Source organism: Streptomyces sp. R33 (assembly GCF_041200175.1).
Classification (GTDB): domain Bacteria; phylum Actinomycetota; class Actinomycetes; order Streptomycetales; family Streptomycetaceae; genus Streptomyces; species Streptomyces katrae_B.
This window is the reverse complement of the sequence record NZ_CP165727.1, coordinates 2263141-2724513: the sequence shown is the minus strand read 5'-3', so window position 1 is coordinate 2724513 and position 461373 is coordinate 2263141. Positions and strand designations below refer to the sequence as shown.

At 72.7% G+C, this 461373-nt stretch carries 315 protein-coding genes, 1 tRNA gene, 5 pseudogenes and 2 riboswitches (2 of these 323 cut by a window edge); of the genes and pseudogenes, 177 read left to right on the top strand and 144 right to left on the bottom strand.

Annotated elements, in window-relative coordinates:
• From AB5J51_RS12280 to AB5J51_RS12255, 6 genes are all read left to right on the top strand, one after another.
• Nucleotides 1-1946, top strand: the 3' portion of a protein-coding gene (locus tag AB5J51_RS12280) for a glycogen debranching N-terminal domain-containing protein (protein WP_369777719.1). The gene continues 58 nt to the left of window position 1, outside the view; the window shows 1946 of its 2004 coding nt (coding positions 59-2004); its start codon lies off the left edge, out of view; it ends in the stop codon at nt 1944-1946.
• An 87-nt stretch (nt 1947-2033) separates the two neighbouring features.
• Nucleotides 2034-2780 (top strand): NUDIX domain-containing protein, encoded by a 747-nt coding sequence (locus AB5J51_RS12275; RefSeq protein ID WP_053787759.1) that lies wholly within the window; start codon nt 2034-2036, stop codon nt 2778-2780.
• 167 nt (nt 2781-2947) lie between these two features.
• Nucleotides 2948-4753, top strand: coding sequence for an ATP-binding cassette domain-containing protein (locus tag AB5J51_RS12270; protein ID WP_369777718.1), 1806 nt, complete (start codon nt 2948-2950; stop codon nt 4751-4753).
• Nucleotides 4754-4904: 151 nt separating this feature from the next.
• Nucleotides 4905-5846: a FadR/GntR family transcriptional regulator gene (locus AB5J51_RS12265; protein ID WP_276611372.1), complete on the top strand. Its 942-nt coding sequence runs from the start codon at nt 4905-4907 to the stop codon at nt 5844-5846.
• Nucleotides 5847-6365: 519 nt separating this feature from the next.
• A complete protein-coding gene (locus AB5J51_RS12260) occupies nt 6366-7940 on the top strand; it encodes an RNA polymerase sigma factor (protein ID WP_053787777.1) in 1575 nt (524 codons plus the stop codon).
• A gap of 101 nt (nt 7941-8041) precedes the next feature.
• A complete protein-coding gene (locus AB5J51_RS12255; RefSeq protein WP_369777717.1) occupies nt 8042-9022 on the top strand; it encodes a serine protease in 981 nt (326 codons plus the stop codon).
• A gap of 144 nt (nt 9023-9166) precedes the next feature.
• On the opposite strand, the gene AB5J51_RS12250 is transcribed toward AB5J51_RS12255, so the two are convergent.
• Nucleotides 9167-9400, bottom strand: a complete 234-nt coding sequence (locus tag AB5J51_RS12250; protein ID WP_030154305.1) for a hypothetical protein — start codon at nt 9398-9400, stop codon at nt 9167-9169.
• Nucleotides 9401-9844: 444 nt separating this feature from the next.
• Between AB5J51_RS12250 and AB5J51_RS12245 the strand changes: the two genes are divergently transcribed.
• The 3 genes from AB5J51_RS12245 (at nt 9845) to AB5J51_RS12235 (ending at nt 14184) form a co-directional block, all read left to right on the top strand.
• Nucleotides 9845-11965, top strand: coding sequence for a type IIA DNA topoisomerase subunit B (locus tag AB5J51_RS12245; protein WP_053787756.1), 2121 nt, complete (start codon nt 9845-9847; stop codon nt 11963-11965).
• Between the two features lie 138 nt (nt 11966-12103).
• Nucleotides 12104-12595 (top strand): DUF485 domain-containing protein, encoded by a 492-nt coding sequence (locus AB5J51_RS12240; RefSeq protein ID WP_136222725.1) that lies wholly within the window; start codon nt 12104-12106, stop codon nt 12593-12595.
• A complete protein-coding gene (locus tag AB5J51_RS12235; RefSeq protein ID WP_053787754.1) occupies nt 12592-14184 on the top strand; it encodes a cation acetate symporter in 1593 nt (530 codons plus the stop codon). The genes AB5J51_RS12240 and AB5J51_RS12235 overlap by 4 nt, the downstream gene beginning before the upstream one ends.
• Before the next feature lie 19 nt (nt 14185-14203).
• Here AB5J51_RS12235 and AB5J51_RS12230 read toward each other — a convergent pair whose 3' ends face one another.
• From AB5J51_RS12230 to AB5J51_RS12220, 3 genes are all read right to left on the bottom strand, one after another.
• The gene (locus AB5J51_RS12230; protein WP_053787753.1) at nt 14204-14911 is read right to left on the bottom strand and encodes a response regulator; all 708 of its coding nucleotides are present in this window, start codon (nt 14909-14911) and stop codon (nt 14204-14206) included.
• Complete coding sequence (locus tag AB5J51_RS12225) at nt 14908-16524, bottom strand: ATP-binding protein (protein ID WP_369777716.1); 1617 nt, start codon at nt 16522-16524, stop codon at nt 14908-14910. The genes AB5J51_RS12230 and AB5J51_RS12225 overlap by 4 nt, the downstream gene beginning before the upstream one ends.
• A gap of 135 nt (nt 16525-16659) precedes the next feature.
• Nucleotides 16660-17901, bottom strand: a complete 1242-nt coding sequence (locus tag AB5J51_RS12220; protein ID WP_053787751.1) for a citrate synthase — start codon at nt 17899-17901, stop codon at nt 16660-16662.
• Nucleotides 17902-17956: 55 nt separating this feature from the next.
• Between AB5J51_RS12220 and AB5J51_RS12215 the strand changes: the two genes are divergently transcribed.
• A complete protein-coding gene (locus AB5J51_RS12215; protein WP_369777715.1) occupies nt 17957-19123 on the top strand; it encodes a citrate synthase/methylcitrate synthase in 1167 nt (388 codons plus the stop codon).
• A 14-nt stretch (nt 19124-19137) separates the two neighbouring features.
• Complete coding sequence (locus AB5J51_RS12210) at nt 19138-20316, top strand: GTP-binding protein (protein ID WP_369777714.1); 1179 nt, start codon at nt 19138-19140, stop codon at nt 20314-20316.
• On the opposite strand, the gene AB5J51_RS12205 is transcribed toward AB5J51_RS12210, so the two are convergent.
• Both AB5J51_RS12205 and AB5J51_RS12200 read right to left on the bottom strand, forming a co-directional pair.
• Nucleotides 20317-22404 (bottom strand): restriction endonuclease, encoded by a 2088-nt coding sequence (locus AB5J51_RS12205; protein WP_369777713.1) that lies wholly within the window; start codon nt 22402-22404, stop codon nt 20317-20319.
• Between the two features lie 100 nt (nt 22405-22504).
• The gene (locus AB5J51_RS12200; RefSeq protein ID WP_053787747.1) at nt 22505-24961 is read right to left on the bottom strand and encodes a DNA topoisomerase (ATP-hydrolyzing) subunit A; all 2457 of its coding nucleotides are present in this window, start codon (nt 24959-24961) and stop codon (nt 22505-22507) included.
• A gap of 235 nt (nt 24962-25196) precedes the next feature.
• Here AB5J51_RS12200 and AB5J51_RS12195 point away from each other — a divergent pair, with 235 nt between their 5' ends.
• From AB5J51_RS12195 to AB5J51_RS12180, 4 genes are all read left to right on the top strand, one after another.
• Nucleotides 25197-26546, top strand: a complete 1350-nt coding sequence (locus AB5J51_RS12195) for a M16 family metallopeptidase (protein ID WP_369777712.1) — start codon at nt 25197-25199, stop codon at nt 26544-26546.
• Between the two features lie 20 nt (nt 26547-26566).
• A complete protein-coding gene (locus tag AB5J51_RS12190; protein ID WP_053787776.1) occupies nt 26567-27934 on the top strand; it encodes a pitrilysin family protein in 1368 nt (455 codons plus the stop codon).
• A gap of 184 nt (nt 27935-28118) precedes the next feature.
• Nucleotides 28119-28277: riboswitch (cyclic di-AMP (ydaO/yuaA leader) on the top strand.
• A gap of 13 nt (nt 28278-28290) precedes the next feature.
• Nucleotides 28291-29085, top strand: a complete 795-nt coding sequence (locus tag AB5J51_RS12185; protein WP_053787745.1) for a M23 family metallopeptidase — start codon at nt 28291-28293, stop codon at nt 29083-29085.
• A 201-nt stretch (nt 29086-29286) separates the two neighbouring features.
• The gene (locus AB5J51_RS12180; protein ID WP_053787744.1) at nt 29287-29952 is read left to right on the top strand and encodes a GntR family transcriptional regulator; all 666 of its coding nucleotides are present in this window, start codon (nt 29287-29289) and stop codon (nt 29950-29952) included.
• Nucleotides 29953-30162: 210 nt separating this feature from the next.
• Here the strand turns inward: AB5J51_RS12180 and AB5J51_RS12175 are convergent, their stop codons facing one another.
• Nucleotides 30163-30444: an HPr family phosphocarrier protein gene (locus AB5J51_RS12175; protein ID WP_030301460.1), complete on the bottom strand. Its 282-nt coding sequence runs from the start codon at nt 30442-30444 to the stop codon at nt 30163-30165.
• A gap of 184 nt (nt 30445-30628) precedes the next feature.
• Between AB5J51_RS12175 and AB5J51_RS12170 the strand changes: the two genes are divergently transcribed.
• From AB5J51_RS12170 to AB5J51_RS12155, 4 genes are all read left to right on the top strand, one after another.
• Nucleotides 30629-33460 (top strand): GNAT family N-acetyltransferase, encoded by a 2832-nt coding sequence (locus tag AB5J51_RS12170; protein WP_369777711.1) that lies wholly within the window; start codon nt 30629-30631, stop codon nt 33458-33460.
• 71 nt (nt 33461-33531) lie between these two features.
• Entirely contained in the window at nt 33532-34128 is a 597-nt protein-coding gene (locus AB5J51_RS12165; RefSeq protein WP_030301465.1) for a DUF5998 family protein, read from the top strand.
• Complete coding sequence (locus AB5J51_RS12160) at nt 34128-35330, top strand: alkaline phosphatase family protein (RefSeq protein ID WP_369777710.1); 1203 nt, start codon at nt 34128-34130, stop codon at nt 35328-35330. The genes AB5J51_RS12165 and AB5J51_RS12160 overlap by 1 nt, the downstream gene beginning before the upstream one ends.
• A 62-nt stretch (nt 35331-35392) precedes the next feature.
• A complete protein-coding gene (locus AB5J51_RS12155; protein ID WP_053787741.1) occupies nt 35393-36043 on the top strand; it encodes a thymidine kinase in 651 nt (216 codons plus the stop codon).
• Nucleotides 36044-36071: 28 nt separating this feature from the next.
• Here AB5J51_RS12155 and AB5J51_RS12150 read toward each other — a convergent pair whose 3' ends face one another.
• Nucleotides 36072-36701, bottom strand: a complete 630-nt coding sequence (locus tag AB5J51_RS12150) for a hypothetical protein (protein ID WP_369777709.1) — start codon at nt 36699-36701, stop codon at nt 36072-36074.
• A 215-nt stretch (nt 36702-36916) separates the two neighbouring features.
• On the opposite strand from AB5J51_RS12150, the gene AB5J51_RS12145 reads away from it, so the two are divergent.
• The 4 genes from AB5J51_RS12145 (at nt 36917) to AB5J51_RS12130 (ending at nt 40693) form a co-directional block, all read left to right on the top strand.
• The gene (locus tag AB5J51_RS12145; protein ID WP_369777708.1) at nt 36917-38113 is read left to right on the top strand and encodes a cytochrome P450; all 1197 of its coding nucleotides are present in this window, start codon (nt 36917-36919) and stop codon (nt 38111-38113) included.
• A gap of 14 nt (nt 38114-38127) precedes the next feature.
• Nucleotides 38128-38325 (top strand): ferredoxin, encoded by a 198-nt coding sequence (locus tag AB5J51_RS12140; protein ID WP_369777707.1) that lies wholly within the window; start codon nt 38128-38130, stop codon nt 38323-38325.
• A gap of 371 nt (nt 38326-38696) precedes the next feature.
• The gene (locus tag AB5J51_RS12135) at nt 38697-39680 is read left to right on the top strand and encodes a Gfo/Idh/MocA family protein (RefSeq protein ID WP_369777706.1); all 984 of its coding nucleotides are present in this window, start codon (nt 38697-38699) and stop codon (nt 39678-39680) included.
• On the top strand, nt 39677-40693 hold the full coding sequence (locus AB5J51_RS12130; protein WP_369777705.1) for a Gfo/Idh/MocA family protein: 1017 nt from the start codon (nt 39677-39679) through the stop codon (nt 40691-40693). The genes AB5J51_RS12135 and AB5J51_RS12130 overlap by 4 nt, the downstream gene beginning before the upstream one ends.
• 92 nt (nt 40694-40785) lie before the next feature.
• Here the strand turns inward: AB5J51_RS12130 and AB5J51_RS12125 are convergent, their stop codons facing one another.
• Complete coding sequence (locus tag AB5J51_RS12125) at nt 40786-42036, bottom strand: acyltransferase family protein (protein ID WP_369777704.1); 1251 nt, start codon at nt 42034-42036, stop codon at nt 40786-40788.
• Nucleotides 42037-42448: 412 nt separating this feature from the next.
• Between AB5J51_RS12125 and AB5J51_RS12120 the strand changes: the two genes are divergently transcribed.
• The 14 genes and pseudogenes from AB5J51_RS12120 to AB5J51_RS12055 all read left to right on the top strand — a co-directional run bounded on the left by AB5J51_RS12120 (nt 42449) and on the right by AB5J51_RS12055 (nt 105678).
• Entirely contained in the window at nt 42449-43642 is a 1194-nt protein-coding gene (locus AB5J51_RS12120; protein WP_369777703.1) for a cytochrome P450, read from the top strand.
• A 29-nt stretch (nt 43643-43671) separates the two neighbouring features.
• Nucleotides 43672-59403, top strand: a complete 15732-nt coding sequence (locus AB5J51_RS12115) for a type I polyketide synthase (protein WP_369777702.1) — start codon at nt 43672-43674, stop codon at nt 59401-59403.
• Nucleotides 59404-59409: 6 nt separating this feature from the next.
• The gene (locus AB5J51_RS12110) at nt 59410-70185 is read left to right on the top strand and encodes a type I polyketide synthase (RefSeq protein ID WP_369777701.1); all 10776 of its coding nucleotides are present in this window, start codon (nt 59410-59412) and stop codon (nt 70183-70185) included.
• 37 nt (nt 70186-70222) lie between these two features.
• On the top strand, nt 70223-81091 hold the full coding sequence (locus AB5J51_RS12105) for a type I polyketide synthase (RefSeq protein WP_369777700.1): 10869 nt from the start codon (nt 70223-70225) through the stop codon (nt 81089-81091).
• A 151-nt stretch (nt 81092-81242) separates the two neighbouring features.
• Nucleotides 81243-86732: pseudogene (locus AB5J51_RS12100) on the top strand (type I polyketide synthase); the annotation flags it as partial.
• A gap of 50 nt (nt 86733-86782) precedes the next feature.
• Nucleotides 86783-97444 carry a type I polyketide synthase gene (locus tag AB5J51_RS12095; RefSeq protein WP_369777698.1) on the top strand — a complete coding sequence of 3554 codons (10662 nt, stop codon included), beginning with the start codon at nt 86783-86785 and terminating at the stop codon, nt 97442-97444.
• A gap of 68 nt (nt 97445-97512) precedes the next feature.
• Nucleotides 97513-98235 carry an arylamine N-acetyltransferase gene (locus AB5J51_RS12090; RefSeq protein WP_199828101.1) on the top strand — a complete coding sequence of 241 codons (723 nt, stop codon included), beginning with the start codon at nt 97513-97515 and terminating at the stop codon, nt 98233-98235.
• Nucleotides 98236-98329: 94 nt separating this feature from the next.
• The gene (locus tag AB5J51_RS12085) at nt 98330-99424 is read left to right on the top strand and encodes a 3-dehydroquinate synthase family protein (protein ID WP_369780248.1); all 1095 of its coding nucleotides are present in this window, start codon (nt 98330-98332) and stop codon (nt 99422-99424) included.
• Nucleotides 99421-100713, top strand: a complete 1293-nt coding sequence (locus AB5J51_RS12080; RefSeq protein ID WP_369777697.1) for a 3-deoxy-7-phosphoheptulonate synthase — start codon at nt 99421-99423, stop codon at nt 100711-100713. The genes AB5J51_RS12085 and AB5J51_RS12080 overlap by 4 nt, the downstream gene beginning before the upstream one ends.
• Nucleotides 100710-101531, top strand: coding sequence for a shikimate dehydrogenase (locus AB5J51_RS12075; protein WP_369777696.1), 822 nt, complete (start codon nt 100710-100712; stop codon nt 101529-101531). Before AB5J51_RS12080 ends, AB5J51_RS12075 begins: the two co-directional genes overlap by 4 nt.
• Before the next feature lie 228 nt (nt 101532-101759).
• Nucleotides 101760-102920: a 3-amino-5-hydroxybenzoate synthase gene (rifK, locus tag AB5J51_RS12070; RefSeq protein ID WP_369777695.1), complete on the top strand. Its 1161-nt coding sequence runs from the start codon at nt 101760-101762 to the stop codon at nt 102918-102920.
• Complete coding sequence (locus AB5J51_RS12065; RefSeq protein ID WP_369777694.1) at nt 102917-103999, top strand: Gfo/Idh/MocA family protein; 1083 nt, start codon at nt 102917-102919, stop codon at nt 103997-103999. The genes rifK and AB5J51_RS12065 overlap by 4 nt, the downstream gene beginning before the upstream one ends.
• A gap of 77 nt (nt 104000-104076) precedes the next feature.
• Complete coding sequence (locus AB5J51_RS12060; RefSeq protein WP_369777693.1) at nt 104077-104763, top strand: HAD-IA family hydrolase; 687 nt, start codon at nt 104077-104079, stop codon at nt 104761-104763.
• A 15-nt stretch (nt 104764-104778) separates the two neighbouring features.
• Nucleotides 104779-105678 carry an ROK family protein gene (locus AB5J51_RS12055; RefSeq protein WP_369777692.1) on the top strand — a complete coding sequence of 300 codons (900 nt, stop codon included), beginning with the start codon at nt 104779-104781 and terminating at the stop codon, nt 105676-105678.
• A 13-nt stretch (nt 105679-105691) separates the two neighbouring features.
• On the opposite strand, the gene AB5J51_RS12050 is transcribed toward AB5J51_RS12055, so the two are convergent.
• Nucleotides 105692-107332: a bifunctional 3-(3-hydroxy-phenyl)propionate/3-hydroxycinnamic acid hydroxylase gene (locus AB5J51_RS12050; protein WP_369777690.1), complete on the bottom strand. Its 1641-nt coding sequence runs from the start codon at nt 107330-107332 to the stop codon at nt 105692-105694.
• 360 nt (nt 107333-107692) lie between these two features.
• On the opposite strand from AB5J51_RS12050, the gene AB5J51_RS12045 reads away from it, so the two are divergent.
• Complete coding sequence (locus AB5J51_RS12045) at nt 107693-108964, top strand: cytochrome P450 (protein ID WP_369777689.1); 1272 nt, start codon at nt 107693-107695, stop codon at nt 108962-108964.
• Nucleotides 108965-109067: 103 nt separating this feature from the next.
• Here AB5J51_RS12045 and AB5J51_RS12040 read toward each other — a convergent pair whose 3' ends face one another.
• Nucleotides 109068-110135 carry an acetylserotonin O-methyltransferase gene (locus tag AB5J51_RS12040; protein WP_234382462.1) on the bottom strand — a complete coding sequence of 356 codons (1068 nt, stop codon included), beginning with the start codon at nt 110133-110135 and terminating at the stop codon, nt 109068-109070.
• 335 nt (nt 110136-110470) lie between these two features.
• Here AB5J51_RS12040 and AB5J51_RS12035 point away from each other — a divergent pair, with 335 nt between their 5' ends.
• The 3 genes from AB5J51_RS12035 to AB5J51_RS12025 all read left to right on the top strand — a co-directional run bounded on the left by AB5J51_RS12035 (nt 110471) and on the right by AB5J51_RS12025 (nt 113275).
• Entirely contained in the window at nt 110471-111247 is a 777-nt protein-coding gene (locus AB5J51_RS12035; protein WP_369777687.1) for a class I SAM-dependent methyltransferase, read from the top strand.
• A gap of 205 nt (nt 111248-111452) precedes the next feature.
• Nucleotides 111453-112265, top strand: a complete 813-nt coding sequence (locus tag AB5J51_RS12030; RefSeq protein WP_053788499.1) for a thioesterase II family protein — start codon at nt 111453-111455, stop codon at nt 112263-112265.
• Between the two features lie 149 nt (nt 112266-112414).
• A complete protein-coding gene (locus tag AB5J51_RS12025) occupies nt 112415-113275 on the top strand; it encodes a metallophosphoesterase (protein ID WP_136222762.1) in 861 nt (286 codons plus the stop codon).
• Between the two features lie 36 nt (nt 113276-113311).
• On the opposite strand, the gene AB5J51_RS12020 is transcribed toward AB5J51_RS12025, so the two are convergent.
• On the bottom strand, nt 113312-114628 hold the full coding sequence (locus AB5J51_RS12020; protein ID WP_369777686.1) for a LuxR C-terminal-related transcriptional regulator: 1317 nt from the start codon (nt 114626-114628) through the stop codon (nt 113312-113314).
• Between the two features lie 411 nt (nt 114629-115039).
• Between AB5J51_RS12020 and AB5J51_RS12015 the strand changes: the two genes are divergently transcribed.
• On the top strand, nt 115040-115486 hold the full coding sequence (locus AB5J51_RS12015) for a type II 3-dehydroquinate dehydratase (RefSeq protein ID WP_053788496.1): 447 nt from the start codon (nt 115040-115042) through the stop codon (nt 115484-115486).
• 22 nt (nt 115487-115508) lie between these two features.
• Here AB5J51_RS12015 and AB5J51_RS12010 read toward each other — a convergent pair whose 3' ends face one another.
• Complete coding sequence (locus AB5J51_RS12010) at nt 115509-116306, bottom strand: VOC family protein (RefSeq protein WP_136222764.1); 798 nt, start codon at nt 116304-116306, stop codon at nt 115509-115511.
• Between the two features lie 175 nt (nt 116307-116481).
• Here AB5J51_RS12010 and AB5J51_RS12005 point away from each other — a divergent pair, with 175 nt between their 5' ends.
• Nucleotides 116482-117336 (top strand): sulfurtransferase, encoded by an 855-nt coding sequence (locus AB5J51_RS12005; RefSeq protein ID WP_053788494.1) that lies wholly within the window; start codon nt 116482-116484, stop codon nt 117334-117336.
• 97 nt (nt 117337-117433) lie between these two features.
• Here the strand turns inward: AB5J51_RS12005 and sepH are convergent, their stop codons facing one another.
• Nucleotides 117434-118450 carry a septation protein SepH gene (gene sepH, locus AB5J51_RS12000; RefSeq protein WP_053788528.1) on the bottom strand — a complete coding sequence of 339 codons (1017 nt, stop codon included), beginning with the start codon at nt 118448-118450 and terminating at the stop codon, nt 117434-117436.
• 642 nt (nt 118451-119092) lie between these two features.
• Here sepH and AB5J51_RS11995 point away from each other — a divergent pair.
• Nucleotides 119093-119815 (top strand): hypothetical protein, encoded by a 723-nt coding sequence (locus AB5J51_RS11995; RefSeq protein WP_369777685.1) that lies wholly within the window; start codon nt 119093-119095, stop codon nt 119813-119815.
• A gap of 24 nt (nt 119816-119839) precedes the next feature.
• Here the strand turns inward: AB5J51_RS11995 and AB5J51_RS11990 are convergent, their stop codons facing one another.
• Nucleotides 119840-121177 carry a D-arabinono-1,4-lactone oxidase gene (locus AB5J51_RS11990; RefSeq protein WP_369777684.1) on the bottom strand — a complete coding sequence of 446 codons (1338 nt, stop codon included), beginning with the start codon at nt 121175-121177 and terminating at the stop codon, nt 119840-119842.
• Entirely contained in the window at nt 121119-122384 is a 1266-nt protein-coding gene (locus AB5J51_RS11985) for an MFS transporter (protein ID WP_053788491.1), read from the bottom strand. Before AB5J51_RS11985 ends, AB5J51_RS11990 begins: the two co-directional genes overlap by 59 nt.
• 172 nt (nt 122385-122556) lie before the next feature.
• Here AB5J51_RS11985 and AB5J51_RS11980 point away from each other — a divergent pair, with 172 nt between their 5' ends.
• Nucleotides 122557-123741, top strand: a complete 1185-nt coding sequence (locus AB5J51_RS11980) for a ferrochelatase (RefSeq protein ID WP_053788490.1) — start codon at nt 122557-122559, stop codon at nt 123739-123741.
• Nucleotides 123738-124541, top strand: a complete 804-nt coding sequence (locus AB5J51_RS11975; RefSeq protein ID WP_369777683.1) for an inositol monophosphatase family protein — start codon at nt 123738-123740, stop codon at nt 124539-124541. Before AB5J51_RS11980 ends, AB5J51_RS11975 begins: the two co-directional genes overlap by 4 nt.
• Before the next feature lie 99 nt (nt 124542-124640).
• Here AB5J51_RS11975 and AB5J51_RS11970 read toward each other — a convergent pair whose 3' ends face one another.
• Nucleotides 124641-124808, bottom strand: coding sequence for a hypothetical protein (locus tag AB5J51_RS11970; protein ID WP_166663107.1), 168 nt, complete (start codon nt 124806-124808; stop codon nt 124641-124643).
• 244 nt (nt 124809-125052) lie between these two features.
• Between AB5J51_RS11970 and AB5J51_RS11965 the strand changes: the two genes are divergently transcribed.
• The 4 genes from AB5J51_RS11965 to AB5J51_RS11950 all read left to right on the top strand — a co-directional run bounded on the left by AB5J51_RS11965 (nt 125053) and on the right by AB5J51_RS11950 (nt 128578).
• Nucleotides 125053-125706, top strand: coding sequence for a response regulator transcription factor (locus AB5J51_RS11965; protein ID WP_030154340.1), 654 nt, complete (start codon nt 125053-125055; stop codon nt 125704-125706).
• 5 nt (nt 125707-125711) lie between these two features.
• Nucleotides 125712-126956: a HAMP domain-containing sensor histidine kinase gene (locus tag AB5J51_RS11960; RefSeq protein ID WP_136222772.1), complete on the top strand. Its 1245-nt coding sequence runs from the start codon at nt 125712-125714 to the stop codon at nt 126954-126956.
• 383 nt (nt 126957-127339) lie between these two features.
• Nucleotides 127340-127636, top strand: coding sequence for a DUF4193 domain-containing protein (locus AB5J51_RS11955; RefSeq protein WP_030154344.1), 297 nt, complete (start codon nt 127340-127342; stop codon nt 127634-127636).
• Nucleotides 127637-127648: 12 nt separating this feature from the next.
• Nucleotides 127649-128578 carry a hypothetical protein gene (locus tag AB5J51_RS11950; RefSeq protein WP_136222774.1) on the top strand — a complete coding sequence of 310 codons (930 nt, stop codon included), beginning with the start codon at nt 127649-127651 and terminating at the stop codon, nt 128576-128578.
• A gap of 43 nt (nt 128579-128621) precedes the next feature.
• On the opposite strand, the gene AB5J51_RS11945 is transcribed toward AB5J51_RS11950, so the two are convergent.
• Nucleotides 128622-129077, bottom strand: coding sequence for a DUF3093 domain-containing protein (locus AB5J51_RS11945; RefSeq protein ID WP_053788487.1), 456 nt, complete (start codon nt 129075-129077; stop codon nt 128622-128624).
• A 58-nt stretch (nt 129078-129135) separates the two neighbouring features.
• On the opposite strand from AB5J51_RS11945, the gene AB5J51_RS11940 reads away from it, so the two are divergent.
• The 7 genes from AB5J51_RS11940 to AB5J51_RS11910 all read left to right on the top strand — a co-directional run bounded on the left by AB5J51_RS11940 (nt 129136) and on the right by AB5J51_RS11910 (nt 135760).
• Entirely contained in the window at nt 129136-129720 is a 585-nt protein-coding gene (locus AB5J51_RS11940) for a PaaI family thioesterase (RefSeq protein ID WP_030293857.1), read from the top strand.
• Nucleotides 129720-130256, top strand: coding sequence for a dUTP diphosphatase (gene dut, locus AB5J51_RS11935; RefSeq protein ID WP_053788486.1), 537 nt, complete (start codon nt 129720-129722; stop codon nt 130254-130256). Before AB5J51_RS11940 ends, dut begins: the two co-directional genes overlap by 1 nt.
• 1 nt (nt 130257) lies before the next feature.
• Nucleotides 130258-131037, top strand: coding sequence for a DUF3710 domain-containing protein (locus AB5J51_RS11930; RefSeq protein WP_053788485.1), 780 nt, complete (start codon nt 130258-130260; stop codon nt 131035-131037).
• Between the two features lie 179 nt (nt 131038-131216).
• Nucleotides 131217-133877 (top strand): ATP-binding protein, encoded by a 2661-nt coding sequence (locus AB5J51_RS11925; protein WP_369777680.1) that lies wholly within the window; start codon nt 131217-131219, stop codon nt 133875-133877.
• Nucleotides 133874-134560, top strand: coding sequence for a response regulator (locus tag AB5J51_RS11920; RefSeq protein ID WP_053788484.1), 687 nt, complete (start codon nt 133874-133876; stop codon nt 134558-134560). The genes AB5J51_RS11925 and AB5J51_RS11920 overlap by 4 nt, the downstream gene beginning before the upstream one ends.
• A 24-nt stretch (nt 134561-134584) precedes the next feature.
• Nucleotides 134585-135004, top strand: coding sequence for an OB-fold nucleic acid binding domain-containing protein (locus tag AB5J51_RS11915; RefSeq protein ID WP_078987586.1), 420 nt, complete (start codon nt 134585-134587; stop codon nt 135002-135004).
• Between the two features lie 3 nt (nt 135005-135007).
• On the top strand, nt 135008-135760 hold the full coding sequence (locus tag AB5J51_RS11910; RefSeq protein WP_053788483.1) for a DUF3159 domain-containing protein: 753 nt from the start codon (nt 135008-135010) through the stop codon (nt 135758-135760).
• Nucleotides 135761-135860: 100 nt separating this feature from the next.
• On the opposite strand, the gene AB5J51_RS11905 is transcribed toward AB5J51_RS11910, so the two are convergent.
• Nucleotides 135861-136523: a TrkA family potassium uptake protein gene (locus AB5J51_RS11905; protein WP_053691455.1), complete on the bottom strand. Its 663-nt coding sequence runs from the start codon at nt 136521-136523 to the stop codon at nt 135861-135863.
• Nucleotides 136520-137188 (bottom strand): TrkA family potassium uptake protein, encoded by a 669-nt coding sequence (locus tag AB5J51_RS11900; RefSeq protein ID WP_136222780.1) that lies wholly within the window; start codon nt 137186-137188, stop codon nt 136520-136522. Before AB5J51_RS11900 ends, AB5J51_RS11905 begins: the two co-directional genes overlap by 4 nt.
• Nucleotides 137189-137385: 197 nt before the next feature.
• Between AB5J51_RS11900 and AB5J51_RS11895 the strand changes: the two genes are divergently transcribed.
• A complete protein-coding gene (locus tag AB5J51_RS11895; protein WP_369777679.1) occupies nt 137386-139434 on the top strand; it encodes an APC family permease in 2049 nt (682 codons plus the stop codon).
• A gap of 97 nt (nt 139435-139531) precedes the next feature.
• Nucleotides 139532-140863, top strand: coding sequence for a class I SAM-dependent RNA methyltransferase (locus tag AB5J51_RS11890; protein WP_369777678.1), 1332 nt, complete (start codon nt 139532-139534; stop codon nt 140861-140863).
• 100 nt (nt 140864-140963) lie between these two features.
• Here the strand turns inward: AB5J51_RS11890 and AB5J51_RS11885 are convergent, their stop codons facing one another.
• From AB5J51_RS11885 to AB5J51_RS11870, 4 genes are all read right to left on the bottom strand, one after another.
• Entirely contained in the window at nt 140964-143180 is a 2217-nt protein-coding gene (locus AB5J51_RS11885; protein WP_369777677.1) for a PQQ-binding-like beta-propeller repeat protein, read from the bottom strand.
• 5 nt (nt 143181-143185) lie between these two features.
• On the bottom strand, nt 143186-144136 hold the full coding sequence (locus AB5J51_RS11880) for a serine/threonine protein kinase (RefSeq protein WP_369777676.1): 951 nt from the start codon (nt 144134-144136) through the stop codon (nt 143186-143188).
• Between the two features lie 110 nt (nt 144137-144246).
• Entirely contained in the window at nt 144247-146352 is a 2106-nt protein-coding gene (locus AB5J51_RS11875) for a serine/threonine-protein kinase (RefSeq protein WP_369777675.1), read from the bottom strand.
• Between the two features lie 72 nt (nt 146353-146424).
• Nucleotides 146425-146880, bottom strand: a complete 456-nt coding sequence (locus tag AB5J51_RS11870; RefSeq protein WP_133896637.1) for an Lrp/AsnC family transcriptional regulator — start codon at nt 146878-146880, stop codon at nt 146425-146427.
• A 132-nt stretch (nt 146881-147012) separates the two neighbouring features.
• Between AB5J51_RS11870 and AB5J51_RS11865 the strand changes: the two genes are divergently transcribed.
• Nucleotides 147013-148017 (top strand): asparaginase, encoded by a 1005-nt coding sequence (locus tag AB5J51_RS11865; protein WP_369777673.1) that lies wholly within the window; start codon nt 147013-147015, stop codon nt 148015-148017.
• 72 nt (nt 148018-148089) lie between these two features.
• On the opposite strand, the gene meaB is transcribed toward AB5J51_RS11865, so the two are convergent.
• From meaB to AB5J51_RS11850, 3 genes are read right to left on the bottom strand one after another with little or no spacing between them, the layout of a single operon-like run.
• The gene (gene meaB / locus AB5J51_RS11860) at nt 148090-149076 is read right to left on the bottom strand and encodes a methylmalonyl Co-A mutase-associated GTPase MeaB (RefSeq protein ID WP_133896636.1); all 987 of its coding nucleotides are present in this window, start codon (nt 149074-149076) and stop codon (nt 148090-148092) included.
• Between the two features lie 9 nt (nt 149077-149085).
• Nucleotides 149086-151290 (bottom strand): methylmalonyl-CoA mutase, encoded by a 2205-nt coding sequence (gene scpA, locus AB5J51_RS11855; RefSeq protein ID WP_136222968.1) that lies wholly within the window; start codon nt 151288-151290, stop codon nt 149086-149088.
• Entirely contained in the window at nt 151287-153173 is a 1887-nt protein-coding gene (locus AB5J51_RS11850; protein ID WP_369777671.1) for a methylmalonyl-CoA mutase family protein, read from the bottom strand. Before AB5J51_RS11850 ends, scpA begins: the two co-directional genes overlap by 4 nt.
• Before the next feature lie 866 nt (nt 153174-154039).
• Here AB5J51_RS11850 and AB5J51_RS11845 point away from each other — a divergent pair.
• From AB5J51_RS11845 to AB5J51_RS11810, 8 genes are read left to right on the top strand one after another with little or no spacing between them, the layout of a single operon-like run.
• Entirely contained in the window at nt 154040-154975 is a 936-nt protein-coding gene (locus AB5J51_RS11845) for a TauD/TfdA dioxygenase family protein (protein ID WP_369777669.1), read from the top strand.
• Between the two features lie 35 nt (nt 154976-155010).
• Nucleotides 155011-155574, top strand: a complete 564-nt coding sequence (gene ssuE, locus AB5J51_RS11840) for an NADPH-dependent FMN reductase (RefSeq protein ID WP_369777668.1) — start codon at nt 155011-155013, stop codon at nt 155572-155574.
• Between the two features lie 39 nt (nt 155575-155613).
• Complete coding sequence (locus AB5J51_RS11835; RefSeq protein WP_369777666.1) at nt 155614-156645, top strand: ABC transporter substrate-binding protein; 1032 nt, start codon at nt 155614-155616, stop codon at nt 156643-156645.
• 5 nt (nt 156646-156650) lie between these two features.
• Nucleotides 156651-157493 carry an ABC transporter ATP-binding protein gene (locus AB5J51_RS11830; RefSeq protein ID WP_053788454.1) on the top strand — a complete coding sequence of 281 codons (843 nt, stop codon included), beginning with the start codon at nt 156651-156653 and terminating at the stop codon, nt 157491-157493.
• A complete protein-coding gene (locus tag AB5J51_RS11825) occupies nt 157490-158419 on the top strand; it encodes an ABC transporter permease (protein WP_369777665.1) in 930 nt (309 codons plus the stop codon). Before AB5J51_RS11830 ends, AB5J51_RS11825 begins: the two co-directional genes overlap by 4 nt.
• 31 nt (nt 158420-158450) lie before the next feature.
• Nucleotides 158451-159782 carry an LLM class flavin-dependent oxidoreductase gene (locus AB5J51_RS11820; RefSeq protein ID WP_369777664.1) on the top strand — a complete coding sequence of 444 codons (1332 nt, stop codon included), beginning with the start codon at nt 158451-158453 and terminating at the stop codon, nt 159780-159782.
• Nucleotides 159779-161368, top strand: coding sequence for an FAD-binding protein (locus tag AB5J51_RS11815; protein WP_369777662.1), 1590 nt, complete (start codon nt 159779-159781; stop codon nt 161366-161368). Before AB5J51_RS11820 ends, AB5J51_RS11815 begins: the two co-directional genes overlap by 4 nt.
• On the top strand, nt 161365-161718 hold the full coding sequence (locus tag AB5J51_RS11810) for a ferredoxin family protein (protein WP_053788525.1): 354 nt from the start codon (nt 161365-161367) through the stop codon (nt 161716-161718). Before AB5J51_RS11815 ends, AB5J51_RS11810 begins: the two co-directional genes overlap by 4 nt.
• A gap of 94 nt (nt 161719-161812) precedes the next feature.
• On the opposite strand, the gene AB5J51_RS11805 is transcribed toward AB5J51_RS11810, so the two are convergent.
• On the bottom strand, nt 161813-162733 hold the full coding sequence (locus AB5J51_RS11805) for an NADP-dependent oxidoreductase (RefSeq protein WP_369777661.1): 921 nt from the start codon (nt 162731-162733) through the stop codon (nt 161813-161815).
• Nucleotides 162734-162769: 36 nt separating this feature from the next.
• On the bottom strand, nt 162770-163483 hold the full coding sequence (locus AB5J51_RS11800) for a DUF2470 domain-containing protein (RefSeq protein ID WP_369777660.1): 714 nt from the start codon (nt 163481-163483) through the stop codon (nt 162770-162772).
• A gap of 162 nt (nt 163484-163645) precedes the next feature.
• On the opposite strand from AB5J51_RS11800, the gene AB5J51_RS11795 reads away from it, so the two are divergent.
• The 4 genes from AB5J51_RS11795 to AB5J51_RS11780 all read left to right on the top strand — a co-directional run bounded on the left by AB5J51_RS11795 (nt 163646) and on the right by AB5J51_RS11780 (nt 166411).
• A complete protein-coding gene (locus AB5J51_RS11795) occupies nt 163646-164041 on the top strand; it encodes a cell division protein SepF (protein ID WP_030293940.1) in 396 nt (131 codons plus the stop codon).
• Nucleotides 164042-164108: 67 nt separating this feature from the next.
• Entirely contained in the window at nt 164109-165425 is a 1317-nt protein-coding gene (locus tag AB5J51_RS11790) for an ATP-binding protein (protein ID WP_369777658.1), read from the top strand.
• Nucleotides 165422-165802, top strand: a complete 381-nt coding sequence (locus tag AB5J51_RS11785) for a nucleotide pyrophosphohydrolase (protein WP_053788448.1) — start codon at nt 165422-165424, stop codon at nt 165800-165802. Before AB5J51_RS11790 ends, AB5J51_RS11785 begins: the two co-directional genes overlap by 4 nt.
• Nucleotides 165803-165925: 123 nt before the next feature.
• On the top strand, nt 165926-166411 hold the full coding sequence (locus AB5J51_RS11780) for a DUF6099 family protein (RefSeq protein ID WP_053788447.1): 486 nt from the start codon (nt 165926-165928) through the stop codon (nt 166409-166411).
• An 89-nt stretch (nt 166412-166500) separates the two neighbouring features.
• On the opposite strand, the gene AB5J51_RS11775 is transcribed toward AB5J51_RS11780, so the two are convergent.
• Entirely contained in the window at nt 166501-166776 is a 276-nt protein-coding gene (locus tag AB5J51_RS11775; RefSeq protein WP_136222987.1) for a hypothetical protein, read from the bottom strand.
• A 231-nt stretch (nt 166777-167007) separates the two neighbouring features.
• On the opposite strand from AB5J51_RS11775, the gene AB5J51_RS11770 reads away from it, so the two are divergent.
• Together AB5J51_RS11770 and mmuM are read left to right on the top strand one after the other, a co-directional pair.
• Entirely contained in the window at nt 167008-167931 is a 924-nt protein-coding gene (locus tag AB5J51_RS11770) for an LLM class F420-dependent oxidoreductase (RefSeq protein ID WP_133896626.1), read from the top strand.
• Nucleotides 167932-167946: 15 nt separating this feature from the next.
• The gene (gene mmuM, locus AB5J51_RS11765; protein ID WP_369777657.1) at nt 167947-168882 is read left to right on the top strand and encodes a homocysteine S-methyltransferase; all 936 of its coding nucleotides are present in this window, start codon (nt 167947-167949) and stop codon (nt 168880-168882) included.
• On the opposite strand, the gene AB5J51_RS11760 is transcribed toward mmuM, so the two are convergent.
• Complete coding sequence (locus AB5J51_RS11760) at nt 168861-169079, bottom strand: hypothetical protein (RefSeq protein WP_369777655.1); 219 nt, start codon at nt 169077-169079, stop codon at nt 168861-168863. The genes mmuM and AB5J51_RS11760 overlap by 22 nt on opposite strands.
• On the opposite strand from AB5J51_RS11760, the gene AB5J51_RS11755 reads away from it, so the two are divergent.
• From AB5J51_RS11755 to AB5J51_RS11725, 7 genes are all read left to right on the top strand, one after another.
• Nucleotides 169060-170523 carry a 3' terminal RNA ribose 2'-O-methyltransferase Hen1 gene (locus AB5J51_RS11755; RefSeq protein WP_369777654.1) on the top strand — a complete coding sequence of 488 codons (1464 nt, stop codon included), beginning with the start codon at nt 169060-169062 and terminating at the stop codon, nt 170521-170523. The genes AB5J51_RS11760 and AB5J51_RS11755 overlap by 20 nt on opposite strands.
• Nucleotides 170520-173084, top strand: coding sequence for a polynucleotide kinase-phosphatase (locus AB5J51_RS11750; RefSeq protein ID WP_053788443.1), 2565 nt, complete (start codon nt 170520-170522; stop codon nt 173082-173084). Before AB5J51_RS11755 ends, AB5J51_RS11750 begins: the two co-directional genes overlap by 4 nt.
• Before the next feature lie 168 nt (nt 173085-173252).
• Complete coding sequence (locus tag AB5J51_RS11745; protein ID WP_369777653.1) at nt 173253-173750, top strand: hypothetical protein; 498 nt, start codon at nt 173253-173255, stop codon at nt 173748-173750.
• Nucleotides 173751-173851: 101 nt separating this feature from the next.
• Nucleotides 173852-175078, top strand: coding sequence for an arginine deiminase (locus AB5J51_RS11740; RefSeq protein WP_053788441.1), 1227 nt, complete (start codon nt 173852-173854; stop codon nt 175076-175078).
• Between the two features lie 184 nt (nt 175079-175262).
• On the top strand, nt 175263-176288 hold the full coding sequence (gene argF, locus AB5J51_RS11735; protein ID WP_136222993.1) for an ornithine carbamoyltransferase: 1026 nt from the start codon (nt 175263-175265) through the stop codon (nt 176286-176288).
• A gap of 184 nt (nt 176289-176472) precedes the next feature.
• A complete protein-coding gene (locus AB5J51_RS11730; RefSeq protein WP_030293961.1) occupies nt 176473-177300 on the top strand; it encodes an enoyl-CoA hydratase family protein in 828 nt (275 codons plus the stop codon).
• A 4-nt stretch (nt 177301-177304) separates the two neighbouring features.
• Complete coding sequence (locus tag AB5J51_RS11725) at nt 177305-179596, top strand: bifunctional salicylyl-CoA 5-hydroxylase/oxidoreductase (protein ID WP_369777652.1); 2292 nt, start codon at nt 177305-177307, stop codon at nt 179594-179596.
• Nucleotides 179597-179617: 21 nt separating this feature from the next.
• On the opposite strand, the gene AB5J51_RS11720 is transcribed toward AB5J51_RS11725, so the two are convergent.
• The 3 genes from AB5J51_RS11720 to AB5J51_RS11710 form a co-directional block, all read right to left on the bottom strand.
• Entirely contained in the window at nt 179618-180457 is an 840-nt protein-coding gene (locus AB5J51_RS11720; RefSeq protein ID WP_369777651.1) for a GNAT family N-acetyltransferase, read from the bottom strand.
• Between the two features lie 71 nt (nt 180458-180528).
• Nucleotides 180529-181335 (bottom strand): PaaX family transcriptional regulator C-terminal domain-containing protein, encoded by an 807-nt coding sequence (locus AB5J51_RS11715; RefSeq protein ID WP_053788438.1) that lies wholly within the window; start codon nt 181333-181335, stop codon nt 180529-180531.
• Nucleotides 181336-181362: 27 nt separating this feature from the next.
• On the bottom strand, nt 181363-182991 hold the full coding sequence (locus tag AB5J51_RS11710; protein ID WP_133896620.1) for an AMP-binding protein: 1629 nt from the start codon (nt 182989-182991) through the stop codon (nt 181363-181365).
• A 138-nt stretch (nt 182992-183129) separates the two neighbouring features.
• Between AB5J51_RS11710 and AB5J51_RS11705 the strand changes: the two genes are divergently transcribed.
• From AB5J51_RS11705 to AB5J51_RS11695, 3 genes are all read left to right on the top strand, one after another.
• A complete protein-coding gene (locus AB5J51_RS11705) occupies nt 183130-184272 on the top strand; it encodes an acyl-CoA dehydrogenase family protein (protein WP_369777650.1) in 1143 nt (380 codons plus the stop codon).
• Nucleotides 184269-184694 carry a RidA family protein gene (locus AB5J51_RS11700; RefSeq protein WP_053788435.1) on the top strand — a complete coding sequence of 142 codons (426 nt, stop codon included), beginning with the start codon at nt 184269-184271 and terminating at the stop codon, nt 184692-184694. Before AB5J51_RS11705 ends, AB5J51_RS11700 begins: the two co-directional genes overlap by 4 nt.
• 89 nt (nt 184695-184783) lie before the next feature.
• Complete coding sequence (locus AB5J51_RS11695) at nt 184784-185344, top strand: hypothetical protein (protein ID WP_369777649.1); 561 nt, start codon at nt 184784-184786, stop codon at nt 185342-185344.
• Between the two features lie 34 nt (nt 185345-185378).
• Here AB5J51_RS11695 and AB5J51_RS11690 read toward each other — a convergent pair whose 3' ends face one another.
• The gene (locus AB5J51_RS11690) at nt 185379-186752 is read right to left on the bottom strand and encodes an aminopeptidase P family protein (RefSeq protein WP_369777648.1); all 1374 of its coding nucleotides are present in this window, start codon (nt 186750-186752) and stop codon (nt 185379-185381) included.
• A gap of 210 nt (nt 186753-186962) precedes the next feature.
• On the opposite strand from AB5J51_RS11690, the gene AB5J51_RS11685 reads away from it, so the two are divergent.
• The 9 genes from AB5J51_RS11685 to AB5J51_RS11645 all read left to right on the top strand — a co-directional run bounded on the left by AB5J51_RS11685 (nt 186963) and on the right by AB5J51_RS11645 (nt 197249).
• Nucleotides 186963-189356 (top strand): collagenase, encoded by a 2394-nt coding sequence (locus tag AB5J51_RS11685; protein WP_136223003.1) that lies wholly within the window; start codon nt 186963-186965, stop codon nt 189354-189356.
• Nucleotides 189357-189458: 102 nt separating this feature from the next.
• Nucleotides 189459-190610 (top strand): FAD-binding oxidoreductase, encoded by a 1152-nt coding sequence (locus AB5J51_RS11680; RefSeq protein ID WP_136223005.1) that lies wholly within the window; start codon nt 189459-189461, stop codon nt 190608-190610.
• Between the two features lie 148 nt (nt 190611-190758).
• A complete protein-coding gene (locus AB5J51_RS11675) occupies nt 190759-191073 on the top strand; it encodes a (2Fe-2S)-binding protein (RefSeq protein ID WP_053788431.1) in 315 nt (104 codons plus the stop codon).
• Nucleotides 191054-192466 (top strand): NAD(P)/FAD-dependent oxidoreductase, encoded by a 1413-nt coding sequence (locus AB5J51_RS11670; protein WP_369777647.1) that lies wholly within the window; start codon nt 191054-191056, stop codon nt 192464-192466. The genes AB5J51_RS11675 and AB5J51_RS11670 overlap by 20 nt, the downstream gene beginning before the upstream one ends.
• Nucleotides 192467-192541: 75 nt before the next feature.
• Complete coding sequence (locus tag AB5J51_RS11665; protein ID WP_369777645.1) at nt 192542-193474, top strand: dihydrodipicolinate synthase family protein; 933 nt, start codon at nt 192542-192544, stop codon at nt 193472-193474.
• A gap of 16 nt (nt 193475-193490) precedes the next feature.
• Nucleotides 193491-194495 carry a proline racemase family protein gene (locus tag AB5J51_RS11660; RefSeq protein ID WP_369777644.1) on the top strand — a complete coding sequence of 335 codons (1005 nt, stop codon included), beginning with the start codon at nt 193491-193493 and terminating at the stop codon, nt 194493-194495.
• On the top strand, nt 194492-195538 hold the full coding sequence (locus tag AB5J51_RS11655) for a proline racemase family protein (protein ID WP_240805169.1): 1047 nt from the start codon (nt 194492-194494) through the stop codon (nt 195536-195538). Before AB5J51_RS11660 ends, AB5J51_RS11655 begins: the two co-directional genes overlap by 4 nt.
• Nucleotides 195535-196482, top strand: coding sequence for an ornithine cyclodeaminase family protein (locus tag AB5J51_RS11650; protein ID WP_166663104.1), 948 nt, complete (start codon nt 195535-195537; stop codon nt 196480-196482). Before AB5J51_RS11655 ends, AB5J51_RS11650 begins: the two co-directional genes overlap by 4 nt.
• Nucleotides 196483-196538: 56 nt before the next feature.
• Nucleotides 196539-197249, top strand: a complete 711-nt coding sequence (locus tag AB5J51_RS11645; RefSeq protein ID WP_053788425.1) for a GntR family transcriptional regulator — start codon at nt 196539-196541, stop codon at nt 197247-197249.
• A 66-nt stretch (nt 197250-197315) separates the two neighbouring features.
• Here AB5J51_RS11645 and AB5J51_RS11640 read toward each other — a convergent pair whose 3' ends face one another.
• Nucleotides 197316-198263: an SMP-30/gluconolactonase/LRE family protein gene (locus AB5J51_RS11640; protein ID WP_133896611.1), complete on the bottom strand. Its 948-nt coding sequence runs from the start codon at nt 198261-198263 to the stop codon at nt 197316-197318.
• 274 nt (nt 198264-198537) lie between these two features.
• On the opposite strand from AB5J51_RS11640, the gene AB5J51_RS11635 reads away from it, so the two are divergent.
• The 5 genes from AB5J51_RS11635 (at nt 198538) to AB5J51_RS11615 (ending at nt 204388) form a co-directional block, all read left to right on the top strand.
• Complete coding sequence (locus AB5J51_RS11635; RefSeq protein WP_136223014.1) at nt 198538-200280, top strand: ABC transporter substrate-binding protein; 1743 nt, start codon at nt 198538-198540, stop codon at nt 200278-200280.
• A gap of 22 nt (nt 200281-200302) precedes the next feature.
• Nucleotides 200303-201307: an ABC transporter permease gene (locus tag AB5J51_RS11630; protein ID WP_053788422.1), complete on the top strand. Its 1005-nt coding sequence runs from the start codon at nt 200303-200305 to the stop codon at nt 201305-201307.
• Nucleotides 201304-202290, top strand: a complete 987-nt coding sequence (locus AB5J51_RS11625; protein ID WP_030293993.1) for an ABC transporter permease — start codon at nt 201304-201306, stop codon at nt 202288-202290. Before AB5J51_RS11630 ends, AB5J51_RS11625 begins: the two co-directional genes overlap by 4 nt.
• The gene (locus tag AB5J51_RS11620) at nt 202290-203351 is read left to right on the top strand and encodes an ABC transporter ATP-binding protein (RefSeq protein ID WP_053788421.1); all 1062 of its coding nucleotides are present in this window, start codon (nt 202290-202292) and stop codon (nt 203349-203351) included. Before AB5J51_RS11625 ends, AB5J51_RS11620 begins: the two co-directional genes overlap by 1 nt.
• Before the next feature lie 101 nt (nt 203352-203452).
• Entirely contained in the window at nt 203453-204388 is a 936-nt protein-coding gene (locus AB5J51_RS11615; protein WP_369780247.1) for an ABC transporter ATP-binding protein, read from the top strand.
• A gap of 85 nt (nt 204389-204473) precedes the next feature.
• Here the strand turns inward: AB5J51_RS11615 and AB5J51_RS11610 are convergent, their stop codons facing one another.
• Both AB5J51_RS11610 and AB5J51_RS11605 read right to left on the bottom strand, forming a co-directional pair.
• Nucleotides 204474-204797: a hypothetical protein gene (locus AB5J51_RS11610; protein WP_136223022.1), complete on the bottom strand. Its 324-nt coding sequence runs from the start codon at nt 204795-204797 to the stop codon at nt 204474-204476.
• 95 nt (nt 204798-204892) lie between these two features.
• Nucleotides 204893-206956, bottom strand: a complete 2064-nt coding sequence (locus tag AB5J51_RS11605; RefSeq protein ID WP_369777643.1) for a prolyl oligopeptidase family serine peptidase — start codon at nt 206954-206956, stop codon at nt 204893-204895.
• Nucleotides 206957-207055: 99 nt separating this feature from the next.
• On the opposite strand from AB5J51_RS11605, the gene AB5J51_RS11600 reads away from it, so the two are divergent.
• Nucleotides 207056-208603, top strand: coding sequence for an MFS transporter (locus AB5J51_RS11600; protein ID WP_369777642.1), 1548 nt, complete (start codon nt 207056-207058; stop codon nt 208601-208603).
• 24 nt (nt 208604-208627) lie between these two features.
• Here AB5J51_RS11600 and AB5J51_RS11595 read toward each other — a convergent pair whose 3' ends face one another.
• The 4 genes from AB5J51_RS11595 to AB5J51_RS11580 form a co-directional block, all read right to left on the bottom strand.
• The gene (locus AB5J51_RS11595; RefSeq protein ID WP_369777641.1) at nt 208628-210010 is read right to left on the bottom strand and encodes a cytochrome P450; all 1383 of its coding nucleotides are present in this window, start codon (nt 210008-210010) and stop codon (nt 208628-208630) included.
• 115 nt (nt 210011-210125) lie between these two features.
• Complete coding sequence (locus AB5J51_RS11590; protein WP_369777640.1) at nt 210126-210746, bottom strand: excalibur calcium-binding domain-containing protein; 621 nt, start codon at nt 210744-210746, stop codon at nt 210126-210128.
• Nucleotides 210747-211010: 264 nt separating this feature from the next.
• A complete protein-coding gene (locus AB5J51_RS11585) occupies nt 211011-212540 on the bottom strand; it encodes a UDP-N-acetylglucosamine 1-carboxyvinyltransferase (protein WP_030294036.1) in 1530 nt (509 codons plus the stop codon).
• A 158-nt stretch (nt 212541-212698) separates the two neighbouring features.
• Entirely contained in the window at nt 212699-214609 is a 1911-nt protein-coding gene (locus AB5J51_RS11580; RefSeq protein ID WP_369777639.1) for an amidohydrolase, read from the bottom strand.
• A 104-nt stretch (nt 214610-214713) separates the two neighbouring features.
• Between AB5J51_RS11580 and AB5J51_RS11575 the strand changes: the two genes are divergently transcribed.
• The 5 genes from AB5J51_RS11575 to AB5J51_RS11555 all read left to right on the top strand — a co-directional run bounded on the left by AB5J51_RS11575 (nt 214714) and on the right by AB5J51_RS11555 (nt 222292).
• Nucleotides 214714-215730, top strand: coding sequence for a LacI family DNA-binding transcriptional regulator (locus AB5J51_RS11575; protein ID WP_369777638.1), 1017 nt, complete (start codon nt 214714-214716; stop codon nt 215728-215730).
• A 199-nt stretch (nt 215731-215929) separates the two neighbouring features.
• A complete protein-coding gene (acnA, locus tag AB5J51_RS11570) occupies nt 215930-218644 on the top strand; it encodes an aconitate hydratase AcnA (protein WP_053788520.1) in 2715 nt (904 codons plus the stop codon).
• A gap of 313 nt (nt 218645-218957) precedes the next feature.
• A complete protein-coding gene (gene ngcE, locus AB5J51_RS11565; RefSeq protein WP_053788414.1) occupies nt 218958-220385 on the top strand; it encodes an N-acetylglucosamine/diacetylchitobiose ABC transporter substrate-binding protein in 1428 nt (475 codons plus the stop codon).
• A gap of 22 nt (nt 220386-220407) precedes the next feature.
• Nucleotides 220408-221352 (top strand): carbohydrate ABC transporter permease, encoded by a 945-nt coding sequence (locus AB5J51_RS11560; protein ID WP_053788413.1) that lies wholly within the window; start codon nt 220408-220410, stop codon nt 221350-221352.
• 13 nt (nt 221353-221365) lie between these two features.
• Entirely contained in the window at nt 221366-222292 is a 927-nt protein-coding gene (locus AB5J51_RS11555) for a carbohydrate ABC transporter permease (protein WP_053788412.1), read from the top strand.
• 89 nt (nt 222293-222381) lie between these two features.
• On the opposite strand, the gene mgtA is transcribed toward AB5J51_RS11555, so the two are convergent.
• Nucleotides 222382-225126, bottom strand: coding sequence for a magnesium-translocating P-type ATPase (gene mgtA, locus AB5J51_RS11550; RefSeq protein WP_369777637.1), 2745 nt, complete (start codon nt 225124-225126; stop codon nt 222382-222384).
• Nucleotides 225127-225730: 604 nt separating this feature from the next.
• On the opposite strand from mgtA, the gene AB5J51_RS11545 reads away from it, so the two are divergent.
• The 6 genes from AB5J51_RS11545 (at nt 225731) to AB5J51_RS11520 (ending at nt 234321) form a co-directional block, all read left to right on the top strand.
• Nucleotides 225731-226933, top strand: a complete 1203-nt coding sequence (locus AB5J51_RS11545) for an ROK family transcriptional regulator (protein ID WP_030294052.1) — start codon at nt 225731-225733, stop codon at nt 226931-226933.
• Nucleotides 226934-227050: 117 nt separating this feature from the next.
• Nucleotides 227051-228166, top strand: coding sequence for a substrate-binding domain-containing protein (locus tag AB5J51_RS11540; RefSeq protein ID WP_053788411.1), 1116 nt, complete (start codon nt 227051-227053; stop codon nt 228164-228166).
• Nucleotides 228167-228445: 279 nt separating this feature from the next.
• Nucleotides 228446-229234, top strand: coding sequence for an ATP-binding cassette domain-containing protein (locus AB5J51_RS11535; RefSeq protein ID WP_053788410.1), 789 nt, complete (start codon nt 228446-228448; stop codon nt 229232-229234).
• A 29-nt stretch (nt 229235-229263) separates the two neighbouring features.
• Nucleotides 229264-230523 carry a sugar ABC transporter permease gene (locus AB5J51_RS11530; protein WP_107093586.1) on the top strand — a complete coding sequence of 420 codons (1260 nt, stop codon included), beginning with the start codon at nt 229264-229266 and terminating at the stop codon, nt 230521-230523.
• 265 nt (nt 230524-230788) lie between these two features.
• A complete protein-coding gene (gene dxs, locus AB5J51_RS11525) occupies nt 230789-232705 on the top strand; it encodes a 1-deoxy-D-xylulose-5-phosphate synthase (RefSeq protein ID WP_053788408.1) in 1917 nt (638 codons plus the stop codon).
• 131 nt (nt 232706-232836) lie between these two features.
• Nucleotides 232837-234321 (top strand): amino acid permease, encoded by a 1485-nt coding sequence (locus AB5J51_RS11520; RefSeq protein WP_369777636.1) that lies wholly within the window; start codon nt 232837-232839, stop codon nt 234319-234321.
• A 63-nt stretch (nt 234322-234384) separates the two neighbouring features.
• Here AB5J51_RS11520 and AB5J51_RS11515 read toward each other — a convergent pair whose 3' ends face one another.
• Entirely contained in the window at nt 234385-235452 is a 1068-nt protein-coding gene (locus AB5J51_RS11515; protein ID WP_136223036.1) for an LCP family protein, read from the bottom strand.
• 221 nt (nt 235453-235673) lie between these two features.
• Here AB5J51_RS11515 and AB5J51_RS11510 point away from each other — a divergent pair, with 221 nt between their 5' ends.
• Nucleotides 235674-236726, top strand: coding sequence for a hypothetical protein (locus AB5J51_RS11510; protein ID WP_369777635.1), 1053 nt, complete (start codon nt 235674-235676; stop codon nt 236724-236726).
• Between the two features lie 46 nt (nt 236727-236772).
• On the opposite strand, the gene AB5J51_RS11505 is transcribed toward AB5J51_RS11510, so the two are convergent.
• The 12 genes from AB5J51_RS11505 to AB5J51_RS11450 form a co-directional block, all read right to left on the bottom strand.
• Nucleotides 236773-238374, bottom strand: a complete 1602-nt coding sequence (locus AB5J51_RS11505; RefSeq protein WP_053788404.1) for a glycosyltransferase family 2 protein — start codon at nt 238372-238374, stop codon at nt 236773-236775.
• A 16-nt stretch (nt 238375-238390) separates the two neighbouring features.
• Nucleotides 238391-239191 (bottom strand): Ig-like domain-containing protein, encoded by an 801-nt coding sequence (locus AB5J51_RS11500; RefSeq protein WP_053788403.1) that lies wholly within the window; start codon nt 239189-239191, stop codon nt 238391-238393.
• Nucleotides 239188-240006, bottom strand: a complete 819-nt coding sequence (locus AB5J51_RS11495) for a rhamnogalacturonan acetylesterase (RefSeq protein ID WP_030294071.1) — start codon at nt 240004-240006, stop codon at nt 239188-239190. The genes AB5J51_RS11500 and AB5J51_RS11495 overlap by 4 nt, the downstream gene beginning before the upstream one ends.
• Nucleotides 240007-240008: 2 nt before the next feature.
• Nucleotides 240009-241514 carry a bifunctional cytidylyltransferase/SDR family oxidoreductase gene (locus AB5J51_RS11490; RefSeq protein ID WP_053788402.1) on the bottom strand — a complete coding sequence of 502 codons (1506 nt, stop codon included), beginning with the start codon at nt 241512-241514 and terminating at the stop codon, nt 240009-240011.
• Between the two features lie 92 nt (nt 241515-241606).
• Complete coding sequence (locus AB5J51_RS11485) at nt 241607-243601, bottom strand: integral membrane protein (RefSeq protein ID WP_030294075.1); 1995 nt, start codon at nt 243599-243601, stop codon at nt 241607-241609.
• A gap of 171 nt (nt 243602-243772) precedes the next feature.
• Nucleotides 243773-244813: a signaling protein gene (locus tag AB5J51_RS11480; protein WP_369777634.1), complete on the bottom strand. Its 1041-nt coding sequence runs from the start codon at nt 244811-244813 to the stop codon at nt 243773-243775.
• 170 nt (nt 244814-244983) lie between these two features.
• Nucleotides 244984-247113 (bottom strand): 3-hydroxyacyl-CoA dehydrogenase NAD-binding domain-containing protein, encoded by a 2130-nt coding sequence (locus AB5J51_RS11475; RefSeq protein ID WP_053788400.1) that lies wholly within the window; start codon nt 247111-247113, stop codon nt 244984-244986.
• Complete coding sequence (locus AB5J51_RS11470; RefSeq protein WP_030234769.1) at nt 247110-248336, bottom strand: acetyl-CoA C-acyltransferase; 1227 nt, start codon at nt 248334-248336, stop codon at nt 247110-247112. The genes AB5J51_RS11475 and AB5J51_RS11470 overlap by 4 nt, the downstream gene beginning before the upstream one ends.
• Nucleotides 248337-248549: 213 nt before the next feature.
• Nucleotides 248550-249287 (bottom strand): ferritin-like domain-containing protein, encoded by a 738-nt coding sequence (locus AB5J51_RS11465; RefSeq protein ID WP_369777633.1) that lies wholly within the window; start codon nt 249285-249287, stop codon nt 248550-248552.
• A gap of 120 nt (nt 249288-249407) precedes the next feature.
• Nucleotides 249408-250679, bottom strand: a complete 1272-nt coding sequence (locus AB5J51_RS11460; protein WP_053788399.1) for a ribonuclease D — start codon at nt 250677-250679, stop codon at nt 249408-249410.
• Nucleotides 250680-250804: 125 nt separating this feature from the next.
• Nucleotides 250805-251467 carry a response regulator transcription factor gene (locus AB5J51_RS11455; protein WP_007267191.1) on the bottom strand — a complete coding sequence of 221 codons (663 nt, stop codon included), beginning with the start codon at nt 251465-251467 and terminating at the stop codon, nt 250805-250807.
• Between the two features lie 306 nt (nt 251468-251773).
• Nucleotides 251774-252430 carry a DUF3000 domain-containing protein gene (locus AB5J51_RS11450; RefSeq protein WP_053788398.1) on the bottom strand — a complete coding sequence of 219 codons (657 nt, stop codon included), beginning with the start codon at nt 252428-252430 and terminating at the stop codon, nt 251774-251776.
• Nucleotides 252431-252521: 91 nt separating this feature from the next.
• On the opposite strand from AB5J51_RS11450, the gene hemE reads away from it, so the two are divergent.
• The gene (gene hemE, locus AB5J51_RS11445) at nt 252522-253586 is read left to right on the top strand and encodes a uroporphyrinogen decarboxylase (protein WP_053788397.1); all 1065 of its coding nucleotides are present in this window, start codon (nt 252522-252524) and stop codon (nt 253584-253586) included.
• Between the two features lie 222 nt (nt 253587-253808).
• Here the strand turns inward: hemE and AB5J51_RS11440 are convergent, their stop codons facing one another.
• From AB5J51_RS11440 to AB5J51_RS11430, 3 genes are all read right to left on the bottom strand, one after another.
• The gene (locus AB5J51_RS11440) at nt 253809-254372 is read right to left on the bottom strand and encodes a dihydrofolate reductase family protein (RefSeq protein ID WP_053788396.1); all 564 of its coding nucleotides are present in this window, start codon (nt 254370-254372) and stop codon (nt 253809-253811) included.
• A gap of 108 nt (nt 254373-254480) precedes the next feature.
• Nucleotides 254481-255863, bottom strand: coding sequence for an FAD-dependent oxidoreductase (locus tag AB5J51_RS11435; RefSeq protein ID WP_369777630.1), 1383 nt, complete (start codon nt 255861-255863; stop codon nt 254481-254483).
• Between the two features lie 60 nt (nt 255864-255923).
• Nucleotides 255924-256943: a DUF4349 domain-containing protein gene (locus AB5J51_RS11430; RefSeq protein ID WP_369777629.1), complete on the bottom strand. Its 1020-nt coding sequence runs from the start codon at nt 256941-256943 to the stop codon at nt 255924-255926.
• A 165-nt stretch (nt 256944-257108) separates the two neighbouring features.
• Here AB5J51_RS11430 and hemG point away from each other — a divergent pair, with 165 nt between their 5' ends.
• Together hemG and hemQ are read left to right on the top strand one after the other, a co-directional pair.
• Nucleotides 257109-258578, top strand: a complete 1470-nt coding sequence (hemG, locus tag AB5J51_RS11425) for a protoporphyrinogen oxidase (protein WP_133899676.1) — start codon at nt 257109-257111, stop codon at nt 258576-258578.
• A gap of 23 nt (nt 258579-258601) precedes the next feature.
• The gene (gene hemQ / locus AB5J51_RS11420; protein WP_053788392.1) at nt 258602-259315 is read left to right on the top strand and encodes a hydrogen peroxide-dependent heme synthase; all 714 of its coding nucleotides are present in this window, start codon (nt 258602-258604) and stop codon (nt 259313-259315) included.
• Between the two features lie 131 nt (nt 259316-259446).
• Here the strand turns inward: hemQ and AB5J51_RS11415 are convergent, their stop codons facing one another.
• The 4 genes from AB5J51_RS11415 to AB5J51_RS11400 form a co-directional block, all read right to left on the bottom strand.
• Nucleotides 259447-261234: an alpha/beta fold hydrolase gene (locus tag AB5J51_RS11415; RefSeq protein WP_369777627.1), complete on the bottom strand. Its 1788-nt coding sequence runs from the start codon at nt 261232-261234 to the stop codon at nt 259447-259449.
• Nucleotides 261235-261426: 192 nt separating this feature from the next.
• Nucleotides 261427-262503: a TIGR04222 domain-containing membrane protein gene (locus AB5J51_RS11410; RefSeq protein ID WP_053788391.1), complete on the bottom strand. Its 1077-nt coding sequence runs from the start codon at nt 262501-262503 to the stop codon at nt 261427-261429.
• Nucleotides 262500-263858, bottom strand: a complete 1359-nt coding sequence (locus tag AB5J51_RS11405) for a DUF692 family multinuclear iron-containing protein (RefSeq protein ID WP_369777626.1) — start codon at nt 263856-263858, stop codon at nt 262500-262502. Before AB5J51_RS11405 ends, AB5J51_RS11410 begins: the two co-directional genes overlap by 4 nt.
• Nucleotides 263859-263985: 127 nt before the next feature.
• Entirely contained in the window at nt 263986-264753 is a 768-nt protein-coding gene (locus AB5J51_RS11400; protein ID WP_369777625.1) for an aminoacyl-tRNA hydrolase, read from the bottom strand.
• Between the two features lie 71 nt (nt 264754-264824).
• Between AB5J51_RS11400 and AB5J51_RS11395 the strand changes: the two genes are divergently transcribed.
• The 4 genes from AB5J51_RS11395 to AB5J51_RS11380 are packed head-to-tail and all read left to right on the top strand — an operon-like array spanning nt 264825 to nt 267176.
• Entirely contained in the window at nt 264825-265499 is a 675-nt protein-coding gene (locus AB5J51_RS11395) for an AIM24 family protein (protein ID WP_030294108.1), read from the top strand.
• Entirely contained in the window at nt 265496-266311 is an 816-nt protein-coding gene (locus tag AB5J51_RS11390) for an ATP-binding cassette domain-containing protein (RefSeq protein ID WP_136223057.1), read from the top strand. Before AB5J51_RS11395 ends, AB5J51_RS11390 begins: the two co-directional genes overlap by 4 nt.
• The gene (locus AB5J51_RS11385) at nt 266308-266961 is read left to right on the top strand and encodes a hypothetical protein (protein WP_053788388.1); all 654 of its coding nucleotides are present in this window, start codon (nt 266308-266310) and stop codon (nt 266959-266961) included. The genes AB5J51_RS11390 and AB5J51_RS11385 overlap by 4 nt, the downstream gene beginning before the upstream one ends.
• Nucleotides 266962-266975: 14 nt before the next feature.
• Nucleotides 266976-267176 (top strand): hypothetical protein, encoded by a 201-nt coding sequence (locus AB5J51_RS11380; RefSeq protein ID WP_159047257.1) that lies wholly within the window; start codon nt 266976-266978, stop codon nt 267174-267176.
• A gap of 16 nt (nt 267177-267192) precedes the next feature.
• Here the strand turns inward: AB5J51_RS11380 and AB5J51_RS11375 are convergent, their stop codons facing one another.
• From AB5J51_RS11375 to zapE, 5 genes are all read right to left on the bottom strand, one after another.
• Nucleotides 267193-268119 (bottom strand): polysaccharide deacetylase family protein, encoded by a 927-nt coding sequence (locus AB5J51_RS11375; protein ID WP_369777623.1) that lies wholly within the window; start codon nt 268117-268119, stop codon nt 267193-267195.
• Between the two features lie 83 nt (nt 268120-268202).
• Nucleotides 268203-269165: a PPK2 family polyphosphate kinase gene (locus AB5J51_RS11370; RefSeq protein ID WP_369777621.1), complete on the bottom strand. Its 963-nt coding sequence runs from the start codon at nt 269163-269165 to the stop codon at nt 268203-268205.
• A gap of 80 nt (nt 269166-269245) precedes the next feature.
• Complete coding sequence (locus AB5J51_RS11365; protein ID WP_136223065.1) at nt 269246-270598, bottom strand: alkaline phosphatase PhoX; 1353 nt, start codon at nt 270596-270598, stop codon at nt 269246-269248.
• Nucleotides 270599-270763: 165 nt separating this feature from the next.
• Entirely contained in the window at nt 270764-271189 is a 426-nt protein-coding gene (locus AB5J51_RS11360) for an OsmC family protein (RefSeq protein WP_030863232.1), read from the bottom strand.
• Between the two features lie 70 nt (nt 271190-271259).
• Nucleotides 271260-272324: a cell division protein ZapE gene (zapE, locus tag AB5J51_RS11355; RefSeq protein ID WP_369780246.1), complete on the bottom strand. Its 1065-nt coding sequence runs from the start codon at nt 272322-272324 to the stop codon at nt 271260-271262.
• 84 nt (nt 272325-272408) lie between these two features.
• On the opposite strand from zapE, the gene AB5J51_RS11350 reads away from it, so the two are divergent.
• From AB5J51_RS11350 to AB5J51_RS11330, 5 genes are all read left to right on the top strand, one after another.
• Nucleotides 272409-273182, top strand: coding sequence for a pyrimidine reductase family protein (locus AB5J51_RS11350; RefSeq protein ID WP_133896583.1), 774 nt, complete (start codon nt 272409-272411; stop codon nt 273180-273182).
• Between the two features lie 148 nt (nt 273183-273330).
• Nucleotides 273331-273798: an indole-3-glycerol phosphate synthase gene (locus AB5J51_RS11345; RefSeq protein WP_078987572.1), complete on the top strand. Its 468-nt coding sequence runs from the start codon at nt 273331-273333 to the stop codon at nt 273796-273798.
• Between the two features lie 81 nt (nt 273799-273879).
• On the top strand, nt 273880-275277 hold the full coding sequence (gene murC, locus AB5J51_RS11340; RefSeq protein ID WP_133896582.1) for a UDP-N-acetylmuramate--L-alanine ligase: 1398 nt from the start codon (nt 273880-273882) through the stop codon (nt 275275-275277).
• Between the two features lie 24 nt (nt 275278-275301).
• Nucleotides 275302-275709, top strand: coding sequence for a peptide-methionine (R)-S-oxide reductase MsrB (gene msrB, locus AB5J51_RS11335; protein ID WP_053788380.1), 408 nt, complete (start codon nt 275302-275304; stop codon nt 275707-275709).
• A 288-nt stretch (nt 275710-275997) separates the two neighbouring features.
• The gene (locus AB5J51_RS11330; RefSeq protein WP_369777619.1) at nt 275998-280230 is read left to right on the top strand and encodes a trypsin-like peptidase domain-containing protein; all 4233 of its coding nucleotides are present in this window, start codon (nt 275998-276000) and stop codon (nt 280228-280230) included.
• Between the two features lie 27 nt (nt 280231-280257).
• Here AB5J51_RS11330 and AB5J51_RS11325 read toward each other — a convergent pair whose 3' ends face one another.
• The 4 genes from AB5J51_RS11325 to AB5J51_RS11310 form a co-directional block, all read right to left on the bottom strand.
• Nucleotides 280258-281001, bottom strand: coding sequence for a hypothetical protein (locus tag AB5J51_RS11325; RefSeq protein WP_369777617.1), 744 nt, complete (start codon nt 280999-281001; stop codon nt 280258-280260).
• Between the two features lie 19 nt (nt 281002-281020).
• Nucleotides 281021-281950: a hypothetical protein gene (locus tag AB5J51_RS11320; protein ID WP_133896580.1), complete on the bottom strand. Its 930-nt coding sequence runs from the start codon at nt 281948-281950 to the stop codon at nt 281021-281023.
• Between the two features lie 90 nt (nt 281951-282040).
• Nucleotides 282041-282463 carry a helix-turn-helix transcriptional regulator gene (locus AB5J51_RS11315; RefSeq protein WP_063785212.1) on the bottom strand — a complete coding sequence of 141 codons (423 nt, stop codon included), beginning with the start codon at nt 282461-282463 and terminating at the stop codon, nt 282041-282043.
• Nucleotides 282460-283083 (bottom strand): LuxR C-terminal-related transcriptional regulator, encoded by a 624-nt coding sequence (locus AB5J51_RS11310; protein WP_324616747.1) that lies wholly within the window; start codon nt 283081-283083, stop codon nt 282460-282462. Before AB5J51_RS11310 ends, AB5J51_RS11315 begins: the two co-directional genes overlap by 4 nt.
• Before the next feature lie 344 nt (nt 283084-283427).
• Here AB5J51_RS11310 and AB5J51_RS11305 point away from each other — a divergent pair, with 344 nt between their 5' ends.
• The 3 genes from AB5J51_RS11305 (at nt 283428) to AB5J51_RS11295 (ending at nt 289997) form a co-directional block, all read left to right on the top strand.
• A complete protein-coding gene (locus AB5J51_RS11305; RefSeq protein ID WP_369777616.1) occupies nt 283428-286667 on the top strand; it encodes a type 2 lanthipeptide synthetase LanM family protein in 3240 nt (1079 codons plus the stop codon).
• 41 nt (nt 286668-286708) lie between these two features.
• Nucleotides 286709-286936, top strand: a complete 228-nt coding sequence (locus AB5J51_RS11300; RefSeq protein ID WP_053788374.1) for a hypothetical protein — start codon at nt 286709-286711, stop codon at nt 286934-286936.
• 130 nt (nt 286937-287066) lie between these two features.
• Nucleotides 287067-289997, top strand: a complete 2931-nt coding sequence (locus AB5J51_RS11295) for a helix-turn-helix transcriptional regulator (protein WP_133896578.1) — start codon at nt 287067-287069, stop codon at nt 289995-289997.
• Between the two features lie 64 nt (nt 289998-290061).
• Here AB5J51_RS11295 and AB5J51_RS11290 read toward each other — a convergent pair whose 3' ends face one another.
• From AB5J51_RS11290 to AB5J51_RS11250, 9 genes are all read right to left on the bottom strand, one after another.
• The gene (locus tag AB5J51_RS11290; RefSeq protein ID WP_136223071.1) at nt 290062-291360 is read right to left on the bottom strand and encodes an MFS transporter; all 1299 of its coding nucleotides are present in this window, start codon (nt 291358-291360) and stop codon (nt 290062-290064) included.
• Between the two features lie 97 nt (nt 291361-291457).
• Nucleotides 291458-292636 (bottom strand): cytochrome P450, encoded by a 1179-nt coding sequence (locus AB5J51_RS11285; RefSeq protein ID WP_369777615.1) that lies wholly within the window; start codon nt 292634-292636, stop codon nt 291458-291460.
• A 128-nt stretch (nt 292637-292764) separates the two neighbouring features.
• A complete protein-coding gene (locus tag AB5J51_RS11280; RefSeq protein ID WP_369777614.1) occupies nt 292765-300114 on the bottom strand; it encodes an amino acid adenylation domain-containing protein in 7350 nt (2449 codons plus the stop codon).
• Between the two features lie 52 nt (nt 300115-300166).
• Nucleotides 300167-306538, bottom strand: a complete 6372-nt coding sequence (locus tag AB5J51_RS11275) for an amino acid adenylation domain-containing protein (protein ID WP_369777613.1) — start codon at nt 306536-306538, stop codon at nt 300167-300169.
• Between the two features lie 176 nt (nt 306539-306714).
• Nucleotides 306715-309015, bottom strand: coding sequence for a lantibiotic dehydratase (locus tag AB5J51_RS11270; RefSeq protein WP_136223079.1), 2301 nt, complete (start codon nt 309013-309015; stop codon nt 306715-306717).
• A 10-nt stretch (nt 309016-309025) separates the two neighbouring features.
• On the bottom strand, nt 309026-309307 hold the full coding sequence (locus AB5J51_RS11265) for an acyl carrier protein (RefSeq protein ID WP_053788370.1): 282 nt from the start codon (nt 309305-309307) through the stop codon (nt 309026-309028).
• Nucleotides 309304-310464: a threonine/serine dehydratase gene (locus AB5J51_RS11260; RefSeq protein WP_240805174.1), complete on the bottom strand. Its 1161-nt coding sequence runs from the start codon at nt 310462-310464 to the stop codon at nt 309304-309306. Before AB5J51_RS11260 ends, AB5J51_RS11265 begins: the two co-directional genes overlap by 4 nt.
• Nucleotides 310461-311966, bottom strand: coding sequence for an amino acid adenylation domain-containing protein (locus AB5J51_RS11255; RefSeq protein WP_369777611.1), 1506 nt, complete (start codon nt 311964-311966; stop codon nt 310461-310463). The genes AB5J51_RS11260 and AB5J51_RS11255 overlap by 4 nt, the downstream gene beginning before the upstream one ends.
• The gene (locus tag AB5J51_RS11250; RefSeq protein WP_369777610.1) at nt 311966-314317 is read right to left on the bottom strand and encodes a lantibiotic dehydratase; all 2352 of its coding nucleotides are present in this window, start codon (nt 314315-314317) and stop codon (nt 311966-311968) included. The genes AB5J51_RS11255 and AB5J51_RS11250 overlap by 1 nt, the downstream gene beginning before the upstream one ends.
• Nucleotides 314318-314541: 224 nt before the next feature.
• Here AB5J51_RS11250 and AB5J51_RS11245 point away from each other — a divergent pair, with 224 nt between their 5' ends.
• On the top strand, nt 314542-314745 hold the full coding sequence (locus AB5J51_RS11245; protein WP_030294153.1) for an MbtH family NRPS accessory protein: 204 nt from the start codon (nt 314542-314544) through the stop codon (nt 314743-314745).
• Between the two features lie 181 nt (nt 314746-314926).
• Here AB5J51_RS11245 and AB5J51_RS11240 read toward each other — a convergent pair whose 3' ends face one another.
• The 5 genes from AB5J51_RS11240 to AB5J51_RS11220 all read right to left on the bottom strand — a co-directional run bounded on the left by AB5J51_RS11240 (nt 314927) and on the right by AB5J51_RS11220 (nt 320395).
• Nucleotides 314927-315817 (bottom strand): NAD-dependent epimerase/dehydratase family protein, encoded by an 891-nt coding sequence (locus tag AB5J51_RS11240; protein ID WP_369777609.1) that lies wholly within the window; start codon nt 315815-315817, stop codon nt 314927-314929.
• Between the two features lie 105 nt (nt 315818-315922).
• A complete protein-coding gene (locus AB5J51_RS11235) occupies nt 315923-317110 on the bottom strand; it encodes a cytochrome P450 (RefSeq protein WP_369777608.1) in 1188 nt (395 codons plus the stop codon).
• Complete coding sequence (locus AB5J51_RS11230) at nt 317107-318630, bottom strand: class I adenylate-forming enzyme family protein (protein WP_369777606.1); 1524 nt, start codon at nt 318628-318630, stop codon at nt 317107-317109. The genes AB5J51_RS11235 and AB5J51_RS11230 overlap by 4 nt, the downstream gene beginning before the upstream one ends.
• Nucleotides 318630-319376, bottom strand: a complete 747-nt coding sequence (locus tag AB5J51_RS11225) for a glycosyltransferase family 2 protein (RefSeq protein WP_234382438.1) — start codon at nt 319374-319376, stop codon at nt 318630-318632. The genes AB5J51_RS11230 and AB5J51_RS11225 overlap by 1 nt, the downstream gene beginning before the upstream one ends.
• Nucleotides 319373-320395 (bottom strand): 3-oxoacyl-ACP synthase III family protein, encoded by a 1023-nt coding sequence (locus tag AB5J51_RS11220; RefSeq protein ID WP_369777605.1) that lies wholly within the window; start codon nt 320393-320395, stop codon nt 319373-319375. Before AB5J51_RS11220 ends, AB5J51_RS11225 begins: the two co-directional genes overlap by 4 nt.
• Nucleotides 320396-320602: 207 nt before the next feature.
• Here AB5J51_RS11220 and AB5J51_RS11215 point away from each other — a divergent pair, with 207 nt between their 5' ends.
• Entirely contained in the window at nt 320603-322099 is a 1497-nt protein-coding gene (locus AB5J51_RS11215; protein ID WP_369777604.1) for a hypothetical protein, read from the top strand.
• A gap of 25 nt (nt 322100-322124) precedes the next feature.
• Nucleotides 322125-322451: a hypothetical protein gene (locus AB5J51_RS11210; protein WP_133896562.1), complete on the top strand. Its 327-nt coding sequence runs from the start codon at nt 322125-322127 to the stop codon at nt 322449-322451.
• 55 nt (nt 322452-322506) lie between these two features.
• Here the strand turns inward: AB5J51_RS11210 and AB5J51_RS11205 are convergent, their stop codons facing one another.
• From AB5J51_RS11205 to AB5J51_RS11170, 8 genes are all read right to left on the bottom strand, one after another.
• Nucleotides 322507-323838, bottom strand: a complete 1332-nt coding sequence (locus AB5J51_RS11205; protein WP_369777603.1) for a protein kinase — start codon at nt 323836-323838, stop codon at nt 322507-322509.
• Nucleotides 323835-324683 (bottom strand): PP2C family serine/threonine-protein phosphatase, encoded by an 849-nt coding sequence (locus AB5J51_RS11200; protein WP_234382437.1) that lies wholly within the window; start codon nt 324681-324683, stop codon nt 323835-323837. The genes AB5J51_RS11205 and AB5J51_RS11200 overlap by 4 nt, the downstream gene beginning before the upstream one ends.
• Before the next feature lie 92 nt (nt 324684-324775).
• Nucleotides 324776-325435, bottom strand: a complete 660-nt coding sequence (locus AB5J51_RS11195) for a tellurium resistance protein (RefSeq protein ID WP_136223216.1) — start codon at nt 325433-325435, stop codon at nt 324776-324778.
• A 36-nt stretch (nt 325436-325471) separates the two neighbouring features.
• Nucleotides 325472-325600, bottom strand: coding sequence for a hypothetical protein (locus AB5J51_RS11190; protein WP_267887504.1), 129 nt, complete (start codon nt 325598-325600; stop codon nt 325472-325474).
• A 57-nt stretch (nt 325601-325657) separates the two neighbouring features.
• Nucleotides 325658-327328 carry a hypothetical protein gene (locus AB5J51_RS11185; RefSeq protein ID WP_369777602.1) on the bottom strand — a complete coding sequence of 557 codons (1671 nt, stop codon included), beginning with the start codon at nt 327326-327328 and terminating at the stop codon, nt 325658-325660.
• Nucleotides 327319-329823 (bottom strand): GTPase-associated protein 1-related protein, encoded by a 2505-nt coding sequence (locus AB5J51_RS11180; protein ID WP_369777601.1) that lies wholly within the window; start codon nt 329821-329823, stop codon nt 327319-327321. Before AB5J51_RS11180 ends, AB5J51_RS11185 begins: the two co-directional genes overlap by 10 nt.
• Nucleotides 329820-331163, bottom strand: a complete 1344-nt coding sequence (locus AB5J51_RS11175; protein ID WP_234382436.1) for a hypothetical protein — start codon at nt 331161-331163, stop codon at nt 329820-329822. Before AB5J51_RS11175 ends, AB5J51_RS11180 begins: the two co-directional genes overlap by 4 nt.
• Before the next feature lies 1 nt (nt 331164).
• Nucleotides 331165-333300: a hypothetical protein gene (locus AB5J51_RS11170; protein ID WP_369777600.1), complete on the bottom strand. Its 2136-nt coding sequence runs from the start codon at nt 333298-333300 to the stop codon at nt 331165-331167.
• Nucleotides 333301-333613: 313 nt separating this feature from the next.
• On the opposite strand from AB5J51_RS11170, the gene AB5J51_RS11165 reads away from it, so the two are divergent.
• A complete protein-coding gene (locus AB5J51_RS11165; RefSeq protein ID WP_369777599.1) occupies nt 333614-335674 on the top strand; it encodes a phosphocholine-specific phospholipase C in 2061 nt (686 codons plus the stop codon).
• On the opposite strand, the gene AB5J51_RS11160 is transcribed toward AB5J51_RS11165, so the two are convergent.
• On the bottom strand, nt 335661-336425 hold the full coding sequence (locus tag AB5J51_RS11160; protein ID WP_159047255.1) for a hypothetical protein: 765 nt from the start codon (nt 336423-336425) through the stop codon (nt 335661-335663). The two genes, AB5J51_RS11165 and AB5J51_RS11160, sit on opposite strands and share 14 nt — an antisense overlap.
• Nucleotides 336426-336498: 73 nt before the next feature.
• Here AB5J51_RS11160 and AB5J51_RS11155 point away from each other — a divergent pair, with 73 nt between their 5' ends.
• Nucleotides 336499-337254 (top strand): alpha/beta fold hydrolase, encoded by a 756-nt coding sequence (locus AB5J51_RS11155; protein ID WP_133896557.1) that lies wholly within the window; start codon nt 336499-336501, stop codon nt 337252-337254.
• A gap of 59 nt (nt 337255-337313) precedes the next feature.
• Here AB5J51_RS11155 and AB5J51_RS11150 read toward each other — a convergent pair.
• From AB5J51_RS11150 to AB5J51_RS11140, 3 genes are all read right to left on the bottom strand, one after another.
• Nucleotides 337314-337386: transfer RNA gene (locus tag AB5J51_RS11150), tRNA-His, on the bottom strand.
• 74 nt (nt 337387-337460) lie between these two features.
• Nucleotides 337461-338189, bottom strand: a complete 729-nt coding sequence (locus AB5J51_RS11145; protein ID WP_369777597.1) for a hypothetical protein — start codon at nt 338187-338189, stop codon at nt 337461-337463.
• Nucleotides 338190-338287: 98 nt separating this feature from the next.
• The gene (locus tag AB5J51_RS11140) at nt 338288-338803 is read right to left on the bottom strand and encodes a hypothetical protein (RefSeq protein ID WP_053788354.1); all 516 of its coding nucleotides are present in this window, start codon (nt 338801-338803) and stop codon (nt 338288-338290) included.
• Nucleotides 338804-339024: 221 nt separating this feature from the next.
• Here AB5J51_RS11140 and AB5J51_RS11135 point away from each other — a divergent pair, with 221 nt between their 5' ends.
• The gene (locus AB5J51_RS11135) at nt 339025-339870 is read left to right on the top strand and encodes a LysR family transcriptional regulator (RefSeq protein WP_053788353.1); all 846 of its coding nucleotides are present in this window, start codon (nt 339025-339027) and stop codon (nt 339868-339870) included.
• A gap of 72 nt (nt 339871-339942) precedes the next feature.
• Nucleotides 339943-341064, top strand: a complete 1122-nt coding sequence (locus tag AB5J51_RS11130) for an aminopeptidase P family protein (protein WP_053788352.1) — start codon at nt 339943-339945, stop codon at nt 341062-341064.
• 171 nt (nt 341065-341235) lie between these two features.
• On the opposite strand, the gene treZ is transcribed toward AB5J51_RS11130, so the two are convergent.
• Nucleotides 341236-342990, bottom strand: a complete 1755-nt coding sequence (gene treZ / locus AB5J51_RS11125; protein WP_053788350.1) for a malto-oligosyltrehalose trehalohydrolase — start codon at nt 342988-342990, stop codon at nt 341236-341238.
• Nucleotides 342991-343102: 112 nt separating this feature from the next.
• On the opposite strand from treZ, the gene AB5J51_RS11120 reads away from it, so the two are divergent.
• Both AB5J51_RS11120 and AB5J51_RS11115 read left to right on the top strand, forming a co-directional pair.
• Entirely contained in the window at nt 343103-343666 is a 564-nt protein-coding gene (locus AB5J51_RS11120; protein ID WP_053788349.1) for a DUF1707 and FHA domain-containing protein, read from the top strand.
• A gap of 45 nt (nt 343667-343711) precedes the next feature.
• Nucleotides 343712-344227 (top strand): GNAT family N-acetyltransferase, encoded by a 516-nt coding sequence (locus AB5J51_RS11115; protein WP_053788348.1) that lies wholly within the window; start codon nt 343712-343714, stop codon nt 344225-344227.
• Here the strand turns inward: AB5J51_RS11115 and AB5J51_RS11110 are convergent.
• Together AB5J51_RS11110 and lpdA are read right to left on the bottom strand one after the other, a co-directional pair.
• Nucleotides 344217-345569, bottom strand: coding sequence for a M14 family zinc carboxypeptidase (locus AB5J51_RS11110; RefSeq protein WP_369777595.1), 1353 nt, complete (start codon nt 345567-345569; stop codon nt 344217-344219). The two genes, AB5J51_RS11115 and AB5J51_RS11110, sit on opposite strands and share 11 nt — an antisense overlap.
• A gap of 97 nt (nt 345570-345666) precedes the next feature.
• The gene (lpdA, locus tag AB5J51_RS11105; protein WP_369777594.1) at nt 345667-347115 is read right to left on the bottom strand and encodes a dihydrolipoyl dehydrogenase; all 1449 of its coding nucleotides are present in this window, start codon (nt 347113-347115) and stop codon (nt 345667-345669) included.
• Between the two features lie 84 nt (nt 347116-347199).
• Between lpdA and AB5J51_RS11100 the strand changes: the two genes are divergently transcribed.
• The gene (locus AB5J51_RS11100) at nt 347200-348087 is read left to right on the top strand and encodes a LysR family transcriptional regulator (RefSeq protein ID WP_053788345.1); all 888 of its coding nucleotides are present in this window, start codon (nt 347200-347202) and stop codon (nt 348085-348087) included.
• On the opposite strand, the gene treY is transcribed toward AB5J51_RS11100, so the two are convergent.
• Nucleotides 348055-350316 (bottom strand): malto-oligosyltrehalose synthase, encoded by a 2262-nt coding sequence (gene treY, locus AB5J51_RS11095; protein WP_369777592.1) that lies wholly within the window; start codon nt 350314-350316, stop codon nt 348055-348057. The genes AB5J51_RS11100 and treY overlap by 33 nt on opposite strands.
• Before the next feature lie 132 nt (nt 350317-350448).
• Here treY and AB5J51_RS11090 point away from each other — a divergent pair.
• Both AB5J51_RS11090 and AB5J51_RS11085 read left to right on the top strand, forming a co-directional pair.
• Nucleotides 350449-350721, top strand: a pseudogene (locus AB5J51_RS11090) (hypothetical protein); the annotation flags it as partial.
• 10 nt (nt 350722-350731) lie between these two features.
• Entirely contained in the window at nt 350732-352078 is a 1347-nt protein-coding gene (locus AB5J51_RS11085) for an MFS transporter (RefSeq protein WP_369777591.1), read from the top strand.
• Here AB5J51_RS11085 and glgX read toward each other — a convergent pair.
• Nucleotides 352063-354177 (bottom strand): glycogen debranching protein GlgX, encoded by a 2115-nt coding sequence (gene glgX / locus AB5J51_RS11080; RefSeq protein ID WP_053788342.1) that lies wholly within the window; start codon nt 354175-354177, stop codon nt 352063-352065. The genes AB5J51_RS11085 and glgX overlap by 16 nt on opposite strands.
• Nucleotides 354178-354471: 294 nt before the next feature.
• On the opposite strand from glgX, the gene AB5J51_RS11075 reads away from it, so the two are divergent.
• Nucleotides 354472-355782: an SAV2148 family HEPN domain-containing protein gene (locus tag AB5J51_RS11075; RefSeq protein ID WP_369777590.1), complete on the top strand. Its 1311-nt coding sequence runs from the start codon at nt 354472-354474 to the stop codon at nt 355780-355782.
• Between the two features lie 81 nt (nt 355783-355863).
• Complete coding sequence (locus AB5J51_RS11070) at nt 355864-356610, top strand: 3'-5' exonuclease (protein WP_136223121.1); 747 nt, start codon at nt 355864-355866, stop codon at nt 356608-356610.
• Between the two features lie 58 nt (nt 356611-356668).
• Here the strand turns inward: AB5J51_RS11070 and AB5J51_RS11065 are convergent, their stop codons facing one another.
• The 3 genes from AB5J51_RS11065 to AB5J51_RS11055 form a co-directional block, all read right to left on the bottom strand.
• The gene (locus tag AB5J51_RS11065; protein ID WP_053788339.1) at nt 356669-358201 is read right to left on the bottom strand and encodes a hypothetical protein; all 1533 of its coding nucleotides are present in this window, start codon (nt 358199-358201) and stop codon (nt 356669-356671) included.
• Entirely contained in the window at nt 358198-360285 is a 2088-nt protein-coding gene (locus AB5J51_RS11060; protein ID WP_369777589.1) for a hypothetical protein, read from the bottom strand. Before AB5J51_RS11060 ends, AB5J51_RS11065 begins: the two co-directional genes overlap by 4 nt.
• 352 nt (nt 360286-360637) lie before the next feature.
• Nucleotides 360638-361498: a phosphotransferase enzyme family protein gene (locus tag AB5J51_RS11055; RefSeq protein WP_133896544.1), complete on the bottom strand. Its 861-nt coding sequence runs from the start codon at nt 361496-361498 to the stop codon at nt 360638-360640.
• 27 nt (nt 361499-361525) lie between these two features.
• Between AB5J51_RS11055 and mgt the strand changes: the two are divergent.
• Both mgt and AB5J51_RS11045 read left to right on the top strand, forming a co-directional pair.
• A pseudogene (gene mgt, locus AB5J51_RS11050) lies at nt 361526-362862 on the top strand (macrolide-inactivating glycosyltransferase).
• A complete protein-coding gene (locus AB5J51_RS11045) occupies nt 362859-363416 on the top strand; it encodes a DUF1697 domain-containing protein (RefSeq protein WP_053788335.1) in 558 nt (185 codons plus the stop codon). The pseudogene mgt and the gene AB5J51_RS11045 overlap by 4 nt, the downstream one beginning before the upstream one ends.
• A 10-nt stretch (nt 363417-363426) precedes the next feature.
• Here AB5J51_RS11045 and AB5J51_RS11040 read toward each other — a convergent pair whose 3' ends face one another.
• Nucleotides 363427-365289, bottom strand: a complete 1863-nt coding sequence (locus tag AB5J51_RS11040; RefSeq protein WP_053788334.1) for a DNA/RNA non-specific endonuclease — start codon at nt 365287-365289, stop codon at nt 363427-363429.
• Between the two features lie 136 nt (nt 365290-365425).
• Nucleotides 365426-366274 (bottom strand): aldo/keto reductase, encoded by an 849-nt coding sequence (locus AB5J51_RS11035; RefSeq protein WP_136223127.1) that lies wholly within the window; start codon nt 366272-366274, stop codon nt 365426-365428.
• 46 nt (nt 366275-366320) lie between these two features.
• On the opposite strand from AB5J51_RS11035, the gene AB5J51_RS11030 reads away from it, so the two are divergent.
• On the top strand, nt 366321-367322 hold the full coding sequence (locus AB5J51_RS11030; protein WP_133896540.1) for a ketopantoate reductase family protein: 1002 nt from the start codon (nt 366321-366323) through the stop codon (nt 367320-367322).
• 65 nt (nt 367323-367387) lie between these two features.
• Nucleotides 367388-368653 carry an IS701 family transposase gene (locus AB5J51_RS11025; protein WP_369776581.1) on the top strand — a complete coding sequence of 422 codons (1266 nt, stop codon included), beginning with the start codon at nt 367388-367390 and terminating at the stop codon, nt 368651-368653.
• A gap of 122 nt (nt 368654-368775) precedes the next feature.
• Here the strand turns inward: AB5J51_RS11025 and AB5J51_RS11020 are convergent, their stop codons facing one another.
• The 15 genes from AB5J51_RS11020 to AB5J51_RS10950 all read right to left on the bottom strand — a co-directional run bounded on the left by AB5J51_RS11020 (nt 368776) and on the right by AB5J51_RS10950 (nt 382907).
• Nucleotides 368776-369213, bottom strand: coding sequence for a hypothetical protein (locus AB5J51_RS11020; protein WP_063785219.1), 438 nt, complete (start codon nt 369211-369213; stop codon nt 368776-368778).
• A gap of 118 nt (nt 369214-369331) precedes the next feature.
• Entirely contained in the window at nt 369332-370081 is a 750-nt protein-coding gene (locus tag AB5J51_RS11015; protein ID WP_053788330.1) for a sirohydrochlorin chelatase, read from the bottom strand.
• Nucleotides 370082-370086: 5 nt separating this feature from the next.
• The gene (locus AB5J51_RS11010; RefSeq protein ID WP_369776725.1) at nt 370087-370983 is read right to left on the bottom strand and encodes an ABC transporter permease; all 897 of its coding nucleotides are present in this window, start codon (nt 370981-370983) and stop codon (nt 370087-370089) included.
• On the bottom strand, nt 370970-371761 hold the full coding sequence (locus AB5J51_RS11005) for an ABC transporter ATP-binding protein (protein ID WP_369777588.1): 792 nt from the start codon (nt 371759-371761) through the stop codon (nt 370970-370972). Before AB5J51_RS11005 ends, AB5J51_RS11010 begins: the two co-directional genes overlap by 14 nt.
• Before the next feature lie 44 nt (nt 371762-371805).
• Nucleotides 371806-372933, bottom strand: coding sequence for an aliphatic sulfonate ABC transporter substrate-binding protein (locus tag AB5J51_RS11000; RefSeq protein WP_369777587.1), 1128 nt, complete (start codon nt 372931-372933; stop codon nt 371806-371808).
• Nucleotides 372934-373157: 224 nt separating this feature from the next.
• On the bottom strand, nt 373158-374498 hold the full coding sequence (locus AB5J51_RS10995; protein WP_053785632.1) for a sulfate adenylyltransferase subunit 1: 1341 nt from the start codon (nt 374496-374498) through the stop codon (nt 373158-373160).
• Nucleotides 374499-374500: 2 nt separating this feature from the next.
• On the bottom strand, nt 374501-375439 hold the full coding sequence (gene cysD / locus AB5J51_RS10990) for a sulfate adenylyltransferase subunit CysD (RefSeq protein ID WP_369777586.1): 939 nt from the start codon (nt 375437-375439) through the stop codon (nt 374501-374503).
• Nucleotides 375436-375981: an adenylyl-sulfate kinase gene (gene cysC / locus AB5J51_RS10985; RefSeq protein ID WP_053785634.1), complete on the bottom strand. Its 546-nt coding sequence runs from the start codon at nt 375979-375981 to the stop codon at nt 375436-375438. Before cysC ends, cysD begins: the two co-directional genes overlap by 4 nt.
• A gap of 35 nt (nt 375982-376016) precedes the next feature.
• On the bottom strand, nt 376017-376715 hold the full coding sequence (locus AB5J51_RS10980; protein WP_053785635.1) for a phosphoadenylyl-sulfate reductase: 699 nt from the start codon (nt 376713-376715) through the stop codon (nt 376017-376019).
• Nucleotides 376712-376891, bottom strand: coding sequence for a hypothetical protein (locus AB5J51_RS10975; RefSeq protein WP_369777585.1), 180 nt, complete (start codon nt 376889-376891; stop codon nt 376712-376714). Before AB5J51_RS10975 ends, AB5J51_RS10980 begins: the two co-directional genes overlap by 4 nt.
• The gene (locus AB5J51_RS10970; protein WP_053785637.1) at nt 376888-378579 is read right to left on the bottom strand and encodes a nitrite/sulfite reductase; all 1692 of its coding nucleotides are present in this window, start codon (nt 378577-378579) and stop codon (nt 376888-376890) included. Before AB5J51_RS10970 ends, AB5J51_RS10975 begins: the two co-directional genes overlap by 4 nt.
• A gap of 224 nt (nt 378580-378803) precedes the next feature.
• Complete coding sequence (locus AB5J51_RS10965) at nt 378804-378887, bottom strand: putative leader peptide (protein WP_309550570.1); 84 nt, start codon at nt 378885-378887, stop codon at nt 378804-378806.
• A gap of 171 nt (nt 378888-379058) precedes the next feature.
• A complete protein-coding gene (locus AB5J51_RS10960; protein ID WP_133896534.1) occupies nt 379059-379622 on the bottom strand; it encodes a GNAT family N-acetyltransferase in 564 nt (187 codons plus the stop codon).
• Between the two features lie 5 nt (nt 379623-379627).
• Nucleotides 379628-380893 carry a GAF domain-containing protein gene (locus tag AB5J51_RS10955; protein ID WP_136224520.1) on the bottom strand — a complete coding sequence of 422 codons (1266 nt, stop codon included), beginning with the start codon at nt 380891-380893 and terminating at the stop codon, nt 379628-379630.
• Between the two features lie 370 nt (nt 380894-381263).
• Complete coding sequence (locus tag AB5J51_RS10950; protein WP_369777584.1) at nt 381264-382907, bottom strand: acyl-CoA dehydrogenase family protein; 1644 nt, start codon at nt 382905-382907, stop codon at nt 381264-381266.
• A 17-nt stretch (nt 382908-382924) separates the two neighbouring features.
• Between AB5J51_RS10950 and AB5J51_RS10945 the strand changes: the two genes are divergently transcribed.
• Both AB5J51_RS10945 and AB5J51_RS10940 read left to right on the top strand, forming a co-directional pair.
• Nucleotides 382925-384046, top strand: a complete 1122-nt coding sequence (locus AB5J51_RS10945; protein WP_053785640.1) for a YihY/virulence factor BrkB family protein — start codon at nt 382925-382927, stop codon at nt 384044-384046.
• Between the two features lie 28 nt (nt 384047-384074).
• Nucleotides 384075-384866, top strand: a complete 792-nt coding sequence (locus tag AB5J51_RS10940) for a helix-turn-helix domain-containing protein (protein WP_369777582.1) — start codon at nt 384075-384077, stop codon at nt 384864-384866.
• Here AB5J51_RS10940 and AB5J51_RS10935 read toward each other — a convergent pair.
• A complete protein-coding gene (locus AB5J51_RS10935) occupies nt 384863-385282 on the bottom strand; it encodes a VOC family protein (RefSeq protein WP_053785641.1) in 420 nt (139 codons plus the stop codon). The genes AB5J51_RS10940 and AB5J51_RS10935 overlap by 4 nt on opposite strands.
• A 311-nt stretch (nt 385283-385593) precedes the next feature.
• Here AB5J51_RS10935 and rsgA point away from each other — a divergent pair, with 311 nt between their 5' ends.
• Complete coding sequence (gene rsgA, locus AB5J51_RS10930; protein WP_369777581.1) at nt 385594-386709, top strand: ribosome small subunit-dependent GTPase A; 1116 nt, start codon at nt 385594-385596, stop codon at nt 386707-386709.
• A 113-nt stretch (nt 386710-386822) separates the two neighbouring features.
• Here rsgA and AB5J51_RS10925 read toward each other — a convergent pair whose 3' ends face one another.
• The 5 genes from AB5J51_RS10925 to AB5J51_RS10905 form a co-directional block, all read right to left on the bottom strand.
• Nucleotides 386823-387200 carry a PPOX class F420-dependent oxidoreductase gene (locus AB5J51_RS10925; protein ID WP_053785717.1) on the bottom strand — a complete coding sequence of 126 codons (378 nt, stop codon included), beginning with the start codon at nt 387198-387200 and terminating at the stop codon, nt 386823-386825.
• A 186-nt stretch (nt 387201-387386) separates the two neighbouring features.
• Entirely contained in the window at nt 387387-388652 is a 1266-nt protein-coding gene (locus AB5J51_RS10920) for an IS701 family transposase (protein WP_369776581.1), read from the bottom strand.
• A gap of 111 nt (nt 388653-388763) precedes the next feature.
• A complete protein-coding gene (locus tag AB5J51_RS10915; protein WP_053785643.1) occupies nt 388764-389981 on the bottom strand; it encodes a beta-ketoacyl synthase in 1218 nt (405 codons plus the stop codon).
• A 138-nt stretch (nt 389982-390119) separates the two neighbouring features.
• The gene (locus AB5J51_RS10910) at nt 390120-390602 is read right to left on the bottom strand and encodes a DUF456 domain-containing protein (protein WP_369777580.1); all 483 of its coding nucleotides are present in this window, start codon (nt 390600-390602) and stop codon (nt 390120-390122) included.
• A 24-nt stretch (nt 390603-390626) separates the two neighbouring features.
• A complete protein-coding gene (locus tag AB5J51_RS10905; protein ID WP_053785718.1) occupies nt 390627-391601 on the bottom strand; it encodes a helix-turn-helix domain-containing protein in 975 nt (324 codons plus the stop codon).
• A gap of 199 nt (nt 391602-391800) precedes the next feature.
• Here AB5J51_RS10905 and AB5J51_RS10900 point away from each other — a divergent pair, with 199 nt between their 5' ends.
• Together AB5J51_RS10900 and AB5J51_RS10895 are read left to right on the top strand one after the other, a co-directional pair.
• Nucleotides 391801-395571: a S8 family serine peptidase gene (locus tag AB5J51_RS10900; protein ID WP_369777579.1), complete on the top strand. Its 3771-nt coding sequence runs from the start codon at nt 391801-391803 to the stop codon at nt 395569-395571.
• A 1528-nt stretch (nt 395572-397099) separates the two neighbouring features.
• Nucleotides 397100-397960: a protein phosphatase 2C domain-containing protein gene (locus AB5J51_RS10895; RefSeq protein WP_369777578.1), complete on the top strand. Its 861-nt coding sequence runs from the start codon at nt 397100-397102 to the stop codon at nt 397958-397960.
• 142 nt (nt 397961-398102) lie between these two features.
• Here the strand turns inward: AB5J51_RS10895 and AB5J51_RS10890 are convergent, their stop codons facing one another.
• The gene (locus AB5J51_RS10890) at nt 398103-398312 is read right to left on the bottom strand and encodes a hypothetical protein (RefSeq protein ID WP_053785645.1); all 210 of its coding nucleotides are present in this window, start codon (nt 398310-398312) and stop codon (nt 398103-398105) included.
• 242 nt (nt 398313-398554) lie between these two features.
• On the opposite strand from AB5J51_RS10890, the pseudogene AB5J51_RS10885 reads away from it, so the two are divergent.
• A pseudogene (locus AB5J51_RS10885) lies at nt 398555-399043 on the top strand (thiamine pyrophosphate-dependent enzyme); the annotation flags it as partial.
• 252 nt (nt 399044-399295) lie between these two features.
• Nucleotides 399296-399622, top strand: a complete 327-nt coding sequence (locus AB5J51_RS10880; RefSeq protein WP_240805328.1) for an ATP-binding protein — start codon at nt 399296-399298, stop codon at nt 399620-399622.
• Nucleotides 399623-399699: 77 nt separating this feature from the next.
• Here the strand turns inward: AB5J51_RS10880 and AB5J51_RS10875 are convergent, their stop codons facing one another.
• Both AB5J51_RS10875 and AB5J51_RS10870 read right to left on the bottom strand, forming a co-directional pair.
• Complete coding sequence (locus AB5J51_RS10875; protein WP_053785648.1) at nt 399700-400761, bottom strand: DUF2637 domain-containing protein; 1062 nt, start codon at nt 400759-400761, stop codon at nt 399700-399702.
• A gap of 204 nt (nt 400762-400965) precedes the next feature.
• On the bottom strand, nt 400966-401817 hold the full coding sequence (locus AB5J51_RS10870) for a (2Fe-2S)-binding protein (protein ID WP_369777577.1): 852 nt from the start codon (nt 401815-401817) through the stop codon (nt 400966-400968).
• 163 nt (nt 401818-401980) lie between these two features.
• Between AB5J51_RS10870 and AB5J51_RS10865 the strand changes: the two genes are divergently transcribed.
• Nucleotides 401981-402622: a GntR family transcriptional regulator gene (locus tag AB5J51_RS10865; RefSeq protein WP_136224516.1), complete on the top strand. Its 642-nt coding sequence runs from the start codon at nt 401981-401983 to the stop codon at nt 402620-402622.
• A 37-nt stretch (nt 402623-402659) separates the two neighbouring features.
• Here the strand turns inward: AB5J51_RS10865 and AB5J51_RS10860 are convergent, their stop codons facing one another.
• Both AB5J51_RS10860 and AB5J51_RS10855 read right to left on the bottom strand, forming a co-directional pair.
• Entirely contained in the window at nt 402660-403421 is a 762-nt protein-coding gene (locus AB5J51_RS10860) for a hypothetical protein (protein ID WP_199827997.1), read from the bottom strand.
• 169 nt (nt 403422-403590) lie between these two features.
• A complete protein-coding gene (locus AB5J51_RS10855) occupies nt 403591-405273 on the bottom strand; it encodes a PucR family transcriptional regulator ligand-binding domain-containing protein (protein WP_053785650.1) in 1683 nt (560 codons plus the stop codon).
• A gap of 255 nt (nt 405274-405528) precedes the next feature.
• Here AB5J51_RS10855 and AB5J51_RS10850 point away from each other — a divergent pair, with 255 nt between their 5' ends.
• From AB5J51_RS10850 to AB5J51_RS10825, 6 genes are all read left to right on the top strand, one after another.
• Nucleotides 405529-406422: a xanthine dehydrogenase family protein subunit M gene (locus AB5J51_RS10850; RefSeq protein ID WP_053785651.1), complete on the top strand. Its 894-nt coding sequence runs from the start codon at nt 405529-405531 to the stop codon at nt 406420-406422.
• Between the two features lie 2 nt (nt 406423-406424).
• The gene (locus AB5J51_RS10845) at nt 406425-407030 is read left to right on the top strand and encodes a (2Fe-2S)-binding protein (RefSeq protein WP_030293177.1); all 606 of its coding nucleotides are present in this window, start codon (nt 406425-406427) and stop codon (nt 407028-407030) included.
• Nucleotides 407031-407032: 2 nt separating this feature from the next.
• Complete coding sequence (gene pucD, locus AB5J51_RS10840) at nt 407033-409435, top strand: xanthine dehydrogenase subunit D (RefSeq protein ID WP_053785652.1); 2403 nt, start codon at nt 407033-407035, stop codon at nt 409433-409435.
• 355 nt (nt 409436-409790) lie between these two features.
• Nucleotides 409791-411254 carry an NCS2 family permease gene (locus tag AB5J51_RS10835; RefSeq protein ID WP_053785653.1) on the top strand — a complete coding sequence of 488 codons (1464 nt, stop codon included), beginning with the start codon at nt 409791-409793 and terminating at the stop codon, nt 411252-411254.
• Nucleotides 411255-411329: 75 nt separating this feature from the next.
• The gene (locus tag AB5J51_RS10830; RefSeq protein ID WP_133896522.1) at nt 411330-412493 is read left to right on the top strand and encodes an XdhC family protein; all 1164 of its coding nucleotides are present in this window, start codon (nt 411330-411332) and stop codon (nt 412491-412493) included.
• A 127-nt stretch (nt 412494-412620) separates the two neighbouring features.
• Nucleotides 412621-413949 carry a YncE family protein gene (locus AB5J51_RS10825; protein WP_369777576.1) on the top strand — a complete coding sequence of 443 codons (1329 nt, stop codon included), beginning with the start codon at nt 412621-412623 and terminating at the stop codon, nt 413947-413949.
• A 68-nt stretch (nt 413950-414017) separates the two neighbouring features.
• Here AB5J51_RS10825 and AB5J51_RS10820 read toward each other — a convergent pair whose 3' ends face one another.
• Both AB5J51_RS10820 and AB5J51_RS10815 read right to left on the bottom strand, forming a co-directional pair.
• Nucleotides 414018-416240, bottom strand: a complete 2223-nt coding sequence (locus tag AB5J51_RS10820) for a germacradienol/geosmin synthase (protein WP_369777575.1) — start codon at nt 416238-416240, stop codon at nt 414018-414020.
• 200 nt (nt 416241-416440) lie between these two features.
• Entirely contained in the window at nt 416441-420385 is a 3945-nt protein-coding gene (locus tag AB5J51_RS10815; protein ID WP_369777574.1) for an FG-GAP-like repeat-containing protein, read from the bottom strand.
• Nucleotides 420386-420891: 506 nt separating this feature from the next.
• On the opposite strand from AB5J51_RS10815, the gene AB5J51_RS10810 reads away from it, so the two are divergent.
• A complete protein-coding gene (locus AB5J51_RS10810; RefSeq protein ID WP_369777573.1) occupies nt 420892-427086 on the top strand; it encodes an RHS repeat domain-containing protein in 6195 nt (2064 codons plus the stop codon).
• 65 nt (nt 427087-427151) lie between these two features.
• The gene (locus AB5J51_RS10805) at nt 427152-427622 is read left to right on the top strand and encodes a hypothetical protein (RefSeq protein WP_369777572.1); all 471 of its coding nucleotides are present in this window, start codon (nt 427152-427154) and stop codon (nt 427620-427622) included.
• Nucleotides 427623-427731: 109 nt separating this feature from the next.
• Here AB5J51_RS10805 and cobN read toward each other — a convergent pair whose 3' ends face one another.
• Nucleotides 427732-431349 (bottom strand): cobaltochelatase subunit CobN, encoded by a 3618-nt coding sequence (gene cobN, locus AB5J51_RS10800; protein ID WP_369777571.1) that lies wholly within the window; start codon nt 431347-431349, stop codon nt 427732-427734.
• Between the two features lie 32 nt (nt 431350-431381).
• Nucleotides 431382-431523, bottom strand: a riboswitch (cobalamin riboswitch).
• 111 nt (nt 431524-431634) lie between these two features.
• On the opposite strand from cobN, the gene cobG reads away from it, so the two are divergent.
• Genes cobG through AB5J51_RS10785 form a run of 3 tightly spaced genes read left to right on the top strand, consistent with a single transcriptional unit; the run spans nt 431635 to nt 435094 of the window.
• Nucleotides 431635-432948: a precorrin-3B synthase gene (cobG, locus tag AB5J51_RS10795; RefSeq protein WP_369780245.1), complete on the top strand. Its 1314-nt coding sequence runs from the start codon at nt 431635-431637 to the stop codon at nt 432946-432948.
• On the top strand, nt 432945-433592 hold the full coding sequence (locus AB5J51_RS10790; protein ID WP_199827993.1) for a precorrin-8X methylmutase: 648 nt from the start codon (nt 432945-432947) through the stop codon (nt 433590-433592). The genes cobG and AB5J51_RS10790 overlap by 4 nt, the downstream gene beginning before the upstream one ends.
• A complete protein-coding gene (locus tag AB5J51_RS10785) occupies nt 433589-435094 on the top strand; it encodes a precorrin-2 C(20)-methyltransferase (RefSeq protein WP_369777570.1) in 1506 nt (501 codons plus the stop codon). The genes AB5J51_RS10790 and AB5J51_RS10785 overlap by 4 nt, the downstream gene beginning before the upstream one ends.
• Nucleotides 435095-435115: 21 nt before the next feature.
• Here AB5J51_RS10785 and AB5J51_RS10780 read toward each other — a convergent pair whose 3' ends face one another.
• From AB5J51_RS10780 to cbiE, 4 genes are read right to left on the bottom strand one after another with little or no spacing between them, the layout of a single operon-like run.
• Nucleotides 435116-435787, bottom strand: a complete 672-nt coding sequence (locus AB5J51_RS10780; RefSeq protein ID WP_369777569.1) for a hypothetical protein — start codon at nt 435785-435787, stop codon at nt 435116-435118.
• A 42-nt stretch (nt 435788-435829) separates the two neighbouring features.
• Nucleotides 435830-436591 carry a cobalt-precorrin-6A reductase gene (locus AB5J51_RS10775; RefSeq protein ID WP_369777568.1) on the bottom strand — a complete coding sequence of 254 codons (762 nt, stop codon included), beginning with the start codon at nt 436589-436591 and terminating at the stop codon, nt 435830-435832.
• Nucleotides 436581-437330: a precorrin-4 C(11)-methyltransferase gene (gene cobM / locus AB5J51_RS10770; protein WP_369777567.1), complete on the bottom strand. Its 750-nt coding sequence runs from the start codon at nt 437328-437330 to the stop codon at nt 436581-436583. The genes AB5J51_RS10775 and cobM overlap by 11 nt, the downstream gene beginning before the upstream one ends.
• Nucleotides 437327-438625: a precorrin-6y C5,15-methyltransferase (decarboxylating) subunit CbiE gene (gene cbiE, locus AB5J51_RS10765; protein WP_369780244.1), complete on the bottom strand. Its 1299-nt coding sequence runs from the start codon at nt 438623-438625 to the stop codon at nt 437327-437329. The genes cobM and cbiE overlap by 4 nt, the downstream gene beginning before the upstream one ends.
• 174 nt (nt 438626-438799) lie before the next feature.
• On the opposite strand from cbiE, the gene AB5J51_RS10760 reads away from it, so the two are divergent.
• Together AB5J51_RS10760 and AB5J51_RS10755 are read left to right on the top strand one after the other, a co-directional pair.
• The gene (locus AB5J51_RS10760) at nt 438800-439732 is read left to right on the top strand and encodes an oxidoreductase (RefSeq protein ID WP_053785666.1); all 933 of its coding nucleotides are present in this window, start codon (nt 438800-438802) and stop codon (nt 439730-439732) included.
• A 110-nt stretch (nt 439733-439842) separates the two neighbouring features.
• Nucleotides 439843-441249 carry an FAD-dependent oxidoreductase gene (locus AB5J51_RS10755; RefSeq protein WP_369777566.1) on the top strand — a complete coding sequence of 469 codons (1407 nt, stop codon included), beginning with the start codon at nt 439843-439845 and terminating at the stop codon, nt 441247-441249.
• 28 nt (nt 441250-441277) lie between these two features.
• Here AB5J51_RS10755 and AB5J51_RS10750 read toward each other — a convergent pair whose 3' ends face one another.
• Nucleotides 441278-442276, bottom strand: coding sequence for a trypsin-like peptidase domain-containing protein (locus tag AB5J51_RS10750; protein WP_369777565.1), 999 nt, complete (start codon nt 442274-442276; stop codon nt 441278-441280).
• Between the two features lie 209 nt (nt 442277-442485).
• Here AB5J51_RS10750 and AB5J51_RS10745 point away from each other — a divergent pair, with 209 nt between their 5' ends.
• From AB5J51_RS10745 to AB5J51_RS10710, 8 genes are all read left to right on the top strand, one after another.
• On the top strand, nt 442486-443544 hold the full coding sequence (locus AB5J51_RS10745) for a phosphatidylinositol-specific phospholipase C domain-containing protein (protein ID WP_053785668.1): 1059 nt from the start codon (nt 442486-442488) through the stop codon (nt 443542-443544).
• Nucleotides 443545-443612: 68 nt separating this feature from the next.
• Nucleotides 443613-444662: a tRNA (adenosine(37)-N6)-threonylcarbamoyltransferase complex transferase subunit TsaD gene (tsaD, locus tag AB5J51_RS10740; protein WP_369780243.1), complete on the top strand. Its 1050-nt coding sequence runs from the start codon at nt 443613-443615 to the stop codon at nt 444660-444662.
• A gap of 94 nt (nt 444663-444756) precedes the next feature.
• A complete protein-coding gene (locus tag AB5J51_RS10735; protein ID WP_369777564.1) occupies nt 444757-445425 on the top strand; it encodes an O-methyltransferase in 669 nt (222 codons plus the stop codon).
• 64 nt (nt 445426-445489) lie between these two features.
• Complete coding sequence (locus AB5J51_RS10730) at nt 445490-446251, top strand: tyrosine-protein phosphatase (protein ID WP_369777563.1); 762 nt, start codon at nt 445490-445492, stop codon at nt 446249-446251.
• Nucleotides 446252-446389: 138 nt separating this feature from the next.
• Entirely contained in the window at nt 446390-447226 is an 837-nt protein-coding gene (locus AB5J51_RS10725) for a serine protease (protein ID WP_053785670.1), read from the top strand.
• Between the two features lie 106 nt (nt 447227-447332).
• Nucleotides 447333-447923, top strand: a complete 591-nt coding sequence (locus tag AB5J51_RS10720; RefSeq protein WP_369777562.1) for a DUF421 domain-containing protein — start codon at nt 447333-447335, stop codon at nt 447921-447923.
• A gap of 331 nt (nt 447924-448254) precedes the next feature.
• A complete protein-coding gene (locus AB5J51_RS10715; protein ID WP_369777561.1) occupies nt 448255-450609 on the top strand; it encodes a hypothetical protein in 2355 nt (784 codons plus the stop codon).
• Nucleotides 450606-452495 (top strand): SNF2-related protein, encoded by a 1890-nt coding sequence (locus AB5J51_RS10710; RefSeq protein ID WP_369777560.1) that lies wholly within the window; start codon nt 450606-450608, stop codon nt 452493-452495. Before AB5J51_RS10715 ends, AB5J51_RS10710 begins: the two co-directional genes overlap by 4 nt.
• A 6-nt stretch (nt 452496-452501) precedes the next feature.
• On the opposite strand, the gene AB5J51_RS10705 is transcribed toward AB5J51_RS10710, so the two are convergent.
• Entirely contained in the window at nt 452502-453785 is a 1284-nt protein-coding gene (locus AB5J51_RS10705; RefSeq protein WP_369777559.1) for a family 16 glycosylhydrolase, read from the bottom strand.
• A gap of 154 nt (nt 453786-453939) precedes the next feature.
• On the opposite strand from AB5J51_RS10705, the gene AB5J51_RS10700 reads away from it, so the two are divergent.
• The 3 genes from AB5J51_RS10700 (at nt 453940) to AB5J51_RS10690 (ending at nt 459973) form a co-directional block, all read left to right on the top strand.
• Nucleotides 453940-458553, top strand: coding sequence for a HEAT repeat domain-containing protein (locus tag AB5J51_RS10700; protein WP_369777558.1), 4614 nt, complete (start codon nt 453940-453942; stop codon nt 458551-458553).
• A 282-nt stretch (nt 458554-458835) separates the two neighbouring features.
• A complete protein-coding gene (locus AB5J51_RS10695) occupies nt 458836-459333 on the top strand; it encodes a hypothetical protein (protein WP_369777557.1) in 498 nt (165 codons plus the stop codon).
• A 256-nt stretch (nt 459334-459589) separates the two neighbouring features.
• Nucleotides 459590-459973: a contact-dependent growth inhibition system immunity protein gene (locus AB5J51_RS10690; RefSeq protein WP_369777556.1), complete on the top strand. Its 384-nt coding sequence runs from the start codon at nt 459590-459592 to the stop codon at nt 459971-459973.
• A gap of 525 nt (nt 459974-460498) precedes the next feature.
• Here the strand turns inward: AB5J51_RS10690 and AB5J51_RS10685 are convergent.
• Nucleotides 460499-460681, bottom strand: a pseudogene (locus AB5J51_RS10685) (CorA family divalent cation transporter); the annotation flags it as partial.
• Nucleotides 460682-461128: 447 nt separating this feature from the next.
• On the opposite strand from AB5J51_RS10685, the gene AB5J51_RS10680 reads away from it, so the two are divergent.
• On the top strand, nt 461129-461373 hold the start of the coding sequence (locus tag AB5J51_RS10680) for a hydrolase (RefSeq protein WP_229335867.1). Its footprint extends 418 nt past the window's final position; 245 of the gene's 663 nt are visible here — the first part of the coding sequence; the start codon lies at nt 461129-461131; its stop codon lies beyond the right edge, outside the window.

The window sequence follows — 461373 nt, the reverse complement described above, 5'->3', positions numbered from 1 at the left end:
TCATCTGCGTCGCCGCGCCCTGCCTGGTCATCTCGCCGGAACACGGCCAGCTGACCGGGCGGGGGATCGACGGGATCTACCGCTCCGGGCGGCGGCTGCTGTCCCGCTGCGTGCTCCGGGTCGGCGGCCGGGACCCGGTCGCCGTCCAGGGGCGCAGCCTCGGATCCGACCGGGCCGCCTTCACCGCGACCGTCCGTACCGGGGCCGAAGCGGGCCCCGACCCCGACATCGGCGTGGAACGGGTCCGGCACGCGGACGGCACCGAGCGGATCACCCTGCGCAGTTTCACGGCACGGCCGATGCGCCTCCCGGTGGAGGTGGCACTCGGCACCGACCTGGCGGAGCTGGCCGAAGTGGCCGCCGGCCGGACCGGGCCCGAACTGCCGGCCGGCGTGCATGCCGCCGGCCTGCGCTGGAGCACCGGGGAGGCGCAGGCCGTCACCGCGGCCGAGCCGGCCCCGGACGACGCCCTCGCCTCGGCGGGACTGCTGCGCTGGCAGCTCGAGCTGGGGCCGGGGGAGTCCCGCACCATCGAGCTGCGGACCACGCAGGACCGCACGACGCGGGCCCCGGCCGGGCAGGTGGCCAATCCGCTGGCCGACGCCCGGGCCGAGGGCGACGACCCGCGGGTCGAGGCATGGTTCCGCACCAGCGTCGAGGACCTCGGCGCGCTGCTGATGCGGGACCGTGAGGAGCCGGCCGACGCGTTCGCCGCGGCCGGGGTTCCGTGGCGGCTCGGACTGGCCCCTGCGGAGTCGCTCTGGGCCGCCCGGATGGCGCTGCCGCTCGGGACCGGGCTCGCCGCGGCCACCCTGCGCACCCTCGCCCGGACCCAGACCGGCGGCCGCGGCCCCGACACCGGCAAGATCCCGGGACCGCTGCGCGGGGCGGGTCCGCAGCTGCCGCCGGGGTGCACCGGCACCGAGGCGACCCTCGCCTTCCCGGCGGTGCTGGCCGAGGCCCGGCGCTGGGGGTTGCCCGAGGAGGTGGTGGCCCGGCTCCTCCCGGCGGCCGAGCGGTGCCTGGACTGGCTGCGCGGCGCCCTGGGCCAGGACGGGTTCCTGGCCGATCCCGACCCCGGTCCGCGCCGCTGCGAGACCCAGGCGCACGCCCACCGGGCCGCGCTGCTCGGGGCCGATCTGCTCGCCGGATGCGGGCGGCCCGGCGCCGAGGAGTGGCGGGAACGGGCGGCCGCGCTACGGGAGCGGTTCCGGGAGGCGTTCTGGATCGACGGCCCGGACGGCGGCCGGCCCGCGGCGGCCCTGCACCCCGACGGGCGGCCGCTGCCCCGGCTGACGGGGGCCGCCGCCCACCTCCTGGACACCGGCCTGCTGGGCGGCGGCCGGCTCGCCCCGGGGCTGCTGGACCGGGTCCGCACCGAACAGCTCGCCCGCCTCCTCGGGGCCCCCGCCATGGATTCCGGATGGGGACTGCGCAGCATGGCGTTCCGGGAGCCGGGCCACAACCCCTTCGGCCACCGCTCGGGCGCGGTGCGGGCGTACGAGAGTGCCGTGGCGCTCGCCGGGCTGGCCCAGGCCGGCTTCGAGAAGGAGGCCGCCGGACTGCTGCGGGGCCTGCTGGACGCGGCGGAGAGCTTCGGGTACCGGCTGCCGGAGATGTACGCCGCCGAGCAGCGCACGATGGGCAGCGCACCGCTGCCGCACCCGGCGGCCTGCCGCCCCGCGGCGGTGGCCGCTGCCGCCGGGGTCCATGCCCTGACCGCCCTCGCCGGGATCCGTCCCGACGCCCCCGCGGGCACGGTCGCCCTCGTCCCGCTGCCCGGGGCTCCCCTCGGCGCCCTCCGGTTCTCCAACCTGCAGATCTCGGGGGAACCGTTCGCCGTCCGGATCAGCCGGCTGGGCCTTGCCATGGTGGAGGAGGCAGCCGATGCGCTCCAACTGGGCGGTCAGGGGTGTCCGGCGGATCATGGCCGGGCCCGGGTCTGATCCGCCGGACGTCCCCTGCTTGGGGGCGGCCGCCTTCGGGATCACGAAAGCGCTGTTTATCGTCAGGCAGACGACTATGATCGCGGCATGTCGCCCTACGACCCGTCGGCCTATCCGCCCTTCGCTGTCACCGTCGACCTGGTCGTGCTCACCGTGCGGCGTCACGCGCTCTGTGCGCTGGTCGTCCGGCGGGGTGAGCAGCCGTTCCAGGGACGCTGGGCCCTGCCCGGCGGTTTCGTGCGCGGAGACGAGGACCTGGCCGCGGCCGCGGCCAGGGAGCTCTCCGAGGAAACCGGCCTGTGCGCCCACGATCCGGCCGAGCCGGGCGCGGGCAACGGGGCGCACCTCGAACAGCTGGCCACGTACGGGGATCCGAAGCGGGATCCGCGCATGCGTGTCGTCAGCGTGGCGCATCTGGTCCTGGCTCCGGACCTGCCCGCGCCCCGGGCCGGCGGCGACGCCAACAGCGCGCGCTGGGCCCCCGTCGACGAGCTCCTGGCCGTCGAGGACGAGGCGGTCTCGGGGCTGGCCTTCGATCACGCCCGGATCCTCGCCGACGGCGTGGAGCGGGCTCGCTCCAAGATCGAGTACTCCTCACTGGCCACGGCGTTCTGCCCGCCCGCGTTCACCGTCGGCGAGCTGCGCCGGGTCTACGAGGCCGTGTGGGGCGTCGCCCTCGACCCCCGCAACTTCCACCGCAAGGTCACCGGGACCCCCGGGTTCCTGGTGCCGGGCGGGGGGACGACGACCCGTCAGGGCGGTCGGCCCGCCCAGCTGTTCCGGGCCGGCGGGGCGACCCTGCTCAACCCGCCCATGCTGCGCCCGGAAGTCTGAGGCCCCGCCACCCGCGACCTCGCCGCCACCGGCATCATCGCGATCCGCGCCGCCGTCGACACGGCCGCGAACACGCCCCGGTTGCGCCGAAAATCGGACATATCGCGTTATCTTGTTTGCGGTACTCACGCTGCCGCAGAGCGGTCTCACCCCCCGCGAGAGAAGCGATGCTCCAGGCCATCGGACTCACCAGCACACCCCGTCGAGACCTTCCGCCCCTCGTGGACGACCTCACCTTCGAGGCCCGCCCGGGGACCGTGACCGCCCTCCTCGGCGAACCGGGATCGGGCAAGACCACCGCACTGCGGCTCATGCTCGAACTCGAACCGGGCCGCGGCGTCACCTACTTCCGCGGGCGCCCGCTGCACCGGATTCCGCATCCCGGCCGTGAAGTCGGCGTGATGCTCGGCGACGTCCCCGGCAACCCGGCGCGCACCGTCCGGGGGCAGTTGCGGATGCTGTGCGCCGCCGCCGGGGTGCCGGCCTCCCGGGCCGACACCATGCTGGAGGTCGTCGGCATCGCGGGCCTGCGGGACCAGCGGCTCGGCTCGCTCTCGCTCGGCATGGACCGCCGGGTGGCGCTGGCCGCGGCGCTGCTCGCCGATCCGTGCACGCTGCTGCTCGACGAGCCCGCCGCCGGACTCTCGCCCCGCGAACGCGGCTGGCTGCACGGGCTGCTGCGCGGTCACGCCTCCCTCGGCGGCGTGGTGCTCTTCACCACCGACGACGCGAAGGAGGCCGCCCGCAGCGCGGACCGGGTCGTGAGCATCGAGGCGGGCCGGCTCGTCGCCGACCAGGACGCGTCCGAGTTCGCCCGTACCCGGCTGCGGCCGCGGGTCGCCGTGCGCAGCCCGCACGCCGCCCGGCTGGCCGACGTACTCGGTCGGGAGGCCCGGGACGCCCAGCGTGCGGTGGAGATCGTCGAGGAGTCCGGCAGTCGCCTGTCGGTGTACGGCAGCAGCTGCGCGGAGGTCGGCGAAGCGGCGTTCCGGCACGGCGTGCTGGTCCACCAGCTCGCCGACGAGACCGGGGACACCGGCGCACCCTGCCCGCCCGTACCGCCGGTGCCCCAGGCGCGCACCGAGCCCGGCACGGACCCTGCGAGCGACGCCGCTCCGGCCGAAGCCGGGTCCCTGCCCTCCCGAAGCGGCAGCCGGTCGGCTGCCCGCAGCGGGATCCCGGCCTCGGCGGTACGCCGGGTCGGCGGGCCGCTGCGGCCGCTGCGCTACGAGCTGCGCCGGGTCTTCGGTACCGCCATGCCCGTCCTCACCGCGGCCGTCGTCGTCGCCGTCTCCGCCGTCACCGCCCTGGTGCTGGCGCGGGCCGGCGGCACCCCGCAGAACCGGCTGCTCGCCGCCTGGCCGGAGCTGTTGCCCCTGCCCCCCGCCGCCCTCGGCGCGGGACTGCTCGGCGCCCTGGCCTTCGGCGAGGAGTACCGCTACCCCGTGCTCGCCGCCGACCGCGGCACCGTGCCGCGCCGGATGGGCCTGCTCGCCGCCAAACTGACCGTCTGTGCGGGCCTCGCCCTGGTGTTCGGGGCGCTCGCGGTCACCGCCGACGCCGCCGCCCTGAAGCTCGTCTTCGACCGCGGCCCGCTGCGCACCCCCACCGAATGGGTCTCCCCGGCGGCGAGTTGGGCCGGACTGCTCATCGGCTGCGCCTGGTCCGGCGTGCTGGCCTCCGGCGTCTTCCGGTCGGCCACCGCGGGCCTTGCGGCCGTGCTCGCCGTACCGGTCATGGTCGTTCCGCTCGTCCGCAAGGCGCTGGACGGCCCCTCCGCGCACCAGGCGAGCGGACTCGCGGCCCGGCTGCGCGGGCTGACCTGGGCGCAGTGGCCCCCGGAGGCGGACCGCCTGGTCCTGGGGGCCCTGCGGGTGATGGCCCAACCCGTCGGCACCGCGCTGGTGTTGTCGCTGATGGTCCTGTTGTGCGCCTATGGGTTCACAGGACTGCGTAGCCGCGTCCGTTGGTAAGGGACCGTTCGTGATCGTTCCGGTACCGGAGAAAGTCCCAACGGGACCGATCCGGTCCGCAACACGTGAACCGGACCACAACTCCCCGCAAAGAGCCCGGTTCTTTACGATAAGTCGTCAATTGCGTAGGTGGCACCGATCACCCTTTCGTGTGCTTTTCACCAAAGACCTCAAGGGTCGTCGAGGCAAGGCCGACAAAGGATTCGTGAGTACCCTTGCGCACACCATGATGACCGCCGCCCGCCATGCCGACTCCGGCCTCGCCGGCCCGGGCGAACTCGACCGCTACCCCTACGCGGAAGCCTCCGGGGCCGACCGCGTCGGAGCGCCCCACTGGGACGGCGCCGACGTCGAGTTGAGCCGGGTCGGCCGCCGCGCGGCAGGCAGCCGCGGCCGCGGACTGCACGGCCAACTCGTCCAGCAGCTCGGCCAGATGATCGTCTCCGGCGACCTCGGCGCAGACCGCCCGCTGGTTCCCGAGGAGATCGGCCAGCGCTTCGAGGTCTCCCGCACCGTCGTCCGCGAATCGCTGCGCGTGCTGGAGGCCAAGGGCCTCGTCAGCGCCCGCCCCAACGTCGGCACCCGCGTCCGCCCCGTCGCCGACTGGAACCTGCTCGACCCCGACATCATCGAATGGCGCGCGTTCGGCCCCCAGCGCGACGACCAGCGCCGCGAGCTCAACGAGCTCCGCTGGACCATCGAACCGCTCGCCGCCCGCCTCGCCGCCGGCCACGGCCGCCCGGACATCCAGCAGCGCCTCGCCGACATGGTCGAGATCATGGGCCACGCCCTCGGCCAGGGCGACGCGATCACCTTCGCGCGCGCCGACAACGAGTTCCACGCGCTCCTGATCCAGGTAGCGGGCAACCGCATGCTGGAGCACCTGTCCGGCATCGTCTCCGCCGCGCTCCAGGTCTCGGGAAGCCCCGTCACGGCCTGCGACCGGCCCGGCGAGGCCTGCGTCGCGCACCACGCGCGGATCGTCGAGGCCCTCGCCGCCGGGGACGCGACGGGTGCCGAGAACGCCATGCGCCAGCTCCTGATGGTGCACCCGGAGGTCGAGCGCGTGGTCCCCGCCCCGCGCGAGCACTGACGGGCGTACGGACGGCGGCGCGGGAGTACTCGCACGTGCCGCCGGAGGGCGTTGGCGGTGGCGCCGACGCCCTGGAGGCACCCGGGACGCAGTCCGGTGGGGGTACCTCCCGGCGGAGGCCGGGGAGACGCCCCGGCGACACCGGGCGTACGCAGGCCCTCGACCGCAGGTCAGCGGACACGGGCCCCCGGCGGGGGCCGGCCCCGCACCACCGTCGGCGACCTCGTACGGCGGCATCCGGCCGCGTCCGGGCCGCGTGTACGACCGTATGACCGGCATCGGGGCAATCGGGGTGTGACTTGGGCCACGAAGAATTCGGCGTAACACTCCGCGAGGTCAAGCGATGACCTAGAGAGGTGATGGCCGACGGAGGGAAGACAGCAGCCCTTGCGGGTGCTGTGCAGCTCCCCGGCCCCTGCCCGCGCCCCCGGCCCATCCCCAGTCGGTGGTCGTCGGCTCCGGTCCAGCACCACCCCGGCCGGGGTCGGAAGCCGTTTCCATCGTTCCGAGAGGTTGTTCGTGTCGGCCAGCACATCCCGTACGCTCCCGCCGGAGATCGCCGATTCCGAGTCTGTGATGGCGCTCATCGAGCGGGGCAAGGCCGAGGGGCAGATCGCCGGCGATGACGTGCGTCGGGCCTTCGAGGCTGACCAGATTCCTGCGACCCAGTGGAAGAATGTTCTGCGCAGCCTCAACCAGATCCTCGAGGAAGAGGGTGTGACGCTGATGGTCAGTGCCGCGGAGTCGCCCAAGCGCACCACCCGCAAGAGCGTCGCAGCGAAGACCCCGGCCAAGCGGACGGCCACCAAGACCGTCGCGGCGAAGACGACGGCTGCGCGGACCGTCGCCGCCGAGGCACCGGCGGCCGAGACGGTGGACCCGGAGCCCGTGGACGCTCTCGCGGAGGAGCCCGGAACCGAGCCCGCCGCGAAGAAGACGACGGCGAAGAAGACCGCTGCCAAGAAGGCCGCGCCCGCCAAGAAGACCGCTGCCAAGAAGACGGCGGCGAAGAAGACCGCCGCCAAGAAGGACGCCGACGAGGCCGGCGAGGAGGAGCCCGTCGAGGAGGGCCCCGGCGCGGTCAAGGCGGAGGCCGAGGAGGAAGAGGACGGCGGCGAGAGCAAGGGCTTCGTCATCTCCGACGACGAGGACGACGCCCCGGCCCAGCAGGTCGCCGTGGCCGGCGCCACCGCCGACCCGGTCAAGGACTACCTCAAGCAGATCGGCAAGGTCCCCCTGCTCAACGCCGAGCAGGAGGTCGAGCTCGCCAAGCGGATCGAGGCGGGCCTGTTCGCCGAGGACAAGCTGGCCAACTCCGACAAGCTGGCGCCCAAGCTCAAGCGCGAGCTGGAGATCATCGCCGAGGACGGCCGCCGCGCCAAGAACCACCTGCTGGAGGCCAACCTCCGCCTCGTGGTTTCGCTGGCCAAGCGCTACACCGGCCGCGGCATGCTCTTCCTGGACCTGATCCAGGAGGGCAACCTGGGTCTGATCCGTGCGGTCGAGAAGTTCGACTACACCAAGGGCTACAAGTTCTCCACGTACGCGACCTGGTGGATCCGCCAGGCGATCACGCGCGCCATGGCCGACCAGGCCCGCACCATCCGCATCCCGGTGCACATGGTCGAGGTCATCAACAAGCTCGCCCGCGTGCAGCGCCAGATGCTCCAGGACCTGGGCCGCGAGCCCACCCCGGAGGAGCTGGCCAAGGAACTCGACATGACCCCCGAGAAGGTCATCGAGGTCCAGAAGTACGGCCGCGAGCCGATCTCCCTGCACACGCCGCTCGGCGAGGACGGCGACAGCGAGTTCGGCGACCTCATCGAGGACTCCGAGGCGGTCGTCCCCGCGGACGCCGTGAGCTTCACGCTCCTGCAGGAGCAGCTGCACTCGGTGCTCGACACGCTGAGCGAGCGCGAGGCCGGCGTGGTCTCGATGCGCTTCGGCCTCACCGACGGACAGCCGAAGACCCTCGACGAGATCGGCAAGGTCTACGGCGTCACGCGCGAGCGGATCCGTCAGATCGAGTCCAAGACGATGTCGAAGCTGCGCCACCCGTCCCGCTCCCAGGTGCTGCGCGACTACCTGGACTGACCGGGCCGGGGGCCGTACGGAGGCGGCCGCGCGCGGGTGCGCTCGGCCACGGGGCGTCCCACTCTGGGTGGAGTCATGCACACTCAGAGTCAGGAGGCCTCATGCGTCGTCCCTTTTCCCGTGCTCTGGCGGGCGCGCTGGCCCTGGTGGCGGGAGCGGCCGCCGCGCCGCTGGCCCAGGCACCGCACGCGGCTGCGGACAGTGTGGTGATCGGCGGGAAGCCGGTGAAGGCGGCCGACAGCCCGTGGGTGGTGGCCCTCGCCAGCCGTGACCGGTTCGGGGGTACGCGGGGCGGCCAGTTCTGCGGGGGCGTCATCGTGGGCCCGACGAAGGTGCTGACGGCGGCCCATTGCCTGGGCCGTCAGGTGCTGGGCGGCCCGATCGAGTCCGTCCCCGACTTCCGGGTGATCACCGGGCGTACGCAGCTGCGGGCTGCCGAGGGCCGGGAGATCGCGGTCCGCTCCGCCCGGGTGAACCCGGGCTACGACACGCGGAGCAACGCCGGCGACCTGGCCGTGCTGGAGCTCGAGGAGGCCGTACCCGCGCACTACGTGCTCCCCATGGCCGGGGACGGCCACCCCGGATACGAAGCGGGCGGCGAGGCGGCCGTCTACGGCTGGGGCGACACGAGCGGATTCGGTGACTATGCGTACGCACTGCGTGCCGCGCGGGTGACGGTCCTGGCGGACGAGGTCTGCCGGCGCGCCTACCCGGGGGACGCGGACGGGCAGTACCGGCCGGAATCCATGGTGTGCGCGGGGCACCGCGACGGCGGCAGGGACGCTTGCCAGGGGGACAGCGGCGGGCCGCTGGTGGCCCAGGGCCGGCTCATCGGGCTGGTGTCCTGGGGGCGGGGCTGCGGGCGCCCCGACAGTCCGGGGGTGTACACGAAGATCGCGCCGCTCACCGGCTTCGTGACGACCTCTGAGACGGCCGAGCGGCAAAGCACCGGCCAGGACGTCGCATGGGGTGGCCAAAGGCGCTCCGGACACGCTGCACGGCCTGTACGGGGGCCTGTGACGGGGGAGCCGCAGGGGGCACCGGGAACGCCTGGGGGACGGCACCGGCGCGCGAGGCGCTAGGCGGGGCCGCGAACCGCCGGGGCCCGCCGGGCACCGGCGGGGCTCCGGACGTGAGGACGGGCGGTACCCCTGGGTCTCAGGGGACACCGCCCGTCGACCGGCCTGGCCGGTCCTGGCTCGTCGGATGCGAGGTATAGGCCTGTGTCAGCGGTCCTCGGTGTCGGCATTGGCCGTCGGAGCGGACGTGAGCCGCTCGGTCTCATCCTGTATATCCGCGGCGATCTTCTTGAGTTCCGGCTCGAACTTACGCCCGTGGTGGGCGCAGAACAGCAGTTCACCGCCGCTCAGCAGGACGACGCGCAGATATGCCTGGGCGCCGCAACGGTCGCATCGGTCAGCGGCCGTCAGCGGGGTCGCGGGTGTCAGAACAGTAGTCACGTCGCCTCTTCTCTAGCTCGACGAGCTGTCGTACCAGGGTCAACATCCAACCAGGCCGAAAACGTTCCCGCTCGCGGCTTTTCCTCGAAACTTCCTTCCGAAGCTGGCCGGCTGTTGCCGGTTGGCGGCGAAGGAGCCGTATTGCGTTGCTTTACGGTTTCGCGTTGTCAGTCGTTCGCTTGTAGCAGTTCCGTCCTCCCCGGCGTGAGTGCCGGTTGTGCATGAGGACGTGCCCGAACCCTAAATGGTTCATGCCTGGAAGGGAACGTGATGTTTGCTTCACTCCCCCGGGGGATCGAACACCCGTGCGGCCCTGCACTAGGCTGATGAAGCGCGAGGGTGGCGTTGCATCGGCTCTACCAGGCCTCGGTACCCTTCGACCGGCAACCGAGCCACCCTGCGCCCGACGGGCCAGAAAAAGAAATTCAGCGAGGAGCGAACTGCGTGACCGCCGACACGTCCGTGCCTTCCAGCGCGCTGCTGTCCGGAGCAGACCGGGACGGCTCCAACTACACCGCGCGGCACCTGCTCGTCCTCGAAGGCCTCGAGGCCGTCCGCAAGCGCCCCGGCATGTATATCGGTTCCACCGACTCCCGGGGCCTCATGCACTGCCTCTGGGAGATCATCGACAACGCAGTCGACGAGGCCCTGGGCGGCTACTGCGACCACATCGAGGTGATCCTCCACGAGGACGCCTCGGTCGAGGTCCGCGACAACGGCCGCGGCATCCCCGTCGACGTCGAGCCCAAGACCGGACTGTCCGGCGTCGAGGTCGTCATGACCAAGCTGCACGCCGGCGGCAAGTTCGGCGGCGGCTCGTACGCGGCCTCCGGCGGCCTGCACGGCGTCGGCGCCTCCGTGGTCAACGCCCTCTCCGCCCGGCTGGACGTCGAGGTCGACCGCAACAGCTCCACCCACGCGATCAGCTTCCGCCGCGGCGTCCCGGGGATGTTCACCGAGCAGGGCCCCGACAGCCCGTTCGACCCGGCCAACGGCCTGCGCAAGGTCAAGCGGGTCGCCAAGGGCAAGACCGGAACCCGGGTCCGCTACTGGGCCGACCGGCAGATCTTCCTCAAGGACGCCCGGCTCTCGCTGGAGACGCTGTACCAGCGCGCCCGGCAGACGGCCTTCCTCGTCCCCGGCCTGACCATCGTCGTCCGCGACGAGCGCGCCATCGACGGGGCCGGCAAGACCGAGGAGACCTTCCGCTTCGACGGGGGCATCAGCGAATTCTGCGACTACCTCGCGCAGGACAAGGCCGTCTGCGACGTGCTGCGCCTGACCGGCCAGGGCACCTTCAAGGAGACCGTCCCCGTCCTCGACGAGCGCGGCCACATGACCCCCACCGAGGTCACCCGCGAGCTCGGCGTGGACATCGCCCTGCGCTGGGGCACCGGGTACGAGACGCAGGTCAAGTCCTTCGTCAACATCATCGCCACGCCCAAGGGCGGCACCCACATCACCGGCTTCGAGCGCTCGGTCGCCAAGACCGTGAACGAGGTGCTGCGCTCGGCGAAGCTGCTGCGCGTCGCCGAGGACGACGTGGTCAAGGACGACGCGATGGAGGGCATGACGGCGGTCGTCACCGTCCGGCTGGCCGAGCCGCAGTTCGAGGGCCAGACCAAGGAGGTGCTCGGCACCTCGGCGGCCGCCCGGATCGTCGCGGCCGTGGTCGCCAAGGAACTCAAGGCCTTCCTGACCAGCACGAAGCGTGACGACAAGCAGCAGGCCCGCGCCGTGATGGAGAAGATCGTCGCGGCCGCCCGGACCCGGATCGCCGCCCGCCAGCACAAGGAGGCGCAGCGCCGCAAGACGGCACTGGAGACCTCCTCGCTGCCCGCGAAGCTGGCCGACTGCCGCAGCGACGACGTGGAGCGCAGCGAGCTCTTCATCGTCGAGGGCGACTCCGCCCTCGGTACTGCCAAGCTCGCGCGGAACTCGGAGTTCCAGGCACTGCTGCCGATCCGCGGCAAGATCCTGAACGTCCAGAAGTCGTCGGTCTCGGACATGCTCAAGAACGCCGAGTGCGGAGCGATCATCCAGGTCATAGGAGCCGGCTCGGGCCGTACCTTCGACATCGACGCCGCGCGCTACGGGAAGATCGTCCTGCTCGTCGACGCCGACGTGGACGGCGCGCACATCCGCTGCCTGCTGCTGACGCTCTTCCAGCGGTACATGCGGCCGATGGTCGAGGCGGGCCGGGTGTTCGCCGCGGTGCCACCGCTGCACCGGATCGAACTCGTCCAGCCCAAGAAGGGCCAGGACAAGTACGTCTACACGTATTCGGACAACGAGCTGCGCCAGACGCTGCTCGAATTCCAGCGCAAGAACGTCCGGTACAAGGATTCGATCCAGCGCTACAAGGGTCTCGGCGAGATGGACGCGGACCAGCTGGCGGAGACCACCATGGACCCCCGCCACCGCACGCTGCGCCGGATCAACATCGGCGACCTGGACTCGGCCGAGCAGGTCTTCGACCTGCTGATGGGCAACGAGGTCGCGCCGCGCAAGGAGTTCATCACGAGCTCCGCGGCGACCCTGGACCGCTCGCGCATCGACGCCTGACGGGCGCACCGGCACCCCGGTGCTCTTCGCTCCCTCACCTGTTGGAGTGAAGAGCACCGGGACACCAGTCCGGAAACCGTCCATACCGCACATCCTTGTGGGCACGCGGCCAATGCGGCAGCGGACAAGGAGAGTTCGGTGGACAAGCACGAAGGTCCCGAAGCCGGAACGATCCGGCTCGACGACCCCTGGTACGACGCGCTCGCCGTCGGCTGGGGGGAGGGCGAGGGCGAGGACCCGGCGCCCCCGCGTCCCGCCGCCGGCGGCCGGGCCGCGCCCGGGGCATCCGACATCTACCTCGAAGTGCAGCGCAGCGCCGCCTTCCAGGAGGTCCGCAGCCGCTACCGGGGGTTCGTCGTCCCCGCGACCGCCGGATTCTTCCTCTGGTACGTCGCCTACGTGGTCGCGGCCACCATGGCACCGGGGATCATGGCCCGGCCCGTCGTCGGGGCGGTCAACGTCGCCCTGCTGGCCGGACTCGGCCAGTTCCTCAGCACCTTCCTGCTGACCTGGGCGTACGCCCGCCACGCGCGGCTGCGCCGCGACCGGGCCGCGCTGGACCTGCGCTGGACGGTCTTCGAGCAGGAGCGCGGCCAGGAGCGGACCCGGGCCCGGGAGGGCGGCCGGTGACCACCGAGCACCAGACCCTCGCGCTGATCCTGTTCAGCCTCTTCATCGCGGTCACCCTGGGCATCACCACCTGGGTCAGCCGCAACCGGCACGGCTCGGCCGAGGAGTTCTACGCCGGCGGGCGGTTGTTCTCCCCCTTGGAGAACGGATTCGCCATCGCCGGCGACTACATGTCCGCCGCCTCCTTCCTCGGCATCTCGGGCCTGATCTCCCTCTTCGGCTACGACGGCCTGCTGTACTCGGTGGGCTTCCTCGTCGCCTGGCTCGTCGTGCTGTTCCTCGTCGCCGAACTCGTCCGCAACTGCGGGCGCTTCACCCTCGCGGACGTGGTCGCGGCCCGGATGAGCGAGCGGCCCGTCCGGATCGCCGCCGGCACCTCTTCCGTCACCGTCTCGGTGCTGTATCTGGTCGCACAGATGGTCGGCGCGGGCAGCCTCGTGGGCCTGCTGCTCGGGGATTCGGGCACCGCGGCCCGGACGCTGACCGTGATCGGGGTCGGTGCGCTGATGGTGGTCTACGTGTCCTTCGGCGGCATGCGGGCCACCACCTGGATCCAGATCGTGAAGGCCGTGCTGCTCATGGGCGGGGCCGTCACCCTCACCGTGCTCGTACTCCTGCGCTTCCACGGGAACTTCGACCAGCTGCTCACCAGCGCAGCCGAGCGCAGCGGGCACGGGCAGCGGTTCCTGAGCCCGGGGCTCAAGTACGGCGGCGACTGGACCGCCCGCTTCGACTTCATGAGCCTCGGCCTCGCGCTAGTCCTCGGGACGGCCGGGCTGCCGCACATCCTGTCGCGCTTCTACACGGTGCCGACCGCGCGGGCGGCCCGCCGGTCGGTGGTGTGGGCGATCGCGCTGATCGGCGGGTTCTACCTGATGACCATCGTGCTCGGGTTCGGGGCGGCCGCGCTGGTGGGTCCGGACGCGGTGCGGGCCTCCAACGCCTCGGGGAACACGGCGGTTCCGCTGCTCGCGGCGTTCCTGGGCGGCGGGGCCGGCTCGACCGGGGGCGCGGTGCTGTTCGCCTTCGTGGCCGCGATCGCGTTCGCCACGATCCTGGCCGTGGTCGCCGGGATCACCCTGGCCTCCTCGGCCTCGGTGGCGCACGACCTGTACGCGTCGCTCAAGCGCCGCCATGCGCGCCAGCGCAGCGAGGTCGCGGTGGCCAGGGTCGCGGCCGTCGGGATCGGGGCGGTGGCGATCGCCCTGGGCCTTCTCGCGCAGGACCTGAACGTGGCGTTCCTGGTGGGGCTGGCCTTCGCGGTCTCGGCTTCGGCCAATCTGCCGGTGCTGCTGTACTCGCTGTTCTGGCGCTCCTTCACCACGCGGGGTGCCGTCTGGTCGGTGTACGGGGGCCTGATCCCGGCGGTGGTGCTGGTCGTCCTGTCGCCGGTGGTCTCGGGCAGTGCGGACTCCCTCTTCCCGGGGGTGAGCTTCCAGTTCTTTCCGCTGCAGAACCCGGGCGTGGTCTCGATCCCGCTGGGCTTCCTGGCGGGCTGGCTGGGCACGGTCACCTCGGCGGAGGAGCCTGACGGGGCGAAGCACGCGGAGACGGAGGTCCGCTCGCTGACCGGCGCCGGGGCCGTCTGAGCGCGTTCCCGTCCGGCGGTCACGCGCCCTCGGACGGGAGCCAGGAGTAGCGGTGTTCGGGGCGGCCCGTCTCGCCGTAGCGCAGGGCCAGGGTGACCCGGGCGGTGCGCTCCAGGAGCTTCAGGTAGCGCTGGGCGGTCTGGCGGCTGATGCCGGCGCGGTCGGCGACCTGCTGGGTGGAGAGCGGGCCCTCGGCGGAGCGCAGGACCTGGCGGACGAGTTCGGCGGTCGTGGCGGAGTGGCCCTTGGGCATTTCGTTCGGGGACCCGGCCGCGGCGAGGGCGCCGAAGATCCTGTCCACCTCGGCCTGTTCGGCCTCGCCGCCGGTCTCCAGGGTGCGGCGCAGGGAGCCGTACGCCTCCAGCCGGGTGCGCAGGCCGGCGAAGGTGAAGGGCTTGACGAGGTACTGGAGGGCGCCGAGGCGCATGGCGGACTGGACGGTGGCCAGGTCGCGGGCGGCCGTGACCATGATCACGTCGGTGCGGTGGCCGAGCTGGCGCAGCCGGCGGACCAGGTCCAGGCCGTTCTCGTCCGGGAGGTAGTGGTCGAGGAGGATCAGGTCGACGGGGTGGGTGTCGAGGTACGAGAGGGCCTCGGCCGCCGAATGGGCCTGGGCGCAGACACGGAAGCCGGGAACCTTCGCCACGTACGCCGCGTTGATCCGGGCAACACGCATGTCGTCGTCAACGACCAATACGTGGATGTCGTGGATCGGGGTCTCGTTCATCGCAGGGCCTCCGGGAGTACGACGGAGAACTCCGCCCCTCCGTCCGCTGCCTCGCCGGCCCGGGCCGTGCCGCCCTGCCGCTCCGCGAGGCGGCGTACGAGTGCGAGACCCAGCCCGCGCTCGCGGTGGGCCTTGGGCTGCTTGGTCGACCAGCCCTCGGTGAAGATCTCCTCGCGGCGGGCTGCCGGGACGCCGGGCCCGCTGTCCCGCACGCGGAGGATCGCCGTACGGCCTTCGGCACGCAGCTCGACCTCGACCAGGGGTGTGGCGGAGCCCGCCGCCGCGTCCAGGGCGTTGTCCACCAGATTGCCCGTGATGGTGACGAGGCCGCCGGGGTCCACGAGGCAGTCGGGCAGGAAGGTGGTGTCGGCGAGGCGCAGCGGGACGCCGCGCTCGGCCGCGACGGTCGCCTTGCCCACCAGAAGGGCGGCCAGCAGGGGGTCGTGGACCTTCTCGGTGACCTGTTCGGCGGTGCTGCGGTGCACTCCCACGACCTCGGTGACGAACTCCACCGCCTCCTCGTGGAGACCCAGTTCCAGCAGGCCGAGGAGGGTGTGGAGGCGGTTGGCGTGCTCGTGGTCCTGTGCGCGCAGGGCGTCGATCAGGCCCTTGGTGGAGTCGAGCTCGCGGCCGAGGTGTTCCAGCTCGGTGCGGTCGCGCAGGGTGGCGACGGCACCACCGTCCTCGGTGGGCATCCGGTTGGCGACCAGCACCCGCGGCCCCTGAACGGTGAGCAGGTCACGGCCGGTGACGCGGCCGGCGAGGACGTCGGTGGTGCGCCCGGCGCCCAGGACGTCGTCCAGCGGACGCCCGGCGACGGTGGCGGCGGAGTCCGGCGCGAGGCCCAGGAGCCGGGCCGCCTCGTCGTTGACGAGCCGGACCCGGCCGTCGCGGTCGAGGGCGATCACGCCCTCGCGGATGGAGTGCAGCATCGCCTCGCGCTCGGCGAGGAGGCCGGCGATGTCGGAGAAGGCCAGATCGCGGGTCTGCCGCTGGATCCGGCGGGACAGCAGGTAGGCGGCGAGCGCGCCTGCCGCGAGGGCGCCGCCCGCGTAGGCGAGCAGGCCCGGGATGGCGCCGAGCAGCCGGTCGTGGACGCTGTCGTAGGCGATGCCGACGGAGACGGCGCCGACGATCTCCCCGTCGGCCGCGAGGAGCGGGACCTTTCCGCGGGCGGAGCGGCCGAGCGTGCCCTCGTCGATCTCCATGACCTCGCGGCCCGCGAGGGCGTCGCTCGGGTCGGTGGAGACGGGCAGGCCGATCCGGTCGGTGCCGGGGTGCGAGCGGCGGATCCCGTCCAGGTCCATGACGACGACGTACTCAGCGCCTGTCGCGCGGCGGATCCGCTCGGCCGAGGCCTGCACCGGGCTGTCGGCCGTCGGCCCGGAGTCGAGGAGGTCGGCGGCCAGTGAGGGGTCGGCCGCCGCGCTCTGGGCGATGGCCAGGGCGCGCCGCATGGCCTGGTCGTCGAGCTGCGCGCCGAGCGGGGCCAGGAAGAGCCCGGTGGCCAGCACGGCGACCCCGGCGGCGATGGCCAGCTGGGTCAGCAGGATCTGCGAGACGGCCCGTCTGGGCAGCCCGAGGCGCCGAGCGCTCATGTGGAGGAACCGCATGACCAGCACCGTAGGTCGCCTTCGGCCCGAGCGGAACATCCCATGTGCACGCAACCGCGGCGGATCTCCCGCCGGCCGCGGGCAGCGCCGGCCGAGCGGGCGCCCGGCAGCCGGCGGGCGCGGGCCGCGGGTCCGTCACGGCATCGGCTGTGGCGGGCGGGGCCCCTGGTACTGGCCGCTCGGGCGCATCCTGAGCGGCCGCTCCTGGTACTCCTCCAGCGCGTGCGCGATCCAGCCCGCCGTCCGGGACACCGCGAACACCGTCTCCCCGGCCTCCGCGGGCATCCCGCACGACACCGTCAGCACGGCCAGCGCCAGGTCGACATTGGCGTGCAGGCCGCCCCGCCGGGCCGCCGCCGTGGCGACGACCTCCCGGGCGGCCGCCAGCGCGGGCGCGGCCCGGGGCACGTTCTCGAGCCGCGCGAACAGGGCCGTCGCCCGCGGGTCCTCGCCCTCGTACAGCCGGTGCCCGAGGCCGGGGACCCGCCGTCCCGCCCGCAGATGGTCCGCGACCACCGGCGCGGCCCCGCCCCGCTCCAGGGCCTCCACCAGCATCCGGTGCGCGAGCCGTCCGGCCGCGCCGTGCAGCGGGCCCTCGAGCGCGCCGAGCCCGGCCGAGACCGCCGCGTACGGATGGGCCCGCGCCGACGCGGCCACCCGTACGGCCAGGGTGGAGGCGGCCAGATCGTGGTCGATGAGCAGCGCCAGGGCCAGATCCAGCGTGGCCAGCGCGTCCGGGTCGGGCTCGCGCTCCGTCAGCCGGGTCCACAGCTGCCGGGCCAGTCGCCCGTCCCCGCGCCAGCCGGGCGCGCCCACCTCGGGCAGCGCGCCGACCAGCGTCGGGATCAGGCAGCGTGCCGACCCCAGTACGGCCTCCGCGGACAGGTCGAAGCGCAGCGGATCCGTCACGGCGGCGGCCGCGGTGGCCACCCGCAGCCGGTCGATCGGGCCGCTGTGCTCGGGCAGCGCGGCCACCGCGCGCCGGGCGGCGGCCAGCGCCTGCGGGGGAGCGGTGAACCGCACGCCGCGCGGCAGCGTCCCGGTCCAGAGCCACTCGGCGACCTCCTCGTAGCGGTGCCGCGAGGCCAGCTCGACGGCGTCCACGCCCCGGAAGTAGTACCGGTCGGGCTCGATGAGCGTGAGCGAGGTGCGGACGGAGAGCTCCGCCCCGGGGGGCGCAGCCGCCTCGCGCCGGCTGCGCCGGGCCAGGTCCTCCACCTCGCGCGCGTCGAAGCTGCTGCCGCGGCCGACGGGGTCGCGGCGGCTCGTCAGCTGGCCGCGACTGACGTACGCGTACACGGTCGCGGGCTTCACCCCGAGCAGTTCCGCCGCCTGCCGGGTGCTGATCCGGCGCTCGCCCTCCGCCTGGTCGTTCATGACGCCAACCCTACATATATTGATTCAATCAACATTGACAAGGATTCAATCCATCATGGATGGTCGATGCATGAACACCACCGTCGATGTGCCCCGCGGTCTCGCGGGAGTCGTGGTCACCGAGACCGAACTCGGTGACGTCCGAGGCCGCGAGGGCTTCTACCACTACCGCCAGTACTCGGCCGTCGAGCTCGCAGCGAGCCGCAGCTTCGAGGACGTGTGGCACCTGATGTTCCGCGGCGCCCTGCTGGCCGACGCCGCCGAGCGGGCCGCGTTCGCCGCCGAGATCGCCCCGCTGCGCCGGCTGCCCGACGCGGTGCAGGGCGCGCTGCCCGCCCTCGCCCGGGCCACCGCGCTCTCCGGACCGCTCGCCGGACTGCGGACCGCGCTCTCGCTGCTCGGCGCCTCCGCCGGGTTCCGCCCGGTTTACGACCTCGACCCCGGGCGGCGGGCCGCCGACGCACTGGCCGCCTGCGCCGCCGTACCGACCCTGCTCACCGCGCTGCACCGGCTGGGGCAGGGCCTGGAGCCGGTCGAGCCGCGCGCGGATCTCCCGTACGCCGCCAACTACCTGTACATGCTCACCGGGCAGGAGCCCGACCCGGTCAAGGCGCGGGCGGTCGAGCAGTACCTGATCTCCACCGTCGACCACGGTTTCAACGCCTCGACCTTCACCGCCCGCGTGATCGCCTCCACCGGCGCGGACGTCGCGGCCTGCCTCACCGGCGCGATCGGCGCGCTCTCCGGGCCGCTGCACGGGGGCGCACCCAGCCGGGCCCTGGACACCCTGGACGCCATCGGCACGGCCGACCGCATCGACCCGTGGATCCGCGAGCGGGTGCTCGCCGGGGACCGGATCATGGGCTTCGGGCACCCCGTGTACCGGACCGAGGACCCGCGCTCGCGGATGCTGCGGGAGATCGCGCTGCAGTTCGGCGGCCCGCTCGTGGACTTCGCCGTCGAGGTCGAGCGGCACGTCGAGGAGATCCTGGCCGAGCTCAAGCCGGGGCGCGAGCTGCACACCAACGTGGAGTTCTACGCGGGCGTGGTCATGGAGCTGTGCGGGCTGCCGCGCGAGATGTTCACCCCGACGTTCTGTGCGGCCCGTGTGGTCGGCTGGAGCGCGAACGTCCTGGAGCAGGCCGCCGATTCGAAGATCATCCGTCCGGCGGCGCGGTACGTCGGCCCGAACCCGCCGGAGCCGGTTCCGGTGCTCGGCTGACTACGATCGGCGGGGTGAACAGCAGTCAGCCCGCCCAGCAGTCCGCTCAGCCGCCCGTACAGCAGCCCCCTCAGCCGATTCCCGTCGTCGTGCTGTCCGGATTCCTCGGATCCGGCAAGACGACGCTGCTCAACCACCTGCTCGGCAACCGGGGAGGCACCCGGATCGGGGTCGTCGTCAACGACTTCGGCTCGATCGAGATCGACGCGATGGCCGTGGCGGGCCAGGTCGGCGACTCGATGGTCTCGCTCGGCGGCGGCTGCCTGTGCTGCGCGGTCGACGGCAGCGAGCTGGACGCGTACCTGGAGAAGCTCTCCGAGCCGGTCCACCGGATCGACGTGATCGTCATCGAGGCGAGCGGGCTGGCCGAGCCCCAGGAGATGATCCGGATGCTGGTGGCGAGCGAGAATCCGGCGATCCGGTACGGCGGGCTGGTCCAGGTCGTGGACGCGGCGGAGTTCGACACGACCCGGGACCGGCACCCGGAGACCGACCGCCACCTCGCCGTCGCGGACCTGGTGGTCCTCAACAAGACGGACCGGGTCGACGCCGCCGAGCGGGCCCGGATCGAGGGCGAGCTGGGCGCGCTCTGTCCCGGGACGCCGGTGGTGGCCGCCGACCACGGGCGCATCGACCCGGAGCTGCTCTTCGACCGCCGCCCGTGGACCGAGACCCAGGGCCAGCTGTCGTTCGAGGACCTGATCGCGCAGGCCAGGGACGCGGACGCCGCGGAGCACGAGGACCACACCGGGCACGCCCACACGGTGTACGAGAGCACGGAGTTCGTGTCCGAGCAGGCCATGAACCCGCGCCGGTTCATCGACTTCCTCGACCGGCGGCCGGCCGGGCTGTACCGGATCAAGGGCTATGCGTACTTCGGCGTCCCCGGCCACGAGGAGCGCTACGAGGTCCACGCGGTCGGCCGTTTCCTCCGGTTCGCACCGCAGCCCTGGGGCCGGGGCGAGGCCCGGCTGACGCAGCTGGTCCTGATCGGCGCCGGTACGGACGGCCCCGCCCTGCTCCACGAGCTGGAGGCCTGCCGTGAACCGGCCCCGCAGCACGCACCCCCCGAGAGCATGTGGGGCGTGCTCCGCTACGTCGACCGCCCCGCGCAGGCGGACGCCGAACCGGAGCCGGAGCCGTACGAACCCGATCCGTACGGCGATCCAGACTCCGATCTCGACTCCGATTGATCAGGCGACCTCGACGCCGTATTCGCGCAGGAGGTCCTCGAGGCCGCCGCGGTAGCCCTTGCCGCCGATGACGAAGTCCCAGTCGCCGTTGGAGCGGCGCCGGAACGAGCCGAGGACCAGAGCGGTTTCGCCGGCGCGCCCGTCGGAGACGTCCAGCCGGCCGAGTTCCTCGCCGCCGGCGGACAGCAGGCGGATGTGGGCGTCGGTGAACCCGGCGAGGTCGGCACGCGGATCGACCTCCGGGTCGATCGCGGCCACGAGGACCAGGCGGTCGGCGGGCTCGGGCAGGGCGTCGAAGGAGACCTCCAGCGCGGCCTTGTCGGGAGCCGAGTGGGCGCGGGCCCGTACCGAACCGTCCGGAGTCCGCGGGTTGTTGAAGAACACGAAGTGGTCTTCGCTCAGCACCCGGTTGCCCGCGCAGACGAGGGCGCACACGTCCAGGGCGACCGCGCCCGACCAGGACATGCCGAGCACGTTGTGGTCCGCCGAAGGGGCCGCGGGCTCCGGCTCGGGCGCGCGCTGCGCCGGACCGCCGCCCAGCCGCCCGCGCAGGCCGTACTGGTGGAGCAGCTCGACCAGGTCCGGCCCGGGAACCAACTCCAGCGGCTTGCCGTTGGCAAAGGTGTACGACCCGGGCCCGAAGGACGCGGTGGTGACGAGCACCCCCTTGTTCGCCCCCTTGTCCTGGACCGTGCCGTACAGATCACGCACGGCCGTCGGCGGCACCGTGTTCCGGTAGCGCTTGACCTGGACCACGATCCGCCCGCCCCGGATCGGCGCCGGGTCCAGCGCCTCCACGTCCACCCCGCCGTCGCCCGACCGCTGCGTGGTCACCGCCTCCATGCCCATCGCCCGGAAGAGCTCCGCCACCAGGTTCTCGAAGGCGATCGGGTCCATCGCGAACAGGTCCGGCTCGTCATCCCCATGGCCGGATTGGCCGCCGTGGCTGACGACACCCCCGCCGACCTCGTCGGGCCGGCGCCCCGGGCGGACCGCCGTCAGCTGGTCGGGGCGCGTCGACAGCAGCCCGCCCAACCCCGACACCAGACAGTCCACCGCGCTGACCTGCTCCAGCCGCAGCCCCGCAAAAGCGCTGCGTGCCGCCGGCACGGTGGAGAGCACGAACCGTGCCTCCTGCCCCGTCGCCGGATCGTGGCAGTCGACGAAGCCGTTGACCACGACCGAGTCCAGTACGCCGAACTCGTCCGCTGCGTACAGCTCGCGCACCACCAGCAACATGCACTGCGCCAGCAGGTCCCGGTACAGCGCCCGTCGTTCCGTGACCGGGCGGGGCTTCACCCTGTCCTGGTCCGTGCTCGGCAGGTACTGGACCGACCTGGCCTCCGGTACCACCTCGTACCCGGGAAGCTCCCAGTCCAGTACCAACTGGCGCGCGGCAGGGTCGTACGCGGCCGCCACCTGCCGCGGCAGCGCCTCGGGCCAGGCAGTCGAGGCGTACAGGGCCGCGGAGAAGTACTCCACCGCCGCCTCCGCGTCGCCCGCGCGCAAGGCGGCGGCCAGCTCGATGAGCCCGCTGTTGTGCGCCCGTACCCCGGCGAGCTGATCCGCCGCCCACCGGTCGTACTGCTGCCGGTACGCCGCCAGTTGCTGCTGCCGCTGCGCCTCCGCGGCGTTCGCGGCCTGCCAGGCCTGGGTGTACCGGGCGTGAGCCTCCCGCTCCGCCTGGGCCCGGTGGCTCGAGCCGAGCGTCCAGCCGCTGCTCTGCTGCTGGAACTGGTCGATGCGGGGCATCGGTACCGGCTGCGCCAGCGCCCCGGGGTTGAAGGGTTCCAGCTGCTCGGACCGGGCCAGGTCGGAGATCCGGAACGCCGGTGCGCGGCAGCCTGCGACCAACAGGCCCTTGAGGGCGTCGACCTCGGATTCCAGCTGCGCGGTGCGTCGCAGGGCCTCGGCCTCGCGGTACTGCCGGTGGCTCCGGTTCGCGTCGCGTTCACGGACCCGCTGCCGGTCCCGTTCGTAGGACTGCTGCCGGCGTTCGGCCTCCCGCTGCTGGATCAGCTGTGTCTGCTGCTGCCGGCGCTGGGCCTCGGCCCAGTCCCCGATCAATCCGCCCGCCCGACGACTCATCAGCTGCGTACTCCCCCCACCAACACCCGGAGGGAAAACACTAGTCGGCATTCGGGTGGTACGTCCCCCCGGTCGCACCACCCGAATGCCGCCGTACGTCCTACAGCGCGCCCCCCGCCAGAGCGGCGACGGCCGCGGGCAGTGCGGCCCCCGAGCCGTCGCGGCGCGGGTCCACGGGCGGCAGTTCCGCCGGGGTGCCGTTCGCCGCGGCCGCGCGGACCGGGGCGTTGCCGGCCCAGGCCAGGACCAGCAGGTCCTCGCCCTTCAAGAACCGCTGGCAGCGCACGCCGCCGGTGGCCCGGCCCTTGCGCGGGTACTGGTCGAAGGGGGTCAGCTTCCCGGACAGCATCGAGTCGTCCAGCGTCCCGTGCGAGCCCGCCACGGTGAACACCAAGGCGTCCCGCGCGGGGTCCACCGCCGAGAAGTGGATCACCTTGGCGTTCTCGGCGAGCTTGATGCCCGCCATACCGCCCGCCGGGCGGCCCTGCGGGCGCACCTGGCCCGCCGGGTAGCGCAGCAGCTGGGCGTCGTCGGTGAGGAAGACCAGGTCCTCCTCGCCCGTACGCAGTTCGACCGCGCCGACGATCCGGTCGCCCTCCTTGAGGGTGATGACCTCCAGCTCGTCCTTGTTCGCCGGGTAGTCCGGCACGACCCGCTTGACCACGCCCTGCTCGGTGCCCAGGGCCAGGCCCTGCGAGGACTCGTCCAGCGAGGTCAGGCAGATCACCTTCTCGTCGGCCTCCAGCCCGGAGAGGAACTCCGTGACCGGGGCGCCGCCCGCCAGGTTGGGCGCGGTGTGGGTGTCCGGCAGCTGGGGCAGGTCGATCACCGACAGCCGCAGCAGCCGCCCGTACGAGGTGACCACGCCGACGTCGGCCCGGGCCGTGGCGGCGACCTGCGAGACGATCAGGTCGTGCTTGGTGCGGGCGCCGCCCTCCTCCTCCGGCAGCGCTTCGCCGGTCACGGTGCGCGCCAGCAGGCCCGTCGAGGACAGCAGCACCCGGCACGGGTCGTCCGCGACCTCCAGCGGAACCGCCCCGACCTGCGTACCCGCCGACTCCAGCAGGACCGTACGCCGCTCGGTGCCGAACTTCTTCGCGACCGCCGCCAGTTCGGTGGAGACCAGCTTGCGCAGCTCCGTGTCGGACTCGAGGATCCCGGTCAGCTCGTCGATCTCGCCGGTGAGGCGGTCGCGCTCGGACTCCAGCTCGATCCGGTCGAAGCGGGTGAGCCGGCGCAGCGGGGTGTCCAGGATGTACTGGGTCTGGATCTCGCTGAGCGAGAAGCGCTCGATGAGCCGCTCCTTGGCCTGCGCCGAGTTGTCGCTGTCCCGGATGATCCGGATGACCTCGTCGATGTCGATCAGGGCCACCAGCAGGCCCTCGACCAGGTGCAGCCGGTCGCGCCGCTTGCCGCGGCGGAACTCGCTGCGCCGCCGCACGACCTCGAAGCGGTGGTCGAGGTAGACCTCGAGGAGCTCCTTGAGTCCGAGCGTCAGCGGCTGGCCGTCGACGAGTGCGACGTTGTTGATGCCGAAGGACTCCTCCATCGGCGTCAGCTTGTACAGCTGCTCGAGCACGGCCTCCGGGTGGAAGCCGTTCTTGATCTCGATGACCAGGCGCAGGCCGTGCGAGCGGTCCGTGAGGTCCTTGACGTCCGCGATGCCCTGGAGCTTCTTGGAGCCGACCAGGTCCTTGATCTTCGCGATGACCTTCTCGGGGCCGACCGTGAAGGGCAGTTCGGTGACGACCAGGCCCTTGCGGCGGGCGGTCACGTTCTCCACGGCCACCGTCGCGCGGATCTTGAACGTGCCGCGACCGTTCTCGTAGGCGTCCTTGATCCCGGAGAGGCCCACGATCCGGCCGCCCGTGGGCAGGTCCGGACCCGGCACGAAGCGCATCAGCGCCTCCAGGTCCGCCTGCGGGTAGCGGATCAGGTGACGGGCGGCCGCGATGACCTCGCCCAGGTTGTGCGGGGGCATGTTGGTGGCCATGCCGACCGCGATCCCGGAGGCGCCGTTCACCAGCAGGTTCGGGTACGCCGCGGGCAGCGCGACGGGTTCCTTCTCCTGGCCGTCGTAGTTGGCGGTGAAGTCGACGGTGTCCTCGTCGATCGACTCCGTCATCAGTGACGTGGCGTCCGCCATCTTGCACTCGGTGTAACGCATCGCGGCCGGCGGGTCGTCGTTGCCGAGCGAGCCGAAGTTGCCGTGGCCGTCGACCAGCGGCAGCCGCATGGAGAAGGGCTGGGCCATGCGCACGAGCGCGTCGTAGATGGAGGCGTCACCGTGCGGGTGCAGCTTGCCCATCACCTCGCCGACGACGCGGGCGCACTTCACGTACCCGCGGTCGGGGCGCAGGCCCATCTCGTTCATCTGGTAGACGATGCGCCGGTGCACCGGCTTCATGCCGTCGCGGGCGTCGGGCAGGGCGCGGGAGTAGATCACCGAGTACGCGTACTCGAGGAAGGAGCCCTGCATTTCGTCGACGACGTCGATGTCGAGGATCTTCTCCTCGAAATCCTCCGGCGGCGGGGTCTTCGTGCTGCGGCGGGCCATCGCTGCGCGGCTCCTTAACCAAGAAAGAAGGTGTGCTGGGGGTCTTGCGGGTGGTCTGGCGGGTGGTGTGACAGGGGCTGACAGGGGTCGTCGCGGACCATTGTGGCCCGAGGCACCGACAACGCCGACTCCGACCCAGGTCTGAGCCGGGAACTTCTCCGGTCCCCGACGCGCTTGCATACAGTGGCAGGTCTGACGGAAATCTCTGCATCGCGATCGAAGGGACCACATGCCCATGGGTCACACGGCCACAGCCCAGGCCGGCTCCGGCGGCCTGACAGCGACCGAGCACCGGCTGGCCAACGGCCTGCGCGTGGTGCTCTCCGAGGATCACCTGACCCCGGTCGCCGCGGTCTGCCTCTGGTACGACGTCGGCTCGCGCCATGAAGTCAAGGGGCGAACCGGTCTGGCTCACCTCTTCGAGCACCTGATGTTCCAGGGCTCGGCGAGCGTACCCGGCAACGGCCACTTCGAGCTCGTCCAGGGCGCAGGCGGTTCGCTCAACGGCACGACCAGCTTCGAGCGCACCAACTACTTCGAGACCATGCCGGCCCACCAGCTGGAGCTCGCGCTCTGGCTCGAGGCGGACCGGATGGGCTCGCTGCTGGCCGCCCTGGACGACGAGTCCATGGAGAACCAGCGCGACGTCGTCAAGAACGAGCGCCGCCAGCGGTACGACAACGTCCCGTACGGCACGGCCTTCGAGAAGCTGACCGCCCTGGCGTACCCCGAGGGCCACCCGTACCACCACACCCCGATCGGCTCCATGGCCGACCTGGACGCGGCCTCCCTGGAGGACGCGCGCGCCTTCTTCAGCACGTACTACGCGCCCAACAACGCGGTGCTGTCGGTCGTGGGCGACATCGACCCCGTGCAGACGCTCGCCTGGATCGAGAAGTACTTCGGGACCATCCCCGGGCACGACGGCAAGCAGCCGCCGCGCGACGGCACGCTGCCCGAGGTCATGGGCCGGCAGCTGCGCGAGGAGATCGTCGAGGAGGTCCCGGCCCGCGCGCTGATGGCCGCCTACCGGCTCCCGCACGACGGCACCCGCGAGTGCGACGCCGCCGACGTGGCGCTGACCGTCCTGGGCGGCGGTGAGTCCTCCCGGCTGCACAACCGCCTCGTACGCCGCGACCAGACGGCCGTCGCGGCCGGCTTCGGCATGCTGCGGCTCGCCGGTGCGCCTTCGCTGGGCTGGCTGGACGTGAAGACCTCCAGCGGGGTCGAGGTGCCCGACATCGAGGCGGCCGTCGACGAGGAGCTCGCGCGGTTCGCCGCCGAGGGCCCGACGGCCGAGGAGATGGAGCGCGCCCAGGCGCAGCTGGAGCGCGAGTGGCTGGACCGGCTGAGCACGGTGGCCGGCCGCGCCGACGAACTCTGCCGCTTCGCCGTGCTGTTCGGCGACCCGCAGCTGGCGCTCAGCGCCGTCCAGCGGGTCCTCGACATCACCGCCGAGGAGGTGCAGGCCGTGGCCGCTGCCCGACTGCGCCCCGACAACCGCGCGGTGCTGGTGTACGAGCCGCTCCCGGCAGAGGCCGACGGGGCCGACGAGAACGACGAGAACGAGGGGGCGGAGCAGTGAGCGACACCGCAGCCGTCACGATGACCTTCCACCCGCAGCCGCAGGCCGGCCAGGCCCGGCCGTGGGCCTTCCCGGCTCCCGAGCGGGGCGCGCTGCCCAACGGGCTGACCGTGCTGCGCTGCCACCGGCCGGGCCAGCAGGTCGTCGCCGTCGAGGTCAACCTCGCCGCCCCGCTGGACGCCGAGCCCCAGGGCCTGGACGGCGTGGCGACGATCATGGCCCGCGCGCTGTCCGAGGGCACCGACAAGCACTCCGCCGAGGAGTTCGCGGCCGAGCTGGAGCGCTGCGGCGCCACGCTCGACGCGCACGCCGACCACCCGGGCGTGCGGGTCTCCCTGGAGGTTCCGGCCTCCCGGCTGGCCAAGGCGATGGGCCTTCTCGCCGAGGCGCTGCGCGCGCCCGCCTTCGCCGACGGCGAGGTCGACCGCCTGGTGCGCAACCGGCTCGACGAGATCCCGCACGAGCTGGCCAACCCGCAGCGCCGCGCCGCCAAGGAGCTCTCCAAGCAGCTCTTCCCGGCCACCCTGCGGATGTCCCGCCCGCGCCAGGGCACCGAGGAGACGGTCGCCCGGATCGACTCCGCGGCCGTACGCGCCTTCTTCGAGGCCCACGTACGCCCCGCCACCGCCACCGCGGTGGTCGTCGGCGACCTGACCGGCATCGACCTGGACGCCGTACTGGCGGACACCCTGGGCAGCTGGACCGGCAACTCCGCCGAGGCGCTCCCGGTGCCGCCGGTGACCGCCGACGACACCGGCCGTGTGGTCATCGTGGACCGGCCCGGCGCGGTCCAGACGCAGCTGCTCATCGGCCGGATCGGGCCGGACCGGCACGACCGGGTCTGGGCGGCGCAGGTGCTCGGCACGTACTGCCTGGGCGGCACCCTCACCTCGCGCCTGGACAAGGTGCTGCGCGAGGAGAAGGGCTACACGTACGGCGTGCGCGCCTTCGGCCAGGTGCTGCGCTCCACCGCGGACGGCAAGGGCGCCTCGATGCTCGCCATCAGCGGCTCCGTGGACACCCCCAATACGGGCCCGGCGCTCGACGACCTCTGGAAGGTGCTCCGCACCCTCGCGGAGGGGGGTCTGACCGACGCCGAACGGGACGTGGCGGTACAGAACTTGGTGGGTGTGGCCCCGCTGAAGTTCGAGACGGCCGCGGCCGTCGCCGGCACGCTCGCCGACCAGGTCGAGCAGGAGCTCCCGGACGACTACCAGGCCCGGTTGTACGCACAGCTGGCCCAAACGGGCACGGTGGAGGCGACTTCGGCCGTTCTGGCCGCCTTCCCGCTGGACCGCCTGGTCACGGTCCTGGTAGGCGATGCCTCGCAGATCGAGGCGCCGGTGCGGGCGCTCGGGATCGGTGAGGTCACCGTCGTCGGCAACTGACGGACATCCCAAGGGGCTCCGGTGGCTTGTCCACCGGGGCCCCTTATGTCTGTTTAGTGGAGAGGTTGCTTGTATGCGGTGTGGCGTACGCAACAAAAAGGCGTGTCTGTTTGGCGATTGACTGATGATCCGCCTAGCGTCGGCCGTGCTGTCCGTCAGTTGTACGCGCCGCACCCGCGGCACCGGGCAGCGATCGCCGAGTCCCCGTCAGGCGCGAGCCTGGGGAGCCGGGGACCCACATGCGTCCCTGGGGTGAATCGGACCGCCTCGCCAGAGGGGGCCCGTAGGAGACCTTCCTGCTCCGAACCCGTCAGCTAACCCGGTAGGCGAGAAGGAAGGAAAGGATCAGCCCCTTCATGGCGTTTGGCAGTCGTGCCGCCGGTAAGCACCGTGGTTCCAGTCGTCTGAGCCGCAAGACCGCCGGTTACGCCGGCATAGCCGCCCTCGCCACCACCGGTGTCGTCGGCTCCCTCGCAGGCCCGGCGTTCGCCGCGTCGGACAAGGCCCCCTCCATGGAGGACACCGGCCTGAACGCCGTCGTGACGGCCGAGGACCTCCCGGTCCAGATCGAGGCCCAGGCCGAGGCCCAGGAGCACGCGGCCGAGGCCGCTGCCGCCAAGGCGAAGGCGGAGGCCGACGCGAAGGCGCGCGCCGCCGAGGCCAAGCAGAAGGCCGAGGAGAAGGCGAAGGCCGAGCGCGAGGCCGCCGAGCGCGCCGCCCGCGAGGAGGAGCGCAAGCGCCTCAACACCTTCGTCGCCCCCGTCGACGGCTCCTACATCAGCACCCAGTGGCACGCGGGCGGCGGCATGTGGTCCTCCGGCAGCCACACCGGCATCGACTTCCACGCGGCCTCCGGCACCTCGGTGCACGCGGTCGGCGTCGGCACCGTGGTCGAGGCAGGCTGGGGCGGCGCGTACGGCAACAACGTCGTGATCAAGCACGCCGACGGCACCTACACCCAGTACGGCCACATGTCCTCGCTGAGCGTCTCCGTCGGCGAGCAGGTCACCCCGGGCCAGCAGATCGGCCTGTCGGGCTCCACCGGCAACTCCAGCGGCCCGCACCTGCACTTCGAGGCCCGTACCGGCTCCCAGTACGGCTCGGACATCGACCCGGTCGCGTACCTGCGCAACCACGGCGTCGACGTCTGACCCGCAGCACTTCACCGAAGGCCCCGGCTCCCCGAGCCGGGGCCTTCGCGTTGTGGCCGCAAGTGGCCGCATCGTGGCTGTAAATATTCGCGATTTCGGTCCGCGCTCGGAAAACATCGCGTGTTGCAATAGAGTCCCAGTACGATCCCAGCACGGTCGCGGCAATGGCGTCGGCAGTCGGAATTAAGCGGAGGTCCGGACTTGCGTATTCCTGCGCACGCGGTATGCACGGCAATCCGCGACGACATCGTCTCCGGAGTCTTCGAGCCGGGCGGCAGGCTGACCGAGGAGCTTCTGGCCCGCCGGTACGGGGTCTCGCGCGTCCCGGTCCGCGAGGCGCTGCGGACCCTGGAGTCCGAGGGTTTCGTCACCACCCGGCGCCATGCGGGCGCCTGCGTGGCCGAGCCCACCGAGCAGGAGGCGGCCGACCTCCTGGAACTGCGGATGCTGCTCGAGCCGGTGGCCGCGGCCCGAGCCGCCCGCCGGCGCACCGAGGCCCACCTCAAGGTACTGCGCGGGCTGGTCAGGCTGGGCCAGGAGCGGGCCAGGCGGGGCCAGGGGGAGGACCTGCGGTCCCTGGGGGGCTGGTTCCACGAGACCCTCGCCCAGGCCTCCGGCAGCCCCGGGCTGATCGCGCTGCTCACGCAGATGCGGCACAAGGTCGCGTGGATGTACGCCGTGGAGGCGCCGGCCCGGCCCGTGGAGTCGTGGGCGGAGCACGGGGCGATCGTGGACGCGGTGGCGCGCGGGGACGCCGAGCGGGCGCGGGCGCTGACGGCGGCCCACGCGGACCGGGCGGCCGGAGCGCACCGGCTGCGCGTGAGGACTTCGCAACATGCCGTAAACATGGCGGGCGGTCCGCATTAACAAATAGCGCGTATTAATAAGCTGGCGGTGTCTGAATTTACGGCGCATCGACGGCGCATTGGTGCGGTATCGGCGCGATATTGGCGCGGTATTGGCGCGCAGTCGTGGTCGCCCGGCGCGGACGGCGGAATTGCCGAAACGACGAAGCCGCGGCCTCCGGAATTCCGGTGACCGCGGCTTCGCCGCATGTCCGGGCGTGAACCCGAAGGGTCAGACGGTCTCGGGGAGCTCCTCGAGGCCCTCGGCGACCAGCTTCGCGAGGCGGTCCAGCGCCGCCTCGGCGCCCTCGGCCTCGGACGCGAGGATGATCTCCTCGCCGCCCTGGGCGCCCAGGCCCAGCACCGCGAGCATGGACGCGGCGTTGACGGGGTTCCCGTCGGCCTTCGAGATGGTCACCGGGACGCCGGAAGCGGTCGTCGCGCGGACGAAGATCGAGGCGGGACGAGCGTGCAGGCCCTCGGCCCAGCCGACGTTGACGCGGCGCTCTGCCATGGTGATGCCCTTCAGGTTCTTACGGTTGTCTAGACCAGTCTCTCACGACGCCTCGAATGCTCCGACCGACCACCGGCCCGACTCCTCCGCCGTTCGACCTAACCCAGCTTGCACTCATTTGCCCCTGCTTGCCGTACGCGCCGCGCAGGAGCTGTCCGGCCGGTCCTGGCCTTAAGATCGCCGCATGACCACCGCGTCGGACCCCTCGTACCCGGCCCACTGGGAAGCGGACGTCGTCCTGCGCGACGGCGGCACCGCCCGGATCAGGCCCATCACCACGGAGGACGCGGGCCGACTGGTCAGCTTCTACGAGCAGGTCTCCGACGAGTCGAAGTACTACCGCTTCTTCGCGCCCTACCCCCGGCTGTCCGACCGCGACGTGCACCGCTTCACGCACCACGACTACGTGGACCGGGTCGGCCTCGCGGCGACCATCGGCGAGGAGTTCATCGGCACCGTCCGCTACGACCGGATCGGCCCCGACGGCCGGCCCGCCTCCGCGCCCGCCGACGAGGCCGAGGTCGCCTTCCTCGTCCAGGACGCCCACCAGGGCCGCGGGGTCGCCTCCGCGCTCCTCGAACACATCGGCGCGGTCGCCCGCGAGCGGGGCATCCGCCGGTTCGCGGCCGAGGTGCTGCCCGCCAACAGCAAGATGATCAAGGTCTTCACCGACGTCGGCTACCAGCAGAAGCGCAGCTTCGAGGACGGCTCCGTCCACCTCACCCTCGACCTCGAACCCACCGCCGAGTCCCTGGCCGTGCAGCGCGCCCGCGAGCAGCGCGCCGAGGCCCGCTCCGTGCAGCGGCTGCTGGCTCCCGGCTCGGTGGCGGTGATCGGAGTCAGCCGCTCCGGCGGGGGCGTCGGCGCGGCGGCCCTGCGGAACCTGCGTGACTGCGGCTTCCAGGGCCACCTCTACGCCGTGAACGAGGCCGTCACCACCGACCTGCTGGACGGCGTACGGGCCTACCGCGCCCTCGGCGACATCGGCACCCCGGTCGACCTCGCGGTGATCGCGGTCCCCGCCGAGCGCGTCCCCGAGGCCGTGGCCGCCTGCGGCGAGCACGGGGTGCAGGGGCTGGTGGTGCTGTCCGCCGGCTACGGGGAGAGCGGCGCGGCCGGGCTCGACCGGCAGCGCGAACTGGTGCGCCAGGTGCGCTCGTACGGGATGCGGCTGATCGGGCCGAACGCGTACGGCGTGATCAACACCGCGCCGGAGGTCCGGCTCAATGCCTCCCTGACGCCGGCGCCCGCGCCGATCCGGGGCCGCATCGGGCTGTTCACCCAGTCCGGGGCGATCGGCATCTCGCTGCTCTCCGCCCTGCTGCGGCGCGGCGAGGGGCTGTCGTCCTTCGTCTCGGCGGGCAACCGGGCGGACGTCTCGGGCAACGACATCCTGCAGTACTGGTACGAGGACGAGGCCACCGACGTCGCGCTGATGTACCTCGAAACCCTGGGCAATCCGCGGAAGTTCACCCGCCTCGCGCGGCGGACGGCAGCCGTGAAGCCGGTCGTCGTCGCGAAGGGCGGCCGCCACACCCCGGCGGGGCACGTGGTCCCCGGGACCAGGCTCCCGGACACCACGGTCTCGGCGCTGCTGCGGCAGGCCGGGGTGATCCGCGTCGACACCGTGACGGAGCTGGTGGACGTCGGGCTGTTGCTGGCCTCGCAGCCGCTGCCGGCCGGGCCGCGCGTGGCGATCCTCGGGAACTCGGAGTCGCTGGGCGTCCTCACGTACGACGCCTGCCTCACGCAGGGGCTGCGGCCGGCGGCCCCGCTGGACCTGACCACGGCGGCGAGGCCGGAGGACTTCCGGGAGGCGCTCGACGCGGCGCTGGGCTCCGCCGAGAACGATGCGGTGATCGTCACGGTGATCCCGTGGGTGAACGAGCAGGAGCCGCAGGACGACCTGGCCGAGGCGCTGCGGGATGCGGTGGCCGGGCATCCCGGCAAGCCCGTGGCGGTGGTGCACGTGGAACTGGAGGAGCTGGTCGACGCCCTGTCCACGGCGGGGGGCCCGCTGCCCGGCTCCGATCCCGTGCGGCCCGGCTCGTCGGGTGCGGCGCCGCTTCCGGGGGCTCTGCCCCCGCACCCCCGCGGCTCGGACGCCGGCGGGGCCGGGGGCGGGGATGCCGGCGGGGTCGGCGTCGACGTGCGGATTCCGGCGTATCCGGCCGCCGAGCGGGCCGTACGGGCCGTCGCCGAGGCCGTCCGGTACGGGCAGTGGCGGCGGGCCAACGCCGAGGCCGGGCAGGTGCCCGAGTACGAGGACATCGACGAGGCCGGAGCCGCCGCCCAGCTCGCCGCCATCCTGGACGGCGTCGGCGACGCCGTCCTCACCCTCACCGAGGCCGACGCCGCCGCACTGCTCGCCCGGTACGGGATCCGGGTGCTGCCCACCCTGCCCGCGCCCACCGCGGACGACGCGGTCCGGGCCGCCCGGGCCCTGGGCTACCCCGTCGCCCTCAAGACCACCGCCCCGCACCTGCGCCACCGCGCGGACCTCGGCGGCGTACGCCTCGACCTCGCGACCGAGGCGGACCTGCGCCGCTCGTACGAGGAGCTCACCGATCTCCTCGGGACGCCCGGCGAGCTGCTCCCCGTCGTCCAGGCCATGGTGCCCCGCGGGGTCGACACCGTCGTGCGGTCCGTCATCGACCCGGCGGCCGGCGCCGTCCTCTCCTTCGGGCTCGCCGGTGTCGCCTCCGAGCTGCTCGGCGACACCGCCCACCGGCTCGTCCCGGCCACCGAGCGGGACGCCGCCGGGCTGATCCGGTCCATCCGGACCGCTCCCCTCCTCTTCGGCTGGCGCGGGAGCGACCCCGTCGACACCCCCGCCCTCGAGGAGCTCCTGCTGCGGCTGTCCCGGCTCGTGGACGACCACCCCGAAGTGGTGGGAGTCACGCTCGAGCCCGTCGTGGTCGCCACGGAGGGGCTCTCCGTCCTCAGCGCCACGGTCCGGGTGGCCCACCCGCCCGCCCGCACCGATCTCGGCCCGCGGACACTGCCCAGCTATTGACCGGGTGCGCGGGCCCGTCGTCCGGACCTCAGGCGCCCGGGGTGCCCCGTTCGGGCCTTAGGATGGACCCCATGGCGAAATCCGGTACGACGACCCAGGGGCTGCGCACGGCGATCGAGCGCAGCGGCTACTACCCGGCCCTCGTGGCCGAGGCCGTGGAGGCCGCGGTGGGCGGCGAGCCGATCTCGTCGTACCTGGTCCACCAGGAGACGACCTTCGACTCCAACGAGGTGCGCCGGCACGTCACCGTCCTGGTCCTGACCGGCAACCGCTTCATCGTGAGCCACACCGACGAGCAGGCCGCCGACGCCGGGTCCCCGTCGCCGTACGCGACCACGTCCACCGAGTCGGTCAAGATCGGCGCGATCTCCTCCGTGGTGCTCAGCCGCGTCGTCGCCAACCCCGAGTCGTACACCCCCGGCACCCTGCCCCGCGAGGTCGTCCTGACCATCGGCTGGGGCGCGGTCTCGCGGATCGACCTGGAGCCCGCCGCATGCGGCGACCCGAACTGCGACTCCGACCACGGCTACACCGGCAACTCCACCGCCGACGACCTCAGCCTGCGCGTCAGCGAGGCCGGCGACGGCCCGGAGGCGGTCCGCCAGACGCTCGTCTTCGCGCAGGCGCTCAGCGAAGCCACCGCGGCCACCTCCGCCTCCGCCCGCTGATGGCCTACTCCGCACCGTCGAACTGGGACGAGCCGGAGCTGCTGGACCTCGCCGGCGCCCCCGTCCCGGAGTACGGCACCGGCTCGCTCGCCGACCTGCTGCCGACCCTCGTGGCCGGCCAGGGCGTTCCCGGGTACACCGCCGCCATCGCCGAGCTGACGCCGGCCGACCGCAACTGCGTGTTCCTGGTCGACGGCATGGGCTGGGAGCAGATCAAGGCCCACCCGGACGAGGCCCCGTACCTGACCTCCCTCCTCGGCAGCTCGCGCGGCGGCACCGGCCGCCCGATAACGGCGGGCTTCCCGGCGACCACCGCCACCTCGCTGGCCTCCGTCGGCACCGGCCTGCCGCCCGCGCGGCACGGCCTGCCCGGCTACGCCGTGCGCAACCCGGCCAGCGGCGAGCTGATGAACCAGCTCCGCTGGCACCCGTGGACCCCGCCGAAGCCCTGGCAGCCGTACCCGACGGTCTTCCAGCAGGCGGACAAGGCCGGGGTGGCCACGGCGCAGGTGTCCTCGCCCGCGTTCCAGACCACCCCGCTCACCAAGATCGCGCTCAGCGGCGGCACCTTCCTCGGCCGGATGACCGGCGAGGAGCGGATGGACCTCGCGGCCGAGCGCCTCGCGGCCGGCGACCGCTCGCTGGTGTACACGTACTTCAGCGAGCTCGACGGGGCCGGACACCGGCACGGCGTGAACTCCGACGCATGGCGCGGCCAGCTGATGTACGTCGACCGGCTGGTGCAGCGGCTCGCCGAGCAACTCCCGCCGCGTACCGCGCTGTACGTGACCGCCGATCACGGCATGGTGGACGTCCCCTTCGACGAGGACTCCCGGATCGACTTCGACGAGGACTGGGAGCTCGGCGCGGGCGTCGCCCTGCTCGGCGGCGAGGGCCGAGCCCGGCACGTGTACGCCGTACCGGGCGCCGAGGCCGACGTCCTGACGGTGTGGCGCGAGGTGCTGGGCGACCGGTTCTGGGTCGCGAGCCGAGAAGAGGCCCTGGAAATGGGCTGGTTCGGCGCGCCGGGGGAGTGCGACGAGCGCGTGCTCGGCCGCATCGGCGACGTGGTCGCGGCCGCCCAGGCCGATGTGGCCATCACCGCCTCGCGCAAGGAGCCCAACGAGTCCGCCCTCGTCGGCATGCACGGCTCCATGACCGCCGCCGAGCAGCTCGTCCCGCTGCTCGAGATCCGCACCTGACCGACCGCCCCTTCCTCCGCCCTCCGGCTGCCGCCCACGACCCGAAAGGTCCCGTACTTCCCATGCCCGAGCTGGTGTTCTTCTCCGGAACGATGGACTGCGGAAAGAGCACTCTGGCTCTCCAGATCGCCCACAACCGCGACGCGCGGGGTCTGCAGGGCGTCATCTTCACCCGGGACGACCGGGCGGGCGAGGGCAAGCTGTCCTCGCGCCTGGGTCTGGTGACCGAGGCGGTCGAGGCGCCGGAGGGCATGGACCTGTACGCGTACCTGGTCGCGCAGCTCTCCCAGGGCGGCAAGGCCGACTACGTGATCGTGGACGAGGCCCAGTTCCTGGCCCCCGAGCAGATCGACCAGCTCGCCCGCATCGTCGACGACCTCGGCCTGGACGTCTTCGCCTTCGGTATCACCACCGACTTCCGGACGAAGCTGTTCCCGGGCTCGCAGCGGCTGATCGAGCTCGCGGACCGCCTCGAACAGCTCCAGGTGGAGGCCCTGTGCTGGTGCGGCGCCCGCGCCACGCACAACGCCCGTACGGTGGGCGGGCAGATGGTGGTCGAGGGCGCCCAGGTCGTGGTCGGCGACGTCAACCGCCCGGCGGAGGAGATCGGGTACGAGGTCCTCTGCCGCCGCCACCACCGCCGCCGCATGACCTCGGCGGCAGCCCACGCGGGCGCCCTCTCCCCGGACGTCCTCCCCGTCAACCACGCCTGACGGCCCGCCCTGATCCGAAGGACACGGCCTAGGGGCAGGACTCTTCGGTCTTGGCGACGGTGAAGGTCAAGGGCCGGCCGGCGAGCGCGGCGCCGGCCTTCGGGTCCTGCGTGCAGACCTTCCAGTTCGATTCCTGGAGGACCATGCGGCTCTGCACCGCGTCCTTCACGGTGATGCTCGCATTGCCCGGGAGCGCGGAACGGACGGCCTTCATCCCCTGGCCGACGAAGTTCGGCATGACGTCGCCCGCGGGCTTCGGGGCGGGCGCGTCCGTGGCGGGGCAGGCCTCTTCGAGCTTGACCGCGCCGAAGTCCACAGTGGTCTTGGTGTCGAGGCCCGCGCCCGGCCTCGGGGTCTGGCTGCACACCTTCCAGTGCCGGTCGAGAGCTTGGAGCCGCTCGCGGCCGAGGGCGTCGTGCGACGTGAGGACGAAGAAGCCGGCCCGCTGCGCTTCGTCCTGGGCCGTCTGGAGGCCTTTGCCGACGAGGTCGGGCAGGGTGGCCGTCTTGGCGGAGGGGGCGGGGCCGGACGCCGCCGGGGTGGTGGCCGGGGTGCCGGTCGTCGCGGGCTTCCCGCTGTCGGCGGCCTGCGGGTCGCACGCGGTGAGGGCGAGGACGCTCGCGGCAGCGAGCAGGGTGATGGTGCGGTCTGTGCGCATCGCGCCATGTTGGCGGGGTTCGGGCGGCCGTGTGGGCGCTGTGACCGGTCCGTGACGCAGTCAAGGCCCGCGCTGTGCTCGCCGAGGGGACGGGCTCCGCCGCGGCAGGGAGGCTTCAGGCGAGCTCCAACCTCACTCGAACTTCATGCCGTTCCGCAGACCCCTGTCATCTAATGAATATCTGCAAGATGCACCCTTCATTTACGAGGTCTTCGATGACGGACACGAACGCACCCCTCGCCTTCCCCCAGGACCGGACCTGCCCCTACCGGCCCCCTGCCGCCTACGACCAGCTGCGTGCGACCCGCCCCCTGTCGCGGATCACCCTCTTCGACGGCCGTGAGGTCTGGGCGGTCACCGGGCACTCCGTCGCCCGCGAACTGCTGGCCGACCAGCGCCTGTCGTCCGACCCCAGCCGCCCCGGCTTCCCCTTCCTCACGCCGTACTTCGTCGACATGGGCGACCGAAAGTTCCCGCTGTTCGGCGTCGACGACCCCGAGCACCGGACCCAACGACGGGCCATCATCGGTGAGTTCACGCTCCCGCGCGCCGTCGCCCTGCGCCCGCGGATCCAGGAGATCGTGGACGAGCGGATCGAAGCGATGATCGCGCAGGGGCCGACCGCGGAACTGGTGAGCGCCTTCGCGCTGCCCGTGCCCTCCATGGTGATGTGCGCCGTGCTCGGAGTGCCCTACGCCGACCACGACTTCTTCGAGACGCAGTCGCTGCGGCTGGTGCGCGGTCCTGAGGCGGCCGACGTGATGGACGCCCTCAACCAGCTCGAGGCGTACTTCGGCGAGCTGATCGACCGCAAGCGCAAGGAACCCGGCACCGGCCTGCTCGACGACCTCGTGCAGCGCCAGGAGGCGGAGGGCTCCTTCGACCGCGAGGGCCTGATCGCCCTGGCGCACGTCCTGCTGGGCGCCGGCCACGACACGGTCGCCAACATGATCTCGCTCGGTGTCTTCACCCTGCTCCAACACCCGGAGCAGCTGGCCGAGTTGCGCGGGGACTCCACGCTGCTGCCCGCCGCGGTGGAGGAGCTGATGCGCGTGCTGTCGATCGCGGACACGGTGCTGCGCGTGGCGGTCGAGGACATCGAGGTGGCCGGGACCACGATCCGGGCGGGCGACGGCGTGGTCTTCGCGGCCTCCGTGGTCAACCGCGACGAGAGCGTCTACCCCGAGCCGGACACCCTCGACTGGCACCGTCCGTCCCGCCACCACATCGGCTTCGGCTTCGGCATCCACCAGTGCCTCGGCCAGAACCTTGCCCGCGCCCAGCTGGAGATCGCTCTGGGCACCCTCTTCGACCGTCTGCCCACGCTGCGCCTGGCCGCTCCGGCCGAGGAGATCCCCTTCAAGCTGGGTCACACCGTCCAGGGGATGGTCGAACTCCCCGTGACCTGGTGAGAGGGGCGACGGACGTGCACATCGACATCGAGAAGGACGTCTGCATCGGCGCGGGCCAGTGCGCCCTGCTCGCTCCGGACGTGTTCACCCAGGACGACGACGGGTTCAGCACCCTCCTGACGGGCGGCGACGGCGCTCACGGCCCACTGGTGCGGGAGGCGGCCCAGGCCTGCCCCGTGCGCGCCATCACCGTGTCGGAGACGGTGAGCTGACCCGGCGGGCCGGCGGGGACGACGCCGAGCCGGAGCCGCTGCGCCGGCTCGGCGATGCCTCGTGCGCGGGGACGGCAGCGGCCGAGACTACCCACGCTGGTGATGCCCCCGCCGATCGGTTCGGGCGAGACTGGTCAGACCTCGGACGCGCAGGGCGGCGGCAGCCGGGCCGGGAGTGACTCTCCCGTGGGCCGTCCGCATCGGCACTCCATCCGAAGGACCGCGCTTCGCGGTCGGAAGCCCGTCTTCGAGGAGACGTGCCAGGAGGCGTGCCAGGAGGCGTACGAGCCGGCCGGAGCCCGGCCGCAGAGCACCGCTCCCCTGGTCGCGCCCGCCTGTGAGGACAACACGGAAGAAGGGCTGGGGATGCCGTGCAACAGCTGGACGTAGCGCTGATCGGCGCAGGACTGATAGCGCGTATACATCTGGAAGCGTGGGTCGATGCCGGAGCGTCCGTTCGCATCTACTCCACGGACGACCGGGCCGCGGACTTGGCACGTGAATTCGGCGTCAAGGCCGTCGGATCCCTGGAAGCGGCGCTGGACGGCGCGGATGCCGTGGACATCTGCGCCCCGACGGGCAGTCACCACGCCATAGCCATGGCCGCCATCGCCGCAGGGGTGGACGTGGTGTGCGAGAAGCCGCTGGCGGCCAGCACGGCAGAGGCCGAGGAGATCGTCGACGCGGCGGAGCAGGCCGGCGTGCGGCTCTACCCTGCCCACGACATACGTTTCGTTTCGGCGTACGCCCGGCTGCACGACCTGGTGGCGGCAGGCCGCCTGGGCGCCGGCGCGGTCGCCCGGTTCACCGTGGCCGCCTACCACCCGCGGCCCTGGACCGGCCACGCGTCCGCGCAGTCGGGCGGGATTCTGACCGACCAGATGATGCACGGCGTCGACATCGCCTATTGGATCTTCGGGGACGTCGTGCGGGTGTACGCCCAGTACCAGGGGGAGATCGCCGCACCGGCACCTCAGGGGGCCGTCGCGGTCGGAACCGTCGTCCTCACCCACGCCAGTGGCGCGCTCAGCCAGATCGTGAGCCGGTGGACGGCGGCGCCGCAGCCGCCCGTTCGGGTCACGTACCACGTCTCGGGTACGGGCGGGACGGTGCAGTACGACTCCGAGTGGCCCCAGGAGATCCAGGGATACGGCCCCAAGGCCGGGAACTTCGCGCACTTCGGCGAGACGCCGTTCTCCTCCGAGATCCGCGAGTTCGCCCAGGCGCTCAGGGGCGGCCCCGAGCCGCGCCTGGGGCCTCGCGACGCGCTGGCCGCCGTCCGCATCACCCAGGCGGCGGCCGAGTCCGCGTGGACGGGACGTGCCGTGGAACTGCCCGTGAAGGGGGCCGCATGAAGGTCGCAGTGTTGTCGTTCGCCCACGAGCGCGCCGCCACGTACGCCCGGCTGCTGCACGCCATGCCCGGTGTCGACCTGATCATCGCGGACCCTGACGGTCCGCCCGACGACCCGGCGCGCGGCGAGGCCGTGGCCCGGCAGCTCGGCGCGTCGTACGCGGGCGGCTGGGACGAGGTCTTCGCGCTGCGCCCCGAGGCCGTGGTGGTCACGAGCGGGACCGCCCGCCGTCGGGAACTGGTCGAGCGGGCGGCCGGGATCGGGGCTCACGTGCTGTGCGCCCAGCCGATGGCGACCGACGAAGCGGATGCCCTGGCCATGGTGCGGGCCTGTGAGGACGCGGGTGTACGGCTGACTCTCGACTCCCCTGCGTGCTTCAGTCCGGCGTTCGACGCCGTACGCAAGGAGATCGCCGCCGGTGACGCCATCGGCCGGCTGACGACCCTTCACGGTGTGTACAACGGCCCGGCGCCGACCCCGTCGCACCCCGGGCGGGCGGATCGGGAACCGGCCGGGGGCGGGGCACTGGCCGCCAACGCGGCGGACCTGCTCGACATGGTGGACGCGGTGCTCGGCGGAGAGCCGGCGGAGCAGGTGTACGCGCAGACGAACAGCGTCCTCGGCGCAGAGCCGGGCGCAGAGAGCGCGGCGCTCGTCACCGTTCGCTATCCGAGCGGGACGGTCGCGGCCATCGACTGCAGTCGGAGCGTGTCGGCGGACCGGGCGGCAGCGGACGGACCCAGGATGACCTTCATCGGCGACCAGGGGAGCCTGGAGTTCAATTCCCGCCCGCGGCTGCTCGGCGGATTCGACTCCGCCGCCGGCGGTGAACGGTGGGAACCCGGCGGGTCCGACGCGTACGCGGCCATGCTCGACGCGTTCGTCGCCGCCGTCGGCACGGGACGGGGAGCCGGGCCGGACGGCGCAGCAGGGGTGCGTACGCTGCGGATCGTCCAAGCCGCCTACGCATCGGCGCACAGCGGCCGGCCCGTCGATCCGGCCGTACGGCCCTGACGGAAACCCGCCGCCGCCCCGGGAAGCGAACCAGCCAGGGGCTGGCGCCTTCCCGAGGCGGCGGTCTGTGTGTCCGGGGTCTTTCAGGGTCTTCAGCCGGCTTCGCGGACCAGCACGGAATCCGAGACCAGGGGCCTGCTCTGCGTCGTCTTCTCGCGCGCGTCCTGCGAGACCCGCTGCTCGCCGGCCTGCTTCTCCTTCTTGCTGCGGCTCCAGCGGCGCATGACCGGCTGCTCGACCAGGCTGTACAGCAGCCAGGCGGCCAGCAGGTTCGCCAGGAGCAGGGCGATCTGAAGTCCGACAGCCGGGACGAAGTCGAAGGTACGGCCTCCCAGCAGCTCGGAGCGGCCCCAGAAGATCACCACGCCCTGAAGGATGTAGAAGGCGAAGGAGATCTCGCCCAGCCGCACCATGGTCGGGCTGGTGAGCCAGCCTCCGGCGCCCCGGAGATCCCTCGAGGCCCCGGCGCAGATGATCATGGCCACCGGAACGATCGTGCAGGCGCTGAAGAAGTACGGGGCCGGAACGTTGTTGGCGAGCCAGTACCCGCCGGCGAAGAGGGTCGCCGAAGTCAGCAGGCCGATGCGCGGCCACAGGTTCGCGGCGACGATCCGGGCCAGGATCATGCCCAGCACGAACTCGAACAGGCGCGGCGGCGGGAACGAGTAGGAGAACCAGAACTGGTTGAGCGTCAGTTCGTACCCGAGGTCGAGGCCGCCCCGGACGTACTTCGTCACTGCAGCCACGCCGATCACGCCGGCGACCATGCCGCCCGCCCACAGCCACAGCCTCCGCTCCGCGATCCGGCGCACGGGGATGATGAGCAGCGGGAACAGCGCGTAGAAGAGCAGCTCCGCACAGAGCGACCAGGCCACGGGGTTGAGGCTCCCGAAGACCTCCGGCTGCGGTGTGAACGTGTGCACCATGAAGAGGTTCGGCAGCCAGGCGTGCATCGGGGTGGCCGCGGTGAACAGCACCATCGCCAGCACCCAGGTCACGATGTGGTTCGGGTAGATCTTCAGCGCGCGACGCCGCCAGAAGCTCGTGACCCGGTCTCCCGGCGTGGCCGACCACGTCAGGACGAAGCCGCTGAGCACGAAGAAGAACGACACCCCGATGGCGCCGGCCTTCTCGCAGAAGTCGGCCAGGGACTTCGCGATGTCGGGATCGCCGAAGAAGTTGATTGGCTGCATCGGGCTCAGGACGTTGTGGAGCATCGTGCTGTGGGTGAGGAACACGAGCATGGCGGCCACGAATCTGAGGCCGGTGAGCGAGGGCAGCGGGGCCCGGCGTTGCGGTGAACTGCTGGTGGCCGATGCGGCGTCTGGGTCTGCCGTGAGCATGGCTGTCCTTTCGGTCGGAGATGCGGCCTGCTGGGCGGCCGACCCGCGGTGAACTGGGGAAGGGAGCACCCGACGGCCGAAGGCGTGTCGGCTGCGTACTCCAGCTCTCGGAGCGGAAGTTAGTCAGCCGCGCCTGGGCCCTGGTAGCACGGCGCTCGAGGCCGGGTCGGCATGCGCTGCATTTCCGGGGTCGCTGCTCGCTTTCGGGAGGCCTTTCGGAGGAGTATTCCAAGCAGCAGGTGAAGAGCCGCCGAGTTGCCGTCCGGGCCCTACCAGGCTGAGGGATGTCGGCCCGTCAGGGCTCGTCTACTGTGATGTGGGAGATCATAAGAATGCTTTCCTGCGACGATTCGCGGACCGCCTTGGGGCACGATTTCCCGAATTGGACACCATCTCGAGTGAGAAGGATTTCATGAGCGACGCAATTTCCTTCGAGGAGCATTGGGCGCGGACCCACCAGTTCGATCCTCCTGCGATATTTGATTCGCTGCGTGAAGAGCGCCCCCTCGCGAGAATGGTCTACCCCGACGGCCACGTCGGCTGGATCGCCACCAGCCACGAGTTGGCGCGCAAGGTCCTCAGCGACCCGCGGTTCAGCCACAGCATGGAGTTCTGTCACTTCCCGACGACGCACTGGGGAGAGCTGACGCCGAACTCTCCCGAGATCCCCGGGATGTTCATCTACATGGACCCGCCCGACCACACCCGGTACCGGCGGCTGCTGACGGGTGAGTTCACCGGCCGCCGGGCGAGCCAGATGACGTCGCGCGTCGAGGAAATGGTCGCCGGGCAGATCGCCGCGATGCGCGAGCGCGGGTCGGCTGCGGACGTGGTGGAGGACTTCGCCGACCCGCTGGCCCTGAGGGTGTTGTCCGAGGTGATCGGCCTGCCCTACGACGAACGTGACCGCTACGCGAACGCGCCGACCGTCATGCACGACCCGGACTCCAAGATGGAGGACGTCGGGCCCGTCTACGAGCAGGCGCTCACCTTCTTCGCCGAGCTCATCGAGCGGAAGCGGAAGCAGCCGGAGGACGACATCCTCAGCCGGCTCGTCGCCGAGGGCGGACTGACCGACGAAGAACTGTGCAACATGGTCGCCCTGCTGCTGTTCGCGGGCTTCGGGACCACGGCGCCCGCGCTGGCCGTCAGCGTCTTCGCGCTGCTGCACCACGAGGACCAGCTGGCGGCGCTCCGCGCGGACCCGGCGAAACTCGACGGCGCGGTGGAGGAGCTCCTGCGCTACCTCACCATCAACCAGTACGAGATCTTCCGCACGGCGCTGGAGGATGTCGAACTGAGCGGTGAAGTGGTCAAGAAGGGCGACACCGTGACGGTGTCCCTGCCCGCCGCCAACCGTGACCCGGCCAAATTCGGATGCCCCGCGCAGCTCGACATCGAGCGCGACACCGCAGGCCACATGTCGTTCGGATACGGCGTCCACCAGTGCCTCGGGCAAAACCTCGCACGCGTCGTCCTGCGAGCCGGCCTGTCCGCTCTCCTCCGGGAATTCCCGGACCTCCGGCTGGCCGTCGGTTTTGACGAGGTGCCGCTTCGACCCAAGGGTTCCGTCTTCGCGTTGAAGAGCCTGCCTGTCTCCTGGTAGCTCTTTTCTCTGAAAGGAATTGCGGCGCAGTGCGCACCGAACTCATCAAGCCACTTCCCGTCGCACTCCTTGAGAACGCGACCCGTTTCCCCCGCAAGGTGGCCTTCGCGGACGACCGCCGAGCGGTCACCTACGCCGATCTGGAGGCGCGGACGCGCCGGCTCGCCGGACACCTGGCGGGCCTGGGCGTCCGGCGCGGGGACCGGGTGGCCATCTGCCTCGGCAACTCGGTGGCCACCGTGGAGAGTTACCTCGCCGTCGTCCGGGTCGCCGGCGTCGGGGTGCCGCTCAACCCGGCCTCGGCCCTGGCCGAGCTGGAGTACCTGCTGGCCGACAGCGGGGCCACGGTGGTCATCACCGATTCCGTGCAGGCGCAGAGGCTGCGGCGCTCGTCGGCCGTGGCGCCCGGGATCACGCTGCTGGTGACCGGCGACGTCCCGGCGGGGGCCGGAGCCCACTCGTACGACGCACTCGCCGTCCGCGAGCCGGCCGTGCCCGCCCGGGACGACCTCGGCCTCGACGAAGTGGCCTGGATGTTCTACACCTCCGGGACGACCGGCCGGCCCAAGGGCGTCCTGTCGACGCAGCGCAACTGCCTGTGGTCCGTGGCCTCTTGCTACGTGCCGATTCCGGGACTGACGGACCAGGACCGGGTGCTCTGGCCGCTCCCGCTGTTCCACAGCCTCTCGCACATCGCGTGCGTCCTGTCCGTCACCGTGGTCGGCGCCACGGCCCGGATCATGGACGGCAGTTCCGCGGAGGACGTGATCGGGGCCCTGCACGAGGACGACTCGACGTTCCTGGCCGGGGTTCCCACCACGTACCACCACCTGGTGAGGGCCGCCCAGGAGAATGGTTTCTCCGCACCCGGCCTGCGGATCGGGCTCGTCGGCGGAGCGGTCACCGGATCCCGGCTGCGCCGCGACTTCGAGGAGATCTTCGGGGTCCCGCTGGTCGACGCCTACGGCAGCACCGAGACGTGCGGGGCCATCACCATCAACCCGCCGGACGGCGCCCGGGTCGACGGCTCCTGCGGCCTGCCCGTGCCGGGCGTCGGCGTCCGCATCGTCAACCCAGACACCGGGCTCGACGTCCCCGTCGGGCAGGAGGGGGAGGTGTGGGTCAGCGGACCGAACGTCATGGTCGGCTACCACAACAGCCCTGAGGCGACCGCCGCGGCGATGCAGGACGGCTGGTACCGGACCGGAGACCTGGCCCGGCGGGACGAGGCCGGCTACTTCAGCATCTGCGGCCGGATCAAGGAACTCGTCATCCGCGGCGGGGAGAACATCCACCCCGAGGAGATCGAGGCGGTCCTGCGCACCGTCGAGGGTGTCGCCGACGCGGCGGTGGCCGGCGTACCGCACGAGACGCTCGGGGAGGTCCCGGTCGCGTACGTGGTCCCCGGCCCCGCCGGCTTCGACGCCGCGACGCTGATCGACCGGTGCCGCGAGCAGCTCTCCGCCTACAAGGTGCCGGAGCAGGTCCACGAGGTCGACGCCATCCCCCGGACCGCATCGGGCAAGATCAAGCGCCGCATGCTGGCCGATCAGCCGAGCCGGCTGCGGTACGAGGCGATCGGACACCACGACGCGCCGGTGGGCAGCCGGCCCGACGCGACCGTCGTGGCAGCCCTGCGGGACCGGCTGTCCGGTCTGGAGGAACGCGCGCAGCTGGCGCTGCTCGAAGACCTGGTCCGTACGCAGGCCGCCGTCGTGCTGCAGCAGCCGGGTCCGGATTCCATCCCGTCCGACCGGGCTTTCCGCGACCTGGGCTTCACCTCGATGGCCATCGTCGCCCTGCGCAACCGGCTGGTGGAGAGCACCGGGCTGGCGCTGCCCACCACCGTCGTCTTCGACCACCCCACTCCGGTCGCGCTGGCGGGCTGCATACGGGCCGAGGTCCTCGGGATCACCGGGCCGGTGAGCGAGGCGGTCATGGCGGCCGACCCCGATCAACCGCTCGCGATCGTGGGGATGGCGTGCCGTCTGCCGGGTGGCGTGGCGGGGCCGGAGGACCTGTGGCGCCTGGTGTCCGAAGGCCGGGACGCCCTGTCCGCCTTCCCCGAGGACCGGGGCTGGGACCTGGACGGCCTCTTCGACCCGGACCCCGGCCGCACGGGTACCTCGTACACGGACCAGGGCGGGTTCCTGCACGAGGCGGGGCTCTTCGACGCGGGGTTCTTCGGGATCTCGCCGCGTGAGGCGCTGGCGATGGACCCGCAGCAGCGGCTGCTGCTGGAGACCTCGTGGGAGGCGCTGGAGCGGGCGGGCATCGACCCCGTCGCGCTGAAGGGCAGCGACGTCGGGGTGTTCTCCGGGCTGTTCGGCCAGGGGTACGGGACCGGCGCCGCCGCGGTGGCACCGGAGATGGAAGGCTTCGCGACCACGGGTTCGGCGACGAGCGTGGCCTCGGGCCGCGTGTCGTACGTGCTCGGCCTCGAGGGTCCTGCGGTCACGGTGGACACGGCCTGTTCCTCGTCCCTGGTGGCGATGCACCTGGCGGCGCAGGCGCTGCGGCAGGGCGAGTGCTCGATGGCGCTCGCCGGCGGTGTGTCGGTCATGGCGACGCCCGACCACTTCGTGGAGTTCTCCCGGCAGCGGGCCCTGGCCGCCGACGGCCGGTGCAAGGCGTTCGCCTCGGCGGCCGACGGCACGGGCTGGGCCGAGGGCGTCGGTGTGGTGGTGCTGGAGCGGCTGTCGGTGGCGCGTGAGCGCGGCCACCGGGTGCTGGCGGTACTGCGCGGCAGCGCGGTCAACCAGGACGGCGCGTCGAACGGTCTGACCGCGCCGAACGGGCTCTCGCAGCAGCGGGTGATCCGCAAGGCCCTGGCCGGCGCCGGGCTGGTCTCGGCGGACGTGGACGTGGTGGAGGCCCACGGGACCGGTACGGCCCTGGGCGACCCGATCGAGGCGCAGGCCCTGCTGGCCACGTACGGCCAGGGCCGTGACGCGGAACAGCCGCTGTGGCTGGGCTCGCTGAAGTCGAACATCGGTCACACGCAGGCGGCTGCCGGTGTGGCCGGTGTGATCAAGATGGTGCAGGCGCTGCGCCACGGGGTCATGCCGGCCACCCTGCACGTGGACGCACCCACCCCCCAGGTGGACTGGTCCTCGGGTGCGGTGGAGCTGCTGACCGAGGCCCGGGAGTGGCCGCGCAGCGGCCGGCCGCGCCGGGCCGGTGTGTCCTCGTTCGGCGTCAGCGGGACGAATGCGCACCTGATCCTGGAAGAGGCGCCCGCGGACGAGGCGCAGGAGGAGCCGCTGCCGGCTGCGGCTGCGGGTGTGGTGCCGTTGGTGGTGTCGGCGCGGAGCGCCGCCTCGCTCGCGGGCCAGGCCGGGCGGCTGGCGTCGTTCGTCGAGGGCGCCGGTGAGGTGTCGCTGGCGGAGGTGGCCGGGGCGCTGGCCTCGGGTCGTGCGGTGCACGGCGACCGCGCGGTGGTGGTCGCGGGTTCGCACGATGAGGCGCTGGCCGGTCTGCAGGCGCTGGCGCGCGGTGAGAGCGCGCCCGGTGTGGTGGCCGGTTCGGGTACGCCGGGCAAGGTCGTGTGGGTGTTCCCGGGCCAGGGCGCGCAGTGGGTGGGCATGGGCCGTGAACTCCTCGACTCCTCGCCGGTGTTCGCCGAGCGGATCGCCGAGTGCACTGCCGCACTCGAGCCGTGGGTGGACTGGTCGCTGACCGAGGTGCTGCGCGGCGAGACCGAGCCCGAGTTCCTGGACCGGGTCGACGTACTGCAGCCGGCGAGCTTCGCGGTGATGGTCGCTCTGGCCGCCGTGTGGTCGTCGGTGGGCCTGGAGCCGGACGTCGTGCTCGGCCACTCGCAGGGCGAGATCGCCGCCGCGTGCGTGGCAGGCGCGCTGTCGCTGGAGGACGCGGCGCGCGTGGTGGCGCTCCGCAGCCAGGCGATTGCCGAGGAGCTGGCCGGGCTGGGCGGTATGGCCTCGGTCGCGCTGAGCGCGGACGAGGCGCTCGTACGGCTTGAGCCGTGGGCGGACCGTGTCGAGGTCGCCGCGGTCAACGGGCCGACCTCCGTGGTCATTGCCGGTGATGCCGAGGCGCTGGACGAGGCCCTCGAAGCGCTGTCCGACGCGGGCATCCGGGTGCGCCGGGTCGCGGTGGACTACGCCTCGCACACCCGGCACGTGGAGGCCATCCGCGACACGCTGGCCGAAACGCTGGCCGGGATCGACGCGCAGGCGCCGAAGGTGCCCTTCTATTCCACGGTGACCGGCACGTGGGTGGAGGACGCCGACGTCCTGGACGGTGCGTACTGGTACCGCAACCTTCGGGGTCAGGTGGGCTTCGGTCCGGCCGTGGCCGATCTGCTCACCCAGGGCCACGGGGTGTTCGTCGAGGTCAGTGCCCACCCGGTGCTGGTCCAGCCGATCACCGAGGCCATCGATACGGCCGACATCGGCACCGACGTGGTGGTGACCGGCTCGCTGCGCCGCGAAGACGGCGGTCTGCGACGGCTGTTCGCCTCGATGGCCGAGCTGTTCGTCCGCGGCGTCGCGCTGGACTGGGCCGCGGTTCTTCCCGCCCGGGCGGCGTCCGCCCGCATCGACCTGCCGACGTACGCCTTCGACCACCAGCACTACTGGCTCCGGACGGCCGCTTCGGCGACCGACGCCGCCTCGCTGGGACTCGCCGGGGGCGGTCACCCGCTGCTCGGCGCGGTCGTGGGCATGCCGAACTCGGCCGGCCTCATGGCCACGTCGAGCTGGTCGCTCCGGTCGCAGCCCTGGCTCGTGGACCACCAGGTGTCCGATGCCGTCGTGGTACCGAACGCCGCCCTGGTCGAGCTGTCCATCCGGCTCGGCGACCTGGCCGGCACCCCCGTACTGGACGTACTGACCGTCGATGCGCCGGTCGTGCTGCCGCACCGGGGCAGCCGCAGCATCCAGGTGATCGTCGGCGAGCCCGACGAGGCGGGACGGCGGCCGGTGGAGATCTTCTCCCGCGCCGCGGACGCCCCGCTGGACGCGCAGTGGACGCGGCACGCGCACGGCGCGCTGGCCCCCGCCGGCGCCACCGCGACCCCCGCGAGCGACGGACCCGTCACCGAAGTCGCCCTGGACGGCGCCGCTCTCCGCGACGCGGGCCGGTACGGGGTGCACCCCGCGCTGCTGGACGCCGCCGTCCGTACGGTCGTCCCCGAAGGCATGCTCCCGTCCGTGTGGACCGGGGTGTCCCTGCTGGCTTCCGGCGCCGCCGAACTGCAGGTGCGTCCGGGCGGGACGTCGGCGGAGGGGACCGGTCTGCAGCTGACCGACCCCACGGGGCAGCCCGTCATGACCGTCGGGGCGGTGCGCGGGACTCCGTTCCCCCCCGAACAGGCGGGGATCGCCGGCGCGTTGCCGCACGACGCCCTGTTCCGCGTCGAGTGGACGGAATGTGCGCTTCCCGCCCAGGACCGCGCCCTCGGCATCCTGACCGTCGCGACCGGCGAGGACGTCGCCGCCTCGGCCCGGTCGGCCGCGTCGGTCCCCGACGTCCTGCTGTACGAGGCCAAGGCCGTGAGCGCGGCGGCCGACCCCCGCGCCTCGGTCAACGCGGCGCTGGCCGTACTCCAGGCCTGGCTCGCGGAACCCGCCCTGGCGGAAACCCGGCTGGCCGTGGTCACCGGGGACTGCGCCGAACCGGCCGCGGCCGCGGTGTGGGGTCTGGTCCGCTCGGCGCAGTCGGAGCATCCGGACCGGATCGTCCTCGCGGACCTCGACGACGCCTCCCGGTCCGCTCTGGCGGCCGTCGTACTGAGCGGCGAACCGCAGCTGAGGCTGCGGGAGGGCGTGGCGCAGGTGCCCCGGCTGGTCCGCGTGCCCCTCTCGCAGGACGGGTCGCCGGCCGGAGCCGGACGGCACCCGCGGCCGCTCGACACCGAGGGCACCGTACTGATCACCGGCGGCACCGGGACGCTGGGTGCGATGACCGCACGGCACCTGGTCACCGCGTACGGCATCCGTCATCTGGTCCTGGCCGGCCGCCGGGGCCATGCCCCGGAGCTCCACGACGAGCTGACCGCGCTGGGCGCGTCCGTCACCATCGCCGCCTGCGACACGGCGGACCGGGCCCAGCTCGAGGCCCTCCTGCGGGCGATACCGGCCGAGCACCCGCTCACCGCCGTCGTGCACTCGGCCGGCGTCCTGGACGACGGGGTGCTCACCGAGCTGACCCCGGACCGCGTCGACACCGTGCTGCGGCCCAAGGCGGACGCGGCGCTCCACCTGCACGAGCTCACCCGGGACCTGGACCTCGCCGCGTTCGTGCTGTTCTCCTCGGCGGCGGGCGTGCTGGGCAACCCCGGGCAGGCCAACTACGCCGCGGCCAACGCCTACCTGGACGCACTGGCGCACCGGCGCCGCGGCCTCGGTCTGCCGGCCGTCTCCCTTGCCTGGGGCTACTGGGCGACGGTCAGCGGCATGACCGAGCACCTGGGCGCCGCAGACCTGCGCCGCAACCGGCGCATCGGCATGAGCGGGCTCTCCGCGAGCGAGGGAATGGCCCTGCTCGACGCCGCCCTGGGCGCCGGCGCGGGCACCGCCGACACGCTGGTGGCGGCGAAGTTCGACGTGTCCGCCCTGCGGGCGGCCGCGGCCGAGGCTCCGGTCCCGCCGCTGCTGCGGGGGCTGGCCCCGTCGCCGCGACCGGCGGCCCGGGCCGCCGCTCCGTCGGGGCCCGAGTCGCTGAGGGAGCGCCTCGCGGGTCTGGGCGATGCCGAGCAGACCGAGGCCCTGCTCGAACTGGTCCGGCGGCATGCCGCCGAGGTGCTCGGGCACACCACTGCCGATGCCGTCCACGCGACCCGGACCTTCAAGGAGGCCGGATTCGACTCGCTGACCGCGGTGGAGCTGCGCAACCGGCTCGCGATGGCGACCGGGCTGACCCTCTCCCCGGCGATGATCTTCGACTATCCGAAGCCGACGGCGCTCGCCGAGCGCCTGCGCGCCAAGCTCTTCGGCGGTGCGCCGCACCGTCCGGCCGAGCCCGGGGCGCCCGCCGGGACCACCGACGAACCGATCGCGATCGTGGCGATGGCCTGCCGCTTCCCGGCCGGCGTGCACAGTCCGGAGGACCTCTGGCGGGTCGTGGCCGACGGCGTCGACGTCGTCAGCGAGTTCCCCGGGGACCGCGGCTGGGACACCGAGCGGGTCTTCAACGCCGATCCCGACCACGCCGGCACCACGTACGTACGCCACGGCGCGTTCCTCGACGACGCCGCAGGCTTCGACGCCGCGTTCTTCGGCATCTCGCCGAACGAGGCGCTGGCGATGGACCCGCAGCAGCGCCTGCTGCTCGAAACGTCATGGGAGGCCTTCGAGCGGGCCGCGATCGACCCGACCACGCTGGCCGGGGAGGACGTCGGCGTCTTCGTCGGGGTCAACAGCCACGACTACAGCGTGCGGATGCACCAGGCGTCCGGTGTCGAGGGATTCCGCCTCACCGGCGGTTCGGGCAGCGTCACCTCCGGCCGCATCGCCTACCACTTCGGCTTCGAGGGCCCCGCCCTCACGGTCGACACGGCGTGCTCCTCCTCCCTCGTGGCGCTGCACCTGGCGGCGCAGGCGCTGAACCGGGGCGAGTGCTCCATGGCGCTGGCCGGCGGTGTGATGGTGATGGGCACCGTGGAGACCTTCGTCGAGTTCTCCCGGCAGCGCGGACTGGCTCCCGACGGCCGCTGCAAGGCTTTCGCCGACGGTGCGGACGGCACCGGCTGGTCCGAGGGCGCGGGGCTGCTGCTCGTGGAGCGGCTGTCGGACGCCCGTCGCCGGGGCCACCAGGTGCTGGCCGTGGTCCGCGGGTCCGCGGTGAACCAGGACGGCGCCTCGAACGGTCTGACGGCCCCGAACGGCCCGGCGCAGCAGCGGGTGATCCGCAAGGCGCTCGCCCATGCCGGTCTCGGCACCTCGGACGTGGACGCCGTGGAGGCGCACGGCACGGGCACGACGCTCGGCGACCCGATCGAGGCGGACGCGCTCCTGGCGACCTACGGCCAGGACCGGCAGGCCGACCGGCCGCTGTGGCTCGGGTCCGTGAAGTCGAACATCGGGCACACCCAGGGGGCGGCAGGCGTCGCAGGCGTGATCAAGATGGTCATGGCCATGCGGCACGGCGTCCTCCCGAAGACGCTGCACGTGGACCGTCCGTCGTCCCACGTCGACTGGTCCGCGGGCGCCGTGGAACTGCTGACCGAGGCCCGCGACTGGCCGCGCAGCGGCCGGCCCCGCCGAGCCGGCGTGTCCTCCTTCGGCATCGGCGGCACCAACGCGCACGTCGTCATCGAGGAGGCGCCCGACCAGCCGCCGGCTCCCGCGCCGGAGCCCGGACCGGAGCCGACCGGCGTCCTGGTACCGGTGCCCGTCTCGGCGCGGACGCCGGCCGGACTGCGCGGCCAGGCCGACCGGCTCGCCCGGTTCTTCGACGCGCGGCCCGACGTACGCCTGACCGATGCCGCCCACGCGCTCGCCACCACGCGTGCCCAGCTCGACCACCGGGCCGTCGTCCTGGCGTCCGACAGGGAACGGCTCGCCGCCGACCTGAGCGCCTTCGGGCGGGGCGAAGTGAGCCACGCCGTCGTCTCCGGCACTCCGGCCACGGGCAAACTGGCCGTCCTCTTCACGGGGCAGGGCAGCCAGTGGGCCGGCATGGGCCGCGAACTCGCGCAGACCTACCCGGTCTTCCGCGAGGCCTTCGCCGCCGCCTGCGCCGCCGTGGAAGAGCACCTGCACGAGCACGCGGCGCGCCCGCTGCGCGACGTGGTGTTCGCCGCGCCGGGTTCGCCCGACAGCGAACTGCTCGACCAGACCATGTACACACAGGGCGCCCTGTTCGCCCTGGAGACCGCGCTGTTCCGGCTCTTCGAGTCCTGGGGGGTGCGACCGGACCTCGTCGCGGGCCACTCGATCGGAGAGATCACCGCCGCGCACGTCTCCGGAGTCCTCGGGCTCGCCGAAGCGGGCCGGCTGATCGCCGCCCGCGGCCGGTTGATGCAGTCCCTGCCCGAGGGCGGCGCGATGGTCGCCGTCCAGGCGACCGAGGCCGACGTCGCCCCCGTGCTGGCCCGGGCCCGCGGTGTGGTCTGCGTCGCGGCGGTGAACAGCCCCGACTCGCTGGTGCTCTCCGGCGCCGAGGACGCCGTGCTCGCCGCCGCCGACGAACTGGCCGGCCGCGGCCACAAGACGCGCAGGCTGCCGGTCAGCCACGCCTTCCACTCTCCGCTCATGGAGCCCGTGCTCGACGAGTTCCGCACGGTCCTGGAGAGCCTGTCGTTCCGGCCGGGCACGCTTCCCGTCGTCTCCACACTGACCGGCGAACCCGTCCGGGAGGGGCAGCTCTGCACCCCCGGGTACTGGGTCGACGAGGCGCGGAACGCGGTGCGGTTCAGCGACGCCGTCATCGCGCTGAGCGACCTCGGAGCGACGACGTTCCTCGAACTGGGCCCCGGAGGGATCCTCGCCGCGATGGCGCTCGGCTCGCTCGGCGACCGGGAGCAGAGCTGCATCGCCACCCTGCGCAAGGACGGGGCGGAGCCCGCCGGCGTCCTGACGGCCCTCGCGGAACTGCACGTACGCGGTGTGGCCGTGGACTGGGAGGCCGTTCTGGGCCGGCCCGCCACGCAGGCCGGGGCCGACCTGCCCACGTACGCCTTCCAGCACCAGCGGTACTGGGTCGAAGCCGACGAGACCGCCAAGGGCGGCGCGGAAGCCCTCGGCACCGCCGGCGCCGGGCACCCGCTGCTCGGCACCGTCATCGAGATGCCGGGCGACGACGGCGGGAGCGGGGTCGTCCTGACCGGGCGGCTGTCGCCGCGCAGCCGCGGCCGGCTCCCCGGCGCGGCGGCGACGGACGGCGCCCTCAAGGTTCCGGCCGCCGCGCTCCTGGAGATGATCCTCAGGGCCGGCAACGAGGTGGACTGCGGAAGCCTCGAAGAGGTCGTCGTCGAGGCGCCGTTGACGGTGCCGGAGCACGGTCACACCCAGGTGCGGGTGTCGGTCGCCGGCCCGGGCCCCGACGGGCGCCGCCGCGTCGCCGTCCACGGCCGGCCCCTCGACCCCGAGCAAGGTCCCTGGACGTGCCATGCACGCGCCGTACTGGTCCCGGGAATGCCGCAGCCGACGTTCGACCTGCGGGGCTGGCCGCTGCCGGCAGACGGCGACGCGCTCCTCCCGGGGGCGCACCGCGTGTGGCAGCAGGACGGGCAGACCCTCGCCGAGATCGCCCTTCCGGCCGAACTGGCCGACGAGGCCGCCGAGTTCACTCTGCACCCGGTGCTCCTCGACACCGCACTGAGCGTCCTGGACCCCCGTGGCACCGCGGACCTGTCCGTCTGCGCCGGCCTGGCCGTGTACGCGGAAGGCGCCGCCTCGCTGCGGCTGCGGATCACACCTGCACCGGACGGCCGCCCTCTGCTGGAGCTCGCGGACCCGGCCGGTGAACCGGTGGCGGTCCTCGGCCCGCTGACCCTGACCGCCCCGCCCGCAGAGGGCGCCGGCGTACCGGTCACGACGGAGGCACCGGGCGCCGGCGCTGCCGAGGCACAGACGCCTTCCGTCGCCCTCACCCGGCGCGTGGTGTCGCGCAGCGAAGGCGCCGGCGATGCGATCGCCGGCCGACTGGCCGGACTGCCGGCCGCGGAGCAGCAGCGCGTGGTGATGGACCTGGTCCGGCAGAGCACCGCGTTCGTCCTCGGCCACCGCACGTCGGAGGGGCTCGATGAGGAGCAGTCCTTCAAGAGCCTCGGATTCGACTCCCTCAGCGCGGTCAAGCTCTGCAACCGCCTGCGCGACCTCACCGGGGTGGACCTGCCCAGCACGCTGGTCTTCGACTACCCGACGCTCACCCTCCTCGCCGCCCACCTGCGCGGCGAACTGCTCGGCGAGCAGGCGGCGGTGCCCGCCCCGGCCACGGCGGCGCCCTCCGCCTCCGACGAGCCGATCGCGATCGTCGCCATGAGCACCCGGCTGCCGGGCGGGGCGGACAGTCCCGAGGAGCTGTGGAAGCTCGTGATGGAGCAGCGGGACGCGGTGTCCGGCTTCCCGCTCGACCGCGGCTGGGACCTCGAGGGGCTGTACCACCCGGACCCGGCCCACCCGGGGACGAGCTACACCCGCTCGGGCGGATTCCTCCACGAGGCCGCGCAGTTCGACGCCGGGCTCTTCGGGATCTCCCCGCGTGAGGCGCTGGCGATGGACCCGCAGCAGCGGCTGCTGCTGGAGACCTCCTGGGAGGCGCTGGAGCGGGCGGGCATCGACCCGCACTCCGCCAAGGGCAGTGACATCGGCGTCTTCACCGGAATCGTCCACCACGACTACGTGACCCGGCTCCGCCAGGTGCCCGAGGACGTCCAGGGCTACCTCATGACCGGCACGGCGGCGAGCGTGGCCTCGGGCCGCGTGTCGTACGTGTTCGGCTTCGAGGGTCCTGCGGTCACGGTGGACACGGCGTGCTCGTCCTCGCTGGTGGCCATCCACCTGGCGGCGCAGTCGCTGCGGCAGGGCGAGTGCTCGATGGCGCTCGCCGGCGGCGCGACGGTCATGGCCAGTCCGGACGCCTTCATGGAGTTCTCGCGCCAGCGCGGCCTGTCCGCCGACGGGCGGTGCAAGGCGTTCTCTTCGGCGGCCGACGGCACCGGCTGGGCCGAGGGCGTCGGTGTGGTCGTACTGGAACGGCTGTCGGTGGCGCAGGAGCGCGGCCACCGGGTGCTGGCGGTACTGCGCGGCAGCGCGGTCAACCAGGACGGCGCGTCCAACGGCCTGACCGCGCCGAACGGTCCCTCGCAGCAGCGGGTGATCCGCAGGGCGCTGGACACGGCGGGACTGACTCCGGCGGACGTCGACATCGTCGAGGCCCACGGGACCGGTACGGCCCTGGGCGACCCGATCGAGGCCCAGGCCCTGCTGGCGACGTACGGGCGGGACCGGGATCCGCAGCAGCCGCTGTGGCTGGGTTCGCTGAAGTCGAACATCGGCCATGCGCAGGCCGCCGCGGGCGTGGCCGGTGTGATCAAGATGGTCATGGCCATGCAGCACGGCGTCATGCCCGCCACGCTCCATGTGGACGAACCCACCCCGCAGGTGGACTGGTCCGCGGGTGCGGTGGAGCTGCTGACCGACGCCCGGGAGTGGACCCGTAACGGCCGTCCGCGCCGGGCCGCGGTCTCCTCGTTCGGGGCCAGCGGGACGAATGCGCACCTGATCCTGGAGGAGGCGCCCGCGCAGGAGCCGCAGGAGCCGCAGGAGCCGCCGGCCTCCGCAGGTGTGGTGCCGTTGGTGGTGTCCGCGCGCAGTGCCGGTTCGCTCGCCGGCCAGGCAGGGCGGCTGGCGGCGTTCGTCGAGGGCGCCGACGGTGTGCCGCTGCCGGAAGTGGCCGGGGCGCTGCTGTCCGGCCGCGCGGTGCTGGGCGAGCGTGCGGTCGTGGTGGCCGGCTCGGACGAGGAGGCGCTCGCTGGACTGCAGGCGCTGGCTCGGGGCGAGAGCGCCCCCGGTCTGGTATGCGGCAGTGCCGGTTCGGGCAAGCCGGGCAAGGTCGTGTGGGTGTTCCCGGGCCAGGGCTCGCAGTGGGTGGGCATGGGCCGGGAGTTGCTCGACTCCTCGCCGGTCTTCGCCGAGCGGATCGCGGAATGTGCTGCCGCTCTGGAGCCGTGGATCGACTGGTCGCTCATCGAGGTGCTGCGGGGCGAGACCGAGCCCGGGCTCATGGAGCGGGTCGACGTGTTGCAGCCGGCCAGCTTCGCCGTGATGGTGGGCCTGGCGGCCGTGTGGAGCTCCGCAGGAGTGGAGCCGGGCGCCGTGCTCGGTCACTCCCAGGGCGAGATCGCCGCAGCCTGTGTCGCGGGGGCCCTGTCGCTGGACGACGCGGCCCGCGTGGTGGCGTTGCGCAGCCAGGTCATCGCGAAGGAGCTGGCCGGACGCGGCGGTATGGCCTCGGTCGCGCTGAGCGCCGACGACGCCGTGGCGCGGCTGGAGCCGTGGGCGGACCGGGTCGAGGTCGCGGCGGTCAACGGGCCGACCTCCGTGGTCATCGCCGGTGACGCCGAGGCGCTGGACGAGGTGCTGGAGACGCTGTCGGGCCAGGGCGTCCGGGTGCGCCGGGTCGCGGTGGACTACGCCTCGCACACCCGGCACGTGGAGGACGTTCGCGACACGCTCGCCGAGGCCCTGGCCGGGATCGACGCGCAGGCCCCGAAGGTGCCGTTCTACTCCACCGCGACCGGCGGCTGGGTGGCGGACGCCGGCGTCCTGGACGGCGGGTACTGGTACCGCAACCTGCGCGGCCAGGTGGGCTTCGGCCCGGCCGTGGCCGAGCTGATGGGTCAGGGCCACGGGGTGTTCGTGGAGGTCAGCGCCCACCCGGTGCTGGTCCAGCCGATCACCGAGACCGCTGACGACACCGGGACCGATGCGCTGGTGACGGGTTCGCTGCGCCGCGAGGACGGGGGCCCGCGACGGCTGCTGGCCTCGATGGCCGAACTGTTCGTCCGCGGCGTGGCCGTGGACTGGACCGGTGTCCTGCCTGCCGGGTCCGGGTCCGTACGCGTGGACCTGCCGACGTACGCCTTCGAGCACCAGCACTACTGGCTCCACGAGGCGGAGGCGGCCGCCGACGCCGCCGAGACGGCCGAAGGCGCCGACTCCGACTTCTGGGCCGCGGTCGAACGAGCCGATCTGGACTCCCTCGGCGAGCTGCTGGAGATGGCGTCGACCGACCAGCGCAGCGCCCTGGACACCGTCGTCCCCGTACTGGCGGAATGGCGGGGGAAGCGCCGCGAGAGGTCGACGGCCGAGAAGCTGCGCTACCACGTCACCTGGCAGCCGCTCGAACGCGAAGCGGCCGGCGTACCCGGGGGCCGCTGGCTGGTCGTCGTACCGGCCGCACGTCCCGACGGCAGTGCGACCGACGCCCTCCTGGACGAGCTGACGGGTCTCGGACTCGGCACCGTCCTGCTGGAGATCGGGGAGCCCGACCGTACGCGGGAACGGCTCGCCGAGCTGCTGACCGGCGTCCTGGCCGCACACGACCTGACCGGCGTGCTGTCCCTGCTGGCCCTGGACGAGCGGACGGGCAGCGGCCTGCAGGACCCGACCGCGGTCACGGCGTCCACGCTCGCGCTGATCCAGGCCCTGGGGGACAACAACGCCACCCAGCCGCTGTGGTGCCTGACCCGGGGCGCGGTGAACATCGGCATCCACGACACGCTCACCTCGCCGGTGCAGGCGTCGCTGTGGGGCCTCGGCCGCGCCGCTGGGCTGGAACGGCTCGACCGGTGGGGCGGTCTGGTCGACCTGCCCGCCGTGAGCGACCCGCGTACGGCCCGGCATCTGCTCGGAGTGCTGAACTCGGCCGCCGACGAGGACCAGCTCGCGGTCCGGCGGTCGGGCGTGTACACCCGGCGCCTGGTGCGAAAGCCCGTCCCGGAGTCCACCGGCGACGCCGGCTGGCAGCCCCGGGGCACAGCCTTGGTGACCGGCGGCGCCGAGGGGCTGGGCAAGCACGTCGCGGTCTGGCTCGCGCAGGCCGGCGTCGACCGGCTCATCGTCACCACGACCGCGCAGGCACCCGACGGGAGCGTGTCGGACCTGCGGGCCGAACTGGCCGGGCTGGGCGTCACCACCACGGTGGAGTCGTGCGAGGACTCCGACCGGGACGCGATGGCGCAGCTGGTCTCCGAGGCGGCCGCGGAGCAGCCGGTCACGGCCGTGGTGCACGCCGCCGACGTCACGCAGACCAGTTCGGTCGACGACACCGACCTCGCCGACCTCGCCGGGGTGTTCGCGGCCAAGGTGGACACCGCCCTCTGGCTGGACGGGCTGTTCGAGGACACCCCGCTCGACGCGTTCGTCGTCTTCTCCTCGATCGCGGGCGTGTGGGGCGGCGGCGGCCAGGGTCCGTCCGGAGCGGCCAACGCCGTCCTCGACGCCCTGATCGAGTGGCGCCGCGCCCGTGGACTGAGGGCGACGTCGATCGCCTGGGGAGCCCTCGACCAGATCGGCGTGGGCATGGACGAGGCAGCCCTCGCCCAGCTCCGGCGCCGTGGCGTCCTTCCCGTGGCCCCTCAGCTGGCGGTCACCGCGATGGTGCAGGCGGTCCAGGGCAACGAGAAGTTCGTGGCGGTGGCCGACATGGACTGGGGGGCGTTCATCCCCGCGTTCACCTCGGTCCGCACCAGCCCCCTGTTCGCCGACCTGCCCGAGGCGAAGAAGGCCCTCCAGGCCCTGCAGGGCGACGGCGAGAACAGCGACGCCGCCACGTCCCTCGCGGACTCCCTGCGGGCGGTCTCGGACACCGAGCAGGACCGCATCCTGCTCCGGCTGGTCCGCGGCCACGCCTCGACGGTCCTCGGCCACAGCGGCGCGGAGGGCATCGGCCCGCGGCAGGCGTTCCAGGAGGTCGGCTTCGACTCGCTGGCCGCCGTCAACCTCCGCAACAGCCTGAACGCGGCCACCGGACTGCGCCTGCCCGCAACGCTGATCTTCGACTACCCCACCCCGGAAGCGCTGGTCGGATACCTGCGCTCCGAACTCCTCCGGGAGACCGACGACGGCCTGGACGAGCGGGAGGACGAGCTCAGGCAGGTCCTGGCGTCCGTGCCGTTCGCCCGGTTCAAGGAAGCCGGGGTGCTGGACACCCTCCTCGGCCTCGCCGAGGCCGACACGGACGCGGACGCGCCGGAAGTGGAGCCGTCGGCGGCCGCCGCCGACGTGGAACTGATCGACGCCATGGACGTTGCCGATCTGGTGCAGCGGGCCCTGGGCAAGACGAGCTGATCGCCTGTGAACGAATCGTGGAGGATGGATATGTCGGCGCCCGACCAGCAGGTCGTTGAGGCACTGCGTGCCTCGCTGAAGGAGAACGCCCGGCTTCAGCAGGAGAACAGCACACTCGTCGCGGCAGCCTCGGAGCCCATCGCGATCGTGTCCATGGCCTGCCGGTACGCCGGCGGGATCCGCGGACCGGAGGACTTCTGGCGGGTGGTGTCCGAGGGCGCCGACGTGTACAGCACGTTCCCCGAGGACCGCGGCTGGGACGTCGAGGGCCTCTACCACCCGGACCCCGACAACCCCGGTACGACGTACGTGCGCGAAGGCGCCTTCCTGCACGACGCCGCGCAGTTCGACGCCGGGTTCTTCGGCATCTCGCCGCGCGAGGCCCTGGCGATGGACCCCCAGCAGCGACAGCTGCTCGAGGTGTCCTGGGAGACCTTCGAGCGGGCCGGAATCGACCCGCACTCGGTACGCGGCAGCGACATCGGCGTGTTCGCCGGAATCGTGCACCAGGACTACGCGCCGGACCTCAGCGGCTTCGAGGGGTACCTCAGCCTGGAGCGCGCCCTGGGCACGGCGGGCGGTGTCGCCTCCGGGCGGGTCGCCTACACCCTGGGGCTCGAGGGTCCCGCGGTGACGGTCGACACCATGTGCTCCTCCTCCTTGGTCGCGATCCACCTCGCCGCCCAGGCGCTGCGCCGGGGCGAGTGCTCCATGGCGCTCGCGGGCGGCTCGACGGTCATGGCGACGCCGGGCGGGTTCGTCGGCTTCGCGCGTCAGCGCGCACTCGCCTTCGACGGGCGCTGCAAGTCCTACGCCGCCGGCGCCGACGGCTCCGGCTGGGCCGAGGGCGTGGGCGTGGTGCTGCTGGAGCGGCTGTCGGTGGCGCAGGAGCGCGGGCACCGGGTACTGGCCGTGATCCGCGGCAGCGCGGTCAACCAGGACGGGGCCTCCAACGGTCTGACGGCGCCGAACGGTCCGTCGCAGCAGCGGGTGATCCGCAAGGCGCTCGACAGCGCGGGGCTCACCCCGGCCGACGTGGACGCGGTGGAGGGCCACGGCACGGGCACGGTGCTGGGCGACCCGATCGAGGCGCAGGCGCTGCTGGCGACCTACGGGCAGGGCCGCGACCCGGAACAGCCGCTGTGGCTCGGCTCGGTCAAGTCCGTCATCGGGCACACGCAGGCGGCGTCCGGTGTCGCCGCCGTCATCAACATGGTCCAGGCGCTGCGGCACCGTACGCTCCCGGCCACCCTGCACCTGGACGCGCCCACCCCCCAGGTGGACTGGTCCTCGGGTGCGGTGGAGCTGCTGACCGAGGCCCGCGAGTGGCCGCAGAACGGTCACCCGCGCCGCGCCGGTGTCTCCGCCTTCGGTGCCAGTGGCACGAACGCGCACATGATCCTGGAGGAGGCTCCGCAGGAGGCTGCGGAGCCCGTCACCGAGCAGGACCGGCCTGCCGGTGCGGTGCCGCTGGTGGTGTCGGCGGGGACCGCCGGCTCGCTGGCGACCCAGGCCGGGCGGCTCGCGGAATTCCTCGACGGCACCGACGAGGTGCCGCTGGCGGACGTGGCCCGAGCGCTGGTGTCGGGCCGTGCGGTGCTGGGCGAGCGCGCTGTCGTCGTCGCGGATTCCGACGACGAGGCAATGGCTGCTCTGCAGGCGCTGGCGCGCGGTGAGAGCGCGCCCGGTGTGGTGGCCGGTTCGGGTACGCCGGGCAAGGTCGTGTGGGTGTTCCCGGGCCAGGGCTCGCAGTGGGCGGGCATGGGCCGTGAACTCCTCGACTCCTCGCCGGTGTTCGCCGAACGGATGGCCGAGTGCGCAGCCGCGCTGGAGCGGTGGGTCGACTGGTCGCTGCTGGACGTGCTGCGCGGCGAGACCGAGCCCGAGCTCCTGCAGCGGGTCGACGTGGTGCAGCCGGCCAGCTTCGCAGTGATGGTGGGCCTGGCAGCCGTATGGGCGTCCGTGGGCGTGGAGCCCGACGCGGTGCTCGGCCACTCGCAGGGTGAGATCGCCGCCGCGTGCGTGGCGGGTGCGCTGTCGCTGGAAGATGCGGCGCGTGTGGTGGCGCTGCGCAGCCAGGCCATCGCCAAGGACCTGGCCGGGCGCGGCGGCATGGCCTCGGTCGCGCTGAGCGTGGACGAGGCCGCCGCGCGGCTTGAGCCGTGGGCGGACCGGGTCGAGGTCGCCGCGGTCAACGGGCCGACCTCCGTGGTGATCGCCGGTGATGCCGAGGCGCTGGACGAGGCGCTGGACGCGCTGGACGACCAGGGCGTGCGGATACGTCGGGTGGCCGTGGACTACGCGTCCCACACCCGGCAGGTGGAGGCCATCCGCGACACGCTGGCCGAAGCGCTGGCCGGCGTCACCGCCAAGGCGCCGACGGTGCCGTTCTACTCGACCGTCACCGGCAGCTGGGTGGAGGACGCCGACGTCCTGGACGGTGCGTACTGGTACCGCAATCTGCGCGGCCAGGTGGGCTTCGGTCCGGCCGTGGCCGAGCTGCTCACCCAGGGCCACGGGGTGTTCGTCGAGGTCAGTGCCCACCCGGTGCTGGTCCAGCCGATCACCGAGACCGTCGACAAGACCGACACTGACACCGATGTGGTGGTGACCGGCTCGCTGCGGCGCGAGGACGGCGGCCTGCGACGGCTGTTCGCCTCGATGGCCGAGCTGTTCGTCCGCGGCGTGGCGCTGGACTGGGCCGCGGTTCTTCCCGCCGGGACGGCGTCCGCCCGCATCGACCTGCCGACGTACGCCTTCGACCACCAGCACTACTGGATCCAGATGGCCGGATCGGCCACCGACGCGGCCTCGCTGGGGCTGACCGGGGCCGATCACCCGCTGCTCGGCGCGGTGGTGCAACTGCCGCAGTCCGACGGGCTGGTCTTCACCTCGAGGCTCTCGCTGCGGACCCACCCCTGGCTGGCCGGTCACGCGATCGGCGGCGTGGTCATCATCCCCGGCACGATGTACGTCGACCTCGCGGTGCGGGCCGGCGACGAGTTCGGCTACGGCGTCCTGGAAGAGCTCGTGATCGAGTCGCCGCTGGTGCTGCCCGAGCAGGGCGGCGTGCGGCTGCAGGTCGCGGTCGGCGGACCGGGCGAGACCGGCTCGCGCACGGTGGACGTGTACTCCCAGCGCGAGGACGCCGTCGGCGAGGGCGGCGCGAACGAATGGACGCGGCACGCCACCGGACTCCTGGCGGCCTCGTCGGCGACACGGAAGACCGCCCAGGCGTACGACTTCGCCGCGTGGCCGCCGCCGGGTGCCGAGCCGGTCGAGGTCGGGACCTTCTACACCGACCTGCTCGAGCGCGGCTACGCGTACGGCCCGGCGTTCCAGGGCCTGCGGGCGGTGTGGCGGCGCGGTGACGAGGTCTTCGCCGAGGCCGTCCTGCCCGAGGAGCAGCGGGAGGAGGCCGGCAAGTTCGGCATGCACCCGGCGCTGCTCGACGCCGCCCTCCACACGAACGCCTTCGCCAATCCGGACGACGACCGCCAGGTGCTGCCCTTCGCGTGGAACGGGCTGGTGCTGCACGCCGTGGGTGCCTCGGCACTGCGGGTGCGGGTCGCCCCGTGCGGGCCGGACGCACTGTCGTTCCAGGCCGCCGACGAGACCGGCGGCATGGTCCTGACGATGGACTCGCTGGTGTCCCTGCCCGTGTCCACCGACCAGCTGGGAGCCGCGGCAGGCGATGAGAGCCGCGACTCGCTGTTCGGGGTGGAGTGGACCGAGCTGCCCCCGGCCGAAGGGGCGGAGCCCGCTCCGTCGTGGGCGGCCGTTTCCGGCGCCGACGACGTGCTGGCTCTGGCAGGGAGCGCCGCCGTCCCGGCGGTGGCGGTCCTCCAGGCCGTGACCGGCGCCGACGGCGAGGACGCGGTACTGGAGTCGACATCCCGGGTGCTGGAGGTCGTCCAGGCCTGGCTGGCCGGGACCGGGCTGGAGGAGTCGCGCCTGGTCGTGGTGACCCGGGGCGCGGTCCCCGCCGGCGACGGCAAGGTCACCGACCCGGCCGGATCGGCCGTCTGGGGTCTGGTGCGTGCCGCGCAGGCCGAGAACCCCGACCGGATCATTCTGATCGACACCGACCCGGCCTCCGGTGACGGAGCGGTTCCCGTCCTGGGCGCGGTGCTGGCCGGCGGCGAGCCGCAGGTCGCGGTGCGCGGAGCGGCCCTCTCCGTCCCCCGGCTCGTCCGGGCCGGCGGAGAGGTCCCGGAGGAGCCCGCGGTGTTCCGCGCCGGGGGGACCGTCCTGGTCACGGGCGGTACCGGCGCCCTGGGCGGTCTGGTGGCCCGTCACCTGGTCACCCGGCACGGGGTGCGGCACCTGCTGCTGGCCGGCCGTCGTGGTCCGGCCGCCGAGGGGGTGCAGGAGCTGGTCGCCGAGCTCGGCGAGCTGGGTGCTGCCGTGTCCGTGGCGGCCTGTGACGTGTCCGACCGCGGCCAGGTCGAGGCCCTGCTGGCGTCGGTGCCGGCCGAGCACCCGCTGACCGGCGTCGTACACCTCGCCGGTGTGCTGGACGACGGTGTGATCGCGACGCTGACCCCGGAGCGGCTCGCGAAGGTGTTCGCGCCGAAGGTGGATGCGGTACGGCACCTGGACGAGCTGACCCGCGGCCTCGACCTCGACGCGTTCATCGTGTTCTCGTCCGCGGCCTCGCTCATGGGGTCGGCCGGCCAGGGCAACTACGCGGCGGCGAACGCCTTCCTCGACGGTCTGGTGGCCGGCCGCCGGGCGGCGGGCCTGCCCGCGCTGTCTCTGGCCTGGGGCCTGTGGGAGCAGAGCAACGGCCTGACCGCGCACCTCAGCGCGGTCGACCAGGCCCGCATGAGCCGCGGTGGCGTGCTGGCGATGACGCCGTCCGAGGGCCTGCACATCTTCGACGTCGGCCTGCACGCGGACCAGGCGCTGCTGGTGCCGATCAAGCTGGACCTGAAGACCATGCGGAGCCAGGCGGCAGCCGGCGGGGGAGTTCCGCACCTGCTGCGCGGCCTGGTCCGCGCGAGTCGGCGCGTGGCGCGTGCGGCTGCCGGGGACAGCAGCGGACTGGTCCGCCGGCTCGCGGGGCTGTCGGCGGCCGAGCAGGAGAGCATCCTGCTGACCGTCGTCCAGGCCGAGTCGGGCAACGTGCTCGGCTTCAGCGGCCCCGAACTGGCCCAGGGCACCCGTGGGTTCAGCGACATCGGGTTCGACTCGCTGACCGCGGTCGAGCTGCGGAACCGGCTGAGCGCGGCGACCGGCGTGAAGCTGCCGGCCACGCTGATCTTCGACTACCCCACCCCGGTCGCCCTCGCCCGCCACCTGCGCGAGGAGCTCGGTGACGCGGCGGCGGCCGGCACCCCTGCCGCGGCTGCGGCCGCCGTCGCGGATCCGGACGAGCCCATCGCGATCGTCGGCATGGCATGCCGGCTGCCGGGCGGGGTCTCGGACCCCGACGGCCTGTGGCAGCTGGTGTCCGAAGGCCGTGAGGGCATGTCCCCCTTCCCCGACGACCGCGGCTGGGACCTGGACGGCCTGTACGGCCCGGACCCCGACCGTACGGGCACCTCGGCCACCGACCAGGGCGGATTCCTCCGCGAGGCCGCCCAGTTCGACGCCGCGTTCTTCGGCATCTCGCCGAACGAGGCGCTGGCGATGGACCCGCAGCAGCGGCTGCTGCTAGAGACCTCCTGGGAGGCGCTGGAGCGGGCGGGCATCGACCCGAGCACGGCACAGGGGAGCGACATCGGCGTCTTCTCCGGTGTCTCCATCCACGACTACGTCGAGTCCCTGACGCACATGCCCGCGGAACTCGAAGGCTTCGTCACGACCGCCACGGCGGGCAGCGTGGCCTCGGGCCGCGTGTCGTACGCCTTCGGCTTCGAGGGCCCCGCGGTCACCGTGGACACGGCGTGCTCCTCGTCCCTGGTGGCGATGCACCTCGCCGCGCAGGCCCTGCGCCAGGGCGAGTGCTCGATGGCGCTCGCCGGCGGTGTCGCCGTCATGGGATCGCCGATCGGAATCCTCGGCATGTCGCGCCAGCGCGGCATGGCCGCCGACGGCCGGTGCAAGGCGTACGCGGACGGCGCGGACGGCACGGTGCTGTCCGAGGGCGTCGGTCTGGTGGTACTGGAGCGGCTGTCGGTGGCGCGCGAGCGCGGCCACCGGGTGCTCGCCGTACTGCGGGGCAGCGCGGTCAACCAGGACGGCGCGTCGAACGGCCTCACGGCACCGAACGGTCCCTCGCAGCAGCGGGTGATCCGCAAGGCCCTGGCCAGCGCCGGACTCTCCCCGTCCGACGTGGACGTGGTGGAGGGTCACGGCACGGGCACCGCCCTGGGCGACCCGATCGAGGCGCAGGCGCTGCTCGCCACCTACGGCAAGGGCCGCGACCCCGAGCAGCCGCTGTGGCTGGGCTCGTTGAAGTCGAACATCGGTCACACGCAGGCGGCTGCCGGCGTGGCCGGCGTGATCAAGATGGTGCAGGCGCTGCGCCACGGGGTCATGCCGCGCACGCTGCACGTACACGAGCCTTCGAGCCAGGTGGACTGGTCCGCGGGTGCCATCGAGCTGCTGACGCAGACGCGGGAGTGGTCGCGCAACGGCCATCCGCGCCGGGTCGGTGTGTCCTCGTTCGGTATCAGCGGGACGAACGCGCACCTGATCCTGGAGGAGGCGCCGCCGGAGACGGCCGAGACCGTCGCTCAGGCGTCCGCTCCGGCCGGTGTGGTGCCGTTGGTGGTGTCGGCGCGGAGCGCCGCCTCGCTCGCGGGCCAGGCCGAGCGGCTTGCGTCGTTCGTCGAGGGCACCGGCGGGGTGTCGCCGGCGGACGTGGCCGGGGCGCTGGTGTCGGGCCGTACGCTCTTCGGCGAGCGGGCGGTCGTGGTCGCCGGCTCGGGCGAGGAGGCGCTGGCCGGTCTGCAGGCGCTGGCGCGGGGTGAGGGCGCGCCCGGTGTGGTCTCCGGTAGCGCGACCGCTTCGGGCAGGGTCGTGTGGGTGTTCCCGGGTCAGGGCTCGCAGTGGGCGGGTATGGGCCGTGAACTCCTGGACTCTTCTGCGGTGTTCGCGGAGCGGATCGCGGAGTGCGCTGCCGCTCTCGAGCCGTGGATCGACTGGTCGCTGGTCGAGGTGCTGCGCGGCGAGGCCGAGCCCGAGCTGTTGGAGCGGGTCGATGTCCTTCAGCCGGCGAGCTTCGCGGTGATGGTGGGTCTGGCGGCGGTCTGGGAGTCGGTCGGGGTCAAGCCCGATGCGGTGCTCGGTCACTCGCAGGGTGAGATCGCCGCCGCGTGTGTGGCGGGTGCGCTGTCCCTGGAGGATGCGGCCCGCGTGGTGGCGCTGCGCAGCCAGGCGATCGCCAAGGAGCTGGCCGGCCGTGGCGGTATGGCTTCGGTCGCGCTGAGCGCGGATGCGGCGGTCGAGTGGCTGGAGCCGTGGGCGGACCGGGTCGAGGTCGCGGCGGTCAACGGCCCGTCGTCCGTGGTGATCGCCGGTGACGCCGAGGCGCTGGACGAGGTCCTGGAAGCGCTGTCGGGCCAGGGCGTGCGCACCCGGCGGGTCGCGGTGGACTACGCCTCGCACACCCGGCACGTGGAGGCCATCCGCGACACCCTCGCCGAAACCCTGGCCGGGATCGACGCCCAGGCCCCGACGGTGCCGTTCTACTCCACCGTCGCCGGCGGCTGGGTGGCGGACGCCGGCGTCCTGGACGGTGACTACTGGTACCGGAACCTGCGCGGCCAGGTGGGCTTCGGTCCCGCCGTGGCCGACCTGCTCGACCAGGGTCACGGCGTGTTCGTGGAGGTCAGCGCCCACCCGGTACTGGTCCAGCCGATCACGGAGACCGTGGACACCACCGGCACCGATGTGGTGGTGACCGGCTCGCTGCGCCGCGAGGACGGCGGGCTGCGACGGCTGATGACCTCGATGGCCGAACTGTTCGTGCGGGGCGTGGCCGTGGACTGGAGCGGCGTGCTCCCGCAGACGGCGCCGTCGCGGCGCGTGGAGCTGCCGACGTACGCCTTCGACCACCGGCACTACTGGCTCCAGACGGCCGCGACGGCCTCGGATGCGGCGTCGCTGGGCCAGACGACGGCCGATCACCCGCTGCTCGGCGCGGTGGTGCAGTTGCCGCAGTCCGACGGGTTGGTCTTCACCTCGCGGCTGTCGCTGAAGTCGCACCCGTGGCTGGCCGATCACACGCTCGGCGGTGTGGTGCTCGTGCCGGGTACCGGGCTGGTGGAGCTCGCGGTGCGGGCCGGTGACGAGGCCGGCTGCGGCGTGCTCGAAGAGCTCGTGATCCAGGCGCCGTTGGCGGTGCCCGAGCACGGCGGTGTACGGGTCCAGGTCGCCGTCGGCGGACCGGACCAGAACGGCTCGCGGACCGTGGAGATCTACTCCCAGCGCGAGGACGCCGCCGGTGAGGGGGTGTGGACGCGGCACGCCACCGGCGTGCTCTCGGCCAGGGCCCAGCCGGGCGCCGTGGGCAGCGGCTTCGACTTCGCGGCCTGGCCGCCGGCCGGGGCGCAGCCGGTCGAGGTCGGGGAGTTCTACTCCGGCCTGGTCGAGCGCGGTTACGGCTATGGCCCGTCCTTCCAGGGTCTGCGGGCGCTGTGGCGGCGCGGCGAGGAGCTCTTCGCCGAGGTGGCCCTGCCCGAGGAGCAGCGCAAGGAAGCCGCCAGGTTCGGCATCCACCCGGCGCTGCTGGACGCAGCCCTGCAGGCCGGGATCTCCGACGGTGGAGCGGACGGCCAGGCCGTACCGCAGCCGCTGGACTGGAACGGGCTGGTCCTGCATGCCGCAGGTGCTTCGGCACTGCGCGTACGGCTGGCCCCGCTCGGTCCGGACGTGCGGTCGCTGGAGGCCGCGGACGAGACCGGCGGCCTGGTGGTGACGCTGGAGTCGGTGGTGTCCCGGGCGGTGTCCGCCGAGCAGTTGGGCGCCGCGGCGGGCTCGACGGTCGCCGACTCGCTGTTCCGGGTGGAGTGGACCGAGCTGTCCTCGGACCACGGTGCCGAGGTCTCGCCCTCGTGGGTGCCGGTGGCCACGGCCGACGAGGTCGCGGCACTGGCCGGGAGCGCACAGATCCCGGCGGCGGCGGTCCTGGACGCGGTCGGGGGTGACGGCCCGGACGCGGTCCTGGCGCTGACCTCCCGGGTGCTCGGGATCGTGCAGGCGTGGCTGGCCGCTGCCGGGCCGGAGGATTCGCGGCTCGTCGTCGTGACGCGTGGCGCGGTGCCCGCCGGAGACGGCGTGGTGACCGACCCGGCCGGAGCTGCGGTCTGGGGTCTGGTCCGTGCCGCGCAGATCGAGAACCCCGACCGGATCATCCTGCTGGACACCGACCCCGGTGCCGAAAGCGCGGTGGAGCTGGTGCTGGCAGCGGTGCTGGCCGGTGGTGAGCCGCAGGTCGCGGTACGCGGAACGACCCTTTCCGCACCCCGGCTCGTCCGGGCCGCCGATGACGTCCCGGACGTCCCGCAGGTGTTCGGGCCGGAGGGCACCGTCCTCGTCACGGGCGCCGGCTCGTTGGGCGCCGTCGTCGCCCGGCACCTGGTCACCCGGCACGGGGTGCGGAGTCTGGTGCTGGCCAGCCGTCGGGGCCCGGAGGCCGAGGGCGTAGAGGACCTGGTCGCCGAGCTCGCCGAGCAGGGTGCCACGGTCTCGGTGGCGGCCTGTGACGTGTCCGACCGCGGCCAGGTGCAGGCCCTGCTGGCCTCGGTACCGGCCGAGCACCCCCTGACCGGTGTCGTGCACACGGCGGGTGTGTCGGATGACGGCGTGATCGGGGCGCTGACCCCGGAGCGCCTGGCCGGCGTGTTCGCGCCGAAGGTGGACGCGGTGCGGCACCTGGACGAGCTGACCCGCGGCCTCGACCTCGACGCGTTCATCGTGTTCTCGTCCGCGGCCTCGCTCATGGGCGCGGCCGGACAGGGCAACCACGCGGCGGCCAACGCCTTCCTGGACGGGCTGATGTCGAGCCGTCGGGCGGCGGGCCTGCCGGGTGTGTCCGTGGCCTGGGGCCGGTGGGAGCAGGCCGCCGGCGCGGCAGGAAGCACCGACGAGCTCACCAGGACCCGGGCGAACCGTCCCGGGGGATCCCTGCGGCTGACCGCGGCGGAGGGCATGGAACTGCTCGATGCCGCTGTGGGATCCGGGCAGGCGCTGTTGGTGCCGGTCAAGCTGGACCTGAGGAAGCTGCGCACCCAGGCGGCAGCCGGCGGGGAAGTCCCGCACCTGCTGCGGATCCTGGTACGGGCGGGCCGTCAGCAGGCGCGGGCGGCAGCCGCCGGGGAAAGCGGGCTGGTCCGCCGCCTGGCTGGGCTCACCGCGGCAGACCAGGAGGCCCTGCTCCTCGATCTGGTGCGTACTCAGGCCGCGGTCGTGCTCGGGCACACCGGACCGGGGGGCGTCCAGCCGGATACGGCATTCAAGGAAGCCGGATTCGACTCGCTCACCTCGGTGGCATTGCGCAACGGGCTGTGCGAGGCGACCGGTCTGAAACTGCCCGCCACGCTGATCTTCGACTACCCGAACCCGGAGACCCTCGCACGGCACCTTTACCGCGAATTGCTCCCGGAGAGCAGCGCAATTGATTTTGAAGTGGACGAGGAACGGCTGCGGCATGCACTCGCATCTCTCCCGCTGGCCCGATTCCGGGCAGCTGGACTGATGGATGCCCTGGTCAAGCTGGTCGCCCTCGGCGACGGCGAATCGGAAATCGGCTCGATCGAAGAGGCCGATGAAGAGATGGCGATTGCCGAGATGGACGTCGACGATCTCGTGCAAATGGCGCTCGGCGACTAAGAAGCCTTCGAAACTACTAAATGATTGGGGCAGTTAAGTGAGTGCATCCTACGAGAAGGTCGTCGACGCGCTACGGAAGTCGCTGGAAGAGGTCGGCTCGCTGAAGAAGCAGAACCGCCAGCTCCTCGGCGCTTCCCGCGAGCCGATAGCGATCGTGGGTATGGCGTGCCGTCTGCCGGGTGGCGTGGCGGGTCCGGAGGACCTGTGGCGGCTCGTGTCGGAGGGCCGGGACGCGGTCTCGTCCTTCCCCGAGGACCGCGGCTGGGACCTGGAGGGCCTGTTCGACCCGGACCCCGACCATGCGGGTACCTCCTCCACCGACCAGGGCGGATTCCTCCACGAGGCCACCCAGTTCGATGCGGGCTTCTTCGGTATCTCGCCGCGTGAGGCGCTGGCGATGGACCCGCAGCAGCGGCTGCTGCTGGAGACCTCGTGGGAGGCACTGGAGGGCGCGGGCATCGACCCGGTCTCGCTGAAGGGCGCCGACGTCGGCGTGTTCTCGGGCGTGGCCGGCCAGGGCTACGGCGGCGGTACGGGCGCACCGGAGACCGAGGGCTTCGCGGTCACGGGCACGCTGTCGAGCGTGGCGTCGGGCCGTGTGTCGTACGTGCTCGGCCTGGAGGGTCCTGCGGTGACGGTGGACACGGCGTGCTCTTCGTCGCTCGTGGCGATGCACCTGGCGGCGCAGTCGCTGCGGCAGGGCGAGTGCTCGATGGCGCTCGCCGGCGGCGCGACGGTCATGGCCACGCCCGGCGCCTTCGTGGAGTTCTCCCGGCAGCGCGGCCTGGCCGGGGACGGCCGGTGCAAGGCGTTCGCCTCGGCGGCCGACGGCACGGGCTGGGCCGAGGGTGTCGGCGTCGTCGTACTGGAGCGGCTGTCGGTGGCGCGCGAGCGCGGGCACCGGGTGCTGGCGGTGCTGCGCGGCAGTGCGGTGAACCAGGACGGTGCGTCGAACGGTCTGACGGCGCCGAACGGTCCTGCGCAGCAGCGGGTGATCCGCAAGGCCCTGGCCGGCGCCGGGCTTTCCGGATCCGATGTGGATGTGGTGGAGGGCCACGGCACGGGTACCGTGCTGGGTGACCCGATCGAGGCGCAGGCGCTCCTGGCGACGTACGGGCGGGACCGGGATCCGCAGCAGCCGCTGTGGCTGGGTTCGCTGAAGTCGAACATCGGCCATGCGCAGGCTGCCGCGGGTGTCGCGGGTGTCATCAAGATGGTGCAGGCGATGCGCCACGGCATCATGCCCCCCACGCTCCACGTGGACGAGCCCACGAGCCAGGTGGACTGGTCCGCGGGTGCGGTGGAACTGCTGACCGAAGGCCGCGAGTGGCCGCAGAACGGTCGGCCGCGCCGGGCCGGCGTGTCGTCCTTCGGCGTCAGCGGAACGAACGCGCACGTGATCCTGGAGGAGGCGCCCGCGGAGGCCGCGGAGGCCACGGAGCCCGCCTCCGAGAAGGCGGCGCCCGTGGGTGTGGTGCCGTTGGTGGTGTCGGCGCGGAGCGCCGCCTCGCTCGCGGGTCAGGCTGAGCGGCTGGCTGCGTTCGTCGAGCGCGCCGACGGGGTCTCGCCGGCGGACGTGGCGGGAGCGCTGGTGTCGGGCCGTGCGGTGCTGGGCGAGCGCGCCGTGGTCATCGCGGGTTCGGACGAGGAGGCGCTGGCCGGTCTGCAGGCGCTGGCGCGGGGTGAAGGCGCGCCCGGTGTGGTGTCCGGGCGTGCGACTCCTCCGGGCAAGGTCGTGTGGGTGTTCCCGGGTCAGGGCTCGCAGTGGGCGGGTATGGGCCGTGAACTCCTGGACTCCTCGCCGGTGTTCGCGGAGCGGATCGCGGAGTGCGCTGCCGCGCTGGAGCCGTGGATCGACTGGTCGCTGATCGAGGTGCTGCGCGGGGAGGCCGAGCCCGAGCTCCTGGAGCGGGTGGACGTCCTCCAGCCGGCGAGCTTCGCGGTCATGGTGGGTCTGGCGGCCGTATGGGCGTCCGTGGGCGTGGAGCCCGATGCGGTGCTCGGGCATTCGCAGGGTGAGATCGCCGCCGCGTGTGTGGCGGGTGCGCTGTCCCTGGAGGATGCGGCGCGTGTGGTGGCGCTGCGCAGCCAGGCGATTGCCGAGGAGCTGGCCGGCCGGGGCGGTATGGCTTCGGTCGCGCTGAGCGCGGACGAGGCGGTCGCGCGGATCGAGCGTTGGGCGGACCGGGTCGAGGTGGCCGCGGTCAACGGGCCGACCTCCGTGGTCATCGCCGGTGACGCCGAGGCGCTGGACGAAGCCCTGGAGGCTCTCTCCGCGGACGGCGTGCGCGTGCGTCGGGTTGCCGTGGACTACGCGTCGCACACGCGGCACGTGGAGGCGATCCGCGAGGCGCTCGGTGAGGCGTTGGCCGAGGTGACCGCTCTGGCGCCGAAGGTGCCGTTCTACTCCACCGTGACCGGCGGCTGGGTGGCCGACGCCGACGTCCTCGACGGCGGGTACTGGTACCGGAACCTGCGCGGCCAGGTGGGCTTCGGCCCTGCCGTCGCGGACCTCCTCACCCAGGGCCACGGCGTGTTCGTCGAGGTCAGCGCCCACCCGGTGCTGGTCCAGCCGATCACCGAGACCATCGACCACATCGACACCGACCCTGACGCCGACATCGTCGTGGCCGGCACGCTGCGCCGCGAGGACGGCGGCCTGCGACGGCTCCTCGCCTCGATGGCCGAGCTGTTCGTCCGCGGCGTGGCCGTGGACTGGACCGGTGTCCTGCCTGCCGGGTCCGGATCCGTACGCGTGGACCTGCCGACGTACGCCTTCGACCACCGGCACTACTGGCTCCAGCCGGGCGAGTCGGCCACCGACGCGGCAGCGCTCGGACAGGTGACGGCTGATCACCCGCTGCTGGGCGCCGTGGTGCGGCTGCCGCAGTCCGACGGGCTGGTGTTCACCTCGCGACTGTCTTTGAAGTCGCACCCGTGGCTGGCCGATCACGCGATCGGCGGTGTGGTGCTCGTGCCGGGTACCGGGCTGGTGGAGCTCGCGGTGCGGGCCGGTGACGAGGCCGGCTGCGGCGTGCTCGAAGAGCTCGTGATCCAGGCGCCGTTGACGGTGCCCGAGCACGGCGGTGTACGGGTTCAGGTCGCCGTCGGCGGACCGGACCAGAACGGCTCGCGAACCGTGGAGGTCTACTCCCAGCGCGAAGACGCCATCGGCATGTGGACGCGACACGCCACCGGACTGCTGTCCGCCTCGACGGCGGACGCGATGGCGCCGGGATTCGACTTCGCGGTCTGGCCGCCGGCCGGCGCGCAGCCGGTCGAGGTCGGGGACTTCTACTCCGGCCTGGTCGAGCGCGGCTTCGGTTACGGGCCGGCCTTCCAGGGCCTGCAGGCGGTGTGGCGGCGCGGCGAGGAGCTCTTCGCCGAGGTGGCCCTGCCCGAGGAGCAGCGCAAGGAGGCCGGCCGGTTCGGCATCCACCCGGCGCTGCTGGACGCGGCCCTGCAGGCCGGGACCTTCGCCGCCGGGACGGGTACGGAGGGAGAGGAACCCCGGGAGGTGGTCCTGGCCTTCGCGTGGAACGGGCTGGTGCTGCACGCCGCGGGTGCCTCCGCACTGCGCGTACGGCTGGCGCCGTCCGGCTCGGACGCGCTGTCGGTCGAGGCGGCCGACGAGACCGGTGGCCTCGTGGTGACGCTGGATTCGCTGGTCTCCCGGCCGGTGTCCGCCGACCAGCTGGAGGCTGCGCCGGACACGGCGGTCGCCGACTCCCTGTTCGGCGTGGAGTGGACCGAGCTGCCCCCGGCCGATGGGGCGCAGCCCTCTCCGTCGTGGGCGCCGGTGGCCAATGCCGACGATGTGGCGGCCCTGTCCGAGGACGCGATGACGGGTGCCGACGTGCCGGACGCGGCGGTCCTGGAAGCCTTCGGTGGTACCGGCGAGGACGCGGTCCTGGACCTGTCCTCCTGGGTGCTCGGCATCGTGCAGGCCTGGCTGACCGGCACAGGCCTGGAGGATGCGCGGCTCGTCGTCGTGACGCGTGGCGCGGTCCCCGCCGGTGAGGGCGCGGTGTCCGACCCGGCCGGAGCGGCGGTGTGGGGTCTGGTGCGTGCCGCTCAGGCGGAGAACCCCGACCGGATCGTCCTGGTCGATGCCGACCCGGCCTTCGGCGAGGGAGTGGAATCCGTACTCGGTGCGGTCCTGGCCGGTGGTGAGCCGCAGGTCGCGGTCCGCGGAGCGGCCCTCTCCGCACCCCGGCTCGTCCGGGTCACCGGTGAGGTCCCGGACGTCCCGGCGGTGTTCGGGCCGGAGAACACCGTCCTGGTCTCGGGCGCCGGGGCGTTGGGCGCTGTGGTGGCCCGCCACCTGGTGACCCGGCACGGCGTGCGGCACCTGGTGCTGGCCAGCCGTCGGGGCCCCGATGCCGAAGGTGTGGAAGAGCTGGTCGCCGAGCTCGCGGAGCAGGGTGCCACGGTCTCGGTGGCGGCCTGTGACGTGTCCGACCGTGACCAGGTGCAGGCCCTGCTGGCCTCGGTGCCGGCCGAGCACCCCCTGACCGGTGTCGTGCACACCGCGGGTGTGTTCGACGACGGTGTGATCGGGGCGCTGACCCCGGACCGGCTGGCGAGGGTGTTCGCACCGAAGGTCGACGCGGTCCGGCACCTCGATGAGCTGACCCGCGGTCTGGACCTCGATGCGTTCGTCGTGTTCTCGTCCGTCGCGGGTGTGTTCGGTGGCGGTGGCCAGGGCAACTACGCGGCGGCCAACGCCTTCCTGGACGGGCTGATGGCCGGTCGCCGGGCGGCGGGTCTGCCCGGGCTGTCGCTGGCGTGGGGCCTGTGGGAGCGGTCCCTCGGCATGGCAGCCCATCTCAGCAACGTCGACCAGGCGCGTGCGAGCCGTGGTGGTGTGCTGGAGATCACGGCCGCCGAGGGCATGGGCCTGTTCGACGCCGGCCTGCACACGGGTCACGCGCTGCTGGTGCCGATCAAGCTGGACCTGCAGACGCTGCGCACCCAGGCCGCAGCCGACGGAACCGTCCCGCACCTGCTGCGCGGCCTGGTACGGGTGGGCCGTCAGCAGGCGCGGGCGGCAGCCGCCGGGGAAGGCGGGCTGGTCCGCCGGCTGGCCGGGCTCGGTGCGGCAGAGCAGGAGGCACTGCTCCTTGACCTGGTGCGTACTCAGGTCGCGGTCGTGCTCGGGCACGCCGGACCGGAGGGCGTCCGCGCGGAGGCGGCGTTCAAGGACGCCGGGTTCGACTCGCTCACCTCGGTAGAGCTGCGCAACCGGCTGCGTGAGGCGACCGGTCTGAAACTTCCGGCCACGCTGGTCTTCGACTACCCCACCCCGATGTCCCTGGCCCGCCACCTGCAGGACGAGTTCGGCGACGTGGCGCCCTTGGCGGCGCCGTCGGCAGCACCGACAGCACCGGCAGCACCGGCGGCCCTGGTGGCCGATGCGGATGAGCCGATGGCGATCGTGGGTATGGCGTGCCGTCTGCCGGGTGGCGTGGTGGGTCCGGAGGACCTGTGGCGGCTCGTGTCGGAGGGCCGGGACGCGGTGTCGTCCTTCCCCGAGGACCGTGGCTGGGACCTGGAGGGCCTGTTCGATCCGGATCCCGACAACGCGGGTACCTCGTACACCAGCAAGGGCGGATTCCTCGAGCGCGCGGGCCTTTTCGACGCGGGGTTCTTCGGTATCTCGCCGCGTGAGGCGCTGGCGATGGACCCGCAGCAGCGGCTGCTGCTGGAGACCTCGTGGGAGGCACTGGAGGGCGCGGGCATCGACCCGGTCTCGCTGAAGGGCGCCGACGTCGGCGTGTTCTCCGGGGTGTCCGGGCAGGGCTACGGAGTCGGCGCCGTCGCACCGGAGCTGGAGGGCTTCGCCGTCACGGGGTCCGTGTCGAGCGTGGCGTCGGGCCGTGTGTCGTACGTGCTCGGGCTCGAGGGTCCGGCGGTGACGGTGGACACGGCGTGCTCGTCGTCGCTGGTGGCGATGCACCTGGCGGCGCAGTCGCTGCGGCAGGGCGAGTGCTCGATGGCGCTCGCCGGCGGTGCCATGGTGATGGCGTCGCCCGCAGGCTTCACGGCGTTCTCCCGGCAGCGCGGCCTGGCCGGGGACGGCCGGTGCAAGGCGTACGCGGACGGCGCGGACGGCACGGTGCTGTCCGAGGGCGTCGGTGTGGTGGTGCTGGAGCGGCTGTCGGTCGCGCGTGAGCGCGGCCACCGGGTGCTGGCCGTACTGCGCGGCAGCGCCGTCAACCAGGACGGTGCGTCGAACGGTCTGACGGCGCCGAACGGTCCCTCGCAGCAGCGGGTGATCCGCAAGGCCCTGGCCGGCGCCGGGCTCTCCCCGTCCGACGTGGACGTGGTCGAGGGACACGGCACGGGCACGGCCCTGGGCGACCCGATCGAGGCGCAGGCGCTGCTCGCCACGTACGGGCGGGACCGGGATCCGCAGCAGCCGCTGTGGCTGGGTTCACTGAAGTCGAACATCGGCCACGCGCAGGCTGCCGCGGGTGTCGCGGGCGTGATCAAGATGGTGCAGGCGCTGCGGCACGAGGTCATGCCTCCGACGCTGTATGCGCAGGAGCCCTCGACCCAGGTGGACTGGTCCGCGGGTGCGGTGGAGCTGCTGACGGAGGCGCGGGAGTGGCCGCGCAGCGGCCGGCCGCGCCGGGCGGGTGTGTCCTCGTTCGGCATCAGCGGAACGAACGCGCACCTGATCCTGGAAGAAGCGCCCGAGGCACCCGTGCCGGCTGCCGAAGGGACTCGGCAGACCCCGGCGCCCACCGGGGCGATGCCGCTGGTGGTGTCGGCCCGGAGCACCGGTTCCCTCGCGGGTCAGGCCGGCCGGCTGGCGTCGTACCTGGAGTCTGCCGACGGGGTGTCGCTGGCGGACGTGGCCGGGGCGCTGGTGTCGGGCCGTACGGTCTTCGGCGAGCGTGCGGTCGTGGTGGCCGACTCCGCCGACAAGGCGCTGGCCGGAATCCAGGCGCTGGCGCGCGGCACGAGTGCTGCCGGTGTCGTGGTCGGCAGTGCCGGTTCGGGCATGCCGGGCAGGGTCGTGTGGGTGTTCCCGGGTCAGGGCTCGCAGTGGGCGGGTATGGGCCGTGAACTCCTGGACTCTTCTGCGGTGTTCGCGGAGCGGATCGCGGAGTGCGCTGCCGCTCTCGAGCCGTGGATCGACTGGTCGCTGGTCGAGGTGCTGCGCGGCGAGGCCGAGCCCGAGCTGTTGGAGCGGGTCGATGTCCTTCAGCCGGCGAGCTTCGCGGTGATGGTGGGTCTGGCGGCGGTCTGGGAGTCGGTCGGGGTCAAGCCCGATGCGGTGCTCGGGCATTCGCAGGGTGAGATCGCCGCCGCGTGTGTGGCGGGTGCGCTTTCGCTGGAGGACGCGGCGCGTGTGGTGGCGCTGCGCAGCCAGGCCATCGCCAAGGAGCTGGCCGGCCGGGGCGGTATGGCGTCGGTCGCGCTCAGCGCGGACGAGGCACTCGTACGGCTGGCTCCGTGGGCGGACCGGGTCGAGGTGGCCGCGGTCAACGGGCCGACCTCCGTGGTGATCGCCGGTGACGCCGAGGCACTGGACGAAGCCCTGGAAGCGCTGGCGGGTGAAGGCGTCCGGCTGCGCCGGGTCGCGGTGGACTACGCGTCGCACACGCGGCACGTGGAGGCGATCCGCGAGGCGCTCGGTGAGGCGTTGGCCGAGGTGACCGCTCTGGCGCCGAAGGTGCCGTTCTACTCCACCGTCACCGGCGGCTGGGTGGCCGACGCCGATGTCCTGGACGGCGGGTACTGGTACCGGAACCTGCGCGGGCAGGTGGGCTTCGGCCCGGCCGTGGCCGATCTGCTCGAGCAGGGCCACGGCGTGTTCGTGGAGGTCAGTGCCCACCCGGTGCTCGTCCAGCCCGTCACCGAGACCGTCGACGACACCGACAGCGACGCCGGTGTGATCGTGATCGGTTCGCTGCGCCGCGAGGAGGGCGGCCTGCGGCGGCTGCTGGCCTCGATGGCCGAACTGTTCGTCCGCGGGGTGGACGTGGACTGGGCCCGGATTCTGCCCGCCGGGGCGACGCCCGGACGCGTGGACCTCCCGACCTACGCCTTCGACCAGCAGCACTACTGGCTCCAGGCGGCCGAGTCGGCCACCGACGCGGCGTCGCTGGGCCTCGCCGGGTCCGATCACCCGCTGCTGGGCGCCGTGGTGCGGCTGCCGCAGTCCGACGGGTTGGTGTTCACCTCGCGGCTGTCGCTGAAGTCGCACCCGTGGCTGGCCGATCACGCGATCGGCGGTGTGGTGCTCCTTCCGGGTACCGGGTTGGTGGAGCTCGCGGTGCGGGCCGGTGACGAGGCCGGCTGCGGCGTGCTCGAAGAGCTCGTGATCCAGGCGCCGTTGGCGGTGCCCGAGCACGGCGGTGTACGGGTCCAGGTCGCCGTCGGCGGACCGGACGAGAACGGCTCGCGGACCGTGGAGGTCTACTCCCAGCGCGAAGACGCTGCGGGTCAGGGCGGCGACGACGTGTGGACGCGGCACGCCACCGGCGTGCTCTCGGCCACGGCCCAGCCGGGCGGCAACGGGTTCGACTTCGCGGCCTGGCCGCCGGCCGGCGCGCAGCCGGTCGAGGTCGGAAACCTCTACGGCGACCTGATCGAGCGCGGCTTCGGTTACGGGCCGGCGTTCCAGGGCGTCCGGGCGGTGTGGCGGCGCGGCGAGGAGGTCTTCGCCGAGGTGGCCCTGCCCGAGGAGCAGCGCAAGGAGGCCGGCAGGTTCGGCATCCACCCGGCGCTGCTGGACGCGGCCCTGCAGGCCGGGACCGCCGGTGCTGCGGCGGGCACCGCAGCGGAGGAACCCCGCGAGGCCGTGCTGGCGTTCGCGTGGAACGGGCTGGTGCTGCACGCCGCGGGTGCCTCCGCACTGCGGGTGCGGGTCGCGCCGTCCGGCCCGGACGCGATGTCGGTCGAGGCGGCCGACGAGACCGGTCGCCTGGTGGTGACGATGGGCTCGCTGGTCTCGCGGCCGGTCTCCGCCGACCAGCTGGAGGCTGCGGCAGGGGACGAGAGCCGCGACTCGCTGTTCCGCGTGGAGTGGACGGAGCTGCCCCCGGTCGAGGGAGCGGAGCCCTCGCCGTCGTGGGCGCCGGTGGCCAATGCCGACGATGTGGCAGCGCTGTCCGAGGACGCGATATCGGGTGCCGAGGTGCCGGCGGCTGCGGTCCTGGAAGCCGTCGGTATCGACGGCGAGGACGCGGTCCTGGACCTGTCCTCCTGGGTGCTCGGCATCGTGCAGGCGTGGCTGACCGGGACCGGGCTCGAGGACTCGCGCCTGGTGGTCGTGACCCGCGGCGCGGTCCCCGCCGGAGACGGCGCGGTCACCGACCCGGCCGGATCGGCCGTGTGGGGTCTGGTGCGCGCCGCCCAGGCGGAGCACCCCGACCGGATCGTCCTGGTCGACACCGACCCGGCCTCCGGCGACGGAGTGGAATCCGTACTCGGTGCGGTGCTGGCCGGCGGCGAGCCGCAGGTCGCCGTGCGCGGAGCGGCCCTCTCCGTACCGCGGCTCGTCCGGGTCACCGAGCAGGCTCCGGATGGTCCGGCAGTGTTCGGACCGGAAGGCACGGTCCTGGTCACGGGCGCCGGTGCGTTGGGTGCGCTGCTGGCCCGGCACGTGGTCACCCGGCAGGGAGTGCGGCACCTCGTGCTGGCCAGCCGGCGCGGTCCGCAGGCCGAGGGGACGGAAGAGCTCGTCGCCGAACTCGCGGAGCAGGGCGCGGCGGTCACGGTGGTGGCCTGTGACGTGTCCGACCGCGGCCAGGTGCAGGCCCTGCTGGCCTCGGTACCGGCCGAGCACCCCCTGACCGGAGTGGTGCACACGGCCGGTGTGTTCGACGCCGGAGTGATCGGGGCGCTGACCCCGGACCGGCTGGCGACGGTGTTCGCACCGAAGGTCGACGCGGTGCGCCACCTGGACGAACTGACCCGCGGCCTGGACCTCGACGCCTTCATCGTCTACTCCTCCGCAGCGTCAGTCTTTATGGGAGCTGGTAGTGGCGGCTACGCCGCGGCCAATGCTTTCCTGGACGGGTTGATGGCCCGTCGTCGGGCGGCCGGCCTGCCGGGTCTGTCACTGGCCTGGGGCCCGTGGGATCAGGCCACCGGACTGGCGGAAACCATGGACGACCTGACCCTGACTCAGATGAGTCGGCGTGAAGGACGTGGGGGAGTCATGGCGCTCAAGCCCGTGGAGGGGATGGAGCTGTTCGGTGCGGCCGTGGGGTCCGGGCAGGCGCTGCTGGTGCCGGTCAAGCTGGACCTGCGGGGCGTGCGAGCAGACGCGGTGGCCGGTGGCGGCGTCCCGCATCTGCTGCGCGGCCTGGTACGGCTGGGCCGCCAGCAGGCGCAGGCGGCGGGTGTCGGCGGCGACGAGCGCCGGCAGCTGTCCGACCGGCTTGCCGGGCTCGGTGCGGCAGAGCAGGAGGCACTGCTTCTTGACCTGGTGCGTACTCAGGTCGCGGTCGTGCTCGGGCACGCCGGACCGGAGAGCGTCCGGGCGGAGACGGCGTTCAAGGACGCCGGATTCGATTCGCTCACCTCGGTGGAGCTGCGCAACCGGATGCGTGAGGCCACCGGCCTGAAGCTTCCGGCCACGCTGGTCTTCGACTACCCCACCCCGATGGAGCTCGCCCGCCACCTGGGTGACGAGCTCGCGGTCGACAAGGCGTCCCCCGCCGATCCGGTGCTGGCCGGTCTCGCCGGCCTGGACGCGGCGATCGAGTCCGCGGCATCCGATGAGGAGGCCCGCGACCGGATCACCGTCCGCCTGCGGGAACTGCTGAAGGCCGCAGAGGCGGCGGGAGGCTCCGACGGGACCGCGGGGACGGCGGACGCATCCGACGAGGATCTCGAAACGGCCAGTGACGAGGACCTGTTCGCGATCTTCGACGGGCTCAACTGATCCGGACCGTACGGCCGGGCCCGAGTGGGCCCGGCCGTACGGCCCGCGCAGAAGGAGCGGGCCCCACCACCCACAGCAATCGCACACATCACTTTCCTGGGAGCTGAATTCAGTGGCTGACGAGGTACAACTCCGCGACTACCTCAAGCGGGCCATCGCCGACGCCCGCGATGCCCGCAAGCGGCTGCGCGAGGTCGAGGAGCAGGCGCGGGAGCCGATCGCCATCGTCTCCATGGCGTGCCGGTACCCAGGTGGTGTGTCCTCGCCCGAGGACCTGTGGAAGCTGGTGGCCGACGGGGTCGACACCGTCTCCGATTTCCCCGACGACCGTCACTGGGACGTCGAGGCCTTGATCGACCCGGACCCTGACAGCGCGGGCACCTCGTACACCAGCCAGGGCGGCTTCGTGCAGGGCGCGGGGCTCTTCGACGCGGGGTTCTTCGGTATCTCGCCGCGTGAGGCGCTGGCGATGGACCCGCAGCAGCGGCTGCTGCTGGAGACCTCGTGGGAGGCACTCGAAGGCGCGGGCATCGACCCGGTCTCGCTGAAGGGCGCCGACGTCGGCGTGTTCTCGGGCGTGTCCAATCAGGGCTACGGGACCGGTGGCGGCGGGGTCGCGCCGGAGCTGGAGGCTTTCGCGGGCGCGGCGACGGCGTCGAGCGTGGCCTCGGGCCGTGTGTCGTACGTGTTCGGTTTCGAGGGTCCGGCGGTGTCCGTGGACACCGGGTGTTCGTCATCGCTGGTCGCCATGCATCTGGCCGCGCAGGCGCTGCGGCAGGGCGATTGCTCGATGGCGCTGGCCGGCGGTGTGATGGTCATGGCGACCCCCGGCACCTTCATGGCGTTCTCCCGGCAGCGCGGCCTGGCCGGGGACGGCCGGTGCAAGGCGTACGCGGACGGCGCGGACGGCATGGGGCTGTCCGAGGGCGTGGGCGTGGTGCTGCTGGAGCGGCTCTCGGTGGCGCGGGAACGCGGGCACCGGGTGCTGGCGGTGATGCGCGGCAGTGCGCTGAACCAGGACGGTGCGTCCAACGGTCTGACCGCGCCGAACGGTCCTGCGCAGCAGCGGGTGATCCGCAAGGCCCTCGCCAATGCCGGGCTCTCGCCGTCCGATGTGGACGCGGTGGAGGGCCACGGCACCGGGACGACCCTGGGCGACCCGATCGAGGCCCAGGCCCTGCTGGCCACGTACGGGCGGGGCCGCGACCCCGAACAGCCGCTGTGGCTGGGTTCCCTGAAGTCGAACATCGGTCACACGCAGGCGGCTGCCGGTGTGGCCGGTGTGATCAAGATGGTGCAGGCGCTGCGCCACGGAGTACTCCCCGCGACCCTGCACGTGGACGCGCCCACGCGTCAGGTGGACTGGACTGCGGGTGCGATCGAGCTGCTGACCGAGGCGCGGGAGTGGCCGCAGAACGGCCGGCCGCGCCGGGCCGGTGTGTCCTCGTTCGGTATCAGCGGAACGAACGCGCACCTGATCCTCGAGGAGGCACCCGCCGAGGAGGCGGAGCCCGCCTCTGAGGAGGCGGCACCTGCCGGTGCGCTGCCGTTGGTGGTGTCGGCCCGGAGCGCCGGTTCGCTGGCCGGTCAGGCCGGGCGGCTGGCGTCCTATCTGGAGTCTGCTCCCGGCGGCGTGCGGCTGGCGTCGGTGGCCGGGGCGCTGGTGTCGGAACGTGCGGTCTTCGGTGACCGTGCGGTGGTCGTGGCTGCCTCGGGCGAGGAGGCGTCGGCCGGGCTGGAGGCGCTGGCCCGGGGCGAGAACGCGGCCGGTGTCGTGGTCGGCAGTGTCGGAGCGACCGCTCCGGGCAGGGTCGTGTGGGTGTTCCCGGGTCAGGGCTCGCAGTGGGCGGGTATGGGCCGTGAACTCCTCGACTCCTCGCCGGTGTTCGCGGAGCGGATCGCGGAGTGTGCGGCTGCGCTGGAGCCGTGGGTGGACTGGTCGCTGGTCGAGGTGCTGCGCGGGGAGGCCGAGCCCGAGCTGTTGGAGCGGGTGGATGTCCTTCAGCCGGCGAGTTTCGCGGTGATGGTGGGTCTGGCGGCGGTGTGGGAGTCGGTCGGGGTCAAGCCCGATGCGGTGCTCGGGCATTCGCAGGGTGAGATCGCCGCCGCGTGTGTGGCGGGTGCGCTGTCGTTGGAGGACGCGGCGCGTGTGGTGGCGCTGCGCAGCCAGGCGATTGCCAAGGAGCTGGCCGGCCGGGGCGGTATGGCCTCGGTCGCGCTGAGCGCGGATGCGGCGGTCGAGTGGCTGGAGCCGTGGGCGGACCGGGTCGAGGTCGCGGCGGTCAACGGCCCGTCGTCCGTGGTGATCGCCGGTGACGCCGAGGCGCTGGACGAGGTCCTGGAAGCGCTGTCGGGCCAGGGCGTGCGCACCCGGCGGGTCGCGGTGGACTACGCCTCGCACACCCGGCACGTGGAGGCCATCCGCGACACCCTCGCCGAAACCCTGGCCGGGATCGACGCCCAGGCCCCGAAGGTGCCCTTCTACTCCACGGTGACCGGTACGTGGGTGGCGGACACCGACGTCCTCGACGGCGCGTACTGGTACCGGAACCTGCGGGGCCAGGTGGGCTTCGGCCCGGCCGTCGCGGACCTGCTCACGCAGGGCCACGGGGTGTTCGTGGAGGTCAGCGCCCACCCGGTGCTGGTCCAGCCGATCACGGAGACCGTGGACACCACCGGCACCGATGTGGTGGTGACCGGCTCGCTGCGCCGCGAGGACGGCGGGCTGCGACGGCTGCTGACCTCGATGGCCGAGCTGTTCGTCCGCGGCGTGCCCGTCGATTGGAGCCGTGTCCTGCCTGCCGGGTCCGGGTCCGTACGCGTGGACCTGCCGACGTACGCCTTCGACCACCGGCACTACTGGCTCCAGCCGGGCGAGTCGGCCACCGACGCGGCGTCGCTCGGACTGGGCACGTCCGATCACCCGCTGCTGGGCGCGGCCGTGCAGTTGCCGCAGTCCGACGGGTTGGTCTTCACCTCGCGCCTGTCGCTGAAGTCGCACCCGTGGCTGGCCGATCACGCGATCGGTGGTGCGGTGCTCGTCCCCGGCACGGTGTACGTCGATTTCGCGGTGCGGGCCGGCGACGAGTTCGGGTGCGGTGTCCTGGACGAACTCGTCATCGAGGCGCCGCTGGTCGTGCCCGAGCACGGCGGGGTGCGCATACAGGTCGCCGTCGACGGTCCCCACGAGAACGGCTCGCGGCCCGTGGCGGTCTACGCGCTGCGCGAGGACGCCGCCGCTGAGGGGGTGTGGACCCGGCACGCCACCGGTGTGCTGTCGGCACCGGTTCAGCCGGGCGCCGTGGGCAGCGGCTTCGACTTCGCCGCCTGGCCGCCGGCCGGGGCGCAGCCGGTCGAGGTCGGGGACTTCTACTCCGGCCTGGTCGAGCGCGGTTACGGCTATGGTCCGTCCTTCCAGGGTCTGCGGGCCGTGTGGCGGCGCGGCGAGGAGCTGTTCGCCGAGGTCGCCCTGCCCGAGGGGCCGCGGGAACAGGCCGCCAGGTTCGGCATCCACCCGGCGCTGCTGGACGCGGCCCTGCACACCGGCCTGGTCGACGCCGCGGCGGGCCCGGAGACGGACGGGCAGGCCGTGCCGCAGCCGCTGGACTGGAACGGGCTGGTGCTGCACGCCGCCGGTGCCTCGGCACTGCGCGTACGGGTGGCGCCGATCGGCCCGGATGCACTGTCGCTGGAGGCGGCGGACGAGACCGGTGGCCTGGTGGTGACGCTGGACCGGGTGGTGTCCCGGGCCGTGTCCACCGACCGGTTGGGGGCGGCTGCGGACGAGATCCGCGACTCCCTGTTCGGCGTGGAGTGGACCGAGCTGCCCCCGGCCGAGGGAGCAGCAGCCCCCTCGCCGTGGTGGGTGCCGGTGGCCACGGCGGACGATGTGGCGGCCCTGGCCGAGAGCGGAGTGGTCCCGGCGGCGGCAGTCCTGGAGGCGGTCGGCAGCGCCGACGAGGACGCGGTACTGGCCCTGACCTCCCACGCGCTGGAGGTCGTGCAGGCGTGGCTGGCCGGTGCCGGGCTGGAGGAGTCGCGGCTGGTCGTGGTGACGCGTGGCGCGGTGCCCGCCGGAGAGGGCGCGGTGTCCGACCCGGCCGGAGCGGCGGTGTGGGGTCTGGTGCGTGCCGCCCAGGTGGAGAACCCCGACCGCTTCGTCCTGGTCGACACCGACCCCGCCGCGGAAAGCGGCGTGGAGTCGGTGCTGGGTACGGTGCTGGCCGGTGGTGAGCCGCAGGTCGCGGTCCGCGGAGCGGCCCTCTCCGCACCCCGGCTCGTCCGGGCCGGCGCCGAGGTCGCGGACGACGCTCCGGCGGTGTTCCGGCCGGAAGGCACGGTCCTGGTCACGGGTGCGGGGGCGTTGGGTGAGCTGCTGGCCCGGCACCTGGTCACCCGGCACGGTGTGCAGCACCTGGTGCTGGCCAGTCGGCGCGGCTTGCAGGCCGAGGGCATGAAGGAGCTGGTAGCCGAGCTCGCGGAGCAGGGGGCCACCGTCTCGGTGGCGGCTTGTGACGTGTCCGACCGTGACGAGGTGCGGGCCTTGCTGGCGTCGGTGCCTGCTGAGCACCGGCTGACCGGTGTGGTCCACACCGCGGGTGTGCTGGACGACGGTGTGATCGGGGCTCAGACCCCGGAGCGGCTCGCGAGGGTGTTCGCGCCGAAGGTGGACGCGGTGCGGCACCTGGACGAGCTGACCCGCGGCCTGGACCTTGACGCGTTCGTCGTGTTCTCGTCCGCCTCGGGTGTCTTCGGATCCGCCGGACAGGGCAACTACGGGGCGGCGAACGCCTTCCTCGACGGGCTGATGGCCCGCCGTCGGGCGGCCGGCCTGCCCGGGCAGTCGCTGGCGTGGGGCCTGTGGGAGCAGGCCACCGGTATGACCGCCCACCTGAACGGCGCTGACCAGGCGCGCGCGAGCCGCGGTGGTGTGCTGGCGATGACGGCGGAGGAGGGCATGGCCCTGTTCGACTCCTCGCTGCACGTGGGCCGGGCGCTGCTGGTGCCGGTCCACCTGGACCTGCGGACGCTGCGCGGCCAGGCCGCAGCCGGCGGCGGGGTTCCGCATCTGCTGCGCGGCCTGGTACGCGCGGGCCGGCAGCAGGCGCGGGCGGCAGCCGCCACGGACGGCGGGCTGGTCCGCCGCCTGGCCGGCCTCACCGGGGCCGAGCAGGAGGCCCTGCTGCTCGATCTGGTGCGTGCCCAGGTCGCGGTCGTACTCGGACATTCCGGGCCGGAGGGCGTTCGTGCGGAGATGGCGTTCAAGGACGCCGGTTTCGACTCGCTCACCTCGGTGGAACTGCGCAACCGGCTGCGTGAGGCGACCGGTCTGAAGCTGCCCGCCTCGCTGGTCTTCGACTACCCGACCCCGCTGGCCATCGCCCGCTACCTGCGCGACGAACTCGGAACCAGCGACGATGCACTTTCTCTGGTGAACGCGAAGATCGAAGACGTCGAGTCGCTGCTCAACGAGCTGCGCCTCGACCAGAAATCCAGTATCGCGCTTCGCCTTCAAGGTTTGGTGGCCATGTGCAACGGGGTGCTGGAGCAGACGGACACGTCTGCGGTGGCGGAGCAACTGGAATCCGCATCAGCCGATGAAATCTTCGACTTCATCGATGGTGAATTCGGGCTCATCTGAAACCAGTTCGGCTTTTGCGGTTCCATCAAATCTTCGTAAGGACTTAAAGAATGGCCACGGACGAAAAGCTCCTCAAGTACCTCAAGCGCGTGACCACCGAGTTGCACACCTTGAAGCAGCAGGGCTCGCGCCATGCCGACGAGCCGATCGCGATCGTCGGGATGGCGTGCCGCTTCCCGGGGGGTGTGGCGGGTCCCGAGGACTTGTGGCAGTTGGTGTCGGAGGGCCGGGACGCGGTGTCGTCCTTCCCCGAGGACCGTGGCTGGGACCTGGAGGGCCTGTTCGACCCGGACCCCGACAACGCGGGTACCTCGTACACCGATCAGGGCGGATTCCTTCAGGGCGCGGGCCTTTTCGACGCGGGGTTCTTCGGGATCTCGCCGCGTGAGGCGCTCGTGATGGACCCGCAGCAGCGGGTGCTGCTGGAGACCTCGTGGGAGGCGCTGGAGCGGGCGGGCATCGACCCGGTCTCCCTGAAGGGCACCGATGTCGGAGTGTTCACCGGGGTGTTCACCCAGGGTTACGGGGCCGGCGCCGGCGCCATTCCGCCGGAGCTGGAGGGGTACGCGGGCACCGGAGGGGCGTCGAGCGTGGCGTCGGGCCGTGTGTCGTACGTGCTCGGCCTCGAGGGTCCGGCGGTGACGGTGGACACGGCGTGCTCGTCGTCGCTGGTGACGATGCACCTGGCGGCGCAGGCGCTGCGGCAGGGCGAGTGCTCGATGGCGCTCGCCGGCGGCGCGACGGTCATGGCGACCCCCGGCACCTTCGTGGCGTTCTCCCGGCAGCGGGTTCTCGCCGGCGACGGGCGCTGCCGGGCGTTCGCGGACGGCGCCGATGGCACCGGCTGGGCCGAGGGTGTCGGCGTCGTCGTACTGGAGCGGCTGTCGGTGGCGCGCGAGCGCGGGCACCGGGTGCTGGCGGTGCTGCGCGGCAGTGCGGTGAACCAGGACGGTGCGTCGAACGGTCTGACGGCGCCGAACGGTCCCTCGCAGCAGCGGGTGATCCGCAAGGCCCTGGCCGGCGCCGGGCTGGCGACGGCGGACGTGGACGTCGTGGAGGCCCACGGGACCGGTACGGCCCTGGGCGACCCGATCGAGGCCCAGGCGCTGCTCGCCACGTACGGGCAGGGCCGTGATGCCGACCAGCCGCTGTGGCTGGGCTCGCTGAAGTCGAACATCGGACACACGCAGGCGGCTGCGGGCGTGGCCGGCGTGATCAAGATGGTGCAGGCGCTCCGGCACGGGGTCCTGCCCCCCACCCTGCACGTGGAGAAGCCCACGACCGAGGTGGACTGGTCCGCGGGTGCGGTGGAGCTGCTGACGGAGGCCCGCCCGTGGCCGCGCAACGGCCGGCCGCGCCGGGCCGGTGTGTCCTCCTTCGGTGTCAGCGGCACGAACGCACACGTGATCCTGGAAGAGGCTCCGGCCGACGAGGCGGAGCCCGCCTCGGAGGAGGCGGCGCCCGCCGGTGTGGTGCCGCTGGTGGTGTCGGCGCGGAGCGCCGGTTCCCTGGAAGGCCAGGCCGGACGCCTGGCGTCGTACCTGGAGTCTGCTGCCGGAGGTGTGTCGCTGGCGGATGTGGCCGGGTCGTTGTTGTCGGAGCGTGCGCTGCTGGGTGAGCGTGCGGTGGTCGTGGCCGGCTCGGATCAGGAGGCGCTGGCGGGTCTGCAGGCGCTGGCGCGCGGTGAGAGTGCGCCCGGTGTGGCCCGCGGTAGCGCGGGTGGCTCGGGAGAGCCGGGCAAGGTCGTGTGGGTGTTCCCGGGTCAGGGTTCGCAGCGGGTGGGCATGGGCCGGGATCTGTATGACCGGTATCCGGTGTTCGCGCAGGCGCTGGACGAGGCCTGTGAGCAGTTGGATGCGCGTCTGGCCGGGTGGGTCGATCATCCGGTGAAGGACGTCGTGTTGGGTCGGGTGCCCGGCAGTGCGGAGTTGCTGAACCGGACGGTGTTCACGCAGGCGGGGTTGTTCGCGGTCGAGAGTGCTCTGTTCCGGCTGGTGGAGTCCTGGGGTGTGCGGCCGGATGCGGTGATCGGTCATTCGGTGGGTGAGATCACGGCGGCCTATGCGGCGGGCGTGTTGTCCCTGCAGGATGCGGCGCGGGTGGTTGCGGCGCGGGGCCGGCTGATGCAGGCGCTGCCTGCGGGCGGGGCGATGGTTGCGGTGGCGGCCGGCGAGGAGGAGGTTGCCGGGCTGCTGGGTGTGGGCGTGGAGGTCGCGGCGGTCAACGGCCCGTCCTCGGTCGTGCTCTCCGGCGAGGAAGACGCGGTCCTCGCAGCAGCCGACCGGTTGCGGGCGCAGGGACGCAAGACGAAGCGGCTGGCGGTCTCCCACGCGTTCCACTCCTTGCGGATGGAGCCGATGCTGGACGAGTTCGCCGCCGAACTGACCGAGGTCGTGTGGCAGCCGCCGGTGATCCCGGTGGTGTCGAACGTGACGGGGCGGCTGGCCGGGCCCGGTGAGCTCGCCGACCCGCAGTACTGGGCCGGACACGTGCGCCGGCCGGTGCGGTTCGCCGAGGGCATTGCGGCTGCGGTGGAGTTCGGCGGCACGCTGTTCGTGGAGCTCGGTCCGGGTGCGGCCCTGGCCGGTCTGGTGGCGGAGACGGCCTCCGCCGCGGACGCCGAGGTGGCCTGCGTCGCCGCGCTGCGCGACGGGCGTCCGGAGGAGCAGACCCTGCTGACGTCGGTGGCGGAACTGTTCGTCCGCGGAATCCCCGTCGACTGGGCGGGCATGGTGCCCGCCGGGTCCGTACGCGTGGACCTGCCGACGTACGCGTTCGACCACCGGCACTACTGGCTCAAGCCCGCGGCGACGGCCACCGACGCGGCGTCGCTCGGACTGGGTGGGTCCGATCACCCGCTGCTGGGCGCGGTGGTGCGGCTGCCGCAGTCCGACGGGTTGGTGTTCACCTCGCGCCTGTCGCTGAAGTCGCACCCGTGGCTGGCCGATCACGTGATCGGCGGTGTGGTGCTGCTCGCCGGTACCGGGTTGGTGGAGCTCGCGGTGCGGGCCGGTGACGAGGCCGGCTGCGGCGTCCTGGAGGAACTCGTCATCGAGGCACCGCTGGTGGTGCCCGAGCACGGCGGAGTACGGGTCCAGGTCGCCGTCGGCGGACCGGACCAGAACGGCTCGCGGACCGTGGAGATCTACTCCCAGCGCGAGGACGCCGCCGGTGAGGGGGTGTGGACGCGGCACGCCACCGGCGTGCTCTCGGCCACGGCCCAGCCGGGCGCCGTGGGCAGCGGCTTCGACTTCGCGGCCTGGCCGCCGGCCGGAGCGCAGCCGGTCGAGGTCGGGGACTTCTACTCCGGCCTGGTCGAGCGCGGTTACGGCTACGGGCCGTCCTTCCAGGGTCTGCGGGCCGTGTGGCGGCGTGGCGAGGAGCTCTTCGCCGAGGTGGCCCTGCCCGAGGAGCACCACAAGGAAGCCGACAGGTTCGGCATCCACCCCGGGCTGCTGGACGCGGCCCTGCACACCGGGATGTTCGGTGCCTCGGAGGGCACGACGGCGGAGGAATCCGGGAAGCCGGTACTGCCGTTCGCGTGGAACGGGCTGGTACTGCATGCCGCGGGCGCCTCTGCGCTGCGGGTGCGCATGGCTCCCGGCGGTCCCGGTGCCGTGTCGCTGACGGCGGCCGACGAGACCGGCGGCCTGGTGGTGACGCTGGATTCGCTGGTCTCCCGGCCGGTGTCCGCCGAACAGCTGGAGGCGGCGGCGGACACCGTGGCCGCCGACGCGCTGTTCCGCGTGGAGTGGACCGGGCTGTCCCCGCACCAGGGTGCGGAGGCTTCGCCGTCATGGGTGCCCGTGACCACCGCTGACGAGGTGACGGCCCTGGCCGGGAGCGCAGGAGTCCCGGCGGCGGTGGTCCTGGAAGCGTTCGGCGGCGACGGCGCGGACGTGCCGCTGGCGTTGACCTCCCGGGTGCTGGGGGTCGTACAGGCGTGGCTGGCCGGTACCGGGCTGGAGGAGTCGCGGCTGGTCGTCGTGACGCGTGGCGCGGTGCCCGCCGGAGACGGCGCAGTGTCCGACCCGGCCGGAGCGGCCGTGTGGGGTCTGGTGCGCGCCGCTCAGGCGGAGAACCCCGACCGGATCGTCCTGGTCGATACCGACCCGGCCTCCGGGCAGGGAGTGGAATCCGTACTCGGTGCGGTCCTGGCCGGCGGCGAGCCGCAGGTCGCGGTCCGCGGAGCGGCCCTCTCCGCACCCCGGCTCGTCCGGGCCGGCGCCGAGGCCGCGCAGGACGCACCGGCGGTGTTCGGGCCGGTAGGCACGGTCCTGGTCACGGGCGCCGGATCGCTCGGTGCCCTCGTGGCCCGGCACCTCGTGTCGCGGCACGGAGTACGCAATCTGGTCCTGGCCAGCCGGCGCGGTCTGCAGGCCGAGGGCATGGAGGAGCTGGTCGCCGAGCTCGCCGAGCAGGGCGCTGCGGTGTCCGTGGCGGCTTGTGACGTGTCCGACCGTGACGAGGTGCGGGCCTTGCTGGCGTCGGTGCCTGCTGAGCACCGGCTGACCGGTGTGGTCCACACCGCGGGTGTGCTGGACGACGGTGTGATCGGGGCGCAGACCCCGGAGCGGCTCGCGAGGGTGTTCGCGCCGAAGGTGGATGCAGTGCGGCACCTGGACGAGCTGACCCGCGGCCTGGACCTTGACGCGTTCGTCGTGTTCTCGTCCGCCTCGGGTGTCTTCGGATCCGCCGGACAGGGCAACTACGCTGCGGCGAACGCCTTCTTGGACGGATTGACGGCCGGCCGCCGCGCTGCGGGCCTGCCGGGCGTGTCGCTGGCCTGGGGCCTGTGGGCGCAGACCGACGGCATGACCGCCCATCTCAGCAACGTCGACCAGGCGCGTGCGAGCCGCGGTGGGGTGCTGGCGATCACCCCGACCGAGGGTATGGAATTGTTCGACGCCGCGGTGGAGTCAGGGCAGGCACTGCTCGTGCCGGTCAAGCTGGACCTGCGGAGCGCGCGAGCCGACGCGGCGGCCGGCGGCGGGGTTCCGCATCTGCTGCGCGGCCTGGTACGCGCGGGCCGGCAGCAGGCGCGGGCGGCAGCCGCCACGGACGGCGGGCTGGTCCGCCGCCTGGCCGGCCTCACCGGGGCCGAGCAGGAGGCCCTGCTGCTCGATCTGGTGCGTGCCCAGGTCGCGGTCGTGCTCGGGCACGCCGGACCGGAAGGCGTCCGCGCGGAGACGGCGTTCAAGGACGCCGGGTTCGATTCGCTCACCTCGGTGGAACTGCGCAACCGGCTGCGTGAGGCGACCGGTCTGAAGCTGCCCGCCACGCTGGTCTTCGACTACCCCACCCCGCTGGCCATCGCCCGCTACCTGCGCGACGAACTCGGTGACACGGTGGCCGGGACCCCTGCCACGACGGTGGCCGTCGTCGCCGATCCCGACGAACCGATCGCGATCGTCGGCATGGCGTGCCGGCTTCCGGGCGGTGTGGCGGACCCCGAGGGCCTTTGGCGGCTGGTGTCAGAAGGCCGCGAGGGCCTCTCGTCCTTCCCCGAGGACCGTGGCTGGGACCTGGAGGACCTGTTCGACCCGGATCCCGACAACGCGGGTACCTCGTACACCAGCAAGGGCGGATTCCTCGAGGGCGCGGGCCTTTTCGACGCGGGGTTCTTCGGGATCTCGCCGCGTGAGGCGCTGGCGATGGACCCGCAGCAGCGGGTGCTGCTGGAAGCCTCGTGGGAGGCACTGGAGGGCGCCGGTATCGACCCGGTCTCCCTGAAGGGCACCGACGTCGGGGTGTTCTCCGGCGTCTCCAACCAGGGCTACGGAGCGGGCGCGGCCGCGCCGGAGCTGGAAGGCTTCGCGAGCACGGGGTCGGCGGCCAGCGTGGCGTCGGGCCGTGTGTCGTACGTGCTCGGCCTCGAGGGTCCGGCGGTGACGGTGGACACGGCCTGTTCGTCGTCGCTGGTGACGATGCACCTGGCGGCGCAGGCGCTGCGGCAGGGCGAGTGCTCGATGGCGCTCGCCGGCGGTGCGACGGTCATGGCGTCGCCCGGCACCTTCGTCGAGTTCTCCCGACAGCGGGGTCTGGCCGGCGACGGCCGGTGCAAGGCGTACGCGGACGGCGCGGACGGCACGAGTTGGGCCGAGGGTGTCGGCATCGTCGTACTGGAGCGGCTGTCGGTGGCGCGCGAGCGCGGCCACCGGGTGCTCGCCGTACTGCGCGGCAGCGCCGTCAACCAGGACGGTGCGTCCAACGGCCTGACCGCGCCGAACGGTCCCTCGCAGCAGCGGGTGATCCGCAAGGCCCTGGCCAGCGCCGGGCTCACCCCGTCCGACGTGGACATCGTCGAGGGGCACGGCACGGGCACGGCCCTGGGCGACCCGATCGAGGCCCAGGCCCTGCTCGCCACGTACGGCAAGGGCCGCGACCCCGAGCAGCCGCTGTGGCTGGGCTCGGTGAAGTCGAACGTCGGCCATGCGCAGGCTGCCGCGGGTGTCGCGGGTGTCATCAAGATGGTGCAGGCGATGCGCCACGGCATCATGCCCCCCACGCTGCACGTGGACGAGCCCACGAGCCAGGTGGACTGGTCCGCGGGTGCGGTGGAGCTGCTGACGGAGGCGCGGGAGTGGCCGCGCAGCGGCCGGCCGCGCCGGGCGGGTGTGTCCTCGTTCGGCATCAGCGGAACGAACGCGCACCTGATCCTGGAAGAAGCGCCCGAGGCACCGGTGCCGGCTGCCGAAGGGACTCGGCAGGCCCCGGCGCCCACCGGGGCGGTGCCGCTGGTGGTGTCGGCGCGGAGCGCCGGTTCGCTCGCGGGTCAGGCTGAGCGTCTTGCGTCGTTCGTCGAGGGCGCCGGCGGTGTGTCGCTGGCGGATGTGGCCGGGTCGTTGTTGTCGGAGCGTGCGCTGCTGGGTGAGCGTGCGGTGGTCGTGGCCGGCTCGGATCAGGAGGCGCTGGCGGGTCTGCAGGCGCTGGCGCGCGGTGAGAGTGCGCCCGGTGTGGCCCGCGGTAGCGCGGGTGGCTCGGGAGAGCCGGGCAAGGTCGTGTGGGTGTTCCCGGGTCAGGGTTCGCAGCGGGTGGGCATGGGCCGGGATCTGTATGACCGGTATCCGGTGTTCGCGCAGGCGCTGGACGAGGCCTGTGAGCAGTTGGATGCGCGTCTGGCCGGGTGGGTCGATCATCCGGTGAAGGACGTCGTGTTGGGTCGGGTGCCCGGCAGTGCGGAGTTGCTGAACCGGACGGTGTTCACGCAGGCGGGGTTGTTCGCGGTCGAGAGTGCTCTGTTCCGGCTGGTGGAGTCCTGGGGTGTGCGGCCGGATGCGGTGATCGGTCATTCGGTGGGTGAGATCACGGCGGCCTATGCGGCGGGCGTGTTGTCCCTGCAGGATGCGGCGCGGGTGGTTGCGGCGCGGGGCCGGCTGATGCAGGCGCTGCCTGCGGGCGGGGCGATGGTTGCGGTGGCGGCCGGCGAGGAGGAGGTTGCCGGGCTGCTGGGTGTGGGCGTGGAGGTCGCGGCGGTCAACGGCCCGTCCTCGGTGGTGCTCTCCGGCGAGGAGGAAGCGGTCCTCGCGGCGGCTGCTCGGTTGTGGGAGGAGGGGCGCAAGACGAAGCGGCTGGCGGTTTCGCACGCGTTCCATTCCCTGCGGATGGAGCCGATGCTGGACGAGTTCGCCGCTGAACTTGCAGGTGTGGAGTGGCGGGAGCCGGTCATTCCGGTGGTGTCGAACGTGACGGGGCGGCTGGCCGGGCCCGGTGAGCTCGCCGACCCGCAGTACTGGGCCGGACACGTGCGCCGGCCGGTGCGGTTCGCCGAGGGCATTGCGGCTGCGGTGGAGTTCGGCGGCACGCTGTTCGTGGAGCTCGGTCCGGGTGCGGCCCTGGCCGGTCTGGTGGCGGAGACGGCCTCCGCCGCGGACGCCGAGGTGGCCTGCGTCGCCGCGCTGCGTGACGGGCGTCCGGAGGAGCAGACCCTGCTGACGTCGGTGGCGGAGCTGTTCGTCCGCGGAATCCCCGTCGACTGGGCGGGCATGGTGCCCGCCGGGTCCGTACGCGTGGACCTGCCGACGTACGCGTTCGACCACCGGCACTACTGGCTCAAGCCCGCGGCGACGGCCACCGACGCGGCATCGCTGGGCCAGGCGGCGGCCGATCACCCGCTGCTCGGTGCAGTGGTGCAGGTGCCGCAGTCCGACGGGCTCATCTTCACCTCGCGGCTGTCCCTGCGGTCTCATGCCTGGCTGGCCGACCACAGGGTCGGTGGTGTGGTGCTCGTCCCGGGTACCGGGCTGGTGGAGCTCGCGGTGCGGGCCGGCGACGAGGCAGGCTGCGGCGTCCTGGAGGAACTCGTCATCGAGGCACCGCTGGTGGTGCCCGAGCACGGCGGAGTACGGGTCCAGGTCGCGGTCGGCGGACCGAGTGCGAACGGCTCGCGCACGGTGGAGATCTACTCCCAGCGTGAGGACGCCGCCGCTGAGGGGGTGTGGACGCGGCACGCCACCGGCGTGCTCTCGGCCACGGCACAGCCGGGCGGCAGCGGCACCGGGTTCGACTTCGCGGTCTGGCCTCCGGCCGGCGCGCAGCCGGTGGACATAAGCGGCAGCTACGGTCTGCTGGCGCAGGGGGGCTACGGGTACGGCCCTGCGTTCCAGAGCGTGCGGGCGGTGTGGCAGCGTGACGGGGAGGTCTTCGCCGAGGTGGCCCTGCCCGAGGAGCACCGCAAGGAAGCCGGCCGGTTCGGCATCCACCCCGCGTTGCTGGACGCGGCCCTGCACTCGACCATGCTGAACACCGTGGCGGCGGTCACGGCGACCGGTGGCTTCGAAGGTGAGCGGGACGGGCAGGGAATACGGCTGCCGTTCGCATGGAACGGGTTGGAACTGCACGCGGCCGGCGCCTCGGTGCTGCGCGTGCGCGTCGCACATACCGAACGCGACGCGCTGTCGCTGCAGGCCGTGGACGAGGCCGGCGGCCTGGTCGTGACGCTCGACTCGCTGGTGTCCCGGCCGGTGTCCGCCCAGCAGTTGGAGACGGCGGCGGACACCGCAGTCGCCGACTCGCTGTTCCAGGTGGACTGGACCGAGCTGTCATCGGCTCAGGGGGCGGGGCCTTCCCCGTCGTGGGTCGAGGTGACCACCGCGGGCGACGTGGCGACTCTGGCCGACGACGTGCTGTCCGGTGCGGACGCCCCGGCGGTGGCCGTCATGCAGGCCTTCGGCGGCACCACCGAGGGTGTCGCGAGCGAGGACGTGGTGCTGGAGCTGGCCGTCCGGGTGCTGGACGTGTTGCAGTGCTGGCTGGCCGGGGCCGGGCTGGAGGAGTCGCGGCTGGTCGTGGTGACCCGGGGCGCGGTGCCCGCGGGAGAGGGCGTGGTGAGTGACCCGGCCGGATCGGCGGTGTGGGGTCTGGTGCGTGCCGCCCAGGCGGAGAACCCCGACCGGTTCATCCTGATCGACACCGACCCCGACGTCGACCCCGCAGCCCAAGGTGCTGTCGAGCCGGTGCCGGGTGCGGTGCTGGGGGCGGTGCTGGCCTGCGGGGAACCGCAGGTCGCCCGCCGCGGCGGCTCGCTGTCGGTTCCCCGGCTCGTCCGGGCCCGCAGTGAGGTACCCGACGTCCCGGCGGTGTTCCGGCCGCAGGGCACCGTGCTGGTCTCGGGCGCCGGTTCGCTGGGCGCTCTCGTGGCCCGGCATCTGGTCTCGCGGCACGGGGTGCGGAGTCTGGTGCTGGCCAGCCGTCGGGGCCCCGATGCCGAGGGCGTGCAGGAACTGGTCGCCGAGCTCGCCGAGCAGGGTGCCGCGGTGTCGGTGGTGGCCTGTGACGTGTCCGACCGCGGCCAGGTGCAGGCCCTGCTGGCGTCGGTGCCCGCCGAGCACCCCCTGACCGGTGTCGTGCACACGGCGGGCGTGTCGGACGCCGGCGTGATCGGGCTGCTGACCCCGGAGCGGCTGGCAGCGGTGTTCGCGCCGAAGGTCGATGCGGTGCGGCATCTGGATGAGCTGACCCGCGGCCTGGACCTCGACGCGTTCATCGTCTACTCCTCCGTCTCGTCCCTCTTCATGGGCGCCGGCAGCGGCGGCTACGCGGCGGCGAACGCCTTCCTGGACGGACTGATGGCCGACCGCCGGGCGGCGGGCCTGCCCGGACTGTCGCTGGCCTGGGGCGTGTGGGAGCAGGCCACCGGCATGGCGGAACACATCGACGACCTCACCAGGAACCGGATGAACCGGCGCGGGGGAGTCCTGCCGATGACGGCCGCGGAGGGCATGGAGCTGTTCGATGCCGCTCTGGAGTCCGGGCAGGCGATGCTCGTGCCGGTCAGGCTGGACCTGCGGGGGCTGCGTTCCGGCGCGGCGGGCGACGGGGTGCCGCACCTGCTGCGCGGCCTGGTACGGGCACGTCGGCAACTGGCGCATGTGGTGGGCACCGGCGACGATCACCGTCAGCTGACCGCCCGGCTGGCCGGACTGCCCGCTGCCGAGCAGACGAAGGTGCTGCTCGACCTGGTGCGGGCTCAGGTGGGTGCTGTCCTGGGCTTCAGCGGGACGTACCAGATCGACGCGGACCAGGGGCTCTTCGAGATCGGCTTCGACTCGCTCACGGCGATCGAGCTCCGCAACCGGCTCCGCAACATCACCGAAGTGAAAATCTCTCCCGACATCGTCTTCGACCACCCGACGCCCGGAATGCTTTCCGCTCATCTGCACGAGCTGATATGCGGCGAACAGGGCGCGGCCCAGGTGGCGATCTCCGTATGAAAGAGTGTGATGGCGTGTTCGACGTGAGTGGTTATCTCGAGCGGATCGGCTGCGGCGGAGAAACCGCCGTGGACATCGAGACTCTGCGAAAGCTGCACAAGAGCCACCTGATGGCGATTCCGTACAACGGCACCGCCTACGACGTCAATGACGGAGTGCACCTCGTCGACCTCGACGAGGACGCCATGTTCGAGACGAGCATTCTCCAGGGGCGGGGCGGTACCTGTTACCACCTGAACCGGCTGTTCTTCCGGCTTCTGCGCGAGCTGGGCTACGAGGTGACGCTGCTGGCGGCCAGCACCGGCGAGGGCTGGGACAACTTCGCCGTCAAGGTCGAGCACATGTTCATCCGTGTCGCCCTGGACGGTGACGAATGGCTCGTGGACGTCGGCTATCCGGGCCCCTCCTACATCGAGCCGTTGCTGGTCTCCGACGCGGTGCAGTCCCAGTACGGGTCCCAGTACCGGCTGGTCGAGCGCGAGTCCGAGATCGCCCTCCAACGCCGGGGGGCGGTCACCCGGTGGGGCGTCGTCTACACGTTCACGATGCAGTCCCGGCAGTGGAGCGACTGGAAGGAACTGGAGGACCGCCTCCGGGAGATCCTGTCGGATGAGAACCGGCCAGACAGCCGGGAAATCCTGTGCGGCCGGACCTTCGAGAACGGTCAGGTCGTCATGAAGAAGCGACGTCATCTGACGGTCCGCGACGGTCGTGAGCAGGTGCGCACGATCACCGACGACGCCGAGCTCCGGACACTGGTCTCCGGAATCCTCTCCGGCGCACTGGACTGAGCCTGCACTCCGCCGCCGGGCCCGTACCGCAATTCCTCCCGGGTGACACAAGAACGAGTGGGAATCAGAAGTGGGAATCAGAAGTGGGAAAATGATGGATGAAAACACGGCTGATGCGGCTTCCGTTCCTCTGCGCCTCAGAGATCATGCGTACGACGTGGTCATCGGCCCGGGAGTGCGTACGTCGCTCGCCGACGTGATCCGACGGCTGGGCGCCGGGCGGGCCGTCGTCGTGTCGGCCCGCCCGGCGGAATGGGTGCCGGACACCGGTGTCGAGACCCTGCTGCTGCCGGCCCGGGACGGCGAGCAGGACAAGACCCTCGCCACGGTGGAGGCGCTGTGCGGTGAGTTCGTGCGGTTCGGGCTCACCCGGTCCGACGTCGTCGTCTCGTGCGGCGGCGGTACGACCACCGACGTGGTCGGGCTGGCGGCCGCGCTCTACCACCGGGGCGTGCCCGTGGTCCACCTGCCCACCACGCTGCTCGCCCAGGTGGACGCCAGCGTCGGCGGGAAGACGGCGGTGAACCTGCCGGCCGGCAAGAACCTGGTCGGCGCGTACTGGCAGCCCAGTGCGGTGCTCTGCGACACGGAGTACCTGTCGACCCTGCCGCGGCGCGAGCTGCTCAACGGTCTCGGCGAGATCGCCCGCTGCCACTTCATCGGCGCGGCCGACCTGCGCGGGCTGTCGCTGGAGGAGCAGATCACCGCCAGCGTCAGCCTCAAGGCCCGCATCGTGGAGACCGACGAGCGGGACACCGGACCACGACACACGCTCAACTACGGCCACACGCTGGGCCATGCGCTGGAGAAGGCGACCGACTTCGCGCTGCGGCACGGCGAGGGGGTGGCTATCGGAACGGTCTTCGCGGGGCGGCTCGCCGGCGCCCTGGGCCGTATCGACCAGGCGCGGGTGGAGGAGCACCAGGACGTCGTCCGGTACTACGGTCTCCCCACCGCCCTGCCCGTCGAGGCCGAACCCGCGGCCCTCATCGATCTGATGCGACACGACAAGAAGGCGATGAACGGACTCTCGTTCGTCCTCGACGGCCCGAACGGCGCGGAACTGGTAAGCGACGTACCGCACGAGGTGGTCGCGCGCGTCCTGGACCGGATGCCCCGAGCACGCCTGGCCGATCTGGTCGGCGGCGCCGCGCTCGAAGCCTCCACGACCGATGCGGCTCAGAAATGACACGTGCAACTCAGTGGCCGGCCGATCTCGACGGATCGGCCGGCACCGCCCGGCCGGCGGACCGCCGGCTGTTCGACGAGCTGGACGCGGCGCTCGCCAGGCCGGCCGCGCAGCAGCCGGTCTGGGGAGACCCGGAGCAGGCGAGGGACGCGGTGGCACTGCTGAGCCGCGCCGAGCCGATCGTGACGCCGGCCGAGACGGCACGGCTGCGCAGCCGGCTCGCCGCGGTCGCGCGCGGCGAGGCGTTCCTGCTCCAGGGCGGTGACTGCGCCGAAACGTTCGCGGCGAACACCGAAGCCCATGTGCGCGCCAATCTGTGGACGCTCGTGGACATGGCCTCCGTGCTCGCCCGCCGCACCGGACTGCCCGTCGTCAAGGTCGCCCGTATGGCCGGCCAGTACGCCAAGCCCCGATCCCAGGCCGTCGACGCACTGGGGCTGCCCGTCTACCGCGGCGACATGGTCAACTCGGTCGAGCCCACGCTCGCGGCCCGGACACCCGATCCCCACCGGATGCTGCGGGCCCACGCCGAGGCCGCGCGCACCATGGCCCTGGTCCGCACCTTCGGCGACAACGGCGACGGGAACGGCGACAGCGACATCTACGTCAGTCACGAGGCACTCCTGCTCGACTACGAGCGGTCCTTGCTCCGCGTGGACACCAGCGGGCCCGAGCCCCGGCTGGCCAGTGGGCTGGGGCACTTCCTGTGGATCGGCGAGCGCACCCGCCGGCTCGACGGCGCGCACATCGCGTTCGCGGAACTGCTGTCCAACCCCATCGGACTCAAGATCGGTCCGGGCACGAGCCCGGAGACGGCCGCCGCGTACGTGCGGCGACTCGACCCGCACCGTGAACCCGGACGGCTGACGCTGGTCAGCCGCATGGGACACCGGCAGGTCCGGGACGTCCTGCCGCCGATCGTCGCGGAGGTCGCCGCCTCCGGCCACCAGGTGATCTGGCAGTGCGATCCGATGCACGGCAATACGTACACGTCGGCGAACGGATACAAGACGCGCAATCTCCGGCACATAGCCGACGAGATGGCCGGCTTCTTCGAAGTCCACCGGCGGCTGGGCACCCACCCCGGCGGAATTCACATCGAAGCGACGGGCGACGACGTCACGGAATGCATCGGCGGTGCCTCCGGAACGACCGAAGCCGACCTGCCCGCCCGCTACCACACGGCCTGTGATCCCCGCCTCAACGCGGAGCAGTCGATGGAACTCGCATTCTCCGTCCCGGAGATGACGGCGGCCGGTGTCACCGACTTCGAGGCGGTGCTGCGATGACCGCCCGAACTCCCGCTACGCCGACGATCAAAGGCACCACCCGGCTGTACGCCGTGCTGGGGGATCCCATCGCCCAGGTCCAGGCGCCCGGGTTGATGAATCCGCTCTTCGCGCGCCTGCGGAGGGACGCGGTGCTCGTTCCGGTGCACGCCCGGCCGGAGCACCTCGAGCAGATCGTGCGCGGGCTGCAGCGCGTGGAGAACCTCGACGGCATGTTCGTCACGGTGCCCCACAAGGTCGCCGTCCGCCGGCTGGCCGACCGCTGTGGCCCGACCGTGGACATCGTCGGCAGCGCGAACGTGCTGCGGCGGGAGGCCGACGGCAGCTGGCTCGCGGAGAACTTCGACGGATCGGGCTTCGTGGCCGGTCTCGTCGGGGCCGGGCACGATCCCCACGGCAGACGGGTCGCGCTCGTCGGGGCGGGCGGTGCCGGCAGCGCCGTCGCCGCGGCGCTGCTGACGGCCGGTGTCGACCGGCTGTCCGTGTACGACACGGACACCGCGAAGCTCGGCGCGCTCGTCACCCGCCTCGGCGCGCACTGGCCGGGCCGGGTCCGCGCCTTGACCGGACCGCAGCTGGGCGACATCGGCATCGGCATCGCAGTGAACGCCACGCCGCTCGGCATGCGTGCGGACGATCCCCTTCCGTTCCCCCTGGACTCCCTGCCGCCCGGCTGCGTGGTGGCCGACATCGTCATGAAACCCCGTGAGACGCGGCTCCTGCGTGAAGCAGCCGCACTGGGCCACCCCATTCACCACGGTATTCACATGCTCGAGGGGCAACTGAATTCCTATCGAGTTTTCTTCGATTTGCGCTGAGGCCCCGGTAAAACCACCGAATCTGGGGGTGCATGATGACAGGCATTCCTCTACGTTGGACCTGTAATTCCGCTTTTTCTTACCGCACATGACGCTGCACGGGGCGGAGTGTGCGCCTCTTCCGCGATCTCGACGGCGAGTGCTCGTGTGCGCGCGTCCTCTTCTCGTAGCATGCTGCTCCGCCCGCTTCGCACCTCGCGTCGAGTCAGATCCATTCCTTGGAGAAACATGAACGTGCGACAGGCGCCGGAATTCCCCCAGTGGCCCCAGTATGACGAGAGTGAGCGGGAAGGGCTCATCCGGGCACTCGAGCAGGGCCAGTGGTGGCGGATGGGCGGAAGCGAAGTCGATTCCTTCGAGCAGGAGTTCGCCGAGCACCACGGCGCCGCCCACGCCCTCGCGGTCACGAACGGAACCCACGCACTCGAACTCGCCCTCCAGGTCATGGGCGTCGGCCCGGGCTCCGAAGTCATCGTCCCGGCCTTCACCTTCATCTCGTCCTCCCAGGCGGCGCAGCGCCTCGGCGCGGTCGCCGTCCCGGTGGACGTCGACGAGCACACGTACAACATCGACGTGGATGCGGCCGCCGCCGCCGTGACCCCGCGGACCCGGGCGATCATGCCGGTGCACATGGCCGGCTTCCTCGCGGACATGGACGCACTCGCCAAGCTCTCCGCCAACACGGGCGTCCCGCTGCTCCAGGACGCCGCGCACGCGCACGGCGCCCGGTGGCAGGGCAAGCGCGTCGGCGAGCTCGGCTCGGTCGCCGCGTTCAGCTTCCAGAACGGCAAGCTGATGACCGCCGGTGAGGGCGGCGCCGTGCTGTTCCCGGACACGGAGATGTACGAGACCGCCTTCCTGCGGCACAGCTGCGGGCGGCCCCGGACCGACCGCCGGTACATGCACGCGATCGCCGGCTCCAACCTGCGGCTCAACGAGTTCTCCGCGTCGGTGCTCCGGGCCCAGCTGCGCCGCCTGGACGGCCAGATCGCCACGCGTCATGAGCGCTGGGCCCTGCTGTCCCGCCTGCTCGAGTCGATCGACGGGGTGGTCCCGCAGCGCGCCGACGAGCGCACCGACGTCCCCTCGCACTACATGGCGATGTTCCGGGTGCCCGGCATCGGCGAGGACGACCGCAACGCCCTGGTCGACAGGCTCGTGGAGGCCGGCCTGCCGGCGTTCGCCGGGTTCCGCGCGATCTACCGCACCGACGCCTTCTGGGAGCTCGGCGCACCGGACACGACCCCGGAGGAGCTCGCCGAGCGCTGCCCCAACTCCGAGGCCATCAGCCAGGACTGCATCTGGCTGCACCACCGCACGCTGCTCGCCTCCGAGGAAGACATGCACCTCACGGCCGCGATCATCGCCGACGCTGTGAGCACGGTATGAGCGTCCGGGTCGCCATCGTCGGGCTCGGCTGGGCGGGCCGGGAGCTGTGGCTCCCCCTGCTGAGCGAGCACGCCGACTTCGAAGTGGTGGCCGTCACCGACACCGAACCGGCGGCGCGCGAGGCGTTCGGCGTGGTGCCGGGCATTCCCGTGTACGCGACGCTGGACGCGCTCACCCCCCGGTCGATCGACCTCGCCGTCGTCGCGGTGCCCAACTACCTGCACGCCGAAGTGGCCGCGACCCTGCTCGGCAAGGGCATCTCCGTCTTCCTGGAGAAGCCGGTGTGCCTGACCTCCGACGAGGCCGACACCCTGGCGGCCGCCGAACGCAACGGCGGCGCCATGCTGCTGGCGGGCAGCGCCGCGCCCTACCGCAGCGACGTGGGAGCCCTGGCGCGCCTGGTGCCGGACCTCGGCCACATCCGGCACGTCGACCTGTCGTGGGTCCGCGCGCGCGGCATCCCCAAGGCCGGCGGTTGGTTCACCCAGCGCAGCAAGGCCGGCGGCGGTGTGCTGTTCGACCTCGGCTGGCACCTGCTCGACACGCTCGCCTCCCTGCTCGGTCCGGCCCGCTTCGCCGAGGTCGTCGGCGTGACGGCGAACGACTTCGTCAACGTCGGTTCCTGGAGCGCGGCATGGCGCCACGACCAGCCCGTCACCGACGCCGACGGCGACGTCGAGGACACCGCCCGCGGCTTCCTCGTCCGCGAGGACGGAGTGTCCGTCGCCCTGCACGCCAGCTGGGCGTCGCACGAGGCGCGGGACGTGTCCCGGATCCAGGTGGTGGGCAGCGAGGGGACCGCCGACCTGCGGTGCACCTTCGGCTTCAGCCCCAACCGCAACCCCCAGTCGGTGCTGACGCTGACCCGTGAAGGCGTCACCATGCCGGTCCCGGTGCCGGACGAGCCCATCGGCAACGAGTACCGGCGACAGCTGGACGGCCTCGCCGCGGTACTGGGGGACCCGGGCAACCGGGGCAGGGCCATCGGTGAGGCCCGTACGACGGTCGGAGTCATCGAGGACTTCTACGCGTCGGCCCGCTCCGCCCGCGCCCGCACCACCGTGCCCGCCTACCGGTAGAAGGCGCGGATTCCAGTGGAACCACGAGTTCCAAGTGAACGACCAGACGTACGGGATGGCATCACGTGACAATTTCAATGACAGGGATACCGGCAACGGTGGCGGAGGCGCCCCGGTCGGCCAGGCGCGCCGTGATCTTCGATCTGGACGGCGTCATCGTCGACAGCTTCGCGGTGATGGAAGAGGCCTTCGCCATCGCGTACAAGGAGGTCGTCGGAGAGGGCCGGGCTCCGTTCGAGGAGTACCGGCGCCACCAGGGACGCTACTTCCCCGACATCATGCGGATCATGGGCCTCCCGCTGGAGATGGAGGAGCCCTTCGTCCGCGAGAGCTACCGGCTCGCCCACCAGGTGCCGGTCTTCGAGGGCATGGCGGAGCTGCTGCTGACCCTGCGGACGCGCGGGTACAAGCTCGCGGTGGCCACCGGCAAGAGCGGGCCGCGGGCGCGGTCCCTGCTCGAACAGCTGGGCCTGCTCGCCTTCTTCGACCACGTGATCGGCTCGGACGAGGTCGCCCACCCGAAGCCCGCCCCGGACATCGTCTTGCGCGCTCTCGAGCTGCTGGGACTGCCGGCCGAGACGGCGATCATGATCGGCGACGCACCGACCGACATCGTCAGCGCCCACGGCGCCGGTGTGGCCTCGGCGGCCGCACTGTGGGCCGAGGTGGACGACGAGGACGCACTGCTGGGCGCTCAGCCGGGCGCCGTCCTGCACTGCCCGGCCGAACTGCTCGCGCTGTGCCCGTCCGTGCCCCGGGCCTGAGGGTCGTCGAAGGGCATGGAGAAGGCACATCACCTCGGTGTCGACATCGGGGGCACCAAGGTCGCCTTCCGGGTGGAGGCCGGCGCGGAGTGCGTGGACGAATCCGCCTTCCGGTGGGGCCCGCGGCACAGCGCTGACCGGGACCTCGCCCTGCTCGCCCACCACGTGGAGCAACTGCGGGCGCGGCTCCCGGTACCGCTGCGCGCGGTGGGCGTCGCGATGCCCGGCACCGTCGACCCGGCCGGGCGGGTCACCGCCTGGCCCAGCCGGCCGGAGTGGAACGGGCTCCACCTGGACGCGTCGCTGCGCGCGCTGTTCCCCGGAGCCGCCGTCGCCCGGGCGGACGACGGCGACCTCGGTGCGCTCGCGGAGGCCCGGGAATCGGGCTGCGACGACCTGCTCTACGTCGGGGTGGGCACCGGCATCGGCGGCGGTCTCGTCCTGCAGGGGGCGCCGTGCCCCGGGCTCGGCCGCGGCTCCTTCGAGCTCGGACACGTGATCGTCGCGATGGGCGGTGCGCAGTGCGTCTGCGGCCGCCGGGGATGCCTCCAGGCGATCGCCTCCGGACCGGCCACCCTGGCCCGCGCGGCCGTTCTGCGGGGCGAGCCCGTCCCCTTCGGGGAACTGCGGCGGGCGCTGCGCGAAGGGGCGCCGTGGGCGGTGACCGCGGTCGAGGAGACCTCCCGGGCCCTGGCCGCCGCGGTGTCCGGCGTCCAGGAACTGGTCCATCCCCGACTCGCCCTGATCGGCGGCGGCTTCGCGGCCGGCCTCCCCGAGCTCGTCGGGCTGGTCTCCGGTCACCTCGCCGAGCTGGCCCGCCCCGGCCAACCCCCGCTGCCGGTGGAGCCGGCAGCGCTGGGGGGCCTCTCCTCGTTGCGCGGCGCGGTGGCGCTCGCCCGCCTGGCCGTGCCCTGACCGCGTACGACCGTCAGCCGGCCCGGTGCCCCGCACCGGCCGGCACCGCGGCGCACAACCGGCCCCGCAGGTCGTCGACCAGTGCTGCGGTGCCGTCCGGGCCGCTCGCGGCACCGAAGACGTGGTAGTCCGGACGGACGAGCAGCGAAGTCGCCCCGAACCGGGCCAGATACGGCCCGTAGACCCCGTCCGCATCCACCACACCAATCACATCGGCCGGGCCGTGCTCCTCGGATGCCTGTCCGGGCGGCAGCAGCCGCACCACGTGGGCCCCCAGACCGGCGAGGAAGGAAAGCCGCTCCTCGTCGAGCAGGGCGTGCGGATCGCCGGTGGTCAGCAGGACGAAACCACGGCCGACCACCTCGTCGAACAGCCCGGTGGAGCCCCGGCGCGCCACGCGGCCCTGCGGTACGACGGCACCCGCGGGCGCCTCGGCCGCCCCGGCCCCCGGCCGCCGGTGCAGCAGCCCGCCCGAGAGCGCCTTCGCCGGCTCCGGCCGGCCCGCCGGCTTGCCGCGCCGGTTGGCGAGCACCGTGGCATCCCGCTCGGCGGCGGCCGCCGGGTCCGTCACACAGATCACCCGGCCCAGCTGGACCGATGCCAAGATCGCCTCCTTGGCCTGTGCGCGGCGCTCCTGCGTGTAGCTGTCCAGTACGGACTCGTCCGCGACGCCGCGGAGCGTCAGGTCCAGCTTCCACGCCAGGTTGACGACGTCCCGGATGCCGGAGCACATGCCCTGCCCGGCGAAGGGCGGCATGAGATGGGCCGCGTCGCCGGCCAGCAGGACACGGCCCACGCGCCACTGGTCGGCCCAACGGGCCTGGAAGATGTACGTGGTGCTGCGCAGCAGGGTGGCCGTGTCGGGGGTGACGCCGAACGGCGCCAGCAGCCGCCAGGCCGTCTCGTCCCGGTTGAGCTCGGCGGTGCTCTCGCCCGGCAGGCGCATGAACTCCCAGCGCCGGCGCCCGGGGCCGCTGGCCACCACGGTCGTGGGCCTGGCCGGATCACAGATCTGCACGTTGGTGGGGGTGAACTCGCGCGGCTGGCGCAGTTCGACGTCGCACAGCAGCCACTCGTAGGAGAACCCGAGGTCCGTCACGGAGACGTCGAGGTGGTCGCGCACGAAGCTGTTGGCTCCGTCGCACCCCACGACCCACCGCGCGGAGAGGACGCGGGTCGCGTCGTCGTCGGTGGTCGCCGTCACCTCCACGTGTTCCCCGCCGTCGTTGATCTTCACGACCTCGTGCCCGCGCAGCACCGTGATGCCGGGAAGTGCCGCCGCCCTGGCGGCGATCAGCTCCTCCAGGGCCGGCTGGTGCATCGTGTTGGCGTCCGGCCAGCCGTACGGTCCGGCCGTCGTGAACTCGATGTCCAGCAGCGCCGCGCCGGAGGGGGTCTGCCACTGGTAGCCGTTGGCCGGCTCCGTGACCCGGCCCAGGTCCAGGCCGATCCCGGTGGCCGCCAGGAGCCGCGCGGTCTCCCCGTCGAAGCTGGTCGCCCGGGGAAGCCGGTACGGCCGGGCGCGGCGCTCGAGCACGGTCACCCGCCAGCCGCGCTGGGCGAGCAGCACCGAGAGCGTGGCACCGATCGGCCCGTTGCCCACGATGACGACGTCCGTGTCCGTCGGATTCGAGTACGTATCGTGCGTTCGCATGGTTGGCATCGTGCCCCTACTCGCATGCTGTGGGCAGATCAGCGCGCGCTTCGAAAAACGGCGTCAAGGAGGACTTCACAGGTCCGCGCTGTTTGAAGGGCTGAATTCCGCCACGCCGGAAAATTGCCAGAATAGTATTCCGGTGTTCGAGGTGTGTCAAGGATCGGAAAACCCTATCAGGTTGAGGGATGTGTTGTCGGTCATTACTGCCGTAACGTGCCGAAGAAGCGGGCCGGTTGAAGCGGACGGCGCAGTTCGAAATCCGGTCGTGCCGGTTCCGTTCAACCCCGAACGACAAATGCCCGTCGCGCGTGCCCACCTGATATCGGTGGGTCGGCACACCATTTCTCCGATACGGAAGTGAGCGACTTTATGACCGCCACCGCCGAGACCCAGGCCGACCCGGTCGAGCTCCTCTCGCCGGAACTGACAGCCGATCCGTTCGCCGGGTACGCGCGGCTGCGCGAGCAGGCTCCGATCCTGACCGGCACGATGATGGGCGGGCCGCCGATGTGGCTGGTCACCCGCTACGCCGACGTCCGCCGGGTGCTGTCCGATCCGCTGTTCCTCAACAACCCGGCCTCGGTGCCGGGAGGCCCGGACGTCCGGACCACGATCATGAAGCGGCTCAACATCCCGTCCGACCTGGTCGACTACCTCGCCGACAAGATCGTCGAAGTCGACGGCGCCGACCACCGCCGGTTGCGCAAGCTGGTCTCCCGGGCGTTCACCGCGCGGCGCGTGTCCGCGCTGCGCCCGCGGGTCGAGGAGATCACCGAGGCGCTCCTCGACCGGTTGGCCGAGGCCGCACGCGACGGTGCGCCGGTCGAACTCATGGAGTCCTTCTGCTACCCGCTGCCGATCACGGTGATCTGCGAGCTGGTCGGCATCGACGAGGCCGATCGTCCCCAGTGGCACGAGTGGGCGGGCATGCTCTCCGCGCCCATGGCGCACGTCGAGAGCCTCCCGACCGTCTTCCGCGAGTGCGTCGACCACGTGCTGGACCTGATCGCACGCCGGCGTGCCGAGCCGCGCGACGACCTGATCACCGCACTCGTACAGGCCCAGGAGGACGACGGCGACCGCCTCTCCGACCGGGAGATGGTCACGCTGGTCTTCACCCTGGTGATCTCCGGCCACGAGACGACGACCTCCTTGCTCGGCAATGCGGTGCTCGCCCTGCTCGGACACCCGGACCAGCTCGCCCTGCTGCGCGCCGACCCGTCCCTGTGGCCGCAGGCGGTACACGAGCTGATGCGACTGGGGCCCGTCCAGTTCGGGCAGCCCCGCTACCCGTCGCAGGGGGTCGAGCTGGGCGGCGTCACGATCCCCGCGGGGGCGCCGGTCATCCCGCTGCTCCTCGCCGCGAACACCGACCCGCGCCAATTCGACGACCCCCAGCGGCTGGACGTGAGCCGGGAGACCGAACGCACCGAGAGCCACCTCGGTTTCGGGCAGGGGCTGCACTACTGCCTCGGTGCCGTACTGGCCCGCCAGGAGGCCGAGGTGGCGCTGCACGCGCTGTTCACCCGGTTCCCCGACCTGGCCCTGGCGGTCGGGCGGGAGCAGATCCCGTGGGCGCTGCGACCCGGGTTCACCCGGGTCGACCGGCTTCCGCTGCAGCTGGCCTGAGCCCCGCCCGCGCCGGGTCGACCCGGCGCGGGCGGGATCCGCGCCGGGTCCGGCCGGCCGCGGCCGCAGACCCCGACGCGCAGGCCCGCCCGCGTTCACCGGCTCATGCGACCTTCGTCGCGCACAGGATGCCGTGCGCGATCAGGGCTCCGGGTGTCTTGGTGAGGTCCTGGGCCACCGTCTTCGTGACCTCGAACCCGCACTCCTCCACCCAGCTCCGGTAGGTCGACAGCTTCTGCGGCCCTCCCTTGCCCATGGCGCCGGAGAGGAAGTAGGCGGGGAAGAGGTCGACGCCGGCGCTGCTGGTGTCCTTGACGTCGTCGGGGTACACCGGCACCAGGATGTTGACCTGTCCGCCGACTTCCAGCGCCTCGCTGACGCTGGTGAGGATCCTGACCACGTCCTCCTTGTCGAACATGTCCAGGAAGTGCTTGATCAGGACGACGTCGAAGCCCTTGGGAACGCTTGCGAAGACGTCACCGCCGATGAACGAGCAGTGCTTCTCGACGCCGTGGGCGCGGAAGGTCTCGAGGCATTCCTCTTCCTTCTCGGGCAGGTCGAACGTCGTCACGCGAAGCCCGGGCGAAGCCTTCAGCCGATAGGTCATGATCGCTCCGAGACCGGTGTTCCCGGCGAGATCGAGCACCTTCGAGCCGGCCGGTATGCGGAGGTTGCGGAAGAACCAGGGATCCACGTGGGCGGTGACATCGTCCATCATGGTGGCCCAGGATTCGCGCAGGTCCTTGTGCTCGCCCACGGCCTCGTACAGATTTCCCTTGAACCCGTAGAACTTGTCCAGGCCGACGACCGTGCCGGTCTGAACGCTCTCGGTCAGGTAGAACATCTGCCTGAGCATGACGACCTTGATCATGTCCATCACGGTGAGCAGTCGCCCGAGGTCGGCCTCTGCGATGTCCGCGAGAGCGTCGAGGGAGTAGCCGCCGGAAGCCTCGTCGTACGAGAGGAAACCCTCCTTGACCGGCAGGTGGAGGAGCTGTTCCACGGCCCCCGCCGTGGCGCCGACGGCCTCGCCGATCCGGTCCGTGGTCATGCCGGGCTCTTTCCGGAGCGCATCGATGATGCCGAGCTCGAAACAGGACAGCAGGGTCATGAACCGTGCCGGTCCCAGCATGTATTCGCGGAACCGCATGAACGTGTCTTCTGGAGTCATTGCACTCATTCCTTCGGGCCGGGCGAGCGCTCCACGATTCAGGACGGCACCGGCCGCGCTCCCGCTCGCGGGCGAAGCTCCGGAACCGGGCGGTGCGTTCGCCGAGAATTTCCTTTCAGGGTAGGTAATGCACCCCTGGCCGGACATCCCTTGACCTGGTAGCCCGCCATGCAACCCGAGGCGTTGCGCATTGCCCTATCAGATCGAGGGATGCCCGGCCCGTCATGTCTGCCCTAGGGTCTGGAAGGATCATGCAAGTCGCGGGATCGGCACCGGTCCCGACCAATTCAAAATGGGTCCGCCGATTTCACTCGGGGCGCTCGCTGGAGGATCACGTGACCGAACAGAACCTTGAGAACTTCTCGCTGGAACACCTCAACCTGGAAGCCGTTTACCAGGGATACAAGGGAGACGCTCCGGTCGGAATCCTCGCGCCGTGGGACATCGCCGATGCCCAGCCGGCCGTGATCGCGGCCGAGGACGCGGGCCAGGTCAGCGGCGACGTGATCGACGTCGGCTGCGGGCTCGGCGACAACGCCATCTTCCTCGCCTCGCGCGGCTACCGGGTCACCGGCATCGACGGGGCGCCGACCGCCATCCAGGAGGCGAAGAAGCGCGCCCGCGCCAAGGGACTCGACGTCGATTTCGCCGTTGCCGACGCGACCAGCCTGGACGGTTACGAGAACCGTTTCGACACGGTCATCGACAGCGGGCTCTACCACTGCCTGACCGAGGACAACCAGCGCCGCTACATGGACGCGCTGTACCGCGCCACCAAGCCCGGCGCGCGGCTGCACCTGCTCTGCTTCGCCGAGGAACTGCCCGCGGTCTTCCCTGTCGCGCAGCGCGTCAGCGAGAAGAACCTCCGTGAGATCGTCGGCAAGCAGTGGAACATCACCGTGCTGCGCCCGGTCCTGTACCAGACCTCGCTCACCCCCGAGAGCATTCGGCAGCTGATCAGCCTGGCGGCCTCCGAGACGGAGGACGTCAGCGAATCGCTGGCCCGCTTCGACCCGGCGCTCGCCTCGAATCCCATCGATTCGGTCGAACTCGACGATCAGGGACGGATCAAGGCTCCCGTCTGGCAGCTCGCCGCGGAACGCATCGGTTAGCGGTAACCGGCCGCCGACGCTGCCGATTTCGTACAGCAGGCGAAGTGTTTCGCCATCCGGCAGAGTGGGCCAGGTTTCACCTGGTCCACTCATCGGCGTTATCAGATATTCCACGCGGGCCTCAGTGCGGACGTCCGGCCGGATTCGGGGCGGCTATCAGGTCGAGGGATGCCCAGCCCGCCAAGCCCACCCTAGGATCTGGAAGATGTCGAAAACAGTGGAGCAATTCGAGAAATGGGTCCGGCGGCGCCCCCCGGCGCCGGACAGTAAAGTCCGCCTCATATGCCTGCCGCACGCAGGCGGATCGGCGAGCTTCTACTTTCCCGTGTCCAAGGCGCTCGCGCCCGCGGTGGACGTGCTGGCCATCCAGTACCCGGGGCGGCAGGACCGACGCCACGAGCCGAACATCCCCAGCATCCCCGACCTGGCGGACCAGATCTTCGCGGCCGTGCGCCATCTCGACGATCTGCCCCTGGCGTTGTTCGGGCACAGCATGGGCGCCGTTCTCGCCTACGAGCTCGCGCTGCGCATGCAGGACGCCGGCCTCCCCTCGCCCGTGCGCTTCTTCGCGTCCGGCCGGCGGGCACCCTCCCGCCACCGCGACGACATGGTCCACCTGGGGTCGGACGCACAGATGGTGGCCGAACTCCGCAAGTTGAGCGGAACCGACTCGGCCATGCTGACCGACCCGGAACTGCTGGAAATGATCATGCCGGCCATCCGCAGCGACTACCGTGCCGTCGAGACGTACCAGTACGAGCCGGGACGCAAGCTGGACTGCCCGGTGACGGTGCTCACCGGAGACAACGACCCCCGGGTCTCGATCGACGAAGCGGCGTCCTGGGAAGCGCACACCACCGGGCCGATGGAGCTCCGGGTGTTCCCTGGAGGCCACTTCTTCCTCACCGGCCAGAGCGCAGACGTGATCGCACTGCTGACGGAGAGGCTGCTCCGCCAGAGCGTCCTGCCGGCATCCTCGGGCGTCCGAGGGGCCGTCGCCCTCGATCGCAGGGCTTGACCGGCACTCGACGAGTGCCAGGAGGAGAGAAGCATGACTTCCAGTTCGCCGCAGCACGCGGCCGCCGCCCCCGCGCGGACGGCTGCGTGCGCGAAGCAGGCGGATGGGTCCCTCCCGGCACCCGTCGTGTGCACCGAACGGGACGCGGGATGACCGGGAAAGCCGCCGGTACGGGCGGGGGACGGTTGCTGGCCATCAGCGACCTCCACCTCAACCACGCCGAGAACCGCGCCCTGGTCGAGCGGATGACACCGGACTCGGAGGACGACTGGCTGCTGGTCGCCGGGGACGTGGGCGAGAACGTGGCCGACATCCGCTGGTGCCTGGAAACCCTCGCGAGCCGCTTCCGCAAGGTCGTCTGGGTCCCCGGCAACCACGAACTGTGGACCCACCCGAGCGACTCCCTCACCCTGCGCGGTGTCGCCCGCTACGAGCACCTGGTCGAGCTGTGCCGCGAACTGGGCGTCACGACGCCCGAGGACCCCTACCCGATCTGGGAGGGGCCCGACGGCCCCGTGGCCGTGGCACCGCTTTTCCTGCTGTACGACTACTCCTTCCTGCCGGCCGGCTGCACCACCAAGGAGGAGGGACTGGCCTACGCGCACAGCACCGGCGTCATCTGCAACGACGAGTACGTCCTGCACCCCGACCCCTACCCGAGCCGCGAGGCCTGGTGCCGGGCCCGGGTCGCCGAGACCGAGCGCAGGCTCGCCGAACTCCCCGACGGCCTGCCCACCGTCCTCGTCAACCACTACCCGCTCGACCGGCACCCGACGGACGTCCTCTGGTACCCGGAGTTCGCCATGTGGTGCGGGACCGGACTGACGGCCGACTGGCACCGCAGGTTCAACGTGGCCGCCATGGTCTACGGCCATCTCCACATCCCGCGGACCACGTACCACGAGGGCGTCCGCTTCGAAGAGGTGTCCGTGGGATATCCCCGCGAGTGGCGCAAGCGCCCGGGCGCGCCGGGGAGGCTGCGCCGGATACTGCCCGTGGAGGCCGGGTGACCGGGTGACCGCGTGACCTGGTGACCGCGCCGGACGTCAGCCGACCTGTGCGAGCTCGGGAGCCGCACTGGAGATACGGCTCCACGTCCGCGTCAGTTCCACCCGGGAGGCCACGTTCATCTTGCGGAAGATCTTCTTCAGGTGGAACGCCACGGTATGACCCGAGATGAACAGGTGCTCGCCGACCTGGGAGTTGGTGAATCCCTGGCTCACCAGCTCGGCCACCGCGGCCTCGGTGACGGTGAGGGAGCCGGCGCTCACACCGTCCTGGCCGGCGTACTGCGGATAGCGGCCGCGTCGCACACCGAGCGAGCGGAGCTTGCTCACGACCCTGCGGGCATCCCGCGGGGCCGCGGAACGCGCATACCCGTCCACCGCCCGTTCGAGGATCTCGACGGCCCTGTCCCGCTCCTGGTCCAGCTCGGAGAGGAGGGTCCCGGCATCCTCGTAGGCGGACGCGCCGGCCCACAGGTCCAGATGTGCTTCGGCCGCAGCGATGACCCGTTCGGGGTCCTCCTCCAGCAGCCCGTCGGCGTGCACCGCCGCCGCCTCTATCGATCGGAGCCCGCGGTTGCGCGCGGCGAGCCCGGCAGCCTCGGAGGCCACCCGCTCGGCGAGGGATTCGTCGCCCAGCTTCCGCGCGGTCCGGACGAGCCAGGCGGCAGCGGCCGGCTGGGAGGCCAGGAGCTCCAGGATGAGCTGGTCGTCCGTGATGATGCCCGCGATGAGATGAGCGGCACTCTTCGCGCCACCCTGTACCTCCAGGAACTGGGCCGCGGCCCAGGCGCACTGACTGGGCCTGTCGACCGTCCGGCCGAGAAGGGCGTCCTGCCGCAGCTGATCGACGAAGTCCAGGCTGACGCTCATGTTGCCCTGGCGCAGAGCGCTCAGTGCCAGCATGGTGTGCGCATCGGGGAGCAGGGAGTTGAGGTCGGCCTGCTGCGCCCTGTGCACACCCCTGCCCGCCAGATCGGCAGCGGAGTCGACATCCCCCCGGGTGAACGCGAGTTCCGCCGCACAGATCAGCGAAGCCGCCACCAGTCCGCCGGTTTCCTCGGCGCGGGCCGTCAGTTCCTCCACGCCGGCGAGCACACGTGCCCCGGAGGCGAGTTCACGGACCCGGACGAGCAGAACGGAATACCAGACCATGGCCGGCCCCACGCAATTGTCCGCGCATGCGGGGTTGGTGCGGGCGGCCACGGCCGCCAGGCGAATCGCCTCGACGAGTTCGCCGCGCGACCAGGCGGAAAACGAGAGCTCGGACAATCTGACCGTCTCGCAGGAGTCGCTCTCGCAGGTGCGCATGACGGAAAAAACCGGGGGCGTCTGCAGGCGAATCAGAGAGTCGAGCATCACATCTCCTGTCATCGGATCATCAGTCGCGCCGCTTCGTCCGAGTGGTGGCGGTGGACGTGCCAGTCATGATTCAGCACCGGGCTACGGGGGGCCGGAGTGCTCCAGCCGGGCTCAAGTGCAGATCAAGACAGCTGCCGGAAGGGAGAAGTTCGGTTCACGGGGCGCGCGCAGCCCCGGTGAACGGAGGCTGCCGCCCACCACGGGCTCTCGCGTCCTGCGCGGCCCGGAGCGTCCTCGGACCGGGCGCGCCCGGCATCGAGCCGGTCCCCAGCGGTCCTCGTGCCGCGGCCCCCGCCGGGACTATCAATTCTGATGATGGCGGCCCGCGAAGGGCGCCGACAGTATGGGAGTCGTTCCGGAGCCCTCCGGTGCAGTGAACGGCGTGGAAATGAATGGCGAGGTGTCCCCTTGAGTGTCGTTCTTCTCTTGAACGGTCCCAACCTGGGCATCCTGGGGCGGCGCGAGCCGGAGATATACGGCACGGACACGCTCGCCGACATCGAAGCGGCGGTCGCCCGGGAAGTGAGCGTCAAGGGGTGGGAGGTCCGCTCCGTCCAGCACGACTCGGAGGGCGACCTCGTCAGCGCCCTTCACCGGCATTCCGGCAGCACGGTCGGAGCGATCGTCAATCCCGGTGCCCTGATGATCGCCGGATGGAGTCTGCGTGACGCGCTGGCGAGCTATTCACCCCCGTGGATCGAGGTGCACCTCAGCAACGTGTGGGCCCGCGAACAGTTCCGGCACGAGTCGGTGATCGCCCCTCTGGCGAGCGGTGTCGTGGTCGGCCTGGGCGCTTACGGCTATCGCCTCGCCGCCCAGGCGCTGATGCACCTGTCCGAGGCGAAGCCCTCGTAGCCCGTACGACGAGGGCCGCCGGTCAGTGGCCGTTGCCGGGACGCGACTCCAGGAGGGTGAACACCGCGCCCTCCGGATCGGTGACCGTGGCCACCCTGCCGGCCAGCCCCTCGCGGGGCGGCTGGACGACGCGCCCGCCGAGCCGGTGGACCCGGGCCGCGGCCGTGTCGGTGTCCTCGACCTCGAAGTACGTCATCCAGTGCGGGCCCCGGTCGTGCGGGAGCGAGCGCCCGACCCCGTGCACGGCGGCGACCGGACGCCCGTCCAGCAGCAGCGTCACGTAGTCGAAGTCCGCGGAGGCCGTGCCGTGCGTCTCGGCCTCGTGGCCGAAGACGTGCTCGTAGAACTTGCCGACGGTCGACGTGTCCTGCGTGACCAGTTCGTTCCAGACCGGCGTGCCGGGGACCCCGGGCTGCCGGGTCCCGATCTGCTCCTCGGCCTGCCAGAGGCCGAAGATCGCCCCCAGCGGGTCGGAGCAGATCGCCAGGCGCCCCGCGGCGCCCGCGTCCAGCGGGCCCACCGCCACCGTGCCGCCGCAGGAGCGGATCGTCTCGGCCGTGGAGTCCGCGTCGTCGGTGGCGAAGTACGTCGTCCAGGCCACCGGAAGATGCCGGTCCGGCGGCATCTCCCCGATGCCGGCCACCTCCTGGCCGTCGAGCAGCGCGCGGACGTACGGGCCGAACGGCTGGGGGCCGGGCTCGTACTCCCAGCCGAACAGGTCGGTGTAGAAGGCCTCGGTGGTCCCGAGGCCGTGCACCATCAGACTCGACCAGCACGGTGTGCCGGGCGGGCGCCGCGTTGCTTCCGGTGCCTCGGTCATGTCAGCCGTCTCCTCCGTCGTCGCTCATCCCGGACCAGATGCTTCCACTCCGGCGGGTCCGGCGCGCCCCGACCGGCCGGGTTTCGCCGGAGCGGGGAGAGATGACCGGATCAGTGCGGCCTGTCGATGTCGGGCTTGTTACACGGGCTGCGGAGCGGGGAGGAAGATGGGCCGTATGACTGCGAACTCCGCGACTTCCGCGATCCTCTCCGCGTCCGAACTGAGGGACGAGCTGGCCGGTTCCCGGCCCCCGGTGCTGCTGGACATCCGCTGGCAGCTGGGCGGCCCGAACCTGCGGTCCGAGTACGAGGCCGGACACCTGCCGGGTGCGGTGTACGTGGACCTCGACCGCGAACTGGCAGGTCCGCCGGGGGCGGGCGGCCGGCACCCGCTGCCGCAGCCGGAGGAGTTCGCGGCGGTGATGCGCAGGGCCGGGGTCTCGGCGGACGTGCCGGTGGTCGTGTACGACGGGGGCCAGGGGTGGGCCGCCGCCCGGGCCTGGTGGCTGCTGCGCTGGACGGGTCACACGGACGTGCGGGTACTGGACGGGGGACTGGCCGCATGGACGGCGGCGGGCGGGCCCGTGACGGCTGACGCGGTGACCGTCGAGGAGGGCGATTTCAAGCCAAACCCGGGGGCGGTGGGGCTGCTGGACGCGGACGCCGCGGCGGCGCTCGCGCGGAGCGGGATCCTGCTGGACGCGCGGGCGGGGGAGCGGTACCGGGGCGAGGTCGAGCCGATCGACCGGGTCGGCGGGCATATTCCGGGAGCGGTGTCGGCGCCGACGACGGAGAACGTGGGCGCGGACGGGCGGTTCCTGGCGGCGGATGCGCTGCGCGCCAGGTTCGCCGGGCTGGGTGTCTCCGGCGAGGCGCCGGTCGGGGTGTACTGCGGTTCGGGGGTCTCGGGGGCGCACGAGGTACTGGCGCTCGAGGTGGCGGGCGTGCCGGCCGCCCTGTACGCAGGCAGCTGGTCGGAATGGTCCACGGACCCGACCCGCCCGGTGGCCACGGGCCCGGCCCCGCAGTAGCCTCCGGCCCCGCCGGCGTTTGAGCCGCGGGGTCCGGGGCGGAGCGGTGCCCCGGGAGGCCGGGCGCAGCCCCGGGCCGCTCGCGCGGCCGGGGCGGCTACTCCTGTTTCTTGCGGCGCGTGCCGAAGACGATCTCGTCCCAGCTCGGGACCGCCGCTCGGCGGCCCGGGCGGACGCCGTCGGCCTCCGCCTGGCGGTCCGTGGTGCCCGTCAGGCGGTCCCGGTGGCCCGCCACGGTCCGCGGCATCAGGACGTCCGCGTACGCGGCGCCGGCACCGGCACTCGCCGAAGCCGCCGGGGGCTCCTCCGCCTCCGGTTCCTCCGACGGCGGCTCGGTGCGTTCCGGGACCACCAGGTCGCCGCGGAAGCTCGGCACCGCCTCCAGCAGGCTCGTCAGCGTGTCCCGCTCCTCCTCCGGCTCCGGGGCCGGGGTGACGGGTCGTTCCAGCTGGCGGTCGAGCGCGCGGTCCAGCGGCCGGTCGCGCGGCAGCCGCGCGATCCTCGGCACGAACGGAAAGCTCGGCTCCGGCGTCGCCGGAAGGTCGTCCGCCTCGCCGATCAGGGAGCGGGCCTCGTCGTCCACGGCCACCACCAGCCGGCGCGGCGGGTCGTACGTCCAGCTGGCCGAATGCGGTTCGCCCGCGACCCGGTAGACCAGCAGGACCTCCCAGGTGCCGTCGTCACGGCGCCAGGAGTCCCACTGCACGGACTCCTTCTCGGCGCCGCGCAGCGTGAGCCGCTCCTGCACGGCCTCGCCGAGCTGGGGTCCGGTGTTCTCGCCGGGGCGGCGTACGGGGGTCTTGCGGGCCCGCTCCGCCATGAACGCGCGCTCGGCCAGCACCGGGCCCTCGAAGCGGCGTACGCGGTCGACGGGGATGCCGGCGAGTTGAGCGACCTCCTCAGCGGAGGCACCGGCCCGTATGCGGGCCTGGATGTCACGGGGGCGGAGGTGGCTCTCCACCTCGATCTCGATCTGGTTCAGGCGTGCGCGGTCGTTGCGCACGGCAGCGCGCAGCCGCTCGTCGATCGGAAGCGTGTACTCCGTGCTGTCCGCAGCCTTGAGCACCAGTCGTGTGCCGTCATTTGAGACGGCCACGACACGCAGTTCGGGCATGGGGACCTCCCGGGTGGTGCCTGCCGACGTCACGTGCGTCGCTGCTTCCGCTAGTCGAGTGTGGCCTGCCCGGGTGCAGCCTGCCACAACCTTGCCGAGTTCAACCGGCGTGTCGGGCATGCGCCCTTGATCGCCGTTATGGCACGGTTACCTGTTGGGCACACACAGTGACCGAACGGTTACTGTGCGCAGCAGGAACCCGTGCAATGCCGCGGGATCACCGGTCTCGAGTGCCGTTTCTCCATCAGTCGGCCCCCTCTCCCGAGTCCGGACATCCGTAAGGAAGGACGGCCCCAGGGCTCGCCACAGTACTCCATTCGGGCCACCTGGGTGGACCGCCGCGCCGCCGAACTTGTCGTGGGCGGTGGGAGTTGGGCTGCCCTGAATCGGGCCGGACCTGCGGCCGCGCCCGTTTTCGGGTGTCTTGCTTCACAGAATCCCCAGAAACGGAACTATCCCTTTCGCCCGGCGGTCAGTAACTGCTGAGAGCGGTGAAGCGCGAGAGGTCGCGAGAGGCAGCACACGCAGGGGATGAGGATGGGTCGGAAGGCCGCGCCGGCAGCCGGACCGGGGTCCGGGACGCAGGGGACGCAGGGGACGGAGGGGACGGACGGGACGGAAAAGAAGAGGCTCGATCTGAGCGTGGCCCAGATCGCGGGTTCCTCCCTCGCCACCGTCGCGGCGGCCCTGCTCGCCTCGCAGCTCGGCGTCTACGGGACCATCCTCGGCGCCGGCGTGGTGAGCGTGGTCGCCACCGCCGGCGGCCCCGTCATCCAGCACCTCTTCAAGCGCACCGGCGACCAGCTGCGCGAGAGCGCCCGTCCCAGGGCCCGTCAGGTCCCGCTGCCCCATGGGGAGGAGGCGGCCGGCGGCACCCTGCTGCTCCGTGCGGTCCCTCCCTCCGAGGAGTTCGGCGAGGCCACCGTGCACGGCACCCGCGTACGGGGCTGGAAGCGCACGGCGGTGGCCTCGGGCGCGGCCTTCGCCCTCGCGCTCGGCGGCCTCGGCGCGTACGAGGCCTTCTCCGGTACGGCGATCAGCCAGGGCGGCGGAACCATCTGGTCCGGCGGCACGCACAAGGTGAACGACGGCGGGCCCGCCGGCCCCGGGAAGGAACCCGGCACCGGCGGGAAGGGCGGCGGATCCTCCGGGTCCGGGACCTCCCCGAGCCCTTCGGCTCCGCACGGCGGCCGCGGCCCGGGCGAGAGCCCCGGCCCCGGGCCGTCGGCCCCGGACCCCTCGGGCTCCCCGGGCCCGGACTCCGGGCGCCCGACGCCGAGTCCGAGCCCGCCGATGCCGAGCCCGAAGCCCACCCCGACCCCGACGCCCACACCCACGGAAAGCCCCACACCCCATGAGCGCTGAGCGTGGGCAGGGGCCCGGCCGGGGCTACTCGCCCAGCACCCGCCGCAGGTAGTCGTTGCCGAACAGCCGCTCCGGGTCCAGCCGGTCCCGCAGCGCGGTGAACTCGCCGAAGCGCGGGTAGACGCGGGCGAAGTACTCCGCGTCCCGCGTGTGCACCTTGCCCCAGTGCGGCCGTCCGCCGTGCGCCGTGAAGATCCGCTCGGCGGCCGTGAAGTAGGCCTGGTACGGGGTGCCCTTGTACATGTGCACCGCGATGTACGCGGTCTCCCGCCCCGAGGCCGTCGACAGCGCGATGTCGTCCGCCGGGGCCGTGCGCACCTCCACCGGGAAGCTGATCCGCAGCCCGGAGCGGTCGACCGTCGCCTTGAGCTCCCGCAGCGCCTCGACGACCTGCTCGCGCGGAAGGGCGTACTCCATCTCCACGAAGCGCACCCGGCGCGGGCTGGTGAACACCTTGTACGGGATGTCCGTGTAGGTGCGCGCGGACAGGGCGCGGCTCGCGATCCGGGCGATGGAGGGGATGGTCGCCGGGACCGCGCGGCCCAGCGAGTTGACGGCCTGGAAGAGGCCGTTGGACAGCAGTTCGTCCTCGACCCAGGCGCTCACCGCTCCGGGCGGGGCGGCGGGGCCCTGGCTGCGGTTGTTGCGCTTGGTGTTGCAGTTGCCGGTGTGCGGGAACCAGTAGAACTCGAAGTGTTCGTTCTCCGCGAAGTGCTGCTCGAACTCTGCGGTCACCCGGTCGAAGCCCATGGGCTCCTCACGGGCAGTCAGGAAGAAGATCGGCTCCACGGCGAACGTGATCGCCGTGACGACGCCGAGGGCTCCGATGCCGATCCGGGCGGCCGCGAAGACCTCCGGATTCTCCTTCTCGGAGCAGGTGAGCAGGCGGCCGTCCGCCGTGACCAGCTCCAGACCGCGGATCTGGGCGGCGATGGAGGCGGAGTCCCGGCCGGTGCCGTGGGTGCCGGTGCTGGTGGCGCCGGAGACCGTCTGCTCCATGATGTCGCCCATGTTCGTGAGCGACAGGCCCTCCCGGGCCAGGGCCTGGTTGAGGTCCTTGAGCACCGTGCCCGCGGCCACCGTCACGGTGCCGGCGGTCCGGTCGATCTCCCGGATCCCGGCCAGCGCCTGCGGGCGTACGAGCAACCCGTCGGTGGCGGCGGCCGCGGTGAAGGAGTGGCCGGTGCCGACCGCCTTCACCTTCATCCCGTCCTCGGCGGCCCGGCGGACCGCCTCCTGAAGCTCCCCGACCGAGGCCGGGGTCACCACCCGGGCGGGTGCGGCCGTGACGTTGCCCGCCCAGTTACGCCACGCGCCCGCTGTCGCCGGCCCGTTCTTCCCTGCTGCTGTCGCCGTCCCCATCGCTAGAGGGCTCCTCCCCTTGCGCCGGCCTCGTCAGCCGGCGGTAACCCGCGAACGCCACCGCCGCCGCGGCGGTCCCCGCCGAGACCGAGACGACGAACCCGCGCTGAGCCCCGGCCGCGTCGATGACCAGACCGGTCACGGAGGAGCCGACCGCGATACCGACGGCGAGGCCGGTGGTGATCCACGTCATGCCCTCGGTGAGCTTCGCGCGTGGTACGTGCGCCTCGATCAGGGCCATCGTGGTGATCATCGTGGGAGCGATGGCGAGGCCCGAGACGAAGAGCGCCACGGCCAGAAACGGAAGGTTCCCGGCCAGTAGGAGGGGGATCATACTCACGGCCATCGCACAGATGCCCAGTACCCACCGGCGTTCGGTCCGGCCCTTGAGATGGAGCAGGCCGAAGACGATGCCGGCCAGACAGGATCCGGCCGCCCAGATGGCCAGGATGAAACTGGCGGCGGACTTGTGGCCCTGCTCCTCGGCGAAGGCCAGGGTGGACACGTCGATGGACCCGAAGATCGCACCCGTCGCCACGAACGTGGCCGTCAGCACCTGCAGGCCGGGGGAGCGCAGTGCGGAGGTCCGGTCGCCGTCCTGGCTGCGGGGGTGCGGCGGCGGCTCCGTGGAGCGCTGCGCCGTGAGCAGCCAGACGCCGACGAGCAGGCAGCCTGCCGCGATCACCGGCCCGGCCTCCGGGAACCAGGTCGTGGACAGCCCGATCGCCAGGATCGGTCCGAAGATGAAGCAGACCTCGTCCACCACGGACTCGAAGGAGTACGCGGTGTGCAGCTCGCGCGGGGCGTCGTGGTAGAGCACCGTCCAGCGGGCGCGGATCATCGAGCCGACGCTCGGCACGCAGCCCGCGACGGCCGCGAAGACGAAGAGGGTCCAGTCGGGGAGGCCGTTCGCCGCGGCCAGCACCAGGGCGATGACGGAGGCGACGGAGATCAGGGTCGCGGGGCGCAGCACCCGCCGCTGCCCGTACTGGTCCACCAGCCGGGACACCTGCGGGCCGATGAACGCCGCGGCCAGGGCCAGGGTGCCGGTGAGGGCACTGGCCATCGCATACCGCCCCGTGATCTCGGAGATCATCGTGAGGATGCCGACGCCCACCATGGAGATCGGCAGCCGGCCTATGAGGCCGGCGGCGCTGAAGGCCTTGGTGCCGGGCGCTGCGAAGATCGCGCGGTAGGGACTGGGCAAGGTCTCTCCGTAAGGGACGTCATTGGCCCATACAGGTTACGACCGCCGACAGGGCACCCGCACGGGGAAGAATCGAACATTGGAACTTAGGGTTACCTTACCTATGTCGAGGTGTGGGACGCGTGGCCGGGCCGGTTCCCCGGCGCGGACGCCGGGTGGCAGGATTCGAACCATGTCAGACCAGCTCCGCGCCGCCGCCCCGCCATCGGCCGAAGGCCCCGCCGGCCCCTACGACGCCCTCCTGCTGCTCTCCTTCGGCGGCCCCGAGGGGCCCGACGACGTCGTGCCGTTCCTGGAGAACGTCACGCGCGGGCGCGGCATCCCGCGCGAGCGGCTCAAGGAGGTCGGGCAGCACTACTTCGGCTTCGGCGGGGTCAGCCCGATCAACGCGCAGAACCGCGAGCTGCTGGACGCGCTGCGCAAGGACTTCGCCGAGCACGGACTGGACCTGCCCGTGTACTGGGGCAACCGGAACTGGGCCCCGTACCTCACCGACGTGATGCGGGAGATGGCCGCCGACGGGCGCCGCCGGATCGCGGTGCTCGCGACCAGCGCGTACGCCTCGTACTCGGGCTGCCGCCAGTACCGCGAGAACCTCGCGGACGCGCTGGCGGCACTGGCCGGGGAGGGCGTCGCCGAGCTGCCGAAGGTCGACAAGCTGCGGCACTACTTCAACCACCCCGGCTTCGTGCAGCCGATGATCGACGGGGTGCTCGCCGCGCTGGAGTCGCTGCCGCAGGAGGTGCGCGCCGGCGCGCACCTGGCCTTCACCACGCACTCGATCCCCACCGCGGCCGCGGACACCTCCGGCCCCGTCGAGGAGCACACCGCCGACGGCGAGGGCGGGGCCTACGTCAGGCAGCACCTGGACGTGGCGCAGGTGATCGCGGCCGCGGTGCGGGCCGAGACGGGCACGGAGCTGCCCTGGGAGCTCGTCTACCAGTCGCGCAGCGGCGCCCCGCACGTCCCGTGGCTGGAGCCGGACATCTGCGACCACCTGGAGGCCCTGCACGGCGCCGGGGCGCCCGCGGTGGTGATGGTGCCGATCGGGTTCGTCTCGGACCACATGGAGGTCCTGTACGACCTCGACACGGAGGCCACGGCGAAGGCGGCGGAGCTCGGGCTCCCGGTCGCCCGGTCGGCCACGGTCGGAGCCGACCCGCGGTTCGCGGCGGCGGTACGGGAACTGGTGCTGGAGCGCGCCGCGGCGGAGCGGGGCGAGCCGGTGGAGCGGTGCGCGCTCGGGCTGCTCGGGCCCAGCCACGATCTGTGCGCGGTGGGCTGCTGCCCGGCGCGCGGCCCCCGGCCGGCGGCCGCGGGCGTCGACAGCCCGTACGCCTGGGAAGGGCGAGCGTGATCTCCGAACAGCTGAAGGCCGAACTGCTGGACGTGGGCCTGGACGCCGCCCGGCAGGCCGGGGAGCTGCTGCGCGACGGCCGGCCGGCCGATCTCGCGGTGGCGGCGACGAAGAGCAGCCCGATCGACGTGGTGACCGAGATGGACATCGCGGCGGAGAAGCTGATCACCGGCATCCTCGCGCGGCGCCGGCCCGAGGACGGGCTGCTGGGCGAGGAGGGCGCGGACAGCCCCGGGACGAGCGGGGTGCGGTGGGTCGTGGACCCGCTGGACGGCACCGTCAACTACCTGTACGGGCTGCCGAGCTGGAGCGTGTCGATCGCCGCCGAGTACGAGGGCAGGACCGTCGTCGGGGTCGTGGCGGCCCCGATGCGGGGCGAGACGTACCACGCGGTGCTCGGCGGCGGGGCCTGGCTGGGGAAGGTCCGGCTGGCCTGCCGGGCGGCCGCTCCGCTGGACCAGGCGCTGGTCGCGACCGGGTTCGCGTACCTCCAGGCGCGCAAGGAGCAGCAGGCGGACGTCGCGCAGCGGGTGATCCCGAGGGTGCGGGACATCCGGCGGGGCGGATCGGCGGCGCTGGACCTCAGCGACGTGGCCGCAGGGCGGCTGGACGCCTACTACGAGCGGGGGCTCAACCCCTGGGACCTGGCCGCGGGCGAGCTGATCGCCCGGGAGGCCGGGGCGCTCACGGGCGGGCGGCCCGGCCGGCCGGCCTCGGGGGAGCTGGCGCTCGCCGCCACCCCGGCGGTCTTCGCCTCGCTGCAGCCGCTGCTGGAAGAGGCCGGGGCCTGGCACGACTGAAGGGCCGCGTCACGACTCGAGGGCCGGGCATGAGGGAACCCCGGCTGCCGCGTGCGGTCGCCGGGGTTCGGGTCGGACTGGTGGGGTCAGGGAGGTACGTCAGCAGACGGAGACGGGGACCCCGTGCTCCGCGGCGAGGCGCTGGAGATCTTCCAGTTCCGCCTGCTCCACTTCCACGAGGAAGTCGTCGCCCGTCTCACGGGCCTGCTTGAGGTCCGACTGCGTGGCCCGGATGCGCTGCAGGAGACCCGCGGTGAATGCGTCCATGGTGGGTTCGCCCCCTCTTCGTGGGTCGGCGGCGGCACGTGGCAGTCCGCCGTCAGGGAGTGGTTGGGGTGTGCTGACGTCCTCCCCGGCACCCTGGGCCCAGAAACCTCGAGAGACGAGGGAATCCACACTTCCGGCCCGCGCAGGCCCCCGAGCGACGCCTTACAGCCGGTTTACGGCCGAAACGTGCAGGATGGACGACGCAATACACGTGTGCCCTCAGGGCTCGATGGAAGGAAACGACGTGCGCGTACTCGTCGTCGAGGACGAGCAGCTGCTCGCCGATGCGGTGGCCACCGGGCTGCGCCGGGAGGCCATGGCCGTGGACGTCGTGTACGACGGCGCCGCGGCCCTGGAGCGCGTCGGGGTGAACGACTACGACGTGGTCGTGCTCGACCGGGACCTTCCGCTCGTGCACGGTGACGACGTCTGCCGGAAGATCGTCGAGCTCGGCATGCCCACCCGCGTGCTGATGCTGACGGCGTCCGGAGACGTGAGCGACCGGGTGGAGGGCCTGGAGCTGGGCGCGGACGACTACCTGCCCAAGCCCTTCGCGTTCAGCGAGCTGACCGCCCGCGTGCGCGCCCTGGGGCGGCGCACCACCGTGGCCCTGCCCCCCGTACTGGAGCGGGCCGGCATCAAGCTGGACCCGAACCGGCGGGAGGTGTTCCGTGAGGGCAGGGAGGTACAGCTGGCGCCCAAGGAGTTCGCGGTGCTGGAGGTCCTCATGCGGAGCGAGGGGACCGTCGTCTCCGCCGAGCAGCTGCTGGAGAAGGCATGGGACGAGAACACCGACCCCTTCACGAACGTGGTGCGGGTGACGGTCATGACCCTGCGGCGCAAGCTCGGGGAGCCGCCGGTCATCGTGACCGTGCCTGGCTCCGGATACCGGATCTGACGCGGGTGGCGGCGACCCCGGCACCACCGACGGTGCCGCCGAGACCGACCTGGGACCCCGGCCAGCCCGAGGGTCCCTTCCCTTGGCTGCGACCGACCATCCGCATACGCCTCACGCTGCTGTACGGCGGGATGTTCCTGATCGCGGGCATCCTGCTGCTGTCGATCATCTACCTGCTGGCGGCGCAGGCGCTGCGCGAGGGCAACGGACTGCCGTTCAAGATCGTGGGCGGTACGGACATCCAGGTCACCAGCACCTGCCCCGGCGTGGTCGGCAAGGGCCAGATGTACGACCAGTTCAACGCCGCGATCAACACCTGCATCCTGGAGCAGCGCAGGCACGCCCTGGACGACCTGCTCAGCCGGTCGCTGATGGCCCTGCTCGGCCTCAGCATCATCGCGTTCGCCTTCGGCTACGCCATGGCCGGCCGGGTGCTCCAGCCGCTCGGCAAGATCACCCGGACCGCCCGCCGGGTGGTCGGCTCCGACCTGACCCGGCGGATCGAGCTGGACGGGCCGGACGACGAGCTCAAGGAGCTCGCCGACACCTTCGACGAGATGCTCGACCGGCTGGAGCGGGCCTTCACTGCCCAGCAGCGGTTCGTCGCGAACGCCTCGCACGAGCTGCGCACCCCGCTGGCGATCAACCGGACGCTGCTGGAGGTGCACCTGTCGGATCCGGGTGCGCCGGTGGAGCTCCAGCAGCTGGGCAAGACGCTGCTGGCCACCAACGAGCGCAGCGAGCAGCTCGTCGAGGGCCTCTTGCTGCTCGCGCGCAGCGACAACCAGATAGTCGAGCGCAAGCCCGTGGACATGGCCGAGGTCGCCTCGCGCGCCATCGACCAGGCGCGCGGGGAGGCGGCGGCGAAGGGCGTGGAGATCCGCGGCGAGCGGGCGCTCGCGGTGGTCCAGGGCAACGGCGTCCTGCTGGAGCGGATCGCGCTCAACCTGGTGCAGAACGCCGTCCGGTACAACGTGCCGGAGGACGGCTGGGTCGAGGTCACCACGGAGTGCCAGCACGGTCAGGCGGTCCTCCTCGTGTCGAACACGGGTCCCGTCGTTCCCGCGTACGAGGTGGACAACCTCTTCGAGCCCTTCAGACGGCTGCGTACGGAGCGCACGGGCAGTGACAAGGGTGTGGGGCTCGGTCTGTCGATCGCGCGCTCTGTGGCGCGCGCACACGGCGGGCGGATCTCGGCGACGCCCCGCGAGGGCGGTGGCCTCGTGATGCGTGTCACTTTGCCCCTCTGAGCTCCTCGCCGCTTGTTCGCTGTTGGCTGAATGACCGGAGGGTGGGGAGGGTGGCGGCTGTGTGATCGATCACATTGTCGAGTGTTGGGTCATGTGCGTTCAGTGACCCGGGAAGAGGCCGGAAAGCCCGGGAAGTCCGGGTTTCCCGCCCCTCGAACGGCGGGAAATACACGGGGTGGCGTTTGTGCAAGACGGCCCCCGGACCGTGTACGGTCCCGGTCGTCATCCCAGCCAATCGCTCCTTCAGGTGTGCGGCTGGGTGTCGATTGAGTAACAGACCTTGATGTGAGGCAAAATCTCCGCCTCAGGTCGGGCACAAGTCCGGCCTCTCGCGCGTTACGTGCGCTGAGACACCGCTAAATCCCAGAGGGGGAGAGCGAAAAATGGCAACGGACTACGACACCCCACGCAAGACCGACGACGACGTCGACAACGACAGCATTGAAGAGCTGAAGGCCCGGCGCAACGAGAAGTCGTCCTCGAGCGTCGACGTCGACGACTTCGACGCGGCGGAGGGCATGGAGCTCCCCGGCGCGGACCTCTCCAACGAGGAACTGGCCGTCCGTGTTCTGCCCAAGCAGGCCGATGAGTTCACCTGCATGAGCTGCTTCCTGGTGCACCACCGCAGCCAGCTGGCACGAGAGAAGAACGGTCAGCCGATCTGCCGCGACTGCGACTGAGAGGCGTCGGCCGTGACCGGCTCGACACCGTTCCGGAAGCGGCGCTTCCGGAAAGCTGGTGATCCGGCGGAGACGCAGGCGGGAGCCACGGGCCCGGAAACGGGCCCAGGAGCCCCCGGCGTAGCCGACGTGTCCTCCGGCACCGCCGCGGCGGTGCCGTCGGCCACAGAGTCCGACGAGGCGGCCCGGCGCAGGTCCGGGGCTCGTCGGCTGCAAGCGGTCAAGAGCGTCAAGAGTGGTGTGCGCAAGGGCGGCGAACATGCCAGGGCCGCCGTCCTGCACATCGCGGACCGCATCATCGAGAACGCACCGCGCGTTCCGGTTCGGGACCTCGCGACCCTGCGCGCGCAGTTCCCGGGCCTCGGTCCCGATCAGCTTGCCGACAAGCTGATCGCGGGCGCCTCGTACGGCACCTCCACCGTGGGCGCGGGCATCGGAGCCGCGGCCATGCTGCCGGTTCCGCCCGCGATGCCGGCCGAACTGGCCGCCGAGGTCACCGGCGTCGCGATGATCGAGCTGAAGCTCATCGCGGAGCTACACGAGGTGTACGGCCTGCGGGCCCCCGGCAACCTCAAGGACCGCAGCCTCGCCTACCTGACCTCGTGGACGGAGGAGCGCGGGGTGGACCTGACGAAGCCGACGACGCTGAACATCGCGCTCGGCGGTCAGATGAAGCGCGAACTGCGCCAACAGATCCTGAAGCGGACGTTCCGCAACCTGCCGAATCTGATGCCGTTCATGGTGGGCGCCGCCGTCGGGGCGGTCATGAACCGCCGGGACACCCGCAAACTCGCCGAGAAGGTCCGTGCCGACCTGCGGAGCCGAGCCGTGGCGTGGGACTCGCTGCCGCAGCTCCCGCCCCTTGAGCAGCCCTCCGAGCCCCTTCCCGAGGTCGCCAGGGCCGTGCTCGAAGGGCCTGCCGGCGACCCGCCCCCGATCTGACCCGCGGCCCGGCCGCGGGTCCGGCGCCCGGCCCCCCGTCCGGTCAGCCCTTGGCCGACCGGATCGCCGAGGCCAGGGCCTGCGGCTCCCGGGTGGAGACGTACGCGTACGGGGTCGGGTCCTCGGGATCGGTGATCGGGATGCGCACCGCCGTCGGGACGTAGCTGCGCAGCAGCATGAAGGCGCGCGTGTCCGCCTTGTACGTGCGCCAGGCGCGCGCCTCCTCCGGCTCCAGCACCTCGGGCTCGCCCAGGGCCGCCACCGGGATCCGGGCCTCGCCGGCCGCCAGCGCACCGTTCACCACGCGCACGCGCGCGGAGCCGTACGAACTCACCACCATCCCGGCCAGCGCCGTGCCCCCGACCAGCCCGGCCAGCAGCGGCAGCGTGCCAAGCGGCAGCAGCATCAACGCGCACGCGAGACCGATGAGTACGGCGATGGCCCACCACGAGCGGGGGGCGGTCAGACGTTCGTCGTGGTGCGCGGGGGAGAGCTGCATGGCACCAAGCCTGCCACGAGGCGACCCACGGGTAGCGGCGCGGGTAAGGTCAGCGGCTGTGAGTGGACGAAACACAACGCTGACGCCCCCGGCCGATGCCGCCGCGCCGGTCCGGCACCCCGACGCCCCGGCACCCGGCGAGCTGCTCGGTGCGCACTACGAGCACTGCTTCGGCTGTGGCGAGGGCCAGCCCCACGGACTCCACCTGGAGGCCCGAGCGGGTGAGGGCGTGCGCGTCACCGCCGAGTTCACCGTCAAGCCCGCCCATCAGGGCGCACCCGGCCTCGCCCACGGCGGCGTCCTCGCCACCGCGCTCGACGAGACGCTGGGCTCCCTGAACTGGCTGCTGCGCGTCATCGCGGTGACGGGACGGCTGGAGACGGACTTCGTACGGCCGGTGCCCGTGGACACCGTGCTGTACCTGGAGGCCGAGGTGACCGCCGTCGCCGGGCGCAAGATCTACTCCACCGCGGTCGGCCGGATAGGCGGGCCCGAGGGCCCGGTCGCCGTGCGCGCAGAAGCGCTCTTCATCGAGGTGAAGGTCGACCACTTCATCGACAACGGTCGGCCCGAGGAGATCCGGGCGGCGATGTCCGACCCGGACCAGGTCAGGCGCGCACGCGCCTTCGAGGTGAACCCCTGATGTCTGACAACAACCGCGCCCCCGTCGACGTGCTGATCCGCCGCGTCGACCCCGAGGTGCCCCTGCCCGCCTACGGCCACCCCGGCGACGCCGGCTGCGACCTGGTGACCACAGAGGCGGCCGTGCTGGAGCCCGGCGAGCGCACCGTACTGCCCACGGGCGTGTCCATCGCCCTGCCCGACGGGTACGCGGCGTTCGTGCACCCGCGCTCGGGCCTGGCCGCCCGCTGCGGGCTCGCGCTCGTGAATGCCCCGGGGACGGTGGATGCCGGGTACCGTGGGGAGATCAAGGTGATCGTGGTCAATCTCGACCCGCGCGAGAGCGTCCGGTTCGAGCGCTTCGACCGCATTGCCCAGCTGGTTGTCCAGAGGGTCGAGAAGGTGCGCTTCCACGAGGTGGCGGAACTTCCCGGCTCGGCCCGGGCCGAGGGGGGTTTCGGCTCCACCGGCGGTCATGCGGCCGTGGCCGGATCCGGCGCTGGTCAGCAGGGTGGGAATGGCTACGCTTCGGTCGTATCCGACCGGGAAGGACAGTGACGTGTTCGGACGTCGCAAGAAGAACGACTCCGCCAGGGACGGCGGCGCGACCGAGCAGGTCGTGGACGGCGTGGCTGCCGATGAACAGGACGGCGGCGAGGAGCAGGACTCCGCGCCCCGCAGGGTGAATCTGCCGCCCGCCCCGCGGCCCGACGGCCCCTGGGACGTCTCCGAGGTGCCCGGTGCGCCGGAGGAGGGTCGCGTCGACCTGGGCGGCATTCTCGTACCGGGTGTCGAGGGCATGGAGCTGCGCGTCGAGGTCGCCGGTGACGCGATCGTCGCCGCGACGGTCGTCCTCGGCGACAGCGCCGTACAGCTGCAGGCCTTCGCGGCGCCCAAGAAGGAAGGCATCTGGGGCGAGGTCCGCGAGGAGATCGCCACGGGCATCACCCAGCAGGGCGGCATCATCGACGAGGTCGAGGGTCCGCTGGGCTGGGAGCTGCGCGCCCAGGTGCCCGTACCCATGCCCGACGGCCAGACCGGCGCCCAGCTGGTCCGCTTCGTCGGCGTCGACGGCCCGCGCTGGTTCCTGCGGGGCGTCATCTCCGGCCAGGGCGCGGTGCGCCCCGAGTCGGCGGGCCTGCTCGAGCAGATCTTCCGGGAGACCGTCATCGTGCGCGGCGACGGCCCGATGGCTCCGCGCGACCCGATCGTGCTGAAGCTGCCGAACGACGCCCAGATGGTGCCGGACGGCGTGCAGACCGAGGACCAGGAGGGCTCCCGCTTCTCCGGCGGCATGGGCCAGCTGGAGCAGGGTCCGACGATCACCGAGGTCCGCTGACCCGGCGGATCCCCGGCTGACTCCCGGGCGCGCCTCTCGGCGACTGTTTCAGGCCGCGGGCCGTACTCCTTCGGGGGTACGGCCCGCTGTCGTACCCGCGGGTGTCAGGGGTCCGTCAAGGATGGGCGGACGGCCGGGAAAAGTGCGTGATCGGCGGAAACGTCCCGGAGAATGGGCGCATGGGACGCGGCAAGCTACGGATCTACCTCGGCGCGGCACCCGGTGTGGGCAAGACGTACGCGATGCTCTCCGAGGGCCACCGCCGGGTGGAGCGGGGCGGCGACTGCGTCGTCGGCTTCGTCGAGCACCACGGGCGGCCGCGCACCGAGGTGATGCTGCACGGGCTGGAACAGGTGCCGCGCCGGGAGCTCACGTACCGGGGCGCCGCCTTCACCGAGATGGACGTGGACGCCGTACTGGCGCGCCGGCCCGCCGTCGCGCTCGTGGACGAGCTCGCGCACACCAACGTGCCCGGCTCGCGCAACGCCAAGCGCTGGCAGGACGTCGAGGAGCTGCTGCAGGCGGGCATCGACGTCGTGTCCACCGTGAACATCCAGCACCTGGAGTCGCTCGGCGACGTGGTGGAGTCCATCACCGGCGTGCGGCAGCGGGAGACCGTGCCCGACGAGGTGGTGCGGCGGGCCGACCAGATCGAGCTCGTCGACATGTCCCCGCAGGCGCTGCGCCGGCGGATGGCGCACGGGAACGTCTACCGGTCCGACAAGGTCGACGCGGCCCTGTCGAACTACTTCCGGCCCGGCAACCTCACCGCCCTGCGCGAGCTGGCGCTGCTGTGGGTGGCCGACCGGGCCGACGAGTACCTCCAGCAGTACCGGGGCGAGCACGACATCCGCTCCACCTGGCAGGCCCGCGAGCGGATCGTCGTCGGGCTCACGGGCGGGCCCGAGGGCCGTACGCTCATCCGCCGCGCCTCCCGGATGGCCGCCAAGGGCTCCGGCAGCGAGATCCTGGCCGTCTACGTCGCCCGCAGCGACGGGCTGACCGCGGCCTCGCCGAAGGAGCTCGCGGTCCAGCGGACGCTGGTCGAGGATCTTGGCGGAACGTTTCACCATGTGATCGGCGACGACATCCCCGACGCGCTGCTCGAATTCGCCCGCGGGGTCAACGCCACCCAGATCGTGCTCGGCTCCAGCCGCCGCAAGGCCTGGCAGTACGTCTTCGGGCCGGGCGTCGGCGCCACCGTGGCCCGCGACTCGGGGCCCGACCTCGACGTGCACATCGTCACGCACGAGGAGGTCGCCCGGGGCCGCGGCCTGCCCGTGGTCCGCTCGGCGGCCCGGCTCGGACGGCCCCGGATCATCGCCGGCTGGGTCGTCGGGATGTTCTTCCCCGCCCTGCTGGCCGTGCTGCTCACGCACGTGAACGCCGACCCGGGCCTGGCCAACGAGATGCTGCTGTTCCTCTCGCTGACCGTGGCCGCCGCGCTGCTGGGCGGGCTCTGGCCGGCGCTGGCCTCGGCGGCCTTCGGCTCGCTGCTGCTGAACTACTTCTTCGCCCCGCCCGTGCACCGGTTCACCATCTCCGACCCGAAGAACATCGTGGGCATCGCCGTCTTCTTCGGGGTGGCCGTCTCCGTGGCCTCGGTGGTGGACCTGGCCGCCCGGCGCACCCACCAGGCCGCCCGGCTGCGCGCCGAGTCCGAGATCCTCTCCTTCCTGGCCGGCAGCGTCCTGCGCGGTGAGACCACGCTGGACGCGCTGCTGGAGCGGGTGCGCGAGACCTTCGCCATGGAGTCCGTGGCCCTGCTGGAGCGCGCGAGCGACGTCGATCCCTGGCAGCCGGCCGGCAGCGTCGGCCCGAGCCCGGTCGGCCGCCCCGAGGACGCCGATGTCGACATGCCCATCGGGGACCACATGGCGCTGGCCCTGTCCGGCCGGGTGCTGCCCGCCGAGGACCGCCGCGTGCTCGGTGCGTTCGCCGCGCAGGCCGCCGTGGTCCTGGACCGGCAGCGGCTGGTCGGGGAGGCCGAGGAGGCCCGCCGGCTGGCGGAGGGCAACCGGATCCGGACCGCGCTGCTGGCCGCCGTCAGCCATGACCTCCGTACGCCGCTGGCCTCCATCAAGGCCTCGGTGTCGTCCCTGCGCTCCGACGACGTGGACTGGTCCGAGGAGGACCGGGCCGAGCTCCTCGAAGGCATCGAGGACGGCGCCGACCGGCTCGACCACCTGGTGGGCAATCTGCTCGACATGTCCCGGCTCCAGACCGGCACCGTGACCCCGCTGATCCGGGAGATCGACCTCGACGAGGTGGTCCCGATGGCACTGGGCGGCGTACCGGAGGACAGCGTGCTGCTGGACGTCCCGGAGACGCTGCCGATGGTGGCGGTGGACCCGGGGCTGCTGGAGCGCACCGTGGCCAACGTGGTGGAGAACGCCGTCAAGTACAGCCCGGCCGGGGAGCCCGTGGTGGTCGCCGCCAGCTTCCTCGGCGACCGGGTCGAGGTGCGCGTCGTGGACCGCGGGCCCGGCGTGCCCGACGAGGCCAAGGACCGGATCTTCGCCCCCTTCCAGCGGCACGGGGACGCCCCGCGGGGCGCCGGGGTGGGCCTCGGCCTCGCGGTGGCCCGGGGCTTCGCCGAGGCCATGGACGGCACCCTGGCGGCCGAGGACACCCCCGGCGGCGGACTCACGATGGTGCTCACGCTGCGGGCCGTGACGCGCGACAGTGGGCAGGCGGACGGCGCGGCGGACGGCGAACGACGCGCCACCGTGCCGGAGACGGCCGGCCACCTGCCCGACGACCCCGACACCCCCGGCGCCGCCGACGGCACCGACCTCATGGATCTCGACCCGATACGACAGAAAGCAGGACCTCGATGACCCGGGTGCTCGTGGTGGACGACGAGCCGCAGATCGTCCGAGCCCTCGTGATCAATCTGAAGGCACGCAAGTACGAGGTCGACGCCGCCGCGGACGGGGCCGGAGCCCTGGAGCTCGCGGCCGCCCGCCACCCCGACGTGGTCGTCCTCGACCTGGGCCTGCCCGACATGGACGGCGTCGAGGTGATCAAGGGCCTGCGCGGCTGGACCAGGGTGCCGATCCTGGTCCTCTCCGCCCGGCACAGCTCCGACGAGAAGGTCGAGGCCCTCGACGCCGGGGCCGACGACTACGTCACCAAGCCCTTCGGCATGGACGAGCTGCTCGCACGGCTGCGCGCCGCCGTCCGCCGGGCCGAGCCGTCCGCGGGCGCCGGCGAGGAGGAGGTGATCGTGGAGACCGACGGATTCACGGTGGACCTGGCCGCGAAGAAGGCCGTGCGCGCGGGGCGCGACGTACGGCTCACGCCCACCGAATGGCACCTGCTGGAGGTGCTCGTCCGCAACGGCGGCAAGCTCGTCAGCCAGAAGCAGCTCCTCCAGGAGGTCTGGGGGCCCTCGTACGGCACGGAGACGAACTACCTGCGCGTCTACATGGCGCAGCTGCGGCGCAAACTCGAGGCGGACCCCTCGCACCCGCGGCACTTCATCACGGAGCCGGGCATGGGATACCGCTTCGAGAGGTAGCGGGGGCGCCGGTACGCTTCCTGTATGAGTGCTGAACCGCGTCCCGATAAGTCCGCCAAGCCGGTCAGGCCGGCGGGCCGGTTCCGGCGGATGATAGAGCGGCTGTCCACCTCGCAGGAGGAGCTGCATTCGGCGGAGCTGCAAGAGGACGCAGAAGCCGCGGGGTGCACGCGGATCTGCGACTCCCACGACCGCCAGATAGTCAAGGTGACGGGAACCCTGCGTACCGTCACCCTTCGGCCGCGCGCGGGGGTGCCCGCGCTGGAGGCGGAGCTCTTCGACGGCTCGGCCGGGCTGGACGTGGTCTGGCTCGGGCGTCGCTCGATCGTGGGAATCGAACCCGGCCGGCGCATGATCGCCTCCGGGCGGATCTCGATGAGCCACGGCCGCCGGGTCCTCTTCAACCCGAAGTACGAACTCCGACCGCTCGGACAGGAGCACTGACCGGTGACGTCATTCGACAAACCGACCACCCCGGACCCCGAGGGCGGGCCGTCCCCCGATCCGGCCCCCGACCAGGCGGCCGTGACCCAGGCGGCGCTCTTCGACGCCTTCGGCGGAGTCCGGGGCACCGTGGAGACGATGCTCCCCGGGCTGCTCTTCGTGATGATCTACACGGTCAACAAGGACGTGAAGATGTCCGCGATCGCGGCGGGCGCGGTCGCGGTCCTGCTCGTGATCGTGCGGCTGCTGCGCAAGGACACCGTGAAGCACGCCTTCAGCGGGGTCTTCGGCGTGGGGGTCGGCGTGGCCTTCGCCCTGTTCACCGGTACCGCCAAGGGCTTCTACCTGCCCGGCATGATCTACGGCGCCGGGCTGGGCGTGGCCTTCACGGTGTCCGCGCTCGTGGGGTTCCCGCTGCTGGGCGTGATCCTGGGCCCGGTGTTCAAGGAGAACCTGTCCTGGCGCACCCGCAACCCCGGGCGCAAGAAGGCGTACACGAAGGCCAGTCTGGCCTGGGGCATCATCTTCCTCGCCAAGTACGCGATCCTCTTCCCGCTGTACTGGTGGGGCGACGCGACGCAGCTGGGCTGGGTGCTCATCGCGCTGAAGCTGCCCCCGATGGTGCTCGCGGTGTACTTCACGTGGGTGTTCCTGGCGAAGGCACCGCCGCCGATCGACGTGATCGCGGAGTGGGAGGCCAAGGACGCTGCCGCAGAGGCCGCCAAGGCCGCTGCCGCCCGGGAACACGGGGCCTGACCGCGCGCCCCGTCCGCTGACGGGTTCCTCCCACCGTGACGTGAAAGGGGCGGGCCGGCCATCCGATGGCCGGCCCGCCCCTTCGTCGTGTCGGGTGCCGTCAGTGACGGGCCTGGAGGAGGTCCTCCAGCTGTTCCTCGCGGGCCTGGGCGGCCACGAAGAGCAGCTCGTCGCCCGGCTCGAGCGTCTCCTCCGCGTGCGGGGTCAGGACCCGGTTGCCGCGGATGATCGTGACCAGCGAGGTGTCCTCGGGCCAGGTGATCTCGCTGATCTGGGTCCCGGCGACCGAGGAGTCGGCGGGCAGGGTCAGCTCGACGAGGTTGGCGTCGCCGTGGCTGAAGCGGAGCAGCCGCACCAGGTCGCCGACGCTGACGGCCTCCTCCACCAGGGCCGACATCAGACGCGGCGTGGAGACCGCGACGTCGACGCCCCAGGACTCGTTGAAGAGCCACTCGTTCTTCGGGTTGTTCACGCGCGCCACGACCCGGGGGACCCCGTACTCGGTCTTGGCCAGGAGGGAGACGACCAGGTTGACCTTGTCGTCGCCCGTGGCGGCGATGACCACGTTGCAGCGCTGCAGCGCGGCCTCGTCGAGCGAGGTGATCTCGCAGGCGTCGGCCAGCAGCCACTCGGCCTGCGGCACCCGCTCCACGGAGATGGCGGTCGGCGCCTTGTCGACGAGCAGCACCTCGTGCCCGTTCTCCAGCAGCTCGCCCGCGATGGAACGGCCCACCGCGCCGGCTCCGGCGATCGCGACCCTCATGCGTGTGCCTCCTCGGGGCCTTCTGCGAAGGCCGCCTCGACCTTGTCGATCTCGTCCGTACGCATCATCACGTGGACGAGGTCGCCCTCCTGCAGCACCGTCTGGGACGTCGGCAGCATGGCCTCGCCCAGTCGGGTGAGGAAGGCCACGCGGACACCGGTCTCGTCCTGCAGCTTGCTGACCTTGTGCCCGATCCAGGCGGCGGAGGTGTGCACCTCGGCGAGCTGGACCCCGCCGCTCGGGTCGCGCCACAACGGCTCGGCCCCGGACGGCAGCAGCCGGCGCAGCATCTGGTCGGCGGTCCACCGCACGGTGGCCACGGTCGGGATGCCCAGGCGCTGGTAGACCTCGGCGCGCTTCGGGTCGTAGATGCGGGCGGCGACGTTCTCGACACCGAACATCTCGCGCGCCACGCGGGCGGCGATGATGTTGGAATTGTCACCACTGCTGACGGCTGCGAAAGCGCCCGCCTCCTCGATCCCGGCCTCGCGGAGCGTGTCCTGGTCGAAGCCGACCCCGGTGACGCGGCGGCCGCCGAATCCGGCTCCCAGCCGGCGGAATGCGGTGGGGTCCTGGTCGACGACCGCGACCGTATGCCCCTGCTGTTCCAAGGTCTGCGCGAGGGCGGAGCCCACCCGTCCGCAGCCCATAATGACGATGTGCACGGCCGTCCTTCCGGCTGTCAGCGCTCGCTGGTTTCCAGCCTCATTGCATGCTCTGGCTTAACAGGGTCTCAGACCATGGCCCAAGCTACACACGGGCGGTCCCCGTTGTGACCTTTGCGGTCCAGACGGCGACTCATTGCCCTGGAATACCGGCGGGGGGTTCGTCAGCCGGATTTCGAACGCATACGATCCTCTGCGTGTCCAAACTGACCGACGTGCCCAAACGGATCCTGATCGGCCGGGCGCTACGCAGCGACCGCCTCGGGGAAACGCTCCTCCCCAAGAGGATCGCCCTCCCTGTCTTCGCTTCCGACCCGCTCTCCTCAGTGGCATATGCCCCCGGAGAGGTCCTGCTGGTCCTGTCGATCGCGGGTGTGTCGGCGTACCACTTCAGCCCCTGGATCGCCGCCGCGGTCGTCGTGCTGATGTTCACCGTGGTCGCCTCGTACCGCCAGAACGTCCACGCGTACCCGAGCGGCGGCGGCGACTACGAGGTCGCCAACACCAACCTCGGGCCCAAGGCCGGACTCACGGTGGCGAGCGCCCTGCTCGTCGACTACGTCCTGACCGTCGCCGTGTCGATCTCCTCCGGAGTCGAGAACCTCGGCTCCGCCGTGGATTTCGTCATCGAGCACAAGGTGCTCTCCGCGGTGATCATGATTCTTCTGCTCACGCTGATGAATCTGCGCGGCGTGAAGGAATCCGGAAAACTCTTCGCGATCCCGACGTACGTGTTCGTCGGCGCCGTCTTCGTGATGATCGCCTGGGGCGCCTGGCGCGGCCTCGTCACCGGCGACACCATGCAGGCCCCGACGGCCCACCTGGAGATCAAGGCCGAGCACCAGGGGCTGGCCGGCTTCGCGCTGGTCTTCCTGCTGCTGCGGGCCTTCTCCTCCGGATGTGCCGCCCTGACCGGCGTCGAGGCGATCAGCAACGGCGTCCCCGCCTTCCGCAAGCCCAAGAGCAAGAACGCCGCCTCCACCCTCGCCCTGATGGGCGCCCTGGCGGTCACCATGTTCTGCGGGATCATCGGCCTGGCCATGGCCACCGACGTGAAGATGGCCGAGTCGCCCGCGACCAACCTGCTGGACAACGGCGTCCCCGTCGGCCCCGAGTTCGTCCAGCACCCGGTGATCTCCCAGGTGGCCGAGGCCGTCTTCGGCAACGGCAGCTTCCTGTTCGTCGTGCTGGCGACCGCCACCGCGCTCGTCCTGTTCCTGGCCGCCAACACCGCGTACAACGGCTTCCCGCTGCTCGGCTCGATCCTCGCGCAGGACCGCTACCTGCCGCGCCAGCTGCACACCCGCGGCGACCGGCTCGCGTTCTCCAACGGCATCGTGCTGCTCGCGGGCGCGGCCATCCTGCTCGTGTGGATCTACGACGCCGACTCCACCAAGCTGATCCAGCTCTACATCGTCGGCGTGTTCGTCTCCTTCACGCTGAGCCAGATCGGCATGGTCCGGCACTGGAACCGCCACCTGCGCACCGAGAAGGACCAGGCCTCGCGGCGCCGGATGCACCGCTCCCGGGCGATCAACACCTTCGGCGCGATCTTCACGGGCCTGGTGCTGGTCGTGGTCCTGGCCACCAAGTTCACGCACGGCGCCTGGGTCGCCCTGCTGGGCATGGTGATCTTCTACGGCACGATGACCGCGATCCGGAAGCACTACGACCGGGTCGCCGCCGAGATCGCCGCCGCCGAGGGCCCCAGCGACGACAGCGTGCGGCCCTCGCGGGTCCACTCGATCGTGCTGGTCTCCAAGGTGCACAAGCCCACGCTGCGCGCCCTGGCCTTCGCCAAGCTGACCCGCTCGGACACCCTGGAAGCGCTCAGCATCAGCGTGGACGCGGCCGAGACGAAGGCGCTGAAGGAGGAGTGGGAGCGGCGCGGGATCAACGTACCGCTGAAGATCCTCGACTCCCCGTACCGCGAGATCACCCGCCCGGTGATCGAGTACGTCAAGGGCCTGCGCAGCGAGAACCCGCGCGACGCCGTCAGCGTCTACATCCCGGAGTACGTCGTCGGCCGCTGGTACGAGCACCTGCTGCACAACCAGAGCGCGCTGCGGCTCAAGGGCCGCCTGCTGTTCACCCCCGGCGTGATGGTCACCTCGGTGCCGTACCAGCTGGAGTCCTCGGAGCTGGCGAAGAAGCGGGCGAAGAAGCGGCAGGAGTGGAACGCCCCGGGCGCGGTGCGCCGCGGACCGGTGGACACCCCGCGCCCGAAGGACCGCGCGGGCAAGTAGCGCCGTTGTCGGTGTGGCGAACGGCCGGACGAGATCCACGTAAACTGGTGGGTCGGTCGTCCGGCCGTTCCCATTTATGTTTTGGAGTCTCCCCACCATGACCGAGCAGAACGAGAAGCAGTCCTTGGTCGGGGAGGAGTACGAGGTCGAGGTCGGCCCCGTCGCGCACGGCGGCATCTGCATCGCCCGGACCTCCGACGGACGGGTCCTGTTCGTCCGGCACACCCTCCCGGGAGAGAAGGTGATCGCCAAGGTCACCGAGGGCGAGACGGACTCCCGCTTCCTGCGCGCCGACGCGATCACCGTCCTCGAGGCCTCCAAGGACCGCGTCGAGGCCCCGTGCCCGTACGCCGGCCCCGGCAAGTGCGGCGGCTGCGACTGGCAGCACGCCAAGCCGGGCGCCCAGCGCCGGCTCAAGGGCGAGGTCGTCGCCGAGCAGCTGCAGCGGCTCGCCGGCCTGACCCCGGAGGAGGCCGGCTGGGACGGCACGGTCATGCCGGCCGAGGGCGACAAGCTCCCGGCGGGCCAGGTCCCGCAGTGGCGCACCCGCGTCCAGTACGCCATCGACGAGACCGGCCGCGCGGGCCTGCGCAAGCACCGCTCGCACGACATCGAGCCGGTCGACCACTGCATGATCGCGGCGCCGGGCGTCAGCGAACTCGGCATCGAGAAGCAGGACTGGCCCCAGATGGCCACCGTCGAGGCGATCGCCGCGACCGGCTCCCAGGACCGCCAGGTCGTCCTCACCCCGCGCCCGGGCGGCCGCCTCCCGCTGGTCGAGCTGGACAAGCCGGTGTCGGTCCTCCGGGTCGAGGAGAAGGACGGCGGGGTCCACCGCGTCCACGGCCGCCCCTTCGTCCGCGAGCGCGCGGACGGCCGTACGTACCGCGTCGGCATGGGCGGCTTCTGGCAGGTCCACCCGCAGGCCGCGGACACCCTGATCAAGGCCGTCATGCAGGGCCTGATGCCGCGCAAGGGCGAGATGGCCCTCGACCTCTACTGCGGCGTCGGCATCTTCGCGGGCGCCCTCGCCGAACGCCTGGGCGAGACGGGCGCGGTGCTCGGCATCGAGTCCACGAAGCGCGCGGTCGAGGACGCCCGGCACAACCTGGCGGACTTCCCCCGCGTCCGCATCGAGCAGGGCAAGGTCGAGACGGTCCTCCCGAAGACCGGCATCACGGAGTGCGACCTGGTCGTCCTGGACCCGCCCCGCGCGGGCGCGGGCAAGCAGACGGTCCGCCACATCGCCGGCCTCTCGCCCCGCCGCATCGCGTACGTGGCCTGCGACCCGGCGGCCCTGGCCCGAGACCTGGCGTACTTCAAGGAGGCCGGCTACAAGCCCCGCACCCTCCGCGTCTTCGACCTCTTCCCGATGACCCACCACATGGAGTGCGTGGCCATCCTGGAGCCCATCCGCGACGACGTCTGAGGGCCTGAAGCCCCGTCACGCCGGCCCGGGCGCGTTCACGGACGCTGCCGGGCCGGTGGTCTGTTCGCGGGGCTTGGGCCGAGGGTTGCGGTACGTGGCTTCAGTCGGTCGGGAGGGACGTCATTCTGCTCTTCTCGCGGACGTGCAGGCGGGTGCCCGACGGGTCCGGTGTGAGGGTGGTCGCCTTGGTCTCGTAGCGCCAGACCGGGAGGTGCGTGCGGAGGTCCACGGCTCGGACGCCCAGGGTGTCCAAGAGGTAGACGTGGTTCGGCGTGGCCACCGGGGCCACGTCGCGGTTGGGGGTGGACTCCCCTGCGGCGGACTTCTTCGGGGTGGGTTCGCGCCAGCGTTCCGCTCCGGTGCGGGCGTCCAGGGCGACGAGGCCGTGGGTGCCCTCGACGGCGTAGACCACGCCGTCCCGGACCGTCGGGATGCCGTAGCGGCGTTTGCCCGCGACCGGTCCCACGTCGCGGCCCTCGCCGAAGGACCAGGCGGGTTTGCCGTCCGAGAGGCGGAGGGCCTGGACCGTGGCCGCGCCGAGGTAGACGTGGTCGTCGTCCGTGGCCGGCTGGTCGGGGGTCGCGCCCGGCGCCGCCAGGGTCGCGGACCAGCGTTCGGTGCCGTTCGCCGCGTCGTGGAGGGAGACCCGCAGGTCGTCGCCGAGTTCGGCCCGCTGCCACAGCAGTACCCCGCCGCGTACTGCCTTGAGCCGCAGGACAGCCGGGTACTCGAGCTTGATCTGGTGCGGGGTGGGGCCCGCCGCCGGCCGGCGCCACAGCTCCTTGCCGGAGGTCAGGCTCGCGGCCACCACCCACCACTCCTCGCCCCCCGCGGCCTTCGCGTGCAGGAAGACCGTGTCCCCGCTCGCGCCCAGGATCTGGGTCAAGCGGTGGGCGCCGTCGAACGCGGGCAGGCGAACGCGGGGCGGCGCCTCCTTGCCGCGTTCCACGTACTCCATGGGCAGGACGGAGACCGCGACCGCCTTGTCGGGTGCGGTGTCCGGGTCCCGCCTCCCGAGCCCGTACAGGACCTTGCCGTCGGTGCCGACCCGCCAGCGGTCCGCGTAGCCGAGGAACTCCGTCTTGTCGCTGCCGGTCCGCGCGTCGAAGGCCCCGACCGTGGTGCCCGCGACCGCGACCAGGGCGTCGCCCACGCACAGGGGCTCGGGGAGGACCGGGGGGATCACCGCGTCGACCCACCACAGAGGGTCGGGCGGCGGCTGCAGGGCGGGCTTTTTTTTCGCCGCGGTGTCCGGGCGGCTGCTGCGCCAGGCCCACCAGCCGCCGCCCGCAGCAAGTACGGTCCCGGCGACCGCCGCGCCGCCGCCCAGCGTCAGGAGCCGGCGCCGCGACAAGCCGGTCCGGGCCGCAGCGGCGGTCTCCGGCTCCTCGGCGGGCGCCGCGAGCCGGGCCGGCGGCGGCTGCCACACCGCCGCGGCCCGCCGGGCGATGTCCGCGAGGACCGGCTGCGGCAGCCCGTCGGCGAAGACGGCCGGCTCGCCGGGGGAGAGGAGCTCCGCCAGCTCGCCGGTGCCCGGCCGCAGTGCCGGGTCCTTGCTCAGGCAGCGGGCCAGCAGCGGGGCCAGTACGGCCGGTACGCCGCCGAGGTCGGCCTCCGCGTACCGCACCCGGTAGAGGAGGTCCGCGGCCTGGCCGCCGCCGAACGGGCCGTGCCCCGTGGCCGCGAAGACCAGGACGCCCGCCAGCGCGAACACATCGCCGGCCGGGGTGTGTTCGAGGCCTCCGGCCTGCTCCGGCGACATGAAGGCGGGGGTGCCGGCCGCGGCCCCGGTACTGGTCAGCCGTTCGTCGCCGAGGGCGCGCGCGATGCCGAAGTCGATGACCTTGGGCCCGGCGGCGGTGACCATGATGTTGGAGGGCTTGAGGTCGCGGTGCACGACGTCCGAGCGGTGCAACTGGCCCAGGGCCCGGGCGAGATCGGCGCCCAGCGACCGGACCGACGCCTCGGGCAGCGGACCGCCGAGGCGCACCGCCTCGTCGAGCTGCGGGCCGATCACGTACTCGGTCGCCAGCCACGGCGTCGGCGCCAGCGGGTCGGCGCCGAACACGCGCGCCCCGTACCGGTCGCCGATGACCCGCGCCGCGTCCGACTCCAGCCGGAACCGGGTGCGGAAGGAGGTGTCGGCGGCGATCCGGGTGTGCACGGTCTTGAGCGCGACCGTACGCCCGCCCGCCGACCGGGCCAGGTAGACCGTGCCCATGCCGCCGCTGCCGAGCCGGGCCAGCAGCCGGTGGCCACCGAGGTGCACCGGGTCGTCGTGCGTGAGCGGTGCGAGCGGGGACGGGAGGGGAGGCATCGGGGTCAGTGCACTTTCTGCGGTGATGCGGACGAGATGAACTGCTCGTGTGCCGTGGGGAGTTCGGCGGCCAGCAGCCACGCGGACTGGGCGGCGAGGGCGGCGACGACGCGGCCCGGCAGTACGACTGGCGGAGCGGCGCCGTCGAGGGCCGTGGCGGGCCCGGCGGAGGGCGGCAGCCGCGGGTCCGGGACCCTCGAGGGGGCGGCCAGGCCGCGCAGCAGCTCCCCGGCCGACCCGGGCCGGTCCGCGGGGTCACGCGCCAGGCACGCCCCCACCACCCCGCGCAGCCCGGGCGGCAGTTCACCCTGCTCGGGCACCGTGTGGCCGGTCGACGCATAGGCCAGTACGGACCCCAGGGCGAAGAGGTCCCCGAGCGGCCCGGGCGCTGCGCCCGAGGCCTCTTCCGGAGCCAGACAGCCCGGGTCGATTCCCGGCAGCCCCGCCCGGTGCACGCCGTCGGGAGCGGCGGCCCGCACGGCGCCGAAACACGACAGCACCGGCCCGCCGGCGGTGACCAGCACGGCGGCCGGCGACAGCCCCGCGTGCGCCGCCCCGCGGGCGTGCGCGGCGGCGAGCCCTTCCGCGAGGGCGGCACCGAGCCCGCGCACGACCTCCTCGGGCAGCGGACCGCCGTAGGCGGCGAGCACCGCCGGCAGCGGCAGCATCGGCTCGTACGGGGTCGCGTACCAAGGGAAGCCGGCCGTGCCGCCCACCTCGGCGACGTCGAGGAACCGCGGCAGCCGCAGCCGCCGGGCGCCCTCGGCCTCGACCGCCCACCGGGAGGGATCGGCCCCGGCCCGCGGTACGCCGACGAGGACGGTGCGCTCCCCGTCGGCGCTGCGCGCGAGGTACCGGCGTTCGGGGACGGAGCGCTCGGCGGATTCCGGATCGAGCCGCGCCAGGGTCGTGAACGGCCCGATCTGCGCGGGGTCGTCCTGCCGTAGGCGTTCCATGTGCGCGGTCTCCCGGTTCGGTTGCTCGGCCCATGCCCGTGGCCCGTGGCCCGAGGCCAGTGGCCCGTGGCTCGAGCCCGCGGCCCGAGCCCCCCGAGCCTAGGCGATCGTCAGTCCACGACCGGCAGGGCGGTCAGCTTCCAGCTGTTGACGGTGAACAGGCGGTTCCCGGCTCCGGCCATCGCCCAGACCCCGCGCGACTCGGGCGACCAGGTCCAGAACCGCTTGCCGTTGAAGGCGGAGTACGCCGAGACGCCCTGCCCCTCGCCCTCCACGGCGAAGACCGTACGAGCCTGCACCACGAGGGGGATGTGCGGCAGGGGGCCGTGGACGGCGCTGCCGTTCGGGGTGGGCACCCCGGTCGCGAGCCGCGCCTGGGTCATCGCCGTACCGTCCATGGCCCACAGGGACTCGCCGTACCGGACCGGCGGCCCCCAGCCGCCGCTGTCCTCCTTCGGGGGCTCCTTCGCGTCGGTCGGGTCCCACAGCTCGGTGCCCGTCCGGATGTTCAGCCCCTTCAGGGTCCGGCCGCCGAGGTACACCGCATCCCCCACGACGAGCGGCTGAACGGCGGACCGCGCCTGACTGACGACCTCCCAGACGGTGGCGCCCGTCGCGGTGTCGACGGCGAAGACGGTGCCGTACGCGCCGCAGACCACGAGCCGGTCCGGGCCGGCCGCGGCCCGTGCGCCGGGTGCGGCCTTCGAGCCGGGCGACCGCAGGGCGGTCTGCTCCAGCGCCACGGTCCAGCGGACCTTGCGGGTGCTGGTGTCCACGGCGCGCAGCCGCCCGTCCCGGGTCACCAGGTACACGGCCGACGCGTCCGCGGCCAGGATGCGGTGGGTGTCGGCGGCCACCGTCCACAGCCGCTTGCTGGTGGAGGCTTCGAAGCAGAGCAGCCCCCCGCCGGGACCGCCGGTGACGAACCGGTTGCCGGGCAGGGCGACCAGGCCGGCCGCGGGGACGGTGCCGGGCAGCCGCCACTTCTCCTTGCCGTCGGCCGTCAGCCGGGCCGCCAGCCCGCCCTCCTTCGCGGCGAAGACGACCACGTCGAGCAGCGGGAGCGGGGTGGTGACCACACCGTCCACCGCCTGCGCCGCCACCGGCAGCGGCCCCCACAGCGGGTCCGGAGGCGTGCCGGACTGCGTGGAGAGCGGGGAAAGGGGCTGCGCGTTGCGGGCCGTGCCGGGCGGGGGGAGGGACTCGCCGCGCATCAGCCACCAGGCGCCCGTCGCACCGCCGGTGGCGGCCAGGGCCCCGCCGGCCGCGAGGGAGGCGCGAAGGACCCGTCTGCGGGAGGGGCCGGTTCCGGGCTCCTGGCCGATCACCGTGGCGGCCTGCCGCTCGGCCTCGTTCCCGCGGCGCGCGATGTCCTGGGCGAGCGGCCCCTTGCGCCAGACGCGGTCCGCTCCGCGCGGCGGTGCGAAGGCGCCCGCGATCTGCTCGGGGGTCGGGCGCAGCGCGGGGTCCTTGGCGAGGCAGGGTGCTATGAGCCGGCGCAACTCATCCGGCACACCGTCGAGTCGAGCCTCGCCGTGAACCACCTCGTACTGCACGGCGGCCACGTGCGTCCCGTCGAAGGCGCGCTGCCCGGTCGCCGCGTACGCGAGCACCGCGCCCAGCGAGAAGACGTCCGCGGCGGGGCCCACGCGCCGGCCGAGCACCTGCTCGGGGGCGCCGTAGCCGGGGGTGGCCGGGACCTGGCCGGTGGTGGTGAGCGTCAGCCCGTGCTCGGGTCGGGCGATGCCGAAGTCGATGACGCGCGGCCCGTCCGACGTGAGCACGATGTTGGCCGGCTTCAGGTCGCGGTGGACCAGTCCCGCGGCGTGGATCTCGCCCAGGGTGGCGGCGAGCGAGGCGGCGAGCGCGCGGACCCCGTCGGCGCCGAACGGCCCGTGCCGGCGGACGGCGTCGTCGAGGGTGGGCCCGGTCAGGAACTCGGTGGCGATCCAGGGCCGGTTGCCGTCCTCGCTCATCGCGTTCAGGACGCGGGCCACGCCGGAGCTGGTGACGGCCTGCGCGGTGTGCGCCTCGCGGACGAACCGCTGGGCGAGGTTGGGGTCGTGCGCGAGCTCCGGCAGCAGCACCTTGACCGCCGCGGTCCGGCCGCCGTCGTCCCGCCCGAAGTAGACCTTGCCCATGCCGCCGGCGCCGAGGACGCCGAGGAGTCGGTACGGGCCCAGCCGGACCGGGTCGCCTGCGCCGAGAGGTTCCATGGGGTGCTGCTTCCTTCGCTCGGTCCGGTAGGTCTGGGGGTCGACGTCAGCGCTCGACGTCAGCGCTCGACGTCAGCGCTCGACGGGCAGGCCCATCGGTTCCTTGATGCGTTTCATGATGATCTGCGAGTTGACCTCGGTGATGCCGGAGAGGGCCGTCAGTTTTTCGATCCAGAGGCGTTCGTACGCGCGCAGGTCCGCGACCGCGATGCGCAGGAGGCAGCCGGGGCTGCCGAAGAGGCGGTACGCCTCGATGACGTCGGGGATGTCCTGGAGGGCCGCCTCGAAGGCCTCGACGGCGGCGCGGTCGCGGCGTACCTCGACCGAGACGAGCACCTCGAAGCCGCGGTCGACCGCCTCGGGGGAGATCACGGCACGGTAGCCCTGGATCACCCCGTCCTGCTCGAGCTGGCGTACCCGGCGCATACAGGGGGAAGGGGTCAGGCCGACGCGCGCGGCGAGCTCCTGGTTGCTGAGGCGGCCGTCAGCCTGGAGCTCGCGCAAGATATCCCGGTCAATCGAGTCCATTGCGCAATTATCACCTACTCCCTCAGCCGGGGTCGGCCTGAAGAGGCAATCGCATTGCGCGTAGATGTCCGTATCATTGCTGCTTTCAGCACATGTGTACGAGAGACACGCGAGAGAAGGGCGGCCGCGGCCATGGGACGGATCGTCGTCATCAGCACCGGCGGGACCATAGCCAGCCGCTGGCAGGGCTCAGGCTTCGCGGCCGATGCCGACGGCAGCGAGGTCATGGCCACCGCTCCGCTGCCCGAGGACATCACCGTCGAGGTGGTGGACCTGTTCAGCGTGAACAGCCCCCGGCTCACCACCGCCCACCAGCTCACCCTGCTGCGCACCGTGCACGAGGTGCTCGCCGACCCGGGCGTGGACGGCATCGTCGTCACGCACGGCACCGACACCCTCGAGGAGTCGGCCTTCCTCGTCGACCTGCACCACCACGACCCGCGCACCGTGGTGTTCACCGGCGCGCAGCGCCCCATGGGCACCGCGGACGGGGACGGCCCGGGCAACCTGTACGACGCGCTGCTCACCGCGGCGAGCACGCGGGGGCTCGGCGTGCTGATCGCCTTCGGGGGCCGGGTCCACGCGGCCCGCGGCACGGTGAAGACCCAGGCGGTGGCGCTGGACGCGTTCGCCGACCCCTCGAAGGAACTGCTCGGGAAGATCGGCTTCGGGAAGGTCACCATGCTGCGCGCCCCGCAGCGCCCGGAGCCGCTGCCGCTGCCCGCGATGCCGGAGCTGCCGCCGCGGGTGGACATGGTGATGCACCACGCCGACGGCGACCCGGTGCTCCTGAACGCGGCGGTCGCGGCGGGAGCGCGGGGCATCGTCCTCGTCGGCACGGGCGCGGGCAACGCCACGCCGGAGATCGTGGCCGCGGTGAAGGACGCCGTGGCGCGGGGCGTGCTGGTGGCGCTGACCACGCGGGTGGCCGCCGGGCCGGTCACGGAGATCTACACGCACGGCGGTGCGGTGGACCTGGTGGCGGCGGGGGCCGTTGCGACGGGGACCTTGCGGGCGCCGCAGGCGCGGATCGCGGTGCTTTCGGCGCTGCTGGCCGCCACGGATCCGGCGGAGCAGGGGCGCATCCTGCAGCGCTGCCTGGCCTCCACGGACCCGGCCACCCTGGTCACCGTCTGACCCTGACGCCGACCGGGTGCCGCTGCGCGGTGTCGTCTCCCCGCGCGGCGGCCGACCGGTCTCGGGGACCGCTCACCCCCGGCCGAACGCCGAGAGGATGCGGTCCGCCGCCGAGGTGGGGGTGACCGTGCCCGCGCGCACCGCAGCCTCCAGGGCCGGGGCCAGGTCGCGGACCGACGGGTCGGCGCGCAGCCGCTCCAGGAGCTCGTCCCGGACCATCGACCAGGTCCACTCCACCTGCTGCGCCGCCCGCTTGGCCGCCAGCCGGCCCCCCGCGTCCAGCAGTCGCCGGTGCTGCTCCAGGCGGTTCCACACCTCGTCCAGACCCGCCGACTCCCGCGCGCTGCACGTCAGCACCGGCGGGGTCCAGGCCGCGTCCGCGGGGTGCATGAGGCGCAGCGCGCCCGACAACTCCCGTGCCGCCGCCTTCGCGTCGCGCTCGTGCGGGCCGTCCGCCTTGTTCACCGCGAGGACGTCCGCCAGCTCCAGGACGCCCTTCTTGATGCCCTGGAGCTGATCCCCCGTACGGGCCAGGGAGAGCAGGAGGAAGGAGTCGACCATGCCGGCGACCGTCGTCTCCGACTGGCCCACGCCGACCGTCTCGACGAGGACCACGTCGTAGCCCGCCGCCTCCATCACGATCATCGACTCGCGGGTGGCCTTCGCCACCCCGCCCAGCGTCCCCGCCGAAGGCGACGGGCGCACGAACGCCGCCGGGTCCACCGACAGGCGCTCCATCCGCGTCTTGTCACCCAGGATCGAGCCGCCCGTGCGGGTCGAGGACGGATCCACGGCCAGGACCGCGACCCGGTGGCCCAGCCCCGTCAGCATCGTGCCGAACGCATCGATGAACGTGGACTTGCCGACGCCCGGCACCCCGCTGATACCGATCCGCCGGGCCCGCCCCGCATGCGGCAGCAGCTCCGTCAACAGCCCCTGCGCGAGGGCCCGGTGAGCGGGCAGGGTGGACTCGACGAGCGTGATCGCGCGCGCGATGAACGCACGCTTCCCGTCGAGCACCCCCTTCGCGTAGGCCTCGATGTCGATCTTCGGAGGCATCGGCCGCGCCTACAGCTCGTGGCCCAGATCCGCGGCCAGCCGCGTCACCAGGTCGTGGGCCGCGTCCGGGATCACGGTGCCGGGCGGGAACACCGCCGCAGCGCCCATCTCGAGCAGGGTCGGCACGTCGGCCGGCGGGATCACCCCGCCCACCACGATCATGATGTCCTCGCGCCCCTCCTCCGCCAACTGCTCGCGCAGCGCCGGTACGAGGGTCAGGTGGCCGGCCGCCAGCGACGACACGCCCACCACGTGGACGTCCGCCTCGACGGCCTGGCGGGCCACCTCCGCCGGGGTCTGGAACAGCGGGCCGACGTCCACGTCGAAGCCCAGGTCGGCGAAGGCGGTCGCGATGACCTTCTGGCCGCGGTCGTGCCCGTCCTGGCCCATCTTGGCGACCAGCACGCGCGGACGGCGGCCCTCCGCCTCCTCGAACCGGTCGACCAGCGCACGCGTGCGCTCCACGTTCGGGGACTCGCCTGCCTCGGTGCGGTACACACCCGAGATCGTACGGATCTGGCTCGCGTGCCGCCCGTACACCTTCTCGAGTGCGTCCGAGATCTCACCCACGGTCGCCTTGGCCCGCGCCGCGTCCACCGCCAGCGCGAGGAGGTTGCCCTCCATGCCCTGCCCGGCGCCCCGCTCGGCCGCGTTCGTCAGCGCCCGCAGTGCGTCCTGCGTGACCGCCTCGTCGCGCTCCTCGCGCAGCCGCCGCAGCTTCTCGATCTGCTGCGTGCGCACCGAGGAGTTGTCGACCTTGAGGACGTCGATCTGCTCGTCGTTCTCCACCCGGTACTTGTTCACGCCGATCACCGGCTGGCGCCCCGAGTCGATCCGCGCCTGCGTACGGGCGGCGGCCTCCTCCACGCGCAGCTTCGGGATGCCCGCGTCGATGGCCTGCGCCATGCCGCCGGCCGCCTCGACCTCCTGGATGTGCTGCCAGGCCCGGCGCGCCAGGTCGTACGTCAGCTTCTCGACGTACGCGCTGCCGCCCCACGGGTCGATCGACCGGCAGGTCCCCGACTCCTGCTGGAGCAGCAGCTGGGTGTTGCGGGCGATGCGCGCCGAGAAGTCCGTCGGCAGCGCGAGCGCCTCGTCGAGGGCGTTGGTGTGCAGCGACTGGGTGTGCCCCTGGGTCGCCGCCATCGCCTCGACGCAGGTACGCGTCACGTTGTTGAAGACGTCCTGCGCGGTCAGGGACCAGCCGGAGGTCTGCGAATGCGTGCGCAGGGAGAGGGACTTCGCGTTCTGCGGGTCGAACTGCTTGACCAGGCGCGCCCACAGCAGGCGTGCGGCGCGCAGCTTCGCGACCTCCATGAAGAAGTTCATGCCGATCGCCCAGAAGAACGACAGGCGCGGCGCGAAGGCGTCCACGTTCAGCCCGACGGCCTGCCCGGCGCGCAGGTACTCCACACCGTCCGCGAGGGTGTACGCGAGCTCCAGGTCGGCCGTGGCCCCGGCCTCCTGGATGTGGTACCCGGAGATCGAGATGGAGTTGTACCGGGGCATCTTCTGCGAGGTGAACGAGAAGATGTCGGAGATGATCCGCATCGAGGGCTTGGGCGGGTAGATGTAGGTGTTGCGGACCATGAACTCTTTGAGGATGTCGTTCTGGATGGTCCCGGCGAGCTTCTCGGGGGAGACGCCCTGCTCCTCCGCCGCCACGATGTAGAGGGCGAGGACCGGCAGCACCGCGCCGTTCATCGTCATCGACACCGTCATCTTGTCCAGCGGGATGCCGTCGAAGAGCTGGCGCATGTCGTAGATCGAGTCGATCGCCACGCCCGCCATGCCGACGTCGCCCGTGACGCGCGGGTGGTCGCTGTCGTAGCCGCGGTGCGTGGGCAGGTCGAAGGCGATCGACAGGCCCTTCTGGCCGGCCGCGAGGTTGCGCCGGTAGAAGGCGTTCGACTCCTCGGCCGTGGAGAAGCCCGCGTACTGGCGGATCGTCCAGGGCTGGTTGACGTACATGGTCGGGTACGGGCCGCGCAGGTACGGGGCCACGCCCGGGTAGGTCCGCAGGAAGTCCAGGCCCTCCAGGTCGCGCCCGGTGTACAGCGGCTTCACGCCGATGCCCTCGGGGGTCTCCCACAGCAGGTCGCCGGCGGCGGACCCGGTGGACTCCTTCACCGCCGCACGCCACTGCTCCTCGGAGCCGGCAGCGGAGGCGCCGCCGCCCAGCGCGAGCGAGGAGAAATCGGGGATGCTGCTCACAGAGCGACTCCCATCCGGTCGAGTACGGAGGACAGCACGGCGACCGCATCGCAGCCGGCGAAGACGTACTCGTCCACGGCGCCGGCCGAGGTGCCGGGCTTGCCCGCGAGGAACACGGTCGTCGCACCGGCCGCGCGCAGGGCCTCGGCCACCGCCTCGGCCTGCTCCTCGTACAGCGCGTCGCTGGAGCACAGCACGGCCATGCCGTCCGCGCCGCTCGCGGCGTAGGCCTCGGCAGCCGTCGCCGCGTCCACCGACACCGGGTCGTGGACCGCCTCGACGCCGCCCGCCTGGAACAGGTTCGCGGCGAAGGTGGCGCGCGCGGTGTGCGCGGCCGCCGGGCCCAGCGCGGCGAGGAAGATCCGCGGACGGTTCCCGGTCGCGGCCAGGTGTGCGTCGCTGCGGGCGCGCAGCGCCTCGTACGCCTCGTCGCGCCGTACGCGGGGCAGCCCGCCGGTGGGACCCGCCGGGGCGGGCTCGCGGTCGAGGGGCTTCTCCGAGAGCAGCGGGAACTCGCTGACTCCCGTGATGGGTTCGCGGCGCTTGGCGAGCTTCTTGGAGCGCTCGGCCCAGGTCGCGGCGAGCCGCTCGGCGACGAGGCCGGAGCGCAGGGCGGCGGCCAGACCGCCGGCCTTCTCGATCGTCTGGAAGAACTCCCAGGCGGCGTGGGCCAGTTCGTCGGTGAGCTGCTCGACGTAGTACGAGCCGCCGGCCGGGTCGATGACGCGGGCCAGGTGCGACTCCTCCAGCAGGATGGTGGAGGTGTTGCGGGCGATGCGGCGCGCGAAGGCGTCCGGCAGGCCCAGCTCGTGGTCGAAGGGGAGCACGGTGACCGAGTCGGCCCCGCCCACGCCCGCCGCCATGCAGGCGACGGTGGTGCGCAGCATGTTCACCCAGGGGTCGCGGCGGGTCATCATGACCGGCGAGGTGACGGCGTGCTGGCGCTGGGCGCCGGCCTCAGGGGCCCCGCAGGCCTCGGCGATCCGGGCCCACAGACGGCGGGCGGCGCGGAACTTCGCGATGGTGAGGAACTGGTCGGCGGTCGCGGCGTAGCGGAACTCGAGCTGGCCGAGGGCGGCTTGGACATCGAGGGCGCCGGCGGCTCCGGTCTCGCCGTCGGCTTCGGTGAGGGCGCGGAGGTAGGCGACGCCGGTGGCCAGGGACAGCCCCAGCTCCTCGGCCGCGCTGCCGCCGGCCTCGTGGTACGGCAGGGCGTCGACGGCGAGGGCGCGGACGCCGGGCCAGTGTGCGGCCGCCTCACGGGCGAGCCCGACGGCGCCGGCCGGGTCCAGGACCTCACCCGTACGGGCCTCGTGGCCCAGCGGGTCGGCGCCGAGGCTCGCGCGGGCGGCCTCGGGGGTCACACCGCGCTCGGCGTACAGGCGGAGCAAGGCGCGGGCGGCCTCGGCGTATTCGGCTCCGGCGTCCAGGGAGACGGGCGCCAGGTCGAGGTAGACGCCGTCGAGGACGCGGGGGAGCGCGTCGACGGGGAGTCCGCCGGGTCCGCCCAGGGACAGCCAGAGGGAGGTGACCCCGTTCTCGAGGTCGGTGAGAACGGCCTCGTTCACCCGTGCGGCATCGCTGCCGAGGTACCGCTGCCGCACGTCCCAGCCACCGGCGGCACCGCCGGCGGGGCTGCCGCCCCGGACGAACGGTGCGAACCCGGGGAAACCGGTTTCGTCGGCCGTTTCGGGCGCGGTGTACAGCGGGCGGGTGGTGAGCCCGTCCTCGAGCTTTGTGGACAACGCGTCTTCTGCAGCATCGCCGGATACGTCCTTGCCGGACTTGCGTAGAACGCCCTCTACCAGGCGCTGCCACTGCTCATGCGTCGCGTCAGGGAACTCGGCGGCCAAGGAGAGCCCGTCATCAGGCAGGACCGTCATGGCTCGAATGCTAGGGGGGTCACCTTGGGAACCACTATAACGACAGGGTGTGATCTCGCCCTCTCATGTGAGACGGGTCGGGTCACGAAAGAGCGCCCCGAGCGGGCGGGCACCTGCGGGGGCGGGTTCGACCCCGAGGGCGTCCGAACAGGCGGCAAAGGGCGGCGGTGTCGGCGAACGCGTGGCGGTCGCGTTGCGGGGGCATGAAATCCGGCCACGGTTTTCGGCCGTCGCGGGGGGTTCTGCGGCGCGTTTCCGGGACGCCATAGGGCCAGGTCAGGGCCGGTGTGCCGCGGTGGGTGGGAGCTTCTGGCGGGGGCCGTTACGGCGTGCCGGGCGGGGCTTGACCCGTACTCGGGCCGCTGACAGTCTCCGAGCCATGTCCGCGTTCGAGCTTCCCGCCCCGCGGCTCCACACCCCCGGCTCCTGTACCGCGCCGGGTTCGTGTCCGGGCCGCTGTCCGGCCCCGCGCCGCGCTTAAGCGCCGCCCCGGGCCCCGACCGGTGACCGTTCGGCCTTCCGCCGAACCGGCCGTCGGCCACCCGGCCCGGAACCGCCCGGCTCCGCTCCGGCCCCTCCGCCCTCGCGCCGGTGGGCTTCGGCCCTGATCCACGTACGTCCGGTCCGGCCGGCCGCGGCCCACCGGCCTCCGGTCCGTCGGCCCCGGCGACCAGCCTCCCGTCCGCAAGGCCCCGGCCCACCGGCCGGCGGCCCGGTCCGGCCCCCCAGCCCACAGCTGATCCGGCCTCCCGCTCACCGGCTTCAGGTGCCGACCCGGCCCCTGCCTCCGGTCAAGCGGCCCCGGTCAACAGGTTCGTCCGTGCGCCCCGTTCCTCCACTGCGGAAACCAACCCAAGGGAGTTCCCATGAGCACTGCCACCCGTACCCAGCTCACCGTCACCCGGATCGGCGGGCGGATCGGTGCCGAGATCGGGGGTGTGCAGCTCGGCGGGGAGCTCGGTGACGATGTCGTCGCCGAGATCCGTGCCGCGCTCCTCGCCCACAAGGTCGTCTTCTTCCGCGACCAGCACCACCTCGACGAGGCCGGCCACGAAGCCTTCGCCCGGCTCCTCGGCACGCCCGTCGCCCACCCCACCGTGCCCTCCGCCGACGGCCGTTACGCCCTCGGCATCGACTCCCACCACGGCGCCCGCGCCAACCAGTGGCACACCGACGTCACCTTCGTCCCCGCCTACCCCGCCTTCTCCATCCTCCGTGCCGTCACGGTCCCCCCGTACGGCGGCGACACCCTCTGGGCCAACACCGCCACCGCCTACGCGAACCTCCCCGAGCCACTGCGCAGCCTCGCCGACGGCCTGCGCGCCGTGCACACCAACGAGTACGACTACGCAGCCCTCAAGCCCGACGCGCTCCCCGAGGCCCTCGTCCAGTACCGCGAGGTGTTCACGTCCACGAAGTTCCGCACCGAGCACCCCGTCGTCCGCGTCCACCCCGAGACGGGCGAACGCACCCTGCTCCTCGGCAACTTCGTCCAGCGGATCGAGGGTCTGACCGGTCAGGACTCCCGTGCGCTGGTCGACCTCTTCCAGTCGCACATCGAGCGCCCGGAGAACACCGTCCGCCGGCAGTGGCGGGCCGGCGACGTCGCGATCTGGGACAACCGGGCCACCCAGCACTACGGCGTCGACGACTCCGACGACCACGAGCGCACCCTGCGCCGCGTGACGGTCGACGGCGACGTCCCGGTCGGCCCGGACGGGGTCCCGTCCCGCCTGATCAGCCCGGAGACCGTCCCCGACCCGTCCTTCGGCATCCCGTCGGGCGCCTCCGCCACCGCCTGACCCGCCCCGCCCGTACGACACCCCAAGGAGGCCCCGTGCCCACCCTGCTCGCCCTCTCCGGCAGCCCCTCCCCGCACTCCCGTACCGCCGTCGTCGCCGACCACGTGCTGCGCCGGCTGGCCCACGCCGGGTACGACACCGCCCACCTCGCCGTACGGGAGCTCCCCGCCGCCGACCTCCTCTCCGCCCGCCGCGGCGAGCCGGAGATCCGCCGGGCCCTCGAAGCGGTCGCCGCGGCCGACGGGATCATCGTCGCGACCCCGGTCTACAAGGCCTCCTACACCGGCCTGCTCAAGGCCTTCCTCGACCTGCTCCCGCAGGACGGGCTGGCCGGAAAAACGGTTCTGCCGATCGCCACCGGCGGCAGCCTCGCCCATGTCCTGACCCTCGACTACGCCCTGCGCCCGGTACTCGCCGCCCTCGGCGCCCGGCACGTCACCGCCGGCCGGTTCGTCCTGGACTCGTCCGTGGAGCGCGGTACCGGCCCCGACCGGCTGCGGCCCGAGGCCGAGCTGGACCTCTTCCAGGCCGTCGACGAGTTCGCCGGGGCGCTGGACGCCCGGGCCTCCGCAGCCCCCCTCGCCACCACCGCCCCGTAGCGGCCCCGAAACCACCGAATCCCGACAAGGACCCCCTCCATGCCCGCAGCCCTCGCCTCCACCTCCACCTCCCGACGCCAGTTCCTCACCCTGCTCGGCATCTCGGCGGCCGCGGTGAGCTGCGGCACGGCCACCGCCACCGGCGGATCCGCCAAGCAGGTCACGACCCTCAAGTACCAGGGGTCCGTCGGCGCGGTCCTGCTCCCCGAGCTGGCCGCGGACCTCGGCTACCTGGGCGGCCTGACCCTGGACTGGGTCGGCAACACCATCAGCGGCCCCCAGGACATCCAGTCCGCCGCCACCGGCCAGACCCACTTCGGCGGGGCCTTCAACGGCGCGATCGTCAAACTCGCCGCGAGCAAGGCCCAGATCCAGTCCGTCATCTCCTACTACGGCTCCGACAAGGACACCTACCTCGGCTACTACGTCCTGGAGGACAGCCCGATCCGCTCGCCCCGCGACCTGATCGGCAAGAAGGTCGGCATGAACACGCTGGGCGCCCACGCCCAGGCGCTGCTGGAGATCTACCTGGAGCGCAACGGCCTCTCCAAGGCCGAGGCGGCCAAGGTCGAGTCCCTCGTGGTCCCGCCCGTCAACACCGAACAGGCGCTGCGCCAGAAGCAGATCGAGGTCGGCGTGCTCAGCGGAGTCCTGCGCGACAAGGCCCTCGCCTCCGGGGGCATACGCCCGCTGTTCAAGGACTTCGAGCTGCTGGGCGCCTTCAGCGCCGGGTCGTACGTGATGACCCGGCGGTTCATCAAGGAGAACCCCGACACCGTACGGACCTTCACGACCGGTGTCGCCAAGGCCATCGAGTGGTCCCGGAACACCCCGCGCGAGGAGGTCATCGCCCGGATGACCGAGATCGTCAAGAAGCGCGGCCGCAACGAGGACACCTCCACCCTCCAGTACTGGCGCTCGTACGGGGTGGCGGAGACCGGCGGCCGGATCGCCGACAAGGAGTTCCAGCTGTGGATCGACTGGCTCGGTGAGCGCGGCGAGGTCAAGAAGGGCCTGCTGAAGCCCGCCGACCTGTACACGAACGAGTTCAACGACCAGGGGAAGGGCTGAGCACCATGGCGAAGATCGTGTTCGAGTCCGTGACGAAGACCTTCCCGAGGAAGCAGGCCAAGGGCAGGAAGGCCGGGGCCCCCGGGGAGGGGAGTTTCACCGCCCTCGACGGCGTGGACCTGGAGATCGGGGCCGGGGAGTTCGTGGTGGTCGTCGGCCCCAGCGGCTGCGGCAAGTCCACCCTCCTCGACCTGCTGGGGGGCCTGACCCGGCCCACCTCCGGCCGGATCCTCCTCGACGGGGAGCCGGTCACCGGACCCGGCCTGGACCGGGGCATCGTCTTCCAGCAGTACGCGCTGCTGCCCTGGCGCACCGCGCTCGGCAACATCGAGTTCGGGCTGGAGGCGACGGGCGTTCCCCGGCGTGAACGCACGGAGCGGGCCCGGGAGTTCCTGGACCTCGTCGGCCTCACCGGCTTCGAGGACCGCCACCCGCACGAACTGTCCGGCGGCATGCGCCAGCGGGTCGCGATCGCCCGCTCGCTCGCGTACGACCCGGACGTACTGCTCATGGACGAGCCGTTCGCGGCGCTCGACGCGCAGACCCGCGAATCCCTCCAGGACGAGCTGCGCCGCATCTGGCAGCGCACCGGCAAGACCGTCGTGTTCATCACGCACGGCATCGAGGAGGCCGTGTACCTCGGGCAGCGGGTGGCCGTGATGACCTCCCGCCCCGGCCGGATCAAGGAGGCCGTCCCCGTCTCCTTCGGCGACCGGGCCACCGGCGCCGGCGGGGAGGAGCTGCGCTCCAGCCCGGAATTCGCCCGCTACCGCCACGAGATCTGGACCCTGCTCCACGACGAGGTGGCCCGCGCCCAGCAACTGGAGAAGGAGGAGGCCACCGTATGAGCACCGCAGCCGATACGAAGACCACCGCGGCCGAGGCGGAAGCCGTCCGAGCGGGCGGGGTGCCCACCCCGGCGCCTGCGCCCGTACGGGAAGCCGCACCGGTGCGGGAACCCGCCCCCGCGGCCCCCGCCCCGGCTCCGGCCGGCCCGCCCGCCCTGCGCGCCCTCGCCCGGTGGCTGCGCGCGGCGGCACTGCGTTCGGCGGCGATCCTCGCCCTGCTCGCGGTCTGGGAGGCGGCGCCCCGGCTCGGACTGGTGGACTCCACCTTCCTCCCGCCGGTCAGCGAGGTCGCGGTGGCGTGGTGGGAACTGGCGGGCAACGGACAGCTCGCCGAGCACACCCAGGCCAGCCTGGTCCGCTCCTTCGGCGGCTTCGGCATCGCCGTCGTCGTCGCGGTCCCGCTCGGTCTGCTGATCGGCTGGTACCGCCCCGTCGCGGTGCTGCTCGGCCCGCTGCTGGAGGTGTTCCGCAACACAGCGGCCCTCGCGCTGCTGCCCGTGTTCGTCCTGCTGCTCGGCATCGGCGAGACCTCGAAGGTCTCCATCGTCGTCTACGCCTGCGTCTGGCCGATCCTGCTGAACACCATCAGTGCCGTCGGCAACGCCGACCCGACGCTGGTGCGACTGGCCCGGTCCATGGACCTGTCCACGCCGAGGCTGTTCCAGAAGGTGATCCTCCCGGCCTCCGTACCGGCGATCTTCACCGGTATCCGGCTGGCCGGCGCCGTCTCGATCCTGGTCCTCGTGGCCGCCGAGATGATCGGGGCCAAGGCGGGTCTCGGCTATCTGATCAACGCCTCGCAGTTCAACTTCGCGATCCCGCAGATGTACGCGGGCATCGTCACCATCTCCGCCATCGGCGTGGCCTTCAACCAGCTCCTCGTCAGCGTCGAACGCCGCCTCAGCCTCTGGCGCGTCCCCGCCTGACACCCGTCTCTCCCACCCGAGGAACACCATCATGACCGCACCCCGGACCCTCCACCTCAACGCCTTCCTCATGAACGCCGGGCACCACGACGCCGCCTGGCGGCACCCCGGCAGCAGCCCCGAACGGGTCACCGACCTGCGGTACTTCCAGGAGCTGGCGCGGACCGCCGAGCGCGGGCGGCTCGACTCGATCTTCTTCGCCGACGGGCTCGCCCTCTGGGGCAAGGCCCGCTACAACGCCCTCGGCGGGTTCGAGCCGCTCACCCTGCTCTCCGCCATCGCCGCCGTCACCGAGCACATCGGGCTCATCGCCACCGTCTCCACCACCTTCAACGAGCCGTTCCACCTCGCCCGCAAGTTCGCCTCCCTCGACCACATCAGCAACGGCCGTGCCGGCTGGAACATCGTCACCTCCGGCACCGTCGACGAGGCCCGCAACTTCGGCCAGGACGAGCACCTCGAGCACAGCCTCCGCTACGACCGCGCCCGCGAGTTCCTCGAGGTCGCCACCAAGCTCTGGGACAGCTGGGAGGACGACGCGATCGTCCTCGACAAGGAACACGGCATCTACGCCGACACCGACAAGCTCCACCCCGCCGCCCACCGCGGCACGTACTTCGGCGTGGCCGGCCCGCTCAACGTGCCCCGCTCCCCGCAGGGCCACCCGCTCCTCGTGCAGGCCGGGTCCTCCGAGGACGGCAAGGAGTTCGCCGCCCAGTACGCCGAGGCCGTCTTCACCGCCCAGCAGACCCTCGCCGACGGGCAGACCTTCTACAAGGACCTCAAGTCACGCCTCGCCAAGTACGGCCGCACCGGATCCGACCTGCTCGTCCTCCCCGGCATCGCGCCCGTCATCGGCTCCACCGAGGCCGAGGCGAAGGCCCTGGAACAGGAGCTCACCGACCTCCAGGTGCCGGAGTACGGGCTCGCCCAGCTCTCCGGCATGCTCGGTACCGACCTCACCGGCCATCCCCTCGACGGCCCGCTGCCCGAGCTCCCCGAGGAGCGGGACATCAACGGCAACAAGAGCCGCTTCACCCTCGTCGCCGAACTGGCCCGCCGCGACGGCCTCACCCTGCGCGAGCTGATCGCCCGCCTCGGCGCCGGCCGCGGCCACCGCGTCTTCGCCGGCACGCCCGAGCAGATCGCCGACCAGCTGGAGGAGTGGTTCACCCAGGGCGCCGCCGACGGCTTCAACATCATGGCGCCCGTCCTTCCGACCGGGCTGACCGCGTTCGTCGACCACGTCGTGCCGATCCTCCAGGAGCGCGGCCTGTTCCGTACGGAGTACACCGGCACGACCCTGCGCGAGAACTACGGCCTCCCGCGCCCGGCGAACCGGTATGCGGCGGCCGTCTCGTGACCGTGACGGACCTCGCCACCGACGTCCTCGTCGTCGGCGGCGGACCGGCCGCCGCCTGGGCCGCCCTCGGGGCGGCCCGGGCCGGGGTCCGTGTCGTCCTCGCCGACAAGGGCTACTGCGGTACGAGCGGTGCGACGGCCGCCGGCGGCACCGGTGTCTGGTACGTACCCCCCGAACCCGCCGCCCGCGAGGCCGCCATGGCGAGCCGCGAAGGCCTCGGCGGGTACCTCGCCGACCGGCGCTGGATGGCCCGGGTCCTCGACGAGACGTACGCGCGGATGAACGAGCTGGCCACCGACGGCCGGTACCCGTTCCCCACCGGCCCCGACGGGCGGCCGCTCCGGGGCGGCCTCCAGGGCCCCGAGTACATGCGGCGGATGCGCATCCGGATCCGCCGCGCCGGAGTCCGCATCCTCGACCACAGCCCGGTCACCGAGCTCCTCACCGACGCGGACGGCGCGGTCGCGGGGGCCGCCGGCTACCGCCGCCAGGCCCGCGAGCACTACCGCGTCCGGGCCGGGGCGGTCGTGCTCGCCACCGGCGGCTGCGCCTTCCTCAGCGGGGCGCTCGGCACCAACACCAACACCGGCGACGGCACCCTCTTCGCCGCCGAGGCGGGCGCGGAGCTCTCCGGCATGGAGTTCTCCAACGCCTACGGCATCGCCCCCGAGGGCACCTCGGTCACGAAGACCGCGTTCTACTCCTTCGCCACCTTCTACCAGGAGGACGGCAGTGTGCTGGAGGGCGCAGCCAGCCAGGGCGGCCGCTCGGTCATCGCCCGCACGCTCCTCGACGGCGCCAAGGTGTACGCGCGCCTCGACCGCGCCGACGACGCGGCGCGGACCGCGATGCGCCGCGCGCAGCCCAACTTCTTCCTCACCTTCGACCGGCTCGGCATCGACCCGTTCACCGACCGCTTCGCGGTGACGCTGCTGGCCGAGGGCACCGTGCGCGGCACCGGCGGCATCCGGATCACCGGCGACGACTGCGCCACCGGCGTGCCCGGCCTGTACGCCGCAGGGGACGCCGCCACCCGCGAGGAGATCTGCGGGGGTTTCACCGGAGGCGGCAGCCACAACGCGGCCTGGGCGATCTCCTCGGGCAGCTGGGCGGGAGCCGGCGCCGCCGCCCACGCCCGCTCCCTCGGCTCGGGCCGAGCGGCCTGTCGGCCCGTCACCGGAGCGGGCGGAGCGGGGCTGCGCCCGACGGGACGTCCGGCCGCGGCCGCCGGCCACCGGGCGGCCGTGGAACTCGTACAGCAGGAGGTCCTCCCGTACGACAAGAACTACCTGCGCCGCGGTGACCGGCTGGCCGCGTCGCTGCGGGCGCTCGACGCGGGCTGGGCCGAGCTGCGGGCGGGGCTGCACGGAGAGGGCGCGGACCTGGTCAAGGCCCGGCAGGCGGCGGCGATGACGGCGCACGCGCGATGGATGTACGCGGCCGCGCTGGCCCGCCCGGAGACCCGCGGGATGGCCAGGCGCCTCGACCATCCGGACCAGGACCCCCGGCTGCACCACCGGATCCTGGTGGGCGGCCTGGACCGGGTGTGGACCAGGCCGGCCCCGAAGGCCGGGGTGAGGGCGTGATCGAACTGGTCTCGGCGCAGCGCTGCATCGCCTGCGACAAGTGCGTGGAGGTCTGTCCCACCGATGTGTTCGAACGGGGCCCCGAGGGGATTCCGCTGCTCGCGCGCCAGGAGGACTGCCAGACCTGCTTCCTGTGCGAAGCCAACTGCCCGGTGGACGCGCTGTTCGTGGCGCCGCTGACCCGGCCCATGCCGGAGGAGACGGCCGTACGGGACGAGGCGGGGCTGGTGCGCAGGGGGCTGCTCGGCAGCTACCGGCGCGAGATCGGCTGGGGGGAGGGGCGCACGCCCGGGGCGCTGCGGGCGATCGGCCCGCCGCTGGGCCCGACGGCGCCGCCGATCACCTCCTGAACGCGGGTGTGCCCCCGGAGCCCGGTGTTCCGGGGGGCACACCCACGCGTTCCGCCGGGTGCCGGTGCCGGTGCCGGTGCTGGGTGCCGGGGCGTCAGACCGTCAGGACGATCTTGCCGCGCGTGCGGCCCGCCGCGCTGAGTTCCCAGGCCTTCGCCGCCTCGGCGAGCGGCAGCGCGTGCTCCACGTTGACCGTGAGCTTCCCCGCATCGGCCAGTTCCCCGAGGAACGTCAGGTCGGCGGTGTCCGGGCGCACCCACAGCTGGTGCGCACCCTTGGCCGCGGCCTCGTAGTCGGCGATGGAGACCACCCGGCTGCGCTCCTTGACGAGCGACTGGAGGATCTCGACGGCGCCGTCCCCGAAGAAGTCCAGCCCCGCATCGATGCCTTCGGGGGCCAGCGCACGGATCCGGTCCGCCATGCCCTCCCCGTAGAGGACGGGCTCGGCGCCGAGTGAGCGCAGGTAGTCGTGGTTGTGCGCGCCGGCCGTGCCGATGACGCGCAGGCCGAGCGCGACGGCGATCTGCACGCCGAGCGAGCCGGTGCCGCCGGCCGCGGAGTGGACGACGACGGTCTCGCCGGCCTCCAGGCCCACGCGGACGAGGGACTGGTACGCGGTGAGGCCGGCCAGCGGGATGCCCGCGGCCTGCTCGAAGGTCAGCCCGCGCGGCTTGCGGGCCAGCGTCCGGACAGGGGCCGAGACCAGTTCGGCGTAGGTGCCGAGCTCGACCCACTCCTTGCGGACGTACCCGTAGACCTCGTCGCCGACGGCGTGGTCGAAGGTGTCGGGGCCGACCGCCTCGACGACTCCGGCCACGTCCCAGCCGGGTATGACCGGGTGGCGGACCTCGAGGATCGGGTCGAGATATCCGGCGGCGAGCTTCCAGTCCACCGGGTTTACGCCGGCGGCCTTGACCCGGACCAGCACCTCGCCCGGGCCGACCTTGGGCTGCGGTACGTCAACGAGCGTGAGGTTCTCGGAAGTTCCGTATGCGCTGTACGTGATTGCCTTCATGATCGTCCCCAACGGAGGCCCGCAGGGGCGTATTCCTCACGCGGGCAGGATGTTGCGGTGCGAGCTGCGCCGGGCCGCGCTGAACAGGGCCTGGATCTGCACCCCTGACTGCTCGACGTCGTCGAGCGGCGAGGGGAACGGCAGCCGCACGTCGTGGTGTCCGCGCCGCTGCTCCAGGCGCAGGGTGATCCCGTACCGGTCCATGGCGAGCGGCAGTACGCGCGAGACCGCGCCGGCGGGCAGCGGCCGGACCAGTCGCAGCAGGAGGGTGACGAGTTCGGCGTGGTCGTCGAGGAGGTGCGTGAGCATCCCGCCCTCGAACGGCGCGAGGGGGTCGGGGCGGGCCGCGTCGAGCTCTTCGAGGCCGACGTACGCATGGCCCTCCGCGGTCTCGAGGACGGCGCGGCCGAATTCCATGCAGGTGGAGCCGGCGCCTGCGTCCGTGTAGGGCGAGAGCAGCCGGCCGAGGACCGTGACGCGGGCGCGCACCCGGTCCCGTACGGGGGTGGGGGCGATGTCGGTGAACTCCAGCCGGATCGACGGCCGGTGCTCGCCGTCGCCGCCGGGCTCGGCGGGGTGCAGGTGCAGCCGGCCCATCGGGTCGGACCCGTCGAGGTGGCGGACCTCGCTGCGCAGCCCGTCGATGACGACGGTCATGGAGTGGGCGGCGACCAGGATCGAGCGGACCCGCTCGGCGTCGGTGGGCCGGCCGGCGGCCGGGGTGGCGGGGGCAGCACCGGACATGCGCATGCGGAACTCTCCATCGTCCTGGGCGAGTGACTTAGGTTTGCCTAACCTAACCTATTCGCTTTTGTGGGAGTACCCCGCGTCGCTCGTGTCGTTGTTGGGCTGAACGGGTGAAACGCGAGAGGATGGCGGGATGCACATGAAGCGCACGGCCGAGGCGGCCCGGTGAGCAGGTACGACGTCACGGACGAACAGTGGGAGGGGCTCGCGCAGGTGGTCCCCCTGCGCAGTCGCAACGAGTGGCCCTCCCGGGTGGACCACCGCACGATCCCCACGGCGCCGGGAGCTGCCGCGGCGGAGCAGCGGCGCTTCGTCGTGATCCGGGTCCAGATCTTCGCCGACGCCCGGGAGGTGGCCGAGTACCTGATCGCGCAGATCCCGGTGCTGCTCGACCTCACCGGCGCGGACAGCGAAGTGGCCAAGCGGATCCTCGACTTCAGCAGCGGCGTGGTCTTCGGACTGGGCAGCGGGATGCACCGGGTCGACCGGAACGTCTTCCTGCTGGCGCCCGTCGGGACCGAGGTCGAGGGGATCGCGGCCGCCGCCGTCCCCCGATCGTAGGAAGGTCGCCGGGGCGGAACGGTTCGCCGAGCCCACCGGGGGTCCGGCGGGCCGTACCGTCCGGCGCATGGACGCCACCTTGGACGCGGCGGAGGCCTCTGCGCCCGCCGCGTTATCCGACACCCCTGCCGGCCCGCCGGTTCACGATGCTCCACCGGTCGAGGACCCCGTGCCGCCCGGCACCTCGCTGCCCGACGCCGTCTCGCCGTCCGGTCGTGACCTGCCGCCCCGCCCCGCCGAGGTGGCCGCGCGGCCCGTCGTGCACCACCGGCCCGCCGTCACCGAGTTGCGGCTCTCCGCCTTCGGGGCGCACCGCGGGGCCGTCTTCCCGCTCGGGCCCGTGACCTTCCTGACCGGGCCCAGCGGCAGCGGCAAGTCCCAGGTCCTGGCCGCCTACGAGGCCCTGGCCGGGCTCGGAGCCGGCGCCACCCTCGAGGAGGCCTTTCCCGACCCGCGGGCCCGGATCCCCGACCGGGCCCTGCCCGACGGCGAGGGGCGGCGCGGCTTCCGCATCGGCTGCACCGTCGACGGCCCGGCCGGGCCCGTCCGCCTCGACCTCGCCGTCCAGGCCGAGCCCGTACTGCGGATCGTCGGCGAACGGCTCTCGGTGGACGGGCAGATCCTGCTCAGCACCGCCCTGCGCGACCCCGGCCGGCGCTCCGTACAGGCCTCCTGGCTGACGGGCGGGGCCGTCGGCGTCACCCGGGCCCCGCTGCCCGACGACCGGCTCGGCACCGCCCTGCTCCCGCTGCGCGTGGCCGGCGCCACGGCCGGCCAGCGGCAGGTCCTCGCCGCCGCCGAGCAGGTGGTGGTGGCCCTGCGCTCGGTGTTCCCCTGCGACCCGCGGCCCGAGCGGATGCGGGCCCCCGTCCCGCCGGGTGCGGGCAGGCTGCTCGGCGACTGCGCCAACCTGGCCGACGTCCTGCGCCGGACCCGCCACGAGTGCGGCACCCGCCATGCACTGCTGGCCGCGGCGGCGCGGACCGGCTGTTCGGGCCCGGTGGAGGGCCTGGACGTACGGGCTCCCGCGCACGGCCCGGTCACGGCGCTGCTGGACCGCGGCTCCGCCGGGCCCGCCACCGAACTGGGCCGGCTCGGCGCGGGCGAGCTCCGCTTCCTCGCGCTGGCGCTGGTCCTGCTGACCGGCCCGGGAGTGCTGGCCATGGACCCGGCCGCCGAACTGCTCTCCGCCCGGCAGGCCCTGACCGTCCTCGCCGACGGCTTCGACCGCGGCCTGGACCGGCGGCAGAGCGCCGAGCTGCTGCGGCTGGCCCTGCTGTGCTGCGGCCGCGGTCATGTCCGCCTGCTCGCCGCCGTGGGGGAGGAGGCGGCCGCGGCGGCCCGTGTGACCCCGGGGGTCACGGTGGTAGACCTGGGGCCATGAGCGATACCCACGACACAGAGCACTCCGAAGAGCGGCTGCACCAACTGCAGCGGCGGCTGGCCGAGTTCGCCGCGGCGCGCGGCTGGGAGCCGTACCACACGCCCAAGAACCTGGCCGTGGCGCTGAGCGTGGAGGCTTCCGAACTGGTCGAAATCTTCCAGTGGCTGACCCCGGAACAGTCGGCGGAGGTCATGGAGAAGCCGGAAACCGCGCACCGCGTGGCCGATGAGGTGGCCGACGTGCTGGCGTATCTGCTGCAATTCTGTGAGGTTCTCGGGGTGGATGTGCTGGATGCGCTCGCCGCGAAGATCGAGAGGAACGAGCTCCGCTTCCCGGTGACGGGGCCTCCGACATCGAATTGTCACTCTTCGGAGTGATGGCGTCGTCCACAACCATGTTTGTGTCCATAGATTTCCGAATACCCCTGGCTTTACTGGCGCATTGCCCTCACTCTGGGTAGTGGTGAGAACGGTGGATGTCGTGCGGACGGGGGACGGCATATGGATGCGGTACGGCTCATCGCGGCCGGCCGGCACGCGCTGGCACAGAGCGGGGCGGCGATGGACATCGTGGGCGAGGCCTGGCAGGCCCAGGCGCTCGCGCAGGGGATAGGGAGCTGGCTGGCGGTCACCGGGCCGCCGGAGCTGAGATCGGAGGCACGGGGACTGGGTGAAGCAGGGGGCAGAGGCTGCGGGGTGCTCGACAGAGCCGCCCTGCGCGGCGAGGGCAGCGCGCCCGACTATCCGCCGAGAGCGGCGCAGCTGACGGAGGTGGCGGATGTCCGCCAGGCTCTGCTCGGACTGCAGGCGTTGCTCGGCGAAGTGGGGATAGCCCTGGTCGGGGTGGCCTGCGCGACGGACGACGAAGGCCTGTACTGGCAGTGCATAGAGTCCATCGACGCGGCCGACGAATCGAGCGACCGGGTCCGGGCCGTCCTGCGGCGCCTGGCGGTGCGCGAACGGGGATCCGCCTCGGGCGTGGCCTGAGGGGAGCGGGAGAACGGCGGGGCGGCGGAGCGGCGGCGGATCGGGGTCTTGGGCCTCGGGTCCCGCCGCGCGCGACGGGACCCGCACGGTCAGTAAGACCGGTGGGACGGGCGCTCGCTCTCGGGGGCACGGCCGCCCGGGGCCGGAGGCGTGCCGGGGGCGCGGTCCGTGGAGGACTGGAGGTCGGCGTCGAGCTGCGACAGGTCGGCGTTCAGCGCAGCCATCAGCTCTTCCATCTGCTGCAGCAGGCCCTTCGGTGCGCCGCCCTGGGCGGCCGTCGCGGGCTCCTGACGTGCGTGGTCGTGTGCTGCCTGTCCGGTCTGTCCGTTCTGTTGGCGGGTCTCCGGCACGGCCTCGTGGGACATGGCGGCCTCCTCGGCCCTGGCCCTTCCACGACGGAAGGGGGCGGTGGGCGCACCGGCGATGGGCCGCCGGCGCGCGGGCCGGGCGGTCCGGCTCCGTCCGAGCCAACGATCCCCGTCCGGGCTGGTCACTGGCCGGACGCGGGGCGGACCACCGGGTTGACGCAGATTCACCCTGCCGGGGTGGGACGGGGCCGCCTGCCGGAGATGGCCCGGGGAGGCAGGATGGGAGGTATGGATCTCCGTATTTTCACCGAACCCCAGCAGGGCGCCAGCTACGACACCCTCCTGACCGTCGCCAAGGCCACCGAGGACCTGGGCTTCGACGCGTTCTTCCGGTCCGACCACTATCTGCGGATGGGCTCGGCGGACGGCCTGCCCGGGCCCACCGATGCCTGGATCACCCTCGCGGGCCTGGCCCGGGAGACGCGGCGGATCCGGCTGGGCACGCTGATGACGGCCGGCACCTTCCGGCTGCCCGGTGTGCTCGCCATCCAGGTGGCCCAGGTCGACCAGATGTCCGGAGGCCGGATCGAACTGGGCCTGGGCGCGGGCTGGTTCGAGGAGGAGCACAAGGCGTACGGCATCCCCTTCCCGGCGGAGCGGATGGCCCGGCTGGAGGAGCAGCTGGCCATCGTCACCGGCCTGTGGGCCACCGAGCCCGGAGCCACGTTCGACTACGCCGGCACCCACTACCGGGTGGAGAAGTCCCCCGCGCTGCCCAAGCCGGCCCAGGCGAAGGTGCCGGTGCTCATCGGCGGCCACGGCGCGAAGCGCACCCCGCGCCTCGCCGCCCGGTACGCGGACGAGTTCAACATGCCGTTCGCGTCGATCGCGGACAGCGAGCGGCAGTTCGGCCGGGTGCGCCGGGCCGCCGAGGAGGCCGGGCGGGGCGCCGACGACCTCGTCTACTCCAATGCCCTCGTGGTGTGCGTCGGCAAGGACGACGCCGAGGTCGCCCGCCGGGCCGCCGCCATCGGCCGGGACGTGGACGAGCTCAAGGCCAACGGCCTGGCCGGCTCCCCGGCCGAGGTCGTGGAGAAGATCGGCGCCTACGCGGCCGTCGGCAGCTCCCGCGTCTACCTCCAACTGCTCGACCTCGACGACCTGGACCACCTGGAGCTGATCTCGGCCCAGGTGCTGTCCCAGCTCGGCTGAGGAGGCGTACGTCCGATGCCCCGCGCGTCCGGCCCGCTCGCCGAAGCCCTGGCCCACAGGGTCGTGCTCCTGGACGGCGGGCTGAGCAACCAGCTCACCGACCAGGGCTGCGACCTGTCCGGTGGCCTCTGGTCGGGCCGGGTGCTCGCCGAGCGGCCGGACCAGGTGCAGACCGCCCACACGGCGTACGCGCGGGCCGGCGCCGAGGTGCTGATCACCGCCAGCTACCAGGTGGGGTACGAGGCCTTCGCCGCCCACGGCCACGACCGGGCCGCGACCACCGCCCTGCTCCACCGCAGCGTCGCACTCGCCGCGCGGGCGGCCGAAGCCGCGGACCACGAGGTCTGGGTCGCCGCCTCGGTCGGCCCGTACGGGGCGGTGCTCGCGGACGGCTCCGAGTACCGCGGGCGGTACGGGCTGAGCGTGCGCGAGCTCGCCGCCTTCCACCGCCCGCGCATCGAGGCGCTGCTCGAGGCGGGCCCCGACGTCCTGGCCCTGGAGACCGTCCCGGACGCCGCCGAGGCCGAAGCCCTCCTCACCGTCCTCGCCGGGACCGGCGCGCCCGCCTGGCTGAGCTACACCGTCGCCGGCGCCCGCACCCGCGCCGGCCAGCCCCTCCCCGAGGCCTTCGCCCTCGCGGCCGGGACCCCGGAGATCATCGCCCTCGGCGTCAACTGCTGCGACCCGGCGGACGTGCTGCCCGCCCTCGAGGCGGCTGCCACCGTCACCGCCACACCGCTCCTGGCCTACCCCAACGACGGCTCCGTCTGGGACGCGCCCACCGCCACCTGGCAAGCCCCCGCCCACCCCACCCCCTGGCCCGTCGAGGCCTGGCGCACGACGGGCGCCCGCCTGATCGGCGGCTGCTGCCGCATCGGCCCGCCCCGCATCGAGGAACTGGCCGCCGAAATCCAGCGGGGCGGGCGCAGTCAGCGGCGCCAGCGATCCTGACCGGGACCCTTGCAGGTATAGACGCTGCCGTTCTTGCCGATGCCGGTCGCCCCGGACGGGGAGCAGAACGCTCCCGGTGTGACGGTGGCCGGATCGGGATCGGCCGGGCGGGGCGGCAGGCGGCGGAGGGGGAAATCCAGTGGCCCCCGCCGTCGGGCGGCAGGCATGCTGAGCTGCATGTTCTTGACGATCTCCACCACTGGCAGTGCTGAGCACCCGGCTACCGATCTGGGCTTTTTGCTGCACAAGCACCCCGGGAAGGTGCAGGCGTTCTCCACCTCCCACGGCACCGCCCACGTCTTCTACCCCGAGGCCACGGATGCGCGGTGCACGGCGGCTCTGCTGCTCGAGGTGGATCCCGTCGCGCTCGTGCGGCGCGGGCAGGGCAAGGGGCGGGGCGGGGCGCCCGACGCCGCGCTCGCGCAGTACGTCAACGACCGGCCGTACGCAGCCTCCTCGCTGCTCGCCGTCGCGCTCAGTTCCGTCTTCCGCAGCGCGCTCAAGGGCCGGTGCACCGCCCGGCCCGAGCTGCCGGATCAGGCCCGTCCACTGCGGATCGAGATCCCGGCACTGCCCGCCCGGGGCGGGGCGGACCTCGTGCACCGGCTGTTCGACCCGCTCGGCTGGGACCTCGTACAGGCCGAACCCGTGCCGCTCGACGAGCAGTTCCCGCAGTGGGGGGACTCCCGGTACGTGCGGCTCGTTCTGGAGGGCGGGCTGCGGCTCGCCGACGCGCTGCGGCAGCTCTACGTCCTGCTGCCCGTGCTCGACGACGCCAAGCACTACTGGGTCGCCCCCGACGAGGTGGACAAGCTGCTGCGCGCCGGAGACGGCTGGCTGGCCGCGCACCCCGAGAACGGGCTCATCATTGCTCGTTACCTCGCCCGGCACAAACGGCTGACCCGCGACGCCCTGGAGCGGCTGGAGCTGCTTCGGCTGGCCGAGGCCGACGGCAGCGAGGTCGAGGAGCTCGACAACGCCGTGGGTGAGATCGAGGAGAAGCCCGTGCCGCTTGCCGTGCAGCGCCGCGAGGCGATCCTCGCCGCGCTGCGCGCCGCCGGCGCGGCCCGGGTCCTCGACCTCGGCTGCGGACAGGGCCAGCTGGTGCAGGCCCTCCTCAAGGACGTGGCCTTCACCGAGATCGTCGGTGTCGACGTGTCCATGCGTGCCCTCGGCATGGCCGCGAAGCGGCTGCGCCTCGAGCAGATGGGGGAGCGCCAGAGCAGCCGTGTGCAGCTGCTGCAGGGCTCGCTCGCCTACACCGACAAGCGGCTGGCCGGGTACGACGCGGCGGTGCTCAGCGAGGTCATCGAGCACCTGGACCTGCCGCGGCTGCCCGCCCTGGAGTACGCGGTGTTCGGCTCGGCCCGCCCCCGCACCGTCCTCGTCACCACCCCGAACGTCGAGTACAACGTCCGCTGGGAGACCCTGCCCGCCGGGCACGTCCGGCACGGCGACCACCGCTTCGAGTGGACCCGCACGGAGTTCCGTACCTGGGCCGGCGAAGTCGCCGAACGGTACGGGTACGCCGCCGAGTTCGTTCCCGTCGGGGACGACGACCCCGAGGTGGGGCCGCCGACCCAGATGGCCGTCTTCACCCAGATCAGCACCGACACCAAGAAGGAGGGTGAGGTCGCATGACCACGACCGGCACGCGCGCACTTCCCGTCACCGACCTGTCCCTCGTCGTCCTGATCGGGGCCACCGGATCCGGCAAGTCCACCTTTGCCCGCAAGCACTTCAAGCCCACGGAGGTCATCTCCTCCGACTACTGCCGGGGACTGGTCTGCGACGACGAGAACGACCAGAGCGCCAGCAAGGACGCCTTCGAGGTCCTGCACTACATCGTCGGCAAGCGGCTCGCCGCGGGCCGCCTCACCGTCGTCGACGCGACCAGTGTGCAGTCCGAGGCCCGCCGCCAGCTCGTCCAGCTCGCCCGCGCGCACGACGTGCTGCCCCTCGCCATCGTCCTCGACATGCCCGAGGAGGTCTGCGCCGAACGCAACGCCGGCCGCCCCGACCGGGCCGGGCTGCCCCGCGCGGTCATCCAGCGGCACCGCCGCGACCTGCGCCGCTCGCTGCGCGGACTGGAGCGCGAGGGCTTCCGCAAGGTGCACGTGCTGCGCACGCCCGAGGAGGCCGACAGCGCGGAAGTGGTGCTGGAGAAGCGGTTCAACGACCTCACCCACCTCACCGGCCCCTTCGACATCATCGGCGACATCCACGGCTGTTCCTCCGAACTGGAGACCCTGCTCGGCAAGCTCGGGTACGAGGACGGCGTCCACCCGGAGGGCCGCACGGCGGTCTTCGTCGGCGACCTCGTCGACCGCGGCCCGGACAGCCCCGGCGTCCTGCGCCGCGTGATGGGCATGGTCGGGTCCGGCAACGCCCTGTGCGTGCCCGGGAACCACGAGAACAAGCTCGGCCGTTACCTCAAGGGCTCCAAGGTCCAGCAGACCCACGGGCTCGCCGAGACGATCGAGCAGCTCAGCCACGAGCCGGAGGAGTTCGTCGCGGAGGTGCGGGAGTTCATCCGCGGCCTCGTCAGCCACTACGTGCTCGACGGCGGCAAGCTGGTGGTCTGCCACGCCGGCCTGCCCGAGAAGTACCACGGCCGCACGTCCGGCCGGGTCCGCTCGCACGCCCTGTACGGGGAGACCACCGGCGAGACCGACGAGTTCGGCCTGCCCGTGCGCTACCCGTGGGCCGAGGACTACCGCGGCAAGGCGGTCGTGGTCTACGGCCACACCCCGGTCCCCAACACCGCCTGGATCAACAACACGATCTGTCTGGACACCGGCGCCGTCTTCGGCGGGAAGATGACCGCCCTGCGCTGGCCCGAGCGCGAACTGGTCGACGTGCCGGCCGAGAAGGTCTGGTACGAGCCGGTCAGGCCGCTCGCCGGCGAGGCGCCCGGCGGTGCCGCGTCCGACGGGTCGCAGGCCGTCCGCCCGCTCGACCTGGGTGACGTCCACGGGCGCCGGATCGTCGAGACCCGGCACCTGGGCAACGTCACCGTGCGCGAGGAGAACGCGGCGGCGGCGCTGGAGGTCATGAGCCGCTTCGCGGTGGACCCGCGGCTGGTCCCGTACCTGCCGCCGACCATGGCGCCCACCGCCACCTCGCAGGAGGACGGCTACCTGGAGCACCCGGCCGAGGCCTTCGCCCAGTACCGCAAGGACGGCATCGCCCAGGTCGTGTGCGAGGAGAAGCACATGGGCTCCCGCGCCACCGTCCTCCTCTGCAAGGACGCCGAGGCGGCACGCGAGCGCTTCGGCGTCGTGGGCCCCACGGGGTCCGTCTACACCCGCACCGGACGGCCCTTCTTCCAGGACCCCGAGGTCACCGAGGAGGTCCTCGCCCGGCTCCGCGGCGCCGTCACCGACGCCGGCCTGTGGGAGGAACTGGCCACCGACTGGCTGCTGCTGGACGGGGAGCTGCTGCCCTGGTCGCTGAAGTCCACCGGCCTGCTGCGCAACCAGTACGCCGCCGTCGGCGCGGCCTCCCGCGCCGTCTTCCCGGACGCCCTCGCCGCCCTGGCCGCGGCCGCCGACCGGGGCGTCGACACCGGCGACCTGCTCGCCCGCCAGCGGGACCGGGCCGCCGACGCCGGGCGGTTCACCGACGCCTACCGGCGCTACTGCTGGACCACCGACGGGCTGGACGGCGTACGGTTCGCGCCCTTCCAGCTGCTGGCGGCGGCCGGGCGCTCGCTGGCCGACGTACCGCACGACGAGCAGCTGTTCTGGCTGGACCGGCTCGTCGCCGCCGACGAGGCGGCCGGTACCGGGCTGTTGCGCCGCACCGGCCGGATCCTGGTCGACACCGCCGACGAGGACTCGGTACGGGCGGGCACCGACTGGTGGCTGGAGCTGACGGCCGCGGGCGGCGAGGGCATGGTCGTCAAGCCGCTCCAGGCGTACGCCCGGGACGGCAAGGGCCGCCTGGTCCAGCCCGGCGTCAAGGTCCGCGGCCGCGAGTACCTGCGGATCATCTACGGGCCGGAGTACACGCGTCCGGAGCAGCTGGAGAAGCTGCGCCAGAGGTTCCTGGGGCACAAGCGCTCGCTGGCCCTGCGCGAGTACGCGCTCGGGCTGGAGGCCCTGGACCGGCTGGCGGGCGGGGAGCCGCTGTGGCGGGTGCACGAGGCGGTCTTCGGGGTGCTCGCCCTCGAATCGGAGCCGGTCGACCCCCGGTTGTGACGCAGAGGCCGTGACACGGAGGCGTAAAGGCGAGGCCCCCGTACGGCCGCGAATTAGGTCGTATGGGGGAACTTTCCCGAAGAACGCCGGGAAAACCACCGGCGGGATCGTTCATCCAGGGCAGCGGAATGTCCGCGACCCTGGAAGGACGGAACGTCACTTATGAAGATGACCGCGCGCGGAAGCATTGCGGCACTCATGACCTGTATGGCCGCGGCAGGCACAGCCAGCCCGGCCGTGGCCGACTCGGTGCCGGTGGCCGTGCCCCTGGACGCCGTGAAGACCACGCTGGGCGTGGACACCCCGCGCGTGGCCACCGCGGTGCCGGTGCCGGTCGTCGGCGCCCCGGAGGCTCCGCGGTACCACAGGGGGGACCTGCTGCCCAGCCCGATCCTCCCGGTGCTGCCGGTCGGCACCGAGCTCGGCAGCACCCTGGTCGGCGCGCCGGTGCCGAACCTCCTCGGCGACCCGAAGACGGACGGCGAGGGCACCCTGGAGTCCCCGGCCACCGACCTGCTCGCCCGCACCCCGGGTGCGGTCGTCGGCGCCCCGCTGACGATGCCGAACGGCGACAACTTCGGGATCCCGGACCTGACCACTCCCAAGCTGGGCCTGACCACCCCGGAGCTGATCGGGACCCCGGCGGCACTCCTCGGTCTGCGCTGATCCCGCGGGGGCTGCCGGGCCCCGCGGGGGCTGCCGGTTCGGCCCGGTCTCCTGAGCGAACGCCCCATCAAAAAGCCGTCCGGTCTGCGAACGTGTACGCCATGGGATTCCATGTCGACTCCGAGACCGGGCGGCTTCGCCGCGTCATCCTCCACCGGCCCGACCTGGAGCTGAAGCGGCTCACACCGACCAACAAGGACGCGCTGCTCTTCGACGACGTGCTGTGGGTGCGCCGGGCCCGCCAGGAGCACGACGGCTTCGCGGACGTACTGCGCGACCGCGGCGTGGAGGTGCACCTCTTCGGCGACCTGCTGTGCGAGGCCCTGGAGATCCCGGAGGCCAGACACCTCGTACTGGACCGGGTGTTCGACGAGAAGGAGTACGGGCCGCTCGCCACCGACCACCTGCGCGCGGTCTTCGACGGGCTGCCGGCGGCCGGGCTGGCCGAGGCGCTGGTCGGCGGGATGACCAAGCGGGAGTACCTGGAGCGGCACGCCGAGCCGGTGTCGGTGCGCTTCCACGCCATGGAACTGGACGACTTCCTGCTGGGGCCGCTGCCCAACCACCTGTTCACCCGGGACACCTCCGCCTGGATCTACGACGGGGTGTCCATCAACGCCATGCGCTGGCCCGCCCGGCAGCGCGAGACGGTGCACTTCGAGGCGATCTACAAGCACCACCCGCTCTTCACCGCCTCGGGGGCCTTCCACTACTGGTCGCAGGGCCAGGCGGACTACCCGTCGACCATCGAGGGCGGGGACGTGCTCGTCATCGGCAACGGCGCGGTCCTGATCGGGATGAGCGAGCGGACGACGCCGCAGGCGGTGGAGATGCTCGCGCGCGGGCTCTTCGCGGCCGGGTCCGCGACCACCATCGTGGCGCTGGACATGCCGAAGCGGCGGGCCTTCATGCACCTGGACACCGTCATGACGATGGTGGACGGAGATACGTTCACCCAGTACGCGGGCCTCGGCATGCTGCGCTCGTACACGATCGAGCCGGGCGCCGGCCTGCAGGAGCTGAAGGTGACCGACCATCCGCCGGAGCACATGCACCGGGCGATCGCGGCTGCGCTCGGGCTGGACTCGATCCGGGTGCTGACCGCGACGCAGGACGTGCACGCGGCGGAGCGCGAGCAGTGGGACGACGGCTGCAACGTGCTGGCCGTCGAGCCGGGGGTGGTGGTGGCGTACGAGCGGAACGTGACGACCAACACGCACCTGCGCAAGGAGGGCATCGAGGTCATCGAGATCCCGGGCAGCGAGCTGGGCCGGGGCCGGGGCGGACCGCGGTGCATGAGCTGCCCGGTGGAGCGGGACCCGGTCTGACCGGGGGAAACGGGAGGGGAACCGGAGGGAGGGGCAACAGGGGAGACGACCCCGGGCGAGCCCGCGGCCTCGCGGACCGGCGCAACCGGAGGCCGGCGGACCGGTGGATGGGGGGCTGTATATCAATGCAGGAGAGCGTATACACTTCCAGCATCCCCTGTCAGCGCGACCCTGGAGTGCCCCGATGGCCACCGACCTCGTCGGCCGCAGTTTCCTCAAGGAGCTCGACTTTTCCGCCGCCGAGTTCCGCGGCCTGATCGAGCTCGCCGCCGACCTCAAGGCGGCCAAGAAGGCCGGGACCGAGCAGCGCCGCCTCCAGGGCAGGAGCATCGCGCTGATCTTCGAGAAGACCTCGACGCGCACCCGCTGCGCGTTCGAGGTCGCCGCCGCCGACCAGGGCGCCCACACCACCTACCTCGACCCCGCCAGCTCCCAGATCGGCCACAAGGAGTCGGTCAAGGACACGGCGCGGGTGCTCGGCCGGATGTTCGACGGCATCGAGTACCGGGGTGACAGCCAGGCGGCCGTCGAGGCGCTCGCCGCGCATTCCGGCGTGCCGGTGTTCAACGGTCTCACCGACGACTGGCACCCCACCCAGATGCTGGCCGACGTGCTCACCATGACCGAGCACTGCGCCAAGCCGCTGGACCGGATCACCTTCGCCTACCTCGGCGACGCCCGCTTCAACATGGGCAACTCGTACCTGGTGACCGGCGCGCTGCTCGGCATGGACGTACGGATCGTCGCGCCGAAGGCCTACTGGCCGGCCGAGTCCGTGGTGTCGGAGGCGCGCCGGCTCGCGGCCGCCAGCGGGGCCCGGATCACCCTGACGGAGAACGTCGCCGAGGGTGTGGCCCAGGCGGACTTCGTCGCCACCGACGTGTGGGTCTCCATGGGCGAGCCCAAGGAGGTCTGGGACGAGCGGATCGGAGCCCTGGCCCCGTACGCCGTCACGATGGACGTGCTGCGCGCGACCGGGAACCCGGACGTGAAGTTCCTGCACTGCCTGCCCGCCTTCCACGACCTGGGCACCAAGGTCGGCCGGGAGATCCACGAGCGGCACGGGCTGGAGTCGCTGGAGGTGACGGACGAGGTGTTCGAATCCGCGCACTCGCTCGTCTTCGACGAGGCCGAGAACCGGCTGCACACCATCAAAGCCGTGCTCGTCGCCACCCTCGCCCGGCCGGTCGGGACGTCGACGACACCCTAGGGGGCTCTTGTCCGCGTGGCACCGCATAGTCATGCGGGCCGGGCCGGCAGGGTGAACCAGACGGCCTTCCGCTCCGCGGCCGGCCGGGACCTTCGGCACGTGTGGGGCGTGCGGGGCGCGGCGCCTTCACTCATGTGTCGCGTTTCTGTGACGGCAGTCACGATGCAGTGATACCGTCGATCGTGTGAGCCCCTTCATCGGTTCCACAGCAGCGACCGAACGGTGGCGCCACCTGCGGGTGACCCGGCAGGACGGCGTGGCCACCGTCACCCTCGACCGCCCCGAGAAGCTCAACGCCCTCACCTTCGGCGCCTACGCCGACCTGCGCGATCTGCTCGCCGAACTCTCCCGCGAGCGGTCCGTGCGCGCCCTCGTGCTCGGCGGCGAGGGCCGCGGGTTCTGCTCCGGCGGGGACGTCGACGAGATCATCGGCGCCACCCTCGCCATGGACACCGCCCAGCTCCTCGACTTCAACCGGATGACCGGCCAGGTGGTGCGGGCCGTCCGCGAATGCCCCTTCCCGGTGATCGCCGCCGTGCACGGGGTCGCCGCCGGCGCCGGAGCCGTCCTCGCCCTGGCCGCCGACTTCCGGATCGCCGACCCGACCGCCCGCTTCGCGTTCCTCTTCACCCGCGTCGGCCTCTCCGGCGGGGACATGGGCGCCGCGTACCTGCTGCCCCGCGTCGTCGGCCTCGGCCACGCCACCCGGCTGCTGATGCTCGGAGAGCCGGTACGCGCGCCGGAGGCCGAGCGCATCGGCCTGCTCAGCGAGGTCACCGAGGAGGGCAAGGCCGGCGTACGGGCCGCCGAACTCGCCGCGCACCTCGCGGCGGGCCCGGCCCTCGCGTACGCACAGACCAAGGCGCTGCTGACCGCCGAGCTCGACATGCCGCTCGCCGCGTCGGTCGAGCTCGACGCCAACACCCAGGCCCTCCTGATGAACGGCCGGGACTACGCCGAGTTCCACGCCGCCTTCACCACGAAGCGGCCCCCGGAGTGGAAGGGCAGGTAGCGCCATGGCTGCGGGCACCATGCGGGTCGGCAGCACCATGCGGGCCGGCGGCCCGCTGCGGGTCGCCGTCGTCGGCGGCGGGCCCGGGGGCCTGTACGCCGCCGCACTGCTGGCCCGCCAGGGCCACACCGTCGAGCTCTGGGAACGCAGTGCCCCCGAGGACACCTTCGGCTTCGGCGTGGTGCTCTCCGACGAGACCCTCGGAGGCATCGAAGCGGCCGACACCGTGGTCTACGCCGCCCTCGGCGCGGAGTTCGTGCGCTGGGACGACATCGACATCGTCCACCGCGGGCGGCTGCTCACCTCCGGCGGCCACGGCTTCGCCGCCATCGGGCGGCGCAGGCTGCTCGAGATCCTGCACGAGCGCTGCGCCGGGCTCGGGGTGAAGCTCCGCTTCCGCACCGGGGCGCCGGCCGCCGCACTGCTGGCGGCCTCGTACGACCTGGTGGTCGCGGCCGACGGGGTGCACAGTGCGACCCGGCAGAGCGGCGCCGCCCACTTCCGGCCGACGCTGACGAGCGGGAGGTGCCGCTACATCTGGCTCGCCGCCGACTTCGCCTTCGACGCGTTCCGCTTCGAGATCGCCGAGACCGAGCACGGCGTCATGCAGCTGCACGCCTACCCGTACTCGGCGGACGCCTCCACCGTGATCGTGGAGATGCACGAGAAGGTGTGGCGGGCCGCCGGCCTCGACCTGTGCGACGAGGACGAATCGGCCGCCCGCTGCGCCAAGATCTTCGGCGAGGCCCTGCGCGGCCGGCCGCTGCACGGAAACCGCTCGGCGTGGACGGAGTTCCGTACGGTCGTCAACGAGCGGTGGTCCCACGGCAACGTGGTCCTGCTCGGCGACGCGGCGCACACCGCGCACTTCTCCATCGGCTCCGGCACCAAGCTGGCGGTGGAGGACGCGCTCGCGCTCGCCGAAGCCGTGGCCGCACAACCGGACGTGCCCGCCGCCCTGGCCGCGTACGAGGCCGCACGGCGCCCCGCGGTGGCCTCGACCCAGCGGGCCGCCGCCGCCAGCATGCGGTGGTTCGAGGAACTCGCCGGGTACGTGGACCAGCCCGCCCGGCAGTTCGCCTTCAACCTGCTCACCCGCAGCCGCCGGGTGACGCACGACAACCTGCGGCTGCGCGACGAGCGGTTCACCCGGGCCGTGGAACGGGACTTCGGCTGCCCGGACGAGGACACCCCTCCGATGTTCACGCCGCTGAAGCTGCGCGGGCTGACCCTGCGCAACCGGGTCGTGGTCTCCCCGATGGACATGTACTCCGCACGGCACGGCGACGGGATCCCCGGGGACTTCCACCTGGTGCACCTGGGCGCGCGGGCCCTCGGCGGAGCCGCGCTGGTGATGACCGAGATGGTCTGCGTGTCCGCCGAGGGCCGGATCACCCCCGGCTGCACCGGCCTGTACACGGCGGAGCAGGCGGCGGCCTGGACCCGGATCGCCGACTTCGTGCACACCTCGGCGCCCGGCACCGCGCTCGGCGTCCAGCTCGGCCATTCGGGCCGCAAGGGCTCGACACGGCTGATGTGGGAGGGCATGGACGACCCCCTCCCGGAGGGCAACTGGCCCGTGGTGGCGGCTTCGGCCCTGCCGTACCGGCCGGGCGTCTCGGCCGTCCCGCGCGAGCTGACGGCGGCGGACCTCGCCTCGATCCGCTCCGATTTCGCGGCCGCCGCGGTACGGGCCGCCGACTGCGGCTTCGACCTGCTGGAACTGCACTGCGCCCACGGCTATCTGCTGTCCGGCTTCCTGTCCCCGCTCACCAACCACCGTACGGACGCCTACGGAGGCCCGCTGGAGAACCGGCTCCGGTTCCCGCTGGAGGTCTTCGACGCGGTCCGCGCGGTGTGGCCCGACGACCGCCCGATGACCGTCCGCATCTCCGCCACCGACTGGGCCCCGGGCGGCACCTCCGCCCAGGACGCGGTGGACATCGCGGCCGCCTTCGCCGCCCACGGCGCCGACGCCATCGACGTGTCGACCGGCCAGGTGGTGGCGGACGAGGCCCCCGAGTTCGGGCGCTCGTACCAGACCCCGTACGCGGACCGGATCCGGGGCGCGGTGGGCGTCCCGGTCATCGCCGTCGGCGCCATCTCCTCCTGGGACGACGTGAACTCCCTGCTGCTGGCGGGCCGCGCCGACCTCTGCGCCGTCGGCCGCCCCCACCTCTACGACCCGCACTGGACCCTGCACGCGGCCGCCGACCAGTCCTACGCCGGCCCGGCGGCCCCCTGGCCCGCCCCCTACCGGGCCGGCAGCCGCAAACCGCCGTCCGGCCGCGGTTGAGGGCGGCTCACGCAGCCGCCCTCAGAGGGCGGCCACCTCGATGCGGTCCTCGACCGGGGTGTACCCCAGGCGCTGGTACACGCCGTTGCTGGTCGGGTTGGCGAGGTCCGTGAAGAGAAGCACCTCCGAGGCGCCGGCCGCGTACGCCGCTTCGCTCACCGCGTACGTGACCCCGGCGGCGTAGCCGCGGCCGCGGAGCTCCGGCGGGGTGTACACGGGGCCGACGCGGGCGGCCCGGCCGATCGGTCGGAAGAACCCGGCCATCGACACCGGCCTCCCGGCGTCCTCCCAGAGCAGCACGCCCCCGTACGAGAGCCGGTCGCGCAGGGAGGCCTCGGAGGGGCCGCCCGGCTCCCCGGTCTCCCGCTTGAAGGCGCCGGCCCAGTCCATCAGCAGCGGCAGATCGGCCTCGGTGGCGGCCCGGGCCCGCCCGGCCGGGGCGGGATCCGGGGCGACGAGTCCGGCGAGCCGGTACAGACGGTGCTCCTCGGTGACCTCGCTCGGCCTCCCCCAGGCCGCGGCCAGCGCCTCCGCGTCGCGGCGGCGGGCGTTCAGCGCCTCGACCCCGGCGAGGAGCGGCTCGGCGGCGAGCGCGGCCCCCAGGCCGCGGACGGCCTCGTCCGGCAGCGCCCCGATCAGCAGCGGGAACGGCGGGGTGCACAGCAGGGCGCCGTCGACGCCCCCGTCGGCGCCGGTCCACCAGCCGAAGAAGGGCTTCGCGGACCCGTAGGCGTCCGGGCCGCGCCGCTCCAGCGCGTCGGTCACGGTCAGCAGCTTGGTGTTGGCGACGGGCTCGCCGGCCACCGCCGGGCCCGCCGCGGCCAGATAGGCCGCCAGGTCATGGGTGAAGGTCCACGTCATGGCCCATGATGGCGCCGGACCGTTTCCCCGCGCACATCAGTTTCTCCCCGGCCTGATCGGCGACGCGCCGCCTAGGGCTCCAGGAACCCCGCCCCGATGTCCCGCAGCCGCGCGTGCAGTTCGGCGAAGACCGCCGCCGCCCGGTCGCCCGGCCAGTCCGCCGGCAGCAGCTCGCGCGGCAGGCCCGGATCTGCGTACGGGAGGCGGCGCCAGGTGTCCAGGGCCAGGAGGTAGCCGCGGTAGGCCTCCTCCGGGGTGGGCGCCGGGCCCGACTGGAGGGCGCGCAGCACCGGCTCGTGCAGGTCGAGGAACTCCTCGTGCTGCTTGGCCAGCGAGGTCAGGTCCCACCACCGGGCCACCGCCTCGGCGGTCGGGGCGAAGCCGAGGTGACCGCCGCGGAACAGCTCCACGTACGCCGTCAGGTGCAGCCGGTCCAGGGTGTGCCCGGTCTCCTCGTACAGGTGGGCCGGCGCGATCCACACCCCCGGCGCCACCGCGCCGAAGCCGAGCCGGGCCAGCCGCGAGCGCAGCAGGTGCCGCTTGTGCCGCTCCTGCTCCGGTACGGAGAACACCGCCAGCAGCCATTCCCCCGGCGGGTGGGCGTCGCGGTCGCCGTAGATCCGCCGGTCGCCGTCGTCCAGCAGCTGCCGCGCCTCCGCGGAGAGCCCGTACCCCGCCGAGCCGTCCGCGGCGCGCGCGGGCAGCAGGAAGCCGCGCCGCTTCAGCCGGGACACCGACGAGCGGACCGACGGGGCGTCCACGCCGGCCGCGCCCAGCAGGCGGACCAGCGCGGACACCGGGACCGGGCCCTCGAAGGCCCGCCCGTAGGCTCCGTAGAACGTGACGATCAGGGATCGCGGGGTGTGCTGCTCGACCACGGGTTCACTCTAGGGGTGTCTTGTGGATCAGGCCGGGTCAGCTCCGTCGCGCAGCAGGAACCGCTGCAGTTTCCCGGTCGCCGTCCGGGGGAGGGCGGGGAGGAAGACGAAGGAGCGGGGACACTTGTGCGGGGCCAGTTCCGCCCGCATGAACGTGCGCAGGGCCTCCTCCGTCACTGCCGCGCCCGACCGCAGGACGGTGTACGCCACCACGATCTGCCCGCGTCGCTCGTCCGGGCGTCCCACCACCGCGGCCTCCACCACGTCCGGGTGGCGCATCAGGGCTTCCTCCACCTCCGGGCCGGCGATGTTGTAGCCCGCCGAGACGATCATGTCGTCGGCGCGGGCGACGTACCGGAAATAACCTTCCGGATCGCGGACGTAGGTGTCCCCGGTCAGGTTCCAGCCGTCCCGGACGTACTCCTCCTGCCGCGGATCCGCCAGGTAGCGGCAGCCCACCGGGCCGCGGACGGCCAGCAGCCCCGGCTCGTTGTCCGCGACCGGGCGGCCGGCGGAGTCCACCACCCGCGCCTGCCAGCCCGGCACCACGCGGCCGGTCGTGCCCGGGCGGATGTCCTCGTCGGCCGCGGAGATGAAGATGTGCAGCAGCTCGGTGGCTCCGATGCCGTTGATGATCCGCAGTCCGGTGCGTTCGTACCAGGCCTGCCAGGTGGCCGCCGGGAGGTTCTCGCCCGCCGAGACGCAGCGGCGCAGCGCGGACAGGTCGTACGCGCCCACGTCGTAGGGGCCCAGGGCGTCCAGCATCGCCCGGTACGCGGTGGGTGCGGTGAACAGCACCGTGACCCGGTGTGCGGCGAGGGCGGGCAGCAGCCGGCGCGGGACGGCCTGGTCGAGCAGCAGCGCGGAGGCGCCGGCGCGCAGCGGGAAGACGACCAGACCGCCGAGGCCGAAGGTGAAGCCGAGCGGCGGGCTCCCCGCGAAGACGTCGTCGGGGCGGGGGCGCAGGACGCCCCGGGAGAAGGTGTCGGCGACGGAGAGCAGATCGCGGTGGAAGTGCATGCAGCCCTTGGGGCGGCCGGTGGTCCCCGAGGTGAAAGCGATCAGGGCCACGTCGTCGGCCGAGGTCTCGACGGCGTGGAACGGCCCCTCGTGGCGGTCGGCCAGGTGCAGCAGGTCGTCCGGGGCCTCGCCGCCGTACGGGGTGATCCGCAGGCCGGGCACCTCCGCCTTGGCCAGGTCGTCCAGGACGCCCACGTGGCACAGCGCGTGCTGCACCCGGGCCATCGCGCAGACCGTGGCAAGCTCCTGCGCCCGCTGCTGGGCCAGGACCGTCACCGCCACCGCGCCCGCCTTCATCACCGCCAGCCAGCAGGCGGCGAGCCACGGACCGGTGGGGCCGCGCAGCAGCACCCGGTTGCCGGGGACCACGCCGAGGTCCGCCGTGAGCACGTGCGCGAGGCGGTCCACGCGCTCGCGCAGTTCCCCGTACGACCACACCTCGCCCGTGCCGCTGCGGAAGGCCGGGCGGTCGGGTCCGAACCGGGCGACGGTGACGTCGAGGAGTTCGGCGCCGCAGTTGAGCCGGTCCGGGTAGGCCAGTTCGGGGAGCTCGAACAGCAGCCGCGGCCAGGCGTGCGGCGGCGGAAGGTGGTCGCGCGCGAAGGTGTCGGCGTGGGCGGAAGGCTTGAGCTCCAAGGCGGGTTCGCCCCCTTGCAACGGCAGCGGGCCCCGGGTGGGGGACCGAAGTGGCGGAGCAGGCCGTGCACGTGCGCTACGAGCGTATCGTGATGGTGACGGCAGTCAACAGGACGCGATAGAAGCGGGGATATTCGGATGACCGGATTCGCGCTCGGGGCGGAACAAGAGGAGTGGTGCGGGCACTTGCGCGCGCTCGCGGCGGACCGGCTGCGGCCGCTCGCCGACAAGGGGGAGCCGGGACGGGTCAACCGCCCGCTGCTCGCGACACTCGGTGAGCTGGGCCTGCTGGAGCGGGTCTTCACCTCGGGGGCGCTGGAGCTGTGCCTGCTCCGCGAATCCCTCGCGTACGGGTGCACGGAGGCGGAGACGGCCCTTGCCCTCCAGGGCCTGGGGGCGCATCCGGTGCTCAGCTCGGGGACACCGGAGCAGCGGGCGCGCTGGCTGCCGCAGGTGCGGGCCGGGCGCGCGGTGGCGGCCTTCGCGCTGAGCGAGCCGGGGGCCGGCTCGGACGCGGCGGCGCTGGCGTTGCAGGCCGTACGGGACGGGGGCGCCGGGAGCGGGCACGGCGGCGACGGCGCGGGCGGCTGGCGGCTCAGCGGCGAGAAGTGCTGGATCTCCAACGCCCCCGAGGCGGACTTCTACACGGTGTTCGCCCGGACCGGCGAGGGACCGGCCGCCAAGGGAGTGACCGCCTTCCTGGTTCCGGCCGACCGCCCCGGCCTGTCGGGAGAGCCCCTGGACATGCTGTCGCCGCATCCGATCGGACGGCTGTCGTTCGACGGCGTCCCGGTCGGCCCGCAGGACCTGCTGGGCGAGCCCGGCCGGGGATTCCGGGTGGCGATGGACACGCTGAACCTGTTCCGGCCGAGCGTGGGCGCCTTCGCCGTCGGCATGGCCCGGGCCGCGCTGGACGCGACCCTGGCCCACACGGCGGTGCGGCCCGCGTTCGGCGGGGTGCTGGGCGACCTCCAGGCGGTGGGCCACCGGGTGGCCGAGATGGCCACCCGCACCGAGGCCGCCCGGCTGCTGGTCTACGCGGCGGCGGGCGCGTACGACGCCGGCTCGCCGGACGTCCCGCGCCGGTCGGCGATGGCGAAACTGCTGGCGACGGAGACGGCCCAGTACGTGGTGGACCACGCGGTCCAGCTGCACGGGGCCGTCGCCCTCCAGCGCGGCCACCTGCTGGAGCACCTGTACCGGGAGGTCCGGGCCCCGCGCATCTACGAGGGCGCGAGCGAGGTCCAGCGCACGATCATCGCGAAGGAGCTCTACCGGTGAGTCTCGAGCGGATCAACCCGGCGGAGCTCTCCCCGCCGACGGGCTTCTCCCACGCCGTGGCGGCGACCGGCTCCCGGCTCGTCTTCCTGGCGGGCCAGACCGCGCTCGACGCCTCGGGCAAGGTGGTCGGGGACACCCTGCCCGAGCAGTTCGAACGCGCTCTGGCCAACCTCCTGGCGGCCCTGGCCGCATCCGGCGGCACTCCGGCCGACCTGGCCCGGGTGACCGTGTACACGGTCGACGTGGACGCGTACCGCACCCATGCGCCCGAACTCGGCGGTGTCTGGCGCCGGCTGGCCGGCCGCGACTACCCGGCCATGGCGGTCATCGGCGTCGTCCGCCTCTGGGACGAGCCCGCCCTGGTCGAACTGGACGGTATTGCCGTACTCGGTACCGCCCCCATCGGGTCGCCGGATCGCTGACCAGGTGCTTTTGACAGCGAGCCAGGGAGGGGTGAGGGTGGAAATGACCTTTTTGTAAGGAAAGTCTCAATCCTCGGAGGTGCATGGTCATGCGCCGTGTCATCACCGCGACGGTCGTGGCAGGGGCCGCGGGCGTCGCGCTCGGCCTGATGCCTGTCGGCGGGGCGTTCGCCGCAGGTCTCCCTCAGACCCAGCAGAACAACACGGGATGGTGCTCCGACGACTGGCGCGGGGACAACTGGCGTGACTGCTGCGACTCCTCCCGCTGGCACCACTGGAACGAGCGGCCCAGCTGGTGCTGGGACAACGACTCCTGGAACGACGGCCGGCACCACAACGCGAACTGGAACTGGAACGACAACTGGAACAACGACCGCTGGAACGACGGCCGCTCCAACCATGACAACCGCAACGACAACGACTGGCGCGGCGGTCACGACAGCGGCTGGAACGACAACGGCTCCGGCCGTGGCGGCGACGGTGGTGGCGGCTACGGCGGTGGCGGCGGAGGCGACGGCGGCGGTGGCGGCGGCCACGACAGCGGTGGTGGGGGCGGCGGCAACGGCGGCGGAGGCGACGGCGGCGGAGGCGGCGGCCACGGTGGTGGCGGCGGTGGGGGCGGCGGAGGCGGTGGTGGTGGCGGCCACTGACCGGACCGCCTGCCACCCCGGCCACTGACACGGCTCACCGGCTCTCCAGCAGAGCCCCCATCCACTCCTCGATCCCCGCGACCGTGCGGGGCAGGGCGCCTGACATCAGTCGGGCGCCCTTCGCCGTGATGACCAGGTCGTCCTCGATGCGCACCCCGATGCCGCGCAGCTCCGGGGGCAGCGTCTCGTCGTCCGGCTGCAGGTACAGGCCCGGCTCGACCGTCAGGACCTGGCCCTCCTCCAGGACCCCGTCCAGGTAGGTCTCCGCGCGCGCCTTCGCGCAGTCGTGCACGTCCAGCCCCAGCATGTGACCGCTGCTGCACAGCGTGTACCGCCGGTGCAGATCGCCCCGCGCGTCCTTCAGGACGCCCCACTCCGCCAGGCCCTCCGCGATCACCTGCATCCCGGCCCGGTGGAAGTCCCGGAAGCTCGCGCCCGGGCGCAGCGCCGCCATGCCCGCGTCCTGCGCCGCCAGCACCAGTTCGTACACCTGACGCTGCACGGGGGAGAAGCGACCCGACAGCGGGAGGGTGCGCGTGATGTCCGCGGTGTAGAGGCTGTCGGTCTCCACGCCCGCGTCCAGGAGCAGCAGTTCGTCCCGGTCGAGCCGGCCGTCGTTGCGGATCCAGTGCAGGACGCACGCGTGCGCGCCCGACGCCGCGATCGTGTCGTACCCGGTGCCGTTCCCCTCCGCCCGGGCGCGCAGACCGAAGACCCCCTCGATCCACCGCTCGCCGCGCGGGTGCGCCAGGGCGCGCGGTAGCGCCCGTACGACGTCCTCGAACCCGGCCGCCGTGTGGTCGACGGCGAGCTGGAGCTGCCCGATCTCCCAGGCGTCCTTGACCAGGCGCAACTCGGAGAGCGCCGCGGCCAGTTCGGTGTCGGTCGCGGCGTTGCGGCCCGCCGGGGAGCCGAGGTCGTCCAGGTGGGCGCAGCGCAGGCCGGTCAGTCGCTCCGCCTCCGCCAGGTCGGGGCGGCGGCCGACCCAGAACTCCCCGTACCGGCGGTCCCGGTAGAACTCCTCGTTGCCGTCCGCGCGCGGGGAGCGGGGGCGCAGGTACAGCACCGGCTCGTGGCCGTGCGGGCCCGAGGGTTCCAGCACCAGGACGTGGCCCACCTGGTCCTCGCCCGTCAGCCCGGTCAGCCAGGCGTACGCGCTGTGCGGGCGGAAGCGGTGGTCGCAGTCGTTGGAGCGGACCTTGAGCTCGCCGGCCGGGACGATCAGCCGCTCGCCCGGGAAGCGCGCCGAGAGCCGGGCGCGCCGGGCCGGGGTGACCTCGTACGCGGAGACCCGCGCGGCATCGGTGAGGGGGGACGCCGCCCAGTCGGCGGCCATGAAACGGGACAACTCCGGTGACACCGGCAGGTCGTGGCTGCCGATGTTGAGGCGGGAGGGGGTGTCGGTCACGGGGGGCTCCCTCAAGAAGATGCGAACTGGTGGGCGCACAGGTCTTGTCAGTGCAATTTCACATTACTATGTTACAGCTCACACCGCGGCACGTTAATCCCCGTCAAACGCCGCGTGACGCAGGGCAGTTCACGCATCTCACGCACCTCATGCACCTCACGCATGTCACGCACCACTTCCCCCACCTCCCCTTCCCAGCAGGAGTCTTTGGTGTCTCAGCACAGAGCTGTGCGTACGTCTCTCCTCTCCGCCGCCGTCGCGGTGACGCTGCTCGCCTCCGCGGGCCAGGCCGTGTCCCAGACCACCGAGCGTCCCGCGCCCGCCGCCCCCGTCGCCGTGCCCGGCACCTTCACCTCCGGCGCGCCCGCCCCGAACCCGTTCGACGAGGTGGACCACCTCGCCTCGCCCAAGGAAGCCGCGCCCGCGACGGCCCAGGCCCCCGGCGGTCTGGCCGCCAACGGCCGCGTTCCCGGGGCCGCCCCGGCCGCCGCCGCTCCGGCGGAGCGCACCGAGCGCACCGAGAAGAGCCGCAAGCTCGCCGCCGCCCAGGCCGCGCCCATCGCGCGGAGCGTCGCCGCGGGCGTCCCCTGCACCCTCGACGGGATCAAGGGCCTGAGCCCCGAGCAGTTCGCCGACTTCCTGGCCGACCCGGCCGTCACCGCCGACGGCTGTCTGCGCGGGCTGATCTGGACCTGGGACGCCCGCCTGGTGCCGGTCATGTCCGACGCGCACGTCCAGGCCGTCTCCCGCCGGATATCCGGCCTGGCCGCCGCTCACGACGGCCGGGGCTCCTCGCACCTGGAGGAGATGTTCACGTACCTGCACGCGGCCGTGTACCACGACTTCTCGCGCGACGAGATCGACCTCACCGACGCCGCGACCGCTGCCGCCATGAGCCGGGCCGTCACCGACTTCGGCAACGCGGCCCGCACCTTCGACGCCACCGCCTCCAACGCCCGGACCCTGCGCGAGGCCCTCTACGCCACCGGCCCCGGCATGCGCCAGACCCAGCTCGGCCTGATCAAGAAGGTCCTGGCCACCATGGACGCCTCGCACCCGGCGACCAGCGGGGACGCGAACTGGGGCGGCGCGGCCCTCGCGGCCCTCACCGTCAACTACCTCGGCGTGTACCCGGGCAACCAGGACGCCGCCTTCCACGCCGCGGCCAAGGCCGACTCCGCCTACCGGGCCGCCTTCAAGGCCTTCGCCGGGTACACCCACCTCAAGGGCACCGCCAACGAGTGGGTGGCCCGCGACGCGCTCGGCGAGTACGGCCGCTTCGGCCAGATCGAGGGCCTCCAGGACCAGATCTCCGCCGACCTCGGCGCCCTCCTGGAGCCGGTCAAGGCCGGGTGGGGCAACGGCAGCGAGCCCTGGGCCAAGCTCGTCTCCTGGCTGAACACGTACAACGCGTGCAAGCAGTACGGGGTGTGCAAGGAGGACATCGAGAGGATGCTCTTCCCGAACACGTACACCTACGACAACGGCGCCATCAAGGTCCGCACGGCCCTCGACCGGGCCACCGTCGACCAGCTCTACTACGCGAGCAAGCAGGTCAAGACGCAGTTCCACCGGGTCATCGGGACCGACCAGCCGCTGGCCGGCGACCCCAACACCACGCTGAACATCGTGCTGTACGCCTCCCGCGCCGACTACGTGACGTACCAGACGATGCTGAACGGCTACGGCACCAACAACGGCGGCATGTACATCGAGAACGGCGCCACCTTCTACACGTACCAGCGCCGCGTCCCGCAGGACTCCTCCCTCACCCTCGAGGAGCTCTTCCGCCACGAGTACACGCACTACCTCAACGGCCGGTTCGCCGTCCCCGGCTTCTTCGGTGAGGGCCCCTGGTACGAGGGCGACCGCACCACCGCCATGGACGAGGGCACCGCCGAGTTCTTCGACGGCGCCACCCGCGACAACGGCATCGCCGTCCGCAAGTCCCTGGTCAAGGGCATCATCAACGACACCGCCGGCGGCGGCCCGCGGATGTCGGTCGAGCAGCTGCTCAACGCCACGTACGACGGCGACGGCTTCCGCTTCTACAACTACGCGGGCACCTTCTTCGAGTTCCTGTGGACGGAGAAGCCCTCGCTGCTGCGCGAGATGTACACCCACCTGCGGGCCAACGACGTCGCCGGGTACGACGCGTGGCGCCACCGCATGGGAGCGGACTCCTACCTCCAGCGCGACTACGACCGCTTCCTGAACGCGCAGATCGCCAAGGTCGACGAGCTCTACGTGCCGAACACGGTCTACACGCCCAACGACAAGCTGCGGGACTCCGCGCTGGCGAACGTGAAGTCGGCCTTCGCGACCGCCACCTACAACACCCCGGACTGCGTGGAGAACGGGGACCCGGGCAAGCGGCGGTTCACCTGTACCGGCCGGATCTCCGCGAACCTGAAGAACTGGCGCAGCGACGACCAGAACTTCAAGGACATGTCGGAGACGGTGGACTACTTCATCCTCGACCGGGCGGGCGCGGCCTCCAACAACCTGGCCGACATGAACTGCTCCTTCAGCCCCGTGGAGGTCTGGACCGACCACAGGGCGGGGACGTCGAGTTACAGCTGCGAGGGCCCGCTGCGCAGCTGATCGGGTGACGGGCCGGTCCCTTCCGCAACGGGGGGGAGGGACCGGCCCGGGGACCCCCGAGCCGCCCTAGGCACCGACTAAAGAATGTGACATATTACTGCCGTGCCCAAGAGACATCCCCTGGACGTCGTGATCATCGGCGCCGGCGTCGTCGGAGCTGCGATCGCGTACTACGCGGCCCGCTCCGGACTTTCCGTGGCCGTCGTCGACCGCGGCCCCGTCGCCGGCGGCACGACCGGAGCCGGGGAAGGCAACCTGCTCGTCTCCGACAAAGGAGCGGGCCCGGAGCTCGACCTGGCCCTGCTGTCGGCCGGCCTGTGGCGCGAACTCGCCGCGGTCCTCCCGCAGGCGATCGAGTACGAGGCCAAGGGCGGGCTCGTCGTCGCCCCGGACGAGGCTTCGCTCGAGGCGCTGCGAGATTTCGCCGAAGGCCAGCGCGCCGCCGGGGTCGAAGCCGTCGAGGTGGGAGCCCACGACCTCCGCGAGCTGGAGCCCCATCTGGCCCCCGGGCCGGCCGGCGGGTTCCTGTACCCGCAGGACGCCCAGGTCCAGCCGGCCCAGGCGGCGGCCAGACTGCTGGCCGCGTCGGGGGCTTCGGTGCACCTCGGCGAGGAGGTGACCGGGATCCTCACGGGGCCCGGCGGAGTCCGCGGGGTCCGCACGCGCGGCGGTGAACTCCTCGCCCCCGCGGTGGTGAACGCGGCCGGGACCTGGGGCGGCCGCATCGCGGAACTGGCCGGGGCGTCCCTCCCGGTGCTTCCGCGCCGCGGGTTCGTCCTGGTGACGGAGCCGCTGCCGAGGGTGGTCCGGCACAAGGTCTACGCCGCGGACTACATCGCCGATGTGGCGAGCGGCTCGGCGGCCCTCCAGTCCTCGGCGGTGGTGGAGGGCACGCCCTCGGGCCCGGTGCTGATCGGGGCGACCCGGGAGCGGGTGGGCTTCGACCGCTCGCTCTCGGTGGAGGCCCTTCGCCTCCTGGCCGCCCAGGCGGCGGCACTGTTCCCCGTCCTGGCGGACGCCCGGGTGCTCCGCACCTACCACGGCTTCCGCCCGTACCTCCCGGACCACCTCCCGGCGATCGGCCCGGACCCCCGGGTCCCGGGACTGTTGCACGCGTGCGGCCACGAGGGCGCGGGCATCGGCCTCGCCCCGGCGACGGGCGTCCTGATCGCCGCGGCCCTGACGGGGGCCGAGCCCCCGCTGCCCCTGGCGCCGTTCCACCCCGCCCGCTTCGACCGGGACCCGGCCCGATGACCGGCCGATCTAGGCCTCGCCGGCGTTCGAGGCGCGGGGTCCTGGGCGGAGCCCCGGGAACCGGGCAGGGGCGGGGCGGGGAGAACGCCCGCGCAGCGGACACCGGCAGCGCCCCCACCACCTGCACCACGCCCAAGGAGAGCCGCCGATGAGCCAGACCCCGCGCACCCTCGTCGGCGGAGCCCCCTCCGCCACCTACGTCCTGCGCTTCGACGGCCGCGAGCTCACCGCCCAGGCGGGCCAGAGCATCGCCGCCGTGCTGTGGGGCGCCGGGATCCTCGCGTGGCGGACCACCCGCGAACGCGGCGCCCCCCGCGGGGCGTTCTGCGGGATCGGCAGCTGCTACGACTGCCTCGTCACCGTCAACGGCCGCCCGAACCAGCGCGCCTGCCTCGTCCCCGCCCGCCCCGGGGACACCGTCACCACCCAGGAGGGAACCGGCCATGCCGAGCTCGGCGTCTGACCCCGCAACGCCGGGCCCCGCGCCCGACCTCGCCGTCGTCGGCGCCGGCCCCGCCGGGCTCGCCGCCGCCGTCAACGCCGCCGGGCTCGGGCTGCGGGTCGTCCTTCTCGACGCGGGGGAGCGGCCCGGCGGGCAGTACTACCGCCACCCCGCGCCGGGGCTCGGGGCGGACCGTCCCGAAGCCCTGCACCACGGATGGTCCGCCTTCGCCGAGCGCGAAGCCGCCCTCCGGGCCCACCGGGCGGCCGGGCGGATCACGTACCTCCCGGCCCACCACGTCTGGACCGTCGTACCGGACGGCCCCGCCTGGACACTGCACGCCGTCGCCGGTCCCGACGAGGCGGCAGCCACCCTGCACGCCCGGGCCGTACTCCTCGCCACCGGGTCATACGAGCGGCAACTCCCCTTCCCCGGCTGGACCCTGCCCGGAGTGGTCGGGGCCGGCGGGGCGCAGGCCATGCTCAAGAGCGGGCTCGTACTGCCGGGCCGGCGCGTCGTCGTCGCCGGGAGCGGGCCGCTGCTGCTCGCCGTCGCCGGATCGCTCGCCGCCGCCGGGGCCCGGGTGCCGGCCGTCGTCGAAGCCGCCGCGTACGGCGGGTACGCCGGCCACGTCCCCGCCCTGCTGCGCAACCCCGGCAAACTCGCCGAGGCCGCCACGTACGGCAGCGCCCTGCTCCACCGCCACATCCGCCTCCTCACCCGGCACGCCGTGACCGAGGCCCACGGCGCAGACCGCGTCGAGGCCGTCACCGTGGCCCGCCTGGACCGGGACTGGCGGCCCGTGCCCGGCACCGCCCGCCGGATCCCCTGCGACGCCCTCGCCGTCGGCCACGGGCTCGTCCCCCAGCTGGAGCTGGCGACCGGCCTCGGCTGCGCCACCCGCCGCAGCGCCGACGGCACCGCCGCGCTGGCGCTGGACGCCGGGCAGCGGACCTCCGTCCCCGGCATCTGGTCCGCCGGCGAGACCGGCGGCATCGGCGGCGCCCAACTGGCCCTGCTCGAAGGGGAGATCGCCGCCCATGCCATCGCCGGACGGCCCGTCCCCGCCGCCCTGGCCCGCCGCCGGGCCCGCCTGCGCGCCTTCGCCGACGCGATGGGCGCCGCCCACCGCCCGGGCACCGGCTGGACCGAGTGGCTGCGCGACGACACCGACGCGTGCCGCTGCGAGGAGGTCCCGGCCGGCCGGATCCGCGAGGCAGTGGCCGACCTCGGCGCACGGGACGCCCGGACGGTCAAGCTCCTCACCCGGGCCGGAATGGGCTGGTGCCAGGGCCGGATGTGCGGGCCGGCCGTCGCCGCCCTGGCGGGGGAGGACCCCGCCCCCGACCGGCGGCCGCTGTCCTGCCCGGTCCCGCTGCGCCACCTCGCCGAACTGCCTCCGGCGGACGGCTGATCGGGCGGCCCGGGCCCTTGTGGCCGCCTCACACCCACTAGTAAAATGTCACACACCACTCTAGGGAGCTCTCACATGACCGACGCGCACACCACCGCGCCCACCACCGGGACGGACACCCGCACCCGCCCCTGGCACGGCATCATGGTCGCCACCGCGCTGCCCCTGCGCGAGGACCTCACCGTCGACTACGACGCCTACGCCGAGCACGTCGCCTGGCTCATCGCCAACGGCTGCGACGGCGTGGTCCCCAACGGCTCCCTCGGGGAGTACCAGACCCTCACCGACGACGAGCGGGCGCGCGTCGTCCGTACGGCCGTCGAGGCGGCCGGCGACGGCGCCCGCGTCATGCCCGGCGTCGCCGCGTACGGCAGCGCCGAGGCCCGCCGCTGGGCCGACCAGGCCGCCGAGGCCGGGGCGGGCTCCGTACTCCTGCTGCCCCCCAACGCCTTCCGGGCCGACGAGGCGACCGTACGCGCCCACTACGCCGACGTCGCCCGCTCAGGGCTGCCCGTCGTCGCGTACAACAACCCCATCGACACCAAGGTGGACCTGACCCCCGCCCTGCTCGCCCGCCTGCACGGCGACGGCAGCATCGTCGCGGTCAAGGAGTTCAGCGGGGACGTCCGCCGTGCCTACGAGATCGCCGAACTCGCCCCCGGCCTCGACCTGCTCATCGGCGCCGACGACGTCCTCCTCGAACTCGCCCTCGCCGGCGCGGTCGGCTGGATCGCCGGCTACCCCAACGCCCTGCCGCGCTCCTGCGCCGAGCTCTACCGGGCCGCCGTCGCCGGAGACGTCGCCACCGCCCTGCCCCTGTACAAGTCCCTGCACTCCCTGCTGCGCTGGGACTCCAAGACCGAGTTCGTCCAGGCCATCAAGCTCTCCATGGACCTGGCCGGACGCCCCGGCGGCGCCACCCGCCCGCCGCGCTTCCCCCTCACCGGGGAGACCGAGGCCGCCGTCCGCGCCGCCACCGAGAAGGCCCTCGCCGAGGGTCTCAACTAGTCACAAGGGGAGCGGAATGCGTACGCGCCACATCTACCACGCGGTGGACTCGCACACCGAGGGCATGCCGACCCGGGTGATCACCGGCGGTGTCGGGGTGATCCCCGGCGCCACCATGGCCGAGAAGCGGCTCCACTTCATCGAGCACACGGACCACGTCCGGACACTGCTCATGTACGAGCCGCGCGGGCACTCCGCGATGAGCGGCGCCATCCTCCAGCCCCCCACCCGGCCCGACGCCGACTTCGGCGTGCTCTACATCGAGGTGTCGGGCCTGCTCCCCATGTGCGGGCACGGGACCATCGGGGTCGCCACCGTCCTGGTCGAGACGGGCATGGTGGAGGTCGTCGAGCCGGTCACCACCGTCCGGCTCGACACCCCGGCCGGGCTGGTCAGTGTGGACGTCCGCGTCGAGGACGGGGCGGCCACCGCCGTCACCCTCACCAACGTCCCGTCCTTCTGCGTCGGGCTCGACCTGAAGGCCGAGGTCCCCGGCTTCGGCACCGTCACCTACGACCTCGCCTACGGCGGGAACTTCTACGCCTTCGTCGAGCTCGACTCCCTCGGGCTCCCCTTCGACCGGGACCACAAGGACGAGCTGCTCGCCGCCGGCCTCGCGGTCATGGACGCCGTCAACGCCTCCGGCGACCGGCCCGTCCACCCCGAGAACCCCTCCATCACCGGGGTCAAGCACGTCTACCTCACCGCCCCCGGCTCCGACGCCCGCCGCTCCCGGCACGCCATGGCCATCCACCCGGGCTGGTTCGACCGCTCGCCCTGCGGTACGGGGACCAGCGCGCGCATGGCCCAGCTGCACGCCCGAGGCCTCCTCGAGCTCGGCGCGGACTTCGTCAACGAGTCGTTCATCGGGACGGAGTTCACCGGCCGGCTGATCGCGGAGACCACGGTCGGCGGGCTCCCGGCCGTCGTCCCCACCGTCACCGGGCGGGCCTGGATCACCGGCACCGCGCAGTACTTCCTCGACCCGTCCGACCCGTTCCCCGCGGGGTTCCTGCTGTGAGCGCCGGGACCGCCACCGTCCGGACCGTGGACTACCACACGGCCGGGGAGCCCTTCCGGATCGTCGACGTCGCCGCCGCCGGCCTGCCGCCCGTACCCGGCGACACCGTCGCCGAGCGCTGCGCCACCGCCATCGGAGCCGGTGGCTCCGGGACGGCCCCGCGCCGCGGCCCGCTGGACGACGTACGGCGGCTCCTCGTGCAGGAGCCGCGCGGGCACGCCGGGATGTACGGCGGGTTCGTCGTGCCCCCGGACGACGACGGGGCCCACTTCGGCGTGCTGTTCTGGCACAAGGACGGCTACTCCACCGCCTGCGGCCACGGCACGATGGCCCTCGGCGCCTGGGCCGTCGACACCGGCCGGGTCGCCGCCCCGGACGACGGCGACGTACTGGTGCGGATCGACGTGCCCTCGGGCCGGGTCGCCGCGACCGTGCACCGCAGCGGCGGACGCACCACCGGGGTCACCTTCCGCAACGTCCCGGCGCGGGTCAGCGCCCGCAAGGTGCCGGTGGCCACCACCCTCGGCATGGCGGAGGTGGACCTCGCGCACGCCGGCGCCTGCTACGCGTCCGCAGCCGCCCGTGACCTCGGCCTGGAGGTCTCCCGGGCCGCACTGCCCGAACTCGTCCGGGCCGGACAGGAGATCCGGGCCGCGCTGGCCGGCCACCCGGGGAGCTGGCACCCCGGCGGGCCGCTGCTCTCCGGGGTGTACGGGGTGATCCTCCACGAGGAGCTGCCCGACACGCCCTTCGGGCCGCACCAGCGCAATGTCACCGTGTTCGCCGACGGGCAGATCGACCGTTCGCCCTGCGGCTCGGGAACCTCGGCGCGCCTCGCACTGCTCGCCGAGGACGGGCGGCTCGGTGCGGGCGAGGACCTGCTCCACGAGTCGGTGGTGGGCACGGTGTTCACGGGCCGGGTGGTGCCGGTGGGCTCCCGCGACGGCCTGGTCACGGAGGTCACCGGCACGGCGTACCGCACGGGCGAGCACACCTTCGTCCGGGATCCGCAGGACGCCCTCGGCCCCGGATTCCTGCTGTGATCCCGCAGTTCGAAGCCGAGGAGACGGCGGCGCTGCTCACCCCGGCCGCGGCCGCCGATGCGCTGGCCGACGTACTGCGGGCCGGGCTGGACCCGGAGGCCTGCCCGCAGCGCTCGGCCATGCCCGTGCCGGGCGGCGGCGAGCTGCTGCTGATGCCGGCCGCGGCGGGCGCGTACGCCGGGGTGAAGATCGCCGGGGTGGCGCCCGGCAATCCGGCCCGCGGCCTGCCCCGCATCACCGGCTCGTACCTGCTGCTGGACGGGCCGACCCTGCGCCCGCTGGCCCTGTTCGACGGCGCGGCGCTGACCGCCCTGCGCACCCCGGCGGTCTCGGCGCTCGCCCTGCGCCATCTCGCGCCGGCCGGGCGGCCCCTGCGGCTGGTGCTCTTCGGCGCCGGCCCGCAGGCGTACGGGCATCTCGAAGCGGTGCGGGGCGTACGGGAGCTGGCGCAGACCGTGGTCGTCGGCCGCGACCCCGTGGCCGCGCAGAAGCTGGCGGAGCACGCCGGCGCCCTGGGCGTGCCGGCCCGTACGGGCACCCCGCAGGACGTGGCCGACGCGGACCTGGTGCTGTGCTGCACCACGGCCCGCGAACCCCTCTTCGACGGGCGGCTGGTGGCCCCGGGCGCGACGGTCGTGGCCGTCGGCTCGCACGAGCCGGACGCCCGCGAGACCGACACCGCCCTGGTGCGGCGGGCGGCGGTGTACGTGGAATCGCGGGCGGCAGCGCTGCGCGAGGCGGGGGACCTGCTGGTGCCGGAGGCGGAGGGGGCCATCGGACCCGGTCATATCAGCGGCACCCTGGCCGACCTGGTGACGGGCCGGATGCCGGTGGCCGGACCCCCGGGTTGTCCACAGCTCTTCAAGAGCGTGGGCATGGCCTGGGAAGATCTCGCTGTGGCGGTGGCGATGTACCGCGCTGCCGGAGAGAACAGCGAAACGTGACATTGTACGCTGTTCCTCCGCACGTCGGTGGCGTGAAGGGTTTCGGAGGAACAGCAATGGGTGACCTGAAGCAGCACAGTCTCATCAAGGCCCAGGAACGGCTTCGCGACCAGGTCGGCCACGCCCTCCGAGCAGCCCTGATAGCGGGTGAACTGCGCCCCGGCAGCGTCTACTCGGCGCCCGGCCTGGCCGCAGAACTCGGGGTCTCCGCCACGCCCGTCCGCGAGGCGATGCTCGACCTGGCCCGCGAGGGCCTGGTGGAACCCGTCCGCAACAAGGGTTTCCGGATCACCGAGGTCAGCGAGCGCGACCTGGACCAGTACACCGAGCTGCGCACGATGATCGAGGTCCCGACCATCGGCCGGATCACGAAGATCGCCACGGCGGAGCAGCTCGAGGCGCTGCGGCCCATCGCCGAGGAGATCGTCACCAGCGCCCGCGAGCACAACCTCATCGGCTACCTGGAGGCGGACCGCCGCTTCCACCTCTCGCTGCTCGCCCTGGCCGGCAACGACCGCCTGGTGGAGACGGTCGGCGACCTGCGCAAGCGTTCGCGGCTGTACGGGCTGACGGGCCTGGACGAGGCCGGAAAGCTGGTCTCCTCCGCCCAGGAGCACATCGAGCTGCTGGACCTGATGATCAGCGGGGACGCGGAGGCGGCGGAGGCCTGCATGGTCCGCCACCTCGGCCACGTCCGCTCCCTCTGGGCCCAGGGCCGCGACGAGCCGGTCGGCCGTACGCCCGGGGGCCTGGGGTCGGGCGTCTGAGGCCGGCCGGCCGCGGGGCTTGCGCGGGGGCGCGGCTGGGCGGGGGCGCGGGGGCGCGGGGCGCCCTCAGCCGTCGAGCCAGCGCCGGCGCCCCGGGCCGGTCGGGTGCGTGCCGGTGACGCCCATGACCATCGAGTAGAGGCTGGTCTCGGCGGTGACGAAGAGGCGGTTGCGCTTGGCGCCGCCGAAGGCGATGTTGGAGACCGTCTCGGGGACGTTGAGCCGCCCGATCAGGGTGCCGTCGGGGTCGTAGCAGTGCACCCCGTCGTCCATCGCGGCGGCCCAGAGCCGGCCGCCGTCGTCGAAGCGGAGGTTGTCGAAGCGGGCCTTCCCGGGCGCCGCTTCGGCGAAGACCTCGCCCTCGGACAGCGTGCCGTCGTCGCGTACGTCGAAGACCCGGATGAAGCCGGCCCGGGTGTCGGAGACGAACAGCTGCCGCTCGTCGAGGGAGAAGACCAGACCGTTGGGTGCGCCGAAGCCGTCGGCGACCAGCTGCACCGCCCCGGTGGCCGGATCGACGCGGTAGACGTTGTTGGCGCCGATCTCGCTCTGTGCGCGGTGGCCCTCGTAGTCGCTGGTGATGCCGAAGTCCGGGTCGGAGAACCAGACCGAACCGTCGGACTTCACCGCCGCGTCGTTCGGGCTGTTCAGGCGCTTGCCGTTCCAGCGGTCCGCCAACACGGTGATGGTGCCGTCGTGTTCGGTGCGCGTGACGCGGCGGTTGCCCTGCTCGCAGGTGATCAGCCGGCCCTGGCGGTCGAGGGTGTTGCCGTTGGTGTGCCCGGCGGAGCGGCGGAAGATTCCGACGGCGCCCGTCTCCTCGTCCCAGCGCAGCATCCGGTCGTTGGGGATGTCGCTCCAGACCACCTGCCGCCAGGCGGGCAGGTAGATCGGCCCCTCGGCCCAGCGGCAGCCGGTGTGGAGGACCTCCAGTGCGTCATCACCGTTCATGCACCGCCCGGTTCGGAACCGGTCGTCGAGCATCTCGTACAGCCCGGGGCGCTGGCTGGTCATGGGGCCCTTCCCTCCTGGCGGTCGTAGGCCGAATCTCATCTGGCCTATGACCCAGACTGCGAGATGATCTATGGCTCGCGCCAGCGGAATCCGAATGAAGAGGCGTGGATCACATCGATCGCCGCTGACCGCGGACGCTGCCCCCAACACGCCCCCGGGCGGCGGGATTCGGGCAACGGCTGGATAACGGCAGCGCCAACCTCTTGTCAGTGCAATTTCACATTACTATGTTACCGGTCACATCATAGAGCGTGGCCCTTCACTGGAGTGACCCATGACCAAGCGCACCCAACTCGCCCTCGCCACCGCCCTGGTGGCCGCACTCGCACTCGGTGCCTCGGGCTGCTCCGACCCCAAGAAGGGCTCCACCGGCGCCGGCGCGAGCAACCCCGCCGCCGCCAACGACGGCAAGGTCCTCGGCGGCACCCCGGTCAAGGGCGGGACCCTGACCGTCCTGTCCAACCAGGACTTCGCCCACCTCGACCCCGCCCGCAACTGGGTCATGCCGGCCATGGACTTCGGGACCCGGCTCCTCTACCGCACGCTCGTCACCTTCAAGGCCGAGCCCGGCAAGGCCGGCAGCGAGCTCGTCCCCGACCTCGCCACCGACCTCGGTACGCCCTCCAACGGAGGCAAGACCTGGACCTTCACCCTCAAGGAGGGCGTGAAGTACGAGGACGGAACGCCGATCAAGGCTCAGGACGTCAAGTACAACGTCGAGCGCTCCTTCGCCCCCGACCTCACCGGCGGCCCCGACTACGCCGCCCAGTACCTGGCCGGCACGGAGGGCTACAAGGGACCGCTCCAGGGGCAGCACCTCGACTCCGTCAAGACCCCCGACGACCGCACCATCGTCTTCGAACTCAAGCGTCCCGTCGCCGAGTTCTCGGCCACCGCCACCCTCCCCACCTTCGCCCCGGTCCCGCAGTCCCAGGAGAAGGGCACCCAGTACGACGCCCGCCCGTTCTCCTCCGGCCCGTACAAGATCGAGTCGTACGACCGCGACAAGAAGCTCGTCCTCGTCCGCAACGAGCACTGGGACCCGAAGACCGACACGGTCAGAAAGGCCTACCCCGACAAGTTCGTCGTGGTCATGGGCCTCAAGGGCGGCCAGATCGACGACCGCATCATCGCCGGTGAGGGCGCCGACGCCTCCACCGTCCAGTACATGGACATGCGCCCCGAGAGCGCCCCCAAGGTGCTGCCGAAGCAGGACGTCAAGGCGCGTCTGCTCGCCGAGTCCCAGGGCTGCACCGAGATGCTCTCCCTGAACAACTCCCGGGCGCCCTTCAACGATCCCAAGGTCCGCGAGGCCATGCAGTACGCCGTCGACAAGGAGGCGGTGGTCACCGCGGGCGGCGGCCCGGCCCTCAACGAGGTCGCCACCGCCTACCTGCCCCCGGCCCTCTCCGGCGGCAAGCAGGCCGACACCCTCAAGATCGCCCCGGCGGGCGACCCCGCCAAGGCAAAGGAGCTCCTCAAGGCCGCCGGCAAGGAGACCCTGAAGGTCTCCCTCGCCGTCTCCACCGGCGACAAGGGCAAGGCCGAGGCCATCCAGCAGGGCCTGTCCCGCGTCGGCATCGAGGTCGTCATCGACACCATCGACCCCGGCGCGTACTACGACGTCATCGGCGACCTCTCCACCACCCCCGACATGACGCTCTCCGGCTGGTGCCCCGACTACCCCTCCGGCTCCACCTGGATCCCCTTCGTCTTCGACGGACGCACCATCAAGGAGAAGGGCAACCAGGGCAACAACAGCCAGTTCCGCGACGAGGCCACCATCAAGCGGATCGACGAGATCAACGCCATGGCCGACGCCAAGCAGGCCAACCAGGCCTGGATCGACCTCGACGCCGAGATCATGAAGAAGTCCCCGGCCGTCCCGGTCCTGCTCGAGCGCAAGCCGCTGCTCGTCGGCCCCAACGTCGCGGGCGCCTACGGCCACCCCGTGTGGACCGGCACCATCGACTACGGCACGGTCGGCCTCAAGGACCCCGCGAAGAGCCAGGGCTGAGGGATACGGAGCCCCTGACACCATGACCACCACCGCACCCGGTGCCGGCGGCCGGACGGCCCCGGTCCCGGCTCCGGGCGGCGCACCGGCCCCCGGCGCCGCCAAGGACGGTCCCGCGGCGGCAGCCACCGGCAGCAGCCCCTGGCAGCTCGCGCGGCGGGAGCTCCGCCGCCGCCCCGCCGTCCGCGTCAGCCTCTGCGTCGTCCTCCTCTTCGTCCTGATGGCCGTCACCGCCCCCTGGCTGGGCGCGCTCGGCGGCTGGTCCCCCGAGGAGTTCGACAAGTCCGCCATCGACCCCTACCTCGGCGGCCAGCCACTCGGCTCCCTCGGCGGGATCAGCCCCGAGCACTGGCTCGGCGTCGAACCCGTCACCGGCCGCGACCTGTTCGCCCGCGTCGTCCACGGCGCCCAGGTCTCCCTCCTCATCGCCTTCGCCGCCACCGCCATCGTCGTGGTCACCGGCACCGCCGCCGGGATCGCCGCCGGCTACTTCGGCGGCCGCACCGACATGGTCCTGTCCCGGCTGATGGACCTGACCATGTCCTTCCCGTCCCTCATCTTCATGATCGCGATGCTGTCCGTGGCCAAGGACGTCAACCGGATCGTGCTCATGACCGCCGTCATCGGCGTCTTCGGCTGGCCCGGCGTCGCCCGCGTCGTGCGCGGCCAGACCCTCTCCCTCAAACACCGCGAGTACGTCGACGCCGCCCGCGTCGGCGGCTCGAGCTCCTGGCGGATCCTGACCCGCGACATCCTCCCGGGCGTCTCCGGCCCGGTCATCGCGTACACCACCCTGCTCATCCCCGGCATGATCAGCACCGAGGCCGCGCTCAGCTACCTCGGCGTGGGCGTACGCCCGCCCACCCCGTCCTGGGGCCAGATGATCGCCGAGTCCGTCGCCTTCTACGAGACCGACCCCATGTACTTCGTCATCCCGAGCACCTTCCTCTTCCTCGCGGTACTCGCCTTCACCCTGCTCGGCGACGCCCTGCGCGACATCCTCGACCCGAGGGGCGGCCGCAGTTGATCCTCTACCTCGCGCGCCGGCTGCTCGCCCTCGCGGGCGTCCTGCTCGCCATCGCCGCCGTCACCTTCCTCATCTTCTACGTCCTGCCCTCCGACCCGGCCGCGGCCGCCTGCGGCAAGACCTGCAGCGCCGAACGGCTGGCCGACGTACGGGCGTACCTCGGCCTGGACCAGCCGGTATGGCGGCAGTTCGCCGACTTCCTCACGGGGATCTTCACCGGCCGCACCCTCGGCACCGGCCAGTACGCCGTCCAGTGCGACTTCCCGTGCCTGGGCTACTCGTACGAGAACTCCCTGCCCGTGTGGGACCTGCTGATGGACCGCCTCCCGGTCTCCGCCTCCCTCGCCGTCGGCGCCGCCGTGCTGTGGCTCGTCCTCGGCCTCGGCGCCGGGGTCACCGCGGCCCTGCGCAAGGACACCGCCACCGACAAGGCCCTGATGGTCGGCGCGGTCGCCGCGGCCTCGCTGCCGGTCTACTTCACCTCCGTGATGCTCATCTACGGGGTCATCCGCGTCGCCGGGCTCCTGCCCTACCCCACCTACCAGGCCTTCAGCGAGAACCCGGCCGCCTGGGCCACCAACCTGCTGCTGCCCTGGACCGCGCTCGCCCTGCTCTACGCCGCCATGTACGCCCGCCAGAGCCGGGGTTCGATGATCGAGGCCATGGCCGAGCCGTACATCCGTACCGCCCGTGCCAAGGGCATGCCCGAGCGCACCGTCGTCGTCAAGCACGGGCTGCGCTCCGGGATGACCCCGATCCTCACCATCTTCGGCATGGACCTCGGCGGGCTGCTCGCCGGAGCCGTCATCACCGAGTCCATCTTCGGACTCCCGGGCATCGGGCGGCTGTTCTACGGGGCCCTGGTCAGCTCGGACCAGCCGGTGGTCCTCGGGGTCACGCTGCTCGCCGCCTTCTTCATCGTGGTCGCCAACCTCGTCGTCGACCTCCTGTACGCCGTCATCGACCCGAGGGTGAGGTACTGATGGGCGCCCCAGCCGCCGCCCCCCTGCTGGAGGTGCGCGACCTGCGCGTCACCTTCACCACTCCGCGCGGCTCCGTACGGGCCGTCGACGCGCTCGGCTTCACCGTGGAGGCCGGCCGGACCCTCGGCATCGTCGGCGAGTCCGGCTCCGGCAAGTCGGTCACCTCGCTCGCCGTCATGGGCCTGCACCGGGGCGCCGAGGTCGGCGGCTCCATCGCACTGGCCGGGCAGGAGCTCACCGGGATGTCCGAGAAGGAGCTGTCCCGGCTGCGCGGCCGGAAGATGGCCATGATCTTCCAGGACCCGCTGTCCAGCCTGCACCCCTACTACACCGTCGGCGAGCAGATCGCCGAGCACTTCCGGGTGCACTTCAAGGCCGGCCGGGCCGCCGCGCGCCGGCGCGCCGTCGACATGCTCGGCGAGGTCGGCATCCCGGAACCGGCCCGCCGGGCCGGGGAGTACCCGCACCAGTTCTCCGGCGGCATGCGCCAGCGCGCGATGATCGCCATGGCGCTGGCCTGCGAACCCGATCTGCTGATCGCCGACGAACCCACCACCGCCCTCGACGTGACCGTGCAGGCGCAGATCCTCGAGCTCATCGCCCGGCTCCAGCAGGAGCGCGGCCTCGGAGTCGTGATGATCACCCACGACCTGGGGGTGGTCGCCCGCGTCGCGCACGAGGTGCTGGTCATGTACGGCGGCCGGGCCGCCGAACAGGCCGGCGTCGACGAACTGTTCGCCGACCCGGCGCACCCGTACACCCGGGGCCTGCTCGACTCCCTGCCCCGGCTGGACGACGCCGACGACGAACCCCTGCGCGCCATCCCCGGTTCGCCGCCCTCCCTGCTCGGGCCCGCCCCGGGCTGTGCGTTCGCCCCGCGCTGCCCCCTGGCCGCCGCGGGCACCGCGGAGCAGCAGCGCCGCTGCGCCACCGAGCGGCCCGAGCCACGGCCCTACGGGGCCGCCGGCCGCACGGCCGCATGCCACTTCACGGGGGCCGGGGCCGTGCCCGTTGCCGCATCCGCCCCGACCGCCCCGACCGCCCCGGAGGCGTCCCGATGACCGTAGAGGCCCGCTCCCCGGACACCACCGCACGGCCGGACCGGGCCGCCGGGACGGACCAGGCGCCGCCCGAGCCGCTGCTGTCCGTACGCGATCTCACCATGGCCTTCCCCGGCAGACGCACCACGTCCGGGCGCCGCGGGGCGCCCGTCCGCGCCGTCGACGGGATCTCCTTCGATCTCGCGGCGGGCGAAACCCTCGGCCTGGTGGGCGAGTCGGGCTGCGGGAAGTCCACCACCGGCCGGATGCTGGTGCGGCTGCTGGAGCCCACCTCGGGCAGCATCGCCTTCGACGGACGGGACATCACCCGGCTCACGCAAGGAAGGCTGCGCCCGCTGCGCCGCCACCTCCAGATGGTCTTCCAGGACCCGCACTCCTCCCTCAACCCCCGCCAGACGGTGGCCCGGATCATCTCCGACCCGCTGCTCGTGCAGGGCTGGTCGACCTCGGACGCCCGCCGCCGGGCGGCCGAACTGATGGACCTGGTCGGGCTGATCCCGGAGCACATCGACCGCTACCCGCACGAGTTCTCCGGCGGCCAGGCCCAGCGCATCGGGATCGCCCGCTCGCTGGCCACCAGCCCCCGGCTGATCGTCGCCGACGAGCCCGTCTCCGCGCTCGACGTCTCCGTCCAGGCGCAGATCGTCAACCTGATGGAGCGCCTGCGCCGCGAACTCGGCCTGGCCTACGTGTTCATCGCGCACGACCTGTCCGTGGTGAAACGGGTCAGCGACCGGGTCGCCGTCATGTACCTCGGCCGGATCGTCGAGATCGGCGAAAAGCGCACCCTGTACGAGAACCCCCAGCACCCGTACACCCGGGCCCTGCTGTCCGCCGTTCCGCTGCCGGATCCGGCGGCCGAGCGGCGGCGGGAGCGGATCGTCCTGCTCGGCGACCCGCCGAGCCCGGCGGCACCGCCCCCGGGCTGCACGTTCCACCCGCGCTGCCCGAAGGCGCAGGAGATCTGCCGGACGGAGCGCCCGCTGCTGCGGATCGCCGCCTCGCGCGAGGTGGCCTGCCACTTCCCCGGTGACTGACGGGGATCCCGGGGAAGAAGGAAGAGGCCCCCGGAGCCGGCACGATCGGCTCCGGGGGCCTCGGCCGTGCGGGCCGGCCGGCAGGTCACGGCTGCGGGGCGAAGGCCGCCCGGACGAGGGCGGTGAGGACCAGGGCTGCCGCAGGTGCGTACCACCAGCGCCGCAGACGGCCGCTCGTCACGCCGGCCCAGGTCCCCGCGAGGACCGGGAGCTCCACCACGAGGCCGAGCCCCGCCGTCACGCGCACCGTGTCCGTCACCGTGCTGTCCCAGGGCCCTTCGGACTCGGTGAGCAGTGCGACCAGGACGAAGTAGCCCGCCACGGTGTGCAGGACGAGCAGGACGGCCGCCCACGCGGCCGTCGCCGCCCGATCGCGCCAGGTGCGGTCCGGTATCTGCTGCTCGGTCATGTGCTGAGTGCCTCGTGTCCTCGATGTCGTGGCCGGAGCCACGACCGTAGACCGGGACGGTGTCCGCGCAGCAGCCGGGTCCGCCGCGTACCCGGCTACGCGAGTTCGCGGCGGAAGAACTCCAGTTCCAGGGCCATGAGCTTCTCCTTCGTGCCGTTCGGGGTCATGTGGGTGACGCCGGGCAGGGCCAGGAGCTGGTGCGGGCGGCCTGCGTCCGTCAGGGCCTGGGAGAGGCGCAGGGTGTGCGAGGGGTGGACGTTGTCGTCGGCCAGGCCCGTGATGAGCAGCAACGGCCGGCTCAGGTTCGGGGCGTCCGGGATCAGCGAGTCCCGCTCGTACACCTCGGGGTTGTCCTGCGGCAGTCCGAGGTAGCGCTCGGTGTACGCGGTGTCGTAGTGCCGGAAGTCGGTCGGCGCGGCCCCGGCGGCCGCCGCGTGGAAGACGTCCGGGCGGCGCAGCACCGCCATCGCGGAGAGGTAGCCGCCGTACGACCAGCCGCGCACCCCGACCCGGCCGAGGTCCAGGTCCGGGTGGCGTTCGCCGAGCGCGTGCAGGGCCGCGACCTGGTCGTCCAGGGTGACCTCGGAGAACCCGCGGTACACGGCGTGGGTGAAGGCGGGGGAGACGTACGGGGTTCCGCGGTTGTCGACGGTCACCACCGCGAAGCCGCGGTCGGCCCACCACTGGCGGTGCTGCCAGCGGCGCGGCTCGGCGGACACGTCCTGGAAGCCGGGGCCGCCGTAGCTGTCCATGAGGACGGGCAGCCGCCGGCCGGGGACGTGGCCGCGGGGGAACACCACCGAGGTGGGGACGGCGTGCTCGGTAACCCGTTCCAGCAGCGGGACCACCCGGTACGGCAGCCGCGCGGCCAGGTCGGCGGGCACGAACTCGCGCCCGTCGGCGGTGCGTACGGTCCGCCGGATCCCGTCGGCGTCGGCGGAGGTCAGCAGCAGCGTTCCGGCGGAGGCCTGGACGCTGTGCACCCCCGGTCCGTCGGCCAGCGGGGCCGCTTCCCCCGTGGCGGGGTCGAGGAGCAGGACCTGCTGTTCGGCGGGGTCGCGCTGCCCGGCCTCGATCAGGAGGCGGTCGCGGTGGGTGCCGGCCACGCGGCGGACCTGGATCCCGTCCCCGGTGAGCGGTTTCCCGTCGACGGCGAGGCCGCGGGCGCAGCCGTCCGGAGTGTCGGCGGCGGTGAGCAGCCGGCCGTCGGCGAGCCGGGCCGGGGTGCCGGGCAGCATCGGGTCGACCCAGTGGGGGTGGGTGGTGCGGGACAGCTCCCGGGTACGGCCGGTGGCCGGATCGGCGGAGAGCAGCAGGACGCATTGCTGGAGCCGGTCCTGGACCGTCAGCAGGATCTCCGTCTCCGACTCCCAGCCGGCATCGGAGACGTACGGGTACGTCACCGCGTCCCAGTCGAGCCGTACGCGGCCGCCGCCCGGGCCGAGCACCCACAGCTGGATCTCGGCGTTGGGCCCGCCCGCCTCGGGATACGCGAAGTCCTCGGCCGGGAGCTCGGGGTGCGCGGGGTCGGCGAAGTGGCGCCGCTGGAGGGCGGATTCGTCGACGCGGGCGGCCAGCAGGGTCTCCCCGTCGGGGGACCACCAGTGGCCCCGGCTCCGGTCCAGTTCCTCGGCGGCGGCGAACTCGGCGATGCCCCAGCGGGCCCCGTCGGCCGGGCTGACCCGGCCGCCCGGGTGGGTGTACAGGGCGTCGTCGGTGACGTACGCGGTGCGGGAGCCGTCGGCGTTGAGCCGCGGGTCGAGGGCGGGCCCGGCGGCCGGGAGCTCCTCGGGCGCGACCGTGGGGGTGCCCTCGTACCCGACCCGGTACAGCCGCCCGTACAGCGGGAACACGGCGCTGCGGCCGTCGCCGGAGAGCGCGTACGAACCGATCCCGGCAGCGACCAGCCGGATCCGCTCCCGCAGCCGGCGCTCGGCGGCCGGCAGGGTGCCCGGCTCGGGGGACAGCTCGCGGGGGTCGGCGAGGCGGGTCTCGGCGCCGGTGGCGGTGTCCAGGACCCAGAGGCTGTCGAAGGCGTCGGTGGGGCCGGTGGAGCGGAGGAACCAGAGCAGCCGGCCGTCGTCCCCGAAGGAGAACGCGCGCGGGGCGCCGTACGTGAAGCGGCCGGTGCTCGCGGAGAGCCTGAGGAAGTCATCCATGATCGGTAGTGTGTCATGTGAAATGGCACACTGTACATGTCGTTCGGGGCTAGGCCATTCGAGTGGTGTACCCCCGGTAGCAGGTTTAGCGTCGAAAAGGTGGACCGGAACGCAACGCCGACCAGCAAGGGGACCGACGGCAAGGTCCGGGGCAGCGGCAACGGGCTGGCGCTGGTCGTCATCGCCTCCTGTCAGCTCATGGTCGTTCTCGACATCACCATCGTGAACATCGCGCTGCCGCACATCCAGACCGCCCTCGGCTTCTCCACCGAAAGCCTGTCCTGGGTCGTCAACGCCTACACCCTCACCTTCGGCGGACTGCTCCTCCTCGGCGGGCGCACCGGCGACATCCTCGGCCGCAAACGCGTGTTCATCTTCGGCGTGCTCCTCTTCGGCCTGGCCTCACTGCTCGGCGGGCTCGCCCAGAACGAGGGCCAGCTGATGGCCGCCCGGGCCCTGCAGGGCGTCGGCGGCGCCATCGCCTCCCCGACCGCCCTGGCGCTGATCACCACCACGTTCCGCGAAGGCCCGCCGCGCAACCGGGCGTTCGCCGTGTTCGCCGCCGTCTCGGCGGGCGGCGGCGCGATCGGACTGCTGGCCGGCGGCGTCCTCGTCGAGTGGCTCAACTGGCGCTGGGTGCTCTTCGTCAACGTCCCGATCGCCCTGGCCATCGCCCTGATGGCCCGGCGCGTCATCCGCGAGTCCGCACGCCACCCCGGACACTTCGACGTCGCCGGCGCGCTGCTGTCCACGCTCGGCATGGTCGCGCTCGTCTACGGCTTCATCCGCGCCTCCCAGGAGGGCTGGACCGACCCGATCACGCTCGGCTCCTTCGGGGCGGCCGTGGTCCTGCTCCTGCTGTTCTTCCTCAACGAACGGCGCTCGCCGCAGCCGATCACCCCTCTGCACATGTTCGCCGACCGCAACCGGGCCGGGTCCTACGGCATCATGCTCTTCCTGGCCTGCGCCATGTTCGGCATGTTCTTCTTCCTGACCCTGTTCGTGCAGAACGTACTGGGCTTCAGCCCGCTGCAGGCCGGCCTCGCCTTCCTGCCGGTGAGCGCCGTCATCGCCGTCGGCGCGGGCGTCACCTCCCAGCTCCTGCCGAAGTACGGGCCGAAACCCTTCATGGTGGCGGGAGCGCTGTGCGCGTCGGCCGGCCTGGCCTGGCTGACGCGGACCGACGTCGACTCGACGTACCTGGGCAGCATCCTGGGCCCGATACTCGTCTTCAGCCTCGGCATGGGCATGAACTTCGTCTCGCTGACCCTGATGGCCCTGTCCAACGTCCCCGACCGGGAGTCGGGCGCTGCCTCCGGACTGCTCAACACGACGCAGCAGGTGGGCGGATCGCTGGGCCTGTCCATCCTGGTCACGGTGTTCGGCACGGCCAGCCGCAACGAGGCCCACGACCAGGTCCCGGCCTTCCTGAGCCAGGCCGACCCCGCCCAGAAGGCCCTCTTCCTGCGGACCGGGCAGCTGCCGGACCCGTGGGGCGACCAGGTGCTCACCTCGGGCGTGAGCTCCGCGTTCATCGTCGCGGCCTGCTTCGCCCTGGTCTCCGCGGCCATTGCGCTGCTCGTGATCCAGGTCCGCCCGTCGGACCTGGAACGCCTCAAGGGCAACCACGCCCCGGCGGCCGTCTGAGGGGCCGTCCGAGCCGTCCGGTCGCTATCCGGCCGTGCTCCGGATCCGGCAGCGGATCGGGCCGTCCGCCCGCAGGGTGATCCCGGCGCTGACCGGGACGTCGGTGTCCACGGCCTCGAACTCGTGCGCCCGCAGGATCATCGCCAGCGCGATCACCGACTCCAGCATCGAGAAGTGCTGCCCGATGCAGGCACGCGGGCCGCCACCGAACGGGAACCAGGCGTAGCGGGGACGCCCGGCTTCCGCCTCCGGGGTGAAGCGGTCCGGGTCGAAGCGGTCCGGATCCGGCCAGTACCCAGGGTGCCGGTGCGTCACCCACGGGGCCAGGATCACGTCCGAGCCCGCCGGAATGGTCCGTCCCCCGACCTCGGTGGCCGCGACCGAACTGCGGCCGATGACCGGGGCGGCGGGATAGAGCCGCATCGCCTCCTTGAGGACCTGCGTGAGGTACGGGAGCCGGTCCAGGTCGGCGGCCTCCGGCGTACGGTCGCCCAGGACGCGGGAGATCTCCTCCCGGGCCCGCGCCTGCTGCTCGGGGTGGCGGGCCAGCAGGTGCAGCGAGAAGGCGAGCGAGGTGGCCGTCGTCTCGTGGCCGGCGAGCAGGAAGATCAGGACCTGGTCGCGCAGCTCGGCGGCGTCGAACTCCCCGTCGTCGGTGCTCGTTGCGGCGGCGAGCAGGCTCAGCAGGTCCTCGCCCCCGGCCGGGGCACCACTGCGCCGCTCGGCGATGATCCTGTCGCACACCGCGTAGAGCTCGTCCATCGCGGCGGCCGCCCGCTTGTTGCCCGGAGTGGGCCAGGTACGCGGGAAGTTGGCGGGGGAGTAACCGCGGCGCAGCACGTACTCCGTGATGACCGGAAAACACCGGTCGACGACGTCGACGGTGGCCTCCACGTCCGTGCCGAACAGGATCCGGGCGACCGCGCGCAGGGCGAGCTGCATCATCTCCTCGCCGACGTCGACGACTTCGCCGGGAGCCTGCGCCCAGCCCGCGACCACCGCCTGGGTCTCGGCCGCGACGGCGCCGGCGTAGCCGTCCACCCGGCGCTTGGTGAACAGCGGCTGGACCAGCCGGCGCTGGCGCAGGTAGTCCTCGTCCTGGCTGGTCAGCAGACCGTTGCCGAAGGAGTCCCGGAGCTCCTGGTAGAAGGCGTTGTCCTTGCGGAAGTTGGCCGACTCCGAGGCCAGGACCTGCTGCGCACCCTCCGCGGAGAAGACGCAGTACAGCTCGGCGCGCAGCCCCGGCGGGCCGGCGGTGATCCGTACGACGTCGCCGCGCTGCTGCTGGGCGCGCAGATAGGTTCCGAGCGAGTCCGATTTCAGGTCGAAGAGGGAACCGAGCAGGGGCATTCCCCCGAGCGCGGGTACCTCCGTACCGGTTTCCGTCCGTGTATCCGCTGCTGCCATGGCCGCCCCCTCGACACCGTACCGACGGGGCCGATTCTGCCCGGCCCGCGCCGCAGGCGCCGAGGATCGCTCCGCCACGCGGCTGAAACACATCGGTCGGTTTGCCTCTTTGTCACTACTTGTCGCAGGCGATGCCGTCCTTGTCCCGGTCGAGGGCGTCGCGGTAACCGGGCTGGCCGCGCCGCATGGGCGCCGCCCCGGCGGCCTTGGCTTCGGCGCAGCTCTTGAAATAGACGCTGCTCCCGCCGCTGCCGCCCCCGCTGCCGCCGCCGTCACCGCCGGTGGAGCCGCCGTCGGTCGGGGGCGAGGTCTTCGGCTTCGGCGGGGCGGGAGTCCGGCTCGCCGCCGGGGCCTTCGAGGGGGCGAGGGCGGCGCCGGCCTTGTCCGGGCACGGCTTGCCGGGCGCGACGAGCGAGAGCTCGACGGCGGACGACGGCTCGAGGGGGCTCCCGGCCGCCGGGGTCTGGAAGCACACCGCCCACGCGGCGTGGTCCGCGGCCAACGGGACGTCGCTGTAGGCGCTGCGCGCCTCGACGGCTCTGCTGACCAGCTTCTTGACGGCGGCCTCGGCGTCGGTGAACTTCTGCCCGACGAGCGTGGGCATCGCGGCCGTACTGGGCGAGGCCGCAGGCGCGGCAGGGGTCGTGGCGCCGGCTGGCTTGTCCGCCCCCTTCTTCGGCGCGGCATCCTCGCATCCGCTGCCGAGCAGGACCACTGCCCCCACGAGCGCTGCCACGGCGAATCCCCGACGGTGGAACATGAATGGCCCCCCAAGATCAACACTCTGCAGAACCGCCGCAGCGTACGCGTGTCACTCCACCACACGCGAAGCGGTTTCACGCCGCTTTCCCCGGCATGCGCATGCCCATGAACGTGCGGGCCCGCCGCTCAGGCAGAGCGGCGGGCCCGCAGGTGGGGTCACGGCCAGAGCGCGGTCGCCCGGGAGTGGTGCACGGGGGGCCCGCCTGCACCATCCGGGGCGCCCGGACCCGTCACCGCATCAGATGTCGCGGAAGATTTCGATCTGGGCGCCCACCGAGTTGAGGCGTTCCGCCAGTTCCTCGTAGCCGCGGTTGATCACGTAGACATTGCGCAGGACCGAGGTGCCCTCCGCCGCCATCATGGCCAGGAGGACGACCACCGCCGGGCGCAGGGCCGGCGGGCACATCATCTCCGCCGCGCGCCAGCGCGTCGGGCCCTCGACCAGAACGCGGTGGGGGTCCAGGAGTTGGAGGCGGCCGCCGAGGCGGTTCAGGTCCGTCAGGTAGATGGCCCGGTTGTCGTACACCCAGTCGTGGATCAGGGTCTGGCCCTGGGCGGCGGCCGCGATGGCCGCGAAGAACGGGACGTTGTCGATGTTCAGCCCGGGGAACGGCATCGGGTGGATCTTGTCGATCGGCGCCTCGAGCTTCGAGGGGCGGACCGTCAGGTCGACCAGGCGGGTGCGGTTGTTGTCCGCCGTGTACTCCGCCGAGCGGTCGTGGTCGAGGCCCATCTCCTCCAGCACCGCGAGCTCGATCTCCATGAACTCGATCGGGACCCGGCGGATCGTCAGCTCCGACTCCGTGACCACCGCGGCCGCGACCAGGCTCATCGCCTCGACCGGGTCCTCGGAAGGGGAGTAGTCCACGTCCACGTCGATGTTCGGGATGCCGTGGACGGTCAGGGTCGTCGTGCCGATGCCCTCCACGCGCACGCCCAGCGCTTCCAGGAAGAAGCACAGGTCCTGGACCATGTAGTTGGACGAGGCGTTGCGGATGACCGTGACGCCTTCGTGCCGGGCGGCGGCCAGCAGCGCGTTCTCGGTGACCGTGTCCCCGCGCTCGGTCAGCACGATCGGGCGGCCCGGGGAGACCCCGGCCTCGACCTTCGCGTGGTAGATGCCCTCGGTCGCGGTGATGTCCAGGCCGAAGCGGCGCAGGGCGATCATGTGCGGCTCGATGGTGCGGGTGCCGAGGTCGCAGCCGCCGGCGTACGGCAGGCGGAACTGGTCCATCCGGTGCAGCAGCGGGCCCAGGAACATGATGATGCTCCGGGTGCGGCGGGCCGCGTCCGCGTCCATGGCGTCCATGTCGAGGCGGGCCGGCGGGACGATCTCGAGGTCCACGCCCTCGTTGATCCAGCGCGTGCGGACACCGATGGAGTTCAGGACCTCGAGGAGCCGGTAGACCTCCTCGATGCGGGCGACCCGCCGCAGGACCGTACGGCCCTTGTTGAGCAGCGAGGCGCACAGCAGCGCCACGCACGCGTTCTTGCTCGTCTTGACGTCGATGGCGCCGGACAGCCGGCGGCCGCCGACGACCCGCAGATGCATCGGGCCGGCGTAGCCCAGGGAGACGATCTCGCTGTCGAGAGCTTCACCGATTCGGGCGATCATCTCAAGGCTGATGTTCTGGTTGCCGCGCTCGATCCGGTTCACGGCGCTCTGGCTGGTGCCGAGCGCGTCCGCGAGCTGACTCTGCGTCCAGCCCCGGTGCTGCCGGGCGTCACGGATGAGCTTGCCGATGCGTACGAGGTAGTCGTCTGCCATGGATGCACCGTATCTCAGATATGAGATGCCTCCTGCTTCGGGTGTGGCAGACGGGTGTTACCGACCGTCAGATGCCCTGAGCGTCGCCTTCACCCGCCTCCTCACCCGCCTCTCTCGTCGCATCATTCCCATTACGGACATTCGGCTCATTGTGTGTATCAGTGCCCGCAGGCGTGGTGTCGGCCGCCGTGCACCGCCGCGTACGAGGCCGGACGCGGACCGGATCCCGCCCGGGCTGCCCGGGCCGCCGCGGCGCGGCCCGTCGCCGAGTCCGCGTCGTGCACCACCCGGCCGCCGACCAGGGTCATCCGTACGCCCGTCCCGCTGATGTCGGCCACCGGACAGCGGGTCACATCCCGGTCCAGCACCACCAGGTCCGCCGCCTTGCCCGGCTCCACCGTCCCCGTCAGCCCCTCCTGCCTCAGCTGCCACGCCGTCCCCGACGTGTGCATCCGCAGCACCGAGCTCCGGCTCAGCCCCTCCAACTCCCGGTGCAGCTCGCCCGTGCCGTACGCCCCCTGCCGGTCGATCGCGGTCCGCAGCTGGTTCCACACCTGGAGCGCGTCCACCGGCCAGTCCGAGCCGCCGGTCAGCCGGGCCCCCGCCCGCTCCAGGCTGCGTGCCGGGTACATCCACCGGTGGCGCTCCGGCCCGATGTACGGGAGCAGCGCCTCCATCGTCCAGGTGTCCTCGGCGGCCCACTGGAGCTGCATGCAGGCCGCGACGCCCAGCTGCGCGAAGCGCCGCAGGTCCGCCGGGTCCACGATCTGCAGATGCGCCACGGCATTGCGCGCATCCCGCTGACCGGTCACCCGGCGGGCGTACGCGTATCCGTCCAAAGCCGTCCGTACCGCCCGGTCTCCGAGCCCATGGGCGTGCAGCTGCCAGCCGGCCTTGTTGAACGCGGCCGTGAGCCGGCCGTAGTCCGCCGCCGAGGTGTACAGCTCGCCCCGGTTGCCGGTCGGCCTCCCGTTCCCGTCCAGGTACGGCTCCAGCAGCGCCGCGGTCTGCGCCGGGTACTCGATGACCCCGTCCAGGAACACCTTGACCATCCCGAACCGCAGGCCCCGTACCCCCTCGAACTCCTTTCGCAGCCCGCGCGCGTACGCCAGCGAGGCCGCGGGGTCCTTGGTCTGCTCCGCCTCCAGCCGGATCGCCGGCACGATCCGCTGCGGCAGCTTCCCCGCAGCCGACAGGGCCTGGTAGAGCTCCAGCTCGTGCCGCCCCACCAGGGCGTCCATCATCGTGGTGACCCCGGACGCGGCCGCCAGCTCCAGCACCTTCGCGCAGGCGGCCACCAGTTCGGCCCGCGAGGGCTCCGGGATGTGCCGCTTCACCAGCTCCTGGGCGTCGTCCTTCAGGACGCCCGTGGGCTGCCCGTCCGGGCCCTTCACGATCCGGCCGCCGACCGGGTCCGGGGTGGCGGCCGTGATCCCGGCGATCTCCAGGGCCCGCCGGTTCACCCAGAGGTTGTGCCCGTCGCCGCCGACCAGCGCGACGGGTCTGCGGGTCGCCAGCGCGTCCAGCATCGAGTGGTGCGGCACGCTCCCGGTCGGCAGCAGCCCGACCGGGTTCCAGTCCTCCACCACCAGCCAGGCGTCGGGCTCCGCACCCGCGCCCCCCGTGTCGGCGAGGAAGCCGGCCAGCAGCTCCCGGAGCTCGGGCAGGGTGGTCTCCGCCCCTTCCAGCGAGGGCCGCAGGGAGCGGTCGCCGGCGCCCAGCGGGTGCACGTGCCCGTCGTGGACGCCGCTCATCACGGTGTTCCCGTGCGCATCGACGACCTCGGTGTCCCGCCCGATGTGCCGGCGCACCGCCGAACCGCTCCCGGTGGCCAGGATCTTCCCGTCCCGGCCGACCGCGACGGCCTCCACCGGCGCACCGCCGCCGGCGGTACCGGTGAACACCCGGGCGTTGTGGATCACCAGGGCGGCCGAACCGCGCGACCCGGAGCCGGAGGAAGAGGCCGCTGCCGGCCCCGCGCCCAGCAGACCGGCCGCGCCCGCCGCGCCGACGGCCCCGAGAAGGCCCCGCCGCGAGAGGGGAGAAGGCGAAGCAGAAGCAGAGGTCATGGCCACTCCAAACGTTGGTGTGGCCAGGACACTGTTTGATTAACCCCTTAACCAGAACCCACCGCCACCGACGAAATCCGCACCTCCGTCCGTACGATGACCCCGTGCCCGGGCCCGGACCGACCATCGCCGACATCGCGCGCGCCGCGGAGGTCTCCACCGCGACCGTCTCGCACGCGCTGGGCGGCACCGGCCGCGTCGGCGAGTCCACCCGCCGCCGGGTCCGCGAGGTGGCGGCCGCCCTCGGCTACAGCGCCGGCCGCGGCCCCCGCACCCGTACGCTCGGCCTCGCCGTCACCACGTACGCGGGCTCCGCCTGGAACTTCGTCGAGATCGCCTACTTCTCGCGGCTGCTGACCGCCGCCACCGCGGCCGCCCACGCCCGCGGCTACGCCCTCACCGTGCTGCCCGCCGACCGGGGCGCCGAGCCGCTCTGGCACACCCTCGCCGTCGACGGGATGCTCCTGCTCGACAGCCCGGCCGGCGACCCGGTGCTCCGCGCGCTGCGCGCCCGGGGCCTGCCGGTGGTCTTCGACGGCCGTCCCCCGGACCCGCGGCCCGCGGACGTGTGGGTGGACAACGACCACGAGGCCACCACCCGAGAGGTCCTCGACCACCTCGCCGCGTCCGGGGCCCGGCGGATAGCGCTGCACTCCGCGTACGGCCGGGAGTACTACACCGAGGCCGTCACCTCCGCCTACACCCGCTGGTGCGCCGAGCGCGGGGCGCCCGCACTGGTGGTCCCCTTCGACCCCGAGGACGCCCCGGGGCACGCCTTCGACGCCGCGTTCGCCGCGCCCGGCCGCCTCCGCCCCGACGCCGTGTACTGCGTGTACGACCCCGGCGGCCGCCAGGTGCTGGCCGCCGCCGCCCGGCACGGGCTGCGGATACCGGACGAGCTGCGTCTGGTCTGCGCGAGCGAGGATCCCTCGTACGCGGCCGGAGATCCGGCAGTGAGCACGGTGACGCTGCGGCCGGAGGTGATCGGCGAGAGGGCCGTCGCCGCGCTGGTCGCGCTGCTGGAGTCCCCGGACGGCGTACCGCCCGGCCAGCTGACCGTCCCGGCCGCGCTGACCGCACGCATGTCCTCCCGTACGGCTCCGGGCGGGCCGTCGCTGTGATCTGGCCCATGCCGTGCATGACCAGGGCGCGGCAATGCACTAGAGTTATCTCGACATCGAGATATCTGCCGAAGGCGTACCGCAGCCGCCCCTGCTGGTAAGGATTGCCTAAGTTAGCCTTACCTTAGCGGATTGGCCACAGGGCGTGGCGGCAGGATTGCGGTAAAACGCGCGAATTTCATGCATGAAGGAGACTGTCGTGTCGGCGAACAGCTTCGACGCCCGCAGCACGCTGCAGGTGGGCGACGAGTCGTACGAGATCTTCCGGCTGGACAAGGTTGAGGGCTCTGCCCGCCTTCCCTACAGCCTGAAGGTGCTGCTGGAGAACCTGCTCCGCACCGAGGACGGCGCGAACATCACCGCCGACCACATCCGGTCGCTCGGCAACTGGGACTCGCAGGCCCAGCCCAGCGAGGAGATCCAGTTCACGCCGGCCCGCGTGATCATGCAGGACTTCACCGGCGTCCCCTGCGTCGTCGACCTCGCCACCATGCGCGAGGCCGTGAAGGCCCTCGGCGGCGACCCGGCGAAGATCAACCCGCTCTCGCCCGCCGAGATGGTCATCGACCACTCGGTCATCGCCGACAAGTTCGGCACGAAGGACGCCTTCGCGCAGAACGTCGAGCTCGAGTACGGCCGCAACAAGGAGCGCTACCAGTTCCTGCGCTGGGGCCAGACCGCCTTCGACGACTTCAAGGTCGTCCCCCCGGGCACCGGCATCGTCCACCAGGTCAACATCGAGCACCTGGCCCGTACCGTCATGGTCCGTAACGGTCAGGCCTACCCCGACACCCTCGTCGGCACCGACTCGCACACCACCATGGTCAACGGCCTGGGCGTGCTGGGCTGGGGCGTCGGCGGCATCGAGGCCGAGGCCGCGATGCTCGGCCAGCCGGTCTCCATGCTGATCCCGCGCGTCGTGGGCTTCAAGCTGACCGGCGAGCTGCCGACCGGCACCACCGCCACCGACCTCGTGCTGACCATCACCGAGATGCTGCGCAAGCACGGTGTCGTCGGCAAGTTCGTCGAGTTCTACGGTGAGGGCGTCGCCGCCACCTCCCTCGCGAACCGCGCCACCATCGGCAACATGTCGCCGGAGTTCGGCTCCACCGCCGCGATCTTCCCGATCGACGACGAGACCCTGAAGTACCTGCGCCTGACCGGCCGCGACGCCCAGCAGGTCGCGCTCGTCGAGGCGTACGCCAAGGAGCAGGGCCTGTGGCTGGACCCGGCCGCCGAGCCTGACTTCTCCGAGAAGCTCGAGCTCGACCTCTCCACGGTCGTCCCCTCCATCGCCGGCCCGAAGCGTCCGCAGGACCGCATCGTCCTGGCCAACGCCGCCGAGCAGTTCGCCGTGGACGTGCGCAACTACGTCAGCGACGACGAGGAGGCCGGCAAGGAGTCCTTCCCGGCGTCCGACGCCCCGGCCTCCGCCAACGGCGTGCCGACCCGCCCGACCCAGGTCACCCTGGCCGACGGCACCTCCTTCGAGATCGACCACGGCGCCGTCACCGTCGCCGCGATCACCTCCTGCACCAACACCTCGAACCCCTACGTCATGGTCGCCGCGGCGCTCGTGGCGAAGAAGGCGGTCGAGAAGGGCCTGTCCCGCAAGCCGTGGGTCAAGACCACCCTGGCCCCGGGCTCGAAGGTCGTCACCGACTACTTCGACAAGGCCGGCCTGACCCCGTACCTGGACAAGATGGGCTTCAACCTCGTCGGGTACGGCTGCACCACCTGCATCGGCAACTCCGGTCCGCTGGACGAGGAGATCTCGAAGGCGATCAACGAGCACGACCTCGCGGTCACCTCGGTGCTCTCCGGCAACCGCAACTTCGAGGGCCGGATCAACCCGGACGTCAAGATGAACTACCTGGCCTCCCCGCCGCTGGTCGTCGCGTACGCCATCGCGGGTTCCATGAAGGTGGACATCACCAAGGACGCCATCGGCATCGACACCGAGGGCAAGCCGGTCTTCCTGCAGGACATCTGGCCGTCCGAGGCCGAGGTCAACGACGTCGTGGCGAACGCCATCGGCGAGGACATGTTCAGCAAGTCCTACCAGGACGTCTTCGCGGGCGACGCCCAGTGGCAGGCGCTGTCGATCCCGACCGGCAACACGTTCGAGTGGGACCCGCAGTCCACCTACGTGCGCAAGCCCCCTTACTTCGAGGGCATGACGATGGAGACCACCCCGGTCTCTGACATCGCCGGCGCGCGCGTGCTGGCGAAGCTGGGCGACTCGGTCACCACCGACCACATCTCCCCGGCCGGTGCGATCAAGGCCGACACCCCGGCCGGCAAGTACCTCACCGAGCACGGCGTCGAGCGCCGCGACTTCAACTCGTACGGTTCCCGCCGCGGCAACCACGAGGTCATGATCCGCGGTACGTTCGCCAACATCCGCCTGCGCAACCAGATCGCGCCGGGCACCGAGGGCGGCTTCACCCGCGACTTCACGGTCGAGGGCGCGCCGGTCGCGTTCATCTACGACGCCTCGCAGAACTACCAGGCCGCCGGCATCCCGCTGGTCATCCTGGCGGGCAAGGAGTACGGCTCGGGCTCGTCCCGTGACTGGGCGGCCAAGGGCACCGCGCTGCTCGGCGTCAAGGCCGTCATCGCCGAGTCCTACGAGCGCATCCACCGCTCGAACCTGATCGGCATGGGCGTGCTGCCCCTGCAGTTCCCGGAGGGCGCCTCGGCGGCCGCGCTGGGCCTCACCGGCGAGGAGACCTTCTCCTTCACCGGTGTGGAGGAGCTGAACAACGGCACCACCCCGCGCACGGTCAAGGTCACCACCGACACCGGTGTGGAGTTCGACGCGGTCGTCCGCATCGACACCCCGGGTGAGGCGGACTACTACCGCAACGGCGGCATCATGCAGTACGTGCTCCGCAACCTCATCCGCGGCTGAGCACCTTAGCCGCACCAGCGGCACCAGCGGCACCAAAGGGCCGTATCCCCGTTAAGGGGGTACGGCCCTTCCGCTTTTCCCGGCCCGGGCCAGGTTTCGGGGAGGTCTCAACTCGGAAAAGCTGACAGTCAACCGTGTGCATGATCTTGCTCACACGAGCGGAAGTGGACTATACCTGTGCCCGTCCGGATCACCGCGTTACGAGCGGTACCGGACCGGGGGATGGCGGGGACCTGCGGTGATGTCCGTATGCGCGGTGACCGTCGCGATTTCCGGCCTCCTTCACACTTCTGACGAAGGCGAGGACATGAGCATGGGATCCACTGGTGAGGGCATCGGCCGCCGTGACCTGATCAAGCGCTCCGTGGCACTGGGACTGATCTCGGTCCCCACGATGAGCTTCCTGTCCGCCTGCGCCTCCGGCGGCGAGGACACCTCCACGAAGGGGCCGGACAAGGGTGCGGTGACCAAGGAGAACCCGTTCGGCGTGGCCAAGGGCGGCAAGCTCGACGTCGTCGTCTTCAAGGGCGGGTTCGGCGACGACTACGCGAAGGCCTGGGAGGCCGCCTTCGACAAGAAGTGGGGCACCACCAGCTCCCACCTGGGCACCCAGGAGATCGCCGCCAAGCTCCAGCCCCGCTTCAACGGCGGCAACCCGCCGGACGTCATCGACGACTCCGGCGCCCAGCAGATCAAGATCGACGTCCTCGCCAAGGGCGGCCAGCTGGCCGAGCTCACCCAGGTGCTCGACGCGCCCTCGCTCGACGACCCGAGCAAGAAGGTCCGGGACATGCTCATCCCCGGCACCGTGGAACAGGGCACCCAGGGCGGCAAGTTCGTCGCGCTCTACTACGTCTACACGGTGTTCGGCTTCTGGTACTCGGGCAAGCTCTTCAAGGAGAAGGGCTGGGCCGAGCCGAAGACCTGGGACGCGTTCCTCGACATCTGCACCAAGGCCAAGGCCGCGGGCATCGGCGGACTCGCCCACCAGGGCAAGTACCCGTACTACATCAACGTCGTCATCATGGACCTGATCGCCAAGAAGGGCGGTCTGGAGGCCATGAAGGCGATCGACAACCTCGAGCCGAACGCCTTCGAGGGCAACCCCGCCGCCCTCGCGGCCGTCGAGGCGGTCTACGAGATCGTCGAGAAGGACCTGCTGATGGCCGGCACCAACGGCCTCACCCACACGGAGTCCCAGACCGCCTGGAACCAGTACAAGGCCGCCTTCATCCCCTCCGGCTCCTGGCTGGAGAACGAGCAGCTCAAGCAGACCCCGGACGACTTCGACATGAAGTTCCTGCCGGTGCCGACGCTCGCCGACAGCAAGCTGCCCTTCGAGGCCATCCGGGCCGGCGCCGGCGAGCCCTTCATCGTCCCGGAGAAGGCCGCCAACAAGCCCGGCGGCCTGGAGTTCCTCCGCTCGATGCTGTCCCGCGAATGGTCGACCCTCTTCGCCCAGCAGGCCAACTCCCTCACCGTCGTCAAGGACGGCGTCGACCCGAACGTCAAGCTGCGCCCCGGCACGGCGTCGGCGGTCGCGGCCGTCAAGACGGCCGGCACGAACACCTTCAACTACCTGTACCCCGACTGGTACAGCGAGATGGACACGGAGATCCAGAACGCGTCCAATGAGCTGATGGCCAAGCGGATCCAGCCAAAGGAATGGATCAAGCGGGCCCAGGCTGCGGTAGACAAGGCTGCCAAGGACCCGAACGCCAAGAACAACCACCGCAGCTGACATCGTCCAAGGGGCGGACACCATGAGCCAAGTAGCCCAGGGCAAGGGAAGGACCGGCTTCATCGCCGGCTTCCTGATCCTGCCGCTCGCGCTGTACCTGACTTTCGTCATCTGGCCGTACATCCAGACGTTCGGCTACTCCTTCACCAACTGGTCCGGACAGTCGCCCACGTTCGACTTCGTCGGCCTGGACAACTACGCCGCGCTGATGAAGGACGAGGTCTTCCGCGGCGCCCTGTGGCACAACCTGCTGCTCCTGGTGTTCGTCCCGACCGTCACCATCCTGCTGGCCCTCTTCTTCGCCTTCATGGTGAACGCCGGAGGGCGCAGCGGGGCGGGCGGGGTGCGCGGCGTCCGCGGCTCCTCCGTCTACAAGATCGTCTACTTCTTCCCGCAGGTCCTGTCGCTGGCCATCCTCGCCGTGCTCTTCGGCGCCGTGTACCGCAGCGACGAGGGCGGCCTGCTCAACGGATTCCTCACCAAGCTGGGCCTTGTCGACCCGGCCCACCCCGTCGAATGGCTCAACCAGCCGAACCTCGTCCTGTGGTGCCTGCTCCTGGTGGTGGTCTGGCACGGGGTCGGCTTCTACCTCGTCCTCTTCTCGGCCGCCATGCAGTCCGTACCCAAGGACATCTACGAGGCCGCCCTGCTCGACGGCGCCGGGCGCGCCCAGACCTTCCTCAAGGTCACGCTGCCCCTGCTGTGGGACTCCGTGCAGACCTCGGCGGTGTACCTGGGCATCGCCGCGATGGACATGTTCGTCCTGGTGTCGACCATGACTTCCGGCCAGTTCGGCGGCGGACCCGACCACCACAGCGAGGTCATGGCCACGGTGCTGATGCGCAACTTCCTGTACTTCGGCAAGAGCGGCTACGCCTGCGCCATGGGCGTGGTCATGCTCGTCCTGACCATGATCCTCTCCGTCGTCACGCTGCGCGCCACCCGCCGCGAGCGCATCGAGTTCTGAGAGGAGATCCCCGATGACCACAGTGATCAAGGCACCGGGCGAGGCCTCGGCCGAGCGGTCCGGCGGCAGCGGCCGCTCCAAGGAGGGCGGGAGCACCGGCTCCGACGGCATGGTGCTGAACGTCTTCTCGCACGGGTTCCTCGCCGTCTGGGCGATACTGATCGTCCTGCCCCTGATCTGGCTGGCGCTCGGCTCGTTCAAGACCGACTCCCAGATCGGCGGATCGGCCCTCAGCTGGCCCTCCAACTGGCACTTCGACGCCTTCTCCCGGGCCTGGGACAAGGGCATCGGCGACTACTTCGCCCACACGCTGATCGTGATGGCGTTCTCGGTGCCGCTGACCATGCTGCTCGGCTCGATGGCGGCGTACGTGCTGGCCCGCTACCCGTTCCCGGGGAACCGGCTCTTCTACTACTTCTTCGTCAGCGGGGCGATGTTCCCCGTCTTCCTGGCGCTCGTCCCGCTGTTCTTCATGGTCAAGCGCCTGGACATGCTCAACACGTACCAGGGTCTGATCCTGGTGTACGTGGCCTACTCGATGCCGTTCACCGTCTTCTTCATGCACTCGTTCTTCCGCACGCTGCCGACGGCCGTGCACGAGGCCGCGGTGATCGACGGGGCCTCCGACACCCGGATCTTCTTCCAGGTGATGCTGCCCATGGCCAAGCCCGGCCTGATCAGCGTCGGGATATTCAATGTCCTGGGCCAGTGGAACCAGTACATCCTGCCCTCCGTGCTGATGCAGCCGCAGACCGGATCGGACCCCGAGCGCTACATGCTCACCCAGGGCCTGATCCAGCTGCAGTACCAGATGGGGTACGAGACGGACCTGCCGGTGCTGTTCGCCGGCGTGACCATCGCGATGATCCCGATGCTGGTGGTCTACCTGTCCTTCCAGCGCCAGATCCAGGCAGGCCTGACCTCCGCCACCCTCAAGTAGCGGGGGCGGCGGCGGCCGGGGGCGACGCCGATCGCCCCCGGCCGTCCGCCGGGGCTCGCGGTCCACCCGCGGCCGCCCGTTGCCGGGCCTTACAGCCAGGTGCCGAACCTGCGGATGTACAGGGTCTTCAGGAGCTGCGTGAGCGCGCAGTACGCCAGCAGTACGCCGATCAGCCACGGGAAGTAGCCCGTCGGCAGGGGTACGAAGCCCAGCGATGCGGCCAGCGGCGAGAAGGGCAGGTACAGCCCGGTCAGCACCGCGAGGACGGTCATCACCATCACCGGCCAGGATGCCCGGGACTGGATGAAGGGGATCTTCCGGGTACGGATCATGTGGACGATCAGGGTCTGCGAGAGCAGCCCCTCGATGAACCAGCCGGACTGGAACAGCGCCTGGTCGGCCTCGCTGTCGGCGCCGAACACGTTCCACATGATCACGAACATCGCGATGTCGAAGACCGAGCTGATCGGGCCGATGCAGACCATGAACCGGCCGATGCCCTTGGCGTCCCAGTTGCGGGGCTTCCTCAGGTACTCCTCGTCCATCCGGTCCCACGGGGTCGCCAGCTGGGCGATGTCGTAGACCAGGTTCTGCACGAGCAGCATGATCGCGAGCATCGGCTGGAACGGGATGAACGCGCTCGCCACCAGGACCGAGAAGACGTTGCCGAAGTTCGACGACGCCGTCATCTTGATGTACTTGATCGTGTTGCCGAAGGTGGTCCGGCCCTGGATCACGCCCTGCTCCAGGACGGTCAGGTCCTTCTCGAGCAGGATGATGTCCGCCGACTCCTTCGCGATGTCGACCGCGGTGTCGACGGAGATGCCGACATCGGCGTCACGCAGCGCGGCGGCGTCGTTGATGCCGTCCCCGAGGAAGCCGACGGTGTGGCCGCCGGCCTGCAGGGCCCGTACGATCCGGGCCTTCTGCACCGGGTTGACCTTGGCGAAGACCGTCGTACGGGCGGCCAGCGCGCGCAGTGCCGCGTCGTCGAGGGCGTCGATCTCGGCGCCGAGCACCACGTGCCCGACGTCGATGCCGACGTCCGCGCAGACCCGGGCGGCGACGAGGTCGTTGTCGCCGGTGACGACCTTGACCGCGATGCCCTTGTCGGCCAGGCCCTGGAGGGCCCGGGCCGCGTCGGCCTTCGGCGGGTCGAGGAAGGCGAGGAAGCCGACCAGGGTCAGCTGCTCCTCGTCCGCGACGGAATAGGTGTCGCGCGGGCTGCTCATCGTGCAGGTGGCGACGGCGAGGACGCGCAGGCCCCGGCGGTTGTTGTCCTCGGCGATGCGGGTGACGTGGCTGCGCAGCTGCCCGGTGAGTTCGACCCTCCGGCCGCGGTCGCGCACGTGGGTGCACAGGTCCAGGACCTCCTCCACCGCGCCTTTGGTGATCAGGACGTGCTCGGGGCGGCCGGGGGCGCCGACGATGCGGTTGCGGTCCAGGACCACGGACATCCGCCGGCGGGCGAAGTCGAAGGGGATCTCGTCGACCATCGAGAACCGTGCGTCGACGACAACCTCCTCGGCCTCGTCGACCCGGTTGATGACCGCCTGGTCCATCAGGTTCCTCAGTCCGGTCTGGAAGTGCGAGTTGAGGTAGCCGTACTCCAGGACCTCGTCGTCCTCGTTGCCGTGCACGTCCAGGTAGCGGTCCAGGACGATCCGGTCCTCGGTGAGGGTGCCGGTCTTGTCCGTGCAGAGCACGTCCATCGCGCCGAGGTTCTGGATCGCGTTGAGGCGCTTGACGACGACCTTGCGCTGGGACATGGCGACCGCGCCGCGCGCCAGGTTCGCGGAGACGACCATGGGCAGCATCTCGGGGGTCAGGCCGACCGCGACGGCGATGCCGAAGAGGAACGCCTCGTCCCAGTCGCCTTTGGTGAGGCCGTTGATCGCGAACACGACCGGGACCATGACCAGCATGAAGCGGATCAGCAGGAAGCTGACCTTGCGCACGCCGTTGTCGAAGTTGGTCTGCGGGCGCTCGCCGACCAGCGAGCCGGCCATCGAGCCGAAGTAGGTGTCGGCGCCGGTGGCGACGACCACGCCGGTGGCGGTGCCGGAGGTGACCGAAGTCCCCATGAGGACCAGGTTGTCGGCCTCGACCGGGTCGGTGGTCTCGAACTGGCCGAGGTCCTCCGTGGGGGTCCCCCCGGCGGAGCGAGGGGGAGCGTCGGCCTTGGCCACCGGCAGGGACTCGCCGGAGAGCGCGGCCTGGCCGACCATCAGGTCCTTGGCGGTGATCAGCCGCAGGTCGGCCGGGATCAGGTCACCGGCGGCCAGCTTCACCACATCGCCCGGGACCACCTGGTCCATGGGCACCTCGACGGTGGCCGCCCCCGCGCCGCTGCCGGCCCGGCGCTGCACCGCGCAGGTGGTGGTGACGAGCTCCTTCAGTGCTTCGGCGGCGCGGCCGGAGCGGAACTCCTGCCAGAAGCGCAGCAGTCCGCTGACCCCCACCATCACGGAGAGGATGACGACGCCCGGATCGGCCGGGTCCTGCCACCACATGACGGCGGCCAGGAAGACCAGGACGGCGATGAAGGGGTTCCGGAACGCCTTCGCGAGCCGGACCCACCAGCGCGGGGCGCGCTCGTGGGCGACGACGTTGGCGCCGTGCCGCTCCAGGCGCAGCGCCGCCTCGGCGTGCGTGAGGCCGCCCGGGGTGGCGGAGAGGTCCTGCAGGACCTGGGCGCCGGGGCGGGCGCTGAATCCGGCGAGCTGCTCGCCGGCGCGCCGGGTACGGGACTCCAGCTCGGCGGCCTTGCGCTCGCGGCGGCCCCTGCCCGGCGGTGCGAGCCTGGCCGGGGTACGGGGGGTGAGCATGGTCATGACGAATACCTCCCTCCACTGCGTCCGGGCAGCACGGAGCCGCGCGGTCACGTGGAGTGATCACAGGTCGGCGCAGGGCGGCGCGAAGCGCCGGCGGGCACGCCGATGGGCATGGATGACGCACGCCCGGCGAAAGGGCCGGGGCATGCGGAAGGAATTGGGAGGGGAGAAGGAAAAGGAATGCAGACCGCACGGAGGCGGCGGTGTGTGCCGCAGCCGCACCGCGGTGTACCGCGGCCGTGCGCACTCAGGGAAGGATCAGCTGATCGAGGTCAGCCGACGAGAGCGCTGCAAAGACTTCGATCGGGACTCATCCCGAACACCTCCTTGCGTAGCGCCGTCATGACAGGGCGCCCGATCCGGCCGGAAAGGCCGCAGAGGACCGGCGCCTCAGCGACCGTAGCACGATCTAGAGGGATGTCTTTCATACTTATGACCGGTAGTGGCCGATTCGTTCCGCGTCAGCCTCTTGACGTCTGGAGGGCCAAAGGCTCGACTTAAGGTTCACAAGTTGGAGAGACGCCGGGGTCTCGGAGCACCAAGCCGCGATGCCGGCTCGGGGGGCGACGGTCGGCCGTCGCTTATGGGCAGGAGTGGATGAGTCGTGCAGACTCCCGGATCGCAGTCTTCACTGCACCGCGCGAATCTCGAACGGGTCGTGCGGGCGGTGCGGCTCGCGGGTTCGCTGACCCAGGCGGAGATCGCCCGGTCCACCGGACTGTCGGCGGCCACGGTCTCCAACATCGTCCGCGAGCTCAAGGACGGTGGGACCGTCGAGGTCACGGACACCTCGGCCGGCGGCCGGCGGGCGCGCAGCGTCTCGCTCAGCGGCGACGCCGGCATCGTGATCGGCGTGGACTTCGGCCACACCCACCTGCGGGTGGCGGTCGGCAACCTCGCTCACCAGGTGCTGGCCGAGGAGTCCGCCCCGCTGGACGTGGACGCCTCCTGGGCGGACGGCTTCGACCGGGCGGAAGCCCTGGTCGGGGAGCTGATCGCGGGCATCGGGGTGGGCCTGGACAAGGTCATCGGTGTGGGGCTCGGCGTCCCCGGCCCGATCGACGTGGAGTCCGGGACCCTCGGCTCCACCGCGATCCTGCCGGGCTGGGCCGGGATCAACCCGCGCCAGGAGCTCTCGCAGCGCCTCGGCGTGCCCGTGTACGTGGACAACGACGCCAACCTCGGAGCGCTCGGGGAGCTGGTGTGGGGGAGCGGCCGCGGGGTCAAGGACCTCGCGTACATCAAGGTCGCCAGCGGCGTCGGCGCCGGCCTGGTGATCAACGGGCAGATCTACCGGGGGCCCGGCGGCACCGCCGGCGAGATCGGGCACATCACCCTCGACGAGTCCGGCCCGGTCTGCCGCTGCGGCAACCGCGGCTGCCTGGAGACCTTCGCCGCGGCCCGGTACGTGCTGCCGCTGCTGCAGAGCACGCACGGGCCCGAGCTCACCATGGAGCGGGTGGTCGAACTGGCCCGGGAGGGCGACCCGGGCTGCCGCCGGGTCATCGCGGACGTAGGCCGCCATGTGGGTAGTGGTGTCGCGAACCTGTGCAACGTTCTGAATCCGAGCCGCGTCGTGCTCGGCGGTTCGCTGGCGGAGGCCGGTGAACTGATCCTGGCCCCCATACGCGAGTCCGTGGGGCGGTACGCGATCCCCAGCGCGGCACGGCAACTGTCCGTACTCACAGGGTCGTTGGGCAGCAGGGCCGAGGTGCTGGGCGCGCTGGCCCTGGTGCTGAGCGAGATGGGCGATTCGACCCTTCTGGCCGGTTCGCCGAGCCTCAGGCTCTTGCCTTCAGTTAGATAACGGATGGCACCGTTGTCATCTCGTTAAGGATTCACTCCTTGACGGCAAACAGCGGCCGAGGTTGACTCACGTCCACCTCGGCCGCAATGTTGCGGCCTCGTCAGGGAGGTTCAAGAAATGAACACGCGCATGCGTAGAGCCGCCGTAGCCGTCGCCGCCACCGCGATGGCCGCTTCCCTTGCCGCCTGTGGCAGCGCCAAGGAGGCCGGTGAGAAGCCGAAGGAGTCCGGCTCCGCCGCCGCGGGTGGTGCGATCAAGATCGGTCTGCTCCTGCCGGAGAACCAGACCGCGCGCTACGAGAAGTTCGACAAGCCGCTCTTCGAGAAGAAGGTCGCCGAACTCACCGGCGGCAAGGCCGAGGTGGTCTACGCCAACGCCAAGCAGGACGCGACCACGCAGAACTCGCAGGTCGACACGATGATCACCAACAAGGTGAACGTCCTGGTCATCGACGCCGTGGACTCCAAGGCCATCGCCGGCTCGGTGAAGAAGGCCAAGGAGAAGGGCATCCCGGTCGTGGCGTACGACCGCCTCGCCGAGGGCCCGATCGACGCCTACACCTCCTTCGACAACGAAGAGGTCGGCAAGGTCCAGGGCAAGGCCCTGCTCGAGGCCCTGGGCGACAAGGCCAAGGCCGGCGAGATCGTCATGATGAACGGGTCGGTCACCGACCCGAACGCCGCCCTCTTCAAGAAGGGTGCGCACTCCGTCCTCGATGGCAAGGTGACCATCGGCAAGGAGTACGACACCAAGGAGTGGAAGCCGGAGAACGCCAACACCAACATGGCGGGTGCGATCTCCGCGATCGGCAAGGACAAGATCGTCGGCGTCTACTCCGCCAACGACGGCATGGCCGGCGGCATCATCACCGCCCTCAAGGCGGCCGGCATGGACCCGCTGCCCCCGGTCACCGGCCAGGACGCGGAACTCGCCGGTGTGCAGCGCATCGTCGCGGGCGAGCAGTTCATGAGCGTCTACAAGCCGTACGCCCCCGAGGCCGAGGCCGCCGCGAAGATGGCCGTCGCGCTCGCCAAGGGCGAGAAGCTCGAAGGCGTCACCACCTCCAAGGTCGACAGCCCGACCGACAAGGGCGTCCCCTCGGTCCTGGTCCCCGTCGTCTCGCTGACCAAGAACAACATCAAGGACACTGTCATCAAGGACGGTGTCTACACGGCCGACGAGATCTGCACCGACAAGTACGCGGCCGCCTGCACCACCCTCGGCCTGAAGTAGGCCGGACGGGCCTCCCGCAGGCCCTCTGCAGGCCATCCCGGCCCCGAAACGGGCCGGTCCCGGCCGCAGGCAGGCTCCCCCCGGGCCTGCCGAGGCCCCAGCGTCCTGCCGACCGGAGGCCCGCCCCCGCGGCCTCCGGTCCACCAGGACCCCCGCGCCTGCCCGGCGCCCCGCCCTCTTCCCCCGCCACCCGCGGGGCGCCGGGCAGAAACGATTCCCCAGTCCACCCCGCTCCTGCACTTACTGCACGACATCCCCGCCGGTCAGGCGGCGAAGGAGATGGTTCATGTGTCCGCTGCGCCCGTGCTGGCGTTGCGAGGGGTCTCGAAGCGATTCGGTGCCGTCCAGGCGCTCACCGACGTAGAACTCGAGATCCATTCCGGCGAGGTGGTCGCCCTGGTCGGCGACAACGGCGCCGGCAAGTCCACGCTCGTCAAGACGATCGCCGGCGTCCACCCCATCGATGACGGAGTCATCGAGTGGCAAGGCAAGCCGGTCTCGATCAGCAAGCCCCACGACGCCCAGAACCTGGGCATCGCGACGGTCTACCAGGACCTCGCGCTGTGCGACAACATCGACGTCGTCGGCAACCTCTTCCTGGGCCGCGAGCTCAAGCGCCGCGGAGTCCTGGACGAGGTGGAGATGGAGCGCCGCGCCCGCGAGCTCCTGACCACCCTGTCCATCCGGATCCCCAGCGTCCGCATCCCGATCGCCTCGCTCTCCGGCGGCCAGCGCCAGACCGTGGCGATCGCCCGTTCGATGCTCGGCGAGCCCCAGCTCGTCATCCTCGACGAGCCCACGGCCGCCCTCGGCGTCGAGCAGACCGCACAGGTCCTCGACCTGGTGGAACGCCTGCGCGAGCGCGGCCACGCCGTCATCCTCATCAGCCACAACATGGCCGATGTGAAGGCCGTCGCCGACAAGGTGGCGGTCCTGCGGCTGGGCCGCAACAACGGCGTCTTCACCGTCAAGGACACGTCGCAGGAAGAGATCATCTCCGCCATCACCGGAGCCACGGACAACGCCGTGACCCGCCGGGCGGCCCGTACCGGGGAGGCTCGCAAGTGAGCACCGAACACCACACCCACGCGGAAGAGGTGGCCCAGCTCGCCAACCCCGCCGCCCCGGCCGACTCCATTCCCGTGGTGGACCCCCGTCTGCTCGTCCGCGAGCAGGGTCTGGCCGGCTACCTGAGCGAGTTCGGCCGCAAGATGAAGGCCGGTGACCTGGGCTCCCTCCCGGTCGTTGTCGGCCTGATCATCATCTGCGGCATCTTCCAGGGGCTGAACGCGAACTTCCTGTCCCCGGAGAACCTCACCAACATCGCGATCACCATGGTCGCCACCGGCATGATGGCCGTGGGCATCATCTTCGTGCTGCTGCTCGGCGAGATCGACCTCTCGGTCGGCTCGGTCAGCGGTGTCGCGGGCGCCCTCTTCGCCGTCCTGGCCGTCACCCACGGGGTCAACGAGTGGGTGGCGATCCTGGCCGCCGTCGCAGGCGGTGCCCTGATCGGCGCAATCCACGGCTTCTTCTTCGCCAAGATCGGCGCGCCGGCCTTCGCGGTCACCCTGTCGGGCCTGCTGTTCTGGTCCGGCGCCATGCTGCAGATCCTCGGCAGCAACGGCACGATCAACATCGACTCCGACGGTGTGGTGGGCCAGCTCACCACGTACTTCTTCACGGACGTGGCGGCCGGCTACGGCCTCGCCGCGATCGCGGTGATCGGGTACTTCCTGGCGAGCTTCTTCGACAACCGCCGCCGCGAGGCCGCGGGCGTCCCGTCCCGTCCGATGAGCGAGATCGCGCTGCGCACGGGCCTGCTGGCGCTGTTCACCTTCGGCCCCGCCGCGGTGTTCAACCAGTACAAGGGCCTGCCGCTGGCGGTCGTGCTCTTCGTGGTGGTGCTGGTCGGCACGGACTTCCTGCTGCGCCGCACCACGTTCGGCCGGAACGTCTTCGCCCTCGGCGGCAGCGTCGAGGCCTCCCGCCGCGCCGGCATCAGCGTCGTCGGGATCCGTATCGCGGTGTTCACGATCTCGGGCACCTTCGCCGCCATCGGCGGGCTCTTCTGGGCCTCCAAGATCGCGGCGGCCAACCAGAGCGCCGGCGGCGGCGACCTGCTCATGAACGTGATCGCGGCGGCCGTGATCGGCGGCACCAGCCTCTTCGGCGGCCGGGGCCGGACCTGGAACGCCCTCCTCGGTGTCATGGTCATCACCTCGATCCAGTACGGTCTGGCTCTCCAGGGCATCGCCACGCCGATCCAGTACATGATCACCGGCGCGGTGCTGCTGGCCACCGTGGTGATCGACTCGGTCACCCGCAAGACCCAGAAGACGGCCGGACGCGCCTGACGCCGCGCCCGTCGCGGTAAGACCGGTCACAGTGCCCGGTGCCACCCCGTGTGGCACCGGGCATCCGTGCGTACGTCTGCACGTACATCTGTGCGTACGCCTGTGTGGGTATACGCCCGAATGTGATGTGTGACTTCGGGGTGATCTGCACAGGGATGTGTACAGCCATGACGAAGCTGTGACCCGTGTGCGGCAGCCCGATGACCGCGGTCGCCGACGGAACATTAGACTCGACAGACCAGCAAGCAACTGCAAGGAGGCACGGGTGCTGCTGACCCGCATCAAGGGACCGCGCGATCTGGACCGGCTCAGCCAGGAGGAGCTCGACCAGCTCGCCGCCGAGATCAGGTCCTTCCTCGTCGACGCCGTCTCCAAGACCGGCGGGCACCTCGGCCCCAACCTCGGGGTGGTCGAACTGACGATCGCTCTGCACCGGGTCTTCGACTCGCCCAAGGACAAGGTCCTCTTCGACACCGGCCACCAGGCCTACGTCCACAAGCTGCTCACGGGCCGCCAGGACTTCGCCGGCCTGCGCACCAAGGGCGGCCTGTCCGGCTACCCCTCGCGCGCCGAGTCCGACCACGACGTGATCGAGAACTCCCACGCCTCCACCGTGCTGGGCTGGGCCGACGGCCTCGCCAAGGCCAACGAGGTGCTCGGCCGGGAGGACCACCACGTCGCCGCCGTCATCGGCGACGGCGCGCTGACCGGTGGCATGGCCTGGGAGGCGCTGAACAACATCGCCGCCGCCAAGGACCGTCCGCTGGTCATCGTCGTCAACGACAACGAGCGCTCGTACGGCCCCACCATCGGCGGCCTCGCCAACCACCTGGCCACCCTGCGCACCACGGACGGCTACGAGCGCTTCCTGGCCCGCGGCAAGGAGCTCCTCGAGCGCACCCCGGTCGTCGGGAAGCCGCTCTTCGAGACCCTGCACGGCGCCAAGAAGGGCCTGAAGGACTTCATCGCCCCGCAGGGCATGTTCGAGGACCTCGGCCTGAAGTACATCGGGCCCATCGACGGCCACGACATCGAGGCCCTGGAGTCCGCCCTGCAGCGCGCCAAGCGCTTCAGCGGCCCGGTCATCGTGCACTGCCTCACCCAGAAGGGCCGCGGCTACACCCCGGCCCTGGAGCACGAGGCGGACCGCTTCCACGCGGTCGGCGTGATCCACCCGGACACCGGACTGCCGGTCAAGACCGCGGCCGCCAGCTGGACCTCCGTCTTCGCCGACGAGATGGTCAAGCTCGGCCACGAGCGCGCGGACATCGTCGGCATCACCGCCGCCATGCTCCACCCGGTCGGCCTCAACAAGTTCGCCGAGGCCTTCCCGGACCGCATCTACGACGTGGGCATCGCCGAGCAGCACGGCGCCACTTCGGCGGCGGGCCTGGCCACCGGCGGGGTGCACCCGGTCTTCGCGGTGTACGCGACGTTCCTCAACCGCGCCTTCGACCAGGTCCTGATGGACGTGGCCCTGCACAAGTGCGGGGTCACCTTCGTCCTGGACCGGGCCGGCGTGACCGGCGACGACGGCGCCTCCCACAACGGCATGTGGGACATGTCGATCCTCCAGGTCGTGCCCGGCCTGCGGCTCGCCGCCCCGCGCGACGCCGAGCAGCTGCGCGCCCAGCTCCGCGAGGCCGTCGAGGTCAAGGACGCCCCGACCGTCGTGCGCTACTCCAAGGGCGTCGTCGGCCCGGCCGTCCCGGCCGTCGGCCGCATCGGCGCCATGGACGTCCTGCGCGCCCCGGCCCCCGAGGTCACCCGTCCGGACGTACTGCTCGTCTCGGTCGGCGCACTCGCCCCGATGTGCCTGGAAATCGCCGACCTGCTCGACAAGCAGGGGATCTCCACGACCGTCGTCGACCCCCGCTGGGTCAAGCCCGTGGACGAGGCCCTGGCCCCGCTCGCGGACCGGCACCGCGTGGTCGTCACCGTCGAGGACAACGGCCGCACCGGCGGCGTGGGCTCCGCCGTCGCGCAGGCGCTGCGCGACGCGGGCGTCGACGTACCGCTGCGCGACTTCGGCATCCCGCAGCGCTTCCTCGACCACGCCCTCCGCAAGGAGATCATGGCCGAAATCGGCCTGACCGCGCCGGACATCGCCCGGCAGGTCACCGGCCTGGTCGCCAAGCTGGACGGGCGGTTCGACAGCGAGCCGGCCGCCGCCGTCGACTAGGACGGGTACCAGCCGCTGGATCGCCGCGCGGTTGCACGTCACGGGCCGGGAGATCACCCTTGAAGGGTGGGCCTCCCGGCCCGTTCGCGTGCGTCGACACCTGTTTCGGAGGTGCGTCGGTGAGTAGGGATATGAACAGCCCCTTCCGCACCAAGACGGTGGAGCAGTCCATCCGTGATACGGAGGAGCCGGAGCACGCGCTCCGGAAATCACTCTCGGCCTGGGACCTGACCGTCTTCGGTGTGGGCGTCATCATCGGCACCGGCATCTTCGTCCTCACGGGCATCGCCGCCCGGAACAACGCCGGTCCCGCCACCTCCCTGGCCTTCGTGGCGGCGGGCATCGTCTGCGCTCTCGCGGCGCTCTGCTACGCCGAGTTCGCGTCCACCGTGCCGGTGGCAGGATCCGCGTACACCTTCTCGTACGCCTCGATCGGTGAGCTGCCGGCCTGGATCATCGGCTGGGACCTGGTGCTGGAGTTCGCGCTCGGCACCGCCGTCGTGGCGGTCGGCTGGTCCGGCTACGTGCGTCACCTGATGCACACCAACCTGGGCTGGGACCTGCCCACCGCGCTGTCCGGACCGGACGCGGGAGGGACCTTCGACCTGCTGGCCTTCCTGCTGATCCTGGCGCTGACCGCGATCCTGGTCGTCGGGACGAAGCTCTCGGCGCGGATCACCGCGATCGTGGTCGCCATCAAGGTCACCGTGGTCCTGCTGGTCATCGTCGCGGGCCTGTTCTTCATCAAGGCCGACAACTACTCGCCGTTCATCCCTCCGGCCCAGCCGCAGGAAGCGGGCGGCGACCTGCACGCGCCACTGGTCCAGCTTCTCTTCGGCTACGCGCCCACCAACTTCGGTGTCATGGGCATCTTCACCGCGGCCTCGCTCATCTTCTTCGCCTTCATCGGCTTCGACGTCGTGGCGACGGCGGCCGAGGAGACCAAGAACCCCCAGCGGGACATGCCGCGCGGCATCCTCGGCTCGCTCCTCATCTGCACCGTGCTCTACGTCGCCGTGACGCTCGTGGTCACCGGCATGCAGAAGTACTCGGAGATGTCGCCGACCGCGCCACTGGCCGAAGCCTTCAAGTCGGTGAACCAGCCGTTCTTCTCGGGCGCCATCAGTCTCGGGGCGGCCGTCGGCCTGATCACCGTGAGCATGATCCTGCTGCTCGGCCAGACCCGCGTGTTCTTCGCGATGAGCCGTGACGGACTGCTGCCGCGCGTCTTCTCCGTCACCCACCCCAAGTACCGGACCCCCTACCGGGCGACCCTCCTCCTCGGCGTGATCATCGCCGTCGTGGCGGGCTTCACCAGCCTGGAGAAGCTCGCGGAACTGGTGAACATCGGCACGCTGTTCGCCTTCGTGCTCGTTGCCCTCGGCGTGATCATCCTGCGCAAGACCCGTCCCGACCTGCACCGGGCCTTCCGTACCCCGTGGGTGCCGCTGATCCCGATCCTGTCGATCGCGGCCTCGCTCTGGCTGATGCTCAACCTGCCGGCCGAGACCTGGATCCGCTTCGGGGTCTGGATGGCGATCGGCATCGTCGTCTACTTCGCCTACGGACGCTCGCACAGCCGCCTCGGCAAGACCGGCCCCGAAGCGAAGTTCTAGCGGAGGAAGGCCGGAAGCCGGCCGTACGGGTCATCCGTACGGCCGGCTTCCGTGTCCGGCCGGTCAGCCCTTGGCGGGGGACTTCTTCGCCTCCGCCGGGATCTTCTGGTCGGTGCGCAGGGCCTCCCACAGCTGGCCCGCCTGCGGCTCCGCGACGACCACGCGGTTCGGGTCCACCTTGTCGTAGGCGACCGGAAGCATGATCGTCTCCATGGTGTCGGGGTCCACGCCCTTCATGCTCTGGGCGAAGTCGGCCAGGGAGGTGAGGGAGGCGAGGTCGGAGTCGGTGGTCAGCGACTTCGTCCCGGCGTCGGCGAGCTTGTAGAGCCGGGCCGGGTTGCCGAGCGCGTCCTGCTTCTTGATCTCCGACAGCATCGCCATCATGAACTGCTGCTGGAGGCCTATGCGCCCGAGGTCGCTGCCGTCGCCGTAGCCGTAGCGGGTACGGACGAACTTCAGCGAGTCGGCGCCGTTCAGCCGGTGCGTGCCGGCGTCGAGCTTGAGCCCGCCCTTGGCCCCGCTCATCGGCTTGTCGAGGGTGACGGTGACCCCGCCGAGCGCGTCGACCAGGCCCTTGAAGCCGGCGAAGTCGACCTCGACGAAGTGGTCCACGCGGATCCCGGACATCTGCTCCACGGTCTTGACCACGCAGGCCGGTCCGGCCAGAGAGTAGACCGAGTTGAACATGACCCGGTTCGCGGCCTTGACGGTCTTGCCGTCGGCGTCCTTGCATTCGGGCCGGCTGATCAGGGTGTCGCGCGGGATGCTCACCGCGGTGGCCTTGGACCGGCCCTCGGGTATGTGCACCAGCATGGCGGTGTCCGAGCGGGCGCCGCTCACATCGCCGTGGTCGAGGTCCGCATTGGCCCCGGCACGCGAGTCGGAGCCGAGTACGAGGACGTTCTGCGCGCCCGCGACGACCTTCTTCGGGCGGTTGTCGCCGATCGCCTGGTCCAGGTCGACGCTGTCGATGTTGCCGTTGAGATGGCTGTAGGCCCACCAGCCCGCGCCACCGGCCGCGAGGATGAGCACGGCCACCGTCATCAGCACGATTCGCAGGGCACGTCGCCTGCCGCCGCGCCGCGGCTTGCGCCGGGACGGGGGAGTGGTGGCCGAGGGCCGGTCGGTCATGGAGGCAGAGCCCTTCTATTATCGATGGGGTGCATCATAAGACACACTTTCGAGTGGCTGGTTCTTTCCGGTGAAGAGCCCTGCCGCTTGAGCAGGACATACTCGGCAGAAGGGTGGACAGTGGCGTGATCCGAGGCAAAAGCGGGAGCCGGGGCGCCACTTCCGACCACACCGTGCAGGATGCGGCCCCGGGCGGACCGGGTTCTCGCCGGTCGCCGTCGGTGGCCGGAAACTGGCTGTTCAAGGGCGGCGACGGCCGTCTGACGGCCTACGCGTGCACCCCGCGCGGCCTGCTGCGCTGGACCGAGGCGGCGGCCCCCCACGCCGGCTGGACCGGCCCCGACGTGTTCGAAATCCCCGGCTGGCTGGGCACCGTCGCGATGGCGCAGAGCCGCGAGGGGTACGTGCACTTCGTCGCCCTGCGGGCCGGCCAGGACGGCGCGCAGGGCCCCGAAGTCATCGTCTCCACCCAGTTCCAGCCGGGCCGCGGCATGATCGACTGGCACAGCCTCGGCACCCCCGGCCTGCGCGGCGGCCCCGCCGACGACCGGCTGGCCGGGCCGCCCCGCATCGCCGTCAACCAGCGCTCGGGCTCCACGCACGTCCTCGTCTCCCTGCGCCACGGCGGCGTCCTGCGGCGCAGCCGCAACGCCGAGGGCGCGTGGGGCGGCTGGAAGCAGGTGGCGCCGGAGCCGTACGGGGGCGACGTGGCGCCGCTCATGTCGGCGGGCGGCCCGCTGGAGCTGCTCGCCCTCGGGCGGGCCGGAGCCGACCGCTGGGTGGGTGTCGGCCAGGGCCGCTTCCAGCTCGCCGACCGCATCCCCACGCCGGTCGTTCCCGGCACCCCGGTCCTGTGCGAGACGGGCCCGCGCAGGGTGACGTACTTCTGGCGCTACCCGGGCGACGGATCGCTGGTCGCCTGGCGGGCCGGGCAGCAGGGCGCCCAGGGAGGCGGCCTGATGGCCCTCGGCGGCGCCGGCGGTACGGGCGCGCCCGGCGTGGTCCGGGCCGTCATCGGCGGCTACGACTGCACGGTGCTCGCACAGACCGGCGCCGAGGGCGACGTAGAACTCACCGCCTACGTGACCGAGAACGAGGGTTACGGCACCTGGTGGGCCTCCCTCGGCGGCCACGGCGCGCACGCGCCCCAGGTGGCCGTCGACGGGGCAGGCCGCATCGTGGTGGCCGCCTTCGACGCGGACGGCGCACTGACCTGCACCCGCCAGGACACCACCCAGCAGGGGCTGGTCTTCGGCCCCTGGGACGCCGCCTGAGCCGGACGGCGGCGCGGGGCGGCAAGGCGGCCGCCCCGCGACCCCGTCAGGCGTGCCGCGGCAGCGGCGTCCGCTGCGACACCTCGATGCTGAGACCGCCGGACTCCGTGTAGTACGGGGTGGCCGCCAGCTCCATGCCCTGGGTACCCGGCGCGGCCGCGATCCGCACCGGCATCCGGGCGGTCGTGTCGAGCTCCCCGGCGCGCCGCGGGCCGAGCCGCACCTCCCGGGTCACGCCCTCGAAGCCGACCGCGAGGTGCAGGTCCCAGGTGCCCGGCGGGAGCGGCCAGCCGCTCGAGGTCTGCGCCAGGTTGACCCGGCAGGAGAAGCGGCCCATCGCCCGCGGCCTGCCCTTGGCGTTGGTCAGCGCGTCGTCCCGGCGGGCCGTGACCTGACAGCTCTCCACCGCACCGCTCGTCCGCTCGCGCAGCACCACCCGGGTGGCACGGTCCTTCGTCGACAGCTGCTCGAAGAACGCGAAGCCCTCCAGCAGCAGCATCGGCCCGTCCCATCGGGCCTTCTCCAGCTGGTGGGTGACCGTCATGTCACCGGTGATGTCGAACAGCTCGTCCGGCAGGGGGACCTGCGGGTCGCGGAAGAACGGCAGCGTCGTGTACACCCGGCCGTTCTCCACCGTCTTGCGGACGGCCGGACGCTCCTTGTCCGCCTCGAACGCGGCCATCCGCTGCGCCTCGGCGAAGCGGCCCTGCGCCAGCAGGGCGAACCGTACGGCCACCATGCGCGGCAGCAGCGCCAGCGCCCCCGGGGACGCCTGGGTGCGCAGCACCTCGGCGGCGGCCCACAGGGTCTGGTCCCGCTCCGCCGCATCGGTGGCGGACAGCAGCGCGGCCGCGGTCGCCTTGCCGAGCTCCACCTCCAGGTGCCGGGACTGGAGCTTGTCCCGGCGCGGCCCCTCCGGCAGCTGCGAGGCGACCAGGGCCAGCATCCGCGAGACCAGGGCGACCCGGTCCGGCAGCGTCGCCCGCTCCGCCGGCGAGGGGCCCTTGACCACGCAGGTCGCGTCGCCGACGACCGAGACGTTGTCCGCCCCGATGAAGGCGCCGGCCGTGAAGGCCTGGTCGTCGCCGATCACCATGTCGGTGGGGAAGGCGAGCCCGCGGCGCTGCAGCAGGCTGGTGCGGAACAGCTTGTCCGGCGTCAGCGACCAGTAGACGCGCGAGGCGTAGACGTCGGTGTAGGCCTGGTTCTTGCGGAACATCGACGTCGCGACCGCATGCCGGCCCGAGCTCTCCAGCTTGCCGAGCACGACGTCGGCCTCGTTCGCGTCGGCCGCCGCGACCATCCGCTCCAGCGCATCGGGCGCCAGCCGGTCGGTGGCCTCCAGGAAGATGACGTACCGTCCGCGCACCTGGCTCAGCGCCCAGTTGCGGGCGGCCGCCGGACTCAGCCCGTGCGACACCTGCCCCACGCGGACGAAGGCGGGGTACTGGTGCGCCGCGCGTGCGAGCACGGACCCGCTCTCGTCGGTCGAGCCGTCGTCGACGCCGATGATCTCCAGTCGCTCCGTGCCGATGGACTGCACGAAGACGGAGGCCAGGCAGGCGTCGAGCGCGGCGGCCTGGTTGCAGACCCGGACGGCGACCGTCACGTCCTTGACGTCGGTGGGGCCGACGGCGGCGGTGTTCATGGTGTCGGGATCCTCGTCAGTTCTGCGGAGCGGCGGGGCGGGGCCACGGCATCTCCCCGGTGAGTTCGGGCCATTGCCAAGGTCGCGGGGCACTGTCCGACGGATGCTGCGGGAAGGCGCCCGGGATGTGCTCCAGGGAGCCCACGAAGACGTTCACGTGCGAGGTCAGCTTGGCGGCCGCGGCCGTGCCCACCGTGTACTCGAACCGGTCGTAGCCGGTGAAACCCGGGGCGGGCGCGTAGGTGACCCAGCCGTCCTGCGACAGCTGCGCCCGGCCGCCCCGCGGCTGCGTCACGGAGATCGCGGTGCTGCCCGCCGGGGCAGCCGAGAGCACGTTGACGGTGCCCGGCCGGTCCGGCCCGGTCGCGATCCGCAGGCCGCGGGCGGTGGCCGGCCGCAGCGGCAGGGGCTCGGCGGCGAGCTTCCCCGTCCGTACGAGCCTGCGGCCCGAGGCGTCCGGGATGCCCACGAGGATCCGGGGCCGGATGCTGCGTGCCGTGGCCGAGTCGCCGACGCGCAGGTGCAGGACCCCCGTCGTCTGCTCCCCGGCGTCGGCGCGGACCCGGAACCAGCGCTGGCGGGGGAAGTACTCCAGCCCCTGCACGCCGACGATCTCGCCGACGGCGGTCAGCGGTTCCTCCGCCAGGTACGCGCAGCCCCGCGGGGCGCCCTGATCGGGTGCCACGGACAGGCCGAACTGGACGGTCTCGCCCGGGGAGAGACCGCGGCGCGGGTCGGCCGAGCTGTACAGGGCCGCGTACACGGCGCCCAGTGACGGGGTGTCGCCGACGGCCTGCCCGCGGCGGAGGAGGTTCACGCGCTGGACTCCTTGCGTGCCGCGGGCGCGGACACCCGGGACTTCGTACGGTGCGAGAACGTCTCCTCGTCCAGCCAGCCCATCTCCTCGTAGGAGAACCGGCGGCGGTCGAGGTCGCGGACCCACGGGGAGGGGATGACGCCCTGCTCGGCGAGGCTGCGGGCGACGAACCGGGCGCACTCGATCGCGCCCTCCGCACGCAGGTGCACGTTGTCCCCGTCCTGGACGTTCTCCAGGAGCGGTTCGCCCGGCCGCAGATAGGTGAAGACGAGCTTGGACTGCTCGGGCCCGAGCTCCTCCCACCACTGCACGCTCTGGCCGTACAGGTCGACGACCGGAACGTGCTCGTCCTCGGCCAGCTGCCGGGCGGCGAGCGGGTAGTCGCCCAGGAAGCGGGCGACGTTGCCGTGAGCGTCCATGCGGCGCCGTTCGTACGGCAGCAGGATCACCGGGTGGGCCTGGCGCTCGCGCGCGCCGTGCACGAAGGCGGCCATGTTCTCCTGGAAGGTGGAGAACGGCTTGGTGTGCAGGCCGGGGTCCGTCTTCCAGTCGATCTGGCCGAAGCCGAACAGCAGGTAGTCGCCGGGCTCGAGGTTGTCGAGGATCCACTGGAGCCGGCCGCGCTCGCGGAAGCTCTTCGAGCTCGCGCGGGCGCGGGCGCAGTTGACGACCTCGACCGCATCGGTGAGGAAGAGGGGCAGGGCCTGGGCCCAGCCCACCATCGGCAGATAGCTGTACGGCCGGGCGACCGCCTCGGAGTCGCCGGCCACGAAGATCCTCCGCGGCGGCTGCTGCTGTCCGGGTGTGTACGTCACGCCTAGACCCCCTGGTCCTCCGTGGTCTGGATCAGTACGGACGCCAGCGCCGCCTCGAAGCCGGAGCGCTGCGCCGGCGTCGTGGTCGGGTCCTGCTTGCGTACGTCGATCACGTGACCGGTCATCTCGGACAGCAGGACGTCCAGGGAGGTCAGGGCGACCGACTCGGACGTGAGCAGCGAGGCCGGGGGCTCCTGGCCGAACGCCTTGGTGCGCATCGGGGTGGCGGTGCGCTCCGGGTTCACGCAGTTGACGCGGATGCCGTCCTCGGCCCACTCGTCGGCCAGCGCCTGGGTCAGGTTGACCATGGCGGCCTTGGTCGAGGAGTACAGGCTGTACTCGGCGCGGCCGCGGGTGTAGCTGCTGGAGGTGAACAGCAGCAGCTGGCCCTGGGTCTCGCTCAGGTACTTGTACGAGGTCCGGGCGATGTTGACGGGCGCGAGGTAGTTGACCTCGAGCGCTTCGCGGATCGTGTCGTTGTCGGTCGCGTCGAGGCGGCCGACGCGCAGCACGCCCGCGGTGTTGACGACGTAGTCGATGCGGCCGGTCTCGGCGTAGGCCTTGGCCAGGGCCTCCTCGACGTGGTCGGGGTTCTCGACGTGCGTGCCGGTGGTGGAGCGGCCCAGGGCGAAGACGCGGGCGCCGAAGCCCTCCGCGATGCGGGAGATGTCGGCGCCGATGCCGTACGAGCCACCGAAGACCACCATCGTCTTGCCTGCCAGCTGCTCGCGGTACGCGGCCTCGCCGGCCTGGGCGGGCGCGGCGTGGGAGGCGAGCTGGAACAGCTTGTCGGCGATGAAGACGTCGACGGGCTGGGTGACCTTCATGTTGTAGTCATCGCCGGTGACCACGTGGACCGGGACGTCGGGCAGGTACTTCACGACGACGGAGCAGTCGTCGGTGGCCTGGAAGAAGGGGTCCGCGGCGGCCCGCTCGTACGCGGCGCGGATCGTGGAGAGCCGGAAGCCCTGCGGGGTCTGGCCGCGGCGCAGCCGGGAGCGGTCGGGGACCTCGGTGATGAACTCGCCGTCGTCGCCGTGGGTGCGGGTCACGATGACGGTGTCGGAGGACGGGATGGCGACGTCGACGGCCTGGTAGCGCTCGAGGGACTCGACGCATTCGCGCACCACGCGCTGCGACAGCAGCGGGCGCACCGCGTCGTGGAAGAGGAGGTTGCAGTCCTCGCCCTCGGCCAGCCCGGCGGCCGCGGCGTCGATGGCGATCCGGGTGGTCTCGCTGCGGGTCGAGCCGCCGGCCAGGACCCGGGTGACCTTGCCGAGCCGGGCCCGCTCCACGATGCGGCGGGCGTCCTCCACGAACGCGGGCGTCATGAGGAGGATCACCTCGTCGACGTCCGGCGCGTTCTCGAAGACGTGGAGCGTGTGCTCCAGGATCGACTTGCCGGCGATCTTGAGCAGCTGCTTCGGTATCTCGAGACCGATGCGCTGGCCTGTGCCCCCAGCGAGAACGACGGCGACGGTGCGGTGGGGGACGGGCCTGGAGGTCAAGGCTCCTTCTTCCTGAGCTGAGGGTGCGGCACGGCGGTCGGGCAGGCGGTGGGTGGACGGGCGGCGCGACTCGAGCACCGGGGCGGGCACGCCTACACGGGGTAGGCGGCCTGCTCCGGGTATTCGATGGGGAAGTCGCGCAGCCCCCGCCGGTAGAGGTTGTTGGCGGCCGCGTTGAAGCGGACGATCGACGGCGGGTACTCCTCGCCGAGGAGGTACTCCTTGAGCTGCTCGCGGTACGGGGCCATGAGGTCCTCGCGCGGGTTCAGCGTGGCCTCGATGGCCTCGGCGAGACCGTTGCAGTCCCCGTCCAGCAGGTAGGAGGCGTACGCCGTCCGCTGCTCGTTGCGGAACTGGTCGTCCGGCAGGCCGTCGAGGTTGAAGATCGCGTACGGCTTGAGGGTCGCGACGAAGTCGGAGACGACGCTGGACATGTCGCCGATGAGCAGGTCGGACTGGTTGAAGCAGTCGTACAGGGCCGGGATCCGCTCGGTCACCACGTGGTGCGCGGCGTCGGGGACGGCGCTCCAGTACAGGGCGCCGGCCTGGTTGCGGCTGCGCCGGATGCGGGCGGTCCGCTCCTCCTCGGTGAGGTCCGGGTACTTGGAGCGGACGCCGCGCTCGGAGAGGTCGGCGATGCGCTGGTCGATCCGGGCGAGCTTCTTGGCGGCGGCCTTGGAGTCGGTGAGGTTGCGGCCGAAGCGCCGGGCGTTGTCCTCCTCGAGGAGGGCGATGACGCGGCGGTGGGCGGCGGCCGCCTCGGCGGAGCGCGAGCCGGTGAGGGGGTGCGGCTTGTAGATGATGCGGATGTCGCGGTCGTAGTCGAGCAGCGCCTTGATCAGCTTCTCGCCGGCCGGGATGACGGAGGTGTAGCAGGCGTCGTCGGTCCAGCCCTCCCAGGTGGGGGCGTAGATGACGGTGGGCACGGGCCCCGCGACCCGGCCGGTCCAGCGGTGCAGGGGCATCAGCTGGGGGCGGCCGACCTCGACGATCTGGTGGTGCGACACGGCGTGCTTGATGCGCTCGTAGCGGTCGCGGCCTGCCCGGCCGGCCACCCAGATCTCGTCGAAGACCTTGCTGACCCGGTTGCTGCTCGCGAGCTTGTCGCTGTCGCCGTGGCCGATGAAGACGTGCTTGACCTCGGCGCGCTGGAGCATGTGCACGTTCTTGCCCGCGTTGCCGGGGTAGAGGGCGACACGGAGTTCGTTCATCTCGATACGGGCGAGGTTGTCCGCCTTCGGAATGCAGATGACGGGAACCGAGGTGGCGTCCAGGTAGCGCAGGGTGGCCCGCTCGCGCAGCACGATGATGGGCCGCAGCTCCAGTGCCTCCAGCGACTCCAGCCACATGTTCACCTGGTACATGAAGTCTTTGGAGACGGCGGCGAAGGTGAAGTACAGCGCGACCTGGGGGCGGTATTCGGCCAGCTGGTGGTTGAGCTCCTCGATGGCCTCGTCGGTGGTGGGCAGTTTGAGCGCGTTGCGCGCGTCGGGCACCAGCACCAGCAGCGAGAAGTAGGCGAGGAAGACGGTGGTGATCATGCCGTACGTGACGAAGCGCCAGTCGTCCGTCGCGATGGTGGTGAGCGAGCCGGCCACCAGCGGGATGTCCAGGTGCAGCGTCTTGCGGACGTGCTTGTTCATCAGGAACGGGTGCGGCATGCGGCGGATGCCGAGGGCCTCCAGGTCCAGCCCGCGCGTGGTGAACGGCAGTTCGTTGCGCATCTTGCGGACGTGCTTGAGGAGCGCGCCGTACGCGAGCTGCAGGATGAACAGGAGGAGCAGGCCGATGGTCGTCATCTGCGCCACGAACGACTCGATGTCGGCGATGGCCCCGCACAGGCCCAGCAGCAGGAACTGCCGGATCAGGAAGCGCATGGTGAGGCCGAAACGCGAGTCGCGCAGCTTCTCCAGCGTCGGCGACTCGGTGTTGTGGAGCATCAGGTCGGCGACGTAGCTGAGCGCGGCGCAGCCCGCGAACAGGGGGAGTGAGACGAAAGCGACGGCGACCAGCATCCCGACGAAGCTGAGGATGAGCCCAGCCGTGATCAGAACGCCGAACACGGCTCGCAGCCGCTTGGAGCCCATGGTGCGGTGCCTCCCCCTGTGGAGGTATAAGGATCCTGTGAAGTGTCGCAGTAGTATAAGCAGCCTCATGGACGGCTCTAGAACGCCTGGTGAACCACAGCCCAATGATTCAGGGCTTCTTCACAAAGGCGTGTGACATCAGTCCCTCTTGAGTTCCTGTTGCGCGGGTCCTCAAGGGGTGTAGCGATACAGCGCCAGCTCGCGCCGGTCCTTCGCCTTCACGGAAAATCCGACGCACAAAGCCGGCCGTCCGCCGGCCAGACTGACCGCGATTCCCTCGGGTTCCCGGTAGACCAGATCCGGTGCCACGGTCACGCGGTGACGCCCTTGCGCTTTGCCGGTGCGGACGTCAATTGCGGAGACAAATGTATTTCCCCCGGACTTCCGGGGATTGTCCCCGTTCTGTCCGGTATACGGGTTGCCGGTCAGCACGTAGATGAAGTCCCCGTACAGCGCGCAGCCCTGGAACCACTCCTCTTCCTTGACCTGCACCCCGGCCTTGATGACCTGCGAGGGGCTGAAGCGCCCGGCCAGGAAGTCCGCCATCCCGTACACCGAGAACCGGTGCACGCCCTCCTCCTCGTGGCTCACCAGGACCCGCTCACCGGGCAGGTCGAGCGCGGGGGAGACGTCGGTGGATCCGGGAACCGGATCGAAATGGTGGACGGACTCGTCGGAACTGTCGAGGACCGAACCGTCCTTGAACGGCACCCGGACCACCGTGCGGCCGTAACCGCTTTCGGCGTCGGCCCTGCCCTCCACCCATATGTACGTGCGCTGGCCCGTCGGCTCGACGCCGCAGGAAATTCCGTGACCGAAGCCGCGCAGATACATGTGCCCGAGCGTCTGCCCGGAACTGCTCAGCCGGGTCAGGCACAAGTCGCCGGAGGTCTTCCGGTCGCCCGCGTCGACCGCGTCCTCCTCGTCGTCGAGCCGGATACCGGCCTGGACGGTCTGCAGGGTGTAGACCTGACCGTTCGTGTCGTCGAAGGCGAACGACTGCGGACCCGTCGTATTGAACAGCGGAGTCGAAGCGAGCAGCTGCCCACCGGTCCGCATGTCGAACTCGCCGGCCACCGGCCGGGCATCGGCCTGCTCACCGGGCTCGGCGCGCAGCGCCCAGGTCAGCCCGCTCGTGGTGAGGCCGGCGGCCACCGCGCCGCCCGCGAACAGCAGGGTCCGGCGGCTGAAAGGTGTCTTGCCATCCGCCATGGACCGTATTCTGCCAGCTCGGGCGGGCAGGTTCCGCGCCGGGCCCGGTGCCTGGCGCCGCCCCCGCCCTGCCCCGTGGAACGGCGGACGCCCGCCCCCACGAGGGGGACGGGCGTCCGCGATGCTCACGCACCGCCCGGCGTACGGGCGTACCCACGGGCGTACGGTCCTCAGACCGGGACGCTCGCCAGGCCCGGGGCGAGGAACTTCTTGCCGTTCACGCGCTCCGAGACACCCTCGCGGTCCAGGTACGGCGTGATGCCGCCCAGGTGGAAGGGCCAGCCGGCGCCCGTGATGAGGCAGAGGTCGATGTCCTGGGCCTCGGCCACGACACCCTCCTCCAGCATCAGGCCGATCTCCTGCGCCACCGCGTCCAGGACGCGGTCGCGGACCTGCTCCTCCGTCAGGACGGAGTCGCCCTGGACGAGGAGGGCGGCGACCTCGGGGTCCAGCTCCGGCTTGCCGGAGTCGTAGACGTAGAAGCCGCGCTTGCCGGCCTTGACGACGGCAGCCAGGTTCGGGGAGACGGTGAAGCGCTCCGGGAAGGCGCGGTTGAGGGTCTCGGAGACGTGCAGACCGATCGCCGGGCCGACGAGCTCCAGCAGCACCAGCGGGGACATCGGCAGGCCGAGCGGCTCGATGGCCTTCTCCGCCGTGACGACCGGGGTGCCCTCGTCGATGACGTTCTGGATCTCGCCCATGAAGCGGGTCAGGATGCGGTTCACGACGAACGCCGGGGCGTCCTTGGTGAGGACCGCGGTCTTCTTCAGCTTCTTGGCGACACCGAAGGCCGTGGCCAGCGAGGCGTCGTCGGTCTGCTCACCGCGGACGATCTCCAGCAGCGGGAGGATCGCGACCGGGTTGAAGAAGTGGAAGCCGACCACGCGCTCCGGGTGCTGGAGCTTCGAGGCCATCTCCGACACCGACAGCGAGGAGGTGTTGGTGGCGAGGATCGCGTGCGCCGGGGCGACCGCCTCGACCTCCGCGAACACCTTCTGCTTGACGGACATCTCCTCGAACACGGCCTCGATGATGAAGTCCGCGTCCGCGAAGCCCTCGGCCTTGTCCAGGACACCGGTCACCAGGGCGGTCAGGCGGTTGGCCTTGTCCTGGTTGATGCGGCCCTTGCCGAGCAGCTTCTGGATCTCGGCGTGGACGTAGCCCACACCCTTGTCCACGCGCTCCTGGTCGATGTCGGTGAGGACCACCGGCACCTCCAGGCGGCGCAGGAAGAGCAGCGCCAGCTGCGAGGCCATCAGGCCCGCGCCGACGACGCCGACCTTGGTGACCGGACGGGCCAGCGACTTGTCCGGGGCACCGGCCGGGCGCTTGGCGCGCTTCTGGACCAGGTTGAAGGCGTAGATGCCCGAGCGCAGTTCGCCGCCCATGATGAGGTCGGCCAGGGCCGTGTCCTCGGCGTCGAAGCCGGCCTGCAGGTCGCCCGACTTGGCCGCGGCGATGATGTCCAGCGCGCGGTAGGCGGCCGGAGCGGCGCCGTGCACCTTGGAGTCCGCGATGAAACGGCCCTTGGCGACGGCCGCGTCCCAGGCCTCGCCGCGGTCGATCTCGGCGCGGACGACCTCGGTCGTGCCGTTCAGGACGTTCGCGGTCCACAGGAGCGACTGCTCCAGGAAGTCCGCGCCCTCGAACAGCGCGTCGGCGATGCCCAGGTCGAAGACCTGCTTGCCGCGCAGCTGCTTGTTCTGGTTGAGCGAGTTCTCGATGATCACCGAGACCGCGCGCTCGGCGCCGATCAGGTTCGGCAGGATGGCGCAGCCGCCCCAGCCGGGGACCAGGCCGAGGAAGACCTCGGGGAGGGAGAAGGCCGGGATGGCCTTCGAGACGGTGCGGTAGGTGCAGTGCAGGCCGACCTCGACACCGCCGCCCATCGCCGCGCCGTTGTAGTACGCGAAGGTCGGGACCGCCAGCGCCGAGAGGCGCTTGAAGACGTCGTGGCCGCCCTTGCCGATGGCGAGCGCCTCGTCGTGCTGCTTCAGCAGCTCGACACCCTTGAGGTCGGCGCCGACCGCGAAGATGAACGGCTTGCCGGTGATGCCCGCGCCGACGATGGAGCCCGCGAGGGCCTCCTGCTCGACCTGGTCGATCGCCGCGTTCAGGTTGGCGAGGGACTGCGGGCCGAACGTGGTCGGCTTGGTGTGGTCGAAGCCGTTGTCCAGCGTGATGAGCGCGAAGCGCCCGGCGCCGAACGGCAGGTCCAGGTGGCGGACGTGCGCGGACGTGACGACCTCGTCCGGGAACAGCTCGGCCGCGCCCTTCAGGAGCTCAGCGGTGGTGCTCACTTGGAGTCTCCCTCGGCGTTGAAGTTCGGGTTCTCCCAGATGACCGTGGCGCCCATGCCGAAGCCGACGCACATGGTGGTCAGGCCGTAGCGGACGTGCGGCTGCTCCTCGAACTGGCGGGCCAGCTGCGTCATCAGGCGGACGCCGGAGGAGGCCAGCGGGTGGCCGAACGCGATGGCGCCGCCGTACTGGTTCACGCGGGCGTCGTCGTCGGCGATGCCGTAGTGCTCCAGGAACGCGAGGACCTGGACCGCGAACGCCTCGTTGATCTCGAACAGGCCTATGTCCTCGATGGACAGGCCGGCCTGGGCGAGGGCCTTCTCCGTGGCCGGGATCGGGCCGTAGCCCATGACCTCCGGCTCGACACCCGCGAAGGAGTACGAGACCAGGCGCATCTTGACCGGGAGGTTGTTCTCGCGGGCGAAGTCCTCGGACGCGATGATCGCGGCGGTGGCACCGTCGTTGAGACCGGCGGCGTTGCCCGCGGTGACCCGGCCGTGCGTACGGAACGGGGTCTTCAGGCCGGCCAGGTTCTCCAGCGTGGTGCCCGGGCGCATCGGCTCGTCGGTGGTGACCAGGCCCCAGCCCGTCTCACCGGCCGCCTCGTTGGTGTTGCGCACCGAGATCGGGACCAGGTCCTGCTGGATCTTGCCGTCGGCGTACGCCTTGGCGGCCTTCTCCTGCGAGCGCACGGCGTACTCGTCGGCGCGGAGCTTGGTGATCGTCGGGTACCGGTCGTGCAGGTTCTCGGCGGTCATGCCCATGAAGAGGGCGGACTCGTCGACCAGCTTCTCGGAGACGAAGCGCGGGTTCGGGTCGACGCCCTCGCCCATGGGGTGGCGGCCCATGTGCTCGACACCGCCGGCGAGGGCGACGTCGTACGCACCGAAGGCCACGCCGCCCGCGACGGCGGTCACGGCGGTCAGCGCGCCGGCGCACATGCGGTCGATGGAGTAGCCCGGGACGGACTGCGGGAGGCCCGCGAGGATGCCGGCGGTACGGCCCAGCGTCAGGCCCTGGTCACCGATCTGCGTGGTCGCGGCGATGGCGACCTCGTCGATCTTCTTGGGGTCCAGGTCCGGGTTGCGGCGCAGCAGCTCCCGGATCGCCTTCACGACGAGGTCGTCGGCGCGGGTCTCGTGGTAGATGCCCTTCGGGCCCGCCTTGCCGAACGGGGTGCGGACGCCGTCGACGAAGACGACGTCCCTGACGGTACGAGGCACGTTGGCTCTCCTCCAGGTGCGGGTGTGCACTGCTGCGCGGGGGCGCGGTCGGCCGGTGGCTGAGCGCCCGCTCACCCGGTCATGCTACTTGCCGGTAACCGGCGTGCACACCCCCTCCGGGAGGAGCGGCGAAGGTCACACTCCGGGGGCGTCGCCGCGGGGGCGCCCCGGGCTGCGCCCGGCCTCCCGGGGCCCCGCCCCGGACCCCGCGCCTCACATGCGGGCGAGGGTGGATTCGGCAGGGGTGGGAAGGGCGGACATCGCCCTGACCAGGGGGGCGGAGGAGCGGATCACGTCCGCGGTGAACCGGCGGCGCCGGATGCCGAGGTGGCGTAGCGCCGGGCCGTGGTCCACGGCGACGACCACGGCCGCCCCCGCGAGCATGGCCTGCCAGGCCAGGGTGGCGGCCCGGCGGGCGGGGGCCGGGAGGGGTGTCAGCGCCTCGTGCAGCCGCCGGCAGTGGAAGGGGACGTGACGCTCCTCGTCCGCGAGGATCCGCCCCGCCACCTCCGCCGCCAGCGGATCGGGGGCCCCGTCCCGCACCGCCCGGTAGTACCCCAGGGCCACCGCCTCCGCCACCATCAGCACCAGCAGTTCCACCCGCAGCCCCAGCAGCCTGCGCAGCCGTACGAACACCGCGTCGCTCCAGTGCCCGTCCAGGGTTCCGGCCCCGCCCGCCGCCAGCAGCAGCGCCAGCATCCGCGCGTGGTTCTGCTCCTCGGCCACGAAGAGCCGTACCGCCTGCGCGTACACCGGGTCCCCGGCCCGGTCCGCCTTGCCGATCAGAGCCGAGCCATCCCCGTCCTCGCCGACCTGGAACCGCTGCAGGCTCCGTACGAGCGCCGGATCGAGTACGGCCCCCCGGCCCCACTCCGGATCCCCGACCGCCGCGCGGCGCTCCCGCTCGGCCTCGAAGTCGCGTACCCATGCCTCGTACCCGTGATTGATCATGTTCAAAAAGCTAGCCAGGTTTGAGCATGTTCAAAAGTGCTTCCGCGCCCCTGTTGCGGAACCGGGACAGGAAGAACCCCCGGCCGGTGGGGCCGGGGGCTCTTTCGGGAAACCGGGGCGTCAGGCGGTCGCGGCCAGGGCCGTGACCAGCGCCGGCGTCACCTGTTCGATCTGCCACGGACGGGCGCCGTAGCCCGCCAGGGCCTGCGCCACCGCGTCCGCCTCGAGCCGCTGCGGCGGCTCCCAGCACAGCCGGCGGACCGTGTCCGGGGTGATCAGGTTCTCCTGCGGCAGGTTCAGGCCCTCCGCGATCGCCGAGACGGCGGTCCGCGCCGCCGCCAGCCGCGCCGCGGCGACCGGGTCCTTGTCCGCCCACGAACGCGGCGGCGGCGGACCCGCCGGGGTCGCACCCGGCTGCGGCAGTGCGTTCTCGGGCAGGGCCTTCGCCCGGTCCACGGCCGCCATCCACTGCTCCAGCTGGCGCCGGCCCATCCGCTGCCCGTACCCGGGCAGGGCCGACAGCGCCTGCACGTTGGCCGGCAGCGCGAGCGCGGCCTCGACGATCGCCGCGTCCCCCAGCACCTTGCCGGGCGACACGTCACGCCGCTGCGCGATCCGGTCCCGGGACTCCCACAGCTCCCGTACGACGGCCATCTGCCGGCGGCGGCGCACCTTGTGCATGCCGGACGTACGGCGCCACGGATCCTTGCGCGGCGGCGCGGGCGGGGCGGCGGCGATGGCGTCGAACTCCTGCCGGGCCCATTCCAGCTTGCCCTGCCGGTCCAGTTCCTTCTCCAGCGCGTCCCGCAGGTCCACCAGCAGCTCCACGTCGAGCGCGGCGTAGCGCAGCCACGGCTCCGGGAGCGGGCGGGTGGACCAGTCGACGGCGGAGTGGCCCTTCTCCAGCGCGTAGCCGAGCACGCTCTCGACCATCGCGCCCAGTCCGACCCGCGGGAAGCCGGCGAGGCGGCCGGCCAGCTCGGTGTCGAACAAGGAGGTGGGAACCATGCCTATTTCGCGCAGGCACGGCAGGTCCTGGGTGGCGGCGTGCAGGATCCACTCGGCGCCGGACAGGGCCTCGCCCAGTGCGGACAGGTCGGGGCAGCCGACCGGGTCGATCAGCGCGGATCCTGCGCCCTCGCGGCGCAGCTGCACCAGATAGGCGCGCTGGCCGTAGCGGTATCCGGAGGCGCGCTCGGCATCGACGGCCACGGGCCCGGTGCCCGCGGCGAAGGCCGCGACCACCCGGGCGAGTGCGTCCTCGTCGGCGACCACCGGAGGGATCCCCTCACGGGGCTCGAGCAACGGAATCGGCGCCTTTTCGACGTCGTCCGGGGGGCCGCCCCCGGTGGTGGTGCGCAGGTCTGCTGCGGTCTCTTGGGCGTCGGTCACCGCTCAAGGGTATCCGCGGATACGGCGCGCCCGTCGCCGGAACGTTCCGTCGACGGGCGCGGGGTGGAGGCTCGGGTGTTTCCCCGGCTTCCCCCGGAGTTTCCCCGGGAGCCGCCGGGCGGGTGTCAGTGGATGATCCCGGTCCGCAGGGCGACGGCGACCATCCCGGCCCGGTCGCCGGTGCCGAGCTTGCGGGCGATCCGGGCGAGGTGGGACTTGACGGTCAGGGCGGACAGGCCCATCGAGACGCCGATGGCCTTGTTGGACTGGCCCTCCGCGACGAGGCGCAGGACCTCGACCTCGCGGCCGGAGAGCTCGCGGTAGCCGCCCGGGTGGCTCGGGGCACCCGGGGGGCGGCGGTGCATACGGGCGGCTGCGGCACCGATGGGGGCGGCGCCGGGCCGGGTGGGGAGCCCGATGTTGGTCCGCGTGCCGGTGACGACGTAGCCCTTCACTCCGCCCGCGAGGGCGTTGCGCACGGCGCCGATGTCGTCGGCGGCGGACAGGGCCAGGCCGTTCGGCCAGCCGGCGGCCCGCGTCTCGGAGAGCAGGGTGAGACCGGAACCGTCGGGCAGGTGTACGTCGGCCACGCAGATGTCGCGCGGGCTGCCGACGCGGGGGCGGGCCTCCGCGATGGACGACGCCTCGATCACGTCACGGACTCCGAGGGCCCACAGATGGCGGGTCACGGTGGAACGCACGCGCGGGTCGGCCACGACGACCATGGCCGTCGGCTTGTTCGGGCGGTAGGCGACCAGGCTTGCGGGCTGCTCGAGAAGAACGGACACCTAGGCCTCCTGGGGGAGTGGCGGGACGGCCGGCTCGGGGAAGGAAGCCGGTGCGAACCGTGCGGATGGTCACTGACTCCTTCGGCACGTCACCCGCCCGGCTTTAGGGAATGATCACGATTTGGTGAGTAACAATTCGGGCAATTCGGACGCACGATCGATCATCGGGTGATCAGAAGCCCACAACGGGCGCCCGGTTCCGACACCCCGCCGCCGACGCTCGATCGGCCGTTCTACGGGGCCCGGTGCATTCGGACGGTGCGCGGAGCCTTTGGGCCGGCCGGGTGCAGCCGTACGGCCCTGCGGCTACGGGTGGTGCGGACCGCGCCGCTGTGGCAGGGAGACCACACCGGTCCCCGAGTCCGTCGGCCCGACCGGCGGCAGCCCCGCGATCTGGCAGAGCAGCTCGCACCACGCCGCCAGGTGCGCCGAGGTGTCCGGCACCCCGCCCACGCCCTCGCGCGGCGTCCACGAGGCTCTGATCTCGATCTGCGTCGCCGGCCGCCGCTCCGCGAGCCCGCCGAAGTAGTGCGAGCTCGCCATGGTCACGGTCCCGCTCGCCTCCCCGTACGCCAGGCCGCGCGCCTCCAGAGCCCCCGTCAGCCAGGACCAGCACACCTCGGGGAGGAGGGGGTCGGCGGCCATCTCGGGCTCGAGCTCGGCGCGAACGAGCGTCACCAGCCGGAAGGTCCCGTGCCAGGCGTCGTGCCCGGACGGATCGTGGAGCAGGATGAGCCGGCCGTCGGCCAGGTCGTCCTCGCCGTCCACGACCGCGGCCTCGAGTGCATAGGCGTGCGGGGCCAGGCGCTGGGGCGGTCTGGTGGGGTCGATCTCGATCCCCGGACGCAGGCGCGCCTTCTTCAAGCCGTCGACCGCGCGTCGGAACGGGAGCGGGACGGAGCTCTCCTTCGCGCTGTCCACACCGTCAGCGCCATCTGAAAATCGTCCCTGAGCCGCAGCCATGCGGGGAAGACTAGGCGGAACGAGCGTCCGTGCGGCGCAGGGACACCCGCGCCGGGCCGGGCACTTCTTCATACGTGCGAAGATTTGGCGCGTGAGCGCCAACGACCGCCCCAAGGGCCAGCCGACTCAGACGTACGATTCCGCCTTCCTGAAGGCGTGCCGGCGGGAGCCGGTGCCGCACACCCCGGTGTGGTTCATGCGGCAGGCCGGGCGCTCGCTCCCCGAGTACCGCAAGGTACGCGAGGGGACCCAGATGCTGGAGTCGTGCATGCGGCCCGACCTGGTCACGGAGATCACGCTCCAGCCGGTCCGCCGCCACAACGTGGACGCGGCGATCTTCTTCTCCGACATCGTCGTCCCGCTGAAGGCCATCGGCGTCGACCTGGACATCAAGCCGGGCATCGGCCCGGTCGTCGCCCAGCCGATCCGCCGCCGCGAGGACCTCGCACAGCTGCGCGACCTCACCCCGGAGGACGTCTCGTACGTCACCGAGGCGATCGGCATGCTCACGGGTGAACTGGGCGCCACGCCGTTGATCGGTTTCGCCGGTGCGCCTTTCACCCTCGCGAGCTACCTGGTCGAGGGCGGCCCGTCGAAGAACCACGAGCACACCAAGGCCCTGATGTACGGCGACCCGGAGCTCTGGGCCGACCTGCTGGACCGCCTCGCGGACATCACCTCGGCCTTCCTCAAGGTCCAGATCGAGGCCGGCGCCTCCGCGATCCAGCTCTTCGACTCCTGGGTCGGCGCGCTCGCCCCGGCGGACTACCGCCGCTCGGTGATGCCGGCGTCGGCCAAGGTCTTGGAGTCCGTCGCCTCGTACGGAGTCCCGCGCATCCACTTCGGCGTGGGTACGGGCGAGCTGCTCGGCCTGATGGGCGAGGCCGGAGCGGACGTCGTGGGCGTCGACTACCGGGTCGCGCTCGACGAGGCGGCCCGCCGGGTCGGCCCCGGCAAGGCGCTCCAGGGCAACCTGGACCCGGCGGTGCTCTTCTCCACCGAGGAGGCCGTGCGGGCGAAGACGGACGAGGTCCTCGCGGCGGCGTCGGGCCTGGAGGGCCACGTCTTCAACCTGGGCCACGGAGTCCTCCCCACCACGCCCCCCGACGCCCTGACCCGCCTGGTCGACTACGTCCACACCCGGACGGCCCGCTGAGCGAAGCCTCCGCCCCGTCACCGGGTGCGCAGCCGCCACAGCAGAGCGGGGGCGACCGCGCTGCCCAGCGCGGTCGAGGCGCCTCCGGGCGACTCCGAGGTCACGGGGGACGACCGCCTGCCCAGCACCTTCACGCACCATGTCGTGGGCTGAGACTTGCCGGTCAGGGGCTTCACTCGTTCGGGTGGTCCGGGCGGTGGTCCGGTCACCCAGGACGGGCGTTCAGCGCCTCGTCTCGTACCTGGTCAGGATCACGCCGCAGGGAAGCGTCCGCGTCTCCACGAGGTTGAGGTTCACCCAGTTGTCCAGTGCGGTGAAGAACGGCGTGCCGCCGCCCACCAGGACCGGCGCGGTGGCCAGCACGTACTCGTCGATCAGCCCGGCCCGCATGGCCGCCCCGGCGAGCGTCGCGCCGCCGATGTCCATCGGGCCGCCGTCCTCGGCCTTGAGCCGGGTGATCTCGGCGACCGCGTCGCCGGTGACCAGGCGGGTGTTCCAGTCGACCTCGTCGATCGTCGAGGAGAACACCACCTTCGACATGTCCCGCCAGCGGCGCGCGAACTCGATCTCCGCCGGGGTGGCGCCCGGCTGCTGGTCGCCGGTCGGCCAGTAGGAGCTCATCGTCTGCCACAGCTTGCGCCCGTACAGCGACAGGTCGGTCGCCGGCAACTGGTCGGACCAGAACTGGAAAAGCTCGTCGCTCGGCACGCTCCAGCCGATGTCGTCGCCGGGCGCGGCGATGTAGCCGTCCAGGCTCAGGTTCATGCCGTAGATCAGTTTCCGCATGGCGCCAGCCTTCCGTGAGTCGGTCCCACGCGTACGGACCGGCGCGCCGCGGGAAACCCATCGGCGCGCGATCTGAGCTCACACGGAGTCCTCGTGTTCGGCGGCGGGTCAGACGTCCGCCGAGCGGACGGCGCTCACCGCCTTGCGGGCCGCGACCAGGACCGGGTCCCAGACCGGGGAGAACGGTGGGGCGTAGCCCAGGTCCAGGCTGACCACCTGGTCCACCGTCATGCCGGCCGTCAAGGCCACCGCCGCGATGTCCACCCGCTTCGCGGAGCCCGCGCCGCCGACGATCTGTACGCCGAGCAGGCGGCCCGTGCGGCGTTCCGCCAGCATCTTGACCGTCATGTCCGCCGCCGTCGGGTAGTAGCCCGCCGTCGTCGTCGAGCTGATCGTCGCCGTGACGAAGCGCAGGCCCGCCGCCAGCGCGTCCTTCTCGCGCAGGCCCGTACGGGCGATCTCCAGGTCGCAGACCTTGCTCACCGCCGTGCCCACCACTCCCGGGAAGGTGGCGTAGCCGCCGCCCACGCCCGAACCGATCACCTGGCCGTGCTTGTTGGCGTGCGTGCCCAGCGGGATGTGCCGCATCCGGCCGGCCACCAGGTCCAGGACCTCCACGCAGTCGCCGCCCGACCAGATGTTCTCGTGGCCCCGGACCCGCATCGAGAGGTCCGTGAGGACGCCGCCGGACTCGCCCAGCGGCAGCCCCGCCGCGCGGGCCAGCGACGTACGGGGCTCCACGCCGATGCCGAGGACCACCACGTCCGCCGGGTACTCGTCCCCCGCCGCCGTGGCCACCGCGCGGACGGCGCCCTGATCGTCCGCGAGGATCTTCGTGACCTCGGCCCCGGACACCGTACGGATCCCCATCCGGTTCATCGCGGCGTGCACCAGAGCGCCCATGTCCGGGTCCAGGGTCGCCATCGGCTGCTGCCCGCGGTGCAGGACCGTGACCTCGTACCCCCGGGCGACCAGCGCCTCCGCCATCTCCACGCCGATGTAGCCCGCGCCGACGACGACCGCCCTGCGGCCCTGCGTCCGCTCCAGCGTGTCTGCCAGCCGCTGGCCGTCGTCCAGGGTCTGCACGCCGTGCACCCCGTGCGCGCCGATCCCGGGCAGCCGGGGGCGGATCGGCCGGGCCCCCGTGGCCAGGACGAGCTTGTCGTAGCCCGTCCAGGATTCGGATCCGGATTCCAGGTCCCGGGCACGGACCCGGCCCCCGGCCAGGTCGAGCTCCACCACCTCAGTGCGCATGCGCAGGTCGATGTCCCGGGCCCGGTGCTCCTCGGGCGTACGGGCGATCAGCTCGTCCCGCCCGGCGACCTGGCCGCCGATCCAGTACGGGATCCCGCACGCCGAGTACGACGTGAAGTGCCCGCGCTCGAAGGCGACGATCTCCAGCTCCGCCGGGCCCTTGAGCCGCCGGGCCTGTGACGCGGCGGACATTCCCGCCGCGTCACCGCCGACCACCACCAGTCGTTCCGTCGCCATCGTCCGCCCCGTCCTCCGCACCGCCATCTCGTACCGAACACGCTACGGCCGAATGCCTGTTCAGTCCCGGACGTCGGTCTTTTCCGTCGGGTCCGCGGACCGCGCCCCCGGTACGGCCGGGACCTTCTCCGGCGTCGGCCCCGCCTTCGGCTTCGCCGGGCGCAGCCGCCGGTACACGCGGAAGCACAGCAGCACGACCGCGGCCGTCACCGCGAACGGCAGCAGGACGGCGACCACCAGGGTCAGGTACCGCACGATCGCCGTGAAGACGTTCCAGCCGCCGCTCAGGGCGCCCAGGAAGCTCGGCTCCTCGTCCTTCGGCTTCTGAGCCGCCTTGGGCGCCGGCTCCGAGACCTCCATCGTGATCGTGCCCATCGAGGTCTGGTCCTTCAGCGCCGTCTGCTGCGCGAGCAGCGACTCCAGGTCCGACTGCCGCTTGCTCAGCTCGCTCTCCAGCATCACCACGTCGCTGAGCGCCGAGGCCTTGTCCATCATGTCCCGCACCCGGGCGACACTGGCCTGCTGCGACTTGACCCGGCTGTCGACGTCCGCGACCTTCTCGGTCACGTCCTGCGCCTCGACCTTGCGGCTGCGCAGCTTCCCGCTGCCCTCCATCGCGCCGAGCACCGCGTCGAAGCGGTCGCCCGGCACGCGCAGCGTCAGCGTGGACGTCATCCGGCCGTCCTCGCCGCGCCTGGTGGACTCGTTGCCCACGTACCCGCCCGCGCCCTCCGCCGCCGTGCGGGCCGCGGCCAGGGCCTTCTGCGCGTCCGCCGTCTCCAGGGCGATCGTCGCCGTACGGATGACGTGCGGACGTACGGCGGCCGGCTGCTGACCGTTCTTGGCCGCGTCGGAGCCCGCGGCCCCCGCGGCCGCCGGGGGAGCCGCCGCTGCCGCCCCCGGCTTGCCCTGGGCCGCGCCCTCCCGGGCGCCGGCCGCGGCCTTGTCGGCCGAGGCCGGGCCGGCGGTGTCCCGGTCGGCGCCGCAGCCCGTGAGCGCGAGGACTCCGGCCAGGGACAGGGCGGCCAGGGCGGCCGCGCCGCGGTGTCTCACGACGGTGCCTCTGGTGATGGTGCGCATCGGTGGTACCCCCCGGGGATCGGCTGATGTCGCCGTTGTGACGTACAGGGTCCCGTCGCGGGTTTCGCTCCGGCGGTCCCGACCCGGTCCCGATGCGGTCACGGTCCGGCCTCGGTGATCGGTACGGGAACGGTCTGAGACGATGTGTCCATGCACGAAGCGGACATGCGTACGGACGACGCGGCAGGCCCGGCGGGCCCGGCGGGCGCGTCGGCCCCGGCCCGGCACGCCGTCGTCATCGGCGGCGGCATCGCCGGCCTCGCCGCGGCCCACCGGCTGCTCGCCGACGGCCTGCGCGTCACGCTCCTCGAGGCGGGGCCGCGCCTCGGCGGCAAGCTGCTCGCCGGCGAGCTCGCCGGCGCCCCCGTCGACCTCGGCGCCGAGTCCGTGCTCGCCCGCCGCCCCGAAGCCCTCGAACTGGCCCGGGCCGTGGGCCTCGGCGAGGCCCTCCAGCCCCCCGCCACCGCCACCGCCCACCTGTGGACCCGCGGCGCGCTGCGGCCCATGCCCCGCGGCCATGTCATGGGCGTCCCCGGCGACCTGGCCCCGCTCGCCGCCTCCGGGGTGCTCTCCGCCGAGGGCCTGGCCCGGATCGAGGCCGAACGCGAGCTGCCGCCCGCCGAGATCGGCGAGGACGTCGCCGTCGGCGAGTACGTCGCCGCCCGCCTGGGCCACGAGGTGGTCGACCGCCTGGTGGAGCCGCTCCTCGGCGGGGTCTACGCCGGCAACGCCTACCGCATCTCCATGCGCGCCGCCGTTCCGCAGCTCTTCGAGGCCGCCCGTACGCACGCCTCGCTGGGCGACGGCGTACGCGCACTCCAGCACCGGGCCGCCGCGCAGCAGCCCGAGCAGGCCGGCCGTCCCGTCTTCTCCGGCATCGACGGCGGCATCGGACGGCTCCCGCAGGCCGTGGCCGAGGCGTGCCGGGCGGCCGGAGCGCGGATCAGCACCGGTACCGCCGTGCGCGAGCTCCTCCGTACGGCCGGGGGCTGGAGGGTCGTCACCGGCGCGGAGGTCATCGACGCCGATGCCGTGGTGCTGGCCGTCCCGGCCGGGCCCGCCGCCCGGCTGCTGGACGGGCACGCGCCGGCCGCGGCCGCCGAGCTGCGGACCGTCGAGTACGCCTCGATGGCCCTGGTGACGATGGCGTTCCGGCGCTCCGAGCTGCCCGCGGTGATCACCGGGGGCGGCGCCAGCGGGTTCCTCGTACCGCCCGTCGACGGCCGGACGATCAAGGCCTCCACGTTCTCCAGCAACAAGTGGGCCTGGGCCGGCGCCGACCCCGGGCTCTTCCTGCTGCGCACCTCGGTCGGCCGGTACGGCGACGAGGGCGACCTGGGGCGGGAGGACTCCGAGCTGGTCGAGGTCTCGCTGCGCGACCTCGGGGAGGCCGTGGGCCTCGCGGCCCGGCCGGTCGCCTCCACCGTCACCCGCTGGGACGGCGGCCTGCCCCAGTACCCGGTCGGCCACCTCGCCCGCGTGGCCCGGATCCGCGGCGCCGTCGCGGCCCTGCCGGGCCTCGCGGTGTGCGGCGCGCTGTACGACGGGGTGGGCATCCCGGCGTGCATCGCGAGCGCCGGCAAGGCCGCCGACGTGGTGAAGGCCACGTTGGGCACCCCTGGCACGGACCACTGATCAGCACACGGGACAATGGACACATGACTGCACCAGAGAAGATTCCCAACGCGGGGAAGAAGGCGAAGGACCTCAACGAGGTCATCCGCTACACCCTGTGGTCCGTCTTCAAGCTGAAGGACGTCCTGCCCGAGGACCGCACCGGCTACGCCGACGAGGTCCAGGAGCTGTTCGACCAGCTGGCCGCCAAGGACATCACCGTCCGCGGCACCTATGACGTCTCCGGCCTGCGCGCCGATGCGGACATCATGATCTGGTGGCACGCCGAGACCTCGGACGAGCTGCAGACCGCGTACAACCTGTTCCGCCGCACCAAGCTCGGCCGCGCGCTGGAGCCGGTGTGGTCGAACATGGCCCTGCACCGCCCGGCCGAGTTCAACAAGTCGCACATCCCGGCCTTCCTGGCCGACGAGGTCGCGCGCGACTACGTCAGCGTCTACCCGTTCGTGCGGTCGTACGACTGGTACCTGCTGCCCGACGAGGACCGCCGCCGCATGCTCGCGGACCACGGCAAGATGGCCCGCGGCTACCCCGACGTCCGCGCCAACACCGTCGCGTCCTTCTCGCTGGGCGACTACGAGTGGATGCTGGCCTTCGAGGCCGACGAGCTGTACCGCATCGTCGACCTCATGCGTCACCTGCGTGCCTCCGAGGCCCGTATGCACGTCCGTGAAGAAGTGCCCTTCTACACCGGACGCCGCAAGTCCGTCGCCGATCTGGTGGCCGGACTCGCCTGATACCTCCCCTGGGGGGAAGGAACCGGAAGACCGCTCTCTTGACTGGGGAGCGGCCTCCGGTGGATCGGGAGGCTGGTCCGGATGACGGCCTGACCCCCGAAACGACGCAGCCGGAGATCCCGCCCGGAAGTTCAGACGACTGGCGGCAGCACGGCCCTGGGTACCTTCCCGGGGGTTCGTGCTGCCCGGTCGTCCAACGACACCGGTGCGGGCTCCGGATGCGGCGCACACGTGACACGCCACCCCGAGGTGTCACCCGTCAGCAAGTACCGCTCCACGTGACGGTCCACGCAGTCATTGCGTCCGCCGACCACTCCGTGGGCCCCGGCCCCCTCCTCCGTGACCAGCGCGGCCCCGTCGCCGAGCCGCCGTTGCAGCTCCAGCGCGCCCGGGTACGGGGTCGCCCCGTCCCGCTCCGCCGCGACGACCAGCGTGCGGGGGATCGCCGCCGGCTGCGCGCCCACCGCCACCGGCTGCTGCCGCTCGGCGACCGGCCAGTACGCGCACGGCAGGTTGAGGAAGGCGTTGGCCCAGGTCTCGAAGGGCGCCCGGCGCGCCAGTTCGGTGTTGTCGCGGTCCCAGGTCTCCCAGTCCGCGGGCCAGGCCGCGTCGTTGCACAGCACCGCCGTGTACACCGCCCGCGCGTTCTCGCGCGCGGCCGCCGACTCCGGGTCCGGGCGGGCTTGTTCGGCCAGCGGGCCCGGATCGCCGGCCAAGAAGGCGCTGAGGGCGGCCGCCCGCTCCGGCCAGACGTCGTCGTAGTACGCGGCCTGCAGGAAGGCGGCCTGGAGCTCGCCGGTGCCGACGGTCCCGTCGGCCGGGGTGCGCGCCACCGCGTCCCGCACGCGCTCGTAGCTCGCCTGCACGGCAGCAGGGGTGGCGCCCAGCCGGTACGCGGCGTGGTGCCGGGCTGCCCAGGCGCGGAAGTCGTACCAGCGGCGCTCGAACCCCGGTGCCTGGTCGAGGTTGTTGAGGTACCAGATGCGGCGCGGGTCGGGGTCGACCGCGGAGTCGAGGACCATCCGGCGGACGTGGCCGGGGTGGAGCGTGGCGTAGACGGCGCCCAGGTAGGTGCCGTACGAGGCGCCCATGAAGGTCAGCTTCTCCTCGCCGAGCGCGGCACGGAGCACGTGCAGGTCGCGGACGTTGTCGAGGGTCGAGTAGTACCGCAGGGCCGCGCCGGCCCGCTGCGCACAGCCGCGGGCGTAGGCCCGGGCGGCGGCGATGCGCTGCTGCTTGTACGCGGCCGAGGGCTCCGCCGGGACCTGGGTGGGGCCCTTCGCCCGGACGGCGGGGTCCTCGCAGGACAGCGGGGCGGAACGGCCGACTCCGCGCGGGGCGTAGCCGACGAGGTCGTAGGCGGCGCCGATGCGCTCCCACTCGGGGAGGTCGCCGACCAGCGGGAAGAACATCCCGGAGGCGCCGGGGCCGCCGGGGTTGTAGACGAGCGCCCCCTGACGCGCGGCGCCACCGCTGCCGGTGGCGGCGACCCGGCTGACGGTGAGGGAGATCTGCGGCCCGTCGGGCCGGGCGTAGTCGAGCGGAACCCGCAGGCTCGCGCACTGCACGCTGGAGGGCAACTCCTCGACGGCGGGGCACGCCCGGAAGTCCAGTCCGCCGGAGCCTCCGGCGGTGGACGGACGGACGGATGCTTCGGTGGGACCGCTGCCTTCGGGCGCCCTGGCTGCGCTCGCGGCGGTCTTGGCCGCCTTCGCAGCACGGCTCGCGACGAGTTCGGCGCCCGCGTTCGCGGCGGCCGTCCGCGCCGCGGAGCCTGCGCGTGAGGCGGCCGCCCCCGCGGCGTGGCCGACGCCGTCCGGGCCGGGGGCGGCCGCATGGGCGTGCGGGGTCGGGATGCACAGGGTGAGGGAGAGGACCGCCGCGGCGACTCCGCAGCGGGCGAGCGGAGTCCGCATCATGGGCCACCTTCATCTCTTCGGATGAGCTGATGAGATGCGCTGGGCGGGGCCCTGTACAGGATCACCGCCGGGTGTCGGCCGCAATCCCCCCGTTGCCCGGGCCGATGCCGCCCGTAGGGCGGGACCCGCGAGCACCCGGACCCCGCCCGGCCCCACCGCCGTGGGGGACTCCGCGTCACCCGGGAATGCCGGTCAGGAGCTGCTGCTGCCGCAGCTCGAACCGGACGAACTGCTGCAACTCGAACTGCTGGAACAGCTGGAGCTGCTGCTCGCGCAGCTGCTGCCGCCGGAAGAGGACCCGCAGCCCGAGCCCGAGGAGGAACAGCTCGACCCAGAGGATCCGCAGCCGGATCCGGTGGATCCGCAGCCGGACCCAGAGCCTCCGCCGCCGTCGCTGCTGCCCGCGCACCACACGACGGGCAGGACCGCGGCGGAAGTCCCGCAGTAGTCCGACGAGGACGAGGACGAGTGCGACGAGGACGAGCCCCGGGGCGCGGAGCGCGACTGCGCGGCCGCCAGCCGGGTGCTGCGCGCGGCCGGCACCAGCTGCTCCCGCAGGTACGGGTCCCGCAGGCCGCGCAGCCCGTACAGGGCGGTCTGCACGTGCGGGGTCTGGTCGTTCAGGTACTGCGTGCGGATCTCGCGCAGCGCCGCCTGCCCCGCCGGGGTGAGCCGCTGCCTGGCCCGGGCGGCGAGGGCGCATCCCATGACGATCCCGCCCATCAGCGCGGGGAACACCTTGATGGCGAACGGCACCTGCGGGCCGGAATCGAGCGCCAGCGCCACGAATGTGAGGGGCAGCGAGAACACCACCCACACCGCGCACACCACGACCTGGGCGAGCGCCCAGCGCCGCCATTTCCGCCCGGAGCCGGGCGCGGCGAGCAGCCCGCGCGCGGCCAGCGCGTCCCCGGTCTCCTGGACGGCGGGGTCGATCATGGCGGCGTACCGCACCTGGTAGAGCCAGCCGGACGGAGCCTGCCGCAGGGCCTCGAGCACGGCCCGCTCGGCGGTGTCGCCGGCCCGCGCGCCGGGGCGGACCTGGACGATCCCGGGACCGCCGACCACCAGCCGGCCGTCCCCGAGCATCGAGACGAGCGCGCAGTCCACGACCGCGCCGGGGCCGCCGGCCATGAACGCGGCCTCGGACAGATCGTGCAGGCGCGGGGCCGGACCGGCCGACGGCGGGCGGGAGCGCCGGATTCCGCGGAGCAGCAGGACGGTGGAGACGACGACGGCGATCCAGATCGCGACGGCGAGTACGTTCATGCCGCACGCCCCACGAGGGTCCGGGCCCAGCGCACGATCCGGCGCGGCGGCCGCGCCCCGACCCGGTCCCGCCACCAGGAGGTGAGCCGGCGGCGGGCCGCGGGGTCGGCGGGCAGGTCCTGGATCAGCAGGTGCTCGGCGAAGTCGAGGGCGTCGCGCCGGTATCCGGCGGTCATGGGCCGGTTGCGGGCGTACGCGAGGAAGGCCTCGCGGTACGGGTCCTCACCCCCCAGGACCCCGGGCAGCTCGGGCGCGAGCTTCGCGACGACCCCGGCCCGCTTCGCGGCCAGAGCCCGCGCCTGCACCCGTACGCGCTGCCGGTCGAACCCCTCGGGCACGGGCGTCCCGGCCACGAGCGCCGACAACAGCGCCCCCTGCTCCAGCCCGACCCGGATCCGAGCCCGCTGATCCGGCCCGGCCGGCTCTTCACCCTCCAGCGTCGCCGGCGTTCGAGGCGCGGGGTCCGGGGCGGAGCCCCGGGTGGAGGTCCCTCCCGGACGGAGTCCGGGGGAGGCGGAAGGGCGGGCAGGGGACGGCCCCGCAGGGCCCACCACCCCCCGAATGGCGGCCAGTTCCCCGGCCAGCTCCGCCTCCGCCGGAAAATCGTCGTCCCGCTCCAGCAGCACGCCCGCCGGCTCCACCCGGTTCCGCAGCTCCGCCAGGATGTCCAGCACCACCGCCGGCACCGGATGGGCATGCGTGTCGTGCCACACCCCGCCCCGCTCCACGCCCCCGGCGACGTGCACGTACGCCAGCGCCTCCAGCGGGATCGCGTCCAGCACGGCGAACGGGTCCTCCCCCCGGTTCACCCGGTTCGTGTGCAGGTTGGCGACGTCGATCAGCAGCCGGACCCCCGTCCGCTCCACCAGCTCCGTCAGGAACCGGGCCTCCGTCAGCTCCTCCCCGGGCCACGGGATCAGCGCGGCGATGTTCTCCAGCGCCAGCGGCACCGGCAGCGCGTCCTGCGCGATCCGGACGTTCTCGCACAGCACGTCCAGCGCGTCCCGCGTCCGCTGCACGGGCAGCAGATGACCCGCCTCCAGCGCCGGCGATGCCGTCCGGACGAACGCGATGTGCTCGGTGACGAGCGGCGCCCCCAGCGCCACCGCCCGCTCCCCGAGTGCGGCCAGCTTCTGCGCGTCGGGCCGATCAGCGCCGCCGAGTCCCAGCGAGACCCCGTGCGGTACGACACGCACCCCGCGCTCGCGCAGCCGCAGCAGTGATGCGGGCAGGTGGCCGGGGCAGATGTTCTCGGCCACCACCTCGACCCAGTCCAGGCCCGGCAGCCGCTCCACCGCGTCAGCGATCTCCGGCCGCCAGCCGATGCCCACCCCCAGGTGCGCCATGGTCTCCATGTCCCCTCGCCCCCTCTCGTCGGTCGTGTGCCGATGTGATGGCCCCGACGGAGTCAGGCCAACCGCGGAGAGGGACGTTCAGAGCAACATTTGAGGTTCCGGGTCCGTGCTGTCGGGGCCGGCCGGGTCAGCGCGACACGCCGCCCGAGAGCCGCGCCCGCAGGGCCGGATGGTCTGCGACCACCGTCGCCGAACCGGGGGCGATCTCCGTGAAACCGGCATCCCGGACCACCGGCAGCCCGCTCCCGTTCAGCTCCGCCCACCGCTCGCGCGCCGCCGTCCGTACGGCCAGCCGGAAACCGGAGTCCTGCCAGGCGGTGCGCTCCGCACCGGTCAGCTCCCACCACGCCAGCTGCGCCGCGTGCCCGGCCTGGGCCATCGCCTTGCCGGCGGACATCTCCAGGTCCGGGTTGAGCCACAGCACCGCAGTCCCCGCGGCGGCCGGGGCGACCGGCTCGGGGTCGTCCAGGTCGGTCCCCGAGACCTGGAGCTTCGCGAGCTCCTTGGGCCAGCCGTCCAACGGCACCGGCGGGAAGACCCGTACCTCCACCGCGTCACCGTGCACCGTGACGCCGGGCAGGGTGCCGGCCTTGCGCCACTCCGCCCCGCGCGCCCGCCGCACCACCTTCCGGATCCGTGCGTCCTGCCAGTCCCGGACCGCCTCGGCCCACTCGCCCTCGCCGTGCGCCCGCTCGTCCGTCAGCAGGACCAGTACCGCCCGGGCCGCCGTCTCCAGCGCGTCCGTCCGGGCGGGCGGCTCGGCCTTCTCGATCCGCACCACCAGGGGCAGTACGAACTGCGGTGCCTCGTCGCGGGCGACGTGCTCCTGCCGGAACGGGCTGTCCGCCCCGACCGCAGGTACGTCTGAAGTGTGGTTCCGGTGCTGGCTGCTCATCCCGCCAAGGATGCCAGCCTCCGACTTGAGGATGATGCCGCGGGGTCCCGGGCCGGGTGAGGATCGGGGTCATGAAGAGCGATCTTTTTGCGTCCGAGAACCTGGCCCAGCCGTCGGCAGCTCCGGGCATGACCCTGCAGAACGCCAAGTCCGTGAAGTACACCGTCAACGGTGAAATGCTGGCCCGTCAGGGCTCGATGGTCGCCTTCCGGGGGAACCTCCAGTTCGAGCGCAAGGGCCAGGGCATAGGCGGCATGCTCAAGCGCGCCGTCACCGGCGAGGGCCTCGCGCTGATGTCCGTCCGCGGACAGGGCGAGGCCTGGTTCGCGCACCAGGCCGGCAACTGCTTCATCATCGACTTCGAACCCGGCGACGCGCTGACCATCAACGGCCGCAACGTGCTCTGCTTCGACCCCACGCTCTCGTACGAGATAAAGATGGTGAAGGGCGCCGGCATGACCGGCGGCGGCCTCTTCAACAGCCTCTTCACCGGCACCGGCAAGCTCGCCGTGGTCTGCGACGGCCACCCGATCATCATCCCGGTGACCGCGCAGAGCCCCGTGTACGTGGACACCGACGCGGTGGTCGGCTGGAGCGCCCAGCTGGAGACGGGCCTGCACCGCTCCCAGTCGGTCGGCTCGATGATCCGCGGCGGCTCCGGCGAGGCCGTCCAGCTGATGCTGCGCGGCGAGGGCTTCGTCATCGTCCGCCCCAGCGAGGTGACCGAGACGGCGGCGGCGCACTGAAGCTGACCGGTGTGGGCCGCCGCTACGGACTGCGGCGGCCCTGGGTGCTGCGCGGGGTCGCACTCGACCTGCCGCCCGGCGCCCTCGTCCGCATCGAAGGCCCCAACGGCGGCGGCAAGTCCACCCTGCTGCGGATCGTCGCCGGGATCGACACCCCGTCCGAGGGGCGGATCACCGGGCGGCCGCGGCGCACGGCCTACGTGCCCGAGCGCTTCCCGGCGGCGCTGCCGCTCACCGCGACGGCCTACCTGACCCACATGGGACGGGTGCACGGGCTGGCACGCGCCGAGGCGGCGGCCCGGGCGGCCGACTGGCTCGAGCGGTTCGGGGCGGCCGGGTACGCGCACACCCCGCTGGCCGAACTCTCCAAGGGCAGCAGCCAGAAGGTGGCCGTCGCGCAGGCGCTGCTCGCCGAGCCCGGGCTGCTCGTCCTCGACGAGGCCTGGACGGGGCTGGACGTGCCCGCCCGCACCGAGCTGGACCGTGCCGTCGCCGAGCGGACCGCAGCCGGTGGCACGGTGGTCTTCGTCGACCACGACCCGGCGCGGCTCGCCGGCTCGGCCGATGCGCACCACCGGGTCGAGGGGGCCGGGCTGGTTCCGGTACGGGAGGCTGCCGGCGCGGGGCCGTACGTACGGATCGAGGCCGCCGGACCGCCCGGCGCCGAGCCGCCCGCGGGCCTGGCCGCCGCGCCCGCGCCCGGCGGGGGCCTGCTGCTGACGGTGCCCGCCGCCCGGTCCGACGCCGTGCTGCGCGAGCTGCTCACCGCGCCCGCGCCCTGGCACATCAGAGCCGTGGAGGAACTGCCGTGACCGGCCTGCTGCGTTATCAGAGCGTGCTGCTGCTGCGCTCCCAGCGCTGGATCGCACCGCTGCTCGTGTACGCGGCGTTCCTGGCCGCAGGGGTCCGACCGGGCGATCCCCTGCTGGACTCGCTGGGCTTCGCGGCCGCCGGACTGGTGCCGGTGACGGCCTGGCTGGTCCGGGTCTGCGTGACCAACGAGCCCGACGCCGCCCGCGACTGTGCGGCCGCCGCGGCCGGTCCCGTACGGGTGCACGCGGCGGCCCTGCTCGTCGCGCTGGGCGGGGCGCTGCTGGCCGGGGCCGTGGGCACGGTGGTGGTGCTGCTGATCGGCAGCCCCGGGCGCACGGTGGAGCCGCAGGACGCCGCCCTGGCCGGGGTACTGGCCGCCCTCGCGTGCGCGCTGACCGGGGCGGCCGTGGGGGCGCTGTGCAGCCGGCCGCTGCTGCGTTCGACGGGCCTCGCGGTCCTGGCGGGCGGCCTGGGCTCCCTGCTGGCCTGGGGCATCGCCGGCTCCCCGGCGCGCAGCGCGGTGACCGCGCTGGTGGAGGGTTCCCGGGTGGAGGCCGTGACGCTGCCGCTGGCGGCTTTCGCGGGGGCGGTGGTGCTGGCCTGCGGGGCGGGCGCGGTGGCCTGCTTCGTCAGCGCGCGCCGGGGCTGAGTACGCTCGGAGGCATGGACGAAGTGGACGCGCCGACCGGAACCGAGTCGTACTGCCCCGCCCCGGCGGCGCCGGCCGGGCGGGTGGCCGGGCCGCCGTACGCGGACTGCGTGGAGTGCGGCAGGCCCACCGAGTACGGGGTCGCGACCCCGGGCCGGGTGCTGTGCCCGGTGTGCGAGTGGCAGGACGCGCAGCGCTCGGCCTGCTCCGGCTGAGGCCGCGCCACCCCGCCTACTTCCCGATGAGTTCGGACACCTTCACGAAGCGGTAGCCGCGCTTGCGCAGCTCCGGGACGATCTTCCGGATGGCCTCCTCGGTGACCGGGGCGGCGCTGCGCGTGCAGTGCATCACCACCACCGAGCCGGGCTTCACCCCGGTGAGGACCTGCTCGGCCACCGCGTCCGGGTCCTTGGCGAAGGCGTCCCCGCTGACCACGTCCCACTGGACGGCCGTGACCTTGGCCGTGGACACGGCGCGCAGCGCCTGGTCGTCGTAGCAGCCGCCGGGGAAGCGGAAGTACGGGACCGTGTTGACCGCGCCGGCCGTGCGGAAGGCGGCGAAGGCCCGGTCCACGTCGGCCCGCGCGGCGGCGGCGTCGAGCGCGGGGAGCCCGTAGCAGGGCGAGGTGAAGGCGTGGTGGCTGTACGAGTGGTTCGCGATCTCGAAGTTCGGGTCGGTGCCGATCGACTTGGCCTGGTCCGGGTACTCCTCGGCCCAGCGGCCCGTCATGAAGATCGTCGAGGGCACCTTCAGCCCCCGCAGGGTCGCGATCAGCTGGGGGTTGTCGAAGTGCTCCCCGTCCGCGGCGCGCTGCCCCTGGTCGGAGGTCATGTCGGCGTCGAAGGTCAGTGCGACGGTCTTGTCGGTCTGCTGCTTCGCCCGCTCGAAGACCGGGGTCAGGCCGTTCGGGCCGGGCGCCAGGGTCGGGGCCTTGGCGGGCGGCGGGGAGGCGGCCGGGGAGGAGCCGGCCGTGTGCGGCGAGGCGGGGGAGACCGGCGGCGCGGAGGCCCCGGGGGTTCCCATACGGGCCTGGCCGCCGGCACCGGAACCGGCACCGGAGCCGGAGGTGCCGCTGCCGCCTCCGCAGCCGGCGAGGGCGGCGCAGAGAGCGGCACTGAGGGCGGCCGCGACCGCCACATTGCGCACAGAAAGGGTCACGCAGGCAAAATATATGACCATCTGCCAAGCAGATCGCAGCGGCGCGGGGGCGGGCCCGCGAATCGCCCGCCCGCCACGTCCCCTCAGGTTTCGAGCAGCCGGGCGCGGCACGCCTCGACGTCGAAGTCGGCCGCGGGATAGCGCGGACCGATCTCCTCCAGATGCTCCAGCAGCAGCTTGCTGACCGCCCAGTTGCGGTACCACTTGCGGTCCGCGGGGACGACGTACCAGGGTGCGGTGTCTGCGGAGCAGCGCTCCAGGGCCAGCTCGTACGCGTGCCGGTACTCGGACCACAGGCCGCGCTCGTCGATGTCGGCCCGGCTGAACTTCCAGTGCTTGTCGGGGTTGTCGAGCCGCTCCAGGAGCCGCTTGCGCTGCTCCTCGTAGCCGATGTGGAGGAGCACCTTCACCACGGTCACGCCGTCCTGTGCGAGGGACTCCTCGAACCGGTTGATCTGGGCGTAGCGGCGGTTCAGCTCGCTGCGCGAGACCAGCTCGCGGACGCGGGCGACGAGGACGTCCTCGTAGTGCGAGCGGTCGAAGATGCCGATCTCGCCCGGCAGGGGGAGGGCCTGCTTGATGCGCCACAGGAAGGGGTGGCTGTGCTCCTCGGGGGTGGGCGCCTTGAAGGCCCGGATACGGCAGCCCGCGGGGTTGAAGAAGCCGATCACGTGTTTGACGGTGCCGCCCTTGCCGCTGGTGTCCGTGCCCTGGAGTACGAGCAGGACGCGGCGGCGGTCGCCGGCGGTGCTGGCCGCGTACAGCCGTTCCTGGAGGGAAGCGAGCGGCCCGGCCAGCTGCGCGGTGGCGGCCAGGCCGGCGGCCTTGCCGGCGGGGCCGCCGGGGGTCGCGGCGGGATCGAAGGCGCCGAGGTCGATGCGTTCGCCGGCGGGGACGCGGAGCAGCGGCCGCAGCGGGGCGTCGGGGGCGGGCGGCTCGGCCCGCCCGGCCTTCTCGGCCCGCTTCGGGGCCTTGCCGGCCTTTGCGCCCTTGGCGTCCTTGCCCTTCTCGTCCCTCTCGTCCTTCTTCTTGGTCTTCTTGGCCACCGCCACCTACCCCGATCCGGTCGATTCCCTCCGATCCTCCACCAGATCGGACGGGGTCGCGAGGACACGGCGGCCGGTCCTCAGCGCCAGGGACCCGTCACGGCGAAAGTGGTTCCCGGCGTGTAGGCGTTGACGTACATCGTCCGCCCGTCCGGGGAGAAGGTGACCCCGGCGAACTCCCCCCACTCGGGGGCGCCGGGGCGGCCGATGTCGTCGGCGTTGCGGGCCATCGGGTAGACCTCGCCGGCCGGGGTGACGCCGAAGACGTACTGCGCCCCGCCGCCGTCCTCGCACACCATCAGGCCGCCGTCCGGGGCCAGGCAGATGTTGTCGGGGGAGTCCCCGGGCAGCCGGATGTCGGCGGCCGGGCCGAAGAGCACGTCCAGGCGGATCGTGGCGCGCCGCGGGTCGTGGAACCACACCTGTCCGTGGTGGTCGGCGGCCGCGCCCTCGAGCGTGCGGGCGTAACTGGAGACGAAGTGGACGCCGCCGTCGCCCCAGTAGCAGCCCTCCAGCTTCTGCGCGTGGGTGATCCCGCCCGGCCCGAAGTCCTGGAACCGGATCGGGGTGCCGGCCGCGGAGGGATCCGGTACGGGGACCCACTCGACCGGGAACTCGGCGCCGGGCTCGTCCACGACGCAGAGGTCGGCCAGTCCCGGGACGCGCATGGCCTGGAGGGTGCCGCCGGCGCGGAGGGAGCCGGGGCCGCGGAGGGGCTGCGCGGGCAGGAACCGGTAGAAGAGCCCGAAGGGCTCGATGAAGGCGTCCTCGGTCTCGTAGACGGTCCCGCGGTACGGGTCCACGGCGACGGCCTCGTGCGCGAAGCGGCCCATCGCGGTGAGCGGGACGGCGCCGGAGCGGTGCGGGTCGGCGGGGTCGACCTCGAAGACGTAGCCGTGGTCCTTGGTGTACCCGGAGGTCCCGGCCCGGTCCTCGGTCTCCTCGCAGCTGAGCCAGGTGTTCCAGGGGGTGCGGCCGCCCGCGCAGTTGACGGCGGTGCCGGCGAGGGCGACGCGCTCGGCGGTGACGCTGCCGCCGGCGTCGAGATCGAGGAGGGTGCAGCCGCCGAGCGCGTGGGGGTCGTAGGTGAGGCCGTCGACGGCGGGGACGCGGAGGGCGGCGGTGGTCCGGTTCTCGTGGTTGCGGACGAGGCGGACGCGGCCGGAGCCCGCGTCGAAGGCGGCCATGCCGTCGCAGTTGGCCGGTACGGTGCCCTCGCCGGAGCGGAGGGGGCCGCCGGCGCGGGAGAGCACCCGGTAGCGGAAGCCGGCGGGGAGGTCGAGCAGCTGCCCGGGGTCGGGGAGCAGCGGCCCGTACCCCTGCAGGGGCGGGGTGGCCCGGGAGCTCCCGGCGAAGAGGGCGCCGAGGGCTCCGGTGAAGGCGATGCCGGTGCCGGCTCCGGCGGCGAGCAGGGTACGGCGGCTGACGGACATCGGCGGCTCCCGGGGCGAGGGGGTGACGGGGCCGTGTTACCACGCGGCCCCGCCCCCCGCGCCAGGACGCGCCGAGCCACGCCCCCGCTCCCGGCGGCCCGGCCCCGCGCCTCGAACGCCGGCGAGGCGGGATGCGGCCGGCCGGCGGCGCTGCCGGCCGGACCGTCAGATCAGCTCTGCGCTCAGGGTGATCGTCGTGCCCGTCAGGGCCTGGCTGACCGGGCAGTTCTTCTTCGCGTCCTCCGCGGCCGCGGCGAAGCCCTCGGCGTCCAGGCCGGGGACCTCGGCGCGTACCGTCAGGTGGATGCCCGTGATGCCCTCACCCGGCTGGAACGTCACATCGGCCTTGGTCTCCACCCGGGTGGGCGGGGTGCCGGCACCGTCCAGGCCGTGCGAGAGGGCCATCGAGTAGCAGCTGGAGTGCGCGGCGGCGATCAGCTCTTCCGGGCTGGTCTTGCCGTTCGCGGCCTCGGCGCGCGAGGGCCAGGAGACGTCGAACGAGCCCTGACCCGAGGAGTCGAGGGTGACGACACCGGCGCCCTTGAGCAGGTTGCCTTCCCAGTTGGTGTGCGCGGTACGCGTGGTGGCCATGGTGGATCCCTTCGGAGGATGGGGGTACGGCCGGACCGTCGTCCGTACGGAACGGCCGGCGCCTCCAAACCTACTGGGACACCAGGGGTTTCGCGTCGCGCGCCAGGGCAGTGAGCCTCGAGATGGCCCGGAAGTACTTCTTGCGGTAGCCGCCGTTCAGCATTTCTTCGCTGAAGAGCCTGTCGAAGGGGACGCCCGATGCCAGCACCGGTATCTCGCGGTCGTAGAGGCGGTCGGCGAGGACCACCAGCCGCAGCGCCGTCGACTGGTCCGGGACCGGGCCGACGTCGGTCAGGCAGACCGCCGTTATGCCGTCCGTGAGGGCGCCGTACCGGCTGGGGTGGACCCGGGCCAGGTGTTCGAGGAGGCCCGGGAAGTCGTCCAGGCTCGCGCCCTCGGTGGCGTACGCGGCCTTGGTGACCTGCTCGTCCGAGAGCGGCGCCGGCGCCTCCGGAAGGCCGCGGTGGCGGTAGTCCTGGCCGTCGATGCGCAGGGGGCGGAAGTGCGCGGAGAGCCCCTGGATCTCCCGCAGGAAGTCCGCGGCGGCGAACCGGCCCTCGCCGAGCTTGCCGGGCAGGGTGTTGGAGGTGGCGGCCAGCGCCACGCCCTGCTCGACGAGGCGGCTGAGCAGTGAGGAGACGAGGACGGTGTCGCCCGGGTCGTCCAGTTCGAACTCGTCGATGCACAGGAGGCGGTGGCCGCCCAGGGTCTGGACCGTCTGCTGGAAGCCGAGCGCGCCGACCAGGTTGGTCAGCTCCACGAACGTGCCGAAGGCCTTCAGTGCGGGCTCGGCCGGGGTGGCGTGCCACAGGGAGGCCAGCAGGTGGGTCTTGCCGACGCCGTAGCCGCCGTCGAGGTAGACCCCGCGCGGGCCGGTGGCGGCAGGGGCCTTCTTCGCGAACCAGCGGCGCTTGCCGCCGCCGCTCGCGTGGGCTCCGCCCAGCCCGGCGGCGAAGCCGCTGAGCACGGTGACGGCCTCGGACTGGCTCGGCTGACCGGGGTCCGGGTTGTACGTGTCGAAGCGCACCGAGTCGAAGCGGGGCGGCGGCACCATCTCGGCCACCAGCCGTTCGGCGGGCACCCGCGGCTCGCGGGCGCACAGGGCCTGCGGGCCGACGTCGGCCGGGCCGGCTATCGGGGGTCGCCCGTAGGTGGATCCGGAGGTGGAGAGTGATGTTGACACAGCTCTTAACTCTACGGGGCGTGGCACACTGCACCGATGCGACGCCTGTTCCCTGTGACCGATCAGACACCAGCCGACCACGGTGACCGCGAGTGGTCGCTGGACGAGCTGGCGGATGCGTACGCGTACCCCGAGCCCGGCCCGGAGGGCCACTGGCTGCGGGCCAACATGGTCTCCACCCTGGACGGCGCGGCCCAGCACGACGGGCGCTCGCAGCCGATCTCCGGCGAGACCGACATGCGGATCTTCGGCACCCTGCGGGCCCTGGCCGATGTGGTGGTCGTCGGCGCCGAAACGGTTCGCCAGGAGGGCTACCGCCCGGCCCGGGCCCGGGAGGCCTTCGCGGCCCGGCGCGAGGCCGCCGGGCAGGGTCCCGCGCCCGCCATCGCGGTGGTCACGGCCAGCCTCGACCTGGACTTCTCGCTCCCGCTCTTCACCTCCCCCCTGGTGCCCACCCTCGTGGTGACCGGGGCGACCGCGCCCGCCGACCGGGTGGCCGCCGCCGTCAAGGCCGGGGCCGAGGTCGTGGTGGCCGGCAGCGGGGCCGGCGCGGATCCGGCCCGGGTGGTGCGGGAGCTCGCGGACCGGGGGCTGCGCCGCCAGCTCACCGAGGGCGGGCCCCGGCTGCTGGGGCAGTTCGTGGCCGCGGACGCGCTGGACGAGCTGTGCCTGACGATCTCGCCGATGCTGGCGGCGGGCGGCGCCCAGCGCATCTCCGGAGGGCCCTCCGTCGCCGTGCCGCACCGGCTGGCGCCCGCCTCCGTACTGGAGGAGGCCGGGTTCCTCTTCACGAGCTACCGTCGGATCTGAGAAGGGGCGGAATTTCTTGTTCCGCTTAGCTTCCGGTGGGCACATACCTGGGCAGACATACCCCCGCAAGGCCCCGTGCGAGAGCGGGGCAGGATGGTTTCCGCAGGGGCCGGCCGACCGGCCCTGGCCCATGAAGGAGAGGGCGTCCGTGTTCACGAGCGTATTGATGATCGAGCAGCCGCTGACCAGCGTCGACGTGGACTTCGTCACCAGCCTGCACGGGGACGACCCGGTCTCCTTCCTCGTCCTCATGCAGCCCCGGGGCGACCAGGACCGGCTGCTGCGGGCCATCGACGACGTGGCGCTCGGCGAGCTCCCCGAGGCGCTCCGCGAGGCCGACGTACCCGAGGGCCACGCCGCACGCGGCCCGGCCGAGCAGGCGCTCGTCCACTCCCTGGAGGCCCTGCGCAGGAAGGGCGCCAAGGCCAGCGGACAGATCATCGAGGACCACCCGCTCGACAAGCTGAAGAGCGTCGTGGAGGAATCGAACGCCGACGAGGTGATCGTCCTGACCGCCCCGCACTTCGTCGAGGAGTTCTTCCACCGGGACTGGGCCTCCCGCGCGCGCCACAAGGTCGGGGTTCCGGTGCTCAAGCTCTTCGCCCACAACGAATAGGCTGGCGTCCGACACACGCGCCGGGACGGTCCGCACGCCGAGACCCCCGACGTACCGACCCGCACTCTGGGGAGATCCCGTATGACGCCGCCCGGCCTGCCGAACGCCATGGAACGCCCGCACTTCATCGGCATCGGCGGCGCCGGGATGTCCGGCATCGCGAAGATCCTCGCCCAGCGCGGCGCGCAGGTCGCCGGCAGTGACGCCAAGGACTCCGAGACGGCCGGGGCGCTGCGCGCCCACGGCGCCACGGTCCACATCGGGCACGCGGCCGGACACCTGGCCGATGACGCCACCTGCGTCGTCGTCTCCAGCGCCATCCGCGCCGACAACCCGGAGCTGGCCCGCGCCGCCGAGCTCGGCATCCCCGTCGTGCACCGCTCGGACGCCCTGGCGGGCCTGATGGACGGCCTGCGGCCCATCGCGGTCGCCGGTACGCACGGCAAGACCACCACCACCTCGATGCTGGCGGTGTCCCTGTCGGCCCTGGGCCTGGACCCCTCGTACGCCATCGGCGGGGACCTGGACGCCCCCGGCTCCAACGCCCACCACGGCGAGGGCGACATCTTCGTGGCCGAGGCGGACGAAAGCGACCGCAGCTTCCACAAGTACACCCCGCAGGTCGCGATCATCCTCAACGCGGAGCTCGACCACCACGCGAACTACGCGTCGATGGAGGAGATCTACGAGTCCTTCGAGACCTTCGTCGGCAAGATCGTGCCCGGCGGCACCCTGGTCGTCGCCCACGGCCAGGCGGGCGCCGCCGAGATCGCCGGCCGGGTCCGCGGCGCCGAGGGCCTGAACGTCGTCACGTACGGCGAGGAGGAGGGCGCCGACGTCCGGATCACGAAGATCACGCCGCGTGGTCTGACCAGCGAGGTCACCGTGGTCATCGGCGGCCGGATGCTCACCTTCACCGTCTCCGTGCCCGGCCGCCACTACGCGCACAACGCCGTCGCGGCCCTGGCCGCCGGTGTCGCCCTCGGCATCCCGGCGCACAACCTGGCCTCCGCCCTCGGCAAGTACACCGGCGTCAAGCGCCGGCTCCAGCTCAAGGGCGAGGCCGCCGGCGTCCAGGTCATCGACTCCTACGCGCACCACCCGACGGAGATGACCGCCGACCTGGAGGCCATCCGGGGCGCCGCCGGGGACTCCAGGATCCTGGTCGTCTTCCAGCCGCACCTCTTCTCCCGCACCCAGGAGCTGGGCAAGGAGATGGGCCAGGCCCTCTCCCTCGCCGACTCCGCGGTGGTCCTGGACATCTACCCGGCCCGAGAGGACCCGATCCCCGGCATCACCAGCGAGATCATCATCGCGGCGGCCCGGACCGCGGGCGCCGACGTCACCGCCGAGCACGACAAGGCGGCCGTCGCCGACGTCATCGCGGGAATGGCCAAGCCCGGTGATCTCGTTCTCACCATGGGCGCGGGCGACGTCACGGACCTCGGTCCGGCGATCCTCGCCCGGCTGACGGACTGAGTGAGACGAGGGAGCGGGAGAGTCATGTCGTACGAGGTCGAGAAGACGGACGAGCAGTGGCAGGCGGAGCTGACGCCGTCCGAGTACCAGGTGCTGCGCCTGGCCGGCACCGAGCCTGCCTTCCGCGGTGAGTACACCGACACGAAGACGGCCGGCGTCTACTCCTGTCGCGGCTGCGGTTCCGAGCTCTTCCGCTCCACGGAGAAGTTCGAGTCGCACTGCGGCTGGCCGTCCTTCTTCGACCCGAAGGACTCCGACGCCGTCGAGCTGAAGGCGGACGTCTCGCACGGGATGGTCCGTACCGAGGTGCTGTGCGCGAAGTGCGGCTCCCACCTGGGCCACGTCTTCGAGGGCGAGGGCTACCCCACGCCCACCGACCAGCGCTACTGCATCAACTCCATCTCGCTGCGGCTGACGCCCGACGAGAGCTGAGGTACCAGCGGGTCTGCGCCTGCGCCTGCGCCCCCGCTCTGCGCACGATGTCGCCCCGCCGGGCTGTTGCCCGGCGGGGCGACGGCTTCCGATCGGGTTGATCCGGTGGAAACCCTGCGCGGAACCGGGGGCCGGAGGTACTTTCCGACCACCTGTCAGACGGGCACCTGCCAGATCCGGCCGGTGGGCGAAAGCACGTGGAGGCGGGGCCGGGTGCCCCGGAGGGGGAAGTATGGCGTACCTCGTTGCGGATGCAGTGGAGCCCGGGGTGTCCGGGGAGTCCGCGCCGTGAGCGACGCAGCTCCGTTAGCAGGGGAGAGGCCCGGGCCCAAGGCCCTCGATGCGGCCCTGCTGCGGATCCGCGACGCCCGGGGCGAGCCCGTCGGCCTGGGCTTCCTGGTCTCTCCCGGACTCGCCCTCACCTGCGCTCATGTGGTCTCGGCCGCGCTCGGCACACCGCTCGGCGCCGAGCCGCCCGCCTCGGCCCGCCTCCACGTCGACCTGCCGCTGCTCCCCGGCGGGCAGCGCGGCGTGACGGCGAGCGTCGCGAACTGGGTGCCTCCGCAGCAGTCCGGCGCCGGCGACATGGCAGTGCTGCGGCTGAGCGCGCCGCTGCCCGGGGGCCGGCCGGTCAGGCTGGTCGAGACGCAGCACGAGGACCTGTGGGACGACCCGGTGCGGGCCTTCGGCTTCCCGGCGGGCCGCCCGGGCGGGGTGTGGCATTCAGCCGTCCTGCGGGAAGGACAGGCCACCGGATGGATCCAGGCCGATCCCGCGTCCAGGGAGGGCTATCGGGTCACCCGGGGATTCAGCGGCAGCCCGGTGTGGGACGACCGGCTCGGGGGCGTGATCGGCATGATGGTGCAGGCCGAGGCCGGAGAGCCCCAGGTGAGCTATCTGATCCCCACGACCGGTCTGCTGGCCGCCTGGCCCGGACTGAGCGAGCTGGCCCTGCCGCCCTCACCGTTCCGTAGCCTCGCCGCGTTCCAGGAGTCCGACGCCGCCGTCTTCCACGGCAGGGGGCCCGAGAGCCGGGACCTGGCCGCGGAACTCACCGTCCGGCGGTGGGTCACCGTCGTGGGGCCCTCCGGCTCGGGCAAGTCCTCACTGGCCCTGGCCGGGATCGTGCCGCGCCGACGGGCGGCGGGCGACGCGGTGGTCGTCCTGCGCCCCGGGTCCGGCAGCACCCCGCTGACGGCCTTCGCCGCCGTGCTGCTGCCCCTGCTGGAGCCCGGTCTGTCCGAGACCGAGCGCCTCACCCGGCTGCCGGCCGTGGCCGGGATGCTGGCCGGGGGCGGCCTGGCCGACATCGCGGCCGGGCTGACGGCCGGGCGGCCCGGCCGGCGGCTGCTCGTCGTGGTCGACCAGTTCGAGGAACTGCTCGCACGCGGCGCGGCGGCCGTGGACCAGCTGGCCGCCGTGCTCTACCACGAGGCGCTGCCGTCGGACGTCCGCGTGCTGACCACGCTGCGCGCGGACTTCCTGGAGGCCGCACTCGACCACGCGAGCCTGGGGGAGGTGCTCCGGAACGGCATACGCTACCTGGGCCCGCTCGGACCCCGGCAGCTCCGCGAGGCCGTGACCGCTCCCGTCGCCGCCGTCCCCGGCGTGCGGTACGAGGCGGACCTCGCCGACCGCATCCTGGCCGACACCGGCACCGGGCACGGGGCTCTGCCCCTGCTCGGGTTCACCCTCGACCAGCTGTGGCAGCGCCAGAGCGGCGGACTGCTGACCCACGGGGCGTACGGGGCCCTCGGCGGTGTCACCGGCGCCCTGTCCGCCTACGCCGAGGAGATGTGGGCCGAGTACGTACCGGATGCGGACGCCGTGGCGGCCCGGACGCTGTTCACCCGGCTGATCCGGGTACCGATCGGCTCGGCGGCCGCGACCCGCCGCACCGCGGCGCGCCGCGAGCTGGGCGACGACGAAGCGCGCATCGCCCAGGCCCTCGCCGCCACCCGGCTGCTGGTCGCCGGCACCGATGCCGAGGGCACCGAGACCGTCGAACTCGCCCACGAGGCACTGATCACCGGCTGGACGAGGCTGGCGGGTTGGGCGGCGGCGGACCGGTCCTTCCTCGACTGGCGGGAGTCCCTGCGGCACGACATGGACCGCTGGGAGTCCGGCGGCCGTGCCCCCGAGCTCCTGCCGTCCGCCTCCGCGCTGGCCGGAGCCCGGCAATGGCTCGACGCGCGCGGCGCCGAACTGACCGATGCGGAGCGCGACTACCTGGAGCGGGGCCGCACCCACCACCGCTCCCGCACCCGCATCCGCCGGACCCTCTTCTCCGGCGGCGCGATCGTCCTGGTCCTGGCCCTGCTCTTCGGTGGGATGTTCGCGTACGCCAGCGGCCAGAGCCGCGACCGCCAGGCGCTGGCCGGTTCCCGCGCCCTGGCACAGGTCGCGCAGGACGAGGCGGTCAACGACCCGGTCCGGGGCGTCATGCTGGCGATCGCGGCGTACGACACCGCGCCGACGGAGGAGGCGCGCAACCAGCTGCTGCGCCAGTACCTGACGTACGCGGACGCGGACCGGGTGCTGTCCGGACCGTCGGGACCGATCGCGCAGTTCGACACCAGCCGGGACGGCGAGGTGGTGTTCGCGCGGTCGACCGTGGGCCGCGCCGTGGTCATCGTGCACGCCGTCTCGGGCACGGTGCGCAGCGAAATGCTCGACGCGAAGCAGGTGGTCACCGCGGTGGTCTCGCCGGACGGCAGCCGGGCCGCGTTCGTTGCCGACGACGGAAGCGGCGGCTGGTTCGAGGTGCACGCCGACGGGGACCGGGTCATCGGCCAGGTGCACCGGCTGCCCAAGGTGGCGGGGGCGCAGCAATTCGGAGACCCGGCACGGGGGGTGGCGATGTCGGCCGACGGCCGCCGGGTCGCCGTGACGACGGAAAACAGCCTGGTCTGGTGGGACCTGGACACGGGTGCGCAGGGCGGATCGGTGGCGCTGCCCGGCCGTCCGAACGGCAGCCTGTGGTTCGCGCCGGACAACCGGACCCTGCTGGCGGGGCTCTGGCGTGGCGAGGACCTGGACCAGGGGCATCGCCTCGTCGCCCTCGACCCGGCCGGCGGCCCGGCCCGTGAGGTGGTGGGCGAGGCGTACGCGTTCGTGCCTTCCGGCGACCGGACCAGGGTCATCGTCTGCCGGAAGCAGGGTGACGGTTCCGTCTTCAGCCGGCTCCGGCTCTCCGACGGCGTCCAGGAGGGCGGCCAGTACCTCTCGGAGAGCTTGTGCCCCGACGGGGTCGCCGACGGGACCGGGCGCAGGGTCGCCCTCAAGAACAGCGACGGCCTGGCCCTGGTCGACCTGGACGAGCAGAAGGAGATCGCCCGCGCGACGGCCCGCGACGGGACCAGTTCCAACTCCCTGCACCTGGTGTCCCGGGAGGGGAAGCTGTCCGTCGCGACGATGAGCAACAGCACCCCGTGGATCGCCCACACCCGGATCTGGCCCGCGCCGCAAAGGCTCGAGGTGAGCGAGCAGCGGCTGACCCCCGACGGCAGCAGGACGATCACCATGCTCAAGGGCGGCGCGTCCCTGCAGCTGAGGCCCGCGGCGGTGGACGACGACCGGCTGCTCGCCGAGGCGCCGCGGCCGCAGCCGTACTTCGCACCCAAGGTCCCCAGAATCCCGCTGCGCCGGGACGGCAGGCTCCTCGCCGACCGGGACGGGAAGAACACGGTCTCCGTCCGCGAGGTGTCCACCCTGCGGCAGACGGTCCGGATATCCACCGCGATGCCACCGTCCGACGACGCGTTCGGCTACTACTTCCACCGGGACGGGAAGCTGGTGACCTACGCGGGTACGAAGGTGCAGCAGTGGGACCCGGAGACCGGGAAGGAGCTTGCGCACTTCGATGCCAAGGACCTGCTCCCCGGGAGCGGCGCTGCGGACAGGGCGCCTGCCCTGAGCGTCGTCCCCTACCCGGTCGCGAACCAGGTGTTCGTGCTCGTCCCCGGCGATCCGATCGTGCGCATCGCCGACGTCACCACGGGCCGCACGGTCGCTACGGTTCAGGTCGCCGAGGACGCGATCGGTGTCCAGTTCGAGCCCAGCGGCCGCTACTTCGCGCTGATGAGGAGCGGCGGGATCATCGAGCTGTGGCGAAGGGACCCGCTGCGCAGGGAGCTGGGACCGCTGCCCAGCGTCGGGGACTCCGCCGGCACGCAGTACGTCGCATGGTTCGTCGACAGTGACGGCCGCTACGTGGTGGCCGCCAACAGCACCATCCGCACCTTCCGGATCGGGGCCCAGGCCTCTCTGGACTCCTACGATTTCGGCCAGACCAAAGACCGCTTCGGCGGCCGGGGCGGGTACGAGTTCATGGATCTCTCGAACGACGGCAAAACGGTGATCTACCTCGACCCGAAGGGCAACGGCGGCCCGCTGCGCCTCGACCCCGGCCTCTGGCAGCGCGAACTGTGCAAGGTCACGGGCGGCCGGGAGTTCACCGCCGAGGAGCGACGGACCCTGCCCGTCCACGTGCCGACCCGGCCCGTCTGCGCAGGGCGGTAGCCGGGGCGGCCGCGCGGGGGTCCCCGGTCAGACCGCGACGCGGTCCACGGCGGGGAGGAACTGGTCGTAGAAACGGGTCTTGAGGTGGAGGGCGCGCTCCTCCAGTTCGCGGAAGCAGTCGGTCGACTCCTCCTGGGCGAGGAGTTCGGTCACCCGCGTGGCCAGGCGGTCGGAGTGGGAGCCGGACAGCAGGGAGAGCGTCGCCAGGGAGTGCGTCTTCGCGTCGTGGAGGTGGTGCGGGTAGTAGAAGCGGGAGCGGTTCCTGCCGTCCTCGGTCAGCAGGGGCGCCATCCGCTCCCACAGCTGCCCGTACTCGACGGAGACCAGCACCTCGCCCCAGAACCGCAGGATCGTCAGCAGCCGCAGGTCGGCATTCGCGTGGCCGCCCGCGTCGGCGATCAGCTCCAGGGTGTCCCGGATGGCCTGCTGCGTCTCGGCCGTGGGCCGCGAGGCCGCGAGGGCCGGGCGGGAAACCCCCAGCCGGCGCATGTCCTGCGTCATGTCCTCGCGGTGCGAGGGCGTGAGGCCGTGGCCGTCCGGATACTCCTCGCGCAGGATGACCCGGGCGATCCGCAGCCCCTCCTCGTCCCGTAGCAGGTCGATCGCGAGGTCGTAGGAGGGCGTGAAGGCGAGGGAGACGAAGCGCCGCTGGAGCAGGAGCGCGGCGAAGTCCTCGTCCTGGAGCCCGGCGGCGTTCGCCAGGACCGGATGAGCCCTGAACTCCTCGATCAGTGAGTCCTCGAACGCGTCCAGAGCGTGCAGATCGTGCATGGCCGTACCTTTCCGTGGATCACAGGCTGATGCTTGCCACCGACGTGCGCCAGTCGAGGAGGTCCACGTCCTTGCCGATGCTCCACAGCGTGCGCAGCTCCTGCTGGACCTCCTCGCCCATGACGGTGTCGCCGCCGTCGATCTCGATCTGGGTGGAGTCGATGGCGAGTTGGCCGTGCAGGAAGGAGCTGACCAGAAAATGCTGGTCGACTTTGAACACGGCGAGGGAGGGCAGGGAGTTGTAGAGCCGCACCTGCAGGCGCGCCCGGCTCCCGGCGGGAAGGTCCCCGTTCAGCTGGGCGAGTCCCGCGAGGCAGGATTCGACGCCGGCCCTCACGTTGACCGCCAGCGCGGGGTCCCGCACGGCTCGCAGCGCCTCGTCGCGCAGCCCCGCCACCGGCGAGGAGGGGTGCAGCAGCAGGATGCGTACGTGGATCTGCTGATCGACGAGCGCCTTGCGCAGGGCGGCCCTGAGATGGTGCAGGTTGGGGATCCAGGTCTGCAGGATCACCAGCTCCTCCCCCGCCCGCTCGAGCAACCCCGTGAACTCTTCTTCGGGGAAGCGGCTGTGCACCCCGACCACGCCGCCGTAGTGCTGCCGCTTGAGGCGCTGGGCGATGGCGTCGATGTCCAGTTTGGACAGGTGTGCCTCGACGTTGTCGTTCAGGGCGTCGATCTTCGTCCGGACGCTGGTGTCCAGGGCCTTGACGTCGTCCTGCACCTCGTCGAGCCGTTTCAGGCGGTCGAGTTCCAGCAACAGGAACACCGTGACCGTGCTCAGGATGAGCAGCGTGACTTTGGGGAGCGCGCCTCCGGGGGCGAGTGCGTCGAGCCAGCCGAAGAGGTCCGCCAGCAGGACCACCACGCCCGACGTGGCCAGCAGGCCGAGTGCGATCTGCTCCACCCTCCGGCGCACGTCCGCGCTCCGACGGCGAATTCCGTTGCTCATGTCACCCCAACCCCCGCCCTGATCAGCCTACTTGAGCGCCGACGGTACACCCGCGGCGCGATCGGCAAGTGCGCCTTTCCGGCCAACACCTCAGATGAGGCTGTGCCGTACCGCACAGGCCACCGCGTGGGCGCGGTTGCGGGCCTGGAGGCGGGACATCAGCTCGTAGATCACGTTCTTGATCGTGTGCTCGGAGCAGGACAGGGTGCGGGCGATCACCGCATTGCCGTGGCCCTCCGCCATCAGCGTGAGCACCGCGGTCTGGCGGACCGTGAGCCGGGGGGCGTCCGGCGGGGCCGCGGACCGGAGCCCCGGCGCGGTCGCGGCGGAGGTGCCGGCGACGGCGGCCGGGCCAGCGGTCGTGCCGGCGGTCGTGGCCGCGCCGAGCAGGCGGACCAGGGCCGGGTACGGCATCAGGCCGTCCCCCGCCTGGCGCAGCAGGCTCAGCCGGTCCGGCGCCGCCGGGACCCGTACGGGCGCGCTCTCGCGCGTGAGTTCGGCGACGGCGCTCACAGCAGGCCCACCCGGAGGGCGTAGGCGACCGCGTGCGCACGGTTGCGCAGCCGGAACCGCTGGGTGATGTCGTGGACGACGCTCGTCACGGTGCGCGGCGAGTAGCACAGCTGCTTCGCTATCTCGTTCGTCTCGTGGCCGTCCGCGACCAGGCGCAGCACGCTGCGCTCACGGTCGCTCAGGCCGGCCGCCGCCCACGGGTCCGTACCCCCGTCGGACCCGCTGCCCGTCCTGCCTCCGGCGCCGGAGCGCTCCAGCAGCCGGTCCAGCAGGTCCGGCGGCAGCGTGCAGTCGCCGCGGGAGGCGGCCAGTACGGCGCGCGAGAGTCCCGCGACGTCCGCCTCGCGCCGCCGCAGCAGACCGCGGGCGCCGGCCGCTATGGCGTGCAGGGCGCCGTCGGGCGCCAACTCGCCCGCCACCAGCACCACATCGGGGCGGGCCGGGGCCTCGCGGACGGTGCGCAGGACGTCGAGCTCGGGCCGGCCGACCTGGTCCACGGTCATGACCACGACCCGCGGCGCGCCGCCCGGCGCCGTCAGGCACACCTCCGGGCAGGCGAACAGGGTGCTCTTGGTTCCGGCTTCCAGCACGGGGTCGAACGCGACGACGTCGACAGGCACGGGTACTCCCACCAGGTCCTCCGATGATCATCCGCCGGCCGGGGTAGCCGGACGGGCGGAAGGGGCACTGGACCCAGGCTGCGGGGCACCGGCCGGGTGGGGCATCGGGCTCCGGCCCCCACATTTCCTGAACGGGCCCCTCCGCAGGCACGGGCCCCGCGCAGCCAGCCCTCGAGCGGCCCGCGACCTGCCGGAACCCGTGCGGAACCGGTGCGCCGCCGGCCTGCCCGACGGCCTCCGCACCACCCCGTACGGCGGGCCCCCGGGGTCCATGGGGGCGGGTCCGCGGAATATGGGGGATCGGCCCCCATGTGCGCGGCGCCGCGCTCTGCGAGGTTTCTCCTGTGACTGACACCGCCACCACCGCCGAAGAAACCCAGGTCGGCGGCCTGGCCCCCTCCTGGTGGGCCCGGGCCCTGAACCTGCGGGAGCGGCTCGCCGCCCCGGGTACCCCGGTACCCGCACCGGCCGACGCCCCCCACGGCCGGCCGGCTTCGTGGTCCCTGGGGGACACGGAGGGCTTCGCGGCCCGGCTGGCGGGCCTGGGAGCCGGCGAGGACGTGGCGTACGCCCTCGCGGCGGAGGCCCCCGGCCGGCTGGCCGCCCGTACGGCCAAGCCGCAGTGGGCCCGGTACATCGAGCAGATGGTGGCCGCGGCCCCCGCAGAGGCAGGCAGGCCGGTCCCCGCGGCGGCGGACGCGGACGGCGCCGCGGTGTTCCTGCCCGCGCTGCGCCCCCTGATCGCGGCCGCCTGGGCGGAGGCGGCCGGACGCATCGACCTCGCCGAGGGCGAACTCGGCGCCGTGCGCGCCGCGTTCGAGGAGAGGCTCGGTGACCGGCTGATCCGGCAGTCGGCCCGCACCCTGGTCCGGGAACTCCACCGGGCCCGTACGGAGGGCCTGCTGGCGGGGGAGACCCCGCGGGAGCGGTTCGCGGCCTTCCTGGCGCGGCTCGGCACCCGGCAGGGCCTCGCCGAACTCTTCACACGCTACCCGGTGCTGGCGCGGATGCTGGGCCAGGCCTGCGGCCTCGCCGCCTCGGCCACGGTGGAGCTGCTGGACCGTTTCACCGCCGACCGGGCGGCGATCGTCGAGGGGCTGCTGCACGGCTGCGACCCGGGCGCCCTCGTACGGGTGGACCTCGGCCGGGGTGACGTCCACCAGGGCAACCGGTCCGTGGCCCTGCTGGGCTTCGCCGACGGGGCGACCGTCGTCTACAAGCCCCGGCCGCTGGACCAGCACGTCCTGCTGGACCAGGCGGTGGGCTGGGCCAACGGCAAGGTGCCGGGCCTGGGCCTCAGGACCCCGCGCTCGGTGCGCGGCGACGGGTACGGCTGGCTGGAGTTCATCGAGCACGGCTGGTGCGCCACGCCCACCGAACTGGACCGGTTCTACCGGCGCCAGGGCGCGCTCCTCGCCCTCCTCTACGCGGTCGACGGCGTGGACATGCACTACGAGAACGTCATCGCCTGCGGTGACCAGCCGGTGCTGGTGGACGCCGAGACCCTGCTGCACGCCGGTCTGCCGGCCGCGGTGACCTGCGGGTCGGACCCGGCTGCGGAGGCCCTGGCCTCCTCGGTGTACCGCACCTGCCTGCTGCCGAGCCTGCTGATCGGCGAGAACGGCGCCATGGACATCTCGGCGCTGGGCGGCGGGGACGGCGGCTCGTACCCCAGCGACGGGCTGCGCTGGGAGGCCGCCGGGACGGACGGGATGCGGCTGCTGCGCGGCCCGGTGGCCAGCGCTGCCGGGCAGAACCGGCCGGCGCCGCAGGGCCGGGCGGCCGGCCACGCCGACCACCGGGCCGCGCTGCTGGAGGGGTTCCGCGCCGGGTACGACGCGATCGCCGAGCACCGGGCCGAACTCCTGGGCAGTGACGCCCAGGGTGAGGAAGGCGGCGCCGACGGCGGTCTGCTGGCCCGCTGGGCCACCAGCCCCGGGCGCCTGATCGCCCGCTCGACCCGCCTCTACACGACCCTGCTGGACGAGTCCACGCACCCCGACGTGCTGCGCGACGCCCTGACGCGTGACGCGGTGCTCGCCGTGCTCTGGGCGGAGTCCGAGCACGACCCGGCCCGCCAGCGGCTGATCGAGGACGAGATCGCCGACCTGTGGTCCGGGGACGTGCCGCTCTTCTTCCACCACCCCGCCGACACCGCGCTGCGCACCTCCCGGGGCACCCGCCTCGACGGTGTGCTGCCGGCCCCGAGCCTGCGCTCCGCCCGCGACAAGATCGCCGCCATGGGGGAGGTGGACCGCCACGACCAGGAGTGGATCATCTCGGCGACGCTGGCCGTCACCGGGGCCAACCTCAGCGTCGGCGGCCCCCGTTCGACCCTCGCCGGACCCGCCGCGCCGGCCGTGGTACCCGAGCCGTCCCGGCTGCTGGCCGCGGCCTGCGGGATCGCGGACGAGATCGCGGCCCGGGCGGTGCACGGCGGCGGGCGGGTCAACTGGCTCGGCCTGGAGCAGGTGGCCGGCGAGCACTGGGCCGTCCTGCCGATGGGCGGCGGGCTCGCCCAGGGCTACTGCGGGGTGGCGCTGTTCCTGGCCCAGCTCGGCGCCCTGACCGGCGCGGAGCGGTACACCGCGCTGGCCCGGCAGGCCGTACGGCCGCTGCCCGCGCTGCTGGCGACGCTGGCCGGGGACCCCGGGCTGGGCGCCGCGGTGGGACCCGGCGCGCTGCACGGACTCGGCGGCATCGTCTACACCGTGGCCCGGCTGGCCCCGCTGCTCGGCGAGGGCCTGGGCGACTGCCTGCCCGACGCCCTCGCCGCCCTGGAACGCGTGGCCGAGGCCGATGCCGAGGAAGGCGCTGAAGGGCCGGCCGATCTGGCCGACGGCCTCGCCGGAGCCCTGGCCGCCGCGGTCGCCGCGCAGCGCACGTACGGGGCCGGCGCGGAGGCGGTGACCCGGCGGCTCGCCGCCCGGCTGCTGGGACGGGCCGAGAAGCGGCTCGCCGAACAGCGCCCGGCGGCCCCCGGCTTCGCCCACGGCGACGCCGGAATCGGCTGGGCCCTGCTGCGCCACGCCGCCGCCTCGCAGGAGGCGGGGCAGCCGGACGCCGCGTACGCCCGCACCGGTGCCGCGCTGCTGCGCCCGGCGCTGGACGAGGCCCTGCGCCGTCCCGCGGACCTCGGCTGGCACACGGGCCTCGCGGGCACCGCGCTGGCCGCCGCCGACGTACTCGGCCCCGACGCACTCGGCGCCGAAGCACTCGGCTCCGGCGTGCCCGTGGCAGAACTCGACCGGTGCGCCGCCCTGCTGGGCGCGCCCTTCGAATCCTGCGACCTCAGCCTGCACCACGGCGCCCTCGGCTCCCTGGAGCTGCTCGGCGTCCTCGCCGGTCAGGGCCACGAGGGGGCCCGGGCCGCACTCGGCCACCGCGCCGGGGAGGTCCTCGGCCGGCTGGAGGACCACGGCCACCGCTGCGGCACCCCCGACCACGTACCGTCCCCCGGTTTCCTCACCGGGCTCTCCGGGATCGGATACGCCCTGCTCAGGCTGGGCTTCCCGGAGGCCGTCCCGTCCGTCCTGCTCCTCGAACCCGATCGGCACCTCGGCACCGCAGCACGTCAGCACTGAGCACCACTCCCCGTCAGGCAACGAGAAAGGTACTCACCACCATGCAGAAGCCCCAGGTCAACGCCCAGTCCGTCACCGCCGCCGACGAGGCCGCCGCCACCGCGGCCGAGGCGCGGATCGAGGACCCGGCCGGCGGGATCACCCTGTCGGGTCGGAACAAGGCGTGCGCCCGGGCCCGTGCTCTGGCCGGTGTGGTGCTCACCAGCGGCATCGTGATCACCCTGAGCTCGATCGACACCAGCGTCTCGGCCCCGAACGTCACCTGGTAGCCCGTCTCCCGTCGCCTGGTGGTCCGTGTCCGATCTTCTCCGGATCTTTCCCGGATCTCCACGCCGCCTCTGTTCGGAACGGCCAACTTTCGTCGCACAATGAGCCGTTCACATGAACTAGATTGCGGACATGCGTTCCCGTTCGCGGTACATCGTCGGTCGTGACTCGCAACTGCGCGAGATCAAGCAGGCACTGACCGACGCGGGCGAAGGGCGCGGCGGGGTCGTCTTCCTGGTCGGCGAAGCCGGAATCGGAAAGTCCCGGCTCGCCGCCGAAGCCGTGGGCATGGCCTTCGGCGCGGGCATGCGGGCCTTACGGGGCCGGAGCAGCACCACCGGCCCCACCGTCCCTTTCCGGCCACTCACCGAAGCGCTGATGTCGCTCTTCCGCAGCGGCCCGCTCGACGGCACCTCCCTGGACGACCTGCCGCTGGGCCCCTACCGGCCCGCGCTCGGCAGGATCATCCCGGACTGGAGCAGCGACGCCCAGAACAACAGCTCCATGGTCGTCCTCGGTGAGGCCGTGCTGCGGCTGCTCATCGCCACCGGCAAGGAGCACGGCCAGCTCCTGTTGCTGGAGGACCTGCACGACGCCGACCCCGAGACGCTCGCGGTCGTCGAATACCTGGTGGACAACCTGGAGTACACGAACGTGGTGCTCCTGGCCACGATCCGTACGGAGCCCTGCGACGCGCTCGACATGGCCGACTCGGCCCGTCGGCGCGGCGTGGGGACCGTACTGGAACTCGCCCCGCTCACCCGCCCCGAGGTCCGGGCGGTCATCGCCGCCCAGCTGGACACCGAACCCGAACGGGTGCCGCAGGCGGCCCTGGACCGGCTCTGGGACGACAGCGCCGGCAGCCCCTTCCTCGTCGAGGAACTCCTCCAGGGCATGATCGGCAGCGGCGCCCTCGTCCGCTTCGAAGACGGCTGGCGCGTGGTCGGCGACCTGCGCAGCGATGTGTCCACCGCCCTCGCGCGCGGGATCCTGCGCCGCATCGACCGGCTCGGCCCGCAGGGGCTGACCCTGCTGTCCGCGGCCGCCGTGATCGGCCGCCGCTTCCCGCTGACCGTGCTCCAGCGGATGACCGGCATCGACGACCGCGGACTGCTCAGCCACCTGCACGCCGGCGTCGCGGCGCAGCTCGTCGTCCCCGACGAACCCGCCCCCGACTGGTACGCGTTCCGCCACTCGCTGACCGCCGAGGCCCTGCTCACCCAGCTCACACCGGGCAACCGGGCCACGATGTCCGGTCGTGCCGCGGACGCGGTGCAGGCGCTCTACCCGGACCTCGAGGGCGACTGGTGCCCCCTCGTCGCCGAGCTGCGCTCCCAGGCGGGCGACGAGGCCGAGGCCGGCCGCCTGTTCACCGACGCAGGCCTGCGCGCCCTCGCGGCCGGCGCGATCGGCTCCGCGATCACCCTGCTCAGCCGCGCCGAACGGCTGCTCGCCGCCAGCCAGGACCCCGCAGGGCGCACCGACGCCCTGGAGGCCCTGCTCCCCGCGCTCGCCGAAGCCGGTGACTTCGCCCGGGCCTTCGGTTTCGCGGAGAACCTGCACACCCTCGGCGGCAGCGGCCTGAGCGCCTCCCGGCTCGCCGCGCTGCACACCCGGCTCGCCAAGGTGGCCCACACCGCGGGCCGCTGGGAGGACGGCAACAGACAGATATCCCAGGCCAGAGCCCTCCTGGGTCCCCGGCCCGACGAAAGCTGCACCGCCTCGATCGACGTCACCGCCGCGTACCTCGCACTCGACACCCCCGGCCCGGACCGCACCCAACTGGCCGAGAAACTCGCCCACTCCGCGCTCCAGGCGGCGCAGCGCCACGGCCTGGCGACCGTCGCCTGCCAGTCCCTGGAACTCCTCGCCACCCTCGCCCGCGAACGGGACTTCGACGAGGCCACCGCCCTGCTGGAATCCGCCCTGCAGACCGCCGAACAGCACCAGCTCCCGCTCCAGCGCATGTACGCGCTCACCCGGATCGGCGGGAACTACTGGCTCACCGAGGGCGCCACCGCCCCGCTGCTGGCGGCCCGCAGCGAAGCCCAGCGGCTCGGCTCGGCCACCATCGTCTACACCATCGACGGCATCATGATCCTCGACGCCGTCCTGCGCGCCGAGTTCACCGCCGCGCAGCAGTCCGCCGAGGAGTGCCTGGCCGTCGTACAGCGCCTGCGGCTGGCTCCCGCCACCCGCTACGTCCTGATGGCCCGGGCGGCGATGGCGGCCCACCGGGGCGACCGCCCCGCGATGGAGAGCGCCCTCGCCGCGTTCGCCGACTGCGACGGGGCCGGCTCCCAGGAGGAACCGCTGACCCGGGGCCTCGCCCGGGCCTTCTGCGCACTGACGGAGGAGGACCGGCCCGGCGCCGTCCGCGAACTGCGCGCCGTCGCCGACCTCGAGGACACCAACCCCACCACGTACTACCTCAGCGGGCGGTACGGCATCGGCCTGCTCCTGGACGTGCTGTCCGGGGAGGCCGACCGCGCCGCGTACGAGGAGATCGCCGCCACCGCACCCGGGCGGATGCGCTGGAACCGGCAGTTCGTCCTCTTCGCCGGCGCCGTCCTGCTGGGCCGCGAACGCCGCCCCGAGGAGGCTGCGGCCGCCGCGGCCGAGGCCCTGCGCGCCGCAGCCCCGTACGCCACCGCACTCCACCTGGGCCTGCGGCTGATCGCCGAAGCGGCGTACGAGGACGGCTGGGGCGAGCCGGTAGCCTGGCTGCGCCGCGTCGAGGAGCACTTCCACCAGGGCGGCGTGGCCGCGGTCGCGGGCGCCTGCCGCGCGGCCCTGCGCCGGATGGGCGCCCCGGTCCAGCAGCGCCGCACGGGATCGAGCACGATCCCGGACGTCCTGCGCTCCCAGGGCGTCACGGTCCGCGAGTACGAGGTCTTCCGGCTGCTCGCGGAGCGCCTGGGCAACAAGGACATCGCCGACCGCCTCTACATCTCCCCGCGCACGGTCGAGAAGCACATCGCCGCCCTGGGCACCAAGACGGGCCGCACCAACCGGGCCGCCCTCTGCGAACTCTCCGCGTCCCTGGCCCCGTCGGCGCCGTGACGCGCCGGCCCCGCGCCCCGGCCCCGCGCCGGGACGACGCCGGGCCGGCCGGTGCAGGGGCCGGTCAGCGCATCTCGCGGACCGTCCGCGAGCCGAGGATCCCGAGGGCGGTCACCGCGAGGATCACCGCGGAGAGGGCGAACATCGGGCCGGTGCCCGAGCCGGCCAGGGCTCCGCAGGCGATCAGGGAGAGCGGGGCGACGGCGTAGCCGATGACCATGTCCACCGCGATGACGCGGCTCAGTACGGAGCCGGGGATGTTGCGCTGGATCCAGCTGAGGCCGAACACCCCCTGGAAGCCCATGCCGAAGCCCATCGCCAGGACCGTGGCGAGGGCCGCCCCGGTGTTGCCGACCAGGGCGAGCGCCGCGGTGCCGACGGCGAGCCAGCCGGCCAGCGCGGCGATCAGCAGACCCACCCGGGGGCGGCTGCTCAGGGAGCCTCCGACGAGCGTGCCCAGCATCGCCCCGCCGGCCAGCGCGCCGTTGAGCAGGCCGAGGGTGGTCGAGCCGCCGTGCAGGTCGACCTTGGCCAGGGTGGCGAAGCCGACGGTGAACGGGCCCGACTGGCAGAACGTGACCGCCGCGTCGACGACCAGGATCGTCCGGATGCGGGGGTCCTCCAAGGCGTACCGCAGCCCCGCGCGCATCCGGGCGGCCAGCGAGTCCCCGGCCGCAGGCGCCGGCGCGGGCCGCTCACCGTCCGCCTGCGGCGCACCCGGCTCCTGCTCCTGCTCCTGCTCCGGCGCCGCGGGCCGGGCCAGGGGCCGTATTCCGGCGACGCACAGCCCGCACAGCGCGAAGCACACCGCGTCGACGAGGAAGGCGATGGAGGCGTCGCTGAACGCCACCACCATGCCGCCGACGGCCGGGCCGAGCACCGCCGCGACCTTGGCGGCCACCGTGAGCAGGGCGTTGGCCGGTGCCAGCAGCTCCTTGTCCACCACCGACGGCAGGATCGACGCCCTGGCGGGCTGGAAGAACGCGTCGACGGCGCCGAAGGCCGCGGCGGCGCAGCACAGCATCCAGAGCGTCAGGGCGCCGCCCGTCCCGGCCAGTCCCACGGCCGCCATCAGGGCGGCCCGGGCCCAGCTGGAGAACTTCATCAGCGTCCGGGAGGACCACTTGTCGCTGAGCGAGCCGCCCACCAGGGTGAGCAGGGCCCGCGGCACCGCCTGGAAGGCGAGTACGTAGCCCAGGGCCAGGGTGGACCCGGTCAGGCCGAGCGTGATCCAGGCGAAGGCGATGTAGCTGAACCCGTCACCGAGGAGCGACAGGGACTGCCCGAGCCACAGCAGGCGGAACGACGGCAGCCGGGCGGGGGCGCGCAGCCGTGATCCCGCGTCCGCCAGAGTGGTAGCCATGAGGGAAAACCCTTCGAGGAGCCGGAAGAGGAGCAGGAAGAGAAGCCGGAGGGGGAGCAGGAGGGCGGAGCCGCCGGGCGGCGGCTCCGCCGGTCGGTCAGTAGCGGACGGGCAGGGCGGTCAGAGCGCGGTTGAGCAGCGAGAGCTGCCAGGTGTGCTGCTGCCGGTCGAGCAGCTCCAGGCCCGGGTACTCGCGTACGAGTACGTCGACCACCGCCCCGGCCACCAGCCGTGCCAGCGCCGCCCCGATGCAGAAGTGCGCGCCGAAGCCGAAGCCGAGGTGCGAGGCGCTGCCGCGCCGGACGCTGAACAGGTCAGGGTCCGCGAAGCGCGCCGGGTCCCGGTTGGCCGCCGCCGTGACCAGGAACAGCCGGTCCTCCGCGCGGACGGACCGCCCGTCGAGGTCGAAGTCCCGGGCGGCGGTGCGGATCGACATCTTCGACGGGCCGTCGAAGCGCATGGCCTCCTCCACCGCCATCGGCACCAGCTGCGGGTCCTCCCGTACGGCCGCCAGCTGCTCGGGGTGTTCCAGCAGGGCCAGCACGGCGTTGACGATGAGGTTGCTGGTGGTCTCGCCGCCGGCGAACGCCATCTGCGTCAGCATCCCGACGAACTCCTCCTCGCTGACCGACTTCCCGATCTGGCCGCCCGCCAGCACGGCGCTGATCAGGTCGTCCTTGGGGTCGGCGCGGCGCTGCTGCACCAGGTCGGCGAGGTAGTCGTCCAGGTTGACCAGGGACTGGAGCGAGGTGCGGTACTCGCGCTCCTCCTGGGCCGCACCCAGGACGAGGTCGCCGACCCGGGCGTTCCAGTACCAGAAGGACGGGCCGTGCGCCTGGGGGACGCCCAGCCAGCGGGCGAAGACGAGGGCGGGCAGCGGCCGGGCGATGTCGGCCACCAGGTCCCCGATCCGGCCGGGGACGGCGCGGCGGGCGAGCATGGCGCGGGTGGCGCGCTCGACGAAGGCCCGGTAGCGGCCGATCGAGCGGGCCGCGAACTGCTCCTGGAACACCTGGCGCAGCCGCCGGTGCTGGGGCGGGTCGTTGAACACCATCCAGCGGGACAGGATCGCGAAGGCCCGCTCGGCGTCCTCGCGGGCGCCCTCCGGCACGGCGTCCATCAGCGGGCGCACCCGCTCGGCGGAGACCGCCGGTTCGCGCAGGCAGTGCATCAGCTGGGCGTGGCCGGTGACGAGCCAGGCCCGGTGCATGGCGGACCAGTACACGGGGTCGTGGTCGCGCAGGGAGCCCAGGTACCCGTACGGGTCGGCGTTCACGGCGGGGTCGAGCAGGTACCGCTCGGTGAATCCGGCCGGTGCGCAGACAGGTGCCGGCGCCGGGCCGGTCGCAGTGGCAGTGGCAGTCGTAGTCGTAGTCGTAGTCGTAGTCTCAGTCGCGGTCGCAGTCATCGCCGGGCCTCCGTCCGGATGGAGTGCAGAAGGGCCGCGGTCGTGCCGATCAGGGGCTCGGACATCAGCGACATGTGGTCTCCCTCGGTCACATGGACGGTCAGCCCGCCCAGGGCCAGCCCGCGCCAGCGTTCGACGTACTCCCGGAAGCCCACGTCCAGACCGGGCATCGGCTCGCCGTCGGGCAGCCCGGCGGCCTGCGAGCCCACCACGAGGTGGATGTGGCCGGGGTAGGGCCGGAGCTCGTAGCCGGCCAGGGCGGTGAGCAGCGAGTGCCACACCTCGATCGGGGCGTTCTCCACCAGGGCCGCCTCGCCGGGGCTCATGCCCGCATCCAGCAGCAGCGCGGTGAGCTCGGCGGTCGTCGCCTCCCTTTCGGCCGACGGCGGCAGGGCGCGCACCCGGTCGCGCAGCCGCAGCCCCTCCTCCATGTGCCGGCCGACGGTGGCGAGCTGCTCCCGGGAGGCGGGGCAGGGCAGGTACGGCTCGATCAGCGTCAGGGGCGCCACGGTGTGGCCGGCCCCGTGCAGCTGTGTCGCCATCTCCAGGGCCAGATTGGCGCCCATGGACCAGCCGAACAGGTCGTGCGGGCCGGTCCCCCCATGGGCGGCGATCTCGGCTGCGTAGTTCGCCGCGATGCCGGCCACCGTGGTCGGATCGACCCCGCCGAGCAGCCCGCGGGCCTGGAAGGCCCGGACCGGCACTCCGGCGGGCAGGGCCCGGGCGAGCCCGACGTACCAGGCAGCGCTGCCGCCCGTGGGGTGGACGCACCACATCGGATCGCCCGCGCCCTCGCGGAGCCGGACCTCGGACCTGACGTCCTGCGCGTCGTCCTGCGCCGTGTCCGCCGACCGCCCGGCACGGGCGGCGAGCTGGGCGATCGTGGGTGCCTCGATCAGGTCGCGGACCGAGACCGCCAGCCCCCGGGCCGCGGCCCGCGCGGCCACCCGGACCGTCGACAGGGAGCTGCCGCCGATGCGGAAGAAGTCGTCGTGGACGCCGACCCGCGGCAGGCCGAGCACCGTACGCCACACCTCCGCCAGCGCCTTCTCGGCCGGCGTGCGCGGTGCGACGTAGGCGGTGTCGAGGTCGGAGCGCTCCTGCGGCAGCGGCAGCGCGCCCCGGTCCACTTTCCGGCTGGTGTTCAGCGGCAGCTCGTCCAGGAACACGAACCGCGCGGGCACCATGTACTGGGGCAGCCGGGAGCGCAGCTCCAGTCGCAGGGCCTCCGCGTCCGGGGCGCAGTCCGGCGCGGGGACCACGTACGCGACCAGAGCCGGGTCGCCCGGCAGGTCGCGGCGGAGCAGGACCACCGCCTTGTGCACCGCGGGCAGCTCCCGCAGCGTGTGTTCGAGCTCGCCCAGTTCGATGCGGAAGCCGCGCAGTTTGACCTGGGTGTCGCGGCGCCCGAGGCATTCGATGCTGCCGTCGGCGTGGTAGCGGCCGAGGTCGCCGGTGCGGAACAGCCGCCCGCCGGGGGTCGTTCCGTACGGGTCGGGCACGAAGGTGGCGGCGGTGAGCTCGGGCCGGTTCAGGTAGTACAGGCCGACGGCGTCGCCGCCGAGGCAGATCTCGCCGGGTACCCCGACCGGCAACGGCTGGAGCGCGTCGTCGAGCACGTACACCTGCGTATTGCGGATCGGCGGGCCGATCGGCGGCAGGCCGCCGCCCACCCGGCAGATCTCACCGCAGGACCACACCGAGGTCTCCGTCAGACCGTAGGAGTTGACGAAGCGCCGACCGCGGGACCACACATCGGCCATCTCCGCCGTGGGCGCCTCGCCGCCGGTCACGATGGTGCGCAGCGTGGGCAGCTCGTCCCGTTCCTCCGCCAGAACCGCGAGCGAGCTCGGCGGCAGTGCGGCGGCGGTGATCCCCTGGGCGTTGATCGTGGCCGCCAGGTCGGGGCCGGGCAAGAGCGCCTCCTTCGGCGCCGTGCACAGCCGCGCCCCGTTCGCGAGGGCCCAGGTCAGTTCGCTGACGAACACGTCGAAGCTGAACGAGGCGAACTGCAGCACCCGGTCGGTCCCGGTGGGCCGGCACACGTCCCGCTGGCCGTGGATCAGGTTCGTCAGCCCGCGGTGGGGCACCGCGGCACCCTTGGGCCGGCCGGTCGAACCGGAGGTGTACAGCACGTACGCGGTGTTGTCGGCGCCGGTCCCGGCCGCGGGCGGGGGCCCTGCGGAGTCCGGAAGGGGCGCATCCAGCAGCACCGTCTCCCCTTCGAACGGTACGGTCCCCGCCAGCGCGGACTGGGTGAGCAGCACCCGCATCCCGCTGTCACCGGCCACGAACGCGAGGCGCTCGGCGGGGTGCTGGGGATCGAGCGGCAGGAACGCGCCGCCCGCCTTGAGCACGGCGACCACCGCCCGCACCATGTCCGGGCCCCGGTCGGCGCAGATCCCGACGATCACCTCGGGTCCCACGCCGAGTTCCCGCAGCCGGACGGCCAGTGCCTGTGCCGACGTGTCGAGTTCGGCGTACGTCACCTCGCGGGTGCCGTGGGCGACGGCCACCGATTGCGGGCTGCGCCGGGCGTGCTCGCCGATCCACTCGTGGAACAGCTGCGGCGGGTTCGCCACCACCGGGCCCCGCGCCCAGTCCACCAGGGCGCGCCGGCGCGCGTCCGCCGCCAGCAGCGGCGCCGTGACCGGCCCCTCGGGGTCGGCGACCATCGTCTCCAGCAGCTTGCACACCACGTCGGAGAGCTGTTCGGCGGCGGCCGGATCCACCCGCGTCGTGTCGACGTCGACGCTGAACCCCTCCACGCTCACATTGATGTTGAGGGGGAACATGGTCTGCGCGATTTCCTCGGACTCGTCCCAGCTGTCCCCGGCGAGCCGGTGGAAGTTGACGTAGTTGAAGAGGACGTCGACCAGGCCCGGCTCGTTCGGCCGCAGCCGGCCGATCCGCGCCAGCGGCACCCTGCGGTGCGGCATCAGATCCTGCTCGGCCGCGAAGACGGTGCGCAGCAGATCCAGCCAGCTCTGCCCCGGGCCGGGCCTTCTGATACCGAACGGGACGCTGTTGAGGAACAGCCCGCGCATCCGGTCGGCGCCCGGCAGCTCCGGACGGCCGTTGGTGACGAGGCCGATCGAGTGGCCTGCGGCCGGATGGCCGGTGTCCGGCTCGGCGAACAGGCCCATCGTGTGGTGGAAGGCGGCGAGCAGGACGGTCCGCCGCGGTACCCCGGCGAGCCGGGCGAGGCGGCCGATCGGCCCGGCCAGCGCCGCGTACGAGCGCCGGATCTCCACGATGTCCGAACTCCCCGCGCAGGGGGACCCGCTGCCGCGCCGCGGGAACCGTACGGGCCGCAGCTCGGCCAGCCGGCCGCTCCAAAAGGCGAGCCCCTCCTCGGACTCGGCCGCCGACCGCTCCAGCGCCACGTACTCGGCGAACCGGGGGGACGGGGGCAGGCTCGGCTCCCGCCCGAGGGCCACGGCCCGGCGGTGCAGGTCGAGCAGGTCCGCGATGAGCGAGGTCAGGCTCCAGCCGTCCAGGACCACATGGCAGTCCGTGATCGTGAACCGCAGCTCGTGGTCGGTGAGCTGGTGCAGGTGGAGGCGCACCAGCGGCGCGGCGGCCAGGTCGAACCGGCGGGAGAACTCCTCCTTGACGTAGGCCTTCACGGCCGCGCGCTGCTCCTCACGGCTCAGAGCGCGCAGATCGCTGTAGCCGACGGGGAGTTCGGCGGTCCGGTGCACCAGCTGCAGCGGCTCGCCGTACGAGACGAGGTCGATGGAGGAGCGCAGGATGTCCTGGCTGCGCACGGCGGTGTCCACCGCCGCCTGGAAGGCGGACAGGTCGAAGCCCTCCGGCACGGTGATCTTGAGGTCGGTGACGTTGTGGTAGGCGCCGCGCCGCTCGTCGGCCAGCATCTCGTGCAGCATGCCGGTCTGCAGGAGGGTGAGGGGGTAGGCGTCCTCGAGCCCCTCCGGCAGCCGGGCCGCGTCGGCCGGGTCGAGCTGGGAGAACGGCTCCACGGGCGCGGGGCCGGTGTCGTCGGCGGCCTGTGTCGCCAGCGCCGCGAGGTCGCCCAGGGTGCGGGCGCGGAACAGGTCCGGGACGCTCAGGCCCAGCCCGGCGGAGCGGGCCTGGCCGATCACCCGCAGGGCCAGCATCGAGTCGCCGCCCAGGTCGAAGAAGTTCGCCGTACGGCTGATCCGCTCGGCGCCCAGCACGTCCGACCAGATGCGGGCCAGTGCCTCCTCCGTCGCGCCGGCCGGCGGGACGTGCCCGGAGGGAGCGGCGGCCCCTTCGGCGGCCACCGCCACCAGGGACGTGCGGTCCACCTTGCCGTTGGCGGTGATCGGCAGCTTCGGGTGCCGGACGAACAGCGCGGGCACCATGTAGTCGGGCAGCGTGAGCCGCAGCCGGTCGCGCAGGTCCGGCGCGTCCAGCGGCCGGCCCTCGGTCAGCACCACGTGGGCGACCAGGCGGGCGCCGCCGTGCGCATCGGGCCGGGCCACCACCGCGGCGTCCCGTACGCCGGGCAGGGCGCGCAGCGCGGTCTCGATCTCGCCGGGCTCGATGCGGAACCCGCGGATCTTCACCTGGTGGTCGGCCCGGCCGGCGTACGCCAACTGCCCGTCGGGCAGCACCCGTACCAGGTCGCCGGTGCGGTACATGCGGGTCCCGGCCGGACCGAACGGGTCGAGGGGGAAGCGCTCGGCGGACAGCTCCGGCCGGTTGCGGTAGCCGCGGGCGACGCCGCCGCCGGCCACGTACAGCTCTCCGACCGTGCCGTGCGGCACCAGCCGGCCCGCCCGGTCCAGGACGTAGCCGTGCTGGCCGGCCAGGGGACGGCCGATCGGCGAGTACACGGGGGAGACCGTGTCCTCCTCGGTGATCAGCCGGTAGGTGACGTGCACGGTGGTCTCGGTGATCCCGTACATGTTCACCAGAGCGGGCCGCTCACCCTCGGGTACGGCGAACCAGTCGCGGTAGTCGCGGGCGTCGAAGGCGTCCCCGCCGAAGACCACGGTGCGCAGCGCGAGCGCACCGAACTCCTCGCCCTGCTGGGCCAGATGGGCCCGCAGCCCCTTGAAGGCGGCCGGGGTCTGGTTGAGCACGGTGACGCGCTCGTCGCGCAGGACGGCGTGCACCGCGGCGGGGTCGCGGACCTCGTCCTCGGTCAGCACCACGACGCGGCCGCCGGAGGTCAGCGGCCCCCACAGCTCCCAGACGGAGAAGTCGAACGCGGGGGAGTGCAGGAGCGTCCACACGTCGTCGGTGCCGAAGTCGAAGTGGCGGTCGGCGGCGCCGAGCAGCCAGGCCAGGTTGCCGTGGGTGATCTCGACGCCCTTGGGCTGCCCTGTCGATCCCGAGGTGTAGATGACGTACGCGAGCGTCTGCGGCCCGCAGGACACGGCGGAGAGCGGCTCCCCGGTGTCGTCGGCCGAGCCGCCGGCCGTGTCGGCGCCCGTGCCCTCTGCGGGGTCCTCGAGCGGGATCACGCCCACCGGCAGCCCCTCCACCGCGGCGCGGCCGACGGCGTCCGCGACCACCCACTCCACCCCGGCGTCACCGACCGTGAACTCCCGCCGGGCCCGCGGATGGGCGGGGTCCAGCGGCAGGTACGCCGCACCCGCCCGCCATACGCCGAGCAGGGCCACGGCCAGGTCGACCGAACGGCCCAGGCAGACCCCGACCAGGGATTCCGGGCCGATGCCCGCGGCCCGCAGCCGCCGGGCCAGGGCCAGGGAGGCCGCGTCGAGTTCGGCGTACGTCAGGCTGCGGCCGCCGCCGGAGACGGCCACGGCGGTGGGGGCCAGCCGGATCCGCTCGGCCAGGCGCTCCGGCGCGAGCCGGGGTGCCGGCTCGGGTACGGCGGCCGCCGACGGGCGGTTCGCCGGGCCGTCGGGGCCGAGCAGTGCGGCCCGCTCGTCGGCGCTGAGCAGGTCGGCCATCCCGAGCGGGACGTCCGGGGCCTCGGCGAACGCCTGCAGCACCGCGAGGGTGTGCTCGGCCAGCCGCGCCACCGAAGCCGCGTCGAACAGGTCGGGGCGGTAGACGAACCGGAGCCGGATGCGGTCCGCGTCCTCGCCGACGTCCAGCGTCAGGTCGAACTTCGCGGTGGTCAGGTCGATGGGGAAGGCCGTTCCCGTTGCGTCGCCGAGGGCGTACGCGCCCTGCTTCGCGGCGGCGGAGTGCGAGAACAGCACCTGGAACAGCGGGTTGCGCGACAGGTCCCGCTCGGGGCTCAGCTCGTCGACGACCCGCTCGAAGGGCAGGCTCTGGTGGGAGAGGGCGCCCAGGACGCTCTCCCGGGTCCGGGCGAGGAGCTGCGCCGAGGTCGGGTCGCCCGACAGGTCGGTACGGATCACCAGGGTGTTCACGAAGAACCCGACCAGCTGCTCGGTCTCCGGGCGTTCCCGGTTGGCGACGACGGTGCCGATCGCGATGTCGTCCTGGCCGCTGTGGAAGGCCAGCGCCGCCTGGAAGGCCGACATGAGGGTCATGTACGAGGTGGTGTCGGCCCGGCGGCCGAGCTCGGCCAGGGCCGCCGTCAGCGGCTGGGGGAGCTCGACCGTGTGCACGGCGCCGGCGCAGGTGCGCACGGCCGGCCGCGGGTGGTCGGTGGGCAGTTCGAGCGGGGTCAGCCCGGCCAGGGCCGTACGCCAGTAGTCCAGCTCCGTGCTCTCGTCGGCCCCGCGCTGCCAGTGTGCGTAGTCGGTGTACTCGACCGGTGGCGCGGCGAGGTGCGGGGGCCGGCCCTGGGTTCTGGCGCGGTAGCAGGCGCTCAGGTCGCCGGTCAGGATGTCCAGCGACCAGCCGTCCGAGACGATGTGGTGCATGGCCAGGACGAGGACGTGGTCCTCGGTGGAGATCCGCAGCAGGGTGGCCCGGAACGGGGGCGCGGCGGCCAGGTCGAAGGGGCGCAGCGCCACCTCCCGTACGGCCTCGGCGATCGCCCCGGGGCCGCCGCCCCGCACCGCCGGGGGCAGGTCGACCACGTCCAGGCCGGGTGCGTCGGCGGCGGCGAGCACGTGCTGGGCCGGTACGCCGTCCTCCTGGGTGAACACCACCCGCAGCTGTTCGTGGCGGGCGACGAGGTCCCCGATCGCGGCGCTCAGCGCGGCCGCGTCCAGGGGGCCGGTGAACCGCCAGGCCGCGGGCATCAGGTACTCGACGCCGCCGGGGTCGAGCTGGTCGAGGAAGTACAGCCGCTGCTGGGCGGCCGACAGCGGGGCCTGCGCGGGGCGCGGGTCGAGCCGGGGGATGCCCGCGGGCGCGGCGGCGGCCTTGCCGCGCAGGCGCATTTCGAGGAGCCGGCGGGCCGCCGGGGAGAGACCGCCGGGGTTCGTGGAAGAGGTGGTGGAGGGTTCGACCTGTGCAGTGGTCATCGGAAGTGCCGTCCAATCAAGGCTGGGACCGGGGCGGGGATCGCTGCGGCGATCAGAAGTCGGAGGTCAGGGACAGGTCGATCTCGTCGTCGCTCATCGAGGAGATCTGGTCGATGAGCTGTCGTTCCACTTCCATGGCGAGCAGTTCGACCGTCGGGTGGTCGAACAGGTCGCGTACCTGGATCGGGCAGTCGAACGCGGTGCGCAGGCGGGACGCGGCCGCCACGGCGCGCAGCGAGTGGCCGCCGAGGGCGAAGAAGTCCTCCCGGATCCCGACCTCGGGCAGGCCCAGGACCTCGGCCCAGATCTGGGCCGTCACGACCTCGGTCGGGGTGCGCGGCGCCACGGACGCGGCGGGCGCGGCCAGGACCGGGTCGGGCAGTGCGGCGGTGTCGGTCTTGCCCTGCACGGTCCGCGGCAGGGCGTCGAGCAGGACGAACGCGGCGGGCACCATGTAGCCGGGCAGCAGCGTCCGGCACCAGGCGGCCAGCACCTCGGCGTCGAGCCCCTGGCCGGCCGCGTAGCCGACGAGGGCGCGCTCGCCGCGCAGTTCCCGGACCAGTACGGCTGCGCCGTGCACGCCCGGGTGTTGTTCCAGGACGGCTTCGATCTCGGCCGGTTCGATGCGGAACCCGCGGATCTTGACCTGGTCGTCGGTGCGGCCGAGGAACTCCAGTTCCCCGGAGGGCAGTCGGCGGACCAGGTCGCCGGTGCGGTAGAGCCGGCCGCCGTCGCCGCCGTCGCCGCCGTACGGGTCGGGTACGAACCTCTCGGCGGTCAGGGCGGGCTGCCCCAGGTAGCCGCGGGCCAGCTCCGGGCCGCCGATCAGCAGCTCGCCCGGCACCCCGACGGGTACGAGCTGCCCGAGCGCGTCCACGACGTACGCCCGGCGGGAGCCCAGCGGCCTGCCGATCGCCACCCGGCCCTCGACGGGTGCGGTGACCGTGTGCGCGGTGGCCGAGATGACCGACTCGGTCGGGCCGTACGTGTTGACGACCGGAACGTCGGGGAGGTGCGCGAACCAGCGGGCCAGCGGCGCCGAGGGCAGTGCCTCGCCGCCGGTGACGAGCAGGCGCAGGCTCTTGAGGTCCCCGGCGACCGTGTCGAGCCGGGCGACGATCTCCTCCCAGTAGGCGGGGGTGGCCTCCATGACCGTGACGCCCTGGGTGCGGACCGCCTCGGCGAGCTCCTCCACCGCCCACACCCCGTCCGGCCGGACCACCACCGAGGCTCCCGCGCCGAGGGCGGGCAGCACCTGCTCCAGCGAGGCGTCGAAGGAGAAGGAGGCGAAGGCGAGGACGCGGTCGTCCGCCGTGATGCCGAAGAGCTCGCGGGCCGCGGCGGCGTGCGCGCCGAGCGCATGGTGTTCGACGCCGACGGCCTTGGGGCGGCCGGTGGAGCCCGAGGTGAAGATGACGTAGGCGACGTCGTCGGGAGCGGGGGTGTGGTGCGGGGCGTCCGGGTCGGGCACGACGGTGTCGACGGGGACGGTCCGCGGCCCGAGCGCGGCGGCCAGGGCGTGGGTCGAGGCGTCGCTGAAGACGCTGTGCACGCCCGCCTCGGCGCACATGAACCGCAGCCGGTCCTCGGGCAGCCGGGGGTCGAGGGGTACGTAGACCCCTCCGGCCCGCCAGATCGCGGCCATCGCGGCGACGGAGCGGACGCCGCGGCGCAGGCACACGCCGACGGGTGTGCCCGGCCGTACTCCGGCGCCGGTCAGGGCGCGGGCCAGCCCGCCGGTCAGGCCGTCCAGTTCGCGGTACGTCAGGCTCTCGTCCCCGCAGAGCAGCGCCACCGCGTCCGGCGCACCCGACACCGTGAACGGCGCCGCCGGGGCGGCCGCTGCGCAGCCCGCTGCCTTCGCCAGCTCCTCGTGCTCCGCGGCGGACAGCAGCTCCAGCCGCCCGACGGCCTGCTCCGGATCGGCGACGACCGACTCCAGCACCCGGCCCACGTGCCCGGCGAACCGGGTGACCGTGGCGGCATCGAAGAGATCGCTCGCGTATTCCACGTTCAGCGCGAACCGGTCGGGATAGAGCAGGAAGGTGGCGGTCAGGTCGAACTTGGCCGAGCCCCACGGCAGGACGAAGTGCTCCACGTCGAGGCCCTCGACCCGCGGCCCGCCGGCGGCGCTCTCCTGTACGTCGAACATCACCTGGAACAAGGGGTTGCGCGACGGATCCCGCTCCGGCCGCAGCTGTTCCACCAGCCGCTCGAACGGCAGCTCCTGGTGGTCGAAGGCCCCGAGCACCGTCTCCCGGACCCGGCCCAGGAACTTCGTGAACGAGGGCTCGCCGGACAGGTCCCCGCGCAGCACCACCGTGTTCACCAGCAGCCCCACCAGCCGCTCCAGCTCCACCTGGCCGCGGCCCGCGACCGGCGTGCCCACCGCTACGTCCTGCTGCCCGGACCAGCGGCCCAGCACGATCTGCACCACGGCCAGCAGCACCGTGAACCGGGTCACCCCGTGCCGCCGGGCCAGCTCGCCGAGGGCGGCCTCCAGCTCCTTCGGCAGGTCGATCTCGACCGCGCCGCCCCGGCCCGACCAGCCCGCCGGGCGCGGCCGGTCCGTCGGCAGCTCCAGTACGGGCACGCCGGCCAGGGCCCGCTCCCAGTACGCCAGCTGCCGGTCCAGTTCCTCGCCGGCCATCCGGTCGCGCTGCCAGACCGCGAAGTCCCCGTACTGGATGGGCACGGGCGGCAGTCCGGCCGGGCGCCCGGCCACGCGGGCGGCGTACGCCTGCGCCAGCTCCCCGATGATCACGTCCTTGGACCAGCCGTCGGTCGCCACGTGGTGGAAGGAGATGACGGCGACGTGGTCCTGCGGGTCCAGCTCCCACACCCCGGCCCGCAGCAGCGGCGGCCCGGCCAGGTCGAAACGGCGGGTGGCGTAAGGGACGGCCACCTCCCGGAGCCGGGCCAGCCGTGAGGCTTCGTCGTCGCCGGACGGGGCCGACTGCCACACGAGCGGTACGCGGACCCCGTCGACCACCCGCTGCGCGGGCCGGCCGTCCACCTCGACGAGGGCGGTCCGCAGCGCCTCGTGCCGGGCCACCACCTCGTCGAGGGCGCCCTGCCAGGCATCCCGGTCGAGCCCGCCGCGCATCCGCCACGAGAACCAGAGCACGTACTCGTCGCCGACGTCGGACATGCGGTCCAGGAACCACATCCGCTCCTGGGCGAAGGACAGCGGCAGCAGCCCCGAACGGTCCACCGGGACGACGGTCGCCGCGCCCGCCTGCCGGGCGGCGGCCACCAGCGGCCCGAACTCGCGGATCCGGGGGTTCTCGAACAGGGTGCGCAGCTCCACCTCGCGGCCGAGCCGCTCCGCTATCCGGGAGACGGCCATCGTGGCGAGCAGGGAGTGGCCGCCCAGGTCGAAGAAGCCGTCGTCGACGCCGACGCGGTCGACCCCCAGGACCTCGGCCCAGATCTCGGCGACCACCTGCTCGGTGGCGTCGCGCGGCGCGATGAACTCGGGGCCGCCCGCGGCCGCCCGGTCCCGTTCCGCCCGCCCCCCGTCCGGCCGGGCGGCGGGCAGGGCGGCCCGGTCCAGCTTGCCCGAGGTGTTCACGGGCAGCGCGTCGAGCGACACGAAGTCCGCGGGCACGGCGTAGTGCGGCAGCCGGCCGGCGCAGAAGGACCGCAGTACGGCGGGCTCCACCGGGCCGCCGGGGCCGGCCACCACGTAGCCGGTCAGGCTCTTGCCGCCCTGGGCGTCCGCGCCGACGGCCACCGCGGCGGCCACCACGCCCGGGCACTGCGCCAAGACCGCCTCCACCTCGCCGAGTTCGATGCGGAAGCCCCGGATCTTGACCTGGTCGTCGGTGCGGCCGAGGAACTCCAGTTCCCCGGAGGGCAGCCGGCGCACCAGGTCTCCGGTGCGGTACAGCCGGCCCCCGCCGCCGCCGTCGCCGTCTTCGCCGTACGGGTCCGGTACGAACTTCCGGGCTGTGAGGGCCGGTTGGCCGAGGTAGCCGCGGGCCAGTTCCGGGCCGCCGATCAGCAGCTCGCCGGGCTCGCCGACCGGTACGAGCTCGTCGTGCCCGTCGACCACGTACATCCGGCGGGAGCCCAGCGGCCGCCCGATCGGCACCCTGCCGGAATCTCCCTCCGCGCCGATCTCGTGTGTGGTGGCGGTGACGGTGGTCTCGGTCGGGCCGTACGCGTTGAGCACCCGTACGTGCGGGGCCCGCGCCCGCCAGGCGGCCAGCGCCGCGGCCGGGACGGATTCCCCGCCGAGGACCAGCAGGCGCAGCGGGGCCAGCGAGGCCGCGGTGCGGCCGGTGAGCGAGAACGCCAGCTCGGCCCAGTAGGTGGGCGGCAGGTTCAGGACCGTGATCCCGTGCCGCTCGACCACCGAGGGGAGCTGCGCGGGCAGCCACTGCTCGTCCGGCCGGACCACCAGGGTGGCCCCGCAGCCGAGGGCGGTCAGCAGCTGGTCCAGCGAGGCGTCGAACGAGAAGGACGAGAAGGCGAGCACCCGGTCCCCGGCGGTGATCCCGAACTCTTCGCGGACGGCGGCCACATGGGCGGCGATCGCCCCGTGCTCGATGCCGACGGCCTTCGGCCGGCCGGTGGAGCCCGAGGTGAAGATGACGTACGCGAGGTCCTGCGGGTCGGGGGTGTGGTGCGCGGCGCCCGCATCGGCCCCGGCGTCCTCCACCCGGAGCACCTGCGGGCCGAGCGCGGCGGCCAGTCCGCCGGTCGCGGCATCGGTGAGCACGCAGTGCAGCCCGGCCTCTTCGGCCATGAACCGCAGCCGCTCCTCGGGGAGCGCGGGATCCAGCGGTACGTAGACCCCGCCGGCCCGCCAGATCGCCGTCATCGCGGCCACGGACCGGATCCCGCGCCGCAGGCACACGCCCACCGGCGTCCCGGGGCCCACGCCCGCCGCCCGCAGGGCCGTGGCCAGGCCGCCGCCGAGCGCGTCCAGTTCGCCGTAGCGCAGGGTCTCCTCCCCGCAGACCAGGGCCACCGCGTCGGGCGCGCCCGTGACGGTGAACGGCGCCGCGGCCGTCGGCGCGGGGCGCCCCGAGCCCGCCATGGCGAGCAGGCGGCGCCGCTCCTTGCCGGGCAACGGCGCGAGCCGCCCGGCGAGTTCGGCCACCGGGGTGTCAGGCGAGGCCGTCACCGCGCGCAGGAGCTCGACGTAGCCCTCGGTGAAGCGGACCATCGTGCTCTCGTCGAACAGGGCCGTGGAGTACTGGAGCCGCGCGGCGATGTCACCGTTGGCGCGCAGGCTCAGGTCGAGGAACACGTCCAGCGGCGTGCCCGTCAGCGGGGTCCGGACCAGCGCCACGTCCAGCTCGTCCAGCCGGGCCGCCGACGGAACGGTGTTGAGCAGCGTGAAGGAGGCCTGCGCGAGCGGGTGGCGGGACAGGTCGCGCTCGGTGACCACCTCGCCGACCACCCGGTCGAACGGGGCCTCGGAGTGCGAGAAGTCCCGCAGGGCCCCCGACCGCACCCGGCTCAGCAGGGCGGCGAAGGTCGGATCGCCGGACAGATCGGTTCGCAGCACGATCGTGTTGACGAACGGGCCGATCAGGCCCGCCACTTCGGCGCGACCGCGGTCGGCCAGGGTGGTGCACACGGCGATGTCGCAGCGGCCGGAGTAGTGCCCCAGCAGGGCCTGGTACACGGCGAGCAGCAGCATGTAACGGGTCGCACGCTGCTCGCGGGCCACCCGGTCGACCTCGGCGACCAGCTCGGCCGGCAGCTCGAAGCGGACCACGTCCCCGGAGCCGTCCCAGAACGCCGGCCGGGGCCGGTCCGCGGGCAGCGCGAGTGGGGCGACGCCGGCCAGCCGCTCGCGCCAGTACCCGAGCAGCCGCTCCATGCGCGGCCCGCCCAGCCGTTCGGCCTCGGTGCGGGCCACGTCGGTGTACTGCAGCGGCGGCGCGTCCACCGCCTCGCCCCGGTATCCGGCGTCCAGTTCGCGCAGCAGCACGTCCCACGACCAGCCGTCCACGGCGATGTGGTGCACCACCAGCAGCAGGACGTGCTCCTCGGGCCCGAGGCGGGTGAGCGTGGCCCGCAGCGGGTGCTCCTTCGCAAGGTCGAGCGGGCGCGCCAGCTCCCGGTCGAAGAGCTCGGCGGTGCTGCCCGCCTCCACCCGCGCCAGCCGGGTGCGGCCCGCCGGGTCCACCACGGGTACGGGCTCTCCGTCGACGGCCGTGAACCGGGTGCGCAGCACCTCGTGCCGGTCCACGATCCCCGTCAGCGACCGCTCCAGGGCAGGGACGTCGAGGGCGCCGCGGATGCGCAGGGCCAGCGGGAGCAGGGACTCGGCGGAGCCTCCGGTGAGCTGGTCGAGGAACCACAGCCTGCGCTGCGCGAACGACACTCCGGCACCGTCACGTACGGCGTCGCCGGCTTCGCTGCCGTGCCTCGCCGCTCCGCCGTGCGCTGCGACAACCTTCACTGTGGGCCTCCAAGCGGTGTTTTCCTCAACACTGCTGTCTGCGGAGATCCGTCAGTAGGGAAGAAGACGCAGCCGCGCACGCAGCCGCCGGGGGGTAGAACGCGCAACGGCGGCCCCGCACGGCCTGGTGCTCCGCCGTGCGCGCCGCCGTCGAAAGCGTCGCCGTGCTCTTTCGGTCAGCCCTCGTCCACCGCCACGAAGCGCAGCTCCGAGGTGTACACCTCGCCCTGGTCGTCGGTCAGCCAGGCCTGTTCCGGGCTCGGCAGCATCTCGGTGAACACGGCCCGGCCGTCGGGCTCCTTGCGGGCCATCCTGCGGACCGCCTTGGCGAGGATGTTGACGTACACCGGGCTGTCGAAGTCCACGTAGAACGGGCGGGTCTCGGTCGGCAGCACGACGAACACGAACCGCGGCAGCTCGCGCCGCTCCCGCCACTGCCGGGCCCGTACGAACCGGCGGGCCTCGTCCTTCTCCTCGGCGAAGTCCATGTCCGACGGGGCCGGCCGCCAGGTCTCGCGGGCCACGACGAGGCGGTCCACCGTGACCCGGGGGGAGTGGTCGGCCGCGTCCGGCAGGATCTGGAACAGGTCCATCGCCAGGGTGGTCAGTACGTGCGAGAACACGTCCACCGCGGGGAACTCGGACCCGTCGGGCAGGACCACCGCCAGCTCGCCGTCCGTCCGTTCGGTCACCGTCACGTCGGCGCTGAGCACCGTACGGGGCCGGCCCGGATCGGCGGTGAAGTCGACCAGGGCGACGTAGTAGTCCTCGGGGCGGACCAGGGAGTGCCGGATCCGCGCCGACAGCCGCGAGCGGTGCTCCTTGGGCAGCAGCGGCATCAGCCGGGGGCCGGGATGGTCCCGGTCGGTGAGCCGGAGCAGCTCCTCGGCGTCCGGATGCTGGTTGACGAACAGCGAGGCGCCCAACGTGTTGGCGGCGACGTGCAGTTCACCCAGGACGAGCTCGAAGTCACCCCGAGCCACGGCCTGTTCACCGGTCGCGGCGATCATGATGTCGGGGCTGAGGTAGCGGGCGGCGGTCCAGCCGCCGCCCGGGCCGCCGAACTGCTCGGCCACGGGCCCCGCGACGGCCTCCAGCGGCAGCCTGACCCGGCGGGTGCCCGGCGGGGGCGCCAGGATCGCGCCCCAGCGCCGGCGGAACTCCTGCTGGAGCTCGGCGGACTCCGCGCGGGCGGCGCCGTGCAGGACGGGCATGCAGGCGAACCAGAACGCGGCCAGGTCGACCGGGCCCTGCCCGGCCAGCCGGCGGTACACCTCCCGGGCCCGGGCCATCACCGCGTCGGCGAGCCGCGCCGTGAGCCAGCCGGCACTCGTCAGCAGCGGGTCCAGCGGGGCGAGGGCCTCGTGCACGGTCCGCCCGAGGGTGGCGGTCGCCGCCCGCCGGCAGTCGGAGTACACCAGGGCCCGGCACGGCGCCGTACCGGCCGCCTTCTCGCGCACGGCGGCTGTCTCGGTCAGCGCGACGAACTCGCCCTCCAGCTCCGTCAGTGCGGCCACCAGGGACTCGGGCCCGTCCGCCGACCGTACGCGCTCCCGGCCCCGCTCCAGGACGTCCAGGGCGGCCAGGCCGGGCTCGCGCAGCTCCGCGTCCCCGACCCGGTCCAGCCAGGCCCGCAGGTGCCGCTCCGGGCGGGCATCGGCGGGCACCTCCAGCTTCCACACCACCCACCGGCGGGCGACCAGGTCGGCCAGGACCGCGGACACGTCCACGTCCGGCAGCGCGGCGCGGATGTCCCGCGCGGGGCGTACGCCGTCGCACAGTGCGAGCACGGCACGCGCTTCCTCGCCGAGGGCCTGGCCCGGGCGGCCCGGCACCGTCACGTCCATGCCGGTCTGGCGGACGAACGGCACGCGCCGGGGCGCCACCCACTCCCGTACCGCCGGATCGGTGTCGATCCGCGCGGCCAGGGCGTCGATCGCCCAGCTGGCGAAGTACACCTCCGATCCGGCGATCAGGCCGGTGCCGGGGGCGCCGGCGTGGACGCGGACGCCCTCCGCGGACAGGTCCCAGCGGCCCCAGCCGACGGGGCCGAAGAACCCGATGGTGTCGTTCTTGACGCAGAACCGCTGCCAGTAGTGGGCCACCAGCTCCTCGCGCTGGCGCGGCATGCTGGTACGGCCCGCGGCGGTCGGCGTCCAGTTCAGGAAGGGTGTGATCCCGGAGCCGAGGACCGGGCGGTTCTGCCAGGCCACCGCCTCCCGGAAGGCGGGCGTCCGGGCGATCTCCTGGAGCGTGTGCGCGACCTCCACCTGGGCTTCGGCGAACAGGGCGGTGAACTCCCCCCACCGCTCGCCGGCCAGGGCGCCCGGGCCCTCGGCGGGCTCGAACTTGTCGGCGGCCGCGGCCAGCCCGTCCGGGGCCAGCCGCAGCACGCCCCCGGCCGGGAAACCCGCCCCGCGCAGGGCGAACTGGTCCCACAGCCGCCAGCGGCCGCCGGGCACGTAGGTATCGGTCATGGCCGGCCCCTCATGCCTGGACGAAGTCGGCGTGGACGACGTCGGCGAGGTCCGCGGGCGAGGGGTAGGCGAAGACCAGGGCCACCGGGACCTCCGCCCCGAGTGCCTCCTCGAGCCGTGCGGTGATCCGGAACGCGGTCAGCGAGTCGCCGCCCCATTCGTAGAAGTCGCTCTGCTCGTCGAGGTCGGCCACCCCCAGCGTCTCGCGGTAGATGGAGACGACCAGCTCGGTCAGGGCGGCGCCGGTCAGCTGCGCGGTCGGGTTCTGGGTCTCGGTCGCGGTCGCGGTCATGAGGTCTCCTCCAGGAGCGAACGGGTGGTGTGAGGGGTGGGGGTGGTGCAGGTGGTGCGAGTCGCGTGCGTGGTGCGGTGGGTACGGGAAGCGGCGGCGGACGTGGCGGCCGCTGCGGCCGACGCCAGGGCCGCCGTGGTGTTGCCGCCGGAGACGACGGCGACGGCGCGGCCGGTGCCGCGCCCCGCCCGCATCGCCCCGGCCAGCGCGACCGCGCCGGACGGCTCGGCCTCGATCCCGCGCCGCCGCAGCAGCGCGGCCGAGGCGAGGATCTCCGCGTCGGACACGGTGACCAGGTCGTCGACCCGGTCCCGGATGACCGGGTACGGCACCGCCCCCGGCTGCTGGCCGCGCAGCCCGTCGGCGACGGTGTCACCGGGCGCCAGCCGTACGGGGTGCCCCGCGGCCAGGGACCGGGCGTAGCGGGGGGTGCCGGCGGGCTCGACGCCCACCACCCGCACCGGGTGCCCGTACGCGGCGAGGCAGACCCCCGCGAGCAGCCCGCCCCCGCCGGTCGGCACGTACACGGTCTCGACGTCGGGCGCCTCGGCGAGGATCTCCAGGCCGACCGTGCCCTGCCCGGCGACCACGAGTTCGTGGTCGGAGGAGGGCACGAGGACCGCGCCCGTCTCCTCGGCCAGCGCCCGGGCCCGGGCATCGCGCTCGGCGACGCCGCCCGGCACACCGACCGTCCGCCCGCCGAGGGCCCGGATCAGGGCGATCTTCGCGGGGTGCGCCCCGCCGGCCAGCACCACGGTCACCTCGGCGCCGAGCGCGGCCGCCAGCCGGGCCAGCGCGATGCCGTGGTTGCCCGAGGAGCCGGTGACGATCCGCCGGGCCCCCAGCGTCAGGACCGCGTTGGCGGCCCCGCGCAGCTTGAACGATCCGCCGTACTGGAGGTGTTCGGCCTTCAGCAGCAGCCGCGCGCCCGTCCGGTGGCGGTCAGGCGCGGGCAGCAGCGGCAGCAGCGGGGTACGCCGGACCTGCCCGGCGATCCGTGCGGCGGCGGCCTCCACGTCGGCCGGGCCGAGCTGGCCGCGCGGGCCGCGCACGGCGCCGGCCGGTCCGCCGGAGGCGGCGGAGCCGGCGGACATGACGGGTGCGGCGGACATGACGGGTGCGGCGGGCGCGGCGGGTGCCGCGGGTGCGGTGGTCATGACCGGCCTCCTGTCTGCGAGAGGGCACGGCGGTCGGCCTTCCCGCCGCGGGTGGTGGGCAGCTGCGCCAGCCGCACGAACCGCCGCGGCATCAGGTGCGGGGGCAGGCCGGCGGCCAGGTGGGCGCGCAGCGCGGCGTCGGTGGTGCCCGCCAGGTCGCCCGTGACGTGGGCGACGAGGAACACCCGGCCCTGCGCGTCGGTCTCGCTGGTGACGACCGCCCCCGTCACCCCGGCGTGCGACAGCAGCGCCCCCTCGACCTCGGCCGGGTCCACCCGGTAGCCGCGGATCTTCACCTGCCGGTCGCCGCGCCCCAGGTACTCCAGCCCGTCGGGACCCGTCCGCGCCAGGTCACCGGTGCGGTACAGCCGCGCACCCGGCGGACCGAACGGGTCCGGTACGAAGCGCTCGGCCGTACGGGCGGCCCGCCCGCGGTAACCGCGGGCCACGCCCGCCCCGCCGATGTAGACCTCCCCGACGTCCCCGTCGGGCACCGGGGCCATCCCGGCATCCAGGAGCCGTACGACCACCCCGTCGATCGGAGTGCCGACGGTGTCGGTCAGGACGTCAGGCCGGGTCGGCACGGCGTACCGGGTCGAGGTCATCGTGCACTCGGTCGGGCCGTACTGGTTGACCAGGCTGCCCCGTACCAGCGGCCGCCCTCCGGCCGCCAGGAACGGCCGCAGCGACTCGCCGCTGGAGACCACCAGACGGACCCCGGCGAGCAGCCGGGCCCCGTCCGGCTGTCCGGCCAGGAACGACAGGAACGACGGGGTCGTGCTCAGCAGCGCGCTCACCCCGTGCTCCCGGACCACGGCCCCGAACTCCTCGGGCCGCAGCAGCGCCGAGCGCGGCACCACCACCAGCCGTCCGCCCGCCAGCAGCGGGGCGAAGGTGTCCCGCAGGGACGCGTCGTAGCCGAGCGGGGCGAGCTGGAGGGCCACGGTCTCGGGCCCCAGCCCGTAGTCGCGGGCGATGCAACGCAGGTACGAGTCCAGCCCGCGGTGCTCGACCAGGACGGCGCTGGGCTCCCCGGTGCTCCCGGAGGTGTGGCTGACGTACGCGAGCGAGCGCTCGCCGAGCGGTCCGCCCGGCCGCCCGTCCGCACCGGCCGTGCTGCCGGGCCGGTCCAGGAGGACGGGCGGCCCCGGGACCGGCAGGTCGAGCCCGCCCACCAGTGCCGAGGTGGTCACCAGCAGCTCCGCGCCGCCGCTGCGGGCCAGCGCCGCCAGCCGGGCCGGCGGCTGCTCCGGGTCCAGGCCGAGGAAGGCCGCGCCGCAGCGCACCACGGCGGCCGGTGCCACCACGGCGTCCACGCCGCGCTCCACGGCCACCGCGCACACCGTCTCCGGGCGGGCGCCGCGGGCCCGCAGCACCGCCGCGAGGGCGTCGATGCGGGCGGTGAGCTCCGCGTACGTCACCTCGCCGGCGGGAGTGGTGACCGCGACCCGGTCCGGGGCGACGGAGGCGTGCGCGGCGATGTCGTCGACGAAGGTCCGCATCACGCGCTCCCGTCCGCGGCGCGCTCCTGCGCGGGCCGCGAGACGTCCGTGACCGTCTGGTCGACGGCGACGAAGCGCAGCTCCGAGGTGAACGTGTCGCCCCGGTCGTCGGTCAGCCAGGCCTGCTCCGGGGTCGGCAGCATCTCGCTGATCTTCAGCTTGGCCCCGGGGTCCTTGCGGGCCAGCCTGCGCGCGGCCTTCGCGAGGATGGTCAGGTACACCGGGCTGTCGAAGTCCACGTAGAACGGCCGGGGTTCGCTCGGCGAGACCACGAACACGAACCGGGGCAAGTCGTGTTCCTCGCGCCAGTGCCGGGCCCGTACGTACCGCCTGGCCTCGGACTTCTCGTCGGCGAAGGCCAGTTCGGAGGCCGGGAAGGACCAGGTCTCGCGCGCCACCACCATCTTGTCGATGCTGATCCGCGGGGTGTGGTCGCCCTCGGGGCGCAGCGTGAACCGGTCCATGACGCGCTGCGTCAGGGTGTTCGCGTACACGTCGAGCAGATCGAACGCGGCCCCGTCGGGCAGTACGGCCATCAGCCGGCCGTCCCGGTCCTCCACCACGACGTCGGCGCACAGGACGGTGCGCGGGCGGTGCGGATCGCCGGTGTCGTCGACCAGCGAGACGTAGTAGTCCTGCGGCCGGTCCAGCGAAGGCCTGCTGCGCGTCGACCACTTCAGCGGCAGTTCCTTGGGCAGCATCGGCAGCAGCCGCGGCCCGGGGAAGTCGCGGGTGGTCTCCGCGATCAACTCGTCGCGGTCGGGATGCTGGTGGACGAAGAGGGAGGCGCCCATCGTGTTGAGCGCGCTGTGCATCTCGCCCAGCACCATCTCGAAGTCGCCGCGTGCCACGGCGTCCGGGTCCTCGGCGAGCAGCAGCACGTCCGGGCTGAAGTAGCGGGCCAGCGACCAGCCCGCGCCGGGCTCCTCGAACTCGGCCCGCACCTGCTCGGCGATGTCCGCCGACGACACCCGTACCCGGCGCGCCCCCTCGGGCACCGCCAGGATCCGCGCCCATTTCGCCCGCAGCTCCGCCTGGACGGCGTCGAGGTCCCGGCCCGCCTCCGGGTACGGGGAGGGCAGGCAGCCCAGCCACATCGACCCCAGGTCCACCGGGCCGGCCGCCCGCAGCCGCTCGTACACCTCGCGGAGCCGTGCCCCGACCCGCTCGGCGAAGCGGTTGGTCAGCCAGCGCGCCGCCGTCAGGCACTGCGCGAGGGGGGTCAGCTCGTCCAGCAGGGCGGTGCCGAGGGTCGCCGTCGCCGCGCGCCGGGCGTCCGAGTACACGAGCCCCCGGCAGGGGGCGGTCCGCTCGCCCTTGGAGCGCTGGGCGTCGGTGGCGGTCAGCGCCGCGAAGTCGGCCTCCAGGGCGCCGATCGCCGAGGTCAGCGCCTCGGCGTCCAGACCGGCCGCCTGGACGGCGTCCCGCCCGCGCTCCAGGACGGCCAGCTTCTCCAGGGCCGGCTCCCGCAGGGCCGGATCGCCGATCCGCTCCAGGACGGCTCGCAGCTCCCGCTCCGGGTAGGTGCCCGTCGGCACGTCGAGGCGCCAGTGCACCCACCGCTTGGCCAGCAGCCACTGCAAGGCCTCGGTCGCCTCCGCCACCGGGATCCCCAGCGCCGCGGCGATCGCGGCCACGGGCCGGGTCCCGTCGCACAGGTCCAGTACGGCCCGGGCGGTCTCGCCGATGGGCTGCGGCGGCCGGCCCGGCAGATGCACCGACAGGCCCTCGGCCCGTACGAAGGACACCCGGCGCGGGGGTATCCAGGCCCGCAGCGCGGGGTCTGCGTTCAGCGACTTGGCCAGGGCGTCGATGGCCCAGCTGGCGAAGTAGACCCGCGAGTCGGCGAGGAACCCACCGGAGCCGGGGTCGACCTGCACCCCGTCCGTGGCGAGGTCCCAGCGCCCCCACCCGACGGGGCCGAAGAACCCGATGGTGTCGTTCTTGACGCAGAACCGCTGCCAGTAGTGGGCGACCAGCTCCTCGCGCTGGCGCGGCATGCTGGTACGACTCGCCGCGGTCGGCGTCCAGTTCAGGAACGGCGCGATGCCGGTGCGCAGCACGGCCGGGTTCTGCCAGGCCACGGCGGCCCGGAAGCGCGGCGAGGCCGCGATGTCCTGGAGCAGCTCGGCGGTGCGGACGGCGCCGGTGTCGAAGGCCCCGGTGAACGCATCCCAGTCCGGGCCGGCGAGGGCGTCGCCCGGCCCGAACTTGTCGGCGGCGAGGGCGAGTCCGGGCGGAGCCATGCGCAGGACCCCCTCAGCCGGGAAACCCGGACCGCGGAGTGCGAAGTGCTCCCACAACCGCCACCCGCCGGTGGGCAGGTGCACGGTCTCTGGGGTGTCCGACATGGCGGAGCTCCTTCCAGCCTGATGGGGTGGCGTGGCCGGCGGCGCTGTACCTCGGACGCCACCCTGGCTGCCCCGAACACTGCCGCCGCGCCGGCCGGCGCCACCAGGGAAGGAGCGGCAGCACCGACCGCCGGTCCTTCTGCGCGTTTGTCCCTATGGCGGGCCGGATCCCGGCATCACGCTGTGACCCATCGAGACCGAAGAACTGCGGGAGGACCGAAGCCATGAGCGACACCGACGAGAGCGGCTACCGGGTCGTGCACAACGACGAGGAGCAGTACTCCCTCTGGCGTGCGGACCGCGAACTGCCGGCGGGCTGGCACGCCGAGGGCACGGAGGGCACCCGGCAGGAATGCCTTGACCACATCGCCGCGGTGTGGACGGACATGCGCCCGCTGAGCCTGCGCCGCAGGATGGCGACGGCCTGAACAGCGGCCGGAACGGGGGTCTGAACGGGGGCCTGAACGCCGGTCGGCGAGGCTGAGGCGCGGGGGGACCGAGCCCCGCCGACCGGTTCCGCCGGAGATCCTGTCCCGCCGCGGGCACCTCGGGTGGTCCGCCCCCGTCCGGCCGCGGAGCCAGCCTGCGTGACGCGGGCCCCGTGCCGGCTCAGGACAGCGGGTGTGCGGGCAGCAGCCCCCGGCGGGCGGGGCCGAGCGTGGCCAGGTGGTCGTCCAGTGTGCGGTGCGGGGTCCAGCCCTGGGACCGGGCCCGGGTCAGGTCCAGGACGACCGGGTGGGCCAGCTGGTCCACCGCGTAGCGGCTGAGGGCCGGTTCGCCGCCGCGCGCGAGCAGCTCCGCGGCGCGGGCCGCCGTACGGGCCACCGCCGGCGGGAGGTGCCGGATCCGGGCGGTGACGCCGTGCGCGTGCAGGACCCTGCGTACGGCCGCATCGCGCGCGTAGGGCGCCGCGTCGGCCACGTTGTACGCGCCCGGGGCCCACCCGGCGGCCGCCGCGAGGGCGGCATCGGCGAGGTTCTCCACCGCCGTCAGGCTGAGCGGTACGTCCGGCCCCGGCAGCAGCAGGGTCCCGGCCCGGACCCGGGAGAGCAGCCTCGGCAGCAGGGTGCCGTCGCCGGGGCCGTAGACGGCCCGCGGCCGCAGCACCACCGCCCCCGCGGCCAGCGCGAGGGCCTCGCCCGCCGCCTTGGTGCGGCCGTAGGCGTTCAACTGCCCGGTACGCGGATGGTCCTCGCGGACCAGGGTGCGGTCGCGCCGGGGGTCGTAGACGCTGGCACTGCTGACCCAGACCACGGGCCGGTCTCCGGCGGCCCGCAGCAGCCGCTCGGTCCCGGTGACGTTGACCGCGTACATCTCCGCCTCCGCGGGGGAACCGGGGGCCGGGTCGCCGACCGCCGCCGCGCAGTGCACGACGACGTCGATCCCGGCCAGGTCCGGCAGTTCGCGGGCCGCATCCCAGAACCGGTGCTCCCCGACGGGCCCGGGCCGCCGCCCCGGACACACCACCTCGGCCCCGCCGGCCACCGCAGCCCGCGCCACGTGCCCCCCCGCAGAACCCGCTCGCCCCGGTGACGGCGACCCGCAACCCCCTCAGGCGCGCCCCAGCCGCTCCGGCGGCACCGGCCGTGCGGTGCGTATCGGCGTTCATGAGGTGGCCTTCACGGTCAGTACGCGCCAGCCCGGCAGGGCGGCTCGGCGGTCGACCCGGGCGCGGGTCACCACCGGGCGGTGGGGGGCCAGGGCCGCCAGGGTGTCGGCGAGTTGGATGCGGGCCAGGCGGGCACCGGGGCAGGCATGCGAGCCGGCGCCGAACACCAGGTGGGCCAGGGCCGGGTCGGCCGGGGCGAGGGCGTCCGGGTCGCGGCGGTGCGCCTGCGCGGCATGCCGGGCGACCAGCAGCAGCCGGTCGCCGCTGCGGACCGGGCAGCCGCCGACCGTCCCGTCGGCCGCCGCCACCCGGGGCAGCAGGGGCGAGGCCGCAGTGACCCGCAGCAGCTCGTCGGCCAGCCGGAGCCGCAGCACCGGGTCCGCGGCCTGGTCCCACAGACCGGCGTCGGCACACCACGCCACCGCCCGCGGCAGCGCGGCCACGGTGGTGTTGACGGCGGCCACCGCCACCATCGCGGCCAGCGCATCGCCCAGTGGCGGCATGGAGCCGTGCGGGGCGTGAGGGCATCCGGGCAAGGGTGTCGGGGGCGGCGTGGCGAGGGGGCGGGTCAGGAGGGACCGGAGCGTGCGGGCCGTGCGGGCGGCAGCTGCCTGCGTGGCCGGGCGGTGCGGCCCGGGCAGGTGGGTGCGCACCGACGCGGCCGCGGCGTCCGCAGCGGCCCGGGCCACCACCACCGGGTCGGCATCCGTGCCCAGCAGCCGGCAGACCACCGACCCGGCCAGCTCCCGCGCGAGCGCGACCATGTCGACCTCGCCGCCCTGCGCGAGCGCTGCCAGCCGGCCGGCGAGCAACTGCTGCCACACCGGGCGCAGTCGTTCCACGCCGGCCGCACCGAGCTCCTCCGCGAGCCCCCGCCGGTCCGCCCGGTGCCCGCCGCCCTCCTGATCGAACAGCACGCCGCCGGTTGCGCCGGCCACCGTACGGTCGGGCTGCGCCTGTTCCGCCAGGGCCGTGCGGGCTGCGGCCCCCGTGGTGCCGGGGGCCGTGCGGTTCAGGGGGAGGCGGGTCAGGGCTTCCCGGTAGGCCGTGGCGTCGTGGACCAGCAGCGTGCGCCCGAGGCGTCGTACGGGGCGGCCTCGGGTGGCGGCGAGCAGGGCGAACAGCAGCGGGTGGCTGCGTACGTACACCCGGCGGTCGCGCCGACGGGCCCGGGACGGGGTCATCGGGTCCCCCTCAGGCGGGCCGCCGCCAGCGCCGCGGCCGCCGCGCGGTCGGGTTTGCGGGAGCGTCCCGCGAGCGGGATCCGCGCGAACAGCACGGCGTCGGGCCGGGCGGAGCCCATCCGCCCCAGCGGTCCCGCCAATGCGGCGCGCAGCCCCGGCTCGGCGGCCCCGGGCTGCGGCTGTACGAGGGCCACGAGCCGCTCGTCGCCCGCGGACTCGGCGCCGCGGCCCGCCGGGATGCCGACCAGCACGGCCAGCTCCACCCCCGGCACGTGCAGCGCCGGCTCGTACAGCCCCGGGTAGATGTTCTCGGCCCTGCGCAGCACCATGTCCTTGCTCCTGCCCTCGAGGACGAGCCGCCCCGCCCCGTCCAGCCGCGCCCGGTCTCCCGTACGCACCCACGGCTCGGGCTCCTCGCCCAGGTAGCGGTCCCGGGCCGCGGCCCCCGCCAGCAGCAGCTGGCCGTCCTCGTCCGGCTTCGCCGTGACGCCGGGCAGCGGGGCCCCGACCAGGTCGCCGGGACCCTCGTACGCCGCCTTCTCGCGCGCCTCGACCGCGGCGGCCGGGAACAGTTCCGTCAGGGCGTACACGCCCCACGCCTCCTCGGCGCCCGCACCGCGCACCCGGGACAGCAGCTCGGCGCTCGCCGGCGCCGAGCCCGTCCACACCCGCCCCCGGAAACGCGCCCCCGCGCCCAGCGCGTCCCGCAGCTGCGGCGGGGTCAGATAGGTGTCCCGCGGCCGCAGCCGGCGCAGCTGCCGGGCCAGGACCGCCGGCGACCGGGCCGGGAGCGCCACCGGTGCGCCGTGCGCGAGGGAGGGCACGAGCACGAAGAACGTGCCGCCGAGCACCGGATCGCCCGCCCGGGCCGGGTCCGCGGCGCCGAACAGCGCGGAGACGGAAGCCATCCCGGCGGCCAGGCTCGCCCGGGTGTGCACCACGGCCCGGGGCCGCGAGGTGGTCCCGGAAGTGAAGACGATCACCGCATCGGCGTCGGAGTCCCCGTACGCCGGGCGGCGCCCCTGCCCGGGCACCCCGGAGCGCGCCGCGCCCAGCTCCAGCGCGGGCGCGCAGCCGGGCAGCCGGCGCCCGACGGTGGCCACGGGGGCGCCCAGCGAGGCCAGGTCCGGCAGGGCGAGCCGGGCCCGGCTCGCCAGCGGGCGGGCCCAGCCCGCGACGGCCTGCGCGGCCGCGTCGGCGAGGACGAGCGAGGGTCCGGCCAGCGCGAGCCGGGCGCGCAGTACGTCGGGCCCCGCCCCGGGGTCGAGCACGGCCCCGCGCAGCCCGAGCCGCCACAGCGCGAGCAGCACGGCCAGTGCCCGCGGCCCGGGCCGGACGGCGACCCCGACGGTGTCCCCGGCGCGCAGCCCGCGCGCGTGCAGGCCCGCGGCGAACGCATCGGCCAGGTCGGCGAGTTCGCCGCGCGTGGCACGGACCCGGGTGGCGCCGGTCCGGCCGGCGGTGAGTACGGCGGCCCGCTCGGGGCGGGCGCGCAGCGCGTGGTCGAGTCGGTCGAGCATCAGCGGGGGTCCGTTCCGTGGGTGCCGCTGCCCTGGTCGAGGTACCAGCGGGCCGTGCCGGCGATTCCGTACGCCTTCAGCCGGCGCGTGGAGTTCTCCACGACCATCCTCCGGCAGTGCGTGATCCGGTCGGTGTGCCGGCGTACGGCGTTGAGGAAGAGCCGGTCGGTGGGCGAGGGACGTCGCGGCATCCCGCCGACGGCGAGGTACAGCTCGGCGGTGATGGCCATGTTGTTCCCCGCGTGCATCCGGTACGGGGCCTTGAAGCCGCCCCGCCGGGCGGCGTGCTGCGGCCGCAGCCGCCCGAACAGCGCGGCCAGCCGGACCAGCCCCGCGAAACCGGCCCGGCCGAGCGGCCCGTGCTCGTCGCGCCGGGCGGTGATCCGCCCGCACACCAGGCCAGGGCGGGCCGTGAGCGCGGCCCGTGCCGCCCCCGTCCAGCCGGGCCGCGGCAGGCAGTCGGCGTCCGTCCGCGCGAGCAGGGTCGCGCCCCGGCCGATGGCGTACCGGAAGCCGGTGTCCACGGCGGAGCCGACCCCCTTCTCCGGCTCCTCGATCACCTCCACCTCGAACGGCGCGCTCGCGGCGAACTCCCGTGCGACCGCGGCCGTGTCGTCCGACGAGGCGTTGTCGACGACCAGCAGGGTGAAGTCCCGGTCGCGCTGGGCCGCGAGCGCCCGCAGGGTGTCGCCCAGCCGGGCCTCTTCCTGATGGGCCGGCACGACCACCCACAGCCGCCCGGTCACGACTTCTCCCAGACCATCGTCATGATGCTGATCCCGCCGCCCAGCCCCACGAACAACACCTTTTCCCCCGGCTCCAGTTCCCCGAACACCCGGTCCAGCTGCACGCCGGTGCTGGCGCTCGCGACGTTCCCCAGCTCGGGCACGGTGACCACCAGCTTCCCGGCCGGCACCCCGGTGAGCTCCGCGAACCGTTCCAGGTACGGCACCGTCACCTGGTGCACCAGTACCTTGGCGAAGTCGTCCCAGTCCATCCCCGTACGGTGCAGCGTCCGGTCGATGACCGCCGTGCCCACCTTCTCGAAGACCCCCCGCAGTTCGTGCCCGTCCCCGCGGAAGTACGTGTACGCATCCCCGCGCGGGTGCCGCGAACCGCCGCCCGGGATGCCCCCGACCTCCCAGTGCTCGGAATGCGTCTCGGTGTCCACGTCGAGGATCCCGCCGCGCTCCACCGCCTCCACGACGACGGCCGCCCCCGCGTCGCCGAACGTGTACCCGGCGAAGCCTTCGCGAAGCTCCGCGAGCCCGGCCGGCGCGTACTGCACCGCCCGGCTCGGCGTCTCCCCGGTCACGACCAGCGCCCGCCGGACCCGCCCGGCCAGGATCATCGCCCGGGCCAGGTCGATGCCGTTCACGAAGCTGTTGCAGGCGTTGGTGACGTCCAAGGCGTGGGCCCGGGAGCCGAGTTCCGCCTGCACGATGTGCGCGGTCGCGGGCTCGACCATGTCGCGCGACGCCGAGGCGAACACCAGCAGGTCGATGTCCATCGGGGTGAGCCCGCCGGCGGCCAGCGCCCGGCGCGCGGCGCCCACCGCGAGCGTCGAGGCGTACACGCCCTCGCCCGCGACCCGGCGCGAGACGATCCCGGTGGCCTGCGTCAGCAGCCTCGGCGGCAGGACGAGGCCGCTGCGGCGGGCCACCTCCTGCTGGAGGTCCTCCGAGGAGCGGACCTCCTCGGGCAACAGGCTGCCGACGGCGGTTATCCCGGCGCGCGGCGAGGGATCAGACGACTGAATGAGCATGCCCCCACCCTGCGGCCCCGCGAGCGTCGGGACCTGAGTACGGATGCTCAGATCGCCCCCGCGCGCTGCACGTCCGCCATGAGTACGTACGCATCCCCCGGGCCGGGAGCGGTCACGCCCAACGGCCGGACAGCCGGGGCCCGTTTCCGTAGGGTGTCCCGAAGGCCGATGGCCGAAGGGCACACGGGGGATACGGGGGAGAGGCACATGGCAGCACGCCGGTTACCGGCGCTGGCGCAGTACCGCACCGATGCGGTGACCCGCCGACTGTGCGCAGGGGCGCACCTGGACGAGGACTTCGCCCGCGACGTGGACGTGGAGCTCACCGCGGACGGGCTGCGCGCCACCGGCCTCTCGCTCGGCATCGACCTGGTGGCGCTGGCCCGCCACGCGCGCGCCGCGGTCCGGCGGACCGACCTACGGGACCGGCGCCTGGCCTGGATCTGTGCCGTCGGCGTGTGGGCGGCGGTGCCGCTGCTGCTGTACGCGATGGTCACCGCCCGGTGGGGACTCGCGTACGCAGCCGCCGCACTGGTGGTCCTCGCGTACGGGAGCGCCTGGTGGCTCGTCCACCAGGCCGAGAGCCGCTCCCGTACGGCGGCGCTCGCCGTGGAGCACGGCGCGGACCGCCCGGCGGACCTGGCCCCGGCGGTCGAACCGGAGGCGGAGCAGCGGCTGCTGGAGACGAAGCGGGCCAACGTGGTCCCGTACACGGCGAGCGCCGAGCGCACCAACCCCTTCGTCGGGAGCGGCTCCAAGCTCAAGGAGATGGTCTGGCAGCCCATCGACGTCAGCCGCCCCGCCGAGGACCCGGCGGGCAACGGCGGCAAGCTGCCCGTCAAGCCGTTCGACGCGGTCGACCTGCACACCTACGTGGCCCGCGAGATGGAGCACATCGCCGGCCTCAAGGGCCTCCAGGTCCGCAACCGGCTCTACGTCATGGGGACCAACGTCCCGTACGTGGGACCGGAGCTGCTGCCGGACCGGCTGCGCCGGCCGCGCGCCCAGATCCCCAAGCAGCTGGTCCAGGCGGGCCTGATGCAGTCCGGCGCCGGCATGCGCACCTACCTCAGCCTGGTCCGGGCCGGCGAGGGCGGCCGGGCCATCGTCTCCATGCACCTGCGAGCCCGCCTCCACCACCCCAGCCTCACCTGGGAGGTGTCGGCGTACGGGATCCCGCCGCTGCAGGCGCGCTTCGACCGGGTGAACCGGCTGCCGCTGGACGGGTTCGAGCGCTGGTGGAGCCTGGTCTCCTTCGCCACGTCCCGGACCGGGACCGCCCTGCTCAAGGCCTCCTCCCGGCGCATGCAGCGGGCCTCCGAGCAGCGCAGGCGCGCCCGCGCCCTGGAGAAGGTACGGCGCGAGATCGACAAACGGCACGCGCTCTACGACTACGGCGCGGTCGACAGCATCCGCGAACGCGTCGCGGACTGGGAGCAGTTGGGATTCAGTGAACGCACCGACTCCCAGGACTTCCTGCAGCGCCTCCAGCAGGGTGTGCTGATAGCGACGGAGCGCTTTCTGAAGGACCACAACATCGACACCAGCTCCTACGACCAGGCGCAGCAGGTCATCAACACGCACACCTACACCTTCCAGGGCAGCGTGCAGGCGGGCGTCATCGGCGACAACGGCACCGTCAACCACCACAACGGACCCGGTGCGCAGGCCGGGCACTCCGGGCAGGGCCGAGGGACGCCCTGACCGCCATCACCACCGGGAGAGACAGATGGGCACCTTCAACTTCAACGAGAACGTCACCGCCGGCATCATCGGCGACAACGGCACCCTCAACATCGGACGGCAGGACACCGCCGCCGAGACCCTGCGGCTGGCCGCCGAACTCGCGCAGTGGCTCCGGGACCAGGGCGCGGCCCAGGAACGCATCGCCGCGGCCGAGACCCTGCGCGGTGAACTGGACCGGGCCGCGCAGGAGCGGCGCGCCGCCGAGCCGGGGGTGATCCGCCGCTCCCTGGAGACGATCACCCTCGGTCTCGGCGCCGGCAGCGGCGGACTCGCCCTCGCCCAGGAGATCGGCCGCCTCCTGGCGACCTGACCCCGGCCCGGATCCGGGCGGGGGCCCCGGTCCCGGCCCGGTGGCCCCGCCCCGCCTACTTCGCTCGTACGACGGCCCGCGCGCCGCCGAAGTCCAGCTCCAGGCCCGAGCGCAGCGGAACCGTCTGCCCCGGGTCGATGCGCTGGGTGGAGCCGTCCGCGCGGGTCCCGGTCCACGTCGAGGCGGACCGGTTCGCCAGCCCGAACCGGCCCGGCTTCTGGGGGTGCTCGGTCAGCTGCGCCACCAGCGTCGCATCGCCGTAGTCGTGCCGGGCCGGCTCCGCGGCCAGATGGTGCGCCTGCACCCGGGAGGACCGGTGCAGCAGGATGTGGTGCTCGGTGCGCGGCGGCGGAGTGGTCAGCACCAGCCGCGGCGGCAGCACCAGCGTGCTGCCGCAGCTCCAGCACGTCCCCGGATCGGCGGCCCGCGGCTCGGTCATGTTCTGCTTCCCGCACTGCGCGCACTCCACCACCGCGTCGAGCACGGCCCGCAGGGTGTCCCGCCACTGCGACTCCCGGACCCGGGTCGTAGGGTCGTGCAGGCCCGTCGTGAAGTTCTTGGTGAACAGGTCCCGCAGGGAGTCCGGGGCCGCCGCCCAGGTGGCCAGTACCGTCGCCTGCTCGGTGGGGTCGGGCGCGTTGGACCGGTCCTGCGGGTCGAAGACGAACAGCGGCTGCTTCCCGTACAGCTTGCGCTCCGCCGCCTCGTCGAGGCAGTGGATCGCCAACTCGCGCCTGCCCTTGAGCGGATGATGGTTCATCAGCAGCATGAACAGCAGCACCGACAGCGAGTGCAGATCGCTCTGGGTGCCGGGGGAGACCCCCGGATCACCCCGCACCAGCTCGGGCGCCATGAACTCCATGGTCCCCGAGATGCCGGTGCTGTCGCCCTCCACCACCGCGTTGTCGTTGTCGCAGACCAGCACGTCGCCGGTGGCCGGGTCGAAGAAGATGTTGCCCCAGGAGATGTCCCGGTACGCGATCCCGCGCGAATGCAGGGCCTGGTACGCCTCGACGGTGTACAGGCAGGCCGTCAGCAGGGCCCGCGGCGTCGTGCGCAGCTGCCGCCGGAACAGCAGGGGCAGGCCCTTGAACCGGTCCGGGCGGATGTCCATCAGGTACCCGAACCCGCCGCGCCCGTCGGCCACGAAGTCCAGGGGCCACAGGAAGCGGTCGTCGTCGAAGCCGCGGCCCACCAGCTGGCGGACGATGTCCTCCTGCGCGGGGGTCGCGCAGGCCGAGTAGTACCACTTGAGCGCCTGGTCCCCGGCGGGGGTCCGCACCCGGTAGACCTCCCCCTGGCCGCCGGCGCCGAGCAGGTCGAAGACCTCCACGCCCATGCCGCTGTCGGTCGTCAGCAGGCTTCCGCTGTCGAGCATGCCGCTCATTCGTCTCTCCCGTGCGGGTCGGTCGGTGGTGCCGCGTCTGTGGTCCTCGCCCCGGTGGCCGTGGCCGGTGCCGGATGCCAGGCCGCCACCAGGGTCGTGTCGTCCCCGGAGTGCTGCGAGGCCTTGGCCAGCCATTCCGGCAGGACGGCCCGGACGGTGTCCGCACCCTCCGCCGACAGCCGGTCGTCCAGCCCGGCCATGAACTGCAGGAAGCCCCGGTCCGAGGCGAAGCTCTTGGACAGCCCGTCGGTGGAGACCGCGACCAGCCGGGGCGCCCGCCAGGGTGCCGTCACAGGCGCCCAGTGCGTCCGTACGCGCAGCCACGCCGCCGGGCTGCACAGCGACTCCGTCTCGTCCCCCAGGTCCGCCTCGGCGGGCGCGAGCGGTACGGTCACCCGCCCGTCGTCGTCCACCACCGTCAGCTCGCCGTCGCCGAGCTGCCAGGCCGCGAACACCCGGGGCGTGAGCACCGCACCGACCAGCGTGCTCCCGTACAGCAGCAGCTTGTGCTCCTCGGACAGGCCGGGCTCCTCGTGGGAGCTGGTCCGCTCCCAGTTGCCGAGGACCTGCTCCCGCCATGCGCTGACCAGCTGGCGGGGGAAGGCGTGCCCGGCGTAGTGCATCAGCCAGGCCAGGCTCGGCGGCCGCTCCTCGCCGGGGGGCCGGGCGAGCGCCGCGAACCGCCGGGCCTCCTCGACGAAGAGGTCCACGGCGAAGCGGGAGCCCAGATGGCTGCGGGCGTGCACCGCGGAGCCGTGGCCGTCGGCCACCGCCATGATCAGCGGCTCCTCGGCGGTACCACGCCCCGAGACCTCGCAGTAGTCCTGGTTGCGGGTCTTGTTCACGCCCTGGACGCTCTCCCGGAACGTGGCCCAGAGCGGTACCGGCCCCGGCGCTTGCGGCGGTACCGGCGGTGGCTGCGGTGACACGGGCCCGCTCACCACACGTCGTCATCGTCGTCGTCGAGCACCGGCGGGGCGTACGGCTGCTTCGCCATCGCGTCCGCGGAACCCGCCACCGGCTGCGAGGCGGCCTTGACCGCGGCCGTCGAGGCCCAGCGGATCGCCGCCGCCAGCTGCTTGGGGCTGTTCGCGTCCAGCGGCTGGAGCTCCGGATTGCCGAGGAACTCCTGCAGCACGGTGCGGTCGGCGTCCGCACCGATCGCGATGGCCACCCGTACGGCCTTGCGCCCCCACGGGGTCGCGTCGACGGCCCGCAGCCCCGCCTTCCAGTCGTCCGTCGGCACTCCGTCCGAGACCAGCGCCAGCACCGGCTTCAGCGCCCGCTGCGGCATCGGCGGGGTGTCCAGCTCCCGGGCCACCAGGTGCAGGGCGTCGCCCAGATTGGTCATGCCGTCCACCTGGACGTCCTGCCAGGTGAAGTCCTCCACCGGAACCGGGTCCTGGTGGTGCCAGCGGGCCGTGGTGGAGAACGTCATCGTGCGCAGCAGCAGCTGGGCCGCCGGATTGTCCTGCGCCACCGAGCGCATCTCCGGAACGGCCTCTCTGATCGCGTAGTTGAGCTGGCCGATCTTCTCGCCCTGCATCGAGTACGAGCAGTCGAGCAGCCAGATGAAGTGGACGGGCCGGTTCGCCATCGGCCCGCCGGGGATGTCACTCACCGCTAATCTCCTTCAAATCCCGAGCCATTGCGGCACGTACCGCACGAGCGCCGCCAGCCCGGCGGCCGCCGTCATCACGACCGCCACCACGAACAGGACCAGCATCAGCAGCCGCCCCCGCGCGATCTGCGGTGTCACCATGGGGTGTTGCTCCTCTTCTGAATGACTCCTGGACCCTAGCCTCCGGTCCGGCCCACGTCACAGGCTTGATCGATCCGGTGCCGTCCGGCCGCTGCGCCCCCGCGGCCGGGGCAGCCGCGGCAGGCGCGGGGACTGGGCCCCGGCCGCCGGCCCGCCGATCCGCAGCCCCGTACGGGACAGCAGCCACAGCACCGGTTCCGCCGCCCGCCGCTGCTCGGACGCGAGGGCGCCCGCCCCGGTGGCGGCATGGGCGCTGACCGCCCAGTAGCGGGCCGCCGCGAAGTCGTGGCCCAGGGCGCGGACCAGCTCGCCCAGTCCGATCTCGGCCAGCCAGGCGTCGACCGCGCCCTCCGGCCGCGGCAGCGAGTCCAGCCGGTCCAGCACGTCCCGCTTCGTCACCACCGCCGCCACGCCGAGGCGCCGCCGCCGGCCACCGAGGCCCTGGAGCTCCCCGGTGAACCCCGCGTACGTCTCCACCGGGCCGAGGTCGGCGGGCCGGGCGGCCACCGCCAGCTGCCCGTCGCCCCCGCGCAGGGTGCGCCGTACGGCGGGCGAGGCCAGCACGTCCGCGACCAGCAGGACCCCGTCCGCGTGCGCGAGGTACTCCTGGCGCCGGGTGGTGTCCGCATCGCGCAGCGACTCGCCCATCGGGTCGTACAGGTACAGCAGCCGCTGCCGCCGCAGTCGCAGCCGGCCGCTCCCGCGCCCGACGAGCAGCATCAGCGCCCGGGGCTGCCCGCCCTGCGTCTTCAGCGCCCACCCCGTCGTCTCCACCTGCCGGCCCAGCGTGTTGGCCTCCCGCCGGTCGGCGGGGGACGCGAACTCGACCGTCAGCGCCGACTCGTGCGACCAGGCCCGCAGCCCGTCGAGCAGCGCCGCCATCAGCATCGTCTTCCCCGCCGAGGTGCCCCCGATCAGCGGCAGGTGCACCACCCGCGTGGTGCCCACGGCCGGCGGCAGCCCCTGGTCGCAGTGCGGGCAGCGGGCGGTGAGCCCCCGCCTCCCGGCGAGCGCGGTGGTGGGCAGCGCCCGCTCGCAGCGGCAGACGTGCCGCAGCGCCCCGTACCGGCCCGGCCGCAGCTCGCGGTGCGCTGCGCCGCAGCCCGGGCAGACGTGCACGGCCAGCGGGAACGGCCGGTAGCAGCCGGGGTACGGGCACTTCATGCGGATGCCGCGGGCCAGCTTCCACAGCCGCTCCACGCTCCGCCCCGCCAGCACCCCGGCCAGCGCCACCGCCGAGACCAGCAGCAGCTGGGCGGCGAACGCCAGCGCGACGCCGACGAGCAGGGCGCAGGACAGCAGGGCGGACAGCAGCGCGGCCAGCGCCGTCGCCGGTGCGAGCAGCCGCAGCAGGAGCCGTCCGAGGGCGTGCTCGGCGCGGTCCCCGGTCGAACCGTTGCGGCCGCTCAGCAGCCGGTGGCGGACGATCTCGTCGAGCCAGTGGTGGACCAGCAGGTACCGGACGGTGTGCGCGGCCGCCTGCGCCGCGGCCACGGCGTCGATCCACATCTGCCGTGCCCAGTACGCGGGTTGCCCCGGCTCCGTGCCGGCGTACGGGCTGACCCGCGGGTCGGGGGCCCCGGGCGTGCGCGGCCCGAGGGCCGCCCAGGCGGCACCCAGCGCCAGCGCCAGGAACCGCCACAGCCCGTACCCGAGGCACACGGCCGCCCCGATCACACCGGTGGCCACCCCGAGGACCTGCAGGACGAGCGCGGCGTTCACCTCCACCGCCCCTCCTCGGCGGATTCGCCGGGGGCGATGGGCCCGCCGGAGCCGCCCCGCAGCGGCGGGCCGCCGGGCGGGGGCTTCGCACCGCGGCGCCCGGAGCCGCCGAAGCGGTCGCGGAGCCGGCCGAAGGCGCCGGGCCGCTGCCAGCCGCGGAAGTCCTCCGCCCAGCGGCCGCCGAGCCGGGCCAGGGCCTCCTCGAGCGCCTTGAGCTCCGACGGTGCCAGGCCCCGTACGACCGGGCGCAGTACGCCGTCGAGCAGGTCGGTGCGGGCCTCCTGCCACACCGGGCCCGCCTGCGGCTGGGAGGACCAGGTGGCGAAGCACTGCGCCGCGTACTCCGGTTCGCGCCTCAGCCGGTCCGAGACCTGCGGCTGCCGGGCGGCCCGCCGGTACGCGGCCAGCAGCTCGGCGTCGTTGCTCTCGACCAGGGCCCGCACCTCGCTCCCGGGCCGGTCCTCGGCGAGCAGCCGGGCGGCCGCCGCCGCGTAGGCATGCTCCCGCGCCGTCGGCGTGGGGTCCAGCGTCCGCAGGTCCAGGGCCTGGCGGACCCAGCCCGCCCCCGTCTCCCCGGCCCGCAGGTTCCGGGCCAGCTCCAGCAGCAGCAGCGAGGACCGCAGCGGGGCGGGGAGTTGCGCGGAGAACCGCCGCAGCAGCTCCACCGCCAGCTCCTCCGCGTACCGGTCGTCGGCCGGAGCGCAGACCGCCGCCTGCGCGAGCAGCTCCCAGGTGCCGGCCTCCCGGTGGGCCCGGTCGCCCAGCGCAGACAGGACCAGCCAGGCCTCGCCCGCGGTCGGCGGCTCCGCGCCCCACACGAGCCGCATCGCCGTGCGGAGCACCAGCGGTTCCTCCTCCAGGGAGGCGCCGGAGTGCTCCACGAGCCCGGTCAGCGCCTTCACCCGGTCGCCGCCCGCCCCGCCCGCCGCTCGTGCGCACATCCGCAGATGCGGCAGTGGCTCGGCCCCGGTCAGCCGCAGCGGGGTCAGGGCGAACAGCCGGGCCCCCGCGGCCGGATCGCCCGCCGCGAGCGCGTCGAGCCGGTCGAGTACGAGGCCCCGCAGCTCGGCCTGCTCGGCCGGCTCCGCCAGCGCGGCCCGCACCGCCTCCCCGTACGCCCGCTCCGGATCGGCGATCAGGGCGCGCGCCAACTGCCCTGCCACATCGGGCAGAAGATCCGCGATGCCCACTCCGAGCTCGGCGGCGACCCGCAACAGCCCGGCCCGGTCGGCCGGTCCGCGCTCCGGGTCGGTGAGCGCCGCCCGCAGCTCCGGGCCCAGTTCGGCCGCGAGCCGGGCCCGGGCGGCCTCGCCCAGCACCCCCGCGGGCGGGACGGCCCCGCCCGAGCGGACCGCCCCGGCCAGGGCCAGCTCCACCAGCGGCTCGCTCACCGCCGGGGGTGCCCAGCCGGCCAGGGCCGTCAGCAGCCGCCCGCTCGCGGCGGCCTCCTCGGGCCCCCGGTCCCCGGCCGGGCCGCCCAGCGCCCGGGCCAGCGCGTGCAGCCGTGCGCCGTCCAGCGCCTCCCGGTGTCCGGCGGCCCAGTCGGCGGCCGCGGTCCGGCCCGCCGAGTCCAGGCCGATGCCCGCGGCGAGGGCGAGCGCGGCCAGCGGGCCGGCCTCGTACGGGCCGGACCGCCCGCCGGGCAGCCGCCGGACGTCCGCGAAGAGGTCCTGCCGCTGCGCCCGCCAGATCAGCGCGGCGGTCTGCGCCCACGGGTCGGGATCCGGCGCGGGGGCCGCCGCGCGAGCGGCGTCGTACACCCGGTAGCGGTGCTCCTGCCCGGCCAGGCTCTGGCCGTCCTCCGGCACCACGCCGATGATCTGCTGCCGGGCGAGCTGCGGCCGCCGGGTGTACGTGGTGAAGGTGAGCCACTGGCCGCGCCGGTGCGGCAGCACACTGCAGGCGAGCAGGATCCACCAGGCCACGGCCTCGCTGTCCTGCTCCACCAGGACGAGCTGCGGGGCGGCCGGGTCCTCGACGAGCCGGCGCACATCGGCGAAGAACCTGGCGAGCCAGGGCCCCCGGGCGGCCACGAAGGCCGTGAGCGCGCCGACGTCGAGCGGGCCCGGGGCCGGCACCGACGCGAGCGGCGGTACGGGCGCTCCGGCCGGCGGGGAGTCGGCCGCCCACTGCCGGGAGCCCCAGGAGGTGATCGGCAGCGGCCATTCGGCGGGCCGGTCCGGGTCGGCGGGCTGCGGCAGATGGACGGCGTGGGCGTGGAAGTTGCCCCAGCGGCCGCTGTAGTCGGCGCCCGTGTACACGGAGCGGGCCAGCAGCCGGCTGCCGTCGGCGAGCACGTTCAGGCTCAAGGCCTGTGGGAAGGCGCCCAGTTGGTCCGCGCTCGGGCGCGGCGGCGCGTCCCGGGGCGGCTCGTACCCGATCAGCTGCTCGGCCTCGCGCAGCAGGGAGGCGGGCACCCCGGGGCTGACGGCGGTGAACCGGAAGCCCGATCCGTCGGGACCCGGAGGCGCCGAGGTGTAGTGCATCTGGGCGAGGTTCATGCCGCTCCTCCCGGCGTGTGCGACCGGTCCGCCGTCGCGCCGGCAGCCGGCGGCGGTGCCGGTGTCGGTGTCGGTACCGGACCGGCCACCGCCGTACGACGGCCCGCTCCGCCGGTCCCGGTGCGCGGCAGCAGCCCGCCCAGCCCCAGCAGCCACAGCAGCGGGTCCTCGACCCGCAGCGGCTGCGGTCCCGACTTGGGGGCGTCCGCCGGTGCGTGCGCGGGCGGCGGGGAGCCCAGCGCCGAGAGCCCGAACAGCGACAGCCGGGCGAAATCCCGGTCCAGCTGCCGGAACAGCGCGCCCGAGTCCCAGCCGTCGAGGAGCCCCCGCATCTCCTCGTGCACCGCCAGCCGGTCCTCGTCGTCCACCGCGCCGCCCGCATGCCCGGCATTGCGCCGCAGCGGGGAGTGCGGCCCCACCAGCGAGAACAGGGAGTCCGTCTTGGTCACCGCCACCGCCAACGGCGTGGTGACCCGGCCGCGCGAGGTGCCCCGCCCGTGGGCCCGCAGCTGCGCCGCCAGGTCGGCCGCGATCTGCTGGGGCGGGGTCTCCACGGTGGGCAGCGGCAGCCCGGCGTCCACCGGCAGCTGGTCCCGTACGGCCCGCATCTGGAGGGGGTCCACCAGCAGGATGATCCCGTCGGCGGCGGCCAGGTAGTGCGTGTACCGGTCCATGGCCTCGGCGCTGCCGAGGTCCTCGCCCGCCGCGTCGAAGAACACCAGCGCGGTGTGCCGGCTGCCGTCCCCGCGCAGCCGGCGGCGCAGCGGCAGGCTCAGCCGGTACAGCAGCGGGTCGTTGAAACCGAGCGCCGCCGGTCTCGTCGCCTCCGGCAGCCGCAGCCGGTCGTACAGGTCCTCCGCCATCTCCCGGTCCCGGCGCTGGGTCTCGCCGCCCATCGCCGTGATGGAGGCGCCGTACGCCCGGCCCACCCGGTTGCGCAGCTCGTTGATCAGGACGGAGACGTAGGTGCTCTTGCCCGAGGCCTTGGGGCCCAGCAGGGCGATGATCCGGGTGTCCTGGTCGGTGTAGTCGCTCGGGAAGTCGCTGTGGCAGCGCAGACAGACCCGCACCGGGGTGGAGACCCCGCAGTGCGGGCAGTCCGCCCGCGCGGCGCCCCCGCTCCCGAGACGGCCCGCGAGGCCGCGCGGAGCGGTGAACACCGGGCCGCGCATCTTCAGCGCGGGCGGCACGCTCGGCCCCATGAACTCCGCCCATATGCCGTCGAGTTCCGCAGTGCACGGCTTGCCGCCGCGCACCCCGGTGGCGGACATCTGGCAGCGGAACGGCAGCCGGGCGGCGGCCGAGCGGTCGAAGCAGTAGGGGCAGACGACGGAGGTCATGTCAGCGGACCACCAGGGAGGTGAGGGAGGGCTCGTCGAGCCGGACGGAGGCGGCACGGCCGCCGAGGAGGAAACCGCGCACGGCGTACGGGCCGCCGGGCGCGCGGGGGTCGATCTCGCGCTCGACGGTCCCCGAGGCCGCGAGCTCGGCGCCGGTCACCCGGCACAACTCGGCGCCGTCGGCGGGCCGGTGGGGACGGGCCGCACCGCCGCCCGCTCCGGCGACGAGGACGAAGTCGGGCAGCCCGGAGCCGGGATCCCCACCGGGCGCGTGGAGGGTCACCCGGAGCACGGCGGGACCGCGGCGCAGCATCCGCCGGGGCCCGGGCAGGAGTCGGTACGCGATGGCCACGTCGGCCGGGAGGACGGCCTGCTCGGCGTCGCGCGGGGCGGCCGCGGTCGCGAGCGCGCTGCGCGGGGCGGCGTACGCCGTGACGCGGACGGCGCCGGGGCCGACCGGCAGCTCCAGTCCCTCGCGCAGGAACACGGCTCGCACGACGGGGTGTTCGGCGCGCTCGCCGCCCGGCTCGGGGGTCACCGCGACCGTGACCCGGCCGGCGCCGTCGGGCCAGTCGAAGCTGATCCGGGCCCGCCCGGCGGTGGTCCGCCGGACCGTGAGCCCCGTGACCGGCTCCGGAGCCTCGACCACCACGCCCGGTCCGGCCAGCGCCCGTTCGCCGAGGACGGCCACGGCGCTGACGGTGGCCAGCGTGCCGGGCGGCGGCTGCGCGATCCCGTCGCAGTCCACCCAGGGCAGCGCTTCAGGCAGCGCGGAGGCCGCCAGCTCGGCCCCCTCGGCGGGAGCCGTCCCCGGCCACTGCACGAACCGTACGCGGCCCCCGCCGCCCCCCGTCCACCGGAACTCCAGCCCTCCGGCGTCCCGGGCCACGGCGCCGAGCCCGACCACCGGCTCCGGCCAGGGATGGACGGCGGTGGGCGCCTCGACCCCGCCGGACCACACCTCGCCGCCCACGCCCGCGTACCGGCACCGCACCCGCAGCACGTACGCCCCGGGCTCCAGCCCCTCGGCCCGTACGGCTTCCCGTCCGTCCGCAGGGCCGGGGGCGACCGGTGGCCCGAGTTCCACGGTGCGCCCCTCGGGGCCGGTCAGGGTCGCCCGTACGCCCGTCGAGCCGGGCGGGCGGAGCCAGGAGGCTTCGATGCGGGCCCGGCCGTCGGTGACGCGGAGCTCCGTCGCCTCGGGGGCCACGAGCAGCGGGGCGCTGATCAGGGGCGTGCCGCCTTCGGCGGGAAGGGCCACGTACCGGACCTCGCGCCCGAGCGGGGCCCGGCGGTCCGTCAGCGGCTCCGCGCCGAGCGGGCCGGGCACCTCCGGCAGCGGCGTGGTGAGCGGCTCGCGCCGGGTCAGCCGGACCACCCGCCGGCTCCCGTCCGGGTCGGCACCGGGCGGTCTGCGCAGGGCCACCCCGCCGGGCAGGGGCCACGCCTCCAGCGGCCCGGGGTCCCCGTCGGCCGGGCGGTGGGTGCGGACCAGCCCCCGCACCGCGCGCGGGCAGTCCCAGGCCAGCCGGGCCGCCTGCCCGTACGCCGCCGCGGCCCGCTCCGGATCCTCGCGGTCCTCGTACTCCCGGGCCTCGTCCAGCAGGGCGTCGGCGGCCCGTACCCGCCCGGCCAGCTCGGCGAGCCGCCGCGCCAGCAGCGGGTCCCCGGCGGCCACCGACGGCGGCAGTACGGCGGCGCTCCAGGCGGCGGCACGCACCCGCCCGGCCAGCCACGCGTCCTCCAGCCCCTCGGCGGCGGCCCGCTGCGCCGGGTCCAGCCGGGGGCTCCCCGCGGCCGCGTGCACCAGGGCCGCAGCCTCGTCGGGGTCGACCCCGAACCCGGCGGCCGTGTCCGGCAGATCCCCCCTGGGGTGGTCGTGCAGCAGCTGCACCAGCTGGTACAGCAGGATCCGCCGCAGCGCGGCCGGATCCCGCTCCTGGATCGCGGCCAGCTGCTCCAGCAGGGCACCGGCACCGGGATCCGCCCCGGCCGCCGCCCCGGCGGCCCCCCGGGCAGCCCGCAGCCCTCGCAGGGCCCCGGCCCCCACATGGCGCCTGCGCCCCGGCCCTTCGACGGCGAAGATCCCGTCGAGCACCCGGAACCGCCCGCCGGCAGGGACCAGCAACTCGCCCAAGTGGCGTAAGCCCAAGGCCTGTTGCGCCGCCACGAGTTCCCCGTACCGTGCCACCAGCGGAACAGCAGGCAGGCCGGAAAGCGCGCGGGAACGCCCCAGGGCATGCCCGAACTCGGTCCCCGCCATCTGCTCCGCGCCCCCCGTGCAGTGTGTTTCGGAGGTCATTCCAGCAGATGCGCGGACCGTCCGGGAGGTCTTTCCGTTCTCCAGCTGTACCGCGCGGTGTCACGAACTGATCCCCGTCCGGTACCCCGGGACCGCTGTCCTTGGGTCGCCCCTCGACACCCCCCCTCACTCGCAGAGGTCGTCCCCCATGGCTGAGCTCAATCGCCGCAGGTTCCTGCAGATCGCGGGCGGAACCGCCGCAGTCGCGATGCTGAACGAGAGCATCGCCCGCGCGGCCGCCATCCCCGCGCAGGGCAGTACCGGCACCATCCAGGACATCGAGCACATCGTGGTCCTCATGCAGGAGAACCGGTCCTTCGACCAGTACTTCGGCTCGATGAAGGGCGTCCGGGGCTTCGGCGACCCGCGCCCCGTCCTCCAGGACAACGGGAAGTCCGTCTTCTACCAGTCCAACGGGACGAAGGACATCCTCCCGTTCAACCCGCAGGTCGACGACCTGGGCATGAAGTTCGTCGAGGGTCTGAACCACGACTGGGCCGGCGGCCACGCCGCGTACAACAACGGCAAGTACGACAAGTGGGTCCCGGCCAAGACGACCACGACCATGGCCTACATGACGCGGAACGACATCCCGTTCCACTACGCGCTCGCGGACGCCTTCACGGTCTGCGACGCCTACCACTGCTCCTTCATCGGCGCGACCGACCCGAACCGCTACTACATGTGGACGGGCCACACGGGCAACGACGGCACCGGCGGCGGCCCGGTCCTCGGCAACCAGGAAGCCGGCTACGGCTGGAAGACCTACCCGGAGCGCCTGGAGGCGGCCGGGGTCTCCTGGAAGATCTACCAGGACATCGGCGACGGCCTGAACGCGGCCGGCTCGTGGGGCTGGATCAGCGACGCGTTCCGCGGCAACTACGGCGACAACTCGCTGCTGTACTTCAACAACTACCGCAACGCCGCGCCCGGCAGCCCCCTGTACGAGAAGGCCCGCACCGGCACCAACGCCAAGGCGGGCGAGAGCTACTTCGACAAGCTGCGCGCGGACGTGGTGAACGGCACGCTGCCCCAGGTCTCCTGGATCGCCGCGCCCGAGGCCTTCAGCGAGCACCCGAACTGGCCGGTCAACTTCGGCGCCTGGTACATCTCGCAGGTCCTGGACGCCCTGACCGCCAACCCGGCGGTGTGGGCGAAGACGGCGTTCTTCATCACCTACGACGAGAACGACGGCTTCTTCGACCACGTCGTCCCGCCGTACCCGCCGGCGTCCGCGGCATGGGGCCTGTCCACGGCCGACGTCTCGAAGGACCTGTACGCCGGGGGCGGCGGCTACGCGGCCGGCCCGTACGGCCTCGGCCCGCGCGTCCCGATGATCGTGGTCTCCCCGTGGAGCAAGGGCGGCTACGTCTGCTCCGAGACCTTCGACCACACCTCGGTGATCCGCTTCATGGAGAAGCGCTTCGGCGTGCAGGAGCCCAACATCTCGCCGTGGCGCCGCGCCGTCTGCGGCGACCTGACCTCGGCGTTCGACTTCTCGAGGTCAGACGCCTCGCCCGCGGCGCTGCCCTCGACGGCGGGCTACATCCCCCCGGATCACAACGCCCACCCCTCCTACCACCCGGTCCCGCCGGCGACGGGCGCCCTGCCCAAGCAGGAGGCGGGCCGCAAGCCCACGCGCGCGCTCGGCTACGCCCCGTACGTCGACGGCAGGGCCACGGTCTCCACGGGCCAGTTCACCCTGACCTTCTCCTCCGGCCCCAGCCTCGGCGCGCACTTCCACAGCACCTCGGGCAACCGGACGGACGGCCCCTGGCCTTACACGGTCGAGGCGGGCAAGACCCTCTCGGACACCTGGAGCACCAGCAGCTCCACCGGCAACCAGATCAACCTGACGGTCTGGGGCCCGAACGGCTTCCTGCGCACCTGGAAGGGCCCGGCGAAGAAGGCCGGCCCGGAGGTCACGGCCCGCCACGACGCGGCCACCGGCAACCTGAAGCTGACCCTGACCAACTCCGGCTCGGCGGCGGTCAACCTGACGGTGACCAACGCCTACGGCGGCACGCCCCAGACCCTCCGCGTCGCGGCCGGCGGCACGGCCACGTACACGGCGGACCTGGCCACCACGGGCAGCTGGTACGACGTCAAGGTCGTCTCCGACGCGGACAGCACCTTCCTCCGCCGCTTCGCGGGCCACGTGGAAACGGGCGCCCCGGGCCTCTCCGACCCGGCGATCAAGACCGTCTGACGCGGTCGTCCGGTGTGCGCAGCAGCCGCCGTTCCAGGACCGGGAGGTCGGTGGGGCGGTGGCTGCGGGCGTGCCGGAGCAGGAGGTCGCGGGCGGTGTCCGGGACGCGGCGGCGCTTGGGGTGGCGGGTGGTGAACTCCTCGCTCGCGAAGAACCGTACGGCGGCGTCCAGCCCGCCGCGGTCCGTCTCACGCACTGCCCAGGCCAGCTCCGCCGTGCCTGCTCCGGTCAGCAGGCGCTGCGGGGCCGCGTCCGCAAGGAGGGACGCCGCGTCCGCGGGGTTCTCCCGGGCGGCACCCTGCCAGGCGAAGGCGACCGACAGCGCGATGCCCGCCGGGGGCTCCGGCTCCTCGCCGCGGGCCATCGCCTCGGCGTAGCCGCGGAGCCCGCCGGGCGCGGCGGCCGCCCACCGGGCGCGGTGCCTGGCCGGGATGCCGTCCGCGGCCCTGCTGTCGAGCAGCTGGGCGAGCGGCTGCGGCCGCATGACGTTCGGCAGCTCGCGGATCCGCGGGTCGTCGCTGCCGCCCGGCTCGTGTTCCCAGCACATGCAGGAGAGGAACTTGATCCCCGGATCGGACGGTTCGTGCGTCCCGGTGGCTGCGGGCTCGTCGGGCCAGACGGCGAGTACCTCCGCGATCTCCTGCGGATCGACGATCTCGTAGTACGCGGGGTGGTGCGGGTGGCCGGTCCCGGTCCTCGCGTCGCGGATCCTGATGCACTCCACGGGCACGGAAGGAGGTGTCGGTATCACGGTGTGATGGTAGGCCCGCTGGGCAGGAGGTACGGCGTCCCGCTCCGCCACCCCCGCCACCGAGGGAGAACGCATGGCCATCGCCCACCGCAGGATCGGCACCGGCCCCGTCCGCGTCATCGTGCTGCACGACTGGTTCGGCACGTCCGCCAACTGGGGGTCCGTACTGGACTACTTGGACCCCGAGGGGTTCTCGTACGCCTTCCTCGACTACCGCGGCTACGGCGACCGCCGCGACGTCGCCGGCCGCTACAGCCTCCCCGAGATCGCCGACGACGTGCTCGCGCTCGCCGACGAGATCGGCTGGGACACCTTCTCCCTCATGGGCCACTCCATGGGCGGCAAGGCGATGCAGCAGGTCCTGGTCCGCGCCCCCGAGCGGATCGAGAAGCTGATCGGGATCAACCCGGTCCCCGCCGGCCCGTACGAGATGGACGACGCGACCCACGCCCTCTTCCACGGCGCCGCCCACAGCGCCGGGAACCGGCGGACCATCCTCGACCTCGTCACCGGCCACCGCGCGAGCCGCCACTGGCTGGACCGGATGATCGCGCACTCCCTCGACGTCTCCCGCCCGGAGGCTTTCGCCGCGTACCTCGCGAGCTGGCAGCCGCTGGACCTGTCCGCCGCCGTGAAGGGCAGCACCGTCCCGGTGCTGGTCCTCGTCGGGGAGTACGACCTCGCCCTCACCCCCGAGGTGATGCGGGCCACCTGGCAGGTCGCGTACCCCAACTGCCGGGTCCACCCCGTCCCCGGCGCCGGGCACTACCCGCCGCACGAGACGCCGGTCGCCTTCGCCGCCGCGGTCGAGGCGTTTCTGCGGGGATAGGAAGAGGAAGCAGAAAACCCCTGGGGGTACGAGGAGACCTCGTACCCCCAGGGGATCAGGGTGAGTGACGGGACTTGAACCCGCGGCCACCTGGACCACAACCAGGTGCTCTACCAACTGAGCTACACCCACCACGAAGGGCGGCGGACCGCCCGTTCGATGTGCATGCACAGCATAGCTGATCAGGAGGGTGGTCCCGCCACGCGTTATCTGGCCGCGGCGTGCGCCACGGCCGCCGCCGCGAGCGCCTTCACGACGGGGTGCGGGCGCCTTCCGTCGCCGGACAGCTCGGGCTGGAACAGCGTGGCCAGGAAGAAGGGGTGTCCCGGCAGCTCCGCGATGCGTGCCTGCCCGTCCTCGTCGTACCCTGACAGCCGCAGCCCGTGGGCGGTGAGCACCGGCAGGTACCGCGGCTCCGGTCCGTAGCTGCAGTGGTAGCGCTCCATGGACCGCTCCGCGCCGAGCACGGACTCGGCGAGCGACCCGGGCTCGGCCCGTACGAGGCCCTCGTGGCCGACGAGCGAACAGGCGAGCGGGGCGATCAGCAGGTCCTCGGCCCCGGGGTCGTTCTCGGCGTGCGCGACGCCGGCCAGCCCGCAGACCGAGCGGGCGTACTCCAGCAGCGTGTGCTGGAAGCCGCCGCAGGTCCCGAGGAAGGGGATGCCCTCCTCCCGCGCGACCCGGATCGCGGCGAGCGCCCCGGCCTCACTGGCGTACGGGCTGCCGGGCAGGACCCAGACCGCGTCGAACCGGGCCAGGGCCCCGGAGGCGGCCTCGGCCCCGGCGTCGCCGGTGGGGATCCAGTACGCGTCGAGGACGAGCCCGTCGCGCGAGGCGAGGGCGTCGAGGAGCGCGGGGATGCGGGTGTGGGACTTCACGTGCGGGGAGCGGTCGCCGACGAGGGCGACCCGTGCGGTGGTCCGTGCAGTCGTCATGCCGATCATCCTGCGACCCCGCCGCGGTTCAGCACCAACGATTGTTTCTGCACGTTCGATAAGCAGACCTGATCGACTGGGCGACTGATCGGCGGGGCTCATTTCAGCGTGGCCTTCGTGGCCACGAGGATCAGGCCGAGGACGAGGTTGACGACCCCCTCGGTGGCCAGCTGGCCGCGGGTGGCGCCCGCACGGGCAGCGCCGAGGCAGGCCCAGACGACCTGCTGCGCCACGGCGACGCCCATGGCCAGCCAGGCCGTCGCCACGTAGTCCAGGTCGAGGAGGCCGCTCACGGCGACGGCGGCCGCGGGCAGCGCGGCGGCCTCGACGATGGGCCACTCGTGCACGGCGACCCGCCGGATCTCCCGCATGCTCCACGGTTCGCCGACCAACCGTTCCCCGGCGAGCTCGGCGTACACGTGGGTGGCCCAGAACACCAGACCCGTGACGATCAGGAGGATGACGAGCTGGAGCCGTGGATGGGCGCCGACGGTACTGGCCGTGGCCACCACGGAGGTGGCCAGGAGGGAGCCGTACACGGCGCCGGCGGAGTCGGTCCGGGATGCGCCCTTCGGCCCGATGCGGCCGGCGGACGGGCCGCTGGGGATGCTCACCCCGCCCACGATAGGGACGCCCCGCCCCGCCACCGCCCGGGCGCGCCGTGCGGCGGCTCCCCGCGCTGCGGCGGACCCGCCGACCTCCTCGGCCGGGGCCGCACGCAAACGCGCGGCGCAGCCCTGCGGACGGGGCCCTGCGGACGGGGGTCCTGCCGGCCGGGTGATGCGGGCCGGGCGCTGCATGCCGGACCCCGCGCAGCGGGTGGCACGCTGGCGCCATGGATCCGCACCTGCTCCGCACCTTCGTCGCCGTCGCCCGGCTGGCCTCCTTCTCCGCCGCCGCCCGCGAGCTCGGCTACACCCAGTCCGCCGTGTCCCAGCACATCGCCGCCCTCGAGGGCGACCTGCGTGCCGAGCTCCTCACCCGGCGGCCCGTGGAGCCGACCCCGGCCGGGGTGCGGCTGCTGGAACACGCCGGGCCGCTGCTGCTGCGGCTCGACGCGGCCCGTGCCGATGTGCTGCGGCTGGCCGCCGCGCCGCCCGGGCAGGTCACCCTCGCCGCGTCCCCGCTCTCCGTCGGGCCCCGGCTGCCGGCCGCGCTGCCGGCCACCGGGGTGGTGCTGCGGGTGCTGCCGGCCGCCGAGGTGCCGGCCGCAGTCGCCACCGGCGGCTGCGACCTCGGCCTGGTCGACGGCCTCGCCGCGCCCAGCGACCCGCTGCGGCTGCCCGACGTGGCCCCGCTCACCGTGACCGGCGTCGGGGAGGAGGAGCTCGCCGTACTGCTCCCGGCCGGGCACCCGTTCGCCGGCCGGGCCGCGCTCCGGCTCGACGACCTCGCCGACGCCCGCTGGATCGACGCCCCCGGCGCGCTGCCGGTGCCCGCCGCCGTCCGGACCGCCCCGGCCCTGCGCTACGACGGCACCGACCTGCACGCCCTGTGCGCCCTCGCCGCCGCCGGGCACGGCCTGGTCCTGCTGCCCCGCCGGGTGGCCGAGGCCGCCGCGGCCGGGGTCGCCGTACCGCTGTCCGACCCCCGCCTGGTGCACCGTACGGAACTCCTCGCCCCCGGCACCCCGACCCCCGAAGCCGCCGCCCTCGCCGCCCGGCTCACCGCGTCCCGGTAGGGGGGCGCCTTGCCTGACCGGCAACACCTCCAACCACTCGCGCGCGGCCCCGCGCGGCGGCAGGATCGCAGCATGGACCTCGAACCCGATCCGTTCACGCACGCCGACTACGCCGCCCGGATGGCCGCCGCCGCGCAGAGTGCCGCCGAGGCCGGGCTGGCCGGCCTGCTCGTCGCCCCCGGGCCCGACCTCGCCCACCTCACCGGCTACCGGCCGGTCGACACCGAGCGGCTGACCCTGCTCGTGCTCGCCGCCGGGCAGGAGCCCGTCCTCGTCGTGCCCGCCCTGGAGGCCCCCGACGCGGCCAAGGCCCCCGGGGCGCCCGCCCTGACCCTGCGCGACTGGGCCGACGGGAAGAACCCGTACGGCGTCACCGCGCCGCTCCTCGACGCCGGCGGCCGCTTCGGGGTCAGCGACAACACCTGGGCGCTGCATCTGCTCGGCCTCCAGCGGGAGTTGCCGGCCACCTCCTACGCCCCGCTCACCGACGTCCTGCCGATGCTCCGCGCGGTCAAGGACCGGCGGGAGCTGGAGCGGCTCGCGGCGGCCGGCGCGGCTGCGGACGCCGCGTACGAGCAGATCCTCAAGGTGCCCTTCGCCGGCCGCCGGGAGACCGACATCGCCGCCGACCTGGCCGCGCTGCTGCGCGAACACGGCCACTCCCAGGTGGACTTCACCGTCGTCGGCTCCGGCCCGAACGGGGCCAACCCGCACCACGAGGCCGGCGAACGCACCATCGGGCACGGCGACATGGTGGTCCTCGACTTCGGCGGGCTCAAGCACGGCTACGGTTCCGACATCTCGCGCACCGTGCACGTCGGCGAGCCGAGCGCCGAGGAGCAGCGCGTCCACGACATCGTCCGCGAGGCCCAGCAGGCCGCTTCCGCGGCCGTCCGCCCGGGCATCGCCTGCCAGGACGTGGACCGGGCGGCCCGCGCGGTGATCACCGAGTTCGGCTACGGCGAACGGTTCATCCACCGCACGGGCCACGGTATCGGCGTGACCACCCACGAGCCCCCGTACATGGTCGAGGGCGAGGAGCAGCCCCTGGTCCCCGGGATGTGCTTCTCCGTGGAGCCGGGCATCTACCTGCCCGGCCGCTTCGGCGTGCGCATCGAGGACATCGTGACGGTCACCGAGGACGGCGGCCGCAGCTTCAACAACGCCCCGCGCGAGCTCGCCGTCGTCGACTGAGAGCGACGGCCTGTTCCCTCACGACTCCCCGGCGACGACCAGACGGTAGCCGTAGTCCACGCGCCGTCCGTGAAGTCGTGCGGGATCGGGAACGGCAGCACGGTGTGCGCGTCCAGCGCCTCGACGACCTCGGCCTCTCTTCCTCACGGGCCAGTTCCACGGTGAGAGAAGTCACGGCCCCAGCAACACCGCCGACTCACCGGGTACGTGCACGCGGCCGTCCGGGCCCGGGTGCTCGACGGGTTCCCAGGCGGCCAGGACCCGGACCCCGTTGCGGCCGAGGGCGATGGTCACCGGCTCGGGCGAGAGGTTCACGGCCACCCGTACGTCGCCCCGCCGGAACGTCACCCAGCGGCGCTCCTCGTCGTACGCGACACGGACCGCGGCCAGGTCCGGATCCCGCAGGTCCGGGTGGGTGCGCCGGAGCGTGATCAGGGTCCGGTACCAGGCCAGCAGCCGGTCGTGCGGGGGGCGCTCCGGCTCCGCCCAGTCCAGGCACGAGCGGTCCCGGGTGGCCGGGTCCTGCGGGTCCGGGATCTCCTCGGCCTTCCAGCCGTGCGCCGCGAACTCCCGGCGCCGGCCGGTCCGTACGGCCTCGGCCAGGTCCGGGTCGGGGTGGTCGGTGAAGTACTGCCACGGCGTGCCCGCGGCCCACTCCTCGCCCATGAACAGCATCGGCACGAACGGCCCGGTCAGCGCCAGCGTCGCGGCGCAGGCCAGCAGGCCGGGGGAGAGCGAGCCCGCGAGCCGGTCGCCGAGGGCCCGGTTGCCGATCTGGTCGTGGGTCTGCGTGTAGCCGAGGAAGCGGTGCGCGGGCGTGCGCCGCCGGTCCACCGGCCGGCCGTGGCTGCGGCCCCGGAACGAGGACCAGGTGCCGTCGTGGAAGAAGGCCCGGGTCATGGTCTTGGCCAGGGCGGCGAGCGGCGCCTCGGCGAAATCGGCGTAGTACGCCTGGGACTCGCCCGTCAGCGCACAGTGCAGGGCGTGGTGGAAGTCGTCGTTCCACTGGGCGTGCAGGCCCAGCCCCCCGACGGCGCGCGGGGTCGTGGTGCGCGGGTCGCACCGGTCGGACTCCGCGATCAGGAACAGCGGGCGGCCGCTCTCGGCGGCGAACTCGTCCACGGCCGCGGACAGCTCCTCCAGGAAGGTCAGCGCCCGTCCGTCGGCGAGCGCGTGCACGGCGTCCAGCCGGAGCCCGTCGATCCGGTAGTCCCGCAGCCAGGCCAGGGCGCTGCCCAGGAGGTACGCGCGCACCTCGTCGGAGCCGGCGGCGTCCAGGTTGACCGCCGCGCCCCACGGGGTGTGGTGGGTGTCCGTGAAGTACGGGCCGAAGGCGGGCAGGTGGTTGCCGGAGGGGCCCAGGTGGTTGTGGACGACGTCCAGCACCACCCCGAGCCCGGCCGCGTGGGCCGCGTCCACGAACCGGGCGAGCCCGGCGGGGCCGCCGTACGGCTCGTGCACGGCCCAGGGCGCGACCCCGTCGTACCCCCACCCGTGCCGGCCGGGGAACGGGCAGACCGGCATCAGCTCCACGTGCGTGACCCCGAGCGCGGTGAGGTGCCCGAGGCGGGCGGCGGCCGCGTCGAAGGTGCCCTCGGGGGTGAACGTGCCGATGTGCAGCTCGTAGAGGACCGCGTCCTGGAGCCGTGACCCGGGTGCCGGCGCCTGCGGGGTGAGCGGCTCGAAATCGACCACGGCCGAGAGGCCGTCGGGCCCGTCCGGCAGCCGCCGCCCGCGCGGGTCGGGCCGTACGATCTCCTCCCCGGAGGCCACGCCCAGCAGGAATCCGTACCGGTCCCCGTCGGCGGCCGGGGCTTCGGCGAGCCACCAGCCGGCCCGGTCCGGATCGCGTGCCATCTCGTACGTCGCGTCGCCGAGCCGCAGTGCGACCCGGTCTGTCAGCGGTGCCCACACCTCGAACTGCACGGACGGTTCCCCTCGTCTGCGGCGGTACCCCGGAACGTGTGCCTGCCCCATCATCGCGGGACGGCCGGAGGAGTTCTGGACACTCCGGCCCTGACGGGCCGACAATCACCCTGTGACGTCCAGTTTCGAGTTCCCCGCCTTCCCGGTACCGCGCCTGTCCGACGCGGAGCGCGACCGGGCGCTGGAGCAGCTCCGCGAGGGTGCGGCCCTCGGGAAGCTGTCCCACGACACGTTCCTGCGCCGTATGGAACTCGCCCTGGTCGCCCGCCGCTCCGAGGACCTCGTGGTCCTCACCGCCGACCTCGAGAGCCGCAGCGGCGGCGAAGGCCCGTGGACCCGTCGCGTCTTCGCCTGGGTGGGCCGTGCCTCGGCCGTGTCCGCCGGGGTCCGGCGGGCGTGGACCGCCGAGCGGCTGCCGAAACTGCTGCTGCCGCACCCGAGTGCGCGGGCCCTGCGGATCGGCCGCGACCCCGGCAACGGGTTGCGGCTCACCGACGAGACCGTGTCCCGCGTACATGCCGAGCTCGGGATGCGCGACGGGGTGTGGGTGCTCACCGACCTCGGCTCCTCCAACGGCACGACGGTCAACGGCCGCCGGGTGACCGGGTCGGTGGCGGTCCGGGCCGGGGACCAGATCGGCTTCGGCCGGATGAACTTCCGGCTGTCCTCCAGCTAGGGGGTGTCCCGCTCCCGGATCTGAGCGGGTCCGATGATGGGGTCCATGGAACACGGAGATCCCCAGCACCCGCAGCAACACCCGCCCGTCGTGCGCCCCGCGCGCCCCGGGGACCTGCCCCGCCTCGTCGAACTCGTCCACGAGCACGTCGCGTACGAGAAGTCCGCGCCCCGGCCCGCGGACCTGGCCGACCGGCTCGGGCCGCAGCTGTTCGCCGAGGGCGCCCGCCTGTGGGTGCTGCTGGCCGAGGCCCCGGACGGCTCGGTCGCCGGATATGCCGCCTGCTCGGCCGAGTTCGCGTTCTGGGACGCCCGGCACTACCTCCACATGGACTGCCTCTACCTCGCCGAGGAGGCCCGCGGCCACGGCCTCGGCGCCGCCCTGATGGACGGCGTGGCAGGCCTCGCCCGCGAGCTCGGCCTCGACCAGGTCCAGTGGCAGACCCCGGACTGGAACGAGGGCGCGATCCGCTTCTACGACCGCCTGGGCGCCACGGGCGCACCCAAGCGCCGGTACACCCTGGCCGTCCCGGGCGAGGCCGCCGTGGTCTCTACGCATTGACCGTCCCGGCCGCCACGAGCCGTTCGTACGTGGCCAGGACGGTACGGGTCTGGTGCTCGACCTGGGTGGCCACCGGGACCCGGCGCGCCTGGAAGCGGGCGGCGAACTCCTCGCACCAGCCGGTGACGAGCCGGTCCAGCCCGGGCGCCGCCGGATGGTCCTGGGCCCGGAGCACCCGCAGCAGCATCGCGGCGGCGCGCAGCGACAGGCGCCGCCCGAAGGCGTCGATGCTGCCGATGGAGGCCGCCGTGGCCTCGGCGGGGGCCCCGGGGCCGGTCCACTCCACGGTGATCCGGGGGATCAGGGCGAGCGTCCAGTCGACGGCGCGCAGCAGCGCGGCCGCACCGGCGTCCCCGGCCGGATCCGACCCGGGGCCCGAGCCGGGGCCACGGCCGGGCTCCCGGATCCCGGGCTCCCGGATCCCGGGCTCCCGGACCCCGGGTACCCGGTCCCGTACGCGGGCCACGAGCGCGGCGTCCGCGGTGAGCCGCCCCGCCAGGAACCGCAGGGCGCCGCGCGGGTCCGGATGCGGGGCGGGATCGTCCACCAGGTCCGAGGCCCACATGGGGACTTCGACGATGGCGGTGGTGCCGTCGTACCGGTGGGCGTGGTACCAGGTGCTGAGCCGGGTGTCCTCCGGGTGGAACGCCCCGGCGGCGTCGGCCCCGGCCTGCGGCATCACGAAGATCCCGGGCCCGGGGGAGGGCCAGCCGGCCGCGTCCGAAGCCCCGGTCTCCACCGGGATCCGCAGCTCGGCGGCCGATTTGGCGAACGGTTCCGCCAGGCCCGGTATGTCCCGGGTGAGCTGCACCCAGGATCCGCCGAGGTCGGTGCCGTGGAGCGAGACCTGCAGGGCGGGCCGCAGCTCGTCGATGAGGGCCGTCAGGGCCAGGGTCTCGGGCGGCAGCCGGTCCGGAGGCAGTAAAGACGGCGCCCACTCCGGCTGTTCCGGGCCGGGGGGCCGGAAGAAGTTCCGGTGGTAGTCGAGCAGGGAGTACGGGCGGGGCGTGCGGTGCAGGGCCGCCCCGTCGGGATCGGCGCACAGCAGGAAGTGCCAGCCCCGCCCGGCCCGGACCGCCGGCTCGTGCAGGACGTGTCGGGCCAGCGCGAGCGCGGTGGCACCGCCGACGGGCTCGTTGGCGTGTGCCCCGGCGACGACGAGCACGCCCGCGCCCTGCGGGCGGCCGCTCGGCTCGACGGAGAACAGCCACAGGGGCCGGCCGCCCCGGGAGGTGCCGGCCTGGCGGAGCCGGGCCGGGCCGGGGTGCTCGTCCGCCAGCGCGCGGGCGGCCAGCGCGAGCTCGGACGGTGTGGGGTAGCACATGTCACGGAGGAGGGTCACGTCAGATGCAATGCCCGCCGTGCACGCCCCCTACTGCTCCGCACGCCCCACACTTCCCGGAAAACCCTGGCCAACGCCTTGCCGGGACGGCCATCGGCTACTGCTGGTGGAGTCCGCGGCCGGCCAGCGACAGGAAGGCCTCGCCCACCGCTTCCGACAGCGTCGGATGGGCGTGGAGGTGGCGGGCCACGTCCCCCGGCTCCGCGTCCCAGCCCACGATCAGCTGGCTCTCGGCGATCATCTCCGACACGTGCGGCCCCACCAGGTGTACGCCCAGCACCCGCCCGCCCCGCTCGGCGACCACCTTTACCGTCCCGCCCTGGCCGTGCACCATCCCCTTCGCCACTGCCGTCAGCGGCATCGTGTTCACGACGACGTCGTAGGAGAGGTCCCGGGCCTGCGCCTCCGTCAGCCCGACGGCGGCGGTCTGCGGCGCGGAGTACGTCACCCGTGGCACCGCCGCGTAGTCCACGGGGGCACTCGCCACCCCCGCCAGGGTCTCGGCGACGAGCAGCCCCTCCGCGAACGAGGCGTGCGCCAGGCCGAGCGAGGGCGGCGGCAGCAGGTCGCCGACCACGTGGATCCCCGGGACCGGGGTCTCCAGCCGGGACCAGTCCGCCGGTGTCAAGAACCCCCGCTCGTCCGTGGTCAGGCCGGCCGCCGCCAGGTTCAGCCCGTCGGTCACCGGGACGCGGCCGACCGCGACGAGCAGCCGCTGCGCCACCACCTCCCGGACGTCCCCGCGCGCCCCGCGTACGGTGGCCCGCACGCCCCCGCCGGGGAGCCGCTCGGCGCCTTCCAGCCGGGCTGCGGTCCGCACGTCGATCCCGCGCTTCTTCAGCCCGCGTGCCAGATGCCGGGACACGTCGGCGTCCTCCAGCGGAACCAGCCGCTCCGCGGCCTCGACCAAGGTCACTTCGGCGCCCATGGACCGGTGGAAGGAGGCGTACTCCACGCCGATGGCCCCGCCGCCCAGCACCAGCACCGAGGCGGGCAGCCCCGGCGCGAAGAGAGCGTCGTCGCTGGTGACGACCGTGTGCCCGTCGGGCTCCAGCCCGGGCAGGACGCGCGGCCGGGAACCGGTGGCCAGTACGATGCCGCGCGCCGCGGTGAACTCCCGACCGTCCTCGGTCCGGACGGAGCGCGGTCCGGTCAGCCGGGCGCTGCTGCGCACGACATGGACGCCGGCGTGCCGCAAGTGGCCCTCCACGCCCTGGTGGTTGCGGGAGACGATGTCGTCGCGGGTGGCGGTCAGGGCCGACCAGTCCACCGCGTCCACGGTGGCCCGGACCCCCCACCGCTCCCGCGCCTCGGCGATGCCGTCGACGAGTTCGGCCGCGTGCAGCATCGCCTTGCTGGGGATGCATCCGCGGTGCAGACAGGTACCGCCTGTTTTGTCCCGCTCGACGAGGGCGACGCGCAGGCCGAGGGCCGCGGCGCGCAGGGCGGTGCTGTAGCCGCCCGTGCCGCCGCCGATCACGATGACGTCGGCGGAATGCAGGGAATCCGCGGAATGAACGGAGTTGCCGGTGCTGTCGGTGTTCATGGGGCAAGCCTGCGGTCGGCCCCTGCCATGAGTCCAAGGCAATGATCTTCTCGGATCCATGCACGTTCTTTATGCTTCCCGATCATGAGCCTGCGTCAGATGGAGTACTTCCTCACCGTCGTGGAGGAGTCCTCCTTCACCCGCGCCGCCGACGCCCTGCACGTCACCCAGCCCGCCCTCTCCCACCAGGTCAAGGCCCTGGAGAGGTCCGTAGGCGGCGAGCTGCTGGAGCGCCTGCCGCGAGGCGTGCGGCTCACCTCGATGGGCCGCGCCTTCCTCCCGCACGCCCAGCTCGCCGTCCGCAGCGCGCAGCAGGCCGAGCGCGCCGCCCGCGCCGCCGCCGGGGCCGTGGGCGGCGAACTGCACCTCGCCACCGTCCATGCCGTCGCCGTCGGACTGCTTCCGGGCATCGCCGCCCGCTGGCGGTCCCTGCACCCGGGAGTCCAGCTCGTCCTGCGCGAGTACGGATCCACGGAGGCCCTGGAGGAACAGCTCGAACGGGGCGTCGCCGACCTCGCGGTGGGCCCGGAGCCCAAGGAGTGGACGGGCCCGGTCCTGCCGGTGGGCCGCGAGGAACTGGTGCTGGTGGTCCCCTTCGACGACCCGCTGGCCGGCCGGGGCTCCGTCCGGCTGGCCGAGCTCGCCGACCGCGACTGGATCCGCTGCGCCATGGAACCCTCCGTCCAGGGCCGGGCGTTCCTCGACTGGGCGTGCGGCACCGTCGGCTTCACCCCGCGCACGGTGCTGCGTACGGAGCACACCTCGACGGCCGTGCGGATGGCGGCCGCCGGCGTCGGCATCGTCGTGGCCCCGGCCCACACGGTCCGGGGCGCCCTCGGCGAGGACTGCGCGCTGCTCTCCCTCGACCCGCCGTGGCACCGCCCCCTCTCCGTGTTCTCCCGGGTCCCGCTGACCGGCGCGGCCGAGGCCTTCGCCGGGCTACTCGTCTCCCGGCCCTCCCTCGCGCAGTAGGACGGCGACCGGGCGGGCCGAGAGGAGCTCCGCCAGCCGCACCTCGCCCTCGTACGAGGCCCCCCGGTCCAGGAGCGCCGTCCACCGGCCCGGCGGCAGGGCCAGGGCCGTGTCCCGCCAGCCCCCGGCCCCGGCCAGCCGGTACGAGAGCCGGGTGGCCGCCGCGACCAGCCCGGCCGGGCGGGCGAAGGCCAGGCAGTGCTCCGCCGCCGGGCCCCGGGCGGCGAGCGGGGCGTAGCCGGTGAACAGCTCGGGCCGGTCCCGGCGCAGCCGCAGCAGGGCGGCCGTCAGCGCGAGCTTCTCCTGCGCCTGCCCCTGCGGCGCGGCCCCCGCGTCCAGCCGGGCCAGGTCCTCGCGGGGGAACCGGGCCGGGCGCCGGTTGTCCGGGTCGACCAGGGCCCGGTACTCCGTCTCGGCGCCCTGGTAGACCTCCGGGACCCCGGGCATCGCCAGGTGCAGCAGCGCCATGCCGAGCAGGTTCGCCCGGGCCGCTGCGGCCAGCTCGGCCGGCAGCTCCGGGTCGTCCGGTGCGTACCCCGCGACCGAGGCCTCGTACGCCGGGTCCTGGTCGGTCCAGCTCGTGTGCAGGGCCGCCTCGCGGACGCCCTTGAGGAGCGCCTGTACGAGGCGCTCGGCGCGCTCCGGCACCTCCCCGAGGCCCAGCCCCGTCTGCCGGGCCACCCAGGCCAGTTGGGGATCGGCGCCGAGGGGCCGGCCCATCACCTCGGGGGCCTGGGAGAGCGCGGAGATCCGGGCCCGGACGTCCGCGCTGCGCTTGGTGTCGTGCGTGGACAGGACCGTCCCGGAGCCCGGCCAGTCCCGGTCGAGCGCGGCGCAGTACGCGTGGAACTCCGCGGGCGAGACCGCCGGTTGCCCGGGGTCCCCGCCGACCTCGGTGGCCGACAGCAGCGGGGCGTGGCGGTAGAAGGCCCGGTCCTCCAGCGACTTGGCCCGCAGGGCCGCCGAGGTCTGGGCGAAGCGCGCCGCGAAGGCGGGATCGCGCAGCACGAGGTCCCGTACGCCGGCCACCGCGCCCGGACCGGCCGGCGCGGCGGCCTCCGCCAGGGCCTGCGGATCGAGCTCCGGCTCGCCGGGGTACGGCCGGTAGACCGGATAGGCGATCAGCAGCTCCCGTACACCCGCGGCCAGTTCCGGACCGGCGGCCCGCTCCAGGGCCGCCAGTTCGGCCGCCAGATCGCCGGTCAGCACCTCCCGCGCACACGCCCGGGCCGTCTGCTCCCAGTCCGGCGTACCCGTGAACTCCTGGTACCGCCGGGTCAGTTCGGGGGCGCCCGCCGGGTCGGTGAACACCCCGTCCACCCGGTGCAGCGCGTCGTACCCGGTGGTCCCCGCCACCGGCCAGCCGGGCGGCAGCCGCTCCTGCCGGGCCAGGATCTTCTCCACCACCACCCAGCAGTCCCCGCCCACGGCCGTCCGCAGCCGCCGCAGGTACCCCTCCGGGTCCGCCAGCCCGTCGACGTGGTCGATCCGCAGCCCCTCGGCGACCCCGTCCCGCACCAGCTCCAGCACCTTCGCGTGCGTCGCCGCGAACACCTCCGGGTCCTCCACCCGGACCCCGATCAGATTCGAGATCGTGAAGAACCGCCGGTAGTTGAGGCCCGTCCGGGCCTCGCGCCACCAGGCCGGCCGGTACCACTGCGCGGCCAGCAGCTCGGCCCGCGCCAGCCCCGCCGTACCCTCCCGCAGCGGGAACTCCAGCTCCCCGTGGCGCAGCACCCCGCCGTCCCGGTCGACCGTGAACGCGCTGGGCCCGGGCGGCCCCGGGAGCACCGGCAGCAGCACCTGACCGCCGCCCGCCTCCCAGTCGATGTCGAACCAGCGCGCGTACGGCGACCGCGGCCCCTCCCGCAGCACCTCCCACAGGGGACGGTTCAGCCGCAGGGGGGAGGGCACCGCCATGTGGTTCGGGACGATGTCCAGCACCAGGCCGAGCCCGTGCCCCCGGGCGGCCGCGGCCAGTGCGCGCAGCCCCGGCTCGCCGCCCAGCTCGGCCCGCACCGCGGAGTGGTCGGTGACGTCGTACCCGTGCGCCGAGCCGGGGACCGCCTCCAGCACGGGCGAGAGGTGCAGGTGCGAGACGCCCAGCGAGGCGAGGTACGGTACGGCTGCCTCGGCCGCCGCGAAGGGGAACTCCGGCCGCAGTTGAAGGCGGTACGTCGATGACGGCGCTGACGGGGACACCGCTGTGCGCGGGTACGGCTGGCTCATTTCTACCTCCTTGCGTGGAACCGCTGCGTGATGCTGTGACCTGCGCTTGTGTTCGGATCCTGACCGGCCCCAGCATCCTGGACGTGGGGGCTACTTCTGTGAAGCGGGCGTTCAAGTACCGTGTGCGAAGGCTGCGGGGCGGTCCACGACCGTGACGGGAATGCCGCCGCGAATCTTCTGGCCGCCGGGCTGGCGGTCGCTGCCTGTGGAGCGGGTGCAAGACCCCATCGGGAGTCCTCCTCTCGGTCGGGGCGGTCCGTGGTGAAGCAGGAAACCCCACCCGCGAGGGTGGGAGTCCCCTCCCTGCAGGGAGGGGACGAGGCCAAGAGAACGTACGTACCCACCTTTCGCCTTCCCGGATTCCGTGCCATGACCCAATGCGCCCGAATGGCTGCATCGCGTTAGCGTTGATCAAGTGGTCGGAACCTTCAACACCTATCGAAGAGTCATCGCCCTGACCGGGCCCCTACTCCCGCTCGTCTCCTTCCTCGCGCGACTGCCCGTTGCGATGTCCCAGTTCGGGAGCGTGCTGCTGGTCGCCGAGACCAGCGGCTCCCTCGCCACCGCCGGCATCGTCGGCGGCACCCTCTCCGCCGGACAGGTGGTCTTCGGGCCCGTCCTGGGCCGGCTCGCCGACCGGTACGGGCAGCGGCCCGTGGTGCTGGCCGCCGCCGCGGTCAACGCGGTCGCCACCGGCGCCCTGGTCGCCGGGGCCCTCGGGGGCCTCGCCACCGCCCCGCTCGCCGCGATCGGCGCCGTCACCGGAGCGTCCGTACCGCTGATCGGACCGCTCGCCCGGACCCGCTCCGTGGCCCTCGCCCACCGCGCCGGGGCCGACGAGGGCGTGGTGGGCGCCGTCCACTCGCTCGAGGGCACCCTCGACGAGGTCTCCTTCGTCTTCGGGCCCGCCCTCGTCGGACTCGCCGCGCTCGTAGCGCACCCCGCGATCGCCCTCGGCGGGGCCGCCGCCCTCGTCGCCGTCTTCGCCACCGCCTTCGCCCTGCACCCGACGGCCGCCGTCACGGCCGGGGCGGGAGCGAAGGAGCGCACCCCGCGGGGGAGGGGCGCCCGTACCGGCGCCCCTGCCGACGCCGAGCGCCGCAGCCGGCACCCGCGCGTCGTGTACGCCGTGCGGGGCTCCTTGCTGCTCCAGGGCGCCATGTTCGGCGCCTGCCAGGCCGGAATAGCCGCCCTCACCGCTCGTTTGGGCGTCCCCGGCCAGGCCGGCATCGTGTACGCCGCCATGGGCGTCGTCAGCGCCGCCGTGGGGCTCGCGCTCGGGGCGCTGCCCGCCCGGATCGGGCTGCGGCTGCGCTGGCGGGCGGCCACCGCCGCCGCGCTGGTGCTCTCCGTACCGCTGCTCTTCACCGACACCCTGTGGCCGCTGTACGCGGTCGTCACCGTGCTCGGAGCCGCCTACGCCCCCCACCTGATCACCGCGTTCGCGCTGACCGAGCGGGTCGTGGAGCCGGCCCGGCTCGCCGAGGCCACGGCCTTCGCCGCCAGCTCGCTGGTGGCCGGGCAGGCCGCCGCGCTCGCCGCCTCCGGGCGGCTCGCCGAGTCGTACGGGCCCGCCGGTGCCTTCGCCGTGGCCGTCGGGGCGGCAGCACTGTCCCTGCTCCTCGCCCTGGTCACCCGGGTGCCGGCCGCCCGGACGCACCTCGCCGCGCCGAAGGTCGTCATCCCGGCGCAGCAGACCGCGTCCCCGCACGTGACCGGGTCCCCGTCGGGCCCGTCGGGTTCCTCCTACGCCGGGCGCTGAAGCACCACCAGACACCGTCCTGTCAGCGCCACCCGGTCCCCGGCCGCGTACTGCGGTCCGGTGCCGGGTGGCAGTACGTCCGGCCGCGCCGTGTCCACGACCAGCCGCCACTGCGCCCCGTGCCCGGCCGGGACCGTGAACTCCTGGGGATCGGCGCCCGCGTTGAACATCAGCAGGAACGAGTCGTCGGTGATCCGCTCCCCGCGCGAGCCCGGCTCGGAGATCGCCTCCCCGTTGAGGAACACCGTCAGCGAACGCGCGTGCTGCGCCTGCCAGTCGCGGGCCCGCATCGGCTCCCCGTGCGGGGTGAACCAGGCGATGTCGGAGAGCTCGTCGTTGGTCCCCTCCACCGGCCGCCCGTGGAAGAACCGGCGCCGCCGGAACACCGGGTGGTCGCGCCGCAGCCACACCATCCGCCGGGTGAACTCCAGCAGGGAGGGCGCCGGTTTGCCCGGCTCCGGCCAGTTGACCCACGACAGCTCATTGTCCTGGCAGTACGCGTTGTTGTTGCCGCCCTGCGAGCGGGCGAACTCGTCGCCGTGGCTGAGCATCGGCACGCCCTGCGAAAGCATCAGGGTGGCCGTGAAGTTGCGCATCTGGCGCTCGCGCAGCTCCTGGATCTCCGGGTCCTCCGTCGGTCCTTCGACCCCGCAGTTCCAGGACCGGTTGTGGGTCTCCCCGTCGCGATTGCCCTCGCGGTTGGCCTCGTTGTGCTTCTCGTCGTACGAGACGAGGTCGTTCAGCGTGAAACCGTCGTGGCAGGTGGTGAAGTTGATGGACGCCAGTGGGCGGCGGCCGTCGTCCTGGTAGAGGTCCGAGGAGCCGGTCAGCCGCCCCGCGAACTCCGCGAGCGTCCGCGGCTGCCCGCGCCACAAGTCCCGTACAGTGTCGCGGTACTTGCCGTTCCACTCGGTCCACAGCGGCGGGAAGTTGCCCACCTGGTAGCCGCCCTCGCCCAGGTCCCAGGGCTCCGCGATCAGCTTCACCTGGCTGACCACCGGATCCTGCTGGACCAGGTCGAAGAACGAGGACAGCCGGTCCACCTCGTGGAACTGCCGGGCGAGCGTCGCCGCGAGGTCGAAGCGGAACCCGTCCACATGCATCTCGGTGACCCAGTACCGCAGCGAGTCCATGATCAGCTGGAGCACGTGCGGGGAGCGCATGAGCAGCGAGTTCCCGGTCCCGGTGGTGTCCATGTAGTGCCGGGGATCGTCCGCGAGCCGGTAGTACGAGGCGTTGTCGAGCCCCCGGAAGGACAGCGTCGGGCCCAGGTGGTTGCCCTCGGCGGTGTGGTTGTAGACCACGTCGAGGATCACCTCGATCCCCGCCTCGTGCAGGGCCCGTACGGCCGACTTGAACTCCAGCACCTGCTGGCCCCGGTCGCCGGAGGCGTAGCCGTTGTGCGGGGCGAAGAAACCGATCGTGTTGTAGCCCCAGTAGTTGCTGAGCCCGTCGTCGACCAGCCGGTGGTCGTTCACGTACTGGTGTACGGGCATCAGCTCCAGTGCCGTCACCCCGAGCTTGGTGAGGTGCCCGATGACCGCCGGGTGCGCGAGCGCCCCGTACGTGCCGCGCAGCTCCTCGGGCAGATCGGGGTGGCGCATGGTCAGGCCCTTGACGTGCGCCTCGTACAGCACGGTGTGGTGGTACTCGTGGCGCGGCGGGCGGTCGTTCGCCCAGTCGAAGTACGGATTGACCACGACCGAACTCATCGTGTGCGGGGCCGAGTCGAGGTCGTTGCGCGAATCCGGCCGGCCGAAGTGGTAGCCGTACACCTCCTCGCCCCAGTCGACGCTGCCGGCGACGGCCCGCGCGTACGGGTCCAGCAGCAGCTTGGCCGCGTTGCAGCGCTGCCCGCGCTCGGGCTCGTACGGGCCGTGCACGCGGAAGCCGTAGCGCTGCCCGGGCATCACCCCGGGCAGGTAGGCGTGGCGTACGAAGGCATCGGTCTCGCGCAGTTCGACGGCGGTTTCCGAGCCGTCGTCGTGCAGCAGACACAGTTCGATGCGTCGGGCGGCCTCTGAGTAGACCGCGAAATTGGTGCCGGCGCCGTCGTACGTGGCGCCGAGCGGATACGCCTGTCCCGGCCAGACCTGCATGGATACGACTCTTCCCCTCGTCCCCCGGCTGTCGGGCTGATGGTTCGGGCTGATCCGGCGTGGACCACGTCTCTGCAGATCTTCCCCGAAAGTGGGCCCGCACGCGGGGACTTGGGATGCTCCTCTCGGGTGACCCGGAGAGCTGATATGCGGGTCAGCGGACTATGCGGGCATCGGATAATGGGTCAACGGACCACCGGTGTACGGGCCATCGGGCTGCATCGGGCGCCGCGCTCGGAGTACCCTTCCGTGATCACTGGAGACGGGCGTCCAGACGCAGAAGGCGGTGCACGGGTGAGCTCGGGAGGTCTGGAGCTGCCCCCTGGTGACAGCGGTCACGAGGGCGGCCCGGCGGACGCCCCAGGAGGTGCACCCGGTGGTGCGCCCGGCGGGGTGTCGGGCGGGGTGTCGGGCGGCGTTCCCACGGCGGTGCCGGCCGGGGCGGTGTCGCTGGCCCCGTCCGCGGCCGGGAGTGTGCGGGCCGGGGCCGAGCTGGACTGGGGCGCGGACGCGTGGAGCGAGGTCCGGACCCGGGCGCAGCGCGCCGGGCGTGCGTACATATGGCTGAACCTGATCGAGCAGCGGCTGCGCGCCGTCGTCGGCGCGGTGCTGCGGCCGATCTACGAGCCCGTGCACGGCGGGGACGACTGGGTGGTCGCGGCCGCCGGACCCGCCGGCCAGGAGTGGGTGCAGCGGGCCGTCGCGGTCCGCGAGGTCAGCCGGCGCAAGGGCTACCTGCTGGACCCGGCCGACGACAACGTGCTGAGCTTCCTGACGCTCCCGCAGCTGCGGGAGCTCATGGTCCAGCACTGGCCGTGCTTCGAGCCGTACTTCGACGACCGGCGGGAGATCGAGCTCGCGCTCGACGAGCTGGAGGTCACCCGGAACGTGGTCTCCCGCAACCGGGCGCTGTCGCGGGCGGTGCTGGAGCAGGCGGAGCGGGCCTCGGCCCGGCTGCTGGAGGTGCTGGGCGGCGGTGCGGGGTCCCCGGCGGCGGACCGGCTGCCGATCGACGCCGTCGAGGACCTGGTGGGCGACCGGTACGCGGACGTCATCTCGGTCCACCCGGACCGGGTACGGCTGCAGCGCCAGCTCCCCGCGGAGGACCTGTTCGGCGGGGCACGCCGGCTCGACGCCATCGGCATAGGGCTCAACCTGCTGGTCCAGAACTTCTCGGGCCGAAGACTCGTGCGCCTCACGGAGGCCGGCTGCCGGGTCCGCCTGCTGTTCCTGAACCCGGCCAGCAGCGCCGTGAAGCGGCGGGAGCGGGAGCTCGGCCTGCGCAAGGGCGAGCTGAGCCGCTCGGTGGAGATGAACATCCTGCACGTGCGCCGGGTGCGGGCGGGGCTGCGGGACCCCTCGCGGTTCGAGATCCACGTCTTCGACGAGACGCCCCGCTTCACCGCCTACCTGGTGGAGGGGGAGTCCTCGGGCATCGCGGTCGTGCAGTCCTACCTGCGCCGGGCGCGCGGCATGGAGGCGCCGGTGCTGGTGCTGCGGGGCGGCGGCGCCCGTGGTTCCTCGCGTGACGCGGAGCACGGGCTGTTCCCGACGTACCGCGAGGAATTCGAGTCGATCTGGCAGGATTCCCGCCCGGTGTCGTGACTGTCAGTACCCCGTGGCAGGCTGAAAGTCGTTGACCGAAGGTGTACGGGGTGCACGGGGAGTACGGGGGAGGGGCACGGGGTGGAGAACTGGCGCGGCACGGGGGACTGGCACGGCGGTGTGCTGATCGGATTCGATCTGGAGACGACCGGCACGGAGCCGGGGGAGTCGCGGATCGTGACGGCAGCGGTGGTCGAGGTGCGGGCGGGCGAGGTGCGCGAACGGCGCGGCTGGCTCGCGGATCCGGGGATACCGATCCCCGAGGGCGCCTCGGCGATCCACGGGATCAGCACGGAGCGTGCGGTGGCGGAGGGCCGCCCGGTGCGCGAGGTCGCTGACGAGGTCGCGCAGGTGCTCGTCGAGCACTGGCGTCGGGGCGCGGTGGTCGTCGCGTACAACGCGGCCTTCGACCTGACGCTGCTGACCGCCGAGTTGGCCCGGCACGGGCTGCCCTCGCTGGCCGACCGGCTGGGCGGGGCGCAGCCGACCGGGCCCGTGGTGGACCCGCTGACCATCGACCGGGCCGTGGACCGCTACCGGCGCGGCAAGCGGACGCTGGAGGCGGTGTGCGGGGTGTACGGGGTCACGCTGGACGCGGCGCACGACGCGGGTGCGGATGCGCTGGCCGCGGTGCAGGTGGCCCGCGCGATAGCCGCCCGCCACCCTGAGGTGGCGGCGCTCACCCCGGCCGACCTGCATGTCCGCCAGGGCGGCTGGCACGAGCGCTGGGCCCGCGACTTCCAGTCGTACCTGCGCCGCCAGGGCACTCCGGACGCGGTGATCGACCCGGCATGGCCCCTGCGGAGCCTGCTGCCGGCCTCGGCCTGAGGGCCGCGGCCGGCTTCGGCCCTCCGCTCGTACGCGCCGGACGGGCGCGCCACCGGTTTCAGTTGGGGATGGAGCAGTTGGCGTCGGGGGCCCGGCCGGCGGGCCACGCGATGCCGTCGAAGTCGGCGGCCTTCTTCACCGGGTTGAGGTGGACGATGGAGACGGTCTTGTTGTACGGGTTGCCGTACTTGTCGAGGCAGATCCAGCCGCTGGCACCCTCGACCCGGTTGTTGCCGTGCAGCCGCAGCCAGCCGGCGGTGACGTCGGAGAGAGAGGGCATCTTCACGTCACCCACCGCGTTGTTGCGGATGCCCGCGACGGCGGTGGTGACCGCGTCGTAGGTGATGATGACGCGGCCGTCGGAGAGGTCGACGGACCCCATCGAGTCCGGCTCCTTGGTTCCGAGCTTCTGGGCCAGGTCGGTCAGCTCCTTCAGCGCCGCCTTGGAGCCGCCGGTCGCGGCGGTGCTGTCGGCCCCCCAGGCGCCGGGGTGGGCCAGGGCGGCGTAACGCACGGTGATGCCCGCGCCCTTGGTCAGGGCGTCCCACTGGTCGGCGAACTTTTCGTCGACCGTCAGGGTGGAGGCGTGCGAGCCGCTGATGACGGTGTAGGGCTTGTTGCAGGTCCGGTTGCCCAGCTCGACCAGGAACTGACGCAGTTGCACCGGGCGGCCGGCGAAGTACACGGTCTTCGCCGCGGAGGTGCAGATGTCCGGCACCATCTGGTGGAAGTCGTTGGCGAGGTTGCCCTCGTCGTTGAAGTCGGGCGGCGACCGGAAGGTCTCAGGGGCGTTGGGCGCTCCCTTGGCGAGCTTCTGGAAGGTCTGGCGCAAGCTGGTCAGGTAGTTGTCGCCCTCGCGGACGTCCTCGACCACCAGCGTCTCTTCGGGCTTGATGTCCGCCCCGTACGAGGCGAGGGCGTCGGCCTGGTCGGTGTTGCCGGGCGCTACCCGGGCCAGGCCCGGGTAGCGGTACTCGTCCGCCTCGGTGTTCTTGATGTCGTCCGCGGTCATGGGGCCGGCGACGACCGGGATCCCCTTCTCCTTGGTGAGGTAGCGGACGGCTTCCTCGGTCTCGGTGATGCTGATGTTGATGCCGGCGACGGCCCGCAGATTCTGCTTCTTGTCGGACGCGGCCTGCGCCAGCTGGTCGGCGACGGTGCGCCACTCCTTGTAGCCTCTGCCCGGGTTGGCGAGCACCAGCCGGATGGGCGGCTGTTTGTTGTTGGCCTGGTGGTTGGCGCGGTACTGGGCCAGATAGGCGCCCTGTACCTGCTCGACGTACTCCCGCCGCTCGGCGGGGGCGTCGGAGATCATGGGGATCATCAGGGCGACGGTGGCGGGGGACTTGCCGGCGACGCTGTCGTTCTCCGCCTTGATCCGCTCGGTGACCTGCTTCAGCGACGGGGCGAAGACGAAGCTGCCGTCGGTGACGCCGACGCACTCGTGCTTGGGGCCGTGCTCGGCCACGCCGGGGGCGCAGTCCTCGGCGAACCAGTAGTCGTAGCCGACGTAGCCGCCGGTTCCCAGGACGATGGCGACGGCGGTGGTCAGCAGGGCGCGGTTCAACGGTCCGGCGGGCCAGAGTGTCATGTGCGGGACTCTCCGTAGTTCGGCAGGTCGGGTGCCTGGAGCCAGCGGTTGAGGAGCTGCGGCCACTCTTCGTAGGCCTGGTAGAAGACCTTCTGGGGGCCGACGGCGCTGTTCTGGGCCAGGGTGAGCAACTGCAGCCTGATGCTGTTGATCTTCTGCTGGTCGGGGTGTGCGAGCGGGTGCGATTGCAGCCACAGGTTGAGAACGAGGAGCTCCACGGCCTGGCGCACGGGGTCGCCCCCGGCCGTGCGCGGGTCCGTGGCCGGTTCGGCGGCGTTGCCCGGCGGGTGCGGCGCGGCGCAGATCAGGTTGAGAGCGGCGAGCCATCCGGGCGCGTCCTGCCCGGCCAGGCGTCTGAGCAGGGCGCGGACGACGAGGTCGGTGTCGCCGATCGCGAGCGAGTGGTGCAAGTAGCGGGCATCGTGCGGCTCGGCCGCGTCCGTGGGGTACAGGATGCGCAGGCGCTCGTGGCTGCCGGTCCACTCCTCGGCCTCGACTGCCCGTCCCGTGCGGGTCCGCAGGTCGTGCACGAGCAGGGCGCGCAGTGTGGGATGACCGACGAAGGGCCCGTCCGTACCCGGCCAGGGGCGATGGTCCCAGCACTCCTGCCGCAACAGGCTCCTGGTCCCCGCCACGGGCACGACGGCGGCCCCCTCCACGGGCTCCCCGCCAGGGTGACGGGGTGCGTAGCCGGCGTTCAGCACGTGGGCGGCCGCGTCGTCGAGGGCCGGGGTGTAGTAGGCGAGCCGCTCCCTCGTCTCCCCGTCGGGGGTCAGGAGCCGCAGCAGCCGTTCGTACACTGGCAGCGTCGGCCCGTCCTCGGGCGCCGGCAGCTCGATCGGCAGGTCGAGCAGCGCGCCGTGCTCGACGGGTTCATGGAGGCGGATCCTCCGCCGGGCGGCCTGCACCAGGGCGTCGGCGACCCCGGCGCGTCCGGCGCTGAGCCGGTGGATCACGTGGGCGGTGCCGGGCTCCGGCCGGTCGGCGCCGAACATCTCCGCGACCTCGTCGAGGTCGAGCCGTGCCAGCGGCAGCCTCAGCACCCAGTCGGCCGCCGTCTGCGGCCGGTCCTGCCGCCAGAACGGGCCCGCTGCACTCCTGGTCGACGGGGCCGTGTCGGCGGAGCCGGGCACGGCCGGCTCCTCCGCGAGGGCCGTCGCGACGATGCCGGGACGCGTCCGGGCGGGCTCGTCGTGCCAGACGCGGGTCAGCGTGTCCAGGACCGCCCGGCCGAGCGGGGTGTGGACGTTGTCGAGGAGCAGCAGGGGGCGCGGCACCCGGTTCTTCAGGCGCAGCCAGGTGTAGTGGTCGGCGATGTCCTCCAAGAGGGCGGCCACCAGGTGGTGTTCGGCGCGCCGCCGGTCGCCCCCGTCGCCGCGGAACCGCATGGCGAGATCGGTCAGCTGGGAGTGCCCGTCGCCCTGAGGGCCGACCCGCCGCTCGGCCCACCAGCTCAGGCCGTGCTTGTTGGCGCGCGGGCCGAACAGTTCGGTGGTGACGATGTCGGTGAGCGGCGCCACCAACTCGCCCACGCCGGGGCCCAGCCCCGCCGCGGCGGCCGGGGTGACCTGCCTGATCCAGCCGGCCACACGCTGGTTGCGTTCCTGGAGGTCGGGCTGGCTCTCCCGGAGCAGTCCCGCGAGCCGGCGGCGGGCGGCCGGCAGCTCGGCGGGCTGGACGGCCACGGACTGCCAGCTGGTGACCGCGAGCAGCCCCTGGGTGAGCCGCGGGAAGGACAGCTTCCCACCGAACTCGTTCGGCTTCTGGCTCAACCCGTCCATCAGGTAGAAGAGCAGGTCCGAGGTGCCCGAGGCGTTGGCCGTGGTTTCGTCGGCCACGGAGGCCAGCCCCGGCCGGCCGAAGTCCGCTGCCCCGAGGTCGGCGTAGGCCTGAGGTAAGCGCTGTGCGTACCGGTCCGACAGGTCCTTCAGAAGCGCGGTCTTGCCGGTGAGCCGCCCGCCGCCGCACACGATCAGCAGCGGGCTCCCGCCCGGTATCCGCAGCCGGGCGGCGCCCCCCGACTGGAGCCCCACCAGTGAAGGCACGACGGCATCGAGCAGTGCCGTCCGTCCGTACAACGTCACGTGACCCCCAGTCATGCGGCTCGACCACCACCGCGATGGATGGAGAGTAAGCGGATGACTGCATAGCGCCACAGGTATATGACGAACCCCTGCCTCTCGGTTATACGTTCGTGACTCATGTTGGGCGGAACGCCCCCTTGGCCCCTTGTGTCGCCCCCGTGGGCCCGTCGGCACCCACGGGCACCCTCAGGCGCGGAGCGCACCCGCTGCCGCGGCCGGAAAGGAGGTACCCGGCCAGGGCCACGCCGCGCGGTCCTCGAGGTGCAGCTCAGAGTCTTGGCGGGATCGCAGTCCACGCTCCGGTCCCGGTTCGCCCGGTGGCGCCGGTCGGACGGGACTTTGACGACACCCCCTAGAAGGCGTGCCAGCGCGTTTCCGGGTCACCGTCGCGCAGGGAGGCGACCCGGCGGCGGAATTCGGCCAGGGCCTTCGGGTTCGCCGGGGCGTGCTGGGCGACCCAGGCGCAGCTCGCCGTTTCGCGGGCGCCGCGGAGGACCGCGCAGCCCTCCCAGTCGCGGACGTCCCAGCCGTACGCCGCGGTGAAGGCCTCGTACGACGGTCCCGGCAGCCCGTACCGGTCGCGGGAGAGGGCCATCACCACCAGGTCGTGCTCGCGCAGATCGGCCGAGACGGTCTCCAGGTCCACCAGGACCGGCCCGTCCGGGCCGACGTGGACGTTGCGGGGGAGGGCGTCGCCGTGGATCGGGCCCGGCGGCAGGTGCGGGGTGAGCGCGGCGACCTCGCCGGCGTACGCCTCGCGCCGGGCCCGCAAGTACGCCGCGTCGGCGGGGTCGACGGCCTCGCCCGCCAGCCGCAGCCAGCGCTCGACCCCGCCCAGCAGGTCCCGCGCGGGCAGCGCGAACGGGGCCGCCGGGAGGGCGTGGATCTGCCGCAGCAGCACCGCCAGGTCCTCGGGCCCGGCCGGCCGGACCGCGTCCGCGAGGCGGTGCCACAGGGTCACCGGGTGTCCCGCGACCAGCCGCGGCTTCGGCTCGGCCGCACGCACCGCCGGGATACCGGCCTCCTCGAGCCAGCCCGCCACGGCGAGCTCCCGCTCGGCCCGCTCCAGCAGCGCCGCCTCCCGGCCGACCTTCACCACCAGATCGCCGGCCGCGAAGACCGCGTTCTCGCCCAGCGCCAGCAGGGTGGGCGGCCCGGCCGGTCCCGTGAGGCCCGCCGCCTTCAGTACGTCCCTGGCCCGTGCCTCGTCCATGCCGTGTCTCTCCGGATCCGGATCTTCGTGGATCCGCCCAGTCTCGCACCCGGGCCCGCGCCACCCGTCCTTGCGGCGGGCCGGAAATCCACGTTGCACGAGACGTATCGTCTCGTTAGCCTCGACGCATGACCTCAGCCAAGCCCGCACACATCGCCATGTTCTCCATCGCCGCCCCCGGGCACGTGAACCCGAGCATCGAAGTGATCCGGGAACTCGTCGCCCGCGGCCACCGCGTCAGCTACGCCATCCCCGCTCCCTTCGCCGAGAAGATCGCGGAGACCGGCGCCACACCGGTGATCTGGAACTCCACCCTCCCCACCGACGACGAGCCCGAGGCCTGGGGCACCGAGCTCATCGACAACATCGAGCCGTTCCTGAACGACGCCGTCCAGGCCCTGCCGCAGCTCGCGGCGGCCTTCGAGGGCGACGAACCCGACCTGGTCCTCCACGACATCACCTCCTACCCGGCGCGCGTCCTCGCCCACCGCTGGGGCGTCCCCGCCGTCTCCCTCTCCCCGAACCTGGTCGCCTGGACCGGGTACGAGGAGGAGGTCGGCGAGCCGATGACGGCCGAACTGCGCGCCTCCGAGCGCGGGCAGGCGTACTACGCCCGCTTCCGCGCCTGGCTCGGCGAGAACGGCATCGACGAGGACCCCGACCCCTTCGTCGGCCGGCCGCGCCGCAGCATCGTGCTCATTCCGCGCGCCCTCCAGCCGCACGCCGACCGCGTCGACGAGTCCGTCCACACCTTCGTCGGCTCCTGCCGGGGCGAGCCCACCGCCGACCAGGGCGCCTGGGAGCGCCCGGCGGCAGCGGAGGGCAAGAAGGTGCTGCTGGTCTCCCTCGGCTCCACCTTCACCAAGCAGCCCGCCTTCTACCGCGCCTGCATCGAGGCCTTCGGGGACCTGCCCGACTGGCACGTCGTCCTCCAGATCGGCAGGTTCACCGACGAGGCCGAACTGGGCACCGTCCCCGCCAACGTGGAGGTCCACCGCTGGGTTCCCCAGCCGGACATCCTGCGCCGGGCCGACGCCTTCATCACCCACGCGGGCGCCGGCGGCAGCCGGGAAGGCCTCGCCACCGGCACCCCGATGGTCGCCGTCCCGCAGGCCGCCGACCAGTTCGGCAACGCCGACATGCTCCAGGGACTCGGCGTCGCCCGGCACGTCCCCATGGAGGAGGCCGACGCCGCGACCCTGCGGGAGGCCGTCCTCGGGCTCGTCGCGGACCCCGGGGTCGCGGCCCGCGCCGAGGCCGTCCGCGCGCAGATGGCCGCCGAGGGCGGTACGCGACAGGCAGCCGACCTCATCGAGGCCGAACTGGCCGCGTTGTCGGTGAGCCGTCCTATCGTTCGCTCATGACCACGAAGAAGTACGCGGCCCTGCTGCGCGGAATCAATGTCGGCGGGGCCAAGAAGGTCCCGATGGCCGAGCTGCGCGAGGTCCTGGCGGGCCTCGGCCACACCGAGGTGCAGACGTACCTGCAGAGCGGCAACGCCGTCTTCGCCACCGGGGAGAAGGACCCGGCCGCCCTGGCCCGGGAGCTGGAGCGGGCCATCGAGGCCCACTTCGGCTTCGCCGTGCGCTGCCTGGTGGTCGACGGCGGCTACCTGCGCGCCGTCGCCGACGCCTGCCCCTTCCCGGCCGCCGAGCTGGAGGGCAGGCAGCTGCACGCCACCTTCCTCTCCGAGCAGCCGGGCGAGGAGCGGTTCGCCTCGATCGACGGACCCGCGTACCTCCCGGAGGAGTACCGGATCGGCGACCGGGTCGTCTACCTCTACGCCCCGAACGGGCTGGGCCGCTCCAAACTGGCCGAGGCCCTCGCCCGGCCCGCCGTGTTCAAGGGCATCGACGCGACGACCCGCAACTGGAACACCGTCGCCAAACTCGTCGAGCTGACGCAGGACACCCCCTAGCTCCGGGGCCCTAGCTCCAGTCGATGTCGGCCACGCTCTCCAGCGGACTGCGGGCCTCCAAGTCCCTCGGGACCACCAGCGTGTCCGCCTGGACCATCGCGTCGTGGAACTTGAGGCCGGTCCGCTTCTGGACCTCGCCCAGCATGACCTGGAACACCCGGAACTCGTCCAGCTCCAGGGACTCCGTCAGGACCAGGTTCTGGGTCAGCAGGAACGCCTTGGCCTTGAGGGTGCCCTTCTCCGAGTACACGAGCACCTTCCAGAACTCGCGCGGAAGCTGCACGCCCCGGAAGACGCGGTCGTCGTCCTGGAACACCGGCCCGCCGAACACGCTGACCCGCAGGCCCTCGACCTCGACCTCCTCGAAGAGGGCGTTCTCCAGCTCACCCCAGACGCCGGCCTTCGCGCTCTGGTTGAAGTCGTCCATCTGCGGGGTGATGTTGGTGTAGAAGAACGAGTCGGTGTTGGCGCGGTCCGCCTCGGGCATCGGCCCCCAGATCAGGTCGGCGCGGCGCGCTATGTGGCCCCGGTCGAGCCGGTTGCCCTTGTAGATCTCGTTGCCGACCTGGGCGTCGGCCGGCAGCCGCGGATCCTTCTTGAACTCGATCCCGCTGCGGTCGATCTTCTTGATGGCGCCGCCGTCGATGTTCCAGGCCACCCAGAACGCGAACCGCCGCTTCCCGTTCAGCGCCAGCGAGAAGTGGGTGTACGGGATGACCTCGGTCCCGGAGAGCTGCACGGCATCCGCCTTGACGGCCTCACCCAGCTGCGGCATGGATATCGGCACCGAGAGGAAGCCCGGGTCGTACCCCGTCACGGCCTCCAGCGAATCGCGGGCCGGCGGCTGGAAGGTGATCTTCAGTTCCTCGAAGACCGCGTGCGGGAAGCAGGCCAGCGCCCGGTCCTCGGGATCCGCGTCGCTCTCGCCGCCGAAGTGCAGACCGGCCAGAACGTCGGTCGGCCTGCCGGTGCGCGTCTTGAACAGCCACGCCGAACCGGAGTCGCCGGGCAGGCTGATCTCGTCGCCGTCCGCCGGATGGCCACGGTCGGGGCCTATCTCGAAGCACTCGATCTCGCGCACCCCGACCGGCGGACCGTAGTCGATGCTCACCTTGGCGAAGGGCCGCGTCACCACCCCGTGCGTGACACCGGTGGTCCGCCCGCTCTTGACGACCTTGTCGTCGATCTGCGGCTCGCCGAGCTGCGTCGGCGTGACCCCCAGGTCGAGGATGGCCGTGTCGACGTCGCGTTCCGTGATGCCGGCGACGGCGCAGTCGCCGACCTGGCCGAGGTGGGAGCGCTTGAGCGTGCCGAGCCGGTTCAGGGCGATGCGGCTGTCGTCGGCGGTTCCGGGCTGTACGACCTCGTCGCCCGGCACGCCCGTGCGGCCGTTCAGCACGTGCCAGTTGCTCAGGACACAGGTCGAGCCGTCGTTCTTGTCGAAGACGATGCAGCCGAGGGTGCCGGCGCTCACCTTGACGTTGCCGACGCTCACCCCGGGACGGACCGGGTCGACGCGCTTCTGCCGCTCGGGCGTCTGGGCCTCGGGCACCACCAGGAAGTGCGGCTTGTAGCTGCGCTGCACGACATCGGTCGGCACCTTGACGCCGCCGCCTATGTCGATGACCGGCGGTATCTCGACGCTCCCCACGGCGCGCACGCCCTCCGGCTGGACCTTCTTGTCCACCGTGAACTGCAGCGCCAGTTCCTTGCTCCGCTTCCCGTTCTTCTCCTTGTAGCCGATGCCGATCGAGGAAACGTTCGGGTCGCTGAGGTAGCTCGACCCGCGGGTACGGATGAATTGCTTGAGCGAGGTGATCAGTTCGTCCTGGCCGTTCGCGGACTTGGCGGACGTGCGCTTCTTGACGGCCATCAGGGGCTCCCTTCAGGCAAGGAGTTCAGGCGAGAGAAGCCCCGCCGAGAAGATTCCGGCCCCCGAGATGGTTGAAATCGACGCAAACAGACCGGGGCTCCCCGCTCCGTGCGTGCACTTCCAGCCTACGGCCGGGCTACTGGCCGAGCGCGTCGAGGACGGCCAGCTCCCGCGGCGTCAGGTGGATGGTTGCCGCGTCAATGTTTTCGGCCAGGTGGGCGGGGGAGCCGGTGCCCGGCATGGGGCACAGCACCGGCGACCGGTGCAGCAGCCAGGCCAGCGCGATCTGCCCCGGGCCCGCGCGGTGCTCGGTGGCGACGGCGGTCACCGCGGCCGCGCTCTCGCGGGTCAGGGAGCCGCTGCCCAGGGGGTAGTACGGGAGGAAGGCGATCCCCCGCGCCTCGCACAGGGCGAGCACCTCCGCCGACGACCGGTCCAGCAGGTTGTACGGGTTCTGGACGGCGGCGACCGGGACGAGCTCCAGCGCCCGGCCCAGCTGCTCGGCGGTGACCGTGTCCAGCCCGATGTGCCGGATCTTGCCCTCTTCCCGCAACCCGGCGAGCGCGCCCAGCTGTTCGGCCATCGGGACCGCCGGATCGAAGCGGTGCAGCTGGTACAGGTCGATGCACTCCACCCGCAGCCGCCGCAGGCTCGCCTCGCACATCGCCCGCAGCTGCTCGGGACGCCCCGCGTGATGCCACAGGTCGGGGCCGGTGCGCACCACCCCGCCCTTCGTGGCGATGACGAGCTGCTCCGCGTACGGGTGAAGGGCCTCGGCGATCAGCTCCTCGGCCAGGTCGGGGCCGTAGTTGTCGGCGGTGTCGAGGAAGGTGACACCGCGGTCGACGGCCGTGTTCAGCAAGGCCCGGGCCTCGGCGCGGCTGCCGCGCGGGCCCCAGTAGCCGGGTCCGACCAGACCGCCCGTGCCGAGGCCGAGCCGCCGTACGGGGAGATCGCCGCCGAGAAGGAACATGTCGTCCACCATGCCCCCGACGGTAACTCAGGGCTCCCGATGTGCCAGGCTCCTGGCCATGCGTTACATCATCATCGGCGCCGGCGCGATCGGCGCGACCATCGGCGGACGCCTGGCGGAAACGGGCGCGGAGGTCGTGCTCGTCGCGCGCGGTGCGCACGCGCAGGCCCTCACGGCGGACGGGCTGCGGCTCACGACGGCGGACGGGGCCCGAGTGCACCGGATCCCCGTGGTCACGGGCCCGGCGGAGCTGGGGGAACTGCGGCCGGACGACGTACTGCTGCTGACCGTCAAGACCCAGGACGCGATCGCCGCGCTCGATGCGTGGGGCGACGCGGAGGTCGCGGGCGGCGGCACGGCGGCGCAGCGGCTGCCGGTGCTGTGCGCGCAGAACGGGGTGGAGAGCGAGCGGCTGGCGCTGCGCCGCTTCGCGCGCGTGTACGGGGTCTGCGTATGGCTGCCCGCCACGTTCCTGGAGCCGGGCGTGGTGTCCGCGCTGTGCGCGCCGCTGACGGGCATCCTGCACATCGGACTGGCCGCCGGGGGCGCGGACGCCCGGGCCCGGCGGATCGCGGCCGACCTGGAGAAATCCGGCTTCGAGGCACCGGTCGTCGAGGACGTGATGCGGTGGAAGTACGCGAAGCTGCTGGGCAACCTCGGCAACGCGATCCAGGCGACGACCGGGCCGGAGCCCGACCCGGCGAAGGCCGCGCTGCTGCTCCGCGCGATCCGCGAGGCGAAGGCGGCGTTCGACGCGGCCGGGATCGCGTACGCCTCGGACGCGGAGCAGTCGGCGGCCCGTGACGGCAAGGTCGACCAGCCGCCCGGCCTGCGGGGCGGGTCGTCCTGGCAGTCCCTGCACCGGGGCACGGGCTCGATCGAGGCGGACTACCTCAACGGCGAGATCTCGCTGCTGGGGCGTCTCCACGGGATCCCGACCCCGGTGAACGACACCCTGCGCCACGCCGCGAACATCTTCGCCCGCGAAGGCCTCCCGCCGGGCGCGATGAGCGTCGAGGACCTGACGGCCCTGGCCGACGAGGCGGCGGCCAGGGCCTAGTAGGGCTTGGTCAGGTCGGGGCTGGTGTTGCGTGTCCTGGGGGTTTGGTGTGGCGTTGAGGACGTGTGACACCGGAGGAAATCGCATCCGTACGTGCCGAGTTGGAGGACTTCGCGGCAGAGGTCTTCGAGCCGTTCGCGAGAAACGACCAGCGTCGGTGGGGGCAGGTCTACCTGCGGGGTCTGCTCACTGACGGGCAGCGTAAGTCGGTCGAGCCGATGGCTGCCCGGCTGGGTGAGGACGGGAACCGGCAGGCGCTGGCCCACTTCGTGACTACGAGCCCCTGGGATCCGGCGCATGTGCGGGCCCGGCTGGCCTGGAGGATGGAAAAGGCGATCCGACCCACCGCGGTGGTCGTCGACGACACCGGGTTCCTCAAGGACGGCAACGCCTCGGCGTGTGTGTCCCGGCAGTACACCGGCACTGCCGGCAAGGTCACCAACTGCCAGGTGGGCGTGTCCCTGCACCTGGCCTCCGACCATGCCTCAGCGGCGGTCGACTGGCGGCTCTTCCTGCCCGAAAACTGGGCGCCCGAGTCCGTGAAGGCGGACCCGGACAAGGTCGCCCGCCGCGCCGCCTGCGGCATTCCCGACGACATCGGGCACGTGGAGAAGTGGCAGCTCGCACTCGACATGCTCGACGAGACCCGCTCGTGGGGCATCGAGGTGCCGCTGGCCATCGCGGACGCCGGATACGGTGACGCGGCGGCGTTCCGGCACGGCGTGCAGGCCCGCGGCCTCAACTACGTGGTGGGCATCTCCACCACCCTCTCCGCCCAGCCCGGCGAAGCCGTGCCAGTCGCCGAACCGTACTCCGGGACCGGGCGCCCGCCGGTGGCGAAGTACCCCGACCCGCCGCGGTCGGTGAAACAGCTCGTCATCGCGGCGGGCCGGAAGGCAGCGAAACCGGTGCAGTGGCGTGAGGGCTCCCGGCCCGGCACGGGCCGCAGTGGCTTCAAGCGGATGTACTCGCGGTTCGTCACCTTGCGGATCCGGCCTGCCGGGCGCCAGACCCGGCAGGCCGTTGACGGCCCGGAACTGCCCGAGTGCTGGCTGCTGGCCGAATGGCCCGCCGGCCAGGCCGAGCCGGTCCAGTTCTGGCTGTCCGACCTGCCCGCAGACACCCCGCTGACCACCCTGGTCCGCCTGGCCAAGCTCCGCTGGCGCATCGAGCACGACTACCGCGAGATGAAGCAGGCCTTGGGCCTGGCCCATTTCGAGGGCCGCACCTGGAACGGCTGGCACCATCACGTCACCCTCGTCTCCGTCGCGCATGCCTTCTGCACCCTGCAACGACTGGCCCAAGCCCCAAAAGACACGGCGCCGGCCTGAGCCTCTACCGAATCGTCCGCGAGCTACAGACCCTCCTCGCGACATGGACCGGCGTCTGCCCCACCTGTCAACGCGGCATACCCACCCCAGCCCCGACCTGACCAAGCCCTACTAGAAGCACGTCAGAACGTGCGGTCGCTGCGCCAGGTGGACTGGCTGGACGGGTTGTTCAGGTCGACGGTGAGGCCGGAGAGGCGGCCGTCCGCGCCGCGGGTGCCGGTGTACCGGCCCCGGGGACCGTGGTTCCACTGGACGACGAAGTAGATGTCGTTCCCGGTGACGGCGCCCTCCTGCAGGGTCCCCACGGTGCCTCCGGACGACGTGGATCCAAAAAGGTTCCCCGCGGCGTCCTGCCGCACGTCGATCCGCACGGTGGCGTTGGTCTGGAAGATGGTCCAGACCCCGCTGGCGTTGAAGAACGCCGCAGCCCGGGCCTCCCGCACCGTACTCGGCGCACTGGCGGGGGCCGCGTTCGCAGGGGCGGTGAGACCTGCCCCCGCGACGGACAGGATCAGAGCGGCGGCGGACGTGGTGAGGAGCCTGCGCGTACGGCGTGACATGGACATAAGCCCTCCAGGGGCGGCCAGGACGATCGGTTCCGTTGTGTGGTGCACGGAACCTCGCGGCTGGACTACCCGCGATCCCCGAAGGCGAGCCCTGGATTCACTCGAACGAGAATCAGGCGGCGGCGAGGAGCGGCACGCCGACGGCCGCCGCGTCGTAGCGGCGCAGCAGCAGGCGGGCCAGCTCGGGAGCCGCACCGAGCACGCCGGCCACCACGTCCGCCCCGGCGGCTTCCGCGCCCGCCGAGATACGGTCCGGCAGGCGCCCGGGGGCGATGACGTACGGGGCCACGGCCACCCGGCGGACGCCCTCGGCGCGCAGGGCCCGTACGGCCTCCTCCGTACGGGGCAGGCGGGCGGAGGCGAACGCAGGCCGCACGGCGCACCAGCCGGTGTGCCGCCACTCCCGCGCGATTTCAGCGATCACTGCGATCGCCTCCGGGTCGGAGGAACCGGCGGACGCGAGCACCACACCGGTGGTGGCGCGGTCCGCCGGAGCGAGGCCCGCTTCCGCGAGACGGCGCTCCAGGGCGCCGACCAGCAGCGGGGACGGGCCGAGTACGTCCGCGATCCGGAACGAGAGGTCCGGCATCCGGGACGTGGCCTCGGCCAGCACCGCGGGTATGTCGGACTTGGCGTGGAACGCCCGCGTGAGGAGCAGCGGGAGGGCCACGATCTCCCGTACGCCGGACCGGTACAGGGTGGAGGCCACCTGCGCGACCGTCGGGGTGTCGAAGTCCAGGAACGCCGTCTCCACCCGCAGCCCGGGCCGCAGCGCCCGCACCCGCCGGGTGAGGGCGTGCACGGTCGCCGCGTGCCGCGGGTCGCGGCTGCCGTGGGCGATGACCAGCAGGACGGGGGACATGCCGGTCAGCTCTTGACCAGCAGGCCGCGGCTGCGCAGCACGTACCGCTCGACCGGGCTGAAGATGAGCAGGTCGATGGCGATGCCGACGACGAGGATGAGGATGATGGCGAGGAAGACGCCGGGCAGGTCGATGTTGTTGCGGCCGTTCTCGAGGAGCTGGCCGAGGCCCAGGCCCAGGTCGGGGGAGCTGGCGATGATCTCGGCGGCCATCAGGGAGCGCCAGGAGAAGGCCCAGCCCTGCTTGAGGCCGGCGAGGTAGCCGGGGAGTGCGGCCGGCATGACCACGTGCCGGGCGCCGCTGAGGCCGGTGGCGCCCAGGGTGCGGCCGGCCCGCAGGAACAGCGGCGGGATCTGGTCGATGCCGGAGACGAGGCCGTTGGCGATGGACGGGACGGCGCCGAGCAGGATGACGGTGTACATCATCGCGTCGTTGAGTCCGAACCAGAGCACGGCCGGCGGCACCCAGGCGACCGAGGGCAGCGACTGCAGGCCCTGGAGGATCGGGCCGATCGCGGCGCGGACGAACTTCACCCGGGCGACCAGGAGTCCGAGGGGGGTGCCGATGGCCAGGGCCAGCAGGAAGCCGAGCAGACCGCGCGAGACGCTGGTCCAGATGACCTCCAGCAGCGTGCCCTTGAGCCACATCTCGGACAGGCTGTCCCACACCGAGGACAGTGCGGGGAGCTTGGTCTCGTCGGTGATCTTCAGCGAGACCAGGACCTGCCAGACCAGCAGGACCAGGCCGACGGCGAGGAACGGCGGCAGGACCTTCTTGACGAGGACCTCGCGGACCGGGGTGCGGTGGGTCTGGACGGCGTCGAGCGCGTCGAGGCCCGCCTCCAGGCCCGCCAGATCGTCATGCTTGGCCGTGGCCTTGGGTGTGGTGTCAGTGCTGGCCATGGCGGCGGATCTCCCCACGCAGGTGTTCGGTGATCTCAAGGGACAGTTCCGCGACGTCCGCGTCCTCGATGCGGCGCGGCTGCGGGATGCCCACGGTCCATTCCTTGGCGACCCGGCCGGGCCGTGAGGAGAGCAGGACCACGCGCTGGGCGAGGCGGACGGCCTCGCGGACGTTGTGCGTGACGAAGAGGACGGACACGTTTGTTTCGGCCCAGATGCGGGTGAGTTCGCCGTGCAGGACGTCCCGGGTGATGGCGTCGAGCGCCGCGAACGGTTCGTCCATCAGCAGGAGCCGGCTGTCCTGGGCCAGGGCCCGGGCCAGCGCGACGCGCTGGCGCATGCCGCCTGACAGCTCGTGGACCCGCTTGCCGTAGGCGCCGCCGAGCCGGACCAGCTCGAGCAACCGCTCGGCCTCCGGCTTGCGCTCGGCCTTGGCCACCCCGCGCAGGCGCAGGGCGAGTTCGATGTTCTTGCCCGCGGTGAGCCACGGGAAGAGGGCGTGCTCCTGGAACATGAGTGCCGGTCGGCCGGCCGTCTCGATCGTTCCGGCGGACGGCTTGTCGAGTCCGGCGACCAGGTTGAGCAGGGTGGACTTCCCGCACCCCGAGGCACCCAGGATGGTGACGAACTCGCCGGGCGCGACATCGAGGCTGATGTCGTCCAGGACGAGCTGCGATCCGGCCGGGCCGGAGAAGGACTTCGAGACGTGCGCGATGCGCGCGGCGTGCGTCTGCTCCGCTACGGTGCCCTCGGCAGCCTTGGCAAGTGTGGTGGCCATGGTCGTCACCTCCTGGGAGATCGGGACGGGGAAACGTCGGGGTGTTACTTGGCGCCGAGACCGGCGTCGGAGACCTCGGGCTTGCCGGCTGCCTTGAGGACCTTGTTCAGCAGCGTCAGGTCGTAGATCCCGGCGAGGTCGGGCTGCTCGATGAGCTTGGCCTTGACCGCCCACTCGGACTGCGTCTTCAGCGTCGCGGCCAGCGGGTCGTCGGTGATCGCGATGCTCGGCCACGCCGGGTCGATGACCTTGGCGTCGAGGGGCTTGCCGCCCTCTGCCGCGAGCTTGGCGTTGGCGGAGGCCTTCGCCTTGTCGGGGTTGGCGTTGATCCACTCGTTGGTCTTGACGGTGCCCTTGAGGACGGCCTCGACGACGTCGGGGTGCTCCTTGAGGAACTTCTGGGACACGATGACGTTCGTGATCACGAACTTCTTGTCGGGCCACAGGGAGGTCTCGTCGAGGAGGACGGATCCGCCGTCGGTCACGAGCTTGGAGGCGGTGGGCTCGGGGACCCAGGCGCCGTCGATGGAGCCCTGCTTGAAGGCGTCGGGGGTGACCTTGTTGTCGGTGCGGACGACGGAGACGTCGCCCTTGCCGGACTCGGGGTCGACCTTCCAGCCCTTCTCGGAGATCCAGTTGAGGAACGCGACGTCCTGCGTGTTCCCCTTCTGCGGGGTGGCGATCTTCTTGCCCTTGAGGTCGTCCAGGGTCTTGATCTTGTCCGGGTTCACGACGAGCTTGACGCCGCCGGAGGCGGAGCCGGAGATGATCCGCAGGTTGGAGCCCTTGGACTTCACGTAGCCGTTGATCGACGGCGACGGGCCGATGAAGCCGATGTCGAGAGAGCCGCCGTTCAGGGCCTCGATCTCGGACGGGCCGGCATTGAAGGACTGCGGCTTGATCTTGGTGCCGTTCAGTTCCTTCTCGATCAGGCCTTCCTGGAGGCCGACGAGCGCGGTCGCGTGGGTCAGGTTCGGGAAGTACCCGATGCGGACCTCGGAGGCGGAGAGCGGCTTGCCGGCATCGGCGGCGTTCGCCTTCGCGGGAGCGTCGGCCTTCTCGGCCTCGGAGCCGTAGCCGCAGGAGGCGAGGGCGCCGATCAGCAGCGGCAGGGCGGCAGCGGCGACGACGCCGCGGCGGGCGGTGGTACCGGTGGTGCGGAGGGCAGGCACGGGAGGACTTCCTCTCGTGACGTGGTCATCTCATGACGCACGTCTTCGTCTGTGGAGCAAGGGCGGGTACGGCTCGTGGGGGGTGTGGGCGCGTAGGCGTGATGCCGGCGGCGATGCGGTCATCGCGCACATCGCGCCACCCCTCCCTGGCCGCTGCCGAGGGCGCCGCTGCCTACGCGGCCGCCCTCCTTCGCGAAGGTGGAGTAGAGATCGGCAAACATGATCTAGAAGTCCCACCCTTCTTCGTCCGCCTGGATGGTGGTCTCGGCCTTGGAGGCGAAGGACTCGCCGACCATGCCGGCCGCCAGCGTCGTACCGTCGGCCGGGTCGATCAGCAGGAAGGACCCGGTGCGGCGCGAGTCGGCGTACGCGTCGAGCGCGAGCGGCTCGGCGGTGCGGACGACGACGCGGCCGATGTCGTTGGCCACGAGCTGCCCGGGGTTCGGGTGCTGGGACAGGTCGTCCAGGGTCAGCCGCGAGGGGATCTCCTTGACGATCGCCTTGACCGTGCGCGTCGTGTGCTTGATCAGCACCCGGGCGCCGACGGAGAGGGGCTGGTCCGCCACGTGGCAGACCGTCGCCTCGACGTCCTGCGTGGTGGCGGGGGCGCTCGCGGACGGCGCGATCAGGTCGCCGCGCGAGATGTCGATGTCGTCCTTCAGGCGCACCGTCACCGACTGCGGGGCCCACGCGATGTCCACGCTCTCGCCGAGCGCGTCGATGCCCTCGATGACCGAGGTGCGGCCCGACGGAAGGACCGTGACGGCCTCGCCGACGCGCAGCACGCCGGAGGCGATCTGCCCGGCGTAACCCCGGTAGTCGGGGTGCTCGGCGGTCTGCGGGCGGATCACGTACTGCACCGGGAAGCGCGCCGGGCAGGCGGTGAGGTCGTGGCTGACCGGGACGGTCTCCAGGTGCTCCAGCACCGTGGGGCCGCCGTACCAGTCCATGTGCGCGGAGGGCTCGACCACGTTGTCGCCGGCCAGCGCCGAGATCGGGATCGCGGTGATCTCCGGGACGCCCAGGTCCGAGGCGTACGCGGTGAACTCCTCGGCGATCGATGCGAAGACCGACTCCTCGTATCCCACCAGGTCCATCTTGTTGACGGCCAGCACCACGTGCGGCACCCGCAGCAGGGCGGCGACGGCCGCGTGCCGGCGGGTCTGCTCGATCACGCCGTTGCGGGCGTCGACCAGGACCACGGCCAGATCGGCCGTGGAGGCGCCGGTGACCATGTTCCGGGTGTACTGCACGTGCCCCGGGGTGTCGGCGAGGATGAACCGCCGCCGGGCGGTGGCGAAGTAGCGGTACGCGACGTCGATGGTGATGCCCTGCTCCCGCTCGGCCCGCAGGCCGTCGGTGAGCAGCGCGAGGTCGGGGGTGTCCTGGCCGCGCTGGGCGGAGACGGCCTCGACCGCTTCGAGGGTGTCGGTGAGGATCGACTTGGAGTCGTGCAGGAGGCGCCCGACGAGCGTGGACTTGCCGTCGTCGACGGAGCCGGCGGTGGCGAAGCGCAGCAGGGTGGTCGCCGACGCGTCGGTGAACTGCTCGATGGTGGAGGTCATTTCTAGAAGTACCCTTCGCGCTTGCGGTCTTCCATCGCGGCCTCGGACATCTTGTCGTCGGCGCGGGTCGCGCCCCGCTCGGTGAGACGGGAGGCGGCGATCTCGGTGATCACGGCGTCCAGCGTGGTGGCGTCGGAGTCGACGGCACCAGTGCAGGACATGTCACCGACGGTGCGGTAGCGGATCAGGCGGGTCTCGGTGGTCTCGTCCTTCTTGGGACCACCCCACTCGCCGGCCGTCAGCCACATGCCGTTGCGCTTGAAGACCTCGCGCTCGTGGGCGAAGTAGATCTCCGGCAGTTCGATGTTCTCGCGGGCGATGTACTGCCACACGTCCAGCTCGGTCCAGTTCGACAGCGGGAAGACGCGCACGTGCTCGCCCGGGGCGTGGCGGCCGTTGTAGAGCTGCCACAGCTCGGGGCGCTGGCGGCGCGGGTCCCACTGGGAGAACTCGTCGCGCAGGGAGAAGACGCGCTCCTTGGCGCGGGCCTTCTCCTCGTCGCGGCGGCCGCCGCCGAAGACGGCGTCGAACTTCAGGTTCTGGATCGCCTCCGTGAGGGGGACGGTCTGCAGCGGGTTGCGGACCCCGTCCGGGCGCTCGCGCAGCTTGCCGGCGTCGATGTACTCCTGGACGGAGGCCACGTGCAGCCGCAGGCCGTGCTTGGCGACCGCGCGGTCCCGGTAGTCCAGGACCTCGGGGAAGTTGTGGCCGGTGTCCACGTGCAGCAGGGTGAACGGCACCGGCGCCGGCGCGAACGCCTTCAGCGCCAGGTGCAGCATGACGATCGAGTCCTTGCCGCCGGAGAAGAGGATCACCGGCTTCTCGAACTCGCCCGCGACCTCGCGGAAGATGTGCACGGCCTCCGACTCGAGGGCGTCGAGGTGCGACAGCGCGTAGGGCGCGTCCGTCCCTTCGTGGACGTGTGCGACGGTCGTCGTCATGCCAGACCCCTCTCGGTGAGCAGCGCGTGCAGGGCCGAAGCCGATTCCTGCACGGTCTGCGTGTGCGACTCGATACGGAGGTCCGGGGACTCCGGCGCCTCGTACGGGTCGTCGACCCCGGTCAGACCGGAGATCTCGCCCGCCGCCTGCTTGGCGTACAGGCCCTTCACGTCACGCTCGGAGCACACCTCCACCGGAGTGGCCACGTGCACTTCGAGGTAGTCCGTCCCGGCTCCCGCGTGGCGCTTGCGGACGGCCTCGCGGCTGTCGGCGAACGGCGCGATCACCGGGACGAGCGCCTTCACGCCGTTGGACGCGAGGAGTTCGGCGACGAAGCCGATCCGCTGCACATTGGTGTGCCGGTCCTCGCGGCTGAAACCGAGACCGGCGGAGAGGAACTCCCGGATCTCGTCGCCGTCGAGGACCTCCACGCGGTGGCCCTCGGCGCGCAGCCGCTCGGCCAGCGCGTAGGCGATGGTGGTCTTGCCCGCGCTCGGCAGCCCGGTCAGCCACACGGTGGCGCCCTGGTCGCTCACGCTCATCTGCTCAGTCTCCGTAGGTTCTTTGCTGTCCGTCATCAGCCGTGCAGTCCGCACTCGGTCTTGCCGCGCCCGGCCCACCGGCCGGCCCGCGCGTCCTCGCCCTCCGCCACGCGGCGGGTGCAGGGGGCGCAGCCGACGGAGGCGTAGCCGTCCATCAGCAGCGGGTTGGTGAGCACGCCGTGCTCGGCGACGTAGGCGTCCACGTCGTCCTGGGTCCAGCGGGCGATCGGCGAGATCTTGACCTTCTGCCGCTTCTCGTCCCAGCCGACCACCGGGGTGTTCGCCCGGGTCGGGGACTCGTCGCGGCGCAGGCCCGTCGCCCACGCGTCGTACGCGGTCAGACCCTCTTCGAGGGGCTTGACCTTGCGCAGCGCGCAGCACAGGTCCGGGTCGCGGTCGTGCAGCTTGGGACCGTACTCCGCGTCCTGCTCGGCCACCGTCTGGCGCGGGGTGAGGGTGATGACGTTGACGTCCATCACGGCCTCGACCGCGTCACGCGTGCCGATGGTCTCCTCGAAGTGGTAGCCGGTGTCGAGGAAGACCACGTCCACACCGGGGAAGGCGCGGGACGCCAGGTGGGCGACGACCGCGTCCTCCATGGAGGAGGTGACGCAGAACCTCTTGCCGAAGGTCTCGGCGGCCCAGGTGAGGATCTCGAGCGCCGAGGCGTCCTCGAGGTCCCGCCCGGCCTGCTCGGCCACTGCTTTGAGACTCACGTCTTGAGTGGTGGTCATATCTCGTCCCCTCCAGCGGTGTTCGACTGAACGCCCTGGGCCAGCAGCCCGAGGTACTTCAGCTGGAAGGCCCGGTTGCAGGCCCTGCATTCCCAGGCGCCGTGACCCGTCTCGTTCGGGAACAGGTCCTCGTCGCCGCAGTACGGGCAGTAGAACGGGGCCGCGCGCTCGCTCACGAGAGGTCCTCGTCCTTCGCACGGGTCACCCAGGCGGCGAAGCGCTCGCCGTCCTCGCGCTGCTCCTGGAAGCGCGTGACGACCCGCTCGACGTAGTCGGGCAGACCGGCCGAGGTGACCTTGAGGCCGCGGACCTTGCGGCCGAAGCCGGCCTCCAGGCCGAGGGCGCCGCCCAGGTGGACCTGGTAGCCCTCCACCTGGTTGCCGTCGTCGTCCAGGACCAGCTGGCCCTTGAGACCGATGTCCGCCACCTGGATACGGGCGCAGGCGTTCGGGCAGCCGTTGATGTTGATGGTGAGCGGCTCGGCGAACTCCGGCAGGCGGCGCTCCAGCTCGTCGATTAGCGAGGCGCCGCGCGCCTTCGTCTCGACGATGGCCAGCTTGCAGAACTCGATGCCGGTGCAGGCCATCGTGCCGCGGCGGAACGGGGACGGCTTGACCCGCAGGTCCAGCGCCTCCAGGGCCTCCACGACGGAGTCGACCTTGTCCGCCTCGATGTCGAGGACGATCATCTTCTGCTCGGCGGTGGTGCGCAGCCGGCCGGAGCCGTGCTGCTCGGCCACGTCCGCGATCTTGGTCAGGGTCGCGCCGTCCACGCGGCCGACGCGGGGCGCGAAGCCGACGTAGAACTTGCCGTCCTGCTGCTGGTGGACGCCGACGTGGTCGCGCCACTGGCCGCTCGGCTGCTCGGGCGCGGGGCCGTCGGTCAGCTTGCGCTTCAGGTACTCGTCCTCCAGGACCTGGCGGAACTTGGCCGGGCCCCAGTCGGCGACGAGGAACTTCAGCCGGGCGCGGGTGCGCAGGCGGCGGTAGCCGTAGTCGCGGAAGATCGAGATGACGCCCTCGTAGACGTCCGGGACCTCGTCGAGCGAGACCCAGGTGCCCAGGCGCACGCCCAGCTTGGGGTTGGTCGAGAGGCCGCCGCCGACCCAGACGTCGAAGCCGGGGCCGTGCTCGGGGTGGTTCACGCCGACGAAGGCGATGTCGTTGATCTCGTGCGCCACGTCGAGCAGCGGGGAGCCGGAGACCGCGGACTTGAACTTGCGGGGCAGGTTGGAGAAGTCCTTGTTGCCGACGATGCGGCGGTAGATCTCCTCGATGGCGGGAGTGCCGTCGATGATCTCGTCCTGGGCGATGCCGGCGACGGGCGAGCCGAGGATGACGCGGGGCGTGTCACCGCAGGCCTCGGTGGTCGACAGGCCGACGGCCTCGAGGCGGCGCCAGATCTCCGGGACGTCCTCGATCCGGATCCAGTGGTACTGCACGTTCTGGCGGTCGGTGAGGTCGGCGGTGCCGCGCGCGAACTCCTGCGAGATCTCGCCGATGACGCGGAGCTGCTCGGTGGTCAGCCGGCCGCCGTCGATGCGGACGCGCAGCATGAAGTACTTGTCGTCCAGCTCCTCCGGCTCCAGGATCGCGGTCTTGCCGCCGTCGATCCCGGGCTTGCGCTGGGTGTACAGGCCCCACCAGCGCATGCGGCCGCGCAGGTCGTTGGGGTCGATCGAGTCGAAGCCCGTCTTGGAGTAGATCGTCTCAATACGCGTCCGCACATTGAGACCGTCGTCGTCCTTCTTGAACTGCTCGTTGCCGTTCAGGGGGGTGTGGTGTCCAACGGCCCACTGACCCTCACCGCGGTGACGGCCGGTCTTTCGGCGCGCGGCGGCGGGCGTTTCGGGGGTGGCGGCCATGGCGGTACATCCTTCTTCGGCGGCGTCGATGCAGGGTCAGGGGGAGCGGCGGCGAGCCCCTGTCTTCGGCCCTGCCGCGGAGCAGGTGCGGCCGACAGCCGCCCTTGCCGGTGTTTCCGGAGGTCAGGGCGGTCTTCGGCCTTCAGGGGACGTGCAGGTGCTTCGGGGATCGACGCGTCCGCAGCGGCGGGGACGACGGCGATGTGCGGCGGTGGCTGGTTCCGTCAGCTCGCCGGACAGATGGCGCTGGACATGCGGCCGAGGTCGACGTGCCGCCGACTCACCAAGGCAATTCCAGCTCCATTCATGGCGGAAGCGTGTCATGTGCCGATTGGAGGAGTCCACTACTGTCCATTATCCGGACGATGTGGTCCCGAATGCCGAGATGACGTGACGGGGGTCACGCGCGGGAGTGGCTGGTGGGACGGGGCACGGGCCGGGCGTCCGCGGGGCCCGGCGCCACGCCGACGCGGGGAGGGTCAGGCGCCCGGCCAGGGGCCCGGGGTGGGGGCGGACTCCTTCTGCTCCGTCTCCGTACGGAAGAGCTTGAAGCCGCGGCGCAGGTAGTTGTCCATCGCCGTCGGGCCGTCCTGGCTGCAGGTGTGGAGCCACACCCGCGTCGTCGCCTCGCGCCCCGGCCAGCGGTCCGCCAGGGACCATGCCGCTTCGACGCCCAGGGTCAGCAGGTGCCCCCCGATCCGGCGCCCCCGGAAGTCCGGGAGCAGCCCGAAGTACATGATCTCCACCACGCCGTCGTCCTGCGGGTCGAGCTCCACGTACCCGGCCGGCGTCCCGCGGTCGTACGCCACCCAGGTCTCCACGCCGGGACGGCCCAGCTGCTCCACCCACTGGGCGCGGGTCAGCGAGAGCCGGTCCGTCCAGTGGATGTCACCGCCCACCGAGGCGTAGAGGAAGCGGCTGAACTCCGGCGAGGGGACCTCCGCCCGCCGGACATGGATCTCAGGTCCTGGGACAGCCGCCCGGACCAGGTCCTGCGGGGAGGTCATTTCCAGGGACCAGGTGGTGAGTGTGATGGTGCTCATGCAGGTCAGGGAATCACGGCCTGCCCCGTACGGCCCAGGCGGGCCTTGATCACCGCCGGTGCCGTGGAGTGCGGCAGCAGCGCCGCCGGGTCCTGCGGGCGGATCAGCTCCACCTCCACGTCGTCCGCGAAGCGGTACGGGCGGTGGGTCAGCACCCCGCCCAGGTGCCGCCGTACCCGGGACAGCTCCGCCCGGACCGTCACCGTACGCGTCGGGTCCCCGAACAGCTCCGCCGACAGCTCCGCCGCCGACCGCCCCCGCGGGCTCTCCGCCAGCAGGAACAGCAGCTCCGCATGGCGCGGGCTCAGCTCCTGCGACCAGCTCCCAGCAGCTCCGTACACCGTCGCCGACCACGTGTGCGCACGGCTCAGGTCCAGGACGACCCGGCTCGCCGCCTTCGCCGTGCCCGGCTCCTCGGCGATGCGCAGCAGCCAGCCGCCCGGCAGCGGCTCCACCACGCAGTCCCCGAGCTGCGGCACCCACACCCGGCCCGCCCGGAACCCCTTCGGCAGCGGGATCCGCTCCGCCGGTACCAGGCCCGTCACCGCCGCCGTCCAGCCGTGCGGGTCCACCACGACGGCCTGCCCGGGCAGCCGGGCCAGCAGCGGCGCCGCGACCGCCCGCAGCCGCTCCAGCGACTCCAGGTGCCGGATCCGCAGCTCCCGCTCCGCGAGCCGGGCCACCGAGCTCACCCACGCCAGCGTGGCCGGGTGCATGGTGGCCAGCGGCCCGCTGACGTCCACCACGCCCAGCAGCCGCCCGTCCCGCGGGTCCCGCACCGGTGCCCCGGCGCAGGTCCAGTCGTGGTGGCTGGAGACGAAGTGCTCCGCCGAGAACACCTGGACGGGCCGGCGGGCCACCAGGGCGGTGCCCACCCCGTTGGTGCCGACCACCGCCTCGTCCCAGTCGGCGCCCACCGAGAAGCCCAGCCGGTCCGCCTTGCGCAGGATCGACGTGGCCCCCTCCCGCCACAGCAGCCGCCCCTCCGCATCGGCCACGACCATGATGTGCAGCGCCGTGTCCAGCGCAGGCAGCAGCCCCTCGCGCAGCACCGGCAGGATCTCCCGCAGCGGCGAGACCTGCCGCCGCTCCTCGGTCTCGGCCGCCGACAGCATCCGCGAGCGCGCGTCCCGGTCCGGGTGCACCCCGCCGGCCAGCATCCGGCGCCAGGACTCGGCGATCTCCGGGCGGGGCTCGGCCGGCGGCCGGTCCCCGGCCAGCGCGGCCGCCCGTACCCCCTTGAGCAGACGCGCGGCCTCCCGCGCGTCCATGGCCGAGATGCGTGCCACATCGACCGTGCTGCCTGCGGTGTAGGCCACCGGAACCTCCCCGTGTGGAACAGGACGTACGAGGGAATCCGCCCGGGCGGTCCGCGCGTGCCGCTTCCCCGGGCACGCACGACGGACGGTTCCGACTCAGAGGGTTGCAACGGTATGCAACTCTCGCCAAGTCCCGGTCACCCGACCGAAACTGTCCGGACGTCGCCTCGCGACGTGACAGCTCCTCCTCGGGGCTTTCGGATCAGGGGTGGTGCCGAGTCGGCGCGGCGCCACCTCTGCTCCCGGTCAACGGGTCCGGATCCCGGATCGGACCTGTTTGGGGACAGGTCCCGCAACCCGGAGGGTGGCCGCGGACCACGCTCTAGCCCGCGATCCGCGCCCGTTCGACCAGCGCACCCAGTCCCAGGCTGTGCGGCAGCGTGCCGAAGGCCGCACCCCCGTCGCCGCCCAGGCGCGAGGCGCAGAACGCGTCCGCCACCTCCGGCGGTGCCCAGCGCACGAGCAGCGACCCCTGGAGCACCAGGGCGATGCGCTCCACCACGCGGCGCGCCCGCGCCTCGATGCCCTCCAGGTCCGCGAGCTCCGTCAGCAGCCCCTTGATGGCCGAGTCCAGCCGGTGGTCGGCGCCGCGGGCCTGCCCCACCTCCTGGAGGAACGCGTTCAGCGCCTGCGGCTCCCGCTGCAGGGCCCGCAGCACGTCCAGCGCCTGTACGTTGCCCGAGCCCTCCCAGATCGAGTTCAGCGGGGACTCGCGCAGCAGCCGCGGCAGCCCGGACTCCTCGACGTAGCCGTTGCCGCCCAGACACTCCAGTGCCTCCGCCACCATCGGCGTACAGCGCTTGGTCACCCAGTACTTCGCGGCGGGCACCGCGATGCGCAGGAAGGCCCGCTCCTGCTCCGTCCCGGCGTCGTAGGCGGCCGCGAGGCGCAGCCCGAGGGTGGTGGCCGCCTCGGACTCCAGGGCGAGGTCGGCCAGCACGTTGCGCATCAGCGGCTGCTCGATGAGCCGTGCTCCGAAAGCAGAGCGGTGCTCCGTATGGTGCACGGCCTGCGTCAGCGCCTGCCGCATCAGGGCGGCCGAGCCCAGCACGCAGTCCAGCCGGGTCGCCGCGACCATCCCGATGATGGTCCGCACCCCCCGCCCCTCCTCGCCGACCCGCCGTGCCCACGTCCCGTCGAACTCCACCTCGCCGGACGCGTTCGACCGGTTGCCGAGCTTGTCCTTCAGCCGCTGGATCGCGAACACGTTGCGCGTGCCGTCCTCCAGCACCCGCGGCACCAGGAAGCACGTCAGCCCCCCGGGAGCCTGCGCCAGCACCAGGAACCCGTCCGACATCGGCGCCGAGCAGAACCACTTGTGTCCCGTCAGCAGGTACTCGCCCGCCGCGTCCAGCGGCTTCGCCGCCGTCGTGTTCGCCCGTACGTCGCTGCCGCCCTGCTTCTCCGTCATCCCCATGCCGAACAGCACCCCGCCCTTCTGCGCGGGCGGCCGCAGCCCCTCCTCGTACACGTGCGAGGTCAGCCGCGGCTCCCACTGCGCCGCCAGCTCCGGGTCCGTCCGCAGCGCCGGCACGGCCGCATGGGTCATCGAGACCGGGCAGCCGTGCCCCGCCTCGGCCTGCGACCACACGAAGAACCCGGCCGCCCGGCGCAGGTGCCCGGCCGGCCGCCCCCACGCATCGGTCAGCCCGGCGCCCACCGCGTGTCCGAGCAGCCGGTGCCACGCCGGGTGGAACTCCACCTCGTCGATCCGGTTGCCGTACCGGTCGTGCGTACGCAGTTCCGGAGGGTTCTCGTTCGCCAGCGCACCCCACCGCTGGGCCTGCGCCGAGCCCGCGGCCCGCCCGAGTTCCGAGAGCTCCTCCCGTACTTCGCCGAGGAGTTCGGGCGCCGAGGCCGACAGGTGCCGCTCCACGCCTTCGCGAAGGGCCCGGTCGGTGCCGTAGACGTCATAGCCCACCAGGGGAGGGGGCTGGTTGGTGACGGTGTGGGTGGTGGCTGCCATGCGGATACCGTAAAGACGTGCAGCCAGCAAAAGAAACACCCGAGCGGGTCCCCGGGCGGCTCCATCGGGCCCGCGCCCTCTACCGCAACGTCTCCAAGCGCAAGATGGCGTGGCTGCTCCTGAAAGACACCGTCAATTCGTGCATCGAGTACCGGATCCTCGGCCTGGCGGCCGAAGCGGCGTTCTTCACGCTGCTCTCGCTGCCGCCGCTGTTCCTCGGCCTGCTGGGCCTGCTCGGGTACGTGGACGGCTGGACGGGCGGCACCTTCGTGGCCTCCATCGAGGAGAACATCCTGAACGCGGTCGGCACCGTGCTCTCCGACCGGGGCGTCAACGAGATCGCCAAACCCATGCTCGACGACGTCACCAAGGCCGGCCGCCCGGACCTGATCTCCCTCGGCTTCGCCTTCGCCCTCTGGTCGGGCTCGCGGGCGGTCAACGTCTTCATCGACACCATCACCGTGATGTACGGGCTCGACGGCCAGCGCGGCATCGTCAAGACCCGGCTGCTGGCCTTCCTGCTGTACGTCATCGCCCTCGTGATCGGCGCGATCGTGCTGCCGCTGATGGTGGCCGGACCGGACGCCGTCGTCCGCTGGGTGCCCTGGAGCACGGAGGTGATCGCGGTGCTGTACTGGCCGACGGTCACCCTGCTGTCCATCGCCTTCCTGACCACGCTGTACCACGTGTCCGTCCCCGTGCGCTCCCCGTGGATCGAGGACGTGCCGGGGGCGCTGGTGGCGCTCGCCATGTGGGTGCTGGGCTCGTTCCTGCTGCGGATCTACCTGACCAACACCGTCGAGGGCCCGACCATCTACGGATCACTGGCCGCCCCGGTCGCCGTCCTGCTGTGGATCGGCGTGTCGGCCTTCGCCGTCCTGGTTGGCGCGGCCGTGAACGCCGCGATCGACCGCGTCTGGCCCTCCGTGGCCACCGCCGCGGCCCGCGAGGCGAACGAGCGGGCCCGGGAGGCGGAGGCCGCGCAGCTGGTGGCTCGGGCCGCCGCCTGGCGGGCGCTGGCCGAGGGCGAGTCGGAGGACGACGAGGAGGGCGACGCCCAGATGCCGTCCGAGTTCCCCGAGCGCTGGTCGAACTTCCTGCCGCCGGAGGACTACTCCTCCCGCCTGCGCAAACACTGAACCGCCGGACCCGCCGTAGCCTGGCGCTGTGCACGAGGAGCGCCGGTACGAGGAGCGGCCGTCCCTGCTGGTGCCCGGCGCGATCGTATGGCGCCGGGCCGGGGCGCCCGGCGGGCCCGTCCTGCCCGACGGCTGCATGGACCTGCTGTGGGTCGACGGGCGGCTGCTGGTGGCCGGCCCCGACACCGGCCCGCACCCCGTCGGGGAGGTGGGGGGCGGGGCCTACGGCCCGGTGTCGGGACTGAGGTTCGCCCCCGGTACGGCGCCCGCGCTGCTCGGCGTACCGGCGCACGAGCTGCGCGACCGGCGGGTCGAGCTGACCGACCTCTGGCCGGGTCCCGAGGTGCGCGGCCTCGCCGAGCGGACGAGTGCGTACGAGGACCCCGGCGCGGGGCTGGAGCGGCTGGCCCGCAGCCACGCGGACCGCAGCTCGCCCCCCGACCCCCTCGCCGCCCGGGTGGCGGCGGGGCTGCGCGCGGGGGAGTCGGTGGCCGCCGTGGCCGCGGCGGTCGGCCTCGGGGCGCGCCAGCTGCACCGGCGCTCCCTCGACGCCTTCGGCTACGGACCCCGCACGCTCGGGCGCGTGCTGCGGCTGCAGCGGGCGCTGGAGCTGGCCCGCCGGGGGCTGCCACAGGCCGAGGTGGCCTACCGGGCCGGGTACGCGGACCAGGCGCACCTCGCCCGCGAGGTACGGGCGCTGGCCGGGACCACCCCGGGCGCCTACGCGGCGGCCCACAACCAGGCCCGCGACGAGGCCCGCGGCCAGGCCCACAACCGGGCCCGCGCCCGGGCCCGCCGGGGATTACGGGACAGCCCTTAGGCCTCCGCGGGCGCTTCGCCGGGCGCGTCGGCCGGGGCGAACAGCGAGACGCCGCAGCCGTCCGGGTCGAGCACGACGGCATAGCGCTGTCCCCAGAAGGCGTCCCAGGGCTCCAGGTGGCCCTTGTACCCGGCGTCCGTCAGCTCGGCGTACACCGCGTCCACCTCCGCGGGGGAATCGCACAGGAACGCCAGGTCCCGCCGGCCGTCCCCGGCGGGACGGGTCCAGGAGGGATCGAAGGACCGGACGACGTCCTCCGTGTCCCAGGCGATCCGGAGCCCGCCGGGGAGGACGGCCTCCACATGCGGCTGTTCCTCCGCCCCGGCCGGGACGTCCAGGCCCAGGCGGCGGTAGAAGGCGAGCGAGGCGGCCATGTCGGAGACGACCAGGCCGATCAGGTCGAATCGGGGAGTCATGCGCCCAGGCTAGGAGCCGCCCCGCCCGCCGGTCTTGAACGAATCGGACATGCGCACCGCCAGGCGTCCCGAAAAAAGAATTGGCGGCCCCCCGGGCGCACTTGTTACGGTCAACGTGTTCCCGCCGAGAGGCCCGGAACTGCCGGCACGAGCATGACCCGGAGGTGAGTTCATTGGTGACTGTCGTCACGCAGGGCGCGGACCGCACCCAGAAGACCATCAATGTCACTTCCGTGGTCTCCGGCTGACCTCACACCACTTCGCGCGCCGCTGGGCGCACGCTGCCGGGGCCACCCTGTGAAGGGTTCCCCTTGTCTTTCTCTTCTTCTCCGTCGTCTCCTTCCCCTTCGTACGCGCACGCCCTCACCCCCTTCGGCTGGGACGAGGCGTGGGAGGCCGAGTTCGCCCCGTACACCGGCCAGGGCCTGCTGCCCGGCCGCGTGGTGCGGGTGGACCGCGGCCAGTGCGACGTCATGACCGCGGACGGCATCGTCCGCGCCGACACCGCCTTCGTCACCCCGCACGACCCGCTCCGCGTCATCTGCACCGGTGACTGGGCCGTCGTCGAGGCGGCCGGCAACCCCCGGTACGTGAAGACGTACCTGCCGCGCCGGACCGCCTTCGTACGCTCCACCTCCTCGCAGCGCTCCGAGGGGCAGATCCTGGCCGCCAACGTCGACCACGCGATCATCGCGGTGTCGCTGGCCGTCGAGCTCGACCTGGGCCGCATCGAGCGCTTCCTGGCCCTCGCCTGGGAGTCCGGCGCGCAGCCGCTGGTCGTCCTGACCAAGGCGGACCTCGTACCGGACCCGGTGACGCTCGCGCACCTGGTGCAGGACGTGGAGACCACGGCGCCGGGCGTCGACGTCCTCACCGTCTCCTCCCACACCGGGGAGGGCACGGACGTGCTGGCGGCCGTCGTCGCCGGCGGTACGAGCGTGCTGCTCGGCATCTCCGGCGCGGGCAAGTCCACGCTGGCGAACGCACTGCTCGGCTCCGACGTCATGGACGTGCAGGCCACGCGCGACGTGGACGGCAAGGGCCGGCACACCACGACCACCCGCAACCTGCTGGCCCTGCCCGGCGGGGGCGTCCTCATCGACACGCCGGGACTGCGGGGCGTCGGCCTGTGGGACGCCGGGACCGGGGTCGGCCAGGTCTTCTCCGAGATCGAGGAGTACGCGGCCGACTGCCGTTTCCACGACTGCGCGCACGAGGCCGAGCCGGGGTGCGCGGTGCTCGAGGCGGTCGAGACCGGCGCACTGCCGGAGCGGCGCCTGGAGAGCTACCGCAAGCTGCTCCGGGAGAACCAGCGGATCGTCGCCAAGACGGACGCCCGGCTCCGCAACGAGATCCGCCGCGACTGGCGGATGAAGTCGGCGGAGGGCCGGGCCAATTACGCGGCGAAGCGCACGGGCCGCTACTGACCCCGACACAGCCCGGCGCCCGGCCCCTGCTCCGGCAGGGGCCGTGGCGTCGGGCCGTGGCGTCGGGCCGGGCGTCGGGCCGTGGCGTCAGGCCGTGGGGACGGGGCCGGGCGTCAGGCCTCCAGGCCCCACGCGATCACCCGCTCCGGGTGGATCCGGATCACCTCCGGGCTGAAGTGCGGGCCCAGCGCGTGCGGGCCCACCTCGAGCGTGGCGCGGCCGCGGACCTCGATCCCGCGGACCCGCCACGGCCGGGTGCTCACCAGGTCGTCGACCACCAGCGCGAGCCTCGGGTTGCCCTGGAGGTTCCGCCACTTCTTCGTCGACCCCATCGCCAGGCCGCCGACCAGGATCGTGCCGTCCTCCTGCGGGAAGAACCCCACCGGGTTCGCCTGCGGCTGCCCGGCCGGGTCCACCGTCGCCAGCCGGCCCAGCCGCTGCGACCCGAGGTATGCCAGCTCGGCCTCGCTGAAACCCTTGAACTCCGTCATGTGTACCAGCCTGGCCGCACCACCGGCTTCCCGCATCGGGCCTCCGGCCGACCGGGCGTAGACCCATGGCCCTAGTAGGGCTTGGTCAGGTCGGGGCTGGGGTGGGTATGCCGCGTTGACAGGTGGGGCAGACGCCGGTCCATGTCGCGAGGAGGGTCTGTAGCTCGCGGACGATTCGGTAGAGGCTCAGGCCGGCGCCGTGTCTTTTGGGGCTTGGGCCAGTCGTTGCAGGGTGCAGAAGGCATGCGCGACGGAGACGAGGGTGACGTGATGGTGCCAGCCGTTCCAGGTGCGGCCCTCGAAATGGGCCAGGCCCAAGGCCTGCTTCATCTCGCGGTAGTCGTGCTCGATGCGCCAGCGGAGCTTGGCCAGGCGGACCAGGGTGGTCAGCGGGGTGTCTGCGGGCAGGTCGGACAGCCAGAACTGGACCGGCTCGGCCTGGCCGGCGGGCCATTCGGCCAGCAGCCAGCACTCGGGCAGTTCCGGGCCGTCAACGGCCTGCCGGGTCTGGCGCCCGGCAGGCCGGATCCGCAAGGTGACGAACCGCGAGTACATCCGCTTGAAGCCACTGCGGCCCGTGCCGGGCCGGGAGCCCTCACGCCACTGCACCGGTTTCGCTGCCTTCCGGCCCGCCGCGATGACGAGCTGTTTCACCGACCGCGGCGGGTCGGGGTACTTCGCCACCGGCGGGCGCCCGGTCCCGGAGTACGGTTCGGCGACTGGCACGGCTTCGCCGGGCTGGGCGGAGAGGGTGGTGGAGATGCCCACCACGTAGTTGAGGCCGCGGGCCTGCACGCCGTGCCGGAACGCCGCCGCGTCACCGTATCCGGCGTCCGCGATGGCCAGCGGCACCTCGATGCCCCACGAGCGGGTCTCGTCGAGCATGTCGAGTGCGAGCTGCCACTTCTCCACGTGCCCGATGTCGTCGGGAATGCCGCAGGCGGCGCGGCGGGCGACCTTGTCCGGGTCCGCCTTCACGGACTCGGGCGCCCAGTTTTCGGGCAGGAAGAGCCGCCAGTCGACCGCCGCTGAGGCATGGTCGGAGGCCAGGTGCAGGGACACGCCCACCTGGCAGTTGGTGACCTTGCCGGCAGTGCCGGTGTACTGCCGGGACACACACGCCGAGGCGTTGCCGTCCTTGAGGAACCCGGTGTCGTCGACGACCACCGCGGTGGGTCGGATCGCCTTTTCCATCCTCCAGGCCAGCCGGGCCCGCACATGCGCCGGATCCCAGGGGCTCGTAGTCACGAAGTGGGCCAGCGCCTGCCGGTTCCCGTCCTCACCCAGCCGGGCAGCCATCGGCTCGACCGACTTACGCTGCCCGTCAGTGAGCAGACCCCGCAGGTAGACCTGCCCCCACCGACGCTGGTCGTTTCTCGCGAACGGCTCGAAGACCTCTGCCGCGAAGTCCTCCAACTCGGCACGTACGGATGCGATTTCCTCCGGTGTCACACGTCCTCAACGCCACACCAAACCCCCAGGACACGCAACACCAGCCCCGACCTGACCAAGCCCTACTAGGACGGTGTCGTCAAAGGCCAGACGGGACTTTGACGACACCCCCTACGCCGTGAACACCAGCGAGGCGTTGTGCCCGCCGAAGCCGAACGCGTTGGCCAGTGCGGCCGGCACCCGCCCGTGCCGCGCTTGGCCCCGGACCACGTCCAGGCCGATGTCCGGGTCCAGGGTGTCGAGGTTGCGGGTCGCCGGGACCACCCCGTCCCGGACCGCGAGGATCGCCGCGATCGCGCCGACGGCACCGGCGGCGCCGAACAGGTGACCCGTCATCGACTTGGTCGCCGTCACCGCCGGGTGCCCGCCCACCGCCTCGGTGACCGACCGCGCCTCCACCAGGTCCCCCGAAGGCGTGGACGTGGCATGGGCGTGGACGTGCGCGATGTCCGAGGGGGCGAGCCCGGCGGCGGCCAGCGCCAGCCGCATGGCCCGTACCTGGCCCTCCGCGTGAGCGGCCGTGATGTGGTGCGCGTCGGAGGTCACGCCGGCCCCGGCCAGCGTCGCGTGGACCCGGGCCCCGCGCGCCGCCGCGAAGGCGGCCCGCTCCAGGACGACCACGCCCGCGCCCTCGCCGATGACGAACCCGTCCCGGCCGGTGTCGAAGGGCCGGGAGGCCGCCGCAGGGTCGCCGTTGCGCGTGGAGTGTGCCCTGGCCTGAGCGAATCCGGCCAGCGGCAGCGGATGGATGCAGGCCTCCGTCCCCCCGGCGACCACGACGTCAGCCCGGCCGAGGCGGATCAGGTCCAGGCCCAGCGCGATCGCCTCCGCGCCCGAGGCGCAGGCGCTGACCGGGGTGTGCGCGCCGCCGCGCGCACCGAGGTCGATGCTCACCCAGGCGGCCGGACCGTTCGCCATCAGCATCGGCACGGTGTGCGGTGACACCTTCCGTACGCCCGAGGCCTCCAGTACGTCGTCCTGCCCGAGCAGGGTCAGCGCCCCGCCCGTCCCGGTCCCGATGACGACGGCGAGCCGCTCCGGCTCCACCTCGGGCCGGCCGGCTCCGGCCCATGCCTCCCGCGCGGCGACCAGCGCCAGCTGCTCGCACCGGTCCATCCGCCGTGCCTGCACCCGGTCCAGCACCTCACCCGGCTCCTGCCGCACCCGCCCCGCGATCCGCACGGGCAGCGCGTCGGCCCACTCCTCCTCGATGGCCCCGATGCCGTTCTCGCCGCGCAGCATCGCCCGCCACGTCGTCTCCACGTCCCCGCCGAGCGGGGTGGTGGCCCCGAGTCCGGTGACGGATACGCCTGCGTGGTCAGCGCTCATGACTCATCCCCTTGTGGTCTTCTCACAGTTGGTCGGACTGCTGTCCCTTCCACTGTGACAAGCAGGGCCTGGATGCACGGGCAAGATGATCAACGGACTCGGCATCCGGAGTTTGTGGGGTTACGCCATGGCGGTCCGTCAGCCGGCCAGTACCGCCCCGAACCACGCGCCCACCACCATCAGGCACGCGAGCAGCTCGACCAGCACGCTCGTCCCCACCGCCCGCATCACCGCCCGGACCGAGGCCCAGGCCTCGCCGTGCGTGCCCAGCCGCAGCCGCTCGCACAGGTAGACGCCCCCCACGAAGCCGGGAACCGCCCCCAGCACCGGCACCACCACGAAGCCGAGCAGCGCCCCCGCACCCGCGTACACCGCCATCCGGCGGGTGACCCCCACTCCCCGCAGCCGCCGCGGCGGCAGCTGCCACTCGATGACCTGGACCACCAGCAGCAGCGCCGTCGTCGAGACCAGCAGGGACCACGCAAGCGCAGACCGCACGTGCAGCGCCCACCACACCACGCCCGCCCACACCAGCCAGGTCCCCGGAACGCCCGGGACCAGCACCCCGACCACCCCGAGCAGCAGCACCAGCCCCACCAGGAGCAGCTGAGGCAGATCCATGCGCTCAGCCTGACCGACCAGGGCCTATCGGGCCACCCAGCCCCGTTCGTACGCATGCCAGCCCAGCTGGAGCCGGGTCGTGACCCCGGACAGCTCCATCAGGCCCTTGACCCGCCGCTGCACCGTCCGCAGCCCCAGCTCCAGGTGCTTCGCCACGCTCGCGTCCGTCATGCCGGCCAGCAGCAGCGTCAGGATCTCCAGGTCCGTGGTGTCGGGGATGCCCTCGGACACCTCCGCCCCGTCGTCCCCCAGCCGCAGCGGCAGCGCCTCCCGCCACACCGCCTCGAACAGGCCCGTCAGGGACTCCAGCAGCCCCGACGCGTGCACCACCAGCGCCGCCGGCTCCGCCCCGGGCCCCGTCAGCGGCACGAGCGCGAGCGACCTGTCCGCGATCACCAGCCTGGTCGGGACCTGCGCCGTCACCCGGACCCCCTCGCCCCGCGCGAGCGCCGTCGACGCCTCCCGGATGCCGGTCGGCAGGGTCAGTACGTCCCGCTCGATCACCACCCGGTACTCGACGCCCCGTGCGGCGGCCTGCTCCTCCGCCTCGTTGTCCATCCCCGTCACCACCTGGGGCCGGCTGCTGACCAGGGCGCACACCTCCTCGACCGCGCCCACCTGGAGCTGGTGGAAGCGGTGCGCCACCGCGCTCGCCCCCGTCACCACCTCGACCAGGTCGTGCACCGACGGCTCGGCCGCCTCCGCCCGGTACTCCTGCGCCAGCAGCGCCGCCGCCAGCTCCGCCTGCTCCAGCTCGTGCCGCTGCTGCGTCAGCAGCGCCCCCAGCGCCACCCCCGGCGGGGCCGCCACCCAGCGCCCCGGCCGGGCCGAGGACTGCGCCGCCAGCCCGTGCCGCTCCAGGTGCCGCAGGGCCCGCTCGGTCTGCGGCACCGGCAGCGCCAGCCGGTGCGCCAGGTCCGGTATCTCCGCCGCCCCCAGCGCCACCAGCGCGCGGTACGCCGACTCCTGGCCCTCGTCCAGGCCTATCGCACTCAGCAACCCGTCCACCCACCCTCTCGACGCTGTTCCTGGCGGGAAGCAGCCACGGCGTAAACCCGCCGCGGACATCATCGCCGCACCCCCCGGCTCTCTGCCAGGGTGACGCCACCGCAGCACCAACATCCGCCGGTCAGAAGCCACTTGCGGGCAGCTTTGCCCTGCAATGGAGCAGTTGGCCGGAATTCACCTGGGGAGAGCGATGCGCCCGATATCGCGCACGGCACTGGGAGCGGCCGGCGTGGCCGTCCTGGCCGTCACCGCCGTCGGCCCGTCGGCGGCACAGCCGATCGACGGAGCGCCCGGAGGAACGGGGAAGAGACCGATCGCGGGGAGCGAGGCGGCCGGAAAGCAGCCCGCGTCCCCCGTCACCGTCACCCTGGTCACCGGCGACCGGATCCTGGTGTCCACCGACCCGGCCGGCCGCACCGCCGCCACCGCGATGCCGCGCGAGGACGGCTCGCAGCCGCTCGTGCAGACCCGCCAGAGCGGCAAGGACCTGTACGTCTACCCCGAGAGCGCGGTCAGGGCCCTCGCCGCCGGCACGGTCGACCAGGAGCTGTTCAACGTCACCGGCCTGATCCGGCAGGGCTACGACGACGCGCACGCCAAGAAGCTCCCGCTCATCGCGGTCTATGACGGCTCCGCCCACCCGGCGCGCAACGCACCGCCCACCCCGCGCGGCGCCGAACGCTCCCTCGTCCTCGGCTCCATCGGCGCCGTCGCCCTCGCCGCCGACAAGCAGCAGTCCGCCGCCTTCTGGGCGGACGTCACCGACACCCGCTCCCGCGCGGCCGGCGGGCTGAAGAAGCTGTGGCTCGACGGCAAGGTCCGGGCGAACCTGGAGCGGTCCACCCGGCAGGTGGGCGCCACCGCCGCCTGGGCCGCCGGGTACGACGGCAAGGGCACCAAGGTCGCCGTCCTCGACACCGGCACCGACCTCGAGCACCCCGACCTCAAGGGCCGCGTCGCCGCGTCGAAGAACTTCACCGACTCCGACACCGACGCGGACCGCCAGGGCCACGGCACCCACACCATCTCCACCGTCGGCGGCTCCGGGGCCGAGAGCGGCGGCGCCAGGAAGGGCGTCGCGCCGGGCACCGAACTGCTCAGCGGCAAGGTCCTCAACGACGAGGGCTACGGCCTCGACTCGTGGATCATCGCGGGCATGGAGTGGGCCGTCGAGAGCAAGGCCGACGTGGTCTCCATGAGCCTCGGCGACCCCTCCCGGACCACCTGCGACGACCCCATGTCGGCCGCCGCCGAGCGGCTCGCGCAGAGCGGCGGCACCCTGTTCGTCATCGCCGCCGGCAACTCCGGGCCCGGCAACAACACCGTCTCCTCGCCCGGTTGCGCGCCCGGCGTGCTGACCGTCGGCGCCGTCGACCGCGACGACACCACGGCCTCCTTCTCCAGCCGCGGCCCCGCCGGACCCCAGCACACCCTCAAGCCCGAGATCGCCGCCCCCGGCGTCGGGATCTCCGCCGCGGCCATGGGCGGGCGCGGCGTCTACGCGTACCAGTCCATGTCCGGCACCTCGATGGCCACCCCGCACGTCGCGGGGGCCGCCGCCATCGTCAAGCAGCGCCACCCCGACTGGACCGCCCAGCAGGTCAAGGCCGCCCTCGTCGGCTCCGCGAACTCCGGCGTCCCCGGGGACGTACGCCAGACCGGCGGCGGCCGCCTCGACGTCAAGGCCGCAGTCGACACCACCGTGACCGGCGCCCCCGCCGTCCAGGGCGGCTCGTACGACTGGCCGCAGGACCGCAGCGACCGGACGAGCGTCGAGATCCCGTACACCAACAGCGGCACCCGGCCCGTCACCCTGGACCTGGCGGTCGAGAAGGTCACCGGCAACGACGGCTCGGCCGTTCGCAGCCGGATCGCGGGCCTGGACCGCCGTACGGTGACCGTCCCCGCCGGAGCCACCGTCAAGGTGCCGCTCGCCCTCGACCCCTCCGCCCGGCTGGAGCGCTCCCAGTACGGGGACGTCACCGGGCGCGTCGTCGCCACCGCGGACGGCGTGCACGTCTCCACCCCCTTCTCGCTGTACGTGGAGCCGGAGACGGTCACCCTGCGCGTCAAGCTGATCGACCGCGCGGGCAAGCCCGCCGCCGGACCCTCCTCCCTGGACGTCATCGGCACCGACGACGCCAGTGGGGAGCGCCGCTTCAACGACGGCGCCGCGGACCAGGTCTACCGGGTGCGCCCGGGCTCGTACTTCCTCTCCGCGTTCGTCGGCACCCTCGACGCCGGTGACGGGGCCGCACTGTACGACTCCCTCACCTACCTGGGCCGCCCCCAGGCGGAGGTCAGGAAGGACACCGTGATCGTGCTGGACGCCCGCAAGGCCGCCCGGCTCTCGATCGCCACCGACCGGCCCACCGAGGCCCGCAACACCACCCTCGCCTTCTCCCGGTACTGGGACGAGTCCTGGCTGCATGCCGGTACGGCGATGGGCGGGCGCACCATCCGCGGCTACTACGCCTCGGTCGAAGGCCGGGCGGACGAAGGCGAGTTCGAGTTCGGCAGCTACTGGCGCGCGGCCGCGCCGCTGATCTCCGAACTGAAGGCCGCAGGCGGCCCGGCGCTGCACCCGATCACCGCCTCCACCGGCAGCGACAACCTCGACGCAGCCGGCAGCGCACCGCTCGTCGACGCGGGCTCCGGCACCCCGCAGGAGCTCGCCGCAGCCGGCGCGAAGGGGGCGATCGTGCTGGTCAAGGCCGCCGACGGCGCGCTGTACGAGGTCGCGGACCACGCGAAGGCGGCCGGGGCCAAGGCCGTCCTCGCCCACCGCGACGCCCCCGGCCGCTGGGTCGGCTTCACGGGCTACGCGGGCGGCTCCCTGCCGGCGCTGACCATCGAGCAGCCGGAGGCGGAGGCCCTGCTCGCGCGGCTCGCGGCGGGCAAGGTCACGCTGAACTGGAAGGGCAGTGCGAAGAGCCCGTACGTCTACAACCTGGCGCAGGTGGAGAAGGGCGCGGTGCAGGGGGACCGGACCTACCGGGTGCGCGACCGCGACCTCGGCTCCGCCGAGTCGACGTACCACTCGATGGGCGTCGCCGCCGACTTCGTCGACCTGACCGGCGCCTACCGGCCGCTCGGCAACGCCGTGTACTTCGGCGGCCTGGACACCGTGGCCGTTCCGGGCAAGCGCACCGAGTTCTACTCCTGCGGGGACACCGCCTGGGACCACATGGTCTCCAGCAGCTTCCCGTGGGGCGAGTTCATGACCGACCAGCAGCGCACGTACGCCAAGGGCGGCAAGCGCAGCGAGAGCTGGTACGACGGGGTCGTCGGCCCGGTCGCCGGCCGCGACCTCGCGGGCCGGCCGCAGCTGGCCGCCGAACGGCAGGGCAACCTGATCGGCTTCGCCTCCGCGATGTGGGGGGACACCGGGCACTTCGCGCAGCCGGGCTCCTTCGGGGACGTCGGCGGGCTCGTCCTCAAGCGGAACGGCGAGCAGATCGGCGACAGCTGGTACCCGTCGGGGGTCTTCGAGGTCCCGGCGGAGGAGGCCGCGTACGAACTGACGCAGCAGATCGAGAAGTTCGGCCAGCCCGCGCGCACCTGGCAGCGCTCGCAGGCGGTGGCGACGACGTGGACCTTCCGGTCGAAGCAGGACCCGGCCCAGTACTCGCAGGCCATCCCGATCCTGTTCCCGTCGATCTCGATCCCGGCGGACGGCATGAAGACGCTGCCGGCGGCGGACGGGCAGACGATCGGGCTGGCCGTGACAGGGCACGCCGGGTACGTGCCGGGCGCGCTGAAGTCGGTGAAGCTGTCGTACTCGTACGACGGTGAGAACTGGACGCAGGCGGCCGTCACCGAGCGGGGCGGCCGGTGGTCGGCGGTCGTGAACCACGCGGGGGCCGGGTCCGGCCGGCAGGTGACGCTGAAGGTGGAGCTCACCGACACGAACGGCGCCGCCGTCACCCAGACGGTCGCGCGGGCGTACGACATCCGGTAGGTCGTACGAGAGATACGGAAGGGGTCCACCGGGCGGCGGCCCGGTGGACCCCTTTTCGCGTATTCGGCGTTTTCTGCCGCTCTGGGGGGCCGAGAATGAGCCCATGAGTCAGCAGGGCGCGGACGACTGGTGGCAGAAGCTGTACGAGGACCCGGACGCGGGACCGGTCCCGGACCCGGGGGACACGCTGGAGAGCCGTTTCCACTCGGCGTCGGCAGTGACGTCCCCCCAGGCCCAGGCCCTCCCCACCCCGCGCCCTGCCCCACCCGCGCCACCGGGCCCCCCGCCGGGCGCTGCGCCACCGGCTCCGCCGCGCGGTACTGCGCCGGCCGAGCCGCGGGGGTCCGTGCCGTCGGGGTCCGAGCGGTCGGGGCAGCCGCCGCGGGGTGCGCCGACCGGTCCGCCGCCGGGGACTGCGCCGCATGGGCCCCCGCCGGGTGCTGTGCCGGCCGGTCCGCCGCCGAGCGTTGTGCCGCCGGGGTCGGCCCCGGGGTCCGCGCCGTCGGGGTTCGAGCGGCGGGCGCAGCCGCCGACCGATGTGCCGGCCGGTCCGCCGCCGGGGGCTGTGCGGCCTGGGCAGGGGCCGCAGGCCGTGCCGCCCGTTCCGTTCTTGCCGCCGCAGGGTGCCGAGCCGCCCGGGGCGCCGCCGCATGCGGTGCTGCCGGGGCCGCGGCGCGAGGCCGCGCCGGAGCCGCCGCCACCTCGGGACCCCCGGGAACCCGGCACGACCGGATACGGCCTGGGCAGCGTGACCGTGCCGCCGGCGCTCCCGGACGAGCCGCCCGAACTGCCGGTCTGGCGCTGGGGCGTCCCGCGCGACACCCCGTCCGAGCCCCCGTCCCCCGCCCCCGCCCCCGAGGGAGCCTCCAGCACCTGGCCTGCACGTGAACAGGCCCTGGGCCCCGAGTCCGCCCCCGAGCAGGGCGCGGGCTCCTGGCCCGCCCCCGCACCCGGCGCCGGTACGGAACCCTGGTCTGAGCCCGGAGCCGGAGCGGGGCCATGGGCCGAAACGGACCGGGCTGCCGAGCCTGCGGAGCCCGGGGCGGGCACGTGGCCCGGCACCGGCTCCGGAACGGCGGCCGAGCCGGGGACGGGCGCGGCCCCCACTACCCGGCCCGTGGCCGGGGACGGCACGGGGCGTCCCCCTGAGACCTGGGCCGACCCCGGAGCGGGACCGGGTTCCTGGTCGGCCCAACCGTGGGCCGATTCCCGTGCCGATGCCGACCCGCGGTCCGGAGAGGCCGCGGGGCCGACCGCCACCGGTGCCGGGCCCGGCAGTGGGCCCGTGCCTGCGGCCCAGCCCGGATCCGGCGCTGTGTCCGACGGCAGCCCACGGGCCGGAGCCGGGGGAGCGGTATGGCCCGCGGAGGTGGGCGCCGCCTGCGAGCCCCGGCCGGGCGCCGGTGCCGGGCCCGAAGCCGTGGCCGGGGCAGCGGCACGGCCCGGGGCGGCATCCGGCGGCGGGCCGATGGCCCCCGGCCGGCCCGCAACCGGCCCGGGGGCCGAGATCCGGGGTGGGGAGCGGCCCGTGGTGGGGTATCTCGGGGACCGGGCGCCCACCTACGCCGCCGAGCCCGGGGCGCTGCCCCTCGCCGATCCGGGGGTGCTCGACGGGCTCGTGCCCGACACCGTCCTCGAGGGGGCCCGGCACGGTACGTACACCCTGCGCGCCACCTCCGTGCGCGGGGACTCCGCCCGGTTCCGCGGCGAGGCCCGGCGGGACTTCCTGCTGACCGCCCGCTTCGGCACCGGCGACGACGCCCTCGTCCTCGTGGCCCTGGCCGGCGGCGACCGGGCCGCCCCCGGCGCCGCCGAGGCTGCCGTCGAACTGTGCCGCTGGATGGCATCGGCCGTCGGCCGCAGCCGCGACCGGCTGGCCGACGACATCCGCGCCGGCCGGCGCGACGCGCTGCGCTCGGGGCTCCAGCGGCTCACCGACCGCGGCTACGGCCGCCTGCGGGCGCACGCCGTCGAGCTCGGGCTCCCGGAGGACGCGTACACCGCCGGGCTGCGCGTGCTGCTGCTCCCCATCGACCCCGAGTGCAAGACCCGGGTCTGCTTCGGCGCCGGCGCAGGCGGACTGTTCCGGCTCCGGGCCGGGGCCTGGGAGGACCTGGAGCCGGAACCGAAGCCGGAGTCGGACCCGGCCGAGACCGCCGGCGACGGGTTCCGGTTCCGGGCCGCCGTGGCCCGGCCCGGCGACACCCTGCTGCTCTGCTCCGGCGGGCTCGCGGACCCCATGCGCGAGGAGGCCCTCCTCTCGGCCGAACTCGCGGCCCGCTGGGCCGACCCGGAACCGCCCGGCCTCGCGGCCTTCCTCGCGGACACACAGCTCCGCCTCAAGGGCTACGCCGACGACCGGACGGCCGCCGCGGTCTGGGAGGCGTAACAGTTCGCGGACATCCTCCTACGTGCCGGCGTGCGTCGGCGTCCGCCGGATGTACGGCGTCGTCGGCGACAGTCTGAACCCGTCGTCGACGCTCGTGCGGGAGCGCCCCGCGGCGCGTGGCTGCGGGGCGCCTTGGAGGGGGTTAGTCGATCTTCTCCCCGTTGTACGTTCCGCCCTTGCAGACGTTGTCCGTCAGATCGGGCGTGCCGCCGCCCTGCTGGCACTGGGAGGGGGTGACGTCGGAGGGAGCACCCTGTGCGGTGGCGGCCTGTGCGGTGGTGACGCCGGTGAGGCCGAGTCCGGCGAGGGCCGCCGTGGCCATGACGGCGGCGAGGATTCGTCGACTGCGCATGTGGTTCGCCTTTCACGGATTGCCGCGGTTGGGGCACTGACCAGCGTGATCTTCACCCATGTGGGTGGCACGTCTTGTTACGCCATTCGGGTGACGGGCCGGTCGGGAGCGGGCATCCGTACGAGTCGGCATGAGCGGGCTGCGCGGCCACGACGCCCCCTACGAGGCCACGCACGAATGCGACGTGCACCCCCGGCACGGGCATGTGCAACGGGTGGGCGGCACGCTATCTTTCCCGAACGGCATGCGGCGCACGGTTCACGGAGCGGGGCCGTCAAGTGGTGTCGGCGTCGGGCGACGGCGGTTTCTCGATGCTGAGGGGAGATTTCCTCCCCCTGGTGCAGTACGACCTGCCCGTCAAAGTGGTCCTCTTCGACAACTCATGGCTCGGAGTGGTCGAGTTGGAGAGGCCGGTTTCCGGCCTGCCCTCGTACGGAACGACCCGTCACGCCCCGGATTTCGCCGCGACCGCGCGCGCGGCGGGCGTGTTCGGGGTCCGGGTCGAGAAGCCGGAGCAGCTCACCGGGGCTCCGACGGACGCCTTCCGGTACAAGGGACCCGCGTCGGTGGACGGGGTGACCGATCCCAACGCCTTGTTCGTTCCGCCCAGGATCAGCACCGAGACGGTGACCGGTTTCGCACTTTCGGCCGACAAGATCGTGCTGGACGGAGGGGTGGGCCGGATGATCCGGATGGCTCGATCCCGCCTGTGCAACCTGCTGCGCCCGTAAGCCCGCAGGAGTGCGGATTGCCCCGGCGGGCATGCATCCCGTAGACCAGTTCGAGATCCATGGGACACGGGGGAGGACATCGCCGTGCGGGTGGGGGCGAAGACCGGGAAGCAGTGGAGGAGAGGGCGGCCCGTACCGCGTGAACCGTCCGGCGAGGGCGGGGGAGCGGTGGACACGCTGGAGATCACCCGAAGCGTACGCCGGGCGGATCTCAAGGCCGTGGGTGAAGTGCGCAAGGCATTACGGGAGTTGATGCACCACCGGTGCCCGGCCGACACCGCGGAGGTGGCGGAGCTGCTGATCACCGAGCTCGTCACCAATGCCCTCGTCCACACCGACCAGGGCGCGGAGGTGTCCGCGCGGCTCGCCGCGGACCGGCTGAGGGTGGAGGTCCGGGACTACGCCTCGCGCCGGCCCCGGCCGTACGTACCGACCGCCGACGACGGTACGCACGGCCGGGGACTGGTGCTGGTGCAGGCCCTCGCCGACGCCTGGGGTGTGGACACGCCGGTGAAGACCGGCGGCAAGGTGGTGTGGTTCGAACTGGACGGCGCCCTCGCGATGTACGACACCCCCTAGGACTGTCGTACGGCGGGACGCACGGCGGAGGGCCCGCCTGACCGGCGGGCCCTCCGAGGTCCTGAGCGGGTGCAGCCTCAGCCGAACTGCTGCTCCAGGTCCTTGAGTTTGCGCTCGAGCGAGTCGAGGCGGGGGATGGTCTGGGTGTCGTCCTCGGCGGTGAGGTCCACCGTCCGGGGGCCCGTCACCTCAGCGATCTCGGTCCGGTGCACGGCCTGCAGGGAGGGCCGGCGGCGCGGTGCGGGCAGCTGTCCCGTTTCCGCTATGGCCGGCTCCGCGCCGACCGGCGCGGAGCCCGACCCGGGGGCCAGCCCCGGCACGTCGACCTGGCGGGCGCGGGATCGCCCGAACGCCCGGTTCTGCCGGCCCATGGCCTTGATGCGGGCCCGGTCCAGCCGGTTCTCGTTGCGCCTGCGGTGGCGGTCCTGCTCCCGCTCGCGCTTGTCCTCGCGCACCTCGTCGACGGCCTCGTCGAGGGTGCGGACCCCCTCCAGCAGCATGAGCGACCAGGCACCGAAGGTCTCCCGGGGGGCCCGCAGCCAGCGGACCATCCGGATCTGCGGCAACGGCCGCGGAATCAGACCCTGTTCGCGCAGCGCCGCCCGGCGGGTCTGCTTGAGGGCGCGGTCGAAGAGGACGGCCGCCGAGAGCGACATCCCGGCGAAGAACTGCGGGGCGCCGTCGTGGCCCATGCCGCGCGGCGCGTGCACCCAGTTGAACCAGGCGGCCGCGCCCGCGAACAGCCAGACCAGCATGCGGGAGCCGAGGGCCGCGTCGCCGTGGCTGGCCTCGCGGACGGCGAGCACCGAGCAGAACATGGCGGCGCCGTCGAGGCCGAAGGGGACCAGGTACTCCCAGCCCCCGGAGAGGTTCAGGTTCTGCCGGCCGAAGCCGACCAGTCCGTGGAAGGAGAGCGCGGCGGCCACCGCCGCGCAGCAGAACAGCAGGACGTAGGAGGCGGTTCCGTAGACGGCTTCCTTGCGCCGCCTCCGCTCTTCGCTGCGCTCCCAGGTGTCGTCGGCCGCGGCCTTGTCGCCCTCCCGCTTGCCCCGGGCCAGTACCGCAACTGCCGCAAGTACGCCCAGGATCAGCAGGCTGCCGGGCAGCAGCCAGTCCAGCGATATGTCGGTCAGTCTCATGCGGATGTCCCTTGCCTCTGCCTCGCGTATGCGGCCTTCCGGGAGCCATGGTGGCGCAGGAGATCGGCCCGGCATGCGGGTTTCGGGGCAAGTGGACGCCATCGGGGGGTGCGGCCCGCCGGATAGGGTGTTGTAGCTCGAACTACCGCTCGTATGGGCCGAGTTGTGTTCGATTACGGTCAGCCGGACGAGTGGGTTCAGATGTCAGGCGGCAGCCGTGAGGCGGACGATGCGGTCCGCGTCGCAGGTGCGGGGGCAGGTGGTGCAGGTCTCCTCGGGCCGGATCGTGTAGAAGAGGCAGCAACTGGCCCGGTCCCGGGTGGGCAGCCGTTCGCCTGCCGGGCCGGAGAGCATCCGGAAGGCCGCGCCGGCGGTGTACGGGGCCGTCATGCCGGGCAGCAGCGCTTCCAGCTCGGCCCTGGCCCGCTGCTCCTCGCCCACGAGCTTGCCCAGGTGCCAGACGCCCGAGACGATCTCGTCGGTCACCATGCCCCACAGGGCGCGGCGGCCGCGCCGCGTGCGCGGGCCGAAGCCGTCCAGGAGGGGCTCGAGGTGCTGGGCCACCGCAGCCCGCACCTCACCGCGCAGCGCCTCCTCGTCGGGCACGACACGGGCCCCGGGGAGAGCGCCCGCCGGGTCGTCCGGCAGGCAGGCGAAGGACTCGACGCGTACGTTCATGCGCCCTTGGGTCCGGTGGAAGGCCACCTGCTGCGCCGACAGCAGGGGTACCCGCCGGTGGAGGAACCAGGGGGCCGTGATCAGCAGGCACGCGGGCCATGCGTACCGGTGCAAGCCGAACGTGGCCACGACATCGGGGCGGGCCTGGCGGCCGTAGTCCCGCAGGACCTGGGCGTCGTCCCAGGCGAGGTACCCGTCCAGCTCCGCTCCGCCCGCCGCGAGCGCGTCCGCACCGACCCACCCCACACCGCGAGGGGCGCTCTCGTGCGCTGCGCGCTCGGTGATCTGCAGCTTGCCGTACACCTGCGACAGGCGTGCGTACGCGTCCGCCACCGGAGAGCCGGCCGGGGGCGGGGCGTCGACGGAGCTGTCGGGCATGGCGGAACCACCGATCCACACGAGGACGACGGACAAAGGTAAGCCTTACCTTAACTGATCTCGGTGGCCTGTACCAGCACTTGCGGGATCGATTCGCCTATCCTCTGAGGGCCCAGGTCGAGACCCCGAGGAGGACCGAGTGCACGAAGCGGCCCACGTCGGGATGACGGCGCTGATCCCGACGCAGAAGGTGCTGCGCCATTCGGTGCGCGGACAGGTGCTGGACGCGCTGCGCGCCGCCCTGGTCGACGGGGAGCTGGTGCCGGGGGAGATCTACTCCGGGCCGGCCCTGGGGGAACGCTTCGGCGTCTCCGCGACGCCTGTGCGCGAGGCGATGCAGCAGCTGGCGCTGGAGGGGGCGGTGGAATGCCTCCCGAACCGGGGTTTCCGGGTGCTGTCGCGTACGCCGCGGGCCCTGGCGGAGCTGGCGGAGGTCCGCGCGCTGCTGGAGGTCCCGGTGATGCTGCGCCTCGCCCGTACGGTCCCGGCCGAGACCTGGTCGGCGCTGCGGCCGGCGGCGGCCGCCACGGCCGAGGCCGCCGAGGCCGGTGACCTCCCGCGGTACGCGGACGCGGACCGGGCCTTCCACCGGGAGGTCCTCTCCCTGGCCGGGAACGACCAGCTGGTCCAGGTCGCGGAGGAACTGCACCGCCGGTCCCAGTGGCCGCTGCCGGGCGCACCGCGGGTCCGCAGGGCGGACCTCGTCGCGGACGCGGCGGAGCACTCGGCCCTGCTGGAGGCCCTGATCGCAGGAGACCTCCCCCTGATCGAACCCCTGATCCGCAACCACTTCACCGGCACCTGACCGGCACCTGACCGGGCCCCCGCAGGGGCCCGCGCCGTCAGGTGGCCGGGGCCGGGTGGAGCTGGTCCGCCAGCCAGGTGGGGATGCCGCCCAGGAGGTGGAACAGCCGGCGGGCCTCCGCGCGGAGGCGCGCGGCCTCCGGTTCCGGCTCGGCTTCGGCCAGCGCCGCCAGCGCCGGGGCCGTGCCGATCAGGAACCCCAGCTCTTCCCGGATGCGCAGGGACTCCGCGAAGCCCTTGCGGGCCTCCGCCACCTCCCCGTCCCGCAGGGCCAGCGCCGCCAGGTGCCGCCAGGTGAACGACAGGAGGAGGGTGTCCCCGTGGGCCAGCGCCCCGGCATGGGCGCGGTGGTACGCGGGCCGGGCCGACTGGGGGGCGTCCGCCAGGTGTTCCGCGACCAGGCCGCGCCGGAAGTCCAGCAAGGGCCGGGTCCGGGACCCCGGGGACAGCAGCGCCGCCGCCCGGCCCAGGGCCGACCGGGCCTCGTCCGAGCGGTCGCGGACCCCGAGCACGGTGGCCGCGTACGCCAGCTGCCCCCGCTCGCACGCCGCCGAGCCCCGCTCGTCGTCGTCGTGGGCCACCGCCTCCGCGACCCGCAGGGCGTCCTCCGCCTCCGCCCAGCCCTGCCCGGTGAACAGGCACCGCTCGACCAGCAGAGCGGTCCGCTGCACGGCCGCGCCGGCGTCGGGCAGGTGCGGCGTCAGCAGGGCAGCCGCGTCGGTCCAACAGCCGCGCGAGCGCAGCCGCCATATCGCCCGCTGGAGGGGGTCGTCTCCCCCGGTAGTTCCGGCACCGGACATGGCGGTATCCGCCACATTGCCCTCCCCAAAGCAACCAAGCAGCACGTCGTCGAGCCCTGGGCCGAAATGAGAGCACGGATCGACGGCTTCGGCCAAGGGGTCGGGTGAACTCTTTCACAAAGTCCGGACGCCGCGTCAGGCGCCCGGCACCGACGTTGGCCGGATCGGCTCAGCTCATCCGCAGTGCCAGGAAGAAGTCGAGCTTGTCCTCCAGCCGCGACAGGTCACGCGACGTCAACTGCTCGATTCGCCCGACCCGGTAGCGCAGCGTGTTGACGTGCAGGTGCAGCCGCGTCGCACACCGCGTCCACGAGCCGTCGCAGTCCAAGAACGCCTCCAGCGTCGGAATGAGCTCCGCGCGGTGGCGGCGGTCGTAGTCCCGCAGCGGGTCCAGCAGGCGCGCCGTGAAGGCACGGCGCACGTCGTCCGGGACGAACGGCAGCAGCAGTACGTGCGAGGCCAGCTCGTGGTGGCCCGCCGCGCAGACCCGGCCCGGGCGCGCCGCGGCGACCCGGCGGGCGTGCCGGGCCTCCTCCAGCGCCCCGCGCAGCCCCTCCGCGGAGTGCACGGCCGCGCTGACGCCGAGGGTGAGCCGGCCGTCGTCGGCGAGGCCCGCCTGGAGGGGCTCCCGTACGACGGAGAGCAGCTCGTCGGCGTGCAGGGCGCTGTCCGGGCCGCCCTTCTCCTCGCCGGGCTCCCCGGGCAGCGCGGGCAGCGGCACGAGCGCGATGGCCTCGTCACCCGCATGGGCCACCGCGATCCGGTCCGAGGGCTCGGGCCCCGAGACGGACGGGTCGACCAGGATCTCCTCCAGCAGCGACTGGGCCACCGGGCCGCCGGGGATGTCCCCGCCCTCCCAGTCCACCCGCGCCACGACGACCTGCCAGTGCGGGGCGGTGCCCAGCCCGGGCAGCAGCACCGGGGCCGCGACCCGCAGGCGGGCGGCGATCTCGGCGGGCGCGGCGCCCGTCTGGACGAGCTCCAGCACCTCCTGGGCGAGGCGGCGGCGCACCGTACGGGCCGCGTCGCGCCGGTCCCGCTCGACGGCGATCAGCTGGGTCACGCCCTGGAGCAGGTCGAGCCGCTCCGCGGGCCAGTCGCCCGCGTCCGCCTCGACGGCCAGCAGCCAGTCCGAGAGCACGCTCTCGCGCACGTCACGGGCCCCGGGGCCGCCCGGGCCCCGCCCCGCTCCCCTGATCGGGAACAGGGAGTAGGTAATACCCTGGATGGAGATCCGGTGCGGGCCCCTGCGCCCGGTGCGGACCGCCGCCAGGTGCTCGCCGGCCAGCGTCGCGCAGACGCCTGGTGCCAGGGGTTCTCCCGCGCCGGCGATCTGCCGGCCCGTGGGGGACAGCACCCAGGCGCGCAGATCGAGGTCGGTGGTGAGCAGATCGAGCACCACGTCGGGTCCACCGCCCGCGGGACCCGAGGTCATCAGGCGGCGGTGCCGGTCCACGACGGCCGCGAGGTCGCCCGCGCGCTCCCCGGAGACCTGCCGGACCACGTACTCGGTGATCGTGGCGAATGCAACGTCTTCGTTTACAGCGAACAGCGGCAGCCGGTTGCGCCGACAGGCTGAAACGAGATCATCGGGGATGTCCCCGAGCTCCGCCTCGCCGGCCGCGAGGCCCGCGACGCCCGCGCTCGCCAGGATTCGTACGAACGGCTCGGAGTCGGCTGAATTTCTTCGCCAGGCCAGGCCGGTGAGGACGAGTTCGCCCCCCGTGAGGTATCGGCTGGGATCCCTCAGGTCGGTCGTCATGACGCCGCGGACCGTCCGGTCGAGTTCGTCCTCGCCGCCCAGCAGCCGCAGCCCCAGCGCCTCGGTTTCCAGCAGTGCGCGCAGCCGCATGGTGTCGCCGCCGATCTGTCTCGAATGTTGCCGTAGGAAATCGGGCAGGTCGTTGCATCCTGCCTTTCATACGAATCTACAAGACGAGGGAGGCCGCCAGCCAACTCCTTCATGGTTTCGGTGACTGCACCGGGGGGACGCGCGGCTTGTGTACTGACTCCACACCGCGTTAACAGCACGTGAACGACCAGTCGAGGGCCCCCCGGGCCTCCTGGCTTGAAGTGAACGACACGATGAAGAAGAAGAGAGCCGCACATGGACTTCCTTCGCCCCGCCAGCTGGGAGGAGGCACTCGCCGCTAAGGCCGAGTACCCCACAGCTGTGCCGATTGCGGGTGGCACTGACATCATGGTCGAGATCAACTTCGACCACCGCCGTCCGGAGTACCTCCTTGACCTCAACCGCATCGGCCTGCTGCGGGAGTGGGAGGTAGGCGAGGAGGTCACCAAGCTCGGCGCCTCCGTCCCGTACACCCAGATCATGGAGAACCTGCGCGGCACGCTGCCGGGTCTCGCGCTCGCCTCGCACACGGTCGCGTCTCCCCAGATCCGCAACCGCGGCGGTGTCGGCGGCAACCTCGGTTGCGCCTCGCCGGCCGGCGACTCCCACCCCGCCCTGCTCGCCGCCGACTGCGAGGTCGAGGTCGAGTCCGTACGCGGCTCGCGCCTGATCCCGATCGACGAGTTCTACACCGGCGTCAAGCGCAACGCGCTCGCCGCCGACGAGCTCATCAAGTCGGTGCACATCAAGAACGCCACGGGCCCGCAGCAGTACTCCAAGGTCGGCACCCGCAACGCGATGGTCATCGCGGTCTGCGGTTTCGGCCTCGCGCTGCACACCGACACCCGCACCGTGCGTACGGGCATCGCCTCGGCCGCCCCGACCCCGATCCGGGCGAAGGCCGCGGAGGAGTTCCTGAACGCCGCGCTCGAAGAGGGCGGTTTCTGGGAGTCCGGCAAGGTCATCACCCCGTCGATCGCCAAGCAGTTCGGTGAGCTCGCCTCCGGCGCGTGCAACCCGATCGACGACGTCCGCGGCACGGCGAAGTACCGCCGTCACGCGGTCGGCATCCTGGCTCGCCGCCAGCTGGTCTGGACGTGGGAGCAGTACCGCGGCAACAACGGCCGCTCGCTTGAAGGGGCTGCGTAACCATGCGCGTCAATTTCACTGTCAACGGTCGTCAGCAGGAAGCCGACGACGTGTGGGAGGGCGAGTCCCTCCTCTACGTGCTGCGTGAGCGCCTGGGTCTGCCCGGCTCCAAGAACGCGTGCGAGCAGGGCGAGTGCGGTTCCTGCACCGTCCGCCTCGACGGCGTGCCGGTCTGTTCCTGTCTGGTCGCGGCCGGTCAGGTCGAGGGCCGCGACGTCGTGACCGTCGAGGGCCTGGCCGACTTCGCCAAGCAGCGCGAGGCCCACGGCCACGGCGGTGCCTGCGGCACCGGCGGGGGCTGCGGCAGCAACGGCGTCTCGACCGACGAGGCGAAGCGCTGGGCGGCCAAGCCCGGTGACTCCCAGACCGGTGAGGGCGTCGAGCTCTCCAACATCCAGCAGGCGTTCATCGACGCCGGCGCGGTCCAGTGCGGTTTCTGCACCCCGGGTCTGCTGGTCCAGGCGGACGAGCTCCTGGAGCGCAACGCCGACCCGTCCGACCAGGACATCCGTGAGGCCCTGTCCGGCAACCTCTGCCGCTGCACGGGCTACGAGAAGATCCTCGACGCGGTCCGCCTCGCGGCCGCCCGTCAGGGAGAGGCGGTCTGACCATGGCTCAGAACACCCGCACGGTACCGGCCGGCACGCCGACCAACGTCACCCAGAAGCACAACAAGGGCGGCATCGGCGAGTCCACGCTCCGCCCGGACGGCACCCTCAAGGTCACCGGTGAGTTCGCGTACTCCTCGGACATGTGGCACGAGGACATGCTGTGGGGCCAGACCCTGCGCAGCACCGTCGCCCACGCCGAGATCGTCTCCATCGACATCTCCGAGGCCCTGGCCATGCCGGGCGTCTACTCGGTGCTGACGTACGACGACCTGCCGGCCGAGATGAAGAACTACGGTCTCGAGATCCAGGACACCCCGGTTCTCGCCAACGGCCGGGTACGTCACCACGGTGAGCCGGTCGCCCTCGTGGCCGCCGACCACCCGGAGACCGCCCGCCGCGCGGCCGCCAAGATCAAGATCGACTACAAGGAGCTGCCGCTCGTCACGGACGAGGCCTCCGCCCTCGCCGCCGACGCGCCGCTGATCCACGAGGGCCGCGACGACCACCACTCCGGTCACGTCCCGCACCCGAACATCGTGCACCGCCAGCCGATCATCCGCGGCAACGTGGAAGAGGCCCGCAAGCGCGCCGACGTCATCGTCGAGGGCGAGTACACCTTCGGCATGCAGGACCAGGCCTTCCTCGGCCCGGAGTCCGGCCTGGCCGTGCCCTCAGAGGACGGCGGTGTCGACCTCTACGTCGCCACCCAGTGGCTGCACTCGGACCTCAAGCAGATCGCCCCCGTCCTCGGTCTCCCCGAGGAGAAGGTGCGCATGACGCTCTCGGGCGTCGGCGGTGCCTTCGGCGGCCGCGAGGACATCTCGATGCAGATCCACGCCTGCCTCCTGGCCCTGGCCACGAACAAGCCGGTCAAGATCGTCTACAACCGGTTCGAGTCCTTCTTCGGCCACGTGCACCGTCACCCGGCGAAGCTGTACTACGAGCACGGCGCCACCAAGGACGGCAAGATCACGCACATGAAGTGCAAGATCGTCCTGGACGGCGGCGCGTACGCCTCCGCCTCCCCGGCGGTCGTCGGCAACGCCTCCTCGCTCTCCGTCGGCCCGTACGTCATCGATGACGTCGACATCGAGGCGATCGCGCTCTACACGAACAACCCGCCCTGCGGCGCGATGCGCGGCTTCGGCGCCGTCCAGGCCTGCTTCGCGTACGAGGCCCAGATGGACAAGCTCGCGGCGAAGCTGGGCATGGACCCGGTCGAGTTCCGCCAGCTGAACGCCATGGAGATGGGCACGATCATGCCCACCGGCCAGGTCGTGGACTCCCCGGCCCCGGTCGCCGAGCTGCTGCGCCGGGTCAAGGCCCGCCCGCTGCCGCCGGAGCGCCAGTGGGAGACCGCCGGTGAGGGCGCGGACGTCCGCGCACTGCCGGGCGGCCTGTCCAACACCACCCACGGCGAGGGCGTCGTCCGCGGTGTCGGCTACGCGGTCGGCATCAAGAACGTCGGCTTCTCCGAGGGCTTCGACGACTACTCCACCGCCCGCGTGCGCCTGGAGGTCATCAACGGCGAGCCCGTCGCGATGGTCCACACGGCCATGGCGGAGGTCGGCCAGGGCGGTGTCACCGTCCACGCGCAGATCGCCCGTACCGAGCTGGGCGTCACGCAGGTGACCATCCACCCGGCCGACACGCAGGTCGGCTCCGCCGGTTCCACGTCCGCCTCGCGGCAGACGTACATGACCGGTGGCGCCGTGAAGAACACCTGTGAGGCGGTCCGCGAGGCCCTGCTGGAGATCGGCCGTCGCAAGAACGGCTCGTACCACCCGGCCTGGGCCCACGCCGAGCTCCTCCTGGAGGGCGGCAAGGTCGTCACCGACGGCGGCGAGGTCCTCGCGGACATCGCCGACATCCTCGAGGACGAGGCGATCGACCTGGAGCTGGAGTTCCGGCACCGGCCGACCGTCGCGTTCGACCTGAAGACCGGCCAGGGCGACGGCCACGTCCAGTACACCTTCGCCGCGCACCGCGCGGTGGTGGAGGTGGACACCGAGCTCGGCCTGGTCAAGGTCGTCGAGCTGGCGACCGCCCAGGACGTCGGCAAGGCGCTGAACATGCTCTCCGTGGTCGGCCAGATCCAGGGTGGTACCACCCAGGGTCTCGGCGTGGCGGTCATGGAGGAGATCATCGTGGACCCGAAGACCGCGAAGGTGCGCAACCCCTCCTTCACGGACTACCTGATCCCGACCATCCTCGACACCCCGACCATCCCGGTCGACGTCCTGGAGCTCGCCGACCCGAACGCGCCGTACGGCCTTCGCGGTCTCGGCGAGGCCCCGACCCTCTCGTCCACCCCGGCCGTCCTCGCGGCGATCCGGGCGGCGACCGGTCTGGAGCTCAACAAGACGCCGATCCGTCCGGAAGCCCTCACCGGCACCCTCTAGGACGGCGTGGTCCGGGGGCCGCGAGGCCCCCGGACCCCCACAGATTTCCGGGCGGTGTGACACCGGGAACGTCACACTTCCAGCCGCACCGCCCGGAGCAAGAAGTCCGGAGTACGAAGACCGCACCGCTCGCGGTCCGTTCCACCGGCAGCACCCCCACGCACCCCCCCCGTGGCCCCGGCACCCCGGAGCCGCCACCCGTACCGCAGAACCCCCGCAGTACCCGCAGTACACGCAGTGCATTTCGCGTCGCCTCGGGCCGTCACCCCGGGTCGTGCAGCCAAACGGAGTTTCCCAAATCCCGCGTCTCCAATCTTCATGCGGGTGCCCCTTTGAACCTTGGGAGTTAGGCACCATGACCCAGTCGTCTGTGGAGCCCAAGACCACCGCGGAAGAGGCCGGCGACGGCTCTCGTACCCCCGCCGGGCGTTCTTGGCTCGACCGGTACTTTCACATCACCCACAGAGGATCCAGCGTCGGCAACGAGGTACGTGGCGGAGTCACGACCTTCATGGCCATGGCGTACATCCTCCTGCTCAACCCGCTGATCCTCTCCGGCAAGGACGTCGCCGGAGACACCATGAGCCAGAAGGCTCTCATCACCGCCACCGCGTTCGCCGCGGCCCTGACCACGCTCCTCATGGGCTTCGTCGGCAAGGTCCCGCTGGCGCTGGCCGCAGGCCTTTCGGTCTCCGGCGTGCTCTCCTCGCAGGTCGCCCCCCAGATGACCTGGCCGCAGGCCATGGGCATGTGCGTGATGTACGGCGTCGTGATCTGTCTCCTGGTCGTCACCGGCCTCCGCGAGATGATCATGAACGCGATCCCGCTCGCGCTCAAGCACGCGATCACCATGGGCATCGGCATGTTCGTCGCCCTGATCGGCCTCGTGAAGGCCGGCTTCGTGGGCAAGGGCTCCGAGTTCGGTCCCCCGGTCCAGCTCGGTTCCGTCGGCGAGCTCGCCGGCTGGCCCGTCCTGATCTTCTGCGTCACCCTGCTGACCATCTTCATGCTGCAGGCCCGCAAGGTCCCCGGTGCGATCCTGATCGGCATCGTCGGCGGCACCGTGCTCGCCGCGATCCTCAACGCCGTCGCGGACATCGACGCGAAGGCCTGGCGCAACGGTCCGCCGACCCTGGACGGCTCCGCGGTCTCGATGCCCGACTTCTCGCTCTTCGGCAAGGTCGAGTTCGGCGGCTGGGGCGACGTCGGCGTCATGACGGTCGGCATGATCGTCTTCACCCTGGTCCTCGCCGGCTTCTTCGACGCGATGGCGACCATCATCGGCGTCGGCACCGAGGCCAAGCTGGCCGACGACAAGGGCCGCATGCCGGGCCTGTCCAAGGCCCTGTTCATCGACGGCGCCGGTGGCGCCATCGGTGGTGTCGCGGGTGGCTCCGGCCAGACCGTGTTCGTCGAGTCCGCCACCGGCGTCGGCGAGGGCGCCCGCACGGGCCTCGCCTCCGTCGTCACGGGCCTGTTCTTCGCCGCCTGCCTCTTCTTCACCCCGATCACGCAGATCGTCCCGGGTGAGGTCGCCTCCGCGGCCCTCGTGGTCATCGGCGCGATGATGATGCAGAACGCCCGCCACGTGGACTGGGCCGACACCGCGACCGCCATCCCGGTCTTCCTGACCGTGGTGGTCATGCCCTTCACGTACTCGATCACCCCGGGCGTCGCCGCCGGTGTCATCTCCTACGTGGCCATCAAGATCGCGCAGGGCAAGGCCCGCGAGATCGGCGCCTTCATGTGGGTCCTGACCGGCGTCTTCCTGGTCTTCTTCGCCCTCCACCCGATCGAGGCGTGGCTCGGTGTGAAGTAAGGCCGGGCCCGTGACCGGGACCTGACCCTCCACGCATCCGATACTGGTAACCGAACCTCTCCGAGGAGGCCGCACATGCTGGACATCGCCGAAGAACTGAACCGGTGGGTCGAGCAGGGACGTGACTTCGCCGTCGCCACCGTGGTGGCGGTCGGCGGGAGCGCGCCCCGGCAGCCCGGAGCCGCACTCGCCGTCGACGGCGAGGGCACGGCCATCGGCTCGGTTTCCGGCGGATGCGTGGAGGGCGCGGTGTACGAGCTGTGCCGGCAGGCGCTGGAGGACGGCGAGACCGTCCTCGAGACCTTCGGCTACAGCGACGACGATGCCTTCGCCGTGGGCCTGACCTGCGGCGGGATCATCGACATCCTCGTCACCCCGGTCCCCGTGGGATCCCCGGCGCGCGAGGTGTTCGCGGCCGCACTGGCCGCGGCGGCCCGCGGTGAGGCCGCGGCGGTCGCCCGGATCGCGGAAGGGCCGGCCGAGCTCAAGGGCCGCGCCGTACTCGTCCGGGGCGACGGCGGCCACGAGGGCGGTTTCGGGGGACACCCCGAGCTGGACCGCACCATCGCCGAGGAGGCCCGGGCCCTGCTGGACGCGGGCAGGACCGGCGTGCTGGAGATCGGCGCCGACGGCCGGCTCTGCGGAGAGCCGCTCAAGGTGCTCGTCGAGTCCAGCGTCCCGCCGCCGCGGATGATCGTCTTCGGTGCCATCGACTTCGCGTCCGCCCTGGTGCGGATCGGCAAATTCCTCGGCTACCACGTGACCCTGTGTGACGCGCGGCCCGTGTTCGCGACGAAGAACCGTTTCCCCGAGGCGGACGAGATCGTCGTCGAATGGCCGCACCGCTACCTCGAGGCGCAGTCCTCGGCGGGCTCGCTGGACGGCCGGACCGTTCTGTGCGTGCTCACCCACGACGCCAAGTTCGACGTCCCGCTCCTCGAACAGGCCCTCAGGCTGCCCGTCGCGTACGTCGGCGCCATGGGCTCCCGCCGCACCCACGAGGACCGCAACAAGCGGCTCCGCGAGGTCGGCGTGAGCGAGCTGGAGCTGGCCCGGCTGCGCTCCCCGATCGGCCTGGACCTGGGCGCCCGCTCCCCGGAGGAGACCGCGCTGTCCATCGCCGCCGAGATCGTCGCCAACCGCCGCGGCGGCTCCGGCGCGGCCCTCACCGGAGCGCACATACCGATCCACCCGGACACCTCGAACACCGTGATCGGCAGGATCGGCTCCGTCGCTTGAAAGACGTGAAGAAGAGGGCCTGAAGACGGGTGTGAAGAAAAGGGCGTGACCCGAGGGTTGCGCCCTTTTGCCGTTCCGCCTATTTTACCGGCCGGTAACAGCGCCTTTCTGCAACGGAGTTGAGCGGATGTCCCGGACCGCCCGCACCGCCCGCACGGCCCGCACCGCCCGCACGGCCCGCACGGCCCGCACGGCCCGCACCGCCCGTACCCCCGTCGTCACGCTCCTCGCCGGCTGTGCGCTGCTCGCGGCCTCCCTCGCCGGGGGCCCCGCCTCGGCCTCCGCCCCGGCCGCCGGTCCGGCCGCGGGCCCCGGCGTCCGCGAGGTGCTCTTCGTCGGCAACAACTGGGAGGGGACCGCCGACGTGCTCGCCTCCACCGGCGACCTCGCCAAGGTCGGGCGGATCAACATGATCCCCGACAAGGAGGAGCGGCTCCGGGAGATCTACCTCAATCCGATCAAGCTCGGCTTCTTCCTCGGCATCCGCGCCACCGCGGGCGAGGGGCACGACCAGTTCGTGGACGACATGTACACCACCCCGGACGGCACCGCCGTGGTCGCCTCCCGCCCCAGCTTCGCCGACGTCGTCTCGATCGACGTGCGGACGGGCCGGGTCAACTGGCGCTTTCCCGTTTCCGGCTACCGCTCCGACCACATGGCCGTCTCGCCCGACGGCACCCGGGTCGCCGTCTCCGCCTCCACCGCCAACACCGTGCACGTACTGGACATCGCCACCGGGCGGCAGCTCGGCTCCTTCCCGACCGGCGACAAGCCGCACGAGAACTCCTTCTCCCGTGACGGCCGCTACCTGTGGAACAGCTCGATCGGCGATGTCACCTCCGCCCTCGACGCGCCGTGGCTGGACTGGACGAAGGGCGACCGGAAGATCACCGTCGTCGACGCGCAGACCTTCCGTACGGTCCGCGTGATCGACATGCGCGCGCGGCTGGACGCCTTCGGCCGCCCGGACCTGTCCGACGCGGTCCGGCCCATGTCGTTCAGCCCCGACGAGTCCAAGCTCTACTTCCAGGTGTCCTTCTTCAACGGGGTCGTGGAGTACGACGTGGCCACCGACCGGATCACCCGGATCAAGGAGTTCCCCCGCAACCCCGCCACCAACGCGGACCGCACCACCTGGGTCAACGACTCCCGCCACCACGGCATGTCCATGAGTCCGGACGGCGCCAAGCTCTGCATCGCGGGCACCATGGACGACTACGTCACCGTCGTGGACCGCGCCACCCTCGCCGAGGGGCCGCTGGTCCAGGCCGACAAGCCGTACTGGGCCACCGTCGACGGGGACGGCACGGCCTGCGTGATCTCCGAGAGCGGCGCCGACCGGGTCACCGCCATCGACTTCGCCACCGGGACCAAGCGGGTCTCCGTCCCCGTCGGCGACCACCCCCAGCGCGTCCGCCTCGGCCACGTCCCCACGGGCTGGACGGGTCCGCAGTAACGGCGCCCGCAGGAGTGGCGTCCGCCCGCCCGGGCAGCGGTAGGCGCACTGCCCGGGCCGGGCCGGGGTCAGGCCGGCAGGGAGATGCGGGCCGCCGCCATGCCGAAGGAGGAGCTCCAGGCGCCGGGGCTCATTCCGGTGGGCTTCGGGTGCAGGTCCTCGTCGCGGTAACGGCGCACGTTCCGGTGCCAGTTGAGGACGGCGGCCATCCAGTCCTCCAGCTCCCGCACGTAGGCGTCGAGCGAGGCGCGCGCCGGCCGGCCGAGGCCGTGGTCCTCGTACAGCACCGGAAGCTGGTGGTCGCGGATGTGCTCGAACTCCCGGGTGCGCTGCTCCAGCAGGTCGGCGACGATCGCGAAAGCCTGCGGGTAGTCGATGTCGAAGAAGTTCTGGGTGACGAGGACGTGGTTGTGGACCTCGCCCTCGACCTCGATCTCCTTCTGGTACGAGAAGAGGTCGTTGACGATGCACCCGACGTCCGCCGCCGCGCTCTCCAGCGAGCGCATCACGCCGTCCCGGTAGACCTCGGGCGGGACGCCGTCGCCCTCGTGGCCGAACTTGGCCAGGAACATCGTCAGGTACGAGCCGAAGGTGAAGCGGCGCATCTCGGCGTAGTCGACCGGGTCCGGAATCCGGTTCACGACGGCGTTGCCGATCTCCCAGACCCAGCTGTCCAGCATCCCGATGACGTGCCCGCGGAACTCCGCGCGCATCGCAGCGCCCATCCCGGCGACGGTCCGGGCCCACAGGTCCTTCAGGCTCCGCTCCATCGCGGTGACCGGCTCCGGGGCCTCGGCCGGGTCGACCGGGATCATGGCGATCAGCCGGTCGGTCGCCGCCCGCGCCGCGCCGGGTGACTTCGACCCGCCGAAGACCTTGGGGTAGTAGTCGTCGGCGTACGTGCCCCAGGTCAGCCACTGCGCGCTCAGGCACAGGGCCTCGGCCGTGGCGTCGGGGTCGATGCCCGCCGAGCACAGGGCGAAGTCCATGCCGACCAGCTTGTCCTCGTCCCAGATGTCGGAGCCGGGATCGCCGGGCTGCGCCTGGAGCAGGCCCATCTCCCGCGACCAGAGCACCAGTTCGCGGCGGGCCCGGTCCAGGTGCGGGCTGAGGGTGAGCGGGAACGGCATGTGGAACTCGGGCAGCAGCGAGGGGCCCACCTTCCGGAACGGCACGTGCGTGAAGCTGCGCCGGCGCATGTCCATGGCGCGGGGGGTGAACACCGAGCGCAGGTCGAGGGCGGCGGTTCCGGGCCCGCTGGGCATGAAGGGCAGGGTGAGCGGGGAGGCCGCCCCCGCCCTGGCCCCGGTGTTCATGTACCGGCTGGAGACCATGTGCCATTCGTGGCCGCCGGACTGCCAGTCCTGCAGGCCCTTCGCGTACGCGAGTACGGACGCCAGCTCGACGGGGTCCAGCCCGTGCAGGGCGGCGAGCGCGGGGACCTCGGCGAGGGCCGTGTACTCGAACTGCTGGAGCCGCGAGGTCAGCAGGTCGTTCGACAGGTCGGCGGCCTCCTGGGTGGTGCACTTCAGGAAGGTCTCCAGGACCAGGACGGCATTGGAGAGTTCGCCCTCCTGCTCCACCTCGCGCTGGTACGAGAAGATGTCGTTGCGGATGTGCACCGCGTCGGAGAACGCGTCGCGGAGCACCTCGAGCGGGCGCGCGTGCGCGACCCGGGCCGGCACCTCGGCGGAAACGTACTCGATCAGCCCCGCGGACCAGGGGGCGCCGCCGACCTTGCGGCGCATCTCGATGTACTCGAGCGGATTGGCCACCCGGCCGATGTTGATGTTGTGGAGCTCCCACATCGACTCGTTGAGGAGGTTCCTCGTCGACTCGGAGAATCGTTCCCGCCAGTCCATCGACATCGCGGGCACGGTCCGCGACCACAGGTCTTTCAGGCCCGCCTCGACCGGGTTCGAGGGCTCGGGGAACCCGTCGGCGAGGTCCATCGGCATGAAGGCGGCGAGCCCGTCGAGGTACTTCTTGGCGCCCGCGCGGTCCTGGGTGCGCTTGTAGACCTCCAGGAAGTGGTCGTCGAAGAAGAACACCCACACGTACCAGTCGGTGACCAGGTCCAGCGCGTCGCCGTCGCAGTCGGGGTGCGTGTACGAGCACAGCAGCGCGTAGTCGTGCGAGTCCAGGTCCTTCTGCGTCCAGACGCCGGATCCCTCCAGCATCCCGAAGTCGCGGGCCCACTGCCGGGTGTGCGTTCGCGCGGCCTCCAGGTGCGGGTTCAGTCGTGCCGGATAGGGCACGTAGAAATCCGGCAGTCGAAACGGCTGTGTCACGGCGCGATGGACCTTTCCGTCCGAGGGTGCGGGGTCCCTTGGCTGCGGCCCCCCGCACGAGATCAGCACGCCTCTACCCCTGCCGCCGTCCGGATAAGGAGCAGTTCACTGCTTCAGGTGAAACAGATGCGGTTCGAGGGGCACGACTGAGGGGTGAGGCCCCGTACGGGACCTCACCCCTCAGCGTTCACGGTCGTGCGTCAGAGGAGTATGTCGTAACCGTTCCAGCCGTTGCCGACCAGGACGCGGCCCTGGTTCGGCAGGAAGTCGTAGAGCTCCCCGTTGTTCAGGACACCGACGTGCTCGGGAGCGCCGTCGCTGTTGAGGTCGGTGGGGTACGGGTTCCATCCGCCGACCCACCAGCCGTTGCCCTCGAAGGTCCGGGCACCGAAGGAGATCTTGCCGTCCGCACCGGTGGAGTTCGGGAAGAGGTACACGTCTCCCTGGTCGGTGCGGCCCACGATGTCGATCTTGCTGTCCCCGTTCATGTCGGCGTACCGCAGGGTCTCCCAACCCCCGGGCCAGAAGCCGTTGCCGATGAACGTGCGTGCACTGAGCGTGCTGGTGCCGGTCCCGCCGGCACCCGGGTAGACCCACAGGTCCGCATTCCCGTCACGGGCGAAGACGTCGGTGCGACCGTCGAGGTTGACGTCACCGAAGCCCAGGTCGTAGCCGTTCCAGCCGACGCCGATGAGGTAGCGGCCGGCGAATGCGTTGGTTTCCGAGCCCGTACCCGGGAAGAGGTAGAGGTCGCCCTCCTTGGTGCGGCCGACGATGTCCGAACGGCCGTCGTTGTTGAGGTCGGCGGTGTAGAGGTGCGTCCAGTAGTCGCGCCAGAATCCGTTGCCGATGAAGTAGCGGCCGCCGAGCGTGCTGGTGCCGGTTCCGCCGGTTCCCTTGTAGACCCACGCGTCGCCCTGGGCATCGCGGGCGACGACGTCGGTGAAACCGTCGCTGTTGTAATCGGGTCGGCTCTGCGAACCACTGGTCCACAGGCTCTGACCGGAGGCGTTGTAGATCACCAGCACACCGCGGGGATGCAGCACCGCGTAGGAGTAGGGGGTGGCGGTCTTGCTGCTCCACAGGGCGGTGGTGCCGTCGGCGGCGTAGACGACGAAGTTTCCGTCGTTCTGCATACGGGCCAGGGCGCCGTTGTGGCCGCCGGTGTTCGTGGACCAGATCTGCTTGTTGTCCTTGGTGGTCAGGACCAGGTTGCCGTCGGCCCGCATGACGAGCTTGGAGTTGCCGGAAGCGAACTCCTCGCCCGAGGCCAAGGTGGTGCCCGCCGGGATCTTCGCTCCGGGCACACTGTCGATCTGGTAGTTGGCGGAGAACGCCGTGAGGGTGCCGCCCGAGGCGACTCCGTTCCAGCCGAGGACCGTGTTGTCGGCCTGCCGGGCCCACAGGTCGGCCACGCCGTCACCGGAGACGTCGCCGGCCGAGCCGATCTGCGGGAAGGCGGCCTGGGTCACGCCGCTGCCGATCTTGGTACGGGTCTGGGTGCCCCAGGTGGCGAAGTCGACGATGTACGTCGGGTCCTTGCTCTTCTTGCCGTAGGTGCGCAGGATGTCGCCGGTGGCGTTGTCCCGGAGCAGGAGGTCGGGAACCTTGTCCCCGTTGAGGTCACCGGGGGCGACGACGGTGTACTTGTCCCAGTCGGTGTTGCCGACGAGCACCGGTTCCCCGTTGCCGTCGAGGGTGCCGAAGACGCTGCCGTAGTACGCCCAGAGCTGCTTGCCCTGCTTGACCAGCAGATCGGGCGTCTCGTCCCCGTTGAGGTCGCCGGGCGCGATGACCTGCTCGGCGTTGTACCAGTGGTCGTCGCCGTTCCAGTCCGGACCGTAGTCACATCCTGCGCCGGGGTTCTTCACGGGGCACGCCACCGTCATCTCGACGGGGTTGTCCGCGCCGCCCTGGCCGTTGTTGGCGTAGGCGAAGAGCTTCTTGGCCGTCATCCCGGCCGCCTGTTCGAGGGAGACGAGGTCGTTGTACCCGTTGCCGTCCCAGTCGCCGAGCGTGTCGATGCGGGCGCCGTTGAAGTTCTTGCCCGCCCTGGTCGCGGCGGTGAACTTGCCGTTGCCCTGGCCGGCGTACGTCATCAGGTTGCCGAAGGAGTCGTTGCTCCAGATGTCGCGGTTCCCGTCGCCGTTGAGGTCGCCGGACGTGTCCTTGGCGACCGAACGGGTGGCGTAGAAGAGGTAGGCCGTGGTGTCGGAGCGGTTGCCGGCCGCGTCCTGGCTGAAGGCGTAGACGTAGTGCGGTCCGGCGCCGGGCGGGGTGAGCTGGACGTCGACCGAGGCACCGGGGGCCACGGTGTTGCTCTTGAGCTCCGGATCCCAGTCGGTGTAGTACCCGTACCAGGTCGCGTCCTTCACGCCGTTGGCGGAGAGGGTGAACGAGCCGGGCGTACGGGCCTTGCCGGTGGTGGCGGGCCAGCCGCTCCTCCCGTCGGGGAAGACGGTCGAGCTGATCTTCGGCGCCTTGGCCGGCCGGGTGCGGTCGACCGAGAACTTGCAGGTCTGCGACCAGGCGGAAGTGGCGTTGTCCTGATCGGTCGCGCGGACCTTCCAGGTGTAGTCGCCGTCGGGCAGGCTGGCGTCAGGGACGTTCCACGTGGCGACCTTGCCGTTGTTGGCGGGGATCGTCTGGGTGGCGACCGGTGCGCTCTGGCCGGCCTTGAAGACCTGGTACTCGGCCCTCAGGTTCCCGGAGTCGGGGTCCGAGATCGTCGAGTAGAGACCGATCGTGGTGTTGCCGATCTTTCCGCCCTCGACGCAGGGCACCCACGGCGACGTGCCCGGGTCGGCGGGGGTCCGGGGCGGGTTGTTGTACTCCGTCTCCAGGGTGATCGTCTTCGGGTCGAAGCGCTTCCACTGGTACTGGTCGCTCTCGTTGGACGCGTACAGGCCCAGCGTCACGCTGGACCAGCCCTTGGACGCGGACTCCTTGGCGGCCGCGGTGGCGTCGAACTCGAGGTTGCCGGCGCCGCAGTCGGGACGGCCCTTGGCGGCGGAGACGGTCGCCAGCTTGGTGCCCTTCCCGGGCTGGCTGTTCCAGGTGGTCGCGGAGGAGATGGGGCCGGTGCTCCACAGCTCCACGGGAGTGGGCGTGCAGGACCAGGACCACGTCTCCTTGATGCGGAACGTGGACTTGGTGACCTGGGCGCCCTTGAGGTTGGCGGTGTCGAGCTGGAAGAAGGAGCGCGACAGCCCGTTCGTCTCGCTCTCGTAGCCGACGCGGACGTCCTGCTTGGTGTTCCAGTACGAGTTCTTCGGCCAGCTCCGGTACGCCCAGGCCCAGTTCTGGCGCTCGCCCCAGGCGACCGAGGGGTCGATGAACACGGGGTATTTGGTGGCCGCGCCGGTCAGGAGGGCCTGGTCGGGCTTGATCTCCAGGTTGCCGCCGGCCACCGTGGTCGGCATCTGCGCGTCCTTCGCGCCGGACGGCGCGACGAACGCATCGGCGGGCGCGGCGGGTTCGGACCCGTCGGCCGCGGCGGAGGCCGCACTCACGGCCGTCTTGGCCTGGGGAGCGGCGGCTCCGGTGGTGGTGGAGTCCCACATCATCGGCGCGGACGCGGTGAACACGGTCTGGCCCGCGGGGTTCACTGCGCTGAGCAGGCCGGTGGTGGCATTGGACGAGACGTTCAGGCCCACGGTGTCGAGCTTGAACTTCAGGGTGGCGAGGTCGGGGTGCTTGGCCGCCTCGGCCGTCTTGACGACGAGCAGCTCCGAGAAGCCCTCGACGTCGGCCTTCAGCTGCAGGTCCACGTCGGGCAGCACGTTGGCGTACGTCGCCACGTTCCCGGCCAGCGTCGGCTTGGGCAGCGCCTTCGGCCAGGTCAACGAGAGCGTACGGCCGTCCCTGACCCCGGTCAGCAGAGGCCCGGTGCCGCCGCCGGAGAAGGCGATGCTGACTGCCGACGCCTTGGGAGCCACCGTGCCGTCCGTCGCGAACTGCAGCGTGGGATCGGTCGCGACCCACGCGCCGGCCCGACGCACCCGCACCGTCGTCCCGTACCGCTTGACGGTCCACTTGCCCGTCGGCAGCGCCCAGGTGTCCGAGGTCTCGGTGCGCGCGGAGGTCAGCTCGTAGGGCTGCCCCGTTTCCTTGGCCTTGGCCAGCGCGAAGTCGGCCGGGCTCATGGAGCCCTCGGCGACAGGATCGGTCGCGGCGACGGCGGTAGTCGGGGGCTGTATTACAGCCAATCCGGTGGCGACTATTCCGGTTATCAGGGCCACGGAAATGCCCCTGGAAATCCCCCGCCCACCCGGCGTACCGGAGAGGGCCTCATTTCTTCTCACGCACACTCCAACTGTTGGATATTCCGGGCCAACTCTACGCGAGGTGCCGACCTTCAAACGCTCTGACCTGCAGCTTGTGTGTCAGACTTAGATGACCTGCCCTCATTGGTCCGCAAGATCCACTTTGCGGCAATTGCTTCGGTCGAAGGCCATATGGAAGCCGTCAGCGAGGGCCCGGATTGGTGAATTCGCCCTGTTAGTCTGCGCCAGTAAATTGTTATGAATGGTTGGGGTGGGGTGTGAGAAAATCTCGCATACGAGGGCTTTCTGTGGCGTTGGCCGCAGCAGTCCTCTCAGGCATGCTCCCTGGCGCTGTTGCCGTAGCGGACAGCAAATCGGGGCCTTCGTTGCCGGAGCTCAAGCAGCCGAAGGCGGTGCCGGTCAAGCCGGTCCGTGCGGGTGGGGCGAAGAAGGCCGATGACGCGGCGACGCCGTGGAAGGCTCCGAAGGTCTCCTGGCCGGCGGCCGGTTCGGCGGAGGTGGACCTCTCGTCCGTCCCGGTCGGGAAGTCGTTCCTCTCCGGCGCGGCGCAGGCTCCGGCCAACGGCTCGGGTTCGCAGCAGGCGGGCAAGCTCCCGGTCGCGGTGTACGTGGCGCCGGGCAAGGCCGCCGAGGCGCCGTCGAAGGTGAAGGTCTCCGTCGTCGGCAAGGACGCGGCGCGCAAGGCGGGCGTCGACGGCGTACTGCTGTCGGTGGGCCGCTCGGACGGCTCCGCGCAGTCCGCTTCGGCCAAGGTCGAGGTGGACTACAACTCGTTCCGCGGCGCCTACGGCGGTGACTACGTCTCCCGTCTGCGCCTGGTGGAGCTTCCGGCGTGTGCGCTGACGACGCCGGAGCGTGCGGAGTGCCGTACGCAGAAGCCGCTGCAGACGCGCAACGACACGCGCGCGGGCAAGCTGTCCGCGCAGGTCACCACGCCGCGCGTCGCACCTTCGGCGAAGTCGGCGGGCGCGCAGGCGGCCCCGGCGGCCGCTGCCGCGAGCGGCGGTGCGACCGTCCTCGCTGCGACGGCGGGTGACTCCGGCCCGACGGGTGACTACAAGGCGACCTCGCTCCAGCCCTCGGGCTCCTGGAGTTCGGGCGGTTCGACCGGCAGTTTCTCCTGGACCTACGGCATCAGCACTCCCGCCGTTCCCGGCGGCCAGGCGCCTCAGATCGGTCTGAGCTACAGCTCGCAGTCGGTCGACGGCCGGATGAGCGCGTCGAACAGCCAGGCGTCGTGGATCGGTGACGGCTGGAACTGGGAGCCCGGGTTCATCGAGCGCAGGTACAAGGCGTGCAACGACGACAAGACCGGCGGCTCGAACACCACCAAGGTGGGTGACCAGTGCTGGTTCAACGACAACGCCACCATGTCGCTGGGCGGCAAGTCGACCGAGCTGGTCTACGAGGCGGGCAAGGGCTGGCACCCGGCCGCCGACTCGGGTGAGAAGGTTGAGAAGCTCACCGGTGCCAACAACGGCGACAACGACGGTGAGCACTGGAAGATCACCACGACCGACGGTACGCAGTACTTCTTCGGTCTGAATCGTCTGCCGGGCTGGAAGGACGCGTCGACGCCGACGACGAACTCCGCCTGGACGGTTCCGGTGTTCGGCAACCAGGCGGGCGAGCCCTGCTACAACGCCTCGTTCGCGAGCGGCTGGTGCCAGCAGGCCTGGCGCTGGCAGCTCGACTACGTGGTCGCTCCCGGCGGGGCCGCGATGGCGTACTACTGGAAGACCGAGACCAACAACTACGGCCGCAACGTGTCGGAGACCACCGGCAAGGCCACGGTCACCCCGTACGTCCGCGGCGGCTGGCTCGACCACATCGACTACGGCCTGCGCTCCGACAGTGTCTACACCGCCAAGGCGATGGGCCAGGTCACCTTCGACGTCTCCGAGCGCTGCCTGAGCACCTGCGGCACCTTCGACGAGACGAACGCGAAGAACTGGCCGGACGCCCCGTACGACCTGTTCTGCAAGGACGGGTCCACCGAGTGCAAGGGCCAGTACTCACCCACCTTCTGGTCGCGCAAGCGCCTGACCGGCATCAACACCAAGGTCCTGACCGGCGGCGCCTACCAGGACGTCGACTCCTGGACCCTGGACCAGAACTTCCCGCCGGCGGGCGACGGCATCTCCACCCCGATGTGGCTGAAGTCCATCACCCGAACCGGCAAGGCGGGCGCCGCCACGGACACCCCGCTCCCCCCGGTCACCTTCACCGGTGAGCAGCGCCCGAACCGGGTGGACGCCACCGGTGACGGCCTCGCGCCGTACATCCGGCTGCGGATGTCCCAGGTGAACACCGAGAGCGGAGGCACCATCGGTGTCACCTACTCCCAGCCCGACTGCACCCCCACCACGCTCCCCAAGCCGGACGAGACGAACACGACGCGCTGCTACCCGGTCAAGTGGGCCTGGGAGGGCGACACCTCGAAGGTCGACTGGTTCAACTCCTACGTGGCGACCCAGATCGTCGAGGGCGACAATCTCGCCTCCACCCCTGACAAGGTGACCTCGTACACCTACGTGGGCGGAGCGGCCTGGTCGAAGAGCACCGACGAACTCACCAAGGCCGAGGACCGCGTCCACTCCGTGGCACGCGGCTACGAACTGGTCCAGACCCGTACGGGCGCCGCGGCCGACCCGAAGACGCTGAGCGAGGCCCGCTACTTCCGCGGTATCGACGGCAAGGACGTCAAGGACTCGGCAGGCGTCGCAGTCACCGACCGGCCCGAGTTCGCCGGCATGGTCCGTGAGTCGGCCAGCTACCAGGGTGACGACACGGCCAAGCTGATCAGCGCCAAGTCCAACACGCCCTGGCGGTCGGATCTCGTGGCCAAGCGGGTCCGTTCGGGCCTGCCCGACCTCGTCTCGTACAAGACGGGAACGGAGAAGGAAGCCACTCGAACCACCGTCACCGGCGGTACGCGCACGATCGAGGCCAGCCGCCACTTCGACGAGTACGGCATGGTCGACTGGGAGTCCTCGACGGGCGACACCGCCAAGACGGGTGACGAGGCCTGCACCACGACCACGTACGCCCGCAACACCACGAGCTGGATCCTGAACAAGCAAAGCCGCGTCGAGGCCGTGGCTGCGACATGCGGCTCACCCGTCAGCCGGCCGTCCGACGTCATCTCCGACGTCCGTACCTACTTCGACAACGGCGCGCTCGGCACCGTTCCCGGTTCGGGCCTGGTGACGAAGAACGAGAAGATCAACGGCAAGGGCGACGGGTACGACGTCGTCTCCACCGTGCCGTCGACCTGCGGCGCCGCCAAGAACGAGCTCTGCTACGACATCTACGGCCGAGCCCTGGCCGGCACCAACGCGTACAACAAGGTCAGCACGACCGCCTACACCCCGGCCACGGGCGAGGTTCCGACGTCCATGGTCGTGACGAACCCGCTCGCGCACACCACCACTTCCGAGGTGGACCCGCTGCGTGGGCTGCCGACGAAGGTGACCGACGCCAACGGCAAGGTCACCACCACGGCGTACGACGCCCTCGGGCGTATGACCAAGGTCTGGCTCCCGAACTGGACGGTCGAGGCGAACCCGAACGCGCCCAGCCGCGTGTTCGACTACACGGTCCGCAACGATGGCCCGAACGTCGTTACCTCCAAGTCCCTGACGCACGACTACAAGTACTCCATCGTGTACTCCATCCAGGACGGCTTGCTGCGCGAGCGCCAGACGCAGACTCAGTCGCCCGACCTCTCCGGACGACTGATCACGGAGACGTTCTACGACACCCGCGGCCTGGCCTGGCGGAGCTCCGGCACCTACTACGCCGACGGCGCGCCCTCACCTGATCTGGTGACGGGAACGGAGACCACGTACCCGGCCTCGACCGACACCGTCTTCGACGGTGCCGGACGGCCGACCGTAGTGATCTCCAAGAAGTTCGGCACCGAGACCAAGCGCGCCACCACTAGCTACACCGGTGACAGCACCACGGTGATCCCGCCCCAGGGCGGGACAGCGACGACCACGGTCGTCGACGCGCTGGGCCGCACCGTCGAAAGCAAGCAGTACACCAACGCGGCCCGCACGACCTCGCAGTCGACGCTGTACAGCTACAACAAGCTCGGCCAGCTCGCCCAGGTCACCGACCCGGGCAATGCGAAGTGGACAGCCACTTATGACGTCCGCGGCCGACAGGTCGAGTCGAACGACCCGGACAAGGGCGTCACGAAGGTCACCTACGACGCCGGTGACCGCACCACGGACATCACCGACGCCCGCGGTATCACGCTGCACACCGACTACGACGACCTCGGCCGCCCCACCGCCGTCAAGCAGGGCCAGACCGTGCTCATCGCGCAGGTCTACGACACGGTCGCCAAGGGCCACGCGGCGAAGTCCACGCGCTACGTGGACGGCAAGGCGTACGAGTCCGAGGTCCTCGCCTATAACAACCTTTACCAGCCTCTCACCACCAAGGTGACCATCCCGTCCACCCCGGACACCGGGGCGCTGGCCGGCACCTACCAGTGGACGAACACCTACAACATCACAGGTCAGATCCTGACGACCAAGCAGCCGGCCATGGGCGACCTGCCCGCGGAGACGGTCGGCAGCACCTACAAGTCGGTCTCCGGCCTCCTCAACAACATGGGCGCGGGCAGCAGCCGCCTCGTCTCGGCGATGACCTACGACCACTACGGCCGCAGCATCCGCCACGAGCTCGGGGCCATCGGTCAGCGCCTGTACCGCTCGACCGAGTACGACGAGCACACCGGCGCGATCAGCCGTGCCTACACCGACCGCGACCTCGCACCCCAGCGGATCGAGGACACCAAGTACACCAACGACCCCGCGGGCAACCTCACCTCCATTGCCACGGTGTACGGCCAGGACGCCGCACGCACCACCGACACCCAGTGCGTCAACCTGGACGCACTGCGCCGCATCACCGAGGCCTGGACCAACAAGGACGAGGCCTGCGCGAGCTCCCCGTCGGCGACCGTCATCGGTGGCGAGGATCCGTACTGGACGACCTACACCTACGACGCGGTCGGCAACCGCAAGACCGAGACCAAGCACAAGACGGCCTCGGGCCCGACTGCCGACACCATACGCACCTACGCCCCGCCGACCGCCGGCAAGCACGACCTGACCAAGGTCACGCAGACCGGCACCGACGTCCATGACGAGACGTTCACCTACGACGAGAGCGGCAACACCAAGACCCGCAAGAGCGGCACCGGCGAAACGCAGTACCTGGACTGGGACGTCGAAGGACACCTGAAGACCCTCACCCAGGGCACTTCCAGCAACTCCTTCGTCTATGACGCCGCCGGCCAGCGCCTGCTCCGCAAGGACACCAAGAGCACTACGCTCTACCTGCCCGGTGGCAACGAACTCCGCCTGGACAAGGCCGGAGCGGTCACCGGCACCCGTTACTACGACGGCGTCGCCATGCGGGAGGGCGGCAAGCTCACCTTCACCCTCACCGACCACCACGGCACCGGCACCACTCAGATCACCGCGGACGCCACCCAGGCCGTGACCCGCCGCAAGACCGGGCTCTTCGGCGAGACCCGCGGCAGCCAGCCCACCGGCTGGACGGGCGACAAGGGCTTCGTCGGCGGAACCAAGGACGCCGACACCGGCCTCACCCACATCGGCGCACGCGACTACGATCCCCTGACCGGGCGGTTCATCTCTGTCGACCCGATCATGGACCTGAAGGACTCGCAGCAGCTCCACGGATACACCTACTCCAACCAGAACCCCTTCACTTTCTGGGACCCCACCGGCAAGCAACTCGAAGAGTGCGCCAGCGGCATGTACAAGTGCCACAACGGCAATGACCCGTATGATTACGGCAACCGCTATGAGGAGATCGTTGAATCCAACGGCGGAACCCTGTCCCCCGACTATTACCGCCAGAAGCACTATGGGTGCGTGAACTCTACCTGCCGCAACTCGGGCGGCTCGGGCAAGTCGGGTAAGTCGGGGAGCGCGGGCGGGAATGCGCCCACCAAAAAGAAGGTGTACGCCCTTGGGATGCCCCTTACCAGTGATCAATTCAAGTCACTGCAGCAGCAGGGTTATCAGGGAACTCCCGATTACACGGTGGAAGAGCAGAAGGAATGGGTTGAAACCCTGGACTGCGTGAAGGGCGGGGACAGTATTACGGAATGCAGAAAGGCCGGCGAAGCAAAGGCGGACGCCTGGTGGATCGAAGATGTCATCGATGAGCACAAGGACAGCATTTCCTTGGCGAACGAGAGTGCCGGAACTCTTGCTTTTCTGTCTGATAGTGTCGCCGTGGGATGCATGGCCTGGGGGAATGAGCCCTGCGCTGCGACCGCCGCGTCTGTCGGCCAGTCGGCCATGGGCGCCAAGGTGCTCACCCGGATACCCATGATCATTAATGCGTGCGGATCCTACTCCAGCGGAGCCCAGGGTTGCACCGAACAGAGCCTCGGCCTCGCAGGGGACGTGGCGGGACTGGCACTCGCCTTCACGGGCGCCAGACTTGCGCAAAGTGTGGCTGATTCGATCGTGAGCTCCTTGGGGTTCAGGGGGATGTGGCGATGATGAAGAGATCGAGGACCAATCTCCTGAAAGGCCTCTTCTTTTTCGGAGTCTCCCAGGCTCTTCCCGTGATCGTCACCATTGAGGCCATCAGCTCACCGCACGACACGTACACTCCGCTGGCCCTGGCCTTGATGCTCTCCCCCTTCTTCGCATGCTTCGTATGGCGTTTCTATTTTTCGCCTGGATTGCTCGCACGGAAGGATCATCTGGTTGTTCGCCAGTCGTATCGCACCACCTGGATTCCATGGTCGGAGATTTCCGAGATTAAATGGCAGAAATCCATCCTCGGCTATCGGCTTTGCCTGGTAAATGGGGCGACTCACGCAGGTAAGAAGTTTTACCCGCAGGCATTTCAGAAGAACCGGGACGGGAAAAGGGCAAGGATGCGGCTGTTGGCTGACATGGAAGCCAAGAGAGAGGCCTCGTCCGGGGTGCCGGGAGCGCTGATGCGGCAGCAACGGTCCAGCCTCGCGCCGGAATTTGCCTCTGTCGTCTTCTTCATCCTCTGTTTGGCCGTGGCACTGGCCGGCCAGTAGTCACGAGCGGCGGCTCGGCGGGTACTCCCTGCCGGGCCGCCCTGGTGTAGAACCAAGCAGGCCCTGCCCCGGATTCGGGGCAGGGCCTGCTTCACTTCGATCCTTCTGTCTACTCCGAGTCGGCCTCCAGGTTGCCCTCCGTGTCCAGGTAGACCTGGCGGAGGGATTCGAGGATCTGCGGGTCCGGCTTTTCCCACATGCCGCGGGACTCGGCCTCAAGGAGGCGTTCCGCGATGCCGTGCAGGGCCCAGGGGTTGGCTTCCTCGAGGAAGGCGCGGTTCGTGGGGTCCAGGACGTAGGTCTCCGTGAGCTTGTCGTACATCCAGTCCGCGACCACGCCCGTCGTGGCGTCGTAGCCGAAGAGGTAGTCCACGGTCGCCGCCAGCTCGAAGGCGCCCTTGTAGCCGTGGCGGCGCATCGCCTCGATCCACTTCGGGTTGACCACGCGGGCACGGAAGACGCGGGACGTCTCCTCCACCAGGGTGCGGGTCTTGACCGTCTCCGGGCGGGTGGAGTCGCCGATGTACGCCTCCGGGGCCGTGCCGCGCAGGGCGCGGACCGTGGCCACCATGCCGCCGTGGTACTGGAAGTAGTCGTCCGAGTCGGCGATGTCGTGCTCGCGGGTGTCCGTGTTCTTCGCGGCCACCGTGATCCGCTTGTACGCGGTCTCCATCTCGGCGCGGGCCGGGCGGCCCTCCAGGCCGCGGCCGTACGCGTAGCCGCCCCACACCGTGTAGACCTCCGCGAGGTCGGCGTCCGTACGCCAGTCGCGGGAGTCGATCAGCTGGAGGATGCCGGCGCCGTACGTGCCCGGGCGCGAGCCGAAGATACGGGTCGTCGCGCGCCGCTCGTCACCGTGCTCGGCCAGGTCCGCCTGGGCGTGGGCCCGGACGAAGTTCTCCGAGGCGGGCTCGTCCAGGGACGCCGCGAGCCGCACCGCGTCGTCCAGCAGGCCGATCACGTGCGGGAACGCGTCCCGGAAGAAGCCCGAGATGCGCAGCGTGACGTCGATGCGCGGGCGGCCCAGCTCCTCGAGCGGGATCGGCTCCAGGCCGGTGACGCGGCGCGAGGCCTCGTCCCAGACCGGGCGGATGCCCAGCAGGGCCATCGCCTCGGCGACGTCGTCGCCCGCGGTGCGCATCGCACTCGTGCCCCACAGGGACAGGCCGACCGAAGCCGGCCACTCGCCGTTGTCGGTGCGGTAGCGGGTGAGCAGGGAGTCGGCCAGGGCCTGGCCCGTCTCCCACGCGAGGCGGGAGGGGACGGCCTTGGGGTCGACGGAGTAGAAGTTGCGGCCGGTCGGGAGGACGTTGACCAGGCCCCGGAGCGGGGAGCCCGAGGGGCCCGCCGGGACGAACGAGCCGTCCAGGGCCGAGACCACGTGGGCGATCTCGTCGGTCGTGCCGGCCAGCCGCGGGACGACCTCGCGGGCCGCGAAGTCCAGTACGGCCGCCACGTCCGCCGAGTGGCCGGCGGCGACCGAAGCCACCGCCTCCGGGGCCCAGTTCGCGTCCTCCATCGCCTGCACCAGCGCGCGGGCCGCCTCCTCCGCCTCGTCGGCGGTCGTACGGGTGGCCGCGGACTCGTCCAGGCCGAGCGCCTCCCGCAGGCCGGGCAGGGCCGTGGTGCCGCCCCAGATCTGACGGGCGCGCAGGATCGCGAGGACCAGGTTGACCCGGGCCCCGCCGGTCGGCGCGCCGCCCAGGACGTGCAGGCCGTCGCGGATCTGGGCGTCCTTGACCTCGCACAGCCAGCCGTCGACGTGCAGCAGGAAGTCGTCGAAGCCCTCGTCGTCCGGGCGCTCTTCCAGACCCAGGTCGTGGTGGAGCTTGGCGGCCTGGATCAGGGTCCAGATCTGGGCGCGGATGGCGGGCAGCTTGGCCGGGTCCATCGCGGAGATCTGCGCGTACTCGTCCAGGTGCTGCTCCAGGCGCGCGATGTCGCCGTACGACTCCGCGCGCGCCATCGGCGGCACCAGGTGGTCGACCAGGGTGGCGTGCACGCGGCGCTTGGCCTGCGTGCCCTCGCCCGGGTCGTTCACCAGGAAGGGGTAGATGAGCGGCAGGTCGCCGAGCGCGGCGTCGGGCGCGCAGGCCGCCGACAGGCCGGCGTTCTTGCCCGGCAGCCACTCCAGGTTGCCGTGCTTGCCCAGGTGGATCATCGCGTCGGCGCCGAAGCCGCCGTCCTGCGCACGGGCCTGGATCCAGCGGTACGCGGCCAGGTAGTGGTGCGAGGGCGGCAGGTCCGGGTCGTGGTAGATCGCGATCGGGTTCTCGCCGAAGCCGCGCGGCGGCTGGATCAGGATGAGCAGGTTGCCGCGGCGCAGCGCCGCGAGGACGATGTCGCCCTCCGGGTTGGCCGAGCGATCCACGAACATGTTGCCCGGGGCCTCGCCCCAGTGCTCCTCGACGCTTTCGCGCAGCTCGGCGGGGAGCTCGGCGAACCACCGCTTGTAGTCGGCGGCCGGGATCCGGACCGGGTTGCGGGCCAGCTGCTCCTCGGTCAGCCAGTCCTGGTCATGGCCGCCGGCCTCGATCAGGGCGCGGATCAGCTCGTCGCCGTCGCCGGAGACCAGGCCCGGGATCTCCTCGACGGGGCCGAAGTCGTAGCCGCCCGCGATGAGGGTGCGCAGCAGTTCCACGGCGCTGGCCGGGGTGTCGAGGCCGACCGCGTTGCCGATGCGGGAGTGCTTGGTGGGGTACGCGGAGAGGACGAGCGCGATCTTCTTGTCGCGGCGCTCGATGTGCCGCAGCCGGGCGTGCCGGACGGCGATGCCGGCGACGCGGGCGGCGCGCTCCGGGTCGGCCACGTACGCGGGCAGGCCGTCCTCGTCGAGCTCCTTGAAGGAGAACGGGACGGTGATCAGGCGCCCGTCGAACTCGGGGACGGCGACCTGGGTGGCGGCGTCGAGCGGGGACAGGCCCTCGTCGTTCTCCTCCCAGGCGCTGCGCGAGCCGGTCAGGCACAGGGCCTGCAGGATCGGGACGCCGAGCGCGGCCAGCGCGCCCGCGTCCCACGACTCGTCGTCGCCGCCCGCGGAGGCGGTGGCGGGCTTGGTGCCGCCGGCCGCGAGGACGGTGGTGACGACCGCGTCCGCCGACTCCAGCGCGGCGATCAGGTCCGGCTCCGGGGTGCGCAGGGAGGACACGTAGAGGGGGAGCGCCTGGGCGTCCTGGGCCTCGATCGCGTCGCACAGGGCGTGTACGAAGGCGGTGTTGCCGCTCATCTGGTGGGCGCGGTAGTACAGCACGGCGATCCGGGGGCCCGTGGTGGTCCCGGGCGTGCGCTCCAGCGGACCCCAGGTCGGCGCGGCGGCCGGCGGGTCGAAGCCGTGGCCGGTGAGCAGCACGGTGTCGGAGAGGAACCGGGCCAGCTGGTCCAGGTTCGCGGGGCCGCCGTGGGCGAGGTAGCCGTGCGCCTCGGCCGCGATGCCGATCGGGACCGTGGAGGCCTCCATCAGCTGGGCGTCCGGGGCCTGTTCGCCGGTGAGGACCACCACCGGGCGGGTCTGGCCGGGCGCCAGGAGCAGGTCGAGGCCGTCCTGCCAGGCGCGCAGGCCGCCGAGGAGGCGTACGACGACCAGGTCGACGCCGTCGAGCAGCCCGGGCAGGTCGTCGAGGGGAAGGCGGGACGGGTTCGCGAACCGGTACGGCACGGGGCCGTCCGCCGTGTTCGCGGCGCGGGCGCTGAGCAGATCGGTGTCGGACGTCGACAGCAGGAGGATCATGCGGCGGCAGGCCTTCCTCGGGGTTTCCGCGCCCCGGGCAGTGAGGACAGCGGGAGTTCCTGACTCACCCGGCGGATTGCTCTGCAGGGTTCACAGTGGCGGGACCGCGCCGGATTCGCACCGGGCTTCCTCCCGGCGGGCCACGTGGCTCCGCCGCTGGTCATCTTAGGTGGCGATCTCCCCGACCGGGAGTGGGGGTGGCCCGCGCCGCCCGCCCGCGCACGACCGCCGCGCGGAACGGGGCGGGTGGTGACGGCCACAGGTCGGGGAGGGGGAATCGTGGGTATGCTCGCCGCCATGCCGCCCCAGCCCCCTTCCGCCGCATCGCGGGACGAACCCGTCATACGCGACCGCGGTGACGCCTGCCCCGGTGCGCTGCGGCTGCACGCCGCGGACGACGGGTTCCTGGCCCGGGTCCGGGTACCCGGCGGGATGCTCGACGCGGACGCGGCCCTGCTGCTGGCCGACGCCGCGGACCGGCTCGGCGACGGGCACATCGACCTGACCTCGCGCGGCAATGCGCAACTGCGCGGACTCGGGGCGGGCTGCGGCGGCGAACTGCAGTCCGTGCTGGTCCGCGCCGGCCTGCTGCCCGCGCCCACCCACGAGCGGGTCCGCAACATCGTCGCCTCGCCGCTGACCGGCCTCGACGGGCTCGGCCTGCCCGACGTGGCGCCCTGGGTCGCGGAGCTGGACCGGCTGCTGTGCGCGAGCGCGCCCGCGGCCGGGCTGTCCGGCCGCTTCCTGTTCGCCCTCGACGACGGCCGCGGCGACGTCACCTCGCTCGCCGCGGACGTGAACCTGACCGCCCTGGACGCCGACCGGGCCCTGCTGTGGACGGCCGACCCCGCGGACGCCCTTCTCGTGGCCGCGGCCGACGCGCCCCGGGCCGCCCTCGTGGCCGCCGCGTACTTCCTCGACGCCGTCCGGGAAGCCGGCACCCGGGCCTGGCGGGTTGCCGAACTGCCCGCCGAACAGGCCCTGGGTTCCGGTGAGTTGCGTGTACGGTTGGCCGCCGCCGGGGTCGAGGCAACCGTCGTACGGGCAAACGCCCGGCGCTCCCCGGCTCCCGAACCCGGCATCGTCCAGGGACCCGACGGCGCCGCCGCACTCAGCGTGCTCGCACCCCTGGGCCGGCTGACCACCGCCCAGTGGCGCCTGCTGGCCGGCCTCACGGGCCGTGTCCGCCTGACCCCCTGGCGCGGCATCGTCGTCCCCGGCCTGCCCGCGCACGCCGCGGCACAGGAGCTGGCCGCCCTCGCCGAGGCCGGGCTGGTCACCGCGCCCGACGACCCCTGGCGGTCCGTCACCGCCTGTACCGGGCGTCCCGGTTGCGCCAAATCCCTTGCGGACGTACGCGCCGATGCCCGCGCCGCCGTCGCCCGGGCGGCCGGCCCCCTGCCGGTGCACTGGTCCGGGTGCGAACGCCGGTGCGGGCACCCCCGCGGCACCGCGTGGGTGGACGTGGTCGCCACCCCCACCGGGTACGACCTCTCCGCGTCCGGCCGCACCCCGCGCCTCGGCCTCAGCACCTGCGAACTTCCCGCGGCCCTCGCGGACGCACGCCGCACCACCTCCCACGACGCAGCGAAGAAATGAGCGAGTACACAGTGTTCGAGTACGAGAAGGACGGCGCGGCCATCTACCGCCAGTCCTTTGCCACGATCCGCGCCGAGGCGGACCTCTCCGGGCTGCCCGCCTCCGTCGCCCAGGTCGCGGTACGCATGATCCACGCCTGCGGAATGACCGACCTGCCCCAGGACCTCGGCTACACCCCCGACGTCGTGCTGCGCGCGCGGGCCGCCCTGACCGCCGGCGCGCCGATCCTCTGCGACGTGCAGATGGTCGCCAGCGGGGTCACCCGCAAGCGGCTGCCCGCCGCCAACGAGGTGATCTGCACGCTCTCCGACCCGGCCGTGCCAGCCCTCGCCGCGAAGATGGGCACCACGCGCAGCGCCGCAGCCCTCGAAGTCTGGCGTGACCGCGGCCTGTTGGAGGGATCCGTGATCGCCGTCGGCAACGCGCCGACCGCGCTGTTCCGGCTGCTCGAGATGATCGAGGAGGGCGCCCCGCGCCCGGCCGCCGTCATCGGCGTCCCGGTCGGCTTCATCGGCGCCGCCGAGTCCAAGGACGCGCTCGCCGCCCACGCCTCCGGCCTCGACCACCTGATCGTGCGCGGCCGGCGCGGCGGCAGCGCCATCGCGGCCGCCGCCGTCAACGCGATCGCGAGCGAGGAAGAATGAGCGCCGCAACGAGCACCGGAAAGCTGTACGGCGTCGGGCTCGGCCCCGGCGACCCCTCCCTGGTGACCCTCCGGGCCGTCCAGGTCATCGCCGAGGCGGACGTCGTCGCCTACCACAGCGCCCGCCACGGCCGCTCGATCGCGCGCTCGATCGCCGCCGAGCACCTGCGCGCGGACCACGTCGAGGTGCCGCTGGTCTACCCCGTCACCACCGAGACCACCGACCACCCCGGCGGCTACCAGGGAGCCATGGAGGAGTTCTACGAGGAGTCCGCCGCCCGGCTGGCCGCGCACCTGGAGGCCGGCCGGACCGTCGCCGTGCTCGCCGAGGGCGACCCGCTCTTCTACGGCTCGTACATGCACATGCACAAGCGGCTCGCCGACCGGTACGAGGCCGAGGTGATCCCCGGGGTGACCTCGGTGAGCGCCGCCGCCGCCCGGCTCGGCACCCCGCTCGTCGAGGGCGAGGAGGTGCTGACGATCCTGCCCGGCACCCTGCCGGAGGAGGAGCTCACCGCCCGACTCGCCGCCACCGACTCCGCGGTCGTGATGAAGCTCGGCCGTACCTTCCCCGCCGTGCGCCGGGCCATGGAGGGCAGCGGCCGCCTCGCCGAGGCCCGGTACGTCGAGCGCGCGACCATGGCGGGCGAGCGGACCGGCGTCCTCGCCGACACCGACCCCGACAGCGTGCCGTACTTCGCCGTCGCCGTCGTACCCAGCCGCATCGGCAACCCGGGCAGCGTGCCGTCCGGTCCCGGCGAGGTCGCCGTCGTCGGCACCGGGCCGGCCGGACCCCTCTGGCTCACCCCCGAGACCCGGCGGGCGCTGGCCGACGCCGAGGTGCTCGTCGGGTACACCACGTACCTGGACCGCGTACCCGTCAAGCCGGGCCAGGTCCGCCACGGCTCCGACAACAAGGTCGAGTCGGAGCGCGCCGAGTTCGCGCTCGACCTCGCCCGCCGCGGCAAGCGGGTCGTCGTGGTCTCCGGCGGCGACCCGGGCGTCTTCGCCATGGCCACCGCCGTCCTGGAAGTCGCCGGGCAGCCGGAGTACAAGGACGTGCCCGTACGGGTCCTGCCGGGGGTGACCGCCGCCAACGCGGCAGCCGCCGCGGCCGGGGCACCGCTCGGCCACGACTACGCGACGATCTCCCTGTCGGACCGGCTCAAGCCGTGGGAGGTCATCGCGGAGCGGCTGCGCGCCGCCGCGGCGGCGGACCTCGTGCTCGCCCTGTACAACCCGGGCTCGCGCAGCCGGACCTGGCAGGTCGCCCAGGCCAAGGAGCTGCTGCTGGAGCTGCGTTCGCCGCAGACGCCGGTCGTGGTCGCCCGCGACGTGGGCGGCCCGCAGCAGTCCGTCCGCATCCTTCCGCTCGGCGAACTGGAGCCGTCCGAGGTGGACATGCGGACCATCCTGCTGATCGGCTCCTCGCAGACCCAGGTCACGGAGCGGCCGGACGGCTCCCGGGTCACCTGGACCCCGCGCCGCTACCCGGAGGCCTGACCGCCGGGCCGGGCGGCGTTCTCAGCACTGCCAGAGGAACGCCGCCCGGCCGCAGGGTGCGCAGACGTGCGCATAGGCTCTGCCGGAGCCGAAGTTGGGAGCGGTGAGGGGGTCGGGACCCTCCTCCAGCTGGGCGATGAACTCCATCGGGGCGCCGCAGTCCGTGCAGTCGGGCGTCTGGTCGTACTGGAGCCAGTCGGGGGTGCCGCCGAGCCGGCCGAGCGCCTCGTTCCCGGGGCGCCCGCTCCGCTCGGACCAGGCCTTGGCGGCGAGCCGGTACTCCGGCTCGTCCACCGTGACGCGCTCGACGGTGCGGACCGCCCCGAGCTGCCGGACGTCCTCGTCGCTGTCGTCGTCCTCGTCGTCCTCATCGCTCTCGCCGTCCTCGGCGGCGGGGAGCGCGGGCAGCGGTACGGGAACCAGCCCGTCCGGCGGGAAGAGGTATGCCCTGTTGCCGCCGGCCGTCGCACTCCACTCCTCGCACATGCCCGGGGCGTTCGCGCACATGAAGACGGCGAGGACCCCGTGCCCGCCGTCGAGGACCAGCTGCGCGATGAACCCGAGCGGCCCGGAACAGGCCGTGCACGTGGGCCACTCGGTGCCGGCGGGAGCCAGCGGCAGGCCCCCGATACGGGTGACCGGTGCATCGGGTGCGGCGGAGCCGTCGTGGATCAGCAAGGTGGTGGCGCTCATACCGGTGAGGGTAGGACCACCCACTGACAACCGTCGGACGGGTCAGGCCCGGGCCGCTGTGAGCCACTCCAGGGCCGCCGCCACGGACTCCGCCGCCGCGACTCCCTCCGGGACCGGGGGGCGGCGGACCACCAGGACCGGGATGCCGGCCTCACGGGCCGCGGTGAGTTTGGGGGCGGTCGCGCAGCCGCCGCTGTCCTTGGTGACCAGGACGTCGATCCGGTGGCGGGCGAGCAGCTCCCGTTCGTCCTCCAGGGTGAACGGGCCGCGGGCGAGCAGGACTTCGAGGCGCGGCGGCACCGGTGGGTCCGGCGGGTCCACGGAACGCACCAGGAACCACGTGTCGGCGAGGTGCGCGAACGTGTGCAGGCCCATGCGGCCGGTGGTCAGGAAGGCCCGGCCGCCGAGTTCCGGAAGCCGCACGGCCGCCTCGGTGAGCGAGCCGGCGAAGTGCCAGTCGTCCCCCGGCCCGGGGGACCAGCCCGGGCGGCGCAGCGCGAGCAGCGGGACGCCCGAGAGCGCCGCAGCCCGGGCCGCGTTGAAGCTCATCCGCTCCGCGAAGGGATGCGTGGCGTCGACCAGGTGCGAGACCCGGTGGCCGGTGATCCAGGCCGCCAGTCCCCCGGGGCCGCCGAAGCCGCCGATCCGCACCTCGCCGGGCGGTAGCACGGGTGCGGAGACCCGGCCCGCGAGCGAGGTGGTCACGCGGTACGCCGGGTCGGACGCCAGCGCCTCCGCGAGGCGGCGGGCCTCCGTCGTACCGCCCAGGATCAGGACGTGGGCCCGAGCCCCGTCAGCAGACATGCCGGTCGCGCTCGGGGGAGTACAGGTGGCTGTCGCGGAACTGCTCGGCGCCGAGCGTACGGCCCACCACGATGACCGCGGTGCGGACCAGGCCCGCCTCCTTCACCTGCGCCGCGATGTCGGCCAGCGCGCCGCGCAGGATCAGCTCGTCGGGGCGGCTGGCCATCGCCACCACCGCCACCGGGCACTCGGCCCCGTAGTGCGGCAGCAGTTCGGCGACGACCCGGTCCACGTAGCGCGTGGCAAGGTGCAGGACCAGCAGCGCGCCGCTGCGGCCGAGCGTGGCCAGGTCCTCGCCGGGCGGCATCGGGGTGGCCTGCTGGGCGATCCGGGTCAGGATCACGGTCTGGCCGACGGTGGGGACCGTCAGCTCCCGCTTCAGGGCGGCTGCGGCCGCGGCGAACGCCGGGACGCCGGGCACCACTTCGTACGGGATGCCGGCCGCATCCAGCCGCCGCATCTGCTCCGCGACCGCGCTGAAGATCGACGGGTCGCCCGAGTGGAGCCGCGCCACGTCCTCGCCCGCCGCATGGGCCCGTACGCACTCGGCGATGATCTCGTCGAGGTTCAGCTGCGAGGTGTCGACCAGACGGGCGTCCGGCGGGCACTCGGCCAGCAGTTCGCGCGGGACGAGGCTGCCCGCGTACAGGCAGACCGGGGCGGCGGCCAGCGTCCGGGCACCGCGCACCGTGATCAGGTCGGCGGCGCCGGGGCCCGCACCGATGAAGTACACGGTCATGTCGATTGGTCCTTTTCGTTCTCGGCGCCTGTGTCTGCGTCTGTGTCTACGTCTGCTTCGGTGGGGTCCTGGGGCCGCGGCCAGGGCTTGGTCACGGACCACTGCGTGACCGGCATCGCCTGGCGCCAGCCCGTGAAACCGCCGACCGGCACCGCGTGCGCGACGGCGAGCTTGACCAGGTCGCCGCCGTGGCGCCGGTAGCGCTCGGTGAGGACCGCCTCCGACTCCAGGGTCACGGTGTTGACCACCAGCCGGCCGCCCGGGGCCAGGGCCGCCCAGGCCGCGTCCAGCAGGCCCGGCGCGGTCAGCCCGCCGCCGATGAACACCGCGTCGGGGGCCGGGAGTCCGGCGAGGGCCTCGGGAGCGGCGCCGGTGACCACGCGCAGCCCCGGGACGCCGAGCGCCGCCGCGTTGCGCGTGATGCGGGCCGCGCGCTCCGGGACGCGCTCCACCGCCACCGCCCGGCAGGAGGGGTGCGTGCGCATCCACTCGATGCCGATGGAGCCGGAGCCGCCGCCGATGTCCCACAGCAGCTCGCCGGGGGCCGGGGCGAGGGCGCACAGGGTCGCGGCCCGTACGTGGCGCTTGGTGAGCTGGCCGTCGTGTTCGTACGCGGTGTCGGGCAGCCCGGGGGTCGCGCCGAGCCGCGGGACCCGGGTGTCCCGGTCGCGGCGGCAGTCCACGGCGACCACGTTGAGGGGATCGCCGGGCGCGTGGTCCCAGCCGTCGGCCTCGCCCTCGTACGTGTCCTCGCGCTCGGAGCCGAGCTGCTCCAGCACCCGCATCCGGCTCGGGCCGAAGCCCCGCTCTCGGAGCAGAGCAGCGACCTCGTTCGGGGTCGCCGCTCCGGCGCTGAGCACCAGCACCCGCCGCCCCTCGTACAGCGCGGCCGCGAGCCGGGCCACCGGGCGGCCGACGACCGTGACCACCTCGGTCTCCTCCACCGGCCAGCCCAGGCGGGCACAGGCGTACGACACCGACGAGGGGTGCGGGTGGACCCGCAGGGCGTCCGGCCCGAGTTCCTGCGCCAGGGCGCGGCCGATCCCGTAGAACATGGGGTCGCCGCTCGCCAGCACCGCGATCCGGCGGCCCGCGTGCTCGGCCATCAGCTTCGGCACGGCGGGCCGCAGCGGGCTCGGCCACGCCACCCGCTCGCCGGTGCACTCGTCGGCCGGCAGCAGGTCCAGCTGCCGCGGCCCGCCGATCAGCACCTGGGCCCCGGTCAGCGCGGTCCGCGCGGCGGCGGTGAGCCCGGCCCAGCCGTCGGCGCCGAGGCCGACGACCGACACGGGCATGGGGGGCGGTGCGGAGCTCACTGCGCGGTACCTCGGGAACGGGAAGGGAGCGGGTGGACCCGCAGCCTACTGGCCGGGTGACCGGCCCCCGGCCCCGCCCCCGCGAAGGACGAGGTCTACCCTCGGTAACCCCACCGTAGCCGCGTCGCTCGACCACCTCGCGAGGGAGCCCACATGCCTGGCTGGAACGCCGAGAACATCCCCGACCAGAGCGGCCGGACCGCCGTCGTCACGGGCGCCAACAGCGGTATCGGCTACGTCGCCGCCCGGGAGCTCGCCCGGCGCGGCGCCGCCGTGGTGCTGGCCTGCCGCAGCGCGGCGCGCGGCCGGGCCGCGGTGGTGCGGCTGCGCGCCGAAGTCCCCGGTGCCGAGGTTGAGTTCCTGCCGCTGGACCTGGCCGACCTCGGCTCCGTACGGGAGTTCGCGAAGGCCTGCGGACAGCGCCGGCCGTCCCTCGACCTGCTGGTGAACAACGCGGGTGTGATGGCCCTGCCGTTCGGGCGGACCGCCGACGGGTTCGAGACCCAGTTCGGTGTCAACCACCTCGGCCACTTCGCCCTGACGGGACTGCTGCTGCCGCAGCTGCTGGCCGCCGCCCCCGGCGCCCGGATCGTCACCGTCTCCAGCGGGTTCCACGCGCTCGGCGACGTCGACCTCGACGACCTGAACAGCGAGCACCGCTACCGGCGCTGGATCGCGTACGGCCGCTCCAAGACCGCCAACCTGCTCTTCACCCACGAACTGGCCCGCCGCCTCGAAGCCGCCGGCTCCGGGATCGTCGCGGCCGCCGCGCACCCCGGCTACGCCTCGACCAACCTGCACGCCGGGGCGTCGCGCCAGGAGGGCCACCGGCCCATGTCCCGGCTGATGGGGGTCGGCGCCGCCGTCCTCGCCCAGTCCGCGGCCTCCGGGGCCCTGCCCACGCTGTACGCGGCCACCGCGCCGGGGGTGCGGCCCGACGCCTTCTACGGACCGCGGCTCGGCTGGCGCGGAGCTCCCGTCCGCTCCTGGCGGGCGAAGTGGACCCTGGACGACACCTCCGGCGAACGCCTCTGGGCGGCCTCGGAGAAGCTCACCTCGGTCCCGTACGGCTCCCTCGCACGCTGAGTCGATCCGGGCCGGGCGCCCCGCCGTGAGCCCGTCCGCCCCCGGGGTGCCCCGGGGCGCCCCGGGCGGCACCTGATCCCGGGTGCGCCCGCCACGGGAGACTCGGCGCCATGGACGACGACACGGACAACCACCCAGAAGCCCACGACCACGCAGTGGTCCTCGGCGCGGGCCTGGCGGGGCTGCTGGCGGCGCGGGCACTCGCCCAGCGGTTCGCACGCGTGACCGTGGTGGAGCGGGACGAACTGCCCGACACCGGACCGGCCTTCCGGCCCGGTGTGCCGCAGTCCCGGCACGTGCACGTGCTGTGGTCACGGGGCCTGGAGCTGATGGAGGAGCTGCTGCCCGGGGTCACCAGGGAGCTGCTGGCGGCCGGGGCGGCCCTGATGGAGACGCCGCGGGACTTCCTGTGGCTGAGCCCCGCCGACTGGTTCCACCCGGTTCCGGGGTCCCGGATCCTGGTCGGCAGCCGGGAGCTGATCGACTGGACGGTCCGCAGGGAGGTGCTGCGGGACGAGCGCATCCGGGTCCGCTCCGGCTCGATGGCGACCGGCCTCGTCGCCGGGCCCGACGGCCGCTCGGTCACCGGCGTGCGGCTGCGCGAGGGCGGCCCGCTGCCCGCCCGCTTCGTGGTCGACGCGACCGGGCGGACCTCCCGGGCCCCGGCCTGGCTCGCCGCCCTCGGCCACCCGGCCCCGGCGACCACCCGCTACGACTCCCACCTCGGCTACTCCAGCCGCTACTACGAGATCCCGCCGGACCCCGCGCGCGGCTGGCAGGGGATCTACGTCCAGGGCCGCCCCGAGAACCCGCGCGGCGGCGTGCTGGTGTCCCAGGACGACGGCCGCTGGCTGGCGACGCTGACCGGCAACGGCGAGCACGCCCCGCCGACCGGGGAGGAGGAGTTCCTCGACTTCACCCGGACCCTGCGCACCCCGGCGCTGTACGACGCCCTCCGCGACGCCAAACCGCTCTCCGCGCCCACGAGCTACCGGAACACCGCCAACGAATGGCGCCACTTCGAGCGCCTCGACCGCTGGCCGGCCGGATTCGTCGTCCTCGGCGACGCCGTCTGCCGGGTCAACCCCGTGTACGGGCAGGGGATGACGGTGGCCGCCCTCGCAGCGGACGCGCTGGCCGGGGCCATCCGGGGTCTTGCGCCCCGGGAGATCGCCGCGGCGGCCCGGCGGATCCAGCGGCGTACGGCCGCCGCCGCCGAGGTGGCCTGGCAGATCGCCACCAGCGAGGACATGCGCTACCCGGAGACCGTGGGGCCGCCGCCCGACCGGGCGACCAAGGTCCTGCAGGCCTACATGTCGCGGGTGATCGTGGGCGCCAACGCCGACCCCGAGATCTCCCGCCCCTTCTTCGGAGTGCTGTCGCTGTCGGCCTCGCCGAACGTCCTGCTGAGCCCGGGCACGGTGATCCGGGTCCTGTCCAAGTGGCGCCTGCCGACGGCCCCGGAGACCGCCGCCTACCCGCCGCACCACAAGGCCCCGGCCGACTCGGGGGCGTAGGGGGCCGCCTCGTCCAGGGGGTGTCCGGCTAGCGGGCCGCCACGGCCCGCTCGTACAGGGTGCGTACCGCCTCGTCGAAGCGGCTGCTGTACGAGGTCGTCTCGTCCCCGCCCCCGTCGCGGCCGCCGACCACCCCGATGAGGGTGTGCGCGTCGGTCAGCACCGGACCACCGCTCGTGCCGTCGGGTACGTCCGCGCAGTCCAGCCGCAGCTGCGCGGGCCCCGCGGCGCGGGCGGTGTTGAAGCATTCCACCGGGTGCTCGGTGTCGTTCGGATAGCCCACGACCCGGGCCGGCGCGGGCAGTTCGGGCCGGAACCGGATCGTGTGGGCCCCGGTGGCGTCCTCCAGGCGCTCGCCGGGACGCCCGGGCCGGCGCATCCGGAGGAAGGCCACGTCGTGGTCTGGGTCCTGGTCCTCGGTCCACCGGGGGTCCACGTCGATCCGGGTCGGCACCCAGACCCCGTACGGGGCCTCGCCGTCCCGGTAGCCCGGGGCGAAGACGAGGTTCGTACGGAAGCCGAAGATCCCGCGGTACACGCAGTGGGCGGCGGTGGCGACGAGGTCGCCGTCGGGGGAGTGGACCACGGCGGCCGAGCAGTGGTGGTCCTGGTCCCCGTCCTCGCCGGGTGAGAACAGCGCCCCGGTCGCGGGCTCCGCGGCCGCGGGCCGCGCGACCAGCGGGTCGGAGGGCTGCCAGCCGCCCGACCGCCAGTGCACGCCGGCCGGGGGGCCGTCCGTGCCCTGCGCGGCCGGGCCCGGCGGGGCGGATTCCGGCGCGGGAGCCTCCTGTACCGGAGCCTCCCGCGCCGGAACGTCCCGCGCCAGGCCGTCCAGTACGGCCGCCGCCGCGCGGTCGGCCTGCTCCGGGTCCTGTACGTAGCTCCCCTCCGCGGGGTCCCCGTCCGCGAGGTGCGCCGTGATGCCGCGCAGCTCCCACAGGAACCCGGCGCCCCCGATCAGCACCGCGCAGCACAGGCCGACGAGCAGGCAGACCCGTACGGCCCGCCCGTGAACCTTGGTGAACATCCGGCACTCCCGCCCGCAAACCGCGATCGGCACCCCGATCGCCCCCTGTTCGACGGACGGCGTGGCGACGACAGTTCCGGATCCGGAACGTGTCCGTTCTCACAGCCGGACGCCCGTCATCCGCCGTCCTTCCGGACTTCACTCAACTCGCCTACTCTCCCGGCGGGTTGACACATGGCGCACCGACTGGGCGGACAGGAGCCGAAAGCATGGGAATGCGGAACCGGATGGCGGGCGCGGTGACGGCGGGTCTCGCGGCCCTGGCCCTCGTACTGGGCACGGCCCCGGAAGGGGCCGCCGCCAACGCGGCGGGTGCCGCCGCCGACCTCCCGTACGCGGGATCGACCGGCGTCGGCGTGCACAACGCGTACGAGAAGGCCAAGTACCCGTACTTCGCCGACGCCCTCGACTCGGGCGCCGCGATGCTGGAACTCGACGTGTGGACCAACTTCTTCGGCAGCTCCTGGCGGGTCGCCCACGACAACCCCTTCGGCAACGACAACAACTGCGAGAACGCCACGAGCCCCGCCCAGCTGCGCACCAAGTCCCGCAACCAGAACCTCGCGGGCTGCCTGTCCGACATCCGCAGCTGGCACGACGCCCACCCCGGCCACCGCCCGGTCGTCCTCAAGCTGGAGCTCAAGGACGGCTTCGCCGCCAACCTCGGGCGCGGCCCGGCCGAACTCGACGCGCTGCTGGCCTCGAAGCTCGGCGACGCCGTCTACCGACCCGGCCAGCTCGCCGCCGGCCACCCCGACCTGGACAGCGCCGCCCGGGCCGGCGCCTGGCCGAGCCGCGCCGCGATGGCCGGCAAGTTCCTGGTGGAGCTGATCCCCGGCACGCTGGAGGAGGGCAACGCGAACGACACCCTGTGGACCGACCGGGAGTACGCCCAGCACCTGCGTTCCCTCGCCGCCGCGGGCCGGCTCGGCCAGGCCGCCGCCTTCCCCGCCGTGCACCGGGCCGAAGCCGGCGACCCGCGCGCCCGGTACGCCGATGCGGCGCTCCGCCCCTGGTTCGTGGTCTTCGACGGGGACGCGAGCGCGTACGCGGGCGGCTCCATCGACACCGCCTGGTACGACCGCAACCACTACTTGCTGATCGCCACCGACGCCCAGGGCGTGGCGCCCGCCATCGACGGGGTGCACCCGACCGAGGCCCAGGCCCGCGACCGGGTCGGCCTGATGGCCCGGCACCACGCGTCCATCGCCTCGGCGGACTGGTACCCGCTGCCGTCGGTGCTGGCGACGGTGGTCCCGCGCGGCTAGTACCCTTATTGCGAACTATTCGCAATAAGGGTACGGGTGCAGGTGTGATGGCGGTGGCGGGTTCTCCGGTGGTGCTCGGCATCGAGTCGTCCTGCGACGAGACGGGCGCGGGCATCGTGCAGGGCGGCCGCCTCCTCGCGCACGTCGTCGCGTCGAGCATGGACGAGCACGCCCGCTTCGGCGGGGTCGTCCCCGAGATCGCGGCCCGCGCCCACCTGCACGCCTTCAACCCGGTGGTCCGCCAGGCCCTCGACCGGGCCGGACTGCGCGCGGACCAGCTCGACGCGGTGGCCGTCACCACCGGCCCCGGCCTCTCCGGCGCGCTCCAGGTCGGACTGGCCGGGGCCAAGACCCTCGCGTACGCGCTCGGCGTACCGCTGTACGGGGTGCACCACCTCGCCGGCCACGTCGCCGCGGACACCCTCGAGCACGGGCCGCTGCCCGAGCCCTGCGTGGTGCTGATCGTCTCCGGCGGGCACACCTCGCTGCTGCTCGTACGGGACCTCGTACGGGAGCCGATCCTGCACCTCGGGGACACCCTGGACGACGCGGCCGGGGAGTGCTTCGACAAGGTGGCCCGGGTGTTCGGCCTGCCGTACCCGGGCGGGCCGGCCATCGACCGGGCGGCGCGGGGCGGGAACCCGAAGGCGGTGCCGTTCCCCCGCCCGCTGACCGGCGGGCCGCGCGGGGAGGACCCGTACGCGTACTCCTTCTCCTTCTCCGGGCTGAAGACGGCCGCCGCCCGCTGGGCCGAAGGCCACCGGCAGCGCGGGGCGCAACTGCCGGTCGCCGACGGCGCGGCCTCGCTCCAGGAGGCGGTGGCCGACGTACTGACCCGCAAGGCGGTCGCGGCCTGCACGGCGTACGACGTGAAGACGCTGGTGGTGGTCGGCGGCGTGGCGGCCAACTCGCGCGTCCGGGCCCTGGCGCAGCGGCGTTGCGCCTCGGCGGGCATCGAACTGCGGGTACCGCCGATGACGTTGTGCACGGACAACGGCGCGATGATCGCGGCGATCGGCGACCTGCTGGTCCGCGCGGGCGCGGAGCCGGCGCCGTACGACCTCACGATCGACCCGTCGGCCCCGCTCGAGTACGCGGCGCTCCACCCGATGGCCTGACGGCCCTGCCCGGGGCGGCCCGTTGCCGCTCCGGGGCGCTGTCGTTGGGCAGTCCCGAAGGCGTACACACGGGACTCGCGAAGGGACGTACGACATGGACAGGGGCGTCGACGAAGTGAAGACGGTGCACCTCACCCACGAGGTGTACGGGTACCTGGTCGCGCAGGCCGAGCCGCCGAGCCGCGTCCAGGAGGAGCTCGTCGAGCGGACCCGCGCGCTCGGCCGCGAGGCGCAGATGCAGGTCCCGCACGAGCAGGGCGTCCTCCTCACCCTGCTGGGCAAGGTGCTCGGCGCCCGCCGGATCGTCGAGGTCGGCACGTTCACCGGCTATTCGACGCTCGCCCTGGCCGCGGGCCTGGTGCCCGGCGGGCGGGTCCTGACCTGCGACGTCTCCGAGAAGTGGACGTCCATCGCCCAGGAGGCCTGGAAAGCGGCCGGGGTCGGCGACCGGATCGAGCTCGCGATCGCCCCGGCGCTGGAGACGCTCCGCGCGCTCCCCCAGGAGCCGGTGATCGACCTGGTCTTCCTCGACGCCGACAAGTCCGGCTACCGCGCCTACTGGGACGAGCTCGTGCCGCGCCTGCGCCCCGGCGGGCTGATCCTCGCCGACAACGTCCTGTACGGGGGAGAGGCGGTGCACGCGGACGCCCGGGGGAACGCCCTGGCCATCCGGGAGTTCAACGCGCACGTACGGGCCGACGAGCGCGTCGAGTCGGTGATGCTCCCGATCGCGGACGGTCTCACGCTCGCGCGCAGGCGGTAAGGCCGCAAGCGGTAAAGGACCGTGGGGCATCCTGGGGCGACAACCGCACTCCGAGGAGCCCCAGTTGACCGACCGCATCATTGAGCCGTCCGCGGACACGCACCGCCGCCACATCGCGTTCGAGCGCCTGCACAACTTCCGTGACCTGGGCGGCTACCGCTCGGCCGACGGCCGCACCGTCGCCTGGGGCACGCTCTACCGCTCCGACTCCCTCGGGAAGCTGGCGGGCGCCGACTGGGAGCGCTTCCTCGGGCTGGGCATACGGACCGTCATCGACCTGCGCTATCCCTGGGAGATCGAGGCCAAGGGCCGGATCCCGGAGGCCGGGCGGTTCACGTACGCCAACCTGAGCATCGAGCACCGCCCGTACGACCAGGCCGCGATCGACCCCGGCATCGACCCCTGGCGGTACCTGGCCGACCGGTTCGCCGAGGTGACCGAGGACGGCGTCGAGGAGATCCGCGGGGCCATCGAGCTCATCGCCGCCGACCCCGGCCCGACGGTCTTCCACTGCACCTCCGGCAAGGACCGCACCGGCCTGATCGCCGCTTTCGTCCTGACGCTCCTCGAGGTGTCCGAGGAGGAGATCCTGGCCGATTTCGCGCTCACCGAGCTGGCCACCGCCCGCCTCACGGCCGACTGGCACGCGGCCAACCCGGGCCGCACCATGCGCTGGCCGTCGTACGGCCGCGCCCCGGCGACGATCCTCTCCCTCGTCCTCGCCGATCTGACCACGCGCTACGGCTCCGCGGCCGGCTATCTCGCCACGCGCGTCGGGATCACGCCCGCGACGACGGCCCGGCTGCGGGAGCGACTGCTGCGCTGATCATGGCCGGAACCCGTTACCGGTGTGGCTTCTGCCAACTCGGCGTACGGGCTTGTGAGTTGAGGCGGACATCCCAACAATGCACATGACAACCGGAGGATCTTCGGTTGCTCTTCGTCATCAGAGGGGAACCCCCACATGAACAAGCCTCTCGCCGGCGCCCTGCTCTCGCTGCTCCTGATAGGAGCGGCGGCAGCTCCGGCCGTCGCCGCCGCACCCCGGGACCAGGCCGCGGCGGCCGTCACCGTGAACTACGCGGGGACGGTCGCCCTCAGCAACTGCTCCGGCTCCGTCGTCCGCGCCCCCGGCTCCCTGCCGAACGACCCCGCGCTCGTCCTCTCCAACGGGCACTGCATCGAGACCGGCTTCCCGGGGCCGGGCGAGGTCGTCAAGGACCAGCCGTCCAGCCGCTCGTTCTCACTGCTCAACGCGTCGGGCTCGCGCGTGGCGACGCTGCGGGCCAGCAAGATCGCGTACGCGACGATGACCGACACGGACATCTCGGTCTACCAGCTGACCAAGACGTACGCGCAGATCCAGAGCCAGTACGGCATCGGCGCGCTCACCCTGAACGACGCCCGCCCGGTGCAGGGCACGGCGATCAAGGTCGTGTCCGGGTACTGGAAGCGGATCTACAGCTGCAACGTGGACGGGTTCGCGTACCGCCTCAAGGAGGGCGAGTGGACCTGGAAGGACTCCGTCCGCTACACCTCGTCCTGCAACACCATCGGCGGAACCTCGGGCTCCCCGGTGATCGACACGACGACGGGCAAGGTCGTCGCCGTCAACAACACGGGCAATGAGGACGGGCAGCGCTGCACGGAGAACAACCCGTGCGAGGTGGACGAGAACGGCAACATCACCGTCCGCCGGGGCATCAACTACGCCCAGGAGACGTACCTCATCGTCCCCTGCATCGGCGCGGGCAACAAGATCGACCTGAACCGGGCGGGCTGCGCCCTGCCGAAGCCGTAGCGCGACCGGCCGCCCGCTCCGCGGGGGCGGGCGGCCATTCGCCCCACCTCGGCCGACGGCGGGTCGCTCGCCGCGGTCGCCGTCGCGATGTGCCAGCGTTGACCCGATGCAATCCGCCCACGGTGTCTTCACGTCCTTCCTGCAGAGCGACATCCCGTACCCGGAGAAGGCGCTCCGCACGATCGCGGTCTACGCGCTGATCCTCGTGCTGCTCCGGATCGTCGGCAAGCGCCAGCTGGCACAGCTCAGCACCTTCGACCTCGTCGTGATGCTGCTGCTGGCCAACGTCGTGCAGAACGCCGTGATCGGCCCTGACGACTCGGTCCTCGGAGCGGCCTTCGGGGCCGCCGTACTGCTCGCGGTGAACACCGTGGTGGTCCGGGCGGCGGCCCGCTACGAATGGCTGGGCCGCCTGCTGGAGGGCACCCCCACCACCCTGGCCCGCGACGGCCACTGGCTCACCCCGGTGATCCGCCGCTGCGGCCTGCGCCGCGCCGACCTCGACGCGGCGGTCCGCCACCAGGGCGGCGACGACGTCACGGAGACCACGGAAGTCACCCTCGAACCGGGCGGCACCCTGGTGGTCCAGCTGGCGGAACCGGAACAATCGGCGGACAAGGCGGACATCGCCGCCCTCAGGGCCGCCATCGCCACGCTGGAACGCAAACTGGACGCCCTGGCCTCCGGGCCCTCCTGAATGCGGTGTGGCCGGAACCCCTCGCTCATTCATTCCAAATCACCGGTTTGGCCCGCGAGTTGACGCGCTGTCGGCTACGGTCTGCTGCGCAACCACCTCCGACGGGTGGTCGCTCCACATCATCGGGAGTCCATCCGCCCTCGCACGCCGCAGCTGGCGACGCGCCTGGCCGGCTCTGGTGACGGTCTGTGGAGGCGGCGCTTGCGTCGTCATGAAGTTGAGTTCCGCGCTCCTTCGACACACCGACGACGCACCCGTCCTCCGCCGTGCCCCGCATGCGTGCCTGGGCACCGTCCTGTGACGGGTGTCGACCCCGAGGAGGTTGCCACCCGTGGCTGCCCGTAAGAGCACCTTCCAGTTCCTGAACCCCGCCCATCGGAACCTGATCTCGGACGCCGTCCCCCTCGACGGCGTCTTCCCCCTGCTGCCGCCGGTCTTCGAGCCCCTGCGCGGCGAGCCCGACCTCTCCGACGGGGCGCCGCCCACCGAACTCGGCAAGGCGGTCATGGACTGGTACGCCAAGGCCAAAGGGTGCCCGCCCGAGGAGACGCCGGCCGGGTTGGTCCGGGCCATCGAGGCGGTGTCGGCCGTCGGCCGGGAGAACGTGGACGCCGTCCGCCGGGCGACGTGGCGGCGCAACCATGCCGGGTTGCTGTCGGTGGCGCAGCTCGTGGTCTGCGTCCCGATGGTGCGCCCGGCCACCGTCCAGCCGCGCATGGCCGCCTCCGCTCAGCGGATCATGCGAGGTCACAGGCAGTCGCTGATCCACGAGGTCGGTTCCGGTCTGCGTATCGAGGCCCGCTCCGCCGAGCACCTGATCAACATCAGCAAGGCGCAGAAGGTGGTCCGCGACCCGACCGCCTATGTGAATGAGACCGAGAAGGAGTTCGCCGACTCGCTCGCCCTGGAAGGGATCCGCGAGGAGATCCGCGGGTTCGTGTACGACATGTACGTGTCGGACGACGAGCGTGGGTACCTCGTCGAGACGGACGACGGCTGGACGAGGGTCAACGTCGCCCAGTCGTTCATGGGGCAGCTGATGGGTACGCATGTGGACCTGTCCACGATGCACTGGGAGTACCCGGCCGGCTCCCTGACCGTTCGCTCGCACACCCCGGACAGCATCGAGGCGGCCCACCGCGCGCTGCGCTTCGAGGAGGCCTCCTTCGCCGTCTGGCCGACGGGCCGGACCAAATCCGCGGTGGAGACCTGGCTCGCCGGCGCCCGACCCGAGGCTGAGGCCACGCTGCGCATGATGACCGCCCGGATGGACATCGGTATCGCCGTCCGGCCGTATCGGAGGAACAGCGATCACGATGTGGTCTACGCCGACATGGCCCGCTTCCACGTCAAGGGGCAGAACCCGACGCTCTGGGGGAAGGCGGACGACGAGGCCTTCAAGGCCCGCACGGTCGTCAACGACCTTGTCCATGACCGATTCCTGACCAAGGAGCAGCGCGCCGTCTTCTTCGGCGACACGGAGGTACCGTGGGCGGACGACCCGTCGCGCACCCCGTATCGCAACCGCGTCGTGGCAACCACGCACGTCATGGTCGCGACCGTGGTCGACGATCCGAAGGACGACTTCCGGTACCGCTTGGTGCGCGACACGCTCAAGCGCCTGCGCGTGCCCAACTCGCCCCTCCAAGCTGCAACCACCACCGCTTCCCTGGCCGGTCTGGTCGCAGGCCTGGACGGGGACGGCGAGATGGGCCAGTTCACCGCCGTGATCGCCCGCTCCTTCCGCAAGCCGGACCTGCGCGACATCAGCCAGCACGACGGCAATTGGACCGAGCTGATCGACCGGGACGTCGAGGAGATCGCCGAAGGTGCCCGCAGAGAGCTGGCGGCAGCCGTGCATCCCCAGCGGGCAGACCCGGGCCGCCACCAGCGGGCTTTGGCCTTCCTCGCTCTCGTCGCACATGCAGCCAACCCTGCCCTGCGCGACTACCAGCGGCCGGATGGCGGTACCCGCTCCGACGGCGCCCCGCGCCTGATTCCGTACCCGTCTTCGATGACCCTGACCGGCCGTGGTGGCCGTGGAGGGGTGGCGAAGGTCGAAGCGGACGTCGTGATGATGAACGCGGCCCGCTCACCCCAGGGGATCGACCAGCTCGAGGCGATCGTCCGCGCGGCCATCATCGAGGTGCCTGTGGTCCCGGTCGACCCGGCGACCGGCGAAGACCTGCTGGAGGAGTGGCTGCGGCGGTCCTGGGCCAAGGACCCCGACATCGACGGCAGGCACGGCACCGGCGCGCACGGCCTCGCGGGATCCCCGGGGCCCGCCCCCGACGTCCGGGCCGACGGCAGCGACCACCGGGACGGGCACGGTCTCCGCACCGCCCTCACCGTCCCGTTGCGGCCGGACGGTCCGGAAGAGGAAGACGAGCAGTCCGATGGCGATCCGCTGGCCGATCCCGGAACTTGGGCGAAGGAGATCAACGCCCTGGCCGATGGCATCGACAGGTTGGCTGACCGGGCGAGGGTGCTCGCCGAGACCCGCGTGGCACCTGTCCGAGCCGGTGTCGACGTGAAGGACTATGACCCTGACGGCCTGCCCCTCATGATCGACGAGGAAGGTATCGACCCCGACGTGGAGAACGGTACCGACAAGTCCCTCGAGACCTTGCGCGGCTTCCTCCGGCAGGGCGTCATGGCTTACCTCAGGCAGCGGGTGCGCCCGTGACCGCCACCGAGGCCGAAGCCGGGGTCGGCCGCGCCACCGGCACGGTGGCCGGGGACGAGGACCGCCGGGTCAGCGGCACGGTCGCCGTCGACGAGGCCGGGCGGCCCGTGGTGCGGCGGCCCGCGCACGTCAGCGACCACTGGTGGCAGGACGTGGCCGCCCTCCTCGGCCCGACCCTGCACGGCACGCCCGCCACGGCCGTCACCGCCGCCTCGGTCGTCGTCCGCCGTGACCGGGCCAGGGCCCTGCCCCGGCTGCTCGCCCGCCATCCCGCGGCCGCCGCCCGGTGGACCTGGACCCCGGCCGCCGAACGGCTGCGCGCGGGCGGAGCCGCCGCCGCGGACGGGCTGGCCGCGCTGCTCGCCGCCGATGCGGCCGAACAGTCCGCGTGGCCCGCCGACATCGACCTCCCGGCCCTGGGCTTCGTCCGGGGGCTGCTCCCCTTCCAGCGCACCGCCGCGGCCCGGCTGCTGCGGGCCGGCGGCGGCGCCAACTTCTCCGTGCCGGGCTCGGGGAAGACCACCGTGGCGTACGCCGTGTTCACCGCCCTGCGGGCCCGGGGGGCCGCGCACGCCCTGCTCGTCGTCGCACCGCCCTCCGCGTTCGAGGCATGGGTGGAGGAGGCCCGCGCCTGCTTCGCCCCCGACCGGGCGCCCGCCGTCGCCGTACGGCCCCGGGTCATGGCGCGCACCGACACCGTCGTCGTACTCAACTACGAGCGCCTCGGCGACCCGGCGGTGCGCGCCGCACTCGCCGGCTGGTCCCGCGGGCGCAAGGTCCTCACCGTGTTCGACGAGGCCCACCGCGCCAAGGCCGGCGCCGCCTCCCGGCGCGGCGCGGAGGCGGCGGAACTCGCCCGCCGCGCCGACGCCGTCATGGTCCTGACCGGTACCCCGATGCCCAACCGGCCCCGCGACCTGGAGGCCGTGTTCGACCTGGTGTGGCCGGGGCAGGGACCCCGGCTCGTCCACGGCGACCTCGCCCACCTCCGGGACCGGGCCTACGTACGGGCCACCAAGGACGACCTCGAACTCCCGCCCCTGCACCTGAGGGTGGAACGCATCGCCCTCGACGCCTCCCACCGCGCCCTGTACGACGCCATGACGAGCCGCGTACGGCAGTGGGCGCAGGAAGCCGCCGGGGCCGAGGGATCCGCCTCGGGAGCGGTGGCGGCCCAGGCGGGCCGCGCCCTGCTGCACCTGATCGCGGCCGCGGCCAACCCGGCCGCGGTCTTCGCCCCGGGGCAGCCGTGGTCGCTGCCGCTGGACGGGCCCGGCCATCCGGACCTGGCCTCCCTGGTGGCCGAACCGACCCGGCACATCCGCCCGGCCAAGGTGGTCCGCGCCGCTCAACTCGTGGCCGAGCACCGCGCCCAGGGCCGCAAGACCGTCGTCTGGTCGGGTTTCCTCGGCAACATCGAGGCGCTGGTCACGGCGCTGGCCCGGCACCGTCCGGCCGTCGTCACGGGCGCCACCCCGCTCGACGACCGCAAGGCCGAGCTCGACCGCTTCCGCCACGACGACGACTGCTGGGCCCTGGTCGCGACCCCACAGACCCTGGGCGAGGGGGTCTCCCTGCACCTGGCGGCCAGCGACCAGGTGCACCTGGACCGGGGGTACGCCGCCGGCACCTGGCTCCAGGCCCTCGACCGCACGCACCGCCTCGGCCTGCCCGCCGCCGCCCGCCCCACCTGTACGGTGCTGCTGGCCGCCGACACGGTCGACGGGCGGGTCAACGAGGTCCTCAACCACAAGGTCGCCGCCCTGGCAGCCGCCCTCCGGGACCCCGCCCTGCGCCCGATGGCGGACCCGTCCCTCACGGACGGCGACACGGACGCCCTGCTGGGAGACACCGACGCCCTCCGCGAGCTGCTCCGCCCCTGGTGACCGTGCTCAGCCGGTGAAAGTCCACTTCTGGTTGGGATTGCCGCTGCACCACCAGCTCTGGACCGGGGTCGCATCGGCCGGGTTCTGCTCGCGGACGTCCACGCACTTGTCGGCCTGGACGTTCACCAGGTCCCGGGTGGTGGCGTTGTGGTCGAAGCGCTGGGCGCCGGAGCCGTTGCAGTCCCACAGCTGGACCTTGGCGCCGGGTTCCGTGGAGGCCGCGTTGACGTCCAGGCACTTGCCGAGCGCCCGGACGGTGCCGTCGCCCGGCAGCGTCCACCGCTGGGCGCCCGTGCCGTTGCAGGTGTAGAGCTGGACCTGGGTGCCGTTGGCGGTCTGCGAGCCGGCCACGTCCAGGCACTTGCCGGCCAGCCCGACGAAGGTTCCGGTACGCCCGCCGCCGCCATCGGAGGTGGTGACGCGCACGTAATCGACCACGAGCTGGTTGGGGAACTGCGTCGAACCGTCCGGGTTCCCCGGCCAGTCGCCGCCCACCGCGAGGTTGAGGATGAGGAAGAACGGCTTGTCGAAGACCCACCGCCGGCCGCCGAGGTCGGCGGGGGTCCGGCGCTGGTAGACCTGCCCGTCCACGGACCAGGTGATCGAGCCCGGCGCCCAGTCCACGGCGAAGGTGCGGAAGTCGTCGGCGAAGGCACGACCGCCGGACAGCGTGTACGCAGCCCCGATGCCCCCGCCGCCCGAGTACCCGGGCCCGTGGACGGTGCCGTGCACGGTCGACGGCTCGTACCCGACGTTCTCCATGACGTCGATCTCACCGCTGTTCGGCCAGCCGACCTGGCCGATGTCATGGCCGAGCATCCAGAAGGCGGGCCACATGCCCTGCCCGCGCGGTACCTTCATCCGGGTCTCGACGTGCCCGTACGCCTGGGTGAACCGGCCGGCGGTGTTCAAGCGCGCGGAGGTGTACTCGCACCGGCCGTACCAGCACTGGTAGTTGCCGGGATTCTCGCGGCGGGCGGTGATCACCAGGTTGCCCCGGCCGTCGAGCGCGGCGTTGGCGGCGCCCGGCGTGTACCACTGCCGCTCGTGGTTGTTGACGTTGTCCCCGGTCTCGATCTGCCACTTCCCGGTGTCCACGGCGGCCCCGCCCGGGCCGTCGAAGTCGTCCTCGAAGGTGACGGCGTCGACGGCTGCCGCCCGGGTGACGGGCGTGACGGGCATGACGGGCGTGACGGCCGAGGTGGCCGGACCCCAGCCGAGAACAAGTGCCAAGGAGCTGCCGACAAGCGCTGCCAGCGTCGATCCGCGTCTGCGTAAGGGTATGGACATGGGGGGCCTCGATTCGAGCGCTGGTCCAGACCTGAGCGTGAGCGGGAGTGAACCCCCTTGACGCGTCCCGGTCAAGAGCGCGGGAGCGCCGCTCTGCCGGCTGCCGCAGATCACCTGCTGGTGGTGCGGGGGACGTCCGCATTAGCATCCGATGATGATCACGCCGGCAGACAAGCCCTTCCACGATGCGGTGCGCCGAGCTGACGTCGGCTGGCTGGCCGGCCATGTTGACGCGCAGCTCTGCCCGCCGGCCGTCTTCGAACGCCTCATCCGGCACGACGATCCCCGCATTCGGCATCTGGGCCTGGTCCTTCTGAGCGAGCGGGTCACGTCGTGCCGGACGGGTGACGAGCCCGAGACGGCCGAACTCGCGGGGCTGCTGCCGGAATCGGTGGAGGGACCGCCGGAGGCGGCGCTCGTCCTGGCGCGGCTCCATGAACGACTGGGCCCGTATCGCCAGGGGCTCCGCCGGCCGTCGTGGCGTTCGGCCGGGCTGCCGGCGCGGGTGCAGATCGCCTGGCTGCGTGCTGAGCTGATCAACGAACCGACGTTGATCCGGAAGGAACCCCGGGGCGAACTGCTGTACCAGGCCGTGCGGGAAATGACCGTCACCTGCGCGCACCGGCCCGGGCAACTGGTGAACGAACTGGCCGACAGCGGTGACCCGGTGTTGCAGGCCGCGGCGCTGCAGCTGGCCCGGCAGGGGCTGCATGCCGGTCTGCTGGCTCCCGCACTGGTTCGCGCGTGTGCGATCCGCCTGCTCGGTGCCGGCAGCGCGGCCGTCGTCGCCGACGTACTGGGGGAACTCGCCGAGCCGTGGGCGGCGTTGGATCCCCTGCCGCAGCGGCTCCTGTCTCCCTTTCTCGCTGCCGACTCGGTGATCACGCGGCCCGAGGTGGCCGATGCCGCCATCGCGGCTGCCGTCCGTCACGGGCACGCAGGCCTGCTGCGGCAGGTCGTCGACGATCCGGATCTGCCGCCGGGTCTTCGCCGGCGCGGGATGGAACTGCTCGGTGACCTGGCGGACCGCGGGGACATCGGCGCGCTGACGGCCATCGCCGCACGGGACCCCCTGCTGTTCGGCGGGCCCGCGGTGACGTGCCTGCGCGGGCTCCACCGGCGGGGGCACTTCCCGGACGGTCCGCACGTCCCGTCCATCATCGGCCTGGCGCTGGCCGATCACTCCGTCCCGCCCCACGAGGTCGCGACGATCCTGTACACCTGCCGACAGGTGGTGCTGCGCGTACTGGTGGATGCGGACGCCGACGATCCGAGCTGGCCGCGGCGGCTCACGCTGCTGGTCGCCCTGGCCGGACAGGGGACGGGGGAGCTGCCGATCGGGGACGCGATCACACGGGTTCTTCCCTCGGCTCCCGTGCCAGGGCCCTTTCTCGACGCGATCCGCGCCTTGCGCCACGCGGATGCCGAAGACGCCGTGATCGCTCTCCTGCCCTCCGCTCCGGCAGCGGCCCTGAATGCTCTGGAGGCCATCGGCGGTCACCGGACGGCGACGGCACTGAGGGAAGGGCTCGGTCTCGCCGCGGCGGAGAGCGCGGGCGTGATCGCGCCGCATCTGCGCGCGGTGCGCAGCCGCGCCCTCGAGGTGCTGTGGCATCTGACCGACGACCCGTCACAGCGACGTGCCCTCCTCGTCCGTCTCGATCCCGCCGATCTGCCGACCCGCATCGCGGCGGATCTCGGTGGTCCGGACGAGCAGGAACTCGCCCTCCTGAGTTCCCATCTGGATCCGGACGGGCCGGTGGCGGCACTGTGCCGACTGGCCGCGCACGGCGGCGCCGGCACGCTGCCGGTCATCGCGGACCTGCTCCTGCGCGTCGTGGCCGAGCTGGCGGCGTCGTGGGAGCCGGGCGGAGCCGCCCCGCGACTCGACACCGGACGGCCGGCCGGGGAGCCCGTCGAGCCCGTCGTACCCCAGGAGATCCTGGATGCCGTACACGGCCTGGGCCGTCGTCTCCACAGGCGCGGACGGATCAGGCCGTCCTGCCTGCTCGATGCGGCGACCGAACGAGAGGCCGGACACGCACTCGTCGCGACCATGGGTCTGGATCTGCTGGACCGGCCCGGCCTGTCGGCCGGCGAGCAGGCGGTCCTGCTCGAACTCCTGCTCCGGGCCCCGTACGCGCGCACCCGTACGCGGGTGCACCACCTGTTGCGGCACCGCGACCGGCACGTCCGCAAGCACGTGCTCGCACTGCTCGCCCGCGACGCCACCGGGGACGACGCGCAAGCCTTGTCGGCGACCTTGATCGCGCTGACCGCCGCCCAGGACGTCCAGACCGTCCGGCAGGCGCTGCTCGCACTCGGCCACGCGCGGGCCCGCTGGGCCTGCGCCGCGATCGCCGCATGTCTCGACCATCCGAACATGAACATCAAGAAGACCGCCGCCGAGGTCCTGGTCCGCGCGGGCACGCCCGTGGCGGTACCGGCACTGCTCCGCTGGCTCGGGCGTCACGACAACCCGGGCCTGCGCGGCTCGCTCGTCGAGGCGCTGCGCGCCGTCCTCGGCGACGCGTACCCGGCGACCGTCCTCGCCGCCGCCGAACACAGCGAAGACGCCCGCGCCCGCGAACTGCTGCTGGAAGGCCTCGACCGCACACTGCCGGCGGCCTCGGTCCTCGCTCTGGCCGACCAGGCGTCACGGGTCGCACCGACCCTCCTCGCCCTCGTGGCGACCGGCCGGGTCGGCCTGGCTTCCGGGACGGTCGAGGAGCTGTCGGCGGCCATGGCCGAGCACGGGATCACCCCGCCCGCCACGCCGGGGCCGGCGGTGGACGGCGCAGCGGACCGGGACCTCAGGTCGCTGGCGGCGGAGGGCTGGAACCCGTCGGTCGCGCTGCGCGTCGCCCAGAGGCGTGAGCAGCCGCACCCCGCCCGACTGCGGGAACTGCGGCCCATGCTGCCGGACTGGCTTCGCCTGGCCGGCTCCGAACCCGCTGTACGAGGTCGCGTACTGGCCCTCGTCCTCCGGCTCTGCCCGGCACCGTGGACGACCGAGGAGCTGACGGCCTTCGCCCGGTCCCACAGCGTCCTGCTCGACGGGCTCGCCGAGGCCTCGGCCCGAGACCGGAACGACCTCGTCGCGGTACTCGAAGCGGTCGGGCCGACTCTGGCGGCGGCTCTGAAGCCGGCAGCCGCCGACGCGGTACGCGCGCTGCCCCCCGCGCCCGGGGGCCGGTCCCTGCTGACGCTGCTCCGCGGACTCGGCGCGGTGCTGGTCCGCGCCGACCTCGAGCAGGCACTTGCCTCGGCGCGGCTGGGTGCCAACCCCTGGCAGGCCGAGACCGCTGTGCTGCGGGAGGCGTTCGTCGCGCCGGCTGCGCCGGCTGCGCCGGCCGAAGCCGAGGCGTGGCGAGCCGGGCTGGACGCGGCAGCGCGCACGCCGAGCACCCTGGAACGATTCCGCCGACTCCCTCCCGGGCCCGAGGGGATCCCGGACTCCCGGGAGCGCCTGAGCACGCTGATCGATGTCCACGCCTCCGCCGGCCCCGAGGTCCGCGCCGCCCTCATCGACTGGATGACGGACATCCAGCCGCTCGACGCACCACCCTGGACCATCACCGAGACCACGTACCCGCAGACGCCGCGACCGCGGACGGTACACATCGACGACCTCGACCAGCCCCGTTCGACCGCACTGCGGGAGCGCCTGCTGACCATGCTGCAGGCGCCCGCTCCGGATCACCGGCACACTGCGGCCCTGGCGCTCTCGGAGTGGCCCGAGCCCGAGGCCAGGCTTCCCGTGCTGCGAGCATTTCTGCAAGGGCGCATCGACGTACCGGTCGGTGCCGACCTGGCCCACACGCTCAACGCCGTCGGCGAGACGGAACTCCGCGCGGAAGGCGTCCTGCACGACAGGGTCGCCCTGGCAGCGGGCCGCCTCGACCCGGGGGAGCTGGAGCCATTCATTCCGCTCCTGCTGGACTGGTGGGAGCACGACCCGCCGGCCGGCAGCTCCGCAGCCGGGCGGGCGCTGCGCCGGGCCCCCTCCGACGTACTGGCGGAGCATCTCGGCGACCGGCTCGACGCCGGAGCCTGGGGGTTCCTCGACCTGCTCCGCGGGCGTCCCCTGCTGCGCACCCCCGCGCTGGTGCGGACCTGCCGCCGGCTGCGTGCCGAAGGCCGCGACGACCTCGCGGACGGCCTGCTCCTCGTCGAGGGTCCGCTGCGCCACCCCGACGCCGTACGGCAGGACGCCGCCGCGCTGGCCGCCCTCCGCGACCGCACCCCGGCCGCGCCGCCGGCGCAACCCCCCTCGCGGCAGCACCTCCTGGACCTGGCCCGCACCGGCGACCCGATGCGGATACGCCGAGCACTCACGCGACTGGCCGAGGAACACCGGGGCTCCGACCCGGACCAGGACCCCGGCCTCCGGGACCTGCTCGGCGAGCTGCTGCACCACCCGAAGCCGAAGGTCCGCCTGCACGCCCACCGCACCTCGCGGGCCGTGCTGGACCGGCAGACCTACCTTCACCACACGTCGACCCTGCTGGCCGACCCCCAGCCGGACCTGGTGCGCACGGCGATCCGGACCCTCTCCCACGCGAGTTGGACCCCCGCGATCCCCGCCCTGACCGGGCTGCTGGAACACCCCCACCCCACCGTCCGCAAGGCCGCCGCCGAGGGACTCACCGTCATGGGCACGTCGTCGATCCCCGCCCTCAGACACGCCGCCGCCCACGTCCGCCCCGACAGGCGATCCCTGTACACAGAGCTCCTCGAACAGATCTCGACCGCCGAAGCGGAATAACGCCCTGCTGGCCTGTTGCCGTCACGCTCACTCCTCCCACGACGAACGACGTCGTGGGAGGGTCGTGGTATCGGGGCGACACCGCCGCGCGTGACGTGACCAACGGATGGGTCGTTCTGAGACCCAACCCGGGGAGCCACCCGCCGTTCGTCGTTCTCACTTCCATGCCACCGACAAGACCCGGCACCCGTAGTGCGCACGCGGAGAACTGAGGCAAGGCCCGTGACTCGGATTGACGCCACCTCGTGGAGCCGTTCCCTGCGGGCCCTTTTCGGGGAGGGCATGTTCGCGGCGGTGGGGGCGCGGCGGCGCGATGACTGGCGCCTGGACGCCCTCGACGTCATGCAACTGCGGACGGATGATCCGCGTGGCTGGTCGAAGGTTGCCGCGGCACCGCCTGGGGGCGATTACGGCACCGGCCCGGACAGCCCGTTCAGCGCTGTCACGCCAGGAGACTTCAGCACGGCCTTTCCTGTGTCCAGGAGGGGCGCCGAACAAATCCTGGTCACTCTCCAGGGTGAGTGGTTCCAAACAGAGGACATTCCGGATTTCGATGCGCGAGAGGCCGAGCTGACCTCGCACGCGAGAACGATCCTGGAAAGATTCGGAGAGGACACGCTGTTTTTTACCAATGCGGCGACGGCGCGAGGCAATCCCCATGCCGATATGTTCCGTCGCGATGGTGCCTATGAGGGCTTCACCAGCCACGTAATGGATTGTGGTGTAATCGCTGTCTCCGCCACGGAAGTCGGCATCTTCTGGGGCTTCACCATCGGCTGAGGATCTCCCGTGCGTACCCGTTCTGCCACCTATCCGACGAGCAGGCCGTACATCGCCGGCTGGCCCAGGGCACGCGACCGAGGTTCACCATCGAGGGCGCTTGGCCGTCCCATGAGGAGCCGCCCGTCGGGCGCGTGCGGCTGCAGGCGATGATGCTCGCCGGTCGCGAGCCCGTCGATGTGCGGGCCGCGCGGGTGACGTTTCGGTACCCGACATCGGGCTGTCCGAGTCCCGGACTCAAGGCTGGCTGTCCGCGATGGCCGACCACATCAAGCGCAGCATCGAGTCCGGCGATGTGCCTCCGCCGGTCGCGCCCCAGACCCACTGGGAGTGGCACGCCCGCTTCGGGGAGCTGGGACAGTTCCTCGGCGGTTGGTTCTCGCAGGACATGCCCGACGAGTTCGGCGACCACGATGCGGCGGTCCGCGACTACAGGGCAACGGTTGATCCCCAGCCGACCGCCCGGCTCGTCGGCGAGATCCACGAACTGCTCGCTCTGGGGCCGGAGGAGCACGACTACGCAGTCGGCGTCGCTGAGCTCGGCATGGAGGTCGAGCCGCCGGCCCCGTTCTCGGTCGAAGCCTGGCTCCGGACGGTGGCGGAGCATCTCGGGACGGCCAGGCCCGACTACACGAACTGAACAGTCCCGTCCGGAGGGCTTTCCGGGTCGGCGGGGCTATGCCGGAGCCCGTTGCCATGGGGTATCGACCTGCGGGTGCCGGCCCTGGTAAAGCGGCGGCCCGGTCCCCCCCGGGGAGGAACCGACCCCGTTGCTGCAGTTCGTGACGGAGGACGACAGGGTGATGGAGATCGCCTGCCCCGTCCCCCAACCCGGCGCCAACCACTCAACGACGGCGACACCGTCCTGGTCACCTATGATCCGCCCGACCCGCGCAACGTCGTCGTCGGGGCCCTCGTGGCGCTGCTCGCCCTGGCTCTCCTCCTCCTCGTCGTGATCGTGGGTCGGTAGCACCTCCGAGAGCGTTCCTCGGCGTGAGGTCATTTCGCCGTCGCGGCGGCTAGTCCCGCGTGCATGTCGCGCAGAGCTTCGTAGCGACGTACGACGTCGGCGCGGTCGGCTGGTCCCCAGGGCACGTCAAGCGCTTGATTTTTTGACGGTACAGATGAAAATCAAATAGGCGGGAGATGCGGTTAGTTGCTCAGTCTAGAGCCAGTCCCGACGTTTGAAGATGAGGTACAAACTGATGCAGACTGCCGCCATCAGGGCAACTGCGAATGGGTATCCGAGCGCCCAGCGCAGCTCTGGCATGGTCTGGAAGTTCATGCCGTAGATGGTTCCTACCAACGTGGGTGCAAACAGGATGGCGGCCCAGGAGGAGATCTTCTTGAAGACGTCACCCGGACGCCGCTGACCTGCGCGGATTGCTGTACGAGCGGGCTGACCTGCGAATTCGCTCGTTTCCGGGGCTTTCAGCGTGATGCCGTTTTGCGCGGTCGATTCTCCCCAGCCGCTCCCCACCGGACCTTTATTCTCCCCGGATTCTCCCCAGCCACAGCCCGTTCCTGGCGGTGTTTCCGCTGGTGAGGCGGCCCTTCGTTGGGTTGGGGTGTGGTTACCGTTCTCAGGAGTCTCGGGGCGAGTGTGCTGGCGTCACAGCCTCGCGCGTTCGCGCCCGCGACACTGCGCGGCTCTGGTCCTTGACCGGTTGTGCGCTGTCGTGCCAACCCCTGGGCGCAGGAGGTCAACCCGGTCGGTCGGGTCGCTCGTAGCTTGCAGAAGTGCCGAGCCGCGGACGCGGCGGGCACGTTACCGATTGCTTCGAGAGGACTCCTCGTGTTCGACATCAACAAGGTGCAGGCCGCCCCGAGCAAGGATCTGCTCACGCCCGACAACTCGGTCATGCTCTTCGTGGACCACCAGCCGCAGATGTTCTTCGGCACCGGGAGCGGCGATCGCGCCGCGATCATCAACAGCACCGTGGGTCTGGCCAAGGCGGCTCAGGCGTTCGATGTGCCGGCCGTCCTGACCACGGTCGCCGCCGAATCGTTCTCCGGGCCCCTGCTGCCCCAGCTCGCCGA

What these genes read in the sequence shown, in the direction of transcription:
- AB5J51_RS12150 (WP_369777709.1), bottom strand. Translation starts at nt 36,701, where the DNA reads ATGCGCACAGACCGCACCATCACCCTGCTCGCTGCCGCGAGCGTCCTC.
- AB5J51_RS10735 (WP_369777564.1), top strand. Translation starts at nt 444,757, where the DNA reads ATGGACAGGGGCGTCGACGAAGTGAAGACGGTGCACCTCACCCACGAG.
- AB5J51_RS11415 (WP_369777627.1), bottom strand. Translation starts at nt 261,234, where the DNA reads ATGATGCGGACTCCGCTCGCCCGCTGCGGAGTCGCCGCGGCGGTCCTC.
- AB5J51_RS11320 (WP_133896580.1), bottom strand. Translation starts at nt 281,950, where the DNA reads ATGAGCAACGGAATTCGCCGTCGGAGCGCGGACGTGCGCCGGAGGGTG.
- hemQ (WP_053788392.1), top strand. Translation starts at nt 258,602, where the DNA reads ATGACTGCACCAGAGAAGATTCCCAACGCGGGGAAGAAGGCGAAGGAC.
- AB5J51_RS11465 (WP_369777633.1), bottom strand. Translation starts at nt 249,287, where the DNA reads ATGATCAATCACGGGTACGAGGCATGGGTACGCGACTTCGAGGCCGAG.
- AB5J51_RS11665 (WP_369777645.1), top strand. Translation starts at nt 192,542, where the DNA reads ATGACCGACGCGCACACCACCGCGCCCACCACCGGGACGGACACCCGC.
- AB5J51_RS11920 (WP_053788484.1), top strand. Translation starts at nt 133,874, where the DNA reads ATGACCCGGGTGCTCGTGGTGGACGACGAGCCGCAGATCGTCCGAGCC.
- cysD (WP_369777586.1), bottom strand. Translation starts at nt 375,439, where the DNA reads ATGACGACGACCGTCGCACACGTCCACGAAGGGACGGACGCGCCCTAC.
- AB5J51_RS10915 (WP_053785643.1), bottom strand. Translation starts at nt 389,981, where the DNA reads ATGAGCGCTGACCACGCAGGCGTATCCGTCACCGGACTCGGGGCCACC.
- AB5J51_RS11875 (WP_369777675.1), bottom strand. Translation starts at nt 146,352, where the DNA reads ATGGAACCTCTCGGCGCAGGCGACCCGGTCCGGCTGGGCCCGTACCGA.
- lpdA (WP_369777594.1), bottom strand. Translation starts at nt 347,115, where the DNA reads ATGAACACCGACAGCACCGGCAACTCCGTTCATTCCGCGGATTCCCTG.
- AB5J51_RS11215 (WP_369777604.1), top strand. Translation starts at nt 320,603, where the DNA reads ATGGCAGCACGCCGGTTACCGGCGCTGGCGCAGTACCGCACCGATGCG.
- AB5J51_RS10935 (WP_053785641.1), bottom strand. Translation starts at nt 385,282, where the DNA reads ATGACTCCCCGATTCGACCTGATCGGCCTGGTCGTCTCCGACATGGCC.
- AB5J51_RS10695 (WP_369777557.1), top strand. Translation starts at nt 458,836, where the DNA reads ATGTTCGCGGCGGTGGGGGCGCGGCGGCGCGATGACTGGCGCCTGGAC.
- AB5J51_RS12060 (WP_369777693.1), top strand. Translation starts at nt 104,077, where the DNA reads ATGACAGGGATACCGGCAACGGTGGCGGAGGCGCCCCGGTCGGCCAGG.
- AB5J51_RS11800 (WP_369777660.1), bottom strand. Translation starts at nt 163,483, where the DNA reads ATGCGCATGTCCGGTGCTGCCCCCGCCACCCCGGCCGCCGGCCGGCCC.
- AB5J51_RS12145 (WP_369777708.1), top strand. Translation starts at nt 36,917, where the DNA reads ATGACGGACACGAACGCACCCCTCGCCTTCCCCCAGGACCGGACCTGC.
- AB5J51_RS12225 (WP_369777716.1), bottom strand. Translation starts at nt 16,524, where the DNA reads ATGCGGTTCCTCCACATGAGCGCTCGGCGCCTCGGGCTGCCCAGACGG.
- AB5J51_RS12275 (WP_053787759.1), top strand. Translation starts at nt 2,034, where the DNA reads ATGTCGCCCTACGACCCGTCGGCCTATCCGCCCTTCGCTGTCACCGTC.
- AB5J51_RS11065 (WP_053788339.1), bottom strand. Translation starts at nt 358,201, where the DNA reads ATGACACTCTGGCCCGCCGGACCGTTGAACCGCGCCCTGCTGACCACC.
- AB5J51_RS12020 (WP_369777686.1), bottom strand. Translation starts at nt 114,628, where the DNA reads ATGCTCGACTCTCTGATTCGCCTGCAGACGCCCCCGGTTTTTTCCGTC.
- AB5J51_RS10780 (WP_369777569.1), bottom strand. Translation starts at nt 435,787, where the DNA reads ATGAGCGCCACCACCTTGCTGATCCACGACGGCTCCGCCGCACCCGAT.
- AB5J51_RS11785 (WP_053788448.1), top strand. Translation starts at nt 165,422, where the DNA reads ATGAGCGATACCCACGACACAGAGCACTCCGAAGAGCGGCTGCACCAA.
- AB5J51_RS10720 (WP_369777562.1), top strand. Translation starts at nt 447,333, where the DNA reads ATGCAATCCGCCCACGGTGTCTTCACGTCCTTCCTGCAGAGCGACATC.
- AB5J51_RS11805 (WP_369777661.1), bottom strand. Translation starts at nt 162,733, where the DNA reads ATGAAGGCAATCACGTACAGCGCATACGGAACTTCCGAGAACCTCACG.
- AB5J51_RS11235 (WP_369777608.1), bottom strand. Translation starts at nt 317,110, where the DNA reads ATGACCCCGTCCCGGGCCCGTCGGCGCGACCGCCGGGTGTACGTACGC.
- AB5J51_RS11210 (WP_133896562.1), top strand. Translation starts at nt 322,125, where the DNA reads ATGGGCACCTTCAACTTCAACGAGAACGTCACCGCCGGCATCATCGGC.
- AB5J51_RS11555 (WP_053788412.1), top strand. Translation starts at nt 221,366, where the DNA reads ATGACCACAGTGATCAAGGCACCGGGCGAGGCCTCGGCCGAGCGGTCC.
- AB5J51_RS11750 (WP_053788443.1), top strand. Translation starts at nt 170,520, where the DNA reads ATGACCACGACCGGCACGCGCGCACTTCCCGTCACCGACCTGTCCCTC.
- AB5J51_RS11015 (WP_053788330.1), bottom strand. Translation starts at nt 370,081, where the DNA reads ATGTCCCCCGTCCTGCTGGTCATCGCCCACGGCAGCCGCGACCCGCGG.
- dut (WP_053788486.1), top strand. Translation starts at nt 129,720, where the DNA reads ATGTCTGACAACAACCGCGCCCCCGTCGACGTGCTGATCCGCCGCGTC.
- AB5J51_RS11485 (WP_030294075.1), bottom strand. Translation starts at nt 243,601, where the DNA reads ATGGGCTCCAAGCGGCTGCGAGCCGTGTTCGGCGTTCTGATCACGGCT.
- AB5J51_RS12050 (WP_369777690.1), bottom strand. Translation starts at nt 107,332, where the DNA reads ATGCGAACGCACGATACGTACTCGAATCCGACGGACACGGACGTCGTC.
- AB5J51_RS11770 (WP_133896626.1), top strand. Translation starts at nt 167,008, where the DNA reads ATGGATCTCCGTATTTTCACCGAACCCCAGCAGGGCGCCAGCTACGAC.
- mgtA (WP_369777637.1), bottom strand. Translation starts at nt 225,126, where the DNA reads ATGACCATGCTCACCCCCCGTACCCCGGCCAGGCTCGCACCGCCGGGC.
- AB5J51_RS10855 (WP_053785650.1), bottom strand. Translation starts at nt 405,273, where the DNA reads ATGCGGCTGCGCGCACTGCTGGAAACCGAGGCGCTGGGGCTGCGGCTG.
- AB5J51_RS10745 (WP_053785668.1), top strand. Translation starts at nt 442,486, where the DNA reads ATGGGAATGCGGAACCGGATGGCGGGCGCGGTGACGGCGGGTCTCGCG.
- AB5J51_RS11790 (WP_369777658.1), top strand. Translation starts at nt 164,109, where the DNA reads ATGGACGCCACCTTGGACGCGGCGGAGGCCTCTGCGCCCGCCGCGTTA.
- AB5J51_RS11135 (WP_053788353.1), top strand. Translation starts at nt 339,025, where the DNA reads ATGGATCCGCACCTGCTCCGCACCTTCGTCGCCGTCGCCCGGCTGGCC.
- pucD (WP_053785652.1), top strand. Translation starts at nt 407,033, where the DNA reads ATGGCTCAGAACACCCGCACGGTACCGGCCGGCACGCCGACCAACGTC.
- AB5J51_RS12185 (WP_053787745.1), top strand. Translation starts at nt 28,291, where the DNA reads ATGGCGTTTGGCAGTCGTGCCGCCGGTAAGCACCGTGGTTCCAGTCGT.
- AB5J51_RS10790 (WP_199827993.1), top strand. Translation starts at nt 432,945, where the DNA reads ATGAGCGAGTACACAGTGTTCGAGTACGAGAAGGACGGCGCGGCCATC.
- AB5J51_RS11010 (WP_369776725.1), bottom strand. Translation starts at nt 370,983, where the DNA reads ATGGCCAGCACTGACACCACACCCAAGGCCACGGCCAAGCATGACGAT.
- AB5J51_RS11480 (WP_369777634.1), bottom strand. Translation starts at nt 244,813, where the DNA reads ATGGCGGATGGCAAGACACCTTTCAGCCGCCGGACCCTGCTGTTCGCG.
- cbiE (WP_369780244.1), bottom strand. Translation starts at nt 438,625, where the DNA reads ATGCCCGTGTCGGTCGTCGGCCTCGGCGCCGACGGCTGGGCCGGGCTC.
- AB5J51_RS11925 (WP_369777680.1), top strand. Translation starts at nt 131,217, where the DNA reads ATGGGACGCGGCAAGCTACGGATCTACCTCGGCGCGGCACCCGGTGTG.
- AB5J51_RS11645 (WP_053788425.1), top strand. Translation starts at nt 196,539, where the DNA reads ATGGGTGACCTGAAGCAGCACAGTCTCATCAAGGCCCAGGAACGGCTT.
- AB5J51_RS11220 (WP_369777605.1), bottom strand. Translation starts at nt 320,395, where the DNA reads ATGCTCATTCAGTCGTCTGATCCCTCGCCGCGCGCCGGGATAACCGCC.
- AB5J51_RS11850 (WP_369777671.1), bottom strand. Translation starts at nt 153,173, where the DNA reads ATGACGGTCCTGCCTGATGACGGGCTCTCCTTGGCCGCCGAGTTCCCT.
- AB5J51_RS12075 (WP_369777696.1), top strand. Translation starts at nt 100,710, where the DNA reads ATGACCGCCCGAACTCCCGCTACGCCGACGATCAAAGGCACCACCCGG.
- meaB (WP_133896636.1), bottom strand. Translation starts at nt 149,076, where the DNA reads ATGCCTCCGAAGATCGACATCGAGGCCTACGCGAAGGGGGTGCTCGAC.
- AB5J51_RS10955 (WP_136224520.1), bottom strand. Translation starts at nt 380,893, where the DNA reads ATGGACGCGCGGGAGGCCGCGCGTCTGCTCAAGGGGGTACGGGCGGCC.
- AB5J51_RS10995 (WP_053785632.1), bottom strand. Translation starts at nt 374,498, where the DNA reads ATGACCTCCACCATCGAGCAGTTCACCGACGCGTCGGCGACCACCCTG.
- AB5J51_RS10775 (WP_369777568.1), bottom strand. Translation starts at nt 436,591, where the DNA reads ATGTCTGCTGACGGGGCTCGGGCCCACGTCCTGATCCTGGGCGGTACG.
- AB5J51_RS11180 (WP_369777601.1), bottom strand. Translation starts at nt 329,823, where the DNA reads ATGAACCTCGCCCAGATGCACTACACCTCGGCGCCTCCGGGTCCCGAC.
- AB5J51_RS11440 (WP_053788396.1), bottom strand. Translation starts at nt 254,372, where the DNA reads ATGCGGAAACTGATCTACGGCATGAACCTGAGCCTGGACGGCTACATC.
- AB5J51_RS12120 (WP_369777703.1), top strand. Translation starts at nt 42,449, where the DNA reads ATGAGCGACGCAATTTCCTTCGAGGAGCATTGGGCGCGGACCCACCAG.
- AB5J51_RS11980 (WP_053788490.1), top strand. Translation starts at nt 122,557, where the DNA reads ATGTCAGACCAGCTCCGCGCCGCCGCCCCGCCATCGGCCGAAGGCCCC.
- AB5J51_RS11190 (WP_267887504.1), bottom strand. Translation starts at nt 325,600, where the DNA reads ATGGTGACACCGCAGATCGCGCGGGGGCGGCTGCTGATGCTGGTCCTG.
- AB5J51_RS11230 (WP_369777606.1), bottom strand. Translation starts at nt 318,630, where the DNA reads ATGCTCGACCGACTCGACCACGCGCTGCGCGCCCGCCCCGAGCGGGCC.
- AB5J51_RS11290 (WP_136223071.1), bottom strand. Translation starts at nt 291,360, where the DNA reads ATGGCTACCACTCTGGCGGACGCGGGATCACGGCTGCGCGCCCCCGCC.
- AB5J51_RS11670 (WP_369777647.1), top strand. Translation starts at nt 191,054, where the DNA reads ATGCCGAGCTCGGCGTCTGACCCCGCAACGCCGGGCCCCGCGCCCGAC.
- AB5J51_RS11380 (WP_159047257.1), top strand. Translation starts at nt 266,976, where the DNA reads ATGGACGAAGTGGACGCGCCGACCGGAACCGAGTCGTACTGCCCCGCC.
- AB5J51_RS10830 (WP_133896522.1), top strand. Translation starts at nt 411,330, where the DNA reads ATGCTGGACATCGCCGAAGAACTGAACCGGTGGGTCGAGCAGGGACGT.
- AB5J51_RS10965 (WP_309550570.1), bottom strand. Translation starts at nt 378,887, where the DNA reads ATGAATGGAGCTGGAATTGCCTTGGTGAGTCGGCGGCACGTCGACCTC.
- AB5J51_RS12170 (WP_369777711.1), top strand. Translation starts at nt 30,629, where the DNA reads ATGACCACCGCGTCGGACCCCTCGTACCCGGCCCACTGGGAAGCGGAC.
- AB5J51_RS12095 (WP_369777698.1), top strand. Translation starts at nt 86,783, where the DNA reads ATGGCCACGGACGAAAAGCTCCTCAAGTACCTCAAGCGCGTGACCACC.
- AB5J51_RS11030 (WP_133896540.1), top strand. Translation starts at nt 366,321, where the DNA reads ATGCGTTACATCATCATCGGCGCCGGCGCGATCGGCGCGACCATCGGC.
- AB5J51_RS11400 (WP_369777625.1), bottom strand. Translation starts at nt 264,753, where the DNA reads ATGAGCAGCCAGCACCGGAACCACACTTCAGACGTACCTGCGGTCGGG.
- AB5J51_RS11405 (WP_369777626.1), bottom strand. Translation starts at nt 263,858, where the DNA reads ATGGAGACCATGGCGCACCTGGGGGTGGGCATCGGCTGGCGGCCGGAG.
- AB5J51_RS10960 (WP_133896534.1), bottom strand. Translation starts at nt 379,622, where the DNA reads ATGAGCACCATCACACTCACCACCTGGTCCCTGGAAATGACCTCCCCG.
- AB5J51_RS12175 (WP_030301460.1), bottom strand. Translation starts at nt 30,444, where the DNA reads ATGGCAGAGCGCCGCGTCAACGTCGGCTGGGCCGAGGGCCTGCACGCT.
- AB5J51_RS11155 (WP_133896557.1), top strand. Translation starts at nt 336,499, where the DNA reads ATGGCCATCGCCCACCGCAGGATCGGCACCGGCCCCGTCCGCGTCATC.
- AB5J51_RS11540 (WP_053788411.1), top strand. Translation starts at nt 227,051, where the DNA reads ATGAACACGCGCATGCGTAGAGCCGCCGTAGCCGTCGCCGCCACCGCG.
- AB5J51_RS10725 (WP_053785670.1), top strand. Translation starts at nt 446,390, where the DNA reads ATGAACAAGCCTCTCGCCGGCGCCCTGCTCTCGCTGCTCCTGATAGGA.
- mmuM (WP_369777657.1), top strand. Translation starts at nt 167,947, where the DNA reads ATGCCCCGCGCGTCCGGCCCGCTCGCCGAAGCCCTGGCCCACAGGGTC.
- AB5J51_RS10860 (WP_199827997.1), bottom strand. Translation starts at nt 403,421, where the DNA reads ATGTCCGGTGCCGGAACTACCGGGGGAGACGACCCCCTCCAGCGGGCG.
- AB5J51_RS10980 (WP_053785635.1), bottom strand. Translation starts at nt 376,715, where the DNA reads ATGACCACCACTCAAGACGTGAGTCTCAAAGCAGTGGCCGAGCAGGCC.
- ngcE (WP_053788414.1), top strand. Translation starts at nt 218,958, where the DNA reads ATGGGATCCACTGGTGAGGGCATCGGCCGCCGTGACCTGATCAAGCGC.
- AB5J51_RS11705 (WP_369777650.1), top strand. Translation starts at nt 183,130, where the DNA reads ATGACCGGATTCGCGCTCGGGGCGGAACAAGAGGAGTGGTGCGGGCAC.
- AB5J51_RS11880 (WP_369777676.1), bottom strand. Translation starts at nt 144,136, where the DNA reads ATGGAACGCCTACGGCAGGACGACCCCGCGCAGATCGGGCCGTTCACG.
- AB5J51_RS10875 (WP_053785648.1), bottom strand. Translation starts at nt 400,761, where the DNA reads ATGAGACTGACCGACATATCGCTGGACTGGCTGCTGCCCGGCAGCCTG.
- AB5J51_RS11365 (WP_136223065.1), bottom strand. Translation starts at nt 270,598, where the DNA reads ATGTCCGTCAGCCGCCGTACCCTGCTCGCCGCCGGAGCCGGCACCGGC.
- AB5J51_RS12205 (WP_369777713.1), bottom strand. Translation starts at nt 22,404, where the DNA reads ATGAGTCGTCGGGCGGGCGGATTGATCGGGGACTGGGCCGAGGCCCAG.
- AB5J51_RS11695 (WP_369777649.1), top strand. Translation starts at nt 184,784, where the DNA reads ATGCGCCGTGTCATCACCGCGACGGTCGTGGCAGGGGCCGCGGGCGTC.
- AB5J51_RS12025 (WP_136222762.1), top strand. Translation starts at nt 112,415, where the DNA reads ATGACCGGGAAAGCCGCCGGTACGGGCGGGGGACGGTTGCTGGCCATC.
- AB5J51_RS12080 (WP_369777697.1), top strand. Translation starts at nt 99,421, where the DNA reads ATGACACGTGCAACTCAGTGGCCGGCCGATCTCGACGGATCGGCCGGC.
- AB5J51_RS11035 (WP_136223127.1), bottom strand. Translation starts at nt 366,274, where the DNA reads ATGGTGGACGACATGTTCCTTCTCGGCGGCGATCTCCCCGTACGGCGG.
- AB5J51_RS11835 (WP_369777666.1), top strand. Translation starts at nt 155,614, where the DNA reads ATGCCCGCAGCCCTCGCCTCCACCTCCACCTCCCGACGCCAGTTCCTC.
- cobG (WP_369780245.1), top strand. Translation starts at nt 431,635, where the DNA reads ATGCTCGCCGCCATGCCGCCCCAGCCCCCTTCCGCCGCATCGCGGGAC.
- msrB (WP_053788380.1), top strand. Translation starts at nt 275,302, where the DNA reads ATGTCGTACGAGGTCGAGAAGACGGACGAGCAGTGGCAGGCGGAGCTG.
- AB5J51_RS12030 (WP_053788499.1), top strand. Translation starts at nt 111,453, where the DNA reads ATGTCGAAAACAGTGGAGCAATTCGAGAAATGGGTCCGGCGGCGCCCC.
- AB5J51_RS12270 (WP_369777718.1), top strand. Translation starts at nt 2,948, where the DNA reads ATGCTCCAGGCCATCGGACTCACCAGCACACCCCGTCGAGACCTTCCG.
- AB5J51_RS10750 (WP_369777565.1), bottom strand. Translation starts at nt 442,276, where the DNA reads ATGTTCACCAAGGTTCACGGGCGGGCCGTACGGGTCTGCCTGCTCGTC.
- AB5J51_RS11615 (WP_369780247.1), top strand. Translation starts at nt 203,453, where the DNA reads ATGGCCTTCCCCGGCAGACGCACCACGTCCGGGCGCCGCGGGGCGCCC.
- AB5J51_RS11115 (WP_053788348.1), top strand. Translation starts at nt 343,712, where the DNA reads ATGGAACACGGAGATCCCCAGCACCCGCAGCAACACCCGCCCGTCGTG.
- AB5J51_RS11585 (WP_030294036.1), bottom strand. Translation starts at nt 212,540, where the DNA reads ATGGCAGACGACTACCTCGTACGCATCGGCAAGCTCATCCGTGACGCC.
- treY (WP_369777592.1), bottom strand. Translation starts at nt 350,316, where the DNA reads ATGAGCCAGCCGTACCCGCGCACAGCGGTGTCCCCGTCAGCGCCGTCA.
- sepH (WP_053788528.1), bottom strand. Translation starts at nt 118,450, where the DNA reads ATGCCCGAACTGCGTGTCGTGGCCGTCTCAAATGACGGCACACGACTG.
- AB5J51_RS12200 (WP_053787747.1), bottom strand. Translation starts at nt 24,961, where the DNA reads ATGGCCCGCCGCAGCACGAAGACCCCGCCGCCGGAGGATTTCGAGGAG.
- AB5J51_RS10950 (WP_369777584.1), bottom strand. Translation starts at nt 382,907, where the DNA reads ATGGCAGCCACCACCCACACCGTCACCAACCAGCCCCCTCCCCTGGTG.
- argF (WP_136222993.1), top strand. Translation starts at nt 175,263, where the DNA reads ATGGCCACCGACCTCGTCGGCCGCAGTTTCCTCAAGGAGCTCGACTTT.
- AB5J51_RS11450 (WP_053788398.1), bottom strand. Translation starts at nt 252,430, where the DNA reads ATGGCTGCGGCTCAGGGACGATTTTCAGATGGCGCTGACGGTGTGGAC.
- AB5J51_RS12230 (WP_053787753.1), bottom strand. Translation starts at nt 14,911, where the DNA reads ATGAACGAGACCCCGATCCACGACATCCACGTATTGGTCGTTGACGAC.
- AB5J51_RS10865 (WP_136224516.1), top strand. Translation starts at nt 401,981, where the DNA reads ATGACGGCGCTGATCCCGACGCAGAAGGTGCTGCGCCATTCGGTGCGC.
- AB5J51_RS11250 (WP_369777610.1), bottom strand. Translation starts at nt 314,317, where the DNA reads ATGTCGGACACCCCAGAGACCGTGCACCTGCCCACCGGCGGGTGGCGG.
- AB5J51_RS11740 (WP_053788441.1), top strand. Translation starts at nt 173,852, where the DNA reads ATGGGATTCCATGTCGACTCCGAGACCGGGCGGCTTCGCCGCGTCATC.
- AB5J51_RS11515 (WP_136223036.1), bottom strand. Translation starts at nt 235,452, where the DNA reads ATGACCGACCGGCCCTCGGCCACCACTCCCCCGTCCCGGCGCAAGCCG.
- AB5J51_RS11245 (WP_030294153.1), top strand. Translation starts at nt 314,542, where the DNA reads ATGAGCGACACCGACGAGAGCGGCTACCGGGTCGTGCACAACGACGAG.
- AB5J51_RS11300 (WP_053788374.1), top strand. Translation starts at nt 286,709, where the DNA reads ATGCAGAAGCCCCAGGTCAACGCCCAGTCCGTCACCGCCGCCGACGAG.
- AB5J51_RS11270 (WP_136223079.1), bottom strand. Translation starts at nt 309,015, where the DNA reads ATGACCGATACCTACGTGCCCGGCGGCCGCTGGCGGCTGTGGGACCAG.
- AB5J51_RS11775 (WP_136222987.1), bottom strand. Translation starts at nt 166,776, where the DNA reads ATGTCCCACGAGGCCGTGCCGGAGACCCGCCAACAGAACGGACAGACC.
- AB5J51_RS11395 (WP_030294108.1), top strand. Translation starts at nt 264,825, where the DNA reads ATGAAGAGCGATCTTTTTGCGTCCGAGAACCTGGCCCAGCCGTCGGCA.
- AB5J51_RS11430 (WP_369777629.1), bottom strand. Translation starts at nt 256,943, where the DNA reads ATGCGCACCATCACCAGAGGCACCGTCGTGAGACACCGCGGCGCGGCC.
- AB5J51_RS10690 (WP_369777556.1), top strand. Translation starts at nt 459,590, where the DNA reads ATGGCCGACCACATCAAGCGCAGCATCGAGTCCGGCGATGTGCCTCCG.
- AB5J51_RS10755 (WP_369777566.1), top strand. Translation starts at nt 439,843, where the DNA reads ATGGACGACGACACGGACAACCACCCAGAAGCCCACGACCACGCAGTG.
- AB5J51_RS11675 (WP_053788431.1), top strand. Translation starts at nt 190,759, where the DNA reads ATGAGCCAGACCCCGCGCACCCTCGTCGGCGGAGCCCCCTCCGCCACC.
- AB5J51_RS11165 (WP_369777599.1), top strand. Translation starts at nt 333,614, where the DNA reads ATGGCTGAGCTCAATCGCCGCAGGTTCCTGCAGATCGCGGGCGGAACC.
- AB5J51_RS12190 (WP_053787776.1), top strand. Translation starts at nt 26,567, where the DNA reads ATGACCTTCCACCCGCAGCCGCAGGCCGGCCAGGCCCGGCCGTGGGCC.
- AB5J51_RS12130 (WP_369777705.1), top strand. Translation starts at nt 39,677, where the DNA reads ATGAAGGTCGCAGTGTTGTCGTTCGCCCACGAGCGCGCCGCCACGTAC.
- AB5J51_RS11720 (WP_369777651.1), bottom strand. Translation starts at nt 180,457, where the DNA reads ATGACGTGGACCTTCACCCATGACCTGGCGGCCTATCTGGCCGCGGCG.
- AB5J51_RS11955 (WP_030154344.1), top strand. Translation starts at nt 127,340, where the DNA reads ATGGCAACGGACTACGACACCCCACGCAAGACCGACGACGACGTCGAC.
- AB5J51_RS12220 (WP_053787751.1), bottom strand. Translation starts at nt 17,901, where the DNA reads ATGAACGACCAGGCGGAGGGCGAGCGCCGGATCAGCACCCGGCAGGCG.
- AB5J51_RS10835 (WP_053785653.1), top strand. Translation starts at nt 409,791, where the DNA reads ATGACCCAGTCGTCTGTGGAGCCCAAGACCACCGCGGAAGAGGCCGGC.
- AB5J51_RS11825 (WP_369777665.1), top strand. Translation starts at nt 157,490, where the DNA reads ATGAGCACCGCAGCCGATACGAAGACCACCGCGGCCGAGGCGGAAGCC.
- AB5J51_RS11055 (WP_133896544.1), bottom strand. Translation starts at nt 361,498, where the DNA reads ATGGACGAGGCACGGGCCAGGGACGTACTGAAGGCGGCGGGCCTCACG.
- AB5J51_RS11195 (WP_136223216.1), bottom strand. Translation starts at nt 325,435, where the DNA reads ATGGCGAACCGGCCCGTCCACTTCATCTGGCTGCTCGACTGCTCGTAC.
- AB5J51_RS11630 (WP_053788422.1), top strand. Translation starts at nt 200,303, where the DNA reads ATGACCACCACCGCACCCGGTGCCGGCGGCCGGACGGCCCCGGTCCCG.
- AB5J51_RS11255 (WP_369777611.1), bottom strand. Translation starts at nt 311,966, where the DNA reads ATGCGGACCTTCGTCGACGACATCGCCGCGCACGCCTCCGTCGCCCCG.
- AB5J51_RS11265 (WP_053788370.1), bottom strand. Translation starts at nt 309,307, where the DNA reads ATGACCGCGACCGCGACCGAGACCCAGAACCCGACCGCGCAGCTGACC.
- AB5J51_RS11845 (WP_369777669.1), top strand. Translation starts at nt 154,040, where the DNA reads ATGAGCACTGCCACCCGTACCCAGCTCACCGTCACCCGGATCGGCGGG.
- AB5J51_RS12155 (WP_053787741.1), top strand. Translation starts at nt 35,393, where the DNA reads ATGCCCGAGCTGGTGTTCTTCTCCGGAACGATGGACTGCGGAAAGAGC.
- AB5J51_RS12010 (WP_136222764.1), bottom strand. Translation starts at nt 116,306, where the DNA reads ATGACCGAGGCACCGGAAGCAACGCGGCGCCCGCCCGGCACACCGTGC.
- AB5J51_RS11780 (WP_053788447.1), top strand. Translation starts at nt 165,926, where the DNA reads ATGGATGCGGTACGGCTCATCGCGGCCGGCCGGCACGCGCTGGCACAG.
- AB5J51_RS12040 (WP_234382462.1), bottom strand. Translation starts at nt 110,135, where the DNA reads ATGACTCCAGAAGACACGTTCATGCGGTTCCGCGAATACATGCTGGGA.
- AB5J51_RS10705 (WP_369777559.1), bottom strand. Translation starts at nt 453,785, where the DNA reads ATGTCCATACCCTTACGCAGACGCGGATCGACGCTGGCAGCGCTTGTC.
- AB5J51_RS11175 (WP_234382436.1), bottom strand. Translation starts at nt 331,163, where the DNA reads ATGACCTCCGTCGTCTGCCCCTACTGCTTCGACCGCTCGGCCGCCGCC.
- AB5J51_RS10785 (WP_369777570.1), top strand. Translation starts at nt 433,589, where the DNA reads ATGAGCGCCGCAACGAGCACCGGAAAGCTGTACGGCGTCGGGCTCGGC.
- AB5J51_RS11020 (WP_063785219.1), bottom strand. Translation starts at nt 369,213, where the DNA reads ATGTCACGCCGTACGCGCAGGCTCCTCACCACGTCCGCCGCCGCTCTG.
- AB5J51_RS11830 (WP_053788454.1), top strand. Translation starts at nt 156,651, where the DNA reads ATGGCGAAGATCGTGTTCGAGTCCGTGACGAAGACCTTCCCGAGGAAG.
- AB5J51_RS10850 (WP_053785651.1), top strand. Translation starts at nt 405,529, where the DNA reads ATGGACTTCCTTCGCCCCGCCAGCTGGGAGGAGGCACTCGCCGCTAAG.
- AB5J51_RS12165 (WP_030301465.1), top strand. Translation starts at nt 33,532, where the DNA reads ATGGCGAAATCCGGTACGACGACCCAGGGGCTGCGCACGGCGATCGAG.
- AB5J51_RS11660 (WP_369777644.1), top strand. Translation starts at nt 193,491, where the DNA reads ATGCGTACGCGCCACATCTACCACGCGGTGGACTCGCACACCGAGGGC.
- AB5J51_RS10825 (WP_369777576.1), top strand. Translation starts at nt 412,621, where the DNA reads ATGTCCCGGACCGCCCGCACCGCCCGCACGGCCCGCACCGCCCGCACG.
- AB5J51_RS11360 (WP_030863232.1), bottom strand. Translation starts at nt 271,189, where the DNA reads ATGGCCACCACGCGTACCGCGCACACCAACTGGGAAGGCAACCTGCTC.
- AB5J51_RS11755 (WP_369777654.1), top strand. Translation starts at nt 169,060, where the DNA reads ATGTTCTTGACGATCTCCACCACTGGCAGTGCTGAGCACCCGGCTACC.
- AB5J51_RS11640 (WP_133896611.1), bottom strand. Translation starts at nt 198,263, where the DNA reads ATGACCAGCCAGCGCCCCGGGCTGTACGAGATGCTCGACGACCGGTTC.
- AB5J51_RS10700 (WP_369777558.1), top strand. Translation starts at nt 453,940, where the DNA reads ATGATCACGCCGGCAGACAAGCCCTTCCACGATGCGGTGCGCCGAGCT.
- AB5J51_RS11870 (WP_133896637.1), bottom strand. Translation starts at nt 146,880, where the DNA reads ATGGACTCGATTGACCGGGATATCTTGCGCGAGCTCCAGGCTGACGGC.
- AB5J51_RS10815 (WP_369777574.1), bottom strand. Translation starts at nt 420,385, where the DNA reads ATGAGCCCGGCCGACTTCGCGCTGGCCAAGGCCAAGGAAACGGGGCAG.
- AB5J51_RS12195 (WP_369777712.1), top strand. Translation starts at nt 25,197, where the DNA reads ATGGGTCACACGGCCACAGCCCAGGCCGGCTCCGGCGGCCTGACAGCG.
- AB5J51_RS11915 (WP_078987586.1), top strand. Translation starts at nt 134,585, where the DNA reads ATGAGTGCTGAACCGCGTCCCGATAAGTCCGCCAAGCCGGTCAGGCCG.
- AB5J51_RS11635 (WP_136223014.1), top strand. Translation starts at nt 198,538, where the DNA reads ATGACCAAGCGCACCCAACTCGCCCTCGCCACCGCCCTGGTGGCCGCA.
- AB5J51_RS11745 (WP_369777653.1), top strand. Translation starts at nt 173,253, where the DNA reads ATGACCGCGCGCGGAAGCATTGCGGCACTCATGACCTGTATGGCCGCG.
- AB5J51_RS11580 (WP_369777639.1), bottom strand. Translation starts at nt 214,609, where the DNA reads ATGACCTCTGCTTCTGCTTCGCCTTCTCCCCTCTCGCGGCGGGGCCTT.
- cobM (WP_369777567.1), bottom strand. Translation starts at nt 437,330, where the DNA reads ATGACCGTGTACTTCATCGGTGCGGGCCCCGGCGCCGCCGACCTGATC.
- AB5J51_RS11890 (WP_369777678.1), top strand. Translation starts at nt 139,532, where the DNA reads ATGACCGAGCAGAACGAGAAGCAGTCCTTGGTCGGGGAGGAGTACGAG.
- AB5J51_RS11130 (WP_053788352.1), top strand. Translation starts at nt 339,943, where the DNA reads ATGGACCTCGAACCCGATCCGTTCACGCACGCCGACTACGCCGCCCGG.
- glgX (WP_053788342.1), bottom strand. Translation starts at nt 354,177, where the DNA reads ATGCAGGTCTGGCCGGGACAGGCGTATCCGCTCGGCGCCACGTACGAC.
- AB5J51_RS10870 (WP_369777577.1), bottom strand. Translation starts at nt 401,817, where the DNA reads ATGCCCGACAGCTCCGTCGACGCCCCGCCCCCGGCCGGCTCTCCGGTG.
- AB5J51_RS11990 (WP_369777684.1), bottom strand. Translation starts at nt 121,177, where the DNA reads ATGGGGACGGCGACAGCAGCAGGGAAGAACGGGCCGGCGACAGCGGGC.
- AB5J51_RS10760 (WP_053785666.1), top strand. Translation starts at nt 438,800, where the DNA reads ATGCCTGGCTGGAACGCCGAGAACATCCCCGACCAGAGCGGCCGGACC.
- AB5J51_RS11325 (WP_369777617.1), bottom strand. Translation starts at nt 281,001, where the DNA reads ATGCACGATCTGCACGCTCTGGACGCGTTCGAGGACTCACTGATCGAG.
- AB5J51_RS12055 (WP_369777692.1), top strand. Translation starts at nt 104,779, where the DNA reads ATGGAGAAGGCACATCACCTCGGTGTCGACATCGGGGGCACCAAGGTC.
- AB5J51_RS12215 (WP_369777715.1), top strand. Translation starts at nt 17,957, where the DNA reads ATGGATGGTCGATGCATGAACACCACCGTCGATGTGCCCCGCGGTCTC.
- AB5J51_RS11505 (WP_053788404.1), bottom strand. Translation starts at nt 238,374, where the DNA reads ATGAACACCGCCGCCGTCGGCCCCACCGACGTCAAGGACGTGACGGTC.
- AB5J51_RS11945 (WP_053788487.1), bottom strand. Translation starts at nt 129,077, where the DNA reads ATGCAGCTCTCCCCCGCGCACCACGACGAACGTCTGACCGCCCCCCGC.
- AB5J51_RS12160 (WP_369777710.1), top strand. Translation starts at nt 34,128, where the DNA reads ATGGCCTACTCCGCACCGTCGAACTGGGACGAGCCGGAGCTGCTGGAC.
- AB5J51_RS11205 (WP_369777603.1), bottom strand. Translation starts at nt 323,838, where the DNA reads ATGAGCGGCATGCTCGACAGCGGAAGCCTGCTGACGACCGACAGCGGC.
- AB5J51_RS11560 (WP_053788413.1), top strand. Translation starts at nt 220,408, where the DNA reads ATGAGCCAAGTAGCCCAGGGCAAGGGAAGGACCGGCTTCATCGCCGGC.
- AB5J51_RS11145 (WP_369777597.1), bottom strand. Translation starts at nt 338,189, where the DNA reads ATGACGACTGCACGGACCACCGCACGGGTCGCCCTCGTCGGCGACCGC.
- AB5J51_RS10925 (WP_053785717.1), bottom strand. Translation starts at nt 387,200, where the DNA reads ATGACGGAGTTCAAGGGTTTCAGCGAGGCCGAGCTGGCATACCTCGGG.
- AB5J51_RS10890 (WP_053785645.1), bottom strand. Translation starts at nt 398,312, where the DNA reads ATGCGCAGTCGACGAATCCTCGCCGCCGTCATGGCCACGGCGGCCCTC.
- AB5J51_RS12085 (WP_369780248.1), top strand. Translation starts at nt 98,330, where the DNA reads ATGGATGAAAACACGGCTGATGCGGCTTCCGTTCCTCTGCGCCTCAGA.
- AB5J51_RS11280 (WP_369777614.1), bottom strand. Translation starts at nt 300,114, where the DNA reads ATGACCACTGCACAGGTCGAACCCTCCACCACCTCTTCCACGAACCCC.
- AB5J51_RS11535 (WP_053788410.1), top strand. Translation starts at nt 228,446, where the DNA reads ATGGTTCATGTGTCCGCTGCGCCCGTGCTGGCGTTGCGAGGGGTCTCG.
- AB5J51_RS11260 (WP_240805174.1), bottom strand. Translation starts at nt 310,464, where the DNA reads ATGACCACCGCACCCGCGGCACCCGCCGCGCCCGCCGCACCCGTCATG.
- AB5J51_RS10900 (WP_369777579.1), top strand. Translation starts at nt 391,801, where the DNA reads ATGCGCCCGATATCGCGCACGGCACTGGGAGCGGCCGGCGTGGCCGTC.
- murC (WP_133896582.1), top strand. Translation starts at nt 273,880, where the DNA reads ATGACGCCGCCCGGCCTGCCGAACGCCATGGAACGCCCGCACTTCATC.
- AB5J51_RS11865 (WP_369777673.1), top strand. Translation starts at nt 147,013, where the DNA reads ATGGGACGGATCGTCGTCATCAGCACCGGCGGGACCATAGCCAGCCGC.
- AB5J51_RS10910 (WP_369777580.1), bottom strand. Translation starts at nt 390,602, where the DNA reads ATGGATCTGCCTCAGCTGCTCCTGGTGGGGCTGGTGCTGCTGCTCGGG.
- AB5J51_RS11620 (WP_053788421.1), top strand. Translation starts at nt 202,290, where the DNA reads ATGGGCGCCCCAGCCGCCGCCCCCCTGCTGGAGGTGCGCGACCTGCGC.
- AB5J51_RS11725 (WP_369777652.1), top strand. Translation starts at nt 177,305, where the DNA reads ATGGCTGCGGGCACCATGCGGGTCGGCAGCACCATGCGGGCCGGCGGC.
- AB5J51_RS11885 (WP_369777677.1), bottom strand. Translation starts at nt 143,180, where the DNA reads ATGCCTCCCCTCCCGTCCCCGCTCGCACCGCTCACGCACGACGACCCG.
- AB5J51_RS11350 (WP_133896583.1), top strand. Translation starts at nt 272,409, where the DNA reads ATGCGACGCCTGTTCCCTGTGACCGATCAGACACCAGCCGACCACGGT.
- AB5J51_RS11045 (WP_053788335.1), top strand. Translation starts at nt 362,859, where the DNA reads ATGACCACGAAGAAGTACGCGGCCCTGCTGCGCGGAATCAATGTCGGC.
- AB5J51_RS11410 (WP_053788391.1), bottom strand. Translation starts at nt 262,503, where the DNA reads ATGAACGTACTCGCCGTCGCGATCTGGATCGCCGTCGTCGTCTCCACC.
- AB5J51_RS11970 (WP_166663107.1), bottom strand. Translation starts at nt 124,808, where the DNA reads ATGGACGCATTCACCGCGGGTCTCCTGCAGCGCATCCGGGCCACGCAG.
- AB5J51_RS11595 (WP_369777641.1), bottom strand. Translation starts at nt 210,010, where the DNA reads ATGGCAGCAGCGGATACACGGACGGAAACCGGTACGGAGGTACCCGCG.
- AB5J51_RS10880 (WP_240805328.1), top strand. Translation starts at nt 399,296, where the DNA reads ATGCACCACCGGTGCCCGGCCGACACCGCGGAGGTGGCGGAGCTGCTG.
- AB5J51_RS10970 (WP_053785637.1), bottom strand. Translation starts at nt 378,579, where the DNA reads ATGGCCGCCACCCCCGAAACGCCCGCCGCCGCGCGCCGAAAGACCGGC.
- AB5J51_RS10845 (WP_030293177.1), top strand. Translation starts at nt 406,425, where the DNA reads ATGCGCGTCAATTTCACTGTCAACGGTCGTCAGCAGGAAGCCGACGAC.
- AB5J51_RS12005 (WP_053788494.1), top strand. Translation starts at nt 116,482, where the DNA reads ATGACTGCGAACTCCGCGACTTCCGCGATCCTCTCCGCGTCCGAACTG.
- AB5J51_RS11520 (WP_369777636.1), top strand. Translation starts at nt 232,837, where the DNA reads ATGAACAGCCCCTTCCGCACCAAGACGGTGGAGCAGTCCATCCGTGAT.
- AB5J51_RS11605 (WP_369777643.1), bottom strand. Translation starts at nt 206,956, where the DNA reads ATGGATGACTTCCTCAGGCTCTCCGCGAGCACCGGCCGCTTCACGTAC.
- AB5J51_RS11610 (WP_136223022.1), bottom strand. Translation starts at nt 204,797, where the DNA reads ATGACCGAGCAGCAGATACCGGACCGCACCTGGCGCGATCGGGCGGCG.
- hemG (WP_133899676.1), top strand. Translation starts at nt 257,109, where the DNA reads ATGCGTACGGACGACGCGGCAGGCCCGGCGGGCCCGGCGGGCGCGTCG.
- AB5J51_RS12125 (WP_369777704.1), bottom strand. Translation starts at nt 42,036, where the DNA reads ATGCTCACGGCAGACCCAGACGCCGCATCGGCCACCAGCAGTTCACCG.
- AB5J51_RS11005 (WP_369777588.1), bottom strand. Translation starts at nt 371,761, where the DNA reads ATGGCCACCACACTTGCCAAGGCTGCCGAGGGCACCGTAGCGGAGCAG.
- AB5J51_RS11435 (WP_369777630.1), bottom strand. Translation starts at nt 255,863, where the DNA reads ATGGCGACGGAACGACTGGTGGTGGTCGGCGGTGACGCGGCGGGAATG.
- AB5J51_RS11905 (WP_053691455.1), bottom strand. Translation starts at nt 136,523, where the DNA reads ATGAGGGTCGCGATCGCCGGAGCCGGCGCGGTGGGCCGTTCCATCGCG.
- AB5J51_RS11100 (WP_053788345.1), top strand. Translation starts at nt 347,200, where the DNA reads ATGAGCCTGCGTCAGATGGAGTACTTCCTCACCGTCGTGGAGGAGTCC.
- AB5J51_RS11295 (WP_133896578.1), top strand. Translation starts at nt 287,067, where the DNA reads ATGCGTTCCCGTTCGCGGTACATCGTCGGTCGTGACTCGCAACTGCGC.
- AB5J51_RS11040 (WP_053788334.1), bottom strand. Translation starts at nt 365,289, where the DNA reads ATGGCCGTCAAGAAGCGCACGTCCGCCAAGTCCGCGAACGGCCAGGAC.
- cysC (WP_053785634.1), bottom strand. Translation starts at nt 375,981, where the DNA reads ATGAGCGTGAGCGACCAGGGCGCCACCGTGTGGCTGACCGGGCTGCCG.
- AB5J51_RS11820 (WP_369777664.1), top strand. Translation starts at nt 158,451, where the DNA reads ATGACCGCACCCCGGACCCTCCACCTCAACGCCTTCCTCATGAACGCC.
- cobN (WP_369777571.1), bottom strand. Translation starts at nt 431,349, where the DNA reads ATGATCCTCCTGCTGTCGACGTCCGACACCGATCTGCTCAGCGCCCGC.
- rifK (WP_369777695.1), top strand. Translation starts at nt 101,760, where the DNA reads ATGAACGTGCGACAGGCGCCGGAATTCCCCCAGTGGCCCCAGTATGAC.
- AB5J51_RS12065 (WP_369777694.1), top strand. Translation starts at nt 102,917, where the DNA reads ATGAGCGTCCGGGTCGCCATCGTCGGGCTCGGCTGGGCGGGCCGGGAG.
- AB5J51_RS12255 (WP_369777717.1), top strand. Translation starts at nt 8,042, where the DNA reads ATGCGTCGTCCCTTTTCCCGTGCTCTGGCGGGCGCGCTGGCCCTGGTG.